Genomic DNA, 454,660 nt, shown 5'->3' on the forward strand with positions numbered 1-454,660 from the left:
GTCCGGCACGGTCTGCTGACGCCGGAGGCAGGCGAGTCGGCGATCCGGCGGGCGGTGGCCGCCATCGACGGTCTGTCTCAGCACAACTACGACCTCAACGCCTGGCTTGCTTCCAAAGACATGCAGCCGACCTGGCGTTGAGGACGTAACGACCTGCGCGGCAGTCGATCAGACAGCCAGTAGGCGATCGAAGAATTCGCGGTACCGCATCAGTGCGAGGCGCAGATCCTCCGTGGAGGCATCGTGCCCTTGCGACCACCGTCCTTCCAAACGTGACCGCGCCTCGGCGAACCCAGTGGTGAGTTGCTCGACGACGTCGGAGACCAGGTGGTCCGCCTGGTGGACGCACTCCTTGGGGTTGTCCACAAACGCGGCCTGAACGCCCGCCCACCGGGCACGCAGATCGGCGACGTGGTCGCCTCCGAAAAGCCCTTCGCCGCTTGAAGATTCGCGTTCCGGTGGCGTCGCGGCGACATCGCCGGCAGCGGGTGCCGGTGCGCGCACCTCGGGGCTGGCGTCGTCGGTGACGTTGCGGGTGTCTTCGATCCGGGGTTCGTCTGCGACGGACGCCGCGAACTCTTCGCGCGCATCGTCGACGGTGTGTTGCTCGTGAGTGGTCATGCGCTGGCCTCCTGCGATGCGGCGTTGTCGGTAGGGGTTTCGAGCAATTTCTCGAACAGAGCGCGGTAGTGCACGAATGCCTCCCGCTGCTGCTCGGTGTCGGCGTCCCGCTCCGAAAGGTGGATGCCGTGCGCGGCCCGGTAGTTGTCCACGATGTCCGGATGGTCGACGGAGATGTCCGCGGCCCGCTGATCGAAGTCGTCGACGGGATAACCCCGTTGGCTCATCACCTCAGTGACCAGACGGTCCGCGACGCCGACGGCTGTGGCGGGGTTGTCCACAAACCCGGCCTGCACCTGCTGCCAGCGCGCAGTGAAATCCGACAGCGCCGACGGGGTGAGCGGGACGATGTCGAGTTTGTTGTGCTTGTGCTCCCGCGTTGTGAGTTCGCGGACCGCTTCTTTCTCGCTACCGGTCTCGTTGACCACCCGTTCGTACTCGCTGCCGTAATGCTGCTTGAGCCGCTTCGTCTTGGTGCGAAAGCTGATCATGCCGGCGGCGACCACCGCAGCGACAATCACCACGACAACAGCGGCCGCGATGACGATCCATTCCCAGATGGGCATCATGCGCTCCTTTCATACATGTGTCGAATAACCCGCCGGTCTGCGCTGCAAACGCGTATTTGTGACCTGAAGCACAACGCCGCGGGAGGGCTGGTGTCTCGCTTAGAAGTAGTGGCGACGGCCGCCGATGGCATGTCCGGTGGCGCCCACGATGGCTAGGATCGCGCCGACGACGAGCGCAACAATGCCGAGCGTCCACAGGATCGAAATCTTGAGTACGAATCCCGCTATCAGCAGGATGACGCCGAGAGTGATCATGAATGAACCTTCCTTCGATGCTGACGACCAACCAACGGATTGGCCGATACACAGCAGTCGACCACCCGTTAGGGGGGTGCGAATACACCCCTAGGGATGAAAAACCTGGCGGCACTTCGCAAGGCACTCGCGCGCCGATCACGAGATCGACCCGGTGTGGTGCGACGCACCCTGATCTCAGGGGATCGGCAGTTCCAGATCGGGGACGGATGGGTACGAGGTTCAGATGGCTTTGAGCAACCACCGGCCTCAACGGCGGACCGGTCGACCGGGTGCGCGACGGTCGGGCCGGCGGGGACCCTGCTTCGTCATCCAGCACCACCTCGCGCGGGAGAACTATTACGACTTCCGGCTCGAAATCGACGGCGTGCTGGTGTCGTGGGCGATCGCGCGCGGTCCGGCGGTCAACCCGCAAGACAAGCGGATGGCCCGCCGCACCGAGGACCGTCCGATCGAGTCGGGCGTGGAGCACGTCGTCGACGACGCCGTCGGCAACGACAATTCCGTCATCGTGTGGGATACCGGCACATACGCCAACAAGACCGGCCACGAGATGACGACCTGCCTCGGTCGCGGGCATCTGTCGTTCCGCTTGAACGGCGAGAAGCTGCAAGGGGGCTACGCGTTGACGCGGGTCCGCGAGGGTGACGAAGAAACGTGGTTGCTGGTCAAGCGTCGCGATGATGTGCCGGACGCGGCGAACGGCTTCGACCGGTACCGGTAACCTGTCCGGTCATGCGCACGATGTACAGCCCGCTGGCGGTCGCCGCGGCGATGACTTGCACGCCGTTGACGCCCGCGCCGGCGGCGTCGGCTGACGAGGTGCACAACATCACCTACGTCGCGCGGGTCGACGGTGTCGCCCCCGGGAGCGTGGCGACTTTCATCACCGCTGAGAACCAGACCAACATGGCGCAGCTGAGTAGCTTGCCCGGCAATGCATTTCAAGCCAACGCGGTACTGGCAGACCCGCGGCACGCGGGCATGCAGGTCTTGGTCAGGTGGCCGTATTCCGCGAACGCACATTGCGAGATCGATGTCGACGACAAGGTTTTCGTCGAAGTCGATCAGGTGGTCCATCCGGCACCGGGCAGCACCGACCCGATGAACGGTGTACTGCCCTGCGGGGCACCCCTGCCTATTCCGTAGGTCGCCAGTTCGTCGCGTCGGCCCAGGCCCACGCCTCGCGGTAGGCGTCGTGGAACCACACCTCTTTTGCGGCGACATAGCCCGCGAGCGTGTCGCCCGCCCGCTCGGCATCGCGCTTGACGGCCAGATATCGTTGCTGCGCATCAGGATTGGCCGTCAACCAGTCGACGAACAACAGGGCGAACTGTTGATTGGGCCACCCGTCGACCCGCAGGTGCACATTGGTCGGCCGGCCCGGGTCAGCCGAGGCATGAATCCGCTTCTGCCACAGCGCCTCGTCGCCGGCGTCATCGAATTCGGCGACGGTGCTGCGGGCCCCGGTCTTGCTCACGTCGGCCGTGATCGGCAGGCGGACATACCCCACGCCGGTGAGGGCCTCGGCTACCTCGTCGGCGGCGTCGAGCGAGGCGACGGTCACCTGGACGTCGATGACGTCCTTGGCGTCGAGCCCCGCGACGGCCGTGGACCCGATGTGGTCGATGCGGACCGCGCGGTGACCGCAGGCCGTGTTCAGCCGCGCCACGGCGCGACGGGCCTGCTCCGGCCACGACGGATCGGATGACACCACGACCGGCAGTGAACGGGCCGGATCACCGGCGTCGAGGTTGTGCTGGAACGGCACGATCCGGTCGTGCCACAGCGCCCGGGCCTGTGCGACCAGTTCGTCTGCGCTGCCGGTGTTGTCGAGCCACACGTCGGCGACCGCGCGGCGCTGCTCCTCGGTCGCCTGGGCTTTGATCCTGGCCCGGGCGTCGTCCTCGGTGAAACCCCGGTGTTCGATCAACCGTCGCACCCGGAGGTCCTCGTCGGCGTTCACGATGATCACCAACGGAAACATCGGCGCCATACCGGATTCCACGAGAAGCGGGATGTCCTCCACCACAACGGCGTCCTCGCCGGCCCCGGCGATCAATTCGGACCGGCGCTGGCCGACCAGCGGATGCACGATGCCGTTCAACGTCTGACGCTTCTCCTCGTCGCTGAACGCGATCGCCGCCAGCGCCGGACGGTTGAGCGAGCCGTCGTCAGACAGGATGTCCTCACCGAAGGCCTCGACGAGCTTGGCCAACCCTTCGGTGCCCGGCTCGACGACTTCGCGCGAAATCACGTCACCGTCGACGACGATTCCGCCGAGTTCGCTGAAGGTGGAGGACACGGTCGACTTTCCGGCGCCGATACCGCCGGACAGGCCAATGCGCAGCACCGCACCAGTCTGTCAAAGCGATGCGGAGCACGGTCCCCCGGTCTCCGGATAGACGAACGCCCCGACTCGTCTGAGCCGGGGCGTTCGTTCGATCGTGCGGTTAGGCGCTACCTGCCAACTTCTCCCGCAGCGCGGCGAGCTGCGCGTCGCTGGCCAGTGAGCCACCGGTGGGCGCGTCGTCGCTCGAGGAGCTGCTCGACTGCGGCCGGGCGGCCTCTTCGGCCTCGGCAGCGGCGAACTTCTCCATCTGCGCGGTGTGCATCTTGTGGCGACGCTCGGCCTCGGCGTAGCGGGCCTCCCACTCGGTGCGCTGCGTGTCGAAACCTTCGAGCCATTCGTTGGTGTCGGCGTCGAAGCCCTCGGGGAAGATGTAGTTGCCCTGGTCGTCGTAGCTGTCGGCCATGCCGTACTTGGCGGGGTCGAACTCTTCGGTGTAGTCCTCGTTGGCCTGCTTGAGGCTCAGCGAGATCCGGCGACGCTCCAGGTCGATGTCGATGACCTTGACCATCGCGTCGTCGCCGACGGCGACCACCTGGTCAGGCACCTCGACGTGGCGCTCGGCCAACTCCGAGATGTGCACCAGACCTTCGATGCCCTCCTCGACGCGGACGAACGCACCGAACGGCACCAGCTTGGTGACCTTGCCGGGCACGATCTGGCCGATGGCGTGGGTACGGGCGAAGTGGCGCCACGGGTCTTCCTGAGTTGCCTTCAGCGACAACGAAACCCGCTCGCGGTCCATGTCGACGTCGAGCACCTCGACGGTGACCTCGTCGCCGACCTGCACAACCTCCGACGGGTGGTCGATGTGCTTCCACGACAGCTCCGAGACGTGCACCAGACCGTCGACACCGCCGAGATCGACGAACGCGCCGAAGTTGACGATGGAGGACACCACGCCCTTACGGATAGCGCCCTTCTGCAGCTGGTTGAGGAACTCGCTGCGGACCTCGGACTGGGTCTGCTCCAGCCAGGCGCGACGAGACAGCACCACGTTGTTGCGGTTCTTGTCCAGCTCGATGATCTTGGCCTCGATCTCCTTGCCGATGTACGGCTGGAGATCGCGGACGCGGCGCATCTCGACCAGCGAAGCGGGCAGGAAGCCACGCAGGCCGATGTCGAGGATCAGACCACCCTTGACGACCTCGATGACGGTGCCCTTGACGGCCTCGTCCTTTTCCTTGAGAGCCTCGATCGTGCCCCAGGCGCGCTCGTACTGAGCGCGCTTCTTGGACAGGATCAGCCGGCCTTCTTTGTCCTCTTTGGTGAGAACGAGGGCTTCGACTTCATCGCCTACGGAAACGACCTCATTGGGGTCGACGTCGTGCTTGATGGACAGTTCGCGAGAAGGAATGACCCCCTCGGTCTTGTAACCGATGTCGAGGAGCACCTCGTCCCGGTCAACTTTGACGATGGTGCCTTCGACGATGTCGCCATCGTTGAAGTACTTGATCGTTTTGTCGATTGCTGCGAGAAAATCCTCGGCGGAGCCAATGTCGTTGACGGCTACTTGCGGCGAGGTGACGGTGGGACTCGGCATATTGTTGGGTTGCTCCGGACAGGTGAGGTCGTAGGGAAAAGTGCTGGGTACCCGTAAAGGTTACTCGACTACGTACACGCTGGCCAAACCGCGTGCCGCAGGCACGAACTGGCCCCGGATCGCCGCCCCTTGGCCAGCGTCGTCGCGAATGCCGACCGCAATTCGAATGAGGACGCACACTCCGGTGCGTTCGTGCCTGGCGGTCGGCGCTGACAGACCGGCAGCAATACCTCCCGAGTTCGCCGTCGCCCACGTCCGACCTGAACCTGCGAATTGACACTGCATAGACAGGGTCACAGCTCTACACTCGGCCAACACAGCAAGATCAGGGGTTATGCAACTTAATCAGCGCGCGGCACAAACCGCCGCGGAACACGGGACGGTAGAGCATGAAGAAGACAATCGCATTGCTGGCTGCGTCGACGGCTATGACATTTACGCTAGGACTTGGTGTCGCACACGCCGGCTGCCACACCACCTGCGACGACGACGGTGACGGAACCACCACCTGCGACACGTCATGTGACTGACTGGCGGTCTGCTGGACCGGCGCGAAGGCGCAGCCGCCACGGTCGCGGCTGCGGTGGGCGCTAATGGGCGGCGGCATCCCAGCTGCGCCCGTAGCCCATCGACACCTCCATCGGCACGTCGAGCGGGTACGCGGCGCCCATCTTGTCCCGTACCAGCCGCTCGAGCTGGTCGTGTTCACCTTCGGCGACCTCGAACAACAGCTCGTCGTGGACCTGTAGCAACATCCGCGAGGCCAGCCCGGCCTCGGTGAGCGCCTTGTCGACCTCGATCATCGCCACCTTGATGATGTCCGCGGCGCTGCCCTGAATCGGTGCGTTGAGCGCCGCCCGCTCGGCGGCCTCGCGGACATTGCGGTTGCTGCTGTCCAATTCGGGCAGGTAGCGGCGGCGGCCGAAGACCGTCGAGGTGTAGCCGTCCTTGCGGGCCTGCTCGACGACGTTGTGCAGGTAGTCGCGGATACCACCGAAGCGGGCGAAGTACTGATCCATCTGCTCTTTGGCTTCTTCGGTCGAGATCTTGAGCTGGGCCGACAATCCGTAGGCGCTCAGTCCGTAGGCCAGACCGTAGGACATTGCCTTGACCCGGCGCCGCAGCTCGGCGGTGACCTCGTCGATGGGCACACCGAACGCCCGCGACGCGACGAACGAATGCAGATCCTCGCCGGTGTTGAACGCCTCGATCAGGCCTTCGTCCTTGGACAGGTGCGCCATGATGCGCATTTCGATCTGGCTGTAGTCGGCGGTCATCAGCTCGGCGTGCCCGCCGCCCACCACGAAGGCGTCGCGGATCTGGCGACCGGCATCGGTGCGGATCGGGATGTTCTGCAGGTTGGGTTCGGTGGACGAAAGCCGGCCGGTCGCCGCGATGGTCTGGTTGAAGGTGGTGTGGATACGACCGTCGCCGGCAACGGCGTTGAGCAGTCCGTCGACCGTCACCTTGAGCCGGGTGACGTCGCGGTGGGTGAGCAGATGCTGCAGAAAGGGATGCCCGGTCTTGTCGAACAGCGTCTGCAGCGCGTCCGCGTCGGTGGTGTAGCCGGTCTTGGTTCGCTTGGTCTTCGGCATCTCCAGTTCGTCGAACAGCACCACCTGCAACTGTTTCGGCGAGCCGAGGTTAATCTGTTTGCCGATCACCGCGTAGGCCGCCTCGGCCGCGTCGCGGATCTGGTCGCCGAATTGGCTTTGCAGCGAACCCAATTGGTCCAGGTCGACGGCGATGCCGATGGCCTCCATGGCCGCCAGCACTCGTTGCACCGGCAGCTCCATCTCGGCCAGCAGCGACGTCGAGTCGATGCGCTCGAGTTCGGCGTCCAACGCGTCGGCGAGATCGACCACCGCCCGGGCCCGCAACACCCCGGTCTGCACGGCCTGCTCGTCGACGCCATCGCTGTCGTCGAGCAGCGAAAGCTGTTGCTGCTCCGATGTTTCCGCGCGCAGCTCGCGACGGAGGTAGCGCAGCGACAGATCGTCGAGGGTAAAGCTGCGCTGACCAGGCCGGACCAGGTAGGCCGCCAGCGCGGTGTCCGAGCTGACGCCGTTCAGCGTCCACCCGCGGCCGGTCAGATCGTGGATCGCCAACTTGGCTTCGTGCAGCGCCTTCGGCTGCTCGGGGTTGGCGAGCCAATCCGCCAGCGCCGAATCGTCTTCGGGTGTCAGGGTCGTCGTGTCGATGAACCCGCCGTCCCCGTCGGCCGCGGCGATCGCCAGCGCGGTCGCGTCGCCGCCGTACGGCAGATGGGTGCCCACCACCGCCAGGCCGGCCCGGCGACCGTCGGAGGCGTGCTCAGCCAGCCACTGCGCCACCGTGCCGGGCTCCAGCGCTCCCCCGCGGATGTCGAAGCCCTCGTCGACCTCGGGCTCGACCGCGGCCAGCGTGTCGAACAACCGGTCGCGCAGCACCCGGAATTCGAGGTTGTCGAACAGCTGATGGATCTGGTCCCGGTCCCACGGCTGCATCCGCAGGGTGTCCGGTGTCTGCGCCAGCGGGACATCACGCACCAAATCGGTCAACTCGCGGTTGAGTACGACGCTGGACAGATTCGCGCGTAACGCGTCGCCGACCTTGCCGCGCACCGAGTCGACGTCGTCGACCAGCGCCTGCAGCGATCCGTATTCGCTGATCCACTTCGAGGCGGTCTTCTCGCCGACACCCGGGATGCCGGGCAGATTGTCGCTCGGGTCGCCGCGCAGCGCGGCGAAGTCGGGATACTGCGTGGGCGTCAGGCCGTACTTCTCCACCACCGCCTCCGGCGTGAAACGGGTCAGCTCGCTGACACCCTTGCGCGGGTAGAGCACGGTGACGTCGTCGGTGACCAGCTGGAGTGAATCGCGGTCACCGGTGACGACCAGTACCCGGTAGCCCTCGTTCTCGGCTTGCGTGGTCAGCGTGGCGATCAGGTCGTCGGCTTCGAAGCCGGGTTCGGCCAGAACCGTGATCCCCAGTGCGGCAAGCACTTCCTTGGTGATGTCGATCTGCCCGCGGAACTCGTCCGGCGTGCTCGACCGGTTCGCCTTGTACTCCGGGAAGCGCTCCGAGCGGAAGGTCTGCCGCGAGACGTCGAACGCCGCCGCGATGTGGGTCGGCGCCTCGTCGCGCAGCAGGTTGATCAGCATCGCGGTGAACCCGTAGACGGCGTTGGTGGTCAGCCCGCCCTGCGTCTTGAAGTTCTCCGCCGGCAGTGCGTAAAACGCCCGGTAGGCCAGCGAATTGCCGTCCAGCAGCATCAACGTCGGCTTGCCCTCGGCGGCCGCGCCGCTGTCGGTCTTCTTGCTCGCGGTCCTGGCTGGGCTCACGGACCCAACTCTAGAGACACCTCACGACATCAGGTCAGCCGCCGCTCGGCGGCGACGTCGTATTCGCAGACCGACGCGGAGATGATCGAACCCTGCTGCTCCTCGGTGGGCCCGCTGCCGCGAAATTCGTCGACGGCGGCACGCGAGTCCCAGCGTTCGACGATGTTGATCCGGTCCGGTTCGAGCAGGTCGGCGCTGATCGCGAAGTCCAGGCAGCCGGGTGCCCGGCGGGCCAGCTGCACCACCGTCGCGCATCCGGCGAGGTAGTCGTCTCGCTCTGATGGGTCCACGACGAGATGACCCGCGACGATCACCATGACCTACCCCCTTCGCTCGTCTTGACGTTCCTCAGTGTGACCGCGGCGAGGGCGCGAACTCATCGCCCGTCCCGCCAAACTGCAACACGTTTCAGTTTCGTGCCCGCGCTGGGTAGTCTGAGCCGGTGCCAGAGGTCACCAGCCCAGAACCGGCGATCGACGGGTGGTTCGCCACCGAGGTCGCCGACCATCCCCAACTGATCGGCGGTAAGTGCCCTGAGTGCGGCACCTACGTGTTCCCGCCGCGGGAGAACAACTGCCCGAACCCGGCGTGTGACAGCGACACGCTCGAGCCGGTCGCGCTGTCGCGCCGCGGGAAGTTGTGGAGCTACACCGAGAACCGTTATCCGCCGCCCAAGCCCTACCCGGCCCCGGACCCGTTCGAGCCGTTCGCGATCGCCGCGGTCGAGCTCGCCGATGAGGGAATCATCGTGCTGGGCAAGGTGGTCGAGGGCACGCTGGCCGCCGATCTGAAGGTCGGCATGGAGATGGAGCTGGCGACGATGACGTTGTTCACCGACAGCGACGGGATCGAGCGCATCGTGCACGCGTGGAAGGTGGCGTCATGAGCCCCGCCGGCGACGATGCAGAGCGCAGCGATGAGAAGGAGCGGCACTGATGAGCCCCGATCCGCTGTACATCCTCGGCGCGGGCATGCACCCGTGGGGCAAATGGGGGCGTGACTTCACCGAATACGGCGTCGTCGCCGCGCGGGTGGCGCTGGCCGAGGCCGGGCTGGACTGGCGACAGATTCAGCTGGTCGCCGGTGCCGACACCATCCGCAACGGCTATCCGGGCTTCATCGCCGGGTCGACGTTCGCCCAGAAGCTCGGTTGGAATGGCGTGCCGGTCAGCTCCAGCTACGCCGCCTGTGCCAGCGGATCGCAGGCACTGCAGAGCGCCCGCGCCCACATCCTGGCCGGATTCTGCGACGTGGCACTCGTCATCGGCGCCGACACCACCCCCAAGGGGGCGTTCGCACCGGTCGGTGGTGAGCGCAAGAACGATCCGGACTGGCAGCGCTTCCATCTGATCGGCGCCATGAACCCGGTCTACTTCGCGCTGCTGGCCCGCCGCCGAATGGACCTCTACGGGGCGACCTCCGAGGATTTCGCGCAGGTGAAGGTGAAGAACTCCCAGCACGGTCTGCAGAACCCGAATGCCCGCTACCGCAAGGAATCCTCGATCGAGGACGTACTGGCCAGCCCGGTGGTCAGCGACCCGCTACGGCAGCTCGACATCTGCGCCACGTCCGACGGCGCGGCCGCGCTGATCGTGGCCAGCGCGGACTTCGCCCGCAAGCATCTCGGCTCCCTGGACGGTGTGCCGTCGGTGCGGGCGGTGAGCACGGTGACGCCGCAATATCCGCAACACCTACCCGAATTACCGGACATCGCAACCGATTCCACCGCGGTGGTGCCGGCCCCGGAGCGGGTGTTCAAGGATCAGATCCTGGATGCCGCCTACGCCGAAGCCGGCATCGGACCCGAGGACGTGAGCCTGGCCGAGGTCTACGACTTGTCCACCGCTCTCGAACTGGACTGGTACGAGCATCTCGGGTTGTGCCCGAAGGGTGACGCCGAGGCGCTCCTGCGCAGCGGTGCCACCGCGCTCGGCGGCAGGGTTCCGGTCAACCCGTCAGGCGGGCTGGCCTGCTTCGGTGAGGCCATTCCCGCTCAGGCGATCGCACAGGTCTGCGAACTGACCTGGCAGCTGCGTGGTCAGGCCACTGGCCGGCAGGTCGAGGGTGCGACGGTCGGCGTGACCGCGAATCAGGGACTCTTTGGCCACGGCTCGTCGGTGATCGTCGCGCGCTAGGTTGTTCGAGTCGCCGGAAACACCGTCGACTGTGCAGCAAACAGCGGCGTTTTCGGCGATTTCGCCCGCACAACGTGCACAGTCGGCGATCGAGGTCAGCTCGAAGCGTCCTTGGACGTGTCGAGGGTCTCCAGGACCACCTCCGCGACATGCTTCATCGTGGTGCGCCGGTCCATCGCCGCGCGCTGGATCCACTTGAACGCCTCGGGCTCGGTCATCCCCTGGTTGGCCTGCAGCAGGCCTTTGGCCCGCTCGACGACCTTGCGGGTCTCCAGACGGTCGGCCAGCGTTTCGACTTCGAGCTCCAGCGCCCGGATTTCGCTGAACCGGCTGAGCGCCACCTCGATGGCTGGGATCAAGTCGGAGATGGTGAACGGCTTCACCAGATACGCCATCGCCCCGGCGTCGCGCGCCCGCTCGACGAGATCGCGCTGGCTGAACGCGGTCAAGATGACGATCGGCGCGATGCGCTTGGCGGCGATCTCCGATGCCGCATCGATGCCGTCGCGTCGCGGCATCTTGACGTCCATGATCACCAGATCGGGCTTGAGCTGCTCGGCCAGCTCGACGGCCTCCTGCCCGTCACCGGCCTCGCCGACGATCTCGTACCCCTCTTCGCGCAGCATTTCGGCCAGGTCGAGCCGGATCAGGGCCTCGTCTTCGGCGATGAGGACCCGGTGCGAGCTGGCGGCGGCGTCGTCGGTCATGGTGACCATTCTCTCGTGAACCGCGGGAATCCTCGACCGCGGGGCTGTGAGTCGGCTCGCACCGCCCGATCCTCTATGGTGGGAGGCCGAAGTTGCCAGGCCCTCGTATCCCAACTGGCAGAGGAAACGGATTCAAAACCCGTCCAGTGTGAGTTCGAATCTCACCGAGGGCACCACATAAGACCAGATCAAAGCCGCATATCGACAGGGCGACACGAACCGAAATCCTCGCCAGTAAGCAGATAGTAAGCAGGACAGGGCTAGGATGCGGTCATGCCCGCAGCTAAACGAGCACCCCGACATGGCGTTATCGACCTCTGGCACCGGCCCGCCCGACGCGGCGAAACGGTCTACTACCCAGCAGACGAGGCAGACGGCCCGCTCTGGTGCATGGACAAAACCCACTTCCGGCAGCCCGGCACGATGGTCTGTTCAACCCGGCACGGCCAGGGCAAGCGCTGGCGCGCCGCGTGGGTAGACCTCGACGGCGAGCAGCGGAGCCAGGCGTTCGACAACAAGGCCGACGCTCAGAGGCGCGCAGACGGGATCGCAATTCAGCTCAACACCGGCACCTACGCGGACCCACAACGGTCGGCAGTCACGTTCGGCGTCGTTGCGGAGGCGTGGATAGCCACCAAAGCTAAGCGGGAGCCTAAGACTGTCGGGGATTACCGGGGGTTGCTCGACGTGGTGATCCTGCCGAAGTGGCGCGACGAACCGTTACGGGACATTACGCACGAACGGATACAGACGTGGTTCACGTGGCTAGCCACTAATCCCGAAGCAAGGCAAAGGAAATCGGCTAAGAATCCACTTGCCGGCCTCTCCCCTGCCCGCGTGATTCAGACACACCAAGTGGTTAATCAAGTGCTTGCTTACGCGGTTCGCGCGAAGTACCTAGCGGTTAACCCGGCGCTCGACGTTGAGCTACCGAGCAAGCCGCAGAGCAAAGACTTAGCCCTGACACATGAGCAGGTGCGCCAGCTTGCCGACGAGATAGGTAACGCGGAGGCGGCGGTTAGACGCCGCGCCGATACGGCACCGGCCCGGACCTCGCCGGAGGCGCTGGCGACGATGGTTCGCCTGCTTGCCTATGCGGGCTTGCGGTACGGCGAATGCGCCGCGCTTCGGGTGGGCGACGTGGACACCGAGAAACGCCGAATCATGGTCGGCAAGTCGATTACGGGTGTCCGTAAGCAGGGCCGTGTAGAGGGCGGCACTAAGACTCACCAAAAGCTGCCGGTTCCGATTCTGACTACTGAGCTGGCCGACGAGCTGGCGTGCGTGGTCGCTGGCCGCGATCCGTCCGAGTACGTGTTTCCCGGCCCGGACGGCGGCGCTATGACAGTCGGATGGTTCCGGGTGCGGTTCGACCGCGCCGTGTCCAAGCTAGGAATTGAGGGCGTCACGCCGCACACCCTGCGGCACACTGCCGGATCACTCGCTATTAGCGAGACGGGCAGCGTTCTCATTGCGTCCAAGCTGTTGAGGCACCGGAACGTCACCACTACGGCGAACACCTACGCGCACATGCTCGACGGCGATTGGGACAAGCTGGCCGCTGCAATGGACAAAGCGACCGCCCCGAAGTAGCCGCGACACGCCAGCCCTGACCCCCTTGCTATCGAACACCCGTTCGGTACTGTGAACCACCAGTGGCGGCATAGAGCGTTCTGGACATACGACCCGCTGCCACGTCGCGCGATCCGCGCGGAACCCGAACCGGCAGGGGTTACTTGCGCTGCCGACCATGAAAGTTCTGAGTATGTCCGAGCAATCACCATTCATCGACGCCGCCGGTATAGCAACCTATAGCGGTCGGAGCGTGGACACCATTCGTTATTGGGAGCGGCTAGGCCAGCTTCCGGCTTCCGCGAAAATTGGGCGTCGGCGCGTCTGGAAGCGCGTTGACATTGAGGAATGGTTCGCGTCTAAGTTCGCCGCCTAAAGCTCTAACGGCCATTTACTACGATTAGTTCTAGGGAACTTTGCTGATTCCTAGAATGAATCTGTAGGCACAAATGGATGGAGATTAATGGCACTAGAACTTGACACTACCAGCGCGGCACTATTCACCGGCTTAGGCGCTAAGACCTTAGCGAACATGCGGAGCAAGGGCACCGGGCCGCTATCGTTTAAGCGCAATGGCCGCGTGGTCTATCCGGTCGTTGATTTACGGCGCTGGATGGCCGATCGGGAAGCGGTGAATTTACGCGGCGGGAATGCGTGAATGACCGCGTTTCCGCAGGTAACCGATAAGCTAAAATTAGAGATAGAAGCGGCATTCGATTGGCGCGTCGTTCCCGGCTTATGGGGTTTCGAGGCGCACCCGGACGGAACCGTTAGGCATTCCGAAGGATGGGGCTTAACCGGCGCGGTAGACCCGACAGAGGGTTTCGTTGTGCCCATCTCATTCGAAGGCGATTCGTTCTACATTCCGGCCCGCTACCTAGTCGCGGCGGCGTATCTCGACAAGCCTGGCCAGGTGCTCACTCAAAACCGGCGAGGCGGGCTGGCGTGGCTGTTCGATGTGAAGCGCCGCAACGGGTGCGTATTGGACGACAGTGCGCAAAACCTCTACTGGCATGAGCTGCCGAACCCGCTGGACTGTGACTGGCTTATGCGCCAGCCGCCCTCGCGGCGCGGATCAGCCAGCCCGGCGACCTCCCCTAAGTGGCGAGGCGAGTAGAAGACACAGCAAAAGGCCGGCAAGCGTGCCGGGGAGCAAGGGAACCCCGCCAAGGGGGTTGATAGGGAAGCGCATTCGCGCAGATAGGCACAACTAGATGACCGGATTTAGCAAACTGCAATGGATGGACGCGGTCCGCGGATGCACTGACATACCAGCGGATCAGCGTCTAGCCATCCAAGATATTGGCTCGACGGCAGACCAGGGCGGCGACGACGCATGGCGGGATAACCAAGCGGTTGCCGACAAATTGAAGGTGTCCACCCGGACAGTGACTAGGGCACGCGAGAACGCGGCCCGGCACGGACTCTGGACCGAGATTCGGGCAGCGGACAACAAACACACGGCGCGATACCGGCTCACCATGCCCGACCCTTGGGGTGACAACACTGTCCACCCAAACGGTCTAGGGGTGACAGCCGTGTCCGCTAGGGGTGACAGCACTGTCCAGTTGGGTAGACAGCAGTGTCCAGTTGGGGTGACAACACTGTCTACCGCTTCGGGTATTACTTCGGTTTCTTCTTCGGGTGTTTCTTCGGAGTCTGATCCGTGGGCAATTCATCCAGGCGAAGCAGTCATAGAGGACGGCATAGAGCGGGCACGGAGAGAGCGCACAGCATGAACGGCGACAGGATCAGAACCTCTACAGGCAAGCGACGGGCGCATATCAACGTGAAAGAGCGCCAGGACGGTAGACCGGGCATCGTCATAAGCCAGAGCGGGCACGCCATTCTCTTGTCTAAAGATGAATGGTTGGCGATTCGTGAGCGCGCGGACGAGATTCTAGCGACTGGCGAACCTCCGCGTAAACGCTACCGAATGGTCTAAGTGGCGCTGAACGCCACGCTAACACAGGTTTATTCCGTCGCCGGATAGGCGATACCGGACAAACAAGAACTAATGACTTAGAGAGCCACACAGGGGGAAAATGCCAATCCGAATCGAACACGACACACAGGGCGGTTACCGGCTGCACTTGGGCTACCGGATGACAGTCCAGCTATCCGACGACGAGGCGCGGATTCTGTTAACGGACCTAAGCCGGTCGTTAACCAAAGCTAAGCCGCGTGCCGTGACACCGGCCAAATGGGGCCGATGAGAGTAACCATTCCGGCCACGACGGGCGAACCCTACGCGATCCGCAAAAGCGGGCGACTCTACACACTGATACGCATAGGCGCGGACGGGCGCAAAAGCGCAATCGTCATGGGGAAACTCGACGCTATAGCGATCACCAACCAACTAATTGACCTCATAGAACAGGACACAAACCAATGAACGAACAGACCCTTACCCCCGAGCTTTACGAGTTCTCACTGAACGCGGACGGACGGGCAGCTACCCACGTCGGGCTACACGTCACGCACGACGGCACCCGGACGACGCTGGCGCTGCCAATCTCGGACGCCGAGCTGGTCGGCAAGATGCTGGTGAGCCACGCGGACTACGTGAACGGTCGCCCGCCGCGCGACTGGTGAAGCGACCGTGCATCGCTTGCGGAACGCCAATCGACAAGGGCAGCCGTTGCCGCGACTGCAAGCTGCCGAATCGCAGCTACCAGCGAGGCACAAAGGGGCGAACGCAAACGGACTGGCAGTGGCGAAAGCTAAGTCAGGCACAACGTAAGCGTGTGCCGTTCTGTGAGCTACGGCTACCAGGCTGCACTGGCGAGGCAGGCACGGCGGACCATGTTCTACCCGTCTCACAGTTCCCGGAGCTGGCGCGCGAACCGCTGAACCTGCGGAGCGCTTGCCGTTCATGCAATGCGGCACGCGGCGATAAGTACACGCCAGCCGAGCGCGATCAGGTGCTAAGCGCTATTACGGCGCGAAAGGCGCGCCAGGCGCAAGCTCTGCCAGCGTGTGTGTAATTTCGTAGCGCGCCGCGCTGGACTTGTCTTCGGCAGAGCGGAGCTGCGTCGGACGTGCGACAAGTCCAGCGTTGTAGTCGTCGACAATCTCTAGACCTAACGGAGCTATGCGCCTTTCGTACATGGCGTCACGCAAAGCTTTTATGTGGGCTTGGAACGCAACCACCAGCTCAGCATCGTTCTCCGGACCGAGGTCGATTCCAAGCACAACCCGAAGCGCTGTCGGGTGCGCCGGTTGAAGCGCATACGCAAGCACCGTCTCAATCGACTCGAACTCGGCGCGCTTTCGATGCGCAACGTGGCCGTGACGCCAATCCATAATGCGCTGATGGAGGGCCAAACCTTCGGTGCCGGCCACCTCCTCCACGAAGTCCTCGAAAGGGATATTGCGCTTTTGGTTGCTGACTGCACAGCGCCCGTAAGAGACCACGGCAGATTCCCATAGCGCACGACGACCGAACATGTTGGCCGCTTTCGTATCGTCAAGATCGCCGCGATAGCTAAGCGCCATGTCGGCAGCGAGCAGATCAGCCCAGGCTGAGCACCACCGCTGCACATATGTCACCTTGAGGCCGGTCAATGTGCCCCATAGTTCGCTGTTAGCCGCCATTCCTCCACGCTAGGGCACCAGGCCACCCGCCCCTTGCGTTGCGCGCCTCCCCTCGATCTGCCAGCGCAGAGCGCCGCTGGGAGCGCACCCATCGCCGCAGGTCGCAACCCATAACCGCTGATAGCGGCACTGACACTTATTTCCATAACCGCAGGTCGGGCGTGCATTCCGACCGCTCAATAACTGAATACGGGGGTGCGATGGCGCGGCTTAAGTCCGAGCTGGACGACTCCCCTTTGCCGTTCCGTCCAAGGGTTACCGGGTCGGCGGCATTCCGGTTGTTCTCCGAGCGCTATTTGAGGGTCCGTAAGGACGGCAGCCGCGAGGTAATCCCGATGCGGTTAAGGGACTGGCAGGTTGAGCTTGCCGGTTCGGTGCTTGACGCGGAGGTTCAGCCGCGTATTGCGGGCTGGTGCTTGCCGCGTGGGCAGGGCAAGTCCACGCTTGTCGCGGCGCTGGCGCTGTTCGTGTTTCTCACTGGTGGTGAGGGCACGTCGGTAATTGTCGCGGCGGTTGACGAGCGCCAGGCGGGCATTGTGTTCGGCGCGGCTAAGCGAATGGTGGAGCTTCACCCGGAGCTAGAGCAACGGGTGTTGATCTTTAAAGACCGGATGGAGATTCCGGATCGGGGCGCATCGTTTCAGTGCCTACCGGCCTCCCCCGCCTCTCTTGAGGGTCTGGACTATGACCTAGCCATCGTTGACGAGATAGGCCGGGTCGCAGTCGAGACGTGGGAGGTAATCGCACTCGCCCAGGGCAAGCGGTCGCGCTCGACTTGTATCGGCATTGGCACGCCCGGCCCGACTGAGGACAACGTGCTTGTCCGGCTGAAGGCTTATGCGCGGGACTTTCCCGACGACAAAAGCCAGGTCTACCGAGAGCACAGCGCGGCGGGTTTCGAGAGTCACTCGCCTAACTGCGAGCACTGTTGGGCGCTGGCGAATCCGGCATTAGATGACTTCCTGCACCGGGACGCGCTAAAGGCACTGCTGCCGCCCGCATCGACGGAGGCGCACTTTCGCCGGGCGAGGCTCTGCCAGTTCGTTGGGCCAGTTGAAAGCGCGTTCGTTACCGCCGACGTATGGGACAAGCTAAGCACTAAGCAGCCGATACCCGATGGCGCGGAAATTGTTGTGTCGCTAGACGGTTCGTTTGGCGGCGCGTTCGCTGACACCACGGCGATCCTGCTAGGTACGGTCGCGGAGTCGCCGCACTTCCAGCCCTTGCGGGTATGGCAGTCGGACGGCAGCGATGAGTACCGGGTGCCGCTGGTCGAGGTCGAGGACGCGATTCGAGAGGCGTGCAAGCGCTACCGGGTCCGCGAAGTGGTGGCCGATCCGTTCCGGCTTACCCACAGCTTGCAGGTGCTCGACGCCGAGCGGATCACCGTTTACGAGTTTCCGCATTCGCCGCCAAGAATGACGCGGGCGACGACGGACCTTTACAGCGCCGCCCAAAACGGGCGCATGAGTCACGACGGCAGCGACCTACTCAGGCGGCATGTCTTAGCGGCAACGCTGGTCGAAAACGACAAAGGACTAAGGCTAAGCAAGGTTAGCCGGTCGCGCACAGCGCCCAAGATTGACCTTGCCGCGTGCATGGTGATGGCACATAGCCGGGCCACTTGGCTTGCGGCACAACAGAAACCACGACGGGTCTATTCGTTCGCGTCGTAGAAAGACAACTTAATAATGACTTCAACCCTGCTGGTTGACCTGTTGCAGACGCTCGACGCGCCGCAACACCGATACCGAGAACTAGAGCTGTATGCGTCGGGGCGGCAAAAGCTGGCTTACCTGTCACCAGACGCAAAGATTGCGCTGCCGTCGCTGCATCGAATCGTGTCGAACATTCCCGGCCTAGCGGTCACGTCGCTTGCCGAGCGACTGAAAGTGACGGGATTCCAGGGCCGCGACCTCTGGGCCGACTGGCTAGCCAACGACCTAGACCAGACCGGCGCGGTACTGCACCGGGAAGCGCTTGCCTTTGGCGATGCCTACGTGATCGTTTGGGCGAATCCGGACGGGTCGCCGCTGGTCACTGTCGAGTCACCGCAGCAGGTCGCCGCCATCCGCGATCCGGCCACGCGGGAAATCACCAGCGCCGTAAAGCGCTGGACGACTAAGGCCACGACCGAAGCAATTGTGTATCTGCCTGACCGCCTAGAGCATTGGCGGGCGAATACGACCGGGGCGGCAACGTCGGCGTTCCAGTTAGTCGGGGTGACCGAGCACAACTTGGGCGCGGTTCCCGTCGTGGGATTCCGCAATTCAATCCGCATCCTTGGGCACGGCCATTCCGAGATTGACGACCTTATTCCGCTGGTGGACGGGCTTAACGCAACCCTTATGGGGCTTGCCGTCGCGCAGGAATACACGGCCCGCCCGCGTAGGTGGGCGACGGGCATTGAGCTTGTCGAGAAACCGAAGCTCGACGCGAACGGGCAACCGGTTCTCGACGGCGACGGCAACCCGGTCATGGAGGCGGTTAACCCGATTCCAGAGGGTGACCGGGCCATGATCGCGGAGAGTGAGCAGGCGAAATTCGGGCAGCTTGAGGGTGCCAATCTCGCGGGATATGAAGCGGCAGTACGCATCTGGCTACAGCAGATCATGGCTGTATCAACGTTGCCGGCCCATATGGTCGGCATCACAACGGAGAACCCGTCGAGTAGCGAGGCGATTCGGGCCAGTGAGTCGGCGTTGACGGCCAGGGCCGAGCAGCGGCAAGCCGTGTTCGGGCGTAGCTGGGAGCAGGTCGCCCGCCTTATGGCCGCGATCCGGCAGGGCACCGACGTTGATTCGGTGCCTCTGGTGAAAGTCCAGTGGCGCGACCCGTCGAGTACGTCCGTCGCCGCAGAGGCCGACGCGGTTACCAAGCTGGTTCAGGCCGGGATTTTGTCTAAGTCCGGGGCGCTTCGCCGTTTGGGCTATTCGGAGGACGAGATTGCCCGCGAGTCGGCAAGCCGTATTAGCGAGGAACAAAACGAAACGGCGACCGGAATTTTCTACGGCAAGCAGACCCAAGAAGCCTATCCCGCTGCATAAAACTTTGGAGAATTAAATGAGTGACGAGAATACGCGCCCCGACGGCGCGGAAACCAACGAAACAGAGCAGACTGATACCGATGCTGCGGAAACCGAAGGAAATGCGCCAGGCGCGCAGCCAGGCGGCAATGCGGACGATTCCGTAGACGACCCCGACACCTTTCCGCGCGAATACGTCGAGTCGCTACGCAAGGAATCAGCGGGATACCGCGACCGCGCCAAGACAGCCGACGACCGCGCCGACGCACTAGCTCGACGCCTGCACGCGGCACTGGTAACGGCAACCGGCGCTCTGGTTGACCCGGAAGCTCTGGCGTTCGACGCCGAGCACTTGGACGACCCCGACAAGCTAAGCGCCGCTATCGACGCCTTAGTTAGCGCTAAGCCATACCTAAAGGCGCGTAAGCCATCTGGCGACGCGGGCCAGGGAGACCGGGGCGGCGCGGAGGCCGGGCTTAACCTGCTGGCTCTGCTTAAGGGGGCGGGCAGTAAGTGATTACCGAGACCCTAACCGTGTACCGGGGCGCTGCCGACAAGATGGGCAACGTCAACCGGCCAGTCCACGGCACCATTCAGGGCGTTTTCGCGTCGGGCCAGGGCACCGGAACTAACCGCTACTCAGACAGTGGCGGGATTAAGGGCGAGGCTAACAACTTCACCGGCCAGCTATTCGTCCCGCGTGGAACGGACCTTAAGAACCGGGACCGGGTAACGCGACGTAACGGCGACCAGTACCGGGTGATTGGTAATGCGTCGTGGGATCAATCGCACCCGATCACGGGGCACGATTTTGGTTGGATGGTTTTCCAGATGGAATCTCTATAACCAGCGCTAGACGCGCACAACTTTCCTAATCCCGCCCTGGTGGCGGGCACAATTCAATAAATAACTTAATAAGGAATAACTTAATATGGCTATTGAAACTACGTCGAGTAATTCGACGCTTATTGCCTCTCAGGTACAGCAGCTTCTTGTCCAGCCACTAGAGCAGGCATCGACCTTTCTAAGTGCCGGACCAACGATCATCGACTCGAACAAGCCGGTTCGTATCCCCCGCATTGCTTCGGGCACGTCGGCGGGATTCGTGGGCGAGGGCCAGCTCATTTCAGACGGAAACGTGACGTTCGATGAGGTAACGGCGCTGCCGTCAAGCTTGCAGTCGATCAAGGTTTGGCTGCCGGTATCTAACGAGCTGATCCGTGGCGCTGCCGTTGACGGGCTAGACGCAATCCTGCGGACCCGTCTGGTTACCGACGTGGCTAACGCGCTGGATAAGTCCCTTTGGGACGGGGCGGGCACGTCGAACACCATTAAGGGCATCTTCCAGCAGACCGGCGTACAGACCGGCGTACTCGACAAGACCGATATTGATTCGCTGATTGACGCGCTGGCGACCGCGCAGGGCAACCACGTTGCGCCGACGCACTGGGTTATGACCCCGGCAACGTTCGCCGCGTTCCGCAAGATCAAGGTTGGCTCGACCGACGCCCGCTACGTGATTGATCCGAGCACGGTCCAGAGCGGGACCAGCTTCCAGCTTCTAGGGCTGCCGGTCATCATCACGGACAACATTCCGAACGCTTCGGCTAAGGCGCGCGTGGCACTGGTGGACTTCTCTAAGGTCGCCGTCATCCGCGACAACGACGCGAGTGTCTTTATCGCTGACCAGACGCTTGCTAACTACGATTCGGTCGCCATCCGGGTTACTACGCGGTTCGACGTGGCGCTATTGCAGGCGCACGCCGTAACCGTGCTGACGGAGGCCGGGAGCTAATGGCCGCGCCGACAGCAGCGGATTTGTCGGCATTCACCGGGCAGCAGCTCAACAGCGACCAGGCGACGGCGGTTATCAACGTGGCGACCGCTATGGCCTCTAGCTACACCAGGGGAATCGGATTTGACGGCGGCGTGCCGAGTGACGCTTTGCGCGCCGTCGTCCTATCCGCATCTGCCCGAATGATTGCCGACGTTTCCGGCATCAAAACCGCTGAACAGATGGGTCCGTTCGTCGTCCAGTACAGCGGCGATCACTCGGTTCAGTGGTCTACCGCAGAGTTAACAATTTTGAACGGCTACCGGGTGCGCGCCCAGTAAGCCGTCCTAGTCATGCCCGGCAATGGGTGCCGGGCAGTCTCGCCGCACGGAATAAGGAGCCGGGCGACGGGTGTGGAAACTACGTGGACATAACGCCTTTTCGAGGTCGTCGTCCGGGTTTCTTGATTCCCACGCATGTTCGCTGGCTGTAGCGAAGATGTGAGTCATGGCGGGCCGCGTGCCGGACCTTTCCTCCCGGCGCTTACAGCGCGGCTAGAGGTCCGGGGTTGATTTAAGTGAGCAACCCCGGACCCAAGCCACTTAACCGGCTAAGCGCTCCGCTAGCTCCATGACCTCGAACCGCCGCATCCGGCGAGATTGCAGCTCTGACCGCAGGACGGCCCGCTGATCCGGGGTGAGCTTGTTGACCAGGGCACGGAATCGCGCCATCCACTGCTTCGGGTAATTCGTGTCAGGTTTCATGCCGCAGAAGCTACAGCCCTCGACGGCACCCGTCAAAGACCTAGATTCCTTGTGCTGCAACGGTTTTAGAGTATGCCGGGTGTACTTTGACCGGCCAGGCTCGGTGCCGAGCCAGTAAGCACACAGTAAGCACGACAGTCACCGCCACCCACTAAACGCCACTGGTGGCAGGCGAACAAAACCGTAATCGACCAGCACATTCACTCCCCGCCCACCAATCGCCACCAATCTCACCCTATAGCCACGACCTGCGGCTTTGCTGACAGAACAGATTCAAAACCCGTCCAGTGTGAGTTCGAATCTCACCGAGGGCACTCCAAGACTCCCCACAGCCGCCACCTGAGCCGTTAGGCTGCTGACGTGGTGGCCAAGCGGTGCGCCGCCCGGCAACCAGCAGGTTCGCGGCGTACACCCGATTGCGTGGAGGCAGTGCGCGCCCAGCCGCGCGTCCGCAGCCAGGTCTATGCCGAGCGGATCGCGCGCCGGCGCCGGATCCTGAACCTCACCGCGGCGATGGCGGTCCTGATCAGTGCCGGTTTCGGCTTCGTCCAGGTGTTCGCCTCACCCACCCTGTGGTGGACCGGTTTCATCAACATCGTCGGGGCGGCGATCTACGCATCCGTGCCGCTGCTACATCGCTTCGGGGAGCTGCTGCCACCGCTGACCTTCATCGGCACCGCCTATCTGTCGATCTTCGCGATCTGCTGGTTCGTGGGCACCGGCTCGGGGCTGCAGTTCTACTTCCTGGTCGCGGCCTGCCTGGTGGTCCTCCAGCTGGGTGTCGACCGCATCTTCCTGGCCTCGCTGCTGGCCGCGATCGCCGCCGGGATGGTGATCACGCTGCAATTCCTGGTGCCCCGCAACACCGGCGCGCAACCTGGTTGGGCGCTGTCACTCAGTTTCATCGTCACCACCATCTCCGCCTGCATCATGGTGGTGACCACAGTCTGGTACGCAGTGCGCGAGATTGTCCGCGCCGAAGCTGCGATGGAAGTGGAATACGAACGCTCCGAAGCGCTGTTGGCCAACATCCTGCCGGCCAGTGTCGCCGAGCGGCTGAAAGACCCGGCGCGCAACATCATTGCCGACAAGTACGAGGATGCTTCGGTGTTGTTCGCCGACATCGCCGGTTTCACCGAGCGCGCCAGCGACATGCCGCCCGATCAGTTAATCCTGTTCCTGGACCAGCTTTACGGCGATTTCGATGCGTTGGTCGACAAGCACGGCCTGGAGAAGATCAAGGTCAGTGGCGACTCCTACATGGTGGTGAGTGGCGTACCGGAACCGCGAGCCGACCATGTCGAGGCATTGGCCGCATTCGCGCTCGATATGGCGGAAGTGGTTCGTACGCTGAAGGATTCGCGCGGAAATCCGCTTCCGCTCCGGATCGGGTTGGCGCGCGGACCCGTTGTCGCCGGCGTGGTCGGCTCGCGCCGATTCTTCTACGATGTCTGGGGCGATGCAGTCAACGTCGCGTCCCGGATGGAATCCACCGATTCGATCGGCCGTATTCAGGTGCCCGAAGCTGTGTACCTGCAACTCAAAGACGACTTCGTGCTGCAGGCTCGCGGCGACATCGAGATCAAGGGCAAAGGGCGCATGCGCACCTGGTATCTGATCGGCCGCAAACCAGACGCCGGCTCGGGTGACGTTCGTGCGGAGGCTCCCCAGCGGATCGGAGCCTGACACGCGGCAAAGGTTCCAACTCGATGTCTGTTTGTGAGAATATTCGAGCATGGAAACCACTGCAGCTCCAAAGTTGTTGCCGCACCTGTGGAAGTCGACCCTGCTGTCCGGCATCCTCTCACTGACGCTGGGCATCCTGGTCTACGTTCTGCCCGAACACTCCATTGTCATCGCCTCCGCGCTGTTCGGTATCTACCTTCTGGTCACCGGCGCCGCGCAGGTCTTCTTCGCGTTCGCGCTGCACATCTCAGCGGGTGGACGGGTGCTGTCGTTCATCAGCGGCGCGGCCTCACTGGTGCTGGCAGTGCTGTGTTTCCGGCATTTCGGCCAGGGCTATGCGATTCTGTTGCTAGCCATCTGGATAGGTATCGGTTTCATCTTCCGCGGGCTGGCGACGACCATCTCGGCGATCAGCGATCCTCATCTACCGGGCCGCGTCTGGCAGATCATCCTCGGCGCCGTCAGCCTGCTGGCCGGCATCGTGATGCTCGGCTCTCCCCTGGAGACCATCGAGATCCTGACGCTCGTCGTCGCGATCTGGCTGATCGTCATCGGGGTGTTCGAGATCGTGTCGGCCTTCGGTATCCGCACCGCCTCGCGGCGCATCGAAAAGATTCAGGCGGGCGGATCGCCCACCCCGGTGTGAACTGGCGGGGGCGCCCGTCGACGGTGAATTGGGTTGCGCGCTAAGCCCGAAACGCACATCGCACTCATGGGCGCCGCGTAGGCTGGCCAGCAGTCGTCCACGTCGCCCGACCAGAGAGCGAGCCATGACCGGATCGCCGGACCAGCCGGTTAGGCGGGAGAACGCCGTGGGGACGCCGCAGATCGGGCCGCCGTATCCGTACCAGCCCGGCTATCCCCCGCCCTATCACGCTCCCCCGCAACCGGTTGCGCCGAGGAACGGGCTGGGTATCGCTGCGCTGATCCTCGCCGTCATCGGTCTGTTGAGCGTTGCGACGGTGTTCGCCCCGATTGTGCTCGGAGCCATCGCGGTCATCATCGGTGTCGTCGGCCGCGGCCGGGTCAAGCGTGGAACCGCCGACAACGGGGGTGTCGCAGTGGCCGGGATCGTGTTGGGCGCGTTGGCAATCGTGGTGGGCCTGGCATTCATCGCGATCTGGACGACCGTGTGGAAAGACGTCCGGGGTGGCGACTACATCGACTGTATGGAGAAGGCCGGCGAAAGCCAGGTCGAGCAGCAGCGGTGTGCCGACCAGTTCCGGCACAGTGTCCAGGACCGGCTGAGCGTCACGTTGACTCCGGCGTCGGGAACCTGAAGTCCCTCTGCCTCAAAGCTTTTCAGTGGGCACACCCGGGAAGTATTTCACCAGGCCTTCTTGCATCACGCTGGCCACCGGTCGCTTCGAGCGGTCGAAGAAGTGGCCGGTTCCCAGCCCCCGAGACTCGGCCGCAACCGGCGAGGACGTCGAATACAGCACCCAGTCGTTGAAATCCACCTGACGGTGAAACCAGACCGAGTGATTCACCGTGGCGGCGAAAATGCGGTCGTACCCCCAGGACAATCCGTGTGTCGTGATGATCGAATCCAGCACGGTGGTGTCTGAGGAGTACAGCATGGTGGCGGTGTGCAGCACCGGGTCGTCGGGCACCACTCCGTCGGCCTTGACCCAAACCCGGTTGTAATCAAGCTGATTGCCATGTTCGCGCATCACCCAGGACGGGTCGTTGGTGTAACGCCATTCGATGGGTTGGAGTGCGTTGACAAAGAGCGGCACCCGGTCTTCGTAACCCTGCAATCGCTCTTTGAGCGGCGGCACGTCCTCGGGGTCGGTTACGTCCGGCGGCTCGACGGCGTGCTCGAGGCCGCTGCCGCCGGCGAGGTAGGAGATGAACAGCGTCGCCAACAGGATTCCGTCCTGGGTGACGTCGACCCGGCGGTTGGCGAACCGGCGCTCGTCGCGCAGCCGGACCACCTGAAATTCCATGTCCTTGTCAGTTTCGCCACCGTTGATGAAGTGCGCTGCCAGGGCGTTGGGCGGCAGATCGCGAACGCGGGTGCGGCTCGCGGCGACGAACGACTGCGCCATCATCAGCCCGCCGAAGGTCCGCGGCGGGTTCTTGCTGGGGTGGGTGCCGACGAAGACGTCGTCTCCCTTGTCCTGCAGGTCCAGGACGGCCATCAGCTCGTCGAAGTCAGACACCGGGTCAGCCTAATGGCCCGCCCTAGACGTCCTCTTCGCCGATGCGGTGCACGTGAATCAAGTTGGTCGATCCGACGGTCCCCGGGGGTGCACCCGCGACGATCACCACCATGTCGCCGCGCTTGTAGCGCCCGAGCGAGAGCAGCGACTTGTCCACCTGACGGATCATGCCGTCGGTGGTCTGCATGATCGGGACGATGAACGTCTCGGTGCCCCACGTCATGGCCAGCTGACTGCGTACCTCGGGCAGCGGGGTGAACGCCAGCAGCGGCAGCGGTGTGTGCAGACGCGCCAATCGCCGGACCGTGTCGCCGGACTGGGTGAAGGCGACCAGCGCCTTGGCGTCGAGACGCTCGCCGATGTCACGGGCGGCGTAGCTGATCACCCCGCGTTTCGTCCGTGGCACGTGCGTCAGAGGCGGCGCGGCCGTCGAGTTCTCCTCGACGGCGCAGATGATGCGGGCCATCGTCTGGACCGCGGCCAACGGGTATTTGCCCACCGACGTCTCACCGGACAGCATCACCGCGTCGGCGCCGTCGAGTACGGCGTTGGCGACATCAGACGCCTCAGCCCGGGTCGGACGCGAGTGCTCGATCATCGATTCCAGCATCTGGGTCGCCACGATGACGGGTTTGGCGTTCTCCCTTGCCATTTGAATGGCCCGCTTCTGAACCAGCGGCACCTCTTCCAAGGGCAGCTCGACACCGAGGTCGCCGCGGGCGACCATCACCGCGTCGAAGGCCAGCACCACGGCTTCGAGGTTGTCGATGGCTTCCGGTTTCTCCAGCTTCGCGATCACCGGAACACGGCGGCCCACCCGGTCCATCACCTCGTGCACCAGCTCGACGTCCGACGGGGACCGCACGAACGAGAGCGCCACCATGTCGACGCCGAGATGCATGGCGAACTCGAGATCGTCGATGTCTTTCTCCGACAGCGCCGGCGCCGACACACTCATCCCGGGCAGGGACATGCCCTTGTTGTTGCTGACTGCGCCGCCCTCGGTGACGCGGCACACGACGTCGTCGCCGTCGATGTGCTCGACGATCAAACCGACGTTGCCGTCGTCGACCAGAACCCGGTCGCCGGGCAGCGCGTCCTGCGACAGTTCTTTGTAGGTGGTCGACACCCGATCGTGGTTGCCCGCGCAGTCCGCGACGGTGATGCGCACGATCTCGCCCTCGGCCCAGTACGTCGGACCTTCGGCAAAGCGGCCCAGCCGGATCTTGGGACCCTGCAGGTCCGCCAGGACGCCGACTGCTCGGCCGGTGGCGTCCGAAGCGGCTCGCACCCGGTCGTAGGACGCCTTGTGATCCCCGTATTCACCGTGACTGAAGTTCAGCCGGGCGACATCCATCCCGGCTTCGACCAGCGCCCTTACCGACTCATCGGAGCTGGTGGCCGGACCGAGCGTACAGACGATCTTTCCGCGCCTTGCCACGACAATTGAGCATAGTCGCGTCAGCTGATCATCTCGCGTCAGTTCCGCCTCGCGCGGTTACTAACGGGTGAGCATCGTGGGAACCAACGGGAATCCGGGCAGGTTGCGCACCACTGTCCAGGCAGCAAGCGTGACCACGACCGTCACGGCCGCCGGGAGTGTCAGCGGCCACTTTCCGCTTTGGCGGCGCCACAGCATCCAGCCGGCCAGCAGCGGGATCCCGACCAGCAGCACCACGTTGTCGTTGATCGCGGCGGTCACGTCGCCGTGCAACACGTCGTGCATCATCCGCAGCGCCCCACAGCCGGGGCAGTTCAACCCGGTCAGCAGCCGAAACGGGCACAGCGGGAAGACCGAGTCAGGCCGATGCGGATCGGCCAGACCGATATAGGTGAGCGCACCCGCGAGCGCCAGTCCCAATCCCACGCCCGCCCGTCGATACCAGCGTGCGGTCGGCGGCCGGTCGGCGCCGGATGCAGCCGGGCTGGACATTACTTCTCGTCCGGAGTCTTATCGCCGACGTCGGTGTGCGTCACGGCACCGTCTGCAATGTCGGCTTCCTCAGCGCGGGCGTCGCCGGGACTGTCGGTCCCCTCCCCGATGCCATCGGGTTCCTCTGCTCCCGCCGGTGCGGCGGCGACAGGGTCCGGGTCTGCCATGGCATCGACCTCGACCTCGGGCGGGTCGAGCTCGGCGGCTTCCGCCTCGACCGCGACGGCCTCAGCCGTGACGGCCGGCGCCGCTTCGGCGTCCTCGGCTTTGCTCGCCACCGCGGCGGCCACCGGTATTTTCTCCGGGATATCCGCGGGCGCCTCGTCGGCTGCGGCGACGGCGGAATCGTCCACCGAGTCCGGCTCCAGCAGCTCGGCAGCCGAGCCGCTCAGCGTTGCCGGGTCCTCACGGCCCTTGCGCGCGAGAATGAGGTAGACGACCGCCCCGATCAGGACGAACGTCGACGTGAAGGAGTTGATCCGGATACCGGCGATGTGGGTGGCCGTGTCGTCGCGCAGCAGTTCCACCCAGAACCGGCCGATGCAGTAACCCGCGACGTAGGCGGCGAACAGCCGGCCATGCCCGAGCGTGAATCGACGGTCGAGGATGAGCAGAACGACGAAAAGTAGTAGATTCCAGATCAATTCGTACAAGAAGGTGGGTTGGACGACCATCGCCAGCTGGCCGGTCGACACCCCGTCGAGCGAGTGCACGTCGACGAATCCGGCCGGGTCGCGGCGGTAGAAGATCTCGAGCCCCCACGGCATGGTGGTCTCGCGGCCGAACAATTCCTGGTTGAAGTAATTGCCGAGACGCCCGATCGCTTGCGCGAGAACGAGTCCGGGGGCGATCGCGTCTCCGAAAGCAGGTAGCGGAATACCGCGACGGCGGCAGGCGATCCACGCCCCGACCCCGCCCAGCGCAACGGCTCCCCAGATACCCAGGCCGCCGTCCCAGATGCGTAGCGCCGCAGCGGGTCCGGCGCCACCCTCGCCGAAATACGTCCGCCAGTCGGTGGCCAGGTGATACAGCCGACCCCCGATCAGGCCGAAGGGGACGGCCCACAACGCGATGTCGTAAATGACGCCACGCTCACCACCGCGGGCTTCCCACCGCCGGTCGCCGATGATCAGCGCGGCAATGATGCCGATGATGATGAACAAGGCGTAGGCCCGCAACGGGATCGGCCCCAGATGCCACACTCCCTGAGGCGGACTGGGAAAATAAGCCAGGACGGTCGTCGTCATGACGGCGAAACCCCTTGGCGCACACCGGCAGCAAGCTCTTCGGTCAGAACGCGCATTGCGGGCAGGCCGTCCGCGAGCGCGGACACCAGCGCCGAGCCGACGATGACGCCGTCGGCGTAACCGGCGATCTCGGCGGCTTGTTCGCGAGAACGTACGCCCAGTCCGACGCCGACGGCGATATCGGAGACTCCTTTGACCCTGCTCACCAGTTCCGGTGCGGCGTTGGACACCGCGTCGCGGGCACCGGTCACCCCCATCGTCGATGCCGCGTAGACGAATCCGCTGGATGCCGCCACCGTGTCCGCCAGTCGCTGCGGCGTCGACGACGGCGCCACCAGGAAAATACGGTCGAGTTCGTGCTGCGCGGAGGCCGCAAGCCATTCCTCGGCCTCGTCGGGAATGAGGTCCGGCGTGATCAGCCCGTAGCCGCCGGCGGCGGCCAGGTCGCGGGCGAACGCATGAATTCCATAGCGCAACACCGGATTCCAGTACGTCATCACCACCGCGCGACCGCCGGCCGCGCTGATCGCCTCCACGGCGGCCAGGGTGTCGCGCACCCGCACCCCGCCACGCAGCGCGACTTCGGCGGCATTGGCGATCACCGGGCCGTCCATGCCCGGATCCGAATACGGCACGCCGACTTCGATGAGATCGCAACCGGATTCGGTCAGTGCCTTCATCGCCTCGACCGACGTCGCCACATCGGGATAACCGGTCGGCAGATAACCGATCAGCGCCGCCCGGTTCTCAGCGTGGCATGCGCTGAAAACTGCGTGCAGCCGGCTCTTTTCACTCTGCTCGACGGTCATGGCTGGTTCGGACCCGATCCGGCGTCGTCCAGCAGGCCGAACCACTTCGCGGCGGTCTCGACGTCCTTGTCGCCGCGCCCGGACAGGTTGACCACGATGATTGCGTGCGAACCCATTTCGACGCCCAGCTTGAGGGCGCCGGCGATCGCATGTGCCGACTCGATCGCCGGGATGATGCCCTCGGTTCGGCACAGCAGCCGGAACGCGTCCATCGCCTCGGTGTCGGTGATCGGGCGATACTCCGCTCGCCCGATGTCCTTGAGATAGGCGTGTTCTGGGCCCACGCCCGGGTAATCCAGGCCGGCCGAGATCGAATGCGATTCGATGGTCTGCCCGTCCTCGTCCTGCAACAGGAACGAGAACGACCCTTGAAACGCACCCGGCGAACCACCGGTGAAGGTGGCCGCGTGCCGGCCGGTCTCGACTCCGTCACCGGCCGCCTCGTAGCCCACCAGGCGGACGCCGGGGTCGTCGAGGAACGCGTGGAAGATGCCGATCGCGTTCGAGCCACCACCCACGCAGGCGGTGACGGCGTCCGGCAATCGTCCTGCCTGATCCTGGATCTGGACCCGGGTCTCGAGGCCGATCACCCGCTGGAAATCGCGGACCATCGTCGGGAAAGGGTGCGGTCCGGCGGCCGTGCCGAAGCAGTAGTAGGTGTCGTCGGCGTTGGTCACCCAGTCACGGAACGCATCGTTGATGGCGTCCTTCAGCGTTCTCGAGCCCGACTCCACCGAGACGACCTCGGCGCCCAGCAGCCGCATTCGGGCGACGTTGAGTGCCTGCCGCGCGGTGTCGACGGCACCCATGTAGATCACACAGTCCAGGCCGAGCAACGCGCACGCGGTCGCAGTCGCGACGCCGTGCTGACCGGCGCCGGTCTCGGCGATGACGCGAGACTTACCCATCTGACGGGCCAGCAGCGCTTGGCCCAGCACATTGTTGATCTTGTGAGATCCGGTGTGGTTCAGGTCTTCCCGCTTGAGGAAGATGCGCGCGCCACCGGCGTGTTCGCTGAGCCGGGTGGCTTCGTACAACGGCGAGGGCCGCCCGGTGTAATGCGTCTGCAAGCGGTCGAGTTCGTCGAGGTAGGCCTGGTCGGTGCGGACCTTCTCATAGGCGGCGGTGACCTCTTCGATCACGGCCATCAGCGCCTCGGCGACGAATCTGCCGCCGTACACCCCGAAATGCCCACGGGCGTCGGGATCGTGGTGGGTGGGTTCGGTGATCGCGGCGCTGGAACGCGGAAGCTCCAACGGGTGCACGGGAGCGCCTCCCGCTTGCGTGGGAATGTCAGCCATTACCGTTGCTCAACGGATAAGTGGTGCATGGGATTCGATCGCCGCGCCGGGCTAGCGGGCCGGCTTGGGGCAAGACGGGTGTTTACCGGCGGTGACCAGGTCGGCGACGGCTGCGCGCGGGTCCCCGCTGGTGACCAGTCCCTCGCCGACGAGTACTGCGTCCGCGCCGGCGCCGGCGTAGGCCAGCAGGTCGGCCCGGCCGCGCACACCTGACTCCGCGATCCGGATGATGTACGACGGCAGCCCCGGCGCGATGCGGGCGAAGCAATCCCGGTCGACACGGAGGGTGCGCAGATCGCGGGCGTTCACCCCGATGACCCGTGCACCGGCTTTCAGTGCTCGGTCGGCTTCCTGCTCGGTGTGCACCTCGACCAGTGCCGTCATGCCCAGTGATTCGGTGCGCTCCAGCATCGACTCGAGGGCCGGCTGGTCGAGTGCGGCCACGATCAGCAGCAGCATGTCGGCGCCGTGCGCCCGCGCCTCGTGAATCTGGTAGGGCCCCACCACAAAGTCTTTGCGCAACACCGGAATCGACACCGCTGCGCGCACAGTGTCGAGGTCGGCCAGGCTGCCGTGGAAGCGCCGCTCCTCGGTCAGCACGCTGATGATCCTGGCGCCGCCGTCCTCGTAGGCGCATGCCAGCGCTGCCGGGTCTGCGATCGATGCGAGTTCGCCCGCCGACGGGCTGGCTCGCTTGACCTCCGCGATGACGCCGATACCGGGTTCGCGCAGTGCCGCGAGGACGTCACGCGGAGGCGGGACAGCCTCGGCTGCGGCCTTGATCTCGGACATGCTCACGACCGCTTCACGAGCGGCAACATCGGCGCGAACTCCCTCAACAATGGAGTCGAGCACGCTTGCCGAACTCATGCTGTCGGTTCCTCTCCCCGGCCGCCGCGAGACTATGGACGACGTCCTCCGAAGATTACCGAGCGCCGAGGTGGCGTCCGTCACCGACCCTCGGTGTCAGGCTCCGGCGCCGGGTCGGCTGTGGGGTCGGTCGGATCGCGGCCCTCGTCGAGCTCGTCCCACATCGTGCGCTCCGACGGGGCTGCCTGCTCGGAGCGCGCCGCGGACCGGCGGGCGGCCGGGGCCAGGTATTTGGTAGCGGTCCGTCCGGCCGAGGCGGCAGCCCGCATCAACAGCGCGGACGCGATCAACGTGCCGGCCGCGGCCACCAGGGTGATCACCGGCCCCGGGTAGTAACGCTTGCTGCCGACCAGCACTAGCAGCGGCACCCGGGCGAGCTCGGCGCCCCTGGCCGCCACGTCGGGCATCTCGAGCGTGCTGATCGCCAGATACGCCGTCGCCAAGCTGGCGAGCGCGAGCAGCACCGCCAGCACCCGCAGCGCCCAACTTCGCACCGCCAGCGCGGCCAGTGCGGTCGCCAGCAGCAGCACAGCCAGTGGAAGCAGGGCCGAGGACCATCCGGCCCCGGACAGCGTGACGAGCTTCGGCAGACCCAGGCCGTCGGAGGTCCGCAGCTCGACCCAGGTCAGGCGGGAGGCCGCCCAGAGCCCGGCCGCCGAGACCAGCAGCAGGATCTGCGCGACCCTGATCGCCCGTCGAGCGGGTGGGCGATCAGTCATCCCGGTCGGCCTCGGGTGGCCGCAGGGTTTCCGCGGCGGCGATCGCACTGAGGACGGCGCGCGCCTTGTTGGTGGCCTCGGTGTACTCGTAGGGCCCGTTGGAGTCGGCCACCACGCCGCCACCGGCCTGCACGTAGGCGGTGCCGTTGCGCATCAGTGCGGTGCGGATGGCGATGGCGAAGTCGGCATTGCCGGCGAAATCCAAATAGCCCAGGACGCCGCCGTAAAGCCCCCGGCGGGTTTTCTCGACTTCTTCGATGAGCTCCATCGCGCGCACTTTCGGTGCGCCCGACAGCGTGCCCGCCGGAAAACAGGCCGTGACTGCGTCCAGAGCGGTGCGGCCGTCGGCGAGCATCCCGGTGACGGTGGACACCAGATGCATCACGTGGCTGTAGCGCTCGATGTGGCTGTAGTCCTCGACGCGAACGCTGCCGGGCACACAAACCCGGCCGAGGTCGTTACGGCCCAGATCCACCAGCATCAGGTGCTCGGCGCGTTCCTTCTCGTCGGCCAGCAGCTCCTTTTCCAGCAGCTGGTCTTCTTCCTCGGTCTCACCGCGCCACCTCGTGCCCGCGATCGGATGCGTCTTGGCGCAGCGGTCCTGCACCGTCACCAATGCCTCGGGGCTTGACCCGGCAATCGAAAAAGCCGTTCCCCCTTCGCCATTGGGCACGTGCATCAGGTACATGTACGGGCTGGGGTTGGACACTCGCAGCATCCGGTACACGTCGATCGCTTCGACATGGGTGTCCATCTCGAAGCGTTGCGACGGCACCACCTGAAAGGCTTCGCCGCGTTCGATCTCGCCGACCAGACGTTCGACGATCGCGCCGTACTCCGCCACCGTGCGCTGTGCGCGGTGCTCAGGCTCGGGCCGGGTGAACGTCGCCACGGTCGACGGCAGGGGTTGTTCGAGGGCGGCGGTCATCACGTCCAGTCGCGCGATCGCGTCGTCGTAGGCCTCGTCTACCCGCTCGTCGGTGCCGTTCCAGTTGACCGCGTTGGCGATCAAGGTGATGGTGCCCTCGTGGTGATCGACCGCGGCCACGTCGGTGGCCAGTAGCAACAACATGTCGGGCAGCTGCAGGTCGTCGACCGCGAGCTCGGGCAGCCGTTCCAGCCGCCGCACGAGGTCGTAGGCGAAAAACCCGACCATGCCCCCGGACAGCGGCGGCAGGCCGGGCAGCGCGGCCGTGGCCAGCAGTTCCAGCGTCTGCTGCAGGGCCTGCAGTGGATCACCACCGGTCGGCGCATCGTGCGGCACAGTGCCCAGCCACACCGCCTGTCCGTCGCGCACGGTCAGTGCGGACGGCGCGCCGGCGCCGATGAACGACCACCGTGACCACGACCGGCCGTTCTCCGCCGACTCCAGCAGGAAGGTGCCGGGCCGGTTGTCGGCCAGTTTGCGGTAGGCCGACAGCGGCGTCTCGGCGTCGGCCAGCACCTTGCGGGTCACCGGCACCACACGATGCTCGGCCGCCAGCACACGGAAATGCTCCCGCGATGTGGTGGCGGCGGCGAGGTTGGCATGCACGCAGTCATCCTCCCAGACACGCGAAAGGTGTCCGCCCGGCACTGGCGTAGCGTGGCGGCCATGAAAACCGGTGACACCGTGGCTGACTTCGAACTTCCCGACCAGACCGGAACCCCACGCGCACTCAGCGCACTGCTGGCCGACGGGCCGGTTGTGCTGTTCTTCTATCCGGCGGCGATGACCCCGGGGTGCACCAAGGAAGCGTGCCATTTTCGCGACCTGGCCCAGGAGTTCGCGACCGTGGGCGCGAATCGGGTGGGGATCAGCGTCGACCCGGTGGACAAGCAGGCGAAGTTCGCCGACGCCCAGCAGTTCGACTACCCGCTGCTTTCCGACACCGACGGCGCGATAGCGAACCAATTCGGGGTCAAGCGCGGGCTTTTGGGCAAGTTCCTGCCGGTCAAGCGCACCACGTTCGTGATCGACACCGATCGCACCGTGCTGGACGTCATCTCGAGCGAATTGAGCATGGATTCGCACGCGGACAAGGCGCTGCAGACGCTGCGCGCGCGCAACTAGCCGCCGCGGCCGACGCGACAGATCACCGTGGGGCGGGCGAGACCAACAAGTCCCTCATCGCCGACGCCGTGATCGGCGGGCTGTACAGAATCCCCTGCGCCACTTCGCATCCCCGCTCGCGCAGCCATCCCGCCGTTTCGGTGCATTCGACACCTTCGGCGACTGTCGTCACATTCAGCGAATGGGCCAGGTCGATGACCGCCCGCACGATCGCGTCGGCCCGGGGATCCTTCAAGACGTTCCCGATCAAGTCGTAGTCAACCTTGACTTCGTCGATCGGCAGCTTGCGCAGGTAGGTCAACGCGGAGTACCCGCTGCCGAAGTCGTCGAGCGCCACATGAATCCTGTTGCTTCGCAATGCTTCCAGCACTTGCTGAGTCCGCTCGATGTTGTCCAGCAGCATGTCCTCGGTGATCTCCACGATCAACGCCTCGCCGGGCAGGTCATGCCGGTCCAGTGCGTCGAAGATGCGGAGCGGCAGATTGATGTCACCGACCAGAGGCGGGAAGAGGTTCACCGCAACCGGCACGGCCATCCCGTCCCGTCGCCACTGAGCGGCATCGCCGAGCGCTTGGTCCAGGACCACGTCGGTGAATGTCCGCATCAGGCCATGTTGGCGCACCAAGGGCAGAAACTGTTGCGGCTGAACCAGTCCGAACACCGGATGCGGCCACCGCACCAATGCCTCGGCACCCACCACCCGCTCCGTCCGCAGGTCCACCTTCGGTTGGTACAGCACGGTCAGTGCACGCTGACTGATCGCCTGGCGCAGATCGCTGAGCAAACGCACTTCGACCAGTCCCCCGCGCGAGGGCTGCGGATCGGACGTCGGCAGCGACCCGGCGTGGTCGTCGGATGGATGCATGTCGGAGCTGAACGTCTGCAGCCCGCCTCCGAGTCGTTTGGCCGAATACATCGCCATGTCAGCCTGTTTGAGCAGTACGGCGGCCTGCAGCTCGGGGTCGTCGAGACCGGCGACCGCCAGCCCCGCACTGGGCCGCATGAAGATGACCTCCCCGTCGGCGTTGAACGGCCGCTCGAACGCTTCCATGATCTGGTAGACGATCAAATGCGCGTTCTCGCCGGCATCTTCGATCAACACGGCGAACTCGTCGCCGCCGAGCCGTGCCACCGTGTCTCCGGTTCGGACGCAACCCATCAACCGCTGCGCGGCCTGCACCAGCAGCGCGTCGCCGGCCGCATGGCCGAGGTTGTCGTTGATCAGTTTGAAGTCGTCGAGATCCATCGACAGCACCGCTACTGACCGGCGGTCACGATGGTAGAGCTGGATCGCGTGGTCGAGCCGGTCGCGGAACAACACCCGGTTGGCGAGGTTGGTCAGCGGGTCGCGCAGCGCCCGGTCCGACGCACTGTGCAGCAAGCGCCGGTTCTCGGTGACCACCAGGAACTGCCGGGCCAGCACCGCGACGATCAGCCAGGGCACCGCGGCCAGCGCGGGATCGGATCCCAGGATGGTGCGAAACCGCACGATCTCCAGGACGCCGGCAATCGCGATCGGAATGTAGGGCAGCCACAACGAGATCGGGGCCAGCGTGCCGGTTGGCTCGACCTGGGGCTCGGGTGGGTCAGAGGGACTGCTGAGCGCGGCGATGCCGACGGCGACCAGTCCCGCCGGCCAACCCAGACCCAGAAAACTGTCGAAGAGATAGACGTGGCGCATGAGCAGGAACACGTAGGCCCCGCAGGACGCCGCGATCGCGGTCATGCCGACGGCCAGCACGGTCAGAGTCGGGCGCCACGCGGCATTCGCGCGGGCAAGCACGAGAACGGCCACCGTCAACGTCAGCACACCCGCGATGGGACACGCGATCGACAGCACCTCGCGCAGACTGTCCACCCGCGTCGTGCTGTAGACGCCGCGGAGCAGTGCCACCCAGGCGACCACGAAGAGCGACGCGGCCATGATCGTGCCGTCCAGCAGGATTCGGAGCCGAGCGACCCGCGGATAACGCCCCGGAAACAGCAGTAGTGCCACGCACGCCACCAACGGGAACAACAGGAATGCCACCATCGCCGCCGGCGGATACAGCGGCGTGACGGTGTGCAGCCAGAACCGGTGATACAGGGCGGCGAATGCGCCGACCACCAGCGCGGCCAGTCCGATGGTCATGACGAGCCATCCGAGGCGCTGCCGTCCATGACCGCGACGCACCGCCAAAGCCGAACCGACCGCCGCGAAAGCGGGAAATCCGAGTCCCCCCGCGACGTGCAGGGCGCTCATCGCGGTTGCCCCGCCCCATCCGCCGAGTAACCAGGCGGCAAAGACCAGGAACGCTCCGGAGGGGAGCGCAGCTATGCGGAGGATCCGCTGGGACGCGCCGGATAGTCCTGCCACTGCACCTTTGGGTCTGTCGTGTGAGTTCAATTGGTCGGCTGCCGATGCCGCGCTTGAAAGTTAGCAAAAGCGCCACCGTTTCACCGGCACATCCGCACGATGTTCGTCTGTTCGACGGCCGTGTCCGTGACCGGTATCCGGTCGACCGTATGCGACGTTCACCGGGCCGAACATCACCAGGTCGAGCGCCCCCGGACACGTCGCTCGAACCGGTCCCCTGGCCCGGTCAGCAAACCCGGTCGGGAACGCTCGAACGGCGGCGATCTCCGGCGATCGGTGCTCGAAAAAACACCGGCTGTGCCCTGTAGGACACAGCCGGTGCTTGTCGAGCGCGCTATCAGATCAGAACAGCGTGGTCAGCCACGAGCCGTCCAGGAAATCGGTCAGCCACGATGCGTCCACGGCCGACGCGCCGAACATGGTCGCCATGTCGGTCATGAAAGACGGCTCGATGTCGGTGCCGCCCTGGATCGCGGAAGCATTCAGCAGGTCGCCGAAGATGAGGGCGAGGCCGTTGTTTCCGAGGCCGGCGAATGCCGTGTTGCCGTCGCCGAAGATCGCGGCGATGTTGCCGTCACCGCCGGCAGCCTGAGCAAAGTTGCCGTCGCCGAAGATGGCGGCGATGTTGTTCAGACCGTTGGTGGTTGCTTCAGGGTTGTTGTCGCCGAAGATGGCGAGAATGTTGTTGACACCGCTGGTGTCCGCGAGGTTGTTCGCACCGACCACGGTCAGCACGTTGCCGTCGCCGCCTCCTCCGAGACCAAGCACCGTGGCGCTGCTGCCGGCCCCGTTGACGATGACCGAGTTGTAGTCACCGAGCGCAGCGCTGGCATTGCTCTCGAAGCCGGTGGCCGACACGAAGTTGCCGATGCCGTTGGAGTAGGCGGTGCTGTCGGCGCCGCTGGCGACTGCGGTCCCGAAACTGCCTCCGTTGGACAGCGCGTTGGCACCCGCACCCTCTGCGATCGCGGTGTTGAACAGGCTGGTTGCGTCCCCGCCGGAGGTGGCGGTGGCACCGTCACCGTAGGCATAGGCGAAGCCGTAGCTGCCCTCGACCGAACTCGCGCTCGCGGTGCCGCTGTCCAAGAGCGTCATCCCGTTGAATGAGATCGCGATGTCCTGTGTGAACGGCGTGGCATCGGCGGCCGGCAGCAGCGCCAAGGCGTCTACCGCTGCGGCCGCATCCGGCAGCACCGACGTGCTGACGTCCGCACTGGCCGCCCAGGGCAGGGCGGCCAGTGCCGACCCGATACCCAGCCCGACCGCCAATCCCCCCATGCGACGAACAATTTTTGTGCATCCCATCTGACTTCCCCCTGCTACGCCCGCGGCCGACGGCAGCGGATCGCATGTGATTCGACGCCGACCGCACTTAAGATTGGGCTGAGTGGGAGCCAATAGTCATTTAAGTTTTCCGTGACATTGCGCTGAGTGGCGCGGGGCTGCTCAGGCCTCGGGCGGCAACAGCACATCGGCGTCGAAGCAACTGTGGTCGCCGGTGTGGCACGCGGCCCCGACCTGGTCAACGGTGAGCAAAACCGCGTCGCCGTCGCAGTCCAGCCGGACCGAATGGACCCGCTGGGTGTGGCCCGAGGTGACTCCTTTGACCCACTGCTCACCCCGGGACCGCGAAAAGTAGGTGGCTTCCCGGGTCTCCAGGGTGCGGGCCAGGGCGGCGTCGTCCATCCACGCCACCATCAGGACGTCGCCGCTGCCGCGTTCCTGCACGATCGCGGTGAACAGTCCGTCGGCGTTGCGTTTGAGGCGCGCTGCGATATCGGGATCGAGGGTCATCGCACGGTGATCCCTTCTGCGGCCATGGCCTCCTTGACCTCACCGATGGTCAGCTGCCGGAAGTGAAACACGCTGGCGGCCAGCACCGCATCGGCCCCGGCTTCGACAGCGGGGGCGAAATGCCCCACCGCTCCGGCGCCGCCGCTGGCGATCACCGGCACGGTCACCGCGGCGCGAACGGCCCGCAGCATGGCCAGGTCGAACCCGGCCCGGGTGCCGTCGGCGTCCATCGAATTCAGCAAGATCTCCCCCACCCCCAGGTCGGCGCCGCGGGCCGCCCACTCGACGGCGTCGATGCCGGTGCCGCGCCGCCCGCCGTGGGTGGTCACTTCCCAGCCCGACGGGGTGGGCGCCGACCCGGCCGGCACGGTGCGAGCGTCGACCGACAACACGATGCACTGCGAACCGAACTGGGCGGCCATCTCGGCCAGCAGGTCCGGTCGCGCGATCGCGGCGGTGTTGATCGAGACCTTGTCCGCACCCGCGCGCAACAAGACGTCGACATCGGCGACCGTGCGCACACCGCCTCCGACGGTGAGCGGGATGAAGACCTGCTCGGCGGTGCGGCGCACCACGTCGAGCATCGTGGTGCGACCCGACGATGACGCGGTGACGTCGAGGAAGGTCAGCTCGTCGGCGCCTTCGGCGTCATAGGCGGCCGCCAGTTCCACCGGATCGCCGGCATCTCGGAGATTTTCGAAGTTGACACCTTTGACCACCCGGCCGTCGTCGACGTCCAGGCACGGGATGACCCGCACCGCAAGGCTTGTGCCGACGGGAGAGTCAGTACTCATCGGGCCGTCCTACCCTGCGCAGCATCTCCAGCAGCTGATCGTGGACGCCGGGGGCAGCGGCCAGCGCCGAACGCGAATCGGGCGTCCATTGCTCGCCGGCGAGGTTCGTGACCACGCCCCCCGCGGCGCGCACCAGAGCCACGCCGGCCGCGTGATCCCACACGTGGTCGCCGAAGCTGATCGAACCGCCGAGGACTCCGTCGGCGACGTACGCCAGATCGATGCCGGTGGCGCCATGCATACGCATCCGCGACGACACCCGGCTCAGTTCCTCGAGGACCGCCACCCGGTACCGGCCGGGAAACCGGCCGCGCGAGTCTGCGCTGAACGTACCCACGCCGATGATCGACGCGGTCAGATCGGTCTGCTTCAGCGATGGTTGCGGCACACCGTTTTTCATCAGCGGACCACCGGCCACCGCGGCGTAGCGCTCGTTCATGAACGGCAACCAGGTCAGCCCCGCCACCGGCTCACCGTTGTGAAGCAGGCCGAGCAGGATCGCGGCCATCGGCGACCCCGCCGCGTAGTTGAACGTGCCGTCCACGGGGTCGAGCACCCACACCCATTCCGAGTCGAGGTCCGCGCCGCCGAACTCCTCGCCGTGCACCGGAATCCCGGTCGTCGAGTTCAGCGCCGCGACCACCTCCCGTTCGATCGCCAGGTCGACTTTGGTGGCGAAATCGTCCCCGCGCTTGCTGACCGCGGAGTCGGCCCGATGCCCAGCGACGAACGGCTTGGCGGAGGCGTCGAGGATCGCCGACGCCTCGGCCACCAGTGCATCGAGATCCATTGCGGCCCTAACCCGCTACCGCCGCGAGTGCCTGCGGCAAGGTGAAGCGGCCGGCGTAGAGCGCCTTGCCGACGATGGCGCCTTCGACCCCGCTGTCGGTCAGGGTCGCGATGGCGCGCAGATCGTCGAGGCTCGACACGCCGCCGGAGGCGATCACCGGAATGTCGGTGCGGTCGGCGACGGCTCGCAACAAGTCGAGGTTCGGCCCGGTCAAGGTGCCGTCCTTCGTGACATCGGTGACCACGAAGCGCGAACACCCTTCGCCGTCAAGGCGATCCAGCACGTCCCAGAAGTCACCACCGTCGGTCTCCCAACCGCGGCCGCGGAGCCGGTGGTCGCCGTCGATGATCTGCACGTCCAGGCCGACCGCGACCTTGTCGCCGTGCTCCGCGATCGCCTTGGCACACCACTGCGGGTGCTCCAGAGCTGCGGTGCCGACATTGACCCGCGCGCAACCGGTCGCCAGCGCGGCGGACAGCGAATCGTCGTCGCGGATGCCGCCGGACAATTCGACCTTGACGTCCAGCTTTCCCACGACCTCGGCCAGCAGTTCGCGATTGGAGCCGCGGCCGAACGCCGCGTCCAGATCCACCAGGTGCACCCACTCGGCACCGTCGCGTTGCCAGCCCAGCGCGGCATCCAGCGCCGAGCCGTACTCGGTCTCACTGCCGGCCTTACCCTGCACCAGGCGAACGGCCCGCCCTTCGACCACGTCGACGGCGGGCAACAAAATCAACGACACGTCACAACCCTTCAACCCAATTGCTCAATACGGCCGCCCCGGCATCCCCGCTCTTCTCGGGGTGAAATTGGGTGGCGGCCAACGGTCCGTCCTCGACCGCGGCCAGGAACGGTGCCCCGTGCGTCGCCCACGTCAGCAGCGCGCCGGTGTCACCCGGCCACTGCTGTGCGGCATAGGAATGCACGAAGTAGAACCGGGTCTCGGCATCGAGGCCCTTGAACAGTGCACTGCCCGGAGCGGCCGACACCACGTTCCAGCCCATGTGCGGAATCACCGGGGCATCCAGCCGGGTGACGGCTCCCGGCCACTGACCGCAGCCGGTGCTCTCCACCCCGAACTCGACACCACGGGCGAACAAGATCTGCATTCCGACGCACACACCCAGCACCGGTCGCCCCGCCGCGACCCGTTCGGCGATCACCCGCTGGCCGTTGATGTCACGCAGTCCGGCCATGCAGGCTTCGAACGCCCCGACACCCGGCACCACCAGACCGTCGGCCGCGGCCGCCTTGTCGAGGTCGGCGGTCACCTCGACCTCGGCGCCGACGCGCTGCAACGCGCGTTGCGCCGATCGCAGGTTGCCCGAGCCGTAGTCCAACACCACAACCGCTTTCCGGCGAGAAAGCGCTGTCACAGAGCACCTTTGGTGGACGGCACGCCGGACACCCGTGGGTCGGACTCGACGGCCTGACGCAATGCCCGGGCGACCGCCTTGTACTGCGCTTCGGTGATGTGGTGCGGGTCGCGGCCGTACAGCACCCGAACGTGCAGCGCGATCCGGGCGTTGTTGGCCAACGTCTCGAAAACGTGCCGGTTGATCACGGTGTGGTACGGCACCGAGCTACCCGCGATTGTGGTGTGCCGCAGGTGATCCGGCTCGCCGGTGTGCACGCAGTACGGTCTTCCCGAGACGTCGACGATGGCGTGCGCCAGTGTCTCGTCCATCGGGATGAACGCATCACCGAAGCGACGGATGCCCTTCTTGTCACCGAGTGCCTCGCCCAGCGCCTGGCCGAGCACGATCGCGGTGTCCTCGATGGTGTGATGGCCTTCGATCTCCACGTCGCCTTTGGCGCGCACGGTCAGATCGAAACTGGCATGGCTGCCCAGCGCGGTCAACATGTGGTCGTAGAACGGGACACCGGTGTCGATGTCGACGATGCCGGTGCCGTCGAGATCGAGCTCGACGACGATCTCGGACTCCTTGGTGATGCGCTCGACGCGTGCGCTTCGACCGGCGGTCATGACGCTCCTAACGGCTGGGCCAATTCGGTGGCAGCCAGATCCGCGCTGGCCGACAGGAATGCATCGTTCTCCGCGGCCAACCCGATCGTGGTGCGCAGGTGCCCGGGGATGCCGACGTCGCGGATCAGCACGCCGGCGTCGAGGTAACGCCGCCAGGTCGCCGCGGCGTCGGCGAACTGGCCGAACAGCACGAAGTTCGAATCGCTCGGTATCACCCGAAAACCCATGGCGCTCAACGCCGTCACCACCCGCTCACGTTCGGCGATCAGCGTCGCGACGCTGTTCAGCGTGTCGTCGGCGTGCCGTAACGCGGCCCGCGCCGCGGCCTGGGTGACCACCGACAAGTGGTAGGGCAACCGCACCAGCAGCATCGCGTCGATCACCGCCGGGGTTGCGACCAGGTAGCCTAGCCGGCCGCCGGCGAAGGCGAACGCTTTGCTCATCGTGCGGCTGACGATCAGTTTGGTCGGGTATTGCTCGATCAGCGCGACTGCGCTGGGCTGTGCGGAGAACTCGCCGTAGGCCTCGTCGACGATCACGATCCCGTCGGCAGCGTCCAGCAGCCGGCGCAAGTCGGCGAGCGAAATACTCTGCCCGGTCGGGTTGTTCGGGCTCGTGACGAAGACGACGTCGGGCCGGTGCTCGACAATCGCGGCCACCGCGACGTCCGCATCGAGGCCGAAGTCGTCCGCTCGCGGGGCGGTGAGCCATTCGGTGCGGGTGCTGTCCGAGATGATCGGGTGCATCGAATACGACGGCACGAAGCCGATCGCGCTGCGTCCCGGGCCGCCGAAAGCCTGCAGCAGTTGTTGCAGGATCTCGTTGGATCCGTTTGCCGCCCAGAGGTTCTCGACACCCAGTCGAACCCCGGTTTGTGCGGTGAGGTAGGCGGCCAGATCGGTGCGCAACGCCACCGCGTCGCGGTCCGGGTAGCGATTCAGGTCGGCAGCCGCCTCGCGGACCGATGCGACGACGTCGTCGACCAGCGCCTGACTGGGCGGGTGCGGATTCTCGTTGGTGTTCAACCGAACCGGGACATCCAGCTGGGGTGCGCCATAGGGGGATTTGCCGCGCAGGTCCTGTCGCAGTGGCAGGTCGTCGAGCGACGGGCGGTTGGCGGACCGGCGGTCAGTCACTGCTCGAACCTCCGGCGTACCGCTTCGCCGTGGGCGGGCAGGTCTTCGGCGGTCGCCAGCGTGATCACGTGTCCCGACACATCTTTGAGCGCCGCTTCGGTGTAGTCGACGACGTGGATGCCGCGCAGGAAGGTCTGCACCGACAGGCCGCTGGAGTGCGCGGCGCTGCCCGCGGTCGGCAGCACGTGGTTGGAGCCGGCGCAGTAGTCACCCAGGCTCACAGGTGAATAGGCGCCGACGAAAATCGCTCCGGCCGAGCGGATCCGCGCAGCGACCTTGTCCGAGTCGGCGGTCTGGATCTCCAGGTGCTCGGCAGCATAGGCGTTGACGGTCCGAATGCCGGCGTCGATGTCGTCGACCAGGATGACGGCCGACTGTCTGCCGGCCAGCGCGGTGGTCACCCGTTGCCGGTGGACAGTCGTCTCCAGCTGCGTGGTCAGCGCGGCGTCGGTGGCGTCGGCGAGCGCAGTGCTCGGGGTCACCAGCACGCTCGCCGCCATCTCGTCGTGCTCGGCCTGACTGATCAAGTCGGCGGCGACGTGCTGCGGGTCGGCCGTGTCGTCGGCCAGAATCGCGATCTCCGTGGGGCCGGCCTCGGCATCGATGCCGACCCGCGACCGGCAGAGCCGTTTGGCCGCGGTGACGTAGATGTTCCCCGGACCGGTCACCATGTCGACCGGCGCCAATTCGGCGCCGTCGGTGTCGACGCCGCCGTAGGCCATCAGTGCCACCGCCTGCGCCCCGCCGACCGCCCACACCTCGTCGACACCGAGCAGTCGCGCGGCGGCCAGGATCGTCGGGTGCGGCAGGCCTTTGAACCTGCCCTGCGACCGGGCCTGCGGCGGGCTGGCCACCACCAGCGAGCCGACTCCAGCGGCCTGCGCGGGGACCACGTTCATCACGACGCTCGACGGGTACACCGCGCTGCCGCCGGGTACGTACAGCCCGACCCGCTCGACCGGGACCCACCGCTCGGTGACGGTGGCACCCGGCCCCAGCGTCGTCGTGACATCGGATCGCCGCTGGTCGGCGTGCACCGCGCGGGTGCGCTCGATCACCACTTCCAGTGCCAGCCGGACGTCGCGGTCCAAGCCGGCCAGCGCCGCGTCCAATTCGCTGCTGGGCACCCGGACCGTCGGCGGCCGGACCCCGTCCAGTGAATCGCCGTACTCCAGGGCGGCTTCGGCGCCCCGGTCGGCGACCGCATTGACGATCGGGCGCACCGTCGACAATGCGGCCTCCACGTCCACTCCGCCGCGGGGCAACGCCGCCCGCAGCCGGGCGACGGACAAGTCAGCACCCCGCAGGTCGATACGCGCCATCACAGTCACATCGACCATTGTCCCAGAGCAGAGCAACTCCATATCGGACCGGTACATTGACCGCACACCGAACGAGAGGGAGTCGCCATGTCCGCGAAGGACCATCCCAACAACGTCCCGGGCGTTCCGATGCTCGTCCCGCCGGCCCTCGAGCGCTTTCAGATCAAATACTTCAACCCGTTGGTCCGGCCATTCGCGCGCTACATCCCCGGCTTTTCTGTGATCAAGCATCGCGGCCGCAGCTCCGGCACGCCCTACGAGACGATCGTCACGGCCTACACCAAGGGCAACGTCGTGGCTATCGGGCTGATCCACGGAAAGACCAACTGGGTCAAGAACGTGCTGGCCGCCGGCGAGGCCGACCTGCACTTCATTCGCAAGAACGTGCACCTGGTCAACCCACGCGTGCTGCCCGCCGGCAGTGACGGCACGGGGCTGCCGTTTCTGGCCAAGCGCCAGGTCGGTCGGGTGGGTGTGTTCGTCGCCGACATCGCCTGACCGCGTCGCGCTCGACGCCGGGTCGCGACGTGATCAGGTGCGGGTGAAGACGGTCTTGCCGGCCATCGTCGGCCAGGCCGCCGGCGCGTCCTCCCACGGCACCACCCGCTCGACGATCGGCGACAGGTCGCACCCGCCGGCCAGCAGCTCCAGGATGCGCGGGATGACGGCCCGGGCACTGACCCGGCCGGTGGCGAAGCGCACACCACGCGTGTAGGCCTGCAGCATCGGCACTTCGACGCTGGGCTGGTAGTAGATCCCGGTGTCGGTGCACACGCCGTCCGGCCAGGTCGAGCGCGGCGCAGCCGAGAGCAGCTTCGGGTCGCCGGTGGTGTGCACGGTCACCGGATAGGGTTCCCACGCCTTGTCCGGCTTCGCGATGTCGTGGACGGTGGCACCGACCTTCTCCGCGGCCGCCAATCGGGCCGGGTCGGTGTCGACGTAGTCGACGTGGAAGCCGAGCGCGACGGCCAGCGCGGCGGCGTACAGCCCGATCGACAGCCTGCCGATCACCAGGATGCGACGATCGGCGGGTTCGAGGTCGGCGAGCTCGGCGGCGAACGGCCCCACCGCACGCCAGCCGTCAGGAATGTTGTCCGACAATGACGCGACGGCGATCGGGTCCACGGTTGCCGGTAGTCGAAGCAGCATCGCGTCGGCGTACGGCACCAGGACCAGGTCGGACATGAAGCCGCCGCCGTCCAGGCCGGCCAGTGCACCCAATCCGTACATCGCCATCAAGGGCACCGAGCCGCACGAACTGGTCACGCCGCGGCGGCACTCGCGGCAGGCGCCACAGCTGATCTGAAACGGAACCACTACGCGGTCGCCCACGTCGACCGTCGTGACGTCGCTTCCGACGGCGACGACCTCAGCCAGGCCTTCGTGCCCCACCGCGTAGCCGGGCGACAGCGGCGCAGCTCCGCGGGCGACCGCGACATCGAGGTCGCAGCACGTCACCTGGAGCGGTCGGACCAGCGCCTGCTGCGGCCCGGTGATCTCAGGATCGGGTACATCCCGCCAGCCGTAGCGGCCCACCTCTTCGAAGGTCAGCTGGCGCATCTAGACGTCCAAGCCGATGTCGAGGACCCGCACCGAGTGGGTCAGCGCGCCGACCGCGAGATAGTCGACTCCGGTTCCGGCGTATTCCGCCGCGGAGTCGAGCGAAAGTCCGCCCGAGGACTCGAGTTTGGTGGCGGGGGCGCGACTGTCCCGACGCTGCACTGCGATCTGGGTCTGCCAGACCGGGAAGTTGTCGAGCAACACCAGTTCGGGCTTCTCGGGCAGGATGTCGTCGAGTTGTTCCAGCGAGTCGACCTCGACTTCGCAGGGCAGGTCCGGCGCGGCCGCCCGCACGGCGCGCAACGCCGCGACCACCGAGCCCGCCGCGGCGACGTGGTTGTCCTTGATCAGCGCCGCGTCGCCGAGCCCGAGCCGGTGGTTGACGCCGCCGCCGACGCGCACCGCGTACTTCTGCAGGGTCCGAAGACCGGGCAGCGTCTTACGGGTATCCCGAATCTCGGCCTTTGTGCCGTCCACCGCGTCCACCCAGGCCGCCGTGGCGGTGGCGATCCCGGACAGGTGGCACACCAGGTTCAGCAGCGTGCGCTCCGCCGTCAACAGCCCGTGCGTCGGGCCCTCCACCGTCAGCGCCGGCGCCCCGGGTTGCAGCCGGGCGCCGTCCTCGACCCGGTCGACGATGCGGTAGCCGTCCGCGCCGAGCACTTCGTCCAGCACCAGAATGGCGATGTCCACCCCGGCGATCACGCCGGGTTCACGGGTGATCAGCGACGCGGTGGTCGTCGCGCCCTCCGGCACCGTCGCGGAGGTGGTGATGTCCGGCCCGTATCGCAGGTCCTCGTCGAGTGCGCGGGAGATGGTGGCTCGCGCCTCGAGAAGCTCACTGTCGGACAACATCGCGAGGATCCTCCTGCTCTGTGCTCGTCGCACGTCTGTCGATCGTCGCCGTCGCCCGAGCCGTCAGCAGACTGCCGCCAACTCCTCGACCTGCGCGCTGTAGTCGTCGTCGAGGCGGACCACGAAACTGCGGGCCGGCCCGGGTGCGGTCGCAGGGTATTCGGCGCGGTGGTGACAGCCCCGGCTCTCCTCGCGGGCCAGCGCGGCGGCCGCGACCGCCCGGGCGGCGACCGTGAGCGCCGCGTCTTCCAGCGCTGCGCGGTTGGCGACGGGGTGCGCGGGAATGCCGGACAAGGTGCCCGACAGCCGCTGGAGACCGGTGCCGTCGCGGACCACCGAGGCGTCGCGGCTCATTGCCCGCTGCAGCTCGCCACGGCGCAGCGCCGCGGCGCTGATCGGCTCACCCGCCGTCGCCTGGACCGGGCCCCGCAGCGCTGCGTGCCCGGCCGCGGCCCGGCCGGCCCGGCCGCCGACAACCAGGCCCTCGAGCAGGCTGTTGGACGCCAGCCGGTTGGCGCCGTGCATACCGGTACGGGCCACCTCACCGGCGGCGAAAAGCCCGGCCAGTTCGGTGCGCCCGTGCACGTCGGTCACGACGCCACCGCAGCTGTAGTGCGCGCCCGGAGCGACCGGGATGGGTTGGTGCACCGGGTCTACCCCGGCCTCGCGGCATGCGGCGGCAACAGTCGGAAAGCGGCGAGCGAAGTCATCGATGCCGCGGGCATCGAGGTAGACGCATTGGTCACCACGGGCGCGCAGGCGGGCGTCGATCGCCCCGGCGACCACGTCGCGTGGCGCCAGGTCGCCCATCGGGTGCACACCTTCGGTCACCGAATTACCTTGCCGGTCAATCAACTTCGCACCCTCGCCACGGATGGCCTCGGTGACCAGGGGCCGGCGGCCACCCTCGCGTCCGTCGAACAGCATGGTCGGATGGAATTGGATGAACTCGATGTCGCTCACCGCGACGCCGGCCCACAGTGCGAGCGCGATCCCGTCTCCGGTCGAACCGGTGGGGTTGGTGGTCGCGGTGTACATCTGCCCCAGTCCCCCGCTGGCCAGGATCACCGATGGCGCGTGCATGATGCCGATGCCCCGCCGATCTGCCACCAGCACGCCGGTCACGGCATCGGTGCCCGAGGTCGCGTCGTGCAGCAATCGCAGTGCCGCGTGGCCGGTCCTGATGTCCAGGGTGGCGGCGGCATGGTCGAGGGCTCGCTGGACCTCGGCGCCAGTGGCGTCGCCACCGGCGTGCACGATGCGGCGACGCGAGTGGCCGCCTTCCCGGCTGAGCGCCCAGCCGCCCGCGGCGGCGTGATCGAATCGGGCTCCGTCGCTGACCAATTCGGTCACCGCCCGGTAGCCGTCGGCCACGATCGAGGTCACCGCGTCGGCATCACACAGACCGGCGCCGGCGTTGAGGGTGTCCGCCACATGCGCGTCGACCGAGTCGTCGGTGTCGGGGAGCACGACGGCGATCCCGCCCTGGGCGTAATGGGTGGCGGTGGCTCCGGCCCGTCGCCCGGCCTTGCTCAGCACGACCACCCGTCGTCCGGCCCGATGTGCCGCCAGCGCCGCGGCCAGACCGGCGACGCCGGTACCGATGACGACCACGTCGGCGTGTTCCTGCCACGCCGCAGGCAGGCTCATTCGCCGCCGCCCGGCTGGCCGATCGCGATCATCCGCTGCACACTCTGCCGCGCCAGCGTCGCGGTCTGGGTGTCGACGTGGACTTCGTCGGCGCCTTCGAGCAGGCAGCGCAGCAGTGCCGCGGGGGTGATCATCTTCATGTATTTGCAGGAGGCGCGGTCGTTGACCGCGCGGAAGTCGACTTCTGGTGCCGCACGGCGTAATTGATGCAGCATGCCCACCTCGGTGGCGACAAGCACTTCGCGGGCCCGGGTCGCCCGCGCCGCGTCCAGCATTCCGCCGGTGGACAGGATCTTGACCCGATCGTCGGGGAAGGCGCCCTCGCCGGCGAGGTAGAGCGCCGACGTCGCGCAGCCGCACTCGGGATGGACGAACAATTCGGCCTCGGGGTGCCGGCGGGCCTGTTCGGTGAGCTCGTCACCGTTGATCCCGGCGTGGACATGGCACTCGCCGGCCCACACGTGGACGTTGTCGCGGCCGGTCACGCGGCGCACGTGCGCGCCGAGGAACTGGTCGGGGCAGAACAGCACCTCGCGGTCGGGGTCGATGGAGGCGACCACCTCGACCGCGTTCGACGAGGTGCAGCAGATGTCGGTGAGCGCCTTCACCGCAGCGGTGGTGTTGACGTAAGAGACGACGACCGCGCCCGGATATTCGTCCTTCCAGGCCCGCAGGTCGTCGGGGGTGATCGAGTCGGCCAGCGAGCACCCGGCGCGCTGATCCGGAATCAGCACGGTCTTGTCGGGGCTCAGGATCTTCGCGGTCTCGGCCATGAAGTGCACGCCGCAGAACACGATGGTGTCCTCGGGCGCCTCGGCGGCGACCCGCGACAGCGCCAGCGAGTCTCCGACGTGGTCAGCGACATCTTGGATGGCGGGCAGCTGATAGTTGTGCGCCAAAATAGTGGCATTTCGCAGGTCGGCCAGCCGACGAACCTCGGCCGCCCATTGCGCGTCGCCGTCAATGCCACCGAAACCGTTGGGAGAGTTGGTGATTCCCGCGGCCAGATCGTTCGCCATGTTTTCATCCAGCCTGTTTGGCAACACGTCGGTGCGATTCGCGACTGCCATAGTCGATCCTTTCGCCTCCCGGCATGGGTTTTCGACTTACAATCGAAAACATGGTCAATGGTAGCACTGCCCACGAAGTCCTGGCTGTCGTATTCCAGGTTCGCGGCGTCGGAACAGGCCCGAAGGCGCAGAAACCCGAGCTCAGCGTCTTGCTGTGGCAGCGGGCACAGAGTCCGCAGCGCGGTGCGTGGTCCCTGCCCGGTGGCGGTCTCCGACACGACGAAGACATGACGACCTCGGTCCGTCGCCAGCTGGCCGAGAAGGTCGACCTCCGCGAGGTCGCCCACCTGGAGCAGCTCGCGGTGTTCTCCGAACCCGCGCGACTCCCCGGGACCCGGACGATCGCGTCGACATTCCTGGGCCTGGTGCCCTCCCCCGCCATCCCCGAGCTGCCGTCGGACACCCGCTGGCACCCCGTCACCGCACTGCCTCCGATGGCCTTCGACCACGGCCCGATGGTCGAGCACGCCCGCACCCGCCTGGTCGCCAAGATGTCCTACACCAACATCGGATTCGCTTTGGCGCCGGATGAATTCGTCATGTCGACGTTGCGCGACATCTACGGCGCCGCGTTGGACTACCAGGTCGACACCACCAATCTGCAGCGCGTGCTCACCCGCCGGGGTGTCATCACGCCGACCGGCACCGTCGCTCAATCCGGCCGCAGCGGTGGCCGGCCGGCAGCTTTGTACAGGTTCACAGATTCCCAGTTGCGCGTTACCGACGAGTTTGCGGCGCTGCGACCTCCCGGTTTGGGGTGACGTCCGCGACTCACCGGACAGCCAGCTGGCTTCTTAAAGCCTTCTTAAGCAAGAATGCAGTGATGGACATTGGCAACCTTGCGAGCGCAGTCGAAACCGGTGCGGAATGGATCGGTCGTGCGCCCCACGAGGAACTGCAGGCCAAAGCACGTCCCACATTGCCGGTCGACGACCCGTTCTACCAGCCACCACCTGGATTCCAGCACGCCGAACCCGGCACCGTGTTGCGCTCACGCAACGTCGAGCTGGCGTTTCTCGGCCTGATCCCGCAGCGGATCATGGCCACCCAACTGCTGTACCGGTCCACCGACTTGAACGGCCAGCCGGAGGCGACGGCGACGACGGTGCTGGTGCCAACCGACGCCAGCCCCGAGCGACCCTGCCCGGTGCTGTCGTATCAGTGCGCGATCGACGCCGTGTCGTCCCGCTGCTTCCCCTCTTACGCACTGCGGCGGCGCGCCAACGCGCTGGGCTCGCTGGCCCAGCTGGAGTTCCTGCTGATCGCTGCCGCCCTGGCCGAGGGTTGGGCGATCTCGATACCCGACCACGAAGGTCGGACCGGGATGTGGGGTGCCCCGTTCGAGCCCGGCTACTTCGTTCTCGACGGCATCCGGGCCGCGTTGAACTCCGAACGGCTGGGACTGTCCGCGTCAGCGCCGGTCGCCCTGTGGGGCTATTCCGGCGGTGGGCTGGCGACGGCGTGGGCTGCTGAACTGTGCGCCGATTACGCGCCCGAGATCGACGTCGTGGGCGCGGTACTCGGGTCACCGGTCGGCGACCTGGGCCACACCTTCCGGCGACTGAACGGCACCTACCTGGCCGGTCTGCCGGCCATGGTGATCGCCGCGCTGATGCACGTCTACCCCGATCTGAACCGGGTGATCCAGGAGCACGCCAGCGAGGAAGGCCGGCTGCTGCTGCAGCGACTGGAGAGCATGACGACGGTCGGGGCGGTGCTGCGGATGATCAAGAAGGACGTCGGTGTGTACCTCGACCGCCCGCTCGAAGAGATCCTGACCATGCCGGAGGTGCAGCACGTCTTCGACAGCATTCGGCTGGGCGCCAAGGTGCCCACCCCGCCGGTGCTGATCGTGCAGGCCGTGCACGACTATCTGATCGACGTCGAGGACATCGACCGGCTGGCCGATGCGTATTCGGCCGGCGGCGCCGACGTCACCTACCACCGCGACGCCTTCAACGAGCACCTGCTGCTGCACCCACTGTCGGCGCCGATGGCGTTGCGGTGGTTGCAGGACCGCTTCGCCCGCCGGCCGCTGACCGACCACCTGATCAGGACGAAGTGGCCGACCATGTTCAACCCGACGACCTATGTCGGTATGGCGCGGCTGGCCGTCATCGCGGCCAAGGTGATCACCGGTAAGTCAGTGCATCGCCGTCCGCTATGACGTTGTCGCGGTAGCACTTTCGGTTCGCGGATACACCGTGTCGACGGTCGGGTAACCGCCGAGATCGTCGCGCGCGGTCGCCGCCGCCGGCACGGCGTACACCAGCGCCGCGGTCGCCGCGGGTAGCAGTAGCGTGCAGGCGATCTGCAGCGTCGACGGGCCGAAGAACACCGGCGGTGCTTGGGTGAAGTACCGCAGCGGGTGGTCGTGAGTCAGCGGTATCGCCGCGAAATCCACCGTGCCATAACGTAAGTGGGCGACATACACACCGACGCCGATTGCGGCGCCCGCAGCGGCGGCCATGCCCACACACAACGCGACCACCATTTCGGGTCCACGGTGGGCACGCCACTGCCAGGCCAGCACTGCGGCTACCGCCGCAACGACATTGAGCAGCCCGAGCATCAGAAACGCGGCGACGAAGAAGTGATCGGCCTCGGGGCCCAGATAGTCGTGGAGTCGCTCGTCGCTGCGGGTCAACACCACGACTCCGTTGACCGACGGGGCGAGCCACGCCCAGAGACCACCCACCAGTGCGCCCACCGGGAGCAGGCTTGCGGCGACAGTGCCAGCCGCGCGACGGCGGGAAATCCGGGGCACAACAGTCGTTTTCGCCTCAGTCACCGTCGCGCCTCCAACTCCGACGAGTCGACCAGTCCGTGCCGCGAACATTTGGCCCACCAACCGTCGGGGCGAACCTGGACCACCATCCTGCGACCGCAATCGGCGCAGTAACGTGGCGGCTCGAGACCCAGCTGGGCCGCGGTCGGAATCGCGGCGCCGTCCGCCGACGGCTTACCGGTGTAGACGTTGTAGACGCCGGCCCCCACTGGGGCCGGCAGCTCGTGGACCATCACCCGCTACAGGCTGGCATTCAGCGCCTTGATCGGCATCTGCAGGTCGTCGAGCAACTCCAGGTCGGCCTCCGCGGGACGACCCAGCGTGGTCAGGTAATTGCCGACGATCACCGCGTTGATGCCGCCCAGGATGCCTTGCTTGGCCCCCAGGTCGCCCAGGGTGATCTCGCGGCCCCCGGCGAACCGCAACATGGTGCGCGGCAGGGCCAGCCGGAACGCGGCCACCGCCTTGAGCGCCTCGCTCGCGGGCAGCACCTCCAGGTCGCCGAACGGCGTGCCGGGACGCGGGTTCAAAAAGTTCAGCGGCACCTCGTCGGGGTCGAGCTCGGCCAGGTTCGCAGCAAACTCAGCGCGCTGCTCGAGGGTCTCGCCCATCCCGAGGATGCCGCCGCAGCACACCTCCATGCCGGCCTCGCGCACCATCGACAGCGTCTCCCAGCGCTCCTCCCAGGTGTGGGTGGTGACGACGTTGGGGAAGAAGGAGCGGGCGGTCTCCAAGTTGTGGTTGTAGCGGTGCACACCCATCGCGGCGAGCCGCTCCACCTGCTCGGCGCTGAGCATGCCCAGCGAGCAGGCGATCTGGATGTCGACCGCGTCACGGATGGCCTCGATACCGGCGGCCACCTGTGCCAGCAGCCGCTCGTCCGGACCACGCACCGCGGCCACGATGCAGAACTCGGTGGCTCCGGACTTGGCGGTCTGTTTGGCCGCCTCGACCAGGCTCGGGATGTCGAGCCAGGCGCTACGCACCGGCGAGGCGAACAGGCCCGATTGCGAGCAGAAGTGACAGTCCTCCGGGCAGCCACCGGTTTTCAGGCTGATGATGCCTTCCACCTCGACCTCGGGGCCGCAGTGCGCCATCCGGACCTCGTGCGCCAGTGCCAGCAGCTCTTCGAGCCGCTCGTCGGGCAGCTGCAGCACGCCGAGCACCTGCTGCCGGCTGAGCCCCTCGCCACGCTCGAGCACCTGCCGGCGCGCTGTCGCCAGAATGTCGGTGCTGTCGGTGTCGGATGTCGAGCGAGTCGCCGCCTGAGTCACCAGCTACTCCTTAGTTCTTGGTGTTTGTCCCGCCCACGCACGCGGGATGCAGACTGTGCCCGGCTTGTTCACCGCCGGCGTGGAACCGTGCCCAGGCTAGGCTAGCGGTGTGCACCTGCACAAACGTCATGTGGTCGGCCTGGCTTGGTCCGGGTACCCGACCCCGGTAGGCAGCCGACGTTCGGGAGCGATCGAAAATGGCCAGTGCAGATGTCCACTACGAAGCTCACCACTGGCTGTTGCTGGCCGGGCCGGCGTTCTTACCGGCCGTCGTCGTGGTTGGCGTCGTGCTGTACGTCGCGATCAAGGACCGGCGCACACCGGACGACGACGAGCAGACTCTCGTCGCGGACCCCGGCGACGAAAACCACGACTGAAACACGCCGACAGCAAATAAGCCGAAGTTTGAGTGTGGGACCCACAGGTTACCTACCCTTGGGTAAGTTAAGCGCCCGTAACAGATTCGGGCGGTCGGCGCAGTGTGGGAGGTATCACGGTGGATATGACACTTCTTGCGGCTGAGCCCCCGGCGCGCGGCGCCGGCCTCAACCAGGTCATCGGACTCTCGGTCGCCGCGATGATCATCGGCGCCGGACTGCTCTACGTCGGCTGGGCGCATCGCACCCACCGGATCACCTGGCTGAACACCGCCGCCCAGCGCCTGGGCGACAAGTTCAACCGGCCGCCGTGGGTCGCGCTGACCATCTTGGTCTTCACCACATCGATCATCTGCGCGTTGTTCGGCTTCATCTGGGATGTCAGCTGGCACATCGGAAACGGCCGCGACCCGGGTCCGCTGGCCAACCCGGCGCACTACTTCATCATCATCGGGTTGTTCGGCATCTTCCTGGCCGGCGCGATCGCCGTCGTCCTGCCCTACGACAAGCCCGGCCCGGCCGCGGTACGTATCACGCGTAACTGGTACGCCCCGGTGGGCGGCTTGCTGATGGCAGCCTGCGGCATGTACGCGATGATCGGCTTCCCGCTGGACGACATCTGGCACCGCATCTTCGGTCAGGACGTAACCCTGTGGGGTCCAACCCATCTGATGATGATCGGTGGCGCCAACTTCTCCCTGTTCGCGGTGCTGATGTTGGAGTACGAGGGTGCCCGCGACCTCGAGGAGAGTCCGACCGACGGGCCACCGGTTCGTAACGACCGGCCGTTCGTCAAGATGCTGCGCTACCTCTCCGCGGGCGGCCTCCTGATCGGTATGTCGGTCTACCAGATCGAATTCGACTTCGGCGTCCCGCAGTTCCGGTTGGTGTTCCAGCCGATGCTCATCGCGGCCGCATCGGCGATCGGCTGCATCGTCGCCCGCATGACGCTGGGTAAAGGCGCCGCGATCATCGCCGCGTTGTTCGCGATCGCGCTGCGCGGTGGGGTCGCTCTGATCGTCGGACCGGTCCTGGGTGCGGCTATCAACTGGTTCCCGCTGTATCTGGGGCCGGCCCTGGTTGTCGAATTGGTCGCGCTCACACCACTGTTCACCCGGCCCATCCTGTTCGGCGCGGTGTCCGGCCTGGGTATCGGCACCGCCGGCCTGTGGCTGGAGTCGCTGTGGATCGGAAAGGTCTACCACTACCCGTGGCCCGTGGACCTCTGGCGGGAAGCGCTGCCGACGGCGGTACCGGTGGCCATCGGCGCCGGCGTCTGCGCCGCGTTGCTCGGCATGGTGCTGACCAGCCAACGTCTACCAGGACGCGCGTTCGGCATCACCGCAGTCGCGTTGACGGTCCTCATCATCGGCGGCACCGTCGCCAACGGTCTGCATATTCACGTCCCGAAGCAGGACAGCGCCACGATCAAGTTGACGGATCTGCCCAGTCCGCAGGGACAACGACTGGTGTCGGCGGACGTGCAGCTGAACCCGCCCGATCTCGCCGGCAAGCACCCGGACTGGGTCACCATTCTGGGCTGGCAGGGCAAGATGGAGAACCACCGTGGTCTGGTGATCAACCGACTGCAGGAGGTCGGACCGGGTCACTACAAGTCCACGGAACCGATTCCGGTGTGGGGTGATTGGAAGACCCTGCTGCGGGTGCACGACGGCCGTGATCTGGCCGCGGTGCCGATCTGGGCGCCGGCCGACGCCGCGATCCCGGTGCCCGAGATACCGGTGTTGAACAACGGCACCCGGAACTTCGCTTTCGAGGTGTCGATCTTGCAGCGCGAACGCGACCCGGGTGTTCCCGCGTGGCTGTTCACCGCTGGTGGAATCGTGGTGCTGTTCTTCACGCTGAGCGTGATCACCGCGCTCACCTGGGGCGCCGGACGCATCAACAATTCGGAGCACGCGCCCAACGAGCCCGGCGAGGAGGCCGTCGACCACGCGCCTCCGCGAGCGGCGTGACCGCTTTGACGCAGGTTCACAAAGCACTTGTTGCCGTTGCGTGTTCGACACTGGTGTTCGGCGTGGCGGGGTGCGGTGGCGAATCGAAACCGCCGGGCGGTACCGGCCTCACGGTCGACATCGTGATCGCGCACGGCCAGGTGACCCCGGCCAACGCGACCCTGCAGGCGCGCGTCAAGCAGCCGATCACGTTGCACGTCAACAGCGATGTCACTGACGAACTGCACGTGCACTCGGTTCCCGACCACAAGTTCGAGGTCGCGGCGGCGGCCGATCAGACGTTCCAGTTCAGCGTCGACGTACCCGGCAGCGTCGACGTCGAGCTCCATCATCTCGATCGGACCGTCGCCACCATTCATGTAAATCCGTGACCGGACCGCACCTCCTGGCACACGGCCTCGGCGGGTCGAGCGATCTGCCGGTGCCGTACGCCTTTTCGGTGATAGGCGCGGCGTGGGCGCTGACGTTCACGTTCGCTCTGGTCGCGTTCGCCTGGAAGCGTCCCCGGTTCGATCCGGACAACCCGACCCGGCCTCTGCCGGCCGTGCTGACGACGTTCGTGGACTCCGGCATCACCCGCGGCGTGGCGGCAGCCGTCACATTGCTGTTCACCGCATGGGTGCTGATGGCCGGTCTGTTCGGACCGCAGACGACGGGCAACGCACTGCTCGGGGTGTTCTATGTGCTGCTGTGGGTGGGACTGGTGGTGGTCTCATTGGTGGTCGGGCCGGTGTGGCGGGTGATCTCGCCGGTACGCACGGTATTCGTACTGCTGCAGCGCATTACACCCAAGCCACCGTGGTCCTACCCGGAGCCTTGGGGGTATCGGCCGGCGGCCGTGGGCCTGTTCGCGTTCGTGTGGCTGGAGTTGGCCAGCCCCAATCCCGCCGCCCTGCCATGGGTCAAGACGTGGCTGCTGATCTATGCCGTGGTGCTGTTGGTCGGCGGGTGGTTGTGCGGGCAGCGCTGGTTCGCCCGCGCGGATCCGTTCGCGGTGTACAGCATGGCGGTGTCTCGGCTCTCCCCTTTCCGACGTGACGCGAAAAACCGGCGGATCGGGATCGGCAACCCGTTCGATCATCTGTTGTCGCTGCCGATCAGGCCGGGGATCGTTGCGGTGCTGGCGGTGTTGCTGGGGTCGACCGCCTTCGACAGTTTCTCGTCGTCGACGACGTGGCGCAATGCCGCCGACGGCGTAGCTCGTTCGATTCACGGTGTGCCGGTGGCAGTGACGTCGTCGGTACTGCGGACCATCGGGTTGCTGGTCTTCATCGCCGTCGTGGCGACGACCTTCTCGCTGGCGGCGCGTGCCAGCGGCGGTCTGGAGCGTGATCAGCGGCGCGCCCTACCGGGCGAGTTGGCCCACTCACTGATCCCGATCGTGGTGGGCTACATCTTCGCCCATTACCTGTCGTATCTCGTCGAGCGTGGACAGCAGGCGGTCTTCGCGCTGGCCGATCCGCTCGGTAAGGACTGGAACCTGCTGGGCCTGGGCCACTTACACGTCGCCTACGTACTGTCCCAGCACCCCACCGTGCTGGCCGTGGTCAAGGTGACCTCAGTGGTGACCGGACACATCGTCGCGGTGATCGCCGCGCATGACAAGGCGCTGCGGCTGCTGCCGAAAGGTCATCAACTCACCGGCCAGCTCACCATGATGCTGGTCATGGTCGGCTACACCTTCACCGGGCTGTACCTGCTCTTCAGCGCCTGACGCTCATTCCAGGACGTCGTCGTGCAGTTCGGCGAACAGCTCGGTGTTGCGGCTGTAGTCGACGATCACATCGATGATCGTCACGCCCGGCCCGGTCAGGGAACTGGTGAGGGCCTGTTCGAAATCGGCCAGGCTGCTGACGCGAATACCCTTGGCGCCGAACGCCGCAGCGTAGTGCGTGATGTCGTAGTCACCCAGCTGCACGCCGGAGGTGCGGCCGTATTTCAGCTGTTCCTGGAACTCGACCATGTTGTAGGCGTTGTCGCGCATGATGATGTGGACCAGACTCAGACCCAGCCGGGTCGCGGTCTCCAATTCCTGCGCACTGAACAGGAATCCACCGTCGCCGGACACTGACACCACCGGCGTGCCGGGTCGCACCAGCGCGGCGGCCATTGCCCACGGCAACGCGACACCGAGCGTCTGCTGGCCGTCGGAGAACAGCAACCGGCGCGGCTGGTACACCCGGAAGTGCCGGGCCATGTAGATGTAATGCGATCCCACGTCGCAGGCCACTGTCGCGTCGTCGCCGAGGTGGTCACGCAGTGTGAGCACCAACGCGGCCGGGTTGACGCCGGCCCCGGTCTGCGAACTGCGACGGGCCTCGTCGTCGATTCTCGACAGCGCCGCGCGCTGATCCGCGACACGCTCGCGCACCTCGTCGGCGAGCCGCAGACCTCTCAGCGCCCGGGTCAGCTCGGTCAGGGTTGCAGCGATGTCACCACGCAATTCGAGCGCGGGCTGATAGTGGTTGTCGATGTCGGCCGGTAGCTCGTCGAGGTGGATCAGCGTGCGACCGGGGTCCGAATTCCACAGCCGCGGATCGTATTCGACCGGATCGAAACCGACCGTCACCAGGACGTCGGAGTGACCGATGACGACATCGCCGGGCTGGTTGCGGAACAACCCGACGCGGCCGACGAAGTGATCCTCGAGTTCACGGGAGACCACGCCGGCCGCCTGGAAGGTCTCGACGACCGGCAGTTCGGTGACGGCGAGCAACTCATGAAGCGTCGCGCACGCGGCCGGCTCCCCCGCACGGACGCCGACGAACAAGACCGGGCGCTGCGCATCCCGAATCAGGTTCGCGGCCTGCGCAATTCGTTCTGTCGGAGCGGGACCCAAGGCCGGGACCGGGGCCGGATGGACGACCCCCGCCGATGTCGGCGCGGACAGCACGTCCGCGGGCAGCACGACGGCGGCGGCGCCGTACGGCTGGGTGAGGGCACTGCGGATCGCGTTGGCAACGGTTTCGGAGACGTTGTCCGGATCGTCGACCTCGCCGGTGTATTTGGTGAACGGTCTCAGTGCCGCAACGGCATCCATCGATTGGTGGGTGCGCTTGAGCCGGTCCGGGCGCTGGACGGCACCGCAGATCGCGACCATCGGGTCCTGCTCGGTGTTGGCCGTGATGAGACCGGTAGCCAGATTGGTGGTGCCCGGGCCCGACGTCACCAGAGCGACGCCCGGTATCCCGGTGAGCCGGCCGACTGCAGCGGCCATGAACGCCGCGTTCTGTTCGTGACGGCAGACGATCAACTCCGGTCCGCCGTCGAGCAACGCGTCGTAGACGGCATCGATCTTGGCGCCCGGTACGCCGAAGATGTACCGGATGCCGTAGGCGGTGAGCGTCTCGACCACCCGCCGGGCCGATCGCACTTCGTCGTTGCTCAGTTCACTACCCCTCGGTTCGGCGTATCTGGTCGTCGGCATCGGGCCGGTTCAGTTCGGCGGCAAGGAATTCCGGCGTGCTCGGCAGGCTCAAGTGCAGGTCGGACCGCACACTGATCTCCACCCGCCCGCGCGTCAGTTCGTAGTCGAGGGCGTGTCCCCCGTGCCGTCGTTCCGCGTCGATGAAATGTGAGTGGTAGCCCGCGACCGAGACACCCTGCTCGTAGTCGGGCATCCGGAATCCGGCCAGCGTTCCGCTGACCGCCCGGAAGGTCACCTCCTGCTGGTCTCGGGTGGCTTCGGCGAAAGGCGGGTAGGGCCGGTGCTGCTCGGTGACCGTGCGGGTGCGGATCACGCCGAAGTCGCCGGTGACCCGCACCGCGACAATCAGATTCGCGCTCGGTAGCGACTCGTCGATCCGCGCTTTGAGTCCGGCACGATCGACCGGATCGGCGACCTCGAACGAGTGGTCGGCGTCGAACCAGGTGACCACCGCGAAGGGCGTGCACTGATCCGGCTCGGCGGGGTGCGCGCTGCCGTCGCCGCGCAACTGATAGCAGACCCCGTCGTGCACCAGCATCTCGCCGTCCAGGCCGTTGAAGGTGCCCAGCCCGAAGTCGCCGTGCCGCAACAGCTCTCGGATGGTCACGGCACCGTCGTAGACGCCGTCGAGCAGGGCGCCCATCGTCGAGGTCTGGTACACCTCGCTGCCGTGCCGATGGGTGATCAGCGCTTGCAACCAGTCCCGCAGGCGACCCGAATCAGATGCCATCGATGACCCGGTCCGGTCGCGAGTAGATATTCATCGAGTCGCCGCGCAGGAACGCGACCAACGTCAGGCCCGATTCGCAGGCCAGGTCGACCGCCAGCGAGGACGGCGCCGACACGGCGGCCAGCATCGGGATACCCGCCATCACCGCTTTCTGGGTCAGCTCGAAGGAAGCCCGCCCACTCACCAGCAACACCGCGGTCTCCAGCGGTATCCGATCGTTCTCCAACGCCCAGCCGATCACCTTGTCGACCGCGTTGTGCCGGCCGATGTCTTCGCGCGCCACCAGCAATGTGCCATCGGCGTCGAACAGCGCTGCGCCGTGCAGACCTCCGGTGGTGGCGAACACCTTCTGTGCGGCTCGCAACCGATCGGGCATGGACGTCAAGGTGGCCACCGTGACGCGCAGGACGTGATCGCCGACCGGGTAGCGGCTGCTGAGTCGCACCGCATCTAGTGATGCTTTGCCGCACACACCGCACGACGAGGTGGTGTAGAAGTTTCGGGTGACGTCGGTGCCGGGTGCGGGCACCGTGGATTCCAGCGTGATGTCGAGGACGTTGTAGGTGTTCAGTCCGTCGGGGCCGGCTCCGCTGCAGTAACGAATCGCCGCGACGTCGGCTCGGCGCGCAATGACACCTTCGGTGAGCAGAAATCCTTGTGCCAACTCGAAATCCGACCCCGGTGTCCGCATCGTCACCGTGATCGGGCTGCCGTCGACCCGGATCTCGAGCGGCTCCTCCACAACGAGGGTTTCCGGTCGCCGTACGGTGGTCTCGGCGCTCACGTGCCGGACTGGCCGACGTGCGGTAACCCGACCCATCCTTCGAGCGTATCCAACGACAGGCCCGGCGTTATGCTGAGCGTCTACCCGAGCAGACGGATCCGATGAGCACAGACCACTCGAGTGACGAGAATCTGAAAGTCACCCCCCCGAAGCAATGGGCAACCGGCGTTCCCGGCGTCCTGCACGCTGTGCAGTTCTCGCTGGAGGAGACTTCGCCGCGCCGCGCCGCGATCAATCTGCTGGCCATCAACCAGACGAACGGCACCGACTGTCCGGGATGTGCGTGGCCCGAGCCCGACGCCGGGCACCGGCACATCAACGAGTACTGCGAAAACGGCGCCAAGCACATCAACGACGAAGCCACCACCAAGCGGATCACGCGGGAGTTCTTCGCCGAGCACTCCATCCCGCGACTGCTCGCCGAATCCGACATGTGGCTCAACCAGCAGGGCCGTCTGACCGAACCGATGATCAAGCGACCGGGCGCGGAGTACTACGAGCCGATCAGTTGGGACGACGCGTTCGAGGTGCTCTCGACGCACCTGCGCGAGCTCGACTCCCCCGACGAGGCGCTGTTCTACACCTCGGGGCGGGTCAGCAACGAGGCGGCGTTCCTGCTGCAGTTGTTCGCGCGGGTCCTGGGTACCAACAACCTTCCCGACTGCAGCAACATGTGTCACGAATCCAGCGGCTCGGCACTGCAGGAGACGCTCGGGATCGGTAAGGGCAGCGTCAGCCTCGACGACATCCATGAAGCCGACCTGGTCTTCGCCGTCGGCATCAACCCCGGCACCAACATGCCTCGGATGCTCTCGGCACTGGAGGAGACCAAGCGCAACGGCGGGCAGGTCATCGCGGTCAACCCGCTGCCGGAGGCCGGTCTGATCCGGTTCAAGAATCCGCAGAAGGTGCGCGGAATCATCGGCCGCGGAACGACGATCGCCGACCAGTTCCTGCACATCAAGCCCAACGGCGACCTCGCACTGTTCCAGGCCCTGAACGCGCTGCTGTTGCAGGCTGAGGCCGCGGCGCCGGGGACAGTGCTTGATCACGATTTCATCGACGCCCACACCACCGGGTTCGCCGCGTTTGCCGACCATCTGGCGGAGATCTCGTGGCCGGAGGTCGAGGCGACGACGGGGCTGGCCCGCGACGAGATCGAGCGGGTCGTCGAGCGGGTGCTGGCCAGCAAGAAGGTGATCGTCTGCTGGGCGATGGGAATCACCCAGCAGAAATACGGGGTCGCTACGATCCGCGAGATCGTCAATTTCCTCATGCTGCGCGGGAACCTCGGCCGCCCGGGAGCCGGTGTCTGCCCGGTACGCGGACACAGCAACGTCCAGGGTGACCGCACGATGGGGATCTGGGAGCGGATGCCCCAGTCGTTTCTGGACGCGCTGGAGCGCGAATTCGGGTTCACCCCTCCCTCCCGGCACGGACTGGACGCGGTCAACGCCATTCGGGCGATGCGGGACGGTCAGGCCAAGGTCTTCGTCGGCTTCGCCGGCAACTTCGTGCGCGCCACTCCTGACAGCGAGTTGACCGAACAGGCCATGCGGGCCTGCAGGCTGACCGCGCACGTCTCGACGAAACTCAACCGCTCGCACGCGGTCTGCGGTGACACGGCGCTGATCCTGCCGACCCTGGGCCGCACCGACCGCGATCTGCAGGCCACCGGCGAACAGTTCGTCACGGTGGAGGACTCGATGAGCATCGTCCACCAATCGCACGGCCGGCTCAGCCCGCCGTCGGAGCACCTGCTGAGTGAGGTGGCGATCATCTGCCGACTCGGCCGGCGCACCGTCGGTGACCGGCCCGGGTTCCATTGGGATGACTTCGAGCGTGACTACGACACGATCCGCGACCGAATCTCACGGGTAGTGAACGACTTTGACGATTTCAATGCCCGGGTTCGCAAACCCGGGGGCTTCCGGCTGCCCAACCCGGTCAACGAGCACCGCTTCCCGACGCCATCGGGCAAGGCGGTGTTCACCTGCAACACGTTCGATCGGGTCCGGCCGCCCGGCGGTCATCTCATCCTGCAGACGATGCGCTCTCACGATCAGTGGAACACCGTGCCGTACGCACTCGACGATCGCTACCGGGGCATCCACAACGGACGCCGGGTCGTGCTGATCAACCCCGCGGACATCGACCAGTTGGGCCTGTCGGATCGCCAGCTCGTCGACATGATCAGCACCTGGGACGACGGTATCGAGCGGCGTGCCAAAGGTTTTCGCGTAGTGGCGTATCCAGCCGCCCGCGGCTCGGCGGCGTCCTATTACCCCGAAACCAACGTGCTGGTACCGTTGGACAGCGTCGCGGAAATCAGCAACACCCCGACGTCCAAGGGCGTCTTCGTCCGGTTCGAGCCCGCAGCCGGCTAGCGCAACGCCATTCACAGGCTCTGAGCCACAACGGTTTTGGGTTCTGACGTGTCAAAGGAGACTGTCATGGCCAAGGTATTGCTGGTTCTCTACCCGGACCCGGTCGGCGGCTATCCCCCGGTCTATGCGCGTGACAGCATCCCGGCCATTCACAGCTACCCGGACGGCCAGACCCTGCCCACCCCGGCCGCCATCGATTTCACTCCCGGTGAACTGTTGGGCTGCGTGTCCGGTGCGCTGGGGCTGCGGGAGTTCCTCTCCGGTGCCGGCCACCAACTGGTCGTGACGTCGGACAAGGACGGGCCCGACTCCGAATTCGAGCGTGAGCTACCCGACGCCGATGTGGTTATCTCGCAACCATTTTGGCCCGCGTATCTAACCGCGGAGCGGATCGCCAAGGCCAAGAATCTGAAGCTGGCCCTGACCGCGGGAATCGGCTCGGACCATGTCGACCTCGACGCGGCCATCGCTCGCGGGATCACCGTCGCCGAGGTCACGTTCTGCAACAGCATCAGTGTCGCCGAGCACGCGGTGATGCAGATCCTCGCACTGGTCCGCAATTTCGTTCCGTCGCACCAGTGGACGGCCGACGGAGGCTGGAACATCGCCGACAGCGTCGAGCGCGCCTACGACGTCGAGGGAATGGACGTCGGGGTGATCGCCGCCGGGCGCATCGGCCAGGCCGTGCTGCGGCGGATGGCTCCTTTCGAGGTCAACCTGCATTACACCGACACCCGACGGCTGCCGGAGAACCTCGAGCGTGAGCTGGGCGTGACCTATCACCCCGACGCGGCCTCACTGGTCCGCGCAGTCGACGTGGTGTCCATCCACGCGCCGCTGCATCCGCAGACCTATCACCTGTTCGACGAGGAGTTACTGGCGTCCATGCGTCGCGGCTCCTACATCGTCAACACCGCCCGCGCCGAGATCTGTGTGCGCGACGCGGTGGTGGCGGCGTTGGAAAGTGAGCAACTCGCGGGCTATGCGGGCGACGTGTGGTACCCGCAGCCCCCGCCGCCGGACCACCCGTGGCGCACGATGCCGAACAACGCGATGACCCCGCACATCTCCGGGACGACGCTCTCGGCGCAGGCCCGTTACGCCGCCGGGACCCGCGAGATTCTCGAGGACTTCTTCGCCGACAGCCCGATTCGCGACGAATACCTGATCGTTTCCGGCGGCGCCCTGGCCGGGACCGGCGCGGCGTCCTACACCGCGGGCGGTGGGACGAGCCCGGGCAGCAGCGGTAGGTGACTCAGCCGATCGGGTATTCGACGCGTTCGGTGCCGTCCCAACGGCGCAGGCCGGCGAGGTGGCCGGCGATCTCGGTGGGCTGACCCGCTATCTGCAGCACCGGACCCAGGACTGCGCCCTCGATCCGACGGGCCAGCGTGACATGCGCGGTCCACTGACCGGGCAGGCTGTGCGGCAGCGGACCGGGCAGCAGGTGCGGGCCGCAGATGCGGTGCACATCGGCGTGCAGCCGCAGCAACTCGGTGCTCGGAATGATCAGCCGGGCGAGTACCGCGTTGGCCTGGCCGAACAGCAGCGGCGCCCCGACATCGCAGCGCAGCGGTAACCGCTGCGCGACCGGGCGCAGCAGTTCGTCCACAGCCGGCGAAATCCGTTCGGCCACCGCGATTGTCACGTGCGGGCGGCCTGCCGGCAAGCGGCTCGGCAGATCCGCCGCGGCGAGGTCGTCCCAGATCCGACGCAGTGTCGCCTCGGTATCGGGATCGAAGAGCAGCTCGACCGAATGCGCCATCAGCGGAGCAGACTGGTCACCCAGTCGCGGTCGAGGGCGTGCACGCTCATCGCGGTGAATTCAGCGGTGCTGAGCTGTCCCGCCCCGGCGGGCAACTCGGCACGCATCGGGCCCAGGCGCACCAGTGCGGACCGGTTCGACGCCTCGACGACGCCGGGAAGCAGCGGCCAATTGCCGATCACCAGCCCGGCAAACGTAAGATGTTGGGCTGCAAGCGATTCCAATGTCAGTGCGGTGTGGTTGAGCGTGCCCAGCTCGGCCGAGGTGACCACCAGCACAGCGGCGTCCAGGTCGGCGGCGAGGTCCCGCAGCGTCACGCCGCCGTGCGCCAGCTCGACGAGCAGGCCGCCGGCGCCCTCCACCAGGGTCAACTGTCCCGGATGATCAACGGCGCGAATGAGTTTGAGTATGGTGGCTTTGCTGGGTAACGAACGCCCGGCCTGCTCCGCGGCCGCCAGCGGCGCCATCGGCTCCGGGTACCGGGCCAGCCCGACCACCTTGCTGATCCCGGTCAACCGGGTGACGTCGGCAAGGTCGTCATCCCCGGCCGCGATACCGGTCTGCACCGGCTTGCAGACCGCCACGGCCAGACCAGCCTGGCGTGCGGCAGCGGCCAGAGCCGCGGTGGCGATGGTCTTGCCGACCCCGGTTCCTGTCCCGGTGACGACCAGGACCGTCAACGCCGGGCCGCGGCCAGCACGTCGGTCAACACCGTGCGGGCCAGCTCGAGATCGTCGTGGTCCAGAGACGCGCGCGCGGTCAGGCGCAGCCGCGAGGTGCCGACGGGCACCGTCGGCGGCCGGAAACAGCCGACCCGGACTCCGGCGTCCAGACAGGCAGTCGCGGCGGCCAGCGCCAGTTCCGGCTCGCCGAGGATCACCGACACCACCGCCGACTGCGGCAGCTGCGGCACACCGCAGATCTCGGCCAGGGTGGCGGCGTGGCGCAACACCGCCGCGGGCCGCCACGGCTCGGCCTGCAGGACCTCCAACGCCGCCAGCGCAGCGCCGACCGCGGCCGGCGCCAGACCGGTGTCGAAGATGAAGGGACGGGCCGCGTCGATCAGGTGATCCCGCACCGCAGCCGATCCCAGCACCGCGCCGCCCTGGCTGCCGAACGCCTTCGACAGCGTCGTGGTCATCACCACGTCGGGCGCGCCGGCCAGGCCCACCTCGTGCAGCAGGCCACGTCCACCGGTCCCGCGTACACCCAATCCGTGCGCCTCGTCGACGATCAGCAGCGCCCGGTGTCGTCGGCATACGTCGTGCAGCCGGCGCAGCGGTGCCAGCGCGCCGTCGGTGGAGAACACCGACTCGGTGATCACCACCGCGCGTTCCTCGTCGCGCGCACCCAGCGCTGCGTCGACGGCGTCGACGTCCCGGTGTGGCGTCACCACCACCCGGGCGCGTGACAGCCGGCAGGCATCGACCAGCGAAGCGTGTGAGAGCGCATCCGACACCAGGAGGGAGCCTGGGCCCGAGAGCCCGACCACCGCGCCCAGGTTCGCGGTGTACCCGGACGAGAACACCAAACCCGCTGCGGCACCGGCGAATTCAGCCAGGCGGGACTCCAGCTCTTCGTGCAGCGACGTGTTACCGGTGACCAATCGCGAGCCGGTGGCGCCGGCACCCCAGGTGCGCAGCGCGTCCACACCGCCCTCGATGACGTCCGGGTGCTGCGAGAGGCCGAGGTAGTCGTTGGACGCCAGGTCCAGCTCGGCCGCGACCGCAGGCCGCAGGCGCAACGCGCGCCGCAGCCCGGCCTGCCGGCGCTGCTCGGCATGCGCCTCCAGCCAGGCCAACGGGGACGTTTCGATCTGGGTCATCGCGCTAAATCCTACGAGAGCCGGTGAGCCGGGCGACCTCCACCATCGCCGAGGTGACCTGCGCGATCTCCTCCGGCGTGCAGATGTAGGGCGGCATCGCGTAGACCAGATTCCGGAACGGCCGGAGCCAAACGCCGCGATCCAGCGCCGCAGGCGTGGCGACGGCGAGGTCGACCGGACGGTCACATTCGATCACCCCGATGGCCCCGCACACCCGGACGTCGACCACACCGGGTAAGCCGCGGGCCGATTCCAGCCCGGAGCTCAGGCCGGCGCCGATCCCGGCGACGGTGGCCCGCCAATCCTGGCCGAGCAGCAGTTCCACCGCCGCGACCGAGACCGCACAGGCCAGCGGGTTGGCCATGAACGTCGGGCCGTGCATCAGCGCGCCGGCCTCGCCGTCGCTGATCGTGCGGGCGACCTCGGCGGTGCAGAGCGTTGCGGCCAGGCTGAGATAGCCGCCGGTCAGGGCCTTGCCGACGCACATGATGTCGGGACTGACCCCGGCGTGGTCGGCGGCGAACAGTTCGCCGGTACGCCCGAACCCGGTGGCGATCTCGTCGAAGATCAACAGCACGCCGTGCCGTCGGCAGATGTCACTCAGATCGGTCAGGTAGCGGGGATCGTGAAACCGCATCCCGCCGGCACCCTGGACGACCGGCTCGACCACCACGGCGGCCAGCTCGGCGGAATGCTCGGCCAGCTGAGCCTCGAAGGCGGCGACGTAGGCCGGGTCGTAATCGGCGGGTACCTGCGGCGCGAACACCTGAGGCGCCAGCACGTCGGTCCAGAGCGAGTGCATGCCGCCGTCAGGGTCGCAGATGCTCATCGGGGTGAAGGTGTCACCGTGGTACCCGCCCCGCCACGTCATCAGCCGGTGCTTGCCGGGCTGTCCGCGGCTGAGCCAGTACTGCAGCGCCATTTTCACGGCGACCTCCACCGACACCGACCCGGAGTCGCAGAAGAACACCGTGTCCAGGCCAGCCGGGGTGATCTCGACGAGCAGCTGTGCCAGCCGGGCCGCCGGCTCGTGGGTGAGCCCGCCGAACATGACGTGGCTCATCGTGCCCGCCTGCCGCCTGACGGCTTCGTCGAGCACCGGGTGGCCGTGGCCGTGGACCGCCGTCCACCAGGAGCTCATCGCGTCGATGGCCTGCATCTGCCGGCCGTCCCGGACCAGCGTCAGCCAGACCCCGGCGGCGGCGACGGCGACCACCGGAGGCACCGCTTCGGCCCCGATCGTGCTGTACGGGTGCCAGAGGTGGGCCGCATCGATCGCGCTGATCTGCTCGGGCGTCAGCCCGGGAGTCGGCGCGGCCCGGGAAGTCATAGAGAACGAGGGTAAAGCAGCGCGCCCCGGCGCTGGGCGCACTACGTGTTCGGTCGCAGAAACGCCGCACATCCGGCAGCATTGAGCCACCATGGCTTCGCCGCAGCAGTCCGATGACCCGTCCCCCGCCCCACACGACGAGGCTCCGCCGCGCGTGCTGCGACTGCGGCTGGTCCCGTGGGACGTCATCTCGCTGGTGGCGCTGCTGGCCTTGCTCGCAACACTTGCTTTCGGAACGAATTGGTATGCAAGACTTTTCGGCTTCCTCAAGGACGTCTGTGTCGGCGATTGCCCGCCCGCGCCGTTCGCTGTCGACTACTACATCTATCCGGTGGTGTGGGGCGGCATCGGGGCGGCGGTGGCCGCTGCGCTGCTCGGGCCGCTGGTGTCGTTGCTCAAGGGTTGGTACCTGTCGTTCTGGCCTCCGCTGGCGATCGCGCTCGTCCTGTTCGCCTCGGCGGCCGGCGGGGCACTGACCGACTTCAGCAGCACCTACTGGCACGGCGGAACCGGGACGGTCGAATCTCCCGAGTGAGAGTGAAATCACAACTGCGGGCGTGGATTTGGCGCGGTCACCCGTCAGCGATCACCGTTCGGTCACGTTAAGACAAAAAATCCCGCTCAGGGGCCCGATCAGGTGGCTCTACGAGGCATTTGTTGCCACAGTGGTGCTAGTGACTGTTGTGAATTCAGCGGTTCACCACGCGGGGCGGCGCGGCCCCTACGGCGACGGGCCGACGCATCGGCCTCCCGGGTGAATCGGCGGAATGGCGGCAGAGGCGTGAAGTCACCGCGCCGAAGTCGCGGAGAGGTGATCAACATGAAGCGCAGCATCGCTGTCCCGGCCGGCCTGGCCCTGTTGTTGACGCTGCCGATGGTCAATCCCCACATCGCCGGCGCCGACCCGACCGGCCCGACCCTGGTGGGCTATCAGCAGACTACGAGCTACGCGATTCAGCGCGCTCTGTCGCAGCGCAATGTGCCGTTTCTGTACGGCGGCGGCAACGCCAGCGGGCCCACCCGCGGCACCGGCCTGAAGGCCGACGTGGTCGGCTTCGACGCCTCCGGCCTGATCCAGTACGCCTATGCCGGGGCCGGCGTGAAGATGCCCCGCACGTCCGCCGAACAGTGCGCGGTCGGGCGCAAGGTCGCACCCGCGCAGGCGCGCCCCGGCGATCTGCTCTGCTACGGGCCGGGCGGCACGCAGAGTGTCGCGATGTATCTCGGGAACAACCAGATGATCGAGGCCACCGAGCCCGCGGTCACGGTGACGGCGGCACGTACCAACGGGATGACCCCGTACCTGACCCGCATCCTGGAGTCCTGACCGAACGGACGGCCTCCGGCCGATTTCGGGAACGCGAGTCGGCCAACGGGTTGGGTAGATTGTCTGTCAATCATGACGATCTACCCGACCCGCTCGGCCGACGCGGACGCTGTGCAGGCAGCGCAGCACGCGACGGAAAGCCGGGCAAGTTTCTACCGCCACGATCTCGACGGATTGCGTGGCGTCGCCATCGCTCTCGTCGCGATGTTCCACGTGTGGTTCGGCCGGGTTTCCGGCGGGGTGGACGTGTTCCTCGCGCTGTCCGGCTTCTTCTTCGGCGGGAAACTGCTTCGGGCCGCGCTCAATCCGGCGTCCTCACTCGCGCCGGTCCCCGAGGTGGTCCGGCTGGTGCGCCGGCTGCTGCCGGCGCTGGTGGTGGTGCTGGCCGCGGGCGCGGTGCTGACCGTCCTGATCCAGCCGGAGACGCGCTGGGAAACGTTCGCCGACCAGAGTCTGGCCAGCCTGGGCTACTACCAGAACTGGGAGTTGGCCAGCACGGTCGCCGACTACCTGCGGGCCGGGGAGTCGGTCAGCCCGCTGCAGCACATCTGGTCGATGTCGGTGCAGGGCCAGTTCTACATCGCTTTCCTGGCGCTGGTGTTCGGCCTCGCCTACGTGCTGCGACGCCGCCTGCGCGATCGGTTGCGGACCGTGTTCGTGGTCGTGCTCACCACCCTGGCGATCGCCTCGTTCGGCTACGCGATCTTCGCCCACCAGGCCAGCCAGTCGGTGGCCTACTACAACAGCTTCGCCCGGGCGTGGGAGTTGCTGCTCGGAGCGCTGGTCGGGGCGCTGGTCCCGTCCATTCGGTGGCCGTTGTGGCTACGCACGACGGCTGCGACGGTCGCGTTGCTGGCCGTGCTGTCCTGCGGAGCGCTGATCGACGGCGTCCGGCAGTTCCCCGGGCCGTGGGCGCTCGTCCCGGTGGGCGCGGCGGTGCTGTTCATCCTGGCGGGCGCCAACCGGGCGGACGGAGTGCCGTTGCCGCTACCCAACCGGTTGCTGGCGACGGCACCGCTGGTGCGGCTCGGCGAGATGGCGTACGCGCTGTATCTGTGGCACTGGCCGCTGCTGATCTTCTGGCTTGCCTACACGGGTCACGCCCACGCCAACGTCGCCGAGGGCACTGCGGTCCTGCTGATCTCCGGTGTGCTGGCGTACTTGACGAACCGGTACATCGAGGAGCCACTCCGACAGCGCAAATCCGGGAACGCGGCACCTGAGACGGTCGTCGTGGTGCCCTGGCGCACCCGGCTGCGTCGCCCGACCATGGTGCTGGGATCGGTGATCGGGCTGATGGGCGTCACGCTCACCGCGACGGCGTTCACCTGGCGTGAGCACGTCAACGTCGAACGCGCCAGCGGCAAAGAGCTGACCGCGCTGAGTTCCCACGACTATCCCGGCGCCCGGGCCCTGATCAAGCACGTCCGCGTGCCAGCCCTGCGGATGCGACCCACGGTGCTCGAGGCCCAAACCGACTACCCGCCGTCCACCCGTGACGGCTGCATCAGCGACTTCAAGAACACCGACGTACTCAAGTGCAGCTACGGCGACAAGAACGCCCCGCGGACCATCGCGCTGGCCGGCGGCTCGCACGCCGAGCACTGGTTGACCGCGCTGGACATCCTGGGCCGCCGCTACCACTTCAAGGTCACGACGTACCTGAAGATGGGTTGCGCGTTGTCGACCGAGAAGATGCCGCGGGTGATGGGCAACAACGATCCCTACCCCGAGTGCGCCGAATGGGTGCCCAAGGCGATGGCGGCGGTCGTGGCCGACCACCCGGACTTCGTCTTCACCACCTCGACCCGGCCGTGGAACATCAAGCCCGGCGACGTGATGCCCGGCACCTACGTCGGGATCTGGCAGACCTTCTCCGACAACAACATTCCGATCCTGGCCATGCGTGACACCCCGTGGCTGGTCAAAGACGGCCAGCCGTTCAACCCCTCGGACTGTCTGGCCAAGGGTGGCGACGCGGTGTCGTGCGGTATCAAGCGCTCGGATGTGCTCGTCGACCGCAATCCGACACTCGACTGGGTCGAACAGTTCCCGATGCTCAAGCCGCTGGACATGAGCGACGCGGTCTGCCGTGCCGACATCTGCCCGGCCGTCGAGGGAAACGTGTTGGTATATCACGACGCTCATCACCTGTCGGCGACGTATATGCGGACCATGACCAACGAGCTGGGCCGTCAACTCGGTCCCGCCACCGGTTGGTGGTGACTGCACGGCGGCCGGAACCGACCGCCACTAAGGTCGAGTGATGCCTCCGTCAGACCCGACCAGTAGCGCCCCGCCGCCGCTGGCCACCGTGTGGCCAGGTAGCAGTTACCCCCTGGGTGCCAACTTCGACGGCACCGGTACCAACTTCGCGCTGTTCTCCGAGATCGCCGAGAAGGTCGAACTGTGCCTGATCGACGAGGACGGTCAGGAAGCCCGCATCCGCCTCGACGAAGTCGACGGCTACGTCTGGCATGCCTACCTACCCGACGTCACGCCGGGACAGCGTTACGGCTTTCGGGTGCACGGCCCGTTCGACCCTCCCGCCGGCCACCGCTGCGACCCGAGCAAGCTGCTGCTCGACCCATACGGCAAATGCTTCGACGGCGAATTCAAATTCACCCAGGCGCTGTTCTCCTACGACTTGGAGGTCGCCGCAGAGGACCCCGCCGAGACCGGCACGCCGCCCCGGGTCGACTCACTGGGCCAGACCATGACCAGCGTGGTGATCAATCCCTACTTCGACTGGGCCAACGATCACGCGCCCCGCACCCCCTACCACGAGACGGTGATCTACGAGGCACACGTCAAAGGGATGACCCAGAACCATCCCGCCATCCCCGAAGCGCTGCGCGGCACCTACGCCGGCCTGGCTCATCCGGCGATCATCGACCACCTGAAGGCGCTGAACGTCACCGCGATCGAGCTGATGCCGGTGCATCAGTTCATGCACGATCACCGTCTGGTCGACCTCGGTCTGCGAAATTACTGGGGCTACAACACGTTCGGCTTTTTCGCCCCGCACAACCAATACGCCGCCAACCGGCGCGCCCGCGGCGCGGTCACCGAGTTCAAGTCGATGGTCCGGGCATTTCACCAGCAGGGCATCGAAGTGATCCTCGACGTGGTCTACAACCACACCGCCGAAGGCAACCACCTCGGACCGACGATCAACTTCCGCGGCATCGACAACGCCGGCTACTACCGCCTACTCGATGAGGACCTCAGTCTCTACAAGGACTTCACCGGCACCGGCAACAGCCTCAACGCCCGTCATCCACACACCCTGCAGCTGATCATGGACTCGCTGCGCTACTGGGTGACCGAGATGCATGTCGACGGTTTCCGCTTCGACCTCGCCTCGACCCTGGCCCGTGAGTTCTACGACGTCGACCGGCTGAGCGCGTTTTTCGATCTGGTGCAACAAGATCCGGTGGTCAGTCAGGTCAAACTGATCGCCGAACCATGGGATGTCGGAGAGGGCGGCTACCAGGTCGGCAACTTCCCGGGTTTGTGGACCGAGTGGAACGGGAAGTATCGCGATACTGTGCGTGACTACTGGCGGGGCGAGCCCGCGACCCTCGGCGAGTTCGCGTCCCGGTTGACCGGGTCCTCGGACCTCTACGAGGCGACCAGTCGCCGGCCCGGCGCCAGCATCAACTTCGTTACCGCCCACGACGGCTTCACCCTCAACGACCTGGTGTCCTACAACGAGAAGCACAACGAGGCCAACGGCGAGGGCAACCGCGACGGCGAAAGCCACAACCGATCCTGGAACTGCGGCGTCGAGGGTCCGACCGACGATCCGGCGATCCAGGCACTGCGCAGCCGGCAGATGCGCAACATCGTCGCCACGCTGATGCTCAGCCAGGGCACACCGATGATCGCCCACGGCGACGAGATCGGCCGCACTCAGCGCGGCAACAACAACGTGTACTGCCAGGATTCCGAATTGTCCTGGATGGACTGGTCTTTGGTCGAGAAGAACGGTGACCAGCTGGAGTTCACGCGCAAGGCCACCGCGCTCCGCAAAAACCACCCGGTGTTCCGTCGCCGCCGGTTCTTCGACGGCGAGCCGATCCGCAGCGGCGACGAAGTGCGCGACATCGCCTGGCTCACACCGGCCGGCAAGGAGATGCAACCCCAGGACTGGGGCGGCGAATTCGGCAAGAGCATCGCGGTCTTCCTCAACGGCGAGGCGATACCCGAACCCAATGCACGCGGCGAACGGGTCGTCGACGACTCGTTCCTGATGTGCTTCAACGCCCACGACCACGAGGTAGATTTCGTCATTCCGCCTGACGATTACGCCTCGGAATGGACGGCTGTCTTGGACACCACCGACGCAACCGGCTCGGTGACACTGGTGGTCAACGACGGCGACGAGGTGTCGTTGCCGTCGCGCGCCCTCCTAGTGTTCCGTAAGACGAAGTAGCGCATGGTATTTCCGGTACTGTCCACCTACCGGCTGCAGCTGCGGGGTGCTGCCAGTGGGTTCGGATTCACCTTCGCCGACGCCGAGAAGCTGATCGACTACCTGGACGATCTGGGCGTCTCGCACCTCTACCTGTCGCCGATCCTGACCCCGGTGGTCGGATCGACGCACGGGTACGACGTCACCGACCCCACCACGGTGTCCGCCGAACTCGGCGGCCCAGGAGGGCTGGCGCGACTCTCGGCGGCGGCCCGGGCCCGCGGCCTCGGCGTGATCGTCGACATCGTTCCCAACCACGTCGGGGTGGACGCCCCCGAGCAGAACCCGTGGTGGTGGGACGTGCTGCGACACGGGCAGGACTCGCAGTACGCGTCGTTCTTCGACATCGACTGGGAACTGGGTGACGGCCGGATTGTGCTGCCGCTGCTGGGTTCTGACGACGACGTCGCCGACCTGACCGTCGACGGCGATCTGCTGCGACTGGGCGATCTGGCCCTGCCGATTGCGCCCGGCACCGAGCAGGGCACCGGCCCGCAGGTGCACGATCGCCAGCATTACCGGCTGATCGGCTGGCGCAACGGGGTGGTCGGCTATCGCCGATTCTTCTCGATCACGTCGCTGGCCGGACTGCGCCAGGAAGACCGTGCGGTATTCGACACCAGCCACGCCGAGGTCGCGCGGTGGTTCGCCGACGGACTCGTCGACGGGGTGCGGATCGATCATCCCGACGGCCTGGCGGATCCGACCGGCTATCTGGGCTGGCTTCGCGAAGTGACCGGGCCCGACGCCTGGATCGTGATCGAGAAGATCCTGGCCGTCGACGAGCCACTGGATCCGTCGTTGCCGGTGGCCGGCACCACGGGGTATGACGCGCTGCGTGAGGTCGGCGGGGTGTTCGTCGATCCGCAAGGCGCGCAGGCGCTGACGGCGCTGGTCGACTCCGCCGACGTCGACGACTCCGATGTGTCCGCCGCCGAACTCAAGATCTCCTCGGCGACCGACACGTTGGCCAGCGAGCTGGCCCGGCTGCGGCGGTGCATCGTCGCGGCGGCCGGCGCCGACCATCCGCAACTGCCCGACGCGGTCGCGGCGCTGCTGACTCACGTCGACGTGTACCGCAGTGACTACCGCAGCCTGGCGGCAATCCTGCCGACCGCTCTGGCCGCAACCCTTTCCGCCACACCTGAACTCGACGTTCCGCTGCAACTGATCGCGGCGGCGGTCGCCGACGACGGGGAGGCCGCGGTACGACTGCAGCAGCTGTGTGGCGCGGTGACCGCGAAGGCCGTCGAGGATTGTCTGTTCTACCGCGACGCCCGCCTGGTGTCGCTGAACGAGGTCGGCGGTGAACCACACGACTTCGGGGTCGGCCTTGCCGAGTTTCACGCCCGCGCGTCGGCCAGGGTCCGGCTGTGGCCGCACGCGATGACGGCGTTGTCGACCCATGACACCAAACGCGGCGAGGACGTCCGCGCCCGGATCGGGGTGCTGTCGCAGGTGCCGGCGCTATGGACCGAGTTCGTCGCCCGCTGGGAGCAGTCGACCCCCTCCCCCGACCCGGCGACCGGACTGTTCCTGTGGCAGAACATCTTCGGTGTGTGGCCCACCGACGGCGCCGTCACCGACGAGCTTCGCGACCGGCTGCACGCCTATGCCGAGAAGGCTATCCGCGAAGCGGCCTGGCACACCACGTGGAACGACCCGGATGCCGACTTCGAAGACGCCGTTCACGGGTGGCTAAACGCCGTGTTGGACGGCCCGATCGCCCGCGAATTGACCACCCTGGTCGTGCGGTTGCAGCCGCACGCGGAAAACGATGCGCTGGGCCAGAAGCTGCTGTCGCTGACCTCGCCGGGCATCCCGGACATCTATCAGGGCACCGAACTGTGGGACGACAGCCTGGTCGACCCCGACAATCGGCGCGCGGTCGACTACGCGACTCGCCGCGAGGCACTGAAATCGCTGCAGCACAGTAAGATTCGAGTCGTCAAGGCCGCCCTACAGCTGCGGCGGGGCCGCTCGCAATCATTCCTGGACGGCGGCTACCACCCGGTGCTGGCCGCCGGTGCCGGCGCCGAGCACGTGGTGGCGTACCGACGCGGTGACGATGTACTGGTCGCGGTGACCCGTTGGACCGTGCGCCTCGAGCAGACCGGCTGGGGCGACACCGCGGTGACGCTGCCGGACGGCTCGTGGACCAACACGCTCACCGGCTCGAGACTCGGGGGAACCGTGCCTGCTGCTGAATTGTTCGCCGAACTCCCGGTCGTACTGCTGGAGCGCACCGATGCCTGAATTCGCGGTCTGGGCGCCGAAACCGGAAACCGTTCGCGTCGACGTCGACGGGACGGTGCTGCCGATGACCCGCGATGACGACGGCTGGTGGCGGGTGAGTGCCGACGCAGCACCGGACGCCCGCTACGGCTTCCTGCTCGACGACGATCCCGATGTACTGCCCGACCCGCGATCGCCGCGTCAACCCGACGGCGTGCACGAAGCCTCACAGCTGTGGCAGCGCCCGGAGTCGGCCGACACCGGCTGGTCCGGCCGTCCGGTCGCGGGCGCGGTGATCTACGAGCTGCACATCGGAACCTTCACCCCGGCAGGTACTTTCGCTGCGGCCGTCGACAAACTGGACTACCTGGTCGACCTCGGGGTCGACTTCGTCGAAGTCATGCCCGTGAACGCGTTCTCCGGCACCCACGGCTGGGGCTATGACGGCGTGCTGTGGTACGCCGTGCACGAACCATACGGCGGCCCAGACGGTTTGGTCCGATTCGTCGACGCCTGTCACCGCCGCGGCCTCGGGGTGTTGATCGACGCCGTGTTCAACCACCTCGGACCGTCGGGCAACTATCTGCCGCGGTTCGGGCCCTACCTGTCGTCGGCGAGCAACCCCTGGGGTGAGGGCATCAACATCGCCGACGCGCAATCCGACAAGGTACGCCGTTACATCATCGACTGCGCGCTGCGCTGGATGCGGGACTTCGGCGCCGACGGCCTACGACTGGACGCCGTGCATGCATTGTTCGACACCACCGCGATCCACATCCTCGAAGAGCTGGCCGCCGAGACCGAGGCGCTGGCCGAGCAACTGGGGCGCCCGCTGTCGCTGATCGCCGAGAGCGACCTCAACGACCCACGCATGATCACTCCCCGGCCGGAGCACGGTCTGGGTATGACCGGACAGTGGGACGACGACATCCACCACGCCATCCACACCGCAGTCTCCGGCGAGCGCCAGGGTTACTATGCCGACTTCGGTTCGCTGGCCACCCTGGCAAAGACGTTGCGGCACGGGTTCTTCCACGCCGGGACGTACTCGTCGTTCCGGCAGCGACGCCACGGCCGACCGTTGGACACCACCGAGGGTTCCGGGATCCCGGCCACCCGGCTGGTGGCCTACACCTGCACCCACGACCAGGTCGGCAACCGCGCTCTCGGCGACCGGCCGTCGCAGAATCTGACCTACGGTCAGCTCGCGGTCAAGGCCGCGCTGGTGTTGACATCGCCATACACCGCAATGCTTTTCATGGGTGAAGAGTGGGGAGCTTCGACACCGTTCCAGTTCTTCAGCTCGCATCCCGAACCCGAATTGGCCCGCGCCACCGCCGAGGGCCGCAAGCGGGAATTCTCCGACCACGGGTGGAACGCCGACGACATCCCCGACCCGCAGGACCCGCAGACCTTCCAGCGCTCGAAGCTGGACTGGGCTGAGGTCGATCAGGCCGACCACGCGAAATTACTCCGGATCTACCGGGAGCTGATTGCGTTGCGGCGCAACGAGAGCGATCTCGGTGTTCCCTGGCTGGACAATCTGATCGTCGACTACGACGAAGAGCGTCGCTGGATCGCGCTGCGCCGGGGTGCCCTGACGGTGGTCTGCAATCTCGGCGTCGACCGCGCGACAGTCCCCTTCACCGGGAGCGTGGTGCTGGGCTCGGAGCTGTTCGAGGTCGGAGCGGACAGCACTGAGCTGCCGCCGCATTCGTTCGTGATTCTGCGCGCTGTGGACAACTGACTACCGCTCCCGTTCGCGGCCTTTCATGATGCGCGGATGACTCAGCCTGATGTGTTGCCGATCCCGCCCATTCAGACCGCCTGCGATCCAGTGCATACAACCCAGGACCTGCGCGAGCGTTGGCGTGCGCTGATGGGTCCGCTGGGGTTTGGCACCCGCCTGCTGTGGTTCGGGTTGATCGGGCCGGACCGCTGCTTCGCTAAGAAGCTCTGCCACGTCCCGATGCGCCCACGGCCGCGCGGCCGGATCGTCTGGAACCTGATGTCGTCGATGCGGACCCTGCTCGACGAGCTGGAACCGGACACCACGGTGGCGCTGCTGCTGTCCGGCCCCGGCCGCGGACCGGCGTCGACCATCGAACTGGTCTGGTCGAGGTCGTTGACCGACATGGCCGAGCGATTCGCCATTCCGTTGGAGCCGATTTTTCGCGCCAACGACGAGACGGTCGCAGTGCTGGGCTAGCGCTGTGCCATCCGGTAGCTTTCGGATGTGAGCGACGTCGACGAAGGTGCCCGAGCCCGTCTCGATTACATCGAAAAGCAACTTCAGCTGCTGTTTCCGGATGGCTACGTGCCGTTCGCCGCGGCCAACGCCGCCGGAATGCCGCAGTCCGTCGTCGAACTCGCCCGACGCGGCAACCTGATCGCCGCGATCAAGGAATACCGCACGTTGACCGGCGCCGGACTGGCCGAGGCGAAGAAGGCTGTCGAGGACATTCGATGACCTCCACGCTCGGGTTAGGTACCCGGCATTAAGGGAACAACTCGAAATATGCCGAATCAACCGGCGCATGAGTTGGCCCAGCGTATGGCCGAGTTAGCCCGATCAGTAGCCGCCCCACGCGATATCGAGGCTGTCCTGAGTGGTGTCACCGCGACAACGGTCGAACTGCTCGACGGTGCCGACACCGCCGGCGTGTTGCTGGTCTCCAAAGGCGGCAAGTTCGAGTCGCTGTCCGGCACGTCCGATCTGATCTACGAAGTGGATCGGCTCCAGGAAAAGCACAACGCCGGGCCGTGTGTCGATGCGGCCGTAAAAGACTTGGTGGTCCGTACCGAGGACTTCGAGACCGAGACCCGGTGGGGCGATTATTCGCGAGAGGTCTGCAAACTCGGGGTGCGCAGCAGCATCTCCTTCAAGCTCTACACCGGAGACCGGACCGCGGGCGCGTTGAATGTCTTCTCGCGGCGGCCGCACAGCTTCGACGCCGACTCCGAGATGATCGGCTCGATACTCGCTGCGCACGCCGCCGCGGCCATCCTCGCCAGCCGCGACAGCCAGCAACTGCAGGCCGCTTTGCTCAGCCGCGACGTCATCGGCCAGGCGAAGGGCATGCTGATGGAGCGTTTCAGTGTCGATGCCCTCGCCGCTTTCGACATGCTGCGAAAACTGTCCCAACAAATGAACGTGCGGTTGGCCGACGTCGCCCAGCGGGTTGTCGAGACCCGGTGAGCGGAGCAGCCACCTAGAGCAGATAGCGATAGGCCGGTGAACCCGGCTCGATCGCCTCGATCTGCATCTCGGTGGCATGCATGCGTTCCAGCAGTCCGTCCAGGTCGGCCGCCGAACCCAGCTCGATGCCGACCAGCGCTTCGCCAGTTTCTCGGTTGTTGCGTTTGACGTACTCGAACAGCGTCACGTCGTCGTTCGGCCCCAGCACGCTGTCCAGGAAGCGGCGCAGCGCACCGGGTTCCTGTGGGAAGTCGACCAGGAAGTAGTGCTTGAGGCCGAGGTGAACAAGCGACCGCTCGAGTATCTCGCCGTAGCGCGACACGTCGTTATTTCCGCCCGATACCAGGCAGACCACGGTGGAGCCCGGCTCGATGTCGGCTTCCAGCAGTCCGGTTACCGCGAGGGCGCCGGCGGGCTCGGCGACGATGCCCTCGTTCTGGTAGAGGTCGAGCATCGCGGTACACACCGCGCCCTCGTCGACCGTGGTGATCGAGACCATGTTTCCGGCCGCGGCCAGGGCGGCGTAGGTCAGCGTGCCGGCCCGGCTCACCGCGGCTCCGTCGACGAATTGGTCGACGTGATCGAGGGTCACCGGTCCGCCGTTGGCCAGCGCGGCCATCATCGCGGCTGCACCCGCCGGCTCGATGCCCAGCACCGATGTCTTACTGGTTCGTTCGGCGAGGTAGGTGGTGATGCCGGCGATGCAGCCGCCGCCGCCGACCGGAACCACCACCAGATCCGGTTCGTCATCGAGTCGGTCCAGGATTTCGACGGCGATGGTGCCCTGGCCCGCCATGGTGCGCGGGTCGTCGAACGGCGGCACCAGCGTGGCGCCGGTGCGTTGCACGTCGGCGAGCGCCGCCGCGGCGGCCAGGTCGTAGGTCGATCCGCCGACGATCAGCTCGATGAACTCGCCGCCGTGGTACCGGATGCGGTCGCGCTTCTGTTTCGGCGTCTTGGCCGGGACGTAGACGCGACCGCGAACACCCAGGGTGCGGCAGGCGTAGGCGAAGCCCTGCGCATGATTGCCCGCCGACGAGCAGACCACGCCGGCCGCCCGTTCGGCGTCGGACAGCTGCACCAGCAGGTTGTAGGCGCCGCGCAGCTTGTAGGAGCGCACGGTCTGCAGGTCTTCGCGTTTCAGGTAAACGTTCGCCCCGGTGGTCGCGGACAACCGGTCGGAAAACTGCAGCGGTGTGGGGGTGACCACGCCGGCAATTCGGGTGGCCGCCGCGTCGATGTCGGCCGCGCGCAGCGGCCCACTACCCCGGGTGCTCGGGCTTTGACTCAATTCGGCGGACACTGGTCAATGGTGCCACCAAGCTGCGCGTTCAGTGCACAGGGGTCAGTACGAACACCGGAATTTGCCGGTCCGTCTTCTCCTGGTAGTCGGCGTAGTCCGGATACGCGGCCACGGCCCGCTCCCACCAGACGGCTTTCTCGTCGCCGAAGACCTCGCGAGCGTCGTAGTCCTTGGTGACGGTGCCGTCCTGCAGTTCGACCCGCGGGTTCTTGGCGATGTTGAAGTACCAGACCGGGTTCTTCGGCGCGCCGCCCAGGGACGCGACGGCGGCATACTCGCCGTTGTGCTCGACGCGCATCAGCGGCGTCTTGCGGAGCTTGCCGGACTTGGCGCCGACCGTGGTCAGCAGGATGACCGGCATGCCTTTCATGTCGGTGCCTTCGGTTCCGCCGGATTCGGCGATCTTGTCGGCTTGCTCGCGAGACCAGTCCCACGGGGACGGGGCGTATTCACCTTCGAGTGGCATGTCACCACTTTAGGCGCGGGCGGATGGGGCGCGTCCACCAGCACGTCGCGCCTCACCGGGAGCTCGGCGTTTGCCGTGTACAGTTCGCCCTCGATCCGCTCGCTTACCCGTAGTCGTGCCGATCCTCGCGCCGCGGGGGTGAGCCTCTACCCAACGATGGGACGAGACGCACCATGCCGCGGTACTCCCGCTCGGTTCGTCAGAGCTGTCCCTTCGCCCCCGTCCCGACTTCTGGGTGACGGGCGATGGCCATCACCGAGGTACCCGAATATGCGCATCTCAGCGATGCCGACCTGACGGCACTCACCGCGGAGTTGGACGCGATCCGTCGCGACACCGAATCTTCGCGCGGCGCCAAGGATCGGGCATACATCATGCGCGCCATAGCTTTTCAGCGATGCCTGGACATCGCTGCGCGGTTGACCCTCGCCGCGACCAAAGGCCGAATCGGCTGGGCGGTGGGAACCATGGCGCTGGCCGCCGCGAAATGTATCGAGAACATGGAACTGGGCCATAACATCTCGCACGGTCAATGGGATTGGATGAACGACCCGGAGATCCATTCCAACACCTGGGAGTGGGACATCGTCGCGCCCACGTCGCACTGGCGCTACACCCACAACTACCAACACCACGTCTTCACCAATGTCGTCGGCGTCGACGCCGACCTCGGCTTCGGAATCCTGCGGGTCAGCCGCGACCAGAAGTGGCAACCCCTGACCCTGCTGCAGCCACTGTTCGCGGTGCTGCTCGGGATGGCCTTCGAATGGGGCATCGCGCTGTACGGCGTGGTCGCGGTGCAGCAGCAGGAGACGACCGACGCCGGCAGATCGGCGCAGAAGTCGGCGCTGCTGAGCAAGATGTCCCGGCAGGCCATCAAGGACTATGTGCTGTTCCCGGCCCTCAGCCGGCGTCGATGGCGACGCACGCTGGGCGCGAACATCGTCGCCAACGGCCTGCGCAGCGGGTGGGCGTACATCGTCATCGTCTGCGGTCACTTCGTCGACGGGGCGGAGAAATTCACTCCGTCCGTGCTGCAGAGCGAGACCAGAGAACACTGGTATCTCCGGCAGATGCTGGGCACGGCGAACTTCGAGGCGGGACCGGTGCTGCGGTTCATGACCGGGAATCTCTGCTACCAGATCGAACACCACCTCTTCCCCGATCTGCCGCACAATCGGTATCCGGAGGTCGCCGAGCGGGTACGTGCGGTGTTCCTCGCCTACGACCTGCCCTACACGACCGGTCCGCTGCTGCGTCAGTACCTGCTCACCGTGCGCACCATCTGCAAGCTGGCGCTGCCGGATCGATGCCTCTCCGCTACCTGCGACGACGCGCCAGAAACGGCCTCGGAGAACAGGTTTCGGAGCGCCGCCCAGCGCCCGGGATCACCGTCCGATGACGCCGACGACCGTCGACGCGGACTGGTGACGGCACTGCGCGCGCAGCGTGAGCTGGCGACGGAACGGTCGCGTCGCTACGCCGGTTGAGCCGACGAGGCGCGGGCCGGCTCGTGAACGTCCGGACCCGGTTGTTCGGCGTAGAGCTCGTCGATCTCGGCGGCGTATTTCGCCATGATCGGCCGGCGTTTGAGCTTCATCGTCAACGTGATCTCGTCGCCGCCCGGCTCCCACAACGCAGGCAGCACTCGGAAGCGCTTGATCTGTTCAACCCGCGAAAGCTTGGCATTGCCGGCCGCGACGCCTGCCGCGATCTTCTCGAGCATCTCCGGATGCGCGGCCAGGGCATCCGGTGAGGCGTCCGCGAGCCCGAGGTCGGCCGCGTGCGGGCCGACCGAATCGGCGTCGAAGACCAGTAACGCCGTGTTGTAGGGCCGGCCGTCGCCGACGGTCAGCATCGCCCCGACCATCGGGCATGCCGCCAGAATGGTGGTTTCGATGTTCGCCGGCGACATGTTCTTCCCGGCCTCGTTGATGATCAGTTCCTTCTTGCGGTCGACGATTCGCAGGTAGCCGTCGTCGTCCTCCTCGAGGATGTCACCGGTGTGCAACCAGCCGTCGGGGTCGATCGCCTCTGCGGTTTTGGCCGGCTCGCCGCGATAGCCCTTCATCACCAGCGGACCGCGCACCAGGTACTCGCCGTCCTCGGCGATCTTGGACTCCAGTCCGGGTAGCAGTTTGCCCACCGACCCCAGCCGCGCATCTGACGGATGAGTCACGCTCGCAACACAACTCAGCTCCGACATACCCCACACCTCGGCGATCTGGATGCCGATGCCCGCGAAGAACGCCAGCGTCTCCCGCGGGATCGGTGCCGCGCCGGAGACCGCCCAGCGCAACTCGTCGAAGCCGAGCTTCGCGCGCAGCTTCGACAGCACCAGATCGTCGGCCTGCTGCCATTCCGCCGCCACCTCATCGGACAGCTGCTCGCCGGCAACCAGGGCGGCGGCCTTCTTCGCCACGACGCCCATGGCCCATTGCAGGGCCTGGCGCTTGGTCTCGTCGGGCTCATGGGTGATTGCGAATTCGATTGCCGCCTTGAGCTTTTCCCACACCCGCGGGACGGCGGCCCACGTCGTGGGATGCACATCGGACAGCGCGGCGGCGATCTCCCGGGCATCGGACACCACCGTGATCTGGGCGCCGGACACCTCGTTGTTGTACAGCGCCATCGTGCGGTCGGCGATGTGCGCCGACGGCAGGAAGGACGTCACCCGATCTCCGAACCGGACACCGAGAACGGCGTCGAGGGCCTGGGCCTCGAAAAGCAGGTGCGCGTGGGTCATCTCCACGCCCTTGGGGTGGCCGGTCGTTCCGGAGGTGTAGATCAGGGTGATCACGTCGTCGGGCTGAACCGCCCGCCAGGTCGCCTCGAAATCGAACTCGTCGTTCGCGGCGGCGTGGAGGTCGTCCAGCGACAGCGTGCCGTCCGGGGCGCCGTCGACGCAGATGATGTGGTCGAGGGTGGCGTCGCTGGCCCGGATCACGTCGACGTACTGCTGTTCGCAGATCACGACTTTGGTGCCGGCGTTGTCGAACACATAGCCGAGTTGCTCGGGCGCCAGCGTGTTGTACACCGAGAACGACGTGGCGCCGAGGTGCTGGGCGCCGACCTCGAGCGGGTAGAACTCGATCCGGTTGGCCATCATCAGCGACACCGTGTCGCCGCGGCGAACTCCCAGACCGTGCAGTCCGGCCGCCACCGCGCGCACGCCGGCCGCATACTCACGCCAGGTCATCGTCTGCCCGCCGCCCGGGGTCCGCAGGGCGGTCGCATCGGGATCGACCGCCGCGGTGCGCTGAAATGCTTCGCACAACGTGGTCGGCGCCTCGGGGGTGGTCGTCTGAGCGGTCACTCAGCTGACGCTAGTCCCGGAGTACCTTGCCGGTATGGGATTTGCGATCACCGACTTGACGCCTGTCGAGCAGACCGCGTTCGTCACCCAGTACGCCCGGGCGGTCGACAGCCGTTGGACCAAGCCCATACTCGGCGACACCCTGGCCGATGACATCGTCGCCAAAATCGACTACGACTTCGACGGTTTGGGCGTGCCCGCCAGTGCGATCCGCCAGACCGCGCTGCGCGCGAAGCTGCTGGATGAGCGGATTCGAGATTTTGTCGCGCAGCATCGCGACGCCGTGGTCGTCGACCTCGGAGCGGGGCTGGCAACACCCATGCGCCGGGTGGCGCCACCACGCACGGTCGATTGGTACGACGTCGACCTGCCGAATGTCATCGCGCTACGGGACCGGGTCGTCCCGCCCGACACCCATGCACATTCGGTGCCCGCGTCGCTGGCCGACGACTCGTGGACCGACCACATCCCCGCACACCGGCCCACCTTTCTGTTCGCGGACGGGCTGCTGGCTTTCGTCTCCGAGACGGTGATCGTCGACCTGTTCCGCCACATTCCGGAGCACTTCGGGTCCGGTGAGATAGCGATCAACGACTACGGGCGGGTGAGTCCGCTCAACATCGCCGCGATGAAAGTAGGCTTCCCCGCCGTCGGAAACCAGTGGAACTACCGGGGTTTCAACGACGCACGCGTTCCGGAGAGCTGGAGTCCCAGGCTGCGCCTGGTCGAGGAGACCAGCCTGGCGCACGTGCCGGAGATCGATCTCTACCCGACCGCGGCGCGGCTCTCGACCCGCCTGATGGGCAAGACGAAATCCGGTGCCCGTTCGGCGCGGATTCTGCGGTACCGGTTCTGAGAAGGTAGGACGGTGGCTTCGATGTCTCAGACCCTGATCACCGGCGCGGACGTGTGGGACGGTATTTCTACACGCACCCAACCGCGGCAGGTGCTGGTGCGCGATGGCCGGATCAAGCGCGTCGCGGAGGTGATCGAGGCAACCCCGGACACGCGCGTGGTCGATCTGCCCGGGCACACACTGACGCCGGGCTTCATCGACTGTCACACCCATGTCACGCTGGCGCCGCCGGTGGGCCTGCTGCTGGCGCTCGACTCGAGCGTTGCCAAGACGCTGAAGGCGCTGCCGGTGTTGCGGGCCCTGCTCGACAACGGGTTCACCACCGTGCGCGACTTGGGTTGCGGCGATGTCGATTACCCGACCATCGACCTGCGCAACGCGGTGGCGGCAGGGCTCGTCGTCGGCCCACGGATGCTGGTAGCGCCGCACATGATCTCTGCCCGCGGTGGCCACGGCGATTTCAGCGGAATGCTGACCGACGAATACCAGGATCGCTGTCGACCGCTGGAATTGGCCGCGGCCGACGGCAACGACGAGATTCGCACCCGCGTCCGTCAGCAGATCCGGGCCGGCGCCGACTGGATCAAGTTCAGCGCCACCGGCGGTTTCGCGTCGCCGTCGGACGACCCCGGGCATGCCACCTACAGCCAGGAGGAGATGGACGTTCTCGTCGCCACGGCTGCCGATCTCGAAATCCCGGCCACGCCACACAGTTACGGCGACGAGGGGGTCCAGCGGGCCGTGCGGGCGGGCGTACGCAGCGTCGAACACGGCAATCTGGCCTCACCGGCAACGCTGCGCATGATCCAGGACGCCGGCGTGTACATGGTGCCCACCCAGTACGTCATCCTGTCCAAGGCCCGCGGCGGTGATGACAATCCGAACTGGACCGCACTCCCGGAGCACACCCGTCGCAAGTTCATCAGATACCGCAGCGCGTTGCTCGACGCGGCCGAAGGCCTGGCCGGCAGCGATGTCCGAATTGCCTTCGGCACCGACGCCGGCATGTTTCCGCATCACGAGAATTGGCGCGAGTTCCCGATGATGGTGTCCACCGGAATCACTCCGCTGCGGGCACTGCAGGCGGCGACCAGCGTGGCCGCCGAAATGTTAAGTCTCGACGACCTCGGGGTGATCGCCGAGGGCAAGATCGCCGACCTGATCGCCATGCCGGGCGACCCGCTGACCGACATCGACGTCACCGGAAAGGTCGACTTTGTCATGAAAGACGGTGTGATCTACAAAGATCCGAGCACACCGGCGCTGCTCTAAATCGCCGAGTGTGCGGCTAGCGGAGCGCTGGGACGCGAGTGTGCGGCCAGCGGAGCGTTCGGCCAACCGCCGGCAGGCGGAGAGGCGTGTGCAGCAATGAGCGACCTAGCCGCCCAGGCATCCCGGGCCGAGGAGCGCCTTCAGGTCGCCCATCAGCGCCGGGGACATGGTCACCCGCAGCGCGGCATCCAGTTCCAACGTGGTGACGCGGTCGCCGCTGAGCAGCCTCAGATGCACCTGCGAGGTCCCGGGGTGTTGCGCCAGAACCTGTTTGAGCGCGGTGACCTTATCTATGGTGCACTGACGGGTCGGCAGGCTCACCGCCAGCGGACGGTTCACCTGAGCGTTGCTGAAGTCGGGCACCACCAGGTCGTTGGCGATCAGCGAGATCCGGTCGTCGCGGATGGCGACCTTCGCCGTCACCAGCACCACGGTGTCGTCGATGACGTCAGCGCCGAACGCCGAGTACGTGTGCGGGAAGAACATCACCTCGATGCCACCGGTGAGGTCTTCCAATTGGGCGGACGCCCAAGGCATTCCGTTTTTGTTCACCCGCCGGTTCACCGATGCCAGGATGCCGCCGACCTTCACCATGGTCTCGTTCGCGACATCCCCGTCCAGGATCGCCGGGATCGGAGTGTCGACCTGGGTGGCCAGCAGATGCGCGACGCCGTTCAGAGGATGCCCGGACACGTACAGCCCGAGCATCTCCCGCTCCAAGGCGAGCTTGTGTTTGTCGTCCCATTCCTCGTCGGGAACGCGGATGGTGAACACCGCGTCGGCGCCCGCTCCCCCGTCATCCGGGTCGCCGCCGAACAGGTCGAACTGCCCCATCGCCTCGGCCTTTTTCGTGCCGAGCACTGACTCGACCGCGTCGGTGTGCACCAGGAACAGGCCTTTGCGCGGATGCTTCAGCGAGTCGAAGGCGCCGGCTTTGATCAGCGACTCGGTGACCTTCTTGTTGCAGGCGGCGATCTCGACCTTGTTCAGGTAATCCGAGAAATCGGTGTAATTACCCTTGTGAGTGCGGGTGTTGATCAGCGAGGCAACAACATTCGCGCCGACGTTGCGCACCGCGCCGAGGCCGTAGCGGATGTCGGTGCCCACCGAGGCGAAGTTGAGCCCGGACTCGTTGACGTCCGGCGGCAGCACGGTGATGCCTAGTTTGCGGCAGTCGGCCAGATACACCGCGGCCTTGTCCTTGTCGTCACCGACCGAAGTGAGCAGTCCGGCCATGTACTCGCCGGGATAGTTGGCTTTCAGATACGCGGTCCAGTACGACACCAAGCCGTAGCCGGCGGCGTGCGATTTGTTGAATGCGTAGTCGGCGAACGGCAGGATGGTGTCCCACAGCGCCTTGATGGCCTTGGCCGAGAATCCGTTGGCCTGCATGCCTTCTGAGAAGCCCTCGAACTCCTTCTCCAGCACCTCGCGCTTCTTCTTGCCCATCGCCTTACGCAGAATGTCGGCTCGGGCGAGCGAGTAGCCGGCCACCTTCTGCGCGATGCGCATGATCTGTTCCTGGTACACGATCAGGCCGTAGGTCTCGGCGAGGACCTCGCGCAGCGGCTCCTCGAGCTCGGGATGGATCGGCTTGATCGCCTGCCGGCCGTTCTTGCGGTCGGCGTAGTCGTTGTGGGCGTTCATCCCCATCGGGCCGGGACGGTACAACGCCAGCACGGCGACGATGTCCTCGAACCCGGTGGGCTGCATGCGGCGCAACAGATCACGCATCGGCCCGCCGTCGAGCTGGAACACCCCTAGCGTCTCGCCGCGGCCCAGCAGGTCGAAGGTGGCCGGGTCGTCGAGCGCGACCGCCTCGAGATCGAGGTCGATACCGCGGTTCTCTTTGATGTTGACCAGCGCGTCGCCGATGATCGTCAGGTTGCGCAGGCCGAGGAAGTCCATCTTCAGCAGGCCGATGGCCTCACATGACGGGTAGTCCCAGCCGGTGATGACCGCACCGTCCTGCGCCCGCTTCCACAACGGGATCACGTCGGTCAGCGGCTCGCTGCTCATGATCACCGCGCAGGCGTGCACGCCGGAGTTTCGGATCAGGCCTTCCAGTCCGCGGGCGGTCTGATAGATGGTGCGCACGTCGGGGTCGGTGTCGATCAGGCCGCGGATCTCGGCGGCCTCTTTGAAACGCTCGTGGTTGGGGTCGGTGATCCCCGAGAGCGGGATGTCCTTGGCCATGATCGCCGGTGGCAGTGCCTTGGTGATCCGGTCGGCGATCGCGAAGCCGGGCTGCCCGTAGTGGATCCGGGCGGAATCCTTCAGTGCCGCTTTGGTTTTGATGGTGCCGAAGGTGATGACCTGCGCGACCCGGTCCTGCCCCCACTTCTCGGCGGCGTAGCGGACCATTTCACCGCGTCGGCGGTCGTCGAAGTCGATGTCGATGTCGGGCATCGACGCACGCTCGGGGTTGAGGAACCGCTCGAACAGCAGCCCGTGTTCGATCGGGTCGATGTCGGTGATGCCCAGCGCGTAGGCCACCAGCGACCCGGCGGCCGAGCCACGGCCGGGGCCCACCCGGATGTCGACCGAGCGCGCATAGTTGATCAGGTCGGCGACGATGAGGAAGTAGGACGGAAAACCCTTGTCGCAGATGACTTCGATCTCGTAGGCGGCCCGCTCGGAGTAGCCGTCCGGCGTCGCGTCGGGGAAACGGCGGCGCAGTCCGGCCGCCACCTCGTGACGCAACCACGACGCCGGATCGTGGCCCTCGGGCACCGGGAACACCGGCATCCGGTCCTTGGGCGCCCACACCTCGGCGTACGAGCTGACCCGCTCGGCGATCAGCAGGGTCGAGTCACACGCACCGGGGACCTGGCCGTCCCAGAGCTCACGCATCTCGGCGGCCGACTTGAGGTAGTAGCCGTCACCGTCGAATTTGAACCGGGTCGGATCGGTCAGCGTCTTGCCGGTCTGCACGCACAGCAACGCCTCGTGGTTGTGCGCGGCGTCCCGGGTGACGTAGTGGCAGTCGTTGGTGGCCAGCGGCGGAATGTTCAGCGCGCGACCGATTTCCAGCAGCCCGTCGCGCACCCGGCGTTCGATGGACAGACCGTGGTCCATCAGCTCGAGAAAGAAGTTCTCGGGTCCGAAGATCTCCCGCCACTTGGCTGCCGCCTCCAGCGCCTCGCGGTGGTGGCCGAGCCGCAGCCTGGTCTGCACCTCGCCGGACGGGCAGCCGGTGGTCGCGATGATGCCGCTCGCGTTCTCGGCGATCAGCTCGGCGTCCATCCGCGCCCACTTGCCGAGCTGGCCCTCGAAGGACGCCAGCGACGACAGCTTGAACAGGTTGCGCAGGCCGGTGGCATTCTCGGCGACCATCGTCATGTGCGTGTAGGAGCCGCTGCCGGAGACGTCGTCGCTCTTCTGGCCCGGGTCTCCCCACAGGATGCGCTTGGTCTCGAAGCGGGATGCCGGCGCGATGTAGGCCTCGATGCCGATGATCGGCGTGATGCCGGCGGCGGTGGCCCCGTTGTAGAACTCGCTGGCGCCGAACATGTTGCCGTGGTCGGTCATCCCGATCGCGGGCATCTGCAGCCGTTGCGCCTCCGCCAGCATCGGCGAGACCTTCGCGGCACCATCCAACATCGAGTATTCGGTGTGGTTGTGCAGGTGCACGAACGACTTGCTCATAGGGACGCCAGTCTATGACCGGACACCGACGCGCACCCGGCGTGTCGCGGAGTGTGTCGTGCCGCCGAAGGACATTTACGAGCGCAGCGCGACGGTTTCGGTGTCGCTGGCGGCGTGCTTGCCGTTCGATACGGTCCCGTCGGTGGAGTCGTCGAGCGACTCCGGCGGCGACACCGGCTGCGGCTCCGGCTTGGGCGCCCGCTCGCGCGGCGCGGGCTGCGGCGGCTTGGAGGGCCACCAGTTCCATTTGCCGACCAGCACCGCGACCGCGGGCACGGTGATGGTGCGCACCAAAAAGGTGTCCAGCAGCAGCCCGACTCCGATGATGAAACCGCACTGCACCAAGGTGCTGATGCTGGCGAACAGCATGCCGAACATCGAGGCGGCGAAGATGACGCCGGCCGCGGTGATCACACCGCCGGTCGAGCGCACGGTCTGGATGACACCGGAGCGGATCCCGTGCGGGGACTCCTCGCGCAGCCTCGAGATCAGCAGCAGGTTGTAGTCGGCGCCCATCGCGACCAGCACGATGAAGGTCAGGCCCGGGATGCTCCACGTCAGCGACTGACCGAGGATGAACTGGAAGACGATCACGCCGATGCCCAGCGCCGAGAGATACGAGAGCACCACGGACGCAATCAGATACAACGGTGCCACCACGGCACGCAGTATCGCCACCAGGATGAAGAACACGATCAGGATGGTCATCACGATGATGAGATTGATGTCGTCGCCGTAGTAGGCGCGGGTGTCGCGGAGCATCGCGGTGACACCCGACGCGGAGATCGACGCCTCTTTCATCATCGGGCGGGGATGTGGCCCGCGGGCCGCGTCGGTGATCTGGCGAATCTGGCTGAACGCCTCGGTCGCGAACGGGTTCAGGTTGGTCTGAACGAGGTAGCGCGCGGTGTGCCCGTCCGGAGAGATGAACGCGGTCAGCGCGCTGTTCAGACCTCCCCCGGTCTGCGAGGTGTCTTTGATCAGCGCCTTGACCTCGTCGATCATCTGCTGGATCGCCTCGGCGTAGGTGTGCGCGTCCTTCGCCGGCGGGGCGCTGCCGGCATTGCCGGGGCCGTCGTTGCTCAACGTGCGCAGCTCGGTGCGGGCGTTCTCGACGATCCGGCGGACTTCGCGCGACGACGCTTCGATGGAGGGCTCGTCGGGAAACGACGACAGCTGCTCGGCGAACTCGGACATCTTCTTCAGCGCGCCGCCGTCGCGGTTCGCGGTCGCGACGACGTCGAGCACCGTCACCGGGGTGGCGCCGACGGTGTTCGCGATCTCGGCGATGTCGACCGACATCGCAAAGCCGAGTCCACGCACGGTGTCGATGAACGTCTTGGTGTCGTCGAGCGGCTTCTCCGGAGCCGGCGGCGCGGTCGGCAGGGTCACCCCGGGCGGCAGGTCGAGGCTACTGAGATCCGGTGTGAGATCGACGTTTCCGGAGCTGGACACCGAATACAACAGCGCCGCGACGTTCGGGAACCCTTCCGCGCCCTCGAGATCCTTGTTGCCGCCCTGGCTGCCCTTGTCGCGCCGGGGCAGTAGGCCACCGTCGGCCGCGTGCTTCTTGTCGTCCGATTTCGCCGACGGCACCGGAGCGGGCCTGATCGCGGCGATGTCCGGCAACTGGCTGACCCGCTGCTCCATCTGCTTCAGCTCGACGAGCGCGGGACGCTTGCGGAGGTCTTCGGTCGACTGGACGACGAGATACTCGGGAATAGTCGCGTTCAGCGGAAAGTGTTCCGCCAGAGTGGCGTAGCCGACGGCACTTTCGACCGTTTTCGGCAGGGTCTTGCTGTCGTCGTAGTTGAATCGGGCGAACATTGCGCAGCCGGCCAGGATCAGCAGCACCGTGAGGCTGCCGGCCAGATGGATCACCGGCTTGCGGACGAGGCGGACTCCGGTCACCCGCCAGAAGTGGCCGGTGAGATCGCGCCGCGGCTTGATCCAATTCCGTCTTCCGGCGAGGACCATCAGCGCCGGCAGGAACGTCACGGCCGCACATAGCGCCACCGCGATGGAGATCGCCAACGCCGGCCCGACGTTTCGGAACGCTCCCAGCTTGGTGAAGATCATCCCCAGGAAGGTGACCGCCACCGTCGCGGCAGACCCGGCGATGACCTTGCCGATCGACGTCAGCGCCTTCGCGACGGCTTCGTCGGAGTCCAGACCCTGCCGCAGATAGTCGTGATATCGGCTGATCAAGAAGACCGCGTAGTCGATTCCCGCGCCGAACATCATCGTCGTCATCAGCGTGATGGTCTGGGTGGAGACGCCCAGGCCGAGTTGGGCGACACCGGAGACCAATGCCTGCGCGACACCTACCGAGACGCCGATCGTGATCAGCGGCAGCATCATGGTCAGGAAATTGCGGTAGATGACGAAGAGGATGACCAGAACCATCACCACGACCGCGGTCTCGATGACGTGCATGTCGCGGATGCCGATGTACATCAGGTCGTCGCCGGTAGCCGCGGGACCGGTCAGGTGCGCGGTCAGCGTCGACCCGGCGACGGACTTCTTGACGATCTCGGCGACCCGGCCGAACCCCTCGTGCAGCTCGGGTGTGCCGACTCCGCCGGACAACACCATCGGCAGATACCAGGCTTTGTGGTCCTTACTGGTCATCGCCTCGCGCAGCGCCGGAGTGCGGACGAAGTCCTGCAACATGACGATGTCGCGGGTGTCCGGTCGCAGATTGGTGGCCAGCGTGCGGTAGGTGCTCAGATCGGACGGGTTGAGCCCGTTGTCGTCGGTCAGGACGACCAGCAGCACGTTCTCGTTCTCCGAACCGGACTGGTGGAAAGCCTCGGAGATCTGACGGGTCGTCTCCAGCACCGGAGCGTCAGACGGCAGAATCGGCACCGGCCGCTTGGCGGCCATCTCGGTCAGCGACGGGAACGTCACCGACAGCACTGCCGTCAGCGCGATCCAGAATCCGATGACCGCCCAGGGCCAGCGTCGTACGCACACGCCGATCCAGCCGAAGACACCGATGCCGTCGGCCACCGTCGCTCTACGAGCCCCCCGTAACACCCGGTCAGGCTACCGCCGTTGGCTGTGGATGTCGGCCCTTCGGGCCAGGTGAGTTCGCGGCGACCCGCGGCGACGGGCTAGCCGTACAGCTCGACGAACTGCTTCAGCGATTTCTCCACGTCGCCTTTGACGGCGCGGGCCGCGGTCGCACCCACCGGCCCGAACAGCGCCCGCCCGCCCAAATCGAGGCGTATCCCCAGCTTCGAGCCCGTTTCGGTGGGCGAGACGCTGAGGGTGACGGTGTACTTCGCGCCGCCCTTGCCCGATCCCGACAACGCGATCCGGTTCGGTGGCTCCCAGGTGGTGACCGTCCATGTCACCCGGTTGCGGAAACCCTTGGCGCGAGCCACGCCGACGATCTCGGTGCCTTCCCCGAGCTCGTCCGGCAGCTCGCTGCGCCACCCCTCGTGCATGGTCAACCACTCGCCCAGCTGGGACAGGTCGGAGACGTGGTCCCACATGTCCTGCGGGCGCATCGGGACATCGGCCGTGACGTCGACTTTGGCCATCGGGTGAGCTTAGCGGCCGAGTCGCACCGGCCACGGTGGCCTCGGCGGGACGACGACGCGCTAGCGACTCGGGCCGCCGCGCAAGCGGTTGCCGATCCGCAGCCCGGGCAGCAGCAGAGTGCGCGGCATGTACCGGCCGCCGATACTCACGGCTTTGGGCACGATGCCGGGAACCACGCTGCGCTTGCCCTCGACCATTCCGGCGATGGCCGCCTCGGCGACATCATGCGGCGACACCTGGGCGATCGGGATGCTGAAGCGCTCGGCGTTGGCGATCTCACCCCACTCCGTCGGCACCGGTCCCGGGCACAGCACCGTCACCGACACACCCGTCCCGCTCAGCTCCTCGTGGACGGCCTCCGAGAAGGTCTGCACGAAAGCCTTGGTCGCCGAGTAGACGGCCATGTACGGCATCGGCTGGAAGCCGGCGATCGAGGCGATGTTGAGTACCGCCCCGGCCCCCCGCTCGACCATGCCGGGCAACGCGGCATGGGTGAGCTCCATCAGGGTCAGCGAATTCAGCACCACCTCTTCGCTCTCCCGGTCGATCGGCAGGTCCTGAAAGACTCCGCTGGTACCGAAACCCGCGCTGTTACACAGACCGGCGATCGGCTCGCCGCGAAGAAGCTCGGAAAGTTGTTGGCGCGCTTCAGCATCGGACAGGTCGAGGGGCTGCACCTCGGCACTGACGGAGTATTGCGAACCCACCTCGTCGGCGAGCTCGTCCAGACGTTCCTTGCGACGTGCCACCAGCACCAGCGGGTAGCCGCGCCGGGCCAGCCCCCGCGCCAACTCGGTGCCGATACCCGAGGAGGCTCCGGTGATGACGACGGGCGCCTGGTTGGTCGGTTTCGGAAGACTCATGATCGCCTCACCAATGAATTCCGCGGGTGGCCCGCACGAAGGTCTCGCTTCTGCCATCGAATGTTGTTGCGTTGCTGCTGGATTCGTCACCCTTGGCGGCCGACGAGTCACCGAACATGCTGAACGCCCGGTTACGGACCCGGTCCATCACCGCCGGGTTGACCGCGTCGGCGACGGCGGCCAGCTGCCCGAGCGGTGAGCTGGCCCGCCGGGGCCGCTGCACGATCGCATCGGTGATCACCCCGGCCGCCTGGTCCGGAGTCAGCGCCGGGAACTTGTCGTACATCTTCGTCGGGCTGATCATCGGCGTCCGGACCAGCGCCATGTGCACTGTGGTGAATTTGATGTCCTCGTCGACCACCTCGGCCTGCAGTGCGTCGCAGAGGCTGTCGAGGGCGGCCTTGCTGGCGATGTAGGCGCCGAACCGTGGCGCCCGCGTCTGCACGCCGACCGAGGACACGTTGATGATCTGGCCGAATCCGCGTTCACGCATACCCGGGATGAACTTCAGGATCAGCTGCACCGCGCCGAGGTAGTTCAACTGCATGGTGCGCTGGTAGTCGTGGATGCGGTCGTACGACAGCTCCAACGATCGCCGGATGGACCGTCCGGCGTTGTTGATCAGCATGTCGACGCCGCCGAGATCGGCGAGCACTTCGTCGGCCATCGCGCCGATGGCGTCCATGTCGGTCAGGTCGCAGGGATAGACGTGCGCCGTGCCGCCGCTGCTGCGGATGTCGTCGGCGACCTTGTCGAGGTTCTCCCGGGTCCGCGCAACGAGCACCACCTCACCGCCGGCCTCGGCGATCTTCTTGGCCGCGGCCTCGCCGATTCCCGAGGACCCGCCAGTGATCAACGTGATCGTGCCCTCGACGGCGTCGGGCAAGGTGCGGCCCTGCACCGCGTCGAGCAGATTGCGCAGGTAGAAGGGCCGGTAGCGGCCTGCCGCATTCGGGGTGTTGACGAGGTTGGACACCGCGGCGATCGGCTTCTCGACGAAACCGGTCAGATCACCCAAATTCATTGATGGCACGCTTTCCGTGGTGACTGCCCTGGACTTGCACCGAGTCTGCTACACCGCCGCGAAGTTCAGGCGGTTCTACGGCAATCCGGTTGTTACGCCGGGTAATCGCGTTGTGACGGCACGCTAACGGTTGGGCAATTCCCCCATGGTGTCCTGACCAGCATGGGAATGCTCACCCGCTTTCGCCGGCCCGGGACGGTGTCGCTGTACGCGAAGCTCGGCGGTCACGACGCTTTGGAGGTCGTTGTCGAGGACTTCTACTGCCGGGTGCTGGACGACGATCACCTGGCCGGCTTCTACGCCGGTTCGGACATGAGGTGCGTGAAGGCCCGCCAGGTCGAGTTCCTCGGCGCTGTCCTCGGCGGGCCCGGGCCCTACACCGGTTCGTCGATGCGACAGGTCCACGAGGGCCGCGGGATCACCATGCATCACTTCGCGATGGTGGCCGCACATCTGGCCGACTCGCTGTGTGCCGCCGGATTGCACCCCGACACCATCACCGAGATCCTGCATGCGATCGCGCCGCTTGCCGGTGAGATCGCCGCGCAGGACGTCCGGGCGGTGGTCTGAGAACACTCGAACTTCGCCGAGCGTGCATGGTCTGCGATCAGCGGCCTGGTTAATCGCGTGGCAGCACGCTCGGCGGACCACTTCGGTACCGGATCCGGTCGGCCTGCCAAATTGATCGGTGCAGGCTACATTTGAAATCAAGGCTCTTCGGCATTCTCGGCAGAATAGAAACTGGGCCATGTTTTCCGCCATCAACCGGTACGTCCCCGCCGCGGTCGCCGCCGTCGCGCTCGTAGCCACGGTCGCCGTTGCGCCGTGCCGGACCGCGATGGCCGATCCTGACCAGGACCAGAAGTTCTTCGATCTCCTTGGCCAGAAGGAGATTCCGCCCGTGGACAATGCGAACAGTTTGATCGGCACCGCCAAAAAGGTGTGCGCCAAACTGGACGAAGGCATGCCGGCGGGCGAATTGGTCGAATTGATTCGTAACAACGGGTTCAACGAAAATCCCCTCGCCCGCCTGCAACCTCAAGATCGCATCACACGAACCATCACCCAATTCATCAACGCTTCGGTCGAGGCGTACTGCCCGTACGACAGGGGCAAGATCGCCTCCATCAGCATCGGCCCTGGGGCGCGGCCGCATATTCAGCTGGTCTCGCTGAGCGGACCCGTTCACGCCGGCGATATCGCACCGACAAAGCCGTTGCCGGTGCCGGCCCAACCGGTGGTGCCTCAAGAAATCGCGCCGCAGCCCAGGCAAGATCCGGCACCGCCGCCGCGCCGGGTGCAGACTGCTCCGTCACAACCTCCGCCCCAGCGGACGGAGCCGCAGCCGCCCGCCGCGCCGGCACCCGAGCCCGAGGCCCCCGCCCCGGTGGTGCCCGGCGGCGGTGCTGAGGGTGGCGCGCCGGCGCCTCCGACACCCGAGCAGCCCTCGCCCCCGGGTCACATCAGGCTTGCGCCCTAGGCAGCGGCCAGCGCCGGCTGCGCGAAATCACCCTCACGTTCGGACTCGGCGCATCGTGAGCGGGCCGCCCGTGCCCGGTCGTTGAATTAGAGTGCTGGCATGGTCGGCACAGCGCCTGCGCAGCTCGAGTCCGGTTCGACTCCGTTCCGGTTCGATCGGCCGGAATTTGCCGGAGCCCTAGGCGATCTGGGTGTCCTGGTTCCGATCGCGGTGGCGCTGATCGTCAAGAATGGTCTGACCCCGACGGCGGTGTTGCTGCCCGCGGGTCTGCTCTATGTGGCGGCCGGTCTGGTCTACCGACTGCCGGTGCCGGTGCAGCCGTTGAAAGCTTTCGGGGCGATCGCCATTGCGCACGGCTTCGGCGCCGACGACATTGCGGCCGGTGCGTTGTCGATGGGCGCGCTCTTCTTGGTGCTCGGCGCGTCGGGTCTGTTGGATTGGGTGGCAAAGGTGTTCCCGCACGCGATTATTCGCGGGATACAGCTGTCGGTGGGGTTGCTGTTCTGTCAGCTGGCCTGGCGGCTGGTGTCAGCCACTCCCAAGACCTTCGCCGATCATCGGCACTCGATCTGGTGGTTGGGTGGCGCGACCCTGATGGTCGTCGCCGTCGCCCTGTTGTTGCGACGCCGCCAGATCACGTTGGTGTTCCTGGCGATATCCGTCCTGGCGATGGTGCTGGCCTTCCACGGCACGTTCACATTCGGCCCGTCGGCGGTGCACGTGCCACACCTGAGCCGGGCCGCCTTCGCCGCAGCGGCTGTGGCCCTCGTGCTGCCGCAAGTACCGCTGTCATTCGCGAATTCGTGCCTGGCCACTGCCGACACCGCACGCACCTACTTCGGTGAGGCCGCCCGACGGGTTCGGCCGGGCCGATTGGCCACCACGATCGGTATCGCGAATCTGTTCGCCGGCGCGATCAGCGGAATGCCGGTCTGCCACGGCGCGGGCGGCATGACGGCGCACCGCACCTTCGGCGCCCGCAGTGGTGGTGCGCCGATCATGTTGGGCGGCATACTGATCGCCCTCGCGCTCGTGATGGGTGCGGCCCTGACCGCGGCGCTGGCCGGTTTCCCGGTCCCGATCCTGGCCGGTCTGCTGACAGTTGCAGGTCTGCTGCACATCATGTTGTTGAGGGACCTACAGGGGCGCTGGCAGTGGGCGTTGGCGATCGCCGTCGGCGTCACCGGGTTCCTGAGCAACCTCGCGGTGGCCCTGGTCGGGGCGCTGGCCATCTGGTGGGCGGTGCACGCAATCCGTTCGCGCCGATCTCGTCACGAATGATCTTTGCCGGCAAGCTGATCCAGGGCGTGCTCGAGGACACCGGCCAACACCCCGAGACCGTCGCGAACGCCGCCCGGCGAACCCGGCAGGTTGACGATCAGCGTGCGGCCCGCCACCCCGCAGACGCCGCGCGACAATATCGACGTCGGCACCTTCGGCAGACCGGAGCGCCGGATCTCGTCTGCCAGGCCGGGGATGTCGTAGTCGAGCACCGCGATGGTCTGGGCGGGCGTGTCGTCGGTGGGCGAGATGCCGGTGCCGCCGGAGGTGATCACCACGTCGACCCGGTCGGCGACCGCTGCCCGCAGCGCGCGGCCCACCGGGTCGCCGTCGCCGACAACGACCGGTGCTACCGACGGAAAACCCTGCTGCACAAGCCAATCCGCGATCAACGGGCCGCAGCGATCCTGGTACACGCCGGCCGCCGCGCGGTTCGAGGCGATCACCACCCGTGCCGATCGCCCAGCCATCACCGCTCCCAGGTTCCGTGCCGGCCGCCATCCTTGCGGAGCACCCTGACGTCGTCGATACGGGCGGCCGGATCCACTGCCTTGATCATGTCGTAGAGCGTCAGCGCGGCCACCGACACCGCGGTCAGCGCCTCCATCTCCACCCCGGTGCGATCGGTGCTGCGCACCGTCGCGGTGACGTCCACATCGGTTGCGCTGAAACCGAATTCGATCTCGACACCGGTCAGCGCCAGCTGGTGGCACAACGGGATCAGCTCGCTGGTGCGTTTGGCCGCCTGGATTCCGGCGATCCGCGCGGTGGCCAGCGCGTCGCCCTTGGCCAGCCCCCCTGCCGAAATCAGCTCCACCACCTCCGCGGTGGTGCGCAGCGACCCGGCGGCGACAGCGACCCGCTTGGTGGTCCCCTTGTCGGTGACATCGACCATATGGGCCGCGCCGCGGTCGTCGATGTGCGACAGCCGGCCGGTCGGCGGTTCAGCGGCGGCGTCGGACGTCACGCGTGTCATTCTGACAGGTCGTCAGGCCAGGTCCCAGACCTGCACCGCGGCGCCGGCCGGCATCTCGGTGACCTCGGCAGGGATGTCGAGCAGGCAGTTCGCCGCCGCCAGGGATCGCAGGTGGTGCGAACCGGGTGGGCCCTCGCTGCTCACCGCGCCGGTAGCCGGGTCGAACACCCCGCGCCGAAACTGACGCTTGCCCGCCGGCGAGGTCAACGACTCGGCCAGCACCGCCGGCCGCCGCGGGCGGTCGACATCGGGCAGCCCCATCGCGGCACGCAGCGGACCGCGAATGAAGACCTCGAAGCACACCAGCGCGCTGACCGGGTTTCCGGGCAGCGTCAGGATGGGCGTGCCGGCCACCCGGCCGGCGCCCTGCGGCATGCCGGGCTGCATCGCGACCCGCGCGAATTCCACTCCCCGATCCCCGGATCGGCCGAACGCGTCCTTCACCACCTCGTACGCCCCGGCGCTGATGCCGCCACTGGTGATGATCAGGTCGGAGTCGGCGGCATGCCGGTCCACCACATCGACGAACCGCGCGACATCGTCGCTGACCGTCGCGATCGCGACCACGTCGGCGTCCGCCGCTCGGATCGCCGCGGCCAGCATGGGCGCGTTGGACTCGTAGATCTGGCCGGGCCGCAGGGCTTGGCCGGGCGCCACCAACTCCGACCCGGTGGAGACCAGCAAAACGCGCTGGCGCGCGGTCACCCTCAACTCCGGGAATCCCAGTGCCGCCACCAGGCCGATCACCGCGGGGGTGACCACTTGGCCGGCCCGCAACACGATGCTGCCCGCCTCGACATCCTCACCCGCCCGGCGGATGTGCTTGCCCTCGGGAACGGGCGCGGTGACGCTGACGAAGTCGACGCGACCGTCGGTGGCCTCGACCGGTACGACGGCTGTCGCACCGGGCGGAACCGGAGCTCCGGTCATGATGCGATGCGCGGTACCCGGCTCGAGCGGCGGCAGATCGAGGCGACCGGCCGGGATGTCCTCGGCCACCGGCAGTGTCACCGGCCGGTCAGCCGAGGCCCCGGCCACCTCGTCGGCGCGGACCGCGTACCCGTCCATCGCGGAGTTGTCGAACACCGGCAACGACACCGGTGCGGTGACGTCCTCGGCCAGCACCCGCCGCTCGGCGTCCCGCAATGCCACGCTGACGGCGGGACGGGCGGTGATCAGCTCCGCGACGATCCGTTGGTGTTCCTCGACCGACCGCATGACGCTTGACCTGCACCTCCCACCAGAGCTTGGGCGAAGACCTCAATATAGTGGGACCCCGATGACGCTCGTTGTGCGTGCTGCGCTCACGGATCACCCGATCAGCCTCGGCGAACACCAGAACCTGGTGAGCCAGGACGCCGCGGGTGCGGTGGTCGGATTCGTCGGCCAGATTCGCGACCACGACCATGGCCGCCCGGTCGTCGAGCTCGAATACTCGGCGCACCCGTCGGCGGCCGATGTTCTCGCGGAGGTGGTCGCCGACGTCGCCGCCCAGTCGCCGGAAACGCGCGCCGTCGCCGCCAGCCACCGGATCGGAGTCTTAAGGATCGGCGACGCCGCACTGGTCGTCGCGGTGTCGGCCGACCATCGTCAAGCGGCCTTCGCCACCTGCGCGCACCTCGTCGACGCGATCAAGGAGCGGCTGCCGGTCTGGAAGCGCCAGGTCTTCGCCGACGGGACCGACGAATGGGTGAACTGCACCTAGGTCAGCCGCCGGCGAACGGGGGCAACACATCGATCGTGGTACCCGGCCGCAGCGGCTGAGCCCGGTCGCGAACCGCCACCCCATCGCAGAGGAACGAGCACCGCGGCAGCACCCCGGCCAGGTCGGGGTGACGTTCGCCGAGCTGCGCGAGCAGGTCGTCGACGGTGGTGCCGTCGCGCGGCATCAGCTGCTCGGATTCCGACCCGGCGGCGGCCCGGGCGGCGGCGAAATAGCGCACGCTCACCCGGATCGTCCCGGTGGTCTCGACCGTCATCTCAGCCGCCGATCGCACTCATCGGCCGCGCGGGCTGCACGAAATCCGGGTCGTCGATGCCATGGCCGGCGGGCTTGTCCCACATCGCATTTCGCCATGCCGCTTCGATCGAGGCGTCGTCGGCGCCGCTGCGCAGCACGGCCCGCAGGTCGGTCTCGGCAGTGGCGAACAGGCAGCTGCGCAGCTGCCCGTCGGCGGTGAGCCGGGTTCGGTTGCACGCCGAGCAGAACGGTTGTGACACCGACGCGACGAGCCCGACTTTTCCCGAGCGGCCGGTCGCCGGATCGGTGATCCGCCACAACTCCGCCGGCGCCGAATCACGGGGTGCGCGGTCAGGTTCCAGCGTGAACGCGTGTCGTCGCAGCTGGGTCAACACCTGATCGGCCGTCACCGCGGCCGCCCGGCTCCATTGGTGCTCGGCGTCCAGCGGCATCTGCTCGATGATCCGCAACTGGTAGTGGTGTTCCAGGCAGAACCGCACCAGGGCCACCGCGTCGTCGAGGCCGGTCTGCGGGTCGAGTACGGCGTTGACTTTCACTGGGCGTAGGCCGGCCCGGTGCGCGGCGGCCAGACCGTTCAGCACGTCGCCCAGCCGGTCGCGACGGGTGATCGCCGCGAATCGCATGCCGTCCATGGTGTCCAGCGAGACGTTCACCCGGTCCAGGCCGATTCGGGCCAGCGTCTCGGCATGCCTGGCCAGGAGCACTCCGTTGGTGGTCAACGCGAGCTCCGGCCGGGGTCGCAGCGTCGCCGCCGCGGCGATCACCTCCGCACAGTGCTTGGCCAGCAACGGTTCTCCACCGGTGAATCGCACTTTCGTGATGCCGAGCCGGGTGACCCCGATCCGCAGCAAGCGCACCATCTCGTCGGGCTGCAACAACTGCTCCGCCGCCGACCACTGCAGACCCTCGGCGGGCATGCAATAGGTGCAGCGCAGATTGCAGCGATCGGTCAGCGACACCCGTAGGTCGGTGGCGACGCGGCCGAAGCGGTCGATCAGGGGACCCGTCATGGGGGCGGAGGCCGACGGGCCCACGGCACGACGCCGCACCAGCGGCACACCCAGCGTCGTGATCATGGCCTCATCCTCATCGGGAGCAACGCCTGCCATTATCCACCGGCCTGCGGCCACCGCCCGCCTGCCGACGCCTACGCTGACCCGATGGTGGACAAGAAAGTCGACTTCGAGCGGTTGGCCGAAGCCCTGACCGGCTATCACGCCGCGTACCTCGTCACCGTCGACGACGACTTTCGGGTGCACACCGTCGACGTCGAACCGGAACTGGACGGGCAGCTGTTCATCGTCGGTCTGGTCGGCGGCAAGACCCGGCACAACGTCGAAAACCGCAGTGCCGCAACCCTGCTGTGGCCACCGGCCGAGCGCGGTGGCTACTCGCTGATCGTCGACGGCGTCACACAGCTGACCGACGACGACGAATCAGGCGAGACCGCGACACTGCGGGTGACGCCGACACGCGCACTGCTGCATCGCAAAGCCGACCCCGCGGTGGGCGGAGACCTCCGCCACGACTGCGTGGTGTTCTCGCGGTCCTGACCTCACAGCGGCGACTCACCCGCTGACAGGTCGAGTTGATCGGCGCGTAACCGCAGCGGTCGTCGTGCAGCTTACCTTTATGCCATGTCGACCGACCGGCGTTATATGCGAGACGCCTCGTGAGCACCCCGGTGCGGGCCATCATCTTGGCCGGTGGCAGGTCGCGGCGTCTCGGCGTGGACAAGCCTGAGGTGCGGATAGGCGGGAGGCGGTTGCTCGACATCGCGCTGGCCGCGGTCGCCGGTGCCGACCCCGTCGTGGTGGTCGGTCCTCCGCGCAAGCTGCCGCCCGGAGTCGTTGTGGTGCGCGAAGATCCGCCCGGTGCGGGCCCGGTCGCGGCGCTGGCTACGGGCGTGTCGGCGCTGCCCCCGGGCGTCGCCGACATCGTGGTGCTGGCGGCCGACCTGCCCGGCATCGAGCCCTCGGCGGTGGCAGCGCTGGCCGCGGCCCGCGGCGCCGCGCCGGTCGCGTTGGCGGTCGACGACAGCGGTCACCCGCAGTACCTGACCGCGGTGTGGAATTCAGCGGACCTGGTGGCGGCCCTCGCCAGTGGCCCGCGCCGAGTCCGGGATCTCATCCCGGACACCGCCGTGTGGGCCGCGGTCGGCGATGTCAGCGATATCGACACACCCGACCAGCTCGCGGCGGCCCGGGCTCGTGCCACCTTCACGCACGAGTGAGAACGGTCATTGACCAACAGGCGCGACGCCGCGCGGGCTCCGCATTCCGGGGGCGGCCAGAAGTGCCGTCATCCGGGGATCGCGACGTCGTCGGGCATGAAGTCGACCGCGAGCCGGTAGCCGCGTTTGACCGCGGTGGCGATCAGCTCTCTGACGCCGATCGCCGACCGGAGCCTCGCGACCGCGGCTTCGACGACGTGTGGGTCGTCGCCGCCGAGCGCTTCGAGCATCAGGTCCCGCGACACCACCGCGCCGGGCGAAGCGGCCAGCATTTTCAGCAGTACCAGCGAGTTGGGCGACAGATCCCGCACGACGCCGTCGACCACCGCACAGGTCGCCCGCACGCCCAAGGTGTGACCGGCCACCGCCAAGTCCGGCCGGCGACGCGGCAGCTCGTCGGCGACGGCGCGGGCCAGCGAACCGAGCCGCATCCGCTCGGGCTGCACCGACGGGATGTTGGCGCGGTCCAGCGGCCGGGCCGTCACCGGCCCGACGCAGAACGCGGTCACCGAGGCGCTCATGGTCCGCCGCACGGCTTCGTCGAGCCGCAGCTCCCCGGCCCGCATCAGAAACGACGCCGCTGCTGGTGCCGAAGTGAACGTGATCGCGTCGACACCGGCGAGCGCGACCTTTTCGATCAGTCCGTCGAGCGGGCCGAAATCTTCCGGCGGCTCCCAGCGATACACCGGCACGCCCACCACGGTGGCACCTCGTCCGACGAGCGTGTCGAGGAACCCGGGAACCGGATCCCAGTCATCGGTGGCGCCGTGCAGCTGCACCGCCACCCGCTTGCCGTCGAGGTCATCGACGGTCAGGTGGGCCAGCACCTCTTCGGACGACTCCGAGACCGGCGACCATTCTTCGCGCAGACCCGCTGCCCGCAGCGCACCGGTGGCTTTCGGGCCACGCGAGATCACCCGGGCCTTGCTCAGCGACGCGAGCAGCGTCTCGGCCACTCCCCATCCCTCGGCGGTCTTGACCCAACCGCGGAACCCGATGCCGGTCGTGGCGATCAGGATGTCCGGCGGTGCGTCGATCACGTCGTCGGTGGCGGCGCGCAGCCGGACATCGTCGGCCAACGACACCATGCTCATGGCAGCGGCGGATACGACGTCGGCGCCACGCCGCCGCAGCATCGTGGTGAACTCGTCCACACGCCGTGACGCTGTCACGGCCACCGTGAATCCCGTCAACACCGCCGCATCTGGCTCAGTCATACCTTTGCGCTATCCGATCGCTTCGCCATTTGTTCTGCCCCGTCGAATAGTCGTACCTGGTGGTGACCCCAATTCACGATGGGTTCCAGGGTTGCGGAACGAATTGTGCCTGGCAAATCGGCGCACTATTCGATTGCTCGCCGGACGCGCCGTCTGATCGGCGAGAATGCAGGCATGGGCCGCACATTCGACGAGCTGATTTCCGAGGCCGAGGCGGCACCGGTCGACGGCTGGGATTTCTCCTGGTTCGACGGTCGCGCCACCGAGGAGCGGCCGTCCTGGGGGTACCAGCGGCTGATGAGCCGGCGGCTGGCGTCCGTGTCAGCAGCCCTCGACATCGACACCGGCGGCGGAGAGGTTCTCGCCGGAGCCGAACATTTCCCGCCGACGATGGTCGCCACCGAGTCGTGGCCCCCGAACGCCGCGCTGGCCACCGCGCTGCTGCACCCGCGCGGTGCCGTCCTGGTGGCGACGCGCGACGAGCCGGAGCTACCGTTCGCCGATTCGGCGTTCGATCTGGTCACCAGCCGGCATGCCATCGACGTCCGGTGGACCGAGATCGCCCGGGTGCTACGCCCCGGCGGTAGCTATCTCGCCCAGCAGATCGGACCGGCGACCATGGCCGAGCTGTACGAGTACTTCCTCGGACCGCAGCCCGGCAGAGGCGTTGAGCTGCAACCGGATACCCAGAGCGCTCGGGCACGGGACGCCGGTCTGGAGGTCGTGCAGATGCGGCTGGAACGCATGCGGGCAGAGTTCTTCGACGTCGGCGCCGTGGTTTATTTCCTGCGCAAGGTGATCTGGACGGTGCCCGATTTCAGCGTCGAGCGCTACCGCGAACGGTTGGGCGAGATGCACGACCAGATCACGGCCAGCGGCTCGTTCGTCGCGCACTCGACGCGGGTCCTGGCCGAGGCGCGCAAACCGTAGCTAGTGGTCGGCACGCAACACGGTCAGCGCGTGCTGCAGGTCCGTCGGGTACGGGCTGACGAACTCGACCTGCCGACCGTCGCCGGGGTGGGTGAACGACAGCGACCGCGCGTGCAGCCATTGGCGTTCCAGGCCGAGCTTGTGCGCGAGCTTCGGGTTCGCGCCGTAGGTCAGGTCGCCACAGCACGGGTGATGCGTTGCGGCGAAGTGCACCCGAATCTGGTGTGTACGACCGGTTTCCAGATGCACGTCGAGCAGGCTTGCGGCGACGAACGCTTCGACGGTGTCGTAGTGGGTGACGCTGTGGCGGCCGTCGGAGGTGACCGCGAACTTCCACTCGGGGCCCCGGTGCCGGCCGATCGGCGCGTCGATGGTGCCGCTCGACGGATCCGGATGTCCTTGGACGAGTGCGTGGTAACGCTTGTCGACCGTGCGCTGTTTGAACGCCCGCTTGAGCAGGGTGTAGGCGCGCTCCGAGATCGCGACCACCATCACCCCGGATGTGCCGACGTCGAGCCGGTGCACGATGCCTTGGCGCTCGTGCACCCCGGAGGTGGTGATGCGATAGCCGGCCGCGGCCAGGCCGCCGAGCACCGTCGGCCCGGTCCAACCCACCGAGGCGTGCGCAGCCACCCCGGCCGGCTTGTCGACGACGACGATGTCGTCATCGGAGTACAAGATGTCCATGCCCTCGATGTCGACGGCCGCGTTCTCGATCGGCGCCGGGGGCTCGGGCAGTCGCACCTGTAGCCAGGCGCCGGCGGTCAGGCGATCGGACTTACCGGCCGGTGCCCCGTCCAGTTCGACGCCACCGTCTTCGGCCATCGCGGCGGCAGCCGTGCGCGACACCCCGAGCAACCGCGACACTCCGGCGTCGACACGCATGCCCGCGAGGCCTTCCGGCACCGGCATCGACCGTTCGGTCATCGAGGCTCTTCGGCGCCTTCGGCGGGCTGGTCAGCCCCATCGCCGGGCTCGTCGTCGCGCTGCTCCGCATCGCTGCGCTCTGCATCGTCGTCGGCGGGGGGCCGCCGGCCGATCGTGTCGAAATCGAACCCGAGCGCCGACAGCGTGACCAGCAGAATGGCCCCGCCGACCACCGACGGGTCGGCCACGTTGAACACCGGCCACCAGCCGATCGACAGGAAGTCGACGACGTGCCCGCGCAGCGGCCCCGGCGAACGGAAGAACCGGTCGACCAGGTTGCCCATCGCGCCGCCCAGGATCATCCCGAGGCCGATCGCCCACCACGTCGAAACCAGCCGGCGACCCATCCAGAAGATGCCGAGCACCACTCCGCTGGCGATCAGCGTCAGCATCCAGGTGTAGCCGGTTGCCATCGAGAACGCGGCACCGGAATTGCGGACCAGCGTCCAGGTCACCGTGTCGCCGATGATCGGCACCGGCTGGCCGGGTGTCAAAAGGTTGACTGCCAGCACTTTCGTCACGATGTCCAGCACAAGCACAACGCCGGCGACCGACAACAGGAGCGGCTGGCGTCGCCGCGGCCGGGCGTCGGTTCCGCCGGCCGGGTCGGCGCCGGTCACCGGATCCGCCGATCCTGGTGGTTGGTCAGTCACGCCACCATCATCCACTAGCACCTGGGCCGGGCTCCGCTGCGCTCGCGATCGTTGTGCGGTGCGGGATGATTTCCTCCATGAGCCGTGTGACTGTGATCGCCACCGGCGGGACCATCGCCAGCAGTGCCGCCCCGGACGGCGTCCAGCGGCCGACCCGCGGCGGCGCGGATCTCGCGGCCGGCCTCGACGTCGACGTCATCGATGTGATGGCCAAGGACAGCTCGCGTCTGACGCCGGCCGACTGGGACGTGATCGGGTCAGCGGCCCGGTCCGCCGTCGACCGCGGGGCGCCCGGTGTTGTCGTGACGCACGGCACCGACACCCTGGAGGAGACGGCGTTGTGGCTCGACCTCACCTACGGCGGCGCCGCGCCGCTGGTAATCACCGGCGCCATGCGCAGCGCCGACGCTCCTGACGCCGACGGTCCGGCGAATCTGCGCGACGCGGTCACGGTGGCCGGCGCTGCCGCCGCGGGCGAGATCGGTGTTCTGGTGTCGTTCGCGGGCCGGGTTCTGCGTCCGGCCGGTCTGTACAAGGTGGCATCCGCTTTCGGGTTCGCCGGCCAGCTACTCGGCAATGTCGATGCCGGATTGACGTTGACGCAGAACAAGATTCGTCCCTTCGTCGGCGAGTTGACCGCCGCGGACGCACCGCGGGTCGACATCGTCACGACCTATGCCGGCAGCGACGCGGTGGCCCTGGACGCCTTCGTGGCGGCGGGCGCCCGGGGCATCGTCTTGGAGGCGCTGGGTTCCGGCAATGCCGCCGACGCGGTGATCGAAGCGGTGCGACGGCATTGCCGTGACGGGATCACCGTGGCCGTGTCCACCCGAGTCGTCGGCGGGCGGGTCAGCCCCGGTTACGGCCCCGGGCGAGACCTGGTCGACGCGGGCGCGGTGATGGTGCCGCAGTTGCCGGCCAGCCAGACCCGCGTGTTGACGATCGCCGCGCTGGCGGCCGGGCTACCCCTGAGCGACGTCGTCGACCGGCTGCTCTGACGCTGCCTCGGCGATGGTCACGAGATAGTCCGGCCAGTCCAGGCTGTCGATCGGATTCGCCCGGGCGATGTCGTCGCTGTCGGAGGGGAAGGTGCGTGCGGGGCCGGGCCCGGTGCCGCGGGTTTCGAAGCGCACCGTGACCACGCCATGGCCGGCGCCCTGCACCCAGCCGTGACCCCATTCGCGGTGCGTGACGTCGTCCCCGATCCGCCAACCCGACACCTCCGGCGTCGACGGCACAGCAGGGTAGCGCTCGCCCTGATCACTGTCGTCGGTCTGCTCGGTGTCGGGCACCGGCAGCTCCAGATCAGGGAACAGCGAGTCCTGCCGCACACTGGTCAGGCCTGAAAAACCAACTCCGAGTAGGCGAATCGGGCCGATGTCGCGCGGGTCCAGCAAGAGCCGACGGGCCAGCGCGGTCAATGCGGCGGCATCGGTGGTCGCGTAGGGCAGGGTCGCCGACCGGGTCAACGTGCTCATGTCCGACTTCTTCAGCTTGACCGTGACGGTCCGGGCGCCGCGGCCGTCGCGGCACAGCCGCTGGTGGGCGTGCTCGGCAATCGGCGCGATCGCCTCCCGCAGATCGTCGAGGGTGGTCAGGTCTACGGCGAAGGTGGACTCGGCGCTGATCTGCTTGGCGACCGCGCGTTCGGCCACCGGACGGTCGTCGACCCCGCGGGCCAACCGGTGCAGCGCCGGCCCGATCGTCGCGCCGAGGATGTTGGCCACCTCGGCTCCGCTCAAGGCCGCCAACTGACCGATCGTCTCGATGCCCAGCCGGTGCAGCTTATCTTCGGCCACCGGTCCGATCCCCCAGAGCTTGCGCACCGACAGCCCGTCCAGTAGCCGCGTCTCGTCGGCGCGCCGGACCACCGCGATACCGTCGGGTTTCGCCAGGCCGGAGGCGATTTTGGCGACCTGCTTGCCGGACCCGGCGCCGACCGAGGCGATCAGCCCGGTCTCCTCGCGCACCCGCTGCCGCAGCCGCGCGCAGAATGTCTCGACCTCGGCCTCGGAGGCACCGGCCAACTCGACGGGTTCGCCGAAGGCTTCGTCGAACGAGAGCTGTTCGACGACGGGCATCATCTCCCGCACGGTATGAAACACCCGACGGCTGGCAACGCCGTACACCGCGCCGCGCGGCGGCAGCACCACCGCGGTCACCCCGATCAATCGGCGCGCCTGGTGCATCGGCATCGCCGACCGCGCCCCGAAGATCCGCGATTCGTAACTCGCGCCGGCCACCACACCCCGACCGCCCAGTCCGCCGACCAGCACCGGACGACCCCGCAGCGTAGGCCGGGTGAGCTGCTCGACGGACGCGAAGAACGCATCCATGTCGAGGTGCAGCACCCAGCGGGAATCCACAGTCACCGATGCTATTGCGCCGACCAACTATGCCGAGAGTGCAACCACCGCGGCGTCCACTCGAGTAACGCCTCGGCAGTTGCACTTTCGCGGCGTCACACTGCCAAGCCGCGTGACCGTAGCGCCTCCCGCACCCGGGATATGACGACATTGGGGCGGTAGCGCAGCAGGTCAGCGCTCACCCGGATCAGGATCCACCCTCGCTGCTGCAGCTCAGCGGTGCGGTCGATATCGTTCGCGCGGACCCAGGAGTCGGTCCAGTGCTGCGAGCCGTCGTATTCGATGCCGACTTTCTGCTCGGGCCAGCCCATGTCGATGCGAGCCAGCACCCTGCCCCAGTCGGAGAACACCTCGATCTGGGTGACCGGCCGAGGTAGGCCGGCGGCGATCACCAGCAACCTGGTCCGCGTCTCCTGCGGCGACTCGGCGCCGGCGTCGACGAGTGGCAGGACCTGTCGCAGTTGCCGTAGGCCGCGAGCGCCGCGATGTGCGTCGATCAGAGCTTCCACCTCGGCGGCCGTCACACGAGTAGCTCGTACCAGAGCGTCCATCCGGATGACCGCGGCCTGCAGCCCGGGTCGCCTACCCAGGTCGAAAGCGGTGCGCGGGGGCGACGTCACCGGAATCGCGTTGACCGTCACGACCTCACCGGGCAGCAGCGTCTCATTGCGCGTGATGATCAACGGCGGCGGACGTTTTCGGTCGGAGACGAGTTCGGCGGGTGCCCGCGCGTCGACCAGCTTCGCACCGAGCAGCGCCGCCGCTGAATTACCGGCGACGACGGCTTCCTTTCCCGACCAGAGCCACGCGGCGACGGCCCTACTCTCCGCGCTGAGCTCGACGCCGCGTCGCAGGTAGACATTGCGGTAGACGCGCCGGCACGACCGCCGCAGGTCGCGATCGGTCAGCGCCCCTACGCGTAGCGCCTCGGTTCCGACGAACGGTGATTCCAAGCCCTGTCCTCTTCGTCGAGAGTGCAGCCACCGAGACGTCCACTCGAGTAATGCCTCGGCAGTTGCACTTTCGCGATCAGAGACTAAGACGCATCGCCCGGACGCTCCTACCGGTGTCCACAGCCCGTACGTCACCCTCGCCACCGCAGCAGGCCTCAGCTCTTGGCGATAGCCACCCGGACACCGTCGCCGATCTCGGTCGAATCGGCACCCGGCTCGCCGAACTCGAAGCTGGTGGCCAGGATCTCCCCGGCGATCAGGTCCCGATGCGCGGACGCCCACTCGGCCCGCTGCGCCGGTACCGACACCACCACGCGGATCCGGTCTGAGACGTCGAGACCGGCGGATTTACGCAGCTCCTGCAATTCGCGGATGCGGTCCTTGGCCCATCCCTCGGCCTCGAGCTCTGGGGTCAGCGTGGCGTCCAACACCACCAGCCCGGCGCCGCCGGGCAGCGGCGCGGTGTATTCAGGGTCGGCCGCGACCAGTCGTGAGCTGTATTCCTCGGGGCGCAGCACCGCCGGGCCCGCGGTCAGCGTGCCGTCGGCGTTGGCGACGCTCTGGCCGGCCTTGACCGCCTTGATGGCGGCTTGGACGTCCTTACCCAATCGCGGGCCGGCGACCTTCGCGTTGACGGTGAGTTCGAAGCGGCCGTAGCCGGCTATGTCGTCGGTGAGCTCGACGCTCTTGACGTTCAATTCGTCGGCGATCAGATCGGTGAACGGCGCAAGCAGATCCGGATTTTCCACCGCCACAGTCAGTTTCGGAAGCGGCAACCGCACCCGCAGCTTCTTGGCCTTGCGCAGTGACGACGCCACGGAGCAGACGTCACGCACCCGATCCATGGCATCGACCAGCGTGGCGTCGCCCGGCAGGACGGCAGCCTCCGGCCAGTCGGTCAGATGGACCGAGCGTTCGCCGGTGATACCGCGCCAGATGATCTCCGTCGTCATCGGCAGCAGCGGCGCGGCTACCCGTGCGGTCACTTCGAGCACGGTGTGCAAGGTGTCGATGGCGTCGGGATCTTCGTCCCAGAACCGCGAACGCGACCGCCGCACATACCAGTTTGTCAGCGCTTCGGTGAACTGACGCAGCTGTTCGCAGGCTCCGGAGATGTCACAACCATCCAGCGAGGCCGTCAGATCGTCACGCAACACCGCGAGCTTGGCCAGGATGTAGCGGTCAAGGACGTGCGTCGAATCAGTCCGCCAGCTACCGACTTTCGGCGCGTAGAGCGCCAGGAAGCTGTAGGCGTTCCAGAACGGCAGCAGGACCTGGCGCACCCCGTCACGGATCCCTTGTTCGGTGACGACCAGGTTACCGCCGCGCAGGATCGGCGAAGCCATCAGGAACCAGCGCATGGCGTCGGAGCCGTCGCGGTCGAAGACCTCGCTGACATCGGGATAGTTGCGCAGCGACTTGCTCATCTTCTGACCGTCGCTGCCCAGCACGATCCCGTGCGCCACACACGTTTTGAACGCCGGCCGATCGAACAACGCGGTGGCCAGCACGTGCAGGGTGTAGAACCAGCCGCGGGTCTGCCCGATGTACTCGACGATGAAATCGCCCGGGTAATGCGTGTCGAACCAGTCGCGGTTCTCGAACGGGTAGTGCACTTGGGCGTACGGCATGGAGCCCGAGTCGAACCAGACGTCGAATACATCCGGGATGCGACGCATGGTCGACCGTCCCGACGGGTCGTCGGGATTGGGCCGGGTCAGCTCGTCGATGTAGGGCCGGTGCAGGTTGTCCGGCCGAGTCCCGAAGTCGCGCTCCAGTTCGTCGAGACTGCCGTAGACATCGATCCGAGGGTGGTCCGGATCGTCGGAGACCCACACCGGAATCGGGGTGCCCCAGTAGCGGTTTCGCGAGATCGACCAGTCGCGGGCTCCCTGCAGCCACTTGCCGAACTGGCCGTCCTTGACGTGTTCGGGGTACCAGGTGATCTCCTGATTGAGCTCGACCATCCGGTCGCGGAACTCGGTGACTTTGATGAACCACGACGAGACCGCCCGATAGATCAGCGGATTGCGGCACCGCCAGCAGTGCGGGTAGGGGTGGTCGTAGGTCTCCTGGCGGATCAACACCGCACCGTTGGCTTCAGCCGGGCCGGTGCGGTTCTTGAGGTCCTTGATGATCTTCGGGTTGGCGTCGAAGACGTGCTGTCCGCGGTAATCCGGCACCGAGGCGTCGAATCGCCCCTTGGCGTCGACCGGCGTCACCGGCACGATGCCGACCCGGTCGGCGGTCGCCTTGTCGTCCTCGCCGTAAGCCGGTGCCAGGTGGACGATCCCGGTGCCGTCGTCGGTGGTCACGAAGTCGGCGTCGAGCACCTGAAAAGCGTTGGGCGAGTTCATGAAATACCGAAACGGCGGGCGGTAACGGGTCCCGACGAGTTCGCTGCCGCGGTAGGAGCCCAAGACCTCGGGTTCTGCACCGAATTCTCGTTCGTAGGCGGCCACTCGCGCCTCGGCGAGCAGCACCCGGTGCTCACCGGCCCGCACCTGTACGTAGGTGACATCGGGGTTGACGGCGACCGCCTGGTTGGACGGCAGGGTCCACGGCGTCGTGGTCCAGACGAGTAGGTGCGTGCCGGCCAGATCGCCCTCGGTGACCTCGAATCCCACTGTGAGCGCGGGGTCTTGGCGACGCTGGTAGACGTCGTCGTCCATCCGCAGCTCGTGATTGGACAGCGGCGTCTCGTCGCGCCAGCAGTACGGCAGCACTCGATAGCCCTCGTAGGCCAGTCCCTTGTCCCACAGCTGCTTGAACGCCCAGATCACCGACTCCATGTAGGGCAGGTCGAGCGTCTTGTAGTCGTTGTCGAAGTCGACCCAGCGGGCCTGGCGGGTGACATAGGAACGCCATTCGTCGGTGTAGCGCAACACCGATTCGCGACAGGCGTCGTTGAACGCGGCGATTCCCATGGCGTCGATCTGCGACTTGTCGGTGATACCGAGCTGCCGCTCGACCTCGAGTTCAGCCGGCAGGCCGTGGGTGTCCCAGCCGAAACGACGTTCGACCTTGTAGCCGCGCATGGTCCGATAGCGCGGGACGATGTCCTTGACGTAACCGGTCAGCAGATGCCCATAGTGCGGAAGCCCATTGGCGAACGGCGGACCGTCGTAGAACACGTATTCGGGAGCGTCCGCACGGCGGTCGATGCTGGCCCGGAAGGTGTCGTCGCCCGCCCAGTAATCGAGGACCTCGAGTTCCAGCGACGGCAGGTCGGGCGCGCCGCCGGCGGGCTTGGGATAAGAGTTGTCGGTCACTGCGGGTCGTCTCCAGGTGCCGTTGCCAGGCACGGGGACGACGAAGTGCTGTGTGCACTCGCGCCGCGGTACCACCCCGCTTGCCACACCTCGATGTGGCCGCTCGTCATTCGGCTGTGACGGGCCTACCCGTTCGGTTCTACTGGGCCGGGCCTGTGAAAGCCGGCGGTTCTTCCGAAGACTCCCCGGTGATGGCCGGATCACTGCCGCTACCGATTCTACGGCCGGGCGCAGGCCACGCGGTGGCGACCCTGCCGCCGAGCGCTCAACCTTTGAAATAGACGATCTGATACGTGCTGGCCAGCAGTTGGCCGTCGCGGCTCCACAACTGCGCGTTCTGGTCGAAGAATCCGCGGTCGAAGCGGTCCGCGCGGGCCGTCGCCAAGATGTAGTCGCCGTCGAGCGCGTCGAGGTGCTGACTGTCGGCGTGAAAGTACGTGGTCATGGAGATGGTGCCGGCCGGAATGACGCCGCGACGCAGATACACCCGCGGAAAGAAGATGTCGGACAACGCCGTGAGCGCGGGAAAGTCGATCGGCCGCTGTTCGGCGTCACGCACCCACAGGGTGCTGGTCGACGACGGGCCGGTGCGCACCGCGCCGCCGGAGAACGAGCCTTCGGCAAAGCGCATGTCGTACATGCCAATCCAGACCGGCAGGTTCTCTCGACTGCTGCGCTCGATCTGCTCCGGGGGCGGCGCGTCCGGCGGCGCGGCTTGGGTGTCCGACCAGGTGTCGCGGCGGACACCGAAGATGGCGGTCGCCGTCGTCGTGATCACGCCATTCTGGCTGAGCTCCAGAATCCAGTGCTGATTCGTGCGATTGGTGCGCGCGGCTCGACGGGAGATCTCGAACTCCCCGTCGGCGATCGGTGCGGCGAAATTCACGGTCAGCGCGACGGGCTCGCCGAGGCGGTCGGGATGCGATTCGATGGCCCGCAGCAACACCGCGGCGGTGACGCCACCGAACGGCCCCACCATATTCGCCCACTCCGGCCGCGTCCTGCCCCGCACGACGTCGGCGCTCACCTCGTCGAGCTCGAGCGCGCGGTCGAGCGCATGCAATTCGGCCACTGATCCGAAATCTCCTGAGTTCGACTCTGCTGCAGCAGGGTTCGCGGGTCGTCGATTCTGCACGGTAGCTTACATCTGGCTCAACCATCCTCAAGACAGGGTCCGGCCGCTAGACTGCGGCGGTGGCGTTCGATCCTGTTTTCGCCCGTGACGTGGCGCTGCCACTGACGCAGGCCGCGTACGCCGTGATGGACGGAACTCCTGTCGACCTGCCGGCCGGCTACAGCCAGACCGGTCTAATCCAGGCCGATGCCGTGATGCTCACCGCGCTGACGTATCCGCATCCCGCGGTGGCGGCAATGACCAGAGACTCCAACATTCTTGGTCTGATGGGGCGAAATCAGTCCAGCCGCACCGCGTTTCTGTCGTTTCGCGGCACCGCCGACCTCGCCGGGTGGGTCGCCGATATCAATGCTTTTCGCCAGGACTACCGCCCGATCAGCGGATTCGGCCTGGTGCACACCGGCTTCCAGGACGTCTACGAGCTCGTCCGGGCCGGCATCGCCGCGGACCTGGCGGCCGCGACAGCCGGATGCGATCAGATCCTGATCACCGGCCACAGCCTCGGCGCAGCCCTCGCCGTGCTGGCGGCGCCCGACATCGCTGATGCCATGCCGCCCAACACCATTGAGCCTCGGCTGATTACCTTCGCCGGTCCTAAGACCGGGTCAGCCGATTTCGCGGCGAGCTTCAACGCGGTCATCGAGAGCTGCTACCGGGTGGTGAATTTTCTCGACATCGTTCCCTACCTGCCGCCGGGGGCATACGCGCATGTGGGGTCGCAGATCTCGGTCGACAGTGGTGGGCCGCCGCTGTCGATCGCGTGGCGACACGGTCTCGGCGCCTACCGGGACGGGCTGTCGGCCCTCGTCGCAGCCCAGCAGTGACGCAAAAACTCCCGGCGCCGAAAGCTGTTGCAGCAGTTCGGCTACCGGGAGCTTGCGAACCGTTCAGGCGCCGACTTCGATGACCCCCGCGCGCCACAGGGCAGCGTAGAGCTGACGCAGCGGAACACAGAGCAGACGCGCAGCACCCTCGATCAGTGGATCCCCACTCGCGGGGCCCGGCCGCTTGGCGCTCTTCGGCAACGGCATGGGGTCGGCCACCAACCGGAGCTGGGGCGCGGACGTCGCCGTCACTACTTCGTCGTACAGTACAGCGGTCATGATCGCCTCCTAAGCAAGAGTCAAACGGGCACAACGGGATTCGGTGTCCGTCCGAAGCGGCGTCGAGGCAGGTTTGCGCAGCGACCGCTCGTGCGATGAGGCGGGGTGCGAGATGAGCGGAGATGGCTCAGCTGAATGCAGCGCGCCGCAGGCCGGTTCGGGACGAGACGTCCGGATATCGACTCGGACTAGAACTGGAACTCACGTGTCCCTCACCTCCTCGCGTCGCAGTGCGTGCGAACGTCGCACAATTCAGGCGCAAGCAGGAATACAGATCCCGATCATGACCGGGTAGCCCGCACCCCACTCGTCAGAGTTTCGGCACTACACGGCGTATCCAGGAAATCCCGGAAGCCACTTGGGCTCAACCCTTAACCCGGGAGGAGCTGTCCTGACCCTGGGCGTCTCTCGACGTTCGGGGTCAGTGGCCTGTATCCGTGTAGACGCCTCACCTAACGAGGTGCTTACCCGATCGATGATGCCCCAACATCCGGCTCGGGTCAATTCGCCACGCCGATCCCGCTGACCTGCCGTGATGCGTTCGTGACCGGGTGACGGTCGCGGCTCAGCCCTCCCTGGGCCGCAATCCGTTGAGGGCGAAGGAGACGACGATGTCGGCGACGTCGGCGGCACTGACCCCGTCGTCGGTGGTCAGGCGGCGATGGGCAAGCTGGCCGATCAGCGCGGCCAGACTGAAAGCGAGCATCCGTGGCGGCGCGCTGATCACGGTTCCGAGCTCCTGGGCGACGATCATGTGCTTCTCGATGTCATCGATGAAGCGCTCGTAGATGCTGCCGAGGTGCTTTTCGAACTGATCACCTAAGGCGTACGCGTCGCGCAACAGGAGCTTGGTGACGGCCTTGTCGGCCTCGAAGAACTCCAAAACCGCATGCACGGTGATGCGAAGTGGCTCCCAATCCCGGTCCGGACGCGCGCTCGCTGCGGCAATCGCTGCGGCGATATGGGCACGCAATGCCTCGCCCTCCGCGGCCATCAGCGCATGGAACAGTTCGTCCTTGGAGTCGAAGTACCAGTAGACCGACCCGTAGGCCATATCGGCCTCTTTGGCGATGTGAGAGATCGTTGTCGCGTGAAAACCATTGCGGGCGAAGACTTTTTTGGCCGCAGCCATGATCTCCGCACGCCGCCTCGACTTGTCTTCCTTACTGATTGCACGGCGCTTGCGCGTCCTCGCGTCCTCGGTCATCGGACGTCCGCCTGGTCCAGACGCGCGGCGCGCGCGACGAACGCGACAGGGGTGTTGTCGGTGGTCGCCGGCTGAGCGCACACCCGACCCGCCCGGCAGTCGGGCGAATAGATCGCCGGCGGTGGGCAGACATCCGCGGCCCGGCTGACAGACCGGGGGGTGCGGCAGGGGCCGAGGGCGCGGTACAGGAGCTTGTCGCCGAGCATTTCGTCCACCTTTGTTTGCATCGTGCCGACGCTACGAATTACTGATTCGAGTGTCAATATAACGCTCCTTAAAACTGATTGATATGTCAATCGTGGGTCGAAGAAATTAACTGACTGACTTGTCAGTCAGAATATTGACCAGGCTCGGATGGCTCAGGCGGATGCGCCTACAACAGCGGGCCCGAAAAAGCAACGATTAAAACTCAGCACGGCGCGGAAATGAGCGTGAACGCGGCCGGCTGCTGAAGCACTCCTGAGAATCGGTTAAAACGTCGTTAAACAACCGTCGTTCCAGTTGACGGCACCCGCGGAGTTCATCACGATAAGGTAACGATTCGCCTCACGGACTCCAGCACTAGATGGGTGTCGAATAGCGTCTGTACCTCAGAAAGCTTCTTGACGTGCAAGAAAGCCGCGTCGTAGGCAAACTGACAGACTCCAGGCCGATCTTGAGCCCTGCAGCACCCGGGGCCGGGCAGCACACCGACGGCATACCTCGGTGGCGTATCGCCCTGCCTCGAAAAGGGGGGAAAATGACTGCGTATTCACCGATTGTCCGCCGTTCGACCGACAATCATTTCGCGCAGGTTTCGCTCGCAATAGGCAGCGTCATGACAACTTCAGTTGCCAATATTCCGATCGCGTGTTGGCGCGTTGGGGTGTAGATTTCTGCGATCGAGTAGCGCTTTTCAACTCGGGCAGTAACTCGCTTAGTCGCGTTGTGCTTTGCGTATAGAAAGAGGACGAATTGCATACTTCCGAAACGAATCACACGCCGTCGGCGTACTTGGATTCGACTAATTCTTCGCCGAGCAACGGTTCTTCGCCAAGCAAGGGCCAAAATCCCGTAACTCCGGTTGCGGTGATCGGCATGGCATGCCGGCTTCCGGGCGGTATCGAGTCTCCCGAGCAGCTGTGGGCTGCGTTGCTACGCGGCGACGACCTGGTCAAGGAAGTACCCGCAGATCGCTGGGACATGGACCAGTACTACGACCCCGAACCCGGAGTCCCCGGTCGCTCGATCTCCAAGTGGGCCGCGTTTCTCGACGACCCGACGGGTTTCGACGCCGAGTTCTTCGGCATCGGTGACCGGGAGGCCCTGGCCAGTGACCCCCAGCATCGCGTTCTACTGGAAACAGCCTGGGAGGCAATGGAGCACGCGGGCCTGACACCCGAACAGATCACCGGCACCCTGACCGGTGTCTTTGTCGGGTTGACCCACTCCGACTACTCGTACCTCGCTGCCGACGCGGCTGCGCTGGAGGGGCCCTACGGCTTTTCCGGGACGAACTTCAGTCTGGGTTCGGGCCGCATCTCCTATGCATTGGGAGTCCACGGTCCCGCGGTCACGGTGGACACCGCCTGCTCGTCAGGCTTGTTGGCCGTCCACCTGGCCTGCCAGAGCTTGCACAGCGGCGAGAGCAATCTCGCGTTGGCCGGCGGCGCCTCGGTGAGCTTGGAACCACGCAAGTTCGCCGCCGGGTCCGCCGAGGGGATGCTGTCTCCGACCGGCCGTTGCCACGCGTTCGACGCGGCGGCGGACGGATTCGCGGTGTCCGAGGGCAGCGTGGTGTTGCTGCTCAAGCGGTTGTCGGACGCCGTGGCGGACGGCGACCGCGTCCTGGCGGTGCTCCGCGGTACCGCGGCAAATCAGGATGGCCACACGGTCAACATCTCGGTGCCGTCGGCCAAGGCGCAGAGCGCGGTGTACCGATCGGCGCTGTCGGCGGCGGGTGTCGAGGCCGCCACCGTCGGCATGGTCGAGGCGCACGGGCCGGGGACGCCGGTCGGCGACCCGATCGAATACGAGAGTCTGGCAAGCGTTTACGGCATCACCGGGCCTACGGCACTGGCTTCGGTCAAGACCAACTTCGGGCACGCACAGTCGGCTTCGGGGCCGCTGGGCTTGATGAAAGCGATCTTGGCGCTGCAGCACGGTGTGGTCCCCCAGAATCTGCACTTCGAACGGCTGCCCGATGCTCTCGCGGAGATCAAGACCAAACTCTTCGTGCCGCAGGCCATTACCGACTGGCCGACCAACGGTGCTCACCCACGCCGAGCATCGGTGTCGTCGTACGGCTTCTCCGGAACCAATGTGCATGCCGTGCTCGAGCAGGCGCCCGGGATCGTCTCGGCCGATGGCGAGGCGGCGGACCCTCAGGGGCCGCAGCTGTTCCCGCTCTCTTCCACCTCGGCCGATGCGCTGCGCCAGACGGCCGTGCGGTTGGCCGACTGGGTCGACGGTCACCTCGACGAGTTCACCGGCCACGATCTGGGTTACACGCTGGCACGCCGGCGCGCGCACCGGACGGTGCGGACGTCGGTGACGGCCGGCAGCCTGCCGGAGTTGACCGCGGCGTTGCGCGAGATTGCCGCCGGTGAGATTCCGTATGAGCCGGCTGTCGGTCGCGACGACTTGGGACCGGTCTGGCTGTTCTCCGGGCAAGGGTCGCAGTGGGCGGCCATGGGCGCTGAATTGTTGGTCAAGGAACCGGTGTTCGCCGCGACGGTCGCTCGAGCCGAGCCGCTGATCGCCGCGGAATCAGGGTTTTCGGTGACCGAGGCGATCTCTGCCGCGGAAACGGTCACCGGCATCGACCGGGTGCAGCCGACCATCTTCACCATGCAGGTGGCGCTGGCCGCCACCCTGCAGTCGCACGGGGTCCGCCCGGGCGCGGTCATCGGGCATTCGATGGGAGAAGCGGCGGCCGCCGTCGTGGCGGGCGCACTCTCGTTGGAAGACGGCGTGCGCGTCATCTGCCGGCGGTCGAAGCTGATGCTGCGGGTGTCCGGTGCGGGCGCCATGGCGTCGGTGGAACTGCCTGCGCAACAGGTTCTCTCCGAATTGATGGCCCGCGGTATCAAGGACGTGGTGGTCGCGGTGGTGGCCTCGCCCAAGTCGACGGTGATCGGCGGGGCGACCGAGTCGGTCCGGGAATTGGTGGCGGCCTGGGAGCAGCGCGAGATCATGGCGCGCGAGGTCGCCGTCGACGTGGCGTCCCACTCCCCCCAGGTCGAGCCGATTCTCGACGAGCTCGCCGCGGTGCTGGCAGATGTGCAACCGCGCGAGCCCGAGATCCCTTACTACTCGGCCACTCACTTCGATCCGCGTGATGTTCCGGAGTGCGACGCCGACTATTGGGTCGAAAATCTGCGCTACACCGTCCGTTTCGCCTCGGCGGTGCAGGCGGCGCTGGAGGACGGGTTCCGGGTGTTCGCCGAGTTGGCACCGCACCCGCTGCTGACCCATGCCGTCGATCAGACCGCTGACAGCCTCGACATGCGCGTGGGGGCGCTGGCAGGCATGCGGCGCGAGCAGGCATTGCCGCACGGGTTGCGCACCTTGGTGGGCGATCTGCACAGCGCCGGCGCGGCCGTGGACTTCTCGGTGATCTACCCGAGCGGACAGCTGATCGATGCACCTCTGCCGTCGTGGACACACCGGCAGTTCATCTACCAACTGGACAACACAGACCTTCGGTCCCGGGGCGCCAATTCCGTTGCGGTGCATCCGCTACTGGGATCGCACGTGCGATTGCTCGAGGAGCCGGAGCGCCACGCCTGGGAAGCCGAAATCGGCCTCAACGCCCTGCCCTGGATCGGCGACCACAAGATCCACGACATCGCCATCCTGCCGGGCGCCGCCTATCTCGAGATGGCGCTGGCCGCGGCCCGCACAGTTCTCGGCGAAGCGGCCGAGGTCCGCGACGTCCGATTCGAGCAGATGCTGCTGCTCGACGACACGACACCGGTCGGGGCCGCTGCCACGGTCGAGTCGCCCGGCGTCGTCACATTCGCGGTCGAGGCCGAGCAGGAGGGCGAACGCGCGCGGCGGGCCAGCGCGGTATTGCAGGCGGGAGCCGACGAGGACCAGCCCACCGCCTACGACATCGAGGAGCTGCGCGCCCAGCATCCCCGCCGGGTCGAGGGCGAGGAACTGCGGCAGGGCTTCGACAAACGAGGTCTGCAATACGGCCCGGCCTTCCACGGCCTCAACGCCGTGTTGATCGCCGAGGGCTCGGTGGACACCGTGCTTGCCGAAGTCGGCTTGCCACCGTCGATCCGGTCGCAGCAGACCAGCTATCACGTACACCCGGCACTGCTGGACGCGTGCTTCCAGTCGGTCGCCGCCCATCCCGCCATCCAGTCGGCGGGCATCGGTGGGCTGATGCTGCCGCTGGGAGTCCGTCGCCTGCGGACTTACGGACCGGCCCACGAAATCCGTTACGCGCATTCGCGGATCGTCCGGGCGGATCCGACGTGGGTCGAAGCCGACATCGAACTGCTGGACGAGCACGGCGCCGTGGTGCTGACCGTGGACGGGTTGCAGATCGGCAGCGGCACCTCCGAAAGCGCCAATCAGCAGCGACTGCTCAACGAGCGACTCCTGACCGTCGAATGGCAGCAGCGCGAACTCCCGGAACCGGCCGATACGGAGGCCGGAAACTGGCTGCTGGTCAGCACCTCCTCGGGCGCTGACGTGGTGGCCAACGCCCTGACCGATGCGCTGAAAGTTGGCCATGCGCAAAGCACCACGGTGAGCTGGCCGCACGACGCCGACCATGCGTCGACCGCACGCGAACTCACCGAGCAGCTTCGCGCCGGCCGTTTCGACGGAATGGTCGTCCTCACCGGACCGAAGAACGGAAGCCCGGATGAGGAATGCGCGCATCGAGGCGGCGATTACGTCCAGCATCTCGTCCGCATCATTCGGGAACTGCCCGAAAGTGGCAGCGAGCCAACGCGTTTGTTCGTCGTCACCAGCAAAGCCCAGACAGTGGTCCCCGGCGACCGGGCCAACCTGGACCAGGCGGGACTCCGCGGCCTGTTGCGCTCGGTCGGTAACGAGTACCCCGACCTGCGGGTGACCCAGATCGACCTGGACGAGCGGACCGATCACGAGCAGCTGGCACGTCAGTTGCTCAGTGGTTCCGACGAGGACGAAACCGCCTGGCGCGACGGCGAGTGGTACACGGCCCGATTGTTCCCCGGCCCGCTCAAAGCCGAGGAGCGGTTCACCGCGGTGGCCGACCCCCGGCAGGACGGCTTGCGGTTGCAGATCCGCACGCCGGGCGATCTGCAGACGATCGAGCTCACCGCCTTCGACCGGGTTCCACCGGGCCCCGGCGAGATCGAAGTCGCGGTCACCGCTTCCAGCATCAACTTCGCCGATGTTCTGGTCACTTTCGGCCGCTACCCGTCGTTCGAGGGACGGCTCCCCCAGCTGGGTACCGACTTCGCGGGCGTGGTCAGCGCGGTCGGTAGCGACGTGACTACCCACCGGGTGGGCGACCGCGTCGGCGGAATCTCCCCCAATGGTTGCTGGGGCACGTTTGTCACCTGCGATGCCGATCTCGCCGCCACGTTGCCCGCGGGTCTGACCGAACATCAGGCGGCCGCGGTGACAACGGCACACGCCACGGCCTGGTACGGGCTGCAGGATCTGGCCCGCATCGGCCCCCGCGACAAGGTGCTGATTCATTCGGCGACCGGTGGTGTAGGGCAGGCGGCGATCGCCATCGCCCGCGCCGCCGGAGCCGAGATCTTCGCCACCGCCGGCAGCGAGCAACGTCGACAGTTGCTGCGGGACTGGGGAATCGAGCATGTCTACGACTCGCGCAGCATCGATTTCGCCGAGCAGATCCGCTCCGACACCGGTGGCTACGGCGTCGACATCGTGCTCAACTCGGTCACCGGTGCCGCGCAACGGGCCGGCATCGAATTACTCGCTCTCGGAGGACGATTCATCGAGATCGGTAAGCGCGACATCTACGGTGACTCGCGGCTGGGACTGTTCCCGTTCCGCCGAAACCTCGCCTTCCACGGTGTCGATCTGGGCCTGATGTCGCACAGCCACCCCGAACGGTTCCACGACCTGCTCGACACCGTCTACCGGCTGACCGCCGATGGCGTCCTACCGATGCCGGAGAGCACGCATTACCCACTGTCGGACGCGGCCACCGCCATTCGGGCGATGAGTGCGGCCGAGCACACCGGCAAGCTGGTCCTCGACGTGCCACGCACCGAGCCGACGCGGGTGGCCGTACCGCCGGGCCTGGTGCCGGTGTTCCGGCCCGACGGTTCGTACATCATCACCGGCGGGTTGGGCGGCCTCGGCTTGTTCCTCGCCGAGAAGCTGGCGGCCGCCGGCTGCGGGCGCATCGTCCTGAGCTCACGGTCGGCACCGAACGACGAGGTGCTGTCGACCATCGACATGATCCGGTCGACCGGCGCCGACATCGTCGTCGAGTGCGGTGACATCGCCGAGCGCGCCACCGCCGACCGGTTGGTCGCGGCGGCGACGATCACGGGTCTGCCGTTGCGGGGCGTGCTGCACGCCGCCGCAGTGGTCGAGGATGCCACCCTGGTCAACATCACCGACGGACTTCTCGATCGTGACTGGAAGCCAAAGGTTTACGGCGCGTGGAACTTACACGAGGCCACTGCCGACGGGCCGCTGGACTGGTTCTGCTCGTTCTCCTCGGCGGCGTCACTGATCGGCTCGCCCGGCCAGGGCGCGTACGCCGCGGCCAACAGCTGGCTGGATGCCTTCACCCACTGGCGCAAGTCCCAGGGTCTGCCGGCCACCTCGATCGCGTGGGGCGCCTGGGGCCAGGTCGGTCGAGCCACCGCACTCGCCGAGGACACCGATACGGCCATCGCCCCCGACGAAGGCGCCTTCGCCTTCGAGTCGATGCTGCGTCACGATCGCGCCTACGCCGGATACGCACCCTTGGTCGGCACCCCGTGGCTGACCACCTTCGCGCAACGCAGCAAGTTCGCCGAGATGTTCAAATCCGCGGGCCAGGGCGCCAAGGGCTCGAGCAGATTGCGGGCCGAACTGAACGAGCTGCCGGTCGACGAGTGGCCCGGCCGGCTACGCAAGCTGCTGTCCGAACAGATCGGCCTGCTGTTGCGGCGCACCGTCGACCCGGACCGTCCACTGTCCGAGTACGGGCTGGACTCCCTCGGGACACTCGAATTGCGCACCCGGGTCGAGACCGAGACGGGCATTCGCATCAGCGCCCAGAACATCATCGACCACAGCACGGTGCGGGCGCTGTCGCAGTACCTGGCCGACCAGCTGGCCGCCTCCCACACCGTCGCGGCGTCGGCTGGAGGGGAGTGAGCACCGGTGCCTGAGCCTCGTGTCACTCCTATCGCGGTCATCGGCATGGCCTGCCGGCTACCCGGCGGCATCGACTCGCCCGAGTTGCTCTGGGAGTCGTTGCTGCGCGGCGATGACCTGATCACCGAAATCCCCTCGGAGCGTTGGGATGCCGACAGCCTCTACGATCCCGAGCGGGGCGTGCCAGGCCGTTCGGTGACCAAATGGGGCGGATTCCTCGACGACATCGCGGGCTTCGATTCGGAGTTTTTCGGCATCAACGACCGCGAAGCGATCGCCATCGACCCGCAACACCGGCTGCTTCTCGAAACCTCATGGGAAGCAATGCAACACGCCGGTGTGCAGCCAGCCGCACTGGCCGGCTCCGCGACCGGCGTCTTCGTCGGACTGGCCCATGACGACTACACCCTGGTCACCGGAGACGCCGGGGCGCTGGAGGAACCGTACGGCTACACCGGGACCGCTTTCAGCATGGCGTCCGGTCGCGTCAGCTACACGCTGGGCCTCAGCGGGCCGGCCGTCACGGTCGACACGGCCTGCTCGTCGGGTCTGGTGACGGTCCACATGGCATGCCGCAGCCTGCATCAGGGCGAAAGCGACCTGGCACTGGCCGGCGGCTGCATGTTGATGCTGGAGCCTCGGCTCAACGCCTCGATGTCGGCGATCGGCATGCTGTCCGCGACGGGTCGTTGCCAGTCATTCGACGTCAAAGCGAATGGCTTCGTTCGCTCTGAAGGCTGCGCGATGGTCCTGCTGAAACGACTGCCGGACGCGGTTCGCGACGGTGATCGAATTATCGCCGTGATCCGTGGCACCGCGACCAATCAGGACGGTCGTTCGGAGACGATCACGATGCCGTCGATGGATGCGCAAATCGCCGCCTATCGTTCGGCGCTGGACGCTGCCGGCGTGGCCGCGGCCAGCGTCGGCATGGTCGAGGCGCACGGCACCGGGACTCCCGTGGGCGACCCCATCGAATACCGCGGATTGGCAACGGTTTACGGCACTGACGGCCCCTGCGCGCTGACATCGGTGAAGAGCAATGTCGGGCATACCGAATCCGCCGCGGGAACGGTGGGCCTGATCAAGGCCGTCCTGGCCCTGCAGCACGGCGTCGTCCCGCGCATGCTGCACTTCACCGGCCTGCCCGAAGAGTTGGCCCACATCGACACGAATCTGTTCGTGCCGCAGGCCGTCACGCCGTGGCCCGGTGATGACGGCGGTCCGCGCCGCGCGGCCGTGTCGTCCTACGGGATGTCGGGCACCAACGCGCACGCCATCGTCGAACAGGCCCCGGAGGTTCAACCGGCGATCGCCGACCGCGACGGTGTCGCTACCGATTCAGCGATTCGGCGTCCGCTGCTGTTCCCGGTCTCGTCGTCCTCGGTCGAGGCACTGCGACGCACCTCCGCCCGGCTGGCCGACTGGGTGGAGCGCGGCGCATACGACGGCGCTGTCCACGATGTCGCGTATACGCTGGCCCGTCGCCGCGCCCACGGGCCGGTGCGCACCGCCGTGCTGGCGGCCGACCTGCCGGAACTGGCCGCCGCACTGCGGGAAGTCGCGGTCGATGATCTGCCGTATCCGGCGGCTGTCGGGGACGACGCGCGCGGCCCGGTCTGGGTGTTCTCCGGCCAGGGCTCGCAATGGGCCGGCATGGGTACCGAATTGTTGACCCGCGAACCGGTTTTCGCCGCGACCATCGGACAGCTGGAGCCAATTATCGCGGCCGAGTCCGACTTCTCGGTCACCGAGGCGATGACGTCCTCGGAAACGGTGACCGGCATCGACCGGGTCCAACCGACGATCTTCGCCATCCAGGTCGCACTGGCGGCCACGATGAAGTCCTACGGCGTGGTCCCGGGCGCGGTCATCGGACACTCGCTCGGTGAGGCCGCGGCTGCGGTCGTCGCCGGCGCGCTGTCACTCGAAGAGGGCGCGCGGGTCATCTGCCGGCGCTCCCGGCTGTGCCTCCGGCTGGCTGGAGGCGGTGCGATGGCGTCGGTGGAACTTCCGGCGCAGCAGATCATTTCGCAACTCACGGAACGCGCAGTCAACGATGTGGTGGTGGCGGTGGTGGCCTCCCCCACGTCTACGGTGATCGGCGGTGCCACCGAGCCCGTCCGCGAACTCGTCGCCGGTTGGGAGCGACGCGACATCATGGCGCGCGAGGTTGCCGTCGACGTCGCCTCGCACTCGCCACAGGTCGACCCGATCCTCGACGAGTTGGCCGACGTCCTGACCGACCTCGATCCCACATCGCCGACGATCCCCTACTACTCGGCCACCTCGATCGACCCGCGTGAGGAACCCTACTGCGACGCCGACTACTGGGTCGACAACCTGCGCCAGATGGTGCGATTCGGTGCTGCCGTGCAATCGGCGCTGGAAGACGGTCACCGGGTTTTCGCCGAATTGTCGCCCCATCCTCTACTCCTTCGCGCCGTCGAGCAGACCGCTCAGAGCCTGGAGACACCGGTCGCCGCCCTCGCGGCGATGCGCCGTCAGCAACCGCTGCAGCATGGCTTACGGGAGCTGCTGGCCGCCCTGCACGCCGCGGGAGCCGCGGTGGATTTCTCGACGCTCTATCCCACGGGGCGCCTGGTCGACGCCCCGCTGCCGGCCTGGACCCACCGCCGCCTGATCCTGACGCCCCGGGAAGCACCGACGCACGGCGGCAGCACCGTCGCCGCCCATCCGTTGCTGGGCCCGCACGTCAGGTTGCAGGAAGAGCCCGAGCGCCACGTGTGGCAAGCCGATGTCGGCACCACGGCGTCGCCCTGGTTGGCCGATCATCAAATCCACCATGTCGCAGCCCTTCCCGGTGCCGCGTACTGCGAGATGGCGTTGGCCGCCGCCCGCGCCGTCCACGGCGAGTCATCCGAAGTCCGCGACATCCGGTTCGAGCAGATGCTGTTGCTCGACGGCGATACCTCCGTCGGCGCCGTCGCATCGGTCGAAGCGCCGACGGTCGCCGGCTTCGCGATCGAGACCAATGATGAGGGCAGCAACGTGCGGTGGGCGTCGGCAGTACTGCGTGCCGCCGACGCCGACGACCGACCGCCCGCACATGACGTGGAAGCACTCCACGCAGCCCACCCGGTCCGGGTCGACGGTGCCGTCGTGCGCGAGTCGTTCGACCGGCGCGGCATCCAATTCGGGCCCGCTTTCACCGGTTTGGCCGCAGTACACACCGGCGGCGAGTCGGGCGGCTCGATCTTCGCCGAGATCGGCGCACCGAATCCGGTGCGGTCCGGTCAAGGCGCCTTCGGTGTGCATCCCGCACTGCTGGATGCCTGTTTTCAATCGGTGGCCGCCCACCCCGGCGCGCAGCACATCGGCAACGGCGGTCTGCTGTTGCCCCTGGGCGTCCGCCGGCTGCGCGTCTACGGTCCGATGCGCGACGCGCGCCACTGCTACGCACGGGTGACGGCGTCGGCTGCCGGTCTGGACGCCGACTTGGACGTGCTCGACGCGCACGGCGTGGTGCTGCTGACCGCGCACGGGTTGCAGATGGGCACCGGGGCATCGGAGGCCAGTAGCCGCGAGCGACTACTCGGTGAGAGCCTGCTGACCATCGACTGGCAACCGCTGACGCTGCCCACCGCAAGCGACGAGCCGCTCGGAAAATGGTTGCTGGTCAACACCTCCGACGAGTCGGATCTGCTGGCGGCGACGTTGACCGACACGCTCAAATCGCACGACAAGGACGTCACGTCCATGGGGTGGTCCGCGCACGACGATCACCACGTCCCCGCCAGACGGTTCGCGAACTATCTGCGGGACGGTGAATTCGCCGGCGTGGTCGTCGTGACGGCGCCCGGCGACGTCGAGGCGGACGAGCACATCCCGAGTGCGGGCCGCGAGCAGGTTCGTCACCTGGTTCGCATTGCGCGCGAAACGACCGAATTGCCCGGACAATCGCCGCGGCTGTTCGTGGTGACCCGGCAGGCACAACCCGTCGCTTCAACGGACACAGTCAATCTGGAGCAGGCAGGCCTGCGGGGCCTGTTGCGGGTGATCGGTGCGGAAAACCCCCATCTTCGTGTCACCCAGATCGACGTGGACGCGCAGACCGGTGTCGAGCAACTGGCGCACGAGTTGCTCAGCGGCTCCCCCGAAGACGAGACAGCGTGGCGCAGCGGACAGTGGTACGGGGCGCGCCTGCGGCCCGGTCCGCTTCGACCCGACGAACGGCGTGCAGCCCTTGTTGATCACGCGAACGCCGGTGTACGGCTGCGTGTTCGAACACCCGGCGACCTGGAGACGCTGGAACACGTTGCCTTCGAGCGGGTTTCTCCCGGTCACGGGCAGATCGAGGTGGCGATCACGGCGTCCAGCCTGAACTTCGCCGACGTGTTGATGGCCATGGGACGCTTTCCCACCATCGACGAACGTGAACCCGAACTGGGCGTCGATTTCGCCGGCGTGGTCACTGCGATCGGCCCGGGTGTCACCGAGCACCAGGTCGGCGACCGGGTCGGCGGCTTCTCCAGGAACGGCTGCTGGGCAACGTTCGTCACCTGCGATGCCCGGGTAGCGGTGACGTTGCCGGCCGGATTGACCGATCACCACGCGGTCGCGGTGTCGACCGGTCACGCCACCGCCTGGTACGGCCTGCACGACCAGGCGAGGATTGCGGCCGGCGACCGGGTCCTGATCCATTCGGCAACCGGCGGCGTGGGTCAGGCCGCGGTGGCGATCGCCCATGCCGCCGGCGCCGAGATCTTCGCAACCGCCGGCAGTCCCCAACGCCGGGAACTGCTGCACCGGATGGGCATCGAGCATGTCTACGACTCGCGCAGCACGGACTTCGCCGAGCTGATCCGCCGCGACACCGACGGCTACGGCGTCGACATCGTGCTCAACTCGCTGACCGGCGCGGCACAACGAGCCGGCTTAGAACTTCTCGCCGCCGGTGGACGTTTCGTCGAAATCGGTAAGCGGGACGTCTACGCGAACGCGCGGCTGGGCATGTATCCCTTCCGGCGCAACCTGGCTTTCCACTACGTCGACCTCGCGTTGATGTCCGAAACCCATCCGCAGCGGATCGGGCAGCTGCTCGATACCGTCTTCCGCCGGGTCGCTGACGGTGAGCTGCCGGCCGCCGAGTTCACCCGCTACGAGTTCGGCGAGGCGGCCACCGCGATCAGAGTGATGAGCGCGGCCGAGCACACCGGCAAACTCGTCCTGGACATCCCCCGCAGCGGAACCAGCGCCGCGGTGGTGCCGCATGACGCGGCCCGCGCCTTCCGCCGGGACGGCGCCTACCTGGTCACCGGCGGGCTGGGTGGGCTCGGGTTGTTCCTGGCCGAGAAGATGGCTGTCGCCGGCTGCGGCCGGATAGTTCTGGCCTCCCGCTCACAACCGGATTCGTTGGCGCAGCAGACAATCGAGCGGATTCGTGCGACCGGCGCCGACATCGTGGTGGAATGCGGTGACATCGCGGTCCGCGAGACCGCCGACCGCCTCGTCGAAGCGGCAACCGCCGGCGGGCTGGCACTGCGCGGTGTGCTGCACGCGGCGGCCGTGGTCGAGGACGCCACGCTGACCAACATCACCGACGAGCTCATCGACCGCGACTGGGCACCGAAGGTCTACGGCGCCTGGAATCTTCACCACGCGACCGCCGGTCAACCGCTGGACTGGTTTTGCTCGTTCTCCTCGGCGGCAGCGCTGCTCGGGTCGCGGGGACAGGGCGCCTATGCCGCCGCCAACAGCTGGCTGGACGTCTTCACGTACTGGCGACGTGCGCAGGGTCTACCGGCCTCGGCCATCGCGTGGGGAGCGTGGGACAAGATCGGCCGAGGTGCCGGCTTGGCCGAAGCCGGCGAGACGACCATGATCGCGCCGGAAGACGGTGCGTACGCTTTCGAGGCGTTGCTGCGCCACGACCGCGGATACACCGGCTACATATCGATCACCGGAACGCCCTGGCTGACCGCCCTGGCACAACGCAGCCGGTTCGCCGAAGCACTCCAGGCAGAGGACCAAAGCGCCACGGAGGCAGGAAGATTCCGCGGTGAGCTCGGCGGGCTGCCGGCCGAGGAGTGGCCTGAGCGGCTGCGTCGATTGGTCTCGGAGCAGGTCAGCCTGATCCTGCGACGCAGTGTCGATCCGAACAGATCGCTCGCGGACTACGGACTGGACTCCCTGGGCAATCTGGAACTGCGCACCCGCATCGAGACCGAGACGGGTGTTCGGATCAGTTCGTTCCACATCACCACCGTTCGCGGACTCGCGGGTCACCTGTGCAACGAGTTGGCAGACCTGGAGGCGGTGCCGGCGTGACCGCGCACTGACGAAGTTTTCGTATTCACACTCAACGAACTGAGGAGGCGAGAGTGCTCGAAGTAGGGAAAGTAACGGTGAAGAGCGTGTACGACTGGGTTCCAGAACCCGGTTCAGTCGTCTCGTGGGGGCCGACTGCGGCCACTCTTGCCAAAGCGCAAGAGGCGCCGATCAATCCGACACCGGCCAGCTACATGCAAGCCGAACACCTGCGCAGCTGGCTGGATTTCGCGGCGAAAGGCGTCGACATGTCGCGGCTGTGCATCGCCACCTGGGAGATTCCGGGCCAGTGCGACGTCCGGGCCATGACACACGTCATCAACGCGCACCTTCGCCGCCACGACACCTTCCACAGCTGGTTCGAGTACCTGGACGGCGGCAGCATCGTCCGGCGGGCCATCGACAATCCCGCGGCCATCAAATTCGCCCCCACCAAGCACGGCGAGCTGTCATCCGGTGAACTGCAGAGCCTGGCTATGGCAACGCCGGATCCGTTGCAGTGGGACAGCTTTCGATTCATGATCATCCAGCATCCCGATCACTTCACGTTCTGCATCTCGATCGACCACATCAACATCGACGCCACCTACCCCAGCGTGCTGCTGCCCGAGATCCAGATGCAGTACGCCGCGCTGGCCGGCGGTGGCGCACCGATCCCGTTACCCAAGGCGGGCAGCTACCTCGACTACTGCGACCGGCAGCACAAGTACCTCTCGTCCCTCACCGCGGATTCTCCGGAGGTGAAGGCGTGGATCGACTACTTCGAAAGCAACTCGGGAACCCTCCCGGATTGCCCGGTGTCGCTGGGCGACGGATCCGGAATCTGCGACATGATGAGCCTGACGCTGCTCGATCAGAAACAGACCGCCGCCTTCGAATCGGTCTGCGTCTCAGCGGGTGCCCGGTTCAGCGGAGGGGTGTTCGCCTGCGCCGCGCTGACCGAGCGCGAACTGACCGGTGCCGACACCTACTACGGATATGTGGTCACCGACATCCGCAGTACACCAGAGGATTTCATGACCTCGGGGTGGATCACCGGGTTCGTACCGATCACGGTGCCGGTCGACCCCTCGTCGTTCCACGAGACGGTGCGGGCTGCGCAAGCATCCTTCGACTCGGGGCGAGAGCTGGCCAAGGTTCCGTTCGCCCGGGTCCTGGATCTCGCGCCGTGGCTGCAGCGCCCAGATCGGCGGGTACCGCTGATGTTCCACATCGACCTCGGTATCCCGCCGTTCTCGGCTCTGGTCACCGAGAAGCTGCAGGGTCTGAATGCGCGAATCTTCCAAGACGGCGGCGCCCCGGCCCAATTCGACATCCGGGTGACCCGACTCGAAAACGAGACTCGCGCGGTCGTCCTGTTTCCCGACAATCCGGTCGCCCGCGAATCAGTCACGCAATTTCTCGCGGTGCTGAAATCGGTGTACGTGCGGGTGGCCGAGCGCCGCTACACAGCGACCCGGGTGCGTGAAGTCGCTCTCACCCAGTCGGCCTGAGCGGGTAGGAGCCTTCCATGCCCAGCTGTAATCCGTGGTTTCACAACTTCTCCCGGCGGTAACCAAGCCGATGTCATCGCGGACGGACGTGATCGAACCGCCCGCGATGACGGGCGTCTACCCGAGACTGGGCAGGTTCGTCACCGGCCATCCTCTGATCGTCATCGCGCTGTGGCTCGCCCTGGCGGCCGCGGTGTCACTGGGCCTGCCACCGCTGGCGGTGGTCATCGGGCAAAAACAGGCGGCCATCATGCCCGACGATGCCCCGATGATGGTGGCCGCTCGCGAGATGGTCTCGGCCTTCCACGACAAGGGAACCGACAACGTCGTGCTGGCCGTGCTGACCAACGACAAGGACCTCGGCCCCGCCGACGAGGACACCTACCGCACCCTGGTCGGGAAACTTCGCCAAGACACCGCCGACGTCGTCTCCCTCCAAGACTTCCTCGGCTCGCCAGAAGTTCGAGAAGTGCTGTCCAGCAAGGACAAAAAGGCCTGGTATCTGCCCATCGCGCTGGCCGGCCACGCGGGATCCGCCGAGGGTGCGGTGGCCTTCCAGAACGCGTCCACACTGATCAAGCAGACGGTGTCGGGTTCCACGCTCGTCGCCCACCTGGCCGGCCCGGCAGCCACCGCCGCGGACCTCACCGCGATCAGCGAACGCGATATGCACGTGATCGAGGCCGGCACCGGGATCATGGTGTTGCTGATTCTGCTGATCGTGTACCGAAACCCGCTCACGTTGGTCATGCCGTTGATCACCATCGGCATATCGTTGGTGACCGCGCAAGGGGTGCTGGCCGGCCTGGCCGAACTGGGCCTGGGCGTCTCGAGCCAGACCATGGTGTTCATGAGCGGCATCGTGTACGGCGCCGGAACCGACTACGCCGTCTTCCTCATCAGCCGCTACCACGATTACGTCCGGCTCGGCGCTGAGTCGGATCAAGCGATCCGCAACGCCCTGGCGTCGATCGGGAAGGTCATCGCCGCCTCTGCGGCAACGGTGGCCGTCACCTTCGTGGCCATGGTTTTCACCAAGTTGCCGGTCTTCTCCACCGTTGGCCCGGCTTTGGCGATCGCGGTCACCGTGGCGTTCCTGGCCGCGGTGACCGTGCTGCCGGCCATCATGACACTCGCTGGGCGACGCGGCTGGATCAAACCGCGCCGCGAATTGACCACCCGGTTCTGGCGCAGCTCCGGCGTACGCATCGTGCGTCGTCCCAAGATCCATCTGGTCGCCAGCCTGCTGATCCTGATCACCCTGGCGGCCTGCTCTGCCTATGCGCGTTACAACTACGACGACCGCAAGACGCTGCCGAGCTCGGTGGAGAGCGCCGCGGGTTACGACGTGATGGCGCAACATTTTCCGCTGGACACGATCATCCCGCAGTACCTGTTCGTCCAGTCGCCACGTGACATGCGTGACCCCAAGGTCCTGGCCGACTTGGAGCAGATGGCCCAGCGCGTGAGTCAGCTGCCCAGCGTCTCGATGGTGCGCGGTATCACCAGGCCCACCGGGGAGTCGCTCGAACAGGCCAGGCTGGCCTGGCAGGCCGGCGAAGTGGGCAACAAGCTCGGTGATGCGTCGCAGCAGATCAACGGTCACACCAACGAGCTGGACACGATGACCGACGGCGCCAACCAGTTGGCGAATGCGTTGGGCGACTTGCGTAACCAGGTCGATCAGGCCCTGCCCAACATCACCGGTCTCGTTGACTCGCTGACGTTCCTACAGCGAAGTTTCGGCGGACTGAAGGTGCTCAACCAGCTCGACGACGCCGCCAAGCTGATCACCGACATGCGCTCGCTGGGCAAGTCTCTTGATCTGAATCTGATCGATGTCAACAACATCGCCGGTCTGGCCAGACCGATCCTGAACGCCCTCGACACCACCCCGGTGTGCTCGCTGGATCCGAGCTGTGTGACCGCTCGCGACGAGCTGCAGCGCATTGCCGAGGCACACGAGAGCGGGTCGCTCGACAGAATCGCCGAGCTGTCGAAGAAGCTGCAGTCCACTCAGGGCACCGAGAGTCTGGATTCGGCGACAGCCAAACTGAAAGAACTGGTTGCCAATCTGACCAACGCCACGCAGATGCTCGGTGGCGGTGGCCTGTCGGCGAAGCTGGCGACCCTGCAGAACGGCGCCAACCAGCTCGCCGACGGCAGTCGGAAACTGGCCGACGCGGTGGAACTGCTTGTCGGCCAGACCAAGCAGATGGGAGCCGGTCTCAACGACGCGTCGGGGTTCTTGATGGCGATGAAGAACGGCGCCAACGCCCCTCCGATGGCAGGCTTCTTCATTCCGCCGCAGGTGCTGACGCGCGACGACTTCAAGAAGGCGGCCGGCATTTTCGTCTCCCCCGACGGGCACGCGGCGCGCTACCTGGTGCAGACCAAGCTGAACCCGTTCAGCATCGCCGCCATGGATCAGGTGAATTCGATCATCAACACCGCGCGGCAGGCTCAGCCCAACACGACATTGGCCGACGCCAAGGTGTCGATGGCCGGAATCTCGGTGGGACTGCGCGATACCCGCGACTACTACAACAAGGACTTCAACTTCATCATCGTGACGACCGTTGTGATCGTCTTTCTGATCCTGGTCGGGCTGCTGCGAGCAATCGTCGCGCCGCTGTACCTGATCTGTTCGGTGATCATCTCGTATCTGTCGGCACTTGGCATCGGCACCTTGGTGTTTCAGTTCGGACTGGGCCAGGAACTGCACTGGACCGTGCCGGGTCTCACCTTCATCATCTTGGTGGCGGTCGGCGCCGACTACAACCTGCTGCTGATCTCACGGATACGCGACGAGTCGCCACACGGCATCCGCGTCGGTGTGATCCGCACAGTCGGATCCACCGGTGGTGTCATCACCGCGGCGGGTCTGATCTTCGCTGCGTCCATGTTCGGGTTGCTGTTCGCGAGCATCACGATGATGGTGCAAGCCGGATTCGTCCTGGGCACCGGGATACTGCTGGATACGTTCTTGGTCCGCACTGTGACGGTGCCGGCCATCGCCACCCTGGTGGGCCGGGGCAACTGGTGGCCGTCGAACCCGGAACGGCACTCGTCGCGCACCGCGACCAGGCATCGCTACCGCGAGAGAATCCGGAAGAGCCTGACACGCATCCTATTCGGGCCGCCGCGCCTCCGCCACGATGCGGTCGCACCGGACACGCCTGAGCTGACAGCCGATGAGGTTCGACCGGCACCGACCGAACCCGACGAGCTCGCCGTTGCCGGACCAGCGGCACTCGATCGCGACGATTGGCAGTCGAACGGACGCGAGTCGACCCTGGTCGACGTCGGGCGTGCGCCGATCGGAAGGAGGCCGCGGCGATGAAGTTCGCACTGGCGGTACACGGAAGTCGTGGCGATGTCGAGCCGTTCGCGGCGGTCGGCCGGGAGTTGCAACACCGCGGTCACGACGTGCGAATGGCAGTCCCGCCCAACATGTGTGGGTTCGTTGAAGCGGCCGGCCTCGACGTGGTGGCGTACGGACCGAGTTCGGAGTCGGTCAACGAAGAAGAGTTCATCCGCAATGTCTGGAGCCCGTCGACTCCGGTCAAAGTCGTCCGGGCTAGCCGGTATTACCTGGGCGAAGTCTGGGCGGAGATGGGCAGGACACTGGCGTCCGTGTCGGAGGGCGCCGACCTGCTGATGACGAGCATGGTGCAGCAAGGGCTCGCCGTGAACGTCGCGGACTATCACCGGATTCCGTTGGCGGGGTTGCACTGCTTTCCGGTCCGGGTCAACAGTCAGATCCTGCCGACAGTGCCGTCGCTGGTGACCCGCACCGGCATCGCGACGCTGTGGTGGACCCACTGGCTCGTCACGAGAAGGGCGGACAACCGTCAACGCCGGGAGTTGGGTCTACCTGGCACGACCGGGCTCTCGACCCGGCGCATCGTCGAGCGCGGATCACTCGAGATCCAGGCCTACGACGAGCTGTTCTTTCCCGGGCTGGCAGCCGAATGGTCGCGATGGAATCGCCTGCGGCCCTTCGTCGGCGCGCTGACGATGACGGCGCCGACGGACGTGGACGACGAGATTTCGTCGTGGTGCACCGCCGGGAGACCACCGATCTATTTCGGCTTCGGCAGCATGCCGGTTCGGTCGTTCGACGCCACCGTGCAGATGATCAGTGCAGCGTGTGCCGAGGTGGGCGAGCGAGCGCTGATCTATCTCGGCGCCAACCACATCGACGGCGACTGGAACTCCGACCTCGTCAGGATCGCCGGCCCGATGAACCACGCGGCGATTTTTCCGCTGTGCCGCGCGGTCGTCCACCATGGCGGCGCCGGGACCACGGCTACCGGCCTGCGCGCCGGTATGCCGACGTTGATCCTGTGGGTGACCGCCGACCAGCCGATCTGGGCAGCGCAGGTCAGGCGGCTCGAAGTCGGCTCTTCCCGGCGGTTCTCAGCCACCACCCGGCAATCACTGGGCGCCGATCTGCGGACAGTTCTCGCCGGCGAATGCGCGGCCAGGGCGCGTCTGATCGCGCGACGGATGACCAGAACCGACACCAGTGTCTGCGCGGCGGCCGACCTGTTGGAGTCTGCCGCCCACGTGAGACGAGTCGCGTGATGTGGAGCGCAGTCTTGTTGTTCGGCATCATCGCCGCCCAGGATCCAGTGCGGATCGGGATCATGGCGCTGCTGATTTCACGGCCGCGACCATTGGCCAACCTGCTGGCCTACTGGTTCGGTCTGATGGTCACCGGTTTCGGCGCCGCGCTGGCGTCGCTGTTCCTGCTGCACGACTTCCTGGGTCCCGTTGTACGACTGACACATTCGATAGCTCAACACCCCGCGTTACCGCCGATTCAGATTGCCGTCGGCCTGCTCGCCGTCGGCGCCGCCGCGATGCTCGCCAGGCCGCGTTCGGTGCGTCAGGCCGCCTACGCGCTGACGCCCGTCACCGATCTGACCGCACCGGCGGTTGACCCGGGAAAGGGGCCGACCATGTTCTCCCGCGTCCCCCTCCCCCGGCTGTCCTGGACAGCTGCGCTGGAAGGACAGTCCCTCAGAATGCCGTTCGTCGCAGGTCTGTGCACCTCGACGCAGCTGCTCGAGTTCTGGGGAGCGATGCTGGTGATCATGGCTTCCGGGGCGGCCGCGGGAACTCAGGTCGCCGCCGCTCTGGTCTTCACGTTGGTCGCCTACACCTTGACCGAGCTACCACTGGTCGCCTACCTCGTGGCGCCGGGAAAAACGCAGGCGGTTGTGATGGGCATGCACGGCTGGCTGGCCGCGCGCCGCAGGCCGATCTTCGCGGTGCTGCTCGGCGCACTCGGTGCCATGATGCTGGCGAAAGGCGTTGGTGGCCTGTGATTCCCGACAGCGGAACGGCAGAATGCGGAGGCGACGATGACGGATCGTAAGGCTCGCTGCGGATGGTTCGGGGTGCTCGCGACCACCGGCGCCGCTCTGCTTCCGCTGACTATGACGCCCGCGATCGCCCACAGCGACGACACGACGTTGCCGTTCGTGGTCATGGGCGGCACCGGCATGCCGTTGCCGGACGACGACTGGGTCGCGACGGTGCAGAGCCTCTTTTTCCCGTCGACAGCCCTCTTCGACGGGCAGCCGATATTTCCCGACGCCGTGCCACAGGCCCTGTACACCCCGCAGGAGTTCTATCCGCTGAACATCGATGACCTGACGCTGAATGATTCGGTGTCTCAGGGGCTCAGCAACCTGAACACCGCACTCCAGCCATATATCGACGCCGGCACGCCAGTGGGAGTCTTCGGTTACTCCCAGAGCGCGATCATCGCGTCCCTGGAGATGGAGCAACTGGCGGCGCAGGGTGTACCCAGCTCGGATGTCAACTTCGTGTTGATCGGTGACCTGATGAATCCCAATGGCGGGCTCTTCGAGCGTTTCGCCGGCTTGGAGCTGCCCAGCCTGGGTATCGACTTCTCCGGCGCGACACCCTCTGACGACTTCGCCACCACGATCTACACGATGGAGTACGACACCTGGGCGGACTTCCCGCGCTATCCCTTGAACCTGCTCTCCGTCCTGAACGCGTTCATGAGCGAAACCCATTTCGACTACGACACCCTCACCCCCGACCAAGTCGCACAAGCGATTCCGTTGGACACGACGGGGGGGCTGACCGACTACTACATCATCCCGGTCGACGATCTCCCGTTGCTGGATCCACTGCGCGAGGTACCGATCATCGGCAACCCGCTGGCCGACCTGCTGCAGCCGAATCTCACCGCATTGGTGAACCTGGGCTACGGAGACCCGGAATTCGGTTGGTCGACCGCTCCGGCGAACGAGGCCACCGAATTCGGGCTGCTGCCGAGCCTGGCCGACTTCGAAAAGCTTCCCGGGTTGTTGATCACCGGAACGCAGACCGGAATCGACGATTTCATCGGAGATTTCACCGGCACCGGCCCGAATCCGGTGTCGTGGTCTCTCGATTCGCTGTTCGATGGTCTGACGGATACCTCGTCGATGACGTCGAGCACGGCCTTCGATCCAGAGGCGATGCTGTCGGCGCTGGCCACCATGCTGGACGACCCCGCGGCGCTGGCGGCCATGTCCGATGACATCGCTGACGCGTTGTCCGACATCGGCAGCACCTTGTCCGCTGCGTACGACGCCACCGAGGACATTCTGCAGGCGGCGTTCATCAGCCTGCCCGAATACAACCTCAATCTGATCCTGGACAATTTGGACAACCCGATCGAGGCGTTCGGGTTGCCGATCGCGGCCGATCTGGCGATCTATCCCCTGTTGGGCGGTTTCGCGCAGACGGTCTTCGACGACGCGGCTCAGTCGATCCTGGCCACGCTGACCGACTTGGTGCCGTCGCTGTGACCCGCCGGATGCCCGTCGTCGCCGCGGTGCCGAACTACAACATGGGAGAGCATTTACGTGAGCTCTTACCGCAACTCCTGGCTCAGCGCTACGAGCGGATCTTCGTTCTCGACGACGCCTCCACCGACGACAGTGTCGATGTCGTCCGCGAATTCGGCGACGACGTCGAACTGGTGCGCAGTCCGGAAAACCGTGGTGCAGGCGCCAATCGCAACCAGATCATCGACCGAGTCGGCGACGGAACGATGATCCATTTCATCGACGCCGACATGGAATTGAGAACGGCCGACACCCCGGCTGTGGCACGCGAAGTCGCCGGACGCTACCTCCGCCACGGCGTCGGCATGATCGGTGGTCTGGTCAGCCGCGCCGACGGCAGCCAGGAGTACTGCAATTTCGGTGCGGCATTCACCGTGTGGGGCAATTTCACCTCGAATGTGCCACGCCTGGTGGACCATTGGCGGCACAAGCCGCGGTTGGCCGGCACGGTCCAACGACTGGCGGGTCCGATCGCCCCGGGTTGGCCCCGGCTGCTGGACGATCCGAGTCCACGGGCCGCCTACTGGCTTCACGAAGGCAACCTGCTGGTCTACTCCGATGTTTTCAAGGGCGTGGGCGGCTACGACCCCGTGCTGCGTTCGCACGAGGCTCAAGACCTGGCAATTCGGTTGGACAACAGAGGCATCCATCGTCAGTTCGACCCCAGCATCCGGGTCGTCCATCACCACATCGACGTGCGGGGCAAGAACCGCCGGAAATGGGAAAGCAGCGCGACCCGTTATCTCATCCGCAAGCACGGGATCACCCGGTTCGTCATCGGCGGCCGGACACCGACCGGGTCGACGACGCTGGAGCGGACCGGATGAGCGCCCGCGGCAACGATGCGCTGGTCGCTTATCTGGGTTGGCAACGGATGGGCAACATCGGCGACGACGCGATCTACGACGCGGTGTGCTCACAGCTACCCGGCGCCACGGTGCTGGATCAGCCGCGTTTTCCCGGGGAACGACTGCGTTCCGCCGCAACAGGATTGAACCGTTCATTGCGACAGAGCATTCAGGTCGTCGGTGGTGGCACCCTCGTCGGTCGACGTCACTGGCGCCGCATGGTCACCCGCGGCCAGTCGCTTACCCGCAACAACGGCAGTTACGCGATCGGTGTCGGCGTCGAGGATCCTACTTTTGTCGGGCGGCGCAGCGGTTCCGGCAAAGGTGAGCTGAAACGTTGGGTGCCCTTGCTGTCTGAGTTCCGCACGGTGTCGGTGCGAGGCCCGCGCAGCGCCGAACTCTTGGCCGAGGCCGGCCTCGACGTCCGCGTCTCCGGCGACCCCGCCCTGCTGCTGCCCCGCCCCGACGTCACCGCCGAAGACGGTTTGATCGGACTGAATCTCGGCTTCGGCGACGATCTCTGGGGCCGCGACCCCGATGCGGTCGCGGTCCACATTGCGGGCGCCACGGCACATCTGGCGCAGCAGGGATATCGCTTTGTCGGAATTTTGATGAACCGCGCCGACCGGCGCTGGACCGAACACGCACTCACCGGCATCGACGCCCCCATAGTGCACCCCACCAGCGCCACCGCCGCAGCCCACGAACTCGCCCGCTGCTCACTGGCCATCGTCAGCCGACTCCACGCCGGAATCCTCGCCGCCCTATCCAGCACACCCGTCATATCCCTGGAATACCAACCCAAATGCCGAGACTTCGCCCTCTCCATCAACGACGAACGCTCACTCATCCGCACCGACACCCTCACCACCACCACCGTCATCGACCGCGTCCACCACACCCTCACCCACGCACCCCAGATCAGAACCACCACCGCCAACGCCGTCACCCACCTACGGCACAAACTCAGCGACGAATACGCCACCGTCGCAGACCAACTAGGCCTGCGGGCATCGACCAGTCAGCTATCGGAGGGGTCCTGAATGCTCGCGTTCATCACCACGCTGCGTCATCCACAGAATTCCGCGAATTACGGGCGGGTCGAGTCGCTGCTGCAGAACACCCTGGAATCGCTGACCCGGCAGTCATGCGACGACTACGTCGCCTTCGTCGTGGGCAATCGCAAGCCGTCGTTTGCCATGCCGCCGCGTGCGGTCTTCGTCGAGGTCGACTTTCCGCCTCCTTCGGAGTTGAAGGGTCCGCGGACCGGACCGGCGCCGGTCATCTGGGACAAGGGCACCAAGAACGCGATCGGCCTGATCGCGGCGCGCGACTGTCGACCCGAGTACGTGATGCCCATCGACGCCGACGATTTCGTGCACCGCGACCTGGCGGCGTTCGTCCACGACCGTCGGGGGCACGACGGATGGGTGGTGAAGCGCGGTTGGGTGTATTCGCGCGCCCGAAACGCCTACCGGCTGCGCCGGCGGTTCTTCCGGGTGTGCGGAACGTCGTTCATCATTCCTTTCGACGCCTATGAGGTCCCGGCCGGTCTGACCGTGTCGTCGACGCAACGCGACATCTTCGAGGCTTTCGGTGAGCGACTCGAGAAGATCCTCGAGCACGGGTACGCGTTCGACTATTGGCGCCAGCACGGTCGGACTCTCGAGCCGCTGCCGTTTCCGGGCGCGGTCTACCACATGGATACCGGTGAGAACCACTCCGGCAACCAGCTTTTCGGGCCCGCCCTGCCGTACCGGGATCACCTGTACCGCGACTTCGCGATACGGCCGTCGAGAACGCCGTCCGCCAGCCTGTGGGCGGCAATCGGGCCGGCTGCGCTCAAACCCGATCTCAGATTCCAGCTACCCATGTTCCTGCAGCCGAAGTCCTATCTGCAGGACTATTCACCACCCGGCGCCTCATCGGTCCGATCGCAATGACGGCGACGAACGGGCCCCTGGTGGCGTATCTGGGTTGGCAGCGGATGGGCAACATCGGCGACGACGCGATCTACGACGCGGTGTGCTCACAGCTGCCCGGTGCGACCGTGCTGGACATGCCGCGCTTCCCCAGGGAGCGACTGCGTGCCGCCGCCACCGGAATGAATCGACCGCTGCGCCAGAGCATTCAGGTCGTCGGTGGCGGAACACTTCTGGGGACCCGCTACTTTCGGCGACTGGTCACCCGCGCCCAGTCGCTCACCCGCAACAACGGCAGCTACGCCATCGGCGCCGGGGTCGAAGATCCTGCCTTCGACCGTCGCCAGAACGCTTCGGGCCACGGCGAGCTGAAACGTTGGGTGCCATTGCTGTCCGAGTTCTGCACGGTGTCGGTGCGCGGCCCGCGCAGCGCCGAACTCCTGGCCGAGGCCGGCCTCGACGTCCGCGTCTCCGGCGACCCCGCCCTGCTGCTGCCCCGCCCCGACGTCGCCGCCGAGGACGGTCTGATCGGACTGAACCTCGGATTCGGCGACGACGACCTGTGGGGCCAGGATCCGGTGACGGTGACCGAGCAGATCGCAGCCGCGGTGAACCACTTTGCATCCGAAGGCCATCGCTTTGTCGGGATCCTGATGAACCGCGCCGACCGGCGCTGGACCGAACACGCACTCGCCGGCATCGACGCCCCCATCGTGCACCCCACCAACGCCACCGCCGCAGCACACGAACTCGCCCGCTGCTCACTGGCCATCGTCAGCCGACTCCACGCCGGAATCCTCGCCGCCCTATCCAGCACACCCGTCATATCCCTGGAATATCAACCCAAATGCCGAGACTTCGCCCTCTCCATCAACGACGAACGCTCACTCATCCGCACCGACACACTCACCACCACCACCGTCATCGACCGCGTCCACCACACCCTCGCCCACGCACCCCACATCCGAACCACCACCCACAACGCCGTCACACACCTACGACACACACTCAGCGACGAATACGCCACCGTCGCACACCAACTAGGCCTGCGGGCACATCAACGTCATCCATGAGACACGAGCGAACGAGGTAGACGATGTCGAAAGTGATCACCGCGCTGCGGCAGAAGACCGATTACAGCCGCTGGGCCGACTCCCGCAATATCTTCGCCTCCTGGGAGTCCCGGAGCCAACGCGCTGCGGCGTTGGTGCCAGTGGACAGCCGTGTCATCGAATTCGGTGCGGGCAATCGGGTTTTCGAGCGGCACCTGGACCGGTCGTGCATCTACACCCCGTCCGACATCGTCGATCGTGGGCCGGGAACGATCGTCTGCGACCTCAATCTGCGACCACTTCCGGACCTCGGTTCCGACACCTACGACGTCGCGGTGCTGATGGGGGTGCTGGAATACATGCGCGACATGCCGACGATGCTCGACTGGCTGGCCGAGCTCGTTCCGAATCTCGTGCTGTCATATGCCTGCGCGCGCGGCGGTCGTTACTCGCCGCGTCGCGCCGCCGGGTCCGTCGGCCGCCTCAAAGCGGGGTGGCTGAACAGCTACTGCGAGGACGAGATTCGATCGCTGCTGGATCAACGTGGCTTTGTGCTCGTACACGAGGAAGGCTGGCAGAACCAAAGGCTTTTCGCGTTCTCACGACGCGGCTAGGCATCGAGGCGGGCGAAACGGTTCTGCTGGTACTGCTCCACGCAGGCCCGCCTCCTGACCTTGCCGCTGGTGGTCAGCGGGATCGAACCCGGCGACACCAGCACGAGGTCAGCGACGCTCAGTCCGTGCGACGTGGAAACAGCTGACGTGACGTTGTTTTTCACGCTGGTGATTTGTTCGACCGCGTCCTCGTGGGAGTGGATACCGTTCTTGAGTTCGGCGATGGCGACCAATTTCTCGGTGCCGTCGTCAGGCACCGCTATCGCGACACAACGGCCGCGGGTGATCACCTGGATCGTCGCCTCGATGTCATCGGGAGAATGGTTGCGGCCGTAGACGATCAAGAGATCCTTGATCCGGCCGATGATGAACAATTCGCGGTCGTCGAAGAATCCCAGGTCGCCGGTTCTCAGCCACGGCCCCGCCGGGGTGCCCGGAGCAGGCTCGGACAGCTGTGCGCCGAACGCGTACTCGGTCTCGTCGGGCTTACCCCAGTAGCCGGTGGCGACGTTGTCGCCGTGCACCCAGATTTCACCGATGGTCCCTGCCGGGCATTCGACCTTGCCGTCGGGGTCGACAATTCGGAGGACGGGCGAACGGGGCACTCCGTAGCTGACCAGCGCTGTGCCGTCTGAGCTTTCGCATCGCTCCGCGCGGCCGTCGGACAGGGCGGCGGAATCGAAGTGAACCACCCGCGGCTCGCCGGGCTCCCGGGTCACGATGTACACGGTCGCCTCCGCCATCCCGTACGAGGGGCGCAAGGCCGTCGCGGGAAAGTTGAACGGCGCGAACCGCTCGCTGAAACGTTTCAACGTCGCCGGTTGCACCCGTTCGCTGCCATTGATGATGCCGATGACACCACTGAGATCTCGGCCGGCCAGGTCCTCGTCGGTTGTCTTGCGCGCCGCCACCTCGAACGCGAAATTCGGCCCCGCCGAGAAGGTGTGCGGATAGTCGGCCAGCAGTTGCAACCACCGTGCGGGACGTGCCAGGAACGACACCGGACTGGTGAGCACCGCGTGGTGACCCGCCAGCAACGGTATACACACGCCGACCAGCAGGCCCATATCGTGATAGAACGGCAGCCACGAGACGAACGTGGTGCCCGGTGGCGAGATGCCGCCGGTGGCCGCGAAATAGTCCGCGAACATCTGCTCGAAATTGGCCATCAGATTTCGATAGGTGACTTCCACTCCAGCCGGCGCACGGGTCGACCCAGACGTGTATTGCAGATACGCGGTGTCGGTGCGCGTCTCGCGGCTAGGCCGAAATGTGCTCCGCGCGTTGACATCCACCAGGTCGACCTCGAGGAGAGACGGCGTCGGACCATCTTGCTGCGCGGCAAGGTAGTTCGACACCTCCGCCGCGACCGCAGATGTCGTCAGGACCACCGACGGAGCCGCGTCGAGCAGAACCGATTTCACCCGTTCGTCGACGGCACCACCCGAAGGAACCGAGAGCGGCACCGGAATGAGCCCGGCCAGCAGCGTCCCGAAGAACGCGTCGATGTAACTCAGCCCCTGGGGCGCCACGATGACGGCGCGGTCGCCGGTCGAGCCGTGCCGGCGTATTTCCTGCGCGACGTTCAGCGACCGTCGGTACAGCTGCGAATAGCTGATCGTCTCCGCGAAGCCGTCCCAATCCCGCTCGTAGTCAATGTAAGTGAACGCCTTCTCATTAGCCTGCAGGCTCGCACGCTCGCGCAGAACGCTGGGAATGGACGGTTCGGCCACCTTCCTCACCTTACCGGTGCAGGCTGCCGGCGCAATTGCAAATGCTCATGAAAAGCCTTGCGCCACACTGACTGACGTGTCAGTCAGTTATTCGGTGGATGCTGCCCGTCCGGAGGCCAGCTCTGCACATCGTCCTCGAGCGGCACCTGCAGGCTCTGCAGAATCGACGAGACCATCCGCCATGCGCCGATCGCGGTGACAAGCTCGACCAGCAGCGCGTGGTCGGCCCCGAACGCCTGTCGGCACGCCGCCCAACTCTGCTCGCTCACCACGCCGTCGCGCACCACGTCGTCGGTGGCAGCCAGCACCGCCTGCTCCGTCGAGCCGAATCCGGCATAGGACTGCCAATCCCGGACGCCGAGAAGATCGTCTGCGCTCACCCCGAGGCCCTGTGCAACCCGCCAGTGTTGCGCCCATTCGTATTCACAGGCCGTCAGCCAGCCGATCCGCATGATTGCCAGCTCGCGCAGGCGCGAATTCAGCCTGCCCTGCCACAGCATTCTCGCCAGCAGATCGTTGAGTCCGGACGCGAGTTTGGGATGGTTCAACAACACCTGAAAAATCGCGAGCTCGGCCATGTAGTCCGGAACGCTCGCTTCATCCGCCGCGGCTTTGGCCTCGTCCAGCGACAGACGGGGTACCCGGCCTTCCCGGTCGGCGGTCACGATCTCAGGTCGAACCGGTTAGCCGGCAACGGCTCCCGCTTCCCGGAACGGCGCACCGAAGTCGGTCACTCGCTCGAAACCGTCCCGGCGTGCCCTGGTCGCACCCAGTCGGCACAGTGCACTGGTCGCGACGAGCCCGGCGTGGTCGGCGAGTACGAACGGAGTCAGCAGCCGGTTGTGGACGAAGCCGATCGCCAGGCCATGATCCGGGTCGGCCCACCCGACGGAACCGCCGAGCCCGACGTGCCCGAAGCCCGGCACGACGTCGAGGGGCAGCCGGTGGTAGCCGAGGTGGAAGGCCAGCGGTATGACCAGGTTGCCGTCCGGCCGCAGATTGCGCCGTCCGTTCAACCCGGCCGCCACTTCCGGCGACAGGAACTGGGTCCCGCCGATCCGGCCGCCGTTGGCGATCGCGGCGTACATGCGTGCCAGTCCGCGCGCGGTGGCCACCCCGTTGGCCGCCGGTATCTCGGCGTCCAGCAGTGGAACGTCACCCTGGGCAACGGCTTTCACTCCCGGGAAGTACATCGAGCTGAAACCGGCGGCCTGCGGGATCGCGGCGATCATCGGCGCCACCGCGTTGAACACCGGATTCTGAAAAGCGCTCTGCGGCATGATGATCTGCGTGGCCTTGGTCGGGGCGCCGGCAGGTGGACGACCCAGATGCAGGCCGTCGGTGCCCAGCGGCTCGGCCAACTCGGTGCGGATCAATTCCCGCATGCCCTTACCGGTGACCGCGCGCGCCAGCCCCGACAGCAGCCACCCGTACGTCAGCGCGTGGTAGGCCGATTTACCGAACGAGTAACCCGGCCGCGCTGCTGCGAGCCGGCGCTCCATCAACTCGTGGTCCAGCAGGTCGGCCTTGGTTGCGCCGCGCAGCGCCGACAATCCGGCCTGGTGCCGCATCATCTGGCGAACGGTGATGTCGGCCTTCCCGTTGGCGCCGAACTCCGGCCAGTACTGGGCGACCGGGGCGTCATACTCGATCAACCCGCGGTCGACGAGTCGGTGAACGACGGTGGAGGCCATCCCCTTGGTCGCGGAGAACACCATGGTCGCCGAATCCGCGGTCCACGGGACCCGTCCGCGCCGATCCGCGTAGCCGGTCCAGACGTCGACGACGGGTTCTCCGTCCAGGTAGACCGCCAGCGCCCCGCCGCCGAATCGGCTGCCGTGGAACGTGCTGGCGAAGCTGCGCACCGCGCAGGCGAAATGAGGATCGGCTGCGCCACGAACTCCGCGCGGCAGCACAGAGCGGCGATTGCCCACTACTTCGAGGGTCATGGGATCAAACCTAGTTGGTTAACTCTACAAACGAAGTGGAATTCATCCATCCGTTATGGAAGCTAGCTCCAATATTTGCTGAGCGGCCAGGGCGGGGGTCAATTCGCCCGTCAAGACCCGGCGCTCCACCTCCGCCCGGGATTTGCGGACCGCGGGGTTCGACATCACCCGGTCCAGCACTGTGTCGCGGACCATCTGCCACGTCCAGTCCACCTGTTGGGCCCGGCGCCGCGCTTCGAAGTCGCCCGCCTCGGTGAGCGTGTCCCGATGCCGCTCGACGGTGTCCCACAACTCGTCCAACCCGGTGCCCTCCAGCGCACTCATCGTGAGCACCGGAGGGCGCCACAGGGTTTCGCGGGGATAGATCAACCGAATCGCGCCGGAGAGTTCACGGGCGGCTTTGCGTGCCTCGTTCAGGTGGTTACCGTCGGCTTTGTTCACCACCACGATGTCGGCGAGTTCGAGCACCCCCTTCTTGATGCCCTGCAGTTGATCGCCGGTGCGTGCCAGGGTCAGGAAGACGAAGGTGTCGACCATGTTGGACACTGCGACTTCGGATTGGCCGACACCGACGGTCTCCACCAGGATCACGTCGAACCCGGCCGCTTCCAGCAGCACGATGGTCTCCCTGGTCGCCTTGGCCACGCCGCCGAGCGTGCCCGATGTCGGCGACGGACGGATGTAGGCGTCGGGATGCGTTGCCAGCTGCGGCATTCGGGTTTTGTCTCCGAGGATCGATCCGCCGGTGCGGGTCGACGACGGGTCGACGGCCAGAACCGCGACGCGGTGGCCGCGGCCGATCAGATACATGCCGAGCGCTTCGATGGTGGTCGACTTGCCGACACCCGGGACTCCGGTGATGCCGACATGCAGGGCGTCACCGGCGGCCGGCATCAGCTGGAGTAACAGCTGCTGGGCCCGGTCGCGGTGGTCCGCTCGAGTCGACTCCACCAGGGTGATCGCCCGCGGGAGCGCCGACCGGTCGCCCTTGCGTACCGCCGCGGCGAGTTCGTCGATGCCGTCGCCGTTGTCAGTCGCCATGCGGCTAGAGGTCGTATCCGAGTCGCTCGGCCAGCTTGTGCAGCAGATCGATGGCGGCGTCGGCGATCACGGTGCCGGGCGGGAAGATCGCGGTGGCGCCCGCTTCGTACAACTCGTCGAAGTCGCCGGGCGGGATCACGCCGCCGACCACCACCATGATGTCGGAGCGCCCGACCTCGGCCAGCGCGTCGCGCAACGCGGGCACCAGCGTCAGGTGACCGGCCGCCAGCGACGACACACCGACCACGTGCACGTCGTTGTCGGCGGCCTGACGGGCCACCTCGTCCGGGGTGGAGAACAGCGAGCCGACGTCGACGTCGAATCCGATGTCGGCGAACGCCGTTGCGATCACCTTCTGTCCGCGGTCGTGGCCGTCCTGCCCCATTTTGGCCACCAGGATCCGTGGTCGCCGACCGTCGGCCTCGGCGAATTTCTCGACGAGTTCGGTTGCCGATGCCATGTTTTCGGCCTTTCCAGCTTCGTCGCGATAGACGCCGGCGATGGTTCGGATCTCGGCCTGGTGGCGGCCGTACACCCGCTCGAGCGCATCGGAGATCTCGCCGACCGTTGCCTTGGCGCGGGCGGCGTCGATCGCAAGCGCGAGCAGGTTGTTGCCGAGACCGTCTCCATCTCCCTTGCCGGCTCCGCCAGAGTGCGCCTCGGCGGCACGGGACAGCTCGGCCAGCGCCGCCTCGACCGCTGCCGGGTCCCGGTCGGCACGCAGCTGCTCGAGTTTGGCCAGCTGCTCGGAGCGCACCCGGCTGTTCTCGACCTTGAGGACCTCGACCTCCTGGTCCTCCTCGACCTGATACTTGTTGATCCCGATCACCGGTTGGATGCCGGAGTCGATGCGGGCCTGGGTGCGCGCCGCCGCTTCTTCGATGCGCAGCTTCGGAATGCCCTCGCTGATGGCCTGCGCCATCCCGCCGAGCTCGGTGACCTCGGCGATGTGGGCGCGAGCGCGCTCGGCGAGTTGGTAGGTCAGCCATTCGACGTAGTACGAGCCGGCCCAGGGGTCGATCGGCCGGGTGGTGCCGGATTCCTGCTGCAACAGCAGTTGGGTGTTGCGGGCGATGCGGGCCGAGAAGTCGGTCGGCAGGGCCAGCGCCTCGTCGAGTGCGTTGGTGTGCAACGACTGGGTGTGGCCCTGCGTGGCGGCCATCGCCTCGATACAGGTACGCGCGACGTTGTTGAACGCGTCCTGCGCGGTCAGCGACCACCCCGAGGTCTGCGAATGAGTGCGCAGCGACAGCGATTTCGCACTCTTCGGGTTGAACTGGGCGACCAGCTCACTCCAGAGCAGCCGGCCTGCCCGCAGCTTGGCGACCTCCATGAAGAAGTTCATCCCGATGCCCCAGAAGAAGGACAGCCTGGGCGCGAACTTGTCGATGTCGAGGTCGGCGTCCAGGCCGGCCTTGATGTAGTCGACACCGTCGGCGAGGGTGTACGCGAGCTCCAAATCCGCTGTGGCGCCGGCTTCTTGGATGTGGTAGCCGGAGATCGAAATCGAGTTGAACTTCGGCATCTTGGCGCTGGTGTAGGCGAAGATGTCGGAGATGATGCGCATCGACGGCTTGGGCGGATAGATGTAGGTGTTGCGCACCATGAACTCTTTGAGGATGTCGTTCTGGATGGTGCCGGCCAGCTTTTCCGGCGGCACCCCCTGCTCCTCGGCGGCCACTACGTACAGGGCCAGAATCGGGAGCACCGCGCCGTTCATGGTCATCGACACCGACACGGTCGACAGGTCGATGCCGTCGAACAACTGCCGCATGTCGAGGATCGAATCGATTGCGACGCCGGCCATTCCGACATCACCCTGAACCCGGGGATGATCGGAGTCGTAGCCGCGGTGGGTGGCGAGGTCGAACGCGACCGACAGGCCCTTCTGCCCGGCGGCCAGGTTGCGGCGATAGAACGCATTCGACTCCGCTGCCGTGGAGAATCCGGCGTATTGACGGATCGTCCAGGGCTGGTTGACGTACATCGTCGGATACGGACCACGCACGAACGGCGGCTCACCGGGGAAGGTGTGCAGCGGATAGCCGTCGGACTGCACGGCAGTGCGGTCCGCCGCGATGTAGACCGGCTTGACCTCGATGTCTTCCGGGGTGTGCCAGACCAGTTGGTCCGGTGTGTACCAATGGGCTTCGGCCGCGGCCGCGACATGTTCCTGCACAGCGTCATCGGTCGGCTGCGCGACGGCACGGTCGCTGCGCAGTGGCACCTCGGCGAAGCTGCCGACAGCCGGCGTCGTGGTCGTCATGATCGTCAGGCCCCCAACCGGTCGAGAAGGTTCGAAAGAGCTTCTATTGCATTGATTTTCGCCGTCAAGAACTCGTCGGGCTGTCGATCGGCCTCGGCCACCGCTTCCTTCGGACCGGCCAGGCACACGTGCGGCACCCCGGCGCTGCGGGCCGCCTCGACGACAGCGGAGGCCTCGGCGCCGTACCGGCTGTCGGTACCGCAGATCACCGCGGCCACCGGGGCTCCGGCGTCGGCGACCACCTCGGCAACCCGGCCGGCGTCGACGGTTCCCGGGTTGATTGCTTCGATGCCACCCGACGCCAACAGGTTCGACGCGAAAGTGGTCCGAATATTGTGTTCGGCAAGCGGTCCGAGCGGCAGCAACAGAACTCGAGGACGCGAACCGTTACCGGCCAGATAGGCGTCGGAGCGGTCACGCAGTGCCTCGAACTCGGCCGCGTAGCGGATCAGCTTGCCGGCGGCGAGCGGCGAATACGACGAATCACTATGCGGCAGGCCGGGTTCAGTCAGGTTCGGGTACTCGTTGACCCCGGTGATCGCGGTCTTGCGATGGGCGACGTCGTCGGCGCGCCGGGCAGCGATCTCCGCGATCTGTTCGGCGATGTAGTCGCGCGCATCGACGAATCCGCCCTGCTGCTCCACGGCTTGGAAGCTCTGCCAAGCCTGGTTGGCCAGCTGGTCGGTGAGGTCCTCGACGAACCACGAGCCGCCGGCGGGGTCCAGGATCCGGCCGACGTGCGACTCCTCGAGCAGTAGCAGCTGAATGTTGCGAGCCATCCTGCGCGCGAAACTTGTTGCCATGCCTGGAAATCCACCGTCGATTGCGACGTCGAAGGGAAACACCAGAACAGTGTCGGCGCCACCGACCCCGGCGCCGAAGGCGGCCAGCGTGGTTCGCAGCATGTTCACCCAGGGATCACGCTGGGTCATCATCGGCAGCGAGGTCTCGGCGTGCACCACCGCACCGCCTCTGTCCGGTTCGCCGACCACTTCGGCCACCCGCGCCCACAGCCGGCGCAGCGCCCTGACTTTGGCGATCGTCAGGAATTGATCGTCGTCGGCGGCCAACCGAAAACTGATCTGCGCGAGCGCCTTGGCCACCGGCAGGCCGGACTCGGTGAGCACCCGCAGGTAGGACACCGCCGCGGCGATGCTGCCGGCCAGCTCCCAGGTCGCATTCGCTCCGAGATTGTGAAACGCCGGGCCGTCGACGGTGATCGCGCGTACTCCGTGGTCGTCGGCGACGGTGGTGGCAATGCTGATGACCTGCTCGATCGCCGGGGCGGGCCGGTCGCTCAGTGGCGCGGTGAGCGGATCGGCCCCCAGGTCGACCGACAGGATCGCGCGCTGGTCGTCCTCGACCCGGCTCACCAGCTCCAGTAGCACTTCCGAAGCGGCCTGGTAGTCGGCGCCGGCGTCGAGAATCACCGGCGCCATGCTCAGGTAGACGCCGTCGAACACCGTCCGCAGCTGCTCCGGCGCGACACCCGACTCCCCCACCCGTACCAGGAGTGCGCTGACGCCCTCGGCGAGAGCGGCCAGCACCGCGGAGTTGACGTCGTCGGCGGCCACGCCGGCAACTCGATTCGCCGGAATGGCCTCGGCGACTTTCCAGCCGGACTTGACGTCGCGCAAGGCGTCGGCCCCGCGCAGGAAGGGCCACTCTCCGGGTAGCGGCGGCTCGGGCAGCTCGTCGAGCGCGGTGTAGAGGGCCCGGATCGCAACGGCCTCGTACGTCGGGGTTTCGAGCATCTGCTCCGGCTCGGGCCCGAGTTCGTCGGCGTCACGTCGAGTGCTTTTGGCGAGGACTCCGGCCACCGCGGTACGCCAGCGGGCGCGGGCCTGTGTGAGGTCGGCAGGCTCGGCGGACACATCGACTGACACCGGCGGCTCCTTGTCCAGCACGTGACATCCCGACGCTGGTCTGTCACCCGACCACCAGGCTAAATGATGCCCAATAGTGTCGAGGCACACACTGAGGCGACGGCACCTGACGAGCCATGACGCCCGCCCAGGTGAGGAGTACCTTACTAAGGTAGACCGGCTAACGTTAGGGCGATCATGCGTACTCGACCGCAGAGCGCACGCGATCAATCGGACTCGGTGACCGTGCTCGCGCAACTGGCGCCCGGAACGCGGGCGATCGTGCTCGGGACAGTCGCGCAGGCCAATCCGCTTATCGCAAACCGCCTCGGGCAGTTGGGCTTTCGCGCGAACGCAAGCGTGGACGTCATCCGTCGGGCACCGCTCGGCGACCCGACGATCTACCGGATCCATGACACCGAGCTGTGCTTGCGCCGTCGCGAGGCTCAGCTCATCGAGGTATCCCCCGACGTGGACCGATGACGGCCTGTCACGACGTCGAAGGGTCGGCGGTCGCCGTCGCCGGCGTGCGGCGGGTGGCCTTGGTCGGCAGTCCGAATGCGGGCAAGACCAGTGTGTTCAACCACCTGACCGGGTTACGCGCCAAGACCGGCAACTATCCGGGTGTCACGGTCGGCCGCAGTGTCGGCACCACCAGCGCCGGAGGCGTCGCTGTCGCCGTCGAGGACCTGCCCGGCACCTACAGCCTCGACCCGATCAGTCCCGACGAGCAGGTGGTGACCGACCTGCTGGCTGGTCGATACCCGGGCATCGACCCACCCGACGCGCTGGTGCTGGTTGCCGATGTCACCACGCTTCGCCGGTCGATACTGCTGATCGGCCAGGTGCTCCGACTGGATCTGCCGTGCCTGCTGGTGCTGACAATGGGCGACGAGTTGGCCGCTCGCGGCGGCCGGATCGACACCGACGCCCTGGCGACGGCGCTGGGCATCCCGGTATCCGGGGTGGTCGCCCATCACGGTTCGGGCATCGACGACCTGCGGATGCGGCTGGGGGCGTTCGAGCAGTGGTCACGTCCGCCGGTCCTGCCCCCCGCCGAGCCGGCGGAGATCGACGCCTGGGGCCAGTCCGTCCTCGACGCGGCCGTTTACGCGGCCCCGCAGCCAGATCGACGCACCCAGCGGATCGACCGGGTGCTGCTGCATCCGCTGTGGGGCACGATCACGTTTTTCGCGGTGATGTTCTACTTCTTCCAGGTCCTGTTCACCGCCGCGGCGCCTTTGCGGGACGGCATCGGCAGCGCCCTGACCTGGCTCGGCGGGCAGGTCTCCGATCACGTCGGTAATCCCGTTCTGCGCGGGTTGCTCAGCCAGGGCCTGATCGGCGGAGTCGGAACCGTGCTGCAGTTCATTCCGCAGATCGTGTTGCTGTTCTGCCTGCTCGCCTTCCTGGAGAGCGTCGGTTACATGTCGCGCGCGGCGTTCCTGATGGACCGGGTGATGGCCAGAACCGGATTGGAGGGCCGCGCCTTCGTCGCGATGCTCTCGTCGTTCGCCTGCGCGATCCCGGGCATCATGGCGACCCGGACGCTACCGTCGTCGCGCGACCGGATCGCCACGATCGTCACCGCACCACTGATGACGTGCTCGGCCCGGCTACCGGTCTACACGCTGCTGGTCGGCCTGTTGGTGGCGCCGCAGACCCATTGGTGGGGGCTCAGCGCGCAGGGCGTCACGATGTTCCTGCTGTATCTCGGCGGCGGCTTGTCGGCGCTGGTGGCCGCCCTGGTGGTCAAATCCACGATCCTGCGCGGCGATCTGCTGCCCTTCACCATGGAGCTGCCGCCCTACCGGCTTCCGTCACCGCAGGCGATGCTGGCCGCGATGTGGAGCGCGGCCCGGGTGTTCCTGCGCAAAGCCGGCACCATCATCCTGGCCACCTCGCTGGTGCTGTGGGCCCTGCTCAACCTGCCGGTCCGCGAAGCACAGACCCGAGGCATGGAGGCTACCGAAGCGACCGCCTACGTGATGAATCACAGCTACGCCGCCGGCCTGGGTCGCGCTGTGGCACCGGTGTTCTCACCGTTGGGCTTCGACTGGCGCACCGATATCGCGCTGGTCGGCTCGTTGTCGGCGCGCGAGGTGTTCGTCTCGACGCTGGGCCAGGTGGCGGCGGCGACGGACCCCGATTCCCCGAAGCAGGCGCTGGCCACCATGACCGACGATCACGGCGGGCGAATCTTCACCGCCCCCACCGTGATCGCGTTGATGGTCTACTTCATGTTCGCCCTGCAGTGCATGTCGACGATCGCCGTGATGCGCCGGGAGACCAACACCTGGCGCTGGCCGGCCTTTGCGTTCAGTTACATGTTCGTTCTGGCCTGGGTGATGGCATTCGCCGCGCGCTCGATCGCGCTGGGGTTGGGCGCATGATCCCGATTCATGCCACCGCCACCGCCGACCCGCAGCGGCTGCGCTGGGTGGTCGCCGCTGACCGGTTGGGGGCTCGAGGCACCGTGCAACAGGCGCCGGGACGTCTCGGCATGCTGCTCGACGACGGCGTGATCGACGAAATCGAGGTGCGCTCAACCGATGTGCTGATCACCCTGCACCCCGACAGGGGCTGGCGAGAATGGGGCGACGACGTCCGCTCGGCGTTGTCGCAGGCCCTGCAGGATCCGGCCGGCTGGCACGTCGAAGCGACCGACGAGGCCGCCGCTCTCGCGGCACTCGCCGCCGAACTGCTCGCCGGACCGATCGGGGCGCTGGCCGAATCGCATGGCGGCTCGATCGAACTGCTGTCGGTCGACGGTGACACGGTCAACGTCCGGTTGTCCGGAGCTTGTCACGGTTGTCCCGCGGCCGCCGGCACCTTGCACGACAAGTTGCAGCGCGAGCTGAGGGCGCGGTCCGGCCGAGACGTCTCGGTACACAGTGAAAACGATTCGGCGGCAATGCCATTGGGCCGGAAGTTGCTGTCGCTGTTCGTCCGCTGACGTAGTGGACCGTAGGCTGCACCCTGTGACGAGCGACCGAATCGTCGACACGCTGCGCCCGCTGGGCTCCGCGGTGGCTGCCGCCGCTCGTCAGGTGTCCCGGCGCCGCCTGGTGCTGACGGCCGTGGTGGTCGTCGCTCTGGTCGCAACCGCGCTACTCGTGCGATTGCCGACGGCCGTGCAGTTGCGGGACTGGTCGACGTCGATGGGCGCGTGGCTGCCGCTGGCTTTTCTGGCCGCTCACATCGTGGTGACCGTGCTGCCGTTCCCCCGGACGGCGTTCACCCTGGCCGCCGGATTGCTGTTCGGTCCGCTGCTCGGGGTCACGCTGGCGGTCGCGGCCAGCACGGTCAGCGCGCTGATCGCGCTGGCCCTGGTCCGGGCGGCCGGCTGGCAACTGAACCGGCTGGTGCGCCATGACGCGGTCGACCGACTCGATGCCCGGCTGCGCGAGCGTGGTTGGGTCGCGGTGGTGTCGCTGCGGTTGATTCCCGCGGTGCCGTTCGCGCCGCTGAATTACGCGGTCGGCGCGTCCGGGGTACGGGTGCTGCCGTACACCCTCGCCACCCTGGCCGGCCTGCTACCCGGCACCACAGCGGTGGTGATTCTCGGCGACGCGCTCACCGGCCACGTCAGCCCGCTGCTGTTTCTGGTGTCGCTGTGCACGGGTCTGGTCGGGCTCGCGTTGTTCGGCTACGAAATCCGGCAGTTCCGCCGCCACCATCGCCCCGCGGCGGCCGGCACCGACGACGCGACTGCGCTGCGCCGATAACGCCCCGCGCGCGTTGCGGCGCGCGCACCGATTCCTCTATAGACTGAAAAACTGAAGCACTTTGGTTGCGGTGACGGGTTTACCCGTCTGAGAGGCAACGGCCATGAACGTCAAGCACTTGGCTCCGACGGCGGCGGCGATCGCCGCGACGCTGATCCTTGGCATCGGCGTCGCCAATGCCGCGCCGGCCGACCCCGCACCGGACCCGACCGCGCCCACAGCCCCACACAAAGCCAAGAAATGTTGGCCCTACCCCCGCGTCGGGCCGGGTAGCGGCCGCGGTAGTGCCGGAATCCCGAACTATCCACCGCCCTGCCCGCCCGGCACGCCGCACTAGCGTAAGTCCGGCGCGCACAGGGTTCGGGCGTTGAATCCGGCGGCGAATCCCACTTTGCTTGTCTCTCAGTGCTTTACCGTGGGGGCTTCCGGCAGGGAGGGCGCCGGCTAGTCGCGGCCCTCCACCAATTCGCGTGCCTCTTCCTCGGTTTCGACCGTGGGTGGCGATCCGGGCAACCGCTTGCCGGCGACCTCGGGGGTGAACGCCAGCGTGACGAAGCCGACCACCCCGGCGACGATCAACATGTACGCCGGCACCATCTGGTTTCCGGTGCCGGACACCAACGCCTGCGCGATCAGTGGAGTGGTTCCGCCGAACGCCGATATCGAGACGTTGTAGGAGATCGCCAGCGCGCCGTTGCGGACGTTGGTCGGGAACAGCGCCGGCATCGTGGCGGGCGATGTGCTGTCGAAGCACAGTTCCATCAGACCGAGCAGCAGCACACCCAGGAACACCAGCAGAAGGCCGGCGCCCTCGCGGATGAGCAGGAACGCCGGGATGGACGCGACGATCAACAGCACGCACCCCGTCCGCATGATCGGCTTGACTCCGATCCGGTCGGACAGCGAGGCCACCGGGACCAGCAGAATCGCCAGGATCGTCAGCGTCAGGGTGATCATCGTCAATCCGGACGTGTGGCTGATGTGAACGAACACCTTGAGGTAGGTCGGCAGGTATCCGGTGAGCATGTAGTCGGCGGCGTTCGAGGTGTACACCAGGGCCGCACAGATCAGCATCGGCTTCCACTGTTCGGCGATCGTGCGCCGGTATTGTCCGGAGTCGCCGTCGGACGCCGTGTGCGCTGTCTCACCCTGAAATGACGGCGACTCCTCCAGTCGTGTCCGCATGAATATCGCGACCAGACCGAGCGGCGCGCTCAGCAGCAGCGGTACGCGCCACCCCCACGTCAGCATGTCGTGGTTCGACAGCGTGGTTTGCAGCCCGGTGACGACCAGACCGGCCGCCACGAACCCGGCCAGGTTGCCCAGCGGCAGAAACCCGACCACCATGCCGCGTTTGCGGTCAGGAGCCTGTTCGACGATGTAGGTCATCGCCCCGACATACTCGCCGCCGGTAGACAGGCCCTGGAACACCCGAGCGACGACCAGCAGGATCGGCGCCCAGATCCCGATGGTGCTGTACCCCGGCAGCAGGCCGGTTCCGGTGGTGCCGATCGTCATCAGGACGATCGTGATCACCAGGACCCTCTTGCGCCCGATGCGGTCGCCGACCGGGCCGAAGATCAGCCCGCCGATCGGCCGCACGACGAACGCCGCTGCCAGGGTGCTGAAGGTGGCCAGCAGGTGGACGGCGCTGACGCTGTTACCCGGGTAGAAGACCTGCGCGATCACCGTGGCGATGTAGCCGTAGACCCCGAAGTCGTACCACTCCATGAAGTTGCCGATCGAGGCGCCTTTGAGCGACTGGCGCATCATCTCGGGGTCGGTGACCTGGATTTGCTCGCGGGTCCATCTGCGCCGGCGCCGACCCAGACCGGTCCGCCGGCGTGGTGTGTTCATCGGCAGGCCAGGTACCCATTACATACCGTTTTCAAAGCTCATGGTGACTCAGGCCGACGGCGGGGCCGACCGGCGGCCGGGGTATCTGGGCCCCGAAGAGCGGTCCTCAGCTGGCAGAACCCGGTGTCGTCGCCGGTCCGCTACTCCGGGCTCGGACCCTTTGCGGTCAGGACGGCGTAGAGCGCCAGGAAAGAGGCGGCCGGAAGGGTGTTCACGATTCGATCGCGAACGCGAACATGCGCGGCCACCGCGAGCACGAAATACAGCGTCAGCATCGCCGTGGTCAGCCGGGCCAACGCCGGCGCTCGGCTCGCGGAGAGCAACCCGACCGCCGACGCCGCTTTCGCAGTGGGGAGCACCCAGCGGATGTCCTGCGGAACGCCAAGCGAATCAAGGCTTTTCGTGATCGGCGCGACCGGAATCGCGCACGCGACCGCGTCCCCGGCCTGCAGTGCGGCCAGCCCGGCGTAGGTTTTCGGCGACGTCAGAGCGCTCACGTCACTGCTCCAACTGGTGGTGCCGCGGTTGTGCCAGCACCTCGTCGACCGGTTTGCGCGCGTCGGCTTCCGCCTTGGCCACCGCCTGAACCAGTGCCGGATCGGTCTCCGTGGAGAACCAGTCGGCGACATCGCTGTCATCCTCCGGTGCGGCCGGGGTGTCGTCGACCGGTGACGGCGCGAAGCGGAACACGCCGTCGTCGCCGGGGGCGCCGAGCGACTTGTAGAAGCCCTGTAGTGCCGTCCCGAAGTCGGTGGGCACCACCCACACCTTGTTCGCGCTGCCCTCGGCCACCTTGGGCAGCGTCTGCAAGTACTGGTAGGCGAGCATTTCCGGCGTTGGCCGGCCGGCCCGGATGGCCGCGAATGTCTTTTCGATCGCTTTCGCCTGGCCCTGGGCCTGCAGGTAGGCCGCGGCGCGCTCACCCTGCGCCCGCAGCATCCGGGACTGGCGGTCGGCCTCGGCAGCCAGAATCGCGGCCTGCTTGGCACCCTCGGCGGCCAGGATCTGGGACTGCTTCTCACCCTCGGCCTGGGTGATCGACGCCTGGCGCATACCCTCGGCGGTCAAGATCACCGCGCGCTTTTCGCGGTCGGCCTTCATCTGCTTCTCCATCGAGGCCTGGATCGACGGAGGCGGATCGATGCTGCGCAGCTCCACCCGCGCCACCCGCAGGCCCCAGCGTCCGGTGGCTTCGTCCAGCACGCCGCGCAGCTGGCCGTTGATCTGGTCGCGCGAGGTCAGCGTCTGCTCCAGCGTCATGCCGCCGACCACGTTGCGCAGGGTGGTGGTGGTCAGTTGCTCGACACCGACGATGTAGTTGCTGATCTCGTAGACCGCGGCCTGCGGATTGGTCACCTGGAAGTAGACGACGGTGTCGATGTTCAGCGTCAGGTTGTCCTCGGTGATCACCGGCTGCGGCGGGAACGACACCACCCGCTCACGCAGGTCGATCCGCGCGCGGATGCGGTCGATGAAAGGCACCAGCAAGGTCAATTGCCCGCTGACGGTTTTGCTGTAGCGGCCCAACCGTTCCACCACCGCGGCCTCGGCCTGCGGAATCAGTGCCACGGACTTGGCCACCACGATGATGGCGAAGACCACCAACACGGCGAACAAGAACAGCCCGGCAGTTGCACCTTGCATCAGATCTCCTAGAGCTCTTAGGGGGTTATGGACTTCTCCAGACCACCGCAGTGGCCCCATCGATACGCATGACGGTGACCTGTTCGCCGGGTTCGAACACGTCTCCCTCATTCAATGGCCTCGCGGTCCACACTTGACCGTCCACCTTCACCTGGCCCTCGTCGCGGGCCACATGGTCGAGCACCAGCGCGGACTTGCCCTCCAGCGCGGCGATACCCGTCGTCAGGCTCTTCGCCGGGGTCAGATGGCGTCGCAGCGCCGGGCGGACCAGTGCCAGCAGCAGCACCGACACCACCAGGAACACCGCGCCGTCGACCCAGATCGGCGCGTCCAGCAGCCAGCTGGATCCGGACGCGGCCAGTGCGCCCCCGCCCAGCATGAGCAGGAACATGTCGCCGGTGAGCGCCTCGGTACCGGCCAGTCCTATCGCGACGATCAGCCAGATCACGGCCGCAGACATGCCGAAAGGATATCGCGAGATCGGCCGTGCCCACGGCGAACAACTAGACTGCGAATCCATGTGGTGCCCAAGCGCAACGCTCTCAGTCTGGGCCAACGCCTGGCTGGCCGGTCAGGCCGCGCCGGACGACGTCTTGGACGCGTTGTCTTGTTGGGCTCCAACGCAATCCGTAACCGCGTATGACGCCGTCGCAGCAGGACACACCGGCCTGCCGTGGCCCGATGTCAACAATCCCGGTGTCGTTTCTCTGCTGCAGACACTCCGCAAGGCCGCCGGACGGTCGTCCACCGGCACCCCGTCGATCACGGTGGTGTTGCCGATTCCCGGCGACAGCCGCGGCTTGGCGCCGGGCACACAGTTCGAGCACGACGCGATGGCCGCCGGTGAGGCCGTGATAGTCGCCCACCCAGACGATCCCGGCAAGGCCGTCGGGTTGGTGCCTGAGTTCGAGTACGACGACTCCGACGACGAACTCGTGGTACCCGAACTGGCGGCGTTGTCCTGGACGGTCTATTCCCTACCTGGCGCTCCGGCACTCGACCACATCGAGCTGGGCGAGGCCGAATACGAGCTGCGATTGGCCGTCCGGTCTGCCGCGGACGCGCTCACCACGATCGGGTTGGGGTCGGCCGGCGTCGATGTCGACGATCCACGCGGAATGGTCGAGCAGTTACTGGAATCCACACGCCATCACCAGATTCCCGAACCGGCGCCGTCGCGGGCACTGCGGGTCCTGGAGAACGCGGCCCACGTCGACGCGATCATCACCGTCAGCGCGGGGTTGAGCAGAATCGGCACCCAGTCGCTGTCGGAGGCACAGATCGCCACCGACGCGCTACGGCCGCTGGCCGCGGTGGTGCGCTCGGCGCGCACGGCCGCGCTGACCGCGATTCTGCACGCGGCGTGGCAGGGCGGCTAGCCCGACCACACCTCGGCGGCGCAGTGCGGCGGACGGCACGGCTCGCCGTTGACACCGGCCGTGCAGCCGGGCGCCGGGTCCGGCCCGCTCACGCGTGCGGGCGGGCGACCTTGGCGCAGTTCGTCGATCAGATCCACGGCAAGTCGGGCGAAGCGAGGATCGGCATTGGGTGTACCGACTCGGGCCAGGGCGATGCCGGCCGCGTCGGTCTGCTCGCGGAGCTCGGAATCGAGGTCCCACACCACCTCGATGTGGTCGGCGACAAAGCCGATCGGGCAGACGATCACGGCTTTCACGCCGGCCTCGGTGAGCTCGGCGACATGGTCACCGACGTCGGGCTCCAGCCACGGCACCTGCGGTGGGCCCGACCGCGACTGCCACACCACGTCGTAGTCGTCGTACCCGGCGGCCGCTGCGACAAGGCTTGCGGCATAACGCACTTGGCGGCTGTACAACTTCGGTCCGAGGCGATCGTCGGCGGCGACGGGCACCGAGTGTGCGGTGAATACCAGCCGCGCGTCGGCGGGCACCGTGGTCGCCGCGGCGGCGACGTAGTCGGCGAACATCTCGACGAAGAGCGGGTGGTCGAAGTAGCGACGCAACTTGACCAGCTCGGGCGCGTCGGAGCCGGCCGCCCGCAACGCCCGATCGAGGTCCTCGGAATACTGTGTGCAACCGGAGTATCCACTCCACGCCGACGTGGTGAAGACCGCTGCACGACGAATGCCGTTGTCGCGCATGGCTGCAACCGCGTCTTCGACGTACGGCGCCCAGTTGCGGTTGCCGAAGTAGACCGGTATGTCCAGCTCGGCTTCCAGCCGGGCGATCAGGTCGCGGTTGATCCCGTTGATCGGTGAGACCCCGCCGAAATGCAGGTAGTGCTGCGCGACGTCGTCGAGCCGTTCAGGTGGCACATTGCGGCCCCGGGTGACGTTCTCCAGGAACGGCCGCACCTGCTCGGGTCCTTCCGGCCCCCCGAAGGACAGCAGCAGAACCGCGTCAAAAAGCACTGTAATCCATTGCGCGCTACAGTAACTGCGTACTGGCGCCGCCGTCGGCGTAGACGATCGTGCCGGTGGTGGCCGGTAGCCACTCGGACAGCAGGGCGCAGACCGTCTTGGCCACTGGAGTCGGGTCTTTCATGTTCCACCCGATCGGCGCCCGCTGGTCCCAGCCCTCTTCGAGCAACTGCATCTGCGCGCCCGCCTCGTCGCCGAGCGCTCCGCCGACGATGGCGCTCATTGCCAGCGTCCGGATCGGGCCGGCCGCAACAAGATTGGATCGGACACCGAACTTCCCGGCTTCACGCGCCACGAACCGGTTGACCGACTCCAGCGCGCTCTTGGCCACCGTCATCCAGTTGTACGCCGGCATCGCCCGCGTCGGGTCGAAGTCCATGCCGACGATGGAACCACCGGAATTCATGATCGGCAGCAGCGCTTTGGCCAGCGAGGCGTACGAATATGCGGAGATGTGAATGCCTTTGGACACATCCTCGTAGGGCGCGTCGAAGAACGGGTTGATTCCCATGCCGGTCTGCGGCATGAACCCGATCGAGTGCACGACGCCGTCGAGCTTGTTGCCGTCACCGATCTCGGCCGTCACGCGCTCGGCCAGCGTGTCGAGGTGCTTCTCGTCCTGCACGTTGAGTTCGATCAACGGCGCCTTCGCCGGCAACCGGTCGGCGATACGCTGGATCAGCCGCAACCGGTCGAAGCCGGTCAGCACCAGCTGAGCGCCCTCTTCCTGAGCCACCTTGGCGATGTGAAACGCAATCGACGCGTCGGTGATGATCCCGCTGACCAGGATCCTTTTGCCTTCGAGCAGTCCTGCCATGCCTGTTTCTCGTCCGTCCTAGTCGTGGATGTTCGTCAGTGGCCCATGCCCATGCCGCCATCAACCGGGATGACCGCACCGGAGATGTAGCTCGCGTCTTCGGACGCCAGGAAGCTGACCACACCGGCGACCTCGGCCGCAGTGCCCACCCGCTTCGCCGGGATGAAGTCCAGCGCGCCTTCCTGGATCCGCTCGTCGAGCGAACGGGTCATATCGGTATCGATGTATCCCGGGGCGACGACGTTGGCCGTCACGTTGGCCTTGGACAACTCCCGGGAGATCGAGCGGGCCATCCCGATCACGCCGGCCTTGGACGCCGCGTAGTTGGCCTGGTTGCCGATGCCCCAGGTGCCCGACACCGAACCGATGAAGATCAAGCGGCCGAACCGCTTTCGCTGCATGCTGCGCGACGCCCGCTGGACGACCCGGAACGCTCCGGTGAGGTTGGCGTCGATGACCTTTTCGAAACGCTCCTCGGTCATCCGGATCAAGAAGGCATCTGCGGACACGCCGGCGTTGGACACCACCACTTCGACCGGACCCTGGTGCTCCTCCACGGCAGTGAACGCGCGATCGACGGCTGCGCCGTCGGTGACATCGCATTCGACGCCGAAGAGTCCCTCGGGCGCTCCCGATCCGCGGTGCGTGATGGCGACCTTGTGGCCGTCGGCGGCCAGTCGCTGCGCAATGGCCAACCCGATCCCGCGGTTACCGCCCGTGACGAGCACGGACCGGGACACGAATGGGGGTCTGCCCCAATCACTTGCGGGTTCGGCTGTGGTATCGGTCGCCGTGTCGGTCACCTCGCAAACCTAGCGTCTCGGCGTCGCGGCGCCCGAATCGGGCCGACCCCGGCCGTCGCGGTCTCCATTGTCACTCGGGCGGCGCGTGTGGTCGGCGCTGCGCAGCACGACGTCGACCGCGGCCTCGATCCCCTCCGGCCCGGGCGCCGTCCCGAACATCAGCGCCGGGCAGACAATGACGCCCGACAGCATGGAGATCAACGCTTCCAGCTCAGGACCCTCGAAGACCTGTTCGAGAATGCGCCGGATCGGCCGCTGCCCCTCTGCGTTGATCTCGTCTCTCAGCTGCCGCATCGCGTCGTCGGTCGCCCACTGGGCCATCGCCGAAAGTACGAGATCGAGACGCAGCTCGAGGACCAAGTGCCCGAAAGCGGTGAGTTGCGCGATCAGGTCGGCCCGAACGTCGCCGGTCAACTCGCGGTGGGCGGCAATGCGGAGCGGGCTGAGCGCCGTGGCGGCCAGGTCGGCCCTCGTCGGCCAGTGCCGGTAAAGGGTGGTTTTCGAGTAACCCGCCCGCTCGGCCACTCGGGCATGCGTGAGCGCCTCTGACCCCTCCTCGACGAGGACGGCAAAGGCAGTGCGGGCGACATCGGCCCGGGTCCGCGCGATGCGGTTGTCCTCGGTCGTCTGACCAGGTACCCGGGACTCGTGGACGGCCATCAGGCCACCGTCCGTCGCACCCGGAGACCACTCACTGAACGAGTCGGCCAAAATTGACCTCTCAATTCTCTACTGAACGAATGGTTCATTAGTGTACAGTTCGATTCATCCTTTCCCGCCGAGTTCAAAGGCTCAATGATGATCCCTAACGAACTAACCCACTTCCAATTCGACACGGTCTACAACCTGCTGTCTTTCGCCACTGCGGCTCAGCTGTTCACCGCGATCTTCCTGATCGCCGCCCAGCGACGGGTGTTGGCACGATACCGGCAAGCCATCGTGATCTCCGCGATGGTCTGTGGCATCGCCGCTTACCACTACTTTCGCATTTTCGACTCGTTCAAGGCGGCATTCGTCACCACTTCCCAGGGCGGCCGCGGGAACTATGTCCAGGCGATCGGAGAGTCATTCAACGAGGCCTACCGCTACGTCGACTGGTTACTGACTGTCCCGCTGCTGCTCACCGAGCTCATCGTCGTTCTGGCGCTGGCCCGCAAAGTGCAGAATTCGCTGCTCTACCGGCTCATCCCGGCGTCAGCCCTGATGATCGCGCTCGGCTATCCCGGCGAGATCAGTGGCGACCACGGTATCCGCAACGCCTTCGGGTTGCTGTCCACGATCCCCTTCCTCTACATCCTGTATGTCCTGTTCGTCGAGCTGACCCGTTCGCTGGACCGTCAGCCCGAGGCCGTGCGCACCACCGTCAGCAGGCTCAGGTACCTGCTGGTGGCCACCTGGGGCGTCTATCCCATCGCCTACATCATCCCGCTGTACGCGTCGCATGCGGGCGCGTCGGCGTGGGTGGCCAAGCAGGCCGGCTACTCGGTGGCCGACATCTTGGCCAAGTGCCTCTACGGCCTACTGATCTACAAGATCGCCCGGTTGAAGTCGCAGGCCGATGACCCCGACTTCGCCGCGGACGAAGGGGTGCACGGCGAGGCACCGGCCTACTCCCAAGGGAACGGTGTCACCAAACCCCGCGTCATCGCCAGTGCCGATGACGCTCCTGCAGCGACCGCGTAGCGCCGCCCGGCAGTCGCAGTAGTCCTGCGAAGGCTCGGGCTGTGCCACAGCAACCGGACCGCTCTCCCCGGGACGCTCGTCCCGGGGAGAATCGCTGCGCTGACCCGTTGGCAACGGCCGCGAGATGGTCGAGGTTCGTTCTGTTGGGAACGGCTGTCGCCTTCACCGGGCTGGCCACGATCAGTGCACCTGTCGCCCTGATCATCGCGGGGTTGGGCTTTGTGGCCGGAGTCCCGCACGGCGCGGCCGACCACGTGATCGCGGTGCGTCTGGCCGTCGGCCGACCCATGGTGTTGGTCGCCGCGGTATACGCCGGAGTAGCCGTCAGTGCCTGGGCGCTGCTGCAATGGGCCGACCCGACCGCGCTGATCATCGCGGTGGCGCTCAGCGCCCTGCACTTCGGTTTGGGGGAACTCGAGGTGGTGCATCGGCTGTGTCACTGGCGGCCAGGGCCCGCAACGAGCGCGTCGATCGTCGTTGCCGGCTGTGGCGCGCTGCTGCTGCCGCTGGCTCGCTGCGGCGATCAGCTCAGCGCTGTGGCGACCACTGTCTCGCCGGCCCTGGCAACGGTGATCGGCCAGACTCGGGTGCAGCAGGGCCTGGCAGCAGTGTGGCTGCTGGCGGCGCTCGTCGCGATCGTCGGCTCGTTGAGGTCAGGTCATCTCACGGTTGCTCTCGACATCATCATCGTCGGCGCGGTGGGCATAGTCGCGCCGCCGCTCGTCGCGTTCGCGGTGTGGTTCGGCGGGTGGCACGCGCTGCGCCACTGCGGCCGTCTGTTGACCGTCGAGTCCGGCTGCGTTGCCTTGCTGACCATTGGCCGGACCGGCGCGGCGGTGCGGCGGCTGGCCCTGCTGGCCGCTCCACCCTCGCTTGCGGCCTGGATTGTGCTGGCGGCCCTCGGCTGGTTCACGGTGTCCGCATCTGACCCGACGGCAGTGGTCGCCGACGTGCTGCGCCTGCTGCTCGCCCTCACAGTGCCGCACGCCGTGGTCGTGCTGTGGCTGGACCGCGCCGCGGCTCACCGCGCCCGCGGCGCGGCGTCTGACGATCTCGAGGAGCCGAACCTCGCGACGACCCGGCCGAACTAGGTCGGCAAGCGGCGGTTGATCAGCAGTGCCGCGAGTCCGGCCAGTGCCAGCACCAGCGAACCCAGTCGCAGCCATCCGACACTGGCGTCGCCGCGGATCGTCTCGTAGCCGATCTGCTGCTGCAGCGAGGCGTAGACCTGCTTGAGCTCCTGCAGGTTCGCGGCGTCGTAGTGGGTGCCGTTGGAGAGTTCGGCGACCTTCTTCATGGTGCTGTCGTCGACCGGCACGGGCTGACGCTGCCCGTTGATCTCGACGAAGCCGTACGGGGTGCCGAACGAGATCGTCGAGATCGGCACGCCCTGGTCCTTGGCCGTACGAGCCGCGGTGAAGGCGCCTTTCGGGTTGTCCGGGTTGGTCGGCATGGTCTCCTTACCGTCGGAGAACAGCACGATGCGGGCCGGCGGCGGAGTGTCGCCCCCGCCGATCACGGCGCCGACGGTGGCGATGGCCTGCAGCGCGGTGAAGATGCCCTCGCCGGTGGCGGTCCGGTCGGCGAACTGGAGCTTGTCCAGCGCGGCTTTGGTCGCGTCGCGATTGGTGGTCGGCTGGACGAGCACGGTCGACGTCCCGGCGTAGGCGATCAGGCCGAGGTTGATGCCGGGTGTCAGCTCGCCGGCGAACTCCTTGGCCGCCACTTCGGCCGCCGCCATCCGGTTGGGTTCGACATCGGTGGCCCGCATCGACTGCGAGACGTCGATGACGAGCATGACGACCGCGCGATTCCGCGGAATCCGGACGTCGTGCGTCGGCCCGGCCATCGCGACCGTGAACAGCAACAACGAGGCCACCAGCAGAATCGCCGACAGGTGCCGCCAGCGGGTGGGTTGTTTGGGCGCAACGCTTTCCAGCAGTTCCATGTTGGCGAACCGCAGCATCCGGCGCTGCCGGGCCAACTGCGCGAAGACGTACAGCGCGACGATCACCAGGATCACGACCAGGAACAAGAAGAACCACGCGTGGGAGAACCCGGAGAGCGTCATCGGCCCGAGCAGGGGCAGTGTCATCGCAGACCCCTCTTCATAGTGAGATCCGCCGCCGCGAGAAAGCGTCTCACTGGCGCCCCGCCAGTGCACCGCGTCGGCGGGATTCGACGAAACGAACGATGTCGGCGATCCAATCGCGATCGGTGCGCAACGACAGGATGGGCGCCCCGCAGCTGCGCAGCGTACGGGCCACGTCGGCACGGTGTGCCGCAGCAGCTTTCGCGAAGTCGTCGCGCAACTGCTCGTCGATGGTGAATTCGCGGGAACGGCCGGTCTCGGCATCCTGCAGGATGACGTCTCCGACATCCGGCAGCTCGACGTCGCGCGGGTCGAGGATCTCGACACCGAGCACCTCGTGCCGGGCGGCGATCGCCCGCAGCGGCCGCATCCAGTTGATCGGGCCGAGGAAGTCGCTGATGACCACCGCCATCCCGCGCCGACGCTCGGGGCGACGCAGCGCGTCGATCGCGAGCGACAGATCGCCACGCACCCCGACCGGAGCCTTGGGCATCGTGGCGATCGTGCGCAACAGCGTCTGCTCGTGCTGGCGGCCGGAGCGGGCCGGTACACGAGTTACCTTCTCGCCGTTGGCAATCAACGCGCCGAGTCGGTTTCCACCGCCGCTGTTGAGGAAAGTGATCGCGGCCGCGGCGGCCACCGCCAGGTCGCGCTTCTCGCAGACGGCGGTGCCGAAGTCGAGGCTGGCCGACAGGTCGACGACGAGCCAGGTCTCCAGTTCGCGGTCGGCGATCATCTGCCGCACGTGGGGATGGGTGGTGCGCGCAGTGACCGCCCAGTCCATCCGGCGCACGTCGTCGCCCGGCTGGTACTCGCGGGACTCCCCCGGCTCCGACCCCGGTCCGGGAATCAGGCCGAGGTGATCGCCGTGCAGCACACCGTCGAGCTTGCGTTTGACCGTGAGCTCGAGCGTCCGCAGTGCCGCCGTCAGTTTGGGGTCGTCGATCTGCCCGCGCTGCATCGACGGCGGACGAGTAGCCACGGGCTGCTCCGCGGCGGAGTTGCTATCGGTCACCGACCGCTGGCCGCACCCGCGGCCTGCATTGCCGACGGCACCGAATGTCCTTGCTGCGGAACAGCATTGACCTGAGGCATCCCGACGGTCTGCAGAATCCGGTTGATGACGACCTCCGAGGAGATCTCGTCGGCCAGCGCGTCGTAAGTGAGCACCAACCGGTGCCGGAGCACGTCGGGGATCACCTCGACGATGTCCTGCGGGATCACGTAGTCGCGGCCGCGCACCAGTGCGAGCGAGCGCGAGGCCGAGATGATGCCCAGCGAGGCACGCGGCGATGCGCCGAACGAGATCCAGCTCTTGACGTCGTTCATGCCGAGTTGCTCGGGATGGCGGGTGGCGGTGACGACGCGCACCACGTAGTCGACCAGCGCGTGGTGGACGAAGTTGTTCGCGGCGAGGTCCTGCAGCCGCAGCAGGTCACCGGTGTCCAGGATCTGCTTGGGCTCCGGCGGCTTCACGCCCATCCGGTAGATGATCTCGCGCTCTTCCTCCGGCGAGGGATAGCTGACGTTGATCTTGAACAGGAAGCGGTCGCGCTGCGCCTCGGGCAGGGGGTAAACGCCCTCGTGCTCGATCGGGTTCTGGGTGGCCATCACCAGGAACGGGTTCGGCAGCGGGAATCGCTTGCCGCCGATCGAGACCTGACGCTCCTGCATGACCTCCAGCAGAGCCGACTGCACCTTGGCCGGTGCGCGGTTGATTTCGTCGGCGAGCAGGAAGTTGGCGACCACCGGGCCGAGCTCGGTGTCGAACTCCTCCTTGCCCTGCCGGTAGATGCGGGTACCGATGATGTCGGTGGGCACCAGGTCAGGGGTGAACTGGATGCGGGCGAACGATCCGCCGACCACCTTCGCGAAGGTCTCGACGGCCAGCGTCTTGGCGACACCCGGAACACCCTCGAGCAGCACGTGGCCCTTGGACAGCAGGCCGACGAGCATGCGCTCGACGAGCTGATCCTGGCCGACGATGATGCGCTTGACCTCGAAGATGGCCCGCTCCAAGGTGTGTACCTCGGCCGCCAGACCGTTGCCGCCACCACCGGGGGCCGCGTGCGCAGGTGCCGTTGCGGCACTGCCCGGACCCGAGTAACCGCTGGTGCCCGGCGGCGGTCCGCCTGCTGATGTCATCGATTACCCTCCACGGCTCAGACCTTCCAACGCATGATCAGACACGACTCTCGCACCACGAACGTCGTGGGGCAGCGGCGTGCCCTGGTTCAACTATTCCAGGCCACCCGTGATCCGTCGACGTGGCCCGTCCGGGCCACGATGCGGGCTGCGCGACGACCAGACGATGAGCCGGACCATCAAGCCCAGCTCAGTACTCGATGATGCGGGTCAGGAACGGCGTCATGCCACCCTTGCGCACCGCGCTGACCGTGACTTTGCCGGCACTTCCCGACGCCTCCAGCATCTGGCCGTTGCCCAGATAGATGGTGACGTGCTGACCGCCGCCCGGGCCGTAGAAGATGAGGTCGCCACGCTTGGCCTGCGACGGCGGAATATGCCGGCCCGCGTTGTACTGGTCACCGGAGAACCGGGGCAGCAGCACTCCTACCCCGGCGAAGCTGTAGCGGACCAACCCCGAACAGTCGAAACCGACGGTGTTGGCGCCGGAGTCGATGCCTTTGCTCGGCGAGTTGGGCGTGCCGCCACCCCAGGAGTACGGCACACCCATCTGCGAGGAGCCGCGCCGGATCACGTACTCGACGGCCTGGCGGCCGTAGACCCGCGGAATGCCGTTCGCGCTGGTGCTCGCGGGCTTACCGCCCAGGTTGATGCCGAGGCCGCCGAGGAACTGCTGTCCGAGCCCGAGCGTCGTCTGGGTTGCCTGGGCGGTGGCCTGCAACGACTGATTCGCCATGGCCACCGGGTCCCCGGGCGCGCCGGCGCTGATCGTCGGCGGCAGGGTCGGGTCCCATGCGCCATCTTCGGCGTGTGCGGGAACGGCGAGTCCGAGCAGCAGGCTGAACGCGGCCAGCACCGGCCAGACCAGCGCGGTCCGGCGGAGAGGCCTGAATTCGGTAAAACCCTGGCGCATAGATCCTTTCAACGGATCAGTATTCGATGTAGCGAATGACGTAGGGCGTCATGCCGCTGGTACGGACCGGTGCGATACGGACCTTCAGCCCGACATCGGGCGCCTCGAGCATCTGCCCCTGGCCGAGGTAGAGCGTCACGTGCTGGCTGCCGCCGGGGCCGTAGAAGATCACGTCACCGCGGCGCATCTGCGAGGCCGGGATCTTGCGACCCAGGTCGTACTGCGCGCCTGAATAGTGCGGCAGCTTGATGCCCACGCCGGCGAACGCGTAGAGAATCAGGCCGGAGCAGTCGAAGCCGGTGGTTCCCGAGCCGGAACCGATGCCTTTACCTGGGCCGGCCGCGGTGCCACCGCCCCACGAGTACGGGACACCGATCTGCGATCCGGCGCGGCGGATCACGTACTCCGATGCCTGGCGACCGTAGACCCGCGGGATCTTGCCATTGGTGAAACCTGACGGCGTCGGCGCCAATCCCAGCTGCTGCAGGAAGCTGCTGCCCATTTGCGAGGTGACCTGCGACGAGGTCGACATCGTCCCGAGGACCTTGTTGAGGACCGCGACCGGGTCACCGGGCACGTTGGCGCTCGGCACCTGCGGCAGGGTGGGGTCCCAGGCGCCATCCCAGTTGCTTCCGTGACCCTGTGGCCGATTCGGCGAGCCCGGCGCCGCCGGGTCCCACCGATCTCCGGGGGACGACGCCGCCCGCTGTCCGGCATCCGGTCCGCCCGCGGATGCCGACCAGTTGCGGGCGGCGTCGAGTCTGGCCTGGGCGGCGCTGCGCTCTTCGCCCAGTCGAATCACTTGTTGTTGCTGCTGACTGAATGTGGTCTGCGCACTGGTCACCGCCGCGACAGCCGCGTCCTGACTGGATTGCGCGTCGACGACCGCCTTGTCGGCTTTCTGCTTGGCCAACCGGGCGGCGGATTCCTTGTTCAGTTGCTCGGTGCGGGCCCGCTGCAGGTTCTCCATCACCTGCTGGGAGCTGGTGGCGAGGCTCTGGCCGGCCGCCGCGGTCGCGATCATCTCGTCGGGACTCTTCGCGGTGAGGTAGCTGTCCGACGGGCCGTTGACGTAACTGGCCACAGCGAAACGGTCGAACTTCTTCTGCGCGTCGGCAATTGCGACGTCCGCATTCTGGACCGCCTGCCGGCTGCCGTCGACGTCATGTTGTGCGGTGGTCGCGTTCTCGCGCGCGGTCGCGACGTCGACGACCGCCTTGTTGACGCTTTCTTCCTCAGTCTGGATCTGGGCGTTGAGATCCTGGAGGCGCTGGTTGGCCTGCGCGACGTCGGCGATCAATTTGGCCACGGTGTCCGGGTCGGCGTGGCCCAGACCGGGTGTCCCCAGCACGAGCGCCACGCTGATCACAGCGGGCGCGACTCGGTGGGTGAACGGGGTCGCCAATCGGATAGACGAGCCGCGGCAGTTGCGTCTCATTCGACTCGGATCTCCTTGGCTCAACGCGGGCGGATGGCGCTAGCACTCCGCGCCTCCAGTTAGCACTGGATGCACGAATCACCAAATGCATCTCCTGAACCGTAAGTCACATCAGACCCAGTTGAAACTTATGTCACAAATTACAAGTCTGTTCTTCTGAGAACTGTGACCCTACGGTGACATCACGTATTTGCCCGTTCCGAGAACAGGGACGTCGGCGCTATCCGACACGAGCTCAATACCGCACTTAGACGCGGTGATCGGCGCCTTCCGCGACCGTGTCGACGCCGGGAGCCTGCGTTGCTGAGCGCTTGGCGCGCAGCTGCATCAACCGGGTTCCGACCACCGTGGCCAGCACCCCGATCACGACCACAATGGTGAACGGGGCCCAGGGGAATTGCGGCGTCTCGAGTTGGTGCAGGAAATTCTGCGCGGACGCGACTGTATTTCCGGTCTTGGCGTGATCCTCGCCGATCTCCAGCGTCGACCGCGGGAAATGAGTGCTGTACGTCCCGACGAAGTTCGGGCTCAGTACAAGCACCGTCGCGTCGGGATGTTGGGAGCCGATCACCGTGGCGATGTCGCGCAGCGGAGTGTCGTTCGCCGGGTTGTGATCGAGCACGACGACCTTCAGATCGATGCCGTGCTCGTGAGCTTGGTTGACCAGGTCCAGCAGCGCCGGCGCGACGGACGGCGGAGCGCTGACGTTGCCCGCGCTGACCTGATGCTGCACGACCGCCAAGCAGTCGTCGGGCTTGGTCGCCGGATCGACACCAACGGTGCCGCAGATCTCGCCCGGGATGTAAAGGGGCGCGTGCGGGGTGGTCACGGATGGAACCGTACCGCTTGACGATGCCCGGTTACAGCCGGTGGTCGGATGAAAAAGAGGTCAAGGTTTCGGGCCCGCGCAATGCAGGACAAGCGTACTGTTAGACTCGAAATTGCGCGTCGACACGGCCCGTCGGCGAGCGTAACGAGCGGCGATCGCACGCACGGCCCGGCCGGTGCAACGGGTCGCCGCCGACGACCAGATTTCGGGAGTTGATGTGAGCAGCAAAGATTCGGTGAATTCATTCGGAGCCCAGGACACCTTGAAGGTCGGCGGAGACAGCTACGAGATCTATCGGCTCGACGCGGTACCGGGCACCGAGAAACTTCCCTACAGCCTGAAAGTGCTCGCCGAGAACCTGTTGCGCAACGAAGACGGCAGCAACATCACCAAGGACCACATCGAGGCCATCGCCCAGTGGGACCCCAAGGCCGAACCGAGCATCGAAATCCAGTACACGCCCGCCCGCGTCGTCATGCAGGACTTCACCGGTGTCCCCTGCATCGTCGACCTGGCCACCATGCGTGAGGCCGTCGCCGCACTGGGCGGCGATCCCGACAAGGTCAACCCGCTCGCACCGGCCGACCTGGTGATCGACCACTCGGTGATCATCGACTTGTTCGGCACCGCGGACGCTTTCGAGCGCAACGTCGAAATCGAATACGAGCGCAACGGCGAGCGCTACCAATTCCTGCGCTGGGGTCAGGGCGCATTCGACGACTTCAAAGTTGTGCCCCCGGGCACCGGCATCGTGCACCAGGTCAACATCGAGTACCTGGCCAGTGTGGTGATGGCCCGCAACGGACTGGCCTACCCCGACACCTGCGTCGGCACCGACTCGCACACCACGATGGTCAACGGCCTCGGCGTGCTCGGCTGGGGTGTGGGCGGCATCGAGGCCGAAGCCGCCATGCTGGGTCAGCCGGTGTCGATGCTCATCCCGCGGGTGGTCGGCTTCAAGCTGACCGGCGAGATCAAGCCGGGCGTGACCGCCACCGACGTGGTGCTCACCGTCACCGAGAAGCTGCGCAAGCACGGAGTGGTCGGCAAGTTCGTCGAGTTCTACGGCAAGGGCGTGGCTGAGGTGCCGCTGGCCAACCGCGCCACCCTGGGCAACATGAGCCCCGAATTCGGTTCCACCGCAGCGATTTTCCCGATTGACCAGGAGACCATCGACTACCTGAAGTTCACCGGCCGCAAGCCGGAGCAGGTTGCGCTGGTCGAGGCTTACGCCAAGGAACAGGGTCTGTGGCACGACCCCGAGCACGAGCCGGCGTTCTCCGAATACCTCGAGCTCGACCTCTCGGAGGTCGTCCCCTCGATCGCCGGTCCCAAGCGGCCACAGGACCGGATCGTGTTGTCGGAGGCCAAATCCACCTTCCGCAAGCAGATCCCGGACTACGTCGGCAGCGGTAGCGGTAAGGGCGACCTGTCCAAGCTGGACGAGACCATCGACGAGACGTTCCCTGCCAGCGACCCGGGTCAGCCGACCAACGGCCATGCCGACGACCAGCCCGTCTCCGCGGTGCACTCGGCGGCCAAGAACGCCACCGGCCGGGTGACCAACCCGGTGCGGATCAGATCCGACGAGCGCGGCGAGTTCGTGCTCGACCACGGCGCGGTGGTGATCGCGGCGATCACGTCGTGCACCAACACCTCCAACCCGGAAGTCATGCTCGGTGCGGCACTGCTGGCCCGCAACGCCGTCGAGAAGGGTCTGACCTCCAAGCCGTGGGTGAAGACCTCGATGGCACCGGGCTCGCAGGTCGTCACCGAGTACTACGAAAAGGCCGGGCTGTGGCCGTATTTGGAGAAGCTCGGCTTCTTCCTGGTCGGCTACGGCTGCACGACGTGCATCGGGAACTCCGGCCCGCTGCCCGAGGAGATCTCGAAGGCGATCAACGACAACGACCTCACCGTCACCGCGGTGCTCTCGGGTAACCGCAACTTCGAGGGCCGGATCAGCCCCGACGTGAAGATGAATTACCTGGCCTCACCGCCGCTGGTGGTCGCCTACGCGCTGGCCGGGTCGCTGGACTTCGACTTCGAGTCCGACGCGCTGGGCACCGACACGGACGGTAACGACGTCTTCCTGAAAGACATCTGGCCGTCGCAAAAGGACGTCTCGGACGTGATCGCCTCGTCGATCAACCAGAAGATGTTCATCGACAACTATGCCGACGTGTTCAAAGGCGACGAGCGGTGGCGCAACCTGCCGACCCCGAGCGGCAACACCTTCGAGTGGGGCTCTGATTCGACCTACGTGCGCAAGCCTCCGTACTTCGAGGGCATGCCGGCCGAACCACAACCGGTCAGCGACATCACCGGCGCGCGGGTGCTCGCTCTGCTCGGCGACTCGGTGACCACCGACCACATCTCCCCCGCCAGCAGCATCAAGCCGGGAACCCCGGCGGCGCAGTACCTCGACGAACACGGCGTCGACCGCAAGGACTACAACTCCTTCGGTTCGCGCCGCGGTAACCACGAGGTGATGATCCGCGGCACGTTCGCCAACATCCGGCTCAAAAACCAGCTGCTCGACGACGTCTCGGGCGGCTACACCCGCGACTTCACCCAGGATGGCGCCCCGCAGGCCTTCATCTACGATGCGGCGCAAAACTATGCGGCACAAGACATTCCGCTGGTCGTCCTGGGCGGCAAGGAGTACGGGTCCGGTTCGTCTCGTGACTGGGCGGCCAAGGGGACGTCACTGCTGGGCGTCCGCGCGGTGATCACCGAGTCGTTCGAACGCATCCACCGGTCCAACCTGATCGGCATGGGCGTGATCCCGCTGCAGTTCCCGGAGGGCAAGTCGGCCGGGGACCTGGGTCTGGACGGCACCGAGGTGTTCGACATCACCGGCATCGAGGAGCTCAACAACGGCAAGACGCCGAAGACGGTCCACGTCAAGGCCAGTAAAGACGGCGGCAAGGACGTGGAATTCGACGCGGTGGTGCGCATCGACACTCCGGGTGAAGCCGACTACTACCGCAACGGCGGCATCCTGCAGTACGTGTTGCGCAACATGCTGAAGGCCAACTAGTGGCGATCGCCAGCGCGGTGCAGCCGGGCGCAGCGGGTCGCCGCCACACGAGCTAGCGCGGGGAGGGCAGCACCCTTGCCCAAGGTCAGCCAGGACCATCTGGCGGCCAGGCGCCGTCAGATACTTGACGGCGCCCGCCGCTGCTTCGCCGAGTTCGGCTACGACGGGGCGACGGTTCGCCGCCTCGAGCAGGCAATCGGGATGTCGCGGGGAGCGATCTTCCACCACTTCCGCGACAAGGACACGTTGTTCTTCGAGTTGGCACACGAGGACGCGGAGCGGATGGCCGATGTCGCGTCTCGCGAAGGTCTGGTCCAGGTGATGCGTGACATGCTGGCAGCGCCTGAGCAATTCGATTGGCTCGCCACTCGATTGGAGATCGCCCGAAAGCTGCGCCACGACCCGGAGTTCAACAAGGAATGGACCGACCGGTCGGCGGAGTTGGCCGCGGCGACGATCGAGCGGCTGCGTCGGCAGAAGTCTGCCGGCCGGGTCCGCGACGACATCCCGAGCGACGTGCTGCAGTGCTACCTGGACCTGGTGCTCGACGGGCTGGTCGCCAAGGTGGCCTCAGGCGAGAACACTCAGTTGCTCACCGCAGTCCTCGATCTCGTCGAGGGCTCGGTGCGGCAGCGCTGATTGTCCGCGGGCTAGCGCGTTCGGGTGCGGTGGTTTGGTCCGCCGCGACTGCGCATCGTGGTGCCGGACTCCAGCAGCATGCTGTGGATCGATCCGTACGACCGGCCGGTCGACCCGACCAACGTTCGGATGCTGGCTCCGCCTTCGTAGGCGCTGCGCAATTCGCGCAGCACCTGATCGCGCGGCTTTTTCAACTTCCCCATTTGCCCTCCCCATGACACAGATCCCCAAAGGACAAAGAGTAGGAAGCCTGGTTCGCCAGCGGGGCGGATTGACCAAATCACCTGCTATGCCACGAGAATTGGGCACCGGCGGTCAGGCGAGTTCGATGAGGTCCCGGTATTCGTCGGACCAGTGGTCTTCGGTGCCGTCGGGCAGCAGCACGACGCGCTGCGGGTTGAGCGCCTCGGCGGCGCCGGGGTCGTGGGTCACCAGCACCACGGCACCGGCGTAGCTTCGCAGCGCATCCAGCACCTGCTCGCGGGACGCGGGGTCGAGGTTGTTGGTCGGCTCGTCGAGCAGCAACACGTTGGCCGTGGAGGCAACCAAACCCGCGAGGGCGAGACGGGTTTTCTCGCCGCCGGACAGCGTTCCGGCCGGTTGTTCCAACTGACTACCGGTGAACATGAAGGCGCCGAGCAGGCCGCGCAGGTCTTGCTCACCGGTGTCGGGCGCGGCGTGGCGGATGTTCTCCCACACGGTCGCGCCGTCGTCGAGAAGGTCGTGCTCCTGAGCGAAATAGCCGACCTTCAAACCATGCCCGGGCTCGATCACCCCGGCGTCGGCGTGCTCGACGCCCGCCAGCAGCCGCAGCAGCGTCGTCTTGCCCGCTCCGTTGAGCCCGAGTACTACGACCCGGGAACCGCGGTCGATGGCCAGATCGACACCGGTGAAGATTTCCAGCGACCCGTAGGTCTTGGTCAGCCCGGAGGCCGTCAACGGTGTACGCCCGCACGCCGAAGGGCTGGGGAATTTGATCCGGGCCACTTTGTCGGCCACCCGCTCTTCGTCGAGAGCGGCCATCATCCGATCGGCGCGGCGCAACATATTCTGTGCTGCAACGGCTTTGGTGGCCTTGGCGCCCATCTTGGCGGCTTGGGCACGGAGCGCACCGGCTTTGCGTTCGGCGTTGGTGCGCTCGCGACGCCGACGCTGCTCGTCGGTCGCGCGGGCGTCGAGATACTTCTGCCACCCCATGTTGTAGACGTCGGCTTCGCCGCGAACCGCGTCGAGGAACCACACCCGGTTGACCACGTCGGCCAGCAGATCGACGTTGTGACTGATCACGACGAGTCCGCCGGTGTGGTTGCGCAGGAAGTCCCGCAGCCAGGACACCGAGTCGGCGTCGAGGTGGTTGGTCGGCTCGTCGAGCAGCAGGGTGGTGGCCGAGCCCGAACCGGAGTCGGACGCCGCGAACAGGATTCGTGCCAACTCGACCCGACGGCGCTGACCGCCCGACAACGTCCGCAACTGTTGCGTCAGGACCCGGTCGGGCAGGCCGAGGCTCGCGCAGATACGGCCCGCCTCACTTTCGGCACCGTAGCCGCCGAGCGCCGCGAAGCGCTCTTCGAGCTGTCCGTAGCGGCGGATGGCGCGGTCTCGCGCGGCGTCGTCGGCCACCTCGGCCATCAGGGCCTGTTGCTTTTCCAGATCCGTGAGCAAGGTGTCCAGGCCACGCGCGGACAGCACCCGGTCGCGGGCGAGCACCTCGAGGTCACCCTCCTTGGGATCCTGCGGCAGGTAACCGATTTCGCTGGTGCGCGTCACTGAGCCCGCGTACGGCTCCCCCTCGCCGGCCAGGATGCGCAGGGTTGTCGTCTTACCGGCGCCGTTGCGCCCGACCAACCCGATCCGGTCGCCGGGCTGGATCCGCAGGGCCGGTCCGTCGGCGGCAAGAAGTGTTCGCGCACCTGCGCGGACCTCGAGGTCCGTAGCCGTGATCACGGTCACTCTCCTTGCACGGGATTATTTTTTGTCGTCGGTGAACACCGGCGGGCGCTTTTCGGCGCGCGCAGCAACCGCTTCTTCGAAGTTGCCGGTGAGCAGGCGGACGAAGAGCTGTCCGAGACCTTCGGCCTGCATGTGCCCTTCCAGGCTAGCGGCGTCCAGTCCACTCCATAGCGTGCGCTTGGTCAACTCGACGCCCGGCCGGGAGTAGCCGGCGATGCGTTCGGCCATGTCGTAGCAGGTCTCCAGCAGTTGGTCCTCGGGAACCTGCCGGGACACCAGCCCGATGCGCTCGGCCTCCTCGGCGTCGACGTCGCGGCCGGTCAGCATGATCTCGAAAGCCCGCGATGAGCCGATCGCCCGCGGCAACAGGTAGCTCAGGCCGAGCTCGCTGGCGGTCAGGCCGTTGTTGATACCCGCCGCACGGAAATACGCGCCGTGCGCCGCCACCCGGATATCGGCGGCCAGCGCCAAGCACAACCCGCCACCTATCGCAGCGCCGTTGACCGCGGCGATCACCGGCTGATGCAACTTACGCAGCGCGAGGATGACGTCGTCGAGAATCTCCATCGAGCGCAGCGCGTACGTGGGCCGGGTCAAATCCTGGACGTGCGGCACCGAGCCGGCCGACTTGTGGTCGGCACCCGAGGAAAAGCCTCTGCCGGCGCCGGTCAGCACGACCGCCCGGACGTCGTTGTCGTAGGTGATGTCCTCGAGGACCTCTTTGAGAGGAACCATGACGTCGAACGCCATGGAGTTCATCCGCTCGGGCCTGTTCAGCGTGATCAACGCGACGTGCGGGCGCGGGTGTTCGACGAGGACCATGGTCACCGTTGAACGGTAACCCTTGACACCCGAAGTCAGCTCAGGCTTGGTCGCCCTCTGCCGGCGCGGTGGCCGCGTCGACGTCGAAGTCCTTCACCTGCTGGACCAGGTCTTCCAACGCTGCGGCCGGCAGGGCACCGGCCTGGTTGAAGATCAACTTGCCCTTCTTGAAGGCCATCAACGTGGGGATCGACCGGATCTGCGCCGCGGCGGCGAGTTCCTGCTCGGCCTCGGTGTCCACCTTGGCGTGCACCACGTCGGGGTGTTTGTCGGCGGATGCGGCGAAGGTCGGCGCGAACTGCCGGCACGGCCCGCACCAGGACGCCCAGAAGTCGACGAGCACGATGTCGTTGCCGTTGATTGTTTCGTTGAACTGCGCGGCGGTGAGTTCTTGGGTAGTCACGCGTTCATTAACGCATGCGCTTGACGCGGTGTTCCCACCCCCGATTACACAGCGCGCACTTAAGTGGCCTCCAGCCTGCGCTTAACGGCGACATCGAGGGTGATATCCGTTGACAGAGTCGGCTGCACATCGCGACCGACGACCGAAAGGACCCCGATGCCCGCCACCTTCTCGACCAAGCGGATGTCCCACGCCGCGTTGCTCGCTGTCACCGGAGCCGCCGCGCTGTCCCTCGCAGCGTGTGGAAACTCCAGCGAGACCAAACCGGCACCGGCGACTCCGAGCGGCAACGCCCCCACCTCGTCGACCCCTTCGGCGTCCGACAAGGGGCACGACTGGGTGAAGGGCATCATTGACTCGGTTTCGGGCAGCACGGTCCAGGTCACCGCGAAGTCCGGTCCCACGACCGTCGACTTCACCCCGTCGACGAAGATCGAGGAGGTCACCCCGGCTCAGCTGACCGATGTCACCGCCGGTAGCTGCGTGTGGGTTCACCCGGACCACCAGGCCGACGCCCCGTCGGGTGGCCCGATCAACGCTCGCGCGGTGAAGGTCAGCGCCGCGGTCGACGGCAAGTGCCCCGGGCCTACGCACCCGGCCGGCGACAAACCGCATCACCAGCCGCCGCCGCACGGTCAGGTCGCCTCCGTGACGGGCAACACGATCACGCTGAATGGCACTGATGCGCAGGGCAATCCGTCGACAACGACCGTCAACGTCACCGACACCACCAAGTACAGCAAGAAGACCGCGTCGGACGCGCACGTGATCGTTCAGGGCAAGTGCCTGATTGCGCACGGCACCAGGGACGGGGGCAACGCCTTGCAGGCCCAGCGAATCGACGTCCAGGATGCCGTCAACGGTAGCTGCCCCGAGCACGGTGGCAAGCACCACGACCGCTAGTACGAGCGGGGCAACCCGAGGCTGTGCTGGGCAACGTGGTTGAGGATCATCTCGCGGCTGATCGGCACCGTTTTGAACAGCCGGACGAACTCGTACATGTTGGCCAGCGCCACCTCGCGGGTGAAGCCGGCGCCGCCGTGCACCTCGATGGCCTGGTCGACGCAGCGGATGGCGGCGTCGGCGGACAAAAACTTGGCCATGTTGCTGTACTCACCGGTGTCGACCCCGGCGTCATAGCCGGCGGCGGCGTGGCGTGTCATCAGCCGCGCGGCTTCGAGGCCGATCTTGGCTTCCGCCAACGGATGTGCCAGACCCTGGTGGGCGCCGATCGGCACCTGCCATACCCGGCGCTCGCGGGCGTACGCGACGGCCTTGTCCAGGGCGTAGCGGCTCACCCCGTTGCAGATCGCCGCGATGATGACCCGCTCGGGGTTCATCCCGTCGAATGCGACCCGCAATCCGTTGCCCTCACCGCCGACCAACCGGTCCGTCGGCACGGCGACGTTGTCGAAGAACACCGTGAACGACTTGTCGGTGATCTCGAAAGTCATCGGGATGCGGTGCATCTCGATGCCCGGTGTATCGCGATCGACCAGAAACAGCGAAAGCTGGGCACGACCGTTGGCGTCGGTGCCGGTGCGGGTGACCACGAGTAGGGCGTCGGATTGGTCGGCCGCAGTGATGTAGGTCTTCTGTCCATTGATGAAGTACTTGTCACCCTCGCGGCGGGCGGTGGTGGCGATCTGGTGGCTGTTGGATCCGGCGTCGGGTTCGGTGATGGCGAACGCGATTTTCGCCGTCCCCGCCGCCATCGGCGCCAGCCAATGCTCCTTCTGCTCGTGGCTGGCGTGCCGGGCCAGCAGGCTGCCGACGATCCCGGGCGAGATCATCAGCATGATCTGCGGACATCCGGCCGCCGCGGCCTCTTCGGCCACGATGTTCATCGCGCTCAATCCCATTCCACCGCCGCCGTATTCGTCCGGCAGGTTCACTCCGACGAATCCCCCGGCCGCCAGCGCGTCCCACAGCTCGGTGGGGTGTTCGAGGTTTTCGCTGCAGCGGGTGAAGTAATCGTTTCCGAATTCGGCGACAATCCCATGGACTGATGCCCGTAGTTCGGCTTCCTCGGTGTCGGTGAGTGTCATCGGAAGTCCATCCAGTGTCCGTGCGGGGTGAAGCCGAGCAGGAAGGGAATCTCGATGCGACAGATCGGCCCGACGGTGATGTCGTCGGTGTCGAAAATCGCGAACTCGCCCAGGTTTTCGGTCCACCGGGAGATCGGCACCATCAGATAACCGTCGCCCTCCGGCGCATCGGGAGTCCGCGGTACGAAGGTCGGCTCCATCACCAGCGATGGTCGATCGTGTCTCAACCGAAAACGTTGCTCGTCGCCGGTATGGCGGTCGCGCACCACCAGGCTGTGCATGCGCATCCCGTTGCCTCGGGCATCGCCGCCGATCAGGTATCCCCACCGCTGCCCGTCACCGTAGAACCGTTCGTCGACCTTCGGCAGTTCGCAGGGCCGATCGTCGAGCATCTCCGATTTCACGGTTCCGGCATTCAGGTCGACGGTCCAGCGACCCAGTGTGCTGCGGGCCAGATTGAAGAAGAGCTGGACGTCCTCACCCTGGAAGCCATCGATGTCCAACGGGAACGGCGGGCGTTCGAAGATCGGGGCCTCCAGGGTCAGCGTGTCACCGTCGACATCAGCTGCGAGGGTGTGCATCACATACTGCTGCTCGATATCGGCTGTGATCCAACGGATTTCACCGTTCTCGATGTCGCCGCGAGGTATCAGCGCCAGTGTGATCGGCAGGTCCGGCTGCCAATCCTGCACCGAAAGCCCGCGCTCGATGCGGTCCGGATCGAACGCGAACCCCTGGAACGGCAACACCATCCAGTCCTTCGTCAGCCACATGTCGTGGACTTCCGAGGTGTACGGCGCATCCCAGAGCTCCCGGGAAGTCACCCGGCCGTCCGGTTGCACCACGTGGACGGTCACGAAGGGCCGGTGGTTGCTGTAGGCCCAGCCGTACAGCGTTCCGGTGTCGCTGTCCCATTTCGGGTGGGCCGTGAACGCCGCATCGCCGTAGCCGGCCCGGTCGAAGATGCCGCGGGACAACTGCGGCGACCACGACACCACACCGCGGGTCTGCAGGGTGATGGGGTCCAGGGCCACCGGCGGGCTGCCCTGTTCGCCCGACGCAAGGATCTCCCCTGCGAACGGAAAGCAATTGATGTTGTTGGCGCCCTGCGGGATTCCGCGGGTGTGCTCGTCGGGCACGGCGGCGCCGAAGCCGATGTTGCGCCAGTCGGTCCAGTCGCCGTCGGACCAGCAGAACATGCCCCGCTGATGTTCGTCCTCGAGCAGGTATTTGGGTGTGCGAACCCAACGGTTGCGAAAGTCAGCGCGGCCGTTGTCGAAGGTGAGTCCCTGCACCATGCCGTCCATGGCGAGCAGTCCGTTGGCGCCTTGCCGGGTGGGCCGCTTGAATGTCGGACCGACCCGATAAAAGCCGCCGGCCAGCTGTTTCGGGATCTCACCGTAGGTGGTGACGCAGTCTTCGACGGTCGCCTCGAACCGCATCGGTCGAAACGCTCCGTTGAGCACAGCAGTATTCGGGACGGAAACCATGAATACTTAGTATACTAAGTCGAATGACTCTGACAAGACCCTCTCGCGCGCCGGACGTCGTCGCCGCGACCCTGCGCCGGCAGATCCTGTCCGGGGATCTCGCCCCCGGAGACTGCCTGCCCAACGAGGGCGAACTGATCAGCCAACTCGGCGTCAGCCGTGAAACCGTGCGGATGGCGCTCCGACTGCTGGACGCCGAGGGCCTCACCGCCACCAGTCAGGGCCGCGGCGGTGTCCGCATCCGCCACCCTGAGCCCGAGCGCGTCGCGCGTTCACTGGTGCAGCTGTTCACCCTGACCGGCGCCACGTGGGGAGACCTGTTGTCCTTTCGCATCATGCTCGAACCAGCGGCCGCCGCCCACGTGGCCGAGCACGCCACGGCTGCGCAGCGGAAGCGCATCGCCGAAGTCGCCGCGGGCGGCATAGCCGCTGACGGCACCGGCTATCACGAGTTCCACGAGGAGCTGGTCGAGGCGAGCGGAAACCCGCTTCTGACAACGGTTTTGGCGGCTGTCGAGCAGGCGGTGCGCTGGGCCGCCGCCGAGCAGAACATCAGTCAGTACGACCGCGACGAGGCCGCGAGATCGCATCGCGCGATCTCCGCGGCTGTCTCGGCGAAAGATTCAGCGAAGGCGCAGCGCCGGATGGCACAGCATTTGTCCGCCGCCTTGCGTCATGTCGAGGCGTCGGGACTTCGTGACGCGCCCATGATTCCGCCGTCGCGGTGGCGCGGCGAGAACAGCGACCTGCCCTGGCGTTGACGCGCCGTTATTTCTTTTCGCGCCAACCACGTTCGAACGGCAACCGCCAAGCCCGCGGAGCGATCAGTGGATGAACGGCGTTGGGACCCCACGAGTCGAGGTCGTAGCTGCGTGACGGCGGCGGGTCATCGAGCAACGGAGCCGATACCTCCCACAGCCGCTCGATGCCTTCGGCCGTGTTGTACAAGGTCCGGTCGCCGCGCATCGCGTCGAGAATGAGTCGCTCGTAGGCCTCCAGAACGTCGCCGGCGTGGCCGGTCTCCTCCATGGTGAACTGAAGGCTCAGCTTGTCCAGCTTCATACCCGGACCCGGCCGCTTGCCGTAGAACGACAGCGACATCTTGGACACGTCGGCGAGGTCGAAGGTCAGATGATCCGGGCCCTTCTGTCCCACACCGGATCCCGCGGGAAACATGCTGCGCGGTGGCTCGTGGAACGCGATCGAGATGATCCGCTGACCCTCGGCCAGACCCTTGCCGGTGCGCAGAAAGAACGGAACACCGGCCCAGCGCCAGTTGTCGATCTCGCATTTGAGTGCGATGAACGTCTCGGTGTCCGATTCGGCGGAGACGCCGGGCTCGTCGCGGTATCCGCGGTACTGGCCGCGAACGACTTTGTTGGGGTCCAGCGGCCGCATCGAGCGGAAGACCTTGTTCTTCTCTTCGCTGATCGCGGTGGACGCGAGTTCGGTGGGCGGCTCCATCGCGACGAACGCCAGGATCTGGAACAGGTGGGTGACCACCATGTCCTTGAACGCCCCGACGGATTCGTAGAATTGGGCTCGATTTTCGACGGTGAGCCGCTCAGGAACGTCGATCTGGATGTGATCGATGAACTGACGGTTCCAGATCGGCTCGAAGAGCCCATTGGCGAACCGGAACGCGAGGATGTTTTGCGCGGCCTCTTTGCCGAGGAAGTGGTCGATCCGGAAGATCTGTTCTTCGTCGAATCGCTCATGGATCGCTCTGTTGAGCTCCCGTGCGCTGTCCAGATCGACACCGAACGGCTTTTCCATGATGACGCGCGAGTTCTCGGCGAGGTCGGCCTTGTGCAGCATGTCCATCACGGGCATCACCGCTTTTGGCGGCACGCTCAGGTAGTGCAGCAATCTGACCTCACCGCCGAGGATCTCCACCTGCTCGGACACCGCGCTGGCCAGCGCTTCCGGGCCGTCCTGCTGCGAGACGAACGTCAGATTGGCGATGAACTGATCGAACAGTTCGTCCGAGACATCGTGGCGGGCGAACTCCTTGCAGGCCTTGTGCGCCTGCTTACGGAATGCGTCGGTGTCGAGTTCGTCGAGTGAGGTTCCGACGACCCGCATCTCGGGAGCAAGCTTCGAGCAGGACAGGTGAAGCAGTCCTGGGAGCAGCTTACGGCGTGCCAAATCGCCTGTGGCGCCGAATATTACGACGACATGCGGCGGCACCGTGGTTCCCTGCGGTGTGGGCCCGTGAGTGTTCTCGGCGTCCGTCACATTCACGATGGTAGCCAAGGCCAGCCGGATCCACACCCCGCATGGGTAAACACTGGGCGCCGCCCAGACGCCCGCTGGCTAGGGGACGCGATACCAGCCCCGCTCTTCACCGTAGGCCCAGCCACACGGCGCCCACTCCCACTTCTGGCCGTCGTCGCCACCCGAGACATTGCACTTGGGCCCGTTCGGGTCCGGTCCGTCTGTCGTGTCGTCCGCGTAAGCGATGCCGTTGCCCATGCTCACCGCAGCAACACAGGCCGCAATCATCATCAATTTCTTGGTCATAAAGCGGTCCTTCCTGTCCGTTGCGTCAATCTTTGCAGGCAGACGCACGATGACGCGACCGCAAACCCGGCGAAACGAGGGGCATTAACAGGACGTTTACAGGGTTTAGACGGTGAATCCGAGGGCGCGCAGCTGGTCCCGGCCGTCGTCGGTGATCTTGTCCGGACCCCACGGCGGATTCCACACCCAGTTGATCCGCAGCTCGTCCACCAGGCCCGCGCCGACCAGAGCGTTACGCGATTGGTCTTCGATCACGTCGGTCAACGGACAGGCCGGCGATGTCAGGGTCATGTCGAGCAGCGCGACGGTGCCCTCCTCCGCGTCCTCGAGGTTCACGCCGTAGACCAAGCCGAGGTCGACCACGTTGATGCCCAACTCGGGGTCGACGACATCGCGCATAGCCTCCTCGATGTCACCGAGCAGTTCGTTGTCCGGTGCGGCAATTTCACTCATCTGCTGATCTCCTCCAGGTCGTGACTCGCTTGGGCCAGCGCGTCCTTGAACGCCATCCAGCCCAACAGCGCACATTTCACTCGCGCCGGGTATTTCGCGACGCCGGCGAATGCGACGCCGTCGCCCAGTACATCTTCGTCGCCGTCGACGTTGCCGCGCGACGACACCATCTCGTTGAACGCGGTGACGGTCTTGAGCGCCTGGCCGACGCTCTGGCCGATCACCTGCTCGGTCAGCACCGACGTGGCGGCCTGGCTGATCGAGCAGCCCTGCCCCTCGTAGGACACGTCTTCGACGGTGTCACCGTCAGCCGACAGGGCCACCCGCAGTGTGATCTCGTCGCCGCAGGTCGGGTTCTTGTGGTAGACCTCGGCGCCGAACGGCTCGCGCAGACCACGATGCTGCGGATGCTTGTAGTGATCGAGGATCACTTCCTGATACATCTGCTCGAGACGCATTGCGACTCACGCCCTTCCGAAGAAATCGATGGCGCGGCGCACCCCGGCGACCAGGCGGTCGACCTCGTCGAGGGTGTTGTAGATCGCGAACGATGCCCGCGCGGTGGCGGCTACGTCGAACCGGCGGTGCAGCGGCATGGCGCAGTGGTGGCCGACCCGAACGGCGACTCCGTCGTCGTCGAGGACCTGGCCGACATCGTGGGCGTGCACGCCGTCCACCACGAACGACACCGGCGAGCCGCGGTTCTCCATGGTGGTGGGGCCGACGATCCGGACCGCGTCGATGCCCGACAGGCCGTCGATCGCTGCGGCGACCATTTCGTTTTCGTGCGCCTGCACGGTCGCCATCCCGATGGCGTCGAGGTAGCGCGCCGCGGCACCGAGACCAACAACCTGTGAGGTCATCGGCGTGCCGGCTTCGAAACGCTGGGGTGGCGGGGCGTAGGTGACCGCCTCCATCGAGACGGTCTCGATCATCGAGCCGCCGGTGATGAACGGCGGCAACGCGTTCAGCAGATCGCCGCGGGCATAGAGCACCCCGATACCGTTGGGGCCCAGCATCTTGTGACCAGAGAACGCGCCGAAATCGACATCGAGTGCGTGGAAGTCGACCGGGTGGTGCGGCACCGACTGGCAGGCGTCCAGCACGGTCAACGCACCGACCGCCTTGGCCCGCTCGACCAGCTCGGCAACCGGGGCGACCGCACCGGTCACATTCGAGTGATGGCTGAAGGCAACGATTTTCACGTTGCCGTCCAGCTGCAACGAGTCCAGGTCGATGCGACCGTCGTCTGTGACGCCGTACCAGCGCAGTGTCGCCCCGGTCCGGCGGGCCAGCTCGTGCCACGGCACCAGGTTGGCGTGATGCTCGAGTTCGGTGACGACGATGACGTCGCCGGGACCGACAGCACGCTCGAAGCGGTTGTCCCCCAACACATACGACACCAGGTTGAGAGATTCGGTGGCATTCTTGGTGAACACCAGCTCGTCGGCGTCGGCACCGACGAATGCCGCGACGTCCGCGCGGCCCTGCTCGTAGGCGTCGGTTGCCTCTTCCATCAGTTGATGCGCACCGCGGTGCACTCCGCCGTTGGAGGTGAGCAGAAATTCGCGCTCGGCGTCGAGCACCTGGAGCGGGCGCTGCGACGTCGCTCCGGAATCCAGGTAGGCCAACTGATTTCCGCCCCGCATGACGCGCTTCAGAATCGGGAAGTCGGCCCGGATCGCGGCGAGATCGAGCGCCGCGGAGCGAGTGGCCGAGACCGTCATGTCAGGCTCCCGAAGCGGCCGTATGGGTAAAGCGTTCGTAGCCGTGTTCTTCGAGCGCATCGGCCAACTCCGGGCCGCCCGATTCGACGATCCGGCCACCGACGAAGACGTGGACGAATTGCGGCCGGATGTACCGCAGGATTCGGGTGTAGTGCGTAATGAGCAGGACGCCGCCGTCTTCGGCTTCGGCGTACCGGTTGACACCCTCACTGACCACCCGCAATGCGTCGACGTCCAGACCGGAGTCGGTCTCGTCCAGGATCGCGATCTTGGGCTTGAGCAGGCCCAACTGCAGGATCTCGTGGCGCTTCTTCTCACCGCCGGAGAAACCTTCGTTGACGCTGCGCTCGCCGAACGCCGGGTCGATGTCCAGGTCCTGCATCGCGGCCTTGACCTCTTTGACCCAGTGCCGCAGCTTCGGCGCCTCGCCGCGGACCGCGGTCGCCGCCGATCGCAGGAAGTTCGACATCGACACACCGGGCACCTCGACCGGGTACTGCATGGCGAGGAACAATCCGGCCCGGGCCCGCTCGTCGATGCTCATCTCGAGGACGTCGGCGCCGTCGAGCGTGATCGACCCCGAGGTGACGGTGTACTTGGGGTGGCCGGCGATGGCGTAGGACAGCGTCGACTTCCCGGACCCGTTGGGCCCCATCACCGCGTGCGTCTCCCCGGACTTGACGGTGAGGTCGACGCCCTTGAGGATCGGCACCTCTACGCCTTCAGGGGTGAAAACCGAGGCGTGCAGGTCTTTGATTTCCAGAGTGGTCATGATCAGTTACTTCTCGCTTCAGTGATCGCTAGTTCTCGTTCAATGGCTTCGGTCAGGCGTTCACGCACGGCGGGGACGGCGATCTTCGCGATGATCTCGTTGAAGAAACCGCGCACCACCAGACGCCGCGCCTGCGCTTCGGGGATACCGCGGGCACGCAAATAGAACAGCTGCTCGTCGTCGAATCTTCCGGTGGCACTGGCGTGTCCGGCGCCGGCGATCTCACCGGTCTCGATCTCCAGGTTGGGTACCGAGTCGGCGCGGGCGCCGTCGGTCAGCACCAGGTTGCGGTTGACCTCGAAGGTGTCGGTGCCTTCGGCCTCGGCGCGGATCAGTACGTCGCCGATCCAGACCGTGTGCGCATCCGGCTTCTTGGAATCCGGATCACCCTGCAGCGCACCCTTGTACAGCACGTCGGATTTGCAGTTCGGCTGCGAGTGGTCGACCAGCAGCCGTGCCTCGAAATGCTGACCGTCATCGGCGAAGTAGGTGCCGAGTAGTTGCGCGTCACCGCCGGGGCCGTCGAAGCGCACGGTCGCCGTGGTGCGAACCAGATCGCCGCCCAGCGTGACGTTGACGTGTCCGAGCACCGCATCCTTGCCGAGGCGGGCGTGATGGGAGCTGACGTGCACCGTGTCGTCGGCCCAGTCCGCGATCCAGATGACGCCCAGGCCCGCTGAATCGCCGACGATGATCTCGACGTTGTCGGCGTAGGTGCCACTGCCCCGCAGGTCGACCACGACGATTGCCCGGGACAGTTCCTCGATGCGGATCTGTAGGTGCCCGTAGGCCACCCCGCCCTCACCTGGCCCGGTGATGGCGACCTCGATCGGCTCCGCCACTTCGGTGTCGCGCGCGACCGTCACGACCGTCGCCGAATTGAACGACGAGAACGCCTGAGCGGCAACACGATCAGCGGGAACACCGCCCTGACCCAGTCGCTCGTCGCCGCGTCGTACCGATTCGACTGTCACGCCCGGCCGCTCGGTGACCTCGATCGTCGCGGTACAGGTCGCCACGGCGGAACCGTCGTGCAGCCCGCGCAGCCGCTTGAGCGGAGTAAAACGCCACAGCTCGTCGCGGCCACCCGGAACCTCGAATGCGTTGACGTCGAACGAGGAGAACAGCTCGCCCTTGTTGGCAGCGGCGAGGGCTGAACCCTCCACCGCTTCAGTCAATCCCGTCACTAGCCGACCGAGCCTTCCATCTGCAGCTCGATCAGCCGGTTGAGTTCGAGGGCGTATTCCATCGGCAGTTCCTTGGCGATCGGCTCTACGAAGCCACGCACCACCATCGCCATCGCCTCGTCTTCGGTGAGCCCGCGGCTCATCAGATAGAACAGCTGGGTGTCACTGACCTTGGACACGGTGGCCTCGTGGCCCATCGTCACGTCGTCCTCGCGGATGTCGACGTAGGGATAGGTGTCACTGCGGCTGATCGTATCCACCAGGAGCGCATCGCATTTCACGCTCGACCGCGATCCGTGCGAACCCTTGTTCACCTGAACCAGACCGCGGTAGGAGGCGCGACCGCCGCCGCGCGCAACCGACTTGGAGACGATGTTGCTCGACGTGTTCGGCGCCAGGTGCAGCATCTTGGCACCGGTGTCCTGGTGCTGACCCTCGCCGGCGAATGCAACCGAGAGCACTTCGCCCTTGGCGTATTCGCCGGTCATCCAGACCGCCGGGTATTTCATCGTGACCTTCGATCCGATGTTGCCGTCGACCCATTCCATGGTCGCGCCGGCCTCGGCCCGCGCCCGCTTGGTGACCAGGTTGTAGACGTTGTTGGACCAGTTCTGGATGGTCGTGTAACGGCAACGGCCACCGGGCTTCACGATGATCTCCACGACCGCGGAGTGCAGCGAGTCGCTCTTGTAGATCGGCGCGGTACAGCCCTCGACGTAGTGCACGTAGGCGTCCTCGTCGACAATGATCAACGTCCGCTCGAACTGGCCCATGTTCTCGGTGTTGATCCGGAAGTAGGCCTGTAGCGGGATGTCGACGTGGACCCCCTTGGGCACGTAGATGAACGAACCACCGCTCCATACAGCGGAATTCAGCGCCGAGAACTTGTTGTCGCCGGCCGGGATCACCGTTCCGAAGTACTTCTGGAAGAGCTCTGGGTGCTCGCGCAGCCCAGAGTCGGTGTCCAGGAAGATGACGCCCTGCGCCTCGAGGTCCTCGCGGATCGAGTGGTAGACGACCTCGGACTCGTACTGCGCCGCAACGCCGGAAACCAGGCGCTGCTTCTCGGCCTCGGGGATGCCGAGCTTGTCGTAGGTGTTCTTGATGTCGGCCGGCAGGTCGTCCCAGGTGGCAGCCTGCTTCTCGCTGGACCGCACGAAGTACTTGATGTTGTCGAAGTGGATTCCCTCGAGGTCGGAACCCCAGTTCGGCATCGGCTTGCGCTCGAAGATGCGCAGCGCCTTCAGGCGGTGCTCCAGCATCCACTCCGGCTCGTTCTTCTTGCCCGAGATGTCGCGCACCACCGCCTCGGACAGTCCGCGCTGCGCGCTGGCGCCGGCCACGTCGGAGTCCGACCACCCGTAGCCGTAGCGGCCCAGTGATGCGATCGTCTCTTCCTGGGTCAGCGTCTCGGCGGGTGTGACCGTCTTGGCGGCCTCGGGGGTGAGGGTCATTGCGACACTCCTTTGGTGCTCGTAATGGCTTCGGCACGGGCTGTGCGCCGAAGGTCAGTCGGTGTGGCTTCCGCCGTGGCGAGCGGCACGTGGGTGGTGCAGGCGCAATCGCCGTTGACGATCGTCGCAAGCCGTTGCACGTGAGTACCCAGAACCTCCGCGATCGCCTGCTGCTCGGTCTCGCACAACTCCGGGAATTCCTCGGCGACGTGCGACACCGGGCAATGATGCTGACAGATCTGAACGCCGTGGATCGGGCCGCCCACCTGTGTGGTGGTCGCGACATAGCCGGCCTTGGACAGCGCCCCGGCGATCCGCTCCGCTGTCGCCTCGATCTCCTCGTCGGCGTCGGAGTCGGCCGCGACCACGTCGGACAGGATCGAGTCGATGCGTTGACGGGCGAAGCTGCGTACCGCCTCTTCGCCGCCGATCGCACGGAGTTGGCGCATCGCAGCCGAGGCCAGGTCGTCGTAGCTGTGGTCCAGCTTGCCGCGACCGGTCGCGGTCAGCCGATAGCGCTTGGCCGGGCGGCCGCGGCCGGCTTGCTGCCACGGTGCGGCCGGCGCCGACTCCGCCTCGCCCATCTCGATCAGGACGTCGAGGTGGCGCCGCACTCCGGCCGCCGACAATCCGAGTTGTTCGCCGATCTGCCCGGCGGTGATGGACCCGGACTCCAGCAGCAGCCGAATGACCGCGCTGCGAGTCTGACCGTCGTGCGTCGCGGCAGCCGCGGCTGCTTCGACGCTGTGGACGGGGGGTGATAATTTCACAACACCAGTGTGACGCAATTACGGGGACGGGTCTAGCAAGGTTACCCTCTGCCATGGTTGCGCTGGTCACACCTGACCAGTTCGGCCCTGCCGGGGCGGCGGTTACGCTGCTGTGATGGCAGACCGCCACCACTCGCTGAGTTCGTCGATCGCCAGCCTGCACGGCGACGAGCTCGCGGTGGGCCAGCCACTGAACGAGGCCGAGGAACGGGCCCTCCGTCGCACCCGGGTTTTCGGCGCCACCGGCACGGTGCTGATGGCCATCGGAGCGCTCGGCGCAGGAGCCCGCCCCGTGGTCCAGGATCCCACCTTCGGGGTCCGGTTGCTCAACCTGCCGTCGCGGATTCAGACGGTGTCGTTGACGATGACCACCACCGGCGCGGTGATGATGGCCCTGGCCTGGCTGATGCTGGGACGGTTCGCCCTGGGTAAGCGGCGGATGTCGCGCGGCGACCTGGACCGGACCCTGCTGCTATGGGTACTGCCGCTGCTGCTCGCTCCCCCGATGTTCAGCAAGGACGTCTACTCCTACCTGGCGCAAAGCCGGATCTGCTGGCTGGGCCTCGACCCGTACCGGGTGGGCCCGGCGACCGGACTGGGCCTGGGTCACGTGTTCACCCTTTCGGTGCCGAGCCTGTGGCGGGAGACGCCGGCTCCGTACGGGCCGCTGTTTCTGTGGGTGGGCCGCGGCATTTCAGCGCTGACCGGCGAGAACATCGTCGCCGCTGTGCTGTGTCACCGGCTGGTGGTCCTGCTCGGGGTGGGCCTGATCGTGTGGGCGACCCCCCGGCTGGCGCGTCGCTGCGGCGTCGCCGAGGTCAGCGCGCTGTGGCTGGGTGCCGCCAACCCGTTGCTGATCATGCATCTGGTCGCGGGCATCCACAACGAGGCGCCGATGCTGGGACTGATGCTGGCCGGCACCGAGTTCGCGCTGCGCGGCGTCGACTCCACCAGGCCGCTGTGGCCACGACCGTGGCCACGGGCCAGCGGTGAGCGGGCGGACTGGACTCCCCTGCTCATGCTGCTCAGCGGAGCCGTGCTGATCGCGCTGTCGTCGCAGATCAAGCTGCCCTCACTGCTGGCGCTGGGCTTTGTCACGATGGCGCTGGCCCAGCGTTACGGCGGCGGACTGAAGGCGTTCCTGGTGACCGGCACCCTGATGGCAGGGCTGTCGCTGGTGGTGATGGCGGCGGTCGGCTCAGCCAGCCGGTTGGGCTTCGGCTGGATCTTCACCCTGGGCACCGCCAATGTGGTGCGCAGCTGGATGTCTCCGCCGACGCTGATCGCGCTGGGCACCGGGCAGGTCGGCATCCTGCTGGGCCTGGGCGATCACACCACCGCCGTGCTGTCGCTCACCCGTGGCATCGGCGTGATGATCATCGCCGTGATGGTCGCTTGGCTGCTGCTGGCGGTGCTGCGGGGCCGCCTTCACCCGGTCGGTGGGCTCGGTGTCGCGCTCGGTGGCACGGTTCTGCTGTTCCCCGTGGTGCAGCCCTGGTATCTGCTGTGGGCGATCATCCCGCTGGCGGCGTGGGCCACCCGCCCGGGATTCCGGCTCGCGGTGATCATTGTCACGATCGTCGTCGGCATCTTCGGTCCGACCGCCAACGGCGACCGGTTCGCGCTGTTCCAGATCGTCGACGCGACGGTGGCCAGCACGATCCTGGTGCTGTTGCTGATCGCCATCACCTACGACCGGCTGCCCTGGCGTCCGCTGATCGCCGAGGAACTCACTGCCGCGGCCGCGCCTGACGACCCGGCACCGCCTGACCAGGCCGCGCAGCCCGATCCCCTGCCCGACGCTTACGCTCAATCGTCGTGAGCCCAGCATCTGATACCCCGGTGCGGTTGCGCGGGGTGTGTAAGCACTACGGCTCGGGCGCAGACGCCGTTACCGCCGTGTCGCAGCTCGACCTCGAGGTGCACACCGCGGAGGTGCTGGCGTTACTCGGCCCCAACGGCGCCGGCAAGACCACGACCGTCGAGATGTGCGAGGGCTTCGTCCGCCCGGACGAAGGCACCATCGAGGTGCTGGGGCTGGATCCGGTCGCGGACAACGCCCGACTGCGGCCGCGCATCGGCGTGATGCTGCAGGGCGGCGGCGGTTATCCCGCGGCGCGGGCCGGCGAGATGCTGAACCTGGTGGCGTCCTACGCCGCGGACCCGCTCGACCCGCAGTGGCTGCTGGACACGCTGGGGTTGACCGAGGCAGCCCGCACCACCTATCGGCGGCTGTCCGGGGGGCAGCAGCAGCGGCTGGCGCTGGCCTGCGCGCTGGTCGGCCGGCCGGAGCTGGTCTTCCTCGACGAACCGACCGCTGGCATGGATGCCCAGGCTCGAATCCTGGTGTGGGAGTTGATCGATGCGTTACGCCGCGACGGCGTGACCGTCGTGCTGACCACCCATCAGCTCAAGGAAGCCGAAGAACTCGCCGACCGGCTGGTGATCATCGACCACGGGGTGACGGTCGCGTCCGGAACACCGGCGGAGTTGACCCGCAGCGGCGCGAAGGGACAGCTCCGGTTCAGCGCTCCCCCGCGACTGGAGCTGTCGCTGCTGACGTCGGCCCTGCCCGAGGACTACCAGGCGTCGGAGCCGACACCCGGCGAGTATCTGGTCGAAGGCGCGGTGGACCCGCAGGTGCTGGCCACGGTCACCGCGTGGTGCGCCCAGATCAACGTGCTCGCCACCGATCTGCGGGTGGAGCAGCGCAGCCTCGAAGACGTGTTCTTGGAGCTGACCGGTCGGGAGTTGCGCTCATGAATGACGCGGTGACGACGATGCAGAGCGCACGCGATGCTGAGGAGCGGCGCAAATGAGCCAGAGCCATTTCGCCGTTGGGACTTTCACGCCCAACCCGCAGCCCGCCCCGGTGCCCAAGATGCTGGCCGCGCAGTTCGGCTTGGAACTGAAACTGTTGTTGCGCAACGGCGAACAGTTGCTGCTGACCATGTTCATCCCCATCACGCTGCTGATCGGTTTGACGCTGCTGCCGCTCGGATCCTTCGGTGACCACCGCGCCGCCACCTTCACACCGGTGATCATGGCGCTGGCGGTGATCTCGACCGCGTTCACCGGTCAGGCCATCGCGGTTGCGTTCGACCGTCGCTACGGCGCCCTGAAACGGCTGGGGGCGACGGCGCTGCCGGTGTGGGGCATCATCGCCGGCAAGTCGGCCGCGGTGGTGACGGTCGTGTTCCTACAGTCGATCATCCTGGGCGCCATCGGCTTTGCGCTCAGCTGGCGGCCACATCCGGCAGGCCTGGCGCTGGGTGCGGCGGTCATTGCACTGGGCACCGCCGTGTTCGCCGCACTCGGACTGCTGCTCGGTGGGACGCTGCGTGCCGAGATCGTGCTGGCGATCGCCAACCTGTTGTGGTTCGTCTTCGCCGGACTCGGCGCGTTGACCGTCGAATTCGGCATGGTCGGATCGGCGGTCAAATGGGCGGCGCGGCTCACCCCGGCGGGTGCGCTGACCGAGTCGTTGTCGCGAGCGATGAGTCTGTCGGTCGACTGGTTCGGGCTGCTCGTTCTCCTCGTGTGGGGCACGCTCGCCGGGCTGGCGGCGCTGCGCTGGTTCCGCTTCACCTGAGCACGTCGTCGCTTTCAGACCAGCCCTACTACGGGACGTAGTTGTCGTTGGCCTACGATCGGGCGATGCCTGTCGGGCAATCCTTGCAGCGGCTTTCCCGCCCCAGCCTGCGCGCGCAGCGGACGATCGCGGCGTTGGTGATCGTGACCCAGGGCGGCATCGCCGTCACCGGGGCGATCGTCCGCGTCACCGCGTCGGGCCTGGGTTGCCCGACCTGGCCGCAGTGCTTCCCGGGAAGTTTCGTTCCGGTGGCCCATTCCGAGGTCCCCCGGATCCACCAGGCCGTCGAATTCGGCAATCGCCTCATCACGTTCGCCGTGGTGCTCACCGCGGCGCTGGCAGTGCTCGCGGTCATCCGTGCTCATCGCCGGCGCGAGGTGCTGGTCTACGCCTGGCTGATGCCGGCGTCGACGGTGCTGCAGGCGGTGATCGGCGGCATCACGGTGCGCACCGGACTGTTGTGGTGGACGGTGGCCATTCACCTGCTGACGTCAATGACGATGGTCTGGCTGGCGGTGCAGCTTTACGTCAAGGTCGGCCAACCCGACGACGGGGTGGCCGACGCACGGGTCGCCAGGCCGCTGCGGATGCTGACCGCGCTCAGCGCGCTGACCCTGGCCGCGGTGCTGGTCGCCGGCACGCTGGTCACCGCCGCGGGCCCACACGCCGGCGACACCAGTCCGAACCGGACTGTGCCGCGGCTGCGCATCGAGATCCTTACCCTGGTGCACGCGCATTCGTCGCTGCTGATCGGGTATCTGGCGCTGCTGGTCGGTCTCGGATTCGGACTGCTGGCGGTGCGCGCGCCCCGGCCGGTGCTGACCCGACTGGCGGTGCTGCTGGCGGCGGTGTTCGGTCAGGCCGCGGTGGGGACGGTTCAGTTCTTCACCGGCGTTCCTGCGGCGCTGGTCGCGGTGCACGTCGCCGGAGCCGCGATCTGCACGGCAGCTACCGCAGCGCTATGGGCCTCGATGCGAGAGCGGACCCAGGCCCAGCCGGTCGACGGCTGACTCGACGCACTGGGCGAAGCGGCGTTGCGCGTCGTCGCGGGCCTCGTTGTCGAGCAACTGCCAACCCAGCGACGGCGCAACGAGATTCAGCTCTGCCAGCTCAGCGTCGCCGGCATCCGAAACCACCTCAGCGCGGGCGTAGAGCAACTCCTCGACACCGATGTTCAGGTGGGCGGCGGCGGCCTGCAGGGCGGCCCGCCCGAGGTCCCACAGCTCGAAGTCGGCGTCGACCGGCGACGTCTCGACGAAGGCGTGGGATTCGATCCCGCCCAGGTACACCAGCGCGGTGCGAATCGCGGCGGCCGAGGGCCGACGGCCCCGCAGCACGGGCACTCCCGCGCGGCCGAGGTCGCGCAGGTGGCGCCGACCGGTGTTCCACGCGACCACATCAGGAGCGTTGAGCAGGTTGCGCACGCGCCGGGTCCACGCCAAAAACTCGGCGTGATCGCTGCCGTCGCGCAGGATCACCAGGTCGGCGTCCAGCGTGCGCGGGTCGTCCCAGGCCAGCCAGTGCGCGTGCAGGCCGCGCGTACGCAGAGCTGCCACCAGTCCACCGTCGTCACCGTCCTGCGAACCGGCCAGCACGATCCGCGGATGACGAATGTCAGGACGGGCCAACTTCATGCGGTCTCCATGCTTGCGGATGATAGTCACCATGCACGCAATCGAAGTCGCCGAGAACGGCGGTCCCGAAGTCCTGTCCTACGTCGAGCGCCCGGAACCTGCCCCGCGGCCGGGTGAGGTGTTGATCCAGGCCGAGGCGATCGGCGTGAACTACATCGACACCTATTTCCGTTCTGGAACCTACCCGCGCGAGCTGCCGTTCGTCCTGGGTAACGAGGTCGCCGGGACGGTGGCCGCCGTCGGCGACGGCGTGACCGAACACACCGTGGGCGACCGCGTGGTGACCGCCGTCGCATCCTCCGGCTCGTACGCCGAATACAGCACTGCGCCAGCACGATTCGCCGCCCGCGTGCCCGTCGGGATCGGTTCGGACGTTGCCGCTGCCGCTCTGCTGAAGGGGCTGACGACGCATTACCTGATCACGTCGGTGTACGCCGTGCAGGCGGGCGACACGGTGCTGGTGCATGCCGGCGCGGGCGGTGTCGGCCTGATCCTGACCCAGTGGCTGGCGCACCGCGGCGCCCGGGTGATCACCACGGTGTCGACGCCGGAGAAGGCCGAGCGTTCGCGTGGCGCCGGCGCGGCGGAGGTGTTGGACTATCCGGGCGATGATCCGGCTGAATTCGCAAGCCGCATCCGGGATCTGACCGACGGGGCCGGCGTCCCCGTGGTGTACGACGGGGTCGGGGCGAGCACCTTCGACGCCAGCCTGGCCAGCCTCGCCGTGCGCGGAACCCTGGCGCTGTTCGGCGCATCGAGCGGGGCGGTGCCGCCCGTCGACCCGCAGCGACTCAACGCCGCCGGCTCGGTGTACCTGACCCGGCCCGGTTTGGTGCACTTCACCCGCACCGGTGAGGAATTCGCTTGGCGCTCAGACGAATTGTTCACCGCGATCGCCGACGGATCTTTGGAGGTCGCGGTCAGCCACGTCTACCCGTTGGCCGACGCCGCCCAGGCGCATCGCGACCTACAGGGCCGTCAAACCATCGGATCGATCGTGCTCACGCCGTAGCGGTGGTCAGCCGCCCCACTTGGCGCCTTCGGCGGAGTCGCGGGCCAGCATCGAGGTGGTGTTGTTCTCGTGCGTGCTCGCCATCGCCCGATACGACAACACCAACTGCTCCAGCGCCTGATTCCACTGCGCCTGCCACGCCTGATAACTCAGCCCGGTGTCACCCTGCCACGCCGACTGCAACGCAGCCTGCTCAGCAGAGATGTCAGCACCCAAACCCTGAATCGTGCCCGCATAACCGGCCATGTCCGCCGAATGCGCCAGCATCGCCGGATAGTTGTACATGATCTGCGACATCACAAACCCTTTCAAAACCCTCTAGTAGGAGCCGGCCTCAGAAGCCCGGGTAGCTGCTCGCGCCGGCACTGTCGGCGGCCACATAGGTACCCGCCGCATCACCGAGGTTCGCCTGAGCGATATCCAGCAGCGAATTCACCTTCGCCGCCGCCGCCACAAACCGGGCATGCGCAGCCTGAAACGCCGCCGCCGAATCACCGGCGTGAAACGCCTGCGAGGCCATCGCCTCCTGCTCGGCCTGACCGATCGTCGACCGCATCAAACCCGTCTTGGCACCAAACGCCGACTGCGACGCCACCAACTGCGGAATGTGAGCATCCAACAAACTCATCCCTGAAATCCCTTCCTCACCCGATTACCGTTGCCACGCAAGTACATTCAGCTGTCACCAGCTTCGCCGTGCGACCACGTGTTGGGCAGCATCGGCATCGTGGGCCCGCTTCCGAAACCATCATCGGTAAGCGTAGCCAATCCGGCGGCCCGTTCACCGCTCTTCGAGACTGTGCCGGAGAATCCCAGTGGCCCGGCACCGCGATCCGATGCCGCTGCCGGTGCGATCCACTCGGGGTCGACTCCGACGTTCATGTCGGCGAATTCGTCGGCCTGGTCTCGTTGGCCGGCGCGACGGCGGCGACGGGTCGGCTTCTTGGCCGCGGCAGCGACGGCGGCTGCGGCGGCCTCGGGTGCCTTCGACGCGCCGCGTGACGTCGGCTCCTGCGTCTTGGCCTTGACGCTCATCCATCCACCGATCGTCGGACCGCCCACGATGTACGGCGGCGTGAAACCCGGACCGGCTGCCGGCGGCGCCGGAGCGGACGGCGGTGGCGGTGCGGCCGGAGCGCCGGCCCCGGCCGGTGTGGGCGTCGGAGCCGGGGCGGTGGGTGCCACCGACGACGCCAGGACAGCCGGCGCAGGCGCGGTTATCGGGAACACCGCGGGCGGCACGACAGATTCAACGGGCAGCACCGGTATTACCGGCGGCGGCAATGCGGCCAGCCCTGCCAGGCCGGCGCCCGCTCCGGCGAGCGGCGCGAGCGCCGGAACCGCCAAGGCAAACACCGCTGGGTTCGAGGACAGCGTCGACACGACTTCCAAAATATGCGTAGGGAAGTCAAACAGTTCGAAACTGATCAAATATTGAAATGCCGCAATGGGATTGGTCTGTAACAGCGTTCCGAACTGCTGAACATCCTCGGTCAGTTCGAGCGCTCGCACAACGTAGAAAATGGGCTGGCTCGCATCGGAGTAATAGTCGTACTCAAATCCGTTCACCGTGCCCTCGCCCGGGCTCCAGTTGATCCCGAAGTTCTGCAGATACTGTGCCAGTGCCTGATCGAATGCGTTGTTGATCATCGGGTCGTGCGCCAACGGGCCGTCGCCGATGCCGAACTGATTCAAGAACTGGCGCAGCCAGTCCGGGAGACCCAGCGGGTTGTCGCCGCCGTCGTCGCCGCTGTCGGCCGGCTGCGCGGCGTTCGATTTCACGATCGGCGGCGCGGCATCGGTGGCCGGCGTCGCTGCGACTGCGGTGTCGGCGACAGCCTGATATGCGGTCATGGTGGTGGCAGCCTGCACCCACATCCGTGCATAGTCGGCCTCGTTCACCGCGATCGGAATCGTATTGATTCCAAAGAAGTTCGTTGCCTGCAGCACACCATGCACGACGTGGTTGGTGGCCAACTCGGGCACGGTCGGCATGGCCGCCAATGCGGCCGTGTATGCCGCGGCCGCGGTCTCGTGCTGGGAGGCCGCCGCGGCGCTGTCGACGCCAGCCTTGAGCAGCCACGCCAGGTACGGCAGGTATGCCGCCGCAAACTCCTCCGCGCTCGGCCCCTCCCAGGCTCCCGCCTGCACCTCGGCCAGAACCGAGCTGAGTTCGTCTGCCACCGAGGCGTATTCGGCACTCAGGGCATTCCATGCGCCGGCCGCCTCGAGCAGTGAACTGGGCCCGGGGCCGCTGCTCAACAGCGTGGAGTGCACCTCGGGCGGCGCTGCCATGTAGATGGGCGCCGTCACCATCAGCCCCAGGCGCCGTAAGACGCGGCCGCGGCGGCATCGCCCGCGGTGTACGCAGCACCCGACTCGGCGACTCCGACACCGGAACGGCCGAGCTCCTCCGCCCCCTGTGCGGCCATCGCCGCATGCTGTCCGCCACGCAGGCTGAAGCCGGCCGCGGTCTGCAGCGACACCGGGTCTGCAGCCGCCGGCAGCACGGCGGTGATCAGCGGCGCCGAAGAAGCCTGCGCCGACGCCAGCCGCGCTGTCAGGGCTTCGATACGTGCGCTCGCAGCCATAAGACCTTCTGGTACGACGCGCAGTGTCATGAATCCCCCCGGGAAGCAATGATGAACATGATTTTCATTAACAGTTGTAGCACACAGAAGGGGGATTGGAAACTCAAAGAATTCGGCCGAGCGACTCGTCGGTCAGCACCGGAGAGGTCAGGTGCGGGACGCCAGGTGGCGATAGCCGGGCGAGGCGAATCGCGCGGCCGCTTCCCGGATCTCGTCGGTCATCGGTCTCTGCTCCGCGACGTCGGGCGTGAAGAGCTGTCCATCAGTGGTTTTCGAGTAAAGCTTGGATTGCTCCGTCATGCGCTCGATGACGTTGGCGTCGATCTGAATGCCGAAGTGCGGCGCCACCTGTTGCCACACCGCCGCCGGCAGATCGGCATAGTCGACGCAGACCCGCCGAGCGGCGCCGACACCGGCTGAATGCAGCATCGCGCCCAACGCCCGTGCCGCGAACTCGGCTCGCGTCATGGTCGACGCCGCCGCCGGATCGATACCGAAGTGCGCGGCGGTCCGCGACGGCGCCTCGCCACCGAGCCAGTCCGGCGGCGCGGACAGCAGCGACGCGATCACCTCGGCGGGGTCGCGCTGAACCCAGACCCACGGGGTGTCCGGGAAGGCCGCGGTCAGAATCTCCTGTCGCAGGATGTTCCAACTGGTGCATTTGAGCACCAACTGCCGTTCGTCGTCGTGGCGCCGTCGGCCCAGTGCGCGCACCAGAAGCCGGACCACCCGGACCAATGTGGCGCCGTCCACGCTCCGGGGATCGAGGCCGAGCAGTGCGTTCAGCGGCGACGGTTCGGCGACGACGACGACGCCGGGACAGGCGGCAAGCAGTCGTGACACCAGAGTCGACCCGCAGCGCGAGACGTGAAAGACGATGCCCGACGGTTCAAGTGAGGGCTCGCCGTCGAGGGCAAGGAGCGCATCAAGTCCCGTTCGGACCAGCGGCTGCGCTCGCGGTCCGGTGGCCCAGCGGGCGACACTCTGGTCGAAGAACGGATCCGAGAAGCGCTCGGCCGAGAGATCTGCCCAGTCGACGATCGGAGTGCGGCCGGACAGATCGATCCTGACCGGTGTCCAGCGAGCAAGGTCAGCGATCTCCATCAATGGTCCGGCAGCCGGATCAGAAAGCCCTGCATGATCAGCCTTCGAGCAAGTTCGACTCGTTGCGCCGGCGAGAGCCCCGGAAGCTCGTCAACGCGAAACGGCACAGTGCTTTTCGCCAGGAATCGAAGGGCGGCCTCGTGGTCGGGGTCGGCGCTCACCTCGGACTGGGCGAATTGCAAGGTGACGCCACCGGGTTTCGCGATCACGCGCGCATACAGCGGCTGGTTTTTCACCACCGGGGTCCGATCGTCGATCGCGACAGCGTCGGAGATGCCGGCTCCCAGCGGCGCGCACTGCCCTCGCTTGACGAGGTCGCCCTCTAGCGAATCCAGCCCGGCCGCAACGGCTCCCGGCTGTCCGATACAGTCGGCGATCTCGCGTGCGAGGTCCCCGAGTCCCGAGCGCACGTCCGGGTCGGACAGAAATCGCGGCGGGAGCTGCGCATGGATACGGTCGTCGAAGTTGTTCAGTGCGTTCAGCATTCGGGTGGCGAGCACGAAAAGCGTGGGCGCATGCAGGCCGATCGTCAGGTGCACTGAGAGCTCCGATGTGGATTCGGCGGCATGCACGCGCCCGCGGGGCACGTACAGCACATCGCCGGTCTCCAATCGGACGTCGACCGGGTCGGGCAGCTCAGCGGCCACAACCGGCTGGTGACGCCACATCTCGTGCGGCGCAACATCTACCCCGTCGTAGAGGTGCCAGATCTTGGATCCCTGGAGTTGCACGACCAGCGCGTCGTGGTCGTCGTAATGGGCGACGAAGCCCTGCGACTGTGGCGGAGTGAAGTAGGCGTTGACCTGAGTCGCGAAATTCAGCTCGGCTTCGATGGACTGCGCCAGCACACCGATCGCGCGGGCGTACCGCTGAACACTGTCCAGGACAATGGTGAAGCCGTCGGCGAAGTCCCGGCCGATCGCCGCCACGTCGAACCCGCCGTCGCCGAGCCGGTAGAGGTACTGGTCTTTTCGTTCATTCTGGCGGACCAGGCTGACCAGAGACAGGTGCGGTCGAAACAAGGCCAACGCGTCGTCGACCGAGACCGCGCCTTCGAGCAGGCTGTCCAGGTAACCGGGCCCGCGCCCGCTCACGTGATGGTGAACAGCGCCCCACTTCTCGCCGAGAAAATCGTCGACGTCGAGCGGGCGAAGCAGCCACGCCAACGACGGCTCGGCCTCAACGCCCGTAAAGCGTTGCTGCATCAGCCTGTTCGACGTGCGGGCTCGTCCCGCCCGCTAGCCAACTCCATAAGTGCGAGAGCGTACCTGCCGCGCCGCGGCGGCACCGCGAGTGCGGCGCATTGGGGCTGGGCCTGTCAGTCCTCCGAGGACCAGGTGTTGGGCAACATGGGCATCCTCGGACCACCGCCGAACGCATCCTCGGTCAGCGTCGCGAGGCCGCCGGCCTTCTCACTCCCCCTGGCCGACGTTCCGGAGAATCCCAGCGGACCCGCGCCGGAATCGGAGACCTCCGAGCGCCCACTCCAGTCCGGTGTCACGTCGACATTCATGTCCATGAATTCGTGGGCGTGCGAGACCAGCCGCGCACGTTGGCGTCGTCGCCCCCGGGTCTTGTCCTTGGCGCCGGCGGCTACGGCAGCCGCAGCCGCGGGTGCTTTGGAGCCACCCTGCGACGTCGGCTGCTGAGTCTTGGCCTTCGCGCTGAGCGCTGACGCCAGCGAAGCGCCACCCACCGCGTAAGGGGGCGAGAAGCCCGGCCCCGGGCCTGGAGGCGTACCACCGGAAGCACTGATCGTGCTGGGCGCGGGAGCGCTCGACGCCGCCGGAGCATGACCGCCGCTGGTGCCGATCGAGCCGGCCGACGACCCCGACGGCATCGGACTGGCCGGCGTGGAAGTGATCGGCGCGGGCGCCATGTCGGCGATCGGCGCGACCGGCGGGTTCGGGATTGCGGCCAGACCCGCGAGCCCGGCCAGCCCACCGAATCCGGCCAGGGCGGTCGCCGGAACCGCGACCGCCAGCAACAGCGGTGCCGCTTGCAGTAACGGGTAGAACAACACCGAGGCGTGAAAGACGCCCCACCCGAGCGCACCGGCGAGGGCCGGCGTCATACCGGGGATCTGTTGCAGTGCTGAGCTGAGCCCGGAGGCGAACGACACCGCGTCGATGGGCCAGCCGTCCGGGTAGAGCAATTTGCCGAGCGGCCAGGTCACTTGCTGGGTGAAGTTGCTGATCAGCTGCGCCAGCTGATCCTGCCAGGCGGTGTCCGCGGCAGCCGCGGCCGCGGCCTGTTGCGGTGCCGCGACAGCTTGCGTTGTCGCGGAACCGCTTTCGCCGCCGGAGGTCAGAATCGGCGGCGCGGGCTCGCTCGGCGGCACCGCGGCCAGAGCGGCTCCGGCGACGGCTTGGTAAGCGCTCATCGTGGTGGCGGCCTGCACCCACATGCGTACGTAGTCGGCCTCGTTCACCGCGATCGGAATCGTGTTGATGCCGAAGAAGTTCGTCGCCGTCAGCACCCCGTGGACGACGTGGTTGGTGGCCAGCTCCGGCAGGGTCGGCATAGCCGCCAGCGCGCCGGTGTAGGCCGCGGCGGCGGTCTCGTGCTGCGTGGCGGCGGCGGCGCTGTCGGCGCTGGCCTGCGTCAACCACGCCAGATAGGGAGCGTGCGCGGCAACGTACTGCTCAGCGCTGGGCCCCTGCCACGCGCCCGACTGCACCCCCGCGAGCACCGTGGTCAGTTCGTCGGCGGTCTCGGCGTACTCCGTGCTCAACGCCGACCAGGCCCCGGCGGCGGTCAGCAGTGAGCCCGGACCAGGTCCGCTGGACAGCAACGTCGAATGCACTTCGGGGGGCAGGGCCATCCAGATCGGCGCCGTCACGACGCGCTACCGAAACTATGCGTGCAGTCCGCCTGCGATGAGGTCACGAGGGCATTGAAAACTACGACGCGTCGTAGTCGCAAGACCCCGTCGGGGTATGGGGTATTCGCAGGTCCGGGACCTCGCGCTGAGCGTCAGACCCGCAGCAGCGTCGGAAGCGCCAGCGCCGAGTCGAGCGCCAGCGCGCAGAAGACGACGGCGAGATAATTGTTCGACTGTAAGAACAGCCGCAGCGGTTTGACCGGCTCGCCGCGGCGTACGCCGGCGTACAGCTGGTGGGCCATCGTCAGGAACCACACACCCGCCACGACGGCCACCGCTGTGTACAACCAGCCGGCGGCCAGCGCGAGCCCCAGCGTCGCGATCACGGTCAGCCACGTGTACACCAGGATCTGCTTGGTGACCTGACGTTCCGTCGCGACCGCGGGCAGCATCGGAACGCCCGCCGCCTGGTAGTCCTCCTTGTAACGCATCGCCAGCGCCCAGGTGTGCGGCGGCGTCCAGAAGAAGATGATGGCGAACATGACCAGCGCCGGCCACGCGATCGTCCCGGTGACCGCCGACCAGGCGATCATCACCGGCATGCAGCCCGCCGCGCCGCCCCACACCACGTTCTGCGACGTCCGTCGCTTCAGTAGCAACGTGTAGATGAAGACGTAGAACGCGATCGTGCCCATCGCGAGCAGACCCGACAGCAAATTGGTCGTCCACCAGAGCCAGGCGAAGGACGCCGCACTGAGCACCAGGCCGAACACCAGCGCGTGCGCCCTCGGCACCGCGGCCCGGGCCAGCGGACGTCGTGCGGTGCGCTTCATCATCTTGTCGATGTCCGCGTCGGCCACACAGTTCAACGTGTTGGCCCCGCCGGCAGCCAGCATCCCACCGACGAGCGTGTTGAAGATTAGCAACGGCTGGACGCTGCCGCGGTGCGCGAGCAGCATGGCTGGAATCGCGGTGACCAGCAACAGCTCGATGACTCGCGGCTTGGTGAGCGCCAAATAAGCCAGCACCACGGTGCTGACTCGGCTCGGCGCAACGCGCTCGCGAATGCTCACGCAAGGACTCCTCGGATCACAGCAGCGCGCAGCTTCTACTACGCACGATGGTAGACGGGCCGACTTGCTCAGCATGCACCGCAGTAGCCATTTGCAGCCAATCGGCAGACGTCGCGGCGCAACGCACTGTTGACGGCGCATTAATAGTCGAGAAGTGCATCGGGCTTTGACGCGCCCGCAACGTTACGGCACTAGGGTAATGGGGAACCTTGTGCCGAGTATCAATCTGCCGACTGCCGACCCCGAGGACCTCAGTTCGTGACCACACTCGAAGACATTTCGTCCCTGACCGAATCGCATCACCCCGACGACTGGACCGAACTCGATTCGGCTGCGGTCGACACCGTCCGGGTACTGGCCGCCGACGCGGTGCAGAAGGTGGGTAACGGCCATCCCGGTACCGCGATGAGCCTTGCTCCCCTGGCGTACACCCTGTTCCAGCGCACGATGCGGCACGACCCGAGCGACGTCCACTGGCTGGGCCGCGACCGGTTCGTGCTGTCCTGCGGGCACAGCAGCCTGACGCTGTACATCCAGCTGTATCTGGGTGGGTTCGGGCTGGAGCTGTCCGACATCGAGGCGCTCCGTACGTGGGGATCCAAGACCCCCGGGCACCCGGAGTTCCGGCACACCGACGGCGTCGAAATCACCACCGGGCCGCTCGGCCAGGGTCTGGCCTCGGCCGTCGGCTTCGCGATGGCCGCGCGCTACGAGCGCGGGCTGTTCGACCCGGACGCCCCCGAGGGCACCAGCCCGTTCGACCACTACATCTACGTGATCGCCTCGGACGGCGACATGGAAGAAGGCGTGACCTCGGAGGCGTCGTCGCTGGCCGGGGTGCAGCAGCTGGGCAATCTGATCGTGTTCTACGACCACAACGAGATCTCGATCGAAGACGACACCAACATCGCGCTGTCCGAGGACACCGCCGCCCGCTACGAGTCCTACGGCTGGCACGTCCAACGCATCGAGGGTGGCGAGAACGTCGTCGACATCGAAGAGGCCATCGCGAAGGCCAAGGCGGTCACCGACAAGCCGTCGTTCATCTCGCTGCGAACCATCATCGGCTACCCCGCCCCGAAGTTGATGAACACCGGCAAGGCGCACGGCGCCGCACTCGGTGACGAAGAGATCGCGGCGGTCAAGGAGATCCTCGGCTTCGACCCGGAGAAGACATTCGAGGTCCGCGACGAGGTCATCGAGCACACCCGCGAGTTGGTACACCGCGGCAAAGAAGCTCACGACAACTGGAACGTCGCCTTCGAAGCGTGGGCCGAACGGGAGCCGGAGCGCAAGAAGCTGCTGGATCGGCTGACCGCCGAAGAATTGCCTGACGGCTGGGACTCCGACATCCCGCACTGGGAGCCCGGCGACAAGGACCTCGCCACCCGCGCGGCCTCGGGCAAGGTGCTGAATGCGGTCGGCCCGAAGCTTCCTGAACTGTGGGGCGGCTCGGCCGACTTGGCCGGCAGCAACAACACCACCATGGACGACGTGAAGTCCTTTGGCCCACCGTCGATTTCGACGAAGGACTACACCGCGGACTGGTACGGCCGCACACTGCACTTCGGCATTCGCGAGCACGCCATGGGTGCGATCCTGTCCGGCATCGTGCTGCATGGACCGACCCGTGCCTACGGCGGCACATTCCTGCAGTTCTCCGATTACATGCGTCCGGCGGTCCGATTGGCCGCACTGATGGACATCGACACGATCTACGTGTGGACGCACGATTCGATCGGCCTCGGTGAGGACGGTCCGACCCACCAGCCCATCGAGCATCTCGCGGCGCTGCGCGCGATTCCACATCTGTCGGTGGTGCGCCCCGCGGACGCGAACGAGACGGCGTACGCGTGGCGGTCGGTGCTGGCCCGCGGTAACGGCAGCGGACCGGTCGGACTGATCCTGACCCGCCAGGGCGTGCCGATCCTCGAAGGCACGAATTTCGAGGGTGTGGAGAAGGGCGGATACATCCTCGGCGATGCCGGTGGCGACGCGCCCGACGTGGTGTTGATCGCCACCGGATCCGAGGTCCAGCTGGCTGTCGAGGCGCAGAAGCTGTTGGCGGAGAAGGACATTGCGGCGCGGGTGATCTCGATGCCGTGCGTCGAGTGGTTCGAGTCGCAGTCCGAGGAATACCGCAACAGTGTGCTGCCGCCTTCGGTGTCGGCCCGGGTCGCGGTCGAGGCCGGCGTCGCGCAGAGTTGGCACAAGCTGGTCGGCGACACCGGCGAGATTGTTTCGCTGGAGCACTACGGGGAATCCGCCGACTACAAGACCCTGTTTCGCGAATTCGGCTTCACAGCGGAAGCCGTTGTCGACGCCGCCGAACGAACCATAGACAACTAAGCGAAGGGAAAGTCTGATGACGCAGAACCCCAACCTCGCCGCTTTGAGCTCCGCGGGCGTATCGGTCTGGCTGGACGACCTGTCCCGCCAGCGGTTGCAGTCCGGCAACCTGCAGGAGTTGATCGACACCAAGAGCGTCGTAGGGGTCACCACCAACCCGTCGATCTTCCAGAAGGCGTTGGCCGACGGCGATTCCTACGATGGCCAGATCGCCGAGTTGGCTGAACGTGGCGCGGACGTGGATGCCACCATCCGCACGGTCACCACAGACGATGTCCGCAACGCCTGCGACGTGTTGACCCCGCAGTGGGAGGCCTCCGACGGTGTCGATGGCCGGGTTTCAATCGAGGTCGATCCCCGACTGGCGCACGATGCCGACAAGACCGCCAAGCAAGCCATCGAGCTGTGGAAAATCGTCGACCGGCCCAATCTGTTCATCAAGATCCCAGCGACCGAGAAGGGCCTTCCCGCCATCACCGCGACACTGGCCGAGGGTATTTCGGTCAACGTGACTCTGATTTTCTCGGTCGAGCGTCACCGGGCCGTCATCGATGCGTATCTGGAGGGGCTGGAAAAGGCCAAAGAGGCCGGGCACGACCTGTCCAAGATTCATTCAGTCGCTTCGTTCTTCGTCTCCCGGGTGGACACCGAGATCGACAAGCGCCTGGAGAAGATCGGGTCCCCGGAGGCCTTGGAGCTCCGCGGTAAGGCCGCCGTGGCCAACGCCCGACTGGCCTACGCGGCCTACCAGGAGTACTTCGTCGGCGGCGACCGCTTCGCGGCACTCGAAGCCGACGGGGCCCGCGTCCAGCGGCCCCTGTGGGCATCGACCGGCGTGAAGAACCCCGACTATTCCGACACGCTCTACGTCACCGAACTGGTCGCGCCGAACACGGTGAACACCATGCCGGAGAAGACGATTGACGCGGTCGCCGACCACGGCGAAGTGTCCGGGGACACTGTCACCGGGACGGCAGCGGCCGCCCAGGAAGTGTTCGACAAGCTCGACGGAATCGGCATCGACCTGACCGACGTGTTCCTGGTTCTGGAAAACGAAGGCGTAGAGAAGTTCGAGGAGTCCTGGAGTGAGCTGCTGGAGGAGACTCAGAAGCAGCTCGAATCCTCTGACAAATGAGTCGCGCCGGCGACCGGGCCGGCTCCGGGCATTGGCAAAACCCGTTGCGGGACAAGTGCGATAAGCGCCTGCCCCGGATCGCGCCCCCTTGCGCGGTAGTCATTTTCGGCGTGACGGGCGACTTGGCCCGCAAGAAAGTGGTTCCGGCCATCTACGACCTGGCCAACCGCGGACTGCTGGCGCCGAACTTCGCACTGGTGGGATTCGCGCGCCGCGATTGGGACCACGAGGCCTTCGCCGAGGAGGTCCTGCAGTCGGTCAAAGACCATGCCCGTACTCCTTTCCGCCAGGCCATTTGGGATCGACTGGCCGAAGGGTGTCGGTTCGTGCGAGGCACTTTCGACGACGAAGCCGCCTTCAGCCGGTTGGCGGAGACCTTGGACAAGCTCGACGCCGAACGGGGTATCGGCGGTAATCATGCGTTCTACTACGCGATCCCGCCGAAGAGCTTCCCGACCGTATGCGAGCAACTGGCCCAGGCGGGACTGGCCAAAGCGCAACCGAACAGCTGGAGCCGCGTCGTCATCGAGAAGCCGTTCGGTCACGATCTGGACAGCGCCCGCGAGCTCAACGCTGTGGTCAACGGCGTGTTTCCCGAAGAAGCAGTCTTCCGGATCGACCACTACCTGGGCAAAGAGACGGTCCAGAACATTCTTGCGCTGCGCTTCGCGAACCAGCTTTTCGACCCGATCTGGAATGCGCACTACGTGGACCACGTCCAGATCACCATGGCCGAAGACATCGGCCTGGGCGGCCGCGGCGGCTACTACGACGGAATCGGCGCCGCCCGCGACGTCATCCAGAACCATCTGATGCAGCTGCTGGCGCTGACCGCGATGGAAGAGCCGGTCAGCTTCGACCCCGCCGAGTTGCAGACCGAGAAGATCAAGGTGCTTTCCGCCGTTCAGTTGGCGGAACCGTTGGAGCAGAACACCTCTCGCGGCCAGTATGCCGCCGGCTGGCAAGGTGGCGAGCACGTGGTCGGGCTGCTGGACGAGGAAGGTTTCTCCCGGGATTCGACCACCGAGACCTTTGCCGCCATCACTTTAGAGGTCGACACCCGACGCTGGGCTGGTGTGCCCTTCTATCTGCGCACCGGAAAGCGCCTGGGTCGCAGGGTGACCGAGATCGCGCTGGTGTTCAAGAAGGCACCGCATCTTCCGTTCGACGCGACGATGACCGACGAGTTGGGTGCCAACGCCTTGGTGATCCGGGTTCAGCCAGACGAAGGCGTCACGTTGCGGTTCGGCTCGAAGGTGCCGAGCGAGATGGCGGTACGCGACGTCAATATGGACTTCTCCTACGGCTCCGCGTTCGCCGAGGACTCCCCCGAGGCCTACGAGCGGTTGATCCTGGATGTGCTGCTCGGCGAGCCCTCGCTGTTCCCGGTGAACGCTGAGGTCGAATTGGCTTGGAAGATCCTCGATCCCGCCCTCGACCATTGGGCTGAGCACGGCAAACCAGACCCGTATGAGGCTGGCACCTGGGGTCCGGCGTCCGCCTTCGAGATGCTCCGGCGCAGCGGCCGGGAATGGCGACGACCGTGACGGCCGGCGGCGACGATGCAGAGCTCAGCGATGAGGAGGAGCGGCGCTTGTGAGAGTGGATCTTCCCGACACCAGCACCACCGAAATCAACAAAAAGCTCAACGGACTTCGTGAGAAGACCGGCGCGATCACGCTGAGCCGGGTGCTGACGCTGGTGATCGCCCCGGATACCGATGCGCTTCTGGAGGAATCGATTACGGCCGCCAACGTGGCCAGCCACGAGCATCCCAGTCGAGTCATCGTGGTGATGACCGGTGACCCCGATTCCGCCGATGCCCGGCTGGACGCCGAGCTGAGGGTCGGTGGCGAGGATGCCGTCGGCGAAGTGGTGGTGCTGCGACTGTCGGGGCCGCTGGCCGGGCACAACAGCAGCGTGGTCGTTCCTTTTCTGTTGCCCGACATTCCGGTGGTGGCCTGGTGGCCCGACATCGCACCTGCCGTTCCGGCGCAAGATCCGTTGGGGCAGTTGGCTATTCGCCGTATCACCGACGCGACCAACGGCGCCGATCCGCTGTCGGCGATCAAGAGCAGACTGCCTGGGTATACCGCCGGTGACACCGACCTGGCGTGGAGCCGCATCACCTATTGGCGTGCGCTCCTTGCCTCGGCGATCGACCAGCCCCCACACGAGCCGATCACCTCGGCCGTGGTGTCCGGTCTCGCAACCGAACCGGCACTGGACATCCTCGCGGGATGGCTTGCCAGCCGCATCGAAGGGCCGGTGCGTCGGGTGACGGGCGAACTCAAGGTCGTACTCGAGCGGCCCTCCGAGACCGTGGTGCTGCGGCGACCGCAACAAGGCGTGACCGCGACGCTGAGCCGGACGGGCAAGCCGGACGCGCTGGTCCCGCTGCAGCGACGAAATGTCCCCGAGTGCCTTGCCGAAGATCTACGGCGGTTGGATGCCGACACGATCTACTGCGCGGCGCTCGAAGGTATCGACCGGGTGGAGTACGTATGAGCATCTCTGTGAACACATTCGCCGACAGCGACGCACTGGTGGCCGCTGCGGGCGAGCGATTGATCGGTGTCGTCGACGCCGCGATCGCCGCACGTGGCAAAGCGCTGCTCGTGCTCACCGGCGGCGGAAACGGGAACAAGCTGATGAGCTTCCTGGCCGAGCATTCGCAACGGATCGACTGGGCCAAGGTTCATCTCTTCTGGGGTGACGACCGCTACGTCGCCGAGGACGACGACGAGCGCAACGACAAGCAGGCCCGCGAGGCGCTGCTGGATCAGGTCGACATCCCCGCGCGCAACATCCATGCGATGCCGGCCGCCGACGGTGAGTTCGGCGACGACCTGGCCGCGGCCGCCCTGGCCTACGAGCAGATCCTCGCCGCCAACGCCGAGCCTGGCGATCCCGCGCCGAACTTCGACATCCACCTGCTCGGCGTCGGGCCCGAAGGCCACATCAATTCGCTGTTTCCCGACACTCCGGCCGTGCGCGAGACCACCCGGTTGGTGGTCGACGTCGAAGACTCCCCGAAGCCGCCACCGCTGCGAATCACACTGACACTGCCTGCAATTCAGCGCTCACGTGAGGTCTGGCTGCTGGTGTCGGGCGCCGAGAAAGCCGAGGCCGTCGCTGCCGCGGTCGGTGGTGCAGAGCCGGTGTCGATCCCGGCTGCCGGCGCCGTCGGCACCGAACACACCGTGTGGTTCCTGGACGAAGACGCCGCAAGCGAGCTGCCCGCTTAGTCCCACCACCGCTCGCTCTGCGCATCGGCGTAGCCCTGCATATATTCGTCTCGCAGCACTTCGGCCGTGTCGTCGCCTGCCGAAAGCAGAGCAAATGCCGGGCACGGGCTGGAATGGCAGATTCGCTGTTGCACGTTGACTTGGACTCCGAATTGTCGCTCGCGGTTCCCTGATAGACCTTGTCGCGGGCAATCTCGGGTGCAGCATTCCAATCCGAAAATGTAGGAAAATCCCTTATTTAAGCCACCCTCTGAACAGACATAGGCTTCCCGGACATTGAGAAGTGCGTTCGTCGATTCGTCGGAAATGCGCTGAGAAAATGCCGGGAGACAAACAGTGAAGATACGAGCAGCGTTGCTGTCTGCATTGGTGGCCGCCACGGCGTGTCTTTTCGGCATCCGAATCGCGATGCCCACCGCGGTCGCCGATTCGTTGCCCAATGGCTACAGCATCACGTGCACTCCCAACGGTCAGGACGCCATATGCAACGTCTCCGGCTGCCCGCGCGTGAAGGCCGATGAGGCGGGTGACGTCATTCACCTCGGGGCACCGGGCTACGCGCAAACCGAGCTCAGTAAGGGATGCAATAGCGCCGCGACCTTCACTCTTCACGGTCCCCTCAAAGGGCCGCAGCTCGTCCAAATCCAGGGCTGCCGCAAGCACTCCCCTGCTTCGGATGATTGCGGCGCTTGGTCCAACTACACCTACAACCCGCCCGCCCCGGCGGCTGCGGCGCCGCCATCAGGTCAGCTGCCCGTGAGGTGCAGTGGCGGACCGGACGCCGGAAAACTGCTGCCGCCGGGCTCGACGTGCGGCGTAGCGGCAGCAGCTCCGACGAAGTGCCCGATTGGGTCGATAACTGACACCGTTACGGCTGGGCAGCAATGCGTTCCACCCCACGGCCTTGCCATGAACATCTCACGGAATGGTCTGAATGCGAACGTGGCGATCTCCAACAACTCCGGCCTGCCTGCCAAATGCAGCTACACCGCCACCAAAAGCGGCGGATTCGGACCGCAAGAGGTCGACAGGAGCCTCGACATCGCCGCCCACGGCAAGGGTTCGATCACCGACATGTTGTGGCCACCACTGGGCACCAGCTACAACGCCGTGGTGACGTGCACCGTCAACTATGACGGCAAGCAGACCTCGATCGGTCAGGTCAGCCAGACCGTCAAGGGTTGACGATCGGCCCGACCCACTCCCCTAAGTCGCCCCGCCCGCCATAATGAGCGCCATGGCAGATAAAAGCGCCGGTGAACGCCCAGCGCGGCAGCGGATCAAGACGCTCACCCAGGCGGCGATGAACGCCGACGTCACCGTCAACCAGCTCGAAGACGTGCTGGGCGGCCTGGGCGACACGTTGGGCGACTTGAACACCTCGCTGTCGAATTTGAACAACGCCGTGGACCGCCTGGACGACGGGCTCGACCACTTCGAGGCCACTCTGGGCCGGATCGACGACTTGATGAAGCGGCTGGTGACGCTGGTCGCGCCCGTCGAGGCGATCGTCGAACGCATCGACTACATGGTCGGCGTCGGTGAGACGGTGATGTCACCGCTGTCGGTCACCGAGCACGCATTCCGCAACGCGTTCAATGCTTTACGCAATCGCGGTGGCCGCTAGAGCGTGACGGATTTCCGACCGGTTCCCGAACCGCCGTTCGCCGCGGGCACCGGGTTACCGTGGGACGTCTCCCTCGCCGATGCCGTCGCGGCGATCGCGGCGGCCCGCGAAGAGCACGGCGACACGTTCGCGGTGCGCAGCGGTGACGATCAGTACCTGTTCACCTTCTCCCCCACCGGCGTCGATTCGTTCTACGGACTGCCCGAGGAGAAAGCCAGCAAGGGTGTGGCGGACTACTTGATGCTGCGTCGCAAGCTGCCGGACGAAATCTTCGAAGGCCGCCGCGTGCTGCCCGGGACGCTGTTTCGCCGCGACGACGTCGCCGGTTACCTGGCCAACCTGGAGCGGGCGCTGGATGCGACGGTCGACGAACTGGGCTCGTCGGGTTCCACGGACGTCTTCGCCATGACCCGTCGACTGGGCCACCGGATGGGGCTGGCTTCCTGGGCGGGTTCCGGGTCGGCCCGCGGCGACGCCTTCGAGCAGCTGGTACGGGCGTTCGACACCCTGGACGGATCGGACGCTTTCGTCCACCCTGACGCGATGGCGGCGGTCGCCGCGTCCGGGAAACGAGCCGAGCGTGCGGCCCTCGACGAGGTCGTCGAGATCATCACACCCGCCGTAGACCGCCACCGCGGTGATGACGGGTTGTTCGGCCGCGTTGTCGACGAGTGGCGTACCGAGAAGGGCGACAAGCGAATTCGCGGTATCGCACTCGACGTGGCGCTGATCCACATCGCATCGATGTCGAATCTGGCCGCCGCGCTGGGGTGGGCGCTGGTGGATCTGCTCGAACATCCACAGCAACTGGCTCTGGTCGGCGGCGGCAACGCGGATCTCGCGCAGCGGTGCGCGCTGGAGTCGACCCGGCTGGCTCAGCGGTCGATCATGTCGCGCAGCGTGCTGTCGCCGGTCACTCTCGACACCGGCGAGGTGAGTTACGATGTGCCGCCCGGCTGGACGATCGCGACACTGCTGCCGCTACTCAACGCCTCGGTCGCGCCGGGACTCGAGCACTGGGACCCGGACCGCTGGACAAGGCATCGCCTGACCGACGAGAAGGCGCTACCGTCCCCGATGATGGTGACGGCGTTCGGGCACGGCCGGCATTCGTGTCCGGCGCAACCCTTTTCGCTCTCGGCCATGACAGCCACGATGACGCGGTTGTTCGGCCGCTACCGAATGACGCCGCAGTGGAGCACTCACCCGCGACCAGTCCCGGCCCAGATCGGCGGCGTGGCGCGGGCCGATGAGCCGTGCATGATCAGCTACGCCGAGGTGTGACGCGTCACCGCTGAATCGGCAACTTCAGGTAGGGCGCCCGCCGCGCCGTGGCGGTTGCTGCTCTAGCCGCTGTTGCGTAACGCGCTGGCCAGGCCGTTCATCGTCAGCAGAATCCCGCGCTGAACCAGCTCGTCGTCCTCGCCGGAGCGGTATCGCCGCAGTAGCTCGACCTGCAGATGATTGAGCGGCTCCAGGTACGGAAAGCGGTTGAACACCGAGCGGGCCAGCGAGGCGTTGTCGGCGAGCAGGTTGTCCTGGCCGGTGATCAGCTTGTGCGCGTTGATACTTCGCTGATGCTCGGCCGCGATCATGTCGAACACGCGCCGGCGTAGCGATTCGTCGTCGACGAGTTCCGCGTAACGCGCGGCCAGTCCCAGGTCGGTCTTGGCGAGCACCTGCGCCATGTTCGACAGCACGGTCTGGAAGAACGGCCAGCGCTCGTAAAGCTCACGCAGCGTCTCCAGCCGCCCCTCGTCGCCGGCAAGCCATTCCTCGATCGCGGTACCGGTGCCGTACCAGCCCGGCAGCATGACCCTCGACTGGCTCCAGGCCATCACCCAGGGGATTGCGCGTAGGTCGGAGATGGACGACGTCTGCTTGCGCGACGTGGGCCGGCTGCCGACGTTGAGCGAACCGATCTCGCTGACCGGAGTGGATTGCAGGAAGTAGTCCACGAAACCGTCTGTCTCATGGACCAACTCGGAGTAGGCACGCTGCGCGCGGTCGGCGAGCTCGTCGAGGATCTCGTAGGCCGGCCCGGCGGCATCGCCGAGACCTTCGACGTCGAGCAGGGTGGATTCCAAGGTGGCGGCCAGCAGCGTCTCCAGATTGCGCTGTGCCATCATCGGCTCGGCGTACTTGGCGGCGATCACCTCACCCTGCTCGGTCAGCCGCAGCGCGCCGTTCACGGCACCTGGCGGCTGCGCGAGGATGGCCTGATAGCTCGGCCCCCCGCCACGGCCTACGGTTCCGCCGCGACCGTGGAAGAGCCGCAACCGGATGCCGGTCTTGCGGGCCGATTCAACAAGATCGAGCTCGGCCCGGTACAGCGCCCAGTTCGCAGTGAGGTAGCCGCCGTCCTTGTTCGAGTCGGAGTAGCCAAGCATCACCTCTTGGCTGTAGTCACGACTCTTGACGATGCGTTGATACACCGGAAGGTCAAGTGCCGCTTCGAGAATCGATGCGCCGCGCTGCAGGTCGTCGATCGTCTCGAAAAGCGGGACGATACCCACCGGACAGTGCGGCTGGTCCTCCGAGGCGTCGAGAAGTCCGCACTCCTTCAGCAGGAGTCCCGCTTCGAGCAGGTCGGAGACGGAACGACACATCGAGATGATGTAGTTGGGCACCGCGGACGGACCGTAAGCCTCGATCGCATTCGCGGCGGCCGAGACGATGGAGAGTTCCTTGCGAGCCAGGTCCGACAGCTGCGTTCGGTCGCCGATCAACGGGCGGCGGGTGCTCAGCTCCTCGGCCAAGATGTTGACGCGTTCGTCTTCGCTCAGCGACGCGTAGTCGGGGTGCACGCCGGCCCACGCCAGCAGCTCGGCCACCACCTCTTCGTGCACATCGGAGTTCTGCCGCATGTCCAAGCCCGAAAGGTGAAAACCGAAGACGTGCAATGCTTCTCGCAACCGTGCCAGCCGGTCGTCAGCGAGCAGCCTGCTGCCGTGCGCCCGCAGCGAAGCGTCGACGGTGTCCAGATCGGCCAGCATCTCCCCCGGCGACGTGTACGGCTCCAAGCCGAGGTCGAGCAGATTGTCCGGCTCCTGGTCCAGGATCCGCCCGGCGGTGGCGGTGAGCCGGGCGTGAATGACGCGCAACGCGCGGCGGTAGGGCTCGTCGCCGCGGGCCGGCTCTTCGCACTGCTCGGCCAACGCGGTCAGGTTGTCTGTGACGGCCACCAGGCGCGCCGACATCGACAGCTCCTGTTCCAGCGCGCTCAGCTCGGCGAAGTAGTGGTTCAGTGCTGTGTAGGCCGCGCTGCCGGTGGCCAGACGCACCACGTCGGCGGTGACGTTGGGGTTGCCGTCACGGTCGCCGCCGATCCAGGATCCGGGCCGCACGATCGGTTCGGGCAACAGGTCGGCGTCGGGCCAGCGACTGCGCAGCGCGTCGCGGACTCCCGCATTGACCTTCGGCACGACATCGAAAAACGCTGCCTGGTAATACCGCAACCCGACCGCGATCTCGTCGGAGATCTGCAGTCGCGACAACCGCACCAACGCCGTCTGCCAGAGCATCAACACCTGGCGGCGCAGTTCGGTCTCGACGTCGCCGCCGTCGTCGGTGTCGGTGCGGCCCTGGGCGTGCAGTCGCATCAACTGGGTGATGCGGTGCTGGGTGTCGAATACCGTGCGGCGGCGGGTTTCGGTGGGATGTGCGGTGATCACCGGTGACACCAGCGCCCCGGTCAGAGCCTCGGCGACGGTCGCGGTATCGAGTTCCGCCGCATCGAGTTTCACATACGTGGCGGCCAGGCTGCTGTCCTGCGGCGGCTTACCGTCGGCGACGTGGATGGCACGACGGCGTTCGCGGTGGATGTCCTCGGCGACGTTGGCCAGCAGGGCGAAGTGACTGAATGCCCGGATCACCGGGAGAGCCTGCCGAATGTTGATGCCGTCGAACATCTCCGCGACCTCGGCGCGCTCGATCTCCGACCGCCGCACCCGGAACGACGCAACACGGGCCCGCTCGACCAGGTCGAAGACGTCATCGCCGTTCTGCTCGCGAACTGTGTCGCCGAGGATGGACCCGAGCAGGCGAATGTCCTCCCGCATCGGCTCGGTCGCGTCGCGACCGATCTGGGTGCGTTGAACCGCACCGAAGGGCTCTAGCGAGTCAGGTGCGTCAGCCATGCCTACCAGTATCAGGGTGGTTGGCTGTCTTCGCCTTTCGTGGCGTCAGGCGTTGTACTTGATCCGCAGCGCCACACCGACGATGGCGACCAGCCAGATGCCGACCACGAACAACGTCAGCCGGTCGAGGTTCTTCTCCACCACCGTCGACCCGGACAGGCTGGACTGCACACCGCCGCCGAACAGCGTGGACAGGCCGCCACCCTTGGCGCGGTGCAACAGCACCAGCAGGACCACCAGGATGCTGGTGATCACCAGGGTGATCTGCAAAGCCAATTCCATGGCAGGGAGCTTACCGGCCCGCCAAAGCTACGGAATATACGGGCTGAAGTAGGTCGTGCCGATGCTGCCGCTGTAGTCCAGATACACCTGGTGGTTCAAGAACGGGATGACGCCACTGTTGATGTAGGTCCCCGAGACGACGTAGGGGCCGTTGGAGACCAGCTCGGGCGTGCCGTCGTTGCTGATGTCGAACTGGCCGGTCGTGTAGCTGTACAGCTGTTCGCCCTCGGAGTTCGTGACCGAGATCAGCACACCGTCGGGTAGCTGCTCGCCCAGGCTGGAGCCTGGCGCCAAGGCCGACGGGATCGTCCCGAACACTCCGCCGGAGTCCAGGTTGACGCTGAGGGTCCGCGTGACGCCGTTGGCGGATTCGATGACTGTGCTGATCGGCGCCCCGTCGGTGGACACCCATCCCGTCGTGTCGTAGTCCCCGATGATCAGCTGGTTGTTCGGAATGTCGATCAGCACGCCGTCGTAGTCGGCGAACGGGGTGACGGTGGGGCCGTAGTCGTTGTATCCGACGCCGAGGATGCCGTCGACGTTGTTGCCCGCGAGGAAATTCTGGAAGGCGTCGTTGGTGAACAGGCTCGCGAAGTTGCCCGGCGCGTACGAGTAGACCTCGATGTTGACCGGACCGTCGGTCGGGAACAGGATTTCGCCACCGTCACCGTTCAGGTAGTTCACCGACACGCTGTCGTAGGTCAGGTAGAGGTAGCTGACGCCACCGCTGTAGCCGCTGACGCCGAAGCTGGAGGGCAGGCCCAAGTTGAACAGGCTCTGGAGCTGTTCGGAGTAGTCGTCGCCCAGCAGCGTCGACGGGACCACCAATCCGCCCGAACCGGTGTCGACCAACAGCGGCACCGAATCACCGCCGTCGATCGAGGCGTAGACCGCCGGTTCGGTGCCGATCAGCACTTCCATCGGGATCGGCGGCGGCGCTGCGGCCGCGTCGGCTGCCGGCAGAGCGCTGGACGCAGCGGCAGCGAAAGCGGAGTCCGTCGACGGCCACAGGAAGTCGAACGCGTTCAGGCTGTCGAGCAGCTCGTCGGCCCAGCTGGTGAAGTCGACGGCGAAGGCGGGGTCCAACACCGCGATCGAGTCGGTCAGCGAGGAGATGATCGGGTCGAAAAGGTCATCGAGGTCAGCCTGCGCCGGGGCCGCCGAGCTGGTGGCGAGTGCCGCCGCGACGATGACACCGCCGGTGCCGACGCCGACCCCGGACAATGCACGACGCCATGCCGTGCCCGTGTGCTGCGTACCGCGCCGACGTGTCATGGCAACCCCCGAGTTGCGGACGGGACGGCCCAGCCGTCACCCTAAACGTTTCCTGTGTTCTTATCAGGTCGCGTTAAGGTAACTGCTAGTTCGTTGCCAGACAACCCGAAGGCATATGAAACTCACACCTCCGCGTGGGCCGTCTCCGCTATGACGTCAGCGGACCGAAGAAGGTCTTGTCGTTCGCGTAGTCGAGGTAGACACCGTGCTGCAGGAAGGGCACGACACCGCTGTCGATTCCGGTACCGGAGATGACGGTCGGGGCCGAGCTGACAAGCTGCGGAGTGCCGGTATCGCTGATGTCGAACGAGTTCGTCGTGGTGTAGCTGTAGAGCAGATCGTGGTTCAGGTTGTAGACCGATATCTCGGTCCCGTTCGGAACAGTGCCGCCGGTCAGCAGGCTCGACGGGATGGTGCCGAAGACGCCACCTGAGTCGATGTTGTTGCTCACCGCGACCTGGGTGCCGCCGTTGACCGACTCGAGAACGTTGCTCACCGGGTCACCGCTCGTGGAAACCGCATCGGGAATCGGGTTTCCGCCGCCGACGACCAGCTCGCCACCGGGGATGTTGACGTATACGCCGCCGTAGTCCAGGAACGGGGTGGTGGTCGGTCCGGCGGTGTTCTCGCCGATGCCCAGGATTCCGCTGACCTCGTTACCACTGAGGAATTCTTGGAACGCGTCGTTGGTGAAGTAGCTACCGAAGTCGCTGGGGTTCCAGGAATAGATCTCGATGTTGACCGGCCCGTCGGTGCTGAGGCCACCGTCGTAGTCGACCGGCACGTTGTTGTAGGTCAGGTACAGATAGTCCACCCCGCCGCTGTAGCCGCTTTCGCTGATACCGGTAGGCAGCCCGAGGCCGAACAGCGCCTCCAGCTGGGATGAGTACGTGGAACCGAGATCGGTGAAGGGTAGGACGAGGCCACTCGAGCCGGTGTCGACCAGCAGCGGCACCGAACTGCTGCTGCCGTCGATAGCGGCGTTGACCGTCGGCTCAGTGCCTTCCAGGACCGTGATCGGAATCGTGCCGCCAACGAGCGAGGCAGCCGGCTCGGCCGCCGCACCGACAGCGGCTGCCGCGGCCGCGTCGGTCGAGGGCAGCGCCAGGTCGAAGGTCGAGTTCAAGCTGGCTAGGAGGCTGTCGGACCAGCTGGTCAGGTCGAGCGCGGCCGCCGGGTCAATCGCCGTCAGCGAAGTCAACAGCGGCTGGAGAATCGGGTCCAGCAAGTCGTCGAAGTCGGCCCGCGCGGGTGCCGCCGATCCGGTCGCCAGGGCCGCCGCGGCGAAGAACACGCTCGCGCTCGTTCCGAGCAGTCCGAGACCTGCGAAGACCTTCGTCTTACCGCTACGACCAGCCATAAACTGCTTCCCCCGAAGACGTGGCGCTGCCGCGCGCAAATTCAACAAGCCTGTGGATCCATGAGGCTTCTCTAAGCTAAATATGAATTTGCCCTGAGCGCAACCCGTGGGTCAGGGCAGCGGTCCCCCGGCGGCAATCGCGGACAGCGTCGCGAATTGTTCGGCGTCCAGCGAGGCGCCGCCGACCAGTGCGCCGTCGACGTCTTCCTGGGCGACAAGGTCGCCGATGTTCTTGGCATTCACCGAACCGCCATAGAGCACCCGGACGGATTCGGCGATCTGCGGCGACGCCAAGGACCCCAACTCCTTGCGGACCGCGGCGCACACTTCCTGCGCGTCGGCTGAGCTCGCCACCCGGCCGGTGCCGATCGCCCACACCGGTTCGTACGCAACTACGGTCTGGCCGATCTGCTCCGCCGACAGGCCGGCCAGCGAGCCGCGCAGTTGGTTCTGGCAGTGGCTGACGTGCTCGCCGGCCTCGCGGACTTCCAGATGCTCCCCGATGCAGACGATCGGGGTCAGCTCATGCTTCAGCGCGGCAGCAGCTTTGGCGGCGACCAGTGCGTCGTCCTCGGCGTGATAGGTGCGCCGCTCGGAATGCCCGACGACGGCGTAGCTGCAACCCAGCTTGGCCAGGAATGCCCCGCTGATCTCGCCGGTGTACGCACCGGAGTCGTGCTGCGAGATGTCCTGGGCGCCGTAGGTGAGCCGCAGCTTGTCTCCGTCGACCAGGGTCTGCACGCTGCGCAGATCGGTGAACGGCGGGATGACCGCGACGTCGACCTTGTCGAAGTACTTGTCCGGCAACGAGAATGCGATCTTCTGCACCAGCGCGATGGCCTCGAAGTGGTTGAGGTTCATCTTCCAGTTGCCGGCAATCAGCGGCTTGCGACTCATACCCGCCCCCGAAGATGCAGAGCGGAGCGACGAGGAGAAGGAACGATCATGGAAGTCCTTTGCTCAGGTGTTCAACACTTCGAGACCGGGCAGCGTCTTGCCCTCAAGGTATTCCAGCGACGCCCCGCCGCCGGTCGAAATGTGCGAGAAGCCATCGTCGGGCAGGCCCAGCGCCCGCACCGCGGCGGCCGAGTCGCCGCCGCCGACCACACTGAACGCACCCTTGGTGGTCGCAGCGGCTATCACTTCGGCGAGGCCCTTGGTACCGGCCGCGAAGGCCGGGAACTCGAAGACGCCCATCGGGCCGTTCCAGAAAATGGTTTCGGCGTTGGCGAGCAGTTTGGTGAACCGCTGGACCGATCCCGGACCGATGTCCAAGCCCATTTTTCCATCCGGAATCGCTTCGGCGGCAACCGTTTCCGGCGTCGCATCGGCGGCGAACTTATCGGCGACGACGATGTCGACCGGCAACCGGATGACGTCGGCGTACGTCTCGAGCAGTTGCTTGCACGTGTCGATCATCTCGGGCTGAAGTAGCGATGTGCCGACCGAATGCCCCATCGCGGCGAGGAAGGTGTAGCACATGCCGCCGCCGATCACGATGCTGTCGGCTTTGGTGGCCAACTGCTCGATGACGCCGAGCTTGTCGGAGACCTTGGATCCGCCCAGGATCACCGCGTACGGCCGCTTCGTCGAGCCGGTCAACCGCTCGAGCACGGCCACTTCTTGGGCGACCAGCGTGCCGGCGTAGTGCGGCAGCAGCGTCGCGACGTCGTAGACCGACGCCTGTTTGCGGTGCACCACCCCGAACCCATCGGAGACGAATGCTCCTGTGCTGCCGACTAATTCGGCAAGCTCCTCGGCCAGCGCCAAGCGCTCCGCGTCGTCCTTGCTGGTCTCTCGCGGATCGAATCGGATGTTCTCCAGCAACAGAACGTCACCGTCAGCCAGGCCGGTGGCGCGGGCTTTGGCGTCCGCGCCGACGACGTCAGCGGCCAGTTGCACGTCCTTGCCTAACTGTTCCGCCAGGGCCGCGGCGACCGGCGCCAGCGACAGTGCCGGGTCGGGCTCACCTTTGGGACGGCCGAGATGCGCGGTCACCACGACCTTGGCACCCGCATCGGCCAACGCCCTGATCGTCGGCACCGAGGCGGTGATACGGCCGGGGTCGGCGATGGCGCCGTCATTGAGCGGCACGTTCAGATCAGAGCGAACGAGCACCCCGCGACCTGAAACCCCCTGTGCAAGAAGGTCGTCCAGGTTGTGGATGGCCACGACTAGAGCGACTTGCCGACCAGTGCGACCAGGTCGACCAGACGGTTCGAGTAGCCCCACTCGTTGTCGTACCAGGACACCACCTTCGCCTGGTTGTCGATCACCTTGGTCAGGCCGGAGTCGAAGATCGAGCTGTGCGGGTCGGTGACGATGTCGCTGGAGACGATCGGCGCGTCGTAGTACTTGAGGATGCCCTTCATCGGGCCGTCGGCGGCGGCCTTCATCGCGGCGTTGATCTCGTCGGCGGTTGCCGACTTCTTGAGCTCCGCGGTCAGGTCGGTGACCGAGCCGGTGGGGATCGGAACCCGCAATGCGTAGCCGTCCAACTTGCCCTTGAGCTCCGGCAGCACCAGACCGATGGCCTTGGCGGCACCCGTCGAGGTCGGCACGATGTTCAGCGCCGCGGCCCGGGCCCGGCGGAGGTCCTTGTGCGGACCGTCCTGCAGGTTCTGGTCCTGGGTGTAGGCGTGGATGGTGGTCATCAGGCCCTTGACGATGCCGAACTCGTCGTTCAGCACCTTGGCGATCGGCCCGAGGCAGTTCGTGGTGCACGACGCGTTGGAGATGATGTTCTGGCTGCCGTCGTACTTGTCGTCGTTGACGCCGAGCACGATGGTGATGTCCTCGTCGGTGGCGGGCGCGGAGATGATCACCTTCTTGGCGCCGGCGTCCAAGTGGCCCTTGGCCTTTGCGGCGTTGGTGAAGATACCGGTGGACTCGACGACAACGTCGACACCGAGGTCGCCCCACGGCAACGCGGCCGGGCCTTCTTTGACTTCGAGCGCCTTGATCTTGTGGTCGCCCACCACGATGGTGTCGTCACCCTCGAGGCTGACGTCGAACGGCAGCCGCCCGAGGATCGAGTCGAACTTCAGCAGATGCGCCAGCGAGGCGTTGTCGGTCAGGTCGTTGGCTGCGATCACCTCGATATCGGTGTCGACTCCCGCGGCCTGCTGCGCCAGCAGGGCCCGGTAGAAGTTGCGTCCGATGCGCCCGAAACCGTTGATACCTACCCGGACCGTCACGTATCTCTCCTTCGATGCTGGCCAAATGCTCGCTGCCAGCCTAGTAGCTGCAACAATGCGTCGCTAATTCGGTGGTTTAGGTCACGCTCTCGCTGGTGTGACCGGGTGGACCGGCAGCTCGTCACCGGGCTCTGGCCAGGGCTGGCGTGCCAGCATGTCGTCGACGGCGACGTAACCCTCCTCGATCAGGCCGGTCTTGGCGTCGACGATCCGATACCACTGCTTTTTCGTCTGGATCGGCTGGCCTTCGAGGATGATCACCCGCAGATCGCCCTCCTCGAGCCGGCAGCGCCGCTGCACGGCGGCCACCAGCTGCTCGTTGTGCAGGTGGCCTTCACCGAAGTTCCAGCCGATCAGTGGCCCGGCCACGGTTTCGCCCTCGCGCAGCGAATAGTCCGCCTCGTCGGCGTCCTTGCCCAAGGCTCGCGGCAACAGCCCGTTCAGCGCGCGGCCGTGGACGTGCATGGACCGGAAGGCACGCGCCTTGTCGCTGATGATCTCGGCGGTGTTCGCGTCATAGAGCCGGGCAATCTGTTTGACGGTGAGTGCCGAACTCTTGACCACGCTTGCGTCGATCTTGTCCTCGACGCCCGTGCGGAAACACCAGACGCTCGAAGCCCAGTTGCCCGCGTAGTAGCGCAGCGCGGGAAGAAACGAAATCTGTTGCGGGAACATGTTTCCCACCACCGGTATCACGGCGAGGGCCGCCATCAACATCGCCAGCAGCAGCGGTGAACTCAGGTCGTAGATGACGATGTCGTGGTAGTGCCCGAACAGGTAGAACAGCGAGAAGATGAAAAAGATGTTCCACTCCAAGGGAACACCCATCGGCAGGTTGGAGATGATGTTGAGGTGGAAGACCACCATGAAGCCGATCAATGCCCAGCGCCACGGGTGGCTGCCGCCGGCGAAAACCAGGACCGCCGGCACGATCAATTCCGCCGTCGTACCGCCGACGTGCGCCATCACCTTCGGAATCCAGGTCGGCCGGATGTCGTTGACGGGATCGCGATAGAGCCGGCGCTTCAGCCAGTTGAACGGCTTTCCGCGTAGCAGGGCGTTGTTGCTCGTCATCGCCGCGACGACGTAGGGAAAGTGGTGGTTGAGCTTGGAAGTCGCTGCGCCCCACCACAGCCCGAGCATGACGATTTTGAACGCTGCGATCTGGTCGGTGAAGGGGAAGAAGAAGATCACCAGCTTCAGCCAGTAGTGCTCTCCGCGGGCGGCCAGGAAGATCGTCTTGTCCCGCAGGCCCAACAACCCCAGCGCGACAATGGTCGGCAGTACCCGCAGCGGGTCGATCAACCCCACATCGCCGCTTTCGGTCACCGACCCGCCGTGGCCCGGAGCCAGCAACGCCCAGACACCCGACGCCAGGACGACGGCGTAGAGGGCGACGTCGACGATGCTGCGGGTGTCTCCACGGGTGAACGGAACCTCGTTGGGCCATGGCGGTAGCCGAATTGTCTTGGGACGCAACCAGTAGAGGAATCCGCCGATCGGCGGCAAGAAGCGCGCGGTGAGCGGGCCCGAGCCGCAGCCCAGACCCAGGACCTCGAACAGCAGCGTGAAGATGATGAACTTCTGGTAGACGATCGGCTGGGTCCACCACGATGCGATGTCGGCCAACCCGCCGAGGCCCGGTGTCAGCGAGATGACCGCGGCGGCGCCCGCCGCGTACGCCACCATCTTGAGTACGTAGAGCAGGTAGATCGCCGACGGAGTACCGAAGCCGTGTTCGACCCAGTGCCGGGTCACCACCTGCATCCGGTCTGCCGCCGACCGGTCCTGCCAGGTTTCGGGGTCGACGTCCGGAAGATCCGGGGTGATGAATCCCATCACGGACTCGTTTCAGGTCTGCCACCGTTGGCGAGAACAATCTAGCGGGGTGACCGAGCCGACCCTCGGCGTGTCGGTGTCGTGCGGCACCGACTGCGCGGCCTTCGACCTGAAATCGACCGGTTGTGGGTGGATCACCTGCACAGTCGACGACCGTCGGCCGCCGCCGACGAGCCGCTAGGCGTCTTCGAGCAGATCCGGTGTCACCGCGGACTCGGTGTCCGGAATCCCGTCGACCTTCGCTTTGCGGTCCGCCATCGACAGCAGTCGCCGAATACGTCCTGCCACAGCATCTTTCGTCATCGGCGGGTCTGCCAGCCGGCCCAACTCCTCCAGCGACGCCTGCCGGTGCTCGACGCGCAGCTTGCCCGCGGTGGCCAAGTGGTCGGGTACGCCGTCACCGAGAATTTCCAATGCTCGTTCCACCCGGGCGGCCGCGGCCACCGCGGCGCGCGCCGAGCGCCGGAGGTTGGCGTCGTCGAAGTTCGCCAGCCGGTTGGCCGTTGCTCGCACTTCGCGGCGCATCCGCCGTTCTTCCCAGATCAACCGGGTGTCCTGGGCGCCCATCCGGGTGAGCAGCGCCCCGATGGCCTCGCCGTCGCGGACGACCACCCGGTCGGCGCCGCGGACTTCCCGCGCCTTCGCGCTGATGCCGAGCCGGCGGGCCGCGCCCACCAGCGCCAGCGCTGCCTCCGGACCGGGGCAGCTGACCTCCAGCGCCGACGAGCGACCCGGCTCGGTCAGCGAGCCGTGCGCCAGGAAGGCCCCGCGCCACGCAGCCTCGGAGTCGGCGATGCTGCCGCCGACGACTTGAGCCGGCAACCCCCGCACCGGACGACCGCGCAGATCGAGCAGTCCGGTCTGGCGGGCCAGCGCCTCGCCGTCATTCGCGACACGCAACACGTAGCGTGTCGTCTTGCGGATTCCGCTGGCGGACAGCACATGTACCACCGCGTTGTATCCGTACAGATCGAAGATGTCCTTACGCAGCCGCCGCGCGATACTGCCCAGGTCCACTTCGGCTTCGACGACGACCCGGCCGGCCACGATGTGCAGGCCGCCGGCGAACCGCAGCAGCGACGTCACCTCGGCGCGGCGCGCGCTCACCGCCGTCACCACCAGGCGACTCAACTCGTCTTTGACTTCGGCCGTCATCGCCACGCGTCGTCACCCCTCGGTCCGTTGCTACCCGGTCCATCTGTGCCGGTTCGCTGACGTTCTTGCTCGATCGCCAATGCGTCGGTGGACGGCGCGGTAGGCGGCGGCCGACCGGCGTCGCGTACGCCAACCCCGTCCAGCGCCGCGGCCAACTTCCCCGGGTCATGTAAAGGTGTACCAGGCCTGGCCACGTCGGCGAACTGAACCTGCGCATTCAACAGCGTCGCGGTGCGCCGCAATTGCTCCCGCTCCCGCTCGCTGGGCACCCGGCCGGCATCGATGATCACGTCGTGAACGCTGAAACCCGGTGCGTGCTGGGCAAGTACGTGCAAATGGCGTTCGACCGAGAAGCCGGCCGTCTCCCCCGGTTCGGCCACCAGATTGAGCACCAACGCACGACGGGCCGTGGTCGCCTGCAGCGCCGCGGCCAACCCGGGCACCATGACGTGCGGAATCACGCTGGTGAACCACGAACCCGGCCCGAGCACCACCAGGTCGGCGGCCATGATCGCGTCGACCGCCTGGCGGGTGGCCGGCGGATCGCCGGGCAGCAGGCGAACCCGGCGGACCTTGCCCGGCGTGGTCGCTATCGCCACCTGCCCGCGGATCGCCCGAAACATTCTCGGGTCCGTTTCCAGGCCGGAGACGTCGGCCTCGATCTGCAGCGCGATCGGGCACATCGGCAACACCCGGCCCCGCACACCCAGAATGCGGCCGACCTCGTCGAGCGCGGCAACCGGATCGTCGAGCACCTCGCTCAGACCAGCGAGCAAGAGATTACCGATCGGATGACCGGACAGCGCGCCGCTGCCGCCAAACCGGTGTTGCATGATGGTGGCCCACAACCGGCCCTGCGGACTGTCAGAAGCCAACGCCGCCAATGCCATTCGCAGATCGCCCGGAGGGACGACGTCGAGTTCGCTGCGCAACCTCCCCGACGATCCGCCGTCGTCGGCCACCGTCACGATCGCGGTCACGTGCGGAGTCAGTCGCCGCGCAGCCGACAGCGTGGCATACAGGCCATGCCCTCCGCCCATGGCGACGATCCGGGGGCTCACTGGCGCCGCTCCTCAGCATCGCTGCGCTCTGCATCGTCACCGGCGGGGCTCATTGGCGCCGCTCCTCAGCATCGCTGCGCTCTGCATCGTCACCGGCGGGGCTCATTCGCGGCCCAGATCCCGGTGCAACACCCGCACCGTGAGTTGTTTGTCGGGCTCGAGTAGGCGCGCCAGGGCCTCGGCGATCGCGACGCTGCGGTGTTTACCACCGGTGCAGCCGATCGCCACGGTCATATAGCGCTTCCCTTCCCGGTGGTAGCCGTCGACAATCAGGGACAGCAACCGATGGTATGTCTCCAGGAACTCCGCCGCGCCGGTCTGGCGAAGCACGTAGTCACGAACCTCCGGATGTTGTCCGGTGAGTGGGCGCAGCTCGTCGACCCAGTGCGGATTCGGAAGGAAGCGCACATCCATCACGGTGTCGGCGTCCATCGGCAGGCCGTATTTGAAGCCGAACGATTCGACGGTGACGCTGGTCTGCGCAACCGTCTCGCCGCCGAAGGCCCGCTCGATACTCTCCCGAAGCTCACGCACCGACAACGTCGAGGTGTCGATGACCAGGTCGGCGGTCGCGCGGACCGCAGCGAGCAATTCGCGCTCGGCGGCAATGCCTTCCGCCAGCGTCTGCTCGCCCTGCAGTGGGTGGCTGCGCCGGTTCTGCTCGTAGCGGCGCACCAACATGTCGTCCGAGGCCTCCATGAACAACACCTGTGGGGTGATGTTGCGGGTCGCCAAGTCGTTGCGCACCCAGTCCAAATCGCCGGTGAATCCGCGAGAGCGGACGTCCATCACGATGGCCAGCTGGGTGATCCGCGATCCGGCGTCGAGGCCGAGGTCGACCATCCGGGTGATCAGCTGGGGCGGGAGATTGTCGGCGACATACCAGCCGAGGTCCTCGAGCACTTTGGCAGCGGTTCCCCGGCCGGCACCGGACAGGCCGGTGACCAGAACGACGTCGATGCCGGATTCGCCAGTGGCACTGTGGCTGTCGGCCTGGTCGAGCGACCCGGCTTGATTCGGCCCGTCCATTCCCTCGCCCGTCATCCAGATGCCCGTTCCGCGATCCGGTCTGGTGCCGCGGCGGCCGAGCCGGCGCCGTCACCGCGCAACGCGTCGAGCACCGCCGTCGCCGTCGCCGCCCCGATGCCCGGAACGGACGTGATCTCGTCGACGGTAGCCTCCCTGAGTCGCGCCAGTGAGCCGAAATGGGCAACCAACGCCTTACGTCGATGCTCACCCAACCCCGGTACCGAGTCGAGCGCTGACGCCGTCATCCGTTTGGACCGCTTGCTGCGGTGATAGTTGATCGCGAACCGGTGCGCCTCGTCGCGCACCCGCTGCAGCAGGTAGAGCCCCTCGCTGTTGCGGGGCAGGATGATCGGATCCGGTTCCGACGGCACCCACACCTCTTCCAGGCGCTTGGCCAGCCCGATCACCGCGACATCGTTGACGCCGAGTTCGTCGAGAACCGCGCTGGCGGCGTTGACCTGTGCAGCACCACCGTCGACCACGTAGAGGTTCGGCGGATAGGCGAACCGGCGCGATTTACCTTCGGGTGAGAGCATTTTCGGGTCTTCCTGCTCTTGGACGTGGCGGATGAATCGCCGCCGGGTGACCTCGGCGATCGACGCGACGTCGTCGGAGCGACCGTCACCGGCCGCTTCGCGAATGCCGAAGTGCCGGTAGTCGGATTTACGCGGCAGCCCGTCTTCGAACACCACCAGCGAACCGACCACGTCGGTGCCCTGCACGTGGCTGATGTCGACACACTCGATGCGAAGTGGAGCATCGGCCAGCCCCAACGCTTCTTGAATGTTCTGCAGTGCAGCAGATCTGGCCGTGAAGTCGCCGGCACGCTTGAGTTTGTGCTGTTGCAGCGCGTCCTTGGCGTTGCGCTGTACCGTCTCGGCCAGCGACCGCTTGTCGCCGCGACGGGGAACACGCAGGTTGACCCGCGACCCACGCAGACCCGTAAGCCACGTCGCCAACTCCTCGGCGTTCGGCGGCAGGCAGGGCACCAGGACCTCGCGAGGCACCGGGTTGACGGATTCGTCGGCCGCGCCCTCGAGTTCGGCCTGATCGCCGTAGAACTGGGTCAAGAACTGCTCAACCAGCTGCGCCTCACCCGAATCGCCTGGATCGCCGGGCTTTTCGACGATCCAGCCGCGCTGCCCGCGAACCCGGCCGCCACGCACGTGAAACACCTGGACGGCCGCTTCCAGGTCGTCGTCGGCAAATGCGACGACGTCGGCGTCGGTGCCGTCACCGAGAACGACGGCCTGCTTTTCCAGTGCCCGCTTGAGGGCACCGAGGTCGTCCCGCAACCGGGCCGCACGCTCGAACTCCAGACCGTCCGCGGCCGTCCGCATCTGTTGCTCCAGGCCGCGGGCAAACCTGTCGGTCTTTCCGGACAGGAAATCGCAGAAGTCCATCACGATCTGGCGATGCTGCTCGGCGCTGACCCGCCCGACGCACGGAGCCGAACACTTGTCGATGTATCCCAGCAGACAGGGCCGGTCGATCTGGTTGTGCCGCTTGAAGACTCCTGCGGAGCAGGTGCGGGCCGGAAACACCCGGGTCAGCAGGTCCAAGGTCTCCCGGATGGCCCAGGCATGCGAATAGGGGCCGAAATACCGGACACCTTTGCGGCGCGGGCCGCGATAGACCATCAGGCGCGGGTATTCCTCGTTGAGGGTGACGGCGAGCACGGGGTAGGACTTGTCGTCTCGATAGCGGACGTTGAACCGGGGATCGAACTCCTTGATCCAGTTGTATTCCAGCTGCAGTGCCTCGACCTCGGTGTTGACCACCGTCCACTCCACCTTGGCCGCGGTGGTCACCATCTGGCGGGTGCGTGGATGCAGGCCGGAGATGTCAGCGAAGTACGAGTTGATCCGGCTGCGCAGGCTCTTGGCCTTGCCGACGTAGATCACCCGGCCGTGCTTGTCGCTGAACCGGTACACACCCGGCTGGACCGGGATGGACCCGGTAGCGGGGCGGTAGGTCGCGGGATCAGCCACGGTGTCCAAGGCTAGTCGCGCCGACCGACGCCGACGACGCCTACCAGACGAGCGAGCACCGTGTCGGGTGCTGCGCACGCGGCCGCGATCGGGGCGCCGGCGTCATAGGGGACGGGGGCCGGCGATCGCGTCGTTCAGAGCGATGCCAGGTCGGGCCGGTAGCGCGCCAGCAGATTCCGCACGGAGTCCATGGCGGCGACAGCGCGGTCTTTGTCGACGGACTGAATGGCCATCAGCGGGATGTACTCGTCGTCCGGCAGATCGATGCGCGCCCACCGCGCGCCGACGGGAAACGACACGCCCACCAGATCGCCCCATGGCACGAGTCGATCGCTCAGCACGTTGCGCACAGAGAGCCCGCTCGGGCCGACCCGCAGTCGCGGCCGGGCGAACAACAGCACCAGCCCGGCGAGGACGACACCGAGCACCGCCATCGCGATCTGGTCAGAGGTCTGAAAGATAACGCCGGTGGATCCGAGCTTGAGCAGTAGCCCGATCAGCACGTGCGCGACGATGAGTACAACGGCCACGGCGTAGGCGACGTAAGGCGTCAGGCGCGGCCGCAGTTGCACATCCCAGGTGTCCCCGTCGGGCTTGGCGGTCACGGCTTTTCGCGCAGCTGGCGCAGGGTCAGCGCGGTGCTCAGCGCCGCGGCTGTCGCCTGGCCGCCGTTGTCTTCGGTGGAATCCGGCAGTCCCGCACGATCGAGCGCCTGGGCTTCGTCGTTGGTGGTCAGCACGCCGTTGGCGACCGGGGTGGACTCATCGAGTGAAACCCTGGTCAGCCCTTGAGTTACGGCGTCGCAGACGTAGTCGAAGTGCGGTGTCTGACCGCGGATCACCACGCCCAGCGCAACGACGGCATCGTGGTTGCGGGCGACGGCCTGTGCGACCACCGGAATCTCGATCGCACCGCGAACTCGGACCACGGTCGGGTTCTTGACGCCCCACTCGTCGGCGATGCGCTCGGCCCGGTCGAGCAACTGGTTGCAGATCTTGCTGTGCCACGTGCTCACCACGATGGCCAACGTGAGTGCGGAAGCGTCCTGCGACGCGATGTCGGGTACCCCGGCACCGCTCATATACGCCACTCCTCAGCATCGCTACGCTCTGCATCGCTACCGATCACAGCGCGCCGCCGAATTCGCCTGGCAGATGGATGGATTCGTGGTAGTCGTCCAGCCCGACAAGGTCGTGGCCCATCCGGTCACGTTTGGTCATCAGGTAGCGAATGTTCTCCGCATTGACCCGGACCGGCAGTGCCACGCGCTCGAGGATGTGCAGCCCGTAACCGTCCAGACCGACGCGCTTGGCGGGGTTGTTGGTCAGCAACCGCATCGAGCGGACTCCGAGGTCGACCAGAATCTGGGCACCCGTGCCGTAGTCCCTTGCGTCAGCGGGCAATCCGAGCTTGAGATTCGCGTCCACGGTGTCGTCGCCGGCGTCCTGCAGCTGGTAGGCCTGAAGCTTGTGCATCAGGCCGATGCCGCGCCCTTCGTGCCCGCGCATGTAGAGCACCACACCCCGGCCCTCCCGAGCCACCATCGCCATCGCGGCGTCCAGTTGCGGACCGCAGTCGCAACGTCGCGAGCCGAATACGTCGCCGGTGAGGCATTCAGAGTGGACCCGGACCAGCACGTCGTCGCCGTCGTAGTTGGGTCCGGCGATCTCGCCGCGGACCAACGCCACGTGTTCGACGTCTTCGTAGATGCTGCTGTATCCGACCGCGCGGAACTCACCGTGCCGGGTGGGGATCCGCGCCTCGGCGATGCGCTCGATGTGCTTCTCGTGCTTGCGGCGGTACTCGATGAGGTCGGCGATCGCAATCAGGGCGAGATCGTGCTCGTCGGCGAAGACCCGCAATTCGTCGGTCTGAGCCATCGCGCCTTCGTCCTTCTGGCTGACCACCTCGCAAATCGCGCCGGCCGGCGACAGGCCGGCCATCCGGGCCAGGTCGACGGCTGCCTCGGTGTGACCCGGGCGGCGCAGCACACCACCGTCCTTGGCGCGCAACGGAACAACGTGACCGGGTCGGGTGAAATCCTCGGCAACGCTATCCGGATCCGAGAGCAACCGCATGGTCGTCGCGCGATCCGATGCCGAGATACCGGTTCCCACACCAAATTTCGCATCGACCGTGATGGTGTACGCGGTTCCGTGCTTGTCCTGGTTCACCGCGTACATCGGCAGCAGGCCGAGTCGATCGCAGATCTCGCCGTCCAGCGGCACACACAGGTATCCCGAGGTGTAACGGACCATGAAGGCCACCAACTCGGGGGTCGCCTTCTCGGCGGCAAAGATGAGGTCACCCTCGTTCTCGCGGTCCTCGTCGTCGACGACGACCACCGCCTTGCCCGCCGCGATGTCGGCGATCGCGCGCTCGACCGAGTCCAACCTCGTCATCGCAGCCACCTCGTCAGAGAATCACACCTGACGGCCTCAGGTGTTGTGTCCAGTATGAACCAACACGTCGGCGTAGTTATTGCCACTGCTCACTGATCGGCCATCGGCGCCGGAGCGAGGCGGCCCGGCCCATCCGCAGACGGTTTCCAGAGGCCTTTCGTAGCTGATTCATAGACAGTCTATCTAGCGTTCAGTGTGTCGAGACCAAGCGTCCGACGAACACGCGAGAAGGCAGGTGAAGGACTATGAAGCTCAAGCAACTGATGGCCGGCGCGGCTATCACCGGCGCCCTCGGCTCTGCCGTACTGGGGGTGGGCACCGGTATCGCCAGTGCCGCACCCGGGGACCATGGCGCGCCGATGTTCAACCACGCCGGACCTGCACCACAAGATCCAGGTGGCGGACACGGCCCCGGTGGACCCGGACCCGGTGGACCCGGACCCGGCGGACCCGGTCCTGGTGGACCCGGCGGTCCCGGACACGGCGGACCCGGCGGTCCCGGTCCCGGCGGCCCTGGCGGACCCGGCGGTTTCGGCGGGCCCGGACCTGGCGGACCCGGCGGGCCCGGATTCCGCGGCGGCCCGGGACCGTGGCACGGCGACGACCATCGCGGCTATTTCCGCGGGGCCCCCTGGGGCAATGGACCAGCGCCGTGGGGCGCCGGCGAACCGCCGCGTCCGGGGTGGAACCGCCCGCTGCCGCCGCCCAACGGACGGTGGAACGACGGGCCGATCAACTACTGGGGATACCAGGAGACCCCGTTCTGGAACCCGCAGTTCAACCAGTGGGGCTTCAACTTCTTCGGAGTTTGGATCCCGCTGTAAAGAATCAACCCACCAAACGCCCGCTTCGCCGACCGGCGGAGCGGGCGTTGCCCTTCGCCGAGGTTGCTGCACTTTTACCGACGGGTGACGAGAAAGCCACTGATCGATGCATCCTCCGGGACACACCACAATCCACGACGTCGTCGCCTCAGCCCGGGGTTACTGTTGGCACATGGCGGTGTTGCTCTGCAGACGGTTCACGGCCGTCCTGGCGATCGGCATGGCCTTGAGCGGCGTTACGTTCGGCAGTGCCGCGGTCGCGGCCGCCGGGTCGACGATCGCAATCGAGCGAGTGGTCCTTCAGGACGATCCGACGCCGCCACCGAATCCAGATCCCGCGCCGGGCGCCCAGGGCCCGGACGATCACATCCCCCCACATGCCGCACAGGCACCGCATCGTCGCCACATCGACAACGATCCGATCTTTCGTCGTTAGGACAGACGAGCCGACGCTACGGGCGAGTGATCAGCCGTTCGACGTATTTGGCGATCACATCGACCTCGAGGTTCACCTGCGTCCCGGACTGCGCCGGGCCAAGGGTGGTCAATTCGCGGGTGGTCGGGATCAGCGACACCTCGAACCAATCGTCGCCGAGCGCCGAGACCGTGAGCGAAATCCCGTCGACCGTGATGGACCCCTTCTCCACCACGTAACGAGCCAACTCCGCGGGCATCCCGATCCGGACGACCTCCCAGTTGTCGGAAGGCGTGCGGCTGAGTATCTGCCCGGTGCCGTCGACGTGGCCTTGCACGATGTGACCGCCGAGCCGGCTGTTCAGGGCCGCCGCGCGTTCCAGGTTGACCGCGCTACCCGCGACCAGTCGGCCCAAGCTCGACCGGCTCAGCGTCTCGCCCATCACATCGGCGGTGAACTTGCCGCCGGGTAACACCTCGACGACGGTCAGACACACCCCGTTGACGGCGATCGAGTCGCCGTGGCCGGCGTCCGCGGTCACCACCGGACCCTGGATCGTGAACCGGGCAGAATCGCCCAGGTCATCCTTGCCGACGACCTCGCCCAGCTCCTCAACGATTCCGGTGAACACCGCCTCAGGCTAGTGAGTCACGCGCCCCCGCGCGAGGTCCGGGCCGCCTTGCGCCCCGGCGTCCGGTCAGCCCGACCCGCTAGGCTGCAAACTATGCATACGCCCCGACGTGTAGGCCCGATCGTTGCCGTTTTAGCCGCCCTCTCCGTCGCCGCCGCTCTGATCAGCGGATGCTCGTCGTCCAAGTCATCCGGCGGCCCGCTGCCCGACGCGGCCACTCTGATCAAGGAATCCACCCAGAGCACGAAGAACGTCAAAAGCGTGCACCTGGCCCTGACGGTGAACGGCAAGATCAAAGGCCTCCCGGTGAAGTCGCTGACCGGCGACCTGACCACCACGCCGCAGACCGCCGCTCAGGGCAACGCCAGCATCATCTTCGGCGGCTCGGACATCGACGCCCCCTTCGTGGTGATCGATGGCATCCTCTACGGAGCCCTGACCCCCGGCCAGTGGGACAGCTTCGGCAAGGCCTCCGACCTCTACGACCCGTCCACGATCCTCAAGCCCGACGTCGGCCTGGCCAACGTGCTGACCAACCTGAGCAATCCCAAAGCGGAAGCGCGGGAAAACGTCGGCGGTCAGACCACCATCAAGATCACCGGCACCGTCTCAGCGGATGCGGTCAACGGCATCATGCCGCGACTGAAGGCGACGCAGCCGTTGCCGTCGACCGTGTGGATCGAGGAGAACGGTGACCACCAGCTGGTGCAGACCACGCTGGAGCAGAGCCCGGGCAACTCCCTCCAGCTGACTCTGTCGAACTGGAACGCGCCGGTGCAGGTCACCAAGCCCCCGGTGGCTGCGGCCCCGTGACGGCACCGGAAACCCGCCACGCGGGGCGCGTCGTCGCGATCAGCGCGGGCAGCCTCGCCGTGCTGCTCGGAGCCCTCGACACCTACGTCGTGGTCACGATCATGCGCGACATCATCGGCACCATCGGCATCCCGGTGAACCGCCTGCAGCGCATCACCCCGATCATCACCTGGTATCTGCTGGGCTACATCGCCGCGATGCCACTGCTGGGCCGGGCATCCGACCGGTTCGGGCGCAAGCTCCTGCTCCAGGTCAGTCTGGCCACCTTCCTGGTCGGCTCGGTCATCACGGCGCTGTCCACCGACCTCGATGTGCTGGTGGTCGGTCGCACCATCCAGGGCGTGGCCAGTGGCGCCCTACTTCCGGTGACGCTGGCGCTCGGCGCCGACCTCTGGGCTCAGCGCAACCGCGCCGGAGTCCTGGGCGGCATCGGCGCGGCCCAGGAACTGGGCAGTGTGCTCGGACCGCTCTACGGCATCTTCATCGTCTGGTTGACCAGTCGCTGGCAGGACGTGTTCTGGATCAATGTGCCGCTGTCGCTGGCCGCGATGGTGATGATCCACTTCAGCCTGCCCTCACGGGACCGTGACGCCGAGCCGGAGAAGATCGACGTCGTCGGCGGACTGTTACTGGCCATCACCTTGGGGCTGGCAGTTGTCGGCTTGTACAACGCCAATCCCGACGGTAAGCACGCGTTGCCCAGCTATGGGCCGCCGCTCATCGTCGCGGCTGTCGTCTTCGCCGTGATTTTCTTTGTCTGGGAACGGTTCTCGCGAACCAAGCTGATCGAGCCGGCCGGCGTGCGCTTCCGTCCGTTCCTGGCCGCACTCGGGTCCTCGCTGTGCGCCGGGGCCGCGCTGATGGTGACGCTGGTGGACGTGGAGCTGTTCGCGCAGGGCGTGCTCGGCAAGGACCAGAACCAGGCGGCGGTGATGCTGCTGTGGTTCCTGGCCGCGCTGCCGATCGGCGCCCTCGTGGGTGGTGCGATCGCGACCAAAATCGGCGACCGCGTGGTGGCCTTCGCCGGACTGCTGATCGCCGCAGGTGGCTACCTGCTGATCTCCAAGTGGTCGATCGACCTGTTGCAGGAGCATCACGATCTGTTCGGTCTGTCGCTGCCGGCATTGCACACCGACTTGGCGATCGCCGGTATCGGGCTGGGTCTGGTGATCGCGCCGCTGACATCCGCCAGCTTGCGTGTCGTGCCGGCGGCACAACACGGCATCGCGTCGGCCGCAGTGGTGGTGGCCCGGATGACCGGCATGCTGATCGGGGTCGCGTCGCTGAGCGCGTGGGGCTTCTACCGGCTGCCGCAACTCGTCGCGAAGCTTGCGTCGGAGGTGCCCCCGAATGCGGGTCTCGCCGAGCGAGTTCTGCGCCAGGCCACCATGTACCGCGAGGCCTTCGCCGGAATGTACGGCGAGATCTTCACGGTCACCGTGGTCGTGTGCCTTGTGGGCGCACTGCTCGGCCTGTTGATCGGCGGCAAAAGCCAACATGCCGACGAGCCCGCGGCGGTCACCGCAGAACCTGTCTCACCACGCTCCTAGCGGCTCGCCGCGGTAGCGTTCGCACTGATCCGTCCCCGCCACAGGGTACGAATAGTCCTCGTGCACAGACGTTTTCACACAGTCGTCAAGGCTTCAGGGTGATCGCGGCTGAGTCTTGACGTCGAAATCCACGCGGTCGCCGTCGACCTTGACGATCCGCATGTGCGCGACGTAAGGCCCTTCGGGACCGGTGAATCCGCAGTCGAACTGGCCACCGACAGTGGCTTTCACGCCGGACGGGCAGTGCACGTCGTTCGGCTTGAATCCTGTCTGCCGGGAGACCACGTCGACAACCGATTGCGCGGCCCCCTCGGGCTTGACGGTCGCGCCGCACCCGGTGAGTTGCAGGGCGGCGATCCCGATCAGCGCACCGACGCCGCACCGCAGGCCCGGGTGGAGATTCATCAGGGCATCAGTATGGCGGCCGCCTCTGGGATCCACAGTCATTTCGCAGGCGGTAGCACTGGCGTAATGCAACCAGCACGCGGCGCGACCTGCCGCCATGTATCGTTTGACCGCTAACAACGGTCAGCATCTTCGCTTGCGGTGGGGGTCATGGTCGAATACCAGCTGTCCGGCGCGGTCGAGGCCCGCGTCGGCGGGGCACTGGTGCCGCTCGGCGGCCCCAAACAGCGCTGCGTGCTGGCCATGCTGCTGGCCAATCACGGGACGGTGGTCAGCGTCGACCGGCTGATCGACGCGGTGTGGGATGACAAGCCGCCGCCCAAAGCGCTGGCCTCGTTGCGGGCCTACGTCACCAATCTGCGCCGGATCCTGCCGGTGTCGACCGACAGCGCGTCACCGACCACCCGACTTGCCTCACGCGCGTACGGCTACCAACTCACCCTGCTCGCCGGTGATTCGGTCGATCTGCACCGATTCGAGGCATTGGTCAAAGAGGGCCGCGCGGCGCTGGTACGCGGAGCCGCGGCGGAGGCGTTCGACAAGCTCAGCACCGCGCTGACATTGTGGCAGGGCGACCCGTTCGGCGAGTTCACCCACCGCGACTTCGCCCACGCCGACGCGACCCGGTATATCTCGTTGCGGCACACCGCGATCGAAGCTCGCTTCGACGCGGCGCTGCAGTCTGGCGACGGCGGCGACCTCGTCCCCGAAATCGAGGCCGCCATTGCGGCCGACTCGACCGAGGAGCGACTCTGGGGCCACCTGATGGTGGCGCTATACCGTGCCGGGCGTGCCTCCGACGCGGTCCGCGCATTCGACCGTGCCCGGGCCACGTTGGACCGTGAACTCGGCACGTCGCCGGGTGACGGACTGCAGACCCTCTATCGCAAAATCTGCGACAAGGCCGCCGACCTGCATTTCCCGTCCCCGACCGATCTGCCCGCCGGCGCCCCCGGTCCTGAGCCGCACGGGCATATCCCGTTCGTGGGTCGGACATCCGAATTGGAGACAGTCGCAGCGGCTCTCGGGCGGGCCCGCGCCGGGTCGGGCGGGTTGATGTTGCTCACCGGCGAAAGCGGAATCGGCAAAACGGCACTCGCACAGACGATTTCCGTACAGTCCGAGCAATCCGGGATGGCGGTGGCATGGGCCGCCCATCCGCCGGGTGTCCGGCTGCCGCTGATGTGGACCTGGATTCAGCTGCTGCGCCGGCTCGGCGACGAACTCGGTCAGCCCGCCCGCCACGCGGTTCGCCGCATTGCACCCGGAGTGGTCGACGCGCTCGTTCCCGAGTGGACCGACCGCGACGGCGCCAACCCCGGCGTACGCACTGCGGCAACCGGTTTCGCGCTGATCGAGGGTGTGGTGGCCGCGCTCTGCGAACTCGCCGCGATCCGACCGCTGCTGCTCATTCTCGACGACCTGCACCTCGCCGACCTTCCCTCCGTCAACGCGCTGTCCCTCCTGAGCGGACAGCTCGGACGCCTTCCGATTCAGGTGATCGGAAACTGGACGTACTTCGGCAGCGGCCGACCGATGAACCGGTCCACCTTCGAGCGACTGGTCCGCCTGGAGGCCACCCGGACCATCCATCTCGACGGCATCGGGCAGGACGCCGCTGCCGCACTCGTCGACGCACTATCCGGAGCCGGCGCCGAGGGCGACGTGTCGCAGCACGTGTGGTCCCGTACCGGCGGAAACCCTTTGTACATCCGGGAACTCGTTTCGGTATTGGTCGCCCACAACCGGCTGCAGGACGCGACCGACGGCAGCACCGACGACGTGTCCGCGGCCGTCGCCGGCATGGTCGGTCAACGACTGGGCCGCCTCGACCGGCCCAGTCGGCGTGCCCTGGCCGCCGCCGCGGTGATCGGGGCGGAGTTCGACGTCGCCGACCTCGCCGATGTCGTGGACCTGTCGGTGTCGACCGTGCAGGCCCGGCTGCGACCCGCCTACGAGACCGGGCTGGTCGACGAGGTGGTCGACCGACCGGGCTGCTACCGGTTCGGGCACGGGTTACTGCACGACGCGGTGCTGACCCAGGTTCCCAGCGCGGAGCGGGCGGCGGTCCACGCGGCCATCGCCGACAACAACGCCGCCGGCATCGCGACCGCCGCCTACGAGGACGTCATCTCCGTTGCCGACCACGCGTGGCGGGCTGGCACCGAACTCAATTCCGAGACCGCGCTGGCTATCTACGAAACGGCGATCCAGCGCGCGCTCAACCGTTCGGCCTACGACGACATCGCCAACCTCGCCAACCACGCCATCCAGGTGTGCCGACGACTTCCGCCCAAACCCGAACCGCTGCAACGCCAGGCCACCCTCTGGCTTCACCTGGCCGGCGCGCACGCCATCCTCGACGGCCAGAACAGCCCGGCCACCAATGCCGCCGTCCAGCGCGCATTCGACATCGGCGAGCATGCGAGCGGGCGGCACTATCACGGCGCGGTGGCCATGCAGTGCTACATGCTCTGCGTGCGTGGACGTCTCGACGAAGCGCAGGCTTTGGCCAGCGGGCTGGCTGCGCAATACGCCGCGTCCGGCGACCCCGACGTCGGAGTGTCCAGTCATTTCGTCGCGGTCATGCTGCATTGGCTGCGCGGCGAACTGGACGCGGGCGAAGCGGTCGCCGGCACGATGATGGCGCGGTTCCCCCCGCCGGAAACCGTGGCCGACCCGTTGATGTTCTTCCACCCCCGGGTGTACTGCTGGCTGGCGCTCGCCAGGGCGCTGCGCGGCGACCGAGCCGGTGCACACCGCCAGCGCCTGGTCGCGCTGGAACTGGCGCAGAGTCGCCGGTCCCACTTCGATGTGCTGGCGGCCAAGATCGTCACGATCGAGATCGACGCGATCCTCGGCGTCACCGACGGAACCGTCGCCGCAGCCGAGGACATCCACCAGGAATTGCTGGCCGCGGGGTCTGTCCAGTGGGCGGCCTGCGCGCTCCTGATCGGCGTTTGGGCACAAACGCTTTCGGGCGCCGGTGGTGATCCCGCGGTGGCTTTCGAGGCATTCGACGACTACACCCGCGATGGCACCGTGGCGATGACGCCGTTCTTCCTGGGATTGCTCGCCGAGATCGAGGACCATCACGGCCGGGCCGATCACGCCGAGCAGCTGCGGACGCGCGCCCGCGCAGTGGGCAATGCCACCGGCGAACATGCCTGGGACAAGCAACTGACACGCCGAGTCGCGGCGGTTCCGGCGGCGAGTACCCACTAGTTCGAGAGTGGCCGCTCCAATCAGGATCCAATTCGGCTGGCTACCGTACCGCCGATGAGTATCAACGAGCCGGCCCCGCCTCCGCGTGGGCTCACCCGTGCCGAGCGGGGCCGAGACGTCAGTCCTGCCCAGGCTGAGGCCGAGGCGCAGACCTCTACCGTCCGAGGTCTTTTGCAGTCGATGAGCCCCCGGTTCGTCTTGTCGCAGGCCGATGGTTATCCGGTTGTCGTCAAGCAGTTCCTGCAGTTCTGCCTGGTCCTGATCTACCCGGCCTGGGTCTTCGGAATCCTGGCTTCGGTGGTGGCTCACTACGCGTTCTACGTGACCGTGTATCCCGTGTTGTGGGTGCTGTTCTGGCCCTTTCGTGCCTGGATGAAGAAGAACCGGCCCGAAGAATACGCGGCGAGCCAACAGAAATAGTGCGACGTCTTTTCCGCCCGGCCCGAGCACAGGTCTCTGTGTCCCCGTCGGTAGTGGCTCCGGGGCAATCGATCGACGTGCGGGTGACCACGCCCAGAGCGATCAGCGGCGTGACGTCGGCGCGGATCGAGCTGGGCTACCTGAATTTCTTCCGCTACCGGTGGGCCGGGCACGCGGATGCTGCGGCGACGGCCGCGACCGACGCGATGTGGCTCACCCAGGATGTCGGCACCACCTACGGCACAGACCGCAACACCAAGGAATGGATCGGCATTCTGGTCACCGAATTGCCGACTCCGACATCCGAATTCACGGACGCTTCGGCTACTTTCCGGATTCCGTCGTGGGCTCCGCCGACGTCGAATCTGATCGCCGGGTGGTTGTGCCGTCTGGTTGTGCAGCGCCGCGGTATCGATGTCGAGGAAGAGGCCGAGTTCACCGTCGTCACCGGTGTCGGCGATGTGCCCGCCGATGACGGAGAGCTGGAGCAGGTCATCGGTAGCGCGGCGTCCCGGCTCGAGATCGAGTTGCCCCGCAGGGTGTTTCGGGCCGGCGAGATCATCGACGGAGCTGTCGTCATCACCCCGAGCCGGGATCTTCCTGTCGGCGACGTTCGGGTCAAGTGTCAGTACCAACGGGACTCCCATCCACGCACGCGCATACCGGGGTTCGACGAGATCGTCAACGGACGAAGTGCGCAGCTCGACAAGCACGTGACGTTGCGCGAAGGCATCCCGGTGCGACTGCCCTTCCAGACCACGCTCCCCGCGGACGCCGCCCCGACTGCCAGTGCGGTCAACTCGTCGATTCGCTGGTTCGTCGGCGTCACCATGTATTACGCCGGATTCTCCGGTCCGGGAACCGAGTCCGTGCGATTGCCCATCACGGTGGTCAGCGCCGCCGGCGCCGGGTAGCCGTTCTCAATCGCGCAAGATGCGGCCCTGGGCGTCCGGCACTTTCCTGTTCAGGATCATGATCGCGTCGATCAACGGCCACAGTCCACCGAGTCCACACGTCAACCACGTCACGGCGATCTGCGCGACGCCCACGCCGATGTAGCCGAGGTAGAAGCGGCCGACGCCGAGGGATCCGAAGAAGATCCCCAGCAGCCCCGCCGTCACCCTGCTTCGGTCCGAGAGTGGGCGGCCGTATGCGTCGACGGCCACCGGCCAACCGGGCGGCGGCGGGTAACCGGGTGGCGGTGGCCAACCGGGCGGCGGCGGGTAACCCGGTGGCCGGTACGGGAAATCCTCGGCGGAATAGGGATATTCGTGTGCCGTCACGTCAGCGACCCGGCTGGTTGGACCTGCTCGGCGCGGCGGCCTGCGATCAACCGCCGGACGCCGATGACGCTGAACACCAGCACTCCGATGAGGGCCAGCGACGCGTAGATCGTCACCGCGACGGTGAACACCACCGTCAACACGTTGATCACCGCCACGACCGCACCCAGGGCCAGAAACCCCAGCGAGAACCCGAGAACCGTGAACACCGTCAGCGAGTGACGCAGGCTTTGGCGCCGTTCATCACACCGTCGCGGTAGGCGTCGACGCGGACCGAACCGTGTCCTTGGCGGGCCACATCACCCGAACCGCGGAAGACGATCAGTGCGGTGATCCCCTTGTCCAGATCGCCCGGCGACATCTTGTAAGGGCTCTCCGGTCGATCCTCGAGCAGGATGCTGGCCGCCCAGGCCCCCGCCATGCAGTCAGCGCGCAGCGAGGACTTCTTCTCGGACGCGTCCTGGCCCCCGCGTGCGAGCACCGCCAGCCCGTACTGCGTCGCGATGAGGGTGGCAACCGCGAAATCGCCGCCCTGATCGTAGATCTCGGGCATCGCCTTGACCGCGTCGAAGCCGACGTAGTCCTCGGGCACGCAGTAGAAGAGCGCATAGGAGGTGGTGGGCTGGCCGCCACAGGTGGGCGCCTCGGCCGGATCGAACGCCCGCACCGGCTCCAGCGGCTTCCACGGCTCTCCGGTCAGCTTCGGGTAGACCTGCGACCAGTAATCCTCCAGATCGACCGGTACGCCCTTGACGATGTCCTCGTACGGCGCGTTGCCTCCGCTTTCGACGTCCGCTGCGCTGTTGAACGGGATCTCCACCACCGGCGGATCGCCGACCTTGTAGCCCTTGCATGCACCCGGCCCGTTGTCGAATCCGGTCTGGAACGAGTTGACCCGGTCGAAGCCGCTGCCGTGTGCCTGCGGGTCGTGCTTCTCGGTACCCGGTTCGTCACGCAGGAACAGGAAACCGGCCAGGGCGTTGTCCAGGTCGTCATCGGTGGGCTTGAAGGTGTCGCTCTTGGCCGCATGCGCCGCCCATGCTCCGGCGAAGCAATCGGCCTGTATCTCCTTGACCACCGTCGGTCCCTGGAAGTTGGCCCGTGCCTGGATCGCATGACCCCACTCGTGGGCCAGCACCACCGGGATGACGAAGTCGCCGAAGCGCTTTCGCAGACTGGGTAGCAACTCTTCGATGTCCCAGGCGACGTCGTCGGCCTTCGAGCAGTAGAAGGCGTTGCCGGAGATGTCCGCGGCGGCCGTCGCGCACGGCGCCAACTGCCCGGACGACGGCGTGACGGCGTAGAAGCCGCCCTTCACGGGCGTGTAGTCGTGTCCGTAGAGCTTCGGGAATTCACTGCCCCAGTACTGCTGCAGGTCGGCGATCGCCTTGATGACGATCTTGTTCACCGGGTTGGAGGCATCACCGTGGATCTGCACGGAATCTGCGGCGTTGGTTGTCTTGGGTGCCAGCGTCGACGATTTCGTCGAACTGCAGCCGCCACACACCAGGACTATCGCCGCAGCAAACACCACGAACCGTGAATACCAATTGTTTGCCGGCATCAGCCGCCCTTCTTTAGCCGCCATTATCTACATATGGCGCGGAGACATTACGCACCGATGTTTGGAAATTGATTGGAAAATGTTTGCGTCATTACTTCGCGTGGTCGTCGACCTTGAAATCGAAGTGCACATCGCCGGCGTCGACGTCGGTGACGGTCACCGTCAGGCCGTATGTCTCACTGCCGTCCTTGAGCTCGCACCGCAGCGTCGAGCCCGGGGTTCCCTTCAAGTTGTCGGGGCAGGTGACGGAGTCCGGCTTCTGCCCGACCTTCTGGGTGAGCTGCTCGCTGACCTTGCTTGCGACCAGTTCTTTGTCGACGGTTTCCACCATGTCGAACTCGACATCGTCGCCCTTTACGCTGGTAGCGGTCACGTTGACGTTGTAGTCCTGGCCCTTGATCTTCATCGCGCAGTTCAGCTGCGCCCCGACCTGGCCTTTCAGCCCGTCCGGGCAGGAGACCGAATCGGGCTTGTTACCCGCGGCGTCGGTCATCTTGGCGGTGATCTGCTTGGCGATGTCGTCCTTGCTCACCATCTTCGGGCCACTCGAGCAGGCTGAGACGCCGATCAGAGTGCCCGCAATTGCACTAGCGACAAATAGAGTCCGCGAAATCGAGTGAGACATGTCCGCCTTTCCGGCATACGAAGAAGTTGAATCGGCGAAGTATTGCACGCGAAAGGAACCGGCTAGGTTGCAATAGATGTAAATTCTAGGTTAACTGGACCGACCAAAACTCAACAATTATCGCCACCGACAGCCGTGCGTCAGCTAAGGTGCTAACAACCCCGGAATCGCTCGACAGTCAATTGCGGAGCGGGCGGGCGAATCGACGAAGGAGCGCATTGATGAAAACCCCGGTGATCGCGGTAGCGGGCCTTACGGCAGCCACCGTGCTGGTGGGTCTGTCGACGACCGGCTGCAGTAGCAAGTCGGACAAGCCGGCTTCGACGTCGTCCTCGGCGTCGGCCACCGCCAAGAGCTCTGCCAGCTCCGAGCCGAGTTCATCGGACACCGCGTCGGGTGGTTACGCCAAGCTGCTGATCAAACCCGACGAGATCGCGCTCCCCGGTGACACCTTCACCCTCTCGCCCCCGACCGAGAACCCGAACGGAAAGGCCGGTGTCGCTGCGGTTTTCAGTAACCAGGCCGACACCCGTGAGATCGGTGACACCATCCTGATCCTGCCGGACGCCGCCGGCGCGGCCTCGGCACTGGACGGCGCGAAGTCCGCGCTCGGTGCCAACGTGACCGGGGACCCGCAACCCGCCGCGGTCGGCGAGGGCGGAACGATCGTGCAGGGCCCCTCGCCGGATGGCTCGAAGTCGGTGACGGTGTTGCTGTTCACCGAGGGCAAGGCGTTCGTGACACTCGAATTCGACGGCAAGCCGGACGACCCGGTGCCGCCCGCGTTCGCCACCGACATCGGCCAGAAGCAGGACGCTGCCATCAAGAGCGGCCTCGCCGGCTGAGCTGACCAGCTTGGTGCCGCGATTCCGGGAGGCGCTTGCGCCTATCGCGGCACCAAGCTCAGCACCAAGTCCGGGCCCACCCGCTCGATGCCGTCGTAGCGCCAGCGCAAGGCCCGGCCGAGGCTCGGCACCCCTACGTCGTCCACCGCGGTGATCGGTCCACCGAGCAGGATCGGCGCCACGTAGGCCAGGATGCGGTCGATCGCGCCGGCCCGCAGAAACGCCCCGGCCAGGGTGGGGCCACCTTCGAGGAACACGTCGGTGCGATCGGACAACGCTCTGAGCACCTCCGCCGGGTCGTGGGTGCGAATCACCATCGTGCGCGAGTCGTCGTTGAGAACCTTTGACTCCGAGGGGATGTCGCGCATCCCGACCACGACACGCATCGGCTGACGGTCCCGGAGACTGCCGTCGGCGAGACGGGCGGTCAGGGTCGGGTTGTCGGCGAGCACCGTGCCGGTTCCCACCACGACCGCATCGGCGGTTGCGCGCCGGAGGTGAACGTCGGCACGAGCGGCTTCGCTGGTGATCCACTGACTCGAGCCGTCCGCGGCCGCGCTGCGACCGTCGATGCTGGCGGCGTACTTCCACGTCACGTGCGGCAGGCCGGTGCGTTGCTTGTGCAGCCACTCCCGCAGCGGTCCGGTCGTCACCAAGTCGGACTGCACCTCGCCGACGACATCGATGCCGGCCGAGGCCAGTCGCGCCGCTCCCCCGGCCGCGGCCGGATTGGGGTCACCGACCGCGTAGACGACCGACGCGATACCCGCTTCGATCAGCGCGTCGACGCACGGCGGAGTCTTGCCGTGGTGATTGCAGGGTTCCAGCGTGACCACCGCCGTCCCCCCGGTGGCCAGCCGCCCGGCCCGACGCAACGCCATCACCTCGGCGTGGGCGCCGCCCGTCCGTTGCGTGCCGCCGACGCCGACGACCCGGCCGCCACGATCCAGGATGACGGCGCCGACCGGCGGGTTGGGGTAGGTCTTGCCCTTGACGAGATCCGCTTGCTCGACGGCCAATTGCATGGCGGCGTCATGAGTGACCGTCGCGCCGGTCACCAGTGCCGCTCCGCTGCCGGGCTCGTCATCGACGCAGATGCGGTGAGACGGCACCGGCCTGGCGCCGCAATGCCTGGACCGCGGCGGCCGGGTCGTCGGCGCCGTACACGGCCGACCCCGCGACGAAGCAGTCGACGCCCGCCTCGGCGGCCTGCTCGATCGTGTCGGCGTTGATGCCGCCGTCGATCTCGACCAGGATCGTCAACTCACCGGAGTCGACGAGTTTGCGCACCGTGCGCACCTTGCTCAGCACGTCCGGGATGAACTTCTGGCCGCCGAAACCGGGCTCGACCGACATCACCAGGAAGGTGTCGAAGTGCTTCAGGATGTCCAGGTACGGGTCGAGCGGGGTGCCGGGTTTGACGCTCAGCCCCGCTTTGGCGCCCGCGGCGCGGATGTCGCGCGCCACGCCGACCGGGTTCTCGGTAGCCTCCGCGTGGAAGGTCACGTTGTAAGCGCCGGCCTCGGCGTACGGCGGCGCCCAGCGGTCGGGGTCCTCGATCATCAAATGGCAGTCCATCGGAATGTCACTGGCGGCCAGCAGACTCTCCACCACCGGCAGCCCGAGGGTGAGATTCGGCACGAAGTGCGCGTCCATCACGTCGACGTGCAGCCAGTCCGCACCCTCGACGTCGGCGGCGGCATCGGCGAGCCGGGCGAAATCGGCGGCCAGTATCGAGGGGGCGATCAGCGGCCGGTCGGTCTTGCCTGACATGGTCGTCACCTTACTAAGCGTCGACGTCCGGCGACGATGCGCGCCGCGCGGCCCGCGATGGCGCCGGCCCGTCAGACTTGCGCAGAGCCGCGGCGAACATCGCGTCGGTGCCGTGGCGGTGCGGCCACAGCTGAACGTAGGGTCCCTCACCCAGATCCGGCACCGGATCGAACAGCGGCCGGGTATCCAACGCGGACACCGGATGCCGTCGCAACGCGTCGGCCACGACCCCGACCGTCTCGGCCAGATGTGGCGAGCAGGTGGCGTACAACACCACACCACCGGGCCGGGTCAGCGCGATCGCGGCTGCGAGCAGTTCGCGTTGCAGTTTGGTCAGCGCGGGCACATCCGCGGGCTGACGCCGCCATCGGGCATCCGGGCGACGCCGTAGCGCGCCCAGCCCGGTACAGGGCACGTCGACCAGCACCCGGTCGAAGCCCGGCTCGAGCCCGCTGTTGCGCCCGTCGACCCGCAGCACGTCGACCGGGAGGCCGACAGTGTTCTGGACGACGAGCTCGGCGCGATGTTCGGCGGGCTCGACCGCAGTGACCCGGGCTCCCGACCCGGCGGCCAGCGCGGCCAGCAACGCCGTCTTGCCGCCCGGGCCCGAGCACAGGTCCAACCAGCGACCCGCGTCGTCGGTCACCGGCGCCAAAGTGAGTGCGCGCGCGACCAATTGACTGCCCTCGTCCTGGACCAGCGCCTTGCCCTCGCGGACCGCTGCGACGTGCGCAGGGTCGCCGGCGGGCAGATACACCGCGTAGGGCGAGAACCGGCCGACGGTGCCGTCGACCGCGGCGGCGAGGTCCTCGGCGGTCAACACTCCCGGCCGGGCGGCCAGGTGTACCTGCGGGCGCGCATCGTCGGCCTGCAGCGCCGCCGCGAGCTCGCCGGCGGCGCCACCCAGCGCGTCGACGAACGACTGCGCGATCCACCGCGGGTGCGCGTGCACGAACGCGGCGTTGCCGATCGGGTCGGCGGACTTGGCCGGCGCCAGCTCGTCGACCCAGGACTGCTCGTCACGGGTGCTGATGGTGCGCAGCACACCGTTGACGAAACCTGCTCGCGCCGAATCGAATTCGATGGCCGCCTGTTCGACGGTGGTCGACACCGCGGCGTGCGCGTCGACCCGGGTCCGGAGTAACTGATAGGTGCCGAGCCTCAGCAGATCGAGCAGCACAGGATCGATGGTGTCCGGTGACCGGTTGGCAGCCGCCCCGATGACGGCATCCAGCAGCCCTCGCACCCGGCTGCTGCCGTAGGTCAGCTCGGTGGCGAAGGCGGCGTCTCGGCCGCTGATCCCGCGCTCCCGCAACAGAACCGGCAACAACAGGTTCGGGTAGGCGTCGCGTTCGCGAACCGCCTGCAGGACGTCGAATGCGGCACGCCGCGCCGGGTCCAACGGCTTGCGCCGCGGCGGCCGCGCCGAGCGTTGCGGGTTGCCGGCCGGCGGCCGTCGGCCGGATGACCGGTCCTGCGGCGGGCTCACGATGCACGCACCCCGGCGTCGAGGCGCGCTCCCCGGGCCCAGTCGACGGCGTTCATCAGCTTCTTTCCCGGCGCCTGCACCTGACCCAGGCGCACCGCCTGAGATGCGGTACCGATTCGTACGCTGCGCCTGTCAACATGAATCTCGCCGGGCGTCAATGCTTTTGGCAGGCTGTGCTCGTCGGTGTCGAGGTAAACCGGCCCGAGCTTCACCCGCAGGTCACCGATCAGGGTCCACGCACCGGGGTTCGGCGTGACGGCGCGGATGCGCCTGTCGACGACCTCGGCCGGGAGGTCCCAGCGCACCTGCGCCTGCTCGACGGTGATCTTCGGTGCGACGCTGACGCCTTCGGTGGGCTGTGGCACCGGGGTGAGCGTCCCGTCGGCGATGCCGTCGAGGGTGGCAGACAACAACGCTGCCCCCGAAATGGCCAGCCGGTCAAGGAGATCCCCGGCGGTGTCGATCGGGCGCACCGACTCGGTGACCACCCCGTAGACCGGCCCGGAGTCCAGACCGGCTTCGATCTGGAACGTGGTGGCACCGGTGACGGTGTCGCCCGCCGCGATGGCCGCCTGCACCGGAGCCGCCCCGCGCCAGGCCGGCAGTAGTGAGAAGTGCAGGTTCACCCAGCCGCGCGCCGGCACCGCCAACAACTCGTCGCGCAGCAGCGCACCGAAAGCCACCACCGGGCAGCAGTCCGGCTCCAACGCGGTCAACTCGGCGACGAACTCCGCCGAGTTCGGCCGCTCCGGGCGCAGTACCGGAATGCCGCGCTCCGTAGCCAGCCGAGTCACGGGTGAGGGCTTCGGCTTGCCGTGCCGACCGGAGGCGGCATCCGGCCGGGTCAGCACCGCGACCACCTCGTGGCGTGACGAGTCGAGCAGACTCCGCAGCGCGGGCAGCGCGGGTTCGGGGGTTCCGGCAAAGACGAGACGCACCGCATCAGTGTAGGAAGCGGGTCGGTCCGCCTCCGCGCCCCGCCGCAGGGCGGGTCCGCCGGTGCCGTGCTCGCGCGCGGCCGACCTAGTTGGTGATCGTGGTCTTCTCGTCGATGGTGACCGTCGCGGGCAGCGCCTGCTGAACCTGGTCCGGGAGGCAGTCGGCGTTGAGTTCCAACAGATAGATGTTGTCGTTGCCGTTGATCACGACGACCTTGTCCGCCACCGCCCGCTCCTGACCGTCCTGGGTCCAGGTGCCGCCCAGCTGGAAGGCCGGAAATCCGCCGAGGTTGTCCTCATTGCCGTCACCCATCGGCTTGAAGCCGGGCAGGTTCTTCGTGGAGCCGCCGGCCAGCTCGATCAGCTTCTGCGGGTCCACGTCGCCCTCGAGCTTGGACACCGTCGCGACGATGCTGGGGCTGTACTTGGCCGATTCCGGCCCCTTGTCGAAGATGGCCCAGTAAGCGGTGGGCGGGGTGTCGGGGCCCGCGTCGGCCCAGCCGTCCGGAAGCGGGAAGTTGATGGTCGGCGCGCCGGCATCACCCTTGTGGACGGGCGTCGCGGTGATGTGGCTGTCCCTGAGATAGCTGGCGATACTCGGGTTGGGACCTTCGGCGACCAGGCGAGGCGCCACCTTCACCACCGGCTTCTGCGCGGTCGTCGTCCCTGCCGATGCGGACGACGAGTTGCCGGACGCACTGTGGTTTTCGCTGGGCTGAGAACTACATCCGGCTGCGGCGATCGTGGTGGCGACGATGGCGATGGCCGCCCCGCTGATAGCTGTCCGCTTCATTCAACTGCTCCTGTCGGTGGACCGATGGGCCGAAGCATAGCCCGCGCCCCTTTGAGCTAGCCGATGTGAAGCGGGTCGATCTGCACCCGGACCGGGTCGCTGGTCTGGCGGGCGCTGACCACCGCGACACCGCGGCGCAACTCCCCCGCCAGCGCGAGGCCCTGGTCGCGATTGACCCGCACCAGCATCCGGGTGGCCGGCTCGTCGGCAGCCATACCGGGTGGTCGCCGGACTCCCGGCGGCAGCGGCACCGGGCCGAGCAGCTCCGCGGTGTCCGGCAGCCGAACCTCCGCCAACAGCGTCTCGACGGCCACGCCGGCACCGTCGACGGCGGCCATGTGTGCACTCGGCGGCAGCGCCACCTCGGTGCGGGCGGCCAACTCGGCATCGGCGTGGCCGACGGGATCCCAGCGGATCAGGGCCTGCACAGTCGGCACCGATGCCTCGGCGACCACGGCCACCACCCCGCCGTCCGCGCGGGACCGGACCAGCGACGCGGCGGCCATCCAACGGCGCAGCGTGTCCTCGGCCGCCCGGAGATCCTGGCGCCCCAGCAGCGCCCAACTGTCCAGCAGCAGCGCCGCGCCGTAGCCACCGACCGCGCGCGGTTCGGCGCCGGGTGTCGCCACCACCAGGGCCGGCCGGGCGTCGACCTCGGAGACCATCGCCTCGCCCGCGGAGGTGATCACGGTGGTCCCCGCGAAGGCGCGGCCCAGTTCCTCGGCGGTCCGGCGGGCACCCACCACGACCGCGCGCACCGCGTCGGACCCGCACGAACCGCACCGCAGAGCCACCTCGGCCCGGCCACACCACCGACATACCGGGGCCGACCCGTCCCGGTCGTTCAGCGACAGCGGGCCGGTGCAGTGCCGGCAGCGGGCCACCGCCCGGCACCTGGCGCACGCCAGCGAAGGGACGTAGCCCCGTCGCGGAACCTGCACCAGCACCGGCGCCCCGTCCTGCAGCGCGGTGCGGGCGGCCCGCAACGCGACCGACGGCAGCCGCGCGGTGCGCGCCGCGGGATCGCGCTCCTCGGCGTATCCACCGTCATCGAGGGCCACCACCCGCGGGCTGTGCGCACGCACCACCGGTCGCGCCGCAACCAGGTCGTGCGCCCAGCCGCTGCGGACCAGCGCCTGTGCTTCGGCGGTCCGGGCGTATCCCCCGATCATTGCGGCGCAGCGCATTTGGTGAGCGCGCAACATCGCCACCTCGCGTGCATGCGGGTAGGGGGCCCGCGGCTCGGACAGCGTGTCATCGCCGTCGTCCCACACCATCACCAAACCGAGGTCGCTCACCGGCGCGAACACCGCGCTGCGGGTGCCGATCACCACCCTGGCGGTGCCGCGCAGCGCCGCGAGCCAGCGCCGGTAACGCGCCGACGGACCCAGGCCGGCCGACAGCGCGACCACACCGGTCTCGTCCAGTAACCGCGTCGCGGCGCTCCAGAGCGTGTCGACGTCACGCTGATCCGGGACGATCGCCAGCACCGCGCGACCGGTCCGCACGGTTTGCGCGGCGGCCTCGGCGAATCGGTCGGCCCACGACTCGCCGGGTAGCGCCTGCCAGACCGCGCGGGCAGCGCGGGTCTCGGCCAGGGCCGTCAGGAACTGCCCACCGCTGCCATAGGCCTCCCACCCGGCCCGGTCGACGTCGACGACCGCGGAAAGCTCTGGCGCAGTGCGTATTTCACCTTCGACCTTGGCGTGCCGCGGGGGCACCGCCAGGCGCAGCACGTCAGGACGGGTGCCGGCGTAGCGTGCCGCGACGGCGTCGACCAGCCGGCGGATCTCCGGCGTCAGGACGGTCTCGGACGACACCACCCGGTCCAGCCAGGCCAGCTTGCCGACGTGATCGGTGTCGGTGCGGCGTTCCAGGACGAACCCGTCGACCAGCCTGCCGTGGAAGCGCAGTCGCACCCGGACGCCGGGCTGGGCGTCGTCGGATTGCTCCTCGGAGACCAGGTAGTCGAAGTCGCGGTCCAGGTGCGGCACCGACAGCATCGGCAACACCCGCGCGACCGGTTCGAATGCGGCGGCCTGCCGGGTCCGCGTGGTCACTCGCCAGGTGTAGCAGAGGTGGACGACGTCCGTCCGAAGAAAAAGCCGGCGGTGATCAGCACCTGCGCGGCCGCGTAGGTCCACCAGATCGGCACGGCCAGCGCCTCACTGCCGAGCACGAACCGGCTGATCCCGATCATCGAATCCGACCAGGCGAAGCTCAGTGCGCCGACCGCGGTGCACACCGTCGGCAGCCGGGCCAGCAGCGCCGCCGACACCATGGCGACCAGCACCAGCATGTACACCGTGACGGGAATCGTCATTCCGTCGCGAACCAGTTGCGGCCAGAACCACGTCAGCAGACCCACGCATGCCGCACAGATCAATCCGACGGCGACCAAGCGGGGGCGCGTCCGATCCGATTGGCGCGCAAGGGGTAACAGGGCGCCGACGAAACACAGGTGAGCCAACAGGAACGCGCCCAGACCGAACACGAAAGACGGCACCCACCACGGCATGGCCAGCAGTGCGTCGCCGGCCGCCGAGAACAACAGGGCCGGCATCAGCCAGCGACGTTCGCGGACAACCGGATGCGCGGCCGCCGCCACCACCAGCACGAGCGCCATCGACGCTTTGAATGCCGGCTGGGCGCCCCACACCCCGGTCAGTTCGGCGCCGGGCGGCGAACGCAGCGCCACGATGGTCAGGAAAACGCCGTAGCTGATACCGGCCCAACCGGCGGCCACCCAGGCACCGAGCACCACCCGTGGTGCGTACGGTGTCTGCATGCCCAGCGTCGACGACCCCGGATCCGCGATCGATCCCATCCTGCAGAAGGTACTGGACGCGGTCCCGTTCCGGTTGTCCGCAGACGACGGGGTCGAGGCGTCCCGCGCGGCGTTGCGGGACCTGCCGCGGCGTGCCTTCCATCCCGAACTCCGCGTCGAAGACCGCGCCATCGACGGGCCGGCCGGGCCGATCAACATCCGGATCTACTGGCCGCCAACCGATGACGCCGCTCCGCCGGTGGTGATGTTCTTCCACGGCGGTGGCTTCGTGGTCGGCGATCTCGACACCCACGACGGGACCGCGCGCCAGCATGCGGTGGGTGCCTCGGCGGTGGTGGTGTCGGTGGATTATCGGTTGGCGCCCGAGCATCCCTACCCGGCCGCGATCGACGATGCCTGGGCGGCAACGCAATGGGTCGCCGAGCACGGTGACGAGATCGGCGCCGACGCCGGCCGGCTCGCGGTGGCCGGCGATTCGGCGGGCGGCAACATCTCGGCCGTCGTCGCGCAGCGGGCGCGGGACGAGGGCTCCGACCGCGCCCCACAGATCGCATTCCAGCTCTTGTGGTATCCGGCCACGCTGTGGGACTCGTCGCTGCCCTCGTTCAGCGAGAACTCCGGTGCGCCAGTGCTGGACAGCGCGGCTGTCGCCGCGTTCAGCCGCTACTACGCGGGTGAGATCGACCTGTTCGATCCACCGGTCGGCATGGCACCGGGCCGGGCCGAGAACCTGGCCGACCTCCCCGCTGCGTATATCGCTGTCGCGGGCCATGATCCGCTGCGCGACGACGGGGCGCGCTACGGCGAGCTGCTGGCCGCGGCGGGCGTACCGGTCGAGGTGCACAACGCCACGTCGATGGTGCACGGTTACCTCGGCTATGCCGGCGTGGTCCCCGCGGCCACCGAGGCGATGGACCGCGGGCTGGCGGCACTGCGCGAGGCGCTGCACGTACGGTGAATCCATGACGGATCCGACCGCCACCCGACCGGAGATCGACCCGACGCTGAAGGCCCTGGTCGAGGCATTCCCGATGACCTTCAAGGCATCCGACGGTGTCGAGGTCGCCCGGGCACGGCTGCGGCAGCTGAAGGCGCCGCCGGAGATGCTGCCGGATCTGCGCATCGAGAACCGCACAGTCGGCCACGGCGATGTCACCGACGTCCCGGTCCGGATCTACTGGCCGCAGGCAGAGCCCGGCAATCTACCGATCGTCGTCTTCTACCACGGCGGCGGCTTCGCACTCGGCGACCTCGAAACCCATGACCCGGTCGCGCGGGCCCACGCGGTCGGCGCCGACGCGATCGTGGTGTCGGTCGACTATCGGCTGGCCCCCGAGCACCCGTTTCCGGCCGGGCTGGACGACTGCTGGGCCGCGTTGCAGTGGACCGCCGAGCACGCCGCCGAGCTGGGCGGCGACCCCGCCCGGATCGCGGTCGCCGGCGACTCGGCCGGCGGCAACCTGGCCGCCGTGATCGCCCAGCGGGCCCGCGACGAAGGCGGGCCGCGGCTGGCCTTCCAGCTGCTCTGGTATCCGACCATCACCGCCGACCTGTCGCTGCCGTCGTTCATCGAGAACGCCGACGCGCCGATCCTGGACCGCAATGTCATCGACGCCTTTTTGACCTGGTACGTCCCGGGGCTCGACATCAGCGACCCGACGTCGCTTCCGGCGACGCTGGCGCCGTGCAACGCTACCGATCTGTCCGGGCTCGCACCGGCGTACATCGGCAGCGCGGAGCACGATCCGCTGCGGGACGATGCGGCGCTGTACGCCAAGCTGCTCAGCGCGGCCGGCACCCCCGCCGTGCTGAGTAACGAAGGCACCCTGGTGCACGGGTTCGTGAGCTTCGCGCTGATCATCCCGGCCGCCGCGGAAGCGACCAATCGGGGTCTCGCCGCCTTGCGCACGGCGCTGCACTAGCTTCATTCCTGGCCCAAATCGCGGTACCGTCGGTATCGGATAACGGCGCGGTGGCCGACGGAGGAGGTACTCGGTGAACGGTGAAGAGCCCGACTACCACTGTCTGATCGTCGGCGCCGGGTTCTCCGGCATCGGCGCCGCCATCAAGCTCGACAGCGCAGGCTTCGGCGACTACCTGGTCGTGGAGGCCGGCGACGAGGTCGGCGGCACCTGGTACTGGAACACCTATCCCGGTATCGCGGTGGACATTCCGTCGGCGTCCTACCAGTTCTCGTTCGAGCGACGGCCGGACTGGTCGCGCACCTACGCCCACGGCGGTGAGTTGAAGGCGTATGCCGAACACTGCACTGACAAGTACGGAATCCGGCCGAAGATCCGGTTCCGCACCAAGGTGCTCACCGCCGAGTTCGACGACGAGCGATCGCTGTGGCGGGTCACCCTCGATCCCGGTGGCGAGGTCACCGCACGGTTCATCTACAACGGCTGCGGCGTGCTCACCGTGCCCAAGCCGCCCGACATCGACGGTGTCGACTCGTTCGGCGGCACCGTCGTGCACACCGCCCGCTGGGACCACTCCCTCGACCTGACCGGCAAGCGGGTCGCGGTGATCGGCACCGGTGCTTCGGCGGTCCAGCTGATCCCGCAGATCGCTCCAATCGTGGAGCAGCTCAACGTTTTCCAACGCACACCGATCTGGTGTTTCCCGAAATTCGACGTGCGGCTACCCAAGCTGGCGCAGTGGGCGCTACGCATGCCCGGCGCCACCACCCTGCAGCGCCTGATCACCCAGACCTACGTCGAGCTGACCTTTCCGCTGCCGGCCCAGTACTTCACGGTCTATCCGCTGGCCCGGTGGATGCAGTTGCTCGGCCGCAGCTATCTGCGACGACAGGTGCGCGACCCCGAGGTGCGCGAAAAGCTGACCCCGAGTTATGCGATCGGCTGCAAACGTCCCGGCTTTCACAACAGCTACCTGTCGATGTACAACCGCGACAACGTCCAGCTGGTCACCGAACCGATCGACAAGATCACCCCGTCTTCGGTGACGACCACCGACGGCACCGACCACGAGATCGATGTGCTGGTGCTGGCTACCGGCTTTCACGTCTTCGACGCCGACACCACGCCCACCTTCTCGGTCACCGGCAGCAAGGGCAAGTCGCTGACCCGGTTCTGGGAGGACAACCGGGCCCAGGCCTACGAGGGCACTACCATTCCGGGGTTCCCCAACTTCTTTTCCACGATGGGCCCCTACGGCTACGTCGGATCGTCGTACTTCGCGTTGATCGAGGCGCAGACCCACCACATGGTGCGCTGCCTGAAAAGGGCAGAGCAGCGCGGCGCCACCCGTGTCGAGGTCAGCGAGGAAGCCAACGCCCGCTACTTCGCCGAGCAGTTGCGCCGCCGGCACAAGCAGGTGTTCTGGCAGGACAGCTGCCAGGCCGCCAACAGCTACTACTTCGACAAGAACGGCGACGTGGCGCTGCGGCCCGCGCACACCTTCGAGGTGTATTGGCGCAGTAGGCGTTTCGACCTCGACGACTACTGCTTTACCAGCTGAGCGCGCGCATCGAGTCAGCGTCCAGCCACCGGATGCGAAAAGCCCCCGCACGCATGAGCGTGGCGGGGGCTTTTCGCGTCGGAAACTAAACGGCGCGCTTGAGGTCGTCGACCTTGTCCAGCCGCTCCCACGGCAGGTCGATGTCGGTGCGACCGAAGTGGCCGTAGGCGGCGGTCGGCGCGTAGATCGGACGCAACAGGTCCAGGTCGCGAACGATCGCTCCCGGCCGCAGGTCGAACACCTCGGGCACGATCTTCTCGATCTTGACCGGGTCGACGGTGGCGGTGCCGAACGTCTCGATGAACAGACCGACCGGGGCGGCCTTGCCGATGGCGTAGGCCACCTGCACCTCGACCCGCTCCGCGAGTCCGGCGGCGACGATGTTCTTGGCCACCCAGCGCATCGCGTACGCCGCCGAGCGGTCCACCTTTGACGGGTCCTTGCCGGAGAAGGCGCCGCCGCCGTGGCGGGCCCAGCCGCCGTAGGTGTCGACGATGATCTTGCGGCCGGTCAGGCCGGCGTCACCCATCGGGCCGCCGACGACGAACTTTCCGGTCGGGTTGATCAGCACCCGGGTCGACGAGGAGTCCAGCGACTCGTGGGCCAGGTCGGCGAGCACCGTGCTGATCACGTGCTTCTGGAGATCGGGATCCAGCGTCTTGACCAGGTCGATCCCCTCCGCGTGCTGGGTGGAGATCACCACGGTGTCCAGCCGGGTCGGCTTGTTGTCTTCGTATTCGATGGTGACCTGGGTCTTGCCGTCCGGGCGCAGGTAGTCCAGCGTGCCGTTCTTTCGGACCTCGGTCAGGCGGCGGGCCAGCCGGTGCGCCAGCGCGATGGGCAGCGGCATCAGTTCCGGGGTGTCGCTGATGGCGTAGCCGAACATCAGGCCCTGGTCGCCGGCGCCCTGCGAGTCCAGTGGGTCCGCGGCGCCTTCGACGCGCGTTTCGTGCGCGGTGTCCACACCCTGGGCGATGTCGGGCGACTGCCGGCCGATGCCGATGTTGACGCCGCAGGTCTCCCCGTCGAAGCCCTTGTCGGAGTGGTCGTAGCCGATGTCGAGGATCCGCGCCCGCACGGTGTTGGTGATGTCGGCGAACGCCTCCTTGGCGTTGGTGGTGACCTCGCCGATGACGTGCACCTGACCGGTGGTGACCGCCGTCTCGACGGCGACACGCGAGCGCGGGTCGACGGCCAGCAGCGAGTCGAGCACCGAGTCGCTGATCGCGTCACAGATCTTGTCTGGATGCCCCTCGGTCACCGATTCGCTGGTGAACAACCGACCCTGTTCGCTCACACTCTCTCCCTTTCAAGGCGCATGGAAAAACGTTAGTTAGGCAAAATACATCGCCAGGCGGGTTTATGTTACCGACCGGTCCGCAGAGATCTGGACCCTAGGTGGCTTCCCCGGTACCGCGCTGCAGGAACGTGGCGATCGCGTCAACGATACGGCTGGCCATCAAAGTCTTCGACCCCGGCTGCAGCGCCGACTCGGTTCCGTCGGCCGCCAGCAGCCAACCGTCGTTGTTGTCCACCTCGAACGCCTTGCCGTCGCCGACCGCGTTGACGACCAGAAGGTCGCATCCCTTGCGCCGCAACTTGGCCCGCGCGTGAAACAGCACGTCACCATTGGCGTCGCCGGTTTCGGCCGCGAAGCCGACGATGGCCCGCATGTTCGGCAGCTGGCCGGCGCTGCGCGCCTGCACGGTCGCCGCGAGCACGTCGTCGTTGCGGATCAGATCGATGCGCGGCGCCGAGTCGTCGGAGGCGACCTTTTTAATCTTCGCGGTTGCGACATGGGTGGGGCGGAAGTCGGCGACCGCCGCCGCCATCGCCAGCACGTGGAAGTCGGGCGCGTGCTTGGACACCGCGTCGCGCAGTTGTTGGGCGGTGCTGATGTGCACGACGTCGACACCGGCCGGGTCGATCAGCCCGGCGGTGTGCCCGGCGATCAGGGTGACCTCGGCGCCGCGCTGCGCGGCGACCCGGGCCAGCGCATAACCCTGCTTGCCCGAGCTGCGATTGCCGATGAAGCGGACCGGGTCGATCGGCTCACGGGTGCCACCTGCGGTCACCAGGAGTTTGACGCCGGCCAGGTCGTAGGGCATGGCGTCGTGACGGTCCAGCAGCAGCTGCACGAAAGTGGTGATCTCTTCGGCTTCGGGCAGCCGTCCCGCGCCGCTGTCCTCCCCCGTCAGCCGGCCGGACGCCGGTTCGAGCACGACAGCGCCGCGGCCACGGAGGGTGGCGACGTTGTCGACGGTGGCGGGGTGCTGCCACATCTCGGTGTGCATGGCCGGGGCGAACAGCACCGGACATCGCGCGGTCAACAGGGTTGCGGTCAGCAGGTCGTCCGCGCGGCCGTGCGCGGCACGGGCCAGCAGGTCTGCGGTGGCCGGAGCGATGACGACGAGGTCGGCGGCCTGGCCGATCGCGACGTGCGGCACGTCCGGCACGTTGTCGAAGACCCCGGTCTGCACCGGCTGGCCGGACAGCGCCTCGAACGTGGCGGCACCGACGAACTTCAGCGCGGACTCGGTGGGGATGACGCGGACCTGGTGGCCTGCCTCGGTGAGCTGCCGGACGACGGTGGCGGCCTTGTATGCGGCGATGCCCCCGGCGACGCCGACGACGATCCGCTTACGGTCCGTCCGCGAATCGCTCGTCAGGCTCCCAGAGCCGGTCACCGCAGGCCCGCCCCGGTCCCGCTACTCGCCTTCGGTGTGCTCGAGCAGGTCGCTGTGGATCTCGCGCATCGCGATCGACAGCGGCTTCTCCTGCAAGCCCGGCTCGACCAGCGGGCCGACATATTCGAGGATGCCCTCGCCCAGCTGGTTGTAGTAATCGTTGATCTGGCGGGCGCGCTTGGCGGCGTAGATCACCAGGGCGTACTTGCTCGAGACCCGCGCGAGCAACTCGTCGATGGGCGGGTTGGTGATGCCCAGCGGCGTGTCGTAGGCGCCGATCCCACCGGATGACGGGTCGAACTGGTCGGGGACGGCGGCTAACGAGGCGTCGGTCTGCGAGCTACTCACTAAATATTCTCCTGGCGGCATATAGCGATCTGCGAAAATCCCTGAATCGAGTCTGTTGGAAGATCACGCCGTTTGCGGCGCGGGTCCGACCAGCAATGATACCAATTCTGAGCACGCTGTTTCCAATTGACGATTCACGACCACTTCGTCGAAGTTCTGCTGAGCCGCCAATTCGGTGCGGGCGGTGGCGAGTCGACGCTCGATCACCTCGGGTGTCTCGGTGCCGCGGCCGACCAACCGGGCCTCCAGCGCCTCCCAGCTGGGCGGGGCGAGAAATACGGAGATCGCCTCGGGCATAGCCTGTTTGACCGCGCGGGCACCGGCCAAGTCGACCTCGATCAGGACTGGGTGCCCTGCGCTCACGGCCTCATGCACTGGGCCGGCCACCGTGCCGGATCGGTGCAGGCCGCCATGAATTTCCGCCCATTCGAGCAGCGAACCGTTGTCGATCAGGTCCTGGAAGCGGTCCGCCGACACGAAGTGATAGTCGACGCCGTCGACCTCTCCGGGCCGAGGAGCCCGGGTGGTCGCCGAGACGCTGAAATGCAGATCTGGAACCCGCTCACGAAGGCAGCGGACCAGTGTTGATTTGCCCACCGCGGACGGACCGGACAGCACGATCACTCGTCCCGTGCCGGCCGATCCGCCGTCGGTGGTCAACAACTCTCCTGGAAGAGGCCCGGGCGGCTGCCCCGCTCTTCCTCAGGCCTGTCGGCCCGCATTGTCGCCAGGCTCAGGCGGTGAAGTCGAACTTTTCCAGCAGGGCCTTGCGCTGACGGTCGCCGAGACCGCGCAGGCGGCGCGTCGGGGCGATCTCCAGCTCGGTCATGATTTCCTGCGCCTTGACCTTGCCCACCTTCGGCAACGCCTCGAGCAACGCGGAAACCTTCATCTTGCCCAAGACCTCGTCGGTCTCGGCATCCTTGAGCACCTGCTTGAGATTGGTGCCGCCACGCTTCAGCCGGTCTTTGAGCTCGGCTCGCGCTCGACGTGCGGCGGCAGCCTTCTCCAACGCTGCCGCGCGCTGCTCGTCGGTCAACTGGGGAAGGGCCACGATTCCTCCGTATCAATCAGCAACAAATATCGATCTTTGTTTGTCTCGGCCGGGTAGTCCAGCCAGCGGTGACGACCGTACCCACGCCTTCAGACGAAATCTAACCCGCCCCCCTGGTTGAAGCTACAAAGACGCAGCTTATGGCGTCGAACAGGCGCCTCGCGGGGCGTACGGCAGGCGGTCCAGCGGCCCGGCGTTCGCAATCGTCGGGCGCTCGATTCTCCGAGACGAAATTGCTTTCACCAGCACTTTTGTGCGCCACGGCACCGCTGCCGGGTGATCGCGAATCCGGTCGCGCGCCCGACGCGACATCGATCGAAAAGCAATTTCTGCCCTGATCGGGATCGTCGCGGCGTGTCGCGCGTGTCGCCGCGCACCCCGAACCGGCCGGACAGTGAACGACGTCGTGTCGTAGATCGGCCGGTGCGGTTCAGCCGGCCAGGTGAGCCACGGCGTCGCGCATGCGCTCACCGGCTGCGCGCACCGCTGCCACGTCCGGACCGGCCCGCAGCACCTCCCGCGACACCGCGGGCAACAACTGCCCGGAAACGGCCCCACCGAGGCCGCTGAGGGCATCTGGCCGCCCACCCTGGAAGCCGACACCGGGCACCAGAACCGGGCCGTCGAGCCCACTGACGTCGGGCACAGCGGTCAGGGTGGCCCCGACCACGACGCCCACCGTGCCGGAGCCGAGGATGCGATTGCTCGCGGCGGCATGGTCGACGATCGACTGAGCCACCGAGACGCCGCCGATTTGCGCGCGTTGCACGTCGGCGCCCTCCGGGTTGGACGTGGCAGCCAGGACGAACACCCCGGTGCCGCCCGCCGCGGCGCTGTCCAGCAGCGGCTGCAACGAGCCGAAGCCCAGATACGGCGACGCGGTGACGGCGTCCGACGACAGCGGTGAATCGCCGGTCCAGGCCGCCGCGTAGGCCGCCATCGTCGATCCGATGTCTCCGCGCTTGGCGTCGGCCAGCACCAGCACGCCGGCCTCGCGCAGGGCGGCGATCGTGCGCTCCAGCACGGCGTAGCCCGCCGCGCCGTAGGTCTCGAAGAACGCGACCTGGGGTTTGACGACGGCGAAATCGGCGTAGGCCGCGACGCAGATCTCGGAGAACTCGGCGACGCCGCCGGCGTCGACCGGTAGCCCCCACGCCCGCAGCAGTTCCGGATGCGGGTCGATGCCCAGGCACAACGGCCCGCGCCGGGACATCGCATCGGCCAACCGGGCGCCGAACCCGGGCATGACTACTTGCCGCCGCGATTCAGCGTGCTGTGCAATTCCTGCAGCGAGCGAACCCCGATGTCACCACGGATGCCGGCTTCGATGCCCTGCACGGCGGCCGACACGCCCTGAACGGTGGTGACGCACGGGATGTTGACTCCCACCGCGGCCGAACGGATTTCGTATCCGTCGATACGCGGTCCGGAGTTCCCGTACGGGGTGTTGAAGACCATGTCGACCTCCCCCGCGCGGATGGCGTCCACGGCGGACATCTTGGGCCGGCCCGGCTGCGCGTCCTCGAAGTGCTTGCGCACCTCGTCGCACGGAATGCCGTTGCGGCGCAGCATCTCCGCGGTGCCCTCGGTGGCCAGCACCCGGAAACCCAGATCCGCCAGGCGCTTCACCGGAAACACCAGCGAGCGTTTGTCCCGGTTGGCCACCGACACGAAGATCGTCCCCGACACCGGCAACGAGCCGTAGGCGGCGGTCTGGCTCTTGGCGAAGGCGCTGCCGAAATCGCGGTCGATGCCCATCACCTCGCCGGTCGACTTCATCTCCGGCCCCAGCAGCGAGTCCACCCCGGAGCCGTCGGCGCGACGGAAACGGTGGAACGGCAGCACCGCTTCCTTGACCGCGATCGGTGCGTCCGGCGCCGCGTTGCCGCCATCGCCGACCGCCGCCAACAGGCCCTCGCCGCGTAGCTCGGAAATCTTGGCGCCCAGCATGATCCGGGCGCAGGCCTTCGCCAGCGGAATGGCGGTGGCCTTGGACACGAACGGCACGGTCCGGCTGGCCCGCGGATTGGCTTCCAGCACGTAGAGCACGTCGTCCTTGAGCGCGTACTGCACGTTGAGCAGGCCCACCACGCCGATGCCGTGCGCGATCGCCTCGGTGGCTTTGCGCACGTTCTCGATGTCGCTGCGGCCCAACGTCACCGGCGGCAGCGCGCACGCCGAGTCGCCGGAGTGGATGCCGGCCTCCTCGATGTGCTCCATGATGCCGCCGATGTACACCTCGTCGCCGTCGCACAGCGCGTCGACGTCGATCTCGATGGCGTCCTCGAGGAAACGGTCGACCAGCACCGGGTGCTCGGGTGAGAGTTCGGTGGCCCGGGCGATGTAGCCCTGCAGCGTCTCGTCGTCGTAGACGATCTCCATACCGCGCCCGCCCAGCACGTAGGACGGCCGCACCAGCACGGGGTAACCGATGTCGGCGGCGATCCGGCGGGCCTGCGCGAAGGTGGTGGCCATGCCGTACCGGGGGGCCGGCAGCCCGGCCGCCGACAGCAGGTCGCCGAAGGCGCCGCGGTCTTCGGCCAGATCGATGGCCTCGGGCGGGGTTCCGACGATCGGCACGCCCTGGTCGGCCAGTCGCTGCGCCAGCCCCAGTGGGGTCTGGCCGCCGAGTTGGACGATGACACCTACGACACCCGGGCCGCCCTCGCCGGACAGCTGCTCGGCGTGAAAGACCTCCAGCACGTCTTCGAACGTCAACGGCTCGAAATAGAGCCGGTCCGCGGTGTCGTAGTCGGTGGACACCGTCTCGGGGTTGCAGTTGACCATCACGGTCTCGAATCCGGCCTGCGACAACGTCGTCGCGGCATGCACGCAGCTGTAGTCGAATTCGATGCCCTGACCGATGCGGTTCGGACCCGACCCGAGAATCAGCACCTTGGGCTTCGCGGTCTGCGGCGCCACTTCGGTCTCCGCGGACGGATCGAGCTCGTAGCTGCTGTAGTGGTACGGCGTCTTGGCCTCGAATTCCGCGGCGCAGGTGTCCACGGTCTTGTACACCGGGTGGATGCCGAGCCGGCGCCGCAGCGAGCGCACGCCGTCCTCTCCGGCCAATTCCGGCCGCAGCGAGGCTATTTGACGATCCGACAGGCCGTTGTGCTTACAGCGGCGCAGCAGCTCACCGTCAAGAACGGGTGCACCGGCGACGTCCTCCCGCAGCGTCAGCAGCTCGGCAATCTGCGCCACGAACCACGGGTCGATCCCGGAGGCTTCGGCCACCTTGTTCACCGTTGCGCCCAGCCGCAGCGCCAGCTCGACGTCGTAGAGCCGGCCGTCGGTGGGCGTCCGCAGCCGTTCCAGCGCGTCCTCGGCGGTTCCTTCGTCGTCCGCCCCGGTCCAGAAACCGGTGCGCTTGGTCTCCAGCGACCGCATCACCTTGCCGAGCGCCTCGATGAAGTTGCGGCCCAGCGACATCGCTTCGCCGACCGACTTCATCGTGGTGGTCAGCGTGGGGTCGGCGCCGGGGAATTTCTCGAACGCGAACCGCGGCGCCTTGACCACCACATAGTCCAGGGTGGGTTCGAAGCAGGCCGGGGTCTCCTTGGTGATGTCGTTGATGATCTCGTCGAGGGTGTAGCCGACCGCCAGTTTGGCGGCGATCTTGGCGATCGGGAAGCCGGTGGCCTTGGACGCCAACGCGCTCGACCGCGACACCCGCGGGTTCATCTCGATGACGATCAGCCGGCCGTCGTGCGGGTCGACGGCGAACTGGATGTTGCAGCCACCGGTGTCGACACCGACCTCGCGCAGGATGTCGATGCCGAGGTCGCGCATCTTCTGGTATTCGCGGTCAGTGAGCGTCATCGCCGGCGCGACGGTCACCGAGTCGCCGGTGTGCACGCCCATCGGGTCGACGTTCTCGATCGAGCACACCACGACGACGTTGTCCTTGCCGTCGCGCATCAGCTCGAGTTCGAATTCCTTCCAGCCGTAGATCGATTCCTCGATCAGCACGTTGGCGCTCGGCGACGCGGCCAGTCCGGCGCCGGCCATCCGGTCGACCTCGTCGGCGGTGTGGGCCAGACCCGAGCCCAGCCCGCCCATCGTGAACGACGGCCGGACCACGACCGGCAGACCGAGTTCACCGACCGTCTCACGCACCTCGTCCATGGTGAAACAGACTCGGCTGCGGGCTGATTCACCACCGACCTTGGCGACGATATCCTTGAACATCTGCCGGTCCTCGCCGCGCTGGATGGCGTTGAAGTCGGCGCCGATCAGCTCGACGCCGTGCCGCTCCAGTGCGCCGTTCTCGTACAGCGCGACCGCGGTGTTGAGCGCGGTTTGACCGCCCAGGGTGGCCAGCAGCGCATCGATCTTGTGGCCACGCTCGGCCTGCTGGACGATCACCTTCTCCACAAAGGCAGCGGTGATGGGCTCGACGTAGGTGTGATCGGCGTACTCGGGGTCGGTCATGATCGTCGCCGGGTTGGAGTTGACCAGGCTCACCTCGAGGCCCTCGGCGCGCAGCACCCGGCAGGCCTGGGTGCCGGAATAGTCGAATTCGCAGGCCTGCCCGATGACGATCGGCCCGGAGCCGATCACCAGGACGTGGTTGAGGTCAGTGCGCCGTGGCATTACCCGTTCTCCCCTGTCATCAGATCGACGAATTGGTCGAACAAGTACTCCGCATCGTGCGGGCCGGCTGCGGCCTCCGGGTGGTACTGCACCGAAAACGCCTGTCCATCGGCCAATTTCACTCCCTCGACGACCCCGTCGTTGGCGCAGGTGTGGCTGACCACCGCGGCGCCGAACGGGGTGTCGAAGCGCTGGCCGGCCTCCCCTTCGAGCGCGAACCCGTGGTTCTGGGCGGTGACCGCGACCCGGCCGGTCACATGGTCCATCACCGGGATGTTGATGCCGCGGTGACCAAAGGTCATCTTGTAGGTCGACAGGCCGAGTGCGCGGCCCAGGATCTGGTTGCCGAAACAGATTCCGAACAACGGGATTCCGGCGCCGAGTACTTCGCGGGTCACCGCGACGATGTGGTCGGCGGTCGCGGGGTCACCCGGGCCGTTCGAGAGGAAGACACCGTCGGGCTTGAGTTCGGCGATCTGGTCGAACGTCGCCGACGAGGGCAGTACACGGGTGCGCACGCCGCGACGGGCGAAGTTGCGCGGCGTGTTGGTCTTGATGCCGAGGTCGATCGCGGCGACGGTGAACCGGTGCGGCCCTTCGGATTCCACGAAGTAGGCGTCCGGGGTGCTGACCTGACCGGCAAGGTCGGCACCCAGCATCGGCTGCTGTCCGCGGACCCGCTCGGTCAATTCCTCGGGTGAGGCCAGCGATTCGCCGGAGAACACGCCCGCCTTCATCGATCCGCGGCTGCGCAGGTGCCGGACCACCGCACGGGTGTCGATGCCGGCGATCCCGACGATGTTCTGCCGGGTGAGTTCGTCTTCCAGAGTTCCAGTGGCGCGCCAGTTCGACACCCGCGGCGAGGGATCACGCACTGCGTAGCCGGCCACCCAGATCTTGTCGCCGCGGCTCTCGCCGTCTTCGGCGTTCCACCCGGTGTTGCCGATCTGCGGCGCGGTCGCCACCACGATCTGGCGGTGGTAGCTGGGATCGGTCAGCGTCTCCTGATACCCCGACATGGCGGTGGAAAAGACTGCCTCGCCCAGTGTTTGGCCAACCGCACCGAAAGCCGTCCCGGTGAAAGTCCGGCCGTCGTCGAGAACCAGCATCGCCTTCACAGTGCGACTCCTTCCGGCCAACTCTGCAGCCACCCCTTGTATTCGTCGCGGTTGTCGGCGCGAAACCCGGTGTCGATCTTGACGCCTGACGGCAGCCGCCACCGAATCGCCAGAATTCCGTCGCGGGCGGCGACCTTTCCGGCGATCACGTGCTCGGTCCGGATACCGGATATCGACTCGGTCGGGATCCAGATCGGTTGCGCCCCGATGCGCTCCACCAGAATTCCCTCGGGGTGGCGGGTCAGCACGGCCTTGCTGCGGTAGCCGAGGTCACCGACGGTGATCCGCTGGCTCCACGCCGGCGCCATCGTGCAGCCCACGTAGACGCCGGGGGTGGTGATCGCCGCCGGCCCGACCTGGCCCGGAATCTCCGGCAGGGTCCCGATCATCTCGGCCTGGCGCTCCGCACGCTTACGCCAGCCCCGCAGCATCAGCTGGATGATGAATGCGATCACCACCGCGATCAGCCCGGCCATGATCAACGACGCGACCCAGGTCCCCTGATTCATCAGCGCCGCTCCTCCTGCCCTGTTCGGATCGCACTTCCCCGTCGATCGTCACCGGCGCGCGTCATACCGGGCTCTTTCCGTCGCGCGCGGTGATCTTCCCGCGCAGCAGGGTTGCGGTCACGGTCGCCGGTAGCGTCATCGTCTCGTAGGGCGTGTTGGCCGACCGGCTGGCGAATTCGGCGCCGGCGACGGTCCAGGTGGCGTCCGGGTCGACCACGGTCAGGTTGGCCGGCTCCCCGATCTCCAGCGGCCGGCCGTGGTCCGGCAAACCCGCGATGCGGGCCGGGTTTTCGCTCATCACCGTCGCGACGCCGCGCCAGGTCAGCAGGCCGGGGATCACCATCGCCTGAACCACCGCCGACAACGCGGTCTGCAGACCGAGCATCCCCGGCAGCGCGGCGGCGAACTCGACGCACTTCTCGTGCTCGGCGTGCGGCGCGTGATCGGTGGCCACGCAATCGATCACGCCATCGGCCAGCGCCTGCCGCAACGCGACCGCGTCCGCGGCCTCGCGCAGCGGCGGGTTGACCCGATTCACGCCGTCGTAGCTGACCAGTCGGCTGTCGTCGAGCAGCAGGTGATGCGGTGTCACCTCGGCCGTGATCGAGATACCTTGCGCCTTGGCCCATTTGACGATCTCGACGGTGCCCGCGGTGGAGGCGTGACAGATGTGCACCCGGGCGCCGGCATCGCGGGCCAGCAACGCGTCCCGGGCCACGATCGACTCTTCGGCAGCGCGGGGCCAACCGGAGAGTCCCAGCTTGGCCGCGGTGGGACCCTCGTGCGCGACGGCGCCGACGGTCAGCCGTGGCTCCTCGGCGTGCTGCGCGATCAGGACACCCAGTCCGGTGGCGTATTCCAGTGCGCGACGCATGATCAGCGGGTCGTCGACGCATTTGCCGTCATCGGAGAACATCCGGACCTGGGCTGCGCCGGCGGCCATCATGCCCATCTCGGTGAGCTCTTTGCCGGCCAGCCCGACGGTGACGGCGCCGACCGGATGGACGTCGACCAGGCCGACCTGCTGCCCGCGATGCCACACGTGATCGGTGACCACCGGACTGTCGGCGACCGGGGTGGTGTTCGCCATCGCGAACACCGCCGTGAAACCACCGAGAGCGGCTGCCGCCGAACCGGTTTCGATGTTCTCGGCGTATTCGCGGCCGGGCTCACGCAGATGGGTGTGCAGGTCGACGAACCCGGGCAGCAATATCTGGCCGCTCGCGTCGATCACGTCCGCACCATCGGGGATCTCGAGCCCGGCGCCGATGTCGGCGATCTGCCCGTCGGCGACCAGGACGTCGACCTGCTCGCCCTCGCCGTAGAGCCGCACCCCGCGCAACAACACGCTCATGCCACAATTCCTTTTCCGCCAAGCCCCTCAGCGGGCGACTCGGTGCCGACCAGCAGATGGAACAGCACCGCCATCCGAACGTGGACACCGTTGGAAACCTGTTGCAGCACAGCCGATTGCGACGAGTCGGCGACCGACGACGAGATCTCCATGCCGCGCAGCATCGGTCCGGGATGCAGCACGATCGCGTGGCCGGGCAGCATCGCCTGGCGCCGGTCGGACAACCCGTAGCGGACCGAGTACTCGCGGGTGGACGGGAAGAAGCCGCCGTTCATCCGTTCGGCCTGCACCCGCAGCATCAGGACCGCGTCGGCGGCCGGCAGTTCCGCGTCGAGGTCGTGGGAGACCGTCACCGGCCATTCGGTGACCCCGACCGGCAACAGTGTCGGCGGCGCGACGAGCACCACCTCGGCGCCCAAGGTGTGCAGCAGATGGGTGTTGGAGCGGGCCACCCGACTGTGCAGGATGTCGCCGACTATCACGATCCGACGGCCCTCGATGCCGCCGAGTCGCTGGCGAACGGTCAGCGCGTCCAGCAAAGCCTGGGTCGGGTGCTCGTGGGTGCCGTCGCCGGCGTTGATCACCGCGGGTCCGGCCTCCACGCCGGAGACCGTAGAAGCCGTCCAGTCCGCAAGCCGGTGTGCCGCACCGGAAGCCGGGTGCCGGATGATCAGCGCGTCGGCGCCGGCGGCGCGCAGGGTCAGCGCGGTGTCGCGCAGTGATTCGCCCTTGCCGACCGACGATCCGGCGGCGCTGACGTTGATCACGTCGGCGCTCATCCACTTGCCGGCGACTTCGAAGGACACCCGGGTGCGGGTGGAATTCTCGTAGAACATCGTGATCACCGTGCGACCGCGCAGGGTCGGCAGCTTGCGCACCTCGCGGCCGACCAAGGCCTGGGCGAAGCGGTCGGCGTCGTCGAGGATCGCGGTGGCCTCGTCGCGGGACAGATCGCCGGCGGCCAGCAGGTGCCGGGTCATGACACGTCCTCCCGGGAGATGACGACCGCGTCGCGACCGTCCTGCTCGGCTAACTGGACGTGCACGTTCTCGGTCCGCGAGGTCGGCACGTTCTTGCCGACATAGTCGGCGCGCAAGGGCAGTTCGCGGTGACCGCGGTCGACCAGCACCGCCAGTTGCACCACCCGCGGGCGGCCGACATCGCGCAGCGCGTCCAGCGCCGAACGCACCGAACGGCCGGAGTACAGCACGTCGTCGACCAGGATCACCAGCGCGTCGTCGATGCCGCCGGCGGGTATCGAGGTGTTCTCCAATGGCCGTGGCGGCTTGGTCATCAGGTCGTCGCGGTAGAGCGTGATGTCCAGGGCGCCGTGCGGGATCTCGGCGCCGGAGAATTCGGCGATGTTCACCGCGAGCCGGTTGGCCAGAGTCACACCGCGGGTGGGGATTCCCAGCAAGACCACCCGAGGCGCGTCGGCGCCGTCGAGAGCGGTCTTTTCGATGATCTGATGCGCGATACGCGAAATAGTGCGAGCCACGTCGGCCGCCGACATCAATTCGCGGCCGGTGGCGGCGTCACCCGCGGCACCCATGCGAGATCTTGACCTCCTTCTCCGCCTCTCTGGACGGATCGTTAAAGGATGTCGACTGCCGGGCAGCGTAGCATTCGCGGCTCACCCTGGCGAAAAGGACAGGCGTCGGAATCGAAGGAGCTCGGGGTGCCCGACCGCAGGCTTCGGCACTGGACCCGGGGCCGCCGCGGCGGACTCACGGCGCTGCTGCTCTACCTGCTCGGCGCGCTCGTCGTCACGCTCGGCGCCTGGCGGGGCCCGAGGTCCGGTTGGGCCGGCGGCTGCTGCGACCAGGAGCAGGCGATCTGGTACCTCGGCTGGACACCGCACGCACTGGCACACGGTCTCGACCCGTTTTTCACCACTCAGATCGCGGCGCCGGCCGGCGTGAACCTGATGTGGAACCCGTCGATGCCACTGCTGGGGATGATCGGCTGGCTACCGGCGAAAATCGGCGGCCCGGTTTTCGGCTTCAACGTCCTGATGGTGTTGGGCATCGCCTCGAGCGGCCTCACCGCCTGGCTGGCGATCCGGCGGTGGACCGGGGACGGGCTGGCCCCCTTCGTCGGCGGCGCGGTGTACGCCTTCTCCCCCTACGTCGCCTCCCATGCGGCCCTGCATCTGAACCTGGCCACCGTCTGGGTTCCGCCGCTGCTGTTGCTCGTTCTCGACGAGCTCCTGGTCACCCGCCGACGCCCGGCGTGGCAGTCGGGAATTGCGCTCGGAGTGCTCTGCGCGGCGCAACTGCTGATCAGCGAGGAGATTCTGGCCCTCAGCGTGGTGGCAGGTGCGGTGCTGGTCGTGGTGATGGCAGCGCTCCGCCGGGACGGGCACTTTCTCGCCCGACTCGTTCCCGGCCTTGCGGCAGCGTCGGTGACATTTCTGGCGCTCGCCTGCTGGCCGTTGGCGGCCCAGTTCTTCGGGCCGCAACGCATCAGCCGGCCAGTGCAGAATTCCGCGATTTTCTCCACCAACCTGGTCAATGCCGTCCTGCCGACGCCGCACCAACTGATCGCGCCACATTGGGCGACGCGGGTTTCCGGCGGGTTCAGCGGGCTTTCTCACGAGGCGACGGCATACCTGGGTGTTCCGCTGCTGATGCTGATTGTCGTTGCCATAGCCCGGTATTGGACCGACGAGCGGATCCGCGTCGCCGGCATCACCGGGGCGTTGATTTTCGTGCTGTCGCTCGGGCCGTGGCTGCACATCGGCAGAGCCGCCCTGCGCGTTCCGTTGCCGTGGCTGGCTGTGGAAAAGCTGCCACTCCTCCAGCACGCACTGCCGGGCCGGCTGACGCTGTTCGTCTGGCTGGCGGTGGCCATCCTGGTCGCGACAGTCATCGCCCGTGCCGGCCGCCTCGCCCCGCGGCGGGCGACACAATGGCGGGTGGCGGTGGGCTTGTCCCTGGCCCTAATACTCCCGGCTCCACTGACCAGGGCAGAGTTCACGACGCCGGCGTTCTTCCGCAACTGGTCCGGCCAGCACATCGGCTCCGACGAAACCGTGCTCGTCGCACCGTATTTCGTGAATGGCAACGAGGCAGCCCCGATGGCCTGGGCCGCAGTGGCCGACTACGGGCTGCGGATGCCGGAGGCCTACGCCTACGTGCCGCAGCCGGACGGTGGAACGTATTCCGGTCCGGCACAGACCCAACTGACCTACACCATGTACGTGATCCAGCAGCGCGGCGCCTGGCTGGTCGCGCGCAACGAGATTCGTGCACAGGTCGCCGCCGACCTGGCAGCCGCCGGCGTGCGCCACGTGATCGTCGGCCCGACCCAGCACTGGCAGCAGCTGATCGCGTTCTTCACCGACCTGTTCGGCCAGGCGCCCGCCATCGTCGACGGAGTCGCGATCTGGCGGGACACCACGGTTCGGTGACCAGCGGCTCGGCCCGGCGATCGGAAAGCCGGGCTCCCCGCAATCAGGTCGGGCCGGCGGCCGATTAGCCTGAACCGGGTGAACCTCGAGGGCAACCAGACCTCCATCCGCGAGGCCTGCGACGCCGGCCTGCTCGCGGGTGCGGTGACGGTGGTATGGCAGCGCGGAGAAGTGCTGCAGGTCAACGAAATCGGCTTCCGCGACGTCGATGCCCGGTTGCCCATGCAGCGCGACACATTGTTTCGCATCGCCTCGATGACCAAACCGGTCACCGTCGCCGCGGCCATGAGTTTGGTCGACGAGGGCAAGCTGGCGCTACGCGACCCGGTCGTGCGTTGGTTGCCGGAGTTCGCCGACCTGCAGGTGCTCGACGAGCCGAACGGACCGCTGGACCGGACCCATCCGGTCGAACGGTCGATTCTGGTCGAGGATCTGCTGACCCACACCAGCGGCCTCGGGTACGGATTTTCGGTGGGTGGACCGATTTCGCGGGCGTACATGCGGCTGCCTTTCGGTCAGGGACCCGACGCGTGGCTGGCGGCGTTGGCCGAACTACCGCTGGTGCATCAACCGGGTCTGCGCCTGACCTACGGTCACTCCAGCGACGTGGTCGGTGTGCTGGTGTCGCGGGTCGAGGGCAAGCCGTTCCATCAGGTGCTCGACGAACGAATCCTGAAGCCGCTGGGCATGATCGACACCGGCTTCCATGTGACACCGGAGGGTCGTCGCCGCACCGCGACGATGTACCGCCTGGACCGCGACGATCGACTCCAGCACGATGTCATGGGTCAACCGCACCTCACCCCGCCCGCGTTCAGCAACGCAGGTGGTGGACTGCTGTCCACCGCGGACGACTACCTGCGTTTCGTCGAAATGCTGTTGCGTGACGGCGTTGTCGACGGAGTCCAGGTGCTCTCACCGGAGTCGGTGCGGCTGATGCGCACCGATCGGCTCACCGTCGAGCAGAAGCGGCACCCGTTCCTCGGCGCGCCGTTCTGGATCGGGCGGGGGTTCGGCCTCAACCTGTCCGTCGTCACCGATCCGGCCAAATCGACACCGTTGTTCGGGCCCGGCGGGGTTGGAACATTCGGCTGGCCCGGCGCGTACGGAACCTGGTGGCAAGCCGATCCGACCGCCGACCTGATTCTGCTCTACCTGATCCAGAACATGCCGGAGTTGTCGGCGGACGCCGCGGACGCCGCCGCTGCCGTCGCCGGCAACACGTCGCGAGCGAAACTGCAAGCGGTGCAACCAAAATTCGTTCATCGCACCTATCGGGCACTGGGACTCTGATGGCGGAGTTCACGCCTGAACGCATCGAGGGGCCCCGCCTGGAGTTGCGTCCGCCGGTGGCCGAGGACGCCGGACCGCTTTTCCAGCGCGTCGCCCGCGACCCTCAGGTGACCAAGTATCTGCTGTGGACACCCCATCCGGACGTGGCGGTGACGCAACGGGTGATCACCGAGCGGATGAATGTCGACGCGCACCTGCGAACCTGGGTGATGGCGCTGCAGCACAGCGGAGAGATCGTCGGGATGATCAGTTGCGGGCGCCCGCTGTCCTACACCGCCGAAATCGGTTACTGCGTCGGGCGGCGTTGGTGGGGTAAGGGTTTGATGTCCGAGGCGCTCGGCATGCTGATGGACACCCTGCAGGCCGATTCCGACGTCTACCGGGTCTGGGCGTCGTGTCACGTCGACAACGACCGTTCGGTGCGGCTGCTGGAGCGGGCCGGCTTCCTCCTGGAAGGCCGACTGGCCCGGCACGCGATCTACCCCAACCTGGGCACCGAACCACTCGACAGCCTGCTGTTCGGAAAAGCGTTGCGCTAGAACAGCTCCACGTTCCGGATAGCGACTAGACCATCGCGAACGGCGAGACGCGGGCCCCGATCTCCAGCGCGCCGGCCAGTTCACGACTGCCGTCGTAATCGAAGACCACGTGCCCGGAGATGACGTCGACATCTCGCTTGGCTCGCTGTAACGGGTGGTCGAGAAACTGCGCGCTGGCACCGGAAGCCTCGAGCAGATCGGCGATCACGGAACGGGATTCGTGCACCACGTGCGCCGCGGCCGCTCGCACACCGGCCCGCACTGTGCGGCTGATGTGCTCCCCGCTGACGACTCGGGTCTGGATGTCTTCGGCGGCCGAGTCGGTGAGCGCCCGCATCGCCCGCAGCCGGGCCCGCGCGCCACCGAGTCGCACCTGCGCGGCAGGCTGATCCTTCTGCGCTGCACCGGAATACGCGATGACCCGCTCGCTGAGGCGCTGAGCGAAGAGGTCGGCCACCAACTCCGCAGATCCCAGCGCGGGCATTGCCGCAACGAGCGCCAGCGCCGGCACCATCGGCCAGCGGTACACCGCCGCGCCGTGCAATTCGGCGCCGGGTGCGGTCCCGCCGTAAATATCGGTGACCGCGACCATCCGGTGCTCGGGCACCCAGACGTCGTCGACGATGACGTCGTTGGATCCGGTGGCGCACATTCCCGCGGTGTGCCACACGTCTTCGACGCGCGTATCGCCGACCGGCAACAACACCAGGGCCGGGTAGGGCGCGTTGTCGGGTCCGCAGATCGAGCCGACCAGCACCCAGTCGGCATCCATGATCCCGGTCGCCCATGACCACCGCCCGGTCAACCGGACGCCCGCGCCGTCCGGGGTGGCACGACCGGCCGGCGCCAGCGGAGCCGGGCACAGCACCGGGCCGTCGGCGAACACTTCGTCCTGGGCCTGCTCGCCGAGGAGCGCCAGCATCCAGTTGTGCAGCGTGTAGAAGCCGAGCGTCCAGGCACTCGACGTGCACCCGTGCGCCATCAGACGCACCGCCTCCAGAATCTCGGGGAACTCCGCCTGAGCGCCGCCGTACCGCTTCGGCAGCAGCAACCGGGCCAGCCCGGACTCGCGGTAGTCGTCGACAGTGGCCTCCGGCAGCCGGCGCAGCTTCTCCGCGTCGGCCGCACGCTCGGCCAGCCGCTCCACGAAATCAGCGCCGACCGCGGGGTGCGCTGTCTGCGATAGCGTCATGGCCCGAAGATTACCATACCTTTTGGTATGGAGACTCTTCCGGCGTCGACGATCACTGCCGCAGCATGACGTCCAGGAATTGCTCGCGACGTCCGGCACCCATCGGGCTCGGTCGCGAACCCGACAGGTGCAGAAAGCCAATGCCCGCAGCGAAAGTCGCGGTGGCGCGCATCTCGGACTCCTCGTGGTCGAAGCCGGCGTCCAGGAAAGCCTGCCGCACAGCGGCCACCACGCTGAGGTCGGACGACCGCACCGCCGCGGCCGCCGGAGGCTCCGACCGGGCCCATTCCCGCATGGCGCGCTCCAGCACCCAGTGCCGTGGGCTCACCAGCGCGGTCATCATCCGCAACAGCCGCTCGCGTGGAGGCAGACTCGCCAGCTCGTCGAACGACCGATCCTCGTCGCGGACGACCGCCCAGGTGTCGAACAGCGCGGTGCGGTAGGCGGTCATGTCGGTGAAGTGCCAGTAGAAGCTGCCCTTGGTGACGCCGAGGCGGCTGCACAGATGGCCCAGCGTCAGGGATTTGACGCCGTCCTCGGCCAGTACCCGGAAGCCCTCTTGCACCCAGTCGTCCACCGACAGGCGGGAGTTCGTCGCGCTCGCCGAAGGCCCCATGGGCGGTAATGCTAGACCTGCGGCGATGCGTGAGCGAAGCTACCGGATCACCGTGTCCGAACCGCGGGCCGCATTGATCCGCTTCAAAGCGTCCTCGGTGAACACCGACAAACCCAGATCCGGGTTGTAACCGTGAATCTCCTTGATGTCGAGCTGCGCGAGGAAGTACAGGATCTGCTTGGAGACCACCTGGCCAGGCACCAGCACCGGAAAGCCCGGCGGATAAGGAACAACGAATCCCGTTGACACCAAGGACTTCCCATCGGCAAGCCGCCGACCTGCCTCCCCGATCATCACGTGCTCGCGATCGGCGTCCTCGTAGCCGGCGTAGAACGCAGACCGCATGTCTCCGAACGAGCTGGCCTCGTCGGGCTTGAACGTGCTGTCGAATTCGCTGAAGTCCGGCAAGGCCGGTAGGTCCTCGGTGATCTCCTCGACGCGGCGCTGGTGCAGGGCGCGGTCGTCGCGGCTGGCGGCGGCTTCGGTGTGGTCGAAGTCGGTGGCCACCCGGCGCAACACGTCGAGCAGATAATGGACACTCGACCACGTCACGCCGATGGTGAAGATCAACAGCACACTGTTGATCGACGTCTTGTTGATCTGGATCCCGAACCGCTCCATCAGGACCTTCTCGCGGAAGTCGTACCCGTTCATGCCCGTCTGACCCAGGTACAGGGTGACCCGCGTCGGATCGAGGACGAATTGATCCGAACGCCACGCCTCGTTCCAGTCCGCCAGCGCCCCCTGGCGCACCTGCCGATAAGAACTCACCGCCGACAGCCTGAATTCGTCTGGCACCAAATCGGATTCGTCGAGAATACGGAACCACTTGCTGATCAGCCGGTCCTTGCGGACCCGGTGCCGGAACACCAGCGCCATGTCGTAGACGTAGCGCACCATCTGGAAGCCTTCGATGTCGACCTGCCGGCGGGCGAGGTCCAGCGACGCCAGCAGCTGCTGATTGGGCGAGGTCGAGGTGTGGGTCAGGAAGGCCTCACCGAACGCGTCCCGGGACTGGGAGTTGAAGTCCTGGTCGCGGATGTGAATCATCGACGCCTGCCGTAGGGCCGACAGCGACTTGTGGGTGGAATGCGTGGCGTACACCCGGACCCGGGCCTGGCTGGGGTCGGGAAGCAGCCGGTGCTCACCCCACTCGCTACGCGGGATGCCCTGCATGGATTCCTTCCACTGCAGGTATTCCTGGGCGTAGGCCGGCGATGTCAGCATCGATTCGAGGCGTTCGGCGGCGACCATCGCGGTGCGCTGGCGCGCCCACGGCACCGCGGTGGCGAACGCGTACCAGGCCTCGTCCCACAGGAAGCAGATGTCCGGCTTGATCGCCAGCACCTCTTCCATCACCCGCCGCGGGTTGTAGACGACGCCGTCGAAGGTGCAGTTGGTCAGCAGCAGCATCCGAACCTTGCTCAGCTGCCCGGCCGCCTCCAGGTCGAGCAGCGCCTTCTTGATGGTCCCCAACGACACCGCGCCGTAAATCGCAAACGGTTGCAGCTCATAGGCATCCAGGTACAGCGGATACGCCCCGGCCAGCACCAGGCCGTAGTGGTGCGACTTGTGGCAGTTGCGGTCGATCAGCACGATGTCGCCCGGGCGGGTCAGCGACTGCACGACGATCTTGTTGGCGGTCGACGTTCCATTGGTGACGAAATAGGTGTGGTCGGAGTTCCAGGTGTGCGCGGCCTTGTCCATCGCTTTTTTGATGTTGCCGTGCGGGTCGAGCAGCGAGTCCAGGCCGCCCGAGGTGGTGGAGGTCTCGGCCATGAAGATGTTGCGGCCGTAGAACTCCCCCATGTCGCGCAGTGTCTTGGAGTTGAAGATGCTGGCGCCACGGGCGACGGGCAGGGCGTGGAACTGGCCGGCCGGACGCGCCGCGTAGGCCCTCAGCGCATCGAAAAACGGTGTGGAATAACGGTTTCGGATGCCACCCAGCACGGTGCTGTGCAGGTCGGTGACGTCGTTGAGCCGATAGAAGGTGCGGTCGTAGACGCCCGTCTCGTCCGTCTCGGCGGCAATCGACTCATCGGTCAGCAGATAGAGGTCGATGTGCGGCCGCAGCTCGCGGATCCACTCGCCGCACTCGATCCAGTCGTGAGTGCGGTCGGTGGCCACCACCTCGTCGTTAGGACCCAGCAACGTGGTCATCAGCGGCACCCGGTCGTGGGAGCGCAGTGGGATGTCGTGCCGGATGATCGCGGCCTGGATCTCCCCGTTCAGCGCGACGGCGGTGATGGCGTCCTCGACGCTGGACACCACCAGCAACTCGAACTGCACGTCGTCGGCGACGTCGCGGATCGCCCGCAGGCTCTCGGCCAGCCCCTCGGGTGCGTTGACCGGCGCGTCGTCGGCGAGCAGCACGGTGTAGAACTGTTGCTCCTTGGCGCGCGACACCAACTCCTGGTCGGCCAGCGACGAGGCGGTGTCGAAAAGCGCTGCGCGGTCGCCGTATTCGGAGAGCAGCCGCACGGCCAGCGACACCTGCTCAGCCAGGCTGACCGTGGCCAGCTGATCCAGGTAGCCGCAGAAGGTCGCCAGGTTCTCCGGCCCGGGGTAGATCCAGTACCGCTCGTAGGCGCCGAGCCGGTTGAGCAGACGCCGGACCCGCGCCGCCTCGTGGGTGGTGTCCATCCCGGCCCGGTCCACGACCGCGAGCTGGTGGCACGCGTCGTCCAACAGATTCCAGGTGTCGATCCGCGAGTACGACGGGTTGGCCACCGCCGCCAGCGCGGAGACACACAACCGCCTCGGGTGCCTGCCGTCTCGGTCCATCACGCCAGTGTGTCCCTCCGTCAACGGCGATGCGGGCGTTTTGTCACCTCAACCCTAATTGCCACAACTGCCCCAACAGACTCTCGCCGGCGGCTCAGCCGTCCCATTCGTCGTCGTCGGATTTTCGACCGCGGGTGAGCGGAATCCAGCGCCGCGCCGGCGCCACCTCGGTCACATCGGACAGCGATCGAACCACGGCCTGGCTCAGGGCCATGATCGCCGCCATCACCGGCAGCAGCGGCCGGAACGGGGTGGCGGCCGCCCGCACGGTCTCGATGCGGCGGGCCAGCACCAGACGCTCGATCGCGTGATACAGCCACGCGCCAACACCGAGGGCGTAGATCGCCAGTGCCGCCGCGATCGCCGCCTGCCCGTAGGCCGCGCACAGCACCGCGCCCAGCACCACCGTCGCCGACAGGATGCCGGCGATCAGGACTCGCAGTTCCAGCCGGGTCATGAGTCGCCGGCAGCGGCGTCCACGTGTCCATCTCCCTCGTGGGCCTCGTCCGAGGCCTGTTCCGTCGACGGTCGCAGGGCTTGGGCCGCGGCCCGGATCTGCGGGGTCACCAGCATCACCTGCCCCAGCACACCGTTGACGAAACCCGGTGAGTCGTCGGTGGACAACTCCTTGGCCAGTTCCACCGCTTCGTCGACGGCGACCGGCGCCGGCACGTCGTCGGCGTGCAGCAGCTCGTACACCGCGACCCGCAGGATGGCGCGGTCGACGGCCGGCAGCCTGTCCAGCGTCCAGCCCTGCAGGTGCGACGAGATCAGGTCGTCGACGTGGGCTGCGTGCTCGGTGACACCGTGCGCCACGGTCACGGTGTAGGGATGCGGCGGCGCCACCTCGTCGTTGGCCTCGGCCAGCGCGGCGCGTGCATCGGCGGCCTGGGACGGGGTCAATCCGCGAGCCTCGGCTTCGAACAGCAAGTCGACAGCGCGTTTACGTGCCTGATGCCGTCCTTTGACAGGCCGGGCTGGCCGGCTCACGCGTTGACACGTCCGAGGTAGCTGCCGTCGCGGGAGTCGACCTTCAGCTTGTCGCCGGTGTTGATGAACAGCGGGACCTGCAGTTCGGCACCGGTCTCCACGGTTGCCGGCTTGGTGCCCGCGCTGGAGCGGTCGCCCTGGAGCCCGGGCTCGGTGTGGGTGACGACGAGTTCGACGGTCACCGGCAGTTCGAGGTACAGCGGCGCGCTGTTGTGGAACGCCACCTGGACCGGCAGGCCCTCCAGGAGGAACCGGGCGGCGTCGCCGACCAGCGACTCCGGCAGCGGGTGCTGCTCGTAGTCCTGGCTGTCCATGAACACGAAGTCGGTGCCGTCACGGTAGAGAAAGGTGGCGTCGCGCCGGTCGACGGTCGCGGTCTCCACCTTCACCCCGGCGTTGTAGGTCTTGTCGACGACCTTGCCGGTCAGCACATTTTTCAGTTTGGTGCGCACGAAGGCCGGGCCCTTGCCCGGTTTGACGTGCTGGAAGTCGGTGATCTGCCACAGCTGGCCGTCGATCACCAGTACAAGTCCATTTTTGAAATCGGCGGTGCTTGGCACAGTCGGTGAATCTCCTACACGATGGCCAGTTCCTTGGGGAACCGGGTGAGCAATTCCGGTGCGCTACCAAGGGCTTGCCCCGGGTCTGCCACTACCAGCGTGTCCTCGATGCGGACGCCGCCACGGTCGGGCAAATAGACGCCGGGCTCCACAGTCACCACGGAGCCCGCACGTAGTGTACCGGCGGCGGTGGCGTTGATCCCGGGCGCTTCATGGATCTGCAGGCCCACCCCGTGGCCCAGGCCGTGGCCGAAGTGTTCACCGTGCCCCGCGTCCGCGATGACACGGCGCGACGCGTCGTCGACCTCGGCCAGCTTCGCGCCGGCTTCCAAGGCCCGCCGCCCGGCCCGCTGGGCCTCGCTGACCAGTTCGTAGATCTCCCGCTGCCAGTCCGCGGCGTTGCCCAGCACGAAGGTGCGCGTCATATCGGAGTGGTAGCCGCCGACCAGTGCGCCGAAGTCGATCTTGACGAAGTCGCCGGCCGCCAGCACCGCGTCGGTGGGCCGGTGATGCGGGATCGCCGAGTTGGCACCGCTGGCCACGATCGTCTCGAAGGAGACGCCGTCGGCGCCGTGCTCGAGCATCAGCGCCTCCAGCTCGCGGCCCACCTCACGTTCGGTGCGGCCGGGTCGCAGTCCGCCGCGGTCGACCAGATCGGTCAGGGCGGCGTCGGCGGCCTCGCAGGCCAGTCGCAGCAGCGCCACCTCGCCGGCGTCCTTGATCTCGCGCAGCGCCTCCACGGCCTGCGAGGCGCGGACCAATTCGACGCCCTCTGACGCGGCGCTGAGCGCGTCGTATCCGTCGACGGTGACGACGTGACTCTCGAAGCCCACCCGGCGCGCCCGCCCGGCGGCCGCCCGACCGGCCAGATGGCGCCCGACGGCTCGTTCGATCGCGACTTCCAGGTCGGGCGCCTGCTGCGCGGCCTGCGTGCGGTAGCGCCCATCGGTGGCCAGGACGGCGTCGCGGCCGTCGGCGAACACCAGCAACGCCGCATTGGACCCGGTGAACCCGGACAGGTATCGCACGTTGGTCAGGTCTGTGACCAGCATCGCGTCCAGTTCCGCCGCTTGGAGGTGAGCTCCGAGTGCGGCTCGCCGCTGGGAATGTGTCACGCCAGCGAACGCTACTCGCTACGCTGTGGCCCCATGACTAACTGGATGCTGCGTGGCCTGGTGTTCGGCGGCGCGATGGTCGTCGTTCGGCTGTTCCAGGGCACGCTCATCAGCGTGTTGCAGACACAGGCCACGCTGATCAGCCTGGTGTTGATGGCCATCTTCATCGTGGGCGTGGTCGTGTGGGGCCTGATCGACGGACGTGAGGACGCCTCGAACAACCCCGACCCCGACCGTCGCGACGACCTGGCGATGACCTGGCTGCTCGCCGGCCTGGTCGCCGGACTGCTCAGCGGCGCGGTGACCTGGCTGATCGCCGTGTTCTACAAGGCGCTCTACGTCGGCGGCCTGATCAACGAACTCACCACGTTCGCCGCGTTCACCGCGCTGGTGGTGTTCCTGGGTGCGATCGCCGGGGTGACCGTCGGTCGCTGGCGGATCGACCGCTCGGGCAACTACAAGCCCAAGAGCGGGGGTGGCTCGGGCGGCGATGAGGATCGCGCCGACACCGACGTGTTCGCCGCCGTCCGGTCCGACCACGGCGGTTCGGACAACACCGCGGTTGCCGAATGGCCGCAGGAGCAGTCGAGCGCCGTCGCGACCGCCGAGCGCGACGAGCATGACGCCCCCACGGCCTACAGCCACGAGGCCGACGCGACGGCCGAGTCGCCCGCGGCGCATCGCACCGAGAAGACCGAGACGCTGCCGGCCCACGAACCGGCCACCGAGCAGATCGAAAAGCCGAAGACCGACTAGTCGTTCAGGCTCGCCAGATAACGCAGGGCCAGCACGTAGCCCTGTACGCCGCAGCCCACGATGACGCCGCTGGCGATCGGGCTCAGGTACGAGTGGTGCCGGAACTCTTCGCGGGCAAAGACATTGGAGATGTGCACCTCGACGAGGGGCGCCGTGAGCTCGGCACAGGCATCTCGCAGTGCGATCGACGTGTGGGTCAAACCGCCGGCATTGAGGATCACCGGCTCCGCGGCGTCCGCGGCGGCGTGAATCCAATCCAGCAGCTCAGCCTCGCTGTCGCTCTGCCGCACAACGGCTTTCAGGCCGAGCTCACTCGCCTCCCGCTCGACCATCGCGACGAGATCGTCGTGGGTGGTGCCGCCGTAGACCTCCGGCTCGCGACGACCCAGCCGACCCAGGTTGGGCCCGTTGACCACGTTGACAGTCAACCCGCTCATCGCGTGCCCACCTCCGCGTATGCCGCCGCCAGCAGCGTCGGGTCCGGCCCCTCCAGCCTGCCCGGCTTGGCCAGCCCGTCGAGCACCACGAAACGCAACACCCCGGCGCGGGTTTTCTTGTCGCCGGCCATCGACTCCAGAAGTTGAGGCAGCGCGTCGGCGTCGTAACTCGTCGGCAGCCCGAGTGAGGTCAAGATGTCGCGGTGGCGCTGGGCGGTCGCATCGTCGAGACGGCCTGCCAGCCGGCCCAATTCGGCGGCGAACACCATTCCGACCGACACCGCGGCGCCGTGCCGCCACTGGTAACGCTCCCGCCGCTCGATCGCGTGGCCCAACGTGTGGCCGTAGTTCAGGATCTCGCGCAGCGCCGACTCTTTCTCGTCGGCCGCGACCACTTCTGCCTTGACCGTGATGGCGCGCCGGATCATCTCGGGCAGCACCTCCCCCGACGGGTCGAGTGCTGCCTTCGGGTCGGCCTCGATCAGGTCGAGTATCACCGGGTCGGCGATGAAGCCGGCTTTGACGACCTCGGCCATCCCGGCCGCGATCTCGTTGTGCGGCAACGTCTGTAGGGTCGCCAGGTCGACCAGCACGGCGGTCGGCTGATGAAACGCGCCGACCAGGTTCTTGCCGGCGTCGGTGTTGATGCCGGTCTTGCCGCCCACGGCCGCGTCGACCATCGCCAGCAACGTGGTCGGCACGTGGACGATCGACACCCCGCGCAGCCAGGTGGCCGCGGCGAAACCGGCGACGTCGGTGGCGGCGCCGCCACCCAGACTGACCAACGCATCCTTGCGGTCGATTCCGATGCGGCCCAACACTTCCCAGATGTAGCCGACGACCGGCAGGTCCTTGCCTGCTTCGGCGTCCGGGATCTCGATTTGGTGCGCGTCGATGCCGCTGTCGGCCAGATGATTCCGGATGGCCTCGGCGGTCTGGGTCAGCACCGGTTGGTGCAGGATCGCGACGCGGTGTCGCCCGGCGAGCACGTCGCCGAGTTCGCTCAGCAGTCCGGTGCCGATGATCACCGGGTAGGGCGGGTCGACGTTCACCTGCACGGTGATCGGCTCGCTCATTTGCCGGCCTCCCGACGGGCGGCGGCCAGTGCGGCCGGGGTGGCGGGTGTCGGCGGTGGCCCGGTACGAGGCTCCGGCACGCCGGGTGTCTCCGACGACGGCGTGCGACGCCACGGCGGCCGGCGCCGGTTGCGCGCGGTGCTGCCCGGTTTCGGTTCGTTGAGCCGGCACATGATGTGGCGGACGACGGCGCCGGGGTTGCGGCGGTTGGTGTTCACCCGGATCGTGGCGACCTTCCGATAGAGCGGCACGCGCTGGGTCATCAGCGCGCGGAACTTCTCGGCCCGGTCCGGACCGGCCAGCAGCGGCCGCACGGTGTTGCCGCCGGTGCGCCGAACCCCTTCGGCCGCAGTGATTTCCAGGTACACGACGTTGTGGCCGGCCAGTGCGGTGCGCACTCCGGGAGTGGTCACTGCGCCGCCGCCGAGTGACAGCACACCGTGGTGGGATTTCAGCGCCGCCCGGATCACCTCCTCCTCGATCCGGCGGAACTCCTGCTCCCCGTCGGTGGCGAAGATGTCGGCGATGCTGCGTCCGGTCTGCTCCTCGATCGCCGCGTCGGTGTCGAGCATGCCGACCTCGAGAGCTTTGGCCAGCCGTCGACCGATGGTGGACTTGCCGGATCCCGGCAGTCCCACCAGCACGGCCTTGGGCGCCATCTACCCGGACGCCCGCATCTCGGTGACCGGTTCGCGCGCGGCGACCGATCGCCGGTACGCCTCGATGTTGCGCCTGGTCTCGATCAGTGAGTCGCCACCGAACTTCTCCAGCGCCGCACGGGCCAGCACCAGCGCGACCATCGCCTCGACCACCACCCCGGCGGCCGGTACGGCACACACATCCGAGCGCTGGTTGATCGCGACCGCCTCGTCACCGGTCGCCATGTCCACGGTGGCCAACGCGCGCGGCACCGTGGAGATCGGCTTCATCGCTGCCCGCACCCGCAGCGGCTGCCCGTTGGTCATGCCGCCCTCCAGGCCGCCGGCCCGGTTGGTCGAGCGGACCACGCCGTCGGGGCCGGGATACATCTCGTCGTGTGCACGGCTGCCACGTCGACGTGCGGTCTCGAAGCCGTCGCCGATCTCGACACCCTTGATCGCCTGGATCCCCATCACGGCGGCCGCGAGTTGGCTGTCCAGCCGGTTGTCACCGCTGGTGAACGATCCCAGGCCGACCGGCAACCCGACCACGACGGCTTCCACGACGCCGCCCAGGGTGTCGCCGTCCTTCTTGGCGGCCTCGATCTCGGCGATCATCGACGCTTCGGCGGCCTTGTCGAAGGCGCGCACCCCGCTGTCGTCGATTGCCGCCAGATCACCCGGCTGCGGCGGCGGACCATCGTAAGGTTCCGAGTCGCCGATCGAGATGACGTGGGACAACACCTCGACCCCGAGCGCCTGGCGGAGAAACTGACGGGCGACCGTACCGGCCGCGACGCGGGCCGCGGTCTCGCGGGCGCTGGCCCGCTCGAGCACCGGGCGGGCGTCGTCGAATTCGTACTTGAGCATGCCGGCGTAGTCGGCGTGACCGGGCCGCGGCCGGGTCAGCGGCGCATTGCGCGCCACCTCCAATTCCGCGGCGTCCACCGGGTCGGGGGCCATCACGGTCTCCCATTTCGGCCACTCGGTGTTGCCCACCTCGATGGCGATCGGTCCACCCAGCGTGATCCCGTGCCGCACCCCGCCCAGCACGGTGACCTGGTCGCGCTCGAACTTCATCCGCGCGCCGCGGCCATAGCCGAGCCGGCGGCGGGCCAGCTCGTCGGCGATATCGGTCGAGGTGACGGCGACGCCGGCGACCATGCCTTCGACCAGGGCCATCAAAGCCCGGCCGTGAGATTCACCCGCGGTAGTCCATCGCAACACGGGTCCCATCTTCCCACGACAGACCCTGACAGAGAAAAAGCGCGAAACCGATACAAGTGTTTACTGACTCGTGAGTAGGGTACTCACGGACGCGTGACCATGGTCACAAACTCCCGTCAGCGAAAGGTAGTCATGACATCGCCCTTGAAATCTGCGGTGCGCTGGGCACGACGCCCGGCAAAAGATGTGGATTCGACGTCGGGGTCTTGGGTGAACATGGTCCGCGGACTGGCAGCCCGGGCAACGACGCCGTTGCTTCCCGACGACTATCTGACCTTGTTGAATCCGTTGTGGTCGGCGCGCGAACTGCGTGGCGAGATCGTCGCGGTCAAGCCGGAGACCGATGACACCGCGACGGTCATCATCCGGCCGGGCTGGGGCTTCTCCGGGGACTACCAACCGGGTCAGTACGTCGGCATCGGTCTGCGGGTCGACGGCAAGTGGCATTGGCGGTCGTATTCATTGACCTCGGTGCCCGAGCACGGTGACGGCAATATCTCCATCACGGTCAAGGCCACGCCGGAAGGCTTCCTCTCGGCGCACTTGGTCAACGGGGTGGAGCCCGGCACCATCATCCGCCTGCAGTCGGCCAAGGGCGACTTCGCTCTGCCCAATCCGCCGCCGTCGCAGATCCTGTTCATCACCGCCGGCAGTGGCATCACGCCGATCATGGGCATGCTGCGATCCCTGCGCGGACGCGGCCAGTTCCCCGACATCGTGCACCTGCACTCGGCGCCGTCCGAGGATGCGGTCATCTTCCACGACGAGCTCCGCAACATCGAAAAGGAGGAGCGCGGCTACCGACTGCACCTGCAGCTCACCGAGACCGACGGCAAAGTCGACTTCGACGAGATCGACGAGATCGTGTCCGACTGGAAGGACCGTTCGGCGTGGGCCTGCGGACCCGCTGCCATGCTCGATACCGTCGAAGAGCTCTGGAAAGACAACGGTATCGGCGACGAACTGCACCTGGAGCGGTTCTCCATCGCCGCTACCGACAAGGGCGGCGAGGGTGGCACCGTGAAGTTTGCCATCGCCGACAAGGAGATCGAAATCGACGGTGCCACAACCATTCTCGAGGCCGGCGAAAAACTGGGTATACAGATGCCGTTCGGCTGCCGAATGGGGATCTGCCAAACCTGCGTGTTGCCGCTGGAGGATGGTCACATCCGCGACGTCCGATCGGGCGACGAGCACGGCGCCGGCGACCGAATACAAACCTGCATTTCAACCGCATCCGGCAACTGCACCATCAAAGTCTGAAAGGAGCACGTCATCATGGCCATCACTGACGTCAAGGCGTACGCACATCTGAGTCCTCAGGACGTCGAGGACTTAGCGACTGAACTCGACCAAATCCGTTCCGACATCGAGGAATCGCGCGGCGAGCGCGACGCCCAATACATCCGCCGAGCCATCCAACTGCAGCGGGGCCTGGCGGCGTTCGGTCGCCTGGCGCTGTTCGCCAGTAGCAGCAAGATCGCCCGGGTGGCTGGTATCACCACCCTGGCCTCGGCCAAGATCATCGAGAACATGGAGTTGGGCCACAACATCATCCACGGTCAGTGGGACTGGATGAACGACCCCGAAATCCACTCGACCGAATGGGAATGGGACACCACGTGCCCCTCGTCGCAGTGGAAGCGTTCGCACAACTTCGTGCACCACAAGTACACCAACATCGTCGGCCTGGATGCCGACGTGGGCTACGGCATCATGCGGGTGACCCGCGACGAGCGGTGGGCGCCCTGGATGATCGGCAACCCGATCTACAACATCTTGCTGGGCACCTTCTTCCAGTGGGGCGTCGCGCTGCACCACGTCGAGACGGCCAAGGTCCGCAAGAAGGAGAAGACGTGGGCCGAGGTGCGAAAAGACCTGCGCGTGATGGGCAAGAAGATGGGACGCCAGGTCGGCAAGGACTACATCGTCTTTCCCGCGCTGGCCGGCAGCAACTGGAAGCACACGCTGAAGGCGAACGCGATCGCGAACCTGATCCGCAACTACTGGTCGTACATGGTGATCTTCTGTGGGCATTTCCCGGATGGCGCCGAGAAGTTCACCCGCGACAGCTTCGAAGACGAGACGCGTGGCGAGTGGTACCTACGCCAGATGCTGGGTTCGGCCAACTTCAATGCCGGCCCCGTCATGGCGTTCATGAGCGGGAACCTGTGTTACCAGATCGAGCACCACATGTTCCCGGATCTGCCCAGCAACCGGTACGCCGAGATCAGCACCCGCGTGCGCGCGATCTGCGAGAAGTACGACTTGCCCTACACGACCGGCCCGCTACTGCGTCAGTACTGGCAGTCGTTCTGGACCATCCTGAAGCTGGCCGTGCCCAACAACTGGTTGTCCGGGACTCCCGACGATGCCCCGGAGACCAACTCCGAGAAGAAGTTCGAGGACACAAAGGCGCGTGAGGTCGAAGGCAAGCGTTACGGACTGCTGACCGCACTGCGAGGCAAAAGCACCGTAGCGGCCTAACCCCGGCGCAGGGTTAGCGTCTGCCACGCGCCCAACGTCAGCATCACCACCCCGGCACCGACCAGTGCCGCGTTGCCCGCATGGGTCAGCCCTAACCAGCCGTACTCGGCGGCGGCCCATGCGAGCGGCGTCAGCACGGCGTTGGTCGCCACGAAACCGGCGACCAGCCCGCGCGTCACCCTGATCCGCCGCAACCCCAGCAGCAGTACGGGCCCGAGGACGACGAAGGCGATCCCGGTGTCGAGGAGTACCTCGCGCGGCATGCCCCATGCGCGGGCCAGCGGCGCACTGGCAATGGTGGCGACGGCGCCGGCGGCGGTCCAGAACGCCAGATCGGCGACGACGGACCACCGGCGGGCGGAGTCGGTACGGTGCGAAATCGAAGTGGTTGTCATGCCTCGATGGTCGGCTGCGCACGCTGCCGACTCCAGTCACGGAACTGCCAGACACTGCCAGTCACGTCACCGAGCGTGCAATCAGGGCGGCGAATAGGCCAAAAAGCCGCCGTCATTGCACGCTCGGTGGTCGCGGCGAGCCCCATAATGCTGCTCATGGCTGCGGACGACTCGACCCTGGTGCCCACGTCGCTCGGGCGACTGCACGTCACGCGGGTCGGCTCCGGTCCGCCGGCGCTGCTGTGGCACAGCCTGTGGGTCGACTCGGGCAGCTGGGGCCCGCTGATCGATGCACTGGCCGCGCACCGCCGGCTGGTGGTCGTCGACGGGCCGGGGTACGGCCGCAGCGATCCGATCCATCGCGACTTCACCCTGGGCGACTGCGCGGACGCCGCCGTCGAGGTTCTCGGGCAGCTCGGCGTCGACGGGCCGGTGGACTGGGTCGGCAACGCGTGGGGCGGACACGTCGGGATAACCCTGGCCGCCGCCGAGCCGTCCCGGGTACGAACGCTGAGCACGATCAACACGCCCCTGCTGCCGGTCGGGCGGCGACAGCGACTGACGACGAGCTACCCGCTGGCACTGCTCTACCGGTTGACCGGACCGAACCCGCTCATCGCCAAGGCGTTGTTCGGCACCCTGTTGGGCGACGAGGCGATCGACGCGCAACCGGAACGGGCGGCCGAGTTGGTCAACGCGTTCACCCGGGCGGACCGTGGATCAATGCGGGCCACCATCCGGTTCATGCACCACTGGCAGCCGCTGACCGACACGGTGCCCGCGATCACCGCGCCGACCCTTTTTCTCACCGGCGATGTCGACGGCCAGCACTGGTCTCCCGCCACCGCCCGGGCCGCCGCGGCGACAATGCCCGACGCGCGCGTGGTGACACTGCGCGGTACCGGGCATGTGAGCCCGCTGTTGCTCGACACCGACCTCATTGCGCGCACCATCGCCGGCTTCTGGCAGTCAGGCTAGAACGATCGCCGCCATGCTGGCCGCGCACATCGAGGGTCCGTGTGGCACCGACCGCACCGACCAACCGAGCCGCGCCACCGTCCCGACCACCGCGGTCAGCAGCGGCGCGCCGATGGCCGCGAGCAGCCACACGTCGGCGCCGAAACATCCTGTCAGCGAGCCCAATCCGAGAGCGAGCTTCACGTCGCCGGCGCCCATCGCCGCGGGGGCCAGCAGGTGCGTCAGCAGATAGACGACTGCCAACGCCACCGCACCGGCCAATGCCGCCCGGCCATGTCCGGAGCCGACGGCGACCCCTGAAATTGTCGCGAAGCCGGGAACGGTCAGCCAGTTGGGTAGCCGGAACTGCAGCAGGTCGTAACCGGCCAGCGCGGCCATCCACAGCACTGCCAGACCAATCAGCATGGTGGGCAGGCTAATCCAGAGCGGCCTCCATCGCCGCTCGCGGAGCGGGTAGGCCTGTGAATTGTTCGACCTGCGCGAATGCCTGATGCAGGAGCATCTGGAGACCGCTGATCACCCGCCCACCCGCGTTACTCACCGCCGCGGCCAGTGGCGTCGGCCAGGGATGGTAGATCGCGTCCAAAAGCACCGGCGCACTGCTGAACTCGTCGGCGAAGTCGGCGGCGACCTCAGCCGGCAACGTGCTGACCAGTACCTGCGCCGACGCGACCGCACCGGCGAGCGCGCCGTCGTTCAGAGCGCGGAACCGGGCCGCGGCACCGACGCGTTCGGCCAACTCCACCAGAGCGGCGGCCTTGTCGGGATTGCGGGCCGCGATGGTGATGTCGGTGACGCCCAATCGGGCCAGGGCCACGACGGCCGCCGGGGCGGTACCGCCGGATCCGGCGACCACCGCCGCGCCGCTCGCCGAGCCCAGTGCACCGGCGACGCCGTCGACGTCGGTGTTGTCGGCCCGCCAGCCGTCCGCTGTTCGCAGCAACGTGTTGGCCGACCCGACCAGCTGGGCGCGATCGGTCTGCTCGTCGGCGAACCGGAGCGCGGCGAATTTGCCGGGCATCGTCACCGACAGCCCGACCCACTCCGGTCCCAATTCACTGACCACACCGGGCAATTCATCGGCGTCGCATTCGATGCGCTGGTAGGTCCAGCCCTGCAGGCCGAGCGCGCGGTAAGCGGCCAGATGCAGTTGCGGCGAGCGCGAATGGGCGATCGGCGAACCGAGAACTGCTGCTTTCCTGGGCGCCTGACTAGCGGGCACTATCGAGAACACCGTTGCGTTTGGCCAATTCGATGTTGGCCAGGTGCTGCTGGTAATCACGGGTGAACAACGTTGTGCCCTGCGGGTCGATGGTGACGAAAAACAACCAGTCGCCGTCCTCGGGATGCTCGGCCGCTTTCAACGCGTCGGTGCCGGGCGAGCAGATCGGGGTCGCGGGCAGCCCGTCGTTGGCGTAGGTGTTCCACGGCGTGGTCTGCGCGCGGTCGCCGTCGGTGGTCGCGACCTCGCGACGATCGAGCGGATAGTTCACCGTCGAGTCGAACTCCAGCTTGCGATGCTCGGCGAGCCGGTTGTAAATGACCCGAGCAACTTTCGCGAAATCCTGCGGCTTGGCCTCACGCTGGACCAGCGACGCCACCACGAGCACGTTGTACGGGGATATGTTCATCGCGTTGGCGGTGTCCTGCAGACCCAGTTTCATGTACAGCTCGGCACTGGAATTGATCAGCGTCGACACGATCTGCTCCGGAGACGCCGCGGGGTTGATGTTCCACGTTCCCGGCGCGATGAGCCCTTCGATCCGACGGTGGTCGCTGCCCATCGCCGTCACCGACGGTACCGCCCAGGGCGGCACCAAAAGCGTAGTCAGGTCGGTCTTTTCGGCTGCCGCGCGCAGATCTGCGTCAGTCACGCAGCGCTTGTTCCCGTCCAGCTCGACGCAGCTGGCCCGCGAGATCATCGTGAAGATGCCGGGTGTGGTGGCATTGGTCTTGACGTCGGCGGTGTCGTCGAGTTGCTGACCCTCGGGGATGACCAGCTTGCCCACCCGGCTGCCCGGGTCGACCAGACGCTGCACCGCCGACGCCGCCGGAAGCTCGGTGCGCAGCCGGTAATAGCCGGGCTGAATCGCTGAAATGGCCTGATTGCCTTGCGCCGCTTCGAGGAACGCCTTGACGGTCCGCACCACATCCTGCTTGTGCAGCGTCTCACCGATCGCCGTCGTCGAGTCTCCGGCATGCACTTCGACGACCAGATCTTGCTTTCCGCCACCGGCGAAGTCGTATTTCGAGCCGGCCCCGTGCCACAGTCTCGAGCCGACGAAGACCGCGGCGATCACGACGCCGATCACCAGACTCAGCAGGATTCCGCGGGTGGTGTGCCGTCGGCGCCGTTCCCGCTCGGCGCGAGCCCGGTCGGCGCGCGAGCTTCCCCGCGGGGAGGGCCCGACCGCCACCGGCCCGGGCCTCGAGCCGGGCCGCCTGGCCGTGCGCGCCCGGCGCTCGCGGCTGTCAGACACCGTTGACCTCCCCGGGCAGCATGGCGCGGCGTTCGTCCAGCCAACCCTGCAGGATCGCCACGGCCGCCACCTGGTCGATGACCCTACGCTGACCCTTCGCCCGCACCCCGGCCTGCCGCAGCGAGCGCTGGGCACTGACGGTGGTCAGCCTTTCGTCGGCCATGCGCACCGGAATCGGCGCGATCTTGCCGGTCAACGCATCGGCCAACCCGATCGCGTCCAGAGCCGACGGCCCAGTGCGGTCGGCCAGGGTTCGCGGTAGTCCCACGACCACCTCGACGACGTTCAGCTCGGCGACGATCTCGACCAGCCGCCGCAGGTGTCTGGCCGAGCGGTCGCGGCGGACCGTCTCCACCGGGGTGGCCAGGATGCCGTCCGGGTCGCAGGTGGCCACACCGATACGCACGCTGCCGACATCGATGCCCAACCGTCGTCCAGATCCGGGGTCGTCGCCACCGGGCCGGTCCGGCAGTCGATGCGACGACTCCACTCAGCGCGCCTTCGCGATCTCAGCCCGCAGCGCGTCGAGCGCCGCGTCGATACCCGCCGAATCCTTGCCCGAGCCCTGCGCGAGATCGGCCTTGCCGCCGCCGCGACCGTCGACCGCCGAAGCCAGCTGCTTGACCAGATCATTGGCACGCAGGCCGAGGTCCTGCGCGGCGGGATTGGACGCCACGGCGTAGGGGACACTGCCGCCCTCGCCCTCGGCGATCAACGCGACGACGGCGGGGTTGTCGCCGAGCTTGCCGCGGATGTCACCGACCAGCGAGCGCAGATCCGCGGCGGTCATCCCAGCCGACATCCGCTGCGCCACCAGTCGGACGTTACCGACGTGCTGCGCTCCAGCGGCGGCGTTTGCGGCAGCTGCCCGCGCACTCGCCAACCGGTTGCGTTCGATTTCCTTCTCCGCCGCCTTCAGCCGTTCCACCAGATTCGCGACCCTGGCCGGCACTTCGTCCGACGGCACCTTCAGCGACGAGGCCAAGCCGGCCATCAGGGCACGCTCCTTGGCCAGATGCTTGAACGATTCCAGGCCCACGTAGGCCTCGACCCGACGCACGCCGGAACCGACCGACGATTCACCGAGAATGGTGACCGGTCCGATCTGCGCCGAGTTGTGCACGTGGGTTCCGCCGCACAGTTCCAGCGAGAACGGCCCACCGATTTCCACCACCCGCACCTCGTCCGGGTAGGACTCACCGAACATGGCCATCGCGCCCATCGCCTTGGCCTTGTCCAACTTCTCGAGGAAGGTGTGCACCTCGAAGTCGGCGAGCACGGCCTCATTGGTCACGGCCTCGACCTGCTCGAGCTGATCGGCGCTCAGCGCGCCCTGGCTGTTGAAGTCGAATCGCAGGTAACCCGGCCGGTTCAGCGACCCGGCCTGAACGGCGTTGGGGCCCAGCACCTGTCGCAGCGCCGCGTGCACCATGTGAGTGCCGGAGTGTCCCTGGGTCGCGCCCTTGCGCCAGTCGGAATCCACCGCAGCGACGACGGTGTCACCTTCGACGAACTCGCCCGACTCCACGTTGACGCGGTGCACCCACAGGCTTTTCGCGATCTTTTGCACGTCGGTGACGGCGGCCCGGGCGGTCTCACTGGAACCGGTGCCGCTGATGCTCCCCGCATCGGCGACCTGACCGCCGGACTCGGCGTAGAGCGGCGTGCGGTCCAACACGATCTCGACGCGGTCGGCGCCGGCTGCTCCGTCCGACCCGTGCGCCACCACCGGCACCCGTTTGCCGTCGACGAAGATTCCGAGAATCGTTGCCTGTGAGGTCAGTTCGTCGAAGCCGGTGAACTCGGTCGGCCCGGCGTCGACCAGTTCCCGGTAAGCCGTCAGGTCGGCGTGGGCGTGCTTTCGGGCGGCGGCGTCGGCTTTCGCGCGGCGGCGCTGCTCGGCCATCAGCTCGCGAAACCCGACCTCGTCGACCTGCAGATCCGCCTCGGCCGCCATCTCCAGAGTGAGCTCGATCGGGAAACCGTAGGTGTCATGCAGCGTGAAGGCATCCGAGCCGGACAGCGTGCCGGCGCCGGATGCTTTGGTGGCGTCGGCCACCTCCTCGAAGAGCCGCGAACCCGACTGCAGTGTGCGGTTGAACGCGGTCTCCTCGGCGACCGCGATCCGGCTGATCCGGTCGAAGTCGGCGACCAGCTCGGGGTAGGACGGGCCCATCGCATCCCGCACGGTGGCCATCAGTTCGCCGACGATCGGGCCGTCGATGTCGAGCAGCTTGGCCGAGCGGATGACCCGTCGCAGCAACCTGCGCAGCACATAACCGCGTCCGTCGTTGCCCGGGCTGACGCCGTCACCGATCAGGATGGCCGCGGTGCGGCTGTGGTCGGCGATGATCCGGTAGCGCACGTCGTCGTTCTTGTTCCCGACGTCGTAGCCGCGCGGGGCCCGGGCAGCCACCACATCGATGACCGGTCGCAGCAGGTCGGTCTCGTAGACGTTGGACACGCCTTGCAACAGGAAGGCGACCCGTTCGATCCCCATGCCGGTGTCGATGTTCTTGCGCGGCAACGGGCCCAGGATCTCGAAATTGTCCTTGCCGGTACCTTCACCGCGTTCGTTCTGCATGAACACGAGGTTCCAGATCTCGATGTAGCGGTCCTCGTTGGCTTCCGGGCCGCCCTCGACACCGAATTCCGGTCCGCGGTCGTAGTAGATCTCCGACGACGGACCGCACGGCCCGGGAATGCCCATCGACCAGTAGTTGTCGGCCATGCCGCGCCGCTGGATCCGCTCGGCCGGCAGGTCCGCGATCTCACGCCACAGCTGCACGGCCTCGTCATCGTCCAAATAGACAGTGGCCCAAAGCTTTTCCGGGTCCAAACCATAGCCGCCGTCGCCGACGTCGTTGGTCAGCAGCGTCCACGCCAGCGTGATGGCGTCCCGCTTGAAGTAATCGCCGAACGAGAAGTTGCCGGCCATCTGGAAAAACGTGTTGTGCCGGGTGGTGATGCCGACCTCGTCGATATCCGGTGTGCGGATGCACTTCTGGATACTGGTCGCGGTCGGGTACGGCGGCGTGCGCTGGCCGAGGAAGTACGGGACGAACTGCACCATGCCGGCATTGACGAAGAGCAGGTTGGGATCGTCGAGGATCACCGAGGCGCTGGGTACCTCGGTGTGGCCCGCGTTCACGAAATGATCGAGGAACCTCTTCCTGATCTCGTGTGTCTGCACTTCTCTGCTTCCTGTCCATCCTGTACTCGGCGACCCCAGATCGGGCCGCTGATCCGGCCTGTTGAGACCGCATCACAGTACCGGTACCGCCCATCCGGCCCGGACACGTGACGGATCCAAGCGTCCGCTAGCCCCCGACGAAAGACAGGCGCACCGAGCGACGCGGGTTGTCCCGGTTCAAATCCACCAGGACGACGCTCTGCCAGGTGCCCAGCAACGGCTCCCCCGCCTGCACCGGCACGGTGATCGACGGCGCCACTATCGCCGGCATCACGTGGTCGGCACCGTGACCGAAAGACCCGTGCGCATGCCGGTAGCGGTCATCTCGCGGCAGCAGTCGCTCGAGGGTGTCGAGCAGGTCGTCATCGGAGCCCGCGCCGGTCTCGATGATGGCGACCCCCGCCGTCGCATGCGGAACGAAGACGTTGCACAACCCGTCGCCCTTCGGAGAGCAGAACGCGCGCACGGAGTCGGTCAGATCGACGATGCGGCGACGCGCAGTATCGACATCCAGCACATCGGTATTCATCTGACCAGCCTACCGAGATCGACGCCGGCGCGATCTTCCGCGAGAGAACTGCACGCTGGCGTCGATCTGACCGCCTAGCGCTTGCCGCACAGGGCAGCGCGCTGGAGTGTTGCCTGGGCCATCTTGACGTGTGCGGCGTCGACCAGAACTCCGTTGACACCCACCGCGCCGAGACCCTTCTGCTCACCCTCGCGGTAGGCCGCGACATTGCGTTCGGCGAGCGCGATCTCTTCCTCCGTCGGCGCGTAGACCCGGTTGGCGACCTCGATCTGACTCGGGTGAATGGCCCACTTGCCGGTGTAACCCATCAGCCCGGCACGTCGGGCATCGCGTTCGTAGCCGGCCAGATTGCCGTAGTCCGGGTACGGCGCATCGATCGCGTCGATGCCGGCGATCCGGGCGGCGACGATCACCTTGTTGCGGGCATACGCCCAGAAATCACCGGGATACTCGCCCAGCGGGTCGAAGTTGGTGTCGACCCGAGCCCCCTGCGACAGCGAGAAGTCACCGACACCGAAGATCAGCGCATCCAGTCGCGGGCTCGCGACGGCGATCTCCTCGGCGTTCGCCAGCCCCTCGACCTCCTCGATCAGCACCTCGAGGCGAATCTGGCGGGACAGGCCGAGCTTGGTCTCCAGCTGGGTCAGCAGCACGTCGACCCACCAGACATCGCGCGCCCGAAGCGCTTTGGGAATGATGATGGTGTCCAGATTCTCGCCCGCCTGGGTGACGACCTCGACGATGTCGTCGTGGCACCACTGGGTGTCGAGACCGTTGATCCGGATGGCCCGCGCGGTCCGGCCCCAGTCGAGCTCGTTGAGTGCCTTGACCACTTTCGGACGTGCCGCCTCCTTGTGCGCGGGCGCGGTGGCGTCCTCGAGGTCTAGGAAGACCAGGTCGGCCTCCGACGCGGCGGCCTTGAGGAACATGTGGTCGTTGGCGGCGGGCACGGCAAGCTCCGAGCGCCGCAATAGTGACGTCATCCAGTGGTTCCTTTCACAGCACGCCTCTGGCTCGCAAGCCGTCGATGTCGTTGTCGCCCAGACCAAGTAGCTCGCCGTAGACCTCGACGTTGTTCTCCCCGATCCGGGGGCCGAGGTGGCCCACCCGGCCGGTGGCCCCGGAGAAACGCGGCACCGGAGCCTGGACGGTCATTGCGCCCAGCTCGTCGTCGGCGACCTTGACGAAGACCTCCCGGTGAGCCAGTTGCTCGTCGGCCACCAGCTGAGTGATGTCGTACACCGGCGCGGCGGCCACCTCGGCGGCGTCGAAGATCGCCATCGCCTCGTCCAGGGTCTTGGTGGCCACCCAATCGGCGACCACCTGATCCACTTCGCGGGCTCGCGACAGCCGGCCCTGCGGATCGGAGAAGTCGACATCGTCGACCAGGTCGGCGCGGCCGATGGCACGAAACACCCTGAGCGCCAACGTCGGTGAGCTACCCGACATGGCCAGCCACTTGTCGTCGGCGGTGCGATAGGTGTTGCGCGGCGCCGAGATGTCCCAGCGGTTACCGGCCCGCGTCGGCACCAGGCCGAGTTGGTCGTAGCCGAGCAGCGTCTGCTCGAGAAGACGAGCCAGCGGATCGATCAGGTTGATGTCGATCAACTGCCCGGGGGCGTCGTGCACGTCGCGGTGGTACAGCGCCATCATCACCGCATATGCGGCGTTGAGTGACGCCACCCCGTCGGCGAGCATGAACGGCGGCAACGTCGGGGGGCCGCTTTCCTCGCCGGTGATGTTGGCGAACCCGCTCATCGCCTCACCGAGCGTGCCGAAACCGGGCCGCTCGCTCTTCGGCCCGGTCAGCCCGTAGCCGGTGATGTGCAGCATCACGATCTTGTCGTTGACCGCGCGCAGCGCCTCGTAGTCGAGGCCCCACTTGCGCAACGTGGCCGGCCGGGTGTTGACGATCACGACGTCGGCATGCTGGACCAGTTGGCGAAGCAGCGCCTGGCCCTCGGCCACCCGCAGGTTGAGCGTGATCGACTTCTTGTTGCGTGACAGCGACTTCCACATCAGTCCGACACCGTCGACCTGATTGCCCCAGGTACGGATCGGATCGCCGCCGTCGGGTTGCTCGACCTTGATGACGTCGGCGCCGAACTCACCGAGGTAGGTGGCGGCCAGCGGTGCGGCGGCCAGTGTTGCGACGTCGAGTACCCGGATGCCCTCGAGCATCATGCGTGGACAGGCACGCCGGCCGGCCGTTGCAGCCCGAGGTGATCGCGCAGGGTCGACCCACTGTAGGAGTCGCGGAACAGCCCGCGGTGCTGTAGCTCCGGGATCACCATGCGGACCACGTCTTCGAATGCGCCGGGCAGATGTGTTGCGGCCAAGACGAATCCGTCGCAAGCGCCGCCATGGAACCACTCCTCCATCTGATCGGCGACCTGCTTGCCGGTCCCGACGAAACGCGGGCCCTGCAGCAGGGTCGCGCGGTGGCCGGCCAGGTCGCGCAGGGTGATCTTGTCACCGATGTGGGCGCGCAGGTTCTGCACCAGTCCTCGAATGCCCGACACGTTCTCGATCATCTCGTCGGTGATCGGGTCGTCCAGGTCGTGCTTGGCGAAGTCGTAGTTCATCAACTCCGACAGTAGGGTCAGCGACGCCATGGGGTGCACCAGATCGTTGAGGAAAACCTGCTCGCGTTCTTTGGCGTGGTCCTCGCTCTCGCCGACCACCGCATAGGCCATCGGGCAGAGCTTGACCGAGTCCGGGTCGCGGCCGGCGGCCCCGATCCGCTCTTTCTGGTCGGCGTAGTGATTGCGCGCCACCTCGATGCCCGGGTCACCGGTGAAAATCAAATCTGCCCAGCGGGAAGCGAATTCGCGTCCGCGACCCGACGAGCCGGCCTGGATCAGCACCGGGCGACCCTGCGGGGTGCGTGGCACGGTGAGCGGTCCGCGCACCGAGAAGAACTCACCCTTGTGGTGTAGCTCGTGAACCTTGTCCGGGTCGGCGTAGATGCCGTTGACGCGGTCGTGCAGGATCGCGTCGTCTTCCCAGGTGTCCCACAGCCCGACGGTGGCATCGAGGAATTCCTCGGCCCGGTCGTAGCGGGCGTCGTGGCCCAAATGCGTTTCCAGGCCGAAGTTCTGCGCTTCGCTGTCGTTGACAGACGTCACGATGTTCCACGCCGCCCGGCCGCCGGACAAATGGTCGAGGGTCGCGAACGTGCGGGCGATGTGGAACGGCGTGTAGTACGTGGTGCTGCCGGTCGCGCCCAGCCCGATGTGCGTCGTCGCTTGCGCGAGCACGCCCAGCACGATGGACAGGTCCAGCTTCACCGGGCGCGCGCCGTACTTGACCGCGTCGGCGACCGAGCCGCCGTAGATGCCCGGCATGGCCAGCCGGTCGTCGAAGAACATCAGGTCGAAACAGCCTTCTTCGAGGGTGCGACCGATCTTGGCGTAGTACGACGCATCGAGGTAACCGTGCTCGGTGGCCGGGTGCCGCCACGATCCCGCGTACACCGACGTGCTGCCCGCTTGCATGAAGGCGACGAGCGCCATCTGTCGTTGAGTCATAGTTGATGTCTAACATCTGATATATTAGATTTCAAGTTGTTCTCCTGCTTCGTCCCAATCCGGCCCGAAGGTCCTTGCCATGGCTTCGAATGACGGTGTCGACATCGGCGGCACGGTGCGCGAACGCGCCGCGCGCGAACTGCGCGACCGCATCCTGACCGGGGCCCTGCCCGCCGGTACGCGACTGGACCTCGACGCGATCACCAAGGAATTCGCCACCAGCCGTACCCCGGTGCGGGAGGCCCTGCTGGAGCTGTCCTACGACGGGTTGGTTCGCGTCGCGCCGCGTAGCGGCATCACAGTGATCGGGATGAGCCCCCAGGACGTCCTCGACAGCTTCACCATTCTGGGCGTGCTGACCGGTCAGGCCGCCGCGTGGGCGGCTCAGCGGGTGACCGACGACGGCATCGCCCGACTGCGTGAACTGGCCACCGAAGTCGAGACGCACGCCGGCGAGGACGGCATCGTCGACGCCAACTGGCAGTTCCACCGCGAAATCCACCGGGCCGCGCATTCTCGGCGGCTGATGGCGCAGATCCGGCAGGCGGTCAGGGTGGTCCCGTCGAATTTCTTCGGGATGTTTCCCGACCACGAGCACAACGCCATCGAGGAACACGGCGCGCTGGTGGCGGCGCTGGCCGACCGCGACGCCGACAAAGCCCGCGACATCGCCGAGCGACACGTGCTGGACGCGGGCCACTCGCTGGCCGACTGGCTACAGCAGGCGGACGGCTCGAACGCGACGAGTCAGAGCGGCACCTGAGTCCAGGCGTCCGTCGCTGCCGGACCGGCCCGACTCATCGCCGCCGCCGGATGATGGCGCGCAACTTCTCCAGCCGGCCGCTGATCTCGCGTTCGGCCCCGTGATTGGTCGGCCGGTAATAGTCCACGCCGATCAACTCATCCGGCGGATACTGTTGCGGCACAACGCCATCCGGGTCGTCATGGGCATATCTGTAGCCCTGCGCGTTCCCCAGTGCCGCGGCGCCGGAATAGTGGCCGTCGCGCAGATGCGGCGGCACCAGGCCGGCCTTGCCCGCGCTGATGTCCTGCATCGCCGACCCGATCGCGGTGGTGACGGCATTGGACTTCGGCGCCGAAGCCAGGTGGATGGTGGCGTGCGCCAACGTCAGTTTGGCCTCCGGCATACCGATCAGTGCGACGGTCTGCGCTGCGGCCACCGCGGTCGGCAGGGCCATGGGGTCCGCCATCCCGATGTCCTCGCTGGCCAAGATCATCAGCCGCCGCGCGATGAACCGCGGGTCTTCCCCGGCCACCATCATCCGGGCCAGATAGTGCAGGGCGGCGTCGACGTCCGAGCCGCGCACCGACTTGATGAAGGCGCTGATCACGTCGTAGTGCTGATCGCCGTCACGGTCGTAGCGGACCGCCGCCTTGTCCAGCGACTGTTCGATCGTCTCGACGCTGACCGTCTCCCCCGCCTCGGCCGCCACCTCCAGCGCGGTCAGCGCACGCCGAGCGTCGCCCGACGCCAGTCGGACCAGCAGGTCGACGGCCTCCGGGCTCACCTCCACCCGGCCACCCAGCCCACGTGGGTCATCGATAGCGCGCTGCACCACCGCACGGATGTCCTCGGAGCTCAGCGGCTGCAGCTGCAGGATCAACGATCGCGACAACAGCGGCGCGACAACAGAAAACGACGGATTCTCGGTGGTCGCGGCAACCAACAGCACCACCCGGTTCTCGACGGCGGCGAGCAGCGCGTCCTGCTGAGTCTTGGAGAACCGGTGCACCTCGTCGATGAACAACACGGTCTGCTCACCGTGCGCCGCCGCGCGCCGCGCAGTGTCGATGACCGCGCGCACTTCCTTGACCCCTGCCGACAGTGCCGACAACGCCTCGAACCGGCGTCCGGTGGCCTGCGACACCAACGAGGCCAGCGTCGTCTTTCCGCTGCCGGGCGGGCCGTACAGGATGGCCGACGCCATTCCCGAGCCCTCGACGAGTCGCCGCAGTGGCGAACCGGGATGCAAGAGGTGCGCCTGCCCCACCACTTCATCAAGGCTGGCTGGGCGCATCCGCACGGCCAGCGGCGCCGACGCGCCGATGAGCACGGAATCGCCGGGGCCGATCTCGTCGGGGACGTCGAACAGACCGTCGGGCACGGAGACAGGCTTACCACGTCGTTGCGACACGTAAGCGCGCAGTCTGAGCTCACAGCGCCGACGCCGATTACTTGCTAAGTTCTCGAAGGCGCACGCCTGGACATCTCCCCGACGACGAGGCAGGAGCGGCTATGAGCGAGCACCCTGGCAATCCCCAGCAGCCCTACGGCGGCAACCCCAATCCGGGTGACTACCCGCCGCCGCCCGGCTACGGCCCGCCGCCCGGACCGCCCCCGGGCTACGGACCACCACCAGGGCAACAGCAGCCCGGTTACGGGCCGCCGCCGGGATACGGTGCGCCGCCGCCACCTCCGGGCTACTCACCGCCTCCTGGCTACTCACCGCCACCCCCTCCGGGTTACGGTCCTCCGCCCGGCTACCCGCCACCCCCTGGCTACGGGCCGCCACCCGGCTACTCAGGCGGTCCGGGGTATCCCGCTGGTCCGGGTTACCCGGCCGGTTCTGGCTCCCTGTTCAGCGTCGGCGACGCTTTCAGTTGGGCCTGGAACAAATTCAGCAAAAACCTGGGTCCGCTGATTCTGGCGGCGGTGGTGTACTTCGTGATCGCCGCCGTCATCGACGCCCTGTTCTTTGCGCTGCTGGGTGGCGCCACGGCGAGCGCTCCGGACTTCGGCAGCGACTACGGCGCCTCGTTCACCGCGAGCCTGGGCGCGGGCGGCTCGCTGGTCTTGTCGATCGTGTCTTTCGTGGTCATCGTGTTCGTGCAGGCCGCGTTCCTGTCCGGCGGGCTCGACCTGGCCGACGGGCGGCCCGTCACCGTCGGCTCGTTCCTCAAGCCGCGCAACTTCGGGAATGTGGTCCTGGCCGGCGCTTTGCTCAGCGTGATCAGTGCCGTGCTGAACCTGATCTCGCTGCCCGGCTTCTTTTTCGCGCTGCTGTCGTTCCTCGCGCTGTTGGTTTTCGGCTTTGTTTCGGTGTTCACGCTCGCCTTTGCCATCGATCGCGCGCTCCCGCCGATCGACGCGCTGAAGGCCAGTCTCGACACGGCGCGGTCGCACATCGGCGAGACACTGCTGTCGCTGTTGGTGCAGGCCCTGCTGATTGGGGTGGGCATATTCGCCTGCGGCATAGGTCTTTTGGTCACCCTGCCGGTTGCGGGGCTGATCCAGGTGTACACCTACCGGCGGCTGTCCGGTGGCCAGGTCGCACCGCCCACCCCGTAGCCGCTAGCTGCAAGCGCGGCGACCCGCTGGACGCATCAACGGCGACCCGCTGCACCCGGCTTCGCCGCGCTTGCGATCGCCTAGCACGCCTCCGTGACGAAGTCGATCAGCTCCTCCACCCGGCCGATCAGCGCCGCGTCGAGGTCGGTCCAGTCGCGTACCCGGGCGCGGATGCGGCGCCACGCCGCCGCGATGTCGGCCTGGTCGGCGTGCGGCCAGCCCAGCGCCTCGCAGATGCCGTGCTTCCACTCCGTTCCGCGCGGGATCACCGGCCACTCCGACATTCCGAGCCGCGCCGGCTTGACGGCCTGCCAGATGTCGACGAACGGGTGGCCCACCACCAGCGTGTGCGCGCCACCGGGTCCGCGGTGCACCGCTTCGGCCAGCCGCGATTCTTTCGAGCCGGCCACCAGGTGGTCGACGAGCACGCCCAGCCGCCGCTGCGGGCCCGGCCGGAACTCGCCGACGATGCTCACGAGATCGTCGACACCGCCCAGGTATTCGACCACCACCCCCTCGCTGCGCAAGTCGTCACCCCAGACCTGCTCGACGAGCTCGGCGTCGTGGCGGCCCTCCACGTAGATCCGGCCGGTCCGCGCCACGCGGGCGCGCGCTCCGGTGACTGCCACCGAGCCCGACGCGGTGCGGGCAGCGGCCGTGGGGGCCGGGCCGCGCGGCGCCATCAGAATCACCGGTTTGCCGTCGACCAGAAATCCGGGGCCGACCGGGAACGGTCTGCGGCGGCCATGCCGGTCTTCGAGCTGCATCCGCCCGTACTCGATGCTCACCACCGCGCCGACGTAGCCGGTTTGCGCGTCCTCCACGACCATGCCGATCTCCGCGGGCACCTCGACGGACCGGGGTCGACGGGAGTTGTGCGGGTCGCGTGCGAGAACGTCTGAGCCGTAACGATCATCCACCCGAGCGATCCTAGGAAGGGTCGGCCGCCGAATCCGGTAACGCCACTCCGCCGACAACATTCGGAAAGACTGAGTTTGCCGCGCTGCGTCAATCAGGTTGGCGTGATGAGATGGCGGGCATGACCATCAAAGTTGCGCTGGAGCATCGCACCAGCTACACCTTTGACCGGCCCGTCCGAGTGTTTCCGCACGTCGTCAGGCTGCGGCCGGCGCCTCATTCGCGCACGCCGATCGAGGCCTACTCGCTGCGGGTCGAACCCGCCGACCACTTCGTCAACTGGCAGCAGGACGCCGTCGGCAACTTCGTCTACCGCCTGACCTTCCCGAACCCGACGAGCCGACTGACGATCACGGTCGGCCTGATCGCCGACCTGAAGGTGATCAACCCGTTCGACTTCTTCATCGAGGACTGGGCCGAGACCTGGCCCGACGGCGGATTCGTCTACCCCGAGCCGTTGGCCGACGAGCTCAAGCCCTATCTCCAGCCGATCGACGAGGACGGCTCCGGCTCGGGCCCCGGCGAGTTGGTCCAGGCCTGGGTGCGCAATTTCAAGGTCCCGTCGGGCACCCGCACGATCAACTACCTGGTCGAGCTCAACCGGCGGATCAACGTCGACCTCGGCTACAGCGTTCGGATGGAACAAGGAGTACAGACACCGGATTTCACGCTGCGAAGCGCAGTGGGGTCCTGTCGCGACTTCGCCTGGCTGCTGGTGTCGGTCGCGCGCCAGATGGGGCTGGCGGCCAGATTCGTGTCCGGCTACCTGGTTCAGCTGACATCCGACGTGAAGGCACTCGACGGACCGTCAGGCCCCTCGGCAGACTTCACCGACCTGCACGCCTGGGCCGAGGTCTACGTCCCCGGCGCAGGCTGGATCGGATTGGATCCGACGTCGGGCCTGTTCGCCGGCGAGGGCCACATTCCGCTCGCCGCGACACCGAGTCCGGCCAGCGCGGCGCCGATCACCGGCGGCATCGAGCCGTGCCACTCCACGCTGGAGTTCTCCAACACGGTCACCCGCATCCACGAGGATCCGCGTGTCACGCTCCCCTACACCGACGCGGCGTGGGCCGGCATCCAAAAAGTCGCCCAGGGTGTGGACGAGCGTCTGACCGCCGGAGATGTGCGGCTCACCATGGGCGGCGAGCCGACGTTCGTCTCGATCGACAACCAGGTCGACGACGAGTGGACCACCGACGCGGACGGCCCACACAAGCGCCGACTCGCCTCCGCGCTGGCTGCCCGGCTCAAAGAGCAGTGGGCGCCGCAGGGCCTGGTACATCGCGGGCAGGGCCGGTGGTATCCCGGTGAACCGTTGCCCCGCTGGCAGATCGGGCTCTACTGGCGAACCGACGGCGAACCGCTGTGGCCCGACGACACATTGCTGGCTGACCCCTGGGGCGGTCCCGCGACCGGGCCGCCGGCGGACAGCACGACAGCCAAGGATCTGCTGGCCGCGATCGCCACCGATCTGGGGCTGCCCGACTCGCAGGTCCGGCCGGCCTACGAAGACCCGCTGTCCTGGTTGGCCGCCCAAACCCGGTTGCCACACGGCGATCCGGTGCCCGCCAGTGCCGACCTCGACCCCGAAGCGGGCCGGGACACACCCGCGGCCCGCGCCGAACTCGTCACCCGCCTCGACGAATTCACCACGAGCCCAAGCGCATTCGTTCTTCCACTGCACTGGCGGGAGGACGACCTCGGCTGGGCCAGTGCCAACTGGCGGCTTCGTCGCGGCCGCGTCGTGCTGGTCGCCGGCAACTCACCTGCGGGGCTTCGGCTGCCACTGGATTCGATCAACTGGGAGCCGCCCCGGCCGTCGTTCGCGAAAGACCCGACCACCGTTGACGGAGCGCTGGACTCGCCGGCGGCGGATGCGGTGGTGGACGACGATGACGACGCGCCGACGACCGCGATGGTCGCCGAGGCGCGCGACGGATTGCTGTACGTCTTCCTGCCGCCCACCGAGGCGTTGGATCACTTCGTCGACCTGATCGGCCGGGTGCATGCCGCCGCGGCGAAGATCGGCCGCGCGGTGGTCATCGAAGGCTACGAACCGCCGGCCGACCCACGGCTGACCTCGACGACGATCACCCCCGACCCGGGCGTGATCGAAGTCAACGTGGCGCCTACCGCCAGCTTCGCCGAACAGGCCAGTCAACTCGAAACCCTGTACGAACAAGCCAGATTGGCACGGCTCTCCACCGAATCGTTCGCCCTCGACGGCAGCCACGGCGGCACCGGCGGCGGCAACCACATCACGCTGGGCGGCGCGACCCCGAAGACGTCGCCGCTGTTGCGGCGACCCGACCTGTTGGTGTCGCTGCTCACCTACTGGCAACGGCATCCGTCGCTGTCCTACCTGTTCGCCGGGCGGTTCATCGGCACCACCTCGCAGGCACCGCGGGTCGACGAGGGCCGCGCCGAGGCGCTGTATGAACTCGAGATCGCCTTCGCCGAAATCGACCGGCTCACTGCGGCTTCCGGGGCCGACGCGCCACGACCGTGGATCATCGACCGGGCGCTGCGGCATCTGCTGACCGATATCACCGGCAACACCCACCGCGCCGAATTCTGCATCGACAAGCTGTACAACCCGTACAGCCTCCGCGGCAGGCTCGGTCTGCTCGAGCTGCGGGGCTTCGAGATGCCGCCCCATCTGCGGATGGCGATGGTGCAGTCGCTGCTGGTGCGGTCACTGGTGGCCTGGTTCTGGGATGAGCCGCTGCGAGCGCCGCTGATCCGGCACGGATCGAACCTGCACGGTCGATACCTGTTGCCGCACTTCCTGATTCAGGACATCGCCGACGTGGCCGCGGACCTGCGCGCGCACGGTATTCCCTTCGAGACCAGCTGGCTGGACCCGTTCACCGAGTTCCGCTTTCCCCGCATCGGCACCGCGGTGTTCGGCGGCGTGGAGATCGAACTGCGGGGCGCGATCGAACCGTGGAACACCCTCGGGGAGGAGTCGACGGCGACCGGTACCGCCCGCTACGTCGACTCGTCGGTGGAGCGCCTCCAAGTGCGGGTGATCGGCGCCGACCGGGAGCGCTATCTGCTGACCTGCAACGGCTATCCGGTGCCGCTGCTGGCCACAGACAACCCCGACGTGCACGTCGGCGGTGTGCGATTCCGCGCCTGGCAGCCGCCGAGCGCGCTGCACCCGAGCATCACCGTGGACGGGCCGCTGCGATTCGAACTCGTCGACCTGACCACCTCGACGTCTCGCGGCGGCTGCACGTACCACGTCGCCCACCCGGGCGGTCGCGCCTACGACGACCCGCCCGTCAATGCGGTCGAAGCGGAGTCGCGTCGCGCCCGGCGTTTCGAGGCGACCGGATTCACCCCGGGCAAGCTGGATATTTCCCGGATCCGGGAGATGCAGGCCCGAATTTCCACAGACATCGGCGCGCCGGGCATCCTCGATCTGCGGCGCGTGCGTACGGTCCTGCGGTAATGGCTTCGGCAGAAATGGCACTGCACCACCCCAGCGAGTCTTCGGCAGCTTTCCAGGACCGCCCCGATGTCGACCGGCTGCTGGCCGGGTACCGGGCCGCGCGCGCCCAGGAGACATTGTTCGACCTGCGGCCACCCGGTCTGCAGGGGCCGGTGATCGGCTACGACGAGTTCTTCGACCAGAGCGGCACGGTGCGCCCAGCCTGGGCCGACCTGGCCGACGCGGTCGGTGATCGCGGCCGGGCCGGCATGAGCCGACTGGGCGCGGCGGTCCGCCAACTGGTGAACAACGACGACATCAGTTACACCGAAGTCGATCCCACCAAGCAGCCCAGTGCGAGCGGTCACGGAGAGTCGCGACCGTGGCGACTGGACCCGCTACCGCTGGTGGTGTCGGCCGGCGATTGGGACACGCTCGAGACCGGGCTGGTGCAACGGTCCCGGGTGCTCAATGCCGTGTTGGCCGACCTGTACGGCAACCGGCGCACCCTCGTCGAGGGTGTGCTGCCCCCGGAATTGTTGTTCGCCCATCCCGGATATGTGCGCGCCGCCAACGGAATCGAGGTGCCCGGGCACCACCAGCTCTTCATGCACGCCTGCGACGTCAGCCGGCAATCCGACGGCACATTCCAGGTGAACGCCGACTGGACCCAGGCGCCGTCGGGCGCCGGATACGCACTCGCCGATCGACGGGTGCTCGCCCAGGCTCTACCGGATCTCTACGAGAAGGTCGGACCGCGGCCGACGACTCCGTTTGCGCAGGCGTTGCGGCTGGCTCTGATCGACGCCGCACCCGACGGCGTGCAGGACCCGGTGGTCGTCGTGCTGAGCCCGGGTATCTACTCCGAGACCTCATTCGATCAGGCGTATCTCGCGACGCTGCTGGGCTTCCCGTTGGTCGAGAGCGCGGACCTCGTGGTGCGCGACGGCAAGTTGTGGATGCGCTCGCTGGGCACCCTGAAACGGGTCGACGTGGTCTTCCGCCGCGTCGATGCCGCCTACACCGACCCGCTCGACTTGCGCGCCGACTCCCGACTCGGGGTGGCCGGGCTGGTGGAGGCGCAGCACCGCGGCACGGTGACGGTGGTGAACACCGTCGGCAGCGGAATCTTGGAAAGCGCTGGGCTGCAACGATTCCTGCCCGAGCTGGCCACCCGTCTACTCGGGGAGTCGCCGCTGTTGTCCAGCGCGCCCAGCTACTGGGGCGGCATCGACAGCGAACGCTCCCATCTGCTGGCCAACCTCTCGTCGCTCTTGATCAGGCCCACCATCGGCGGGCAGACGCTCGTCGGACCGACCCTGTCCTCGGCGCGGCTGGCCGAGTTGTCCGACTGCATCACGGCGATGCCTTGGCAGTGGGTCGGTCAGGAGTTGCCCCAATTCTCCTCGGCCCCAACCAGTTACGCCACCGAGTTGTCCGCAGGCGGAGTGGGCATGCGACTGTTCACCGTGGCACAGCGCGGTGGCTACGCGCCGATGCTCGGCGGCCTCGGCTATGTGCTGACCCAGGGGCCGTCCGCCTATACGCTGAAAACCATTACCGCGAAGGATGTCTGGGTTCAGCCCACGCACCGGTCGCGCACCGAGACGGTCACCCTGCCGGCTCCGGAGACGCCGGTGAAGGCTGGCGCGGGCACGCTGGGCGTCAGCTCTCCGCGCGTCCTGTCCGACCTGTTCTGGATGGGACGCTACAGCGAGCGTGCCGAGAACATGGCCCGGCTGCTGATCGCGGCTCGCCGCCGTTACTACGAGTTCCGGCACCGCCAGGAGATTTCCGAGAGCCAGTGCGTGCCAGTCCTGATGGCCGCGCTCGGCCGCATCACCGGAACCGACCCTGGACCGGAGGATCAGGCCGAGACGATCGCCATCGCGCCCTCGACACTGTGGTCGCTGACCATGGACCGCGACCGCCCCGGCGCACTGGTGCATTCGGTGGACCGACTGGCGCTGGCCGCCCGCGCGGTGCGCGACCAGTTGTCCAGCGACACCTGGGGCGTGCTGGCCGGCGTCGAGCGGGCGCTGGCGCACGACGCCGAACCTCCCGACTCACTCGCCGAGGGCGACGCGGTGCTGGAAACGGCGCAATCCCAGACGCTGGTCGGCATGCTGACGCTGGCCGGGGTGGCCGCCGAGTCGATGGTGCAGGACGTCGGCTGGACCATGATGGACATCGGTAAGCGCATCGAGCGGGGCCTGGGGCTGACCGCCCTGCTGAGGGCGACGTCGACCACCGTGCTGGCGCCGGCCGCCGAGCGGACAGTTATCGAATCAACCCTGATCGCAACGGAATCCGCGGTCATCTATCGCCGACGAACGGCCGGCCAGGTGAGCGTGACCGCGCTCGCGGAACTGATGCTGTTCGACTCGACCAACCCGCGGTCGCTGGTGTATCAGCTGGAGCGGCTCCGGACCGATCTCGGCGATCTGCCCGGCTCGTCGGGCTCCTCACGCCCGCAGCGGATGGTCGCCGAGATCAGCACGCTGCTGCGACGGTCGCATCCCGCGGAGCTGGAAGCGGTCTCCCCCGACGGACGCCGGGAGAAGTTGGCCCAACTGCTCACCACGACCCACACCGCATTGCGCGAACTGGCCGAGGTGATCACCGCGACCCAGCTGGCCCTGCCAGGAGGCACGCAGCCGCTGTGGGGCGGCGACGAGCGGCGCACGATGCCGTGACCGCCGCCCTCAGGCGCTGAGCGTGGTGGATTTCCCCGAGACCGCGGTCACCTCGTCGATGACGTTGTGAATGAACTTCATCTTCTCCAGTACCGCGATCGGCAGCACGAACGGATACAAGTCGTCGTGGCCCATCGACCGGTTCACCATGTTCAGCGACCACGACACCGGGAGCCACATGTCGATGATCGTCATGAATGCGCTCGGTCCCAGGACCGGCCGATCGAAAGTGGCTGTCGCGGGCGCGAAGCCGGACCACGCCGCCGTGTCGAGCGTGTCGCGGATATGGAGATAGTGGGCGAACGTCTCGGCCCAATCCTCCGCCGGATGCATCGTCGCGTATGACGAGACGTACTTCTGTTCCCAGCCCGCGGGCGCGCCTTCGCTGTAATGCCGGTCCAAAGCCGCCTGATAGTCGGCGTTCGCGTCGCCGAACAACTCAGTGAACCGCGCGTCGAACTCCGCGGACGGTGTGATCAGCCGGTAGTAGTAGTAGTGCCCGACCTCATGCCGGAAGTGTCCCAGCAGGGTGCGGTACGGCTCGTCCATCTCCACCCGCAACTGCTCGCGGTGCACGTCGTCGCCCTCGGCCAAATCCAGTGTGATGACGCCGTTTTGGTGCCCGGTGGTCACGCGCTCGTGCGCACTGGACAGCAGCCGGAAAGCCAGACCGTAGTCGGGGTCTTCGGACCGCGGGACGATCGGCAGCTTCAATTCGTGGAGTTCGGCGATCAGCCTGCGCTTGGCCGCCTCGGCGCGGGCGAACTCGGTCAGACCGGCGGTGTCTGAGTCGTTGGGTCGTTCACTGGTCAGCACGCACGAGCTGCACAGCCAGGTCGGCGTGCGAATCGGAACAAGCCAATTGCATTTCGCGAGATTGCGATTGGCGCACAGTTCGTATTCGCTGGCGCTGACGAAGCCGGCGCGGTCGGCGTCATCGCCGGTGGTGATCACCAGCAGCGCCATCTCGTCGAGGGAGAACCCGAGCGCGCTCCCGCACGCCAAACAGGCGGAGTTCTCGAAAGTCAGCCGCTGGCCGCAATTGGGGCAGTGGAAGTCACGCATACAACTGGTCACCTTCGTAGGGCGCTACGTCGACCGCGACGTCGATCACGCTGTTCTCGGCATTGGTATAGATGATTCCGCGCAGGGGCGGCACGTCGGCGTAGTCGCGACCGCGCCCGACGATGACGTATCGCTCGTCGACCATCTGGTTGTTGGTGGGATCCAGTCCGAGCCATTCGAATTGGCCCGGCGGCTGGGGCGTCCACACCGCCGCCCACGCATGCGTCGCGTCGATTCCGATCATGCGATCCTTCCCCGGCGGCGGGTTGGTGGCCAAGTAACCAGACACGTAGCTGGCGGCGAGGCCGTTGGCGCGCAGGCAGGCGATCGCCAGCCGCGCGAAGTCCTGACATACCCCTTCGCGGGCTTTCAGAACCTCTTTGACGCCAGTCGATACCGTGGTCGATCCGGAGCGATAAGTGAAGTCGGTGTAGATCCGCGTGGTGAGGTCGCCCAGCACCTCCGCCAGCGGCCGTCCGGGCTCGAAACTCGGTGCGGCATAGTCGCGTACTTCGTCGGTGATCTCGGGCGGGTTGAGGTCCAAAGCGAACTCGGTCGCCAGCGCTCCCCGCACACCCACCGGGCGGGCCTGCTCCCACGGCGCCAGCGCCGGTCCCCCGCCCCAGCGTTCGGGTGGCGACGGATACACCTCGACGACGGACTCACTGGTGATCGTCAGGATCTGGTGCGGCTCGGTGACGTGAAAATACGAGCTGACGTTTCCGAAGATGTCCGTGCTGGTCGAGCTGTCGGCCGGCGCCGGGGAGATCCGCAGCTCGTGGGACAGGCAACGCTGCCGCATCAGGTCTCGAGGGGTCAGGAATCCCCGGCCGTAGGAACTGGTCACCACATCGGAGTAGCGGTACTCGGTGCGATGGGTGATTCGGTACCGCGACCTCGGACCCGGCGGATGCGGATCGGCTGACGGCCCCCGATCGGTCTCGGGGCTCGGCGACGTCACGCTCCAACAGTAGTGAGGCGCGCAGACGCGCGCAGCGGCGCAGCGCGATCAGCTCCTTGCGGGTGCCCGACGAGGTCGCCAAGTCGCCTTGATCGCCGATGAGCCGCAGGTCTACACACTTCGACGGCTACCCGGCGGTGCTGGTGCAGCTCGCCGCGATCGACCAGCGCAGCCTCTACGACCTGATCGTCGAGGCCTGGCTCAAGCAGATCCCAAAATGCCTGGTACAGGAGTTTCACGAGCACTCCCGCTGACTCGTTCTTGGGTATCTCCTGTCACTCGAGTAACAGGAGTATCACAGGTCACTCTATCCACTTCATCACGACAAGATAACTTGAACCTCATATAACTCACTAGTTATAAAGCGCACCAATTACCCCAGTAATTAACTTGAATATGCATTAGCAACACAAAACGCGTCATTAAACTTTAATCTCATTGATTACTAAAGCCCCACTCATTGACTCCTTTCACTCGTGCTTGTTAGACCTGTTAAATGAGTCATTTAGGTGGGTTTCTGAGCACGATGTGCAAGCACCTGGTGATAGGCGCATTGGTCGTCCTGGGCATGACGCTGTTGGTCAATCCGACCACCGGGGTGGCCTATGCGGACGGCATGAACTGGGACGCGGTCGCGCAGTGCGAATCCGGGGGCAACTGGCACGCCAACACCGGCAACGGGTTCTACGGTGGGTTGCAGTTCAAGCCGGCGACCTGGGCCGCCAATGGCGGCGTCGGCGACCCGGCAACGGCATCGCGTGAGCAGCAGATCGCGGTGGCCAATCGGGTGCTTGCCACGCAAGGGCCCGGCGCGTGGCCGAAATGCGGCGGCAACGGGCAGCTGTTCCCGATTCAGATCGTGAACATCTTCCTGCACCCGGTGCGTGGGACTTTGGAGACGATCATGTCCCTGGTTCCGCACTAGACCGTCCGCGGGCGACGTGACCGCGCTGTGATAGCTGTCGTGATAGCCCCGTAACCGCGTGTTCCGAGGGGTCGGTTGACGGGCTAACTATCGCGTCGGGCTAACCAGCCGGTTGCAGCTCGAACACCGGGATGACCCGCGACGTCTTCGCCTGGTACTCAGCGAAGCCCGAGGCGACGGCCGTGATCTTCGGGAACAACTCGTCGCGTTCGTCCCGCGGCAGTTCGCGGGCGGTGACGTCGAAGGACTCGTTGCCGACCTCGATGTGCGCCGACGGGTTGGCCCGCAGGTTGTGCACCCACGCCGGGTTGACGTCGGCGCCGGCGAACGACCCGATGATGACCAACTTTCCGTCGATCCGGAAGTACGCCAGCGGTGACACCCGTTGCTGGCCGGACTTGGCGCCGGTGGTGGTCAGCAGCAACAGGTCGGCTCCCTCGAACTGACCGCCTACCTTGCCGTCGTTGGCGCGGAACTCCTCCGCGATGTCCTGGTTGAAGGCCTTGATCGACTCGTTGTCGGGAAATCCTGCGGGCATGTTCGCTCCTTCTCATCGCTGCGCTGTGCTTTGTCGAGGCGCGCACAGGGCGCGCACGGGCACAGCGCTGACAACCGGGGCCGGGCCGACTCCTATTCCGTGACGGCGGGCGGCCGGGGCCGAATCACGGACGCGGCGGTTGTTTCGCCGACACCGGCTCAGGCTTGGCGTCGATGCCCGATTCTTTGCGCTGCTGGGCGGTGATCGGCGCCGGAGCGTCGGTGAGCGGGTCGACACCGCCGCCGGACTTGGGGAACGCGATCACCTCGCGGATCGATTCCAGCCCGGCCAGCAGGGCGACGATGCGGTCCCAGCCGAACGCGATACCACCGTGTGGCGGCGCACCGAAAGCGAAGGCGTCCAAGAGGAATCCGAATTTCTCCTGCGCCTCGGCATGGTCGATGCCCATCATCGCGAACACCCGCTCCTGCACGTCGCGGCGGTGGATACGAATCGACCCGCCGCCGATCTCGTTGCCGTTGAGCACGATGTCGTACGCCATTGCCAGCGCGTTGCCGGGGTCGGTGTCGAACGTTCCCTCGGACGCGGGATTCGGCGAGGTGAACGCGTGGTGCACGGCTGTCCACGCACCGGAGCCGACGGCCACGTCACCTGCCGCGGTGGCGTCGTCGGCGGCCTCGAACAACGGCCAGTCGACGACCCACGTGAACGCCCACGCCGTCGGGTCGATCAGGTCGAGGCGTTTGGCGACTTCGATTCGCGTCGCCCCCAGCAGTGCCCGGGCCGCCTTGACCGAGCCCGCCGAGAAGAAGATGCAGTCGCCCGGCTTCGCGCCGACGTGCGCGGCCAGACCGTCGCGTTCGGCATCGGTGAGGTTCTTGGCGACAGGCCCGCCGAGCGTTCCGTCCTCGGCGACCAGCACGTAGGCCAGACCCTTGTGGCCGCGCTGCTTGGCGAAATCCTGCCAGCCGTCCAGCGTGCGGCGCGGCTGCGAAGCGCCACCCGGCATCACCACCGCACCGACATATGGCGCCTGGAACACCCGAAACGTGGTGTCGGAGAAGTAATCCGTGCATTCGACGAGTTCGAGGCCGAAGCGCAGGTCGGGTTTGTCCGAGCCGAATCGGCGCATCGCCTCTGCGTAGGTGATGCGCGGCAGGGGCGTCGGCACGTCGTAGCCGATGACCGACCACAGCGCCTTGAGGATCTCCTCGGAGATCGCGATGACGTCGTCCTGGTCGACGAAGCTCATCTCCATGTCGAGTTGGGTGAACTCGGGCTGGCGGTCGGCGCGGAAATCCTCGTCGCGGTAGCAGCGCGCGATCTGGTAGTACCGCTCCATGCCCGCGACCATCAGCAACTGCTTGAACAGCTGCGGGCTCTGCGGCAGGGCGTAGAACGAGCCGGGCTGCAAACGGGCCGGCACCAGGAAGTCGCGGGCGCCCTCGGGTGTCGATCGCGTCATCGTCGGCGTCTCGATCTCGACGAAGTCGTGCTTGGCGAGCACCTCACGCGCAGCGGCATTCACCTTGGAGCGCAACCGGATTGCGTTGCCGGGGCCCTCACGCCGGAGGTCCAGGTAGCGGTACTTGAGTCGGGCCTCCTCGCCCGGCGTCTCGTCGAGCTGGAACGGCAGCGGGGCGCTTTCGTTGAGCACCGTCAGCGACGACGCGTTGACCTCGATCTCACCGGTGTCGATGTCGGCGTTGGCGTTGCCGTCCGGGCGTATCTCGACGACACCGTCGACGACGATGCAGAACTCGGCGCGGAGCCGATGCGCCTGGTCCAGCACGTCGGTGGCGCGGAAGACCACCTGCGATACCCCGGTGGCATCGCGCAGGTCGATGAAGATCACCCCGCCGTGGTCGCGGCGGCGAGCCACCCAGCCGGCCAGCGTCACTCGTTGACCGGCGTCGGTGGCCCGCAATGAACCAGCGGCGTGACTGCGCAGCACGAATACTCCTCGCGAATGGTGGGGACGACAGCCCAGTCTAGGAGGCGGTAATTTCGGTGGTTGTCATGGATATTGCCGTCGTTGGTCCAGGAGCGGTCGGGACGACGCTCGCCGCGTACCTCTCCGCCGCCGGACATCCGGTGCAAGTCTGCGGGCGGACCCCGAGATCACAGCTCGAGCTCCGGCCCGACGACGCCGACCCGATCGTGGTGCCGGGTCCGATCCGCACTGATCCAGCCGACATCAACGGGCCGGTCGCCGTCGTGCTGCTGTCGGTGAAGGCCACCCAGAACGCCGAGGCGGCGCGCTGGCTGAGTCGGTTGTGCGACGCCGAGACCATCGTGGTCGTCCTGCAGAACGGCGTCGAACAGGTCGAACAGGTGCAGCCGCTGTGCGCGTCGTCGACCGTCATCCCCGGCATCGTCTGGTTTTCGGCGGAAACCCAGCCCGCGGGCTGGGTTCGACTGCGCACCCAGGCGCGCCTGACACTGCCGACGGGGCCCGCCGCCGAGACCGTCGCCGATCTGTGGCGCACCGCCGGTGGCGTCGCCGACTGCGACCCGGACTTCGTGACCGCGGCCTGGCGCAAATTACTGGTCAACGCGGTGGCCGGCCTGATGGTGCTCACCGGTCGGCGGTCGGGGATGTTCCGCCGCGACGACCTCGCGGAGTTGGCACGCCGCTACGCCGGCGAGTGTCTCGCGGTCGCCCACGCCGAGGGCGCGCAGTTGGCCGACGACGTCGCCGCCGGCACCGTGGAGATGTTCCGCGAGGCGCCCGTCGACATGGGCACCTCCATGCTGGCCGACCGTGAGGCCGGCCGGCCGCAGGAGTGGGACATCCGCAACGGTGTGATCGTCCGCAAGGCACGCGCGCACGGCATCGCGACGCCGATCAGCGACATCCTGGTGCCGCTGCTGGCCGCGGCCAGCGACGGCCCGGGCTGACCGCGATCAGCAGCAGCCCTGCCAGGCGCGGCGCCGCGGCGCATCCGGGTCGTCGGCGATGACGTCACGCCGGGACCCGACGATGCGGGTCGGGCGCCGTCGGGTGTCGTAGCGCGGCCAGTCCTCCGCCCACGTCGTCGAGTCGTCACCGACGGCGAACTGCAACCAGGTCCGCTGCAGCCTGCGCCCCACGGCTGGTGTCCGCCACCTGCCGGCGGGATGCAGGCGCCGACCCAGATGCGAGCCGTAGGTGTGCAGGATGTGCACGATCTCGCTGCCGTGCACCGCGCCCAGCCCGGCCACCCGCAGCGTCACCGGCGTGTGGTCGAAGCGGTAGACATACGTCGGGGCCAGGTCGCTGTAGGCGTCGGCGAAGGCCCAGGTCGGTGCGATGAACATCGCGTCGGCGCCGAAGGCCTCCAGTGCGCGCCGGCCCGGATAGCGCGGGTAGGCCGCCAGCATCCGATCCCTGGTCTCCGGCACGAATCGACTGACGTAGCGCTGCACGGTGTCCGGTGTCGTCGGCAGCATCGGCGGCTTGTCCCGGACGAACAGCGCCGCCTCGCGCCGATTGGTGCCGACGATCAGCGGGACGCGCGCGATGGCGGACGACCGGGCCGCCTCGATCGGATGCCGCGGCAGCAGGTCCACCCCGTACGTCAGTCCGTGTGCGAGCGTCGGCGACGACGTGACACTGTCGAGCTGCAATTGCCCTGCGGCGCGCCGCAATTGGCGAGCAGGCAGTTCTTTCAACTCCGCCGCGGTCACCCCGAGCCGAGCCAGGAAGCGCTGCGCCTGCTCGGCCCGGGTGGCACGATCGGCGATCAGCGGCAGCGCCGGACTCTGCGCGATCGCCCGCGCGAACAGGCCGTCGGCGGCCGGGCTGGCGAGCATCGCCAATACCGAAGTGGCACCGGCGGATTCACCGAACACCGTCACCCGGTCGGGATCCCCGCCGAACGCCGCGATGTTGTCGCGCACCCAGGTCAATGCTGCGATCTGGTCGCGCAGGCACAGGTTGTCGTCGAACCCCGCGCCGAGGTCGCCGAGCTCGAAACCGCCGAAGACGCCGACCCGGTAGGTGACATTGACGACGACCACGTCGCCGTTGGCGGCCAGCCGCGATCCGTCGTAGAGCTGTAGTTGCCCGGCGCCGTTGAGGAATGCCCCGCCCGGTATCCACACCAGCACCGGCAGCGATCCGGAGCTGTCGGGCGACCACACCGTCACGGTGAGGCAGGCCTCGTCGCGAATCTTCGGATCGTTGCGATCGCCCGCGGCAATCGACCGGCTCTGCGGCGGCAGCGGACCGTGCTCGAGGGCCTCGCGGACACCGGTCCACGGCGACAGCGGAGCCGGCGCCGTGAAGCGACGCTCACCGACCGGCTGCTCGGCGTAGGGCACGCCGCGCCACACTGCGACGCCGCCTTCCACGCGGCCGCGAAGCTCGCCGAACGTCGTGCGCGCGAGGGCGGGAACTTCGGCAACCGCGGGCACGCCTGAATCGTAGTGTGCAAAGCTGATCTTGCCGGGCTGAGAATTCGCCGGCGCCGCCTCGAACCGCAAACGGAGAAGCGATGACCTTCAACGAGGGTATGCAGATCGACACCAGCACAACGGCGTCGTCGGGTGGCGGTGGCGGGCGGGGCATTGCGATCGGCGGCGGACTCGGCGGGTTGCTGTTCCTGGTGGTCGCCCTGCTCCTCGGTGTCGACCCCGGAAAAGTGGTCAACCAGATTCCGGCACCGAACGCCAGCCAGGACGTCGCGCCCGGCTTCGATCTGGGCAAGTGCCGCACCGGGGCCGACGCCAACCAGTACGTGCAGTGCCGGGTGGTCGCCACCGGCAACTCAGTCGACGCGGTGTGGAAGCAGCTGATGCACGGCTACACCCGCCCGCGGGTCCGGCTGTTCAGCGGCCAGGTCGACACCGGATGCGGCGCAGCCAGCACCGAGGTGGGGCCGTTCTACTGCCCGGTGGACAAGACCGCGTACTTCGACACCGGCTTCTTCGATGTGTTGCGCACCCAATTCGGTTCCAGCGGTGGACCTTTGGCACAGGAATACGTGGTGGCCCACGAGTTCGGCCATCACGTTCAAGACCTGCAGGGTTCACTCGGGCGAGCTCAGCAGGGCGCCCAGGGCGCCGGCGGCAACGGAGTGCGGACCGAGTTGCAGGCCGACTGCTACGCCGGAGTATGGGCCCACTACGCCTCCACGACCAAACAAGAGGGCACCGGAGTTCCGTTCCTGGAACCGTTGAGCGACAAGGACATCGCCGACGCGCTCTCGGCCGCATCGTCGGTCGGAGACGATCGCATCCAGAAGTCGTCCACCGGCCGCGTCAACCCGGAATCCTGGACTCACGGCTCCTCGGAGCAGCGCCAGCACTGGTTCACCGTCGGCTACCAGAGCGGTGACGCCAACCAGTGCGACACCTTCCGCGCACCCGACTTGAACTAGCTCAGAACAGCGTCGGTTGCACCGGCTCCGCTGACGGCCGGGACGGCGCGGCCGCCATCCGTCTGGGCTCGCCGGCCAGCCCGTGTCTGGCGAGCAACGGGGCCGCTTTCGCCCGCAGTTCGTCCCGGTACGACTGCGGCAAATACGCTCCGCGGCTGTACAACTCGCGATACCGGGCGACCAGTTGAGGGTGAGCCTGCGCCAACCACGACATGAACCAGTCGCGGGTCGACCCGCGCAGATGCAAACCGAACACCGTGGCGCTGCCGGCCCCGGCCGCCGCGATCTGACGCAGCAGTCCGTCGAGATGCTCGGCGGAATCCGTGAGAAAGGGCAGGACGGGGGCCACCAGGACGTGGCAGTCCAATCCGGCCTCGCGGATCGCGGCGATCAAGCCGAGCCGCGCCTGGGGGCTCGGCGTGCCGGGCTCCACCTGCCGGTGCAACTCGGCGTCGCCGACGGCCAGGGATACCGAGACGCTCACCGGAACCTGCTGCGCAACGTCGACGATCAGCGGCAGATCCCGGCGGAGCAGTGTTCCCTTGGTCAGAATCGACAGTGGCGTGCCCGACTCCCCCAGTGCAGCGATGATGCCGGGCATCAGCGCGTAGCGTCCCTCAGCGCGCTGATAGGGGTCGGTGTTGGTACCCAAGGCCACCGTCTCACGGCACCAGGACCGTCGGCTCAACTCTCGGCGCAGGACCTCGACGACGTTGGTCTTGACGACGACCTGGTTGTCGAAATCATTGCCGTAGTTGAGATCCAGATACTCGTGCGTGGGCCGGGCGAAGCAGTACCGGCACGCGTGCGAGCAACCGCGGTAGCCGTTGACGGTGTAGTGGAACGGTAGCGCGGTGGAGTTCGGAACTCGGTTCAGCGCCGACTTGCACAGCACCTCGTGAAAGGTGATCCCGTCGAACTGAGGCGTGCGCACACTGCGGACGAATCCGATGCGCTCCAACCCGGGCAGCGCCCCGTCGTCCACCTGGATGCTCTGCCCGTCCCACCTCATACTGCATTCGAACGCGTGTTCGACTCATTGTCAAGCCTGTCAAGGGACTGAGAAACGGGGCGCACACGGCTGCTACACAGCCGAAACACCTGCGGCAACGGGCTTGTCATTTAAGCTGGCTCACCGTGACGTCTGATACTGACGGCCCGAAAGACAACAAAAATCTGAAGTGGGCCATGGGTGGGGTGGCCGCGGTTGCCGTGCTGGCAACGATCGTCGCGGCTGTATTGCTGTTCGGGGACGGGGGTTCCGGGGGGCCGAAGGGCGGGTCCGACACCGGAACGGGTCAAGAGACCGCGGCGGTAGCCAGCGCGAAAGACACTGGGCCGGTGGCGGTCATCACCGATGACCCGACCTGCACGGCGTGGGCGTCGATCAACAACGACTTGGCGAACAGCGGCCAGGGGTTGTGGAACGACCGTGACCGTTCGGTGCCCGCCTCGGCGTGGACGCCGAAGCAGCGGGCGCAGTACGTTGCCGCGGCGCAGTCGATGCGCAGCGCCGCCGCGCAGACGGTCGGCCTGGTCAAGTTGACGCCGCACCGCGTCGTGCGCGAGCTCTATCAGCAATTCATCGCATACGCGCGGGCCTACTCCGAGCGGATCCCGAAATACACCCCGGCAGACAACAATCTGGCCGGCGCGGCGAACAGCGCCTCCTCGGCACTGGGAGCGATTTGTGCGGCCATCATCGACGGTCCGGCCGCTGCTCGGGGCCCCCTGGTGACGCCGTCGGCGCCACCTTCGGACATCGCCCCGGTGGGCAATCTGGCGAGCCCGCAGCCGTTCCTGACGTCTGACAACAACGTGTGCCCGGAGTGGAAGTCAGCGCTGGACCAATTCGGCCAGCAGACGGCGCAGTGGCAGCAGCTCGATCCCAACGTTCCGTCGATCTACTGGAACAAGGAGCAGAAGGCGGTCAACTACGCGGTCGGGCCGGTGATGAACGCGTTCGCGGGCAAGCTGGAACAGCTTGGCAAACAAAGCGACAACGCCATCTGGCAGGACTTGGCCAATCTCTCGGCGCAGTATCGTCGCGCGTTCGTCACCGCGTTGCCGACCTACTCGCCGACCGACAACCACCTGGCCAACGCGGCCAACTTCGCCTCGACGACCATCCTCGGTGGCTGCGCGGCAGTTGCGGAGTAGGCGCCCACCCTTCCGCCGCAGGTAGCGGTGGCGCCGAATCATGAACGGCTGCAACGCTTTCGCGGCACAAAAAAACACACCGGGCATCTCGAATGCCCGGTGTGTCCTTTGATTCCGAAGAGGGTGAAGCGTCAGGCCCAGCTGCCGCCGACGGCGGCGTCAGTGCTCGACATGTTGTTGCCGGCTGTCTGCACCTTCTGGCCGTGGCTGTTGGCCTGCTCGTAGATCACCTGGAAGTTGCGTCCCAACGAGGTGATGAACTCCTGGCAGGCCACCGAACCCGAGCCGCCCCAGAAGTCACCGGCAGCCAGCACATCGCGAACGATGGCCTGGTGCTCGGCCTCCAGAGAAGCGGCCTGGGCGCGGATCAGCGCGCCGTGGGCATCGACATCACCGAACTGGTAATTGATCGACATAATTGTTCTCCCAAACCTTTTCGAGTGATGTCCGGCTAGCTGGACAGGATCTGCTGAGAGGCCTGCTCTTGGCTCTCGTAGTTGTTGGCGTCGCGGATCAGACCGTCGCGCACCCCGTGCAACATGTTGACGATGTTGCGGAAGGCCGTGTTCATCTGGCCCATGGTGTCGTACGAGGTGGCCTGAGCCATACCGCTCCAGCTCGCACCGGCGATGTTCTGGCTCGACGCCCACATCTTGCGGGCCTCGTCCTCAACAGTCTGCGCGTGCACGTCGAAACGGCCCGCCATTGCCCGCATCTCGTGCGGGTCAGTCATAAAACGCGTAGGCATGTCTTTCTCCTTATCTCATTGTCATGTCTGGGTTAATGCGTCCTGCAGCAAAGGCATCCCCCACTTCTCATCCGCCAGCCGGCGTGCGAGTCTCCACTTTCACCGATTGCGTCTTGGCCGCTTGCGTGGCCATGCCGCGCCCGTTGAGCGAGCCCATCAGGGCCTGGGTGTACGGGCTGGTGGGCATTCCCGCGGACGACGCCACGGGTGCCGCGACGCTGTTGGCCGGCAGGATCGGAGCGGCGCGCACCATTTCCGGGGCGTTTTGCGCCCAGCCGTTCGGAACGGACAATCCCCCCAGTTTGCCCGCGCCCGCCAGTTGAGCGGTGATCTGCGATCCGAACCCGCGCATCTGGCCGGAGATGCTGCCCAGCAGGGCCTTGATCTTGCCGTCCATCACGGCCTGCACATCGGCCAGCAGCGCCTGCTGACCCGCTTGCATCGCCTGGCTGGCACCCATCGAGTTGGCAAGGCTGATCAGCATTTTGGCGGGCATGCTCGCGAACGTGGTCAGGTAATACACGCCCTGGATCGGCAGCAACGCGCCGGCGGTCGACGAGACGGCGGCCTCGGGCGCGGTCGCCGCTGCGGTTGCGCCCGCGGACTGCGCGCCCGCCGGTGCGGCCACGGCCGACGCACTCAATCCGTTGGTGGACGTGGAGTTGCTGGTCAGCGACGGGGCCAGGTTCTGCAGCATGCTGGCCAGCTGAGTGCCGGAGTTCGTGGCCGAGTTCGTCGCCGCTTGCGTGGCGGCGGCCGCGTTGGCCGACGTCCCACCGTCACTGGTCGACGGGGCCGGCGTCTGCTGGGGCAACACGACGGCCTGCTGCGACGTCGTCGCGTAGGTGTCCATCGTCAGGCCGTCCTGGAACCACATCTCCATGTAGTGCGCTTCGGTGGCCATGATCGCCGGCGTGTTCTGGCCGAGGAAGTTGGTGGCGACCAACGCGGCCAGCAACGCCCGGTTGGCCGCGATCACCGCAGGAGGAACCGTGGACGCGAACGCGCTTTCGTAGGCCGCGGCGGCGAATCGGGCCTGCGCCGAAGTCTGTGCAGCTTGACCCGCGGTGCCCGCCAACCAGTCCACATACGGCGCGGTGGCTGCCGCCATCCGCGCGGACGTCGGACCGAGCCACGTCGTGCCGGTCAGCTGAGCCAACACCGTCTGGTATGCGGCGGCGGTCGCCTCGAGATCGGCGGCCAATTCGTCCCACGCCGAGGCCGCAGCCATCAACGGTCCAGAACCCGCCCCGCTGTACATCCACGCGGAGTTCAGCTCCGGTGGAAACATCATGAAACTCATCGACCCAGGCCCCCCTTAGCCGGCAGCAGATGCATTCGCCGCCTCGGTCAGCGCGTACGCCCCCGCCCCGGAACGTAACGCGGCAACTACTTGTTCGTGCACCAACGCCGCTTGTGCGGCAATCTGCTGATAGGCGGCGCCGTGCTGGCCGAACTGCGCCGCAGTCATCGCCGAAACAATATCCGAAGCGGCCGGTGACAGACCGGTAGTCGGCGTCGCCGCGGCGGCGTTTCGTGCCGTCATCGCGTCCCCAAGGCCCGCCAAGCTTCCCGCGGCGCCGGCCAGATCTTCCGGTTGCGCAGTTACAAACGACACCGAACCCCTCCTTATGACAGGCGCCAGACCCCGGGTCTTCCCGCTGAGTTAATGCGATTAACTAATCGCGAACAGGGCGTTTTCGAGGTCTGACAGTTGCGCAATCTTAAATCACAAATGCGCATCTTGTGCTGAGAAAATCCAAAGAGACATTGCGCCGGCGACAATTTTTCAGCTGCTCTTAGCGCCAGTTCCCCGGCATGCCGACGACACAGTAAAGCGCTCGCGACACGAGGCGACTATTGGACGCTGGTCAATAGCTACCGCGTCGCGAACAGACCCGCGCAGCGCCGCCACGGCTGCCGCCGGTGGTGAATCACCGATTCCGATGCCGCCCGGCAAAGGGTCGCACCCGCCGCCAGCTAACCCGCGGCCGCCGGGTGACGGTCGTAAATCCCTTGCGCTCTTGACAATTCGGACCGACAGGACATGACCCGCGCCCGGCCCGACTTCCCCGCGCAGCGTTTGCACTGCCGCGCTCCGCGCCCACCACATGAGCCGACATCGCACCCGGCCCGCGATGCCGACTACACCCACCACCGCTGCGGCGCTCCGCCGGATGGCGCCGTTCCGAGAAAGGTTTGTCGACAATTGTGCGACCGCGTTGATTGCGAACAGATCGAGCCGTTATTGGCCGCCCGCGCCGCACCAAGATCAGAATCTCAGGTACATCACCAAAGCTGAGGAACTGCTGAAAAAAGACGTGCGAAGCGCCCACCCTTTCCCGATCAGAGCGCCGGAGTGAGCCGGCGCCGTCGCCGGCGCGGTGTCCACACCGCCCGGAGGGCAGCGATCCGGTCCTGCGGGACGCGGACTCTACCGGCCGAATTCCTAGGAGTTAGCCGATCGCCGTTCACCGGGACTGCCCGCGGTAGCGGTAGGAAAGAAGCATGGTCGACGAAGCGCAACCAGAGCGCAGCGAGCAATCCACGTCAGGATTCAGCCGCCGGACCCTGCTGACGACCGGCGCGGCGGCCACCGTCGTCGGCGCGGGTCTCGGCGCCGGTGCCGTGACACTGTTCGGGTCGGCCGGTCACGGGCCCAGTCTGTGGACGAGGCCCGATCGAAGTGGGGCCCAGCCGGTGGGCGGCCTGCACCTGCAGTTCGGCCGGGACGCGTCGTCGGAGGTCGTCGTGTCATGGCACACCACCGATCCGGTCAGCAATCCGCGCGTGATGGCGGGCACGACGACCGGTGGCTTCGGCCGCACCGTGCCGGCCGAGACCCGCACCTACCGGGATGCGAAATCGAGCACCGAAGTCCGGGTCCACCACGCCCGGCTGGCCAATCTCGCACCCGATACCGACTACGTCTACGCAGCGGTGCACGACGGCACCAATCCCGAGCTGGGCACCGTGCGCACCGCTCCGTCCGGCCGACACCCATTGTCCTTCACCAGCTTCGGTGACCAGGCGACGCCCACGCTGGGCCGGCTGAACAAGAAGAATTACATCAGCGACAATCTGGGATCACCGGCGGCCGGCGACATCACCACCGCGATCGAGAAACTGGGTCCATTGTTCAACTTGGTCAACGGCGACCTGTGCTACGCCAACTTGGCCCATGACCGTATCCGCACCTGGTCGGACTGGTTCGACAACAACACCCGCTCCGCGCGCTACCGGCCGTGGATGCCCGCCGCGGGCAACCACGAAAACGAATTAGGCAACGGCCCAATCGGTTTCGCGGCTTATCAAACTTACTTCGCCCTGCCCGACGCCGGATCCGACGGCGAACTCCGGGGCCTCTGGTACTCCTTCACGGCCGGCTCGGTCCGCATCATCAGCCTCAACAATGACGACATCTGCTTTCAGGACGGCGGTAACTCCTACGTTCACGGGTACTCGGGGGGCGCGCAAAAGCGCTGGCTGGAAAAGGAACTCGCGAGCGCGCGCGCCGACAAGCGGGTCGACTGGGTGATCGTCTGCATGCATCAGACCGCGGTCTCCACGGCCGACCACACCAACGGTGCCGACTTGGGCATTCGCCAGGAATGGCTGCCGCTGTTCGATCGCTATCAGGTCGACCTGGTGGTGTGCGGTCACGAGCACCACTACGAGCGCTCCCATCCCCTGCGCGGCACGCAGGACACCGAGACCAGGACGCCGATCCCGGTGGCCGGCCACAGCGACGTGATCGACACGACCAAAGGAACCGTGCACGTGGTCATCGGTGGCGGCGGCACGTCCTCGCCGTCGAACGGCTTGTTCTTTCCGCAGCCGCGATGCCGCGTCGTGACCGGTCTGAGCACCGATCGCGACTCGATCGGACGTCGGAGACCCAGTTATGTGGCGGAAGACGCGCCGTGGTCGGCCTTCCGGGACGGCGACAATCCCTACGGTTTCGTCGCATTCGACGTCGATCCGGGGCCACCTGGCGGCAACACCACGATCAAGGCAACCCACTACGCCGTCCGCGGCCCCTACGGCGCGGTGAGCACGGTGGAGCAATTCACCCTGACCCGGCCCCGCGGCGGCTGAGCATCTCGCGTTCTTGCCGCGCCGACCTGCTGGTAATGTCATTACCGCTTTCTGCTAATGAAACTCTCGGAGGCGTCATATGACGGAATCGGTGACGGAATTCGCCGAGCGGGCACGGACGTGGCTGGCTGCCAACATGCCGCCGATCGCCGACCCGGCCCGTCCGCCGTACGCCGACCGGGGTGAGGCGGACTCCTGGCAGCACGTCCGCCGGTTGCAGCGCACACTGCACGACGGCGGCTTCGCCGGGATCTGTTTTCCGACCGAGTACGGCGGTCTCGGCCTGGACATCGCGTATCAGAAGGTGTTCGACGCAGAGAGCGCCGCCTACGAGATGCCGCTGATCCTCAACGTGCCGACGTTCACGATCTGCTGCGCGACGATCCTCGACACCGGCAGCGAAGAGCAGAAGCGCCAACATATTTCGGCGGCGCTACGCGGTGACGAGGTGCTGGTTCAACTGCTCTCGGAGCCCAGCGGCGGCTCCGACCTGGCCGGAGTGATCACCCGGGCCGAGCGGCGCGGCGACAAGTGGATCGTCAACGGGGCCAAGACCTGGAGCACCGGAGCCTTCGCCGCGGACTACGGGCTGTTGCTGGCCCGGACCAACTGGAACGTGCCCAAGCACGAGGGACTGACGATGTTCCTGGTGCGCCTGGACAGCCCCGGCATCACGCTGCGCCGGATCACCCAGGTCAACGGCTCCACCGAATTCTGCGAGGAGTTTTTCGACGACCTCGAACTCAGCGACGCTGACGTGGTCGGCGAGGTCGACAAGGGCTGGGAGGTGGCCTCGCGTCAGCTGTATCACGAGCGACGCGCGGTCGGCGGCGGCTCGGAATTCGCCAGCGGCAGCGGCGCGGAGAACGACCAGGAGCAGGCACCGGACTACCACGCGATGCTTCGCGCGGCGGGATTGTCGGACAATGAGCGGGCCCGCGAGGCAGCCGGCCGGGCGCTCACGCGTCGCGCCGTCTGGGAGCAGCTGATCGACCACGTCTATCACCGCGTGCTGGACGGCTCGTTACCGCCGACCGGTGGCACGCTCATTCGACTGTTCCAGGCCGAGGAAGTGTCCCTCGAGATCGACACCGCGCTTTCGATCGCCGGTGACGCCGGCGTCGTCGACGGGCCGGCCGGGCTGCTGTCCATCGGCGAGCGCTACCTGTCCCGGCAGACCGCCGCACTCGGCGGCGGCACCACGGAGATGGCGCGCAATGTTATCGGCGAACGGATCCTGAACTTCCCGCGGGAGTTCGCCGCCGACCGCGGTGTGCCGTTCAATCAGGTCAAGCACGGCCGAACCTGACCCAGCGGCTGCCGCGAGATCGACGGCAGCGTGCTGGCCTCTCGCAACGTCTCGCGCCCGCGTCGATCTCGGCGTAGCGGATTAGCTGCTCAGTCGCGAAAGCACTTCGGCGACAACAGCATCGGCCGCCACATCGACCTGATCGCCGGTCGTCAGGTCCTTGAGCCCGATCGTGCCGGCCTCGATGTCCCGGTCGCCGGCCACCAGCGCCAACCGCGCGCCCGACCGGTCGGCCGCCCGCATCGCGCCCTTGAGCCCGCGATCACCGTAGGCCAGATCGACCCGCACCCCCGCCGCACGCAATTGCCCGGCCAGCACCGCCAGCCGCAGCTTGGCCTGCTCGCCCAGCGGGGCGCCGAACACATCGCAGCGGGCCGTGGGCCCGACCTGCTTGCCCTCGGCGTGGAGCGCCAACATCGTTCGATCGACGCCGAGGCCGAATCCGATGCCGGACAGGTCCTGTCCGCCGAGCTGACGCATCAGGCCGTCGTAGCGACCGCCTCCGCCGATGCCGGACTGGGCGCCGAGTCCGTCGTGAACGAACTCGAACGTGGTCTTGGTGTAGTAGTCCAGCCCGCGCACCATCCGCGGGTTGATCACATACGGCACGCCGAGCCCGTCGAGGTGGGCCAGCACGGTGTCGAAGTGCTGCTTGGCCTGATCGGAGAGGTGGTCGAGCATCACCGGGGCCCCGGCCGTCATCGCCTGGATTTCGGGACGCTTGTCGTCGAGCACCCGCAACGGATTGATCTCGGCGCGCTTACGTGTCTCCTGATCGAGGTCGAGGTGAAACAAGAAGTCCTGCAACAGTTCCCGGTACTGAGGCCGACAGGTGTCGTCACCGAGCGACGTGATCTCCAAACGGAAACCGTCGAGGCCCAGCGATCGGAATCCGGCGTCGGCGACCGCGATCACCTCGGCATCCAGGGCCGGGTCGTCGACGCCGATCGCTTCCACACCGACCTGCTGCAACTGACGGTAGCGTCCCGCCTGCGGGCGTTCGTAGCGGAAGAACGGGCCCGCGTAGCAGAGCTTGACCGGTAGCCCGCCCCGGTCCAACCCGTGCTCGATCACCGCGCGCACCACCCCCGCGGTGCCCTCCGGACGCAGTGTCACCGACCGCTCGCCGCGGTCGGCAAAGGTGTACATCTCCTTGGACACCACGTCGGTCGACTCGCCCACTCCGCGGGCGAACAGCGCGGTGTCCTCGAAGATCGGCAGCTCGATGTCGCTGTATCCGGCCGTGCGGGCGGCGTCGAGCAGCGCCGCGCGGACGGCGACGAACCGGGCTGAGTCCGGAGGGTAGTAGTCAGGTACGCCTTTCGGCGCGGAGAACTCGGTCACGGGCTGAGCCCCTCGATGTACGGGTTGAGCCGCCGCTCCTCGCCGATGGTGGTCGAATTCCCGTGACCCGGCAGCACCACGGTGGCGTCGTCGAGGACCAACAGCTTGTCGACGATCGAGCGCAACAGATCCCGCCCGCTGCCACCGAAGAGGTCGGTGCGCCCGACCGATCGCTGGAACAGTGTGTCGCCGGTGAACGCCAGCTCCTTGTCGCCGCTCACCCGAAAGACGACCGATCCCCGGGTGTGACCCGGCGTGTGGTCGACGGTGACGCCGATCCCGGCCAGGTCGATCTTGTCGCCGTCGCGATCCAGCTCGATCACCTGCTTGGGCTCCCGGAAGATGGCGGCGAGCAGCAACTGACCGATCTTCGGCCCGAAATCCTTGATCGGGTCGGTCAGCATGAAGCGGTCTTCGGGATGGATGTAGGTGGGGCAACCGAAGGTGTCGGACACCTTCTGGGCCGACCAGATGTGGTCGATGTGGCCGTGGGTGAGCAGCACCGCTGCCGGCGTCAGCCGATTCGTGTCCAGGATGCGCCGCAACTGACCCATGGCGCGCTGGCCGGGATCGACGACGATGGCGTCGGCTCCGGGGTGCGGCGCGAGCACGTAGCAGTTGCATTGCAGCAACCCGGCGGGAAATCCGGTGATCAACACGATGTCCAGTTTCCCATCTCGCCGACCGCGGACGGGTCGCGCCACCCTTGTCGAGGGTGAACTGGCACACTCGGTCTGATCCAAGCCCGCGATCATGAAGGGACAGGCGGTGCCGAGTAACGAACAGCGACGTGCGACAGCCAAGCGCAAATTGGAGCGGCAACTCGAACGCCGCGCCCAGCAAGCCCGCCGTCGTCGGACTCTGGCGATCGCCGGAGGATCGGTCGCCGCAGTGGTAGTGGTCGCCGCGATCGTCGTCACCGTCGTCATGCGCAGCCACGACGACAAGAAGGCAACCGCCGCCGGCCAGACGTCGACCACCTCCGCTCCTGCCCCGACCGGACCGTCGTTACCGGCCTTCAAGCCGGCCGCCGATCTCGGCGCCAACTGTCAGTACCCGCCGGCCGAAGCGGCCGCCAAGCAGGTGAAGCCACCCCGGACGGGCAAGGTGCCCACCGATCCGGCAGAGGTCAGCGTCAGCATGGTCACCAACCAGGGACACATCGGTCTGCTGCTGGCTAACAACGAATCGCCCTGCACGGTCAACAGTTTCGCGAGCCTGGCGCAGCAGAAGTTCTTCGACGACACCAAGTGCCACCGCCTGACCACCTCGACGTCACTCGGGGTGCTGCAATGCGGCGACCCGAGCGCTGACGGCACGGGCGGGCCGGGTTACAAGTTCGCCAACGAGTATCCGACCGATCAATACCCACCGGGCGATCCGGCGCTGCAGCAGCCCGTCATCTACCCGCGGGGCACCATCGCGATGGCCAACAGCGGCCCCAACACCAACGGCAGCCAATTCTTCCTGGTGTACAAGGATTCTCAGCTCCCGCCGAACTACACGGTCTTCGGCAAGATCCAGCAGGACGGGCTTGCCACCCTGGACAAGATCGCCAAGGGCGGCGTCGCCGGGGGTGGCGAAGACGGCCCGCCCGCGACCGAGGTCACCGTCACATCGGTACTGCTGGACTGAGGATGATGAAAACAACCCGATTCACCGCCGCGCTGGGCATCCTCGCGCTGGCCGTCACCGTGACGTCATGCACCCACCACGACTCCGGGTCGCCGGCCGCGAGCTCGTCGGCCAGCAGTGCGCCGTCGGCAACCACCACCCTGCCACCCGTGGCACCGGTCACCGGGCCGAAGCTGCCGCCGTTCATTCCGTCGCCTGCCGTGGGCGCGAACTGTCAGTACCCGCGCACCAATGAACCAGCCGGCAAGCAAGCGGCTCCGCCTCCCAGCGGCAAGACATCGACCGAACCCGCCCAGATCGGACTGACCATCGTCACCGACCGCGGCCGGATCGGCCTGGAGCTCGCCAACAACGAATCACCTTGCACCGTAGCCAGTTTCGTCATGCTCGCGCAGCAGGCGTATTTCGACAACACCGAATGCCATCGGCTGACCACAGCGCGCGCGCTGTCGGTGTTGCAGTGCGGTGACCCCAAGGGTGACGGAACCGGCGCCCCGGGTTATCAATTCGCCAACGAATTCCCGACCGTTCAGTACCCGCCCGGCGAGCCGGCGCTGCAGCAGCCCGTGGTGTATCCCAGGGGCACACTGGCCATGGCCAACGCCGGACCCGGCACCAACGGCAGCCAGTTCTTCATGGTCTACCGCGACTCGCTGCTGCCGCCCAACTACACGGTGTTCGGCACGATCAGCGACGCCGGGCTGGCAGTGCTGGACAAGATCGCCTCGGGCGGCGTCGCCGGCGGTGGCGACGACGGCAAACCCACCAACGAGGTCACCATCACCTCAGCCCGCCGCAACTGATCTCTCGATGTAACTGCGCGCGGCAGCACGGATGGCGTCCTCGGTGGGAGCGGGATGCCAGCCGAGTTCGCGACTCGCCTTGGCGTGACTGGCCGGGGAGGTCAACTCCACCAGCCGTGCGCTTTGCAGGCTGATCGGAAAGTCTTTGCGCAGGACGGCTCCCGCCGCATCGGACAGCCGGGCGAACGCGTACATCGCCGCCATCGGCAGGCCGAGTCGCGGTGGGCGGGCGCCGACGGCCTGCGCGGCGACGGTCACCAGCTCGCGCTGGCTCATATAGCGCTCGGAGATGATGTAGCGCTGCCCGACGCGCCCGTGCTGCGCGGCCAGCAGCAGCCCGTCCGCCGCGTCGTCGATGCCGACCACTTCCGACCCGACACCACGCACATAGAAGGGCAGCTTGCCTTCCGCCGCGAATTTGACGAACATCCCTTGACGCGGTTGCCAATCGGGTGGGCCGTAGGGGTTCGACACATTGGTCACCACCGCCGGCAGTCCGTGATCGGCAACGTAGGACAGCACCAATTGTTCAGCGGCGCGGCGTGATTCGATGTAGCTGCCGGCCTGATCGGCCCAGTTGAACGGGGTGTCTTCGTCGACGGTTTCGCCGTTGTGGCCGACCGCGATGGTGCCGATGGTGCTCAGGAAGACGAACCGCTGCAGGTTCGCCCGGATCGCCACGTCGAGAACGTGGCGCAGTGCCTCGACATTGGTGCGGAAAAGCGGCGCGGGGTCACGCAGTTCCGCCCGCGTGTCGACGACGCAGTAGTAGACCACGTCGCGGTCCGCCATCGCTTCGGCGACCGCGACATCGTCGACCAGGTCGCCGTAGCGGCGTTCCACGTCGAACCCGTCGATTCCCTTGGTAGAACTGGACTTTCGCAGTAAGACCCGCACATCGGCGCCGCCGGCGCAGAGGTGGCGGGTCACGCAGGCACCGACGTTGCCGCTGGCCCCCATCACCAGCGCCCGCTGCCCGGCTACCGTCACCCGTCAGGCCGCTGACGTCACCCGGTAGACGTCGTAGACGCCTTCGACATTGCGCACCACATCGAGCAGGTGTCCCAGGTGCTTGGGGTCACCCATCTCGAAAGTGAAGCGGCTGATCGCCACCCGGTCACCGGCCGACGTGGTCACCGACGCCGACAGGATGTTCACCCGCTCGTCGGCCAGCACCCGCGTCACATCTGACAGCAACCGGTGCCGGTCGAGCGCTTCGACCTGGATGGCCACCAGGAACACCGACGACGGCGACGGCGCCCAACGCACCTCGATGATGCGCTCGGACTGCTGCTGCAACGAGGTGGCATTGGTGCAGTCGGTGCGGTGCACGCTGACTCCCCCACCGCGGGTGACGAAACCGAGGATCTCGTCGCCGGGCACCGGTGTGCAGCACTTGGCCAATTTGGTCAGCACGCCGGGCGCACCGGGGACCGCGACGCCGACGTCGTCGCTGCGGGGGCGGCGCGGAATGGTGGTGAGGGTGGAGCGCTCGGCCAGATCTTCCTCGGCCTGGTCGATTCCGCCGAGTTCGACCAGCAGACGTTGCACCACATGCTTGGCCGAGATGTGGCCCTCGCCCACCGCGGTGTAGAGCGCCGAGACGTCGGTGTAGTGCAGCTCATTGGCCACCGCGGCCATCGATCCGCCATTGACCAAGCGCTGCAAGGGAAGTCCACCGCGGCGCACTTCCCGGGTGATCGCGTCCTTACCGGTCTCGAGCGCCTCTTCCCGGCGCTCCTTGGCGAACCACTGCCGGATCTTGGTCTTGGCACGCGGTGACACCACGAACTGCTGCCAGTCACGCGACGGCCCGGCGTTGGCCGCTTTCGACGTGAAGACCTCGACGACTTCGCCGTTCTCCAGCTGCCGTTCCAGTGCCACCAGCCGACCGTTGACCCGGGCGCCGATGCAGCGGTGGCCCACCTCGGTGTGGACGGCGTAGGCGAAGTCCACCGGAGTCGATCCGGTGGGCAAGGTGATCACGTCACCCTTCGGGGTGAACACGAAGATCTCTTGCACCGCAAGGTCGTAGCGCAGCGACTCGAGGAACTCACCGGGGTCGGCGGCTTCCCGCTGCCAGTCGAGCAACTGACGCATCCAGGCCATGTCGTCGATTTCGGCGGCGGCCTGCAGATGCGGAACCCCGTTGCGGCCCTTGGTCTCTTTGTAGCGCCAGTGTGCGGCGATGCCGTACTCCGCGGTGCGGTGCATGTCCCGGGTCCGGATCTGCACCTCCAGCGGCTTGCCCTCGGGTCCGACGACCGTGGTGTGCAGTGACTGGTACACCCCGTATCGCGGTTGGGCGATGTAGTCCTTGAACCGGCCGGCCATCGGCTGCCACAGCGAATGCACCACGCCCACAGCGGCATAGCAGTCCCGGATCTCGTCACACAGGATGCGGATGCCGACCAGGTCGTGGATGTCGTCGAAGTCCCGGCCCTTGACGATCATCTTCTGGTAGATCGACCAGTAGTGCTTGGGCCGGCCCTCCACCACCGCACCGATCTTCGACCCGGTGAGCGTGGCGATGATCTCGGCACGCACCTTGGCCAGATAGGTGTCGCGCGACGGCGCCCGGCCGGCGACCAGTCGCACGATCTCCTCGTACTTCTTGGGGTGCAGGATCGCGAAGGACAGGTCCTCCAGCTCCCACTTGACCGTCGCCATCCCAAGCCGATGCGCAAGGGGCGCAATGACTTCCAGCGTCTCACGAGCCTTGCGCGCCTGCTTCTCCGGCGGCAGGAAACGCATGGTCCGCATGTTGTGCAGCCGGTCGGCCACCTTGATCACCAACACCCGTGGGTCGCGGGCCATCGCGGTGATCATCTTCCGGATCGTCTCGCCCTCGGCGGCACTGCCCAGCACCACCCGGTCCAGCTTGGTCACCCCGTCGACGAGGTGACCGACCTCGTCGCCGAAGTCGCCTGTCAACGCTTCGAGGGTGTAGCCGGTGTCTTCGACCGTGTCGTGCAGCAGGGCCGCCACCAGCGTGGTGGTGTCCATGCCCAGCTCCGCCAGGATGTTGGCCACCGCCAGCGGGTGGGTGATGTAGGGGTCGCCGGAATGCCGCAGCTGGTCGGCGTGGCGCTGCTCGGCCACTTCGTAGGCCCGTTGCAACAGCGACAGGTCGGCTTTCGGGTAGACCTCGCGGTGCACCGCCACCAGCGGTTCCAGCACCGGGCTCAGCGTGCTGCGTTGGGCGGTCATGCGACGCGCCAGCCGGGCGCGGACCCGGCGCGAGGCGCTGCTGGGTGTTTTGAGGCCGATCGTCTGCTCGGTCGGGCGCGGGAGGTCGGCGAGCTGCAGCGGCTCAGTAGGCGGCTGTATCGCCGTCACCTTGTCCTCCGCCACGCCCCTCACCTCCGAAGCTCAGGATAACGCCCGGCGCCGGATGCCCGGTGTTATTGCCACCGCCGCTAGAACACACCCACGCTGTGCACCGGCAACGGCGCGATCCGGTCGCGACCGCCGAGTCCGGCGAGTTCGATGACCACGGCGGCGGTCAGCACCTGCGCCCCGGCCCGCTCGAGGAGGCGGTGAGCGGCCGCGATGGTCCCGCCGGTCGCCAGGACGTCGTCCACGATGGCAACGCGGGAGCCACCCAACTGGATCCCGTCGGCGGGCAGCTCCAGGCTCGCGGTGCCGTACTCGAGTTGGTAATGCTCGCTGTGGACCGGCGGTGGGAGCTTGCCGGCCTTGCGGATGGCCAGCACGCCGATGCCGAGCCGGGTGGCGACGGCGCCGCCGAGCAGGAATCCACGCGCGTCGATCGCGGCGATCACGTCGCTGCCGGACGCGACCTCGGCCAGCTCCTCGGTGACCGCGGCCAGCCCGCTCGGGTCGGCGAACACCGGGGTCAGATCCTTGAACTGGATGCCCGGCGAGGGAAAGTCGGCGACCTGCCGGGTCAGCGCGGCGACCAGGTCTGCCGCGCTCACCTGACCAGCACCCAGCGGTCCATGTTCCAGCCGGCACCCCAGCGACTGGGATTGGTTCCGACGGCGTACATCTTCTTCGACGCCAGCAGGGTCCGCTGCTGGCGATAGAGCGGCAGCGTCGGCAGCCCGGCCCACAGCACCGGGGCGCTCTCGGCGAGCAGGCGGACCAGATCGGCGGGGTCGGCCGACACCGCGAGCGAACCGATGATCCCGTCGACCTGGCCGTTGGTGTACCCGGAGACGTTGTTGCCGTTGCCGGTGTGCAGGGCGTAGGCATCCATCGCCGAGGAACCGCTCGATCCGCTGCCGGTGGCGCCGCCGGTGCTGGCCAGCAGGACGTCGATCTTGCCGTCTTTGAGCGCCTGGGGGCCGACCGAGTCCGATGTGACGTCGGAGACCGCGACACCGGCCGGGCCGCAGGCCTTGGCGATCGCACCGACGATGGCGGCCAGTCGCGCGTTGGGCCCGCGATAGCCGATCCGCACCGGCAGCGGCTTGTTCTTCAGCTCCGCACGGGCCGCAACCGGGTCCGCCTTGATGAATTGTGCTGCCTGAGGGACGTTTTCGGCTTGACCGATCGCGTCCTCAGCGGCGGTGTGCAGACGCGCGTTGGCGATCGGCGCCTGAGCGTCCCGGGCGATCACATCACGCGGGGTACACAGCGCGACGGCGCGACGGGCCGCGATGTCGGCCAGCGGGCCGCCGGGCGCGAAGATCAACTGTTCGATGCCGTCGGCCGCGGCGTCGGTGCGGCGGTAGTTGTCAGGGGTGGCCAGCGCGCCCGAGGAGCCGGCGGCCACATCGACGACGTCGGCGCTCTTGTCGTTGACGCGGTCCTGGATGTCCGCTTTCTGCGGCCACACCGTGACCCGCTTGGTCAAAGCCTTGGCGCCCCACCATTTGTCGTTGGCGACCAGAACGACGGCGCCGCCGTCGAGCACCGACTCGATCTTGTACGGCCCGGACGACGGGAAATGCTTGGCGACGGCGGAGTCGTTGCCCGGCTTGAGATTCCAGGTGGTGTTCCACAGCTGCGCGATGCGCGCGACGACCGGACCGTCGTTGCGGAGCAGCGCGGTGGTCACGTCGGCGCCGAGCTCCTCGGCGATGACATGTGACGGCAGGACGGTGGTCGCGGTGAACAGCTGGTTGTAGTCGACGATGTTGCGGTCGGGGGCGAACGACACCCGCGCCTTCTTCTGACCCGGTTGACAGTCGATCGACGTGACGTCGACGTAGCCCGCCTGGCTGGCGGCGTCGAAGCCGGGATACCGGCCGGACTGCGCGGCCCACGCCAACACCAGATCGTCGCAGGTGACCTGCTTTCCGTCGGAATAGACGGCGTTGTCGGCGATTTGATAGTCGAGCACCAGCGGCGACCCACCGACCAGCGAGATCGAGCCGAAGTCGTGGTCGGCGATGACCTGACCGTCAGGCCCGTGATAGCCGAATCCGGTCAACGTGCGGGCGAACGCCTGCGCTCCCGCCGATGCCGCGCCGCCCACGGTGTTGGTGTTGTAGGTGTCCAGCGCGCCGTCGACCACGTAGTCCACCTGCCCGGCGGCGCTGCCGGAGCATCCGCTCAGCACACCCGGTGCGGTCACCGCCAGCGCGACCACCAGACAACTGGCCGACAACCGCCGACGCCAGGCAGTCATCGGTCTAGCGTTTGTTCTGTTTGCCGGTCGGACGCGAGTGGCGGCCCGCCGCATGCCGCGCGGGCCGGGCACCCGGCGCCGGCTTGCTGGGCGCGGGCCCGCTGGTCTCGACGAGGGACGACGCTGCCGCAGGCTCGGCGGGCTCGTCATCGCTGGATTCGGCGCGCACCCGGGCTCGCTGCTGCACCTTCTCCGGGGTCTTCCCCGCGTCCGGACCGCGCCGCCGCAGCACCCGGCGGGTGTGGGTCTGCACCAGCTCGGTGCGTTCACGCAAGGTGACCAGCAGCGGCGTGGCGAAGAAGATCGACGAGTAGGTGCCGACCAGGATGCCGATCAACTGCACCAGGGCAAGGTCTTTCAGCGTTCCGACACCGAGCAGCCAGACCGCCACCACCATCAGGGCCAGCACCGGAAGGGTGGAGATCAGGCTGGTGTTGATCGACCGCATGAACGTCTGGTTGACGGCGAGGTTGGCCTCCTCGGCGAAGGTCCGCCGGGTGGTGTGCTGGAAGCCATGGGTGTTTTCTTCGACCTTGTCGAAGACGATCACCGTGTCGTAGAGCGAGAAACCCAGGATGGTCAGCAGGCCGATCACGGTGGCCGGGGTGACCTCGAAACCCACCAGTGAATAGATTCCGGCGGTGACGGCCAGGTCGAAGACCATCGTGGTCAGCGCCGAGATGGCCATGAACCGCTCGTACCGGACGGTGATGTAGAGGCTGACCAGCACCAGGAACACCACCAGGGCGATGACCGCCTTCTTGGTGATCTGCCCGCCCCAGGTCGAGGACACCGCCGAGTCGGAGATGGCCTTTTTGCTGGGTTGGCCGTCGGAGCCCTTGGGCTGGTACTTCTCGAAGAGCGCGTCACGCAGCTTGTCGGTCTTGTCGTTGGACAGCGTTTCCGACCGGATCTGAACCGTCGCCGACGAACCGCTCCCGACGACCACCACCGATTCCGGGTCATGTCCCAGCGCCTCCCGGAACACCTCCTCGACCTGGCTGACGGTGGCCGTTCCGCGTGGGAACGAGACAGTGGTACCGCCCTTGAAGTCGATGCCGAACGTGAACCCGCGCACCAGGATGCTGAGGATGGCGATCGCGACGATCGTCCCGCTGACCGCGTACCACAGCCGGCGCCGCCCGACGACCTCGAAAGCGCCGGTACCGGTGTAGAGGCGGGACAGGAAGTTGTGCTGCGGCAGGGTGGCGGTGTCGCTCCCACTCGCCCGGACGGTGCGCGCGCTGTCCTTGGTGATCTCCACGGCAGCGGTGCCGTCAGTGTCGTTCTTGTCGGTACTCGACGCCATCTCGCTACCCCCGTCCCGTCGCGTAGGACCCGGTGGCCGCCGCGCGCTCCCGCGCGATCTGTTGCACCGCGCCCAGACCGTTGAATGCCGGCTTGGCCAGAGTCTTGGAGTTCGCCGACAGGGACACCAGCGGATACGTCACCAGGAACACCACCAGGGTGTCGAGCGCCGTCGTGAGCCCCAGCGTGAAGGCGAACCCCTTGACCTGGCCGATCGCCAGGAAGTACAGCACGGCAGCGGCCAGGAAGGTGACGGCGTTACCGGACAGAATCGTCCGGCGCGCCCGCCCCCAGCCTCGCGGGATGGCCGACCGGAACGATTTGCCGTCCCGTATCTCGTCTTTGATCCGCTCGAAGAACACCACGAAGGAGTCCGCCGTCGTACCGATACCGATGATCAGACCCGCGATACCGGCCAGGTCCAGGGTGTAGTTGATATATCTGCCGAGCAACACCAGGATCGCGAAAACCATTGCGCCGGAAGCGGCCAGCGACAAGCCCGTCAGCACACCCAGAGCCCGGTAGTACAGCAACGAATACACCAGCACCAGCCCCAGCCCGATCGCGCCGGCGATCAACCCGGCCCGAAGCGACGTCAATCCCAGTGTCGCCGAGACGGTTTGCGCTTCCGACGCCTCGAAGGACAACGGCAGCGAACCGTACTTCAAGACGTTGGCCAGCTCTTTCGCCGAGCTGGCGGTGAAAGGCGGATCGCCGCCGTTGATCTGGGTTCGGCCGCCCGGAATGGCCTCCCGGATCTGCGGCGCGCTGACCACCTGGGAGTCCAGCGTGAACGCGGTCTGCGTCCCGACGTGAGCTGCGGTGAAGTCCGCCCAGGTGTTGGCCGCACCGCTCTTGAACTGGACGTCGACGATGTAACCGCCGCTGCGCTGGTCCATGCCCGAGCTGGCGTTCTCGATCTGGTCGCCGCTGATGATCGACGGCGCCAGCAGGTAGGCCTGCTTGTGCTCCTTGTCGCAGGTCACCAACGGCAGTGCGGGATCGTCGTTACCGGCCAGGATGTCTTCCTGGAAGCAGCGAGTCGCCTCGTACTGCAGCGCCAGGAACTGCACACCCTTGTTGGTGCTCTGCCGCCATTCCCGCTCTTTGGCAATCCGTTCGGCGAGGTCCTTGCGCGGATCCGGCGGACCCGGCTTGACCGGCGGAATCGCTGGTTGCTCGGGCTGCGCCGTAGGTGTCACCGGGGCCGGCGACTGCGGGGCGGTCGCGTTCGGCTGCACCGGGGCGGACGTCGTGGGCGACTTCGGCGTTGTCGGTTGCGCCGGGGTGGGCGTCGGCGGGTCCTGCGGATACGGTCGCGGCTGGGCCGGGACGGCGGGACTGCCGGGCAGCAGGGGCAGGTCGCCGGGTAATCCCGAGCCGAAGCCGGGATCCAGCTCAGGACCCGTTCCCGGTGCGGGCGCGCCGGGGGAAATCACGCCGGGCTGAGCGCCGGGTGCGGGGGCGCCGGGCGCCCCTCCGGGCACCTGTGCGCCCGGTCCTCCGGGCACCCCGCCAGGTGGCGGCAGACCCGGTGCGCCCGGCCCACCGCGCGGCCCTCGGGGAATACCGCCGCGGGGGGCGGGCAGCCGAGGGCCGCCCTGCGCTCCCGCACTGTCCACCGGCAGGGCGTTGACGACCGGACGGATGTACAGGCGAGCGGTCTGGCCGAGGTTGCGGGCCTCGTTGCCGTCTGTTCCGGGCACCGTGATCACCAGGTTGTCGCCGTCGACGATCACCTCGGAGCCCGACACCCCCAAGCCGTTGACCCGGGCGCCGATGATCTGTTGGGCCTGCGAAAGCGCCTCACGAGTCGGCCGCGTCCCGTCCGGCGTCCGTGCGGTCAGCGTGACGCGGGTGCCGCCCTGCAGGTCGATGCCGAGTTTCGGGTCGGCCAGCTTGTTACCGGTCAGGAACACCAGCAGGTAGACGCCGATCAGCAGAACCAGGAATACGGCCAGGTAGCGGCCTGGGTGCACCGGCGCCGATGGCGATGCCACGTGTTGGGTCTCCTCCGCTTATGCGCGATGCGCTGTGGTGCGGGTCGCTGCCCCGCCGTTCGCTCTCCGCGCCCCGATCAGTTCCACTGCACCGAAAAGGGTACGTGGCGGGCCGTCGACCTCAGTCGTTGGGCAGTCGGCCCGGATCGTCGGCCAGCTCGCCGAGTTCGCTGTCGTCATCGTCGGGAGCCTCCGGCTCGACCCGGCCCGCGACCGCCAGCTTGGACCAGGTCGTCGTCACGCCCGGGGCAATCTCGAGTTCCACAAGGTCATCGGTGAGCTCCGTGATGGTGCCGTGCAACCCCGACGTCGTCTGCACCCGGTCGCCGATGCTCAGCGACTCGTGCAGGTCGATCGTTGCCTGCATCGCGCGCTTCTGCCGGCGCGACGCGAAGAACATGAACGCCCCCAACACGATCAGCATCGGTAGGAAGACAACCGTTTGGTTCATGAAGGCAAGGATCTTTCGTCGAGGGCGAGTGACGGTCACCAGTGTGCCATCAGGCCGTCGACATGCTTGATCATTGAGCAATGCAACTGATCGAGGCATTGCGCACCACCGGTGCGGTCCGCGAATTCACCGACCGCGATGTCGACGACGCCGTGCTGGGTCGGGTGCTCGACAACGCCCGCTTCGCGCCCAGCGGGAGCAATGCGCAGGCCTGGCGGGTCGTGGTGGTCAAGGACGCCGCCAACCGTCGCCGGCTGCGGGATTGCTACCTGCAAGGCTCCCGGGAATACCTGGCTCTCGCGGCCGCCGGGCTGCGGCCCTGGTCTCCGACCAATGACCGCGACGCCGAGGCCCGCGCGTTGGCCGTCGAAAACACCGCTGCGCCACAGGGTTTCGCGGAAAAATTCGACGAGGCACCGGTTTTGCTGGCGCTGTTCGCCGACTTGTCGATGCTGGCGGCGATCGACCGCGACGCGAACCGCTACACCTTCGCCGCCGGGGCATCCATCTACCCGTTCGCCTGGAATGTGTTGTTGGCCGCCCGCGAGGAAGGGCTCGGCGGCGTGATCACCACGATCGCGATCCGCGCCGAGGATGAGGTGAAAGACATTCTGCGAGCGCCGGATCCACTGGCGTTGGCCGCGGTGATCGCGCTGGGCTACCCGGTGCGGCAACCTCGCCGACTTCGCCGCGAACCTGTGAGCTCCTTTGTTACCGTCGATTCGATCGACGGCCCAGTCTTCGAGGTTTAGACCGAGCCGCAACGTGGCAAGAGTGAAATGGCTGTTTTCAGTTCATTCACCGTGGCTATCGAGGAGGTCCGAAGTGAAAAACCTTATTGGCCGATTGGCCAGCTCAGTCGCTCTCGTAGGAGCAGCCGTGGCGTTCGCAGCACCGGCCGTGGCTGACCCGCCGAACTGCGAGGCCGGCCAGTATTGGGACGGCTACCGAAACACGTGCCAGCCGGTTGGTGTGGGTCCGGCGAAGAACTGTCCCGCAGGACAGTGGTGGGACCCCAACGGCGACGTCTGCCGCGAGCTCGGTCACACCGCGGCCGGCTGATTCCACTGCGGTAGCCCGGCGTCAGGCGCGGCCGCGGATTCACCCGCTCGACATCTCGTCGAGCCTCGCGGCCTGCGTCGTCGCCGAGCTAGTCTTTGGGCGTGTCCGCCGTCGAACAGAGCCGCCATCTCGTCACCGAAATCCCCGGTCCGGCATCGCTGGAACTGACCAAGCGCCGCGCCGCGGCCGTGTCAGCCGGCGTCGGACGGACCATGCCGGTGTTCGCCGCGCGTGCCGCAGGCGGCATCGTCGAGGACGTCGACGGCAACCGCCTGATCGACCTGGGTTCGGGCATCGCGGTCACCACCGTGGGCAGCTCGGCGCCGCGGGTGGTCGACGCGGTGCGGGCACAGGTCGCCGACTTCACCCACACCTGCTTCATGGTCACGCCCTACGAGCAGTACGTCGCAGTCGCCGAACAACTCAACCAACGGACACCCGGCTCGGGCGCCAAGCGCTCGGTGTTGTTCAACTCCGGCGCCGAGGCAGTGGAGAACGCGGTCAAGGTCGCGCGGGCCTACACCCGGAAAGATGCGGTGGTGGCGTTCGACCACGCCTACCACGGCCGGACCAACATGACGATGGCGCTGACCGCCAAATCCATGCCGTACAAAAGCGGATTCGGGCCGTTCGCGCCGGAAATCTACCGGGCGCCGCTCTCCTACCCCTACCGCGACGGGCTCATCGACAAGGAGTTGGCGACCGACGGTGAGCTCGCAGCCCGCCGGGCCATCGACGTCATCACCAAACAGGTCGGCGCCGACAACCTCGCCGCGGTCATCATCGAACCCATCCAGGGCGAGGGCGGTTTCATCGTCCCAGCCGAAGGATTCCTGCCCGCGCTGTTGACATGGTGCCGGCAGAACAACGTCGTCTTCATCGCCGACGAGGTGCAGACCGGAGTCGCACGGACCGGGGCGATGTTCGCCTGCGAGCACGAGGGAATCGAGCCCGACCTGATCTGCATCGCCAAGGGCATCGCCGACGGACTGCCGCTGGCCTCGGTGACCGGTCGCGCCGAAATCATGGACGCCCCGCACACCAGTGGACTCGGCGGCACCTTCGGCGGCAATCCGCTGGCCTGCGCGGCGGCGCTGGCGACTCTTGCCACCATCGACGCCGACGGCCTGATCGAGCGAGCCCGTCAGATCGAACGACTGATGAAGGACCGGCTGCAGGCACTGCAGGCCACCGATGAACGCATCGGCGATGTGCGGGGCCGCGGGGCGATGATCGCTGTCGAGTTCGTCAAGCCCGACACCGCCGAACCGGACGCGAAGCTGACCAACGCGCTGGCCGCCGCCGCACACTCGGCCGGAGTCATCGTCTTGACCGCGGGCACGTACGGCAACGTGGTGCGCTTCCTGCCGCCGCTGACGATCAGCGACGACCTGCTGAACGAGGGACTCGACGTGATCACCGGCTTGCTGGCCGACCTCTAAACGGCGTTACCGGCCATCTGCCGGCGGCGCCACACTCGGCCTCGTGGGTGCAATAGCTCACAGATGATCACCGGCTCAGCGGCTCGTGGAATATCGTTACCTTTGCTAACGTAGTACTGATTACGTGCAGCGTCGCACCGATAGATTTCCCAATTCGCACAGTTGTGAGGTTCTGATATGTCGATGGAGACCCAAGAAGACCAGGAGCGTCGCGCAGCAGAGTTGGCCGCCAATGATCCGGAGTTCGCGGCCGCGCGGCCCGACGCCGAGGTCGCTGCCGCGATCGAGGCGGCGGGAACCCACTACGCCGACGTCACCAAGGCAGTGCTGCAGGGCTATGCCGACCGCCCCGCGCTGGCTCAGCGCGCATTCGAGTTGGTCAAGAACCCCGAGACCGGGCGTACGTCCGCGAAGCTGCTCCCCTGGTTCGACAAAATCACCTACGGCGAGCTGGCCGATCGCGTCGGCGAGCTGTCCCGCGCGCTGACCGATGGCGTGATCGAGCATGGCGACCGTGTCTGCGTGCTCGGGTTCACCAGCGTCGACTACACAACCGTCGACGTCGCACTCGGCGTCGTCGGCGCCGTCTCGGTGCCACTGCAGACCAGCGCGGCGATCGCCCAACTGCTGCCGATCGTGAGCGAGACCGAGCCCACCGTCTTCGCGTCGAGCGTCGACTATCTCGCTGATGCCGTCGACGTGATACTCGCCGGCGCTGAGGCCGGTCACACTCCCGGGCGGCTCGTGGTCTTCGACTACCGCGGCGAGCTCGACGACAACCGCGAAGCCTTGCAGGCCGCTCACGAGCGGCTGTCCGACCTCGATATGACCATCGAGACACTCGACGAGCTGCGCGACCGCGGTGCCAACGTGCCTGCGGCGCAGCCTGTTCAGAACGACGACGACCCGCTGGCCCTGCTGATCTACACCTCCGGCAGCACCGGCGCCCCCAAGGGTGCGATGTACCCGCAGAGCAATGTCGCCAAGATGTGGAACCGCTCGACCAAGAACTGGTTCGGACCGAGCGCCGCGTCGATCAACCTCAACTTCATGCCGATGAGCCACGTCATGGGTCGTGGCACCCTCTACGGCACCCTCGGCAACGGTGGCACCGCCTACTTCGCCGCCAGGAGCGACCTGTCGACACTGCTCGAAGACCTGCGCCTGGTCCGGCCGACCGAACTCAACTTCGTCCCGCGCATCTGGGAGATGTTGTACAGCGAGTTCCAGAGCGAAGTGGGCCGGCGGACCGCCGAAGGCGTCGAGCGTCGGTCGGCCGAGGCCCAGGTGCTGACCGACCTGCGGCAGGAGCTCCTCGGCGGCCGGTTCATCTTCGCGATGACCGGGTCGGCACCGATCTCCCCCGAACTGCGCAACTGGGTCGAGGCGTTGCTGGAGATCCATCTGGTGGACGGCTACGGCTCGACCGAGGCCGGAATGGTGTTGCTGGACGGCGAGATTCAGCGTCCGCCCGTCCTCGATTACAAGCTGGTCGACGTTCCTGACCTCGGCTACTACGCCACCGATCGGCCGCACCCGCGGGGCGAGCTGCTGCTCAAGACCCCGAACATGTTCCCCGGGTACTACAAGCGGGCCGAGACCACGGCCGGCGTGTTCGACGAGGACGGCTACTACCGCACCGGCGACGTCTTCGCCGAGACCTCCCCGGACCACCTGGTCTACGTCGACCGTCGCAACAATGTGCTCAAGTTGGCGCAGGGCGAGTTCGTCACCCTGGCCAAGCTGGAAGCCGAATTCGGCAACAGCCCGCTGATCCGCCAGATCTACATCTACGGCAACAGCGCTCAGCCCTATCTGCTGGCGGTCGTGGTGCCGACCGAGGACGCGGCGGCCACTCACAGCGCCGGTGCGCTCAAATCGCGAATCGCCGAGTCGTTGCAGCAGGTCGCGAAAGTCGCCGGTCTGCAGTCCTACGAGGTTCCGCGCGACTTCATCGTCGAGACCACGCCGTTCAGCCTGGAAAACGGGTTACTGACCGGAATCCGCAAGCTGGCCTGGCCGAAGCTGAAGGCGCACTACGGCGAGCAGCTGGAACAGCTCTACGCCGACCTGGCTCAGGGCCAGGCCAACGAGCTCTCCGAGCTGCGGAGCACCGGCGCGGATGCTCCGGTCCTGCAGACGGTCAGCCGGGCCGCGGCGGCCATGCTCGGTGCGGCAAAGTCCGACCTGACCCCGGACGCGCACTTCACCGATCTGGGTGGAGACTCGTTGTCCGCGTTGACGTTCGGCAATCTGCTGCACGAGATCTTCGATGTCGACGTGCCGGTCGGCGTGATTGTCAGCCCGGCCAACGACCTCCAGGCGATCGCCGACTACATCGACGGCGAACGGCAGGGCAGCAAGCGACCGAGCTTCGCGTCGGTGCACGGCCGCGACGCCACCGAGGTGCACGCCGCGGACCTGACACTGGACAAGTTCATCGACGAGGACACCCTGACCGCCGCGCGCAGCCTGCCGGCGGCCGGCACCGAGGTGCGCACCGTATTGCTCACCGGCGCAACCGGATTCCTGGGCCGCTATCTGGCACTGGAATGGCTCCAGCGGATGAGCTTGGTCGACGGCAAGGTCATCGCGCTGGTGCGCGCCAAGTCGGACGAGGATGCGCGTGCCCGCCTGGACAAGACGTTCGACAGCGGCGACCCAGAGCTGTTGGCGCACTACCGCAAGCTGGCAGCTGATCACCTCGAGGTCATCGCCGGCGACAAGGGTGAGGCGAACCTGGGTCTGGACACCGAGACCTGGCAGCGGCTGGCCGACACGGTCGACCTGATCGTCGACCCCGCGGCTCTGGTCAACCACGTGTTGCCCTACAGCGAACTGTTCGGCCCCAACGCTTTAGGGACCGCGGAGCTGTTGCGGATCGCCTTGACCACCAAACTGAAGGCGTTCACCTACGTCTCGACGATCGGCGTCGGCGACCAGATCCCGCCCGGAAAGTTCGTCGAGGATGCCGACGTTCGGGAGATCAGTGCCACCCGCCAGATCCACGACGGCTACGCCAACGGGTACGGGAACAGCAAGTGGGCGGGCGAGGTGCTGCTTCGCGAGGCCAACGACCTCTGCGGGTTGCCGGTCGCGGTGTTCCGCTGCGACATGATCCTGGCCGACACCACCTACGCGGGACAGCTGAACCTGCCAGACATGTTCACCCGGCAGATACTCAGCCTGGTGGCCACCGGTATCGCGCCCGGTTCGTTCTACGAGCTGGATGCGGCGGGCAACCGGCAGCGGTCCCACTATGACGGTCTGCCAGTGGAATTCATCGCCGAAGCGATCTCGAGCCTGGGGGCTCAAGTGGTCGACGGGTTCCAGACCTACCACGTGATGAACCCGTACGACGATGGCATCGGCTTCGACGAGTACGTCGACTGGCTGATCGACGCCGGCTACCCGATCCAGCGGGTCGGCGACTACGCCACCTGGTTGCAACGGTTCGAGATGACACTGCGTGGCCTGCCCGAACGTCAGCGCCAGTACTCGCTGCTGCCGCTGCTGCACAACTACCAGAAGCCGCAGGCTCCGATCAACGGGTCGATGGCCCCCACCGATCGGTTCCGCGCTGCTGTGCAGGAAGCGAAAATCGGTCCGGACAAGGACATTCCACATGTCTCGCGGCCGGTGATCGTCAAGTACGTCACCGACCTACAGCTGCTCGGACTGCTCTAGGTCGACACGAATAGAAGCCTGGGTCGTGACCGATGTCGGTGACGACCCAGGCTTCTGTCGTGGCGTGAGGTGTCAGTGGCTCGTCGCGCCGGCGCCGCTCCGGCGAAAAAGGCCGTTGCTCTTGGCTTCTCGCCGGTGCCGCTGCGGTGCGGGAGCGATGACCTCGGTACGGGCCGACTCCGCGAACGCGTCGAAGCTCCCCGAGTCGGCCACCCCGCGGGCGTCGGCCGCCTGGCGTGCCAGCTCGACATCGCGCGCCGTGCGAATCGTCACCCGCGCCAACACCGCGCCGCCGAGAAACACGATCAGCGCGCCCAGTCCGGAGAAGGACGCGATCTCGATGACGGCACGCTTGGCATCGGTGGCCGCGAGGGGTTGGCCGACATCGCCGAGTCGCAACGTCGAGGCCAGAGTGCGCCCGACGACGAACCACGCGCCGGCAACCACCGCGAGCCATCCGCCGAACATGGCGGTCGCGCGATTACCGGAGATCAGCAGCAGGAATCCGCCTGCCGCGGTGACGACCCCGGGAGCGACCTCCAACCAGGCTCGTGCGGTGCTCCACACCCACGCTTGACCGGGTGTGTAGGCGAGGTGAAGGTACGGCCCGACGAACGGGATCAATGCGCCCCAGACGCCGAGGACGAGCAGGAGCAGTCCGCTCACTGCGCCGCGGCTGCGCGGCATGTGGAAGGTGCCGAAGCCGGACCGCGAGTCATTCATTTCGAGTTCTCCTCAAACAGTGGACACCGGTGTGTCGTGCGCGTGCTGAGTACCCCTACGCCACGGCGGTGCGACGACCGTCGGCGTGCGGGTCAGGCTAATCGGTGTGTCTGAAATTCAGCTCAGAGCTGCCCGCGTCTACGAGGCGACAGGCTATGGCGCAGTGCGGCGTCAAATCGATTAGTCCTGCTGTTTTGATCGAGCTGACTGACATCAGCAACTGCTGGGTTTATTCAGGATCGAGACCACCGAGGAATGCACGGCTACTGGGAAATGCCGGGAATCGCTGGTTCGCGGCACGGTTGCCGCTGGCGAGCGTCACGCACGCGACGGCCGTCGCCCAAGGGACTGCCGTCGTGATCGCGCGGGCTAGTGCAACCCGGCCAGCAGTAGTACGACGGCGATCGCGGGGAAGATGCCCTGCGTCAAGGCTGCACGTGCCTTGTCCGGTGCCGACGCGAGCAGCACGACAGCCGCCGCGGCCATCGACCCCACGCCGGCGAAAATCAGAGCCGCACCAATACCCTTGTGTCCCATCGTCATTGCTGCGACTCCCACCCCTGTGACGATAGCCAGGAAGAGGTTGTAGAAGCCCTGATTGAACGCCAGCAGCTTCGTCGTCTCCGCCTCTTCGGCCGAGGTGCCGAACGTGGCGCGAGTCCGCTTGCTGGTCCAGGTGAGCGATTCCATGGTGAAGATGTAGACGTGCAGCACTCCGGCCAGTCCGGCGAATACCAGTGCGGCAGTGATCATGTCGACCTCCTACTCGTGGCGGAGATCCGCCTCGCCCGGCGTGGCCGCGTTCGCGGTCACCGTCATTCGAACAATCCCGGTTGCCCCAGGCCACTGGCCCGTGGTGGCGGCGTCATCCCCAGGTGCGTCCACGCCTGCGGAGTTGCCACCCTGCCGCGCGGAGTGCGGGCGATCATGCCGGCCCGCACCAGGAAAGGCTCGCACACCTCCTCGACGGTGGTGGCCTCTTCGCCGACGGCGACCGCCAAGGTCGACACACCGACCGGCCCGCCCCCGAAGCTGCGGGTCAACGCCGACAGCACCCCGCGGTCCAGCCGGTCGAGGCCGAGTTCGTCGACGTCGTAGACCGCCAGCGCCGATTTGGCGACGTCACGGGTGATCACTCCGTCGGCCCGCACCTCGGCGAAGTCTCGGACCCGGCGTAACAGCCGGTTGGCGATACGCGGCGTGCCGCGCGAACGTCGCGCGATCTCCGCACCGGCTTCGGTGCCCAACTCGATGCCCAGGATTCCGGCTGAGCGGCGCAGTACCCGCTCCAGCTCGGCCGGCTCGTAGAAGTCCATGTGGGCGGTGAAACCGAACCGGTCGCGCAGCGGGCCGGTCAAAGCACCGGACCGGGTGGTGGCCCCGACCAGCGTGAAGGGCGCCACCTCCAGCGGAATCGACGTTGCCCCAGGACCTTTGCCGACGACGACGTCAACCCGGAAGTCCTCCATCGCCAGATACAACATCTCCTCGGCGGGCCGGGCGATGCGGTGAATCTCGTCGATGAACAACACGTCGTGCTCGACGAGATTGGACAGCATCGCCGCCAGGTCGCCGGCCCGCTCCAGCGCCGGCCCCGACGTGACCCGCAGCGACGATCCCAGCTCGGCGGCGATGATCATCGCCAGCGACGTCTTGCCCAGCCCGGGCGGACCGGACAGCAGGATGTGATCCGGTGTGCTGCCGCGGTTCTTGGCACCTTCGATGACCAACTGCAGCTGCTCGCGCACGCGCGGCTGGCCGATGAACTCGCCCAGCGAGCGAGGGCGCAGGCTGGCGTCGACATCGCCCTCGCCGACGGTCAGGGCCGCCGAGACCTCCCGGTCGTCAGGATCTTCCTCGACCGGAATCACTTTGTCTTCCCCAGCAACGACAACGCCGAACGCAGTGCCGTCGACGTGGTGGCCTCTTCATCGGCGGCCAGTACCTTGTCGGTCGCCTCTTCGGCCTGCTTGATCGCAAAGCCAAGCCCCACAAGGGCTTCCACCACCGGGCCGCGCACACTGTGACCGTTGACACCGGCCGACGACGCGCTCGTTCCCACCGGCCCGATCTTGTCACGCAGTTCCAGCACCATCCGCTCGGCGCTGCGCTTGCCGATTCCCGGCACCCGGGTCAGGGCGGTGACGTCACCGTCGGCGAGCGCTTGCCGCAGCGCGGTCGCGTCGTACACGGCGAGCGTCGCCAGTGCGATCTTCGGGCCGACTCCGGAGACTCCCAAGAGCGTCAGGAACAGATCTCGGGCGTCGGCGTCGGGAAACCCGTAGAGCGTCATGGAGTCTTCGCGGACGATCATCGCGGTGATCAGCCGGGCCTCGCTGCCGCGGCGCAGCGACGCGAGCGTGGACGGGGCAGCCATCAATTTGTAGCCCACCCCCGCCGCCTCGATCACCACGTGATCGAGGGCGATGTCGAGCACCTCGCCACGCACGGACGCAATCATCATCGGGCCGCCTTCAGCTTGGCTTGATAGTTGCGTCGCTGCTGAGCCGCCATGGCCTCGGCGGCCGCCATCCGGGCGATCATGGGTGCACGCCAGCAGTGGCAGATGGCCAGCGCAAGGGCGTCGGCCGCATCCGCGGGCGTCGGCTTTGTCTGCAGCGCAAGGATTTTGGTGACCATCGCGGTGACTTGGGCCTTGTCGGCCCGGCCATTGCCCGTCACAGCGGCCTTGACCTCGCTGGGCGTGTGGAAATGGACATCGATCCCCCGCTTGGCGGCCGCCAAGGCGATCACGCCGCCGGCTTGCGCTGTTCCCATCGCGGTATTGGCATTCTGGTTGGCGAAGACGCGCTCGATCGCGATCACGTCCGGCAGGTGGGTGTCCATCCAGTGGTCGACGGTATCGCTGATCGTCAGGAGACGGCGGTGCAGCGGTTCGCCGGACGGCGTGCGGACCACATCGACATCGAGCGCAATGACCTGTCTGCCACGTCCGCTCTCGATCACCGACAGCCCGCAGCGCGTCAGGCCGGGGTCGACGCCCATCACGCGCACCTTCGTCTCCTACGTTGCGAACGCTTGTTCGATCAGCGTAGCGACCCGACCGTGCTGCGACAGGCGCGACACGCGAGTCCGAGGGCGCTGGGCAAGCCGGGCCCAGGGCTCCGTCGCCATCGGAGCGGCTCGCCGCGCCCGGCCGCGCTGGCGGTATCGCAGCAAGCGAACGCCAGTCGTTTCGGACGATAACTCGGCCTGAACACGTCTAGCAGGATGCGTTGCAATCGAATTACCGCCAAATTAATTGAATTCGTGGTCAATTTCGGACATCGACAATTCTTCTGTGCCTATAAATGGCGTTTGAACTCGGACGATGTCCAAACAAGATCAAATTCCAAAAATTATTCAAGATCTTTTTCGAGATACGCTTCCCGCGGCGGGCCCTGAGGTCTAGCTTAGCGAAAGCTGAGAAAAACTTACCCACTGGGGAGGGTCCGCCATGGCCGGTCAACACAGTTCCAAGAAGAACCGTAAGTCGCAGAAGGGGAAGGCCCGCCGGCGTGCGGGCGCGATCGGCCTGGGGGGCAGCGCGAGCGCGTTCCTGGCATTGGGCCTGGGGCCGCTTGCCGGTGCACCCGCAGCGCATGCCGACGACTTCGGGCTGGACAGCATCTTCGACCCGATCGTCGCGTCGATCTCGACTTTCGATCCCGCCTTCGGCGCGAGCCTGGGCACCTGGTTCGACAGCATTGACACCGCACTGAGCGCATGGTCGGTCGCCGACCCGACGTCAGGTGTCGAGTCGGCGCTGAGTGCCGGCGCCATTGGTTCGAGCGCGGCATCGGATCCGTTCTCCGACTTCTGGCAGCAGTTGCAGGACTCCTGGGTAGACAACCCGATGACGCAGAGCCTCAACACCTGGCTCGTTTCTGCCAACCCTGCCGCATTTGACCCGGCCGACTCCTGCGGATTCATTTGCAACGGCGCCGACGGGACCGCCCTGGACCCCAACGGCCAAGACGGCGGAATGTTCTTCGGCAACGGCGGCGACGGCTTCACCTTCACCACGGGTCTCGACGTCAACGGCGGCGACGGCGGTGACGCCGGCATGTTCGGTGACGGCGGCGCCGGTGGTGACGGCTTCGGTGGCGGTGACGGCGGCGCCGGCGGTATCGGCGGGCTGTACGGCGGCAACGGTGGCCTCGGTGGCGACGGCAGCCTCGGCGGCAACGGCGGTAACGGTGGCGACACCGGGCTGTATGCGTTCTACGGCTCCGGCGGCAACGGTGGCATCGGCCTCGTCGGCGGCAACGGCGGCGATGGCGCCATCTACGGATCCTTCGGCAACGGTGGCGCCGGCGGCGCCGGTAGCGCCGCCACGTCGACCCAGGCTGCGGGAACCGGTGGTAACGGCGGCAACGGCGGGCAATTCTCGTTCCTCGGTTCCGGCGGTACCGGCGGCACCGGTGGTGCCGGCCTCAACGGCACCGCAGGCTCCTTCACCACCGGAGACGGCGACGGTCTCGACGGTGGCTTGGGCGGCAACGGCGGCAACGGTGGTACGGCCGGGCTGTTCGGGTTCGGCGGCAGCGGCGGCGCCGGTGGTGTCGGCGGCAACGGCGGTGTGGGCGCAGCCGGTGACTTCGAATCCTCGGGTGACGGCTTCGGTGGCTTCGGTGGCACGGGTGGCACCGGCGGCGAGCACGGCGTCGCGGGTGGCGCGGGAACATCATTCGGTGTCGCCGGCTCGAGTGGCCTGGACGGCAACGGTGGCGCGGGCGGCGCCGGCGGCGTCGGCGACTCGAGCGCCGTGACCGGCTCGACCGCCACCGGCGGTGCTGGCGGGGCGGGCGGCGCCGGCGGCGTCGGCACCGCAGATGCGGCCGGCCAGGGCGGCGGCGGAGGCGGCGGCGGCGGGTACGCCATCACCGAAACCAACAACGGCGGCATCATCGGCGGCACCTCCTCCACCGCGACCGGCGGTGCGGGCGGTGTCGGTGGCGCGGGGTCCACCACAGATGAAGGCGGCAACGGCGGACAAGGCGGGTACGCCCAGCTCAACGCCAACGGCGGATCGATCGTGAACGGCAAAGCGGTCGGCGGGGTCGGCGGTGCCGGCGGCATCAACGGCGGCACCGGCGGCGACGGCGGTTACGGACTGGTCGAGTCCAACGGCTCGGGCAGCTTCGCGTCCGGCACGGCCACCGGCGGGGCCGGGGGCGCCGGTACCGACGGCGGCCTGGGTGGCGACGGCGGACGCGGCGTCCTCAGCGGCGGCTTCGGCAACGATCCCACCAACCCGACCGCCCTCGGCAGCGGAACCGTCAGCGGCACCGCGACCGGCGGGGCAGGCGGCGCCGGCACCGGGGCTGGCAGCACCGGCGGTGACGGCGGTCGCGGTGTGATCGCTGCCGCCAGCGGTAACGGCGGCGGTCCCACCCAGCCCGGCTTCGCGAGCGGCTCTGCGACCGGCGGCGCGGGCGGCGCCGGCACCAACGGCGGTGCTGGTGGCGATGGCGGCAAGGGCGTGCTGTCGGGTGGCATCGGTGGGCAGACCACCGGTGGTGTGGTCGTCAACGGCTCCGCCACCGGCGGTGCAGGCGGCGTCGGTCAGGCCGCAGGCGCTTCCGGCGGCAACGGCGGTGGCACCGGGGTCTTCGCCGAGTATGCCCAGAACGTTGTCAACAACGGCGTTTCGGTCGGCGGGGTCGGCGGCGCCAGCGGCACCGGTGCCGAGGCCGGCAACGGCGGTAACGGCGGCACCTCCTACTCCTTCTCCAGCGGAACCACGGCGACCGGTGGTGCGGGCGGAGCCGGCGGCAGCGGCACTGTCGCCGGGGCCAGCGGCGGTGCAGGCGGCAACGGCGGCGGCGGCTACACGCAGGGCGGTGCCGGCAATGCCACCGGTGGCGCAGGCGGAGTCGGCGGTGCGGGCGGCACCACGGCCGGCGCCAACGGTGGCGCAGGCGGCACCGGCGGTACCGCTAACGCACAAGCGGGTAGCGGCTCGGCCGTCGGCGGCATCGGCGGCGCCGGTGGTGCAGGCGGCTCGGCGGCGGCCGGTGGCGTCGGTGGAGACGGCGGCAACGCCGTCCTGGGCAACACCGGCACCACCGCCATCACCGCCACCGGCGGTGCCGGCGGGGCCGGCGGCGTCGGCGGCACCTCGGCCACCTCAGTCGGCGGCAACGGCGGCGACGGCGGTATCGGCACCGCTAACACCGCCAACGGCACCGGCGGCAACGGCGGACTCGGCGGCAACGGCACCTTGAACGGCGCAGGTGGGCCCGGCAACGGCGGCAATGGCGGCAACGGCGGCAACGGCACCAACGCGGTTGGCGGTAACGGCGGGCCTGGCGCCACCGCTAGCGCCACCGGCGTGCCCGGCGACAACGGCACAGCCGGCGCCAACAACCCGTGACGCCATAGCTGAGAACGGCAACCGCGGCCCGGTCGAAAGACCCGGCCGCGGTTGTCGTTTCGGTGGTGCTTTCGACGATCCTCTGTCGGGCGGGCATATCCGCCTGTCGCTGAATGCTTTTGACACCTCACACTCTCGAACTGTCTGACAAAAGCAAACTCGCGCGCCAGCGCTCGCGACTTCGTTACAGTCGCCGATATGGCTCCGTCACACAGGCACCACCACGAGCCGGATCTAGGGCAAGGGGCAGACATGACAGCCATCCACTTCATCTCCGGTCTGCCACGATCCGGCTCGACGCTGCTGGCGGCACTGCTGCGGCAGAACCCCCGCTTCGAGGCCGGCATGTCCGGCCCGCTGGCCGGCCTGTTCGGCGCACTCCTGGGCGAGATGAGCGCCCGCAACGAATACTCGGTGTTCATCGACGACGCCAAGCGCCAGCGGATCCTGCACGGCCTGTTCGAGAATTACTACGCCCACAGTCCGGCAGAGGTGGTTTTCGACACGAACCGGTTCTGGTGCGCGTGGATGCCGGCGATCGCGCGGTTGTTCCCCGACGCGAAAGTCATTGCGTGCGTCCGGGATATGCCCTGGGTCGTCGACAGCATCGAACGCCTGGTTCAGCGCAACGTCTTCAGCCCGTCGTCGATCTTCAACTACAGCGCCGGCGGCACCGTGTACACCCGCGCCAATGTCGTCGCATCGGCCGAAGGCATGGTCGGGGCTCCCTACGACGCCCTCAAGCAGGCCTGCTTCGGCGCGCAGAAGAATCGTCTGCTGCTCGTTCAGTACGAGACGCTGACCAGCGACCCGGCCAAGACCCTGCTTGCCATCTACGACTTCATCGGCGAGCAGGCATTCGAGCACGATTTCGACCACATCGATTTCGACGTCACGGATTTCGACGAGCGGGCCGGTACTCCCGGCCTGCACACGGTGGGCAAAACAGTCAAGGCTGTGGAGCGCGAAAGCCTGCTGCCACCGGATCTGTTCAATCGCTTTGTCAACGATGCCTTTTGGCGTGATGCAGACGCAATCCCCGAGGGACTTCAGGTGGTCTGAGCCCGCACCAACCGATTCAGCCGCAGACCGATTGCCTGCCAGAGCATGTCGGCAATGCCGTCACAAACCGGGGTATGCGCGATAATCTCACCCAATGCCCGACGAACCTCTCGCTGAGTCCGCACCGGCGGCAAGCCCCGCAGGAACACCGCACACGCCCAAGCGCGAGCCTGCTGCGGAAGGCTCGCGGAGCCTGCCCCAACTGGCGACCTACGCAGCACTCACCCTCGCCGTCGTCGCCGTGGCCCTCGCCGCGCTGGCTTACTTCCACCCGGCGCATCACGACGCGGCCGGTCCGATCCAACAGGGCGGCGACGCAAAGACAAACGTGTGCACGGCTTTTGCCGCGGTCCGTAAAGCGGTGGTGCTCAACACTCACCTGCAAACTCCCGACAACAATCCGGTCGGCGAGCTCGCGGTGGCCGGCAATGCCCGGCTGGCCCTGGTGGGCGGCGGCGCGTACTTGCAACGACGGCTCGCCGCCAACACGGCTGCACCGAGCGACCTCACGAAGGCAGTCAGTGCGTTCGCCGACACGATCGGACAGCTCGGCGTCGGCTACCTGGCGGGCGGCAGTCCCGACACGATGCAGCCGTTACGGCACGACCTCGACACTCAGATCAACGACGCCGCGAAAGCCTGCTCCTGACAGAACAGCGCCGCTGACGGTCTCGGCGACCGCGAATTACCAAGAGTTCCGGTTCAATTTGCGCGTTCGGCGACCGTCGGCGCATGCGGCAACTAGCTTGACCAGAATCGACGACCACGTCGTTTCTTTGGGGGTAGACCGATGTCTGACGACAGTCGAAACACACGAAAGCACCGATTACACGCCGTGCCGGGCTACCTGGCCGGTTCCGGTGCGGCCGTGGCCGCATTACTCACCGCGATGATCGTGCCGCCCGCGGACATGCCATCCCCCCACTCCCGGAGCATCTCCACCAACTCCGGCGGCGCAGCAACCCATACACCTGACGGCGACGGTGGAGCCGGAGGCCAGGGCGGCGCCGGCGGCAAGGGTGGTCAGGGTGGAGTCGGCGGTCAGGGCGGCGCAGGTGGAAAAGGCGGAGCGGGAGGGCGAGGCGGCAACGGCGGCCGGGGCGGGGGCGCCGGATCGACCGGCCAACCCGGCGAAGGTGGCGAAGGCGGGGCGGCGGGTCCAGGTGGAGTTCCGGGTGAGCCGGGCATGCGTGGTCCATCCGGCGGCTGATGCCCAGCTCAGGCACCGGCAGAGCAGACCAGCCGGCACGCAAAATGTTGTTGCAGCGCACTATCTTTCATCGGTCGAGCTCACCGGCCGCTAAGGGGGCCCACACGCTGTGAACGATCCGAAAGCCGACGTCGTCTCTCGCCAATACGAGCGTTGGAGATACCCGGAGCCGATACAGGATCTCGAGTCGTGGCTGCGCGGCAACTGGCAGTGGCTCGACCCCAGCCACTCCCACCGGGTCCTCTGGCCCGACCGGGAATACCGGCCGGACCTCGACATTCTCATCGCGGGGTGCGGCACGAATCAGGCCGCCGAGCTTGCTTACACCAATCCCGAGGCGAAAATTGTCGCGGTCGATATCAGCCAGCCGTCACTCGATCACGAGCAGTACCTCAAAGACAGGCACGGGCTGCACAATCTGGAACTGCGCCTGCTGCCCATCGAGGAATTGCCCTCGCTGGGCAGTCAATTCGACCTCGTCGTGTCGACCGGTGTGCTGCACCATATGGCCGACCCGCTGGCGGGGATGAAAGCACTGGCCGCGTGCGTGAAGCCCGACGGCGTCGTCGCAGTCATGCTGTACGCGAAGTATGGCCGGCTCGGCGTCGAGGTGATGGAATCGGTGTTTCGCGACCTGCGCCTCGGACAGGACGAAGCATCGGTGCGGGTGGTCAAAGAGGCACTCTCGTCGCTGCCACCCGATCATCCGGTGCGCGGCTACCTCAAGACGGCCCTGGACGTTCGCTACGACGCCGCGCTGGTGGACACGTTCCTGCACGGTCGGGCGAAACACTATTCGGTGGACGACTGCCTCGATCTGGTCGACGCCGCCGGCCTCGCGTTCCAAGGATGGTTCCTCAAGGCGCCGTACTATCACCACGAATTGCTCTCACCCCCTGGCGAGTTCAACCAGTACCTCGCTGCGTTGCCGGAACAGAAGCAGTGGTCTGTGATGGAGCGAATGCACACCACGAACGGGCGTCATTTCCTGCTGGCATGCCATCCTGGCCGACCGAAAGAGAGCTATTCGATTGACTTTTCGTCACTCGACTCACTCGACTACATTCCGCTGATGCGCATGCGCTGCGGCCTGGCCGGAGCAGACATTTATCGGGCGGACTGGCGCATGCGGCTGAACCTCGCCCAGCTGCCCTATGTGCAACACATCGACGGTCACCGCACTATCCGCGATATCGCCGCACTGGTCGCGGAAAGCCAAGGACCGACGCGCGGCAGCGTCGCCAACGTCGAGAAGTTCGGCCGCAAGCTGTTCGAGGCCCTGTGGCGTCTCGACTTTGTGGCCATGGCCCTGAGCCCGTCCGGCTAGCCCCGCCCGCTGCCTTGTCGTCGGTCTGGACCGAATTAACGACGTGGAGTCTCGGATAAAACTGCTACCTTCACCCAGGGGGGCTTGACGGCAAGAAAGGCCTGACATTGGGCACACTGCTGCTCGTGCTCGCCGCGGTGTTGTTCATCGCGGCCATCCTGGTCTTCCTGGCGGCGTTGCGCCGCCCCAAGAAGCAGAGTGCCGGACGTGAGGATCCGCTCGCATTCGTAACGGCAGCACCGCAATTCGGCCCGCGCCAACTTGGCCCCGGCGCGATCGTCAGTCACGGCGGCATCGACTACGTGGTGCGCGGTTCGGTCACCTACCGAGAAGGCCCGTTCGTCTGGTGGGAACACCTGTTGGAGGGCGGTGGTGAGCCGATCTGGTTCAGTGTCGAAGACAGCGACGGGCGGCTCGAACTGGTGATGTGGACCAGCCGCAAGGACCTGCAATTGCAACCCGGCGGTCAGCACGTCGTCGAGGGCATCACCTACAGCGAGTCGGAGCGCGGCCACGCCGGCTACACCACCGAGGGCACCACCGGCCTGCCGCCTGCCGGCGAGATGGATTTCGTGGACTACGCCAGCGCCGACGAGACGTTGCTGCTGTCTTTCGAGCGCTGGGCGCCGGACATGCCGTGGGAGGTGTCGACCGGCAAGCCCGTGCTCGCCGGCGAGCTCACCGTGTACCCGGCGCCGCCGCCGGCTTCCGAATAGAGGCCACCCTCCGTGCCCCTGCATCGTCTGTCGGTCATCCCGGTCGACGTCCGTGGCTCCGAACTCGGGCTCGCGATCAACGTGCCGGCCCCGCTCCCCCTGGCCAGCTGCCGGCTGAACCATCCGGACGGCGGCGCACTGGTGTTGGGGGTGTTGGGCGCATCGCACGTCGTCACGGTGGAGCATCCGAATGTCAGCTTCTCCGAACAAGTTTCGTGTGACCTCGACGGCGATCTCCCCGACCGGACGCGGGCACCCGGCTACCGACTCGAAGCCCGCACCGATCTGTGCGATGAGGCCGCGTTCCGTGAGCTGGCGGACCGGCTCCGGCACCGCTGCGCGACCGACAGCGGCTGGCTCGGAGGTTCATTCCCGGGTGACGATGCCGCGCTGACAGCGCTCGCCGCCGAACCCGACGGCGCGGGCTGGCGCTGGCAGACCTGGCACCTCTACCCGGCCCCGGCCGGTGGCACCGTGGTCTACACCGCCAGCCGGTGGCGCCCGTGAGCCGCGGCGGCCTCTTCGCGATGGCCTTCGGCCTGGCCGCCAGTGCATTCCTCAGCCTGATCTTCGGCATTTCGCTGCAGCACAAAGATATTCGCAGCTACATCGCGTCGCACTACCAGCAGTACTCCCGCGACGCCAACGGCATCCGCTATCTGTGCACGGGATCGCCTGCGCAGGTGGCATACACGCTCACCGGCTACCAGACGCCGGCGGCAAGCGCCGTCAGCGGAGGCACGCAGTACCTGCGCTTCAACGACGCCATCGTGACGGTCGGTATCGATGGCACCCACCCCTGCAGCATCCGGGTCGAGGACTTGGCGGCCGGATACAGCCATGGGTCGTTCATCTTCCTCGGACCAGGGTTCAGTCCCGGGTCCCCGTCACGCGGCTCGGGTGGCAGTACAGGTGGCCCGGGTGGAACGAAATGACAGCCAACCGAACGCAATACACGAAGTAGCGACAGGAGACAGCGATGTATCTAGCCGTTGAGTTGGGAACTATCGACCTCAACCCGGTTTTCAAGGGCGCGCTCGCGACCATCTTGTACTTCCTGGTCGGCACCGCCGTGCTGCTGCTCGGCTTCGTGGTGGTCGACGTACTCACCCCGGGCAAGTTGCGCCAACTGGTCTTCATCGATCGCCGGCCGAATGCGGCGATCCTGGCCTGCGCCAACTACATTGCGCTGGCCACCGTCATCATCAGTGCCATCGCCAACAGCTACAGCCAGTTGGGCCAGGGCCTGGTGGGCGTGGCCGTCTACGGGCTGATCGGCGTCGCGCTGCAGGGTGTGGCGCTGTTGACGCTGCATGTGGTGATACCCGGTAATTTTCACGAGCACATCGAGGAGGCGGAACTGCATCCGGCGGCGTTCGCCACGGCCGTGATGCTGCTGGCTGTAGGAGGAGTGACCGCAGCCGCGCTGTCATGACATCGACTGAGCAGCAGCCCGATACGACCACCCCGTTCTCGAGCACCCGCTGGCGGGCGGTGCTACTTGCCGCGGTGGCGGCGTGCGCAGCGTGCGGGATTGTCTACGAACTCGCGCTGCTGACCCTGTCGACCAGCTTGAACGGCGGCGGCATCATCGCCACGTCGCTGATCGTCGCGGGCTACATCGCCGCGCTGGGCGCGGGTGCGCTGCTGGTCAAGCCGTTGCTCAATTGGGCGGCAGTCGCTTTCGTCACGGTGGAAGCGGTCCTGGCCATCGTGGGCGGGCTGTCCGCCGCCGCCCTGTACGTCATGTTCTCGTTCGTCGGCGGATCGCTGTTGATGCTCGCGGCCGGCACCGCTCTGATCGGCGCCCTCGTCGGCGCCGAGGTTCCACTGCTGATGACGCTGCTGCAGCAGGGTCGCGTCGCCGGCGCGACCGACACCGGCCGGACGTTGGCCAATCTCAACGCCGCGGATTACCTGGGCGCGTTGATCGGCGGCTTGGCTTGGCCGTTCCTGTTGCTGCCTCACCTGGGAATGATCCGGGGCGCCGCGGTCACCGGGATCATCAATCTCGTTGCCGCGACGGTTGTTTCGATTTTTCTGCTGCGTCGGGTGGTCAGTACCCGGCAGCTGCTCATGGCATTGGGTGCGCTGAGCTTGGCGCTGGCGCTGCTCACCACCCTGCTGATCCAAGCTCAGGACATCGAAACGACCAGCCGTCAGCGGCTCTACGCTGACCCGATCATCGCCTTTCGTCAATCGGCGTATCAGGAAATTGTGGTCACGCGTCGTGGCAACGACCTGCGACTCTACCTCGACGGCGGCCTGCAGTTTTCTACCCGCGACGAGTACCGGTACACCGAAAGCCTCGTCTACCCCGCGCTGGGCGCCGGAGCACGGTCGGTGTTGGTGCTCGGTGGCGGTGACGGCCTGGCAGCACGCGAATTGCTGCGCATGCCCGGCGTGGAGAGCATCGTGCAGGTCGAGTTGGACCCCGCCATGGTCGAAATAGCCCGCAGCACAATGCGTTCCGCTAATGCCGGGTCATTGGACAACCCTCGGGTGCACATCGTCACCGGTGATGCGATGAGCTGGTTGCGCCGCGCCGATGCGCCGTCGTTCGACGCGGTGATCGTCGACCTGCCGGATCCCGATACGCCGGCGTTGGGGCGCCTGTATTCCACCGAGTTCTACGCGCTGGTATCCCGCGTCCTCTCACCCGGCGGGTTGATGGTGGTGCAGGCGGGTAGCCCGTACTCGACCCAAACAGCTTACTGGCGAACGATTTCCACGATCACGTCCGCCGGGTACGCCGTCACGCCGTATCACGTGTATGTCCCGACCTTCGGCGACTGGGGATTCGCGCTGGCCCGCCGCGGGGGCAAGGCGCCACAGCCGGTCATCCCGCCCGCCGCGCCGCAGCTGCGCTTCCTCGATCAATCGGTGCTCGACTCATCGACGGTGTTCGCCCCCGACGTGCGCCCGCGCATGCTGGAGCCGTCGACTCTGGAACATCCGCGCATCGTCGAAGACATGCGACACGGATACGACTAGCAGTCCACTTCACGCCGAGATCGACGGCAGCGTGAGAAATCGTGAGAGCGCTGCACGCTGGTGTCGATCTGGGCGCCATCCACGGCGGCTGAGCGCCTGGTAAGGGCTACTCCGCGTCGAGTGCGGCCAACACCTCGTCGGACAGGTCGACATTGGTGTAGACGTTCTGCACGTCGTCGCTGTCCTCAAGCGCGTCAACGAGTTTGAACACCTTGCGCGCACCCTCGGCATCCACCGGCACGCTGACCGACGGTTGGAAGCTGGCCTCGGCGGAGTCGTAGTCGATACCGGCTTCTTGCAGAGCGCTCCGCACCGCCACCAGATCGGTTGGCTCGCTGACGACTTCGAAGCTGTCACCGAGATCGCTGACGTCTTCGGCGCCCGCATCCAGGACGGCCGCCAGCACGTCGTCCTCACTCAGGCTGTTCTTCTCCAGCGTCACGACACCCTTGCGAGAGAACAGGTAGGACACCGATCCCGGATCGGCCATGCTTCCGCCGTTGCGGGTCATCGCCACCCGCACCTCACCCGCGGCGCGGTTACGGTTGTCGGTCAGGCACTCGATGAGCACCGCAACGCCGTTGGGGCCGTAGCCCTCGTACATGATGGTCTGCCAGTCGGCCCCGCCGGCCTCTTCGCCCGCTCCGCGCTTACGGGCCCGCTCGATGTTGTCGTTGGGCACCGACGTCTTCTTGGCCTTCTGAATGGCGTCGTACAGCGTCGGGTTGCCGGCCGGGTCGCCACCGCCGGTGCGCGCGGCCACCTCGATGTTCTTGATCAGCCGGGCGAATTCCTTGCCGCGGCGCGCGTCCTTGACGGCCTTCTGGTGCTTGGTGGTGGCCCACTTGGAATGGCCGCTCATCAGCTACTACCTCTTCTGTCGTTCACTCTTCCGCCTGACGAGTCTACGTGGGCGTTTGATCGCCGGCGCCCACCCTGACCAGCGGCAGGAAAATATCGTCGACGATCTCCTCGATCACCTCGTCCGCCACCGGTCGCAGTGTCATGAGCAGTTCGTGGCGGAACAGATCGACCGGCAGGCGAGCGACGCGTCCGCTGACCTGGCCCGGCCGCACCTCGGCACGGGCGACCGCGCGGGCGATCACCTGGTCGAGCACGGCGTCGCGTCCACCCTGGACGTGGGCGCTCAGCTCGGCGAGGTTGGTATCGGCGTCGGTGTAGAAGCCGCCCAGTCGAGTCAGCAGATGCGTGACCAGACGAGGGCGCACCGCGTTTGCCTGCCGCAGCAGCGCGATCACGTCACCACGCAGACTGCCGGTATCGGCGACGGTCACCGGATCGACTTCGGCCTGGTGCACCAGCGCCGCCAGCACCAACTGCGGCTTGCCGGGCCAGCGGCGATACAGCACAGCCCGACTGGTCCCGGCACGCGACGCCACCGCGTCGAAGGTGAGTTCGTCGTACCCGCGCTCAACCAGCTCAGCCCACGCCGCGTCGAGCAGCGCCGTCTCCAGCGCCTCGCCCCGCCGGCGCTGCGGCGCTCCGCCGTTAAGAGACATTGCGTTTCCTATTCCGACTCGCTACCGTCCTTAAGAGACGCATCGTATCTTAAGGACGGGGAACTCACATGCGGATTCTGGTCTCCGGGGCAGGCATGGCCGGACTCAGCGCCGGCCTCACTCTCGGCACCGACGGCCACGACGTCACGATCGTCGAGCGGGCAGATCACCTACGGGTCAACGGATCGCCGATCGACATCCGCGGCGACTCGATCGATGTGGCCCGGAAGTTGGGCGTGCTCGACGCCATCCACGCCCACCGCGTGGACATGAGCGAGCGCATCCAGTTCGTGGACCGAAACGGCGAATTGCTCGCTCAGATGCCCGATTCCGAGTTCAACGATCGCCCCGACGACGTCGAGATCCCCCGCGAGGATCTCGCGAACGTGTTGCGCAGCGCGCTGGATCCGGGTACCCGGCTGCTTTTCAACACGTCGATCGCCGAGCTCGAGGATGACGGCGACGGCGTCGACGTGCGCTTCACGTCGGGTGAGCGCAGCCGCTACGACATCGTGGTCGGCGCCGACGGGATGCACTCGGCGACTCGACGTCTCACGTTCGGATCCGAGAACCGGTTCCTGCGGCACCTCGGTTTCTATGTCGCGCTCGCCGAACTGTCCGGCTACTCCCGGCCTGACCGCCGCACTCCGATGTACAACTTCCCCGGTCACCTGGCGGGCATCGCCACCTATCGCGATAAAGCGCTGGCAGTGTTCATGTTTCGCTCACCCTGGATCGACTACGACTACCACGACCTCGCCGCCCAGAAGCGAATTCTGCGCGAGGCGTTCGACGGCCACACCGAATGGAAGATCCCCGAGCTGCTGGATGCCGCGACCGGCGACGGCGACCTGTACTTCGACTCGGTCAGTCAGATCGACATGCCGACGTGGCACCGCGGACGGGTCGTGTTGGTCGGTGACTCGGCGTACTGCGCGTCGCCCTTGTCGGGCCGTGGGACCAGCCTGGCCATGACGGGCGCGTGGCTGCTAGCCAAGGCGCTGCGCGATAACCCCGAAGACGTCATATCCGCGTTCGATCAGTATGAGCGCGAACAACTTCCGCATGTCACCTACGCCCAGTCGACCGCGGGGCCCGGCGGTGACGTGCTGGTCCCCGCCTCTCAGTCGGACATCGATGCCCGAAATCAGCGCTTACGCAGCGCCGTAAGCTCGTTATGATCGTCAGGTGCAGAAGCGCCTCCTGATCACGCGGGCGGCCGCGGCTTGCGCCGTGGTGGTCGCCGCACTGTGGACGCTGTCGCCGCCGGCCGGCGCAACCGTTCCGCCGGGACGGATCGTTTCGCTGATCCCGTCCGACGACGAAGTGAGTCAATTCGTCGGCCTTCCGGTGCGTCACCAGGACGACCCGCTGCCCGTGCTACCACGACCGGCGGACCATCTGGACCAGCGCGACGAGTGCAAATCCTTGGTCTACGCCAACACTGTCGACGTGTGGGGATCGGACTACACGGCCTTCCGCAGCCAAAATTGGATGTATCCACCCGATCCGAACCGGGTGTTCGTGAGCCAGTCGGTCGGCATGTTCGCCAGCACCGGTGCCGCGCGAGATCGCTTCAACTCGATCTACAACGTGAACGTATTCAACACATGCAACCACGCGGACCTGCACGGACCGCCGTTGGAAGCCGGAATCTCGTTTGACGTCTTCGATTTCAAAACCAACGTCGATGTGATGATTTGGACGCTGGCCGCAAGGTATTACGGGCAATACACCGGGTACAACCGAGTTTTTGTCGCATTCCACTTGAACAATGTGATCTCGATATCGAGTATTGGCCAACAGGGCAACCCGTCCCAAGCGGTCAAGCGCCTCACCGATCACATTCTCAGCCGGGTCGGCTGACGCCGGATCAGGTGTCGGGAAACCAGATCAACATCCGGTCGGCGAGCTGACCGGCCGCCGCCGCACCGCCGTCGCCACGCTCGCACACCGAGACGTACACCACCACATTGCTTTTCAGCCGCGCTTCGTACGCGCAGCTCCAATCGGTCGGCTGTCCGCCGTTGAGTTGCGTACGGCGCCACCGTGCACTGGCAGCATCGACGCTGGAAACATCGAAGCGCCACGTGGTTTGAGGATTGTTGTCGCGTGGATTGTTCACCGCGACCGTGTTGCACTCGCTGAGTGACGGCGGGAACGCCGCGACGAAGGCTCGCCGAGCCGTGTCAGCGTCCGGGTACGAACCGGCGCCCTGTCCGACGACGTGGTCGGCGTTGTCCTCGGCGTTCTTCTGCTGCGCACCTTTGTAGGCGGTCCAGTCCTTGCCGTAGTCACGCACAGTGGGGCCGAACAACACCGCGCACGACGACCGGGGGCCCAGGTCGATCGCCGGTGCGGGCTGATTGAACAGCTTCTCGAACCCCAACGGTGACCCGACGATCGGACCGGACACGTCGGGCGGTATCACCAGCGTCCGCAGCCGGTCCGGCGTAACCACCGGTGGCGGAACGGGTTTGGCGACCGCGCTGGTGGACGGCGGACCGCTGGGCGCCAGCGCATCCGAGGTCTGACCTTGGGCGGTGTCGGTCGGCACCGGCACGTGCACGGCCGGCGCTTCGGGAGCGGCTGGCGGATGTGAGCAGCCGACAACCAACATTGCCACGCCGGCGGACGCTCCGACGGCGGCAAGGATGTTCTTCATCGAAAGGGAGCCTCCTGGTCGAGGTGTCGTCACGGGAATCGGTCCGCGACCGTGTTGGTCATCTGCGCCACCAACGGGCCGCCGTTTCCAAACTGGCATTCCACCTCTTGGAACATCACGTTGCCCTTCTGCCGAACCTCGTTCGCGCAGCGCCACGTGGTGTCCTGGCCGTTGCTCAAATTCGAGCTCCTCCAACTCGCGTGATCCCCGGTGACGGCGATCCCGTCAAGACGCCAGGACGCGCCGGCCGAGTCGTTCAGCGTCACCGCGTCGCAGCGGCCGACCATCGCGGGCGCGAAGGCGCGCCGGAACGTGCCGGCCGCCACCATCGGGTTGGGGTAGGTCGCGACGACCTGGGTAGTCGCGAACTGAGGATTGTCAGGATTGTCCCGGTGTATTACCAGCCGAAACGCGGTGAACTCCCCCGTCCACGTGGTGACGTCCGACTGCAGGAACGACCGGCAGTCGTCCCGATCCGGGAGGGTCGAGGATCGTCCGGGCGAAGGATAGACGTCTCCGAACCGACGCATCGGCAGCCCGACAATCGAACTGACGTCGTCGTCGGAGAGCAACAGCGAGTCGATCTTGCCCTGCGGCACCAATGGCCCGGCCGTAGCGAGCGGAGCAGCGATGACGCCTATCGTCGCGAAAATCGCCGCGATGCCGGATGAATACCGCACGCCGAGAAGCCTAGTAAAGGTCTGAGGGTTTCAGTCGCACTAATCGGTGATATACACCGCGGGTGAGCCGACCACGAGCGCTGATCTCGGGTGCCGGCATCGCCGGCCCCGCACTCGCCCACCAACTCGCCGAACGCGGATGGCAGACCACGGTCGTCGAGCGGTTCGCCGAGCGCCGCGACGAGGGCCACAACATCGATGTCCGGGGAGCGGCCCGGGACGTGGTCCGCCGAATGGGCATCGACGAGGACATCCGGGCCGCCAACACCACCGAAGTCGGCATGCGTTTCGTCAGAGCCGACGGGTCGTCGGCCGTGTCGTTCCCGATGGGCGAGCCCGGGACCGACGGCCCGACCGCCGAATTGGAGATCCTGCGCGGAGAGCTCTCGCGCATTCTGATCGAGCACACCCGCCACGACACCGACTATCGATTCGACACCCAGATCCGCAGCCTGACGGATGGCAGCGACCACGTGACCGCGACCCTGCAGGACGGCTCGTCGATCGACGCCGACCTTGTCGTGGTGGCCGAAGGTCTGCGATCGCGCACCCGCGACCTGGTGATGCCGCTGAAGGTCACCGATCTGGGAATGTACGTCGCCTACTTGACGATTGAGCGCGACGACAGCGACGACCGCTGGTGGAACTGGCAGCACGCGCCCGGGTCCCGCGCGATCCATCTGCGGCCGGACAACCTGGGGACCACCCGAGCCATGTTGTCGTTCATGTCGGACGTCAGAGGCCTGGAAGATCTGGGCCGCGACGACCAGATCGCCATTCTGCGCCGCACCTTCGCTGATGCCGGCGGCGCCGCGGCGCGGGTGCTGGCCCAACTCGACGACGCACCCATGTATTTCGATGCCCTCGGCCAAGTTCGCACGTCGCGCTGGAGCATGGGCCGGGTCGCCCTGCTCGGCGACGCCGCGTTCTGTCCGTCGCCGGTCGGCGGCGGTGGCAGCAGCCTGGCCCTGATCGGGGCCTACGTGCTCGCCGGCGAGGTGTCGCGCACCGGCGATCGCGTCGCGGGACTGCAACGCTACGAGCAATTCATGCGCCCCCACGTCGCCGCGGCTCAACACGTCCGGCCGGCGGTGCTGCGACGAGCCAACCCTCGCACCGATGCCGGTATCCGTGCCCTGCACCTCGGCGCCCGGGTGTTCGCCAGCCCGCCCGTACGCGCGGGTATGAGCTTGGCAGGCAAGGTGTTCGGCGGCAGCGCGGTGGAGAAGATCGAGTTGCCGACCTACCCTCTCACTCCGGTTTGATCCAACGCCACTGCATCGACTCCCAGGACCGCGCGTCGGGCAGGGCGTCGTGGACCGCGGAGACCACTCCCGGCCACCAGTCGGCTTCGTAGTCGTCGCCGGACAGCCAGCCGCCGGGTTTCACCTTGGGTGACCACGCCTCGATGTCGGCGATGACGCTGTCGTAGTCGTGCCGGGCGTCGATGTGCACCCAGGCGAACGACTCATCGGCGAACAGGCCGGCAGCCGCGACGGAGTCACTGATGACCAACTGGATGTCGTCGGCCAGTCCGCAGCTGATGATGTTGCGGTGCAACAGCCCGGCGAAGGTCCCACCACCGTGGTCGACGGCGTGCCCGTGCGCGTCGGTGTCGGCGACACCTTCCGGCCCGCTGCCGCGCGCGGTGTCGATGCCGAGGATCGTGTTGTGCAGACCCGCTTCGCGGACCACCTCACCGAGGGAACAGATGCTGCGCCCCAGGTAGCAGCCCACCTCGGCGAACCAACTGCCGTCGGGGAAATGCGCGGCGGCCGCCTCCTGGTGATGGCGCCACTGGAACCAGCCAGGTATGTCGCGCCAGGTCTGCACGGGTTTGTCGAAATCGGTGGCCTTGGTCATCGGGATAGCCTTCCACGGCCGTGCCGGACTTCAAACGCTGCGTAGGGTGGATTTTGTGACGACACAGAGCCCGCTGCGCGCGGTACGGGACGCACTGGGCAACAGCTTGTTCGAAATGGTCGCCGGTCCGGAGGGTCCCTCGGAACGCGATCGCATCCACAACACACCCGGCCCCCGCTGGTTCGCCGACGACCGCCCGATCCGGCGAGTGCACGCCGACGCGTCCATGTTCGTCGGCGGGTTACGGGCGCTGCTGCTGCAGTCGCTGCATCCGCTGGCCATGGCCGGTGTCGCCGAGCACTCCAACTACCGCGAAGACCCGTGGGGGCGCCTGCAGCGCACCAGCACTTTCCTGGCCGAGACGACGTTCGGATCCGCTGACGATGCCCAGACCGCCGTCGATCGAGTCCGCAGAATCCACGAGTGGGTGCACGGGGTAGCCGCCGACGGCAGGCCGTACACGGCCACCGATCCGCACCTGCTGGAGTGGGTGCACATCGCCGAGGCCGACAGCTTCCTGCGGGCACACCAGCTCTACGGCGCCGCCCCGCTGGATCAGGCCGGCCGCGACGGTTACGTCGCCGACATGGCCGAGATCGCGTCCAAACTCGGTGTTGTCGATCCGCCACGGTCGGAACGCGCTCTGGCGCAACGGCTCAACGACTACCGGCCCGAGTTGCGCAGCACCGCCGCTGCCCGCGACGCGGCGCGATTCCTGCTGCTGACGCCGCCGCTGTCGCTGGCGGCGCGGGCCCCCTACGGCGTGCTGACCGCCACCGCGGTGTCCATGCTGCCGCTGTGGGCCCGGATTCCGCTGCTGCTGCCCTACTTTCCGCCCGTCGAGCTCACCGTCGTCCGCGGCTTCGGCCGCGTGCTGGTGGGCGGTATCCGGTGGGCCCTGCCGGCCCCCGACGCCGTCAGCGCCGGCCGGTGACGATGTCGACGAACAACTGGTGGATGCGCCGGTCGGTGGTCACCTCAGGGTGAAACGCCGTCGCCAGCACTGAACCCTGCCGCACCGCGACGGCGTGATCGTCGGCCCGCGCCAGCACCTGCACACCCTCGCCGACCCGCTCCACCCACGGCGCCCGGATGAACACCGCGTGCACCGGCTCCGCCAGGCCGTCGAACACGACGTCGCCTTCGAACGAGTCGACCTGCCGTCCAAAAGCATTGCGCCGCACGGTGATATCGAGAGCCGACAACGGCAGGGCCTCCCGCCCCGCGGTTCCGGCGTCACGAATCTCACTGGCCAGCATGATCATTCCCGCGCACGCGCCGAATGCGGGCAGCCCATCGGCCAGCCGCGAACGCAGCGGTTCCAGCAACTCGAGTTCGCGCAGCAGATGACTGATCGTGGTGGACTCCCCGCCGGGTATCACCAGCCCGTCGACGGCCTCCAACTCCGCACGACGCCGCACACCGATGGCGTCGGCGCCGGCGTCCTGCAGCGCCGCCAGATGCTCGCGGACGTCGCCCTGCAGCGCCAGTACGCCGACGCGTGGAGCACTCACTGTCCGGACGGCCGCTGCTCGCTCGGAACGCGCGTGAGGCCCTCTTGCATGACCGCGGCGACCATCTCGCCGTATTGGTTGAAGATCTTGCCCTGGCACAACGCCCGGCCGCCGCACGCCGACGGCGAGGACTGGTCGTAGAGCAGCCATTCATCGGCGCGGAACACCCGCATGAACCACATGGCGTGGTCCAGCGAGGCCACCTGTAGGTGCTCCCGCTCGTCGAGGTGGGTGACCTGCGCCGAGCCAAGCAGGGTCAGGTCGCTCATGTAGGCCAGCGCGCAGATGTGCAGCACCGGATCGTCGGGCAGCGGATCGCGGTGCCGGAACCAGACCTGTTGCTGGGCGGCCTTGCCCGGCAGCCGATGGACCTGGTCGCGCGGGACGATCCGGATGTCCCATTCCTGGAACTGCTTGAACCCGTCGTCGTCGAAGACCTTCATCGACTTGAGGCCGGGCAGATCGTCGGGCGGCGGTGCCGAGGGCATCACGTCCTGATGGTGGATGCCGTCCTGGTCGGTCTGAAACGACGCCGACATCGAGAAAATCGTCTTGCCGTGCTGGATCGCGTTGACCCGCCGGGTGCAGAACGAACCGCCGTCGCGCAATCGCTCGACGACGAAAACCGTTGGCGCCGAGGAGTCTCCGGGCCGGATGAAGTAGCCGTGCAAGGAGTGCACCAGGAAATGCGGGTCCACCGTGCGGACTGCGGACACCAGCGACTGGCCGGCGACCTGTCCGCCGAAGGTGCGCTGGAAGTTGCCCTGTTCGGGGCTGAACACGCTGCCCCGGTAGATGTCGACCTCGAGTTGCTCGAGATCGAGGATCTTTTCGATCGACACGGACTGTTTTTACCAGCCGCGCTGGGCCAGGCGATGCGGCTCCGGGACCTGCTCGACGTTGATCCCGACCATCGCCTCACCCAGTCCACGGGACACCTTGGCCAGCACATCGGGGTCGTCGAAGAAGGTGGTGGCCTTCACGATCGCCGCGGCGCGCTGAGCCGGGTCGCCGGACTTGAAGATCCCCGAGCCGACGAACACGCCCTCGGCGCCGAGCTGCATCATCATCGCGGCATCGGCCGGGGTGGCGATACCACCCGCGGTGAACAAGGTGACCGGCAGCTTGCCGGCTCGCGCGACCTCGACGACGAGGTCGTAGGGCGCCTGCAATTCCTTTGCCGCAACGAACAATTCGTCTTCGGACAGCGAGCCGAGCCGGCGGATCTCGCCCCCGATGGCACGCATGTGCGTGGTCGCGTTGGACACGTCGCCGGTGCCGGCTTCGCCCTTGGAGCGGATCATCGCCGCGCCCTCGTTGATCCGCCGCAACGCCTCACCGAGGTTGGTCGCGCCGCACACGAACGGCGCGGTGAAGTTCCACTTGTCGATGTGGTGGGTGTAGTCGGCCGGGGTCAGCACCTCGGACTCGTCGATGTAGTCCACCCCGAGGCTCTGCAGGATCTGGGCCTCGACGAAATGGCCGATCCGGGCTTTGGCCATGACCGGAATGGTGACCGCGGCGATGATGCCCTCGATCATGTCGGGGTCACTCATCCGGGACACCCCGCCCTGGGCGCGGATGTCGGCCGGCACCCGTTCCAGCGCCATCACCGCGACGGCCCCGGCGGCCTCGGCGATCCGGGCCTGCTCCGGCGTGACGACGTCCATGATGACGCCGCCCTTGAGCATCTCGGCCATGCCGCGCTTGACCCGCGCGGTCCCGGTCCGCCCGTTCGACGACGCGGCGCTATCCACTGCTGATCTCCTTCACTGGGTGACACCCAATTCTAGGGGTGGATACCAAATCCTATTTTTCCGGCGTCTCAGCGGATCGATTGCAGCTGCCGGGGCCGATCCGGCGCCCCTGCCAGCGTCGCTGCCTCGGTGAGCAGCTCGGAGAGTTGCAGCGGGTACACCGTCTCGCCGGCGTCGGTCAGTTCGGCGATGTCGGCAGGCTCACACCAACGGTGGCCGTGGATGTAGCGATTTTCCAGCTCGGTGCGGCCGGTGGTCGCCGGCTCGAAGCGATGGGTCCGGTGGACGAAGAAGAATTCCTCGCTGTCGATCTCGGCGCCGTTGAAGTCGAACACGGCGTCGCGGCGCCAGATCGGGCCGATCATGGCGGTGGCGTCGACCCGCAGGCCCGTCTCCTCGGCAAGTTCGCGGGCGGCGGCCTGAGCGAGCGATTCGCCGTCGCCGACCTGACCGCCGACGGTGAACCACCAGCGCACCGCCGTACCCTCGGCCGCGGGATCGGACCCGCACAGCAGTAACACCGCGCCGGCCTCGTCGAGGAGCACCACCCGGGCCGAGGTACGCCGGCCGGCGGCGGGATGGTCGGCGTGGCGGAGCGCCTGCGAGCGCTCCGCGATCTCGAAATAGCTTGGCAACTTTGCCGTTCCGGCCAACCGGAACAACCGGACCAGACGCCGCTCGCGAAGCGCGAGGGTGTCACGCACCGCGTCGTTGTGGAACCGGCGGGCCAGCACCACACGGGCTTCGGCGTCGGCCAACTCGGCGATCAGGCCGGCGGGCACGGCCGCCGGATCGATCATCGCCAACGCGGCCGCGAGCTTGTTCTCCCGGCTTTCCCGGGCCCGCCGCCCGGCACTCTCGGCGGCATCGGCACGCGCAACCAACTCCTTGGCCCGGTCGTCGGGATAACCACCGAAGGCGTTGACCGCCACCGCGCGGGCTACCACGGCGCGACGGGCCAGCGCCGCGTCGAGCGCCTGCCAGGACAGGTCATAGCGGACGTGCAGGCGGTCCAGCCGGTGGGCCACCCGAACACCCCACACACCGAACCCGACCAGCACCGTCACCAGCACGACCGCGGCCGCGATCAGCCCCACCGTCCACCACATCAGCTCGCCACCCGGACCTTGGCACCGCTGACCGCGACCGTCTCGTAGACCCGCATGATCTGGTTGGCCACGACCGGCCAGTCGTAGCGGCGTACCGCCTGCGCGCCGACCTCGGCGTAGCGCTTGGCCACCGACTCATCCTCCAGCACCGCGATCAGGCCTTTGGCGAGCGCGGCGCTGTCGTCGACCGCGACCAGGCGGCCCGCCTCGCCGTCGCGCAGGACCTGCCGGAAGGCGTGCAGATCGCTGGCCACCACCGGCGTGCCGGCGGCCATCGCCTCCACCAGCACGATGCCGAAACTCTCCCCGCCCAGGTGCGGGGCGCAGTAGACGTCGGCGCTGCGCATCGCCGAGGCTTTGACGGCGTCGTCCACCAGACCGAGGAACCGCAGATGACCGGCCAGTCTTCCGACCTTCTCGCGCAACTCCTCCTCGTCGCCGCGGCCGACGATCAGCACCTGCAGCCCCGGGAACCGCTCGATCAGGGCGGGCAGCGCATCGATCAGCACCGCCATGCCTTTGCGGGGTTCGTCGTAGCGGCCCAGGAAAAGCACCGTCTTGGCTGGCCGGGGATACCCGTCGAGCAGCGGCGCCGAGGCCATCGCCGCCACGTCGACGCCGTTGGGGATCTCCACCGCGTCCGTTCCCAGCGCCTCCATCTGCCAGCGCCGGGCCAGGTCGGACACCGCGATGCGACCGACGATCTTCTCCTGCATGGGCCGCAGCAGCCCCTGGACCACCGAGAGAGTCAGCGACTTGGTGGTCGAGGTGTGGAAGGTGGCGACGATCGGCCCCTCGGCAATCCGTAGCGCCCACATCGACACGCTGGGCGCGTTGGGTTCATGCACATGCAGCACGTCGAACTCGCCCTCGGTCAGCCAGCGCCGGACTTTGCCGTGCACGGCCGGACTGACCTGCACCCGGGCCACCGAGCCGTTGTAGGGAATCGGGACGGCCCGGCCGGCCGAGACCACGTACTCGGGCAACGACACGTGCGGCGACGCGGGTGCCAGCACGCTGACGTCCTGACCGCGGTCCCGCATCACCTCGGCGAGCTGCAGCACATGCGACTGCACGCCGCCCGGCACGTCGAACGAGTAAGGGCACACCATGCCGATCCGCATCAGCCGTGCCCGTGCTTCCCGGGCTGCTCCCCCTCGGCCGGCGAAACCCCCAATCGGGCCTGGCGTTCTTCGGACAGATCTGCCAACCACTGCGGTTGGAGCATGTGCCAGTCGGCGGGGTGCTCAGCGATGTTCTTCGCGAACATGTCGGCCAGTGCCTGAGTGACGACGCCGACATCGCCGCTGCTGCAATCCAATGCCGGGAAGAAGGTGACGCGGCAGTCGTCGCCGTCGTACCAGGAGTGCACGGGCAGCAATGCGGCGCCGGTAGTGATCGCCAGCTTGGCGGGGCCGGCCGGCATCCGCGTCGGCTCGCCGAAGAAGTCGACCTGGACGCCGGTACGACTGAGATCCCGCTCGGCCATCAGGCACACGAATTTGTTGTCCATCAGCCGCTCGCTGAGTAACGGGAACGGTGGCTGTTCCCCACCCGACGACGGAATCACTTCGAAGCCAAGGCTTTCCCGGTACTCGACGAACCGCCGGTAGAGCGACTCCGGCTTGAGTCGCTCGGCGACGGTGGTGAACCGGCCGTAGGTCTGGGCCAGCCACACCCCCGCCAGGTCCCAGTTGCCGCTGTGCGGCAACGCCGCCACGGCACCGCGCCCGTTGGCCAGCGCCGCGTCCAGATGTTCCTGGCCGATCACACTGTCGGCAAGCCGCAGACCGAGCTCGTGCTGATCCATCGACGGCAACCGAAACGCTTCACGCCAGTAGCGGGCGTACGACGCAAGCGACGCTCGGATCAGGCTGTCGGGCACGTCTTTCGGCGGGACTCCGATGACGCGCGCGAGATTCTTACGGAGCTGCTCCGGCCCCCCGCCGCGAGACGCGTACAGCGCCCCCGCGTCGAACACGTTGCGCGCGGCGAACTCCGGCATCGCGCGCACGGTCAGCCAGCCGGCCGCGTACCCCCAGTCGGTCATTCGACTGCGGACCGAAAGACCGCTGATGCCAGGCAGTTTCAGACCAGACGGGACGATCACGTCTCGGCCTCCCCCGATTTCTCCGGCGGCGGCAGTGACGTCGCCGCGCCGGTCGAACGCCGCACGGTATGCAGCCGCTGAGCACAGGTGACCATGCTGGCTGCGGCCAGCACCCACATGGCGATCGGCAACGCCCACGGCAGCGGGACGATCGGGAAGTCGGACAGTCCCGCCCCGACCAGCACGATGATCAAGCGTTCCGGTCGCTCGATGAGGCCACCATCGCCGCGCAGCCCGCTGGCTTCGGCGCGGGCCTTGATGTAGGAGATCACCTGGGAGGTCACCAGACAGATCAAGGTCGCCACCACCAACGGCCGGCTGTCGAGGCCGAACGCCGCCCACCAGGCCAGCCCGCAGAACACCGCGCCGTCGCTGATGCGATCGCAGGTGGCATCCAGCACCGCACCAAAACGCGTGCCGCCGCCGCTTTCCCGCGCCATCGCGCCGTCGACCATGTCGAACATCACGAAAAACCAGATCACCACGGTTCCGGCGAACAGCCGGCCGGTCGGGAACAACGTCAACGCGGCGAGTACCGCGGCCGCGGTGGCGAAGATCGTCACGCCGTCCGCGGTGAACCCCGCGCGCAGTAATGCCCGTGCCACCGGTGTGGTGACCCGCGCGACTCCCTCGCGGGACAGGAGCTTACTCAACGGCGCCGCTCCTCCCGCCCCACCGGGATCGCGCTGCGCTGGTTCGCCGCCGGCGCGCTCATGAGTGCCTGGCCCACTCGGCGGCGAGTAGTTGGCGGGTGTCGCGAAGCAGCTGCGGAATCACTTTGGAGTCGCCGATGATCGTGATGAAGTTGGCGTCGCCACCCCACCGGGGCACCACGTGTACGTGCAGGTGCTCGGCCAGCGAGCCGCCCGCCGAGTGGCCCAGATTGACGCCGACGTTGAATCCGTGTGGGCGCGAGACGTTTTTGATGACGCGAATCGCCTTCTGGATGAACGCCATCAGCTCGCTGCTTTCCGGCTCGGTCAGATCCTCGAGTTCGGAGAGTCGGCGGTACGGCACGACCATCAGGTGGCCGGGGTTGTACGGATAGAGATTCAGCACGGCGTAGACCAGCTCACCACGGGCCACCACCAAACCGTCCTCGTCGGACAGCTGCGGTATGTCGGTGAAGGGCTGTTCCTTGTTGCCGTTGTCCTGCTTCAGTGGCCCCTCGGCCAGGTAACTCATGCGGTAGGGCGTCCACAACCGTTGCAGGTGGTCGGATTCCCCGGCGCCACGGTCGACCAGGGCCGTCGGCTCCTCATGCCCGCGTTCGTCGCCGGAGTCGACGATCGCGTCATCCTCAGCCACGATCGCCGGCTTTCACCAAATCGGCAGTGGGAACGTCGTTTTCACGTCCGTCGATCCACTGCTTGATGACGGCCACCGCTTCGTCGCGGGGCACACCGTTGATCTGAGTGCGATCACCGAACCGGAAACTGACCGCACCGGCCTCGACGTCGCGGTCGCCGGCCAGCAACATGAACGGCACCTTCTGGTTGGTGTGGTTGACGATCTTCTTCGCCATCCGGTCGTCACTGGCATCCACCTCGACCCGGACACCATGCGACTTCAGTTGTGCTGCAACATCTTTCAGATACGACACGTGGCCGTCAGCGACGGGAATACCGACCACCTGAACCGGCGCCAGCCAGGCCGGGAACGCCCCGGCGTAGTGCTCGGTGAGGATTCCGAAGAACCGCTCGATCGACCCGAACAGTGCCCGGTGAATCAGCACCGGGCGTTGCCGCGACCCGTCGGCGGCGGTGTATTCCAGCTCGAACCGGTCGGGCATGTTGAAGTCGACCTGCAACGTCGACATCTGCCAGCTGCGGCCCAACGCGTCTTTGACCTGCACGGAGATCTTCGGGCCGTAGAAGGCGGCGCCACCCGGGTCGGGCACCAGCTGCAGGCCGGACGCTTCGCCGACCTCACGCAGGATTTCGGTCGCCTCTTCCCACACCTCATCGGAGCCGACGTACTTGTCCGGGTCCTTGGTGGACAGCTCCAGGTAGTAGTCGTTGAGCCCGTAGTCGGCCAGCAGGTCGAGCACGAATCGCAGCACCGAGGTCAGCTCGTCGCGCATCTGCTCGCGGGTGCAGTAGATGTGGGCGTCGTCCTGGGTCATGCCACGCACCCGGGTCAGGCCGTGGATGACCCCGGACTTCTCGTAGCGGTAGACGCTGCCGAATTCGAAGAGTCGCAACGGGAGCTCACGATACGACCGTCCCCGCGACCGATAGATCAGATGATGCATCGGACAGTTCATCGGTTTGAGGTAGTAATCCTGACCGGGTTTGCGCACGGTGCCGTCTTCGTTGAATTCGGCATCGAGATGCATCGGCGGGTACATGCCGTCGGCGTACCACTCGAGGTGACCCGAGGTGACGTACAACTGCTCTTTGGTGATGTGCGGAGTGTTGACGAACTCGTAGCCGGCCTGCTCGTGCTTGCGCCGGGAGTACTCCTCCAGCTCGCGACGGATGATGCCGCCCTTGGGGTGGAAAACCGCGAGGCCCGAACCGATTTCGTCGGGGAAGCTGAAAAGGTCGAGCTCGACACCCAGCTTGCGGTGGTCGCGCTTCTGGGCCTCTTCCAGTAGCTCGAGGTGGCGGTCCAGCGCCTCCTGCGATTCCCACGCGGTCCCGTAGATGCGTTGCAGGCTGGCATTGTTCTGGTCGCCGCGCCAGTAGGCGGCCGAGCTGCGGGTGAGCTTGAACGCCGGAATGTGTCTGGTGGTCGGAATGTGCGGGCCACGGCACAGGTCGCCCCAAACCCGTTCGCGGGTACGCGGATTCAAGTTGTCGTAAGCGGTCAGCTCGTCACCGCCGACCTCCATCACGTCGGGGTCACCCGATTTGTCGTCGACGAGTTCGAGTTTGAGCGGTTCACCGGCCAGCTCGCTACGGGCCTGATCCTTGGACTCGTACACCCGCCGGTCGAAAAGCTGGCCCTCCTTGACGATCTGGCGCATCCGCTTTTCCAGCTTGCCCAGATCCTCGGGCGTGAACGGCTCCTCGACGTCGAAGTCGTAGTAGAAGCCGTCGGTGATCGGCGGTCCGATGCCGAGCTTGGCGTGCGGGAACAAATCCTGGACGGCCTGGGCCAAGACGTGGGCGGCGGAATGCCGGATCACGCTGCGTCCGTCGTCGGTGTCGGCAGCGACCGGTACGACGTCGGCGTCGGCGTCGGGAATCCAGCTCAGGTCGCGCAGTTTGCCGTCGGCGTCGCGAACCACCACGATCGCGTCGGCGGCACCGCGACCCGGGAGCCCGGCCTCGCGTACCGCGGCGGCCGCGGTCGTCCCGGCCGCCACCCGGATCGAGGCTGCTGGCGCGGTGTGAGCGAGGGCGGTCATCGACGCGGTCTCCGTGACTTTCTGGGCTTCCAACGGACCCGCTCATGCTATCGGGGCGACGATCACCCGAGGGTTGCAGCCTTAGGGCTGGCCCGGTTTGAGCTGAACGAACAAGGCTTCGGCATCGGTCAGCACGGTGTCGCCGTCCAGAAGCCGGCCGGAGACGAAGATCTTGCGCCCCTCCCTGCGCTCGACGCCTGCCTCGATCTGCAGCTTCTTCTCGATCGGAACGATCTGGCGGTAATTGATGTGCAGATAGGCGGTGCGTTGCCGGGTTCCGCCGGTGAGTACCGACGACGTCAGCCCCAACACGGTGTCGAACAGCATGCCGATCGAGCCCCCGTGCACGGCCCCGTTGCGGCCCAGATGAAATCGGGCGAACCGCGCCCACCCTTCGATGCGGCCGTCGTCGGTCTTGTGCGCTGACATCGGGATGGTCAGGATGTTGCCGCGCACCGGCAGGTCCATCCGTCGGCCCGACGGCGACTGCCACTCATCGGTGTCAAACGGGGTGAGCAGGCCTGACAGCTGGTCCAGCAGGTCGGCGGCCTCGGTGATCACCTCGTCCGGCGCGTCGACCGCCCGGGCGTGATCCTGCAACGCGCGGACACCGTCGATGAACCGGCCGTAGTCCGGACCGCCCTTGGCACTGGGATCGGGTGGATTGAACCCACCGCCGGGATGCCACGCGTCTCTGGATGCCACCCGAACACCGTATTGCCCGGCAGCGGCACCCGTTATCCGGCGTCCTGCTTGCCGAGCTCGCTCAACTTCTCGAACTCGTCGTCACTGAGCTCGATCTCGGCGGCGGCGACGTTCTCCTCGAGGTGCTCCACACTCGACGTTCCGGGAATCGGCAGCACCACCGGCGAGCGCTTCAGCAGCCAGGCCAGCGCCAGCTGTGAGGGCTTCGCCTGGCCGTGCTCGGCGCCGAGCTTGGCCAGCGGACCGTCCGGCGCGGCGAGCGGCCCGGCGGCCAGCGGGAACCATGGGATGAACCCGATGCCCTGCTTGGTCGCCTCGTCGAGGAGTTCCTCGGATTTGCGGGTGTTCAGGTTGTACAGGTTCTGCACCGACACGATCGGGGCGATCACCTGAGCGGCGGCCAGCTGGTCGACGCTGACCTCCGACAGCCCGATGTGGCGGATCTTGCCCTCGGTCTGCAGCTTGCTCAGCTCACCGATCTGCTCCTCCAGCGGGAACTTGTCGTCGATGCGGTGCAGCTGGAACAGGTCGATGGTGTCGACGCCGAGGCGGCGCAGGCTCAGCTCCACTTCCTGACGCAGGTAGGCCGGGAAGCCCAACGGAACCCACACGTCCGGCCCGGTCCGCAGCAGTCCGGCTTTGGTGGCGATGACCAGCCCGTCGTAAGGATGCAGCGCTTCCCGGATGATCTCCTCGGCGACGTACGGGCCGTAGGAGTTTGCGGTGTCGATGAAGTTGACGCCGAGTTCGGCCGCGCGCCGCAAGACCCGTACCGCTTCGTCACGGTCATCGGGCGGGCCCCACACCCCCTTGCCGGTCAGGCGCATGGCGCCATAGCCGAGACGGTTGATCGTGAGATCGCCGCCGAGAGTGAAGGTTCCGGATGCGTGGGCGGGGGCTTCGGTAGTCACCTCGCCGACCGTACGCCAGCCCGCAAAAACCGGCCACGCGCCCGTGGCAAGCTGGGCCGGTGGATTTGCACACGATCGCTCAGTTGCCGTACTCCTACCCGGAAGTCGGCGCGACCGCCGGGCCCTTTCCGCCGGGCTACAAGCACATCGGCTACTCGGCCCACATCGGCATGGGGCAGCTCCGCTTCGAAGAGGCGGCCGACGCGGTGATGCATTGGGGAATGCAGCGTGGCTCCGGGCTCAAAGTTCAGCCGAGCAGTGAGCTCATCACCGCCGGCACGGTAGTCGTGGTGAAGATCGGTTTTCTCAAGGCTCCGTGCCGGGTCGTGTACGTCGTGGACGAGCCGCACCGGCGTGGCTTCGCCTATGGCACGTTGCCGGGGCATCCCGAGATCGGCGAGGAGTTGTTCCTGGTGCGCCACGACCCCGTCACCTCAGCAGTGTTCGCCGAAGTCTCGGCCTTCTCCCGGCCAGGAACGTGGTGGAGCCGGGCCGGCGGACCGTTCACCTCGCTGATGCAGCGCGTGATGAACAAGCGCTACGTGCGGGCCGTCTGACCCCACCCCGCGAGCAAGGTCTGCGCGCCGGTGCAGAGCCGGTCGATGACCTCCCCCACCGGAGCCGCGTCGGTGACCATTCCGACCCCCTGACCGGCATCCACCGCGGCGATTCGGCGATCGTCGGCGGCAATCGCATCGACGAGTTCGGCCTCCGCGGCGGCATCCACGGCCAGGGCGTCCTCGCGACCGGTCCAGCGCGCGACGAAGTCGTTGCGCAGCACCCGCGAGGGAAACCGCTCCGCCCACGGCAGGTGCCGGACGACGTCGTAGACCCGGGTGCTGGCGGTGTCCGTCTCCTTGGCCGCCAGCAGAGCTCGGCGTCCGGCATCGGTGATCAGCGCCTCGGCCGAAGCCGACAGGCAGGTGCCCAGCCAGGCTCCACTGGCCCCGGCGGCAAGGACTGCGGCGAGGCTGCGCGCCGACGCGATTCCGCCGGCGGCCAAGACCGGTACCGACACGGCGTCCAGCACCGCGTCGAGCAGCGGAAGCGTGCCGATCGACGCGTCCCCGTGGCCACCGCCCTCGCAGCCACGCGCCACCACCACGTCGATGCCGGCGCCCTGCGCTCGACGAGCCTCCTCGCTGTTGTAAACCTGTGTCGCAGCGGCAATTCCGGCATCGTGGACCCGGTCGACCCAGGCGAGATCGGTGCCGAAGCTGACCGAGATCAATATCGGCCGGGCGGCCAGCGCGGCGTCGAACAGTCCGGCCTCTTTGCGCATCACCCAGTCCACCAGTCCGATCCCGAATCTGCCGCTCACATGCGGCAATTCGGCATGCAACGACGCTGTCGACCCGGCGGTGCCCATGCCGACCATGCCCAGGCCGCCGGCCGCGCTCACCCCGGCGGCCAACCGCCCCCCGGCGACACCGCCCATCGGGGCGTTGACGATGGGGACTCGAAGACCCATCGCGTTGGACCATGGCGTCGACAGTGAACTGGGATTCGTCATCTCAGCGACATAGTAGGAGAACCCCGCCGGCAATCAAGGCCGTTGATTTGACGAGTTCGAGGCCGATGTAGGCCAGATGCCCATGCGAACGCGGTGCGTCGAGACCGGCCAGCACCTGTTCGGAACGACGGGTCAGCCAGGGTCGCACCAGAGCGATCTGCACGATCAGCACGGCGACCGCGACCACCAGTGCGGCGGTGACACTGACCGGCGGCCGGCCGACGGCGATGGCCACCACGATGATGACCGCGAAGGCGACTTCGACGGCGTTGAGCGCTCGGAACACCAGCCGGCCGATGCCCAGCCCGATCTGCAGGGTGACGTGCGGTGCCTGGAATTTCAGCGGCGCCTCCAGAAACGAGATCGCCACCACCATGCCCAACCAGACGAAGGCGACCGCTTCCGCGAGTCTCATGTCAGCGAATCATGGTGGTGCTCAGCATCGTCCACACCGCGGGCGGCCCGGAAGGCCGCAGCGTGCGCTGAGGGCGCCTATTCGGTAACTGCACGAGTTCCTCACCGGTCATGTTCCGCGCCGACGCTACCGTGTCGAATACTGGGCGAGGGTCCTCGAACCCGCATCTGCCGCGGATTCACGCGCGCCGCCGTTCAGGCCGGTTGCCACCGCGCGATGAAGAACCGTCGTGCATTCTTTAGCCATGACGGTGGACGCCCTCCTGCAGTCGGTCCCCCCGCTGGCGGTTTACGGCATGGTCGGCGCCGTGGTCGGGGTGGAGAGTCTCGGTATCCCCCTCCCCGGGGAAATCGTTCTGGTCAGCGCCGCATTGCTGTCGTCGCGGCACGAATTGGCGGTCAATCCCATCGGGGTGGGCGCCGCAGCGGTGATCGGCGCCGTGGTGGGTGATTCCATCGGCTACGCGATCGGCCGCCGCCTGGGTCTGCCGCTGTTCGACCGGTTGGGACGCCGTTTCCCGCGTCATTTCGGTCCCGGGCATGTGTTGTACGCCGAAAGCCTGTTTGACCGGTGGGGATCCCGCGCGGTGTTCTTCGGACGGTTCATCGCGCTGCTGCGTATTTTCGCCGGTCCGCTGGCCGGCGCTCTGAAGATGCGCTACCCCCGGTTCCTGCTCGCAAACGTGTCCGGCGCGCTGTGCTGGGCGGGCGGCACCACCGCGCTGGTGTACTACGCGGGCATGGCCGCCGAACGCTGGCTGTCGCGGTTTTCCTGGATCGCGTTGCTCGTCGCCGTGGTTGGTGGTGTGATCGCCGCAATAGTGCTGCGCGACCGCACATCTCGCGCGATAGCAGATCTTGAAGCCAAAAACTCCGACAAATCCGATCCCGCCTCCGCGTAACCGCGATCGACGGAAACACTCACGGCCGCCACGTTTTTCAACCCCGCCGACGAGGGCCCTAGCAAAGACCGTCCATTTTTTGCCGAAATCAGCCAAAAATCTGTCGAGTTTATCGGCGCCGGACTTTCGAAGTTTGCTATCACCGGGCCGCCTGGCGCGCGCGGCTTCGACGGTGCGCCGAGAGCCTCGGCACTGCTCGGCGTCGAGACCGTGAAATGTGGTGTCACCAGGCCCTTTTGGGGCTTCAACGCCGTCGCGCCAGTTCCGATCGGTGACGCTGATTTCGACGTTTTCGGCTCCCGATTTTTCGGCGAAATGTTCGCTAAATAGTTCGGTGAGGTGAATATCCACATTCAATTCTTAGGCGGAATCGGATGGACATGACCGATGCGTTTCTGTTATAAACGTTATATCTACTAACTGACGTCGGTCTTAAGCTTCCTAGGGCGGGCATCCATTATCTTGGCGCTGAGCGCCGATGGATCAGGAGCGCCATGAGCACTTTTGCTATAGCCGACCCATCTTTTCATCCGCTGATCCTGAGCGGCCGTCTGATTTCAGAACTGGCTCAGGCGCGCAGCACACTGCGCGCGACCACCGAGCGCTACGGCTCGGCCGTGATCGTGAGCGCCGGCGGCGAATTGGATGCGTCCAACGACAGCACCTGGCGCCGCCTGTTGGGCGAAGCCGCCGCAGCGGCGACTTCTCCCGGTCCGCTCGTGATCGACACCAGCGGCCTGGACTTCATGGGCTGCTGTGCTTATGCAGCCCTTGCGGAGGAGGCTGAGCGCGCACGTGAGCGCGGTGTCGAGATGCATCTGGTGAGCAATCAGCCGGTCGTCGCACGGATTGTGCGGGCATGCGGTCTGAGCGACCTGCTGACGGTGGACCACAGCGTGGACTCCGCGCTGTCCTCGTACGTGCTCGCAGGCTGACCGCAGAGATCTGAGGCCCTACCGGGCGATCAGCGTCACTGATTGGTTTCCGGCCACACCTCGCTCGGCGGGAACAGCCCCTGGTTGCGCGGCGGCCAGTCCTTCACCCGCGCCTTTTCTGCCGCTCGGGCCTTGGCCTCTGCCTTCTTTCGCGCCTCGAAGGTGTCTGGGTCTTCGTCTTCCTCGTCATCGGGGTTGTCGTCGACCTCGAATACGACCTCGTACCAACGCTTGTTGGGCTGTACACGCGTCTCGATGTCGCCGGTCGGGGTTGCACGCTTGACTTGGACGTTCTCCAGGCCGGGGTCGCGTCGGGAGATGAACAACTCCAGCGCCTCCGCCAACGCGATGCCACTGAGAGTGATGTCGGCGAGCGCTCTGCCTTGGTAGGTAGCCACGCCGGACATCTTGCAACGGAATGGCGAAGGACGCATTCTTTTCCGGCGCGTGGCGCGGCCCCGCCGGCCACGACTCGCCCGACCGACCTCCGGGCATGGGTCGCAGAGGCGACGAAGGCAGGAGGCCAGTCGGGGCGAGGCCTGACTCAGCTCAGTACAGCGGAATCCAAATGCCGAAGTACCAGAATCCCCATCCACCGAAGATCGGGTTGAAGACCGGTATGGCGTTATAGCCGCCGTAGTTGAAGCGGCCGAAATCGCGCTGGGCCAAACCGATGTCGCGTGCCGGCCCATTCCAGCGAGGGTTCCATCCTCCAGGAGGAGGCGGTCCGTTCCACCCCCCGGGAGGCGGGGGGCCGTCCCAGTTCAGCGGCGGAGCCCCCGGTGGAGGCCCACCGTTCCATCCGAATCCGTTTTGCCGCGGTGGTGGCGGTGCGCCGCGATTAGGGGCGCTGAAGCCGTGCGGCGCGTCACGCGGGCCACCCCACTCGGGACCGCCGCGGTCGTAGAAACCGCGCTGGACGTACGGCGGACCCGCCGGGCCGCCCGGACCGTTGTTCGGTCCACCGGGTCCACCCGGTCCGCGTCCAAATCCGCCCGGACCACCGGGGCCGTTGTTCGGTCCACCGGGACCGTTCGGGCCGCCAGGACCATTCGGGCCGCCAGGACCGCCACGACCACCCGGGCCGTTGTTCGGTCCACCGGGGCCGTTGTTGGGGCCACCGGGCCCACCCGGGCCGTTGTTCGGCCCACCAGGTCCACCCGGGCCGTTGTTCGGTCCGCCAGGCCCACCCGGGCCGCCGGGCCCGTTCTGCCCACCGGGACCGCCAGGTCCGTTCTGGCCGCCGGGACCGCCGGGCCCACCCGGTCCACGTCCTCCGTTGGGACCACCGGGTCCGTTCTGTCCGCCGGGACCGCCGGGTCCGTTCTGTCCACCCGGACCGCCGGGCCCACCCGGGCCGGCACCTCCCGGGCCACCGGGACCACGTGAGCCACCTGGACCGCCCGGTCCCCCGGGACCACCTCCGCCCGGGCCACCGGGGCCACCCCCGCCGGGCCCACCAGGGCCGCGCGAGCCGCCGCCGCCACCACCGCCGCCCCCGCCCGGTCCAGGACCGGGGCCGGGCCCAGGGCCGCCAGGCCCACCCGGACCGCCGGGGGGATCCTGCGCGATGGGACCGCAATGAATGCAGGCCGGATCAGTCTTGAGGGGCGCGGCGCCGGCGAGGCCGACACCGATCGTCAGTTCCGAGAAGCCGAGGGCTGCCGCGAAGGCCACTCCCGCCATTCGCTTCACATACATACCTGTCGGTTCCTTCCGAGCTTGACGTACAGCGGCGTGAGGCCGTTGCCTCGATCGCGCGGGACCTAGGGGCACGTCGCGTCTATCTCGAACGACTTGCTCAGCGCCTGTTGAGGATTGGCCGCATCGACACCGGTGGCGGTGCCTTTGATCGTGTAGGAGTTGCCGTTCTTGGTGGCCTGGGCGTTGCCCTGATTCGGTGCGCCGGCCGAGTAACCGAGCGTGACACCGGTCAGATTGCCCAGGCCGACCGCCTGCACGGCGGGCGGGTCGGCGTTGCTGACCACTGCGCCGACCCCCGTCGACGGATCACCGATCCCGATGCTGAGGTTGCCGTTCACTTGGGTGCAGCTGACCGGCCCGTTGACGTTTTGAGACTGGCCGTCGACGACGACCTTGTTGCCACCCGGTGCCGGCGCGCCTCCGGTCGCGTTGTTGTCGGACTTGTTGCTCGAACAGCCGACCAGCCCGGATGCGACGGCCGCCGCGGCCACAAAACCGACCACAATCCCCTTTGCCACTGGATTCCCTCCGCACTTCGCGATCGGCACCCGAGTGGATGTCGCCTGATGAGACATCCGGTGCCGCGTTGCCCTGCAATGACTCTGCTCACCCGAACCCTACGCTCAGCGCTGCGACACCAGGGTGCGCTGCGCTGCCATCAGTAGCTACCCCCGGAGGGCGCGGCTAAACGCGCGCGGGACCGGTTGGCGGCTTCAGCCACCACTCCGGCGCGGCGCGGGATCCACGGTTGCCAAGTCGGTGAAACCGCTGATGTCGAAGACGCGCACCAGAAATGGGTGAGCTATGACACGGATGTTTTCGGCATGTGGAAAGAGGACGGTGACGCCGGCGCTGTCGAGGTATTCAACGCCGCTGAGATCAACGACCACCTTGCCGCCACCAGCGGCCTCGGTGACGGCCCTGCCGAGAGCCTCGGCAAACGGTTCCACCGTGCTCAAATCGATCTCCCCCGTCGCCGTCAGCACGAGGTCTCCCTCGGCGGAGCGGGCTGTATCGAGAGTCAACGTTGCCGACATCAGACAATCCTCGCAGTCAAATGCACTGTGGTTCCGTCACTTTCGGGATCGATCCGAACGTCCTGCATCAACGCCCGCATCAGCGAGATGCCTCGGCCCCGGTAAGACTTAGTCGCCTCCAGCGGCGGCTTCCACGAACCCGTGTCGGTGATCGTGAGGGATATCTCGGCCGCAGCTGCGTTCGCGCGCAACGTGATTGACCCGGTAGGGGTGTCTCGGTGACCATGCTCGATTGCGTTGGACACCGCCTCTCCGGCCGCGACGAGAACCGCATCGATCTGGTCCGGATCCAACGCAGCTTGGCGTAACCAGTCACGCAACGCGGCGCGGACACCGGCGAGGCGGGTCGGGTCAGCCGGAAACGCGATCTCCAGCGGCCCGGGGTTGCGATACATCAGGAGGGCGACGTCGTCCTGGTAACCACCGCTCGGTGCGAGCCCGACCATGATCTGATTCGCCAGCTGCTCCAGATCGCCGTCGCGGCCGTCACGCAGCAGTGAGCAGACGCGGTCGATCCCGTCGTCCAGGGAGCTGCGCCGACGCTCGACCAGGCCGTCCGTGTAGAAAAGCAATACGCTGCGCGCCGGAAGGATGATCCGGGCTTCCGGCCGAGCCCGATCGGGTCGCATTCCGATGGGAATGGTGCGCCCGTCCTCGAGGATCTGAGTTGTGCCGTCCGCGTGCATCACAATGGGGGGCGGGTGTCCGGCACTGGAGTAGACCAATTCACCGCTCTCACGGTGCAGCACCGCGCATACGGCCGTGGTGCAGAGAGCGCCGGGCAGACGGGCGGCGAAGCGGTCCAGACCCGCGAGAGCCAGACGGGGACTGGGCCGTTCGAGCAGCAGCGCACGGCATGCGCTGCGTAGTTGGCCCATGACCGTTGCCGCCGCGAGGCCGTGCCCGACGCAGTCGCCGACGATGAGCCCGATCCGTCCGTCTTCCAGATCGACGATGTCGTACCAGTCGCCGCCGACCTGCAAGGGCCGGCTGGCGGCTTGGTAGCGCACCGCGAAACCTTGCGGGAGACGGGCCGGGCCGAGGATGGCGTGTTGTAGCGCCAGTGCGGTTTCGCGCTGCTGGTCGAATTGATGCACCCGCTGCAGACCCTGGCCGAGCCGACCGGCTTGCATGGTCAGCAGGGTCTGATCCTCGAGCGTGAACAGGCGCTGTTCGGCCAGATCAATCCAGACGACGAGCACCCCATCGGGATGTTGCAGCGCGATGCCGGCCGCTCCGGGCTCCGCGGTGTAGGGCCTGAGCAGGTCGCCGTCCCGCAACGAACACAGCGTCCGCCGCAGGTGATCGGAAAGTTCGTCCCAACGGGCGGCCTCACCCACCGACACCATGTCGACGTATTCAGCGGAACGGACTGACGCGTGACGCTGACTGGGAAATGTCGCCGCCAGCACGCGACGGGCCCGCCACAGGCGGCGCAGTTCCTCAGTGGCGCCGCGGAGTGCGTCGTCGACCGTGTCCGCTTCGGACAGTTGACGGTTGAGCGCGTGCTCACGACCTGCCGCGAGCGCCAACGCGATTGCGGCGTGCCGGGCGAAGTCGCTGACGAGCTCGAGGTAGTCGGTGCCGAACGGCGGCTGCTGCGGATTCCGCGCGACCGCGATGACGCCGAGCGCCGCCTCGTCCGCGATCAGCGGGATGACGATCGCCGGCCGCTCGCCCACATCGGTGAAGCCTTCGATCGGGTACTGGAAGGAGTCGGTGATCAGCGGGATACCGCTGCGCGCCACACCGCCGGTAGTCGAGCGATCCATCGGGACCTGCTGACCGATCACTTCCGAGGTGTACCGGCCCGCGGTGGCGGCGACGACCAAGGTGTCGATCTCCGCGACGGGGACGTCGGACTCGCGTGGGACCAGGAGGATCGCCTGCTCGGCTCCGGCGAGTTCGAGCGCGCGGTTCACGATGAGCTGCAAGGGCCCGGTCTGCGGGTCGCCGGACAGCAGCGCGGTGGTGATCTCACGACTCGCCGTCGTCCACTTTGCTGTTTCGCGCTCCCGCTCGAAGAGGCGTGCGTTGTCGATGGCGACGGCGGCTGCGGACGCGAGCGCCCGCACCGCGCGATCCTCGAAATCCGAGAACGCGTGCCCGGGCTGATCGTCCGCGAGGTACAGGTTGCCGAAATCAGCGCCGCGGACCGTGATCGGAATCGCGAGCAGGGTCCGGACCGGAAGGGTTCCGAGATTCCAGGCAGATGCCCGCGGATCAGCGGCGATGTCGTCGACCCGCAGCCCGTCGCCGATCGGCAGGTCGGCGAACAGGCGCGCGGCGTCCGCGTCGAGACCGGCATGGATGAATGAACCGATACCGCCTTCGGGCCTGCGAACACCGAGCGCCCCGATCCGGGCGTCAGTCAGCTCCATCGCGGCTTTGACGATGCGCTGCAAGGTGCCGTGCAGATCGAGGTCGGAACCGATCGCCACGATCGCCTGGACCAATTGCTCGATGTGGTCTCGTGCCGCCCGCAGCTCGCTGGTCTGATCAACCATCGCGGGCACCGGCTGACGCCGACCCGGTCACGGCGCTCGTCTCCACGAAGTACATGTTCGCCAACCTTAATTACCTGGTAATTCCGGTCACCGTGGTTGCTGACGGCTCGTTCGTAACGCATTCCCTCTCGACGTCGCCGAAGCCCGACGCGGCGGGCGCGGTCGACGATACGAATGGGTTAGCAGTTAACGGTGGTCCCGGCTGGGTTCGAACCAGCGACCTCCCGCGTGTGAGGCGGGCGCTCTTCCACTGAGCTACGAGACCGTATACCAAGAGGCGAACGACGTCGAAGGTTAACACGGGCCGGCATCCGGGCCGAAGGTGCTGCTGCGGTCAAATCACGGCGCGCCCATCGGTACTGAGGAATTTGTGCGGTCCCGCTCAGGTGGACTATCGTCGTGCTTCGCACCGGGCGACGATGTCGTCCGTGGCGCGCGGATGTAGCGCAGTTGGTAGCGCATCACCTTGCCAAGGTGAGGGTCGCGGGTTCGAATCCCGTCATCCGCTCGAAGGTGCGTAAGGCATCAATCCAGCGGTGGAGTGGCCGAGTGGTGAGGCAACGGCCTGCAAAGCCGTGCACACGGGTTCGATTCCCGTCTCCACCTCCAGTTTTGTTCCCGGCGCGATTAGCTCAGCGGGAGAGCGCTTCCCTGACACGGAAGAGGTCACTGGTTCAATCCCAGTATCGCGCACAAGTTCTAGCAGGTCAGGCCCGGTAAACCCGGGCCTTTCGTGTTTTGTGCCCAATACGTGCCCAAATCCTGTCGTCGAGCCCGACGGGTCAAAATGTCGGCCGGCGACCCGCTGCGCGCCTCAGCTAGGCGCTGAGAGACTAGTTTCGGCGCACAGCGCCTAGTTTCAAAAATGCTATTTACCAGTGTTTTTCACCGATCTACGGTCACCGGCGATGAAGAAAATTCCTGTTTTGCCTATCCCCGCCGGCGCCGCCGCTGAGCCGTGGTTCGACCTCGGCGGCTGCAGCCACCCCGACGACTGCCGCCGAAACCTCACCTGGGCGCGCTACGACGTGCACGGCGTGCAGGTCGCCGTCGTCGGACAGCAGCTCCTCGACGGCTCATTCGACCGTTAGCTGCTCGTGTAAGCCGACTCCCCAGATCTTGAGCTCGCCAGCTCCGCGGCGGCCTGCCAGCTCGCCGGCGCGATCCTCAACGCGGCCGACGTCCTCGCGGCGTTGGAGTGCGCGCCACCCTCGAGAGTCGGGCGCGGATCGCGCGCCCGGCAGGCCGCGGCCCTCGGGCTGCGCACCGCGCAGCGCCGCGGCGTCGTCGAGCTCCGCGACGCCGAGGGCCAGGTACTCGCTGTCGGCCTGGCCTCCGTCGAGGCGTACCTCATCGAGCGATACGTCGGCCGGCAGTCGGGGCCGGCGCCAGCGACGATGCCGGCGGCCTGGGCGGGCATGGTCGATGACTACTGCCTGCACCTGGCCGCGGCCGGGCAGAGCCCTCGAACGGTCGAGGCCCGGCGGCAGGCATTGGCGCGCATCGGCCGTGCGCTCGGCCGCCCGCCCGCCGAGGTCACCGCCGAGCAACTCATCGCATGGCTCGGCCGGCAGGACTAGAAACCCGAGACCCGGCGCGGCTACCGCAGCACCGCCCGCGGATTCCTCGCCTGGGCCTACCGCGGCGGCCGGGTGCCGGCCTACCTCGGTGACGAGCTGCCCTCGGTGCGGGTGCCGGCCGCGGCTGCGCGGCCGGTGCCCGATGACGTTTGGCGGCAGGCCAATTCGACCGCCGATGCCAGAGTCGGCCTGACGATGCGGCTGGCGGCCGAAGCCGGGCTGCGCCGCGCCGAGGTCGCCCAAGTGCATACGCGCGACATCGTCGAGGGCTGCGGCGGCCCGCAGCTCGTGGTGCGCGGCAGGGGCGGCAAGGTGCTCGTCGTGCCGATCAGCGAGCAGCTCGCTGGCGTCGTGCGCGCCGGTGCCGCCGGCCACACGCCTTACCTGCCGGCCGCGGGCTGGTTCTTCCCGGCGTTGCCGTCCGACGGGCACCTCACGCCGGAGCACGTCGGAAGGCTGGTCGCCGCCGCGCTGCCGGACGGCTGGACAATGCACAAGCTGCGCCACAGATTCGCCACCAGGGCTTACGCCAATTCGATCAAGGAGTCGATCTCCGCGGTTGAGGCGGCCGCGCGCGATGCGGCGGGCAAACCGTCGGCCGTGCTAGGCGTTGCGCTTGACGAGATCGCCAAGCAGCCCAGCACGCCGATGCACCCGGCCCTGTTGAAGGTCTGGAAAGCTATTTACGGCTTCAACAGCGCCAGCGGCGGCATCCGGCACGCCGACAGCCCCGACAGCGTGCCCGCGACGCCCGAGCTTGCCAATACTTTCTTGTCACCTGCTCCGCGATGGTCAATCTGCTTACGACATTGCAGTCGAAGCCGCGACCAGCAAGTCGTAGTGCCTACAGTTGAGCCCATGAGCGAGAGGGACGCCGCCGATTACGTCATCGGCGACGACGACACCATCGAGGACGCCAACCTAGACGACCTCGGCCTGAACTACCAGGGCCAGCCGCTGACCGAGGCCCGCGCGCTCGAGCTCGACGAGCAGATCGCCCGCGACGTTGATGACGGCGAGGCCGAGGCAGTCGAACGCTGGCTCGACGGCCTCGACCCCAACGACCCAACCGTTCGTGTCTACAACCTCGAGCCGCTGTCGAAAGCGGCCAGGCAGCTCGTCGACGCTGTGAACGCCGCACTCGTCGAAGGTGTACCGGCGCGCATCATCCGACTCACCACCGACCACCTCATCGAGGACGAACTCAGCGCGCTGCTGCGCACCGGCGACACCGTTCCCGCAAGTCAGCTGAGGGATGAGCTCAACCTCGACGACGACTAGCGTTTCCCGCCAAGCGTGACAGCGCACGTGATGACGAGATCGGCCCCGGACCGTTCATTAATGGTGGGTAACACCTGCTCTGTCGTCGTTTGAGCCCACTCGCTACGGGTACGTGATTAACGACGGCCGAAGTCTTTCGGCAAAGGCAGCGTATGCGACCGTCCGAAATCTTTGGAGGTCGACATGAAGTCTGCGCGTAAACGCCTGATTACCGCAACGCTCACGGTCGCAACGCTTTTCGTGTTGCCGACGGCTGAAGTGCCGTCAGCGTACGCGGATCCGGACCAACCGTGTCAAAGCTGCGGTTCAGGGACGGGGCCGCAAGGTCAAGACAATCAACCCGGCGGCGGCACGGCGGGTGGTGGTCAGAAATCGATCGGCGGCGGCGGAAAGATGGGGCAATCACCACCGGCCAAAACACCGCGCTCCGGCAACAACTGAGTCAGCGCGACCCGAGCCAGACGGCTACCTAGGCACAGGTTGACCAAACCCGCACGAATGGCCTCAGGTGTTGAAGTCAGGCAGCGGGCCGGCGGGCTTGGTCTCGGTTGGTAGCTCTTGGTCCTGTTCGGCCCCTTGCTCGATGACCTCTTCGGTGCGCCGCACGTCGTTGTCCGTCTGGTCGGCGCCGTCTGCTGGTGTGCTCATGCCACGGTGTACCCGAGCCTGAGCATTCCGAACACTGCGTCGCGATCGGTCGGCCGGGAGCGAGCGGAGTTCAGTCGTCCCCGTGACGCTCCGCCGCGTCCCGCGCAGCCCGGTACCTCTGCATAGCCGGCCCAGTGTCGATTCGCACCCGCAGCATGCGTTGATACCCGCGCAACCACAGCTTGGCCAGGACCAACGATCGTCCCGCATAGGGATTGGGGTCACCGGGCTCAGCGAGTGAACCCTCGTACAGCGCGTAGACGTATTCCGCTCGCTTCGTCATCTTCCAAGCATGAAGGCGCGGAGAACCGAAGCGACGGATCCCACGCCGTCGAATGCAGCGCTACACCACCCGCCTCCTCGGCAAGATGACTCTCCGCCCCCTGTGCAATCCGCCAATTCTTTTTACCTTTGTTGCAACCAGTAGATAACCGGGGACCGGCGGGCTGATCGGCTTCTCTGGCCCACTGCCGTTCAGACCTACGACTCATTGACCGAACCCCACCTGCGGGCCTCGAGCGAGGCTCCACGAATCGCTTCCGAACGGTGCGCAACGGCATGGTCAGGTCTGCTAGACACGCCACTTTGCGGAAACAAGTCCGGCCCTCAGGAGCCTTATTCCGGCTTGGCGGACCCGACCGTCATAGGCACAGGGAAAATCCCAGGTTTTAGGCAGTAAATGGTTCTTTTCGAATCAAATCGCATCAAAAACAATCCCTAAAGTTTATTTGAGTTCAGTATGTAGGAAGTATTTGTGAGCTATAACTAAGCGAAGCCTGAGGGCACGCGTCTGATCTTGGGGGACTTGGCCAGACAACGGCGGCACACCGCCGGGTGGACATCTCGGCTCGATCACGAGCGATTTTCACTTAGGGGGAACTGATGAAAAAAACTCTTCTCGGCGCCGCACTCTGCTGGGCCGCTGTGGCGTTTTCCGGTACGGCGAATGCCGATAGCAGCAGCAATGACTGGTTGTCCGGCTTGACCGCTATCGAGAACTGGTTTTCCCAAGTCAGTGCGGCCAGCAGCACCAGCAATTGGCTGACGGATCTGATTGCCCTGGAAAACCTATTCACCCAGGGCAGCGGGTCTTTGCCAGTCCCGACCGGCGGCGACGACGGTACCGAATTCCTGTCGGGCTCGACCCACGCACTAGTCCTCGGCGCCACCGGCGTATCGACGCCGAGCGCCAACTATGTCAGTGACGCATTGAACCTGTACCTCGAGCCAAATGGATACGACGGCAACGCCGCCTCCGCCCTAGCTTTGACCACCCCGGAGACATTCAGCTTCGATTCGAGCGTCTCACAGGGCGAGCAAATTCTGATCAACACCATTGTCGCCGACTACAACGCCGGTGACATGGGCTGCAACGCTGCCGGCATCTGCAGTGATCCGCTGACCATTTTCACGTACTCGCAGAGCAGCCTGATCGCCGGCTTGGCGGAGCAGCAACTTTCCGCCGACAAGATCCCCGACGACGCGCTCAGGTTCGTCATGCTCGGCGCAAACCCTCTCGGCGTTCCCAACGACCTCTTCCCCACGGAGATCTACGACATCAACGGTGACACCTGGGCCGAGCCCGGTTCGCTGGGCACAAGCTGGCAGGACCTGCTCACAGGCTTGGCCTTGCACGAGGTATACCTCGGGTTGTCGCCGGCCGAAATTGCCTCGGCCTCCACCGTTGCCGACGGAATGACAACCCTCCACGAAATTCCGACGCTCACTGGCGCGGCATTCTGGGATGCGTTGATCGACGCCTTCGGCGCCGGGGCCAGCTAGGACCGGATACCCGGCCCGGCGGCCTCCCCGAAGGACCACCCGGTATAGCGCGACGGGGAACCGCTGAGACGGAGCGCATGCTCCGCGCGCGAATGCAGCACCAGCGGTTTTCTTTCGAGGGTCCGTAAAACGAGATGCAAGCTCCAATTTGTCGGACTTACCTTCTTTGTTTCCGGTTTCGAGGGAGCGACCTCAGCTATCAGGCCGGCGGGGAAAAAGATTTGCGAGAGCACTCGTTGCATCTCGGAAGTACCAATTCAACATCAGAAAAATAATTGAGTTTGATGTGAATTACTGTGTACTTTCACCTGAAAAAAGCGTTAACTTAATTAGTCCGAGTTTGCTGCTTCGGCTCCCGCAGTGGAGATTTCGGCCGGTAAACGCACTTCTCATGCGACAGCGTTTTGTCTGCTCGTCACCACGGGGGAATCAATGAGAACAATGATTCTTAGCGCTGCGATCTGTGGTGCCACGCTGTACGGCGGCGCCGCCGGATTTGCTGGCGTCGCCGACGCCGATACCGGCAGCGACTGGCTCGCCAGTGTGACCAACACTGTCGACGACTGGATGTCCGGCCTGACCGGGCCCAGCGTGGCAAGCGCCGTCGCGCCTGATTTCGGCACCGCCGACGACGGCACCGATTTCCTGGCGACCTCGAATCACGCGCTCATCCTCGGCCCTACCGGCATTCCCACGCCGAATTCGGCGTACGTCACCGATGCCGAAAACCTGTATCTCTACCCGAACGGATACGAAGGTACCGCCGCGACGACGCTCGCCCTGACCACCCCGGAAACCAACGACTTCGAGACAAGCGTGCCGCAGGGCGAAGCGATCCTCATCGATGCGATTCAAGCGCAGTACAACGCCGGCGACATGGGCTGCGACGCCTCCGGTGTGTGCAGCGATCCGCTGACGATCTTCACCTACTCCCAGAGCAGCGCAGTCGCCGCCCTGGCCGAACAGCAACTCAGCGACGACAAGATCCCCGAAGATGCATTGAGATTCGTCATGCTCGGCGCCAACCCCACCGGCGTACCCAGTGACCTGTTCCCCACCGAGATCTACAACATTCACGGCGACACATACGCCGAGCCCGGCGTCCTAGGCACATCGTGGCAGGACGTCATCTTCGGAGCGGAGCTCCACGAGGCCTACCTGGGACTGACGCAAGCGGAACTCGATTCAGCGACGACGACGGTTGAAGGCCTGACCACGATTCACGAAATTCCGACGCTGACGTCCATGGAGCTGTGGGACGCCCTTCTCAGCGCGGCGGCCGCGGGGTCGTTTTCTACCAGTTGAGTGGCACACGCCGGAACGGCCGGGTCAGCCATTTGTTCCGGCCTGGACAGCGTCCGCATACGTGCGACGACGCGCGCATCGTATTGGCCGACGACAGCAGGCCGCTCCTGGGGCGGGATTAGTTAATACTTTGGGTCTATCGGCGCGGCCTGCGACTGCCTAGAGAGATCCGAAGGCGCGCACTGGCCCGACGAGTGTAGGTGAATGCACTCGTAATCCTTCAAATGGCATCAATAACTGCCGAAAAAAGGCATAAACGTTTGATCCCATTCCGACATCTCGGACGAACTTTGAGCGATACCTTAATTGCGACTGAGAGATTCTCATCATCGGTCACCGGGGGAAGAACAGCGCAGTTGCCCGCCTAACGGGGACGGCTTGGCGACGTCAGTTCTGAATACGAATACGAGGGGGAAAACCAATGAAGAAAGTGATTCTCGGGGCAGCGCTGTGCAGTGCCGCTATCGCGTTCGCCAGTCCGGCAGACGCCGACTCCAACAGCGACTTCTGGAACGCTGCCGCCGGCACCATCACCGATTGGCTGCTGGGCCCGAGCAACAGCGCAGCCGGGGCGGCCTCGACAGGCGGCGCAGCCGAAGGCGACTTCCTGGATGGCTCGACAAACGCGCTGATTCTGGGCGCTACCGGAATGCCGACGCCGACTGCTAGTTACATCAACGAGGCGGCTTCGTTGTACATCTACCCCAACGGGTATGAGGGCAACGCATCGTCATTGGTGGGATTGACCACGCCGCAGACGTTCGACTTCTTTCCGAGCGTGCAGGATGGCAAGGACGAACTCGTCAACGCGATCATGGAGCAGTACAACGCTGGCGAGATGGGCTGCAACGCCGCCGGCATCTGCAGCGACCCGCTGACGATTTTCACGTACTCGCAGAGCGCTGCGATCGCGGCTCTTGCCCAACGTGATCTCGACGCCATGAAAGTTCCCGACGACGCATTGCGGTTCATCATGCTCGGCGCGAACCCGCTGGGCGTTCCGGACGACCTGTACCCGACGGAGATCTTCAACATCGACGGTGACGTCTGGGCGCAACCGTTCACGCTGGGGTCAAACTGGCAGGACATCCTGATGGGCTTCGCGCTTCACGAGGTCTATCTCGGCTTGACCGAAGAGCAAATCGGCTCGGCCTCTACGATAGTCGATGGAATGACGACTATTCACGAGATCCCGACCCTCACGTGGCCCGAGCTGATCGACGCGTTGTTCAACGTGTGGTTCGGGCAGTGATGACGACAGTCTGAGGCGCGGCGCTGACGGCCGAGCGTGCGGGGTGAAGCGCGATACTTCCGCCACTCGGCCCTGCGCACCCTCGGTAACGTCGTCTCCATGCCGCTGTTCACATCACAGCGTGTCCGTTTCCGGGCCGGCACGGCGATGGTCGCGATTCTGCTAGGCGTCGCGGGCTGCTCGACAGTCGGGAAACACCAGCCGTCGAAAGCCCGTCCCGGCGCCGCGCGGGGTGGCGTCACTTACACGGTCGAACCGTTCGACTTCGACAGCATCGCCGGACTGTCGATGACCGTCACACAACGCCAGCTCGGTGGCTCGATGTGCCCCTGCGTCAAGGTGCACTACCCCGCCGACGGCTTGCACAACGACGAGGGAGTGACCGCGATCGACAAGGCGCCGCTGCACGCGGGCGACACCGTGCTCGGCTTCAGCCTCGGGTCGCAGGTGATCTCGCTTTATCTCGCGAAACACACACCACCGCCCGGCGTGCGATTCGTTCTGCTGGGCGACACTTTCGCTCGTAACGACGAGCTGGTGGCCCATCATCAGGGCATTCCGCCCGACATCGCCAATCCGGTCACGTTTGTAGTCCGCGAGTACGACGGGTGGAGCGACAAACCAACGCGCAAAGCGTCGCCCCACTTCGATCTCGCCATGCACAACGCGGAACTGGGTGCGGCCACCCTTCACGATTACGTCGACGCCCGCATCGACGACGTTGCCAACGTCACGGCGTCCCGTGGCAACATCACCGCCGTTCTGATCCCTACCCAGCATCTGCCGATCAACAAGCCGCTGCGGTTGCTCGGCAACAGCGCGAAGGCCGATCAACTGGACGCCCAGCAACGTCCGCTCATTGACAGCGCCTACGACCGACCCGTCCCGACACCCCAGCAACTGGCCGACTCGACGGACCAACAAGTCGGCGGCTGAGCCGTCAGCCTGCTATCTGCGCCTGGGCAACCGCATTGGCGGTCTGGTCTGGGCAGTGTTGGCGGATCGTGGTGCCGGTCAGGACGCCGGCGTTGGTCGCGTTGTAGCCGCGAGCCTCGAGCGTGGTCTCGATCGCGGCGAGACTGGTGCCACCGCGCAGTGCTGCGCAGATGTCGTAGCGAGAGTCGACGGAAGCAGCCTGCGCAGGCGCGGCGAGCGTGAGCGCCGCGATCATCGCGGCTCCGGCTGCCAGAAAGGATGAACGAATCAGGCTCTGCCCGTTGGTGTTGTTGTTCCGACTCATGTCACCCTCGCTGTCTCGAGGTCACCGTTTTTGAATAGTGGCCGTTGCCGTCTACCAACGCGCCTTTACCCAGATCGCTGCCCGATTCGGCGCAAAGGTGATCGAGCTCACCGCGGGCCGACCAATCCGAGGAAGTGGCGGCGTCGAAGGCCTAAGCTGAGGCACGCCCGGAACTGGGCGGTGGGTTCACCGAGAGGCCTGCGATGATGCGATTTTTTCGCCGCCTGACCAGCACCTTGGTGGTTGCCTCCGTGCCGCTGGCCGCCGCGGCGCTGGCGACGTCCGCTGTCAGTACGGCGGCCTGCGACCCGAATTGGTCGCGCAACGCGTTCACCGGGGAGTGCCATCCGCAGCCGGCGCCACCAAGCTGGTACGCGGTGCGGCCCGCTTACGCGCCGCCGTACGCACCGGTCGATGTACCGCCGCCGCCTCCCCCGCCGCCGTGGGCGCAGAAGATGCAGCCCCGATGGGACGAAGGCGCCCAACGTTGGTATTGGGCCGGGATCTGATCTCGCGCGAACGGACCACCCGCCGCTAGCCCGCGACGAAGACTCGGCTGCAGGGTGCTCAGGACTGTGGACCCCCGTCGGGCGGAGACTGGCCAGTGTTCACCCGCTGCAGATAGCGCGGGCAATACGCACTCGCGGCGATCGCGGTGAACTTGGCGGCCTTGTCAGTGTTGATCGCCGAATTCTGTTGCACCACAAGCTGAACGACTTCCAGCTGCGACTTGCCCTGATCCAGCAGGCCGCATGCCGTCTTGGCCGCGTCGACGGCGTTGTGCGGATCGTTGAAGCCGATGCCCGCCTTGGTCAGCGCGTCGACAAAACTCGCGTCGACATTCGGTTCAGCCTGGGCCGACACGGAGGCGCCCAGTGCCACCGCAATGCCGAACGCGACGATCAGACGTCTCATCAGTCCATCATCGCCCACCCGGCGCCGCGACACTCAACCTGCGGGCGCACCGGCGGGATTCGGCGCAGACGGTCCGGCGGCGTGCAGGTGCTGCGGGCAATACGCACTCGCGGCGATCGCCGTGAACTGCGCGGCTCGATTGGTGTCCAGACCGGGGTTCTGCCCAGCCACACGTTCGACCACGTCGATCTGAGGCCGGCCTTCATCCATCATTCCGCAGGCCGACTTGCCGGCCTTGATGGCGCCGCTCTCGCTTTTGATGACGATGCCCGCCTTGGTGAGCGCATCGAGAAAGCTCGCGTCCAGACCCGGGTCGGCACCGACCGTTCCTGCCTGCGCCAGTGCAGTCAGACCCAGCACGACCGCCCCCACTGCACACACAACCCGACGCGTCATCGATACATCGTCGCGCACGCCGGCGCCTTTGTCGCGATTACCGAATTGCCCCATCGGCCGCGGAGCCCTGCCAAGATCGGACAAATGGCCGAACGAATCGAAGTCCAGCGCACCATCAAAGCCCCTCCAGCCGACATCTTCGCCGTGCTCTGCGATCCGCAGGGTCATGTCGCCATCGACTCCTCCGGCATGCTGCAGGACGCCGACGGCGCAGCGGTCGCCGCAGCCGGGGACAGTTTCGTCGTGCACATGGATCGGGAGGCGCTCAACGACTTTCCGGAACTCGGCCGCTACGACGTCACGGTCACGATCCGCGATTTCGACAAGGATCAGCTGATCGCCTGGACGGTACTGGGTCAGATCCGCCCGCAGATCGGCCACGTCTACGGATACCGGCTCGAACCCGACGAGCAGGGCGACGGCACGCTCGTCACGTCGTTCTACGACTGGTCCGATATCGACGAAAAGTGGCGTGAGGCAGGCATTTTCCCAGTCATTTCGGAGAATGCACTACGCGCATCGCTGGGCATCCTGGACCGTACGGTTCGGCGGGGATATCCGAAAGGCTGATCTCATCGCGTCAACACAGAGTTGACGTGTTCACGTCGTCAACCTAGTGTTGACGGCATGTCGCCATCTCAGCCCGTCCGCCTCGACGAGATGATCAACACGATCAAGGACGTGCACACCGACGTGCTCGACCAACTCAGTGACGCGGTGCTGGCGGCCGAGCATCTCGGCGAGGTCGCCGACCACCTGATCGGGCATTTCGTCGACCAGGCACGGCGGTCCGGCGCCTCGTGGACCGACATCGGCAAGAGCATGGGCGTGACCAAGCAGGCCGCTCAGAAGCGCTTCGTATTGCGCGCCGAGGCCACGACCCTCGACCCGAACGGCGGTTTCGAGCGCTTCACCCCGCGCGCCCGTCAGTCGGTGATCGAGGCACAGAAAGCAGCCCATGCGGCCGGCAACAACGAGATCACCCCCGATCACCTGATTCTCGGGATGTTGAGCGATCCCGATGCCCTGGTCACCAAGCTGATACGCGCCCAGCGCGTCGACCCGGAATCGTTGCGCACGTCCATCACCCTGCCGCCCGCCGCCGACACGATGCCGGCGCTGATTCCGTTCAGCGGCACAGCGCGCAAAGTACTCGAGCTGACATTTCGCGAAGCACTTCGGCTGGGCCACAACTACATTGGCACCGAGCATCTGCTCCTCGCCCTGCTCGAGCTGGAGGACGGTGACGGTCCGCTACATCAGGCCGGCGTCGAGAAGGGTCGCGTCGAAACCGATCTGGCCGCCGCGCTGAAGGCGCTGGCCGCCGGCAAGAAACCTTGAGGGTTGAGCAACCCGACAACGTCCGCCGCGCGGTGTGCCATCATGCGATGGTCGTCGAGGAGGAAAGATGCGCCGCTACCTGGTTGTCGTGATCACTGTCATCGCGGCCACGTTGATCGCGGTACCCCGCGCATCCGCGGGCGACGCACCGATCGGTCATCTCGGTGACACCCTGCGGGTCGACACCGGCAAGCTGGTCGCCGATGTCACGGTCAGCAGCGTGCAACCGGTCGAGGCGCCACCGGGTTTCGGCTACAACCGAGTCGGCGTGCCGGTCAAGAGCTTTCCGAACAGCGCCGTGATGCGCGCCGACGTGGCCATCCACGCGGTGCGGATGCCGAACCCGTACCAGATGGCCACCGACTTCACCTTCGACGGCGTCACCCCGTTCGGCGACGCCTACAAACCCCGCGCGTCGGACGCCCCCGATGCACTCGACGCGGTCCTGACGAACGCGCCCGCCGGTGCGATCGTTCGCGGCGGTGTCTACTGGGAGGCCTACCGCGACCCCGTCTCCACAGTGGTTCTGCTGGACAAGAAGACGGGCTATCACCTCGCACAGTGGAACCTGTAGCTCGTCTCGCCACGCCGGGCTCCATCGACGCTGTCGAACTCGCGGCCGTCGCTGCGCGTACCTTCCCGCTGGCCTGTCCCCCGTCGGTCGCGCTCAACGACATCGCCACGTTCGTCGACACACATCTCTCCGATAGGCGATTCGCCGAGTACTTGAGCGACCCTCGCCGGTTGATCTTCACCACTGCCGACGAGGGCCGGATCACCGGATACGCCATGCTGATCAGCGGGGTGTCCGACGACCCCGACGTCCAGCGGGCGGTGAGCGTCCGGCCCGCGATCGAGCTGTCGAAGATGTATGTGCTGGCGGCCCAGCACGGTTCGGGCGCGGCGACGGCGTTGATGGACGCCGCACTGACCGCGGCATCAGAGCGTGGCGCCGGCTGCGTCTGGCTCGGTGTCAATCGGAAAAATGAACGCGCTCAACGCTTTTACACGAAGAGCGGCTTTACCGTCTGCGGCGGCAGGACCTTCCGGCTGGGTGAGCACACCGAGAGCGACTATGTGATGGCGCGACCGTGTTAGGTGCCGACGGTCGCACTCAGCGCCAGTAGCCGCGAGGTAGCTCGTAGATACTTTTTCCGGAAGCCGCCGGCCACCATCTCCGGGCTGAAAACCCGGTCCAGGGTCTCGCCGGAGGCGAACACCGGAATGCCGGCGTCGTAGAGCCGATCGGTCAGTGCCACCAGTCGCAGGGCAACGTTCTGATCCTCGACGACGTGCACACCGGTCAGGCAGACGGTCGTCACGCCGTCGATCAACGACAGGTAGCGCGAGGGATGCATCGTGGCCAGATGAGCGCACAGGGCGTCGAAGTCGTCGAGGGTGGCACCCGTCACCTTCGCGGCGTGGGCGGCGACCTTCTCGTCGGACGGCGGACTAGACGCGGGCGGCAGGGCGCGGTGCCGGTAGTCGGGCCCGTCGATCCGGACCACGTCGAATATCGCTGCCAGTGTGGTGATTTCGCGGAGGAAGTCCTGGGCGGCGAACCGCCCCTCCCCCAGCTGCTCGGGCAACGTGTTCGAGGTGGCCGCCACCGAGACACCGCGCTCGACCAGCTGCGAGAGCAACCGGGAGATCAGCGTGGTGTTGCCCGGATCGTCGAGCTCGAACTCGTCGATACACAGCATCGTGTAATCGCTCAGTAGGTCGACGCATTCGGCGAACCCAAACACCCCGGCCAGCTGAGTCAGCTCCATGAACGTCGCGAACGCCCTCGGGTGCACCGAGCTCTCGGGTAGCCGCCGATATGCGGCTGCCAGCAGATGCGTCTTCCCGACACCGAAGCCGCCGTCGAGGTACAAGCCGACCCCCGGCAGCCGCTCGCGACGGCCGAACACTTTCTTGCGGCCGCTGCGGCGCTCGAGCGCCTGGTCGCAGAAGCGCCGGCAGGCATCGACGGCGGCCGACTGGGTCGGCTCCGACGGGTCGGGGTGATAGCTGGCGAAACTGGCGTCCGCGAACGTCGGCGGCGGCGTCAGCTGGGCGATCAGCCGCTCCGGTGACACCGTTGGCTGCCGGTCGATGAGCCGAGCAACCCCGTGCATGCCCGCACCCTAGCGACGTGTTGCAATCAACCGCATGGCCGACCATTCAGCGGACGACTCCAGCGCGGTCCAGATGCGTCTGCTCGGCTCTTCCCGCGACGTCGACGGCGGTGACCTTCCGGACCTGTACGGCTACCCCGTCGAGCACGCGGGCGTCTGGCTGCGGGCGAACTTCATCGCCAGCCTCGACGGCGGGGCGACGTTCGGCGGCAAGTCCGGCGAGCTGGGTGGCGACGGCGATCGGGCGGTCTTCGACGCGCTGCGAGAAGTCGCCGACGTGATCCTGGTCGGCGCCGGCACCGTCCGCACCGAGGGTTACGCCGGGGCACGGCCGACTGTCGCTCAGCGTCAGCGCCGACAGGAACGCGGCCAGAGCGAAGTGCCGCAGTTGGCGATCGTCTCCAAATCCGGTCGGCTGGACCGGGACATGCCGGTGTTCACCCGAACCGAGGTGGAACCGCTGGTGTGCACGTGCACAGCGGCGCTCGCGCAGACCCAGCGGACCTTGGCCGGCATCGCCGACGTGGTCGACTGCTCGACCAACGACCCTGACGAGGTCGACTCAGCCGCTGTGCTCAAGGTGCTGGCCGACCGTGGCCTGACCCGGGTGCTCACCGAGGGCGGCCCGATGCTGTTCAGCTCGTTTGTCGACCATGATCTGCTCGACGAGTTGTGCCTGACCATCGCGCCGAGCCTGATCGGCGGCAAGGCCGGACGCATCGCGACCGGATCCGAGCAGGTGTTGACCGCGATGCGGTGCGCGCACATCCTCACCGACGACGACGGTTACCTGTACACGCGATACGTGCGGCGTCCCGCGGGCGCCTGACGGCCCGGACCGAGCCCGCCGACACGTCAGGCAATCGATTCGACCTGCCGATCGCTACTGTGGTCGGCATGACCCGGAGCGCCACGCTCGCCACGTCGCTGATCGTGGTGACCGCACTGTTGACCGGCTGTGCGCCCGGTTTGGCCGCGAATCCTCGTTTTGCCACCAATGCCGGCGCCCGCCCGCAGGGCAAGGCGACCAAGGCCACCACCCCCAACGGGCCACCGCCGATCGCGAAGCCGAAGAACGAGTTGGCCTGGCACGACTGCACTTCCAAGGAATTCGTGCAAGCCGCCGCGCCGGCACCCGTCGGCGTCAAGCTGGATTGCGCGACCTACGACGCCGACCTCGACCCGGTGAACGGTGCGGCCGGTTCCCTGAGTATCGGCGTGGTTCGCGCCCGTTCGGCTGCGACGCCCGACGACGCCGGGCCGGTGGTGTTCACCACCGGTTCGGATCTGCCGTCGTCGCTGCAGCTGCCGGTGTGGCTGGCCCGGTCGGGCGCCGACGTGCTCAAGAGCCATCCCATCGTCGCCGTCGACCGGCGCGGCATGGGGACCTCGAGCCCGGTGGAATGCCTCGAGCAGTTCGATCGCCAGGAAATCCACGACCAGGCCCAGTTCGAAGCCGGCAACGACCCGGTCGCCAATCTGGCGGACATCGTGCAGACCTCGACGACGAGCTGCACCGACACCATCGCGCCCGGCGATTCGGCCTACGACAACACCCACGCCGCGACCGACATCGAGCGGCTGCGCAGCATCTGGGACGTGCCGGCGCTGGCGCTGATCGGCGTCGGCAACGGCGCGCAGGTGGCGCTGTCGTACGCGGGCTCTCACGCGGACAAGGTCGCCAGGCTGGTCCTGGACTCCCCGGTGGCGCTGGGGGTCGGCGCCGAAGCCGCGGCCGAGCAGAAGGTCAAAGGTCAGCAGGCGGCGCTGGATGCATTCGCCGCACAGTGCGCGGCGGTGAATTGTCCGCTGGGGCCCGACCCGAAGGGTGCGGTGAGCGAATTGCTGGCCGACGCCAAGGCCGGCCACGGCCCCGCAGGCGCATCGGTCGCGTCGATCGTCAGCGCGATCAGCACCTCGCTCGGCTATCCCACCGGCGACCGGGTCGGCAGCACCAACGAGCTGGCCGCCGCGCTGGCCAGCGCCCGGTCGGGCGACACCAATCTGCTGGCCGGGCTGATCAACCGGGCGGAGGGCACCAGCGGCACGGACGGCCAGTTCGTCAACACCTGCAGCGACGCGATCAACCGGCCCACACCTGATCGGATCCGTGAGCTGGTGGTCGCCTGGGCGAAGCTCTACCCCCAATTCGGCGTCGTTGGCGCACTCAATCTGGTCAAGTGCGTCTCGTGGCCGAGCAGCACTCCGCCTCAGCCGCCGAAGAAGCTCGGGTTCAACGTGCTGCTGATGGGCGTCCAGGACGACCCGATCGTCGGATCGGAAGGCGTCTCAGCCACCGCCGCCACCATCATCAACGCCACTGCGGCCAGCAAGCGAGTCATGTGGCAGGGCATCGGCCACGGCGCCAGCATCTACTCGGGGTGCACGGTGCCGCCGTTGATCGGCTACCTGAACAGCGGCACGTTGCCGGCCACCGACACCTACTGTCCGGCGTGACTCAGCCTGCCTTATAAAGTGCGCTCGTGACTGAAGCAGTCGATAGCGGGGTGCGTGGTTGGGCGCAGACCATCTTCGGTCCCCGCACCGCAGCCCCGAGCACCGCGACCGTGCTGCGCTCCGCGCTGTGGCCGGTGGCCATCTTGGCGGTCATCCATCGCACCATCGTGGTCACCACCAACGGCAACATCACCGACGACTTCAAGCCGGTCTATCGCGCGGTGCTGAATTTTCGGCGCGGCTGGGACATCTACAACGAGCACTTCGACTACGTCGACCCGCACTATCTGTACTTCCCCGGCGGCACGCTGATCATGGCGCCCTTCGGCTATCTGCCGTTCGCCGAATCGCGTTACCTGTTCATCGCGATCAACAGCGCCGCCATCGTGCTGGCCGGGTACCTGCTGTTGCGCATGTTCAAGTTCAGTCTGTCGTCGGTCGCCGCTCCGGCCCTGCTGCTGGCGATGTTCTGCACCGAATCGGTCACCAACACACTGGTTTTCACCAACATCAACGGGTGCGTCCTGCTGGCGGAAGTGTTGTTCCTGCGTTGGCTGCTCGACGGCCGGACCAGCCGGCAGTGGTGGGCCGGACTCGTCGTCGGCCTGACCTTCACGCTGAAGCCGGCATTGGCGCCGCTGTTGTTGTTGCCGCTGCTGAATCGTCAGTGGCGGACCCTGGTGCCGGCCACCGTCGTGCCGATCGTGATCAATGCGGCCGCATTCCCGTTGATCAGCCATCCGATGGATTTCTTCAATCGAACGCTGCCGTACATCCTGGGCGTCCGCGACTATTTCAACAGTTCAATCGAGGGCAACGGCGTCTACTTCGGGCTGCCGTTCTGGCTGATTCACCTGTTGCGAATCCTGTTCACGCTGTTGGCCGTTGGCAGCCTGTGGCTGCTGTACCGCTACTACCGGACCCGCGACCCGCTGTTCTGGTTCACCACATCCTCCGGTGTGCTGCTGCTGTGGTCGTGGCTGGTGCTGGCCTTGGCCCAGGGCTACTACTCGATGATGCTGTTCCCGTTCCTGATGACGGTGGTGCTGCGTAACTCGGTGATCCGCAACTGGCCGGCGTGGCTGGGTATCTACGGATTTCTGACCATGGACCGCTGGCTGCTGTTCAACTGGATGAACGTCGGTCGGCCGCTGGAGTACCTCAAGATCACCTATGGCTGGTCGCTGCTGCTGATCGTCGTGTTCACCGTGCTGTACTTCCGCTACCGCGACGCCAAGGCGGAAAACCGCCTGGACGACGGCATCGACCCGGTCTGGGTGACGTCGTCGCAACCTCGCGCTAGCTTGGTGACATGACCTCTTCACCGCAGCCGAAGGTGCAGCTCAGCGACGACGAATGGCGTAAGAAGCTCAACCCCCAGGAGTTCGACGTGCTCCGCCGCGCCGGCACCGAGCGCCCGTTCGTCGGTGAGTACACCGACACCAAGACCGAAGGCGTCTACCAGTGCCGGGCCTGCGGCGCAGAGCTGTTCCGCAGCACCGAGAAATTCGAATCCCATTGCGGCTGGCCGTCTTTCTTCGACCCGGCGGATTCCGACGCGGTGATCCTGCGTCCCGACCACTCGCTGGGCGCGACGCGCGTCGAGGTGGTGTGCGCCAACTGCCACTCCCACCTCGGCCACGTCTTCGAGGGCGAGGGCTACCCGACCCCGACGGATCAGCGCTACTGCATCAACTCGATTTCGCTGCGCCTGGTCCCCGCCGGTTCCTGACCTTCGCTCGATCAGCGGCCGATGCTGAGCGCTACCGCCGCCGACCCCGATCCCGGTCTGCTCGACGATCCGGTCTGGCATGCCCTCACCGGACCACATCGCCGGTTCGCAATTTCCACCGGCCGACCGGCGGGCGCCTACCGATACCCCGCCGACGTGGCGCCCTTCGCCGCCCTGCGCGATGCGTCCGATCCGGCGGCCTGGCGTGAACTCGGTGAGTTGTGCGGACCTGACGGCCGGGCCGCCCTGGAAGCGGCAGATGTGGTCGCGGTGCCGCAGGGGTGGGAGGTGGCGACGGTGTTCCCGATCGCGCAGATGCTCGCACCGTCGGCCGGACTGCCTACGGTTCCTTCGACCGAATCCGTTGTCCGGTTGGGCAAACGCGATGCCCCGGAGATGGTGGCGCTCGCCGAGCTCACCAGGCCTGGTCCGTTTTCGCTCTCGACCGTCGAGTTGGGTGGCTACCTCGGTGTCCGGCGCGACGGCCGACTGGTCGCGATGGCCGGCCGGCGGATGCACCTGCCCGGCTGGATCGAGATCAGCGCGGTGTGCACCCACCCGGACCATCGCGGCCACGGCCTGTCCCGGTTGCTGATGGCCGGCGTCGAGGCCGCGATCCGACAGGATGGGCAGCGGGCGTTCCTACACGTACTACACCAAAACACCCGAGCCCTATCGATTTATCGCGGCCTGGGCTTCACGCTGCGGGCCGAGATGACGATGACTGTGGTGCGCCCGGTTGGCTAGTCCACCCGGGTGGCGTGCACTTCCCAGAACGGAGCGTGCACCCGGCCGTCGGTCAGCCACGGTTCGATGGCGCGGAACCGCTCGGCTACCGACGTCATCTCCGCCGCCCGTTCAGGGGCGCGACGCAGCATATCGTCGAAATTCTGCGCACTCATGTTGATCTGGTAGGTCGTCGGTCCCAGATAGGTGATCTCCCAACCCGCGTCGGGAAACACATCGCGAAAGTCGGACTCCGACAGCGACCGCGGCATGTGGAAGCCGTTGACGTTGCCGACGCCGAATTCGAACATGTACAGCCGCGCACCGGGTTTGGTGGCCCGGTGCAGCGCCCGCGCATACGACCGCTGCAATGCGGGTTCCGTTGAAAAGGTGTGATAGAAGGCGCAATCCACGACCGTGTCGAAGCGGCCGTCCAAGCCGTCGAGCTTCGTCGCGTCGGCCAGTTGAAAATTCACCGACACGCCGGCGTTGCGCGCGTTCTCACGAGCCCGCTCCAGCGCGGTCTCCGAACCGTCGATCCCGGTGACCGAATAGCCTTGTGACGCAAAGTAGATCGCGTGATGGCCGGGCCCGGTCCCCGGGTCGAGCACCTCACCCCGGATCGCTCCGAGCGCGACCAGCTGCTGCACCACCGGTTGCGGGCCGCCGATGTCCCACGGTGTGGCCGCCGGCAGTCCGTGCGCGACACGTCCGTCGCGATACATCTCCTCGAACCGGGCGGGGTCGGTCGGATCGAACGTCGTCATTGAGCGCCGCTCCCTCTCTGCTGCCCGATCAGGGCAGCGAATTGACCAGTTGCTCGACCGGAACCCGCGGCCCGGTGAAGAACGGAATCTCTTCGCGGGTGTGCCGCCGCGCATCGGTGGCTCGCAGTTCGCGCATCAGGTCGACGATCCGGTGCAACTCCGGCGCCTCGAACGCCAGCAGCCACTCGTAGTCGCCGAGTGCGAACGCGGGCACCGTGTTCGCCCGGACGTCTTTGTACTCGCGGGCCGCCATGCCGTGTTCGGCCAGCATGCGCCGACGTTCGTCGTCGGGCAGCAGGTACCACTCGTAGGACCGCACGAATGGGTAGACGCAGATGTAGTTGCCGGGTTCCTCGCCGGCCAGGAACGCCGGGATGTGGCTCTTGTTGAACTCGGCCGGCCGGTGCAGCGCGACACTACTCCACACCGGCGTCGACGCCCGGCCCAGCGCGGTGGTGCGGCGGAAATCGGAGTAGGTGGCCTGCAGCGCCTCGACGCGTTCGGCGTGTGTCCAGATCATGAAGTCGGCATCGGCCCGCAGGCCGGCGACGTCGTAGAGGCCGCGGACCGCGACACCATGCTCTTCGCGCTGCTTGAAGAAGGTCGCGGTCTCGTCGACCAGTGCGGCCCGCTCGTCACCGAGTTCGCCGGCGCGCACCGAGAACACCGAGAACATCAGGTAACGGACGGTCGAGTTCAGGGCGTCGTAGTCCAGTCGGGCCATGAGAACTATCGTGCCACGGGCGTTTCGACGGCACGGACGGCGGCAGCGGCAGCGCGTCCGGCCGCGCCGACACACGCCGGCACCCCGATCCCGTCGAGATAGCTACCGGCCACCTGGCCGGTCGGCGGCAGACCGGCCCGCAGTTCCGCGATCAGGTCGCGATGGCCCGGACCGTACTGCGGCATGGCATCCGGCCAGCGCTGGATGTGAATGTCCACCGGTTGCACCGAGAGCCCGAAGACGGTCGACAGGTCCTCCAGGCTCCAGGCCAGCAACTCGTCATCGGAGGCCCGGACCGCCAGGTCGTCACCGAAGCGTCCGAACGACAGCCGCAACAACTCCACGTCGGTGCGCCGGCCCCACTTCCGCGAGGACAAGGTGATCGCCTTGGCGCGCAGGCGTTCTCCGCTGGCCACCAGCACACCGGAGTTCTGCGGGAAGTCGATGCCGCGGGGCACGGCCATCGCGAGCACCGCGGAGGAGGCACTCTCGATCTGGCCGGCGGCGGCCGCCGTCCGCGGCGCGACCTGCTCGACCAGTCGGGCCAGGCGCGCGGCCGGGAGGGCGAAGACCACCGCGTCGGCCGTCCACTCACCGCCACGATCGTCCCGCAACGTCCATCCCTGCGGAGCGGTGTCGATGCCGTCGACCGCGGCGTGCACCCAGTCGACTCGGCTGCGGCGGAACAGTTCCTCGACCAGCACGGTGTATCCCCCGCCCACGGCGCCGAAGATCGGGCCCGCGGTGATGCTCGCCAGGGCCTGCCGGACCGCATCGGTCACGCTCGTGGCACCGGCGTCGAGACCGGCTGCCAGCGTCGGGGCGGCGGCACGAAGGCCGATGGTCGCCGCCGATCCGGCGTAGACCCCGCTGAGCATCGGATCCACCGACCGGGCGACGACCTGCTCACCGAACCGGTCGAGCAGCAGGTCGGCGGCGGCCGGGTCGGCGCCGGGTTGCCAACTCAGCGGCCGATCGGGCTCGGCGGCGATCTTCGCGAGCGTGGCGTCGTTGACCAGGCCGGCCATCGACTCCGCCGACGACGGGATGCCGATGAGCGTTCCGGTCGGCAGCGGATGCAACCGGTCCTGGCTGTAGATCAGCGGACGCGCCCCGGTGGTGCCCAGCTGCTCGTTCGCCAAGCCCAATTCGCCGAGCAGCTCCGGCATTTCGGGTCGGCGCACGACGAACGCCTCGGCGCCGACGTCGACGGCGACTCCGCCGACCCGCTCGGTGCGCAGCACGCCGCCGAGCCGGTCAGACGGGTCGAACAGGGTGATGGTCGCGTCGTCACCGGCGTTCTGACGGAGCCGATACGCCGCAGTCAGACCGGAAATGCCGCCGCCGACAACGCAATACGATCGCTTGGCCGAAGTCATAGCGAATGGATCAGCGCTACCAGGTCGGTGATGATGTCGGGTTCGGTTTCCGGCAGCACGCCGTGGCCGAGGTTGAAGATGTGTCCGGACGCACCGGCGTCGACGGCCTGTCGCCCGTCGTCGATCACAGCGCGCGCGGCCCGCTCGACCGTCGGCCACCCAGCCAGCAAAACCGCAGGATCGAGGTTGCCCTGCAACGCTTTTCCAGCCTCGACCCGGCCGGCTGCGTCGACCAGTGACGTCCGCCAATCGACCCCGACCACCGTCGCCCCAGCCGTCGACATCGCACCGAGCAGTTCGGCGGTGCCGACCCCGAAGTGGGTCATCGGGACACCACGGTCGGCCAGCGCGGCGAACACCCGCGAACTGTGCGGCAGCACCAGCCGGCGGTAGTCGGCCAGCGACAGCACGCCGGCCCAGGAGTCGAACACCTGGATCGCGTCCACCCCGGCGTCGAGCTGCACCCGCAGGAAGCCGATCGTGAGGTCGGTGAGCTTTTCCATCAACGCATGCCACGATTGCGGCTCGGACAGCATCATCGCCTTGGTCTTGGCGTGATTGCGGCTCGGACCGCCCTCGACCAGGTAAGAGGCCAGCGTGAACGGCGCGCCGGCAAAACCGATCAGCGGCACCTGATCCAACTCGCGCACCAGCAGCGAAACCGCATCCGACACCGGTTGCACAGCGCCCGGATCGAGGCTCTGCAAGGCATCGACGTCGGCGGCGCTGCGTACCGGCGCCGCGATCACCGGGCCGACATCAGGGACGATGTCCACGTCGACGCCGGCGCCGCGCAGCGGAACCACGATGTCGGAGAACAAGATTGCGGCGTCCACGTCGTGGCGGCGGACCGGCTGCAGCGTGATTTCGGCGATCAGGTCGGCGTTGAAGCAGGCTTCCATCATGGTGTTCTGCTTGCGCAGCGCGCGATACTCGGGCAGCGAGCGGCCGGCCTGGCGCATGAACCACACCGGCACCCGACTGGGCTTGCGGCCCGCGGCGGCAGCCAGATACGGCGACTCGGGAAGCGTGCGACGGTCACTCATCAGCATCAATGCTGCCACGACCGGCTGAGTGACGGGTGCGGCGGGCTGACGAGATGCAGCCAAATCCGGTGAGTCTCGAGGCACTGAACATCTGACGTCAAGCGCGCGTGGGACAACTGCGCGGGTTCAGGTGGCGGCAGCGAGCTCCGTCAGGTCGGCATCTTCGCTGCATAGCTTTTGGTGACGGCGTCGAACCGGCCGTCCACGGCATCGCGGTCGAATTGTTCTGGCACTGTCTGGTGACTCGCGCGTCGAATCATGTCGGCCTGGTCCATCAGGATTTGGGCCCGGTGGCTGTCAGTCGTCTGGTCCATGATCGCTTTGACTGCCTCGAGTTGACGCATGTACAAGGCGGGCATGCCGCTACTGGCTTGCCGAATTTTGTCAAACGCTCGTTGCAACATGTTTTCGTAGCTGACCTGCTCGCAAATGACGCGTATCCGCCCCGCACGATCACGGTAGGCCGGTGCGGGGATCCACACCAGGGAGAGTCGGCACAGAATATTGCTGAGCCAGTCCACGCATGTCATTGCCGTGTAGGTGTCGTTGACCGCGGGCGACAGTGCCCGGATGGCTATCTCGACCAATTGATCGATGGCGAAGGCGGGATCCTGAGCGAGCGTGCGCACGGGCCCGGTGATCTGAGCCCGTTTCAGGCAGCGGGCGACCTGATCGGCGGCCTGCGGCGGCCACACGCCAACGAGTTCACTGCCTTCGACCAGGAAGTTGCCGGGTCGGTACGGCACGCGAATCACTCCGTCGAACGCCGACGCCAGCCGGACCAACATGTCGTACCGAATCGCTTGCAGATAACCGCCTTTGGGTGTGGGTACCAGTGACCCCACCGATTCGATATTGGAGATCAGTCCGCTTATCTCCTCGGCGTCATCGGAGTCGGACCGCGTTATCATGGGTATGTCGGGCCGGCGCACTCGGAGGTAACGCGAAAGGTCCCTAGCGATGTTGGCGATGACAAATGGCAACTGGATAGCAATAGCGATGTGGTGCAGAAAGTAAATGAGCACAGCCAAGTCGACGAGCACGAGGGCGAATACCACCGAGACCGAGAAATGCGGCACGAACACACCGTGTTCCGCGGGTCCGATGGCCAGCAATACAAGTACGCAATAGACCGCTGTGGCCACAAAGGTGCCCAGGGTCAGTTGGGTACCGCGATCGCGGATGAAGTTGCGCAGCATCCGAGGTCCGAACTGGGTGGACGCGAGAGTCAGCGTAACGATTGTGACTGAGAAGTTGATACCGATCACGGTCATGATTGCGGCGGCGACCGCGAGCAGGATTTCGCGCGCGGTGTCGGCACTCCCCGCCTCGACCCAGGACGGCAAGCTGAATTCGTGGTGATAGACCGCCCGGTCCACTTCCAAGGTCGCCCAGAACAGCGCAACCGCGGCCAGCACTTCCATGGTGGGTATCAGCCAGAAGTTCGTCCACAACACTTCACGTCGCCATTGCGACAGCCTCATCGTTAGTCGCACCAGTCGAGACTAGCCAGGTCGACGGCCGTCGGGTGCGGCGTCCGCCCAGCCCGTGCGTAACCTCGTCGTCGGTAGTGCCAGTGAGCCAGTCGTCAGGAGCCCGGATGCCCGTCAGCCACCCAGCCGTCAGCTACGACGAGTTCCCCAGCCTGCGCGTCGAGCGCGCCGACCACGGCGTGCTGCACGTCATCCTCGACTCCCCCGGACTCAACTCCGTCGGGCCGCAGATGCACCGCGACCTGGCCGACATCTGGCCCGCGATCAGCCGCGACCCCGAGGTGCGTGCGGTGCTCGTCCGCGGCGAAGGTAAAGCGTTCTCCTCAGGTGGCAGCTTCGATCTGATCGACGAGACGATGGGCGCCTTCGACGACCGGCTGCGGATCATGCGCGAGGCACGCGATCTGGTGCTCAACCTCGTCAACCTGGACAAACCGGTGATCTCGGCGATCCACGGCGCGGCGGTGGGCGCGGGCCTGGTGGTCGCGCTGCTCGCGGACATTTCGGTGGCCGGGCGCACCGCGAAGATAATCGACGGGCACACCAAGCTGGGGGTGGCCGCCGGCGATCACGCCGCCATCTGCTGGCCGCTGCTGGTCGGGATGGCCAAGGCCAAGTACTACCTGCTGACCTGCGCGCCCCTGTCCGGCGAGGAAGCCGAGCGGATCGGGCTGGTGTCGCTCTGCGTGGACGACGGTGAGGTGCTCGAGACTGCCACGCGCATCGCGAACGAGCTGGCGCAGGGTGCGCAGTCGGCGATCCGCTACACCAAACACAGCCTCAATCATTGGTACCGGTCCGCCGCGCCGGCCTTCGAAACCTCACTTGGCCTGGAGTTTCTGAGCTTCAGCGGACCCGACGTGCGCGAGGGCCTGGCCGCCCACCGCGAGAAGCGGCCGGCCCGCTTCACCAGCGATTGAGCACCCGGACCATGTCGCTTTCGTCCGCCTCCACCGCACCCCGGCCTCTCGAACGGCGCGCCTGTGTCCGCGTGTCGCCGGATAGGTCTAGCGTCAAACGCTGTGAAAAGCCCGCATCTCTGCGCAGCGGAGCGAAGCGACGAGGAGGAGCGGCGCCCATGACAGCAGCCGAGCCCGCCCCGTTTCGCGAGGCCGTGGAGGCGATGAGCGGAGCCACCGTTCGTTCCGAGATCGAGCTGGGACCCATCCGGCCGCCGCAGCGGCTGGCGCCCTACAGCTATGCGCTCGGCGCCGAGGTCAAACGTGCCGAGGTCGACATCGTCCCGGAGCGGTCCGACGGTGACGCGTTCGGCCGACTGATCCTGTTGTACGACCCGGAGGGTGCCGACGCCTGGGACGGCACCATGCGCCTGGTCGCCTACATCCAGGCCGACCTGGATTCCAGCGAAGCCGTCGACCCGTTGCTGCCCGAGGTCGCGTGGAGCTGGCTGGTCGAGGCACTGGACGCGCGGGCCGAGCAGGTCACCGCGCTGGGCGGCACCGTCACCGCCACCACCTCGGTGCGCTACGGCGACATCTCCGGGCCGCCGCGGGCCCACCAGCTGGAGCTGCGTGCGTCCTGGACCGCACTCACCACCGACATCGGTACCCATGTCGAGGCGTTCTGCGAAGTACTCGAGCACGCCGCGGGGCTGCCGCCGGTCGGGGTGACGGATTTGGGCACCCGGTCCCGCGTTTGACATGGCCACCGAGCCGACAGAACCACCCCATGACACGCCCGACGCCGCGGAACCCGACGTCACGCCGCTGCTGCAGCCCGCCGACGGGGTGCCTGACCTCTCCGTCACCGCTGACGAGATCCAAGCCGCGGCAACACTATTGGCGAGCGGGCAGGGTCCCTTCGCAGTGGACGCCGAACGGGCCTCGGGATTTCGTTACTCGAATCGCGCCTATCTGATTCAGATCCGCCGGGCCGGTGCCGGGACGGTGCTGATCGACCCGGTGAGCCACGGCGGCGATCCCCTGACCGTACTGCGACCGATCGCCGAGGTGTTGACCGACGGCGAGTGGATTCTGCATGCCGCCGATCAAGATCTGCCGTGCCTGGCCGAGGTCGGCATGCAGCCGCCGGCGCTCTACGACACCGAATTGGCCGGCAGGCTGGCCGGTTTCGACCGGGTCAATCTGGCGGCGATGACGCAACGGCTGCTCGGCGTCGGGTTGGCCAAAGGCCATGGCGCGGCGGACTGGTCGCGACGCCCGCTGCCCGCAGCGTGGCTCAACTACGCGGCACTCGACGTCGAGGTGTTGATCGACCTGCGTGCGGCGATCGCGGGCGTGCTGGCTGAGCAGAACAAGTCTGATTGGGCCGCAGAGGAATTCGACTTCCTGCGTTCCGGCGCGAGCCAGGGTCCACCGACCACCCGCCGCGACCGCTGGCGAAGAACCTCCGGCATCCACAAGGTGCGCAATCAGCGGGGGTTGGCCGCAGTCCGCGAAATGTGGACGATACGAGACGAAATCGCCCAGCGACGCGACATCGCGCCGGGTCGTATCCTGCCCGATTCGGCGATCGTCGAGGCGGCCACCGTCGACCCCAAGAACCTGGAAGATCTGGTCGCTCTGCCGATCTTCGGCGGCAAGAGGCAACGCCGCAGCGCTTCCACTTGGCTGGCCGCGCTCAAGTACGCGAGGGAAAACCCCGGTCCGCCGGAGGAAGCCGAGCCGCCCAACGGCCCGCCGGCGCCCGCGCGCTGGGCACGTCGGCGGCCCGAAGCCGCGGCCCGGTTGGACGCGGCTCGCGCGGCGCTGCGCGACCTGTCCGAGCGGGTATCGATCCCGACCGAGAACCTGGTCACGCCCGAGCTGATCCGGCGCTTGTGCTGGGACTGGGAAGAGCCCGTCGGCGACATCGCGTCGGCGATCGACGAATTCCTCGCCGCCGGGCAAGCCCGTAACTGGCAGCGCGAGTTGGCCGTTCCCGTGCTGGCCGCAGCGCTACGCTCGACGGCGGCTAGTCCAGACGCTCCGTGATCGCGGCGCCGGACTCGGCGCCATCGCGCGACAACGCGGCGATCCACCCGGTGATCCGGCGCGAGACGTGCTGATCGGTCAGACCGGCATCGGCGAGCACCTCGCCGCGGGAGGCATGGCCGAAGAACTCTTGCGGCAGACCGAGATCGCGGCAAGGCACGTCGATCTCGGCGGCGCGTAGCGCGGCGGACACCGCCGAGCCGATGCCGCCGGCGACGCCGTTGTCCTCCAGCGTGACGACCACCTTGTGAGCCACCGCCAACTCCGCCAGCACCGCCGGCACGGGCAACGCCCAGCGCGGGTCGATCACGGTGACACCGATGCCCTGATCGCGCAGGCGCTCGGCCACCGCCAAGGCCATCGATGCGAACGTTCCGACCGACACCAGCAGCACGTCGGCGCCGAGACCTTCGGCGGGCAACGCCAGCACGTCCACCCCGGAGCGCCGCTCGATCGCCGGAATGTCTTCGCCGACATCGCCTTTCGGGAACCTGATCACCGTCGGGCCATCATCGACGGCCAGCGCTTCGGCCAATTCCTCGCGTAGCCGGGCTCCGTCGCGGGGCGCAGCCACCCGGATGCCGGGCACGATGCCCAGCATCGACATGTCCCACATGCCGTTGTGGCTGGCGCCGTCGCTGCCGGTGACCCCCGCCCGATCGAGCACTACCGTCACCGGCAACTTGTGCAGCGCGACGTCCATCATGATCTGGTCGAACGCGCGGTTGAGGAACGTCGCGTAGATCGCGACGACGGGGTGCATGCCGCCCATCGCCAATCCGGCCGCGGACGTCATCGCATGCTGCTCGGCGATGCCGACGTCGAACATCCTGTCCGGGAAGCGATCTCCGAACGCACTGAGCCCCGTTGGGCCCGGCATGGCGGCAGTGATGGCCACGATGTCGCGACGCTTGGTCGCCTGTTCGATCAGCGACTCGGAGAAGGTCGCCGTCCAACTCGGCCCGGGGACCATGGTGGCCAGCCCGGTCACCGGGTCGATTATTCCGCACGAATGCATCTGGTCGGCTTCGTCGTCCTCGGCCGGCCCGAAGCCTCTGCCCTTCTGGGTGACCACATGCACCAGCACCGGCCCGTGGAATCCGCGCGCCCGGCGCAGTGCCGCTTCGACCGCGTGTTCGTCGTGGCCGTCGACCGGGCCCATGTATTTCAGCCCGAGGTCGGTGAACAGCAACTGCGGCGAAAGTGCGTCCTTCACACCGGCTTTGATGCTGTGCATGAATTGGTATGCCAGGTCACCGAAGACCGGCATGCCCCGCACCGCGCTGCGGCCGCGCTCGAGCAGGTTCTCGTAGCCGGGTTGGAGTCGCAGCATGGCCAGATGATTGGCCAGTCCGCCGAACGTCGGCGCGTAGCTGCGACCGTTGTCGTTGACGACGATCACCACCGGCCGACGGGCCGCCGCGATGTTGTTCAGCGCCTCCCAGCACATGCCGCCGGTGAGCGCGCCGTCGCCGACCACAGCGACCACGTGCCGGTTGCGGTGCCCGGTGAGCTCGAAGGCCTTGGCCAGTCCGTCGGCGTAGGACAGCGCGGCGCTGGCGTGGCTCGACTCGACCCAGTCGTGCTCGCTCTCCGCGCGCGACGGGTATCCGGACAGCCCGTTCTTCTTTCGCAGTGTCTCGAAGTCCGCGGCCCGACCGGTCAGCATTTTGTGCACGTAGGCCTGATGGCCGGTGTCGAAGACGATCGGATCGTGCGGCGAGTCGAACACCCGGTGCAGCGCCAGCGTCAGCTCGACGACGCCCAGGTTCGGCCCGAGATGGCCACCCGTCGCCGCGACTTTGTGGATCAGGAAATCGCGGATCTCGGCGGCCAAATCTCCAAGCTCAGCCTGCGAGAGGTACTGCAGATCGGCGGGCCCACGGATCTGTTCAAGCATCCAGCCAGTGTACGCAGAACCCCCGGGCAGGCACGCGGACCAGCGCGGATACCACTTCGCCGGGCACCTGTTGCGCTCAGAAACAACACAGATAAGCCTGCTAACGTATGTTCCCGGTGTGCCGGGAAGCCTGGTCGGCGGTTGTTTCGCGCTGTTCCGGTCTTTCTGCTATTCAGGCTATTCGGGAGTGCGGCATGACTTGCTCGGTCGGCGCCACCGCGCTTAGCGGACGGACGTCAGGGTACGACGGCGTGACCATCAAGGCGCGCCCATTGGCCTCGGTGCTCATATCTTGAGGCCCGCTACCCAGTCCATGCCGAGCCACGCACACGCCCGACGGCAGGACCGCCGATGAGCAGTGCGCTGTTCCACTCCATCTACGCCTCCGCGGTATTCGTGGTCTGCTATGTGCTGATCACCACCGAGCGGTTCAACAAGACCAAGGTCGCGCTGGCCGGCGCGATTCTGATGTTCTTCCTGCCGCTGATCAGCTCCGACGACGTTTTCTACTCGCGTGACACCGGCGTCAACTGGGACGTGCTGTTCCTGCTCCTCGGCATGATGATCATCGTCAGCGTCGTGCGCCAGACCGGGGCGTTCGAATACGTTGCGATCTGGTCTGCCAAGCGCGCCAAGGGATCTCCGTTACGGATCATGATCCTGCTGATCATCGTCACGGCGTTGGGTACAGCCGTGCTCGACAACGTCACCACCGTGTTGCTGATCGCACCGGTCACCCTGCTGGTCTGCGACCGTCTTGCGGTCAACCCAGCCCCATTTCTGGTCATCGAGGCAATTGCCGCCAACATCGCCGGTGCGGCCACCTTGGTCGGTGACCCGACCAGCATCATCATCGGTACCGGCGCCCACTTGAGCTTCATCGAGTTCAGCGCCAACATGGCGCCGGCGGTGCTGCTGGTGCTCTGCGCGCTGATCGCGATCCTGCCGCGCCTGTACCCGGGCTTCTTCGTCGTCGATCCCGAACGGGCCGCCGACGTCATGTCGCTGAACGAACGGGAAGCCATCCGCAACCCGAAACTGCTGATGCAGTGCTGCATCGTGCTGTCGATTGTTTTCGTCGGGTTCGTGTTGCACCGGCAGATTCACATGGAACCCTCGATGGTCGCGATGGCCGGCGCCGGGATCCTGGTGGTGATCTCCGGCTTGGAGCGAGAGTTCTATCTGGCCAGCGTTGAGTGGGAGACGCTGCTGTTCTTCGCCGGGCTGTTTGTCATGGTGGGCGCCCTGGTGCGGACCGGTGTGATCAAGGAATTGGCGAAGGTGGCCGCCCATTTCGCCGGCGGCGATGCCTGGACGGCGACAATTCTGATCCTCACCGTCTCGTTCACTTTGGGCAGCGTCATCAACAACGTCCCCTACGCGGCTGCGATGACACCCATTGTCGGGGAGTTTGCCGACTCGATTCCCGGACACGCCGGCTCGGGTGTGCTGTGGTGGGCACTGCTGCTGGGCACCGTGCTGGGCGGCAACCTCACTCCCGTCGGTGCCAGCGCCAACATCGTCGCGGTCGGGATCGCGCAGCGCGCCGGACACCCGGTCTCGTTCTGGGACTTCACCAAACGTGGCGCAGCGGTGACCCTGATGTCGTTCATCCTCTCCCTCGGCTACCTGTGGTTGCGCTACTTCGCCTAGGGGCGAGAGTTGGTCGTATGGTGGCCTAGTGCGAGCAGAGGAACTCGACGAGCAATTTCCCATCGTGGACGTGGATTCCGACGCCCTCGACGCCGCACGCATGATCGCCGAGCACAGCCTGCCGGGCCTCATCGTCACCGACGCCTCGCGCAAGCCCTGCGCGGTGCTGCTGGCCTCTGAGGTACTGCACCTCATCTTGCCGCGTTACGTGCAGGACAACATAATGCTGGCCGGAGTCATGGGTGATCCGCTCACCGATCACGCCCAGAGCCTGGCCGGCAAGACGGTCGGCGAGGTGGTTTCCAAGCCCCCGAAGAAGATCCCGTCCGTCGACGTCCGCGACGGCGTCATCAAGGTGGCCGCCGAAATGGCGCAGCTGCGGTGTCCGTTGATCGCCGTGACCAAGGACGGGAAACTGCACGGAGTGATCACCGCCTCACGACTGCTGGCTGCCGCGCTCAAATCCTGAGTCACGCTCGCCACGTCGAGGCGGGTTTCGCGACCAGCTCGAACGCAACCTGAGAAAGCCCTTACACCCATCCCATTAACCGTTTTCCCCCAGCGGACGTATTGTGTCGGTGTGCGGGCAGAGGATCTCGACGAGAAGTTCCCGGTAGTAAAAATCGACTCGAATGCGCTTGACGCTGTCCGTTTGCTCGCTGAGCACAGGCTGAACGGATTGGTGGTCGTTACCGACACCTCCGAGACGCCGTTCGCGGTGCTACCGGCCTCGCAGGTGGTGCGCTTCATCGTGCCCGGATACGTGCAGGACGACCCCGGGCTCGCCAGCGTGGTCACTGAGACGATGGCCGATCACGCGGCGGAGAAGTTGAGCGGCAAGACTATTCGCGAATTGCTGCCCAAGCAACGTCAGCACATCCCGGTCGCCGAGGCCGACGACACCATCATCGAAGTGGCCGAGGTCATGGCGCGACTGCGCAGCCCGTTGGTCGCCGTGGTCAAGGACGGCAAGTTGCACGGCGTGATCACCGCGTCCCGGTTGCTGGCCGCCGCCCTGAAGGAATGACCGGGCACCGCCCGCGGCCCCGGTACCTGTCCGGCTAGGCCGCGCCGATGATGTATTACGCGATCGCGGTGTTCGTGATCGCCTACGCGCTTATCATCAGCGAACGGTTCAGCAACACCACCGTGGCGCTGGCCGGGGCGGGGCTCATGCTGTGCCTGCCGGTGATGGACTCCGCCGATGTCTTCTACTCCCAGGACAGCGGAATCGACTGGGACGTCATCTTTTTGATGCTCGGCATGATGATCATCGTCAGTATTATGCGCCAGACCGGCGCCTTCGAGTACGCGGCGATCTGGGCGGTCAAGCGAGCCGACGGCTCCCCTGTGCGCATCATGATTTTATTGATGCTGGTGATGGCCCTGGCGTCGGCGATCCTGCCGAACGTCGTCTCGGTACTGTTGATCGCGCCGGTGACCCTGCTGGTGTGCGAGCGCCTGGAGATCAATCCGGTGCCGCTGCTGATCGCCGAGGTCTTCGCCTCCAACATCGGTGGCGCCGCCACACTGGTCGGTGACCCACCGAACATCATCATCGGCGCCCGTAAAGGGTTGTCCTTCAACGCATTCTTCGTGAACATGGCGCCGGTCGTTCTGATCGTCATGTTGGTCCTGATCGCCTTCGTGCCGGTGCTGTTCCGCGGCCTCGGCACCGTCGATCCCACGCGCGTCGCCGATGTCGTCTCGATGGACGACGATGACGTGCTGCACGATCGCAGACTGCTGATCAAATGCGGTGTCGTCCTGGTCGCGGTTCTGGCCGGATTCGTCGTCTCTCCCGACATCCACATGGCCCCGTCGATCGTGGCGCTACTGGGCGCTGGTGCGCTCATCCTGTGGTCCCGCACGGACCAGTCGGATTACCTGGCCAACGTCGAGTGGGACACCCTGTTGTTCATCGTCGGCCTGTTCATCATGGTCGGCGCGCTGCTCAAGACCGGCTTCATCGGCACAGTGGGCCGAGTTGCGGCCAGCGTAATCGGCGGAAACATGTTGCTGGCGACGATGCTGATTCTCGTCGTCTCGACAGTGGCGTCCGGACTGATCGACAACGTGCCCTACGTTGCGACGATGACGCCGATTGTCGACCACCTAGCGAAAACCATGCCCGGTCAGTCGCATCACGACGTGCTGTGGTGGTCGCTGGCACTCGGAGGCGACCTGGGCGGCAACCTCACCGCGGTCGGGTCCACCGCCAACATCGTGATGATCGGCATCGCGATGCGCTCCGGCAATCCGATCTCGTTCTGGGAGTTCACCCGTAAAGGCATCGCGGCGACGGCACTCTCCACGGTGGTGTGCGCGCTCTACCTGTGGCTGCGGTATTTCGTGCTCGCCTGACGTGTCAGCGGGTCACCAGCGCGACGCACTCGATGTGATGCGTCAAAGGGAACGAGTCGAATACCGACAGCTTGCGGACCGTGTAGCCGTGCCGCTGGTAGAGCCCGACGTCGCGAGCGAATGATGCTGCCTCACAACCAATGTGGACGATGCGCGGCACATCCGCCGCGGCCAGCAGGTCGATCACCTCGCGACCGGCGCCGCCGCGCGGCGGATCCAGCACGGCCACGTCGGCGCGGCCGCGCTGCGCGGTCAACGCCCGTCGCACCGAGTCGCTGACCACCCGCACCTGCGGATGATCGGCCAGCGTCGCACGCGCCGACCGCGAGGCGGCCCGTGCGCTGTCGACGGTGAGTACCTGACCCGACTCCCCCACCGCGTCGGCCAGCACCGCAGCGAAAAGTCCTGCGCCGCCGTACAAATCCCACGCGGTCATGCCCGGGTCGGGCCGGGCCCAGTCGCTCACGAGCTCACTGTAGGTGCGGGCCGCGTCGCGGTGCGCCTGCCAGAATCCCGTCACCGGCACATGCCATCGGTGCCCGCCGACCCGCTGCACACCCTGCAGACTGCCCTCGACCACATCGGTGACGTTGCGCCGGCCGTGGCGCACTGTGCGTGCCACATGTCGCCGGCCATCGTCGTCGAGAACGACGTGCAGATGCGCGCCGGGCGCCCACGCGGTATCGGTCAGCCCGTCCGTCATACCCGCCGGAAGTTGACCGCAGCTCACATCGGCGACCAGATGATCGCTGCGGTACCGGTGGAAGCCCGGGCGCCCATCGGGTCCCACGTCGAGCCGGATCCGCGTCCGCCAACCGGTCGAGCCGGTCGGCCCCAGCGCCAAGACCTCGTCACTCCACTGGTGATTTCCCAGCCGCGCAAGCTGATTGGACACCACCGCGGCTTTCAGCGCACGCGCGGCGACCGGCTCGACGAACGCGAGGTCGCAGCAGCCGGCGCCGTCGACGCCGGCGATCGGGCACAGCGACGCGGTGCGGTCGGCCGACGGATCGAGCACCTCGATGGTTTCGGCATGCCAGTACGAGCCCCGGTCCGCGGTGACCCGCACCCGGACCCGCTCACCGGGTAATGCGTACCGGACGAACACCACCCGGCCGTCGTGGCGCGCCACGCAGCTGCCGCCGTTGGCCGGATCGCCCACGGTCAGCGTCAACTCGCCCAGCGCCGGTGGCGGCAGCGCGGTGGTCTCCGAGGTCAATCGAATATCCCTCGACGCGCGTCGCCGGGCGCCGCGTGCGGTTGCAACGCCTTGACCCGCTCCGACGAACTGAGTTGCCAGGGCACCGATGTCACCATCACACCCGGCATGAACAGCAGCCGCCCCTTCAACCGCAACGCGCTCTGGTTGTGCAGCACGTGTTCCCACCAGTGGCCGACCACGTATTCCGGCAGGAACACCGTCACCACGCTGCGTGGCGACTCCTTGCTGACCCGCTTCACGTAATCCAGTATGGGACGGGTGATTTCGCGGTACGGCGACGCGATGACCTTCAACGGCACGCTGAGCTTGCTGTCCTCCCAGCGGCGGACCAACTTGCGGGTGTCGGTGTCATCGACGCTGACCGTGATCGCTTCCAGCACATCGGGTCTCGTTGCCCGTGCGTAAGCCAGCGCCCGCAGTGTCGGCAGGTGCAGCTTCGACACCAGGACGATCGCGTGATTCTTGCTGGGCAGGACTACGTCGTGGCCGTCTTCGAGCTGCTCGATCTCCCGGCTGACCGAGTCGTAGTGCTTGCGGATCATCTTCATCAGCACGAACAGCAGCACCATCGCCACGATCGCGATCCAGGCTCCGGCCAGGAACTTGGTGACCATCACCACGAGCAGCACGGTGCCGGTGGCCACGAAGCCGATCGTGTTGACGATCCGGGACCGCACCATCGTCCGGCGGGCAACGGGGTCGGTTTCGTTGCGCAGCAAGCGAGTCCAGTGCCGGACCATGCCGATTTGACTCAATGTGAACGAAATGAACACACCGACGATGTAGAGCTGGATCAGCGCGGTGACCTGCGCCCGGAACGCGATGATCGCGGCAAGCGCCGCGACAGCCAGGAACACGATGCCGTTGGAGAACGCCAGCCGATCGCCGCGGGTGTGCAACTGGCGGGGCAAATAGCTGTCCTGCGCGAGCACCGAGCCGAGCACCGGGAAACCGTTGAACGCGGTGTTGGCGGCGAGCACCAGGATCAGCGCGGTGACAACGGCGATCAACAGGAAGCCGATGTGGAAGCTGCCGAAGACGGCTTGCGCTATCTGGGTGACGAGTGTCTTCTGCTGGTAGTCGCTGGGCGTGCCGGTGAGCTGCGCGGCGGGGTTGTCGACGATCTGCACGCGCGTCTCTTTGGCCAACAGGATGATGCCCACCAGCAGACTGACGGCGATCGCGCCGAGCATCAGCAGCGTCGTCGCCGCGTTGCGCGACTTCGGCTTTCGAAACGCCGGCACCCCGTTGCTGATCGCCTCGACGCCGGTCAGCGCCGCGCAGCCGGACGAAAACGACCGCGCCACCAGGAAGGCCAACGCGAACCCGGTGATCGCACCGTGCTCGGCGTGCATGGTGAACCCGGCGGACTCGGCCCGCAGCGGCTCGCCCATCACGTAGATCCGGATCAGGCCCCAAGCGAGCATCGCACCCACGCCGACGATGAACGCGTACGTCGGAATGGCAAACGCCACACCGGATTCACGTATACCGCGCAGGTTGAGCGCCATCACGATCAGGATCGCGCACACGCAGAACAACACCTTGTGGCTGGCCACGAACGGGATCGCGGAGCCGATGTTGGACATGGCCGAGGCCGTCGAAACAGCCACCGTGAGCACGTAATCCACCATCAGTGCGCTGGCCACCGTCAGGCCCGCGTTGGCCCCGAGGTTGGTGGTCACCACCTCGTAATCGCCGCCACCGGACGGATAGGCGTGCACGTTCTGCCGGTAGCTGGCCACCACGACCAACATCACCGCCGCCACCGCGACACCGATCCACGGCGTCAGCGAATACGCCGCCAGACCTGCCACCGACAGCATCAGGAAGACCTCTTCGGGGGCGTACGCCACCGAAGAGAGCGCATCGGAGGCGAACACCGGCAGCGCGATCCGTTTGGGCAGCAGGGTGTGGCTCAGCCGGTCGCTGCGGAACGGCCGGCCCAGGAGCAGTCGGCGCGCCGCAGTCGAAAGTTTGGACACGAGAGCCAAGAGTAAGCGCAACCGTGCCTGCCGGTACGGTTCGGTAGACGAGAATGTCTCCCAAACCGGCTGGCCACTGCGGCTGACCGGGCCGAGAGGACGCATGCGTGCGAGTCGTTGTGATGGGCTGCGGCCGGGTGGGATCGTCGGTTGCCGACGGGCTGTTCCGGATCGGCCACGAGGTCGCGGTGATCGACAGCGACGAAACGGCGTTCACCCGGCTGAGCCCCGAATTCGCCGGCGAACGGGTGCTCGGCCTGGGATTCGACCGGGATGTGCTGCTGAAGGCCGGTATCGAGGGAGCTGACGCATTCGCCGCGGTGTCGTCCGGCGACAACTCCAACATCATTTCGGCACGGCTGGCCCGGGAGACGTTCGGCGTGCGCCGGGTGGTCGCCCGGATCTACGACGCCAAGCGCGCCGAGGTCTACGAGCGCCTCGGCATCCCCACCATCGCCACCGTGCCGTGGACCACCGACCGCCTGCTGCACGCGCTCACCCGCGAAAGCGAGACAGCCAAATGGCGGGACCCGAGCGGCACCGTCGCCGTCCTCGAGGTGGCGCTGCACGAGGACTGGGTCGGCCGGCCGGCCGCCGACCTGGAGTCCGCGACGGGTGCGCGGGTGGCGTTCCTGATCCGCTTCGGCACCGGGATACTCCCCGAACCCAAGACGGTGATCCAGTCCGGCGACGAGATCTACATCGCCGCGATCTCCGGGCACGCCGCCGAGGCACTCGCCATCGCGGCGCTGCCGCCGAGCGAAGAGTCCGAGTCATGAGAGTCGCGATCGCGGGGGCCGGCGCGGTGGGCCGCTCAGTGGCCCGCGAACTGATCGAGAACCATCACGACGTGACGCTGATCGAGCGCAAGCCCGAACACATCGACGAGGACGCGATTCCGGCCGCGCACTGGCGCCTGGGCGACGCGTGCGAGGTGAGCGTGCTGGAGTCGGTGCAGGCCCACGAGTTCGACGTGGTGGTGGCCGCCACCGGTGACGACAAGGCCAACGTGGTGCTCAGCCTGCTGGCCAAAACGGAATTCGCGGTTCCGCGCGTGGTGGCCCGGGTCAACGATCCCCGCAACGAGTGGCTGTTCACCGACGCGTGGGGCGTCGACGTGGCGGTGTCCACGCCTCGGATGTTGGCGTCGCTGATCGAGGAGGCGGTGGCGGTCGGCGATCTGGTCCGGCTGATGGAGTTCCGCCGGGGTCAGGCCAATCTGGTCGAGATCACACTTCCGGACAACACGCCGTGGGGCGGAAAGCCGGTGCGCAAGCTGCAGCTGCCGCGAGACGTTGCACTGGTGACGATTCTGCGTGGGCCCCGGGTGATCGTCCCCGAGGACGACGAGCCGTTGGAGGGCGGCGACGAGCTGCTTTTCGTCGCGGTCACCGAGGCGGAAGAGGAACTGCGTCAGCATCTGCTGCCGTCGCCGTGACACCACTGGCGTCCAGCGCGCGCTGTGCCGTTCGGATCGCCAGGAACGTCACCAGCGCCGCGAGCGCGGCCAGCGGCCAGCCCATCGCGATCCGCGACACCACCAGCCACCCGGTGTGGTTGGTGTCGTAGAGCACCCGCTGGACCACGAAGCGGGCCGCGAACACCAGCACCCAGGTGAAGGTGGCCACGTCGAATGCGTGGACCGCGCGGCGCACGCCGCGCCACCCGCGGTCGTGGCCGTGCAGCCAGCTCCAGATGTAGCCGACGACCGGTCGCCGCAGCAGGATCGACACCGCGAACACCGCCGCGTAGAGCAGTGACGTCCAAATGCCCAGCAGGAAGTAGCCTTTCGACTCCCCCATCAGGTACGCGATCAGCACGCAGACGGCGACACCGATCAGCCCGGACACGGCCGGCTGCACCGACTCGCGGCGGGCCAGGCGCCACACCAGGATCAGCGCGGCGACGCCGAGGGCGGCGGCCGACGCCACGGCCAATCCGAGCAGTCGCGAGGTGCCGACGAACACCAGCACCGGCAGCGACGAATAGACGATCCCCGCGACACCGCCCAGTTGCTCCATCATCCGGTCGGCGGGCGTGCGCCCGGCGCCGGCTAGTTCACCGTCGACGGCATCAGCTGTGTCGCCGGCGTCTTCCGCACGGCTCACCGCTGAATCTCGTAGTGCGGGTTGTAGATTGCCTTGCTGCCGTTCTCCAGCTTGCCGAGCCGGCCCTGCACCCGCAACGTGCGTCCCGATTCGATGCCGGGAATCCGGCGCTGCCCCAACCAAACCAGCTCGATGGTGTCGGTGCCGTCGAAGAGCTCGGCCCGAACCCCGTCGGCGCAGCCCTGGCCGTTGCACTCGACGCTGCGCAGCGTTCCGACCACCGTGACCTCTTGGCCGCGCTGGCAGTCGATGGCCCGCTGCGCGCCGGTTGTCACCGCCTCGTCGCACAGTTCCTCGGCGTCGCGCTGCTCGGGGTCCTCCGTCAGCCGACGCGTCAGCCGGCGCAGATAACCTTCCGCGGCCATGGCCTCTCCTGAGCGTCGTGAATACAGGTCGTGTGACTCCAACGGACACCGTAGACCGATTGGTTCCCCGACGCCACGCGGCACCCGGGCAGTATCAGGGGGTGCAGATCGACCTGAACGGCATGCGCGCCGTCGTACTCCCGGGAACGGGTTCTGACGACAGTTACATCACCCGGGCCTTCGGTGATCCGCTGCGGCAGGCGGGCGCGCAACTGGTGGCACCGCGACCACAACCGGCCCGGCTGATCGCCGGGTACCTCGACGATCTGGACGACGCCGCGCGAGAAGGGCCGATACTGGCCGGCGGCGTGTCGATCGGTGCGGCGGTGGCCGTCGCCTGGGCGTTACGGCATCCCGAACGCACGGTCGCCGTGCTGGCGGCGCTGCCGGCGTGGACCGGTTCGCCCGACGGGGCGACCGCCGCGATCGCCGCGCAGGTGTCGGCGCGCCAACTCCGCCACGACGGACTGGACGCCACAACCGCCCAGATGCGCGCGACCAGCCCGCCCTGGCTGGCCGACGAGTTGGCCCGGTCCTGGCGCGGCCAGTGGCCGCAGCTGCCCGACGCCCTGGAGGATGCCGCCGTGTACGTGGCCCCCACGCAGGCCGAGCTCCAGCGACTCGCGGTACCGCTCGGGGTGGCAGCAGCCGAGGACGACCCCATTCACCCCGTCGACGTCGGGCGGGAGTGGGCGGCGGTGGCACCGCGAGGTGCGCTGCGCACCGTCACGCTGGCCCAGATCGGCGCCGACACCTCCGCCCTGGGAGCGGCCTGCCTGGCGGCGCTGCGGGCGACGTAGGGCACCGCTGTGAGCGGTCCCGGGACCCGGCTACTCGCTGGTGCCGCGCAGCTGCTGCATCGCCGACCCAGAGGCACTGCGACGCTCGAGCGCGGCGGACTCCTCGTCGGCGATGTCGGCGTCCGGCGTCGCGACCGGCTGAGCACCGGCGGCCTGACCGGCGGCGGCCTCACGCAGCTGCGACGCCATTGGCTCCGGCAGCTGCACCGGGAGTGGCGTACGTACCGGCAGGGGCGTGTCGCCGCGACGAATAACCGTGTCCAGCAATGCGTTTCGCGCTTCTTCGGTCAACGCGTCGATACTTTCGATCGAGCCGTTCACCACGCAACGGATCATCCAGCGGAAACCGTCGACCCCGATGAACCGCACCACACCCGCTGCAGTGCCGACCACCTCGCGGCCCCAGCGGCCATCCTGGATGGATACCGACGCCCCGTCTCCGCGCAGCGACTCGGCCAGTTCGCCGGCCACCTCGCGCCACAGCCCGCCGGTTTTGGGGGCGGCGTAGGCGGCGATGGTGAAACGACCGTTGGCGGTCACCACCCACACCGCACTCGGAACCCCGACCTCGGTCAGCTCGACCTGTAGTTGCGCGCCCTGCGGCAACGGCACCAGCACCGAGCCGAGGTCGAGCCGGCCCTCCGTGGCGATCACGGACTCGTCGAAATCCTCGATGTCGAACGGACCGTCGAGGTCGCCGTCAACCACCGGGTCGACGACGTCCGGCTCATGTTGTTGTGTAGCAACGGTTTCCGGATCGTGAGCCGGTTCGTCCTTCGATTTACGTCTGCCAAATGCCATCAGCTGCGCCGCCCCTCCTGCCCTTCAGGATCGCACTGTCCTGATCTATCGTCGTCGGCGGTCAAAGGCTTGCATGTCCGCCAGAGGAGCCATGGCCACCGGCGCCACGGGAGGTATCGGCCAACCCGGCCTCATCGAACGACGACACCTCGACCAGGTCGACCAGCTCGACGCGCTGGACCAGCAACTGCGCGATACGGTCGCCGCGATTCACCACGATCGGCGCGGTGGGGTCGAGATTGATCAGTGAGACCTTGATCTCGCCACGGTAGCCAGCATCGACGGTGCCGGGACTGTTCACGATCGAAAGTCCAACCCTCGCAGCCAATCCGGACCTCGGGTGGATCAGGCCGACCATCCCGAGCGGAATGGCGACCGCGATGCCCGTCCCGACCAACGCCCGGCGTCCGGGCGCCAGTTCGACGTCCTCGGCGCTGTAGAGATCGACGCCGGCATCACCGTGATGGGCGCGGGCGGGCAGCGGAAGCCCGGAATCGAGACGAACAACCGCCAGACTGGTCGACACGGGGGCACAGACTACCCTCGACCGGGTGTCAGGGACGCCAGTCACGCCGCAAGGCGTTCGGTACCGCGAGCGGCTGTGGGTGCCGTGGTGGTGGTGGCCGCTGGGTTTTGCGTTTGCGGGGCTGATCGCCTTCGAGGTCAACATGGGCGTACCGAGCCTGCCGGACTGGCTACCGTTCGCCGCGTTGTTCGTTGTCGCGGCGGGGACCCTGCTGTGGCTCGGGCGCATCGAGGTCCGCGTCCTCTCGGGTGCCGACTCGGTCGAGTTGTGGGCCGGTGAGGCGCATTTGCCGGTCACCGTCATCGCTCGCTCCGCCGACATTCCGCAGACGGCGAAATCCGCGGCGCTGGGACGACAGCTGGACCCGGCCGCCTACGTCCTGCACCGAGGCTGGGTCGGCCCGATGGTGCTGGTGGTGTTGGACGACGCGGACGACCCGACGCCGTATTGGCTGGTGAGTACCCGCCATCCCGAGCGGGTGTTGTCGGCGTTGCGCAGCTAGTCGGCGACAGCCCGACGGTCAACGTCAGGCCGCGCAGTCCGTACAGATCATCACGCCGCCCTTTTCGCTGGCGAGACGGCTGCGGTGCTGAACCAGAAAGCAGCTCGAGCAGGTGAACTCGTCGGCCTGCTTCGGGATCACGCGGACGGACAACTCCTCGCCGGAAAGATCGGCCCCCGGCAACTCGAACGACTCGGCTGATTCTGACTCGTCGACGTCCACCACCGCCGACGCCGCCTCGTTTCGCCGTGCCTTGAGTTCCTCGAGCGAGTCCTCTGAAACGTCGTCGGATTCGGTACGCCGTGGGGCGTCGTAATCGGTTGCCATCGTCTGTCCCCTCGTAACACTGCAAGCAACGTTTTGTACCAGCGTCGAACGCTTCTACCAAATGATTCGTGCCCGGATACAAGAGTGTTCAGCTGTGATTTACGTCACAGCCCTAAATCGGCCGCGCTACCTCGGTCTAAACACCGCGCCTTAGAGTGCGTACGTGGTCGCGCAAATCACAGAAGGTACCGCGTTCGACAAGCATGGTCGCCCCTTTCGACGTCGCAATGCCCGTCCCGCCATCGCCCTGCTCGTGGTGCTGTTGGTGGCCAGCGCGGTGGTGTGGACGATCGCACTCACCCGTCCGGCGGAAGTGCACGAGGCGACGGTGTGCAACCCGCCGCCGGAGCAGACCGACCCCGCACTGCCGCACCTGGGCAGTGCGGTGTCGCGCAGCACCATGATCAATGTCGCCCCGGCAAAGCTGGCCGATACCAAAATTCGCGTGTTGAACGCCAGCGGGCGGGGTGGTCAGGCCGCCGACGTCTCGGGTGCCTTGCGGGATCTGGGGTTCGCGCAGCCGACCGCCGCCAATGACCCTGTCTACGCGAAAACGCGACTGACCTGTCAGGGGCAGATCAGGTTCGGCGAAGCCGGCCAAGCCAGCGCGGCCGCGGTGTGGCTGGTGGCCCCGTGCGCCGAGTTGTACCGCGACGACCGCCCCGACGACTCTGTCGATTTGGCGGTCGGCACCGAGTTCGGCGCGCTTGCCCACAGCGACGACATCGCCGCGGTGCTCGCGGGCCTGCGGCCGGGCAACGTCGAACCGGCAGATTCCTCGCTGCTGGCGAAGATTCACGCCGGTCCCTGCTGACCGGTCAGTCGGCAATAGGCGCCCCACCGCCGAATTGGTCCAGAGCGGCGAGCAGTTGATCGGCGACGCCGGGCGCCGCGGCGACCACCAAAGCCGCGTCGCGGTCCGGATCGGCCGGCTCCGGCACCAGCACCCGTGCTCCGGCCTCCGCGGCGATCAGCGCCCCTGCCGCCAGGTCCCACACCTTGAGGCCGTGCTCGTAGTACGCGTCGAGCCGCCCCGCCGCGACCATGCACAAATCCAATGCCGCGGAACCGATTCGGCGTACATCACGAACCTTGGGCAAGACGTTGGACACCAGCTGCGCCTGCGCCGTGCGACGGCGCCGCGAATAGGCGAACCCGGTGCCGACCAAGGCCAATGACAAGTCGTCGACGGTGCTGCACCGCAGCGACCGGGTACCGCTCGCATCGGTGACGTGCGCACCCAGTCCGACTCCGGCCGAGTACAGCCGTCCACCGACCACGTCGGCGACTGCGCCGGCCACCGAAACCCCGTCGACCTGCGCCGCCACCGACACCGCGTAGGCCGGTATCCCGTAGACGAAGTTCACCGTGCCGTCGATGGGGTCCAGCACCCAGGTGACGCCGCCGGGTTCGGCGCTCGCCGGATCGGTCGGTCCGCCGATTTCTTCGCCGAGGACGGCGTCACCAGATCGCTGTCGGGCCAGCCGATCACGCAGTAAACGCTCGGTTTCGGTGTCGACGACGGTGACCGGGTCGGTCGGCGTCGTCTTGGATCGCACCGCGTCGTCGCCGTCGGTCCCGGCGTCCGCGCCGAACACCTCGGCACGACGCCGCCGGACGAACTCGGCCGCCTCCGCGGCCAGCGCCTCGGCCACCGCGCGCAGGCGAGCCGGCTCGTTCTCGGGTGTCCTCACCGATCCATCGCATCACAGCGACCCGCCGCCGGACGACGCACTAGGGTTTTCTCGACGCCCACGTCCGCCGAGGAGATTCGATGACCGCTGCCGACTCGACCAGCCCACCACCGCCGAGCGGCGGGTCCGTGACACCGGCCACCCGTGGTTTCGGCATCGACGTGGGCGGCAGTGGCATCAAAGGCGGCATCGTCGACCTGCAGACCGGCGAGCTCGTCGGCGACCGGTACAAACTGCTGACACCCCAGCCGGCCACGCCTACCGCGGTCGCCGAGACGATCGCGGCCGTGGTCAAAGAATTCGGCTGGGCCGGCCCGCTGGGCGTGACCTACCCCGGCGTGGTCACCAACGGCATCGTGCGCACCGCGGCGAACGTCGACAAGAAATGGATCGGCACCAACGCGCGCGACATCATCAGCGCAGGCCTGAACGGCCAGGAAGTTGTGGTGCTCAACGACGCCGACGCCGCCGGACTGGCCGAGGAGCGTTACGGCGCGGGCAAGGACACCGGCGGCGTGGTGGTCTTACTCACTTTCGGGACTGGAATCGGCTCAGCGGTCATTCACAACGGGATTTTGCTGCCCAACACGGAGTTCGGACATCTGGAGGTCGGCGGCAAGGAGGCCGAACACCGCGCCGCATCCTCGGTCCGGGATCGAAAGGGCTGGAGCTTCGAAAAGTGGGCGAAGCAGGTCACCAAGGTGCTGATCGCGATCGAGAACGCGATGTGCCCCGAACTGTTCATCGCGGGCGGTGGGGTGAGCCGCAAAGCCGACAAATGGGTCCCGTTGCTGAAGAACCGCACCCCAGTGGTCGCCGCCGCCCTGCAGAACTCCGCCGGAATCGTCGGCGCCGCGATGGCGGCGACGCGCGACGTGACGCACTGATTTGCGCGCTGTGGCGGGGGTATAGCCGCGCTGTCGTTACAATGGTCAACGGCAGCCGCCCGAGGAGATAGCGGCGAATATCCGAACTGATAATCGACGCCGACATCCGACATAGCTGACATCGTCCGATTGATCATGCCTGCAGCATCAGACGAGAGTTCTACCGAAGGGGTTTACGTGGCAGCGACCAAAGCACGACCGGCAACCGATGAGCCGGTGAAGCGCACCGCCGCCAAAGCACCCGCCAAGCGTTCGCCGGCAAAGGCCACCAACGGCGCTGCCACCAAGACCGCCAAAGCACCGGCGAAGGCCGCCAAAGCCGCCGCCAAGACCGGTACCGCCACCAAGGGAGCCGCCGCCAAGGCCGCTCCGGCCCGCGGCCGCCCCAAAAAGGCCGCCACCAAGGGCGCCGACGGCGAGACGACGAGCGCCGAGGTCGAGGAACTCGACAACGACGCCGACCTCGACAGCGGCCCGGTAGAAGAAATCGACCTGGCCGACGAAGACCTGAATCTCGAAGACCTCGAGGACGAATCGCCCGAGGACGCGGACGACGACAGCCCAGCGGCCGACACCCCCGCGGTTGTCGCCAAAGAGCCGGCCAAGCCCGCCGGTGAGGAAACCGAAGACGAGGAAATCGTCGAGCCGAGCGAAAAGGACAAGGCCTCAGGCGATTTCGTCTGGGACGAGGACGAGTCCGAAGCACTTCGGCAGGCCCGTAAAGACGCCGAACTCACCGCGTCCGCGGATTCGGTTCGGGCGTACCTCAAGCAGATCGGCAAGGTGGCGCTGCTCAACGCCGAAGAAGAGGTCGAGCTGGCCAAGCGGATCGAGGCGGGCCTCTACTGCACCCAGCTGATGACAGAGTTGACCGAGAAGGGCGAGAAGCTTCCGGCCGCGCAGCGTCGCGACTACCAGTGGATCTGCCGCGACGGCGATCGCGCGAAGAACCATCTGCTGGAGGCCAACCTGCGACTCGTGGTCTCGCTGGCCAAGCGCTACACCGGTCGGGGCATGGCGTTCCTCGACCTGATCCAGGAGGGCAACCTCGGACTCATCCGTGCGGTCGAAAAGTTCGATTACACAAAGGGTTACAAGTTCTCCACCTACGCGACCTGGTGGATCCGCCAGGCCATCACCCGCGCCATGGCCGACCAGGCCCGCACCATCCGCATCCCAGTGCACATGGTCGAGGTGATCAACAAGCTGGGTCGTATCCAGCGCGAGCTGCTGCAGGACCTGGGTCGCGAGCCCACGCCCGAAGAGCTGGCCAAGGAAATGGACATCACCCCGGAGAAGGTGCTGGAGATCCAGCAGTACGCCCGGGAGCCGATCTCGCTCGACCAGACCATCGGCGACGAGGGCGACAGCCAGCTCGGTGACTTCATCGAAGACAGCGAGGCCGTGGTGGCCGTCGACGCGGTGTCGTTCACGTTGCTGCAAGATCAGCTGCAGTCGGTACTGGAGACGCTGTCCGAGCGCGAGGCCGGCGTGGTACGGCTTCGCTTCGGCCTCACCGACGGCCAGCCCCGCACTCTCGACGAGATCGGCCAGGTATACGGCGTGACCCGCGAGCGGATCCGCCAGATCGAGTCCAAGACGATGTCGAAGCTGCGGCACCCCAGCCGCTCGCAGGTGCTGCGCGACTACCTCGACTAGTCAGCTGAAGTACTTGTCGCACAGATAATTAGGATGCGCTGACGCTCCGTCTGCTTTACGTTGGCCCCATGTCCACCAGACGCGTTCTCGTCTCGTCCGGGACCGAATACGAAGCGGCCGTCGGATATTCGCGTGCGGTGCGGGTCGGTCCCTGCGTCGCTGTCTCCGGTACGACCGCGACCGAGAAGTCCGACGACATTGCGGGGCAGACACGAGAAGTGTTGCACCGCATCGCTGTTGCCCTCGATGAAGCCGGCGCTGCGCTCACCGACGTGATCCGCACTCGCATCTACGTCACCGACATCGCGCGCTGGCGCGAGGTCGCGACGGTGCACGCCGAGGTCTTCGGCGAGATCCGGCCGGCCGCCACCATGGTCGAGGTGGCTGCGCTGATCGAGCCCGGGCTACTCGTCGAGATCGAGGCCGACGCCTACGCGCCGAGCGCCGGGAAGTCGCCGTCGGCTCCGGGACGGTAGCTGGTGACACTGATCACAGCCTCAATCGGCAACGGGCCGTACAGATGCGGGAACACCATCGACTCCGGATCCGTTGCTACTCCTAGCTCCCAACGAATCGGTGAAGTCAGATGAGATGGATCGATGTGCAGCAGAACAAGGTCGTCGCGACCGCGGTAGAGGCGATTGGCAGGCAGGTGGACTTGCTGGGGAGTCGAGAGGTGGATGAATCCGACATCGCTCAGCGACTCGGGCCGAAGCTCGCCGCCGGTGCGAGCGGCAGTCCAATCATCGATCGAGCACAGGTGCAGCAGCACCGACGACAACTCACTCATATCGCCATCTAACCCGGCGCTTAAACCGTCGGGTCGAGGTGAGAAACGACACAACCGGTAAACCCCCGGTGAAGACGGCCAAAAGCGCAGACATCTGAGACAGTAGAGAAGGCAGAACGGAGAAGCCATGAACGCAACGTTGACCAGTCCAGAACTGACTCGGGCTGATCGGTGCGATCGGTGCAGCGCTGCTGCACGGGTTCGCGCCAAGCTGCCCTCCGGCGCAGAACTCCTGTTCTGCCACCACCACGCCCGCGAGCACGAGGCGAGGCTGATCGAGATGTCCGCCGTGCTCGAATTCAGCGGCGACCCCATCGACGCCTAGTAAGGCGACTCGTCACCTGCAATTTTGGCGGCGACCGCGTCCATCACGCATCCTGAACGGGTCATGCCCGACCAACCAGTGAAACCTTCGTGGCGTCATCTCTGGCGTATCACCCGACGAGCGCTGTCGAAAAGCTGGGACGACTCGATTTTCTCCGAGGCCGCTCAGGCGGCCTTCTGGTCGGCACTGTCGCTGCCTCCGCTGCTGCTGGGGATGCTGGGCAGTCTCGCTTACGTGGCACCGGTTTTCGGCCCGGACACAATGGCTGGCATCGAGCATTACCTGGTGTCGATGTCGAACAAGATCTTCTCGCAGAGCGTGGTGCACGAGATCATCGAGCCGACCATCGCCGACATCGACCGCGGCGCCCGCGGTGAGGTGGTCTCGCTGGGATTTCTGATTTCGTTGTGGGCCGGGTCGTCGGCCATCTCGGCGTTCGTGGATTCGGTGGTCGAGGCGCACGACCAGACCCCGCTGCGTCACCCGGTGCGTCAGCGCCTCTACGCGTTGGCCCTCTACGTCGTGATGTTGCTGTTCGTCATCGTGACGGCACCGCTGATGGTGCGCGGCCCACGCAAGCTGGCCGACCTGATACCCGACGGACTCCAAGACGTGCTGGCGTACGGCTACTACCCCGCGCTGCTGGCTGCGCTGATCGCGGCGATCGTGCTGCTGTACCGCGTGGCCCTGCCGGACCCGCTACCCACGCACCGGCTGATCTTCGGGGCGGCCCTGGGCAGTGTCGCCTTTGTCATCGCGACGCTGGGTCTGCGCATCTACCTGCGCTACATCACCGGCACCGGATACACCTACGGCGCGCTGGCGACCCCGATCGCGTTCCTGCTGTTCGCCTTCTTCGCGGGTTTCTCGATGATGCTCGGGGCTGAATTCAACGCCGCCATCCAAGAGGAGTGGCCGGCCCCGCGAACACACGCGCACCGGATGCGGCGCTGGCTGGTCAGGCGCGCCAAGGAAGTGGCCGACGACGTCGCCACGCCCAGCGAGGACGAGCCGGCGCAGCCCGACCCGCGTTAGGTCAGCTCTTCTTGAGCGCTTCGTAGATCCGCTTGCAGTCCGGGCAGACCGGCGAGCCGGGCTTGGCGGACTTGGTCACCGGGAAAACCTCGCCACACAACGCGACGACATGTGTGCCCATCACAGCGCTCTCGGCGATCTTGTCCTTCTTGACGTAATGGAAGAACTTCGGGGTGTCACTGTCGGTCCCGTCGTCGACGCGTTCGTCGGTATCGGTGCGCTCGATCGTCTGGGTGTCCATGTCAGACATTGTGCCGCAACCGGATCCTCCGCCCTAGCCCAAGTTGTGCCACAGTGGAGTGATGAGGCGCAGCCAGGAGCTGGGTTTCGACGACGATGGTCGACCGATCCTCATCACCGCCGCCGCACCCTCCTATGAAGTCCAACACCGCCAGCGCGTGCGGAAATACTTGACGATCATGTCGTTCCGTATTCCGGCGCTGTTACTCGCCGCGTTCGCATACGGCTTGTGGCACAACGGGCTCATCTCGCTGGCGATCGTCGCCGCGTCGATCCCGCTGCCGTGGATCGCAGTCCTCGTCGCCAACGACCGGCCGCCCCGCCGTGCCGACGAACCGCGCCGATTCGACGGGCCGTCCCGGCGGACTCCGCTGTTCCCCACCGCGGAGCGTCCGTCGATCGAACGACGCAGTCGCTCAGCGTCGCAACCGGAATGGCCGCGCGACACCGGCGACGGTTCCGAATAATTCGCATTCGTTAGCGGTTCTCAGTACTTTCTCAGGGCTGCGCGACATTCGCGCACGTCAGCGCGTGTGAGATCACTTCTGCGTGGGAACTACTTGTGCCAATGGGTCGTTGTACCCCATGACAGTTCACGCCGATCAGGAGGCCGCCATGGCAAATGCCACCACCCGCCGGGACAGCGATCTGGATGCTCAGAGCCCAGCCGCGGACCTGGTGCGCGTTTATCTGAACGGGATCGGCAAAACGGCACTGCTGAACGCGGCCGACGAGGTCGAACTCGCCAAGCGCATCGAAGCTGGTCTGTACGCCAAGCACCTGCTGGAAACCCGTAAGCGGCTCGGCGACAACCGTAAGCGCGACCTGGCGGCTGTGGTGCGCGACGGCGAAATCGCGCGCAGCCATCTGCTGGAAGCCAACCTGCGGCTGGTCGTGTCGTTGGCCAAGCGCTACACCGGCCGCGGGATGCCGCTGCTGGACCTCATCCAAGAGGGCAACCTCGGCTTGATCCGCGCGATGGAAAAGTTCGACTACGCAAAGGGATTCAAGTTCTCGACGTATGCGACGTGGTGGATCCGCCAGGCCATCACCCGTGGCATGGCCGACCAGAGCCGCACCATCCGGTTGCCGGTCCACTTGGTCGAGCAGGTCAACAAGCTGGCCCGGATCAAGCGCGAGATGCACCAGCACCTCGGCCGCGAGGCGACCGACGAGGAACTCGCCGAAGAGTCCGGCATCCCCGTCGAGAAGATCAACGACCTTCTCGAGCACAGCCGCGACCCGGTCAGCCTGGACATGCCGGTCGGTTCCGAAGAAGAGGCGCCGCTGGGTGACTTCATCGAAGACGCCGAAGCCATGTCCGCGGAGAACTCGGTGATCGCCGAGCTGCTGCACACCGACATCCGCAGCGTGCTCGCCACGCTCGACGAGCGGGAGCACCAGGTGATCCGGTTGCGCTTCGGACTCGACGACGGGCAGCCCCGCACGCTCGACCAGATCGGCAAGCTGTTCGGCCTGTCCCGCGAGCGGGTCCGCCAGATCGAGCGCGAGGTGATGTCCAAGCTCCGCAACGGCGAGCGGGCCGATCGGCTCCGCTCCTACGCGAGCTGACCACCCGCACCAGCATCGAATGTATGCCCGCCGCAGCCGCGGCGGGCATACTGCTGCGCTGGAGTGTTAGCGAACCATTCGCGCAGCTGGGCAAGTAGACTCGGCGGCAATGGAGGGTGCGGAATGAACGACCTGGTTGATACCACCGAGATGTACCTGCGGACCATTTACGACCTTGAAGAAGAGGGCGTCACCCCGCTGCGTGCCCGTATCGCCGAACGACTGGACCAGAGCGGGCCGACGGTCAGCCAGACCGTGTCGAGGATGGAACGCGACGGGCTCCTGCATGTGGCCGGCGACCGCCATCTCGAGCTGACCGACAAGGGCCGCGCGCTGGCGGTCTCCGTGATGCGCAAGCACCGGCTCGCCGAGCGGTTACTGGTCGACGTGATCGGTGTCCCGTGGGAGGAAGTGCACGCCGAGGCCTGCCGCTGGGAGCACGTCATGAGCGACGACGTCGAACGCCGGCTGATGAAGGTGCTCAACAACCCGACGACGTCACCGTTCGGCAACCCGATTCCGGGGCTCACCGACCTGGGTATCGGCGACGGCTTCGGCGGCGACGAGGGCAACCTGGTGCGGTTGACCGAGCTACCCGCCGGCCCGCCGGTGGCGGTCGTGGTGCGCCAGCTGACCGAGCACGTCCAGGGTGACATCGACCTGATCACTCGCCTCAAGGACGCCGGCGTGGTGCCCAACGCCCGCGTGACCGTCGAGTCCAACCAGGCCGGCGGCGTCATGATCGTCATCCCGGGCCACGAGAACGTCGGCCTGCCGCACGAAATGGCGCACGCCGTGAAGGTCGAAAAGGTCTAGCCGTCACACCGCGCGTCGTCGGAACGGCCGCCGAGGCGGCAGTCGGACCCCGATTCGCTCCGCCAGCTGATAGCCGGTGACCGCCAACTCCCGAATGTGCTCGGGCCGCAGGCCCGACTGCAAAGCCTGGTCCAGCATGCCCGCCATCCGGTGGTTCGGCTCACAGCGCAGCGCTGCTTCCAGCGACACCCCCGCCAGCGGCCCGTCGCCGCGGGCGTAGGCGCTGAACGCCAGCAGCACCAGCGCCTCGGCGCGCCACGGCGTCGGCAGGGCGCGCGACAACATCGCCCACAACGACTCGGCGTCGGCGGCACTGTGCCCGACCGCTAAGGCGTACAACGTGTCTCGCACCTCGACGTCGGCCAGCGAGCAGGCCAGATCAGCGAGCCGGCCGTCGGAGAGCTGCTGCGCGTCCGCGACCGCTGCGGCGGCCGCCATCGCGGCCTCGACGTCGCGGCGGACACACGCGTCCGGCTCGGTACGGCGCGTCTGGTGACGCAGTGCGGCACGTTCGGCGATCAGTGCGGTCAGCGCCTCGTGATCCCGCCGATCGGCCGCGATCACTGCCTGCAGGTCGGCCCGACGCGCGTACAGCCGGCGGCCGTCCAGCACCGCCGCGGCTGCCAGCGGCGACGCGGACGGGTCGTCGATGACGCCACCGGCACCGCAATCGTCGACGCAGTGCCAGCGTCCCCCAACGGCCACCCGGTCGACGACATGTACGGCCCACAGGGTGATGTCGTGTCGCGTGAGTTCGTCGGTCAGCGACGAGCACAGGTCGCGGTACTGGTCGTTGCACATCGGGCAGCCGGCGCCGTCGGCGTCGACGATCACCGCGATGGCGGCTTCCGGACCGGCGGCCGCTGCGACGTCCGCGAGGTGCCCGATCTGGTCGCTGACCGCGTCGGACAGGTCGACGCGCAGCACCGACCCGAGCTCGCCGCCGTCGATCGACAACAACACCAACGATTTTTCCGGCACGAATCCCAGCACCGCTGGGAGCGCGGCGATCACCGCGCCGGGCCGGTTGAGTTCAAAGTCACGCCGTTGTTTGGTCATGGCTGTGACGCTGACAACTGCCACCGTCAGCCCGTCGGCGGCGGGGACTCCCCCGGTGCCGTGTTGTGCATCGGCCCGCAACTGTGGACAACGCCCGGGCGGTGGCCGGCCGGCACTAACGGCGTTCGAGGCTCAGCACTGGTCGTCGAAGGAGCTCGGCGACACATCCCCCGGGCCGCCCGCCCGGGCCCGCGCGAAAAGCTCGGTGACGTGTTCGTCGAACGGCGCCGAATAGGACAGGTTCTCTGCACAACCGCCGCCGTGGAGTCCGCCGATCACCCCGGTCACCGTCGAGCCGGAGATCCACGGCGCGCCGCTGGTGCCGTCGACCAGACCCGCGCACGGCAACTCGGGGTAACCCTCGTCGCTGAGTCCGGTGTTGACGTGGCAGCCGATCGGCAGCCCGCCGACACCCGCGGGGTAGGCCACGACGGTCACCTGGCTCCCAGGTGGCGGGGCATTGCCCAGCGACAGCGCGGAACCGGCCGACGCCTCTACCGACCCGCCGGCGGGCCGGCTGACCCTCACGATCGCGTAGTCGGCCCGCGGATCCTTGGTGGCCAGCCAGCGCGGATCCAGATACAGGGCGTCGACGGTCCACAGATCCTCGGGCGCGGCTCTGCGGGCGAATCCGGGCGCGAACCGTGCCAGGGCGCCGGTGATCAGGCAATGCGCGGCCGTCACGACAAGATTGCCGGCCGGCGAATGCAACACCGAGCCGGTGCAGGCATGTAACTCGTTGTCCGACAGGAAGAATGCGCCGACCCGCGGATCGGGATCCACCGGTGCGGCTATGACGCGGTTCGCCGCGCCGGTGGGGGCTTGGCTGGATTTGCCGGTGGTCGGCGAGGATTGCGCCGCATGCCCGCAGCCGGCCACCGCCAGGCTCAGCACCACCCCCGCTGCCAGATTTCGCATCGCCGTCGATCATGCCCGATCCCACCCGACCGGACGGCGATCGACGCTGTCAGCGCGGCAATTCGATGCAACGCATTGCGGGTATCCCTAGGAATGCGGTGAGCGCCAAGCGTGTTTTGCAGCACGGGAGGCCGGTCTCGAGCGGGTCAGGTATCCGCAGCTCGGCGTTCTGAGGGACACTAACTGACACAGGGCGGCAATCCGTTCCGTGGCGAGGAGGCAACAGCGATGGGCCAGAATCAGCCCCCCGATACACCCGACTGGGATCGGCGCTACCAACCCGAGCACAACGGCATGTACGAGCTCGAGTTCCCGGCACCGCAGTTGTCACTGTCCGATGGGCGCGGCCCGGTTCTGGTGCATGCCCTGGAGGGCTTCTCCGATGCTGGTCACGCGATCAAACTGGCGGCCGGCCACCTCAAGGACACCCTGGACACCGAGTTGGTCGCCTCGTTCGCCATCGACGACCTACTCGACTATCGGTCGCGGCGGCCGCTGATGACGTTCAAGACCGATCACTTCACCCACTACGCAGATCCCGAGCTCAGTCTCTACGCCATGCGTGACAGCGCCGGAACACCCTTCTTGCTGCTGGCCGGCATGGAACCGGACTTGAAATGGGAGCGCTTCATCACAGCGGTGCGCCTGCTCGCCGAACGTCTCGGGGTGCGGCAGACCATCGGGCTGGGCACCATCCCGATGGCGGTTCCGCACACCCGCCCGATCACGCTGACCGCGCACTCCAACAACCGGGAGCTGATCGCCGACTTCACCCCGTGGATCTCGGAAGTACAGGTCCCCGGCAGTGCATCGAATCTGTTGGAATACCGAATGGCGCAGCACGGGCACGAGGTGGTCGGCTACACCGTCCACGTCCCGCACTATCTGGCCCAGACCGACTATCCGGCAGCGGCACAGGCGCTGCTGGAGCAGTTGTCGAAGACCGGGTCGTTACAACTGCCGGTGAATGCCTTGACCGAGGCGGCTGCCGACGTCCGGGTCAAGATCGACGAGCAGGTCGAGGCCAGCACAGATGTCGCTCAAGTGGTGGCCGCGCTGGAGCGCCAGTACGATGCCTTCATCGCTGCTCAGGAGAACCGGTCGTTGCTGAGTCGGGACGAGGATCTGCCCAGCGGTGATGAACTCGGCGCGGAGTTCGAACGCTTTCTCGCGCAGCAGGCCGACAAGAAGTCCGACGACGACGATCCGATCTAGGTCGCCCTCCCCGGGCCACGACACAGCAGAGCGTAGCGATGAGGAGGAGTGGCCCTGATGTCTCCCAGCCCGACAGCGAAGTTGGCGTCATGACTCAGCGCAAGCCCAATCTTCGCTCGGTACGCGAGGTTACGCCGCAGCTGCAATTCCGGACGGTGCACGGGTATCGGCGCGCGTTCCGCATCGCGGGCTCCGGTCCGGTGATCCTGCTGATCCACGGGATCGGTGACAATTCGACCACCTGGTCGACGGTGCAATCGAAACTCGCGCAACGGTTTACCGTCATTGCGGTCGATCTGCTGGGCCACGGCCAGTCGGACAAGCCACGGGCGGATTACTCGACAGCGGCCTACGCGAACGGGATGCGTGACCTGCTTTCCGTCCTGGACATCGAACGCGTTACCGTCATCGGCCATTCGCTCGGCGGCGGTGTCGCGATGCAGTTCACCTACCAATTTCCCCAGCTGGTCGAGCGATTGATTCTGGTCGGCGCCGGTGGGGTCACCAAAGACGTCCACCTCATGTTGCGGCTGGCGTCGCTGCCGTTGGGCAGCGAGGCGCTGACCTTGCTGCGACTCCCGCTGGTACTGCCCGCTTTACAGCTCTTCGGACGCGCAGCGGGATTGCTGCTGGGCTCGACCGCGGTGGGCCACGACCTGCCCGACATGCTGAGGATCTTGGCCGGCCTGCCGGAGCCGATGGCCTCGGCGGCGTTCACCCGGACCTTGCGCGCAGTCGTGGACTGGCGCGGCCAGAGCGTCACCATGCTCGACCGCTGTTATTTGACGCAATCCGTTCCGGTTCAGATCATCTGGGGCAGCGATGATGTCGTCGTGCCCGTCAGTCACGCCCACATGGCCCATGCCGCCATGCCGGGCTCCCAACTCGAGATCTTCGAGCGCTCCGGGCACTTCCCGTTCCACGACGACCCCGACCGCTTCATCGAAGTCGTCGAACGCTTCATCGACACCACCGCGCCCGCCGACTACGACCAGACCGCGCTTCGCGAACTGCTCCGCACCGGTGGTGGCGCGCAATCTCTCACCGGTTCCATCGACACCCGGGTCGCGGTACTGGAAGCCATGGGTGCCGACGAGCGCAGCGCCACCTGACCGCTCAATGACACCGTAGAGTCGCTGCTGTGAGCATCGACGCGACGGTGTTGCGAGTCTTCACCGATGCATCGGGTGCTTTCGGCAATCCACTCGGCGTGGTCGACGCGGCAACGGTCGATTCAAGTCATCATCAGGACATCGCGGCCGAGTTGGGTTACAGCGAAACCATTTTCGTCGACCTCCCCGCGACGGACGCAACGACCGCACACGCCCGGATCTACACCCCGCAGACCGAGTTGGCATTCGCCGGGCATCCAACGGTCGGAGCGGCGTGGTGGTTGCGATCGATCGGCGCGCCGGTGCGCACACTGCGGGTGGCGGCCGGAACCGTGCGGGTGGACTACGCCCGGGACGTCACCGCTGTCAGCGCCCGCCCGGAGTGGTCGCCGGAGTTCGCCATTCGCGAGTTGGACGGCGTCGACGCGCTGACGGCCGCCGATCCGACCGATTACTCCGACGACGTGGCCCACTACCTGTGGACATGGGTCGACGAGCCGGCCGGGCTACTGCGAGCGCGGATGTTCGCCGCCAATCTCGGTGTGGCAGAAGACGAAGCAACGGGCTCCGCAGCCGTCCGCATCACCGCCCACCTGGGTCGTGATTTGCTGATAACCCAGGGCAAAGGCTCGGTCATCGAAACCTCTTCGAGCCCAGCGGGTTGGGTGCGGGTCGGGGGTCGGGTCACCAACGACGGAGTCCGGCAGATCCGCTAGGTCGTGCGATGCAACACAGCTGAAAGGTGATGCTGCGGCGGTTGTCCTACGGCGCCCATCTGCACGGAGTACGAGAGCTCGTCGCCGTCGAGCCGGAAGCGCCGGCCGAGCGACGTCACCTCCTTGGCCGTCGGCGTCAGGCCGATCTGCGTCGTCGCCAATTCAAGTTCGATCGTGGCGCCGTCGGCGATATATCTGCCGACCTCGATCTCGGTGACGCCACTCGGATGCGCCAGCACGAATTCGACTTCGTTGTAACGCGGTACGCGGAGGTAGCCCGACTCGGCGTGCAGTGGCAGACCGTCGGCGGCTCCCCTGGTCTTCTGGCCGTACACCAGAAACGGCTTGCCCACGTGGGAGAAGGTGACTTCCTCGAGATAGTCGAACGGCTCGATGGTCGGGTATTCGCCCGATCCACGTCCCCGCCAACTACCCAGCAACGGCGCTAAGGCTGTCAGGTTGGGGTGCAGGTCGGGCGGCATCCCGCCAGCCTAACCCCGCGACAACGCCGCCCGACGCCGACTGCTGCGGGTAGTGACACTGCACGTCAAGCGACGTGAACGTCGGGCGTGCGGACACGCTCCGGCCGAAATCCCCTGCCGACAACGATCGGCGGAATGAACTGCAGCGGTCCGCGTCCCACGAATTTCGGGACCGATATCCGCGAGAGGTCGCCGGTCAGATTCTTCTCGATCGCGTTGTCCTGCACGAAGATTTGGCCGGCCTGGATGATCCGGGCGGGAAGCTCGCGGCGGCGCTGCACCTTGGCGAGATCAGCTTCGGTGAGGTGACCTTTCGACAGCGGGCCGGCCAGGATGTTGGCGGCGGCAACGGCGTCGGCCACCGCCAGATTGATGCCGACCCCGCCGGCCGGCGACATCGCATGTGCGGCATCGCCGATACACAGCAGGCCTTCGCGCCACCAGGTCTTGAGCCGATCCACCCGCACATCGAGCTGGCTGGTGTCATCCCAGGAATGCAGATCGTCGACGTGTTCGGCCAGCTGCGGCTGCACAGACACCAGCCGCTGCTTGAACGCGTCCAGCGAACCGTCCCTGGGGTTTTCACCTTTAGGGACCAGGTATGCGACCTGCCAGTAGTCGCCGCGATAGATCATGGCCATCATCAGGCCGCGGCGCAGCACCCCGATGAGTTCCCGCGGGTCGCCAGGCCGCCAGTTCAGCCGAAACCACAACACATCTATCGGTGAGTGCGCGGCCGCCAACTCCAGCCCGGCCACGGCCCGCACCGCCGATCGACGTCCGTCAGCCCCGATGACGAGCTGCGAGTGCACTTCCAACTCGGGTGTGCGAACCCCGACCACCCGATCGCCGTCGAGGATGAGATCGGTGACCTCGGCGTTGCGAATCAGCCTGAATTCCGGATACGCGCTTGCCTTTTCGGCCAGGAAGTCCAAAAAATCCCACTGCGGCATCAGGGCGATGTACGGCTGTTTCAGGCCGAGCCACTTCAGCGCGCTGAAGTTTCCGAAGGTGCGCAGGGTGCCGTCGGTGTCGAAAACGACACGGTTGATTTTGGTGTGCGGGAGGCGCAGAAACTCGTCGATCAGCCCGAGCTCGTCGATGACCCGCAGCGTGCTCGGATGCACAGTATCGCCGCGGAAGTCACGCAGAAAGTCGTTGTGCTTCTCCAACACGGTGACGTCGATCCCCGCGCGGGCCAGCAGTAGCGCGTGGACCATGCCCGCGGGACCGCCGCCGGCAACACAGACCTGGGTTCGCACCACCTGCGTCATGGTCCGACAGTACGACCTCGGTCAACCGGACGCCGGCACCTTCCGGTGGGCGCGGAGCGCTTTGATCTCGCGCTCGAAATCTGCTGCGGACTCGAAGGACCGGTACACCGAAGCGAATCGCAGATAAGCCACTTCGTCGAGGTCGCGAAGCGGGCCGAGAATCGCAAGGCCGACTTCGTTACTGGGGACTTCCGGCGACCCGCCGGCCCGAACCGTGTCTTCGACCTGTTGCGCGAGCAGGCTCAGCGCGTCGTCGTCGACGTGCCGGCCCTGGCACGCGCGCCGCACCCCGCGCATCACCTTTTCCCGGCTGAACGGTTCCGTCACGCCACTGCGCTTCACCACTGCCAACACCGCGGTCTCCACGGTGGTGAATCGCCGGCCGCATTCGGGGCATGAGCGGCGGCGCCGAATCGCCTGTCCCTCATCGGCTTCACGGGAGTCGACGACTCGCGAATCGGGATGCCGACAGAACGGGCAGTGCATGGCCGCTCCTTCGCCGCACGGACTTGGGAGTGTCCCAATCCACTCCGAGCCTACCCGCGCGGTCGGGCAGCGGCCTAGCATCACCGGGTGTCGCAGCTGGTAAACGGCTCAGCCCACCGGCGCAATCAGCGTCTGCCCGGCCGTGACCGCCGAGGAGTCGAGCTCGTTGAGCTCGCGGATGCGGGCGGTGACCTGACTGGTCGGCGCGTCCGGGGCCACCCGGGCCGCCAGATGCTGCAACGTCTCCCCCGGCTCGACCCGGACGACAGCCAGCTGGTCAGGCATCTGCACAGCGGCTTTTTGAGGACCGGCGTGCAGCATGCCGCCGAAGTGCGCCACGAATCCCAGCCACACCGTGATGCCGGCGGCGATCATGGCGAGCGCCACCGTGGTGGCCGGAGTGATCGGACGCGGCCGGTGCGACGCGTTCGACATCAGGACTCCGGTACCCCGGTATCGCGGCGGTGCGGCGACGGGCCGCGACGGCTGCGGCCCACGGGACCCCGGGCGGCCGCTGCGGCCGGCCGGTCGCACCTGAACCGGGCGAACCCGGGTCTGTGGGCTCCGCGAGGTTGTCTCGATCTGCATCATGTGCGTTCCTCCAGTCGGCTCGTGGTCGATCACTTGTTCGAAGAGTAGTCGATAGTGTGTTCGAAAACCGAACATGTGATCGAACTGTTGCACACGCTGATGACCATAAAGCGGCCCTCCGACAAGTTCGACCGGTCTGACCAGGCCAGAATCGCGACATGCGTCGAACACATGTTTGATATCGAGGCGAAATGCCGCTACATTCGTCCGTATGAGCGATAGCGATACACCGCACGCCGAGCTTGAACGGCCCACTCGACCTGCGGAATCAGGGCTGACACCGCGCCAACGCACCATCCTCGACGTCATCCGCGCCTCGGTCACCAGTCGCGGTTATCCGCCGAGCATCCGGGAAATCGGCGACGCGGTCGGCCTCACTTCGACCTCGTCCGTCGCTCATCAGCTGCGCACGCTGGAGAAGAAGGGCTACCTCCGCCGCGACCCGAATCGACCGCGCGCCGTCGACGTCCGCTCCGCCGAGGACGTGTCGCGGCCGCCGGTGGTGACCGACGTCGCCGGCTCGGACGCGCTACCGGAACCGACCTACGTCCCGGTGCTGGGCAGGATTGCCGCCGGTGGGCCGATCCTGGCCGAGGAGGCCGTCGAAGACGTCTTCCCGTTGCCTCGCGAACTCGTCGGCGAAGGTGCGCTGTTTCTGCTCAAGGTGGTCGGTGAATCGATGGTCGACGCCGCCATCTGCGACGGCGACTGGGTGGTTGTGCGTCAGCAGAACGTCGCCGACAACGGCGACATCGTGGCCGCGATGATCGACGGGGAAGCCACCGTCAAGACGTTCAAACGCACCAGCGGCCAAGTCTGGCTGATGCCCCACAACCCGGCGTTCGACCCCATCCCGGGCAACGACGCCGCCGTGCTCGGCAAGGTCGTCACGGTCATCCGTAAAATCTGACCGACTGAAGCGGGTCTATCCGGCCCTGTGAAAGCCGTTCGCCTTGGCGACTTCCTCTGTGGCGAACCAGATTTCGGCCTGGGTGTCTTCGTACAACCCACTATCGGGCATGTAGTAGAGCCCTGAGCTGGCATTGGCCTTGACGGGGTATCCGTCCGGGACCTGATACGGGTCGTCCATCGGAAGATGAATCGCCAACTGCCCCGGCGCAATTCGCGCGATGGGGACGGCCTCTGTGACGAGGGCATCCTCACCGTCATCGGCAGCGTGCCGTCCTCCCCGGCTGTCGCCCGCGATCGGAATCCCGGTCGGGTCGGTGTCGACATCGTCGGTGTCCGCATCGAACTGCTGATCGGAACCGTGGTCGAAGCCGGCGGCGTGGTCGAATTCGTCGGCGCGGTCGAACTCGTCGGCCTGATCAAACTCCGCGTCGCGGTCGAACTCGTCGTCGTGATCGAACTCGTCGTCGTGGTCGAGCTCGTCGAACTCGGAAAGCTGATCAGGACTGTCGGTTTCGTCGTCGGCGAGCAACTCGTCGACCAGACTTCGCTGGCTCGGCGGCATCCACGCACTCGACGGTTGATTGGGCAGCCGGACCGTCCGCGGCCGCGGCGGACGGTAGTCGCTGGACAGACTCGACGACGCCAGATCGCTGTCGCCCTCCGGGGACCACTGTGACACCGACTCGGTCGCCGGTTCGTAGCCGGCGTCGTCGGAATCGCCGAGAGCGTCGGACCGGCCGCGTCGGGCGGCCCGACGCCGCGCCCACCACCGCGCCAGCAGCGCCACCAGGCCGATCAACAACAGCCCGGCGGCTCCCGCCAACAGCCATACCTTGTGCCCGCTCAGCCAACTGGTCCCGGCGTTGGGCGCTGCAGACCCGGCCGGGGCCTTCTGGCCGGGCACCTGCAAGCCGGACAGCGCCGATGCCAAGTTGGCCGGTTGGGTGGTGTAGCTGTTCTTGGTCTTGTTCCAGGCGATCTGGCCACCGGTGAACTTCTGCGTGACGATGTCCTTGGCGATCGTCTGATCCCCCACCGGCGCGCCCAGCTTGCCGGTCGCGCCGAGGAGTTTCTCCCACGCGACCTTGATGGCGCCGCGCACGACGTACGCACCGTGGTCCGACGTCCAGAAGATCACCGGTTTGTCGGAGGCGGAGAACGCGCTGACCTTGCTGGCCGGCTTGATGCCGCCGTCGGCTTCGTTGGAGATCGGGAAACCGAGGTCGCTGTTGGCCGGTCCGCCCAGTGCCTCGTATTTGGTCAAGATGTCGGCCTGGACGGCATTCGCGCCGGTGGCGGGGCTGAAGAAGATCTTGCCGCCGGTGAAGTTCTGGGCGATCCCGTCGCTGCCGATCGGATACTGATCGCCCTGTTTCGCGCCCAACGGGCCGGCGGCTCCTCCGGCGGCGCGCCAGGCCATGTTGATGTCCGCGGTCGGGTCGACCGGCACTTGCAGCCCGCTGAGCTGACCGGCCAGATTCGGCGGAACAGTGGTGAAGGCTTTGGTCAGCCGGTTCCAGGACACCTTGCCGCCGCTGAACGCCTGGGTCGCGAGTTCACCGTCGTAGGTCTCGTCGCCGATCGGGACTCCCAGCGCCCCGCCGGAACTGCCGAGCTTGTCCCAGGCCGCGTTGATCGCACCGCGCACGACGAAAGCGCCGTGGTCGGCGGTCCAGTAGATCAGTGGTTTGTCGCTGGCCGAGAACGTGCTGACCCGACTGTCCGGGCCGGCCAGGCCACGCACCTCGCTGGTGATCGGGAAACCCAGGTCGGAGGCCGCCGGCCCGCCGAGCGCCTCATATTTGTCCAGGATGGCGCCCATCATCGACCGCGGGCCGGACGCCGGAGTGAAGAACATTTTGCCGTGCACGAAGTCTTGGGCGAATCCTTGACCCGCGACGTAGCACTCGCCCTGCTTGGCGCCGAGGTCGGAGGTGTCGCCGCCGGCTTCTTTCCAGGCTGCGGTGATCGCATTGTCGGCATCGCCGATCGGGGACGCATTCGCGGCGGGTGCCAGCAACGCCAGAAACGTGAAGCTCGCCGCGAGCGCGGCCAGACCACGCACGGTGCCCCCGAAGATGCCCGATCGTCGTCGCTGCCCTGTCATCCCGCCCTCCCCGCGGCCGCCCAGTCCAAATTCCGCGCCCGGTTTCGACCACCCTGCGGGTCGCCTCAACTGCTCTGTGAGCGGCCGCACCTGGGAAGTCATAGGACGACCCTACGGAATGGTCACCTTGTCGATGCCGAAATGTCGTCCACAGGGCCGGTTTGTGTCGCATTCTGCTTGTTCGGCCCTTAGATTACGGTGCCCCATATCCGGGGGCCACGGCGCGCCGATGTTGACGTGCCGGCTGCGCTGGAAAGGCCCTTGCGAGCCTTTGACCTCGCGTGAGGCAACCGCCGCCGCTTTGCCAGGCCCGGACGCTTTCCGCAGTCGACTTACTGCGCCCCTGATTCTCAGGGCCGTTGAATGGCGCCTATTCCACGCATCGTCGACAGGTTGCGTGAAAGTGCTTGAGGGCTAAGTCGATTTCGCGGTCAGACACCCAGACTGCGACCGATGATCTCTTTCATGATCTCGGTGGTGCCGCCGTAGATGGTCTGCACTCGCGCATCGAGATACGCACGTGCGACCGGGTATTCGCGCATGTAGCCGTAGCCACCATGCAGTTGCAGGCAGCGGTCGATCAGGTGCACCTGCTTCTCGGTGGCGTACCACTTGGCCATTGCGGCCTGTTCTGCGGTGAGCTTCTCCTCGAGGTGCAGGGCGATGAACTCGTCGACCATGATCCGCACCACGGTGGCCTCGGTGGCCAGTTCGGCAAGCAAGAACCGGCTGTTCTGGAAACTGCCGACCGGCTTGCCAAAGGCCTTGCGCTCCTTGGTGTATTGCAGGGTCTGCTCCAGCACCTGCTCCATGGCGGCGACGGCCATGATCGCGATCGAGATCCGCTCCTGGGGCAGGTTCTGCATCAGGTAGATGAAGCCCATGCCCTCTTCACCCAGCAAGTTTTCGGCGGGCACCTCGACGTCGGTGAACGACAGCTCGGCGGTGTCCTGCGCGTCCAGGCCGATCTTGTCGAGGTGGCGTCCGCGCTCGAAGCCCTTCATGCCGCGCTCGACGGCCAGCAGCGAAAAGCCTTGCGCGCCTTTGTCCGGGTCGGTCTGCGCCACGACGAGCACCAGGTCGGCGTTGATCCCGTTGGTGATGAACGTCTTCGATCCGTTGAGGATGTAGTGGTCACCCTGCTTGACCGCGCGCGTCTTGATGCCCTGCAGGTCGCTGCCGGTCCCAGGCTCGGTCATTCCGATCGCGGTGATCATCTCGCCCGTGCAGAATTTCGGCAGCCAGCGCTGCTTCTGCTCCTCGGTGGCGAGAGTCAACAGGTACGGGGCGACGATGTCGTTGTGCAGGCCCCACCCGATGCCGCTGTACCGCCCGTAGGTGGTCTCCTCGGTGATGATCGTGTTGTAGCGGAAATCGGAGTTACCGCCGCCACCGTATTCCTCGGGGATCGACATGCCCAGGAAGCCCTGCTTGCCGGCCTCCAGCCACACTCCGCGGTCGACGATCTTCTCCTTCTCCCACTCGTCGTGGTACGGCGCGACGTGACGCTCGAGGAACGACCGGTACGACTCGCGGAACAGATCGTGCTCGGGCTCGAACAGCGTGCGCTGGTACTTGACGGCGCTACCCATGGGATGACCTCCGGCAGGATTGGGGACTCTTCGCCCAAGATATACCAACCGGATGGTTGGTAGGTCGGGTGTCGGGCCGCACGGGCATACAGTCGTCGGGATGGATGAGACGATCCTGGTGCAGGAGCTGGGGCAGCTCCTCGAATTCTCCTACACCGACATGCTGTGCTACGCCGGACCGTTTTCTCGTGCCGGCGTGGCCAGCGCGCTCAAAGTGCTGCAACGCGCGTTCGGCGCGTTGTCCCCCAACCACCCGCCGCAACGCCGTTCGGTCGTCGTTCGCGCGGCGTTCGACGAACCGGGGATTCGCGACGGCATCGAAGCGGTGACCCGCGCGGTGACCGACGGGCGGTACTCCATCGACCCCGCCCTGGTCCGCCCGGACCGCGGGCGGATGCTGCAAGGCTTCGTGTTCCAGACCGTCGTCAACGGCCGCACCGCAACTCTGCTGATGCGTCCCGGCTTCATCACCAACGAATTCTTCGCCTTGTCCGCTAAGGCAGAACGCGACCAAGCCGAAGAGGCGCACCTCGACGAACTGAACATTCACCTGGCGCGGCAGCTCCTTGCCTGTTCCGCCGAAGAGGTCTACGAGCTCCTGCTCTGACCCGAGTCTGGCGATCCTCGCAGCGGTCGACATTCGGTGGGCGCCGCATCCGACCGTGAGAAACGGTCACGACCCCTACCAGCTGAGGGTTCGCCGTTGCCGAACCCGATCTACGGCTTTTGATAACCAGATCCTGAGAAATTCGCCATCTTGCTGTGACGCCATGTTCGAACGGTCAAATAAATCCTTAAAACCGTTCCACCAGCACTGATTCGTGGTCAAAAAAGATTCGAAGTTTGTGCGAATGCGCTGTACTCGTACAAGTCCTAAGTTGTAGCTTAATTTCACCTGAGAAAACTCAGGTGTCTTTAAGGGGAGGACGGGGGCATGACCAGTCGACGCGCAAGCTGCAAGCAGACCAGCGAGGGCGTAGTGGTCGGGACGTCTCGCTCGGCATCAGCACCGGCAGCCCTCATCCACTATGGGGAAGGTAAGACCATGCACGTTGCAACAAAACGATCGATGATCGCGGCCGCCGCGATCGCGGCGGCAGGACTGTTCGGGTCGCTGCCGTACGAAGGGGCATCGGTAGCGCAGCAGGGCGTGCCGACGGTGCACCAAGAAGTCGCGCTGGTGGACTCCGTGTCGGATGCCGCATCGGCCGCCGCGGTCGTCGACTACGGCCCGCTACTCACCGCAGAAGGTGCGATCAACACCACTCTGTTCAACGCCTCGGTCGGCGACAACGGACTGTTCGAGACGCTGTACAACTCGCTGGGCAGCGACCTCTCGGAGAGCCTGCTGCAGACCGACGGCGCCGGCGGCATCTACGAGTCCTTCGGCGGTGAATACCTCAACATCTTCAACGGGGCGGCAACCGCCGGCTACAACGGCTTCATCTCTAACACCCTTGCCTTCAACGCCGAGCTGAACAACATCCTCGGCGTGCCGGTGGATGACTCGCAGGCGGCGCTGCTGACCCAGTTCAACGACCTGTTCGTCGGCGCAGTGCCGAGCACCCTGGGTGATCCCGAACTCGGGGACAGCTTCATCCCGGACCTGGTGGCGATCGCGAACAGCCAGTACACCCTCGCGTCCAACGACCTGATCGAGTACACGCAGAACCTGTTCACCAACTACACCGACATCCTCGACAGCCTGACCAGTGTCAACCTGGGCGACCTGCTCACCGACCTGACCTCGGGCCTGACCACGCTGACCGAAGGTTTGACCGACAACATCAACGACCTTCTGACCGCGCTCATCGGGATTTTCTGACCCGTAGAGGAAAACAGAAGGCGCCGGAGCGGGGGGCTCCGGCGCTTTCTGCTTTCCCGGGGACGTTTCAGGTGGAGGAGAACGGTCGCAGCGCCGCGGCCAACGCCACCGGCACTCGCGCCTTGATCCGGGTGCCGTCGCCGATGTGCTCCGTCACCTGGACCCGGCCGTCGGCGTGCACCCGCGACACCAGATCGCCACGGTCGTAAGGGATCACCACGTCGACCGCGGTGTCGGTGGGAGCGGCCAACTCGGCCATCCGCCCACGCAAAGCCTCGACACCATCGCCGGTACGCGCCGAGACGAACACCGCGCCGGGCAACGCACGGCGTAGCTTGGCCAACCCCAGATCGCTTGCGGCGTCGATCTTGTTGACCACGATCAGCTCTGGC

Annotated in this window: 430 protein-coding genes, 5 tRNA genes, 7 pseudogenes and 1 riboswitch (2 of these 443 only partly in view); of the genes and pseudogenes, 188 read left to right on the forward strand and 254 right to left on the reverse strand. The window is 66.8% G+C overall.

Annotated features, from left to right (window positions below):
• Positions 1-141, forward strand: partial view of a ribonuclease FAU-1 family protein gene (locus tag ACZYW1_RS00220; RefSeq protein WP_463782292.1) — the 3' end only. 360 nt of this gene lie to the left of the window's left edge; only the last 141 of its 501 coding nucleotides appear in the window; its start codon lies beyond the left edge, outside the window; it ends in the stop codon at positions 139-141.
• A 27-nt stretch (positions 142-168) separates the two neighbouring features.
• Here the strand turns inward: ACZYW1_RS00220 and ACZYW1_RS00225 are convergent, their stop codons facing one another.
• The 3 genes from ACZYW1_RS00225 to ACZYW1_RS00235 form a co-directional block, all read right to left on the reverse strand.
• Complete coding sequence (locus tag ACZYW1_RS00225; protein WP_463782293.1) at positions 169-621, reverse strand: hypothetical protein; 453 nt, start codon at positions 619-621, stop codon at positions 169-171.
• Positions 618-1,187: a hypothetical protein gene (locus tag ACZYW1_RS00230; RefSeq protein WP_463782294.1), complete on the reverse strand. Its 570-nt coding sequence runs from the start codon at positions 1,185-1,187 to the stop codon at positions 618-620. Before ACZYW1_RS00230 ends, ACZYW1_RS00225 begins: the two co-directional genes overlap by 4 nt.
• Positions 1,188-1,289: 102 nt before the next feature.
• Positions 1,290-1,445, reverse strand: a complete 156-nt coding sequence (locus ACZYW1_RS00235; protein WP_463782296.1) for a DUF6131 family protein — start codon at positions 1,443-1,445, stop codon at positions 1,290-1,292.
• A gap of 226 nt (positions 1,446-1,671) precedes the next feature.
• Here ACZYW1_RS00235 and ACZYW1_RS00240 point away from each other — a divergent pair, with 226 nt between their 5' ends.
• Positions 1,672-2,169 (forward strand): DNA polymerase ligase N-terminal domain-containing protein, encoded by a 498-nt coding sequence (locus tag ACZYW1_RS00240; RefSeq protein ID WP_463782297.1) that lies wholly within the window; start codon positions 1,672-1,674, stop codon positions 2,167-2,169.
• A 50-nt stretch (positions 2,170-2,219) separates the two neighbouring features.
• A complete protein-coding gene (locus tag ACZYW1_RS00245; RefSeq protein ID WP_463787610.1) occupies positions 2,220-2,594 on the forward strand; it encodes a hypothetical protein in 375 nt (124 codons plus the stop codon).
• Here ACZYW1_RS00245 and coaE read toward each other — a convergent pair.
• The 4 genes from coaE to ACZYW1_RS00265 all read right to left on the reverse strand — a co-directional run bounded on the left by coaE (position 2,584) and on the right by ACZYW1_RS00265 (position 8,978).
• Positions 2,584-3,798 (reverse strand): dephospho-CoA kinase, encoded by a 1,215-nt coding sequence (coaE, locus tag ACZYW1_RS00250; protein ID WP_463782299.1) that lies wholly within the window; start codon positions 3,796-3,798, stop codon positions 2,584-2,586. The two genes, ACZYW1_RS00245 and coaE, sit on opposite strands and share 11 nt — an antisense overlap.
• A 100-nt stretch (positions 3,799-3,898) precedes the next feature.
• Complete coding sequence (gene rpsA / locus ACZYW1_RS00255) at positions 3,899-5,338, reverse strand: 30S ribosomal protein S1 (protein WP_463782300.1); 1,440 nt, start codon at positions 5,336-5,338, stop codon at positions 3,899-3,901.
• A gap of 590 nt (positions 5,339-5,928) precedes the next feature.
• The gene (gene polA, locus ACZYW1_RS00260) at positions 5,929-8,592 is read right to left on the reverse strand and encodes a DNA polymerase I (RefSeq protein WP_463787611.1); all 2,664 of its coding nucleotides are present in this window, start codon (positions 8,590-8,592) and stop codon (positions 5,929-5,931) included.
• Positions 8,593-8,690: 98 nt separating this feature from the next.
• Positions 8,691-8,978, reverse strand: coding sequence for a putative quinol monooxygenase (locus ACZYW1_RS00265; RefSeq protein WP_463782301.1), 288 nt, complete (start codon positions 8,976-8,978; stop codon positions 8,691-8,693).
• Positions 8,979-9,103: 125 nt separating this feature from the next.
• Here ACZYW1_RS00265 and ACZYW1_RS00270 point away from each other — a divergent pair.
• Positions 9,104-9,597 (forward strand): annotated as a pseudogene (locus tag ACZYW1_RS00270) (Zn-ribbon domain-containing OB-fold protein).
• Complete coding sequence (locus ACZYW1_RS00275) at positions 9,597-10,796, forward strand: lipid-transfer protein (protein WP_463782302.1); 1,200 nt, start codon at positions 9,597-9,599, stop codon at positions 10,794-10,796. The pseudogene ACZYW1_RS00270 and the gene ACZYW1_RS00275 overlap by 1 nt, the downstream one beginning before the upstream one ends.
• Positions 10,797-10,891: 95 nt before the next feature.
• Here the strand turns inward: ACZYW1_RS00275 and ACZYW1_RS00280 are convergent, their stop codons facing one another.
• The gene (locus ACZYW1_RS00280) at positions 10,892-11,512 is read right to left on the reverse strand and encodes an ANTAR domain-containing response regulator (RefSeq protein WP_463782303.1); all 621 of its coding nucleotides are present in this window, start codon (positions 11,510-11,512) and stop codon (positions 10,892-10,894) included.
• A 90-nt stretch (positions 11,513-11,602) separates the two neighbouring features.
• Here ACZYW1_RS00280 and ACZYW1_RS00285 point away from each other — a divergent pair.
• The 6 genes from ACZYW1_RS00285 (at position 11,603) to ACZYW1_RS00310 (ending at position 16,062) form a co-directional block, all read left to right on the forward strand.
• Positions 11,603-11,679, forward strand: a tRNA-Leu gene (locus ACZYW1_RS00285).
• A 214-nt stretch (positions 11,680-11,893) separates the two neighbouring features.
• The gene (locus ACZYW1_RS00290; RefSeq protein WP_463782304.1) at positions 11,894-13,096 is read left to right on the forward strand and encodes a tyrosine-type recombinase/integrase; all 1,203 of its coding nucleotides are present in this window, start codon (positions 11,894-11,896) and stop codon (positions 13,094-13,096) included.
• Between the two features lie 172 nt (positions 13,097-13,268).
• Positions 13,269-13,451 carry a helix-turn-helix transcriptional regulator gene (locus ACZYW1_RS00295; protein ID WP_463782306.1) on the forward strand — a complete coding sequence of 61 codons (183 nt, stop codon included), beginning with the start codon at positions 13,269-13,271 and terminating at the stop codon, positions 13,449-13,451.
• 282 nt (positions 13,452-13,733) lie between these two features.
• Entirely contained in the window at positions 13,734-14,192 is a 459-nt protein-coding gene (locus tag ACZYW1_RS00300) for a hypothetical protein (RefSeq protein ID WP_463782307.1), read from the forward strand.
• A 1,274-nt stretch (positions 14,193-15,466) separates the two neighbouring features.
• The gene (locus ACZYW1_RS00305) at positions 15,467-15,670 is read left to right on the forward strand and encodes a hypothetical protein (RefSeq protein WP_463782308.1); all 204 of its coding nucleotides are present in this window, start codon (positions 15,467-15,469) and stop codon (positions 15,668-15,670) included.
• Positions 15,671-15,822: 152 nt separating this feature from the next.
• A complete protein-coding gene (locus ACZYW1_RS00310) occupies positions 15,823-16,062 on the forward strand; it encodes an HNH endonuclease (protein WP_463782310.1) in 240 nt (79 codons plus the stop codon).
• Here ACZYW1_RS00310 and ACZYW1_RS00315 read toward each other — a convergent pair.
• Positions 16,013-16,672 carry a hypothetical protein gene (locus tag ACZYW1_RS00315; RefSeq protein ID WP_463782312.1) on the reverse strand — a complete coding sequence of 220 codons (660 nt, stop codon included), beginning with the start codon at positions 16,670-16,672 and terminating at the stop codon, positions 16,013-16,015. The two genes, ACZYW1_RS00310 and ACZYW1_RS00315, sit on opposite strands and share 50 nt — an antisense overlap.
• A gap of 200 nt (positions 16,673-16,872) precedes the next feature.
• Here ACZYW1_RS00315 and ACZYW1_RS00320 point away from each other — a divergent pair, with 200 nt between their 5' ends.
• From ACZYW1_RS00320 to ACZYW1_RS00345, 6 genes are all read left to right on the forward strand, one after another.
• Positions 16,873-18,348: a terminase large subunit domain-containing protein gene (locus ACZYW1_RS00320; protein ID WP_463782314.1), complete on the forward strand. Its 1,476-nt coding sequence runs from the start codon at positions 16,873-16,875 to the stop codon at positions 18,346-18,348.
• Positions 18,349-18,363: 15 nt separating this feature from the next.
• Positions 18,364-19,719: a phage portal protein gene (locus ACZYW1_RS00325; protein ID WP_463782316.1), complete on the forward strand. Its 1,356-nt coding sequence runs from the start codon at positions 18,364-18,366 to the stop codon at positions 19,717-19,719.
• 16 nt (positions 19,720-19,735) lie between these two features.
• The gene (locus ACZYW1_RS00330; RefSeq protein ID WP_463782317.1) at positions 19,736-20,215 is read left to right on the forward strand and encodes a hypothetical protein; all 480 of its coding nucleotides are present in this window, start codon (positions 19,736-19,738) and stop codon (positions 20,213-20,215) included.
• Positions 20,212-20,544 (forward strand): hypothetical protein, encoded by a 333-nt coding sequence (locus tag ACZYW1_RS00335; RefSeq protein ID WP_463782319.1) that lies wholly within the window; start codon positions 20,212-20,214, stop codon positions 20,542-20,544. The genes ACZYW1_RS00330 and ACZYW1_RS00335 overlap by 4 nt, the downstream gene beginning before the upstream one ends.
• Positions 20,545-20,629: 85 nt before the next feature.
• Complete coding sequence (locus ACZYW1_RS00340) at positions 20,630-21,493, forward strand: phage major capsid protein (protein WP_463782320.1); 864 nt, start codon at positions 20,630-20,632, stop codon at positions 21,491-21,493.
• A complete protein-coding gene (locus tag ACZYW1_RS00345; RefSeq protein ID WP_463782322.1) occupies positions 21,493-21,813 on the forward strand; it encodes a hypothetical protein in 321 nt (106 codons plus the stop codon). Before ACZYW1_RS00340 ends, ACZYW1_RS00345 begins: the two co-directional genes overlap by 1 nt.
• Before the next feature lie 261 nt (positions 21,814-22,074).
• On the opposite strand, the gene ACZYW1_RS00350 is transcribed toward ACZYW1_RS00345, so the two are convergent.
• Positions 22,075-22,236 (reverse strand): hypothetical protein, encoded by a 162-nt coding sequence (locus tag ACZYW1_RS00350; RefSeq protein ID WP_463782323.1) that lies wholly within the window; start codon positions 22,234-22,236, stop codon positions 22,075-22,077.
• Positions 22,237-22,596: 360 nt separating this feature from the next.
• Here ACZYW1_RS00350 and ACZYW1_RS00355 point away from each other — a divergent pair, with 360 nt between their 5' ends.
• The 3 genes from ACZYW1_RS00355 to ACZYW1_RS00365 all read left to right on the forward strand — a co-directional run bounded on the left by ACZYW1_RS00355 (position 22,597) and on the right by ACZYW1_RS00365 (position 25,202).
• A complete protein-coding gene (locus tag ACZYW1_RS00355; RefSeq protein WP_463782325.1) occupies positions 22,597-23,922 on the forward strand; it encodes an adenylate/guanylate cyclase domain-containing protein in 1,326 nt (441 codons plus the stop codon).
• Between the two features lie 73 nt (positions 23,923-23,995).
• Positions 23,996-24,568, forward strand: coding sequence for an HdeD family acid-resistance protein (locus ACZYW1_RS00360; protein WP_463787612.1), 573 nt, complete (start codon positions 23,996-23,998; stop codon positions 24,566-24,568).
• Between the two features lie 124 nt (positions 24,569-24,692).
• The gene (locus ACZYW1_RS00365) at positions 24,693-25,202 is read left to right on the forward strand and encodes a DUF4190 domain-containing protein (RefSeq protein ID WP_463782327.1); all 510 of its coding nucleotides are present in this window, start codon (positions 24,693-24,695) and stop codon (positions 25,200-25,202) included.
• Between the two features lie 12 nt (positions 25,203-25,214).
• On the opposite strand, the gene ACZYW1_RS00370 is transcribed toward ACZYW1_RS00365, so the two are convergent.
• From ACZYW1_RS00370 to ACZYW1_RS00410, 9 genes and pseudogenes are all read right to left on the reverse strand, one after another.
• Positions 25,215-26,066, reverse strand: a complete 852-nt coding sequence (locus ACZYW1_RS00370; protein WP_463787613.1) for an acyl-CoA thioesterase domain-containing protein — start codon at positions 26,064-26,066, stop codon at positions 25,215-25,217.
• Positions 26,067-26,109: 43 nt separating this feature from the next.
• Positions 26,110-27,528: a pyruvate kinase gene (gene pyk, locus ACZYW1_RS00375; protein WP_463782329.1), complete on the reverse strand. Its 1,419-nt coding sequence runs from the start codon at positions 27,526-27,528 to the stop codon at positions 26,110-26,112.
• A 60-nt stretch (positions 27,529-27,588) separates the two neighbouring features.
• Positions 27,589-28,020 (reverse strand): DUF2752 domain-containing protein, encoded by a 432-nt coding sequence (locus ACZYW1_RS00380; protein WP_463782331.1) that lies wholly within the window; start codon positions 28,018-28,020, stop codon positions 27,589-27,591.
• 44 nt (positions 28,021-28,064) lie between these two features.
• A pseudogene (gene lgt / locus ACZYW1_RS00385) lies at positions 28,065-29,267 on the reverse strand (prolipoprotein diacylglyceryl transferase); the annotation flags it as partial.
• Entirely contained in the window at positions 29,264-30,076 is an 813-nt protein-coding gene (trpA, locus tag ACZYW1_RS00390) for a tryptophan synthase subunit alpha (RefSeq protein WP_463782333.1), read from the reverse strand. The gene trpA and the pseudogene lgt, both read right to left, overlap by 4 nt.
• Positions 30,073-31,377 carry a tryptophan synthase subunit beta gene (trpB, locus tag ACZYW1_RS00395; RefSeq protein WP_463782335.1) on the reverse strand — a complete coding sequence of 435 codons (1,305 nt, stop codon included), beginning with the start codon at positions 31,375-31,377 and terminating at the stop codon, positions 30,073-30,075. The genes trpA and trpB overlap by 4 nt, the downstream gene beginning before the upstream one ends.
• A gap of 51 nt (positions 31,378-31,428) precedes the next feature.
• The gene (gene trpC / locus ACZYW1_RS00400) at positions 31,429-32,247 is read right to left on the reverse strand and encodes an indole-3-glycerol phosphate synthase TrpC (RefSeq protein ID WP_293002116.1); all 819 of its coding nucleotides are present in this window, start codon (positions 32,245-32,247) and stop codon (positions 31,429-31,431) included.
• A gap of 80 nt (positions 32,248-32,327) precedes the next feature.
• A complete protein-coding gene (locus ACZYW1_RS00405) occupies positions 32,328-32,966 on the reverse strand; it encodes a TIGR02234 family membrane protein (protein WP_463782336.1) in 639 nt (212 codons plus the stop codon).
• Positions 32,959-34,500 carry an anthranilate synthase component I gene (locus ACZYW1_RS00410; RefSeq protein ID WP_463782338.1) on the reverse strand — a complete coding sequence of 514 codons (1,542 nt, stop codon included), beginning with the start codon at positions 34,498-34,500 and terminating at the stop codon, positions 32,959-32,961. The genes ACZYW1_RS00405 and ACZYW1_RS00410 overlap by 8 nt, the downstream gene beginning before the upstream one ends.
• 60 nt (positions 34,501-34,560) lie before the next feature.
• On the opposite strand from ACZYW1_RS00410, the gene ACZYW1_RS00415 reads away from it, so the two are divergent.
• The gene (locus ACZYW1_RS00415; protein ID WP_463782339.1) at positions 34,561-35,019 is read left to right on the forward strand and encodes a peroxiredoxin; all 459 of its coding nucleotides are present in this window, start codon (positions 34,561-34,563) and stop codon (positions 35,017-35,019) included.
• Positions 35,020-35,041: 22 nt separating this feature from the next.
• Here ACZYW1_RS00415 and ACZYW1_RS00420 read toward each other — a convergent pair whose 3' ends face one another.
• From ACZYW1_RS00420 to hisD, 10 genes are all read right to left on the reverse strand, one after another.
• The gene (locus tag ACZYW1_RS00420; RefSeq protein ID WP_463782341.1) at positions 35,042-37,375 is read right to left on the reverse strand and encodes a putative bifunctional diguanylate cyclase/phosphodiesterase; all 2,334 of its coding nucleotides are present in this window, start codon (positions 37,373-37,375) and stop codon (positions 35,042-35,044) included.
• A gap of 342 nt (positions 37,376-37,717) precedes the next feature.
• On the reverse strand, positions 37,718-38,653 hold the full coding sequence (locus ACZYW1_RS00425; protein ID WP_463782343.1) for a hypothetical protein: 936 nt from the start codon (positions 38,651-38,653) through the stop codon (positions 37,718-37,720).
• A 168-nt stretch (positions 38,654-38,821) separates the two neighbouring features.
• Positions 38,822-39,169, reverse strand: coding sequence for a phosphoribosyl-AMP cyclohydrolase (hisI, locus tag ACZYW1_RS00430; RefSeq protein WP_463782345.1), 348 nt, complete (start codon positions 39,167-39,169; stop codon positions 38,822-38,824).
• A complete protein-coding gene (gene hisF, locus ACZYW1_RS00435; RefSeq protein ID WP_463782347.1) occupies positions 39,166-39,963 on the reverse strand; it encodes an imidazole glycerol phosphate synthase subunit HisF in 798 nt (265 codons plus the stop codon). Before hisF ends, hisI begins: the two co-directional genes overlap by 4 nt.
• Complete coding sequence (locus ACZYW1_RS00440; RefSeq protein ID WP_463782349.1) at positions 39,953-40,753, reverse strand: inositol monophosphatase family protein; 801 nt, start codon at positions 40,751-40,753, stop codon at positions 39,953-39,955. The genes hisF and ACZYW1_RS00440 overlap by 11 nt, the downstream gene beginning before the upstream one ends.
• 7 nt (positions 40,754-40,760) lie before the next feature.
• Positions 40,761-41,495, reverse strand: coding sequence for a bifunctional 1-(5-phosphoribosyl)-5-((5-phosphoribosylamino)methylideneamino)imidazole-4-carboxamide isomerase/phosphoribosylanthranilate isomerase PriA (gene priA / locus ACZYW1_RS00445; RefSeq protein WP_463782351.1), 735 nt, complete (start codon positions 41,493-41,495; stop codon positions 40,761-40,763).
• A 1-nt stretch (position 41,496) separates the two neighbouring features.
• The gene (gene hisH / locus ACZYW1_RS00450) at positions 41,497-42,129 is read right to left on the reverse strand and encodes an imidazole glycerol phosphate synthase subunit HisH (RefSeq protein ID WP_463782352.1); all 633 of its coding nucleotides are present in this window, start codon (positions 42,127-42,129) and stop codon (positions 41,497-41,499) included.
• Positions 42,126-42,740: an imidazoleglycerol-phosphate dehydratase HisB gene (hisB, locus tag ACZYW1_RS00455; RefSeq protein WP_463782354.1), complete on the reverse strand. Its 615-nt coding sequence runs from the start codon at positions 42,738-42,740 to the stop codon at positions 42,126-42,128. The genes hisH and hisB overlap by 4 nt, the downstream gene beginning before the upstream one ends.
• Entirely contained in the window at positions 42,737-43,876 is a 1,140-nt protein-coding gene (locus ACZYW1_RS00460) for a histidinol-phosphate transaminase (protein WP_463782356.1), read from the reverse strand. The genes hisB and ACZYW1_RS00460 overlap by 4 nt, the downstream gene beginning before the upstream one ends.
• Positions 43,873-45,201: a histidinol dehydrogenase gene (hisD, locus tag ACZYW1_RS00465; RefSeq protein WP_463787614.1), complete on the reverse strand. Its 1,329-nt coding sequence runs from the start codon at positions 45,199-45,201 to the stop codon at positions 43,873-43,875. The genes ACZYW1_RS00460 and hisD overlap by 4 nt, the downstream gene beginning before the upstream one ends.
• A gap of 84 nt (positions 45,202-45,285) precedes the next feature.
• Between hisD and ACZYW1_RS00470 the strand changes: the two genes are divergently transcribed.
• Positions 45,286-45,696, forward strand: coding sequence for a nitroreductase family deazaflavin-dependent oxidoreductase (locus ACZYW1_RS00470; RefSeq protein WP_463782358.1), 411 nt, complete (start codon positions 45,286-45,288; stop codon positions 45,694-45,696).
• Between the two features lie 33 nt (positions 45,697-45,729).
• On the opposite strand, the gene ACZYW1_RS00475 is transcribed toward ACZYW1_RS00470, so the two are convergent.
• The 4 genes from ACZYW1_RS00475 to nadA all read right to left on the reverse strand — a co-directional run bounded on the left by ACZYW1_RS00475 (position 45,730) and on the right by nadA (position 50,282).
• The gene (locus ACZYW1_RS00475) at positions 45,730-46,758 is read right to left on the reverse strand and encodes an alcohol dehydrogenase catalytic domain-containing protein (protein ID WP_463782360.1); all 1,029 of its coding nucleotides are present in this window, start codon (positions 46,756-46,758) and stop codon (positions 45,730-45,732) included.
• Positions 46,759-47,613, reverse strand: a complete 855-nt coding sequence (nadC, locus tag ACZYW1_RS00480) for a carboxylating nicotinate-nucleotide diphosphorylase (protein ID WP_463782362.1) — start codon at positions 47,611-47,613, stop codon at positions 46,759-46,761.
• A gap of 63 nt (positions 47,614-47,676) precedes the next feature.
• The gene (locus ACZYW1_RS00485) at positions 47,677-49,263 is read right to left on the reverse strand and encodes an L-aspartate oxidase (RefSeq protein ID WP_463782363.1); all 1,587 of its coding nucleotides are present in this window, start codon (positions 49,261-49,263) and stop codon (positions 47,677-47,679) included.
• Positions 49,260-50,282, reverse strand: coding sequence for a quinolinate synthase NadA (gene nadA, locus ACZYW1_RS00490; protein WP_463787615.1), 1,023 nt, complete (start codon positions 50,280-50,282; stop codon positions 49,260-49,262). The genes ACZYW1_RS00485 and nadA overlap by 4 nt, the downstream gene beginning before the upstream one ends.
• 101 nt (positions 50,283-50,383) lie before the next feature.
• Between nadA and ACZYW1_RS00495 the strand changes: the two genes are divergently transcribed.
• Together ACZYW1_RS00495 and ACZYW1_RS00500 are read left to right on the forward strand one after the other, a co-directional pair.
• A complete protein-coding gene (locus tag ACZYW1_RS00495) occupies positions 50,384-51,094 on the forward strand; it encodes an NUDIX hydrolase (RefSeq protein WP_463782364.1) in 711 nt (236 codons plus the stop codon).
• 59 nt (positions 51,095-51,153) lie between these two features.
• Positions 51,154-52,500 (forward strand): lipase family protein, encoded by a 1,347-nt coding sequence (locus tag ACZYW1_RS00500; RefSeq protein WP_463782366.1) that lies wholly within the window; start codon positions 51,154-51,156, stop codon positions 52,498-52,500.
• Here ACZYW1_RS00500 and ACZYW1_RS00505 read toward each other — a convergent pair.
• Genes ACZYW1_RS00505 through bioB form a run of 3 tightly spaced genes read right to left on the reverse strand, consistent with a single transcriptional unit; the run spans position 52,495 to position 54,395 of the window.
• Positions 52,495-53,172, reverse strand: coding sequence for a DUF2567 domain-containing protein (locus tag ACZYW1_RS00505; protein WP_463782368.1), 678 nt, complete (start codon positions 53,170-53,172; stop codon positions 52,495-52,497). The genes ACZYW1_RS00500 and ACZYW1_RS00505 overlap by 6 nt on opposite strands.
• Complete coding sequence (bsaP, locus tag ACZYW1_RS00510) at positions 53,121-53,354, reverse strand: biotin synthase auxiliary protein BsaP (RefSeq protein WP_463787617.1); 234 nt, start codon at positions 53,352-53,354, stop codon at positions 53,121-53,123. The genes ACZYW1_RS00505 and bsaP overlap by 52 nt, the downstream gene beginning before the upstream one ends.
• A 6-nt stretch (positions 53,355-53,360) precedes the next feature.
• The gene (gene bioB, locus ACZYW1_RS00515) at positions 53,361-54,395 is read right to left on the reverse strand and encodes a biotin synthase BioB (RefSeq protein ID WP_463782370.1); all 1,035 of its coding nucleotides are present in this window, start codon (positions 54,393-54,395) and stop codon (positions 53,361-53,363) included.
• Between the two features lie 197 nt (positions 54,396-54,592).
• On the opposite strand from bioB, the gene ACZYW1_RS00520 reads away from it, so the two are divergent.
• From ACZYW1_RS00520 to ACZYW1_RS00535, 4 genes are all read left to right on the forward strand, one after another.
• On the forward strand, positions 54,593-54,772 hold the full coding sequence (locus tag ACZYW1_RS00520) for a hypothetical protein (RefSeq protein ID WP_463782371.1): 180 nt from the start codon (positions 54,593-54,595) through the stop codon (positions 54,770-54,772).
• A gap of 125 nt (positions 54,773-54,897) precedes the next feature.
• Complete coding sequence (locus ACZYW1_RS00525; protein ID WP_463782373.1) at positions 54,898-56,748, forward strand: hypothetical protein; 1,851 nt, start codon at positions 54,898-54,900, stop codon at positions 56,746-56,748.
• Positions 56,749-56,753: 5 nt separating this feature from the next.
• Positions 56,754-57,119: a hypothetical protein gene (locus ACZYW1_RS00530; protein ID WP_463787618.1), complete on the forward strand. Its 366-nt coding sequence runs from the start codon at positions 56,754-56,756 to the stop codon at positions 57,117-57,119.
• Positions 57,116-58,462: a hypothetical protein gene (locus ACZYW1_RS00535; protein ID WP_463782375.1), complete on the forward strand. Its 1,347-nt coding sequence runs from the start codon at positions 57,116-57,118 to the stop codon at positions 58,460-58,462. The genes ACZYW1_RS00530 and ACZYW1_RS00535 overlap by 4 nt, the downstream gene beginning before the upstream one ends.
• A 3-nt stretch (positions 58,463-58,465) precedes the next feature.
• Here ACZYW1_RS00535 and alsS read toward each other — a convergent pair whose 3' ends face one another.
• Genes alsS through fdhD form a run of 3 tightly spaced genes read right to left on the reverse strand, consistent with a single transcriptional unit; the run spans position 58,466 to position 61,725 of the window.
• A complete protein-coding gene (gene alsS, locus ACZYW1_RS00540) occupies positions 58,466-60,175 on the reverse strand; it encodes an acetolactate synthase AlsS (protein WP_463782377.1) in 1,710 nt (569 codons plus the stop codon).
• Positions 60,141-60,905 carry an acetolactate decarboxylase gene (gene budA / locus ACZYW1_RS00545; protein ID WP_463782379.1) on the reverse strand — a complete coding sequence of 255 codons (765 nt, stop codon included), beginning with the start codon at positions 60,903-60,905 and terminating at the stop codon, positions 60,141-60,143. The genes alsS and budA overlap by 35 nt, the downstream gene beginning before the upstream one ends.
• Complete coding sequence (gene fdhD / locus ACZYW1_RS00550) at positions 60,895-61,725, reverse strand: formate dehydrogenase accessory sulfurtransferase FdhD (protein WP_463782381.1); 831 nt, start codon at positions 61,723-61,725, stop codon at positions 60,895-60,897. Before fdhD ends, budA begins: the two co-directional genes overlap by 11 nt.
• 65 nt (positions 61,726-61,790) lie before the next feature.
• On the opposite strand from fdhD, the gene ACZYW1_RS00555 reads away from it, so the two are divergent.
• Both ACZYW1_RS00555 and ACZYW1_RS00560 read left to right on the forward strand, forming a co-directional pair.
• On the forward strand, positions 61,791-64,076 hold the full coding sequence (locus ACZYW1_RS00555) for an FdhF/YdeP family oxidoreductase (RefSeq protein WP_463782383.1): 2,286 nt from the start codon (positions 61,791-61,793) through the stop codon (positions 64,074-64,076).
• Between the two features lie 66 nt (positions 64,077-64,142).
• A complete protein-coding gene (locus ACZYW1_RS00560; RefSeq protein WP_463782384.1) occupies positions 64,143-65,330 on the forward strand; it encodes an NAD-dependent formate dehydrogenase in 1,188 nt (395 codons plus the stop codon).
• 1 nt (position 65,331) lies between these two features.
• Here ACZYW1_RS00560 and ACZYW1_RS00565 read toward each other — a convergent pair whose 3' ends face one another.
• From ACZYW1_RS00565 to ACZYW1_RS00580, 4 genes are read right to left on the reverse strand one after another with little or no spacing between them, the layout of a single operon-like run.
• The gene (locus tag ACZYW1_RS00565) at positions 65,332-65,841 is read right to left on the reverse strand and encodes a 2'-5' RNA ligase family protein (RefSeq protein ID WP_463782385.1); all 510 of its coding nucleotides are present in this window, start codon (positions 65,839-65,841) and stop codon (positions 65,332-65,334) included.
• Positions 65,841-66,521 carry a dethiobiotin synthase gene (gene bioD / locus ACZYW1_RS00570; protein ID WP_463782387.1) on the reverse strand — a complete coding sequence of 227 codons (681 nt, stop codon included), beginning with the start codon at positions 66,519-66,521 and terminating at the stop codon, positions 65,841-65,843. Before bioD ends, ACZYW1_RS00565 begins: the two co-directional genes overlap by 1 nt.
• The gene (locus tag ACZYW1_RS00575; protein WP_463782389.1) at positions 66,518-67,666 is read right to left on the reverse strand and encodes an 8-amino-7-oxononanoate synthase; all 1,149 of its coding nucleotides are present in this window, start codon (positions 67,664-67,666) and stop codon (positions 66,518-66,520) included. Before ACZYW1_RS00575 ends, bioD begins: the two co-directional genes overlap by 4 nt.
• 4 nt (positions 67,667-67,670) lie before the next feature.
• Complete coding sequence (locus tag ACZYW1_RS00580; protein WP_463782391.1) at positions 67,671-68,996, reverse strand: adenosylmethionine--8-amino-7-oxononanoate transaminase; 1,326 nt, start codon at positions 68,994-68,996, stop codon at positions 67,671-67,673.
• A gap of 91 nt (positions 68,997-69,087) precedes the next feature.
• Here ACZYW1_RS00580 and ACZYW1_RS00585 point away from each other — a divergent pair, with 91 nt between their 5' ends.
• The 9 genes and pseudogenes from ACZYW1_RS00585 to ACZYW1_RS00625 all read left to right on the forward strand — a co-directional run bounded on the left by ACZYW1_RS00585 (position 69,088) and on the right by ACZYW1_RS00625 (position 80,234).
• The gene (locus tag ACZYW1_RS00585) at positions 69,088-69,531 is read left to right on the forward strand and encodes a hypothetical protein (protein ID WP_463782392.1); all 444 of its coding nucleotides are present in this window, start codon (positions 69,088-69,090) and stop codon (positions 69,529-69,531) included.
• 285 nt (positions 69,532-69,816) lie between these two features.
• A pseudogene (ripD, locus tag ACZYW1_RS00590) lies at positions 69,817-70,314 on the forward strand (NlpC/P60 family peptidoglycan-binding protein RipD); the annotation flags it as partial.
• 81 nt (positions 70,315-70,395) lie between these two features.
• Positions 70,396-72,549, forward strand: coding sequence for an acyltransferase family protein (locus ACZYW1_RS00595; protein WP_463782394.1), 2,154 nt, complete (start codon positions 70,396-70,398; stop codon positions 72,547-72,549).
• Between the two features lie 40 nt (positions 72,550-72,589).
• On the forward strand, positions 72,590-74,761 hold the full coding sequence (gene glgX / locus ACZYW1_RS00600; protein ID WP_463782395.1) for a glycogen debranching protein GlgX: 2,172 nt from the start codon (positions 72,590-72,592) through the stop codon (positions 74,759-74,761).
• Between the two features lie 3 nt (positions 74,762-74,764).
• Positions 74,765-77,056 carry a malto-oligosyltrehalose synthase gene (treY, locus tag ACZYW1_RS00605; RefSeq protein WP_463782396.1) on the forward strand — a complete coding sequence of 764 codons (2,292 nt, stop codon included), beginning with the start codon at positions 74,765-74,767 and terminating at the stop codon, positions 77,054-77,056.
• Positions 77,049-78,782 carry a malto-oligosyltrehalose trehalohydrolase gene (gene treZ, locus ACZYW1_RS00610; RefSeq protein ID WP_463782398.1) on the forward strand — a complete coding sequence of 578 codons (1,734 nt, stop codon included), beginning with the start codon at positions 77,049-77,051 and terminating at the stop codon, positions 78,780-78,782. Before treY ends, treZ begins: the two co-directional genes overlap by 8 nt.
• Positions 78,783-78,818: 36 nt before the next feature.
• Entirely contained in the window at positions 78,819-79,244 is a 426-nt protein-coding gene (locus ACZYW1_RS00615) for a hypothetical protein (RefSeq protein ID WP_463782399.1), read from the forward strand.
• 27 nt (positions 79,245-79,271) lie between these two features.
• Positions 79,272-79,505, forward strand: coding sequence for a hypothetical protein (locus tag ACZYW1_RS00620; RefSeq protein WP_463782401.1), 234 nt, complete (start codon positions 79,272-79,274; stop codon positions 79,503-79,505).
• 48 nt (positions 79,506-79,553) lie between these two features.
• Positions 79,554-80,234: a GAF and ANTAR domain-containing protein gene (locus ACZYW1_RS00625; RefSeq protein WP_463782402.1), complete on the forward strand. Its 681-nt coding sequence runs from the start codon at positions 79,554-79,556 to the stop codon at positions 80,232-80,234.
• 13 nt (positions 80,235-80,247) lie between these two features.
• On the opposite strand, the gene ilvA is transcribed toward ACZYW1_RS00625, so the two are convergent.
• The gene (gene ilvA / locus ACZYW1_RS00630; RefSeq protein ID WP_463782404.1) at positions 80,248-81,537 is read right to left on the reverse strand and encodes a threonine ammonia-lyase; all 1,290 of its coding nucleotides are present in this window, start codon (positions 81,535-81,537) and stop codon (positions 80,248-80,250) included.
• Positions 81,538-81,565: 28 nt separating this feature from the next.
• Positions 81,566-82,003 carry a nitroreductase family deazaflavin-dependent oxidoreductase gene (locus tag ACZYW1_RS00635; protein ID WP_463782406.1) on the reverse strand — a complete coding sequence of 146 codons (438 nt, stop codon included), beginning with the start codon at positions 82,001-82,003 and terminating at the stop codon, positions 81,566-81,568.
• A gap of 245 nt (positions 82,004-82,248) precedes the next feature.
• On the opposite strand from ACZYW1_RS00635, the gene ACZYW1_RS00640 reads away from it, so the two are divergent.
• Positions 82,249-83,493, forward strand: a complete 1,245-nt coding sequence (locus ACZYW1_RS00640; protein WP_463782408.1) for a fatty acid desaturase family protein — start codon at positions 82,249-82,251, stop codon at positions 83,491-83,493.
• On the opposite strand, the gene fadD11 is transcribed toward ACZYW1_RS00640, so the two are convergent.
• Positions 83,481-85,319 (reverse strand): fatty acid--CoA ligase FadD11, encoded by a 1,839-nt coding sequence (gene fadD11, locus ACZYW1_RS00645; RefSeq protein ID WP_463782410.1) that lies wholly within the window; start codon positions 85,317-85,319, stop codon positions 83,481-83,483. The genes ACZYW1_RS00640 and fadD11 overlap by 13 nt on opposite strands.
• Positions 85,320-85,353: 34 nt before the next feature.
• Here fadD11 and ACZYW1_RS00650 point away from each other — a divergent pair, with 34 nt between their 5' ends.
• Both ACZYW1_RS00650 and ACZYW1_RS00655 read left to right on the forward strand, forming a co-directional pair.
• Complete coding sequence (locus ACZYW1_RS00650; RefSeq protein WP_463782412.1) at positions 85,354-86,175, forward strand: class I SAM-dependent methyltransferase; 822 nt, start codon at positions 85,354-85,356, stop codon at positions 86,173-86,175.
• Between the two features lie 21 nt (positions 86,176-86,196).
• Positions 86,197-87,447 (forward strand): metal-dependent hydrolase family protein, encoded by a 1,251-nt coding sequence (locus tag ACZYW1_RS00655; RefSeq protein ID WP_463782414.1) that lies wholly within the window; start codon positions 86,197-86,199, stop codon positions 87,445-87,447.
• Between the two features lie 105 nt (positions 87,448-87,552).
• On the opposite strand, the gene dnaE is transcribed toward ACZYW1_RS00655, so the two are convergent.
• The 5 genes from dnaE to ACZYW1_RS00680 form a co-directional block, all read right to left on the reverse strand.
• Positions 87,553-91,095 (reverse strand): DNA polymerase III subunit alpha, encoded by a 3,543-nt coding sequence (gene dnaE, locus ACZYW1_RS00660; protein WP_463782415.1) that lies wholly within the window; start codon positions 91,093-91,095, stop codon positions 87,553-87,555.
• A 75-nt stretch (positions 91,096-91,170) separates the two neighbouring features.
• Positions 91,171-94,107: an MMPL/RND family transporter gene (locus ACZYW1_RS00665; RefSeq protein WP_463782417.1), complete on the reverse strand. Its 2,937-nt coding sequence runs from the start codon at positions 94,105-94,107 to the stop codon at positions 91,171-91,173.
• A 104-nt stretch (positions 94,108-94,211) separates the two neighbouring features.
• Positions 94,212-94,643 (reverse strand): type II toxin-antitoxin system Rv0910 family toxin, encoded by a 432-nt coding sequence (locus tag ACZYW1_RS00670; RefSeq protein ID WP_463782418.1) that lies wholly within the window; start codon positions 94,641-94,643, stop codon positions 94,212-94,214.
• 60 nt (positions 94,644-94,703) lie between these two features.
• Positions 94,704-95,507: an SDR family NAD(P)-dependent oxidoreductase gene (locus ACZYW1_RS00675; RefSeq protein WP_463782420.1), complete on the reverse strand. Its 804-nt coding sequence runs from the start codon at positions 95,505-95,507 to the stop codon at positions 94,704-94,706.
• 7 nt (positions 95,508-95,514) lie between these two features.
• Positions 95,515-96,531, reverse strand: a complete 1,017-nt coding sequence (locus ACZYW1_RS00680) for an SDR family NAD(P)-dependent oxidoreductase (protein WP_463782421.1) — start codon at positions 96,529-96,531, stop codon at positions 95,515-95,517.
• Positions 96,532-96,693: 162 nt separating this feature from the next.
• On the opposite strand from ACZYW1_RS00680, the gene ACZYW1_RS00685 reads away from it, so the two are divergent.
• The 3 genes from ACZYW1_RS00685 to ACZYW1_RS00695 all read left to right on the forward strand — a co-directional run bounded on the left by ACZYW1_RS00685 (position 96,694) and on the right by ACZYW1_RS00695 (position 99,292).
• A complete protein-coding gene (locus ACZYW1_RS00685; protein WP_463782423.1) occupies positions 96,694-97,101 on the forward strand; it encodes a group I truncated hemoglobin in 408 nt (135 codons plus the stop codon).
• A gap of 178 nt (positions 97,102-97,279) precedes the next feature.
• Positions 97,280-98,011, forward strand: a complete 732-nt coding sequence (locus tag ACZYW1_RS00690) for a DUF732 domain-containing protein (RefSeq protein WP_463782424.1) — start codon at positions 97,280-97,282, stop codon at positions 98,009-98,011.
• Between the two features lie 99 nt (positions 98,012-98,110).
• On the forward strand, positions 98,111-99,292 hold the full coding sequence (locus tag ACZYW1_RS00695) for a putative sulfate/molybdate transporter (RefSeq protein ID WP_463782426.1): 1,182 nt from the start codon (positions 98,111-98,113) through the stop codon (positions 99,290-99,292).
• Here the strand turns inward: ACZYW1_RS00695 and ACZYW1_RS00700 are convergent.
• Genes ACZYW1_RS00700 through moeA form a run of 3 tightly spaced genes read right to left on the reverse strand, consistent with a single transcriptional unit; the run spans position 99,283 to position 101,486 of the window.
• Entirely contained in the window at positions 99,283-99,762 is a 480-nt protein-coding gene (locus tag ACZYW1_RS00700) for a MogA/MoaB family molybdenum cofactor biosynthesis protein (protein ID WP_463782427.1), read from the reverse strand. The two genes, ACZYW1_RS00695 and ACZYW1_RS00700, sit on opposite strands and share 10 nt — an antisense overlap.
• Positions 99,762-100,268 (reverse strand): cyclic pyranopterin monophosphate synthase MoaC, encoded by a 507-nt coding sequence (moaC, locus tag ACZYW1_RS00705; protein WP_463782428.1) that lies wholly within the window; start codon positions 100,266-100,268, stop codon positions 99,762-99,764. The genes ACZYW1_RS00700 and moaC overlap by 1 nt, the downstream gene beginning before the upstream one ends.
• Positions 100,269-100,280: 12 nt before the next feature.
• A complete protein-coding gene (gene moeA / locus ACZYW1_RS00710; protein ID WP_463782430.1) occupies positions 100,281-101,486 on the reverse strand; it encodes a molybdopterin molybdotransferase MoeA in 1,206 nt (401 codons plus the stop codon).
• Between the two features lie 61 nt (positions 101,487-101,547).
• Here moeA and ACZYW1_RS00715 point away from each other — a divergent pair, with 61 nt between their 5' ends.
• On the forward strand, positions 101,548-101,973 hold the full coding sequence (locus ACZYW1_RS00715) for a molybdenum cofactor biosynthesis protein MoaE (RefSeq protein WP_463782431.1): 426 nt from the start codon (positions 101,548-101,550) through the stop codon (positions 101,971-101,973).
• A gap of 1 nt (position 101,974) precedes the next feature.
• Here the strand turns inward: ACZYW1_RS00715 and ACZYW1_RS00720 are convergent, their stop codons facing one another.
• Positions 101,975-102,247: a MoaD/ThiS family protein gene (locus ACZYW1_RS00720; protein ID WP_463782434.1), complete on the reverse strand. Its 273-nt coding sequence runs from the start codon at positions 102,245-102,247 to the stop codon at positions 101,975-101,977.
• 1 nt (position 102,248) lies between these two features.
• Positions 102,249-103,325, reverse strand: a complete 1,077-nt coding sequence (gene moaA / locus ACZYW1_RS00725) for a GTP 3',8-cyclase MoaA (RefSeq protein WP_463782435.1) — start codon at positions 103,323-103,325, stop codon at positions 102,249-102,251.
• An 84-nt stretch (positions 103,326-103,409) separates the two neighbouring features.
• Here moaA and ACZYW1_RS00730 point away from each other — a divergent pair, with 84 nt between their 5' ends.
• Together ACZYW1_RS00730 and mobA are read left to right on the forward strand one after the other, a co-directional pair.
• Positions 103,410-103,802, forward strand: a complete 393-nt coding sequence (locus tag ACZYW1_RS00730) for a pyridoxamine 5'-phosphate oxidase family protein (protein WP_463782437.1) — start codon at positions 103,410-103,412, stop codon at positions 103,800-103,802.
• Positions 103,803-103,921: 119 nt separating this feature from the next.
• Positions 103,922-104,482, forward strand: a complete 561-nt coding sequence (gene mobA, locus ACZYW1_RS00735; protein WP_463782438.1) for a molybdenum cofactor guanylyltransferase — start codon at positions 103,922-103,924, stop codon at positions 104,480-104,482.
• A 68-nt stretch (positions 104,483-104,550) separates the two neighbouring features.
• Here the strand turns inward: mobA and ACZYW1_RS00740 are convergent, their stop codons facing one another.
• The gene (locus tag ACZYW1_RS00740; RefSeq protein ID WP_463782440.1) at positions 104,551-105,699 is read right to left on the reverse strand and encodes a uroporphyrinogen-III synthase; all 1,149 of its coding nucleotides are present in this window, start codon (positions 105,697-105,699) and stop codon (positions 104,551-104,553) included.
• Between the two features lie 174 nt (positions 105,700-105,873).
• On the opposite strand from ACZYW1_RS00740, the gene ACZYW1_RS00745 reads away from it, so the two are divergent.
• Complete coding sequence (locus ACZYW1_RS00745; RefSeq protein ID WP_463782442.1) at positions 105,874-106,629, forward strand: class I SAM-dependent methyltransferase; 756 nt, start codon at positions 105,874-105,876, stop codon at positions 106,627-106,629.
• Here ACZYW1_RS00745 and ACZYW1_RS00750 read toward each other — a convergent pair whose 3' ends face one another.
• Positions 106,630-107,556 (reverse strand): RluA family pseudouridine synthase, encoded by a 927-nt coding sequence (locus ACZYW1_RS00750; protein WP_463782444.1) that lies wholly within the window; start codon positions 107,554-107,556, stop codon positions 106,630-106,632.
• Complete coding sequence (lspA, locus tag ACZYW1_RS00755) at positions 107,553-108,209, reverse strand: signal peptidase II (protein ID WP_463782446.1); 657 nt, start codon at positions 108,207-108,209, stop codon at positions 107,553-107,555. Before lspA ends, ACZYW1_RS00750 begins: the two co-directional genes overlap by 4 nt.
• Positions 108,210-108,286: 77 nt before the next feature.
• On the opposite strand from lspA, the gene ACZYW1_RS00760 reads away from it, so the two are divergent.
• Positions 108,287-109,207 (forward strand): asparaginase, encoded by a 921-nt coding sequence (locus ACZYW1_RS00760; RefSeq protein WP_463782448.1) that lies wholly within the window; start codon positions 108,287-108,289, stop codon positions 109,205-109,207.
• Here the strand turns inward: ACZYW1_RS00760 and ACZYW1_RS00765 are convergent.
• The 4 genes from ACZYW1_RS00765 to ACZYW1_RS00780 form a co-directional block, all read right to left on the reverse strand.
• On the reverse strand, positions 109,172-110,575 hold the full coding sequence (locus ACZYW1_RS00765; RefSeq protein ID WP_463782450.1) for a DNA polymerase IV: 1,404 nt from the start codon (positions 110,573-110,575) through the stop codon (positions 109,172-109,174). The genes ACZYW1_RS00760 and ACZYW1_RS00765 overlap by 36 nt on opposite strands.
• Before the next feature lie 95 nt (positions 110,576-110,670).
• Positions 110,671-111,528, reverse strand: a complete 858-nt coding sequence (locus tag ACZYW1_RS00770; RefSeq protein ID WP_463782452.1) for a DUF559 domain-containing protein — start codon at positions 111,526-111,528, stop codon at positions 110,671-110,673.
• A 155-nt stretch (positions 111,529-111,683) separates the two neighbouring features.
• Positions 111,684-114,800, reverse strand: a complete 3,117-nt coding sequence (gene ileS / locus ACZYW1_RS00775) for an isoleucine--tRNA ligase (protein WP_463782453.1) — start codon at positions 114,798-114,800, stop codon at positions 111,684-111,686.
• 265 nt (positions 114,801-115,065) lie between these two features.
• Positions 115,066-115,872, reverse strand: a complete 807-nt coding sequence (locus tag ACZYW1_RS00780; protein WP_463782454.1) for an acyl-CoA thioesterase — start codon at positions 115,870-115,872, stop codon at positions 115,066-115,068.
• A 122-nt stretch (positions 115,873-115,994) separates the two neighbouring features.
• Here ACZYW1_RS00780 and ACZYW1_RS00785 point away from each other — a divergent pair, with 122 nt between their 5' ends.
• On the forward strand, positions 115,995-116,759 hold the full coding sequence (locus tag ACZYW1_RS00785; RefSeq protein WP_463782455.1) for a lipase family protein: 765 nt from the start codon (positions 115,995-115,997) through the stop codon (positions 116,757-116,759).
• A 63-nt stretch (positions 116,760-116,822) separates the two neighbouring features.
• On the opposite strand, the gene ACZYW1_RS00790 is transcribed toward ACZYW1_RS00785, so the two are convergent.
• From ACZYW1_RS00790 to ACZYW1_RS00800, 3 genes are all read right to left on the reverse strand, one after another.
• Complete coding sequence (locus ACZYW1_RS00790; protein ID WP_463782457.1) at positions 116,823-117,038, reverse strand: Rv1535 family protein; 216 nt, start codon at positions 117,036-117,038, stop codon at positions 116,823-116,825.
• 295 nt (positions 117,039-117,333) lie between these two features.
• Positions 117,334-117,505: riboswitch (M-box (ykoK) riboswitch) on the reverse strand.
• A gap of 98 nt (positions 117,506-117,603) precedes the next feature.
• A complete protein-coding gene (locus ACZYW1_RS00795) occupies positions 117,604-118,245 on the reverse strand; it encodes a TetR/AcrR family transcriptional regulator (protein WP_463782459.1) in 642 nt (213 codons plus the stop codon).
• Positions 118,242-118,472, reverse strand: coding sequence for a hypothetical protein (locus ACZYW1_RS00800; protein WP_463782460.1), 231 nt, complete (start codon positions 118,470-118,472; stop codon positions 118,242-118,244). Before ACZYW1_RS00800 ends, ACZYW1_RS00795 begins: the two co-directional genes overlap by 4 nt.
• Before the next feature lie 766 nt (positions 118,473-119,238).
• On the opposite strand from ACZYW1_RS00800, the gene pks2 (ACZYW1_RS00805) reads away from it, so the two are divergent.
• The 12 genes from pks2 (ACZYW1_RS00805) (at position 119,239) to ACZYW1_RS00860 (ending at position 144,678) form a co-directional block, all read left to right on the forward strand.
• Entirely contained in the window at positions 119,239-125,580 is a 6,342-nt protein-coding gene (pks2, locus tag ACZYW1_RS00805) for a sulfolipid-1 biosynthesis phthioceranic/hydroxyphthioceranic acid synthase (protein ID WP_463787619.1), read from the forward strand.
• A gap of 6 nt (positions 125,581-125,586) precedes the next feature.
• Positions 125,587-131,871, forward strand: coding sequence for a sulfolipid-1 biosynthesis phthioceranic/hydroxyphthioceranic acid synthase (gene pks2, locus ACZYW1_RS00810; protein ID WP_463782462.1), 6,285 nt, complete (start codon positions 125,587-125,589; stop codon positions 131,869-131,871).
• Between the two features lie 53 nt (positions 131,872-131,924).
• Entirely contained in the window at positions 131,925-133,364 is a 1,440-nt protein-coding gene (locus tag ACZYW1_RS00815) for a condensation domain-containing protein (protein WP_463782464.1), read from the forward strand.
• Positions 133,365-133,434: 70 nt separating this feature from the next.
• A complete protein-coding gene (locus ACZYW1_RS00820; RefSeq protein WP_463782465.1) occupies positions 133,435-136,707 on the forward strand; it encodes an MMPL/RND family transporter in 3,273 nt (1,090 codons plus the stop codon).
• Entirely contained in the window at positions 136,704-137,954 is a 1,251-nt protein-coding gene (locus ACZYW1_RS00825; RefSeq protein ID WP_463782467.1) for a glycosyltransferase, read from the forward strand. The genes ACZYW1_RS00820 and ACZYW1_RS00825 overlap by 4 nt, the downstream gene beginning before the upstream one ends.
• On the forward strand, positions 137,954-138,700 hold the full coding sequence (locus ACZYW1_RS00830; RefSeq protein ID WP_463782469.1) for a GAP family protein: 747 nt from the start codon (positions 137,954-137,956) through the stop codon (positions 138,698-138,700). Before ACZYW1_RS00825 ends, ACZYW1_RS00830 begins: the two co-directional genes overlap by 1 nt.
• Before the next feature lie 36 nt (positions 138,701-138,736).
• The gene (locus tag ACZYW1_RS00835) at positions 138,737-140,203 is read left to right on the forward strand and encodes a PE-PPE domain-containing protein (protein ID WP_463782471.1); all 1,467 of its coding nucleotides are present in this window, start codon (positions 138,737-138,739) and stop codon (positions 140,201-140,203) included.
• Positions 140,200-141,069, forward strand: coding sequence for a glycosyltransferase (locus tag ACZYW1_RS00840; protein WP_463782473.1), 870 nt, complete (start codon positions 140,200-140,202; stop codon positions 141,067-141,069). Before ACZYW1_RS00835 ends, ACZYW1_RS00840 begins: the two co-directional genes overlap by 4 nt.
• A complete protein-coding gene (locus ACZYW1_RS00845) occupies positions 141,066-142,133 on the forward strand; it encodes a polysaccharide pyruvyl transferase family protein (RefSeq protein ID WP_463782475.1) in 1,068 nt (355 codons plus the stop codon). Before ACZYW1_RS00840 ends, ACZYW1_RS00845 begins: the two co-directional genes overlap by 4 nt.
• On the forward strand, positions 142,134-143,033 hold the full coding sequence (locus ACZYW1_RS00850; RefSeq protein WP_463782476.1) for a glycosyltransferase family A protein: 900 nt from the start codon (positions 142,134-142,136) through the stop codon (positions 143,031-143,033).
• Positions 143,030-144,085: a polysaccharide pyruvyl transferase family protein gene (locus tag ACZYW1_RS00855; protein WP_463782478.1), complete on the forward strand. Its 1,056-nt coding sequence runs from the start codon at positions 143,030-143,032 to the stop codon at positions 144,083-144,085. Before ACZYW1_RS00850 ends, ACZYW1_RS00855 begins: the two co-directional genes overlap by 4 nt.
• 23 nt (positions 144,086-144,108) lie before the next feature.
• The gene (locus tag ACZYW1_RS00860) at positions 144,109-144,678 is read left to right on the forward strand and encodes a class I SAM-dependent methyltransferase (protein ID WP_463782480.1); all 570 of its coding nucleotides are present in this window, start codon (positions 144,109-144,111) and stop codon (positions 144,676-144,678) included.
• Here the strand turns inward: ACZYW1_RS00860 and ACZYW1_RS00865 are convergent.
• The 6 genes from ACZYW1_RS00865 to mutA form a co-directional block, all read right to left on the reverse strand.
• The gene (locus ACZYW1_RS00865; RefSeq protein ID WP_463782481.1) at positions 144,675-146,411 is read right to left on the reverse strand and encodes an AMP-binding protein; all 1,737 of its coding nucleotides are present in this window, start codon (positions 146,409-146,411) and stop codon (positions 144,675-144,677) included. The two genes, ACZYW1_RS00860 and ACZYW1_RS00865, sit on opposite strands and share 4 nt — an antisense overlap.
• An 83-nt stretch (positions 146,412-146,494) precedes the next feature.
• Positions 146,495-147,076 (reverse strand): carboxymuconolactone decarboxylase family protein, encoded by a 582-nt coding sequence (locus ACZYW1_RS00870; protein ID WP_463782483.1) that lies wholly within the window; start codon positions 147,074-147,076, stop codon positions 146,495-146,497.
• A gap of 18 nt (positions 147,077-147,094) precedes the next feature.
• Complete coding sequence (gene lipL, locus ACZYW1_RS00875) at positions 147,095-148,360, reverse strand: esterase/beta-lactamase LipL (RefSeq protein WP_463782485.1); 1,266 nt, start codon at positions 148,358-148,360, stop codon at positions 147,095-147,097.
• A gap of 42 nt (positions 148,361-148,402) precedes the next feature.
• Positions 148,403-149,401 (reverse strand): methylmalonyl Co-A mutase-associated GTPase MeaB, encoded by a 999-nt coding sequence (gene meaB, locus ACZYW1_RS00880; protein ID WP_463782486.1) that lies wholly within the window; start codon positions 149,399-149,401, stop codon positions 148,403-148,405.
• Between the two features lie 4 nt (positions 149,402-149,405).
• The gene (gene scpA, locus ACZYW1_RS00885; RefSeq protein ID WP_463782487.1) at positions 149,406-151,667 is read right to left on the reverse strand and encodes a methylmalonyl-CoA mutase; all 2,262 of its coding nucleotides are present in this window, start codon (positions 151,665-151,667) and stop codon (positions 149,406-149,408) included.
• 5 nt (positions 151,668-151,672) lie between these two features.
• Positions 151,673-153,553 (reverse strand): methylmalonyl-CoA mutase small subunit, encoded by a 1,881-nt coding sequence (gene mutA, locus ACZYW1_RS00890; protein WP_463782489.1) that lies wholly within the window; start codon positions 153,551-153,553, stop codon positions 151,673-151,675.
• Between the two features lie 177 nt (positions 153,554-153,730).
• On the opposite strand from mutA, the gene ACZYW1_RS00895 reads away from it, so the two are divergent.
• The 5 genes from ACZYW1_RS00895 (at position 153,731) to ACZYW1_RS00915 (ending at position 157,597) form a co-directional block, all read left to right on the forward strand.
• Complete coding sequence (locus ACZYW1_RS00895; protein ID WP_463782491.1) at positions 153,731-154,015, forward strand: FeoA family protein; 285 nt, start codon at positions 153,731-153,733, stop codon at positions 154,013-154,015.
• Positions 154,012-155,925, forward strand: a complete 1,914-nt coding sequence (gene feoB, locus ACZYW1_RS00900; protein ID WP_463782493.1) for a ferrous iron transporter B — start codon at positions 154,012-154,014, stop codon at positions 155,923-155,925. The genes ACZYW1_RS00895 and feoB overlap by 4 nt, the downstream gene beginning before the upstream one ends.
• A complete protein-coding gene (locus ACZYW1_RS00905; protein ID WP_463782495.1) occupies positions 155,922-156,488 on the forward strand; it encodes a NifU family protein in 567 nt (188 codons plus the stop codon). The genes feoB and ACZYW1_RS00905 overlap by 4 nt, the downstream gene beginning before the upstream one ends.
• 25 nt (positions 156,489-156,513) lie before the next feature.
• Positions 156,514-157,260, forward strand: a complete 747-nt coding sequence (locus ACZYW1_RS00910) for a TVP38/TMEM64 family protein (protein ID WP_463782496.1) — start codon at positions 156,514-156,516, stop codon at positions 157,258-157,260.
• Positions 157,261-157,363: 103 nt separating this feature from the next.
• Positions 157,364-157,597, forward strand: a complete 234-nt coding sequence (locus tag ACZYW1_RS00915; RefSeq protein WP_463782498.1) for a hypothetical protein — start codon at positions 157,364-157,366, stop codon at positions 157,595-157,597.
• 107 nt (positions 157,598-157,704) lie between these two features.
• Here the strand turns inward: ACZYW1_RS00915 and ACZYW1_RS00920 are convergent, their stop codons facing one another.
• The 4 genes from ACZYW1_RS00920 to ACZYW1_RS00935 form a co-directional block, all read right to left on the reverse strand.
• Complete coding sequence (locus tag ACZYW1_RS00920) at positions 157,705-159,030, reverse strand: MFS transporter (RefSeq protein ID WP_463787620.1); 1,326 nt, start codon at positions 159,028-159,030, stop codon at positions 157,705-157,707.
• A gap of 227 nt (positions 159,031-159,257) precedes the next feature.
• Complete coding sequence (locus ACZYW1_RS00925; protein ID WP_292976105.1) at positions 159,258-159,614, reverse strand: DoxX family protein; 357 nt, start codon at positions 159,612-159,614, stop codon at positions 159,258-159,260.
• Position 159,615: 1 nt separating this feature from the next.
• Positions 159,616-160,761, reverse strand: a complete 1,146-nt coding sequence (locus tag ACZYW1_RS00930; protein ID WP_463782500.1) for an SPFH domain-containing protein — start codon at positions 160,759-160,761, stop codon at positions 159,616-159,618.
• A gap of 25 nt (positions 160,762-160,786) precedes the next feature.
• A complete protein-coding gene (locus ACZYW1_RS00935) occupies positions 160,787-161,221 on the reverse strand; it encodes an NfeD family protein (RefSeq protein ID WP_463782501.1) in 435 nt (144 codons plus the stop codon).
• A gap of 58 nt (positions 161,222-161,279) precedes the next feature.
• Here ACZYW1_RS00935 and ACZYW1_RS00940 point away from each other — a divergent pair, with 58 nt between their 5' ends.
• Positions 161,280-162,140, forward strand: a complete 861-nt coding sequence (locus tag ACZYW1_RS00940; RefSeq protein WP_463782503.1) for a hypothetical protein — start codon at positions 161,280-161,282, stop codon at positions 162,138-162,140.
• On the opposite strand, the gene ACZYW1_RS00945 is transcribed toward ACZYW1_RS00940, so the two are convergent.
• Genes ACZYW1_RS00945 through ACZYW1_RS00960 form a run of 4 tightly spaced genes read right to left on the reverse strand, consistent with a single transcriptional unit; the run spans position 162,137 to position 165,439 of the window.
• Positions 162,137-163,150, reverse strand: a complete 1,014-nt coding sequence (locus ACZYW1_RS00945) for a ferrochelatase (protein ID WP_463782504.1) — start codon at positions 163,148-163,150, stop codon at positions 162,137-162,139. The genes ACZYW1_RS00940 and ACZYW1_RS00945 overlap by 4 nt on opposite strands.
• 16 nt (positions 163,151-163,166) lie before the next feature.
• A complete protein-coding gene (gene inhA / locus ACZYW1_RS00950; RefSeq protein WP_463782506.1) occupies positions 163,167-163,976 on the reverse strand; it encodes an NADH-dependent enoyl-ACP reductase InhA in 810 nt (269 codons plus the stop codon).
• A gap of 35 nt (positions 163,977-164,011) precedes the next feature.
• A complete protein-coding gene (gene fabG1, locus ACZYW1_RS00955; protein WP_463782508.1) occupies positions 164,012-164,779 on the reverse strand; it encodes a 3-oxoacyl-ACP reductase FabG1 in 768 nt (255 codons plus the stop codon).
• 9 nt (positions 164,780-164,788) lie between these two features.
• Positions 164,789-165,439 (reverse strand): TetR/AcrR family transcriptional regulator, encoded by a 651-nt coding sequence (locus ACZYW1_RS00960; RefSeq protein WP_463782511.1) that lies wholly within the window; start codon positions 165,437-165,439, stop codon positions 164,789-164,791.
• 138 nt (positions 165,440-165,577) lie between these two features.
• Here ACZYW1_RS00960 and ACZYW1_RS00965 point away from each other — a divergent pair, with 138 nt between their 5' ends.
• A complete protein-coding gene (locus ACZYW1_RS00965) occupies positions 165,578-166,462 on the forward strand; it encodes a bacteriorhodopsin-like (protein ID WP_463782513.1) in 885 nt (294 codons plus the stop codon).
• Between the two features lie 143 nt (positions 166,463-166,605).
• A complete protein-coding gene (locus tag ACZYW1_RS00970; RefSeq protein WP_463782515.1) occupies positions 166,606-167,553 on the forward strand; it encodes a Brp/Blh family beta-carotene 15,15'-dioxygenase in 948 nt (315 codons plus the stop codon).
• Here the strand turns inward: ACZYW1_RS00970 and ACZYW1_RS00975 are convergent.
• The 6 genes from ACZYW1_RS00975 to ACZYW1_RS01000 all read right to left on the reverse strand — a co-directional run bounded on the left by ACZYW1_RS00975 (position 167,550) and on the right by ACZYW1_RS01000 (position 173,879).
• The gene (locus tag ACZYW1_RS00975; RefSeq protein ID WP_463782517.1) at positions 167,550-168,557 is read right to left on the reverse strand and encodes a VWA domain-containing protein; all 1,008 of its coding nucleotides are present in this window, start codon (positions 168,555-168,557) and stop codon (positions 167,550-167,552) included. The two genes, ACZYW1_RS00970 and ACZYW1_RS00975, sit on opposite strands and share 4 nt — an antisense overlap.
• A gap of 46 nt (positions 168,558-168,603) precedes the next feature.
• Positions 168,604-169,515, reverse strand: a complete 912-nt coding sequence (locus ACZYW1_RS00980) for a DUF58 domain-containing protein (RefSeq protein ID WP_463787621.1) — start codon at positions 169,513-169,515, stop codon at positions 168,604-168,606.
• Positions 169,516-169,565: 50 nt separating this feature from the next.
• On the reverse strand, positions 169,566-170,699 hold the full coding sequence (gene moxR1 / locus ACZYW1_RS00985; RefSeq protein ID WP_463782519.1) for a chaperone MoxR1: 1,134 nt from the start codon (positions 170,697-170,699) through the stop codon (positions 169,566-169,568).
• Positions 170,700-170,889: 190 nt separating this feature from the next.
• Positions 170,890-171,612 (reverse strand): NlpC/P60 family peptidoglycan endopeptidase RipB, encoded by a 723-nt coding sequence (gene ripB, locus ACZYW1_RS00990; protein ID WP_463782521.1) that lies wholly within the window; start codon positions 171,610-171,612, stop codon positions 170,890-170,892.
• Positions 171,613-171,628: 16 nt separating this feature from the next.
• The gene (gene ripA, locus ACZYW1_RS00995) at positions 171,629-173,050 is read right to left on the reverse strand and encodes an NlpC/P60 family peptidoglycan endopeptidase RipA (RefSeq protein WP_463782522.1); all 1,422 of its coding nucleotides are present in this window, start codon (positions 173,048-173,050) and stop codon (positions 171,629-171,631) included.
• Positions 173,051-173,297: 247 nt separating this feature from the next.
• Positions 173,298-173,879 carry an Rv1476 family membrane protein gene (locus ACZYW1_RS01000; RefSeq protein ID WP_463782524.1) on the reverse strand — a complete coding sequence of 194 codons (582 nt, stop codon included), beginning with the start codon at positions 173,877-173,879 and terminating at the stop codon, positions 173,298-173,300.
• A gap of 217 nt (positions 173,880-174,096) precedes the next feature.
• Between ACZYW1_RS01000 and ACZYW1_RS01005 the strand changes: the two genes are divergently transcribed.
• Together ACZYW1_RS01005 and ACZYW1_RS01010 are read left to right on the forward strand one after the other, a co-directional pair.
• On the forward strand, positions 174,097-176,922 hold the full coding sequence (locus ACZYW1_RS01005; protein ID WP_463782525.1) for an aconitate hydratase: 2,826 nt from the start codon (positions 174,097-174,099) through the stop codon (positions 176,920-176,922).
• Between the two features lie 75 nt (positions 176,923-176,997).
• A complete protein-coding gene (locus tag ACZYW1_RS01010) occupies positions 176,998-177,561 on the forward strand; it encodes a TetR/AcrR family transcriptional regulator (RefSeq protein WP_463782527.1) in 564 nt (187 codons plus the stop codon).
• Between the two features lie 11 nt (positions 177,562-177,572).
• Here ACZYW1_RS01010 and ACZYW1_RS01015 read toward each other — a convergent pair whose 3' ends face one another.
• The 4 genes from ACZYW1_RS01015 to trxA all read right to left on the reverse strand — a co-directional run bounded on the left by ACZYW1_RS01015 (position 177,573) and on the right by trxA (position 180,736).
• Entirely contained in the window at positions 177,573-177,764 is a 192-nt protein-coding gene (locus ACZYW1_RS01015; protein ID WP_463782529.1) for a helix-turn-helix domain-containing protein, read from the reverse strand.
• Between the two features lie 112 nt (positions 177,765-177,876).
• Positions 177,877-179,505 (reverse strand): ABC-F family ATP-binding cassette domain-containing protein, encoded by a 1,629-nt coding sequence (locus ACZYW1_RS01020; RefSeq protein ID WP_463782530.1) that lies wholly within the window; start codon positions 179,503-179,505, stop codon positions 177,877-177,879.
• 21 nt (positions 179,506-179,526) lie between these two features.
• Positions 179,527-180,372 (reverse strand): enoyl-CoA hydratase, encoded by an 846-nt coding sequence (locus ACZYW1_RS01025; protein ID WP_463787622.1) that lies wholly within the window; start codon positions 180,370-180,372, stop codon positions 179,527-179,529.
• A gap of 1 nt (position 180,373) precedes the next feature.
• Positions 180,374-180,736 (reverse strand): thioredoxin, encoded by a 363-nt coding sequence (gene trxA, locus ACZYW1_RS01030; protein WP_463782532.1) that lies wholly within the window; start codon positions 180,734-180,736, stop codon positions 180,374-180,376.
• A gap of 156 nt (positions 180,737-180,892) precedes the next feature.
• Here trxA and ACZYW1_RS01035 point away from each other — a divergent pair, with 156 nt between their 5' ends.
• A complete protein-coding gene (locus ACZYW1_RS01035) occupies positions 180,893-181,639 on the forward strand; it encodes a DUF5666 domain-containing protein (RefSeq protein ID WP_463782533.1) in 747 nt (248 codons plus the stop codon).
• On the opposite strand, the gene ACZYW1_RS01040 is transcribed toward ACZYW1_RS01035, so the two are convergent.
• Positions 181,636-182,784, reverse strand: a complete 1,149-nt coding sequence (locus tag ACZYW1_RS01040; protein WP_463782535.1) for an acyl-CoA dehydrogenase family protein — start codon at positions 182,782-182,784, stop codon at positions 181,636-181,638. The genes ACZYW1_RS01035 and ACZYW1_RS01040 overlap by 4 nt on opposite strands.
• Entirely contained in the window at positions 182,781-184,274 is a 1,494-nt protein-coding gene (locus ACZYW1_RS01045) for a carotenoid oxygenase family protein (RefSeq protein ID WP_463782538.1), read from the reverse strand. Before ACZYW1_RS01045 ends, ACZYW1_RS01040 begins: the two co-directional genes overlap by 4 nt.
• A gap of 23 nt (positions 184,275-184,297) precedes the next feature.
• Between ACZYW1_RS01045 and ACZYW1_RS01050 the strand changes: the two genes are divergently transcribed.
• A complete protein-coding gene (locus ACZYW1_RS01050; RefSeq protein WP_463782540.1) occupies positions 184,298-185,035 on the forward strand; it encodes a FadR/GntR family transcriptional regulator in 738 nt (245 codons plus the stop codon).
• Positions 185,036-185,042: 7 nt separating this feature from the next.
• Here ACZYW1_RS01050 and zwf (ACZYW1_RS01055) read toward each other — a convergent pair whose 3' ends face one another.
• The 9 genes from zwf (ACZYW1_RS01055) to ACZYW1_RS01095 form a co-directional block, all read right to left on the reverse strand.
• Positions 185,043-186,512 (reverse strand): glucose-6-phosphate dehydrogenase, encoded by a 1,470-nt coding sequence (zwf, locus tag ACZYW1_RS01055; RefSeq protein ID WP_463782543.1) that lies wholly within the window; start codon positions 186,510-186,512, stop codon positions 185,043-185,045.
• Positions 186,513-186,590: 78 nt separating this feature from the next.
• On the reverse strand, positions 186,591-186,797 hold the full coding sequence (locus tag ACZYW1_RS01060; protein WP_292976155.1) for a hypothetical protein: 207 nt from the start codon (positions 186,795-186,797) through the stop codon (positions 186,591-186,593).
• Positions 186,798-186,902: 105 nt separating this feature from the next.
• Complete coding sequence (locus tag ACZYW1_RS01065; RefSeq protein ID WP_463782545.1) at positions 186,903-187,250, reverse strand: metal-sulfur cluster assembly factor; 348 nt, start codon at positions 187,248-187,250, stop codon at positions 186,903-186,905.
• A complete protein-coding gene (gene sufU, locus ACZYW1_RS01070; RefSeq protein ID WP_463782547.1) occupies positions 187,247-187,708 on the reverse strand; it encodes a Fe-S cluster assembly sulfur transfer protein SufU in 462 nt (153 codons plus the stop codon). Before sufU ends, ACZYW1_RS01065 begins: the two co-directional genes overlap by 4 nt.
• Before the next feature lie 6 nt (positions 187,709-187,714).
• Positions 187,715-188,977 (reverse strand): cysteine desulfurase, encoded by a 1,263-nt coding sequence (locus tag ACZYW1_RS01075; protein WP_463782548.1) that lies wholly within the window; start codon positions 188,975-188,977, stop codon positions 187,715-187,717.
• 1 nt (position 188,978) lies between these two features.
• On the reverse strand, positions 188,979-189,749 hold the full coding sequence (sufC, locus tag ACZYW1_RS01080; RefSeq protein ID WP_292976166.1) for a Fe-S cluster assembly ATPase SufC: 771 nt from the start codon (positions 189,747-189,749) through the stop codon (positions 188,979-188,981).
• Between the two features lie 2 nt (positions 189,750-189,751).
• Positions 189,752-190,936, reverse strand: coding sequence for a Fe-S cluster assembly protein SufD (gene sufD, locus ACZYW1_RS01085; protein ID WP_463782550.1), 1,185 nt, complete (start codon positions 190,934-190,936; stop codon positions 189,752-189,754).
• Positions 190,936-192,390, reverse strand: coding sequence for a Fe-S cluster assembly protein SufB (sufB, locus tag ACZYW1_RS01090; protein ID WP_463782551.1), 1,455 nt, complete (start codon positions 192,388-192,390; stop codon positions 190,936-190,938). Before sufB ends, sufD begins: the two co-directional genes overlap by 1 nt.
• Complete coding sequence (locus tag ACZYW1_RS01095; RefSeq protein ID WP_463782553.1) at positions 192,387-193,178, reverse strand: helix-turn-helix transcriptional regulator; 792 nt, start codon at positions 193,176-193,178, stop codon at positions 192,387-192,389. Before ACZYW1_RS01095 ends, sufB begins: the two co-directional genes overlap by 4 nt.
• Before the next feature lie 97 nt (positions 193,179-193,275).
• Between ACZYW1_RS01095 and mptB the strand changes: the two genes are divergently transcribed.
• Genes mptB through ACZYW1_RS01115 form a run of 4 tightly spaced genes read left to right on the forward strand, consistent with a single transcriptional unit; the run spans position 193,276 to position 197,762 of the window.
• Complete coding sequence (gene mptB, locus ACZYW1_RS01100) at positions 193,276-194,982, forward strand: polyprenol phosphomannose-dependent alpha 1,6 mannosyltransferase MptB (RefSeq protein ID WP_463782555.1); 1,707 nt, start codon at positions 193,276-193,278, stop codon at positions 194,980-194,982.
• On the forward strand, positions 194,979-195,923 hold the full coding sequence (locus ACZYW1_RS01105; protein ID WP_463782558.1) for an ABC transporter ATP-binding protein: 945 nt from the start codon (positions 194,979-194,981) through the stop codon (positions 195,921-195,923). Before mptB ends, ACZYW1_RS01105 begins: the two co-directional genes overlap by 4 nt.
• A 52-nt stretch (positions 195,924-195,975) precedes the next feature.
• Positions 195,976-196,752, forward strand: coding sequence for an ABC transporter permease (locus tag ACZYW1_RS01110; RefSeq protein WP_463782560.1), 777 nt, complete (start codon positions 195,976-195,978; stop codon positions 196,750-196,752).
• Between the two features lie 47 nt (positions 196,753-196,799).
• A complete protein-coding gene (locus ACZYW1_RS01115; RefSeq protein WP_463782561.1) occupies positions 196,800-197,762 on the forward strand; it encodes a COX15/CtaA family protein in 963 nt (320 codons plus the stop codon).
• On the opposite strand, the gene ACZYW1_RS01120 is transcribed toward ACZYW1_RS01115, so the two are convergent.
• Entirely contained in the window at positions 197,712-198,386 is a 675-nt protein-coding gene (locus ACZYW1_RS01120) for a hypothetical protein (RefSeq protein ID WP_463787623.1), read from the reverse strand. The genes ACZYW1_RS01115 and ACZYW1_RS01120 overlap by 51 nt on opposite strands.
• 31 nt (positions 198,387-198,417) lie before the next feature.
• Here ACZYW1_RS01120 and ACZYW1_RS01125 point away from each other — a divergent pair, with 31 nt between their 5' ends.
• Positions 198,418-199,398 carry a quinone oxidoreductase family protein gene (locus tag ACZYW1_RS01125; RefSeq protein WP_463782562.1) on the forward strand — a complete coding sequence of 327 codons (981 nt, stop codon included), beginning with the start codon at positions 198,418-198,420 and terminating at the stop codon, positions 199,396-199,398.
• A gap of 6 nt (positions 199,399-199,404) precedes the next feature.
• On the opposite strand, the gene ACZYW1_RS01130 is transcribed toward ACZYW1_RS01125, so the two are convergent.
• From ACZYW1_RS01130 to ACZYW1_RS01165, 8 genes are all read right to left on the reverse strand, one after another.
• Positions 199,405-199,695: a WXG100 family type VII secretion target gene (locus ACZYW1_RS01130; protein ID WP_463782564.1), complete on the reverse strand. Its 291-nt coding sequence runs from the start codon at positions 199,693-199,695 to the stop codon at positions 199,405-199,407.
• Positions 199,696-199,732: 37 nt separating this feature from the next.
• Entirely contained in the window at positions 199,733-200,026 is a 294-nt protein-coding gene (locus ACZYW1_RS01135) for a type VII secretion protein EsxS (RefSeq protein WP_463782566.1), read from the reverse strand.
• Between the two features lie 47 nt (positions 200,027-200,073).
• Positions 200,074-201,711, reverse strand: coding sequence for a PPE domain-containing protein (locus ACZYW1_RS01140; RefSeq protein WP_463787624.1), 1,638 nt, complete (start codon positions 201,709-201,711; stop codon positions 200,074-200,076).
• A gap of 2 nt (positions 201,712-201,713) precedes the next feature.
• On the reverse strand, positions 201,714-202,019 hold the full coding sequence (locus ACZYW1_RS01145) for a PE family protein (protein ID WP_463782568.1): 306 nt from the start codon (positions 202,017-202,019) through the stop codon (positions 201,714-201,716).
• Positions 202,020-202,136: 117 nt separating this feature from the next.
• Positions 202,137-203,093 carry a hypothetical protein gene (locus ACZYW1_RS01150; RefSeq protein WP_463782571.1) on the reverse strand — a complete coding sequence of 319 codons (957 nt, stop codon included), beginning with the start codon at positions 203,091-203,093 and terminating at the stop codon, positions 202,137-202,139.
• A complete protein-coding gene (locus ACZYW1_RS01155) occupies positions 203,093-204,298 on the reverse strand; it encodes a JmjC domain-containing protein (RefSeq protein WP_463782575.1) in 1,206 nt (401 codons plus the stop codon). The genes ACZYW1_RS01150 and ACZYW1_RS01155 overlap by 1 nt, the downstream gene beginning before the upstream one ends.
• Before the next feature lie 113 nt (positions 204,299-204,411).
• Positions 204,412-205,935 (reverse strand): PPE domain-containing protein, encoded by a 1,524-nt coding sequence (locus ACZYW1_RS01160; protein ID WP_463782576.1) that lies wholly within the window; start codon positions 205,933-205,935, stop codon positions 204,412-204,414.
• A gap of 134 nt (positions 205,936-206,069) precedes the next feature.
• A complete protein-coding gene (locus tag ACZYW1_RS01165) occupies positions 206,070-206,990 on the reverse strand; it encodes a heme o synthase (protein ID WP_463782578.1) in 921 nt (306 codons plus the stop codon).
• Positions 206,991-207,248: 258 nt separating this feature from the next.
• Here ACZYW1_RS01165 and tkt point away from each other — a divergent pair, with 258 nt between their 5' ends.
• From tkt to pgl, 5 genes are read left to right on the forward strand one after another with little or no spacing between them, the layout of a single operon-like run.
• Entirely contained in the window at positions 207,249-209,339 is a 2,091-nt protein-coding gene (tkt, locus tag ACZYW1_RS01170; RefSeq protein ID WP_463782580.1) for a transketolase, read from the forward strand.
• A 13-nt stretch (positions 209,340-209,352) separates the two neighbouring features.
• Positions 209,353-210,474, forward strand: coding sequence for a transaldolase (gene tal / locus ACZYW1_RS01175; RefSeq protein WP_463787625.1), 1,122 nt, complete (start codon positions 209,353-209,355; stop codon positions 210,472-210,474).
• Positions 210,471-212,021 carry a glucose-6-phosphate dehydrogenase gene (zwf, locus tag ACZYW1_RS01180; RefSeq protein WP_463782581.1) on the forward strand — a complete coding sequence of 517 codons (1,551 nt, stop codon included), beginning with the start codon at positions 210,471-210,473 and terminating at the stop codon, positions 212,019-212,021. Before tal ends, zwf (ACZYW1_RS01180) begins: the two co-directional genes overlap by 4 nt.
• Positions 212,022-212,070: 49 nt before the next feature.
• A complete protein-coding gene (gene opcA, locus ACZYW1_RS01185; protein ID WP_463782583.1) occupies positions 212,071-212,982 on the forward strand; it encodes a glucose-6-phosphate dehydrogenase assembly protein OpcA in 912 nt (303 codons plus the stop codon).
• Positions 212,979-213,722 (forward strand): 6-phosphogluconolactonase, encoded by a 744-nt coding sequence (gene pgl, locus ACZYW1_RS01190; protein WP_463782584.1) that lies wholly within the window; start codon positions 212,979-212,981, stop codon positions 213,720-213,722. Before opcA ends, pgl begins: the two co-directional genes overlap by 4 nt.
• Here the strand turns inward: pgl and ACZYW1_RS01195 are convergent.
• The gene (locus ACZYW1_RS01195; RefSeq protein ID WP_463782585.1) at positions 213,719-214,162 is read right to left on the reverse strand and encodes a hypothetical protein; all 444 of its coding nucleotides are present in this window, start codon (positions 214,160-214,162) and stop codon (positions 213,719-213,721) included. The genes pgl and ACZYW1_RS01195 overlap by 4 nt on opposite strands.
• A 469-nt stretch (positions 214,163-214,631) precedes the next feature.
• On the opposite strand from ACZYW1_RS01195, the gene ACZYW1_RS01200 reads away from it, so the two are divergent.
• The 3 genes from ACZYW1_RS01200 to ACZYW1_RS01210 are packed head-to-tail and all read left to right on the forward strand — an operon-like array spanning position 214,632 to position 216,633.
• The gene (locus ACZYW1_RS01200) at positions 214,632-214,907 is read left to right on the forward strand and encodes a hypothetical protein (protein WP_463782587.1); all 276 of its coding nucleotides are present in this window, start codon (positions 214,632-214,634) and stop codon (positions 214,905-214,907) included.
• A 43-nt stretch (positions 214,908-214,950) separates the two neighbouring features.
• Positions 214,951-215,349 (forward strand): ATPase, encoded by a 399-nt coding sequence (locus ACZYW1_RS01205; RefSeq protein ID WP_463782589.1) that lies wholly within the window; start codon positions 214,951-214,953, stop codon positions 215,347-215,349.
• A gap of 3 nt (positions 215,350-215,352) precedes the next feature.
• Positions 215,353-216,633, forward strand: a complete 1,281-nt coding sequence (locus ACZYW1_RS01210) for a cytochrome P450 (RefSeq protein ID WP_463782591.1) — start codon at positions 215,353-215,355, stop codon at positions 216,631-216,633.
• 62 nt (positions 216,634-216,695) lie between these two features.
• Here the strand turns inward: ACZYW1_RS01210 and ppc are convergent, their stop codons facing one another.
• The 8 genes from ppc to ACZYW1_RS01250 all read right to left on the reverse strand — a co-directional run bounded on the left by ppc (position 216,696) and on the right by ACZYW1_RS01250 (position 227,441).
• A complete protein-coding gene (gene ppc, locus ACZYW1_RS01215; protein WP_463782593.1) occupies positions 216,696-219,488 on the reverse strand; it encodes a phosphoenolpyruvate carboxylase in 2,793 nt (930 codons plus the stop codon).
• A gap of 45 nt (positions 219,489-219,533) precedes the next feature.
• Positions 219,534-219,770 carry a preprotein translocase subunit SecG gene (gene secG, locus ACZYW1_RS01220; protein ID WP_293004483.1) on the reverse strand — a complete coding sequence of 79 codons (237 nt, stop codon included), beginning with the start codon at positions 219,768-219,770 and terminating at the stop codon, positions 219,534-219,536.
• Between the two features lie 27 nt (positions 219,771-219,797).
• Positions 219,798-221,045: a PecA family PE domain-processing aspartic protease gene (locus tag ACZYW1_RS01225; protein WP_463782595.1), complete on the reverse strand. Its 1,248-nt coding sequence runs from the start codon at positions 221,043-221,045 to the stop codon at positions 219,798-219,800.
• Positions 221,046-221,193: 148 nt separating this feature from the next.
• Complete coding sequence (locus ACZYW1_RS01230; RefSeq protein ID WP_463782597.1) at positions 221,194-222,405, reverse strand: PecA family PE domain-processing aspartic protease; 1,212 nt, start codon at positions 222,403-222,405, stop codon at positions 221,194-221,196.
• 111 nt (positions 222,406-222,516) lie between these two features.
• Positions 222,517-223,302: a triose-phosphate isomerase gene (gene tpiA, locus ACZYW1_RS01235; protein ID WP_463782598.1), complete on the reverse strand. Its 786-nt coding sequence runs from the start codon at positions 223,300-223,302 to the stop codon at positions 222,517-222,519.
• Positions 223,303-223,365: 63 nt separating this feature from the next.
• Positions 223,366-224,577, reverse strand: a complete 1,212-nt coding sequence (locus tag ACZYW1_RS01240; protein ID WP_463782600.1) for a phosphoglycerate kinase — start codon at positions 224,575-224,577, stop codon at positions 223,366-223,368.
• A gap of 2 nt (positions 224,578-224,579) precedes the next feature.
• Positions 224,580-225,602, reverse strand: a complete 1,023-nt coding sequence (gap, locus tag ACZYW1_RS01245) for a type I glyceraldehyde-3-phosphate dehydrogenase (RefSeq protein WP_463782602.1) — start codon at positions 225,600-225,602, stop codon at positions 224,580-224,582.
• Positions 225,603-225,683: 81 nt separating this feature from the next.
• Positions 225,684-227,441, reverse strand: coding sequence for a DUF3556 domain-containing protein (locus ACZYW1_RS01250; protein WP_463782604.1), 1,758 nt, complete (start codon positions 227,439-227,441; stop codon positions 225,684-225,686).
• A 49-nt stretch (positions 227,442-227,490) separates the two neighbouring features.
• On the opposite strand from ACZYW1_RS01250, the gene ACZYW1_RS01255 reads away from it, so the two are divergent.
• The gene (locus tag ACZYW1_RS01255) at positions 227,491-227,622 is read left to right on the forward strand and encodes a hypothetical protein (RefSeq protein WP_463782606.1); all 132 of its coding nucleotides are present in this window, start codon (positions 227,491-227,493) and stop codon (positions 227,620-227,622) included.
• On the opposite strand, the gene whiA is transcribed toward ACZYW1_RS01255, so the two are convergent.
• The 8 genes and pseudogenes from whiA to ACZYW1_RS01295 all read right to left on the reverse strand — a co-directional run bounded on the left by whiA (position 227,619) and on the right by ACZYW1_RS01295 (position 235,079).
• Entirely contained in the window at positions 227,619-228,596 is a 978-nt protein-coding gene (whiA, locus tag ACZYW1_RS01260) for a DNA-binding protein WhiA (RefSeq protein WP_463787627.1), read from the reverse strand. The two genes, ACZYW1_RS01255 and whiA, sit on opposite strands and share 4 nt — an antisense overlap.
• Positions 228,593-229,657 carry a uridine diphosphate-N-acetylglucosamine-binding protein YvcK gene (gene yvcK, locus ACZYW1_RS01265; RefSeq protein WP_463782607.1) on the reverse strand — a complete coding sequence of 355 codons (1,065 nt, stop codon included), beginning with the start codon at positions 229,655-229,657 and terminating at the stop codon, positions 228,593-228,595. Before yvcK ends, whiA begins: the two co-directional genes overlap by 4 nt.
• Before the next feature lie 16 nt (positions 229,658-229,673).
• Positions 229,674-229,744, reverse strand: a pseudogene (locus ACZYW1_RS01270) (hypothetical protein); the annotation flags it as partial.
• Between the two features lie 15 nt (positions 229,745-229,759).
• Positions 229,760-230,701 (reverse strand): RNase adapter RapZ, encoded by a 942-nt coding sequence (gene rapZ / locus ACZYW1_RS01275; protein WP_463782608.1) that lies wholly within the window; start codon positions 230,699-230,701, stop codon positions 229,760-229,762.
• On the reverse strand, positions 230,698-232,677 hold the full coding sequence (gene uvrC, locus ACZYW1_RS01280) for an excinuclease ABC subunit UvrC (protein WP_463782611.1): 1,980 nt from the start codon (positions 232,675-232,677) through the stop codon (positions 230,698-230,700). Before uvrC ends, rapZ begins: the two co-directional genes overlap by 4 nt.
• A gap of 134 nt (positions 232,678-232,811) precedes the next feature.
• Complete coding sequence (locus ACZYW1_RS01285; protein ID WP_463782613.1) at positions 232,812-233,282, reverse strand: PH domain-containing protein; 471 nt, start codon at positions 233,280-233,282, stop codon at positions 232,812-232,814.
• Entirely contained in the window at positions 233,279-233,758 is a 480-nt protein-coding gene (ribH, locus tag ACZYW1_RS01290) for a 6,7-dimethyl-8-ribityllumazine synthase (RefSeq protein WP_463782614.1), read from the reverse strand. Before ribH ends, ACZYW1_RS01285 begins: the two co-directional genes overlap by 4 nt.
• Before the next feature lie 43 nt (positions 233,759-233,801).
• Complete coding sequence (locus ACZYW1_RS01295; RefSeq protein WP_463782615.1) at positions 233,802-235,079, reverse strand: bifunctional 3,4-dihydroxy-2-butanone-4-phosphate synthase/GTP cyclohydrolase II; 1,278 nt, start codon at positions 235,077-235,079, stop codon at positions 233,802-233,804.
• Between the two features lie 245 nt (positions 235,080-235,324).
• Here ACZYW1_RS01295 and ACZYW1_RS01300 point away from each other — a divergent pair, with 245 nt between their 5' ends.
• Together ACZYW1_RS01300 and ACZYW1_RS01305 are read left to right on the forward strand one after the other, a co-directional pair.
• On the forward strand, positions 235,325-235,903 hold the full coding sequence (locus ACZYW1_RS01300) for a chitin-binding protein (protein WP_463782618.1): 579 nt from the start codon (positions 235,325-235,327) through the stop codon (positions 235,901-235,903).
• Positions 235,904-236,075: 172 nt separating this feature from the next.
• On the forward strand, positions 236,076-236,339 hold the full coding sequence (locus tag ACZYW1_RS01305; RefSeq protein WP_463782619.1) for a hypothetical protein: 264 nt from the start codon (positions 236,076-236,078) through the stop codon (positions 236,337-236,339).
• Between the two features lie 16 nt (positions 236,340-236,355).
• On the opposite strand, the gene ACZYW1_RS01310 is transcribed toward ACZYW1_RS01305, so the two are convergent.
• Positions 236,356-236,949 carry a riboflavin synthase gene (locus tag ACZYW1_RS01310; RefSeq protein WP_463782621.1) on the reverse strand — a complete coding sequence of 198 codons (594 nt, stop codon included), beginning with the start codon at positions 236,947-236,949 and terminating at the stop codon, positions 236,356-236,358.
• A 93-nt stretch (positions 236,950-237,042) separates the two neighbouring features.
• On the opposite strand from ACZYW1_RS01310, the gene ACZYW1_RS01315 reads away from it, so the two are divergent.
• Together ACZYW1_RS01315 and ACZYW1_RS01320 are read left to right on the forward strand one after the other, a co-directional pair.
• Positions 237,043-237,762, forward strand: coding sequence for an LppX_LprAFG lipoprotein (locus ACZYW1_RS01315; RefSeq protein WP_463782624.1), 720 nt, complete (start codon positions 237,043-237,045; stop codon positions 237,760-237,762).
• Positions 237,759-239,312, forward strand: a complete 1,554-nt coding sequence (locus tag ACZYW1_RS01320) for an MFS transporter (RefSeq protein ID WP_463782627.1) — start codon at positions 237,759-237,761, stop codon at positions 239,310-239,312. The genes ACZYW1_RS01315 and ACZYW1_RS01320 overlap by 4 nt, the downstream gene beginning before the upstream one ends.
• A 93-nt stretch (positions 239,313-239,405) precedes the next feature.
• Here ACZYW1_RS01320 and ACZYW1_RS01325 read toward each other — a convergent pair whose 3' ends face one another.
• On the reverse strand, positions 239,406-239,717 hold the full coding sequence (locus ACZYW1_RS01325) for a DUF4333 domain-containing protein (RefSeq protein WP_463782629.1): 312 nt from the start codon (positions 239,715-239,717) through the stop codon (positions 239,406-239,408).
• 150 nt (positions 239,718-239,867) lie between these two features.
• Between ACZYW1_RS01325 and ACZYW1_RS01330 the strand changes: the two genes are divergently transcribed.
• From ACZYW1_RS01330 to ACZYW1_RS01340, 3 genes are all read left to right on the forward strand, one after another.
• Positions 239,868-242,942, forward strand: a complete 3,075-nt coding sequence (locus tag ACZYW1_RS01330) for a BTAD domain-containing putative transcriptional regulator (protein ID WP_463782631.1) — start codon at positions 239,868-239,870, stop codon at positions 242,940-242,942.
• 54 nt (positions 242,943-242,996) lie between these two features.
• Positions 242,997-243,362 (forward strand): hypothetical protein, encoded by a 366-nt coding sequence (locus ACZYW1_RS01335; RefSeq protein ID WP_463782632.1) that lies wholly within the window; start codon positions 242,997-242,999, stop codon positions 243,360-243,362.
• 83 nt (positions 243,363-243,445) lie between these two features.
• Complete coding sequence (locus ACZYW1_RS01340; protein WP_463782633.1) at positions 243,446-244,276, forward strand: hypothetical protein; 831 nt, start codon at positions 243,446-243,448, stop codon at positions 244,274-244,276.
• A 6-nt stretch (positions 244,277-244,282) separates the two neighbouring features.
• Here the strand turns inward: ACZYW1_RS01340 and ACZYW1_RS01345 are convergent, their stop codons facing one another.
• From ACZYW1_RS01345 to ACZYW1_RS01360, 4 genes are all read right to left on the reverse strand, one after another.
• Positions 244,283-244,645 (reverse strand): TM2 domain-containing protein, encoded by a 363-nt coding sequence (locus ACZYW1_RS01345; RefSeq protein WP_463782635.1) that lies wholly within the window; start codon positions 244,643-244,645, stop codon positions 244,283-244,285.
• Positions 244,642-244,854, reverse strand: coding sequence for a hypothetical protein (locus ACZYW1_RS01350; RefSeq protein WP_463782636.1), 213 nt, complete (start codon positions 244,852-244,854; stop codon positions 244,642-244,644). The genes ACZYW1_RS01345 and ACZYW1_RS01350 overlap by 4 nt, the downstream gene beginning before the upstream one ends.
• A 2-nt stretch (positions 244,855-244,856) precedes the next feature.
• Positions 244,857-246,209 carry a neutral zinc metallopeptidase gene (locus tag ACZYW1_RS01355; RefSeq protein ID WP_463782637.1) on the reverse strand — a complete coding sequence of 451 codons (1,353 nt, stop codon included), beginning with the start codon at positions 246,207-246,209 and terminating at the stop codon, positions 244,857-244,859.
• A gap of 91 nt (positions 246,210-246,300) precedes the next feature.
• Positions 246,301-246,834 (reverse strand): anti-apoptotic protein, encoded by a 534-nt coding sequence (locus ACZYW1_RS01360; protein WP_463782639.1) that lies wholly within the window; start codon positions 246,832-246,834, stop codon positions 246,301-246,303.
• Positions 246,835-247,055: 221 nt separating this feature from the next.
• Here ACZYW1_RS01360 and ACZYW1_RS01365 point away from each other — a divergent pair, with 221 nt between their 5' ends.
• Positions 247,056-247,679: a hypothetical protein gene (locus tag ACZYW1_RS01365; RefSeq protein WP_463782640.1), complete on the forward strand. Its 624-nt coding sequence runs from the start codon at positions 247,056-247,058 to the stop codon at positions 247,677-247,679.
• Positions 247,680-247,720: 41 nt separating this feature from the next.
• Here ACZYW1_RS01365 and ribD read toward each other — a convergent pair whose 3' ends face one another.
• The 7 genes from ribD to ACZYW1_RS01400 form a co-directional block, all read right to left on the reverse strand.
• A complete protein-coding gene (gene ribD, locus ACZYW1_RS01370; RefSeq protein ID WP_463787628.1) occupies positions 247,721-248,740 on the reverse strand; it encodes a bifunctional diaminohydroxyphosphoribosylaminopyrimidine deaminase/5-amino-6-(5-phosphoribosylamino)uracil reductase RibD in 1,020 nt (339 codons plus the stop codon).
• 22 nt (positions 248,741-248,762) lie between these two features.
• Positions 248,763-249,452 (reverse strand): ribulose-phosphate 3-epimerase, encoded by a 690-nt coding sequence (rpe, locus tag ACZYW1_RS01375; RefSeq protein ID WP_463782643.1) that lies wholly within the window; start codon positions 249,450-249,452, stop codon positions 248,763-248,765.
• A gap of 13 nt (positions 249,453-249,465) precedes the next feature.
• Positions 249,466-250,854, reverse strand: coding sequence for an RsmB/NOP family class I SAM-dependent RNA methyltransferase (locus ACZYW1_RS01380; protein WP_463787629.1), 1,389 nt, complete (start codon positions 250,852-250,854; stop codon positions 249,466-249,468).
• 83 nt (positions 250,855-250,937) lie between these two features.
• Positions 250,938-251,879 (reverse strand): methionyl-tRNA formyltransferase, encoded by a 942-nt coding sequence (gene fmt, locus ACZYW1_RS01385; protein WP_463782644.1) that lies wholly within the window; start codon positions 251,877-251,879, stop codon positions 250,938-250,940.
• Between the two features lie 85 nt (positions 251,880-251,964).
• Positions 251,965-252,672, reverse strand: a complete 708-nt coding sequence (lpqN, locus tag ACZYW1_RS01390; RefSeq protein ID WP_463782646.1) for an envelope biogenesis lipoprotein LpqN — start codon at positions 252,670-252,672, stop codon at positions 251,965-251,967.
• Between the two features lie 56 nt (positions 252,673-252,728).
• On the reverse strand, positions 252,729-254,675 hold the full coding sequence (locus tag ACZYW1_RS01395) for a primosomal protein N' (RefSeq protein WP_463787630.1): 1,947 nt from the start codon (positions 254,673-254,675) through the stop codon (positions 252,729-252,731).
• Between the two features lie 53 nt (positions 254,676-254,728).
• Positions 254,729-255,460 carry a lysoplasmalogenase gene (locus ACZYW1_RS01400; protein ID WP_463787631.1) on the reverse strand — a complete coding sequence of 244 codons (732 nt, stop codon included), beginning with the start codon at positions 255,458-255,460 and terminating at the stop codon, positions 254,729-254,731.
• Between ACZYW1_RS01400 and ACZYW1_RS01405 the strand changes: the two genes are divergently transcribed.
• The 3 genes from ACZYW1_RS01405 (at position 255,459) to ACZYW1_RS01415 (ending at position 258,943) form a co-directional block, all read left to right on the forward strand.
• Positions 255,459-256,418, forward strand: a complete 960-nt coding sequence (locus ACZYW1_RS01405) for an alpha/beta hydrolase (RefSeq protein WP_463782648.1) — start codon at positions 255,459-255,461, stop codon at positions 256,416-256,418. The two genes, ACZYW1_RS01400 and ACZYW1_RS01405, sit on opposite strands and share 2 nt — an antisense overlap.
• 4 nt (positions 256,419-256,422) lie before the next feature.
• Complete coding sequence (locus ACZYW1_RS01410) at positions 256,423-257,382, forward strand: alpha/beta hydrolase (protein WP_463782649.1); 960 nt, start codon at positions 256,423-256,425, stop codon at positions 257,380-257,382.
• Positions 257,383-257,455: 73 nt separating this feature from the next.
• Positions 257,456-258,943 (forward strand): flavin-containing monooxygenase, encoded by a 1,488-nt coding sequence (locus ACZYW1_RS01415; RefSeq protein WP_463782650.1) that lies wholly within the window; start codon positions 257,456-257,458, stop codon positions 258,941-258,943.
• Between the two features lie 85 nt (positions 258,944-259,028).
• Here ACZYW1_RS01415 and metK read toward each other — a convergent pair whose 3' ends face one another.
• The 12 genes from metK to pyrR form a co-directional block, all read right to left on the reverse strand.
• Complete coding sequence (metK, locus tag ACZYW1_RS01420; RefSeq protein WP_463782652.1) at positions 259,029-260,240, reverse strand: methionine adenosyltransferase; 1,212 nt, start codon at positions 260,238-260,240, stop codon at positions 259,029-259,031.
• Positions 260,241-260,337: 97 nt separating this feature from the next.
• A complete protein-coding gene (gene coaBC / locus ACZYW1_RS01425) occupies positions 260,338-261,612 on the reverse strand; it encodes a bifunctional phosphopantothenoylcysteine decarboxylase/phosphopantothenate--cysteine ligase CoaBC (protein WP_463787633.1) in 1,275 nt (424 codons plus the stop codon).
• Positions 261,613-261,651: 39 nt separating this feature from the next.
• Positions 261,652-261,978: a DNA-directed RNA polymerase subunit omega gene (gene rpoZ, locus ACZYW1_RS01430; RefSeq protein WP_463782654.1), complete on the reverse strand. Its 327-nt coding sequence runs from the start codon at positions 261,976-261,978 to the stop codon at positions 261,652-261,654.
• Between the two features lie 63 nt (positions 261,979-262,041).
• Positions 262,042-262,638 carry a guanylate kinase gene (gmk, locus tag ACZYW1_RS01435; RefSeq protein ID WP_463782655.1) on the reverse strand — a complete coding sequence of 199 codons (597 nt, stop codon included), beginning with the start codon at positions 262,636-262,638 and terminating at the stop codon, positions 262,042-262,044.
• Positions 262,639-262,711: 73 nt separating this feature from the next.
• A complete protein-coding gene (gene mihF / locus ACZYW1_RS01440) occupies positions 262,712-263,032 on the reverse strand; it encodes an integration host factor, actinobacterial type (RefSeq protein WP_005146193.1) in 321 nt (106 codons plus the stop codon).
• A gap of 430 nt (positions 263,033-263,462) precedes the next feature.
• Positions 263,463-264,278, reverse strand: coding sequence for an orotidine-5'-phosphate decarboxylase (pyrF, locus tag ACZYW1_RS01445; protein ID WP_463782657.1), 816 nt, complete (start codon positions 264,276-264,278; stop codon positions 263,463-263,465).
• Between the two features lie 2 nt (positions 264,279-264,280).
• Positions 264,281-267,628 carry a carbamoyl-phosphate synthase large subunit gene (gene carB, locus ACZYW1_RS01450; protein WP_463782658.1) on the reverse strand — a complete coding sequence of 1,116 codons (3,348 nt, stop codon included), beginning with the start codon at positions 267,626-267,628 and terminating at the stop codon, positions 264,281-264,283.
• Entirely contained in the window at positions 267,628-268,737 is a 1,110-nt protein-coding gene (carA, locus tag ACZYW1_RS01455) for a glutamine-hydrolyzing carbamoyl-phosphate synthase small subunit (protein WP_463787634.1), read from the reverse strand. Before carA ends, carB begins: the two co-directional genes overlap by 1 nt.
• A 5-nt stretch (positions 268,738-268,742) precedes the next feature.
• Positions 268,743-269,255, reverse strand: coding sequence for a PH-like domain-containing protein (locus ACZYW1_RS01460; protein ID WP_463782660.1), 513 nt, complete (start codon positions 269,253-269,255; stop codon positions 268,743-268,745).
• Between the two features lie 61 nt (positions 269,256-269,316).
• Positions 269,317-270,609 (reverse strand): dihydroorotase, encoded by a 1,293-nt coding sequence (locus tag ACZYW1_RS01465; protein ID WP_463782662.1) that lies wholly within the window; start codon positions 270,607-270,609, stop codon positions 269,317-269,319.
• On the reverse strand, positions 270,606-271,589 hold the full coding sequence (locus ACZYW1_RS01470) for an aspartate carbamoyltransferase catalytic subunit (protein WP_463782665.1): 984 nt from the start codon (positions 271,587-271,589) through the stop codon (positions 270,606-270,608). Before ACZYW1_RS01470 ends, ACZYW1_RS01465 begins: the two co-directional genes overlap by 4 nt.
• Positions 271,586-272,161, reverse strand: a complete 576-nt coding sequence (pyrR, locus tag ACZYW1_RS01475; protein ID WP_463782668.1) for a bifunctional pyr operon transcriptional regulator/uracil phosphoribosyltransferase PyrR — start codon at positions 272,159-272,161, stop codon at positions 271,586-271,588. The genes ACZYW1_RS01470 and pyrR overlap by 4 nt, the downstream gene beginning before the upstream one ends.
• Before the next feature lie 126 nt (positions 272,162-272,287).
• Here pyrR and ACZYW1_RS01480 point away from each other — a divergent pair, with 126 nt between their 5' ends.
• The 3 genes from ACZYW1_RS01480 to ACZYW1_RS01490 all read left to right on the forward strand — a co-directional run bounded on the left by ACZYW1_RS01480 (position 272,288) and on the right by ACZYW1_RS01490 (position 275,853).
• On the forward strand, positions 272,288-274,021 hold the full coding sequence (locus ACZYW1_RS01480; RefSeq protein WP_463782670.1) for a DUF6311 domain-containing protein: 1,734 nt from the start codon (positions 272,288-272,290) through the stop codon (positions 274,019-274,021).
• Between the two features lie 78 nt (positions 274,022-274,099).
• Positions 274,100-275,314, forward strand: a complete 1,215-nt coding sequence (locus ACZYW1_RS01485; RefSeq protein ID WP_463782672.1) for a serine hydrolase domain-containing protein — start codon at positions 274,100-274,102, stop codon at positions 275,312-275,314.
• Positions 275,314-275,853, forward strand: a complete 540-nt coding sequence (locus ACZYW1_RS01490; protein ID WP_463782674.1) for a GNAT family N-acetyltransferase — start codon at positions 275,314-275,316, stop codon at positions 275,851-275,853. The genes ACZYW1_RS01485 and ACZYW1_RS01490 overlap by 1 nt, the downstream gene beginning before the upstream one ends.
• A gap of 25 nt (positions 275,854-275,878) precedes the next feature.
• On the opposite strand, the gene ACZYW1_RS01495 is transcribed toward ACZYW1_RS01490, so the two are convergent.
• The 7 genes and pseudogenes from ACZYW1_RS01495 to ACZYW1_RS01525 form a co-directional block, all read right to left on the reverse strand.
• Positions 275,879-277,045, reverse strand: coding sequence for an acyl-CoA dehydrogenase family protein (locus ACZYW1_RS01495; RefSeq protein WP_463782677.1), 1,167 nt, complete (start codon positions 277,043-277,045; stop codon positions 275,879-275,881).
• A gap of 52 nt (positions 277,046-277,097) precedes the next feature.
• Positions 277,098-277,661, reverse strand: a complete 564-nt coding sequence (locus ACZYW1_RS01500) for a TetR/AcrR family transcriptional regulator (protein ID WP_463782680.1) — start codon at positions 277,659-277,661, stop codon at positions 277,098-277,100.
• Between the two features lie 57 nt (positions 277,662-277,718).
• A pseudogene (locus tag ACZYW1_RS01505) lies at positions 277,719-280,445 on the reverse strand (aminotransferase class I/II-fold pyridoxal phosphate-dependent enzyme); the annotation flags it as partial.
• A 94-nt stretch (positions 280,446-280,539) separates the two neighbouring features.
• Entirely contained in the window at positions 280,540-280,902 is a 363-nt protein-coding gene (locus tag ACZYW1_RS01510) for an antitermination protein NusB (RefSeq protein ID WP_463782682.1), read from the reverse strand.
• Entirely contained in the window at positions 280,899-281,435 is a 537-nt protein-coding gene (gene nusB / locus ACZYW1_RS01515) for a transcription antitermination factor NusB (protein ID WP_463782684.1), read from the reverse strand. Before nusB ends, ACZYW1_RS01510 begins: the two co-directional genes overlap by 4 nt.
• Positions 281,432-281,995: an elongation factor P gene (efp, locus tag ACZYW1_RS01520; RefSeq protein ID WP_463782685.1), complete on the reverse strand. Its 564-nt coding sequence runs from the start codon at positions 281,993-281,995 to the stop codon at positions 281,432-281,434. Before efp ends, nusB begins: the two co-directional genes overlap by 4 nt.
• A 14-nt stretch (positions 281,996-282,009) precedes the next feature.
• Positions 282,010-283,110, reverse strand: coding sequence for a M24 family metallopeptidase (locus ACZYW1_RS01525; RefSeq protein WP_463782688.1), 1,101 nt, complete (start codon positions 283,108-283,110; stop codon positions 282,010-282,012).
• A 33-nt stretch (positions 283,111-283,143) separates the two neighbouring features.
• Between ACZYW1_RS01525 and ACZYW1_RS01530 the strand changes: the two genes are divergently transcribed.
• Positions 283,144-283,866, forward strand: coding sequence for a B-4DMT family transporter (locus ACZYW1_RS01530; RefSeq protein WP_463782689.1), 723 nt, complete (start codon positions 283,144-283,146; stop codon positions 283,864-283,866).
• Here the strand turns inward: ACZYW1_RS01530 and aroQ are convergent.
• The 4 genes and pseudogenes from aroQ to aroC form a co-directional block, all read right to left on the reverse strand.
• Positions 283,863-284,303 (reverse strand): type II 3-dehydroquinate dehydratase, encoded by a 441-nt coding sequence (gene aroQ, locus ACZYW1_RS01535; protein ID WP_463782691.1) that lies wholly within the window; start codon positions 284,301-284,303, stop codon positions 283,863-283,865. The two genes, ACZYW1_RS01530 and aroQ, sit on opposite strands and share 4 nt — an antisense overlap.
• The gene (gene aroB, locus ACZYW1_RS01540) at positions 284,300-285,379 is read right to left on the reverse strand and encodes a 3-dehydroquinate synthase (RefSeq protein ID WP_463782692.1); all 1,080 of its coding nucleotides are present in this window, start codon (positions 285,377-285,379) and stop codon (positions 284,300-284,302) included. The genes aroQ and aroB overlap by 4 nt, the downstream gene beginning before the upstream one ends.
• 134 nt (positions 285,380-285,513) lie before the next feature.
• Positions 285,514-286,038: pseudogene (locus tag ACZYW1_RS01545) on the reverse strand (shikimate kinase); the annotation flags it as partial.
• A complete protein-coding gene (gene aroC / locus ACZYW1_RS01550) occupies positions 286,039-287,244 on the reverse strand; it encodes a chorismate synthase (protein WP_463782694.1) in 1,206 nt (401 codons plus the stop codon). It lies immediately after the preceding pseudogene.
• A gap of 132 nt (positions 287,245-287,376) precedes the next feature.
• Here aroC and ACZYW1_RS01555 point away from each other — a divergent pair, with 132 nt between their 5' ends.
• Together ACZYW1_RS01555 and ACZYW1_RS01560 are read left to right on the forward strand one after the other, a co-directional pair.
• Positions 287,377-288,507 carry a ferredoxin reductase gene (locus ACZYW1_RS01555; RefSeq protein WP_463782696.1) on the forward strand — a complete coding sequence of 377 codons (1,131 nt, stop codon included), beginning with the start codon at positions 287,377-287,379 and terminating at the stop codon, positions 288,505-288,507.
• 15 nt (positions 288,508-288,522) lie between these two features.
• Entirely contained in the window at positions 288,523-289,731 is a 1,209-nt protein-coding gene (locus ACZYW1_RS01560; RefSeq protein WP_463782698.1) for a fatty acid desaturase family protein, read from the forward strand.
• On the opposite strand, the gene ACZYW1_RS01565 is transcribed toward ACZYW1_RS01560, so the two are convergent.
• Complete coding sequence (locus ACZYW1_RS01565; protein ID WP_463782699.1) at positions 289,728-290,126, reverse strand: hypothetical protein; 399 nt, start codon at positions 290,124-290,126, stop codon at positions 289,728-289,730. The two genes, ACZYW1_RS01560 and ACZYW1_RS01565, sit on opposite strands and share 4 nt — an antisense overlap.
• A gap of 156 nt (positions 290,127-290,282) precedes the next feature.
• On the opposite strand from ACZYW1_RS01565, the gene ACZYW1_RS01570 reads away from it, so the two are divergent.
• On the forward strand, positions 290,283-291,104 hold the full coding sequence (locus ACZYW1_RS01570; protein ID WP_463782701.1) for an alpha/beta fold hydrolase: 822 nt from the start codon (positions 290,283-290,285) through the stop codon (positions 291,102-291,104).
• On the opposite strand, the gene ACZYW1_RS01575 is transcribed toward ACZYW1_RS01570, so the two are convergent.
• The 9 genes from ACZYW1_RS01575 to ACZYW1_RS01615 form a co-directional block, all read right to left on the reverse strand.
• Positions 291,096-291,509, reverse strand: coding sequence for a prepilin peptidase (locus ACZYW1_RS01575; RefSeq protein WP_463782703.1), 414 nt, complete (start codon positions 291,507-291,509; stop codon positions 291,096-291,098). The genes ACZYW1_RS01570 and ACZYW1_RS01575 overlap by 9 nt on opposite strands.
• Before the next feature lie 10 nt (positions 291,510-291,519).
• The gene (locus tag ACZYW1_RS01580) at positions 291,520-292,326 is read right to left on the reverse strand and encodes a shikimate dehydrogenase (RefSeq protein ID WP_463782705.1); all 807 of its coding nucleotides are present in this window, start codon (positions 292,324-292,326) and stop codon (positions 291,520-291,522) included.
• Positions 292,316-293,584 (reverse strand): endolytic transglycosylase MltG, encoded by a 1,269-nt coding sequence (mltG, locus tag ACZYW1_RS01585; protein ID WP_463782707.1) that lies wholly within the window; start codon positions 293,582-293,584, stop codon positions 292,316-292,318. Before mltG ends, ACZYW1_RS01580 begins: the two co-directional genes overlap by 11 nt.
• On the reverse strand, positions 293,577-294,074 hold the full coding sequence (gene ruvX / locus ACZYW1_RS01590; protein WP_463782709.1) for a Holliday junction resolvase RuvX: 498 nt from the start codon (positions 294,072-294,074) through the stop codon (positions 293,577-293,579). The genes mltG and ruvX overlap by 8 nt, the downstream gene beginning before the upstream one ends.
• The gene (alaS, locus tag ACZYW1_RS01595) at positions 294,075-296,777 is read right to left on the reverse strand and encodes an alanine--tRNA ligase (RefSeq protein WP_463782710.1); all 2,703 of its coding nucleotides are present in this window, start codon (positions 296,775-296,777) and stop codon (positions 294,075-294,077) included. It abuts the gene before it with no gap.
• Positions 296,778-296,904: 127 nt separating this feature from the next.
• Positions 296,905-297,294, reverse strand: a complete 390-nt coding sequence (locus tag ACZYW1_RS01600) for a secondary thiamine-phosphate synthase enzyme YjbQ (RefSeq protein WP_463787635.1) — start codon at positions 297,292-297,294, stop codon at positions 296,905-296,907.
• A gap of 86 nt (positions 297,295-297,380) precedes the next feature.
• Positions 297,381-298,289, reverse strand: coding sequence for an HpcH/HpaI aldolase/citrate lyase family protein (locus ACZYW1_RS01605; RefSeq protein WP_463782713.1), 909 nt, complete (start codon positions 298,287-298,289; stop codon positions 297,381-297,383).
• A gap of 13 nt (positions 298,290-298,302) precedes the next feature.
• The gene (locus ACZYW1_RS01610; RefSeq protein ID WP_463787636.1) at positions 298,303-299,487 is read right to left on the reverse strand and encodes a CaiB/BaiF CoA transferase family protein; all 1,185 of its coding nucleotides are present in this window, start codon (positions 299,485-299,487) and stop codon (positions 298,303-298,305) included.
• The gene (locus tag ACZYW1_RS01615; RefSeq protein WP_463782715.1) at positions 299,487-300,836 is read right to left on the reverse strand and encodes an LLM class flavin-dependent oxidoreductase; all 1,350 of its coding nucleotides are present in this window, start codon (positions 300,834-300,836) and stop codon (positions 299,487-299,489) included. The genes ACZYW1_RS01610 and ACZYW1_RS01615 overlap by 1 nt, the downstream gene beginning before the upstream one ends.
• A gap of 79 nt (positions 300,837-300,915) precedes the next feature.
• On the opposite strand from ACZYW1_RS01615, the gene ACZYW1_RS01620 reads away from it, so the two are divergent.
• The gene (locus tag ACZYW1_RS01620; protein ID WP_463782716.1) at positions 300,916-301,599 is read left to right on the forward strand and encodes a GntR family transcriptional regulator; all 684 of its coding nucleotides are present in this window, start codon (positions 300,916-300,918) and stop codon (positions 301,597-301,599) included.
• A gap of 34 nt (positions 301,600-301,633) precedes the next feature.
• Here the strand turns inward: ACZYW1_RS01620 and ACZYW1_RS01625 are convergent, their stop codons facing one another.
• Entirely contained in the window at positions 301,634-302,992 is a 1,359-nt protein-coding gene (locus ACZYW1_RS01625) for a replication-associated recombination protein A (protein WP_463782718.1), read from the reverse strand.
• A gap of 101 nt (positions 302,993-303,093) precedes the next feature.
• Here ACZYW1_RS01625 and ACZYW1_RS01630 point away from each other — a divergent pair, with 101 nt between their 5' ends.
• Positions 303,094-304,146 (forward strand): hypothetical protein, encoded by a 1,053-nt coding sequence (locus ACZYW1_RS01630; protein ID WP_463782719.1) that lies wholly within the window; start codon positions 303,094-303,096, stop codon positions 304,144-304,146.
• Positions 304,147-304,226: 80 nt separating this feature from the next.
• Here the strand turns inward: ACZYW1_RS01630 and ACZYW1_RS01635 are convergent, their stop codons facing one another.
• The gene (locus tag ACZYW1_RS01635) at positions 304,227-305,066 is read right to left on the reverse strand and encodes a DUF3097 domain-containing protein (protein WP_463782720.1); all 840 of its coding nucleotides are present in this window, start codon (positions 305,064-305,066) and stop codon (positions 304,227-304,229) included.
• 119 nt (positions 305,067-305,185) lie between these two features.
• Between ACZYW1_RS01635 and ACZYW1_RS01640 the strand changes: the two genes are divergently transcribed.
• Positions 305,186-308,524: a transglutaminase family protein gene (locus ACZYW1_RS01640; RefSeq protein ID WP_463782721.1), complete on the forward strand. Its 3,339-nt coding sequence runs from the start codon at positions 305,186-305,188 to the stop codon at positions 308,522-308,524.
• 14 nt (positions 308,525-308,538) lie between these two features.
• Entirely contained in the window at positions 308,539-311,199 is a 2,661-nt protein-coding gene (locus ACZYW1_RS01645; protein WP_463787637.1) for a circularly permuted type 2 ATP-grasp protein, read from the forward strand.
• A 9-nt stretch (positions 311,200-311,208) separates the two neighbouring features.
• Here the strand turns inward: ACZYW1_RS01645 and ACZYW1_RS01650 are convergent, their stop codons facing one another.
• Together ACZYW1_RS01650 and ACZYW1_RS01655 are read right to left on the reverse strand one after the other, a co-directional pair.
• Entirely contained in the window at positions 311,209-312,264 is a 1,056-nt protein-coding gene (locus tag ACZYW1_RS01650; protein WP_463782722.1) for a zinc-binding metallopeptidase family protein, read from the reverse strand.
• The gene (locus tag ACZYW1_RS01655) at positions 312,257-313,147 is read right to left on the reverse strand and encodes a transglutaminase family protein (protein WP_463787638.1); all 891 of its coding nucleotides are present in this window, start codon (positions 313,145-313,147) and stop codon (positions 312,257-312,259) included. The genes ACZYW1_RS01650 and ACZYW1_RS01655 overlap by 8 nt, the downstream gene beginning before the upstream one ends.
• Positions 313,148-313,323: 176 nt before the next feature.
• Here ACZYW1_RS01655 and ACZYW1_RS01660 point away from each other — a divergent pair, with 176 nt between their 5' ends.
• Together ACZYW1_RS01660 and ACZYW1_RS01665 are read left to right on the forward strand one after the other, a co-directional pair.
• Complete coding sequence (locus tag ACZYW1_RS01660; RefSeq protein ID WP_463782723.1) at positions 313,324-313,479, forward strand: hypothetical protein; 156 nt, start codon at positions 313,324-313,326, stop codon at positions 313,477-313,479.
• Positions 313,480-313,793: 314 nt separating this feature from the next.
• Entirely contained in the window at positions 313,794-314,150 is a 357-nt protein-coding gene (locus ACZYW1_RS01665) for a transglycosylase family protein (protein ID WP_293003059.1), read from the forward strand.
• Positions 314,151-314,250: 100 nt separating this feature from the next.
• Here ACZYW1_RS01665 and ACZYW1_RS01670 read toward each other — a convergent pair whose 3' ends face one another.
• A complete protein-coding gene (locus tag ACZYW1_RS01670; protein WP_463782724.1) occupies positions 314,251-314,688 on the reverse strand; it encodes a nitroreductase family deazaflavin-dependent oxidoreductase in 438 nt (145 codons plus the stop codon).
• A 124-nt stretch (positions 314,689-314,812) separates the two neighbouring features.
• Complete coding sequence (gene aspS / locus ACZYW1_RS01675; RefSeq protein ID WP_463782726.1) at positions 314,813-316,603, reverse strand: aspartate--tRNA ligase; 1,791 nt, start codon at positions 316,601-316,603, stop codon at positions 314,813-314,815.
• Positions 316,604-316,668: 65 nt separating this feature from the next.
• Here aspS and ACZYW1_RS01680 point away from each other — a divergent pair, with 65 nt between their 5' ends.
• Positions 316,669-317,550, forward strand: coding sequence for an oxidoreductase (locus ACZYW1_RS01680; protein WP_463782728.1), 882 nt, complete (start codon positions 316,669-316,671; stop codon positions 317,548-317,550).
• 6 nt (positions 317,551-317,556) lie between these two features.
• On the opposite strand, the gene ACZYW1_RS01685 is transcribed toward ACZYW1_RS01680, so the two are convergent.
• Positions 317,557-319,047 carry a carboxylesterase/lipase family protein gene (locus ACZYW1_RS01685; protein WP_463782730.1) on the reverse strand — a complete coding sequence of 497 codons (1,491 nt, stop codon included), beginning with the start codon at positions 319,045-319,047 and terminating at the stop codon, positions 317,557-317,559.
• A gap of 80 nt (positions 319,048-319,127) precedes the next feature.
• Here ACZYW1_RS01685 and ypfJ point away from each other — a divergent pair, with 80 nt between their 5' ends.
• Complete coding sequence (ypfJ, locus tag ACZYW1_RS01690) at positions 319,128-320,012, forward strand: KPN_02809 family neutral zinc metallopeptidase (protein ID WP_463782731.1); 885 nt, start codon at positions 319,128-319,130, stop codon at positions 320,010-320,012.
• Position 320,013: 1 nt separating this feature from the next.
• Here ypfJ and ACZYW1_RS01695 read toward each other — a convergent pair whose 3' ends face one another.
• The gene (locus ACZYW1_RS01695) at positions 320,014-321,024 is read right to left on the reverse strand and encodes an Rv2578c family radical SAM protein (protein ID WP_463782733.1); all 1,011 of its coding nucleotides are present in this window, start codon (positions 321,022-321,024) and stop codon (positions 320,014-320,016) included.
• A 125-nt stretch (positions 321,025-321,149) separates the two neighbouring features.
• On the opposite strand from ACZYW1_RS01695, the gene ACZYW1_RS01700 reads away from it, so the two are divergent.
• Positions 321,150-322,172, forward strand: coding sequence for a hypothetical protein (locus ACZYW1_RS01700; RefSeq protein WP_463782734.1), 1,023 nt, complete (start codon positions 321,150-321,152; stop codon positions 322,170-322,172).
• Between the two features lie 131 nt (positions 322,173-322,303).
• On the opposite strand, the gene ACZYW1_RS01705 is transcribed toward ACZYW1_RS01700, so the two are convergent.
• From ACZYW1_RS01705 to ACZYW1_RS01720, 4 genes are all read right to left on the reverse strand, one after another.
• The gene (locus ACZYW1_RS01705; protein ID WP_463782736.1) at positions 322,304-322,588 is read right to left on the reverse strand and encodes a WXG100 family type VII secretion target; all 285 of its coding nucleotides are present in this window, start codon (positions 322,586-322,588) and stop codon (positions 322,304-322,306) included.
• 35 nt (positions 322,589-322,623) lie between these two features.
• On the reverse strand, positions 322,624-322,920 hold the full coding sequence (locus ACZYW1_RS01710) for a WXG100 family type VII secretion target (RefSeq protein ID WP_292990482.1): 297 nt from the start codon (positions 322,918-322,920) through the stop codon (positions 322,624-322,626).
• 67 nt (positions 322,921-322,987) lie between these two features.
• A complete protein-coding gene (locus ACZYW1_RS01715; protein ID WP_463782739.1) occupies positions 322,988-324,223 on the reverse strand; it encodes a PPE family protein in 1,236 nt (411 codons plus the stop codon).
• Between the two features lie 15 nt (positions 324,224-324,238).
• Positions 324,239-324,538: a PE family protein gene (locus tag ACZYW1_RS01720; RefSeq protein ID WP_463782740.1), complete on the reverse strand. Its 300-nt coding sequence runs from the start codon at positions 324,536-324,538 to the stop codon at positions 324,239-324,241.
• 890 nt (positions 324,539-325,428) lie between these two features.
• On the opposite strand from ACZYW1_RS01720, the gene ACZYW1_RS01725 reads away from it, so the two are divergent.
• Both ACZYW1_RS01725 and ACZYW1_RS01730 read left to right on the forward strand, forming a co-directional pair.
• Positions 325,429-327,018 (forward strand): purple acid phosphatase family protein, encoded by a 1,590-nt coding sequence (locus ACZYW1_RS01725; RefSeq protein ID WP_463782742.1) that lies wholly within the window; start codon positions 325,429-325,431, stop codon positions 327,016-327,018.
• 79 nt (positions 327,019-327,097) lie between these two features.
• Positions 327,098-328,327, forward strand: a complete 1,230-nt coding sequence (locus ACZYW1_RS01730) for an acyl-CoA dehydrogenase family protein (RefSeq protein ID WP_463782743.1) — start codon at positions 327,098-327,100, stop codon at positions 328,325-328,327.
• Positions 328,328-328,408: 81 nt separating this feature from the next.
• Here the strand turns inward: ACZYW1_RS01730 and hisS are convergent, their stop codons facing one another.
• Both hisS and ACZYW1_RS01740 read right to left on the reverse strand, forming a co-directional pair.
• Positions 328,409-329,671, reverse strand: coding sequence for a histidine--tRNA ligase (gene hisS / locus ACZYW1_RS01735; protein WP_463782747.1), 1,263 nt, complete (start codon positions 329,669-329,671; stop codon positions 328,409-328,411).
• Positions 329,668-330,330, reverse strand: coding sequence for an MBL fold metallo-hydrolase (locus ACZYW1_RS01740; RefSeq protein WP_463787639.1), 663 nt, complete (start codon positions 330,328-330,330; stop codon positions 329,668-329,670). The genes hisS and ACZYW1_RS01740 overlap by 4 nt, the downstream gene beginning before the upstream one ends.
• 109 nt (positions 330,331-330,439) lie before the next feature.
• Here ACZYW1_RS01740 and ACZYW1_RS01745 point away from each other — a divergent pair, with 109 nt between their 5' ends.
• Together ACZYW1_RS01745 and ACZYW1_RS01750 are read left to right on the forward strand one after the other, a co-directional pair.
• Positions 330,440-331,306, forward strand: a complete 867-nt coding sequence (locus tag ACZYW1_RS01745; RefSeq protein ID WP_463782749.1) for a peptidylprolyl isomerase — start codon at positions 330,440-330,442, stop codon at positions 331,304-331,306.
• A 5-nt stretch (positions 331,307-331,311) separates the two neighbouring features.
• Complete coding sequence (locus tag ACZYW1_RS01750) at positions 331,312-332,109, forward strand: peptidylprolyl isomerase (protein ID WP_463782751.1); 798 nt, start codon at positions 331,312-331,314, stop codon at positions 332,107-332,109.
• Here the strand turns inward: ACZYW1_RS01750 and ACZYW1_RS01755 are convergent.
• From ACZYW1_RS01755 to yajC, 7 genes are all read right to left on the reverse strand, one after another.
• Positions 332,092-333,069: an NAD-dependent epimerase/dehydratase family protein gene (locus ACZYW1_RS01755; RefSeq protein WP_463787640.1), complete on the reverse strand. Its 978-nt coding sequence runs from the start codon at positions 333,067-333,069 to the stop codon at positions 332,092-332,094. The genes ACZYW1_RS01750 and ACZYW1_RS01755 overlap by 18 nt on opposite strands.
• Before the next feature lie 33 nt (positions 333,070-333,102).
• Positions 333,103-335,463, reverse strand: a complete 2,361-nt coding sequence (locus ACZYW1_RS01760; RefSeq protein ID WP_463782752.1) for a RelA/SpoT family protein — start codon at positions 335,461-335,463, stop codon at positions 333,103-333,105.
• A 65-nt stretch (positions 335,464-335,528) separates the two neighbouring features.
• On the reverse strand, positions 335,529-336,050 hold the full coding sequence (locus ACZYW1_RS01765; RefSeq protein ID WP_463782754.1) for an adenine phosphoribosyltransferase: 522 nt from the start codon (positions 336,048-336,050) through the stop codon (positions 335,529-335,531).
• Positions 336,047-337,708: an ABC transporter substrate-binding protein gene (locus tag ACZYW1_RS01770; protein ID WP_463782755.1), complete on the reverse strand. Its 1,662-nt coding sequence runs from the start codon at positions 337,706-337,708 to the stop codon at positions 336,047-336,049. Before ACZYW1_RS01770 ends, ACZYW1_RS01765 begins: the two co-directional genes overlap by 4 nt.
• Before the next feature lie 4 nt (positions 337,709-337,712).
• Complete coding sequence (gene secF, locus ACZYW1_RS01775; protein ID WP_463782757.1) at positions 337,713-339,017, reverse strand: protein translocase subunit SecF; 1,305 nt, start codon at positions 339,015-339,017, stop codon at positions 337,713-337,715.
• A 4-nt stretch (positions 339,018-339,021) separates the two neighbouring features.
• Positions 339,022-341,016, reverse strand: coding sequence for a protein translocase subunit SecD (secD, locus tag ACZYW1_RS01780; RefSeq protein WP_463782758.1), 1,995 nt, complete (start codon positions 341,014-341,016; stop codon positions 339,022-339,024).
• A 121-nt stretch (positions 341,017-341,137) separates the two neighbouring features.
• Positions 341,138-341,467, reverse strand: a complete 330-nt coding sequence (yajC, locus tag ACZYW1_RS01785) for a preprotein translocase subunit YajC (protein ID WP_463782760.1) — start codon at positions 341,465-341,467, stop codon at positions 341,138-341,140.
• 80 nt (positions 341,468-341,547) lie between these two features.
• Here yajC and ACZYW1_RS01790 point away from each other — a divergent pair, with 80 nt between their 5' ends.
• From ACZYW1_RS01790 to car, 4 genes are all read left to right on the forward strand, one after another.
• Positions 341,548-342,219 (forward strand): nitroreductase family protein, encoded by a 672-nt coding sequence (locus ACZYW1_RS01790; protein ID WP_463782762.1) that lies wholly within the window; start codon positions 341,548-341,550, stop codon positions 342,217-342,219.
• 127 nt (positions 342,220-342,346) lie between these two features.
• Positions 342,347-342,529, forward strand: a complete 183-nt coding sequence (locus ACZYW1_RS01795; RefSeq protein WP_463782763.1) for a hypothetical protein — start codon at positions 342,347-342,349, stop codon at positions 342,527-342,529.
• Between the two features lie 101 nt (positions 342,530-342,630).
• A complete protein-coding gene (gene gabT, locus ACZYW1_RS01800) occupies positions 342,631-343,971 on the forward strand; it encodes a 4-aminobutyrate--2-oxoglutarate transaminase (protein WP_463782765.1) in 1,341 nt (446 codons plus the stop codon).
• 177 nt (positions 343,972-344,148) lie between these two features.
• Positions 344,149-347,658: a carboxylic acid reductase gene (car, locus tag ACZYW1_RS01805; RefSeq protein WP_463782766.1), complete on the forward strand. Its 3,510-nt coding sequence runs from the start codon at positions 344,149-344,151 to the stop codon at positions 347,656-347,658.
• Positions 347,659-347,730: 72 nt separating this feature from the next.
• On the opposite strand, the gene ACZYW1_RS01810 is transcribed toward car, so the two are convergent.
• The 5 genes from ACZYW1_RS01810 to ruvC all read right to left on the reverse strand — a co-directional run bounded on the left by ACZYW1_RS01810 (position 347,731) and on the right by ruvC (position 351,396).
• Positions 347,731-348,381, reverse strand: coding sequence for a hypothetical protein (locus ACZYW1_RS01810; protein ID WP_463782768.1), 651 nt, complete (start codon positions 348,379-348,381; stop codon positions 347,731-347,733).
• 369 nt (positions 348,382-348,750) lie between these two features.
• Entirely contained in the window at positions 348,751-349,134 is a 384-nt protein-coding gene (locus ACZYW1_RS01815; protein WP_463782770.1) for a DUF1304 domain-containing protein, read from the reverse strand.
• Positions 349,135-349,196: 62 nt separating this feature from the next.
• Complete coding sequence (gene ruvB / locus ACZYW1_RS01820) at positions 349,197-350,252, reverse strand: Holliday junction branch migration DNA helicase RuvB (protein WP_463782771.1); 1,056 nt, start codon at positions 350,250-350,252, stop codon at positions 349,197-349,199.
• The gene (gene ruvA / locus ACZYW1_RS01825) at positions 350,249-350,842 is read right to left on the reverse strand and encodes a Holliday junction branch migration protein RuvA (protein ID WP_463787641.1); all 594 of its coding nucleotides are present in this window, start codon (positions 350,840-350,842) and stop codon (positions 350,249-350,251) included. Before ruvA ends, ruvB begins: the two co-directional genes overlap by 4 nt.
• A complete protein-coding gene (gene ruvC / locus ACZYW1_RS01830; RefSeq protein ID WP_463782773.1) occupies positions 350,842-351,396 on the reverse strand; it encodes a crossover junction endodeoxyribonuclease RuvC in 555 nt (184 codons plus the stop codon). Before ruvC ends, ruvA begins: the two co-directional genes overlap by 1 nt.
• 442 nt (positions 351,397-351,838) lie before the next feature.
• Between ruvC and ACZYW1_RS01835 the strand changes: the two genes are divergently transcribed.
• From ACZYW1_RS01835 to ACZYW1_RS01880, 10 genes are all read left to right on the forward strand, one after another.
• On the forward strand, positions 351,839-354,760 hold the full coding sequence (locus tag ACZYW1_RS01835) for a PGRS repeat-containing protein (RefSeq protein WP_463782775.1): 2,922 nt from the start codon (positions 351,839-351,841) through the stop codon (positions 354,758-354,760).
• A 252-nt stretch (positions 354,761-355,012) separates the two neighbouring features.
• Positions 355,013-355,822 (forward strand): sulfotransferase family protein, encoded by an 810-nt coding sequence (locus ACZYW1_RS01840; protein WP_463782776.1) that lies wholly within the window; start codon positions 355,013-355,015, stop codon positions 355,820-355,822.
• Between the two features lie 94 nt (positions 355,823-355,916).
• A complete protein-coding gene (locus ACZYW1_RS01845) occupies positions 355,917-356,471 on the forward strand; it encodes a hypothetical protein (protein WP_463782778.1) in 555 nt (184 codons plus the stop codon).
• A 141-nt stretch (positions 356,472-356,612) separates the two neighbouring features.
• Entirely contained in the window at positions 356,613-357,032 is a 420-nt protein-coding gene (locus tag ACZYW1_RS01850) for a hypothetical protein (protein ID WP_463782779.1), read from the forward strand.
• A gap of 109 nt (positions 357,033-357,141) precedes the next feature.
• Positions 357,142-358,359, forward strand: a complete 1,218-nt coding sequence (locus ACZYW1_RS01855) for a class I SAM-dependent methyltransferase (RefSeq protein WP_463782782.1) — start codon at positions 357,142-357,144, stop codon at positions 358,357-358,359.
• A 107-nt stretch (positions 358,360-358,466) separates the two neighbouring features.
• Positions 358,467-359,075, forward strand: coding sequence for a DUF4178 domain-containing protein (locus tag ACZYW1_RS01860; RefSeq protein WP_463782784.1), 609 nt, complete (start codon positions 358,467-358,469; stop codon positions 359,073-359,075).
• A 12-nt stretch (positions 359,076-359,087) separates the two neighbouring features.
• A complete protein-coding gene (locus tag ACZYW1_RS01865) occupies positions 359,088-359,582 on the forward strand; it encodes a DUF2617 family protein (protein WP_463782787.1) in 495 nt (164 codons plus the stop codon).
• Positions 359,579-360,010 carry a DUF4247 domain-containing protein gene (locus tag ACZYW1_RS01870; RefSeq protein ID WP_463782789.1) on the forward strand — a complete coding sequence of 144 codons (432 nt, stop codon included), beginning with the start codon at positions 359,579-359,581 and terminating at the stop codon, positions 360,008-360,010. Before ACZYW1_RS01865 ends, ACZYW1_RS01870 begins: the two co-directional genes overlap by 4 nt.
• A gap of 44 nt (positions 360,011-360,054) precedes the next feature.
• Positions 360,055-360,510: a DUF350 domain-containing protein gene (locus ACZYW1_RS01875; protein ID WP_463782791.1), complete on the forward strand. Its 456-nt coding sequence runs from the start codon at positions 360,055-360,057 to the stop codon at positions 360,508-360,510.
• Positions 360,507-362,069, forward strand: a complete 1,563-nt coding sequence (locus ACZYW1_RS01880) for a polyamine aminopropyltransferase (RefSeq protein WP_463782793.1) — start codon at positions 360,507-360,509, stop codon at positions 362,067-362,069. Before ACZYW1_RS01875 ends, ACZYW1_RS01880 begins: the two co-directional genes overlap by 4 nt.
• Before the next feature lie 106 nt (positions 362,070-362,175).
• Here ACZYW1_RS01880 and ACZYW1_RS01885 read toward each other — a convergent pair whose 3' ends face one another.
• Positions 362,176-362,931: a YebC/PmpR family DNA-binding transcriptional regulator gene (locus ACZYW1_RS01885; RefSeq protein WP_463782795.1), complete on the reverse strand. Its 756-nt coding sequence runs from the start codon at positions 362,929-362,931 to the stop codon at positions 362,176-362,178.
• A 43-nt stretch (positions 362,932-362,974) separates the two neighbouring features.
• A complete protein-coding gene (locus ACZYW1_RS01890; protein WP_463782797.1) occupies positions 362,975-363,589 on the reverse strand; it encodes a TetR/AcrR family transcriptional regulator in 615 nt (204 codons plus the stop codon).
• A gap of 68 nt (positions 363,590-363,657) precedes the next feature.
• Here ACZYW1_RS01890 and ACZYW1_RS01895 point away from each other — a divergent pair, with 68 nt between their 5' ends.
• Positions 363,658-364,770, forward strand: coding sequence for an FAD-dependent monooxygenase (locus tag ACZYW1_RS01895; protein WP_463782799.1), 1,113 nt, complete (start codon positions 363,658-363,660; stop codon positions 364,768-364,770).
• 7 nt (positions 364,771-364,777) lie between these two features.
• Positions 364,778-365,455, forward strand: a complete 678-nt coding sequence (locus tag ACZYW1_RS01900) for a sensor domain-containing protein (RefSeq protein ID WP_463782801.1) — start codon at positions 364,778-364,780, stop codon at positions 365,453-365,455.
• 7 nt (positions 365,456-365,462) lie between these two features.
• On the opposite strand, the gene ACZYW1_RS01905 is transcribed toward ACZYW1_RS01900, so the two are convergent.
• Positions 365,463-366,254, reverse strand: a complete 792-nt coding sequence (locus ACZYW1_RS01905; RefSeq protein ID WP_463782803.1) for a sensor domain-containing protein — start codon at positions 366,252-366,254, stop codon at positions 365,463-365,465.
• A gap of 29 nt (positions 366,255-366,283) precedes the next feature.
• The gene (locus tag ACZYW1_RS01910) at positions 366,284-366,934 is read right to left on the reverse strand and encodes a sensor domain-containing protein (RefSeq protein WP_463782804.1); all 651 of its coding nucleotides are present in this window, start codon (positions 366,932-366,934) and stop codon (positions 366,284-366,286) included.
• Between the two features lie 62 nt (positions 366,935-366,996).
• Here ACZYW1_RS01910 and ACZYW1_RS01915 point away from each other — a divergent pair, with 62 nt between their 5' ends.
• Positions 366,997-368,199, forward strand: a complete 1,203-nt coding sequence (locus ACZYW1_RS01915; protein ID WP_463782808.1) for an FAD-dependent monooxygenase — start codon at positions 366,997-366,999, stop codon at positions 368,197-368,199.
• Here the strand turns inward: ACZYW1_RS01915 and ACZYW1_RS01920 are convergent.
• Positions 368,186-368,797, reverse strand: coding sequence for a class I SAM-dependent methyltransferase (locus ACZYW1_RS01920; RefSeq protein ID WP_463782811.1), 612 nt, complete (start codon positions 368,795-368,797; stop codon positions 368,186-368,188). The two genes, ACZYW1_RS01915 and ACZYW1_RS01920, sit on opposite strands and share 14 nt — an antisense overlap.
• A 115-nt stretch (positions 368,798-368,912) precedes the next feature.
• On the opposite strand from ACZYW1_RS01920, the gene ACZYW1_RS01925 reads away from it, so the two are divergent.
• Entirely contained in the window at positions 368,913-369,731 is an 819-nt protein-coding gene (locus ACZYW1_RS01925; protein WP_463787642.1) for an oxygenase MpaB family protein, read from the forward strand.
• Here ACZYW1_RS01925 and pdxT read toward each other — a convergent pair.
• The 11 genes from pdxT to ACZYW1_RS01980 all read right to left on the reverse strand — a co-directional run bounded on the left by pdxT (position 369,715) and on the right by ACZYW1_RS01980 (position 380,258).
• Positions 369,715-370,311, reverse strand: coding sequence for a pyridoxal 5'-phosphate synthase glutaminase subunit PdxT (gene pdxT, locus ACZYW1_RS01930; protein WP_463782814.1), 597 nt, complete (start codon positions 370,309-370,311; stop codon positions 369,715-369,717). The genes ACZYW1_RS01925 and pdxT overlap by 17 nt on opposite strands.
• Complete coding sequence (gene tesB / locus ACZYW1_RS01935) at positions 370,308-371,153, reverse strand: acyl-CoA thioesterase II (protein ID WP_293004372.1); 846 nt, start codon at positions 371,151-371,153, stop codon at positions 370,308-370,310. Before tesB ends, pdxT begins: the two co-directional genes overlap by 4 nt.
• A gap of 9 nt (positions 371,154-371,162) precedes the next feature.
• Positions 371,163-372,068, reverse strand: coding sequence for a pyridoxal 5'-phosphate synthase lyase subunit PdxS (gene pdxS / locus ACZYW1_RS01940; protein ID WP_463782817.1), 906 nt, complete (start codon positions 372,066-372,068; stop codon positions 371,163-371,165).
• A gap of 68 nt (positions 372,069-372,136) precedes the next feature.
• Positions 372,137-373,177, reverse strand: coding sequence for an NUDIX hydrolase (locus ACZYW1_RS01945; RefSeq protein ID WP_463782818.1), 1,041 nt, complete (start codon positions 373,175-373,177; stop codon positions 372,137-372,139).
• Complete coding sequence (locus ACZYW1_RS01950) at positions 373,177-374,301, reverse strand: glycosyltransferase family 4 protein (protein ID WP_463782820.1); 1,125 nt, start codon at positions 374,299-374,301, stop codon at positions 373,177-373,179. Before ACZYW1_RS01950 ends, ACZYW1_RS01945 begins: the two co-directional genes overlap by 1 nt.
• Positions 374,301-375,269: a phosphatidylinositol mannoside acyltransferase gene (locus tag ACZYW1_RS01955; protein ID WP_463787643.1), complete on the reverse strand. Its 969-nt coding sequence runs from the start codon at positions 375,267-375,269 to the stop codon at positions 374,301-374,303. The genes ACZYW1_RS01950 and ACZYW1_RS01955 overlap by 1 nt, the downstream gene beginning before the upstream one ends.
• 14 nt (positions 375,270-375,283) lie before the next feature.
• Positions 375,284-375,940, reverse strand: coding sequence for a phosphatidylinositol phosphate synthase (pgsA, locus tag ACZYW1_RS01960; RefSeq protein WP_463782821.1), 657 nt, complete (start codon positions 375,938-375,940; stop codon positions 375,284-375,286).
• 58 nt (positions 375,941-375,998) lie between these two features.
• On the reverse strand, positions 375,999-376,577 hold the full coding sequence (locus ACZYW1_RS01965; RefSeq protein WP_463787644.1) for an ATP adenylyltransferase: 579 nt from the start codon (positions 376,575-376,577) through the stop codon (positions 375,999-376,001).
• A gap of 10 nt (positions 376,578-376,587) precedes the next feature.
• Positions 376,588-378,642 carry a threonine--tRNA ligase gene (gene thrS, locus ACZYW1_RS01970; RefSeq protein ID WP_463782823.1) on the reverse strand — a complete coding sequence of 685 codons (2,055 nt, stop codon included), beginning with the start codon at positions 378,640-378,642 and terminating at the stop codon, positions 376,588-376,590.
• Between the two features lie 81 nt (positions 378,643-378,723).
• Positions 378,724-379,347 (reverse strand): PaaI family thioesterase, encoded by a 624-nt coding sequence (locus ACZYW1_RS01975; RefSeq protein WP_463782824.1) that lies wholly within the window; start codon positions 379,345-379,347, stop codon positions 378,724-378,726.
• Positions 379,348-379,379: 32 nt separating this feature from the next.
• Positions 379,380-380,258 carry an aldo/keto reductase gene (locus ACZYW1_RS01980; protein WP_463782826.1) on the reverse strand — a complete coding sequence of 293 codons (879 nt, stop codon included), beginning with the start codon at positions 380,256-380,258 and terminating at the stop codon, positions 379,380-379,382.
• 59 nt (positions 380,259-380,317) lie between these two features.
• Between ACZYW1_RS01980 and ACZYW1_RS01985 the strand changes: the two genes are divergently transcribed.
• Entirely contained in the window at positions 380,318-380,815 is a 498-nt protein-coding gene (locus ACZYW1_RS01985) for a DUF1990 domain-containing protein (protein ID WP_463782827.1), read from the forward strand.
• On the opposite strand, the gene ACZYW1_RS01990 is transcribed toward ACZYW1_RS01985, so the two are convergent.
• Together ACZYW1_RS01990 and ACZYW1_RS01995 are read right to left on the reverse strand one after the other, a co-directional pair.
• Entirely contained in the window at positions 380,797-381,771 is a 975-nt protein-coding gene (locus tag ACZYW1_RS01990; RefSeq protein ID WP_463782828.1) for an NAD(P)H-dependent flavin oxidoreductase, read from the reverse strand. The two genes, ACZYW1_RS01985 and ACZYW1_RS01990, sit on opposite strands and share 19 nt — an antisense overlap.
• A gap of 1 nt (position 381,772) precedes the next feature.
• Entirely contained in the window at positions 381,773-382,186 is a 414-nt protein-coding gene (locus ACZYW1_RS01995) for a hypothetical protein (protein WP_463782830.1), read from the reverse strand.
• Between the two features lie 244 nt (positions 382,187-382,430).
• Here ACZYW1_RS01995 and ACZYW1_RS02000 point away from each other — a divergent pair, with 244 nt between their 5' ends.
• Together ACZYW1_RS02000 and ACZYW1_RS02005 are read left to right on the forward strand one after the other, a co-directional pair.
• On the forward strand, positions 382,431-383,087 hold the full coding sequence (locus ACZYW1_RS02000) for a DedA family protein (RefSeq protein ID WP_463782831.1): 657 nt from the start codon (positions 382,431-382,433) through the stop codon (positions 383,085-383,087).
• A 494-nt stretch (positions 383,088-383,581) separates the two neighbouring features.
• Positions 383,582-384,022, forward strand: coding sequence for an anti-sigma factor antagonist (locus ACZYW1_RS02005; protein WP_463782833.1), 441 nt, complete (start codon positions 383,582-383,584; stop codon positions 384,020-384,022).
• Positions 384,023-384,057: 35 nt separating this feature from the next.
• Here the strand turns inward: ACZYW1_RS02005 and ACZYW1_RS02010 are convergent, their stop codons facing one another.
• The 6 genes from ACZYW1_RS02010 to ACZYW1_RS02035 all read right to left on the reverse strand — a co-directional run bounded on the left by ACZYW1_RS02010 (position 384,058) and on the right by ACZYW1_RS02035 (position 389,535).
• Positions 384,058-384,420 (reverse strand): hypothetical protein, encoded by a 363-nt coding sequence (locus tag ACZYW1_RS02010; protein WP_293004387.1) that lies wholly within the window; start codon positions 384,418-384,420, stop codon positions 384,058-384,060.
• Between the two features lie 151 nt (positions 384,421-384,571).
• Positions 384,572-385,708: an MAP_0585 family protein gene (locus ACZYW1_RS02015; RefSeq protein WP_463782836.1), complete on the reverse strand. Its 1,137-nt coding sequence runs from the start codon at positions 385,706-385,708 to the stop codon at positions 384,572-384,574.
• Positions 385,709-385,788: 80 nt separating this feature from the next.
• Complete coding sequence (locus tag ACZYW1_RS02020; RefSeq protein WP_463782837.1) at positions 385,789-386,244, reverse strand: lipoprotein LpqH; 456 nt, start codon at positions 386,242-386,244, stop codon at positions 385,789-385,791.
• Between the two features lie 195 nt (positions 386,245-386,439).
• The gene (locus ACZYW1_RS02025; protein ID WP_463782839.1) at positions 386,440-386,763 is read right to left on the reverse strand and encodes an STAS domain-containing protein; all 324 of its coding nucleotides are present in this window, start codon (positions 386,761-386,763) and stop codon (positions 386,440-386,442) included.
• Positions 386,763-389,270, reverse strand: coding sequence for a SpoIIE family protein phosphatase (locus ACZYW1_RS02030; RefSeq protein WP_463782841.1), 2,508 nt, complete (start codon positions 389,268-389,270; stop codon positions 386,763-386,765). Before ACZYW1_RS02030 ends, ACZYW1_RS02025 begins: the two co-directional genes overlap by 1 nt.
• A gap of 193 nt (positions 389,271-389,463) precedes the next feature.
• Positions 389,464-389,535: transfer RNA gene (locus ACZYW1_RS02035), tRNA-Val, on the reverse strand.
• Positions 389,536-389,705: 170 nt separating this feature from the next.
• Here ACZYW1_RS02035 and ACZYW1_RS02040 point away from each other — a divergent pair.
• The 7 genes from ACZYW1_RS02040 to ACZYW1_RS02070 all read left to right on the forward strand — a co-directional run bounded on the left by ACZYW1_RS02040 (position 389,706) and on the right by ACZYW1_RS02070 (position 392,572).
• Positions 389,706-389,778: transfer RNA gene (locus tag ACZYW1_RS02040), tRNA-Gly, on the forward strand.
• Between the two features lie 27 nt (positions 389,779-389,805).
• A tRNA-Cys gene (locus tag ACZYW1_RS02045) sits at positions 389,806-389,879 on the forward strand.
• A gap of 12 nt (positions 389,880-389,891) precedes the next feature.
• A tRNA-Val gene (locus ACZYW1_RS02050) sits at positions 389,892-389,963 on the forward strand.
• Positions 389,964-390,178: 215 nt separating this feature from the next.
• Positions 390,179-390,361, forward strand: a complete 183-nt coding sequence (locus ACZYW1_RS02055; RefSeq protein WP_463782842.1) for a hypothetical protein — start codon at positions 390,179-390,181, stop codon at positions 390,359-390,361.
• A gap of 102 nt (positions 390,362-390,463) precedes the next feature.
• Complete coding sequence (locus ACZYW1_RS02060; RefSeq protein ID WP_463782845.1) at positions 390,464-390,850, forward strand: integrase; 387 nt, start codon at positions 390,464-390,466, stop codon at positions 390,848-390,850.
• Positions 390,851-390,922: 72 nt separating this feature from the next.
• Positions 390,923-392,131 carry a hypothetical protein gene (locus tag ACZYW1_RS02065; RefSeq protein ID WP_463782846.1) on the forward strand — a complete coding sequence of 403 codons (1,209 nt, stop codon included), beginning with the start codon at positions 390,923-390,925 and terminating at the stop codon, positions 392,129-392,131.
• 183 nt (positions 392,132-392,314) lie between these two features.
• Complete coding sequence (locus ACZYW1_RS02070; RefSeq protein ID WP_463782847.1) at positions 392,315-392,572, forward strand: hypothetical protein; 258 nt, start codon at positions 392,315-392,317, stop codon at positions 392,570-392,572.
• A gap of 63 nt (positions 392,573-392,635) precedes the next feature.
• Here ACZYW1_RS02070 and ACZYW1_RS02075 read toward each other — a convergent pair whose 3' ends face one another.
• A complete protein-coding gene (locus tag ACZYW1_RS02075; RefSeq protein WP_463782850.1) occupies positions 392,636-392,779 on the reverse strand; it encodes a hypothetical protein in 144 nt (47 codons plus the stop codon).
• A 70-nt stretch (positions 392,780-392,849) separates the two neighbouring features.
• Positions 392,850-393,062 carry a ribosome modulation factor gene (locus ACZYW1_RS02080; protein ID WP_463782852.1) on the reverse strand — a complete coding sequence of 71 codons (213 nt, stop codon included), beginning with the start codon at positions 393,060-393,062 and terminating at the stop codon, positions 392,850-392,852.
• Positions 393,063-393,661: 599 nt separating this feature from the next.
• Between ACZYW1_RS02080 and ACZYW1_RS02085 the strand changes: the two genes are divergently transcribed.
• The 4 genes from ACZYW1_RS02085 (at position 393,662) to ACZYW1_RS02100 (ending at position 398,054) form a co-directional block, all read left to right on the forward strand.
• A complete protein-coding gene (locus tag ACZYW1_RS02085) occupies positions 393,662-394,561 on the forward strand; it encodes a PE-PPE domain-containing protein (RefSeq protein ID WP_463782853.1) in 900 nt (299 codons plus the stop codon).
• 441 nt (positions 394,562-395,002) lie between these two features.
• Entirely contained in the window at positions 395,003-395,866 is an 864-nt protein-coding gene (locus tag ACZYW1_RS02090) for a PE-PPE domain-containing protein (protein WP_463782856.1), read from the forward strand.
• A 421-nt stretch (positions 395,867-396,287) separates the two neighbouring features.
• The gene (locus tag ACZYW1_RS02095) at positions 396,288-397,118 is read left to right on the forward strand and encodes a PE-PPE domain-containing protein (RefSeq protein ID WP_463782858.1); all 831 of its coding nucleotides are present in this window, start codon (positions 396,288-396,290) and stop codon (positions 397,116-397,118) included.
• A gap of 99 nt (positions 397,119-397,217) precedes the next feature.
• Complete coding sequence (locus ACZYW1_RS02100) at positions 397,218-398,054, forward strand: PE-PPE domain-containing protein (RefSeq protein ID WP_463782861.1); 837 nt, start codon at positions 397,218-397,220, stop codon at positions 398,052-398,054.
• Positions 398,055-398,058: 4 nt separating this feature from the next.
• Here the strand turns inward: ACZYW1_RS02100 and ACZYW1_RS02105 are convergent, their stop codons facing one another.
• Positions 398,059-398,358 (reverse strand): DUF732 domain-containing protein, encoded by a 300-nt coding sequence (locus tag ACZYW1_RS02105; RefSeq protein ID WP_463782862.1) that lies wholly within the window; start codon positions 398,356-398,358, stop codon positions 398,059-398,061.
• 206 nt (positions 398,359-398,564) lie between these two features.
• Between ACZYW1_RS02105 and ACZYW1_RS02110 the strand changes: the two genes are divergently transcribed.
• Positions 398,565-398,867: a hypothetical protein gene (locus ACZYW1_RS02110; protein WP_463782863.1), complete on the forward strand. Its 303-nt coding sequence runs from the start codon at positions 398,565-398,567 to the stop codon at positions 398,865-398,867.
• Positions 398,868-398,925: 58 nt separating this feature from the next.
• On the opposite strand, the gene ACZYW1_RS02115 is transcribed toward ACZYW1_RS02110, so the two are convergent.
• A complete protein-coding gene (locus ACZYW1_RS02115; protein WP_463782865.1) occupies positions 398,926-399,273 on the reverse strand; it encodes a DUF732 domain-containing protein in 348 nt (115 codons plus the stop codon).
• A 33-nt stretch (positions 399,274-399,306) separates the two neighbouring features.
• Positions 399,307-399,837, reverse strand: a complete 531-nt coding sequence (locus ACZYW1_RS02120; protein WP_463782866.1) for a DUF732 domain-containing protein — start codon at positions 399,835-399,837, stop codon at positions 399,307-399,309.
• On the opposite strand from ACZYW1_RS02120, the gene ACZYW1_RS02125 reads away from it, so the two are divergent.
• The 4 genes from ACZYW1_RS02125 to ACZYW1_RS02140 all read left to right on the forward strand — a co-directional run bounded on the left by ACZYW1_RS02125 (position 399,754) and on the right by ACZYW1_RS02140 (position 402,108).
• Positions 399,754-400,239 (forward strand): SRPBCC family protein, encoded by a 486-nt coding sequence (locus ACZYW1_RS02125; RefSeq protein WP_463782869.1) that lies wholly within the window; start codon positions 399,754-399,756, stop codon positions 400,237-400,239. The genes ACZYW1_RS02120 and ACZYW1_RS02125 overlap by 84 nt on opposite strands.
• Positions 400,240-400,296: 57 nt before the next feature.
• Positions 400,297-401,010, forward strand: a complete 714-nt coding sequence (locus tag ACZYW1_RS02130; protein ID WP_463782871.1) for a Clp protease N-terminal domain-containing protein — start codon at positions 400,297-400,299, stop codon at positions 401,008-401,010.
• Positions 401,011-401,077: 67 nt separating this feature from the next.
• A complete protein-coding gene (locus ACZYW1_RS02135) occupies positions 401,078-401,584 on the forward strand; it encodes a hypothetical protein (protein ID WP_463782874.1) in 507 nt (168 codons plus the stop codon).
• Entirely contained in the window at positions 401,572-402,108 is a 537-nt protein-coding gene (locus ACZYW1_RS02140; protein WP_463782875.1) for a GNAT family N-acetyltransferase, read from the forward strand. Before ACZYW1_RS02135 ends, ACZYW1_RS02140 begins: the two co-directional genes overlap by 13 nt.
• Here the strand turns inward: ACZYW1_RS02140 and zapE are convergent.
• The gene (gene zapE / locus ACZYW1_RS02145) at positions 402,105-403,130 is read right to left on the reverse strand and encodes a cell division protein ZapE (RefSeq protein WP_463782877.1); all 1,026 of its coding nucleotides are present in this window, start codon (positions 403,128-403,130) and stop codon (positions 402,105-402,107) included. The genes ACZYW1_RS02140 and zapE overlap by 4 nt on opposite strands.
• A 34-nt stretch (positions 403,131-403,164) precedes the next feature.
• On the opposite strand from zapE, the gene ACZYW1_RS02150 reads away from it, so the two are divergent.
• The 5 genes from ACZYW1_RS02150 to ACZYW1_RS02170 are packed head-to-tail and all read left to right on the forward strand — an operon-like array spanning position 403,165 to position 408,066.
• Positions 403,165-403,959 (forward strand): pyrimidine reductase family protein, encoded by a 795-nt coding sequence (locus tag ACZYW1_RS02150; RefSeq protein ID WP_463782879.1) that lies wholly within the window; start codon positions 403,165-403,167, stop codon positions 403,957-403,959.
• Positions 403,960-404,018: 59 nt separating this feature from the next.
• Positions 404,019-405,587 carry an alpha/beta fold hydrolase gene (locus ACZYW1_RS02155; protein WP_463782881.1) on the forward strand — a complete coding sequence of 523 codons (1,569 nt, stop codon included), beginning with the start codon at positions 404,019-404,021 and terminating at the stop codon, positions 405,585-405,587.
• Between the two features lie 26 nt (positions 405,588-405,613).
• On the forward strand, positions 405,614-406,903 hold the full coding sequence (gene aftC / locus ACZYW1_RS02160; protein WP_463782884.1) for an arabinofuranan 3-O-arabinosyltransferase: 1,290 nt from the start codon (positions 405,614-405,616) through the stop codon (positions 406,901-406,903).
• The gene (gene msrB / locus ACZYW1_RS02165; RefSeq protein WP_463782885.1) at positions 406,900-407,319 is read left to right on the forward strand and encodes a peptide-methionine (R)-S-oxide reductase MsrB; all 420 of its coding nucleotides are present in this window, start codon (positions 406,900-406,902) and stop codon (positions 407,317-407,319) included. The genes aftC and msrB overlap by 4 nt, the downstream gene beginning before the upstream one ends.
• Before the next feature lie 21 nt (positions 407,320-407,340).
• On the forward strand, positions 407,341-408,066 hold the full coding sequence (locus ACZYW1_RS02170) for a GNAT family N-acetyltransferase (protein WP_463782887.1): 726 nt from the start codon (positions 407,341-407,343) through the stop codon (positions 408,064-408,066).
• Here ACZYW1_RS02170 and ACZYW1_RS02175 read toward each other — a convergent pair.
• The 5 genes from ACZYW1_RS02175 to ACZYW1_RS02195 all read right to left on the reverse strand — a co-directional run bounded on the left by ACZYW1_RS02175 (position 408,063) and on the right by ACZYW1_RS02195 (position 413,457).
• Positions 408,063-408,812, reverse strand: coding sequence for a class I SAM-dependent methyltransferase (locus ACZYW1_RS02175; RefSeq protein WP_463782889.1), 750 nt, complete (start codon positions 408,810-408,812; stop codon positions 408,063-408,065). The genes ACZYW1_RS02170 and ACZYW1_RS02175 overlap by 4 nt on opposite strands.
• Before the next feature lie 28 nt (positions 408,813-408,840).
• Positions 408,841-409,536, reverse strand: coding sequence for a hydrogen peroxide-dependent heme synthase (hemQ, locus tag ACZYW1_RS02180; protein ID WP_463782892.1), 696 nt, complete (start codon positions 409,534-409,536; stop codon positions 408,841-408,843).
• A 5-nt stretch (positions 409,537-409,541) separates the two neighbouring features.
• Complete coding sequence (locus ACZYW1_RS02185) at positions 409,542-410,915, reverse strand: protoporphyrinogen oxidase (RefSeq protein WP_463782894.1); 1,374 nt, start codon at positions 410,913-410,915, stop codon at positions 409,542-409,544.
• Positions 410,912-411,961, reverse strand: coding sequence for a uroporphyrinogen decarboxylase (gene hemE / locus ACZYW1_RS02190; protein ID WP_463782895.1), 1,050 nt, complete (start codon positions 411,959-411,961; stop codon positions 410,912-410,914). Before hemE ends, ACZYW1_RS02185 begins: the two co-directional genes overlap by 4 nt.
• A 149-nt stretch (positions 411,962-412,110) precedes the next feature.
• On the reverse strand, positions 412,111-413,457 hold the full coding sequence (locus tag ACZYW1_RS02195) for a DUF2254 domain-containing protein (protein WP_463782897.1): 1,347 nt from the start codon (positions 413,455-413,457) through the stop codon (positions 412,111-412,113).
• A 104-nt stretch (positions 413,458-413,561) separates the two neighbouring features.
• On the opposite strand from ACZYW1_RS02195, the gene ACZYW1_RS02200 reads away from it, so the two are divergent.
• The 3 genes and pseudogenes from ACZYW1_RS02200 to ACZYW1_RS02210 all read left to right on the forward strand — a co-directional run bounded on the left by ACZYW1_RS02200 (position 413,562) and on the right by ACZYW1_RS02210 (position 416,408).
• Complete coding sequence (locus ACZYW1_RS02200) at positions 413,562-414,374, forward strand: enoyl-CoA hydratase/isomerase family protein (protein ID WP_463782898.1); 813 nt, start codon at positions 413,562-413,564, stop codon at positions 414,372-414,374.
• A 102-nt stretch (positions 414,375-414,476) separates the two neighbouring features.
• Positions 414,477-415,114: pseudogene (locus ACZYW1_RS02205) on the forward strand (DUF3000 domain-containing protein).
• 1 nt (position 415,115) lies between these two features.
• Positions 415,116-416,408, forward strand: coding sequence for an HRDC domain-containing protein (locus ACZYW1_RS02210; RefSeq protein ID WP_463782900.1), 1,293 nt, complete (start codon positions 415,116-415,118; stop codon positions 416,406-416,408).
• On the opposite strand, the gene dxs is transcribed toward ACZYW1_RS02210, so the two are convergent.
• Positions 416,389-418,308 (reverse strand): 1-deoxy-D-xylulose-5-phosphate synthase, encoded by a 1,920-nt coding sequence (dxs, locus tag ACZYW1_RS02215; RefSeq protein ID WP_463782901.1) that lies wholly within the window; start codon positions 418,306-418,308, stop codon positions 416,389-416,391. The two genes, ACZYW1_RS02210 and dxs, sit on opposite strands and share 20 nt — an antisense overlap.
• A 351-nt stretch (positions 418,309-418,659) precedes the next feature.
• Here dxs and ACZYW1_RS02220 point away from each other — a divergent pair, with 351 nt between their 5' ends.
• The 4 genes from ACZYW1_RS02220 (at position 418,660) to ACZYW1_RS02235 (ending at position 422,325) form a co-directional block, all read left to right on the forward strand.
• Positions 418,660-419,961 (forward strand): ArsB/NhaD family transporter, encoded by a 1,302-nt coding sequence (locus ACZYW1_RS02220; protein WP_463782903.1) that lies wholly within the window; start codon positions 418,660-418,662, stop codon positions 419,959-419,961.
• Positions 419,962-419,989: 28 nt separating this feature from the next.
• A complete protein-coding gene (locus tag ACZYW1_RS02225; RefSeq protein ID WP_463782905.1) occupies positions 419,990-420,430 on the forward strand; it encodes a CBS domain-containing protein in 441 nt (146 codons plus the stop codon).
• Between the two features lie 111 nt (positions 420,431-420,541).
• On the forward strand, positions 420,542-420,988 hold the full coding sequence (locus ACZYW1_RS02230; RefSeq protein WP_293004417.1) for a CBS domain-containing protein: 447 nt from the start codon (positions 420,542-420,544) through the stop codon (positions 420,986-420,988).
• 47 nt (positions 420,989-421,035) lie between these two features.
• Positions 421,036-422,325, forward strand: a complete 1,290-nt coding sequence (locus ACZYW1_RS02235) for an ArsB/NhaD family transporter (protein ID WP_463782907.1) — start codon at positions 421,036-421,038, stop codon at positions 422,323-422,325.
• 4 nt (positions 422,326-422,329) lie between these two features.
• Here ACZYW1_RS02235 and ACZYW1_RS02240 read toward each other — a convergent pair whose 3' ends face one another.
• Together ACZYW1_RS02240 and ACZYW1_RS02245 are read right to left on the reverse strand one after the other, a co-directional pair.
• Entirely contained in the window at positions 422,330-423,544 is a 1,215-nt protein-coding gene (locus ACZYW1_RS02240) for a class I SAM-dependent RNA methyltransferase (protein WP_463782908.1), read from the reverse strand.
• The gene (locus ACZYW1_RS02245) at positions 423,541-425,532 is read right to left on the reverse strand and encodes an APC family permease (protein ID WP_463782910.1); all 1,992 of its coding nucleotides are present in this window, start codon (positions 425,530-425,532) and stop codon (positions 423,541-423,543) included. Before ACZYW1_RS02245 ends, ACZYW1_RS02240 begins: the two co-directional genes overlap by 4 nt.
• A 107-nt stretch (positions 425,533-425,639) precedes the next feature.
• Between ACZYW1_RS02245 and ACZYW1_RS02250 the strand changes: the two genes are divergently transcribed.
• Together ACZYW1_RS02250 and ACZYW1_RS02255 are read left to right on the forward strand one after the other, a co-directional pair.
• The gene (locus ACZYW1_RS02250) at positions 425,640-426,311 is read left to right on the forward strand and encodes a potassium channel family protein (protein ID WP_463782913.1); all 672 of its coding nucleotides are present in this window, start codon (positions 425,640-425,642) and stop codon (positions 426,309-426,311) included.
• A complete protein-coding gene (locus ACZYW1_RS02255) occupies positions 426,308-426,970 on the forward strand; it encodes a potassium channel family protein (protein ID WP_463782916.1) in 663 nt (220 codons plus the stop codon). The genes ACZYW1_RS02250 and ACZYW1_RS02255 overlap by 4 nt, the downstream gene beginning before the upstream one ends.
• Here the strand turns inward: ACZYW1_RS02255 and ACZYW1_RS02260 are convergent.
• The gene (locus tag ACZYW1_RS02260) at positions 426,921-427,556 is read right to left on the reverse strand and encodes a DUF3159 domain-containing protein (RefSeq protein WP_463787645.1); all 636 of its coding nucleotides are present in this window, start codon (positions 427,554-427,556) and stop codon (positions 426,921-426,923) included. The two genes, ACZYW1_RS02255 and ACZYW1_RS02260, sit on opposite strands and share 50 nt — an antisense overlap.
• A gap of 80 nt (positions 427,557-427,636) precedes the next feature.
• On the reverse strand, positions 427,637-428,005 hold the full coding sequence (locus tag ACZYW1_RS02265; protein ID WP_463782918.1) for an OB-fold nucleic acid binding domain-containing protein: 369 nt from the start codon (positions 428,003-428,005) through the stop codon (positions 427,637-427,639).
• 101 nt (positions 428,006-428,106) lie between these two features.
• Between ACZYW1_RS02265 and ACZYW1_RS02270 the strand changes: the two genes are divergently transcribed.
• The gene (locus tag ACZYW1_RS02270; RefSeq protein WP_463782920.1) at positions 428,107-428,805 is read left to right on the forward strand and encodes an alpha/beta fold hydrolase; all 699 of its coding nucleotides are present in this window, start codon (positions 428,107-428,109) and stop codon (positions 428,803-428,805) included.
• A gap of 30 nt (positions 428,806-428,835) precedes the next feature.
• Here the strand turns inward: ACZYW1_RS02270 and ACZYW1_RS02275 are convergent, their stop codons facing one another.
• Positions 428,836-429,606, reverse strand: coding sequence for a DUF3710 domain-containing protein (locus tag ACZYW1_RS02275; RefSeq protein ID WP_463782922.1), 771 nt, complete (start codon positions 429,604-429,606; stop codon positions 428,836-428,838).
• Positions 429,607-429,667: 61 nt separating this feature from the next.
• The gene (dut, locus tag ACZYW1_RS02280; RefSeq protein ID WP_463782924.1) at positions 429,668-430,132 is read right to left on the reverse strand and encodes a dUTP diphosphatase; all 465 of its coding nucleotides are present in this window, start codon (positions 430,130-430,132) and stop codon (positions 429,668-429,670) included.
• A gap of 25 nt (positions 430,133-430,157) precedes the next feature.
• Between dut and ACZYW1_RS02285 the strand changes: the two genes are divergently transcribed.
• Positions 430,158-430,634 carry a DUF3093 domain-containing protein gene (locus ACZYW1_RS02285; protein WP_463782925.1) on the forward strand — a complete coding sequence of 159 codons (477 nt, stop codon included), beginning with the start codon at positions 430,158-430,160 and terminating at the stop codon, positions 430,632-430,634.
• Between the two features lie 24 nt (positions 430,635-430,658).
• On the opposite strand, the gene ACZYW1_RS02290 is transcribed toward ACZYW1_RS02285, so the two are convergent.
• The gene (locus ACZYW1_RS02290; RefSeq protein ID WP_293004428.1) at positions 430,659-430,961 is read right to left on the reverse strand and encodes a DUF4193 domain-containing protein; all 303 of its coding nucleotides are present in this window, start codon (positions 430,959-430,961) and stop codon (positions 430,659-430,661) included.
• 163 nt (positions 430,962-431,124) lie between these two features.
• Between ACZYW1_RS02290 and cei the strand changes: the two genes are divergently transcribed.
• On the forward strand, positions 431,125-431,775 hold the full coding sequence (gene cei, locus ACZYW1_RS02295) for an envelope integrity protein Cei (RefSeq protein WP_463782926.1): 651 nt from the start codon (positions 431,125-431,127) through the stop codon (positions 431,773-431,775).
• A 4-nt stretch (positions 431,776-431,779) separates the two neighbouring features.
• Here the strand turns inward: cei and ACZYW1_RS02300 are convergent, their stop codons facing one another.
• Positions 431,780-432,655, reverse strand: a complete 876-nt coding sequence (locus tag ACZYW1_RS02300) for an inositol monophosphatase family protein (protein WP_463782928.1) — start codon at positions 432,653-432,655, stop codon at positions 431,780-431,782.
• Positions 432,656-432,735: 80 nt separating this feature from the next.
• Here ACZYW1_RS02300 and ppgK point away from each other — a divergent pair, with 80 nt between their 5' ends.
• The 3 genes from ppgK to ACZYW1_RS02315 all read left to right on the forward strand — a co-directional run bounded on the left by ppgK (position 432,736) and on the right by ACZYW1_RS02315 (position 435,677).
• Positions 432,736-433,542, forward strand: a complete 807-nt coding sequence (gene ppgK, locus ACZYW1_RS02305) for a polyphosphate--glucose phosphotransferase (protein WP_463782930.1) — start codon at positions 432,736-432,738, stop codon at positions 433,540-433,542.
• A 135-nt stretch (positions 433,543-433,677) separates the two neighbouring features.
• Positions 433,678-435,201 carry an RNA polymerase sigma factor gene (locus ACZYW1_RS02310; protein ID WP_463782932.1) on the forward strand — a complete coding sequence of 508 codons (1,524 nt, stop codon included), beginning with the start codon at positions 433,678-433,680 and terminating at the stop codon, positions 435,199-435,201.
• 68 nt (positions 435,202-435,269) lie between these two features.
• Positions 435,270-435,677: a RidA family protein gene (locus ACZYW1_RS02315; RefSeq protein WP_463782934.1), complete on the forward strand. Its 408-nt coding sequence runs from the start codon at positions 435,270-435,272 to the stop codon at positions 435,675-435,677.
• On the opposite strand, the gene ACZYW1_RS02320 is transcribed toward ACZYW1_RS02315, so the two are convergent.
• Positions 435,632-435,991 carry a DUF952 domain-containing protein gene (locus ACZYW1_RS02320; RefSeq protein WP_463782936.1) on the reverse strand — a complete coding sequence of 120 codons (360 nt, stop codon included), beginning with the start codon at positions 435,989-435,991 and terminating at the stop codon, positions 435,632-435,634. The genes ACZYW1_RS02315 and ACZYW1_RS02320 overlap by 46 nt on opposite strands.
• A gap of 127 nt (positions 435,992-436,118) precedes the next feature.
• Between ACZYW1_RS02320 and ACZYW1_RS02325 the strand changes: the two genes are divergently transcribed.
• Together ACZYW1_RS02325 and ACZYW1_RS02330 are read left to right on the forward strand one after the other, a co-directional pair.
• Positions 436,119-436,316: a DUF7455 domain-containing protein gene (locus ACZYW1_RS02325; protein WP_463782937.1), complete on the forward strand. Its 198-nt coding sequence runs from the start codon at positions 436,119-436,121 to the stop codon at positions 436,314-436,316.
• 63 nt (positions 436,317-436,379) lie between these two features.
• Positions 436,380-437,351: a YihY/virulence factor BrkB family protein gene (locus ACZYW1_RS02330; RefSeq protein WP_463782938.1), complete on the forward strand. Its 972-nt coding sequence runs from the start codon at positions 436,380-436,382 to the stop codon at positions 437,349-437,351.
• 1 nt (position 437,352) lies between these two features.
• Here the strand turns inward: ACZYW1_RS02330 and ACZYW1_RS02335 are convergent, their stop codons facing one another.
• The gene (locus tag ACZYW1_RS02335; RefSeq protein WP_292991012.1) at positions 437,353-437,592 is read right to left on the reverse strand and encodes a DUF3039 domain-containing protein; all 240 of its coding nucleotides are present in this window, start codon (positions 437,590-437,592) and stop codon (positions 437,353-437,355) included.
• 61 nt (positions 437,593-437,653) lie between these two features.
• Between ACZYW1_RS02335 and ACZYW1_RS02340 the strand changes: the two genes are divergently transcribed.
• The 3 genes from ACZYW1_RS02340 (at position 437,654) to ACZYW1_RS02350 (ending at position 439,979) form a co-directional block, all read left to right on the forward strand.
• Positions 437,654-438,058: a DUF3099 domain-containing protein gene (locus ACZYW1_RS02340; protein ID WP_463782940.1), complete on the forward strand. Its 405-nt coding sequence runs from the start codon at positions 437,654-437,656 to the stop codon at positions 438,056-438,058.
• Between the two features lie 118 nt (positions 438,059-438,176).
• The gene (locus ACZYW1_RS02345; RefSeq protein ID WP_463782942.1) at positions 438,177-439,163 is read left to right on the forward strand and encodes a sigma-70 family RNA polymerase sigma factor; all 987 of its coding nucleotides are present in this window, start codon (positions 438,177-438,179) and stop codon (positions 439,161-439,163) included.
• 123 nt (positions 439,164-439,286) lie between these two features.
• Positions 439,287-439,979 carry a metal-dependent transcriptional regulator gene (locus tag ACZYW1_RS02350; RefSeq protein WP_463782943.1) on the forward strand — a complete coding sequence of 231 codons (693 nt, stop codon included), beginning with the start codon at positions 439,287-439,289 and terminating at the stop codon, positions 439,977-439,979.
• 3 nt (positions 439,980-439,982) lie between these two features.
• On the opposite strand, the gene ACZYW1_RS02355 is transcribed toward ACZYW1_RS02350, so the two are convergent.
• Complete coding sequence (locus ACZYW1_RS02355; protein WP_463782944.1) at positions 439,983-441,038, reverse strand: DUF4192 domain-containing protein; 1,056 nt, start codon at positions 441,036-441,038, stop codon at positions 439,983-439,985.
• A gap of 132 nt (positions 441,039-441,170) precedes the next feature.
• Positions 441,171-441,956, reverse strand: a complete 786-nt coding sequence (locus ACZYW1_RS02360) for a trypsin-like serine peptidase (RefSeq protein WP_463782945.1) — start codon at positions 441,954-441,956, stop codon at positions 441,171-441,173.
• A gap of 228 nt (positions 441,957-442,184) precedes the next feature.
• Here ACZYW1_RS02360 and ACZYW1_RS02365 point away from each other — a divergent pair, with 228 nt between their 5' ends.
• The 3 genes from ACZYW1_RS02365 to ACZYW1_RS02375 all read left to right on the forward strand — a co-directional run bounded on the left by ACZYW1_RS02365 (position 442,185) and on the right by ACZYW1_RS02375 (position 444,999).
• Positions 442,185-443,171, forward strand: coding sequence for a proteasome assembly chaperone family protein (locus ACZYW1_RS02365; RefSeq protein ID WP_463782946.1), 987 nt, complete (start codon positions 442,185-442,187; stop codon positions 443,169-443,171).
• Between the two features lie 89 nt (positions 443,172-443,260).
• Entirely contained in the window at positions 443,261-444,283 is a 1,023-nt protein-coding gene (locus ACZYW1_RS02370) for an alpha/beta fold hydrolase (protein WP_463782948.1), read from the forward strand.
• Positions 444,284-444,312: 29 nt separating this feature from the next.
• Positions 444,313-444,999, forward strand: a complete 687-nt coding sequence (locus tag ACZYW1_RS02375) for a PhzF family phenazine biosynthesis protein (RefSeq protein WP_463782949.1) — start codon at positions 444,313-444,315, stop codon at positions 444,997-444,999.
• Here ACZYW1_RS02375 and ACZYW1_RS02380 read toward each other — a convergent pair.
• The 4 genes from ACZYW1_RS02380 to ACZYW1_RS02395 all read right to left on the reverse strand — a co-directional run bounded on the left by ACZYW1_RS02380 (position 444,996) and on the right by ACZYW1_RS02395 (position 447,829).
• Positions 444,996-445,481: a peroxynitrite isomerase gene (locus ACZYW1_RS02380; RefSeq protein ID WP_463782951.1), complete on the reverse strand. Its 486-nt coding sequence runs from the start codon at positions 445,479-445,481 to the stop codon at positions 444,996-444,998. The two genes, ACZYW1_RS02375 and ACZYW1_RS02380, sit on opposite strands and share 4 nt — an antisense overlap.
• 65 nt (positions 445,482-445,546) lie before the next feature.
• The gene (locus tag ACZYW1_RS02385; protein ID WP_463782952.1) at positions 445,547-446,755 is read right to left on the reverse strand and encodes an FAD-dependent oxidoreductase; all 1,209 of its coding nucleotides are present in this window, start codon (positions 446,753-446,755) and stop codon (positions 445,547-445,549) included.
• Between the two features lie 21 nt (positions 446,756-446,776).
• Positions 446,777-447,241, reverse strand: coding sequence for a transcriptional regulator NrdR (gene nrdR / locus ACZYW1_RS02390; protein WP_463782954.1), 465 nt, complete (start codon positions 447,239-447,241; stop codon positions 446,777-446,779).
• Between the two features lie 108 nt (positions 447,242-447,349).
• On the reverse strand, positions 447,350-447,829 hold the full coding sequence (locus ACZYW1_RS02395) for a LysM peptidoglycan-binding domain-containing protein (protein ID WP_463782955.1): 480 nt from the start codon (positions 447,827-447,829) through the stop codon (positions 447,350-447,352).
• A gap of 214 nt (positions 447,830-448,043) precedes the next feature.
• Here ACZYW1_RS02395 and lexA point away from each other — a divergent pair, with 214 nt between their 5' ends.
• The gene (gene lexA, locus ACZYW1_RS02400; protein ID WP_463782958.1) at positions 448,044-448,742 is read left to right on the forward strand and encodes a transcriptional repressor LexA; all 699 of its coding nucleotides are present in this window, start codon (positions 448,044-448,046) and stop codon (positions 448,740-448,742) included.
• Positions 448,743-448,757: 15 nt separating this feature from the next.
• On the opposite strand, the gene ACZYW1_RS02405 is transcribed toward lexA, so the two are convergent.
• Complete coding sequence (locus tag ACZYW1_RS02405) at positions 448,758-450,851, reverse strand: LGFP repeat-containing protein (RefSeq protein ID WP_463782960.1); 2,094 nt, start codon at positions 450,849-450,851, stop codon at positions 448,758-448,760.
• 431 nt (positions 450,852-451,282) lie between these two features.
• Positions 451,283-452,443, reverse strand: coding sequence for an acyl-CoA dehydrogenase family protein (locus ACZYW1_RS02410; RefSeq protein ID WP_463782962.1), 1,161 nt, complete (start codon positions 452,441-452,443; stop codon positions 451,283-451,285).
• Positions 452,444-452,543: 100 nt separating this feature from the next.
• Here ACZYW1_RS02410 and ACZYW1_RS02415 point away from each other — a divergent pair, with 100 nt between their 5' ends.
• Both ACZYW1_RS02415 and ACZYW1_RS02420 read left to right on the forward strand, forming a co-directional pair.
• Positions 452,544-453,050, forward strand: coding sequence for a hypothetical protein (locus ACZYW1_RS02415; RefSeq protein WP_463782964.1), 507 nt, complete (start codon positions 452,544-452,546; stop codon positions 453,048-453,050).
• 438 nt (positions 453,051-453,488) lie between these two features.
• On the forward strand, positions 453,489-454,268 hold the full coding sequence (locus ACZYW1_RS02420; RefSeq protein WP_463782965.1) for a hypothetical protein: 780 nt from the start codon (positions 453,489-453,491) through the stop codon (positions 454,266-454,268).
• 67 nt (positions 454,269-454,335) lie between these two features.
• Here the strand turns inward: ACZYW1_RS02420 and hflX are convergent, their stop codons facing one another.
• Positions 454,336-454,660 carry the 3' end of a GTPase HflX gene (gene hflX / locus ACZYW1_RS02425; protein WP_463782967.1) on the reverse strand. The gene runs 1,091 nt beyond the window's last position, so the window shows 325 of its 1,416 coding nt (coding positions 1,092-1,416); the start codon falls outside the window, past its right edge — the gene reads right to left on this strand; the stop codon is at positions 454,336-454,338.

The sequence above is a fragment of the Mycobacterium sp. IDUB_36 genome (genome assembly GCF_055419225.1).

What these genes read in the sequence shown, in the direction of transcription:
- ACZYW1_RS00225 (WP_463782293.1), bottom strand. Translation starts at nt 621, where the DNA reads ATGACCACTCACGAGCAACACACCGTCGACGATGCGCGCGAAGAGTTC.
- ACZYW1_RS00230 (WP_463782294.1), bottom strand. Translation starts at nt 1,187, where the DNA reads ATGCCCATCTGGGAATGGATCGTCATCGCGGCCGCTGTTGTCGTGGTG.
- ACZYW1_RS00235 (WP_463782296.1), bottom strand. Translation starts at nt 1,445, where the DNA reads ATGATCACTCTCGGCGTCATCCTGCTGATAGCGGGATTCGTACTCAAG.
- ACZYW1_RS00240 (WP_463782297.1), top strand. Translation starts at nt 1,672, where the DNA reads ATGGCTTTGAGCAACCACCGGCCTCAACGGCGGACCGGTCGACCGGGT.
- ACZYW1_RS00245 (WP_463787610.1), top strand. Translation starts at nt 2,220, where the DNA reads ATGACTTGCACGCCGTTGACGCCCGCGCCGGCGGCGTCGGCTGACGAG.
- rpsA (WP_463782300.1), bottom strand. Translation starts at nt 5,338, where the DNA reads ATGCCGAGTCCCACCGTCACCTCGCCGCAAGTAGCCGTCAACGACATT.
- polA (WP_463787611.1), bottom strand. Translation starts at nt 8,592, where the DNA reads ATGCTGCTGGACGGCAATTCGCTGGCCTACCGGGCGTTTTACGCACTG.
- ACZYW1_RS00265 (WP_463782301.1), bottom strand. Translation starts at nt 8,978, where the DNA reads ATGGTGATCGTCGCGGGTCATCTCGTCGTGGACCCATCAGAGCGAGAC.
- ACZYW1_RS00275 (WP_463782302.1), top strand. Translation starts at nt 9,597, where the DNA reads ATGAGCCCCGATCCGCTGTACATCCTCGGCGCGGGCATGCACCCGTGG.
- ACZYW1_RS00280 (WP_463782303.1), bottom strand. Translation starts at nt 11,512, where the DNA reads ATGGTCACCATGACCGACGACGCCGCCGCCAGCTCGCACCGGGTCCTC.
- ACZYW1_RS00290 (WP_463782304.1), top strand. Translation starts at nt 11,894, where the DNA reads ATGGACAAAACCCACTTCCGGCAGCCCGGCACGATGGTCTGTTCAACC.
- ACZYW1_RS00295 (WP_463782306.1), top strand. Translation starts at nt 13,269, where the DNA reads ATGTCCGAGCAATCACCATTCATCGACGCCGCCGGTATAGCAACCTAT.
- ACZYW1_RS00300 (WP_463782307.1), top strand. Translation starts at nt 13,734, where the DNA reads ATGACCGCGTTTCCGCAGGTAACCGATAAGCTAAAATTAGAGATAGAA.
- ACZYW1_RS00305 (WP_463782308.1), top strand. Translation starts at nt 15,467, where the DNA reads ATGAACGAACAGACCCTTACCCCCGAGCTTTACGAGTTCTCACTGAAC.
- ACZYW1_RS00315 (WP_463782312.1), bottom strand. Translation starts at nt 16,672, where the DNA reads ATGGCGGCTAACAGCGAACTATGGGGCACATTGACCGGCCTCAAGGTG.
- ACZYW1_RS00320 (WP_463782314.1), top strand. Translation starts at nt 16,873, where the DNA reads ATGGCGCGGCTTAAGTCCGAGCTGGACGACTCCCCTTTGCCGTTCCGT.
- ACZYW1_RS00325 (WP_463782316.1), top strand. Translation starts at nt 18,364, where the DNA reads ATGACTTCAACCCTGCTGGTTGACCTGTTGCAGACGCTCGACGCGCCG.
- ACZYW1_RS00330 (WP_463782317.1), top strand. Translation starts at nt 19,736, where the DNA reads ATGAGTGACGAGAATACGCGCCCCGACGGCGCGGAAACCAACGAAACA.
- ACZYW1_RS00340 (WP_463782320.1), top strand. Translation starts at nt 20,630, where the DNA reads ATGGCTATTGAAACTACGTCGAGTAATTCGACGCTTATTGCCTCTCAG.
- ACZYW1_RS00345 (WP_463782322.1), top strand. Translation starts at nt 21,493, where the DNA reads ATGGCCGCGCCGACAGCAGCGGATTTGTCGGCATTCACCGGGCAGCAG.
- ACZYW1_RS00350 (WP_463782323.1), bottom strand. Translation starts at nt 22,236, where the DNA reads ATGAAACCTGACACGAATTACCCGAAGCAGTGGATGGCGCGATTCCGT.
- ACZYW1_RS00365 (WP_463782327.1), top strand. Translation starts at nt 24,693, where the DNA reads ATGACCGGATCGCCGGACCAGCCGGTTAGGCGGGAGAACGCCGTGGGG.
- ACZYW1_RS00370 (WP_463787613.1), bottom strand. Translation starts at nt 26,066, where the DNA reads ATGGCCGTCCTGGACCTGCAGGACAAGGGAGACGACGTCTTCGTCGGC.
- ACZYW1_RS00380 (WP_463782331.1), bottom strand. Translation starts at nt 28,020, where the DNA reads ATGTCCAGCCCGGCTGCATCCGGCGCCGACCGGCCGCCGACCGCACGC.
- trpA (WP_463782333.1), bottom strand. Translation starts at nt 30,076, where the DNA reads ATGACCGTCGAGCAGAGTGAAAAGAGCCGGCTGCACGCAGTTTTCAGC.
- trpB (WP_463782335.1), bottom strand. Translation starts at nt 31,377, where the DNA reads ATGGCTGACATTCCCACGCAAGCGGGAGGCGCTCCCGTGCACCCGTTG.
- trpC (WP_293002116.1), bottom strand. Translation starts at nt 32,247, where the DNA reads ATGAGTTCGGCAAGCGTGCTCGACTCCATTGTTGAGGGAGTTCGCGCC.
- ACZYW1_RS00405 (WP_463782336.1), bottom strand. Translation starts at nt 32,966, where the DNA reads ATGACTGATCGCCCACCCGCTCGACGGGCGATCAGGGTCGCGCAGATC.
- ACZYW1_RS00415 (WP_463782339.1), top strand. Translation starts at nt 34,561, where the DNA reads ATGAAAACCGGTGACACCGTGGCTGACTTCGAACTTCCCGACCAGACC.
- ACZYW1_RS00425 (WP_463782343.1), bottom strand. Translation starts at nt 38,653, where the DNA reads ATGGGGGGATTGGCGGTCGGGCTGGGTATCGGGTCGGCACTGGCCGCC.
- hisI (WP_463782345.1), bottom strand. Translation starts at nt 39,169, where the DNA reads ATGACCCTCGATCCCGATATCGCAGCGCGCCTCAAACGCAACGCCGAC.
- hisF (WP_463782347.1), bottom strand. Translation starts at nt 39,963, where the DNA reads ATGAGTACTGACTCTCCCGTCGGCACAAGCCTTGCGGTGCGGGTCATC.
- ACZYW1_RS00440 (WP_463782349.1), bottom strand. Translation starts at nt 40,753, where the DNA reads ATGGATCTCGATGCACTGGTGGCCGAGGCGTCGGCGATCCTCGACGCC.
- hisB (WP_463782354.1), bottom strand. Translation starts at nt 42,740, where the DNA reads ATGACCGCCGGTCGAAGCGCACGCGTCGAGCGCATCACCAAGGAGTCC.
- ACZYW1_RS00470 (WP_463782358.1), top strand. Translation starts at nt 45,286, where the DNA reads ATGTCCGCGAAGGACCATCCCAACAACGTCCCGGGCGTTCCGATGCTC.
- ACZYW1_RS00475 (WP_463782360.1), bottom strand. Translation starts at nt 46,758, where the DNA reads ATGCGCCAGCTGACCTTCGAAGAGGTGGGCCGCTACGGCTGGCGGGAT.
- nadC (WP_463782362.1), bottom strand. Translation starts at nt 47,613, where the DNA reads ATGTTGTCCGACAGTGAGCTTCTCGAGGCGCGAGCCACCATCTCCCGC.
- ACZYW1_RS00485 (WP_463782363.1), bottom strand. Translation starts at nt 49,263, where the DNA reads ATGAGCCTGCCTGCGGCGTGGCAGGAACACGCCGACGTGGTCGTCATC.
- nadA (WP_463787615.1), bottom strand. Translation starts at nt 50,282, where the DNA reads ATGGCGAACGATCTGGCCGCGGGAATCACCAACTCTCCCAACGGTTTC.
- ACZYW1_RS00495 (WP_463782364.1), top strand. Translation starts at nt 50,384, where the DNA reads ATGGTCAATGGTAGCACTGCCCACGAAGTCCTGGCTGTCGTATTCCAG.
- ACZYW1_RS00505 (WP_463782368.1), bottom strand. Translation starts at nt 53,172, where the DNA reads ATGTTCGCGGCACGGACTGGTCGACTCGTCGGAGTTGGAGGCGCGACG.
- bsaP (WP_463787617.1), bottom strand. Translation starts at nt 53,354, where the DNA reads ATGGTCCACGAGCTGCCGGCCCCAGTGGGGGCCGGCGTCTACAACGTC.
- ACZYW1_RS00520 (WP_463782371.1), top strand. Translation starts at nt 54,593, where the DNA reads ATGGCCAGTGCAGATGTCCACTACGAAGCTCACCACTGGCTGTTGCTG.
- ACZYW1_RS00525 (WP_463782373.1), top strand. Translation starts at nt 54,898, where the DNA reads ATGACACTTCTTGCGGCTGAGCCCCCGGCGCGCGGCGCCGGCCTCAAC.
- alsS (WP_463782377.1), bottom strand. Translation starts at nt 60,175, where the DNA reads ATGCCGACGACCAGATACGCCGAACCGAGGGGTAGTGAACTGAGCAAC.
- budA (WP_463782379.1), bottom strand. Translation starts at nt 60,905, where the DNA reads ATGGCATCTGATTCGGGTCGCCTGCGGGACTGGTTGCAAGCGCTGATC.
- fdhD (WP_463782381.1), bottom strand. Translation starts at nt 61,725, where the DNA reads ATGGGTCGGGTTACCGCACGTCGGCCAGTCCGGCACGTGAGCGCCGAG.
- ACZYW1_RS00555 (WP_463782383.1), top strand. Translation starts at nt 61,791, where the DNA reads ATGAGCACAGACCACTCGAGTGACGAGAATCTGAAAGTCACCCCCCCG.
- ACZYW1_RS00560 (WP_463782384.1), top strand. Translation starts at nt 64,143, where the DNA reads ATGGCCAAGGTATTGCTGGTTCTCTACCCGGACCCGGTCGGCGGCTAT.
- ACZYW1_RS00565 (WP_463782385.1), bottom strand. Translation starts at nt 65,841, where the DNA reads ATGGCGCATTCGGTCGAGCTGCTCTTCGATCCCGATACCGAGGCGACA.
- ACZYW1_RS00575 (WP_463782389.1), bottom strand. Translation starts at nt 67,666, where the DNA reads ATGACCCAGATCGAAACGTCCCCGTTGGCCTGGCTGGAGGCGCATGCC.
- ACZYW1_RS00580 (WP_463782391.1), bottom strand. Translation starts at nt 68,996, where the DNA reads ATGACTTCCCGGGCCGCGCCGACTCCCGGGCTGACGCCCGAGCAGATC.
- ACZYW1_RS00585 (WP_463782392.1), top strand. Translation starts at nt 69,088, where the DNA reads ATGGCTTCGCCGCAGCAGTCCGATGACCCGTCCCCCGCCCCACACGAC.
- ACZYW1_RS00595 (WP_463782394.1), top strand. Translation starts at nt 70,396, where the DNA reads ATGACGATCTACCCGACCCGCTCGGCCGACGCGGACGCTGTGCAGGCA.
- glgX (WP_463782395.1), top strand. Translation starts at nt 72,590, where the DNA reads ATGCCTCCGTCAGACCCGACCAGTAGCGCCCCGCCGCCGCTGGCCACC.
- treY (WP_463782396.1), top strand. Translation starts at nt 74,765, where the DNA reads ATGGTATTTCCGGTACTGTCCACCTACCGGCTGCAGCTGCGGGGTGCT.
- treZ (WP_463782398.1), top strand. Translation starts at nt 77,049, where the DNA reads ATGCCTGAATTCGCGGTCTGGGCGCCGAAACCGGAAACCGTTCGCGTC.
- ACZYW1_RS00615 (WP_463782399.1), top strand. Translation starts at nt 78,819, where the DNA reads ATGACTCAGCCTGATGTGTTGCCGATCCCGCCCATTCAGACCGCCTGC.
- ACZYW1_RS00625 (WP_463782402.1), top strand. Translation starts at nt 79,554, where the DNA reads ATGCCGAATCAACCGGCGCATGAGTTGGCCCAGCGTATGGCCGAGTTA.
- ACZYW1_RS00635 (WP_463782406.1), bottom strand. Translation starts at nt 82,003, where the DNA reads ATGCCACTCGAAGGTGAATACGCCCCGTCCCCGTGGGACTGGTCTCGC.
- ACZYW1_RS00640 (WP_463782408.1), top strand. Translation starts at nt 82,249, where the DNA reads ATGGCCATCACCGAGGTACCCGAATATGCGCATCTCAGCGATGCCGAC.
- ACZYW1_RS00650 (WP_463782412.1), top strand. Translation starts at nt 85,354, where the DNA reads ATGGGATTTGCGATCACCGACTTGACGCCTGTCGAGCAGACCGCGTTC.
- ACZYW1_RS00655 (WP_463782414.1), top strand. Translation starts at nt 86,197, where the DNA reads ATGTCTCAGACCCTGATCACCGGCGCGGACGTGTGGGACGGTATTTCT.
- dnaE (WP_463782415.1), bottom strand. Translation starts at nt 91,095, where the DNA reads ATGAGCAAGTCGTTCGTGCACCTGCACAACCACACCGAATACTCGATG.
- ACZYW1_RS00670 (WP_463782418.1), bottom strand. Translation starts at nt 94,643, where the DNA reads ATGGCCAAAGTCGACGTCACGGCCGATGTCCCGATGCGCCCGCAGGAC.
- ACZYW1_RS00675 (WP_463782420.1), bottom strand. Translation starts at nt 95,507, where the DNA reads ATGAGTCTTCCGAAACCGACCAACCAGGCGCCCGTCGTCATCACCGGA.
- ACZYW1_RS00680 (WP_463782421.1), bottom strand. Translation starts at nt 96,531, where the DNA reads ATGAATTTGGGTGATCTGACCGGTTTCGTCGAGAAGCCGATCGCCGCG.
- ACZYW1_RS00685 (WP_463782423.1), top strand. Translation starts at nt 96,694, where the DNA reads ATGGGAATGCTCACCCGCTTTCGCCGGCCCGGGACGGTGTCGCTGTAC.
- ACZYW1_RS00690 (WP_463782424.1), top strand. Translation starts at nt 97,280, where the DNA reads ATGTTTTCCGCCATCAACCGGTACGTCCCCGCCGCGGTCGCCGCCGTC.
- ACZYW1_RS00695 (WP_463782426.1), top strand. Translation starts at nt 98,111, where the DNA reads ATGGTCGGCACAGCGCCTGCGCAGCTCGAGTCCGGTTCGACTCCGTTC.
- ACZYW1_RS00700 (WP_463782427.1), bottom strand. Translation starts at nt 99,762, where the DNA reads ATGGCTGGGCGATCGGCACGGGTGGTGATCGCCTCGAACCGCGCGGCG.
- moaC (WP_463782428.1), bottom strand. Translation starts at nt 100,268, where the DNA reads ATGACACGCGTGACGTCCGACGCCGCCGCTGAACCGCCGACCGGCCGG.
- moeA (WP_463782430.1), bottom strand. Translation starts at nt 101,486, where the DNA reads ATGCGGTCGGTCGAGGAACACCAACGGATCGTCGCGGAGCTGATCACC.
- ACZYW1_RS00715 (WP_463782431.1), top strand. Translation starts at nt 101,548, where the DNA reads ATGACGCTCGTTGTGCGTGCTGCGCTCACGGATCACCCGATCAGCCTC.
- ACZYW1_RS00720 (WP_463782434.1), bottom strand. Translation starts at nt 102,247, where the DNA reads ATGACGGTCGAGACCACCGGGACGATCCGGGTGAGCGTGCGCTATTTC.
- moaA (WP_463782435.1), bottom strand. Translation starts at nt 103,325, where the DNA reads ATGATCACGACGCTGGGTGTGCCGCTGGTGCGGCGTCGTGCCGTGGGC.
- ACZYW1_RS00730 (WP_463782437.1), top strand. Translation starts at nt 103,410, where the DNA reads ATGGTGGACAAGAAAGTCGACTTCGAGCGGTTGGCCGAAGCCCTGACC.
- ACZYW1_RS00740 (WP_463782440.1), bottom strand. Translation starts at nt 105,699, where the DNA reads ATGACTGAGCCAGATGCGGCGGTGTTGACGGGATTCACGGTGGCCGTG.
- ACZYW1_RS00745 (WP_463782442.1), top strand. Translation starts at nt 105,874, where the DNA reads ATGGGCCGCACATTCGACGAGCTGATTTCCGAGGCCGAGGCGGCACCG.
- ACZYW1_RS00750 (WP_463782444.1), bottom strand. Translation starts at nt 107,556, where the DNA reads ATGACCGAACGGTCGATGCCGGTGCCGGAAGGCCTCGCGGGCATGCGT.
- ACZYW1_RS00760 (WP_463782448.1), top strand. Translation starts at nt 108,287, where the DNA reads ATGAGCCGTGTGACTGTGATCGCCACCGGCGGGACCATCGCCAGCAGT.
- ACZYW1_RS00790 (WP_463782457.1), bottom strand. Translation starts at nt 117,038, where the DNA reads ATGACCGCTGTACTGTACGACGAAGTAGTGACGGCGACGTCCGCGCCC.
- ACZYW1_RS00795 (WP_463782459.1), bottom strand. Translation starts at nt 118,245, where the DNA reads ATGACCGAGGACGCGAGGACGCGCAAGCGCCGTGCAATCAGTAAGGAA.
- ACZYW1_RS00800 (WP_463782460.1), bottom strand. Translation starts at nt 118,472, where the DNA reads ATGCAAACAAAGGTGGACGAAATGCTCGGCGACAAGCTCCTGTACCGC.
- ACZYW1_RS00820 (WP_463782465.1), top strand. Translation starts at nt 133,435, where the DNA reads ATGTCATCGCGGACGGACGTGATCGAACCGCCCGCGATGACGGGCGTC.
- ACZYW1_RS00825 (WP_463782467.1), top strand. Translation starts at nt 136,704, where the DNA reads ATGAAGTTCGCACTGGCGGTACACGGAAGTCGTGGCGATGTCGAGCCG.
- ACZYW1_RS00830 (WP_463782469.1), top strand. Translation starts at nt 137,954, where the DNA reads ATGTGGAGCGCAGTCTTGTTGTTCGGCATCATCGCCGCCCAGGATCCA.
- ACZYW1_RS00835 (WP_463782471.1), top strand. Translation starts at nt 138,737, where the DNA reads ATGACGGATCGTAAGGCTCGCTGCGGATGGTTCGGGGTGCTCGCGACC.
- ACZYW1_RS00845 (WP_463782475.1), top strand. Translation starts at nt 141,066, where the DNA reads ATGAGCGCCCGCGGCAACGATGCGCTGGTCGCTTATCTGGGTTGGCAA.
- ACZYW1_RS00850 (WP_463782476.1), top strand. Translation starts at nt 142,134, where the DNA reads ATGCTCGCGTTCATCACCACGCTGCGTCATCCACAGAATTCCGCGAAT.
- ACZYW1_RS00855 (WP_463782478.1), top strand. Translation starts at nt 143,030, where the DNA reads ATGACGGCGACGAACGGGCCCCTGGTGGCGTATCTGGGTTGGCAGCGG.
- ACZYW1_RS00860 (WP_463782480.1), top strand. Translation starts at nt 144,109, where the DNA reads ATGTCGAAAGTGATCACCGCGCTGCGGCAGAAGACCGATTACAGCCGC.
- lipL (WP_463782485.1), bottom strand. Translation starts at nt 148,360, where the DNA reads ATGACCCTCGAAGTAGTGGGCAATCGCCGCTCTGTGCTGCCGCGCGGA.
- meaB (WP_463782486.1), bottom strand. Translation starts at nt 149,401, where the DNA reads ATGGCGACTGACAACGGCGACGGCATCGACGAACTCGCCGCGGCGGTA.
- scpA (WP_463782487.1), bottom strand. Translation starts at nt 151,667, where the DNA reads ATGACGACCACGACGCCGGCTGTCGGCAGCTTCGCCGAGGTGCCACTG.
- ACZYW1_RS00895 (WP_463782491.1), top strand. Translation starts at nt 153,731, where the DNA reads ATGCGTACTCGACCGCAGAGCGCACGCGATCAATCGGACTCGGTGACC.
- feoB (WP_463782493.1), top strand. Translation starts at nt 154,012, where the DNA reads ATGACGGCCTGTCACGACGTCGAAGGGTCGGCGGTCGCCGTCGCCGGC.
- ACZYW1_RS00905 (WP_463782495.1), top strand. Translation starts at nt 155,922, where the DNA reads ATGATCCCGATTCATGCCACCGCCACCGCCGACCCGCAGCGGCTGCGC.
- ACZYW1_RS00915 (WP_463782498.1), top strand. Translation starts at nt 157,364, where the DNA reads ATGAACGTCAAGCACTTGGCTCCGACGGCGGCGGCGATCGCCGCGACG.
- ACZYW1_RS00920 (WP_463787620.1), bottom strand. Translation starts at nt 159,030, where the DNA reads ATGCGCCAGTCGCTCAAAGGCGCCTCGATCGGCAACTTCATGGAGTGG.
- ACZYW1_RS00930 (WP_463782500.1), bottom strand. Translation starts at nt 160,761, where the DNA reads ATGCAAGGTGCAACTGCCGGGCTGTTCTTGTTCGCCGTGTTGGTGGTC.
- ACZYW1_RS00935 (WP_463782501.1), bottom strand. Translation starts at nt 161,221, where the DNA reads ATGTCTGCGGCCGTGATCTGGCTGATCGTCGCGATAGGACTGGCCGGT.
- ACZYW1_RS00940 (WP_463782503.1), top strand. Translation starts at nt 161,280, where the DNA reads ATGTGGTGCCCAAGCGCAACGCTCTCAGTCTGGGCCAACGCCTGGCTG.
- inhA (WP_463782506.1), bottom strand. Translation starts at nt 163,976, where the DNA reads ATGGCAGGACTGCTCGAAGGCAAAAGGATCCTGGTCAGCGGGATCATC.
- ACZYW1_RS00960 (WP_463782511.1), bottom strand. Translation starts at nt 165,439, where the DNA reads ATGGCCGTCCACGAGTCCCGGGTACCTGGTCAGACGACCGAGGACAAC.
- ACZYW1_RS00965 (WP_463782513.1), top strand. Translation starts at nt 165,578, where the DNA reads ATGATCCCTAACGAACTAACCCACTTCCAATTCGACACGGTCTACAAC.
- ACZYW1_RS00975 (WP_463782517.1), bottom strand. Translation starts at nt 168,557, where the DNA reads ATGACACTGCCCCTGCTCGGGCCGATGACGCTCTCCGGGTTCTCCCAC.
- ACZYW1_RS00980 (WP_463787621.1), bottom strand. Translation starts at nt 169,515, where the DNA reads ATGCAGCGCGGGCAGATCGACGACCCCAAACTGACGGCGGCACTGCGG.
- moxR1 (WP_463782519.1), bottom strand. Translation starts at nt 170,699, where the DNA reads ATGACATCAGCAGGCGGACCGCCGCCGGGCACCAGCGGTTACTCGGGT.
- ripB (WP_463782521.1), bottom strand. Translation starts at nt 171,612, where the DNA reads ATGCGCCAGGGTTTTACCGAATTCAGGCCTCTCCGCCGGACCGCGCTG.
- ripA (WP_463782522.1), bottom strand. Translation starts at nt 173,050, where the DNA reads ATGAGACGCAACTGCCGCGGCTCGTCTATCCGATTGGCGACCCCGTTC.
- ACZYW1_RS01015 (WP_463782529.1), bottom strand. Translation starts at nt 177,764, where the DNA reads ATGGGGAAGTTGAAAAAGCCGCGCGATCAGGTGCTGCGCGAATTGCGC.
- ACZYW1_RS01035 (WP_463782533.1), top strand. Translation starts at nt 180,893, where the DNA reads ATGCCCGCCACCTTCTCGACCAAGCGGATGTCCCACGCCGCGTTGCTC.
- ACZYW1_RS01040 (WP_463782535.1), bottom strand. Translation starts at nt 182,784, where the DNA reads ATGACACTCACCGACACCGAGGAAGCCGAACTACGGGCATCAGTCCAT.
- ACZYW1_RS01045 (WP_463782538.1), bottom strand. Translation starts at nt 184,274, where the DNA reads ATGGTTTCCGTCCCGAATACTGCTGTGCTCAACGGAGCGTTTCGACCG.
- ACZYW1_RS01050 (WP_463782540.1), top strand. Translation starts at nt 184,298, where the DNA reads ATGACTCTGACAAGACCCTCTCGCGCGCCGGACGTCGTCGCCGCGACC.
- ACZYW1_RS01060 (WP_292976155.1), bottom strand. Translation starts at nt 186,797, where the DNA reads ATGACCAAGAAATTGATGATGATTGCGGCCTGTGTTGCTGCGGTGAGC.
- ACZYW1_RS01065 (WP_463782545.1), bottom strand. Translation starts at nt 187,250, where the DNA reads ATGAGTGAAATTGCCGCACCGGACAACGAACTGCTCGGTGACATCGAG.
- sufU (WP_463782547.1), bottom strand. Translation starts at nt 187,708, where the DNA reads ATGCGTCTCGAGCAGATGTATCAGGAAGTGATCCTCGATCACTACAAG.
- ACZYW1_RS01075 (WP_463782548.1), bottom strand. Translation starts at nt 188,977, where the DNA reads ATGACGGTCTCGGCCACTCGCTCCGCGGCGCTCGATCTCGCCGCGATC.
- sufC (WP_292976166.1), bottom strand. Translation starts at nt 189,749, where the DNA reads ATGACCACTCTGGAAATCAAAGACCTGCACGCCTCGGTTTTCACCCCT.
- sufB (WP_463782551.1), bottom strand. Translation starts at nt 192,390, where the DNA reads ATGACCCTCACCCCCGAGGCCGCCAAGACGGTCACACCCGCCGAGACG.
- mptB (WP_463782555.1), top strand. Translation starts at nt 193,276, where the DNA reads ATGGCAGACCGCCACCACTCGCTGAGTTCGTCGATCGCCAGCCTGCAC.
- ACZYW1_RS01110 (WP_463782560.1), top strand. Translation starts at nt 195,976, where the DNA reads ATGAGCCAGAGCCATTTCGCCGTTGGGACTTTCACGCCCAACCCGCAG.
- ACZYW1_RS01120 (WP_463787623.1), bottom strand. Translation starts at nt 198,386, where the DNA reads ATGAAGTTGGCCCGTCCTGACATTCGTCATCCGCGGATCGTGCTGGCC.
- ACZYW1_RS01125 (WP_463782562.1), top strand. Translation starts at nt 198,418, where the DNA reads ATGCACGCAATCGAAGTCGCCGAGAACGGCGGTCCCGAAGTCCTGTCC.
- ACZYW1_RS01130 (WP_463782564.1), bottom strand. Translation starts at nt 199,695, where the DNA reads ATGTCGCAGATCATGTACAACTATCCGGCGATGCTGGCGCATTCGGCG.
- ACZYW1_RS01135 (WP_463782566.1), bottom strand. Translation starts at nt 200,026, where the DNA reads ATGAGTTTGTTGGATGCTCACATTCCGCAGTTGGTGGCGTCGCAGTCG.
- ACZYW1_RS01145 (WP_463782568.1), bottom strand. Translation starts at nt 202,019, where the DNA reads ATGACACTGCGCGTCGTACCAGAAGGTCTTATGGCTGCGAGCGCACGT.
- ACZYW1_RS01150 (WP_463782571.1), bottom strand. Translation starts at nt 203,093, where the DNA reads ATGGAGATCGCTGACCTTGCTCGCTGGACACCGGTCAGGATCGATCTG.
- ACZYW1_RS01155 (WP_463782575.1), bottom strand. Translation starts at nt 204,298, where the DNA reads ATGCAGCAACGCTTTACGGGCGTTGAGGCCGAGCCGTCGTTGGCGTGG.
- zwf (WP_463782581.1), top strand. Translation starts at nt 210,471, where the DNA reads ATGAGTCGCGCCGGCGACCGGGCCGGCTCCGGGCATTGGCAAAACCCG.
- pgl (WP_463782584.1), top strand. Translation starts at nt 212,979, where the DNA reads ATGAGCATCTCTGTGAACACATTCGCCGACAGCGACGCACTGGTGGCC.
- ACZYW1_RS01200 (WP_463782587.1), top strand. Translation starts at nt 214,632, where the DNA reads ATGAACATCTCACGGAATGGTCTGAATGCGAACGTGGCGATCTCCAAC.
- ACZYW1_RS01205 (WP_463782589.1), top strand. Translation starts at nt 214,951, where the DNA reads ATGAGCGCCATGGCAGATAAAAGCGCCGGTGAACGCCCAGCGCGGCAG.
- ppc (WP_463782593.1), bottom strand. Translation starts at nt 219,488, where the DNA reads ATGGCTGACGCACCTGACTCGCTAGAGCCCTTCGGTGCGGTTCAACGC.
- secG (WP_293004483.1), bottom strand. Translation starts at nt 219,770, where the DNA reads ATGGAATTGGCTTTGCAGATCACCCTGGTGATCACCAGCATCCTGGTG.
- ACZYW1_RS01225 (WP_463782595.1), bottom strand. Translation starts at nt 221,045, where the DNA reads ATGACACGTCGGCGCGGTACGCAGCACACGGGCACGGCATGGCGTCGT.
- ACZYW1_RS01230 (WP_463782597.1), bottom strand. Translation starts at nt 222,405, where the DNA reads ATGGCTGGTCGTAGCGGTAAGACGAAGGTCTTCGCAGGTCTCGGACTG.
- tpiA (WP_463782598.1), bottom strand. Translation starts at nt 223,302, where the DNA reads ATGAGTCGCAAGCCGCTGATTGCCGGCAACTGGAAGATGAACCTCAAC.
- ACZYW1_RS01250 (WP_463782604.1), bottom strand. Translation starts at nt 227,441, where the DNA reads ATGGGATTCATCACCCCGGATCTTCCGGACGTCGACCCCGAAACCTGG.
- whiA (WP_463787627.1), bottom strand. Translation starts at nt 228,596, where the DNA reads ATGACGGCCGAAGTCAAAGACGAGTTGAGTCGCCTGGTGGTGACGGCG.
- rapZ (WP_463782608.1), bottom strand. Translation starts at nt 230,701, where the DNA reads ATGACGGGCGAGGGAATGGACGGGCCGAATCAAGCCGGGTCGCTCGAC.
- ribH (WP_463782614.1), bottom strand. Translation starts at nt 233,758, where the DNA reads ATGAGCGGTGCCGGGGTACCCGACATCGCGTCGCAGGACGCTTCCGCA.
- ACZYW1_RS01295 (WP_463782615.1), bottom strand. Translation starts at nt 235,079, where the DNA reads ATGACGAGGTTGGACTCGGTCGAGCGCGCGATCGCCGACATCGCGGCG.
- ACZYW1_RS01300 (WP_463782618.1), top strand. Translation starts at nt 235,325, where the DNA reads ATGAAGCTCAAGCAACTGATGGCCGGCGCGGCTATCACCGGCGCCCTC.
- ACZYW1_RS01305 (WP_463782619.1), top strand. Translation starts at nt 236,076, where the DNA reads ATGGCGGTGTTGCTCTGCAGACGGTTCACGGCCGTCCTGGCGATCGGC.
- ACZYW1_RS01315 (WP_463782624.1), top strand. Translation starts at nt 237,043, where the DNA reads ATGCATACGCCCCGACGTGTAGGCCCGATCGTTGCCGTTTTAGCCGCC.
- ACZYW1_RS01325 (WP_463782629.1), bottom strand. Translation starts at nt 239,717, where the DNA reads ATGAATCTCCACCCGGGCCTGCGGTGCGGCGTCGGTGCGCTGATCGGG.
- ACZYW1_RS01330 (WP_463782631.1), top strand. Translation starts at nt 239,868, where the DNA reads ATGGTCGAATACCAGCTGTCCGGCGCGGTCGAGGCCCGCGTCGGCGGG.
- ACZYW1_RS01335 (WP_463782632.1), top strand. Translation starts at nt 242,997, where the DNA reads ATGAGTATCAACGAGCCGGCCCCGCCTCCGCGTGGGCTCACCCGTGCC.
- ACZYW1_RS01355 (WP_463782637.1), bottom strand. Translation starts at nt 246,209, where the DNA reads ATGCCGGCAAACAATTGGTATTCACGGTTCGTGGTGTTTGCTGCGGCG.
- ACZYW1_RS01360 (WP_463782639.1), bottom strand. Translation starts at nt 246,834, where the DNA reads ATGTCTCACTCGATTTCGCGGACTCTATTTGTCGCTAGTGCAATTGCG.
- ACZYW1_RS01365 (WP_463782640.1), top strand. Translation starts at nt 247,056, where the DNA reads ATGAAAACCCCGGTGATCGCGGTAGCGGGCCTTACGGCAGCCACCGTG.
- rpe (WP_463782643.1), bottom strand. Translation starts at nt 249,452, where the DNA reads ATGTCAGGCAAGACCGACCGGCCGCTGATCGCCCCCTCGATACTGGCC.
- lpqN (WP_463782646.1), bottom strand. Translation starts at nt 252,672, where the DNA reads ATGAAGCGGACAGCTATCAGCGGGGCGGCCATCGCCATCGTCGCCACC.
- ACZYW1_RS01395 (WP_463787630.1), bottom strand. Translation starts at nt 254,675, where the DNA reads ATGCTGTCGGTGCCGCACCTGGACCGCGACTTCGACTACCTGGTCTCC.
- ACZYW1_RS01405 (WP_463782648.1), top strand. Translation starts at nt 255,459, where the DNA reads ATGCCCAGCGTCGACGACCCCGGATCCGCGATCGATCCCATCCTGCAG.
- ACZYW1_RS01400 (WP_463787631.1), bottom strand. Translation starts at nt 255,460, where the DNA reads ATGCAGACACCGTACGCACCACGGGTGGTGCTCGGTGCCTGGGTGGCC.
- ACZYW1_RS01410 (WP_463782649.1), top strand. Translation starts at nt 256,423, where the DNA reads ATGACGGATCCGACCGCCACCCGACCGGAGATCGACCCGACGCTGAAG.
- pyrF (WP_463782657.1), bottom strand. Translation starts at nt 264,278, where the DNA reads ATGCCCGGGTTCGGCGCCCGGTTGGCCGATGCGATGTCCCGGCGCGGG.
- carB (WP_463782658.1), bottom strand. Translation starts at nt 267,628, where the DNA reads ATGCCACGGCGCACTGACCTCAACCACGTCCTGGTGATCGGCTCCGGG.
- carA (WP_463787634.1), bottom strand. Translation starts at nt 268,737, where the DNA reads ATGCTGGTTCTCGACGACGGCCGGACTTTCACCGGGACGGCTTTCGGT.
- ACZYW1_RS01460 (WP_463782660.1), bottom strand. Translation starts at nt 269,255, where the DNA reads ATGAATCAGGGGACCTGGGTCGCGTCGTTGATCATGGCCGGGCTGATC.
- ACZYW1_RS01465 (WP_463782662.1), bottom strand. Translation starts at nt 270,609, where the DNA reads ATGAGCGTGTTGTTGCGCGGGGTGCGGCTCTACGGCGAGGGCGAGCAG.
- ACZYW1_RS01470 (WP_463782665.1), bottom strand. Translation starts at nt 271,589, where the DNA reads ATGACCCGGCACCTGCTGGCCGCCGGCGATCTGTCCCGCGACGAGGCC.
- pyrR (WP_463782668.1), bottom strand. Translation starts at nt 272,161, where the DNA reads ATGGGTGCCGCGGGTGACGCCGCCACCGGCCGCGAATTGATGTCGGCG.
- ACZYW1_RS01490 (WP_463782674.1), top strand. Translation starts at nt 275,314, where the DNA reads ATGGCGGAGTTCACGCCTGAACGCATCGAGGGGCCCCGCCTGGAGTTG.
- ACZYW1_RS01495 (WP_463782677.1), bottom strand. Translation starts at nt 277,045, where the DNA reads ATGACGCTATCGCAGACAGCGCACCCCGCGGTCGGCGCTGATTTCGTG.
- ACZYW1_RS01500 (WP_463782680.1), bottom strand. Translation starts at nt 277,661, where the DNA reads ATGGGGCCTTCGGCGAGCGCGACGAACTCCCGCCTGTCGGTGGACGAC.
- ACZYW1_RS01510 (WP_463782682.1), bottom strand. Translation starts at nt 280,902, where the DNA reads ATGACCCGGCTGGAACTGCGAGTCCTGATCGCCGGCATCCTGTCGGCG.
- ACZYW1_RS01530 (WP_463782689.1), top strand. Translation starts at nt 283,144, where the DNA reads ATGACTAACTGGATGCTGCGTGGCCTGGTGTTCGGCGGCGCGATGGTC.
- aroQ (WP_463782691.1), bottom strand. Translation starts at nt 284,303, where the DNA reads ATGAGCGGGTTGACTGTCAACGTGGTCAACGGGCCCAACCTGGGTCGG.
- aroB (WP_463782692.1), bottom strand. Translation starts at nt 285,379, where the DNA reads ATGAGCGAGCCGATCACCGTGCAGGTGAACGTCGACCCGCCCTACCCG.
- ACZYW1_RS01555 (WP_463782696.1), top strand. Translation starts at nt 287,377, where the DNA reads ATGACATCGCCCTTGAAATCTGCGGTGCGCTGGGCACGACGCCCGGCA.
- ACZYW1_RS01560 (WP_463782698.1), top strand. Translation starts at nt 288,523, where the DNA reads ATGGCCATCACTGACGTCAAGGCGTACGCACATCTGAGTCCTCAGGAC.
- ACZYW1_RS01565 (WP_463782699.1), bottom strand. Translation starts at nt 290,126, where the DNA reads ATGACAACCACTTCGATTTCGCACCGTACCGACTCCGCCCGCCGGTGG.
- ACZYW1_RS01570 (WP_463782701.1), top strand. Translation starts at nt 290,283, where the DNA reads ATGGCTGCGGACGACTCGACCCTGGTGCCCACGTCGCTCGGGCGACTG.
- ACZYW1_RS01575 (WP_463782703.1), bottom strand. Translation starts at nt 291,509, where the DNA reads ATGCTGATTGGTCTGGCAGTGCTGTGGATGGCCGCGCTGGCCGGTTAC.
- ACZYW1_RS01605 (WP_463782713.1), bottom strand. Translation starts at nt 298,289, where the DNA reads ATGACGTCACTATTGCGGCGCTCGGAGCTTGCCGTGCCCGCCGCCAAC.
- ACZYW1_RS01610 (WP_463787636.1), bottom strand. Translation starts at nt 299,487, where the DNA reads ATGCTCGAGGGCATCCGGGTACTCGACGTCGCAACACTGGCCGCCGCA.
- ACZYW1_RS01615 (WP_463782715.1), bottom strand. Translation starts at nt 300,836, where the DNA reads ATGACTCAACGACAGATGGCGCTCGTCGCCTTCATGCAAGCGGGCAGC.
- ACZYW1_RS01620 (WP_463782716.1), top strand. Translation starts at nt 300,916, where the DNA reads ATGGCTTCGAATGACGGTGTCGACATCGGCGGCACGGTGCGCGAACGC.
- ACZYW1_RS01630 (WP_463782719.1), top strand. Translation starts at nt 303,094, where the DNA reads ATGAGCGAGCACCCTGGCAATCCCCAGCAGCCCTACGGCGGCAACCCC.
- ACZYW1_RS01640 (WP_463782721.1), top strand. Translation starts at nt 305,186, where the DNA reads ATGACCATCAAAGTTGCGCTGGAGCATCGCACCAGCTACACCTTTGAC.
- ACZYW1_RS01645 (WP_463787637.1), top strand. Translation starts at nt 308,539, where the DNA reads ATGGCACTGCACCACCCCAGCGAGTCTTCGGCAGCTTTCCAGGACCGC.
- ACZYW1_RS01650 (WP_463782722.1), bottom strand. Translation starts at nt 312,264, where the DNA reads ATGCGTGACTTCCACTGCCCCAATTGCGGCCAGCGGCTGACTTTCGAG.
- ACZYW1_RS01660 (WP_463782723.1), top strand. Translation starts at nt 313,324, where the DNA reads ATGAGCCGCAGGTCTACACACTTCGACGGCTACCCGGCGGTGCTGGTG.
- ACZYW1_RS01665 (WP_293003059.1), top strand. Translation starts at nt 313,794, where the DNA reads ATGACGCTGTTGGTCAATCCGACCACCGGGGTGGCCTATGCGGACGGC.
- ACZYW1_RS01670 (WP_463782724.1), bottom strand. Translation starts at nt 314,688, where the DNA reads ATGCCCGCAGGATTTCCCGACAACGAGTCGATCAAGGCCTTCAACCAG.
- ACZYW1_RS01680 (WP_463782728.1), top strand. Translation starts at nt 316,669, where the DNA reads ATGGATATTGCCGTCGTTGGTCCAGGAGCGGTCGGGACGACGCTCGCC.
- ypfJ (WP_463782731.1), top strand. Translation starts at nt 319,128, where the DNA reads ATGACCTTCAACGAGGGTATGCAGATCGACACCAGCACAACGGCGTCG.
- ACZYW1_RS01695 (WP_463782733.1), bottom strand. Translation starts at nt 321,024, where the DNA reads ATGAGGTGGGACGGGCAGAGCATCCAGGTGGACGACGGGGCGCTGCCC.
- ACZYW1_RS01705 (WP_463782736.1), bottom strand. Translation starts at nt 322,588, where the DNA reads ATGTCGATCAATTACCAGTTCGGTGATGTCGATGCCCACGGCGCGCTG.
- ACZYW1_RS01710 (WP_292990482.1), bottom strand. Translation starts at nt 322,920, where the DNA reads ATGCCTACGCGTTTTATGACTGACCCGCACGAGATGCGGGCAATGGCG.
- ACZYW1_RS01715 (WP_463782739.1), bottom strand. Translation starts at nt 324,223, where the DNA reads ATGAGTTTCATGATGTTTCCACCGGAGCTGAACTCCGCGTGGATGTAC.
- ACZYW1_RS01725 (WP_463782742.1), top strand. Translation starts at nt 325,429, where the DNA reads ATGGTCGACGAAGCGCAACCAGAGCGCAGCGAGCAATCCACGTCAGGA.
- ACZYW1_RS01730 (WP_463782743.1), top strand. Translation starts at nt 327,098, where the DNA reads ATGACGGAATCGGTGACGGAATTCGCCGAGCGGGCACGGACGTGGCTG.
- ACZYW1_RS01750 (WP_463782751.1), top strand. Translation starts at nt 331,312, where the DNA reads ATGAAAACAACCCGATTCACCGCCGCGCTGGGCATCCTCGCGCTGGCC.
- ACZYW1_RS01755 (WP_463787640.1), bottom strand. Translation starts at nt 333,069, where the DNA reads ATGGGGGCCAGCGGCAACGTCGGTGCCTGCGTGACCCGCCACCTCTGC.
- ACZYW1_RS01770 (WP_463782755.1), bottom strand. Translation starts at nt 337,708, where the DNA reads ATGACTGCCTGGCGTCGGCGGTTGTCGGCCAGTTGTCTGGTGGTCGCG.
- secF (WP_463782757.1), bottom strand. Translation starts at nt 339,017, where the DNA reads ATGGCGTCGAGTACCGACAAGAACGACACTGACGGCACCGCTGCCGTG.
- yajC (WP_463782760.1), bottom strand. Translation starts at nt 341,467, where the DNA reads ATGAACCAAACGGTTGTCTTCCTACCGATGCTGATCGTGTTGGGGGCG.
- ACZYW1_RS01790 (WP_463782762.1), top strand. Translation starts at nt 341,548, where the DNA reads ATGCAACTGATCGAGGCATTGCGCACCACCGGTGCGGTCCGCGAATTC.
- car (WP_463782766.1), top strand. Translation starts at nt 344,149, where the DNA reads ATGTCGATGGAGACCCAAGAAGACCAGGAGCGTCGCGCAGCAGAGTTG.
- ACZYW1_RS01810 (WP_463782768.1), bottom strand. Translation starts at nt 348,381, where the DNA reads ATGAATGACTCGCGGTCCGGCTTCGGCACCTTCCACATGCCGCGCAGC.
- ACZYW1_RS01815 (WP_463782770.1), bottom strand. Translation starts at nt 349,134, where the DNA reads ATGATCACTGCCGCACTGGTATTCGCCGGACTGGCCGGAGTGCTGCAC.
- ruvA (WP_463787641.1), bottom strand. Translation starts at nt 350,842, where the DNA reads ATGATTGCGTCCGTGCGTGGCGAGGTGCTCGACATCGCCCTCGATCAC.
- ACZYW1_RS01835 (WP_463782775.1), top strand. Translation starts at nt 351,839, where the DNA reads ATGGCCGGTCAACACAGTTCCAAGAAGAACCGTAAGTCGCAGAAGGGG.
- ACZYW1_RS01840 (WP_463782776.1), top strand. Translation starts at nt 355,013, where the DNA reads ATGACAGCCATCCACTTCATCTCCGGTCTGCCACGATCCGGCTCGACG.
- ACZYW1_RS01845 (WP_463782778.1), top strand. Translation starts at nt 355,917, where the DNA reads ATGCCCGACGAACCTCTCGCTGAGTCCGCACCGGCGGCAAGCCCCGCA.
- ACZYW1_RS01850 (WP_463782779.1), top strand. Translation starts at nt 356,613, where the DNA reads ATGTCTGACGACAGTCGAAACACACGAAAGCACCGATTACACGCCGTG.
- ACZYW1_RS01875 (WP_463782791.1), top strand. Translation starts at nt 360,055, where the DNA reads ATGTATCTAGCCGTTGAGTTGGGAACTATCGACCTCAACCCGGTTTTC.
- ACZYW1_RS01880 (WP_463782793.1), top strand. Translation starts at nt 360,507, where the DNA reads ATGACATCGACTGAGCAGCAGCCCGATACGACCACCCCGTTCTCGAGC.
- ACZYW1_RS01885 (WP_463782795.1), bottom strand. Translation starts at nt 362,931, where the DNA reads ATGAGCGGCCATTCCAAGTGGGCCACCACCAAGCACCAGAAGGCCGTC.
- ACZYW1_RS01890 (WP_463782797.1), bottom strand. Translation starts at nt 363,589, where the DNA reads ATGTCTCTTAACGGCGGAGCGCCGCAGCGCCGGCGGGGCGAGGCGCTG.
- ACZYW1_RS01895 (WP_463782799.1), top strand. Translation starts at nt 363,658, where the DNA reads ATGCGGATTCTGGTCTCCGGGGCAGGCATGGCCGGACTCAGCGCCGGC.
- ACZYW1_RS01905 (WP_463782803.1), bottom strand. Translation starts at nt 366,254, where the DNA reads ATGAAGAACATCCTTGCCGCCGTCGGAGCGTCCGCCGGCGTGGCAATG.
- ACZYW1_RS01920 (WP_463782811.1), bottom strand. Translation starts at nt 368,797, where the DNA reads ATGACCAAGGCCACCGATTTCGACAAACCCGTGCAGACCTGGCGCGAC.
- ACZYW1_RS01925 (WP_463787642.1), top strand. Translation starts at nt 368,913, where the DNA reads ATGGTCGCCGGTCCGGAGGGTCCCTCGGAACGCGATCGCATCCACAAC.
- ACZYW1_RS01945 (WP_463782818.1), bottom strand. Translation starts at nt 373,177, where the DNA reads ATGTGGTGGACGGTGGGGCTGATCGCGGCCGCGGTCGTGCTGGTGACG.
- ACZYW1_RS01950 (WP_463782820.1), bottom strand. Translation starts at nt 374,301, where the DNA reads ATGCGGATCGGCATGGTGTGCCCTTACTCGTTCGACGTGCCGGGCGGC.
- thrS (WP_463782823.1), bottom strand. Translation starts at nt 378,642, where the DNA reads ATGACCGCCCTCGCTCACACCGCGCCAGCAGCCTCGATCCGGGTGGCG.
- ACZYW1_RS01990 (WP_463782828.1), bottom strand. Translation starts at nt 381,771, where the DNA reads ATGACGAATCCCAGTTCACTGTCGACGCCATGGTCCAACGCGATGGGT.
- ACZYW1_RS01995 (WP_463782830.1), bottom strand. Translation starts at nt 382,186, where the DNA reads ATGAGACTCGCGGAAGCGGTCGCCTTCGTCTGGTTGGGCATGGTGGTG.
- ACZYW1_RS02000 (WP_463782831.1), top strand. Translation starts at nt 382,431, where the DNA reads ATGACGGTGGACGCCCTCCTGCAGTCGGTCCCCCCGCTGGCGGTTTAC.
- ACZYW1_RS02005 (WP_463782833.1), top strand. Translation starts at nt 383,582, where the DNA reads ATGAGCACTTTTGCTATAGCCGACCCATCTTTTCATCCGCTGATCCTG.
- ACZYW1_RS02015 (WP_463782836.1), bottom strand. Translation starts at nt 385,708, where the DNA reads ATGGCGGGAGTGGCCTTCGCGGCAGCCCTCGGCTTCTCGGAACTGACG.
- ACZYW1_RS02025 (WP_463782839.1), bottom strand. Translation starts at nt 386,763, where the DNA reads ATGTCGGCAACGTTGACTCTCGATACAGCCCGCTCCGCCGAGGGAGAC.
- ACZYW1_RS02030 (WP_463782841.1), bottom strand. Translation starts at nt 389,270, where the DNA reads ATGGTTGATCAGACCAGCGAGCTGCGGGCGGCACGAGACCACATCGAG.
- ACZYW1_RS02055 (WP_463782842.1), top strand. Translation starts at nt 390,179, where the DNA reads ATGAAGAAAATTCCTGTTTTGCCTATCCCCGCCGGCGCCGCCGCTGAG.
- ACZYW1_RS02070 (WP_463782847.1), top strand. Translation starts at nt 392,315, where the DNA reads ATGAAGTCTGCGCGTAAACGCCTGATTACCGCAACGCTCACGGTCGCA.
- ACZYW1_RS02075 (WP_463782850.1), bottom strand. Translation starts at nt 392,779, where the DNA reads ATGAGCACACCAGCAGACGGCGCCGACCAGACGGACAACGACGTGCGG.
- ACZYW1_RS02080 (WP_463782852.1), bottom strand. Translation starts at nt 393,062, where the DNA reads ATGACGAAGCGAGCGGAATACGTCTACGCGCTGTACGAGGGTTCACTC.
- ACZYW1_RS02085 (WP_463782853.1), top strand. Translation starts at nt 393,662, where the DNA reads ATGAAAAAAACTCTTCTCGGCGCCGCACTCTGCTGGGCCGCTGTGGCG.
- ACZYW1_RS02090 (WP_463782856.1), top strand. Translation starts at nt 395,003, where the DNA reads ATGATTCTTAGCGCTGCGATCTGTGGTGCCACGCTGTACGGCGGCGCC.
- ACZYW1_RS02095 (WP_463782858.1), top strand. Translation starts at nt 396,288, where the DNA reads ATGAAGAAAGTGATTCTCGGGGCAGCGCTGTGCAGTGCCGCTATCGCG.
- ACZYW1_RS02100 (WP_463782861.1), top strand. Translation starts at nt 397,218, where the DNA reads ATGCCGCTGTTCACATCACAGCGTGTCCGTTTCCGGGCCGGCACGGCG.
- ACZYW1_RS02105 (WP_463782862.1), bottom strand. Translation starts at nt 398,358, where the DNA reads ATGAGTCGGAACAACAACACCAACGGGCAGAGCCTGATTCGTTCATCC.
- ACZYW1_RS02110 (WP_463782863.1), top strand. Translation starts at nt 398,565, where the DNA reads ATGCGATTTTTTCGCCGCCTGACCAGCACCTTGGTGGTTGCCTCCGTG.
- ACZYW1_RS02115 (WP_463782865.1), bottom strand. Translation starts at nt 399,273, where the DNA reads ATGAGACGTCTGATCGTCGCGTTCGGCATTGCGGTGGCACTGGGCGCC.
- ACZYW1_RS02125 (WP_463782869.1), top strand. Translation starts at nt 399,754, where the DNA reads ATGGCCGAACGAATCGAAGTCCAGCGCACCATCAAAGCCCCTCCAGCC.
- ACZYW1_RS02120 (WP_463782866.1), bottom strand. Translation starts at nt 399,837, where the DNA reads ATGACCCTGCGGATCGCAGAGCACGGCGAAGATGTCGGCTGGAGGGGC.
- ACZYW1_RS02130 (WP_463782871.1), top strand. Translation starts at nt 400,297, where the DNA reads ATGTCGCCATCTCAGCCCGTCCGCCTCGACGAGATGATCAACACGATC.
- ACZYW1_RS02135 (WP_463782874.1), top strand. Translation starts at nt 401,078, where the DNA reads ATGCGCCGCTACCTGGTTGTCGTGATCACTGTCATCGCGGCCACGTTG.
- zapE (WP_463782877.1), bottom strand. Translation starts at nt 403,130, where the DNA reads ATGCACGGGGTTGCTCGGCTCATCGACCGGCAGCCAACGGTGTCACCG.
- ACZYW1_RS02150 (WP_463782879.1), top strand. Translation starts at nt 403,165, where the DNA reads ATGGCCGACCATTCAGCGGACGACTCCAGCGCGGTCCAGATGCGTCTG.
- msrB (WP_463782885.1), top strand. Translation starts at nt 406,900, where the DNA reads ATGACCTCTTCACCGCAGCCGAAGGTGCAGCTCAGCGACGACGAATGG.
- ACZYW1_RS02170 (WP_463782887.1), top strand. Translation starts at nt 407,341, where the DNA reads ATGCTGAGCGCTACCGCCGCCGACCCCGATCCCGGTCTGCTCGACGAT.
- ACZYW1_RS02175 (WP_463782889.1), bottom strand. Translation starts at nt 408,812, where the DNA reads ATGACGACGTTCGATCCGACCGACCCCGCCCGGTTCGAGGAGATGTAT.
- hemQ (WP_463782892.1), bottom strand. Translation starts at nt 409,536, where the DNA reads ATGGCCCGACTGGACTACGACGCCCTGAACTCGACCGTCCGTTACCTG.
- ACZYW1_RS02185 (WP_463782894.1), bottom strand. Translation starts at nt 410,915, where the DNA reads ATGACTTCGGCCAAGCGATCGTATTGCGTTGTCGGCGGCGGCATTTCC.
- hemE (WP_463782895.1), bottom strand. Translation starts at nt 411,961, where the DNA reads ATGAGTGACCGTCGCACGCTTCCCGAGTCGCCGTATCTGGCTGCCGCC.
- ACZYW1_RS02200 (WP_463782898.1), top strand. Translation starts at nt 413,562, where the DNA reads ATGCCCGTCAGCCACCCAGCCGTCAGCTACGACGAGTTCCCCAGCCTG.
- ACZYW1_RS02210 (WP_463782900.1), top strand. Translation starts at nt 415,116, where the DNA reads ATGGCCACCGAGCCGACAGAACCACCCCATGACACGCCCGACGCCGCG.
- dxs (WP_463782901.1), bottom strand. Translation starts at nt 418,308, where the DNA reads ATGCTTGAACAGATCCGTGGGCCCGCCGATCTGCAGTACCTCTCGCAG.
- ACZYW1_RS02220 (WP_463782903.1), top strand. Translation starts at nt 418,660, where the DNA reads ATGAGCAGTGCGCTGTTCCACTCCATCTACGCCTCCGCGGTATTCGTG.
- ACZYW1_RS02235 (WP_463782907.1), top strand. Translation starts at nt 421,036, where the DNA reads ATGATGTATTACGCGATCGCGGTGTTCGTGATCGCCTACGCGCTTATC.
- ACZYW1_RS02255 (WP_463782916.1), top strand. Translation starts at nt 426,308, where the DNA reads ATGAGAGTCGCGATCGCGGGGGCCGGCGCGGTGGGCCGCTCAGTGGCC.
- ACZYW1_RS02260 (WP_463787645.1), bottom strand. Translation starts at nt 427,556, where the DNA reads ATGATGGAGCAACTGGGCGGTGTCGCGGGGATCGTCTATTCGTCGCTG.
- ACZYW1_RS02265 (WP_463782918.1), bottom strand. Translation starts at nt 428,005, where the DNA reads ATGGCCGCGGAAGGTTATCTGCGCCGGCTGACGCGTCGGCTGACGGAG.
- ACZYW1_RS02275 (WP_463782922.1), bottom strand. Translation starts at nt 429,606, where the DNA reads ATGGCATTTGGCAGACGTAAATCGAAGGACGAACCGGCTCACGATCCG.
- ACZYW1_RS02290 (WP_293004428.1), bottom strand. Translation starts at nt 430,961, where the DNA reads ATGGCAACCGATTACGACGCCCCACGGCGTACCGAATCCGACGACGTT.
- ppgK (WP_463782930.1), top strand. Translation starts at nt 432,736, where the DNA reads ATGACCGCTGCCGACTCGACCAGCCCACCACCGCCGAGCGGCGGGTCC.
- ACZYW1_RS02310 (WP_463782932.1), top strand. Translation starts at nt 433,678, where the DNA reads ATGCCTGCAGCATCAGACGAGAGTTCTACCGAAGGGGTTTACGTGGCA.
- ACZYW1_RS02315 (WP_463782934.1), top strand. Translation starts at nt 435,270, where the DNA reads ATGTCCACCAGACGCGTTCTCGTCTCGTCCGGGACCGAATACGAAGCG.
- ACZYW1_RS02320 (WP_463782936.1), bottom strand. Translation starts at nt 435,991, where the DNA reads ATGAGTGAGTTGTCGTCGGTGCTGCTGCACCTGTGCTCGATCGATGAT.
- ACZYW1_RS02325 (WP_463782937.1), top strand. Translation starts at nt 436,119, where the DNA reads ATGAACGCAACGTTGACCAGTCCAGAACTGACTCGGGCTGATCGGTGC.
- ACZYW1_RS02330 (WP_463782938.1), top strand. Translation starts at nt 436,380, where the DNA reads ATGCCCGACCAACCAGTGAAACCTTCGTGGCGTCATCTCTGGCGTATC.
- ACZYW1_RS02335 (WP_292991012.1), bottom strand. Translation starts at nt 437,592, where the DNA reads ATGGACACCCAGACGATCGAGCGCACCGATACCGACGAACGCGTCGAC.
- ACZYW1_RS02340 (WP_463782940.1), top strand. Translation starts at nt 437,654, where the DNA reads ATGAGGCGCAGCCAGGAGCTGGGTTTCGACGACGATGGTCGACCGATC.
- ACZYW1_RS02345 (WP_463782942.1), top strand. Translation starts at nt 438,177, where the DNA reads ATGACAGTTCACGCCGATCAGGAGGCCGCCATGGCAAATGCCACCACC.
- ACZYW1_RS02350 (WP_463782943.1), top strand. Translation starts at nt 439,287, where the DNA reads ATGAACGACCTGGTTGATACCACCGAGATGTACCTGCGGACCATTTAC.
- ACZYW1_RS02355 (WP_463782944.1), bottom strand. Translation starts at nt 441,038, where the DNA reads ATGACCAAACAACGGCGTGACTTTGAACTCAACCGGCCCGGCGCGGTG.
- ACZYW1_RS02360 (WP_463782945.1), bottom strand. Translation starts at nt 441,956, where the DNA reads ATGCGAAATCTGGCAGCGGGGGTGGTGCTGAGCCTGGCGGTGGCCGGC.
- ACZYW1_RS02365 (WP_463782946.1), top strand. Translation starts at nt 442,185, where the DNA reads ATGGGCCAGAATCAGCCCCCCGATACACCCGACTGGGATCGGCGCTAC.
- ACZYW1_RS02370 (WP_463782948.1), top strand. Translation starts at nt 443,261, where the DNA reads ATGACTCAGCGCAAGCCCAATCTTCGCTCGGTACGCGAGGTTACGCCG.
- ACZYW1_RS02380 (WP_463782951.1), bottom strand. Translation starts at nt 445,481, where the DNA reads ATGCCGCCCGACCTGCACCCCAACCTGACAGCCTTAGCGCCGTTGCTG.
- ACZYW1_RS02385 (WP_463782952.1), bottom strand. Translation starts at nt 446,755, where the DNA reads ATGACGCAGGTGGTGCGAACCCAGGTCTGTGTTGCCGGCGGCGGTCCC.
- nrdR (WP_463782954.1), bottom strand. Translation starts at nt 447,241, where the DNA reads ATGCACTGCCCGTTCTGTCGGCATCCCGATTCGCGAGTCGTCGACTCC.
- ACZYW1_RS02395 (WP_463782955.1), bottom strand. Translation starts at nt 447,829, where the DNA reads ATGCAGATCGAGACAACCTCGCGGAGCCCACAGACCCGGGTTCGCCCG.
- lexA (WP_463782958.1), top strand. Translation starts at nt 448,044, where the DNA reads ATGAGCGATAGCGATACACCGCACGCCGAGCTTGAACGGCCCACTCGA.
- ACZYW1_RS02405 (WP_463782960.1), bottom strand. Translation starts at nt 450,851, where the DNA reads ATGACAGGGCAGCGACGACGATCGGGCATCTTCGGGGGCACCGTGCGT.
- ACZYW1_RS02410 (WP_463782962.1), bottom strand. Translation starts at nt 452,443, where the DNA reads ATGGGTAGCGCCGTCAAGTACCAGCGCACGCTGTTCGAGCCCGAGCAC.
- ACZYW1_RS02415 (WP_463782964.1), top strand. Translation starts at nt 452,544, where the DNA reads ATGGATGAGACGATCCTGGTGCAGGAGCTGGGGCAGCTCCTCGAATTC.
- ACZYW1_RS02420 (WP_463782965.1), top strand. Translation starts at nt 453,489, where the DNA reads ATGCACGTTGCAACAAAACGATCGATGATCGCGGCCGCCGCGATCGCG.